This is a genomic window from Pseudomonas sp. AC255, assembly GCF_979258175.1.
Window position 1 is genome coordinate 3,419,265 of record NZ_OZ409841.1, and the last position, 461,373, is coordinate 3,880,637.

Sequence of the window (461,373 nt, forward strand, 5' to 3'; positions counted from 1 at the left end):
TCGCCCGCGTTTTATCTGTCACGCCGGACGAAACTGATAAAGCGGTAGGAGTTTTCGCTGATAACTTATGCTCAAACGTAAATCTGTCGGAGCGCATAGCGCTTTCCGGACCCGATCGCACTTGCGTGCAAAGCCTTTGTCACAGGCAAGGAAGCCAACAACAATAATCAAGGAGAAGCCCATGCAACTGACGCGTATTGCCCAGACCCTTTTGCTCACCCTGGTCGCCAGCCACGCCAGCGCCGCGACGATGGACAGCGCTCGCACGCGCATCGCCGAGCAGGCGCAGAAGCTCGAACCGGAGCTGCTGGAAACCCGCCGCGACCTTCACGCTCATCCGGAGCTCGGCAACACCGAAAAACGCACCGCTGAACTGGTCGCCAAACAGCTGCAAGCCATGGGCCTGGAAGTGAAAACCGGCGTGGTCGCCATTCTCAAAGGCGCCCTGCCCGGCCCGACCGTGGCCCTGCGCGCCGACATGGACGCGCTGCCGGTCAAGGAAGTCTCCGACTTGCCGTTCGCTTCGAAAGCCAAAGGCACGTATCTCGACAAGGAAGTCGACGTCATGCACGCCTGCGGCCACGACGCCCACACCGCAATCCTGCTCAGCGCAGCGAAAATTCTGACCGGCATGCGCGACACCCTGCCCGGCACCGTGGTGTTCTACTTCCAGCCCGCCGAAGAAGGCCCGAGCGACTTCATTCCCGACGGCAAAAACACCTGGGGCGCGAAGATGATGGTCGAGGAAGGCGTAATGAAATCGCCGAAACCAGACGCGGTGTTCGGGCTGCACGTCTGGGCCGGCGTCCCCGCCGGCCAGATCGCCTACCGCCCCGGCCCGACCCTGGCCAGCTCCGACGACCTGCGCATCAAGATCCACGGCAAACAAACCCACGCCGGCCGCCCCTGGGATGGCATCGACCCAATCACCGTCGGCGCGCAAACCATCGTCGGCCTGCAAACCGTGGTCAGCCGCCGCACCGACATTTCCTCTTACCCGTCGGTGGTCAGCATCGGCACCATCAACGGCGGCACCCGCTACAACATCATCCCCGAATCACTCGACATGACCGGCACCATCCGCTCCTACGACTACGGCATCCGCCAGAAACTGCACAGCGACGTACGCCAGACCATCGAGAAAATCGCCGAAAGCGGCGGCGCGAAAGCCGACGTCACCATCATCGAAAAATACGACCCGACGATTAACAACCCTGCACTGACCGAGAAAATGCTGCCGACATTGAAGTGGGCGGCCAAGGATGATGTGGTGCAGGGACCGCTGGTGGGTGGGGCGGAAGATTTCTCGTTCTTCGCCAAAGAGGCGCCGGGATTGTTTGTGTTTCTCGGGGTTACGCCGCGGGATCAGGACATGAGCAAGGCCGCGCCGAACCACAATCCGGGGTTCTTTGTGGATGAGTCGGCGCTGGTGGTTGGGGTGAGAACATTGGCGTCGTTGGCGACGGATTATCTGTATGGGAATGCGGCGGTGGGCAAGTAGGAAGGGGTGACTGTGGGGGCGCTTTCGCGAGCAGACTCGCTCCCACAGGGATTAAGTACATCCGACAGAGATTGGTCGGCTGACAGGCCGCCTTCGCGAGCAGGCTCGCTTCCCACAGAAAAGCGAAAGCAAAAACAAAAGATCGCAGCCTTCGGCAGCTCCTACACACGATGAGCGTTAGCTCGAGCACCGCTTTTGATCTTGATCTCGGAGCCCGTCGGCAGGCTGAGTGGAGGGATTGATCCGGGCGTGGGAGCGCAGCGACCGTACGACGCAGTCGTACACAGCGAGTGTAGGTGCAGCGAAGCAAACCGGAGCCGCTGCGCCAGGATCGATCCCGCAGCGAAGGAACCCCGAGCCCCAGCGAGCGGGCCGAACGTCAGGGCGCAGCCTTTTGGTTACTTTTTGGCGTTTGAAAAAGTGACCCGCCGTAAGGGCGGAACCATAAGAAGCCGTTACCGCAGCAACGGATATTCACCCAAACCCCCAAAACCTGGTCGGCCCAAAGGCCGCCAAGGTCAAAAAAGATCAAACCACATCAACCCCTACGTGAATCGCATCATGCCGCCAAAACTCCAGATCACAATCAATCAGCCGCCCATGCTGATCATAATTGACCCGAGCAATCCTCAATCCCGGACTCCCCACCGACACCCGCAAAGCCGCCGCCGCATCGACAGATAAAGACGTAGGCACAATCTCAAACCGCACCCGCCCATAGTGCAAATCGAAATGCCGCGCATACAACTCAGTGATCGACTGATTCAAATCAAACTCAAGAATCCCCGGAAAAAACTGCGGATTCAGGTAGTGCTCGACATACAACACCAGTCGGCCATCAATCCGCCGCGAGCGGCAAATCTGGATCACGCTCGACAACGCCGGCAGCTGCAACCACGCACACACCGCCGCCGACGCCGGCTGCAACCGCGCCGAAATCACCTCGGTCGACGGCTCACGCCCCTGCGCACTGACCATCGCGTGAAAATGACTGCGCTGCATCAGGTTGTACGCCAGACGCGGCGGCGACACGAACCAGCCGCGCCGCTCCTCACGATAAATCTGCCCTTGCGCCTCCAATTGCAACAGCGCTTCACGCACAGTGATCCGCGTCGTCCCGAACAACTCGCTGAGCTTGCGTTCAGCGGGCAACTTGCTCCCGGCCCCCAGCAAACCATGATCGATCTGCTCCTGCAGCACCTGGCCAATCGCTGTCACCGCTTTCGTTGCCTCATCGCGCATCAACGTTACCTATCTGGACTAGACCAGCACTGTTTCAGGGCAAATCCGGGCGCTGCTCAGAGCGCTTTCGTGTGTTGCAAGCCTAGGCAGTGCAGATGACCGACAGATGACAAAACTACCCAACGGTCGTTTTCACGGCTTGCAATACATCGGCCAAGTCCCTTGCTTATCGGGCCTGCGTCATGGTCTACGCTTGTTTGGCAACGGCCAATCCCGGGCGGAGAAAAGATCAGCCATAAGGCCATCGACATCAAAATGTCATCCAGCCCGCCTAAATTGGCTCAGGTATTGCTGACCTAGACCAACACAACCGCAATCGCAGCGTTGAACACGACCAAGGAGCTTCGGAATGAAACAGCTTTTCCTGGCAACACTGTTAGGCTCGACCATTGCAATGTGCAGCGCCGCCATGGCGGCCGACACCGATCTGAAAACCCTCGAAGCCGCTGCGAAAGCGGAAGGCGCCGTCAACAGCGTCGGCATGCCCGATGACTGGGCCAACTGGAAAGGCACCTGGGAAGACCTGGCCAAGAAATACGGCCTGAAACACATCGACACCGACATGAGCTCGGCCCAGGAAATCGCCAAATTCGCAGCTGAAAAAGACAACGCCACCGCCGACATCGGTGACGTCGGCGCCGCCTTCGGCCCGATCGCGGTCAAGCAAGGCGTGGTGCAACCGTACAAGCCAAGCACCTGGGATCAGATTCCGGACTGGGCCAAGGACAAGGACGGCAACTGGGCACTGGCCTACACCGGCACCATCGCCTTCATCGTCAACAAGAAGCTGCTGAACGGCTCCGACGTGCCGACCAAATGGGCTGACCTGAAAACCGGTAAATACAAAGTCTCCATCGGCGACGTGAGCACTGCTGCCCAGGCCGCCAACGGTGTCCTCGCTGCCGCACTGGCCAATGGCGGTGACGAGAAAAACATCAAGCCTGCCTTGCTGCTGTTCGCCGACCTCGCCAAACAGGGTCGTCTGTCGATGGCCAACCCGACCATCGCCACCATGGAAAAAGGCGAGATCGAAGTCGGCGTAGTCTGGGACTTCAATGGTCTGAGCTACAAAGCCAAGATGGCCAACCCCGATGATTACGTAGTGCTGATTCCATCCGACGGCTCGGTGATTTCCGGCTACACCACGATCATCAACAAGTACGCAAAAAACCCCAACGCCGCCAAGCTGACCCGCGAATACATCTTCAGCGACGCCGGCCAGACCAACCTCGCTCGCGGCAACGCCCGGCCGATCCGCGCCGAACACCTCCAACTGCCGGAAGACGTGAAAGCCAAACTGCTGCCGAACGAGCAATACAAAAACGTTACGCCAGTCAAGGACGCCGACGCGTGGGAAAAGACCTCCAAAGCCCTGCCGCAGCAGTGGAACGAAGAAGTCATCGTAGAGATGAAGTAATCCTTCATCTGTAGGAGCTGCCGAAGGCTGCGATCTTTTGATCTTGCCCTTTAAAAGCAACATCGAAAGATCGCAGCCTCCGGCAGCTCCTACACAGATTGGTTCCAGATTTGTTTTCGGAGTTCTTGCCCCTATGAAGCACAACGTCATCCTTGTCGTGCTCGACGGCCTCAACTACGAGGTTGCGTGTCACGCCATGGGGCATCTGCAGGCTTATGTTGGCGCAGGACGCGCGGCGCTCTATCAACTGGAGTGCGAATTGCCCGCCCTGTCCCGACCGCTTTACGAATGCATTCTCACCGGCGTGCCACCGATCGACAGCGGCATCGTTCACAACAATGTCTCGCGCTTGTCCAACCAGCGCAGCATCTATCACTACGCCCGCGATGCCGGGTTGAAAACAGCCGCTGCGGCGTATCACTGGGTCAGCGAGTTGTATAACCGCTCACCGTTCGTGGCCGCGCGCGACCGCCACACCGACGATCCGACATTGCCGATCCAGCACGGCCATTTCTACTGGAACGACCATTATCCGGATTCGCACCTGTTCGCCGACGCGGAGAACCTGCGCCTGCGTCATGCGCCGGATTTCCTCCTGATCCACCCGATGAATATCGACGACGCCGGGCACAAGCACGGCCTCGACAGCGCGCAATACCGCAACAGCGCGCGCTCGGCTGACGTCATCCTCGCCGACTATCTGCAGAGCTGGCTCGACGCTGGTTATCAGGTGCTGGTGACCGCCGACCACGGCATGAACAACGATCGCTCGCACAACGGCCTGCTGGCGGAAGAACGTCAGGTGCCGCTGTTCGTCCTCGGCGAGGCGTTCAGCCTCAACCCTGATGTCACACCGAAGCAGACCGAGCTCTGCGGCACGGTTTGCGAGCTGCTCGGCGTGCCCCACGACAAACCTGTGTGCCGGGAGCTGCTCAAGTGAATGCCATGACTCGCGGCAAATGGCTCGCGGCGCTGTGTCTGGTGCCTTTCGCGCTGTTCTTTATCGTCTTCGAAATCGCCCCGCTGGTCTGGGTGATGATCAACAGCCTGCAATCGGAAGAGTCCGGCTGGGGCCTGGCCAATTTCAGCAAAATCTTCGGTTCGAAGTTCTATCGGCAGGCAATCCAGTACAGCCTGGAGATCAGTTTCTGGTCGAGCGTATTCGGCATCATCATCGCCGTGCTGGGTGCGTATTCACTACGCCGCGTCGATTCGAAGCTGCGCAACTTCGTGAATGCCTTCGCCAACATGACCAGCAATTTTGCCGGCGTGCCGCTGGCGTTCGCCTTCATCATCCTGCTCGGTTTCAACGGCAGCATCACCATCATGCTCAAGCAGTCGGGGATCATTCAGGACTTCAACCTGTATTCGAAAACCGGCCTGATCATCCTCTACACCTACTTCCAGATTCCCCTCGGCGTGCTGCTCCTCTACCCGGCTTTCGACGCTCTGCGGGAGGACTGGCGCGAGTCCGCCGCACTGCTCGGCGCCAACGGCTGGCAGTTCTGGCGGCACATTGGCCTGCCGGTATTGACCCCGGCGTTGCTCGGCACGTTCGTGATCCTGCTGGCCAACGCCCTCGGCGCCTACGCCACGGTTTATGCGCTGACCACCGGCAACTTCAACGTTCTGCCGATCCGTATTGCGGCAATGGTCTCCGGCGACATTTCCCTTGACCCGAACCTGGCCAGCGCCCTGGCCGTGGTGCTCGTGGCGCTGATGACCATCGTCACCGTCGTGCATCAACTGCTGTTGAAGAGGAGCTACCATGTCTCGCGCTGAATCCGGCTCGGCCGGCCTCTACCACCGCGTCGTGGTCTATCTGCTGTTCGCCATTCTGCTGTTGCCGCTGCTGGGCACGCTGGTCTATTCGATCGCCAGCAGTTGGTCGGCAACGATTCTGCCCAGCGGTTTTACCTTCAAGTGGTACATCCAGCTGTGGAGCGATCCGCGCTTTCTGCATGCATTCGGTCAGTCGCTGATCGTCTGCGTCGGCGCGCTGGTGCTGTCGGTGCTGCTGATCCTGCCGTTGCTGTTCGTCGTGCATTACTACTTTCCGAAACTCGATGCGCTGATGAACATCCTCATCCTGCTGCCCTTCGCGGTACCGCCGGTGGTGTCCTCGGTGGGGCTGTTGCAGCTCTACGGTTCCGGGCCGATGGCGATGGTCGGCACACCGTGGATTCTGATCGGCTGCTACTTCACCGTGGCGCTGCCGTTCATGTACCGCGCGATCACCAACAACCTGCAAGCGATCAACCTGCGCGACCTGATGGACGCCGCGCAACTGCTTGGCGCCAGCACTTTTCAAGCGGCGTTTCTGGTGGTGCTGCCGAACTTGCGCAAAGGCCTGATGGTGGCGCTGCTACTGTCTTTCTCGTTCCTCTTCGGTGAGTTCGTGTTCGCCAACATTCTCGTCGGCACCCGCTACGAAACCCTGCAGGTGTACCTGAACAACATGCGCAACAGCAGCGGTCACTTCACCAGTGCGCTGGTCATTTCGTATTTCTTTTTCGTGCTGGTCCTGACCTGGATCGCCAACATCTTGAACAAGGACAAAAGCGAATGAGCTACGTCAGCGTCCAACACCTGCAGAAAAGTTATGCCGGCACCACGGTGTTCAGCGACATCGATTGCGAAATCAACAAAGGCGAGTTCGTCACCCTGCTCGGCCCGTCCGGGTGCGGCAAGTCGACTTTGCTGCGTTGCATCGCCGGCCTGACCCCGGTGGATGGCGGCAAGATCCTCCTCGACGGTGTCGACCTCGTGCCGTTGAGCCCACAGAAACGTGGCATCGGTATGGTCTTTCAAAGCTACGCGCTATTCCCCAACATGACCGTCGAACAGAACGTCGCCTTCGGCCTGCGCATGCAAAAGGTCAACGCCGATGACAGCCACAAGCGCGTCTCTGAAGTGTTGAAACTGGTTGAACTGCACGACTTCGCCAGCCGCTATCCGCATCAACTGTCAGGTGGGCAGTGCCAGCGTGTCGCCCTCGCCCGGTCGCTGGTGACCCGCCCGCGCTTGTTGCTGCTGGATGAGCCGCTGTCGGCGCTCGACGCACGGATTCGCAAACACCTGCGCGAACAGATTCGTCAGATCCAGCGCGAACTCGGCCTGACCACGATTTTCGTCACCCACGATCAGGAAGAAGCGCTGACCATGTCGGACCGGATTTTCCTGATGAACCAGGGAAAGATCGTCCAGAGCGGCGACGCCGAAACCCTCTACACCGCTCCGGTCGATGTATTCGCCGCCGGCTTCATCGGCAACTACAACCTGCTCGACGCAGATGCCGCCTCGAAGCTGTTGCAACGGCCGGTCAACCATCGCATCGCCATCCGCCCGGAAGCCATCGAACTGAGCCTTGACGGCGAACTCGACGCGCAGATCCGCAGCCACAGCCTGCTCGGCAACGTCATTCGCTATCGCGTCGAAGCGCGCGGGGTGGAACTGGTGGTCGACGTACTCAACCGCTCCGCCGCCGATCTGCATCCCGACGGACAACGCCTGGCACTTTCCATCGATCCGACGGCCCTGTGTGAGGTAGCCTGATGACTTTGCTGACGTTGAAGAGAGAACTGCACTGATGGCCCTGGCAATTTTTGATCTGGACGAAACGTTGATCCACGGCGACTGCGCCACCCTCTGGAGCGAGCAGATGGGGCGCCTGGGCTGGGTCGATCCCGAGTCGTTCATGCGCAAGAACAACGAACTGATGGACGCCTACAGCCATGGCAAATTACGCATGGAAGATTACATGGCGTTCAGCCTCGAACCGCTGATCGGCCGTACGCCAGAAGAAGTCGAGCACCTGGTCGGGCCGTGGGTTGAAGACTTTATCGAACCGATCATCTTCAGCGACGCGACCAAAACCATCGCCGCGCACCGCAAGGCCGGCGACCGGATTCTGGTGATCTCGGCGTCGGGCACGCACCTGGTCAGACCGATTGCCGATCGACTCGGCATCGACGAGATTCTAGGGATTGAACTGGAAGTCGCGCACGGCGTTTACAGCGGCCATACCGTGGGCACGTTGACCTACCGCGAAGGCAAGATCACCCGCTTGCTGGAATGGCTGGACGCCGAAGAAGAAAACCTCGAGGGCGCGAGTTTTTATTCCGATTCGCGCAATGACTTGCCGCTGCTGTTGAAAGTGGATTTTCCACACGTGGTCAATCCGGATCCGGTGCTGCTTGAGCACGCAGAAAAGGCCGGCTGGCCGATCCATCTCTGGAAATAAAAGCAAAAGATCGCAGCCTTCGGCAGCTCCTACTTTTGGAATACGTGCCTCTGTAGGAGCTGCCGAAGGCTGCGATCTTTTGACCTTGCTTTGCTGTCAGCTCAAACTCTCATTGATCACCAACACCAACTTGCCCGCCACCGTATTGCTCGCCAGTTCGGCAAACGCTGCTTCGGCATCCTTCACCGCAAACGCCTTGGCCAGTTGCGGGCGCAGTCGCCCTTCGGCAAACAGCGGCCACACATGCTGGCCCAGATCACTAAGCAGATCCGCCTTGAACTGATCGCCACGACTGCGCAACGTTGAACCGAGCAGCTGCACACGCTTGGCCAACACCTGCGCCAGATCCAGCTTCGCCTCGCGCCCGCCCATCAAACCGATCAGCACCCAACGTCCGTCCAGCGCCATCAGCTTGAGGTTCAGCGCCGCATAATTGCCGCCCACCGGGTCGAGAATCACATCGAACGGCCCGAAGTCGCGCAGGCTTTCAATTTCATCGGTGCGCACCACGCCGCCCTGCGCACCCAACGCTTCGCAGTAAGCCAGGCGTTCGGCGGAACCGACGCTGACCCAGCACGGGTTGCCGAAGGCTTTGCACAGCTGAATGGCGGCTGAACCGATTCCACTTGCGCCGGCGTGCAGGAGAATTTTCTCACCGGGTTTCAGCGCTGCAAGTTGAAACACATTCAGCCAGACGGTGGCGTACACCTCGGGCAATGCCGCCGCCTCGATCAGCGAAATACCTTCGGGCACCGGCAGCACATGCCGTCCGTCGACGACCACCTCTTCAGCCATGCCGCCCCCGGCCAGCAAGGCGCAGACCCGGTCACCGACTTGCCAGGACGAGCCCGCGCCGACCTCGCTGATCACCCCGGAGCACTCAAGACCAAGCACTTGGCTGGCCCCGGCTGGCGGCGGATAAAGCCCTGCTTTCTGTAATAAATCGGCGCGATTGAGGCCGGCTGCCGCCACCCGGATGCGGACTTGTCCTACATCGCACGTCGGACTCGGCTCTTCAACCCATGCCACTTGACCTTCAACGCCTTGCAATGCCTTCACACTGCCTCCATAGTGAGTCTGGACTGAGCCCGAAGCTGTAGCGCCGGGCTTTTTGCATTATGCGACCGGCTCTCAAAGAACCGGCGACTTCAAAGACGGCCTAATATGCGTTATCAATTGTCCCCGCGTCGAATCAGCATGAAGCATCTGCTCCCCAGCACCGCCCTCGCTCTTTTCATCGGTATCGGCCTGTTGCCGGTGTCGGGCACCACATTCGCAGCCAACAGCTGGGACAAGTTGCAGCCTGATCGCGATGAAGTCATCGCCAGCCTGAACGTCGTCGAGTTGCTCAAGCGTCACCACTACAGCAAGCCGCCGCTCGACGATGCGCGCTCGGTGATCATCTACGACAGCTACATCAAGCTGCTCGACCCGTCGCGCAGCTATTTCATGGCCAGCGACATCGCCGAATTCGACAAGTGGAAGACCCAGTTCGACGACTTCCTCAAAAGCGGCGACCTCAACGCCGGGTTCACCATCTACAAGCGCTACCTGGACCGCGTCAAATCGCGTCTGGACTTCGCACTTGCCGAGCTGAACAAAGGCGTCGACAAGATGGACTTCAACACCAAGGAGACCTTGCTGATCGATCGCAAGGACGCGCCTTGGCTCAAGTCCACCGCGGAACTCGACGACCTCTGGCGCAAACGCGTCAAGGACGAAGTGCTGCGCCAGAAGATCGCCGGCAAAGACCCGAAGCAGATCCAGGAAACCCTGACCAAGCGCTACAAGAATCAGCTGGCGCGCCTCGACCAGACCCGTGCCGAGGACATTTTCCAGGCGTACATCAACACCTTCGCCATGTCCTACGACCCGCACACCAACTATCTGTCGCCGGATAACGCGGAAAACTTCGACATCAACATGAGTCTGTCCCTTGAGGGCATCGGTGCCGTGTTGCAGAGCGACAATGATCAAGTGAAGGTCGTGCGTCTGGTGCCGGCTGGCCCGGCGGACAAGACCAAGCAAGTCGCTCCGGCCGACAAGATCATCGGCGTTGCCCAGGGCAACAAGGAAATGGTCGACGTGGTCGGCTGGCGTCTGGACGAAGTGGTCAAATTGATTCGCGGTCCTAAAGGCACCGTGGTGCGTCTGGAAGTCATTCCGGCGAGCAATGCGCCGAACGACCAGACCACCAAGATCGTGCCGATCACTCGTGAAGCGGTGAAGCTCGAAGATCAGGCCGTGAAGAAGTCGATCCTCAGCCTGAAACAGGACGGCAAGGACTACAAACTTGGCGTGATCGAGATCCCGGCCTTCTACCTCGACTTCAAGGCATTCCGTGCCGGCGATCCGGACTACAAGAGCACCACTCGCGACGTCAAGAAGCTGCTGACCGAGCTGCAGAAGGACAAAGTCGACGGCGTGGTGATCGACCTGCGCAACAACGGCGGCGGCTCCCTGCAGGAAGCCACCGAGCTGACCAGCCTGTTCATCGACAAAGGTCCGACCGTACTCGTGCGTAACGCCGACGGCCGTGTCGACGTGCTCGAAGATGAAAACCCGGGCGCGTTCTACAAAGGCCCGATGGCGCTGTTGGTCAACCGCCTGTCCGCCTCGGCCTCGGAGATCTTCGCCGGCGCCATGCAGGACTACCACCGCGCATTGATCATCGGCGGCCAGACTTTCGGTAAAGGCACTGTGCAAACCATTCAGCCGCTGAACCACGGCGAACTGAAACTGACCCTGGCCAAGTTCTACCGTGTCTCCGGGCAGAGCACCCAGCATCAGGGCGTACTGCCGGACATCGACTACCCGTCGCTGATCGACACCAAGGAAATCGGCGAAAGTGCCCTGCCGGAAGCCATGCCGTGGGACACCATTCGCGCGGCGATCAAACCGGCGGCCGATCCGTTCAAGCCGTTCCTCGCCCAGTTGAAGTCCGAACATGACTCGCGCACCAACAAGGATGCCGAGTTCGTGTTCATCCGCGACAAGCTGGCCCTGGCGCAGAAACTGATGGAAGAAAAAACCGTCAGCCTCAACGAAGCCGATCGTCGTGCCCAGCACGCCGACATCGACGCCAAGCAACTGGCGATGGAGAACATCCGTCGCAAGGCCAAAGGCGAAGAACCGCTCAAAGAGCTGAAGAAAGAAGACGAAGACGCACTGGCCGCTGCCGAGCCGGACAAGGTCAAACCAGAAGACGATGCCTACCTGAGCGAAACCGGGCGCGTGCTGCTGGATTACCTGAAACTGAGCAATCAGGTGGCCAAGAAGTAAGTGATGGCAATTTAGTGCTGACGATCCCGGGATCGTCATCAAACAGTCATCATTCTGTCGTGCAATAAAGGACCGGGAGCAAGCGCTCCCGGTCCTTTTTTTATCGCCAGAGACTGCCATGACCACGACCGAACAGCTGAGCGCCTTGAGCTCGATCCTGACTCAAAGCGGTTTACACAGTCTGTTCCAGCCGATCATCTGTCTTTCCGAACGCCGCATTCTCGGTTACGAAGCCCTGACCCGTGGCCCGTCCAACAGCCCTCTTCACTCGCCGATTGCCCTGTTCGCCGTAGCGCGACAGGCTGGTCGATTGAGTGAACTGGAAATCGCCTGCCGACAAAGCGCCTGCCGACGGTTCAATGAGCAGCAACTGCCGGGCAAGCTGTTCCTCAACGTGTCGCCAGAATCCTTGCTCGAAGCCGCGCACCAACCCGGACGAACGTTGCAACTGCTGCAGGACTTGGGCATTGCGCCGAGCCAAGTGGTCATCGAGCTCACCGAGCAGACGCCAATCGATGACTTCCAGTTGCTGCAAACCGCCCTGCATCACTACCGGGCGATGGGTTTTTCCATTGCGCTGGACGACTTGGGCGCAGGGTATTCGAGCCTGCGCCTGTGGTCGGAATTGCGTCCGGATTACGTGAAGATCGACCGGCACTTCATTGATGGCATTCATCAGGATGCGTTGAAAAGAGAGTTTGTCGGTTCGATTCTGCAAATTGCCAAAGCCTCGCGCGCGCAAGTCATCGCCGAGGGCATCGAGCTACCGGAAGAACTCGCGGTGCTGACTGAAATGGGCGTCGACCTGGTGCAGGGCTACCTGCTCGGCCGCCCTCAGGAACATCCGTCCCGCGACGCTCGCGCGATGATGCCCAAACACGACAGCAGCGCCGTCGCGCTGAATGACGAAGGCAGCGACCTCAGCGCCCTGCTCAACGACCAGCCCGCCGTGCAACGCGATACGCCCACCGCGACGGTACTGGAAGCCTTTCGCCGCCAGGCCAACCTCAATTCGCTCGCGGTGCTCGACGAACAAGGCCAGCCCTGCGGCATCGTCCATCGCCACTCGCTGTCGGACGCACTGCTCAAACCGTTTGCCACCGATCTGTTCGCGCGCAAACCGATCAGCCGCCTGATGAACGATGATTTCCTCGCCGTGGAAATCAGCCAGTCGCTGCAGCAAGTCAGCCGCCTGATCACCAGCCGCGCCCGCCAGCGCATCGAAGAAGACTTCATCATCACCCTCAACGGCGGTTATCTAGGCCTCGGCCGAGTGATCGACGTGCTGAAACTGATCACCGAACTGAAAATCCAGCAGGCACGCTACGCCAATCCCCTCACCCTGCTCCCGGGCAACGTACCGATCCAGCAGTGCCTCACCCGCCTGCTGCAACAGGCCCGCGAATCGATCATCTGCTACGTCGACATCGACAGCTTCAAACCCTTCAACGACATCTACGGCTATGGCCGTGGCGACGAAGTCCTGCTCTGCCTCGCCCAATGCCTCAACGAACGCATCGACCCCACCCGCGACTTTGTCGGTCACATAGGCGGCGACGACTTCCTCCTCGTCCTCGGCCCCGAAGACTGGCGCAAACGCCTCAACCAACTGCTCGACGATTTCCAAAGCCAATGCCGCCGGTTCTATCGGCCTGAACACCTTGAGGCGGGATGTTTTATTGCGCCGAATCGCCAGGGTGTGCGGCAGGAGTTTGCGTTGTTGTCGTTATCGATCGGGGTGGTGCATCTGCGGCCTGAGGCTTGTGCAGCGCTTGATGCCAGCCAGCTTGCGGAGATGGCTTCGCAGGCTAAGCATCATGCGAAGGGGGTTGTGGGGTTTAGTGTGTATTTGCTCGATCCTACTGCGTCTCCAAAGGCATCACAGTTAGTCGGTTAAACTCGACGTAGTAGAGTGCGTGCTTACTTGCCAGGCGCCACTCCAGAATGCAGATTTTTAGCCACAGCCCTTTTCATCCCGATACCTTGTTAAGCACTCCAATAGAAGTCTCATAAAACTAGACCTATCGGTAATTTCTTCGTCAAAATAAGTTGTCATTCGGTTAAATACACGGTCGAAATTGTCGTTTCTCTCCAAAAAATGTTCGACAGTATTTATTAGCGATTCTTGTTCTGCATCTGTGTATTCACAAAATTCAGGCCTTAACACAGTATCGAAAAGCTCTTTTAACTGACGCGAATCGTTTACATTTTTTTCAACTATTAATCGCTCCCTCTCGACATCAGTAGTATTTTCTATATCAAAAACAAACAATAAGTTTTTTATATCTACAATTTCATACGTTTTTTTCATCATTCAAAATCCGCATATGAAGTCACGGTATCGCCATTAGCTCTCAGAATAACCACGGCTTTCCTCTGCTGCCCATAAATGCCGTCTCTGGTATAACCTTCCCCAATTATCTTTCCCATGTCCATAGGCCTTCTAGATGTTTGAAGATTAGTCTGACGGAATATAAGTTTTGCTCTATAGATAGCGTTCAGCTGATCTCTATGGCTGAAAAAATGAGTAGCCGCGCTTGGAATTTTAGGTTCTCCATGGTGTGATCCACCGGTGTAGGTCTCTATAACGCCAGTCGTTGGATTTTTTCCTGTCATGATCCTTTCAAATTGCGACCGTAGTGTTGTTTGGGCGCCGTGCTTTTCCAGAAAATGCTCTCCATTTTGTGGATTCTCCATTTCATGCAAACGTCGGTATGCGTTTTCTTCAGCTAATTCATCAATCCTCGCCCGACGCTCCTGAGCCGTCATCTTCGGCAGCGCAGGTTCACCATCATCCACTTTAGCCCCACCAATCCCACCCGGAACCTCACACCCAGGCTTCTTCGGCGGTGGGCAATTGGACGTCAACCCCAACGGATCCACCCACCCCGTCGGATTCGGCACGTACTGGTACTGATTCAACCCACCCGCCAGCTTCACCGGGTCCGGCGTTAAATACCGCCCAAGCCTCGGGTCGTAATACCGATGTCGGTTGTAATGCAGGCCACTTTCAACATCGAAGTACTGCCCCTGAAAACGCAGCGGTTGGTCCAGATAGTCTTCGCCGGCGAGGGTGACGGCGGCGACTTTGCCGTAGGCGTCGTATTGCGCGGACCAGACGATTTCGCCGCTGTAGTCGGTGAGTTCCTGCGGGGTGCCGAGGTGGTCGAGTTGGTAGTAGAACGGGCAGGCTTTTTTCGGGCCTTTGCCATCGAGCATCGCCAGTGGGCGGAAGTTGCCGGGTTCGTAGAGGAAGCTGCGGTATTGCGTGGCGCTGCTTTCGGCGACGAGGTGTTCGCCTTGCCAGAAGAATTCGGTGACGGCGCCGTCGATTGTTTTGCGGATGCGCCGGCCGAAGGCGTCGTATTGATAAGTGGCGGTCTGGCCGTCGGGGCGGGTCAGGCCGATCAGGCGGTGCTGGCAGTCGTAGCGGTATTCGGTGACCAGGGTCTGGCCGTGGCCTCGGCGTTCGCGGATCAGGTTGCCGAAGGCGTCGTAGTCGTAATGGCGGTCGCCTTGCATCAGCAGGCGATTGCCCTTGATCTGCGCAGGACCGGGGCGGTCCTGCATCAGCAGGTTGCCCGCCGGGTCGTGGGCGAAGGATTCGGGCAGTTCGTCGCGTGAGTGACGTACGCGGATCAACCGGTCGAGGGCGTCGTAGCCATAAGTACGCTGGCCGTGGCGGCTGTCGGCAATGTGCTCGAGATTGCCGTTGGCGCTGTAGGCATAATCGCGGCGGTACAGCGAGGCGTGGCGATGGCCTACAGCATGGGCAAGCAAGCGGCCCTGATCGTCGTAGGAGTATTCGCTGAGCAGCAAACCTTGCTGGCGTTGCTGTTCGCGACCGGACTGATACACATGCCGGGTCAGCGGCGTGCCGTTGAGGTCGATGGCGCTCAGCGCACCGCCCTTGGCGTAGTGATAATCGAGCTTGCTGTTGTCCGGCAGACGCAGGCGTTTGAGCTGACCGCAGGCGTCATAGGCGTAGCGCAAGGTACCCCAGCCCTGATGCTCGGTGATCAGCCGGTCCTGACGGTCGTACTCGAAGGCCAGTGGATGGTTCTGCCCGTCATCAACGGCAACCAAGCGCCCGAAGCGGTCGTAGTCGTAGCGGATCTTGGCGCCATCGGGCAGGGTTTTGACCAGCAAACGCCCGGCCTTATCGCGCTGGTAGTGGGTGACCAGCGATAAACCCTGCTCGCCAAACTCGGTCTTCTCCAGCAGGTGCCCGTTGAGGTCGTAGACATACGCCGTGCGCCGCCCATCAAACCCGGTTTCCTGTCGGATCAATCCGGTCGGCGTGTAATCCAGTCGGTACTTTTCTCCGGACTCGTTTTCAATCTCGGTCAGCAACAGCCGCGCATGGTCATAGCGGTACTGCACGCGGGTGCCGTCGGGATTGATCCGTCGCGAGACCAGGTGCAAATCATCGTCATATTCGTAGCGGGTGATGCGCCCGAGCTCGTCGCGCTCAGCGGTGATCTGGCCGTAGGCGCCGTAGCTGTAGGCGCGCGTGCTTCCCGTAGGAGAAGTCGTCAGGATCAGTCGGCCGGCCGCGTCCCACTGCTGACGACTGACAACACCAAATTCGTCATGGGTGGTAATCCGCCGTCCCAGCGCATCGTAGGAAAAGCGCCGCACGCCGCCATCGGGCAGGGTTTCTTCGATGAGCTGGCCGAGCTCGTTCCACACCCAACGGTGGCGGCTGCTGTCCGGATAACGCAGCGACAGCAATTGCCCGCGCAGGTTGTAGTAGTAATGGGTGACCTGGCCGTGGGGATCGACCGCTTCGGTAACGGCGCCTTCAGCGTTGCGCCGGTAGATCCACACCGCATCACCACGGCAACGCTTGTAGAGAAAACCGTTGCGGTACTCGTAGGACGTTGGTGCATCGTCCGGCGGAATCAGCGCGATCAGCCGTCCGAGTTCGTCGTAGCGATATTCGGTGACCGCGCCCAACGCATCCTGCTCGGCGATCAATCGCCCCTGCTGGTCATAAGCCTTGAGCTGCTCGCCGCCATCGGCCGCAACCTGGCGCACCAGTCGCGCGCGCTCGTCGTGGACGTAGACTTCTTCGGTACCGTCGACGTAATGCACGGTCACGCTGGCGTCGTCATCGTTCCAGACGTAACGGGTGTTCATCTGCGAGAACGAAGCCCAGTGCCTCACGCAGCGCGCCGCTTTGCCCTCGCGCTGCCACTCCCAGAAGAAGCTCGCGCCGCCGGTCAGCTGGCGCTGGAGGATGACGTGATGGTCGTCGTAGTCGTAGCGTTCGCTGTCGCCGACCGCGTTGGTCGCGGTCAGCAGGCGTTGCCGGGCATCGAAGCTGTAGGTGGCGAGGGTTTGCTCGGTGGTCCACTCGCCTTGGACGAACACCTGATAATCGATCGCCACCAGTTGCGCGCGGTCATAACGCAACAGCAGGGCGCGGCCGGCGCCGTTGTCCAGACGCTGAATGCGGTCGGAGCGATCGCGTTGCAGGGTCAGACGATTGCCGTAGACGTCGCTGATCGCCGTCAGCCGGCCGGCGCGAAAGTGGTAGAACCGCGCGCTGTCGCCGGCCAGAGCCAGAATCAGTTCTTCCGGTTCCTCGCCGAGAAAGATCGCCGCCCGCGACAGGCTGTTGTGAATCGCTGGACGCGCGACGTTGGGCAGGGGAAACCGAGTGCGGCGGTTTTCGTGGTCGATCCAGATCACGCCGTCGCCGTCGAAGGACAGGCGATGGGCCAGCGTGTGGCTCCAGCCAAAACCCAGGCCGATGTCGATCTCGACCGCGCTGCTGCGGTACAAGCGGGTGAACTCGAAGGGCAGCACGCCATCAAGCACTGCGTCGGTCAGGGTCAGCAGTTCTTCGCCGGTGACCATCGACACCGGACAGCCGTTTTTGCAGGTGTTGGGCACGCAGTCGGCGGCGTCGCCGTTGGGGTTTTTCGCTTGATCGGGGACGTCGTCGTGCTGTTCGTCCTTCTTCAACATGGCGTTGCGCTTGGCATCCCAGCGCAATTGCATCCGGCCCTTTTTCACCCCGGCGGCGATGCCGCGCGCGGCAACGGCTTTGTAGCGGTCGACGTATTCAATGAAGGCGCTGACGATGCTGAACAGCGCCTTGACCAGACGCTTGGCGACGTTGAACAGCTGCGTTGCACGGTCAGCCAGACGCAGCGTCAGATAAGCGATCCCCGCCCCCGCTCCGACAAACGTCAGCACCACGCTGATCAACACATCGATGATCAGTTGCACGATCATCATCGACGCCACTTCAGCAGACTTGCCGGCAACCTCGCTGGGCGGCAGCATGTCCAGCCAAAGGCTTGCCGACCGCAGCAGCAAGCACATCGCCGCTTCGTCACTGACCAGCAACTGCAGCTTTTCCATGAGATCCGGAGCGGTCTGTGCCAGCTCGATCAGATCAGCCGCGCCGCTGCCTAGACGTTCGGCAAACTTGCCGGGGTCTTGGAGAATTTCCGAGAGCAGACCGAGGCTGTCCCATACCCCCTCGATGGCCGCCCAACTGCCGGCGAGCATGCCGTTGCTGGCTGCGGTCGCCACCGACTGTGACCACTGCGGCTTGAAACCCTGCCACTCGCTACGCAGCCAGCGCTCAAGTTCGCCGGTCAAACCGTCATAGGATTTGAACAGCTCGTCGACTTGACTAGAGGTGACAGCGCTGTGGACCAGAACGCGGTAGAACTTGCCCTCTTCGCCTCTGAATTCGCCCTTGCCCTGCTGATCAAGAGTGACCGGGCCGGTCTTGCCGCTATCCACGTCGACCACATCGACGGAAATGTTGCCCAGCGGGATGTCGTAGACCGATTCGAACTTGCTCTCGATCTGCATGAGCCCGCCCTGCGGGCACTGGACGACGCTGGAGGAAAATTCGTCGTCGCTGCTGCTGACCGCCGTACTGCTATCGCCGAAGCGGATGATCCGCTCCATACCCACCAGCGATGGCAAGTCTGCTGCCTCGCTGATCTGGTCCGCCCTGCGACTGAGCCAGTGATCAAGCTGTTTGCGGTAGAGGCTGAGCGTTTGCGGGAAGCTGTCGAGTTCCTGCTCGATGCGAGCGATGGCTTCCATCAACACACGCAGGCAGACAAGGTGGGCTGAAAAACGGGCTGAAGCATGAGCGGTCCCTCGCGCAAGAAATTAGTCGCGGGAACTGTGCGGGGGATCAGAAAGGAAAGAAGTCAGGCGAGTAGGCAAAGGATGTAGGACTAATCTGCAATCCAGCATCAAGCGAAAAACGTGCAGGCAGAAACGTAAACGCGGCGTGAGGAAAACCTCACGCCGCGTTTACTTAGAAGACATACATGGAATTACTGCATTGAATCATCAGCCATCAGCTGTTGCAGCTTAAGCTCGGCCAACGGGTGGCCGGCTTTGGCGGCCATGCTCCACCAACGAGCGGCCTCAGCGGGATCCGGCGCCTTGCTCGGGGTACCGGCGAGGCTGATCACGCCGACTTGATACGCCGCTTTACCATCACCAGCCAACGCCGCCAGACGCAGTAAGCGCACGCCTTCTTCACGCGCGCCTAACCCGACGCCGCGAAAAGTCAGAATGTGCCCATAAAAGCTTTGCGCACCGACATCGCCGAGGTTGGCCATGCGTGCAAACTGGCCTTCGAGCCAGCGCCAGCCACGCGGCTGGCGAACGAACCACGACCAATGAAACAGCCTGCGGGCCAGCCGGTAACCGGCCCGCGCCTTGAGCCGCAGAAACACTCAGGCCTCCGCCGATTCCGGGTATTCGTATTCGAAGACGCGCACCACTTCCGACGCATGCCAGGACGCCGCTGCAACGCCATCCGACGGCCCGGAAAAGCGCCCCAGACGCTCGACACATTCAAAAAAACCGGTACGCGGCAAACGACTGGCGCCCTGACTGATAACCAGCGAACTGCGCAACGGCTGCTCGGCTTTGGCGTCCAGTGCCGCCAGATGCTCCAGTGCAGCCGTCAACGTCTGCATCGCCGGAGTCGGTAGCTGCAAACGCTCAAGCAAGGCTCGATAAGTCAGAAGATGGCGCTGACGACGCGCCTGGTCCAGTTCCCCCAGCAATCCGTCCCAATGTTGACGACTGATGCGTACGCTCACGATTCATCCCTCCAACCTGGCACCGTCAGTTCCCAGGCCAGGCTGCGGCGAATCGCGGCGTCGGGCTGACGCTCACCACTTTCGATCATGGCCAGATATGACGGGCTGATGCCTACCGTGCGGGCCAGCGCCTCGATGGCGATGCCCTTCCCTTCGCGCAAACTGCGTAATTGATCCAGACCCGGAAGAATCGGCTCCGGCGAGGCGGCGAGCGGTGCTGCTGGCTGCGGCGCCGGTGTTGCGTTGATCCCTGCTGCTTTCAGTAAAGCCTGATATTGAGCCCACGGCAGAACCGCGTATTCGGGTTCGCCATCGCGTGCAATTATCTGAATATCCATGACTACCCCGTAGGACAACACCACTTAGCGAGTCGGCACTTTTCCCTAGAAGTGTAATCCTAACAGCGGCCAAGGTCGCGAGTGGTATCTATCTGTAGGCAGTCTTCGTCAGTCAGGGCTTTTTCGGGCCTTGCAGCTGCAATTGTTCAGGGGTATCAGGAAGGCGCTCAACCACCGCCAGCTTCTCGGGTTGCTGGCGCTTGCGCCACAGGCGGAAGGCGTTGAGCTCGTCATCGAGGGTTTTCATCAGCCACGCGAGGACAGCGATGTCATCGAGCATGCCGAACATGGGGATGAAATCCGGAATGGCATCCACCGGGCTGAGGAAATACATCAGGCCCGCCACCACCGAAATCAGCGACTTGGCACTGATCGCACGATACTCGCCACGCCAGTAGGCCAGGCACAGCGACTGCAGCAAGCGCAGATCATCCTTGAGTTTGCCCAGGCGATTGCCTTGCGCGGCGCCTTTGCTGGCCACGGCAAACAACAGGGTCGGCAAGCGTCCACGGGCCAGCAGGCGACCGGCCAACGGCAGGAATCGAGCGAAATTCCACGGAGCTTTCATCTATTCTTCCCGTTGAAATGTTATCCACACAAATTGTGGATAACCTTGTGAACAGAGCTGCATTTCAGCGCTGAGAGCCCCGTTTCATAAGGGCTGCGCTCAGATCGGGCGTTTTTTACTCACATAAAAAAGCCCAATATTTCATTGACTTGGCAGCTCAGGGCGTCTAGCGCGGGCAGCCTCAAAGCTATGACTGTGTTGAACGGCGTCAGTTCGCTCTGTTTACCTTTCCTGACCTGCAGATGCAACAACGCCCCGCATAAGCGAGGCGTTGTTGGCGATGCCGTTGCGTGTTACTTGGCAGCGGCGTCTTCTTTGGCTGGATCCTTGATGGCCAGCAGTTCCAGGTCGAAAACCAGAACCGAGTTGGCCGGGATTGCCGGGCTTGGCGACTGAGCGCCGTAAGCCAGATCGCTAGGGATGTACAGTTTGTACTTCTCGCCAACGTGCATCAGTTGCAGACCTTCAACCCAACCCGGGATCACGCCACTGACTGGCAGATCGATCGGGCTGCCGCGCTCTACGGAGCTGTCGAACACGGTGCCGTTGGTCAGCTTGCCGGTGTAGTGAACAGTTACGACGTCGGTCGGCTTAGGCTGTGGGCCATCGGCTTTCTTCACTACTTCGTACTGCAGGCCGGAGGCGGTGGTGGTCACACCGGCTTTCTTGCCGTTTTCTTCGAGGAATTTCTTGCCGGCGGCTGCCGACTCTTCGCTCATCTTGGCCATACGCTCTTCAGCACGCTTTTGCAGCGAGGCGAAGGCTTCGACCAGTTCTTCATCTTTCAGCTTCTGTTCTTTCTTGCCAACGGCATCTTCGATGCCCTGGGCTACCGCTTTGGAGTCCAGATCATCCATGCCTTCCTGGGCAAGGCTTTTGCCCATGTTCAGGCCGATGCCGTAGGAAGCTTTTTGCGCCGGGGTTTTCAGCTCTACGCTGGTCTGCGAGTCACAACCCGCGAGTACCAGGCTAACCAGGGCTACCGCCGCCGCCAACCGATGCTGTTTCATGCTATTTCCTTGTTCATGCGCCGAATGGGCAATCGAGTAAAGCCGCGAGCTTATCAGGCCGCCACGACCAATGGCTACCGGCATGAGAGCAGGAATCTTCCGATAAGTTCAGGGATTAAAACGCATTTGGGCAACGGCTGGATGAAGCTTCTGTCATCCACGGACGACAAGCGTCATCGGAGCTTGCCTCAGCGTCTGGCGTAATGGCCACTTGCCCAGCAGTCATGGCTCAGGCATAACAGCGCAACAATTCGACAAGGATGTTTAACTTGCGCCTTCTATTCCGCGTTCTCACTCTGGTGATCGTGCTGGCGATAATCGCCGTTGCGGTGATTGTCTATTACGTCGCCAACCCGAAGTTGCCCTTCTACACCCCGCCGCAACAGGTACGTTACCTGGATCAATGGAGCGAAGAGCAACGGCAGACCTACTACTTCACGCCGCAAGGAACGCAAGTCAAAGGCCTGCGTTACGAGTGGTTCCAGGCATTGGAATTGCCGTTCTCCGAGCAGCGCTTCGCCTCCCCTGAATATCTCGCCCGTTTCGGCTTCCTGGTCGACCCGCAGCAGAAAGCTAGCGCGAACAACCCCGGCAACCTTCCCGTCGGTTTTGCCCGGCACCAAAATCCCGGCAACGCCTCCGAGCACTATCTGGACATCACCTGCGCCGCTTGCCACACCGGCGAGTTGCGCTTCAAAGGTCAGGCCGTGCGCATCGATGGCGGCACCGCACAGCACGTGTTGCCTTCCAGCGTTCCTACGTTGCGCGGTGGCAGTTTCGGACAGGCCCTGGTAGCCAGTCTCGCCTCGACTTACTACAACCCGTGGAAGTTCGAGCGCTTCGCCCGCCAGGTGCTCGGAGATGATTACGAAGCGCGCCGTGAACAATTGCGCAGCGAGTTCAAGACCTCGCTGAACACCTTCGTCAAAGTGGCGTGGAACGACACCCATCGCGGCCTGTACCCGACCCAGGAAGGACCGGGGCGCACCGATGCGTTCGGCCGGATTGCCAACGCGACGTTTGGCGATGCGATTTCCCCTGCCAACTACCGCGTAGCCGATGCCCCGGTGGATTATCCGCAGCTGTGGGACATGTGGACGTTCGACTGGGTGCAGTGGAACGGCTCGGCCCAGCAGCCGATGGCGCGCAATATCGGCGAAGCGCTCGGCGTCGGTGCCACGCTGAATTTCTTCGACGCCAACGGTCAGCCGCTGCAAGGCGCTGAGCGCTATCCCTCCAGCGTGCGCGTGCGCGATCTGCACGCCATCGAAGAAACCTTGCAGCAGTTGAAGCCGCCGACCTGGCCGGAAGATCTGTTCGGTGCGATCGACAAGCCGCTGGCCGCCATAGGCCGCGCGCTGTTCGCGGAAAACTGCGTCGGCTGCCATGTCCCGCGCCAATCGCAGGAAGGCGAACGCTGGGTGCAGCACTTGCACATGCTGCCGGTAGACGTGATCGGTACCGATCCCAATGCGGCCAACAACGTTGCCAGCCATCGTTTCGACCTGAGCGCGCTGCAATGGGATGTCAAAGAGTTGGAAAAAATGGACGTCAGACTGCACCCCGAACCTAAAGCGCCGCTTGATCTGAGCCAATTGTCGGTGGCCAAGGGCCTGGCTTACGTCACCGCGTTCGTGGAAAACCGTGCCTATCGCGACGCGCAGATCACGCCGGAAGAAAAACCGCGCATGGACGGTTTCGGCCTGCCGATCGGCGTGCGCGAGAAGGTCGCTTACAAGGCTCGACCGCTGGCTGGCGTGTGGGCGACTGCACCGTTTCTGCACAACGGTTCGGTGCCAAGCATCTATGAGTTGCTGTCACCGCAGGATGAGCGCGCCACCACCTTCTATAAAGGCACGCTCGAATACGACCCGCGCCACCTCGGCTATCGCACCGAACCTTTCACCAACGGTTTTCTGTTCGACACGCGCATCAGCGGCAACCACAACAGCGGCCACGAATTCCGCGCTGGCGCTCGCGGCAACGGGGTGATCGGCCGCCTCCTGCAACCAGAGGAGCGCTGGGCGCTGCTCGAATACCTGAAAGTGCTGGGCGGACCACTGGAGGCGCAGTTGCCATGATCATGCCGACATTCAAAAAAGAACTGCCGCCACTGGCTCGCTTCTGGCTCTGGTTGGGGCGTTTGCTTGGCAAGACGCTGCTGATCCTGCTGATCATCGGCCTGCTCGGCTGGGCCATCGCCGCCGCGTGGTTCGCTTGGCAGCATCGTGGGCCGGTGTCGGCGCAGGAACAGATTCCACCAGGCGAAGCGGCGATGACCCAGGACATCATTCAAACCGCTGTGCGCATCGTCGACCAGCATCGCGAAAGCACGCGTTATCTGCGCGATGCCCACGCCAAAGCGCATGGCTGCGTGAAGGCGCAAGTGCAAGTGTTACCGGAACTGGAGCAATCGCTGCGGCAGGGGGTGTTCAGCGAGCCGGGCAAGACCTGGCAGGCGCTGATCCGGTTGTCCAACGGCAATGCCTATCCGCAATTCGACAGCATTCGCGACGCGCGCGGAATGGCGATCAAGTTGCTTGAGGTTCCTGGCACGCAACTGCTCGGCAATCGCCAGGACCAGCATGAACAGGATTTCGTGATGTTCAGCCATCCGAACTTCTTTGTCAGCAATGTCGCCGAGTACCGTCAGAATGTGGCGGCGCAGGCTGACGGCAAGAAGGTCATGGCGTTTTTTCCGACGTGGGATCCGCGCACCTGGCAGGTCCGCCATCTGTTTATTGCCTTGGCCACGCTGACGCCGCCGCCGGACAGTCCTACCGAGACCACATACTTCTCGGTATCGCCCTACAAGTTCGGTGAGGCCAATGCGAAATTCCGCGTCGTGCCGGATCCGGACAGTTGCCCGGCGTATACGCTGCCCAAACAGAATCACGACCAGCCGAATTTCCTGCGCAGTGCACTGAATCAGCAGTTGTCGACGGATCGGGTGCCGGCGTGTTTTGCCCTGCAGATCCAGCGCCAGGACGCGAACAAGTACATGCCGATCGAAGACACGAGCATTGAGTGGCGTGAGCAGGATGCGGCTTTTGCAACGGTGGCGCGGATCACCCTGCCCGCGCAGGACTTCGATACGCCGGCGCTGAATCTGCAATGCGACAACCTGTCGTTCAACCCGTGGTTCGGCATCGAGGCGCATCGGCCGATGGGCGGGATCAATCGCTTGCGCAAGGCAGTGTACGAGGCGGTGAGCGACTATCGGCATGCCCGCAATGCGGCGCAGTAGCGCGGCGATTTCATAAATCGCAGACAGCAAAAAGCCCGCACAAGGCGGGCTTTTTGTGGTGTCTGGCGTTCAGTTCCAGATACCGAATATGGCGCAGCGGACGGGACTCGAACCCGCGACCCCCGGCGTGACAGGCCGGTATTCTAACCGACTGAACTACCGCTGCGCGAAACGCTTGAAACGAATGGTGGGTGATGACGGGATCGAACCGCCGACATTCTGCTTGTAAGGCAGACGCTCTCCCAGCTGAGCTAATCACCCTTCGCTTCGTTACGGGGCGCATTATGCCACAAGTTTTCGTAAAGTGTTGATTTAATTGAATATTTTTCAAAAAAATCTGAAAACCGGTGAAACGATACATCCCGCGGGTACAACCTTGAGACAGAAAAAAACCCGCCTCAGCGGGTTTTTCCGTGGTGACCTGGCGTTCAGTGGTCCAGGTTACCGAATATGGCGCAGCGGACGGGACTCGAACCCGCGACCCCCGGCGTGACAGGCCGGTATTCTAACCGACTGAACTACCGCTGCGCTAAACACTTGAAACGAATGGTGGGTGATGACGGGATCGAACCGCCGACATTCTGCTTGTAAGGCAGACGCTCTCCCAGCTGAGCTAATCACCCTTCGCTTCGGTGTGGCGCGCATTCTACGGAGCACCCCAACCTCTGGCAAGCACTTTTTTAAATAATTTTCCGAGGCCTTCCAAAGGCTTAGAGAAGGGTTGGCCTACGCCCCGGCGAAGACAATAATGCCCCCTTTGTATAAAGGAGTGACTCGCCCCATGTGGTTCAAGAACCTGCTGATCTATCGCCTGACCCAAGACCTGCCTGTCGATGCCGAGGCGCTGGAAACTGCACTGGCGACCAAACTGGCGCGGCCGTGTGCAAGCCAGGAGCTGACCACTTACGGTTTCGTTGCACCATTCGGCAAGGGCGAAGATGCGCCGCTGGTGCATGTCAGCGGGGATTTCCTGCTGATCTCTGCGCGCAAGGAAGAACGTATTCTGCCGGGCAGCGTCGTGCGTGACGCGGTCAAGGAAAAGGTCGAAGAGATCGAAGCCGAGCAGATGCGCAAGGTCTATAAGAAGGAACGCGACCAGATCAAGGATGAAATTATCCAGGCGTTTCTGCCGCGCGCGTTCATTCGTCGCTCGTCGACCTTCGCCGCGATCGCGCCGAAACAGGGCCTGATCCTGGTCAACTCGGCCAGCCCGAAACGCGCCGAAGACCTGCTGTCGACGCTGCGCGAAGTGATCGGCACCCTGCCCGTGCGTCCGCTGACCGTGAAAATGGCACCGACTGCGGTGATGACCGAGTGGGTCACCACACAGAAAGCCGCCGACGATTTCTATGTACTGGACGAGTGCGAACTGCGCGACACCCACGAAGACGGCGGCATTGTCCGTTGCAAGCGTCAGGACCTGACCAGCGAAGAAATCCAGCTGCACCTGAGCACCGGCAAAGTCGTCACTCAGCTGTCGCTGGCCTGGCAGGACAAACTGTCGTTCATGCTCGACGACAAGATGACCGTCAAGCGCCTGAAATTCGAGGATCTGCTGCAGGATCAGGCGGAACAGGACGGTGGTGATGAAGCCCTGGGCCAACTGGATGCCAGCTTCACCCTGATGATGCTGACCTTCGGCGACTTCCTGCCGGCGCTGGTTGAAGCGTTGGGTGGGGAAGAGATGCCGCAGGGGATCTGACTCTGACGAGCATCTAACCTGTGGGAGCGAGCCTGCTCGCGAATGCGGTGCGCCAGCAACATTAATGTATCTGGCTCACCGCTTTCGCGAGCAGGCTCGCTCCCACAATGTTTTGTGGTGTAACCAATAATAAGGATCAAGCCATGCGCGCACTGGCTGCACTCAGCCGCTTTGTCGGCAATACCTTCGCTTACTGGGTTCTGATATTCGCCGTCGTGGCCTTCCTGCAACCGGCGTGGTTCATCGGCCTGAAAAGCGCGATCGTACCGCTGCTGGGTCTGGTGATGTTCGGCATGGGCCTGACCCTCAAGCTCGACGACTTCGCTGCCGTCGCTCGCCATCCGTGGCGGGTGGCGCTGGGCGTGGTTGCACATTTCGTGATCATGCCCGGTGTGGCGTGGTTGCTCTGCCAGGTGTTCCACCTGCCGCCGGAAATCGCCGTCGGGGTGATTCTGGTCGGTTGCTGCCCGAGCGGCACCTCTTCGAACGTGATGACCTGGCTGGCACGCGGTGATCTGGCGCTTTCAGTGGCGATTGCCGCGGTCACTACCCTCCTCGCCCCACTGTTGACCCCGGCGCTGATCTGGCTGCTGGCCTCGGCGTGGCTGCCGGTATCGTTCATGGAGCTGTTCTGGTCGATCCTGCAAGTGGTGCTGTTGCCGATCGTTCTCGGCGTGGTCGCGCAGCGTTTGCTCGGCGACAAGGTGCGGCATGCGGTGGATGTGTTGCCGCTGGTGTCGGTGGTCAGCATCGTGATTATCGTCACCGCCGTGGTCGCGGCGAGTCAGGCGAAAATCGCCGAGTCCGGCCTATTGATCATGGCCGTGGTCATGCTGCACAACAGCTTCGGTTATCTGCTCGGCTACTTCACCGGGCGCCTGTTCGGCCTGCCGCTGGCTCAGCGCAAGTCGCTAGCACTGGAAGTCGGCATGCAGAATTCTGGCTTGGGCGCAGCATTGGCCAGTGCGCATTTCTCGCCACTGGCGGCGGTGCCGAGCGCGCTGTTCAGCGTCTGGCACAATATCTCCGGGGCGCTGCTGTCGACGTACTTCCGGCGCATGAGCGAGAAGGAAGACCGCGACAACCTCGCGCAACGGGCTGTCGACTGAGGCTGAAAACTTGATCCCCGGGTTAATGCTCGTCAGTATATTGCGCAACGCGGGGACGACCCTGCGGCTCGATCGAGTCATTCATCTGGGGACGACCCCGTCAATCGATGGAGGTCCTGCATGTCCTGGATCATTCTGTTTTGCGCCGGCCTGTTCGAAGTCGGCTGGGCCGTCGGCCTGAAATACACTGACGGCTTCACCCGCCCGCTTCCCACCGCCCTGACCGTTGCCGCCATGGCCATCAGTCTGGGTCTATTGGGCTTGGCGATGAAGGAATTGCCATTGGGTACGGCTTATGCGATCTGGACCGGCGTAGGTGCGGTGGGCACGGTGATCGCCGGGATCATTTTGTTTGGCGAATCAATGGCGCTGATTCGACTGGTCAGTGTGGCGTTGATCGTTACCGGGTTGATCGGGCTCAAGGTCAGCGCTTAAGCCACCGGCCCCATCGCTGGCAAGCCAGCTCCCACAAGATTGGTGTACACCATCGAACCTGTGGGAGCTGGCTTGCCAGCGATGAGGGCCGTCCAGTCAACAACTATCTCACGGATCCGCGCAACTCCCCCACCAACACCTGCAACTTCGCCGGCTCGGTCCCTTCGGTAATAGCCGGCCCCGCCACCAGCGTCACCCGCGACCACAAGCGATGGAACAAGCCCTTGTTCGGATCGCGACTGAAGAAACTCCCCCACAATCCTTGCAGCGCCAGCGGAATCACCGGCACCGGGGTCTCTTCGAGAATCCGCGTCACGCCGCCGCGAAACTCGTTGATCTCGCCATCGGCGGTCAATTTGCCTTCCGGGAAAATACACACCAGCTCACCGTCCCTCAAATACTGAGCGATGCGGGTAAAGGCTTTTTCGTAGATCTGGATATCTTCCTGGCGTCCGGCAATCGGAATAGCGCCCGCCGTGCGAAAGATGAAGTTCAGCACCGGCAAGTTGTAGATCTTGTAGTACATGACAAAGCGAATCGGCCTACGCACCGCCCCGCCGATCAGCAAGGCGTCGACGAACGACACATGGTTGCACACCAGCAGCGCCGCGCCCTCGTCCGGGATCGCTTCAAGGTTGCGATGTTCGACGCGGTACATGGAATGGCTGAGCAGCCAGATCATGAAGCGCATGCTGAATTCCGGAACGATCTTGAAGATGTAGGCGTTGACGCCGATGTTCAGCAGCGACACCACCAGGAACAGTTGCGGGATCGACAGCTTGGCGACGCTCAGCAAAACGATCGAAACAATCGCCGACACCACCATGAACAACGCGTTGAGAATGTTGTTGGCGGCAATCACCCGCGCCCGTTCGTTTTCAGCCGTACGCGACTGGATCAGCGCGTACAGCGGGACAATATAGAAGCCACCGAAAATGCCGAGGCCAAGGATGTCGATCAACACCGCCCAGGTGTGCACGAAGCCCAGCACGGCAATCCAGCTATGGCCGCTGACGCTGTCCGGGATCCCACCGGAATGCCACCACAGCAACAGGCCGAACACGGTCAGGCCAAACGAGCCAAACGGCACCAGACCGATCTCGACTTTGCGCCCGGAGAGCTTTTCGCAGAGCATCGAACCCAGCGCGATGCCCACCGAGAACACGGTCAGGATCAGCGTGACCACGGTTTCGTCGCCGTGCATCCATTCCTTGGCGTAGGCCGGGATCTGCGTCAGGTAGATCGCCCCGACGAACCAGAACCACGAGTTGCCGACAATCGAGCGCGACACCGCAGGCGTCTGGCCCAGACCGAGTTTCAACGTCGCCCAAGACTGACTGAAGATGTTCCAGTTCAGGCGCATTTCCGGCGACGAGGCCGCCGCGCGCGGAATACTGCGGCTGGCCAGATAACCCAGCACGGCAATGCCGACGATTGCTGCGGAGACTACCGGCGCGTAGTGCTCGGACGACATCATGATCCCGGCGCCGATGGTGCCAGCGAGAATCGCCAGAAACGTGCCCATTTCCACCAGACCGTTGCCACCGACAAGTTCATCGTCGCGCAAGGCCTGCGGCAGGATCGAATACTTCACCGGGCCGAACAGCGCCGAGTGCGTGCCCATGGCGAACAGCGCCACCAGCATCAGCGACAGATGATCGAAGAGGAAGCCGATCGATCCTACGGCCATGATGGCGATTTCCGCGAGTTTGATCAGACGGATCAGCGCGTCCTTGGCGAATTTTTCCCCGAACTGCCCGGCCAGCGCCGAGAACAGGAAAAACGGCAGGATAAACAGCAGCGCGCAGAGGTTGACCCAGATCGAGCGATCGCCCTCGATGGTCAACCGATAGAGGATGGCGAGGATCAACGACTGCTTGAACACGTTGTCGTTGAACGCGCCGAGCGACTGGGTAATAAAGAAGGGCAAAAAGCGCCGGGTGCGCAACAGGTTGAACTGTGAGGGGTGACTCATCTTCCGTGTTTCCTGATGTTAGGTAGTGAGGCCTGGGTGCTTGTTATTGGAATCCCGCACCACGATCCAGGCCACACCTTACCTAAACTTTTCGGATTATTTCTTCAAACCTGCAATACACGGCGAGACAAACAGCTCGCCACGCCACGCGCCCTGCACGGTGCGCTTGCCGACGATCAGCCACATTGCCGCCAACAAAATCACCAGCGCCGTACCGAACACACTGAAAAATGTCAGGTTGAGGATACTTGCCAGTTTCAGCGTCGCCAGCGAATACACGCCCAATGGGAAGGTGAAGCCCCACCAGCCGAGGTTGAACGGAATGCCGTCACGCAGATAACGCACGGTGATCAGCAGCGCCATCAACATCCACCACAGACCGAAGCCCCACAGCGTGATCCCTGCCACCAGCCCTAATCCTGAGGCGATTTCACCGACGCCAGCCAGGCCATTGGCGGCAAAAATCGCTGGCGCCTCACCGCCCAACAGCAACATGCCCAGCGCACCGGTGCCGATCGGACCGAGGGCCAGCCAACTCGACGCGGCCATGTTTTCGTGAGGTAGCTTGTGCAGAGCCATACGCAACAACAGGATGGTCAGAATGCTGAACGCCACCGGCAGGGAGAAAGCCCAGAGCACATAGCTGGTGGTCAGTACGACGAGTTGCCCATGTGCGTCGGTCAGATGCGGGGCGAGCAAACCGCCGCTGGCCGCTGCTACTTCCGCCGCCACCACCGGCAGCAACCAGACCGCAGTCATCTGATCGATGCTGTGTTCCTGACGGGTAAACATCATGTACGGAATCAACACACCGCAGGCCAGCGACATCGCCACATCGACCCACCACAATACTTCAACGAGCTGGATGACACCGTCGCCCCAACGCGGCAGCCCGAACAACAGAAAGCCGTTGATGATCGTCGCCAGGCCCATGGGAATGGTGCCGAAGAACATCGATACAGTCGAATGGCCGAAAATCCGCCGCGCCTCGTCAAAGAACAAAATCCAGCGCGCGGCGTAGGCAGCGGTAAACAGGCTGAACAAGAGAATGTTGAACAGCCACAGCCCCTCGGCCACGGCGCGCAATCCGGGAATGGCCAGCGGCAACTGGGCAAGCGCCAATGCCAGCACACCGGTGCCCATGGTCGCGGCGAACCAGTTCGGCGTGAATTGGCGGATCACTTCGCGCGGATGCTGAAGCTGTCTGAAAGGTTTGTAGCCAGGGGTGACGCTGTTGGGGCAAATCATCATGAACTCCTGTCCTCTGGTGAGGTTGAGTGCATGGTAGATCCGAATCGAATATCGATATAACGGGTAATATCTCTAACTGTTATCTGTTTTGCAGATAAGCATCTACACGCGCTAAGGAGCGCTGCAAACTCTGCCGGTCTGCGGACGCAGACTGAGCAGCAGCGCAGCCACGGCCAGCACGATCAATACAACGCCGTAACCATCAGTGGTCGCCAGCAACCCGAAACTGCGAGCCAGTTGCCCGGCCAGCAGCGCCGGCAAACAGAACGCCAGATAACTGAGCACGTAATACGCCGACATCAATCCGGCTCGCTCGTGTGGCGAGGCCAGCGACACCAGACTGCGCACCGCACCGAGGAAACCCGAACCGAAGCCGCAACCGGCGACCAGGGTGCCAAAGAAAAACAGCGACAAACTGGCGCCATGCACACCGAGCAGAATCAGCACTAGCCCGATCGGCAGCAAGCTCGCGCCCAGCCGCAGCGCCTGAGCGGCCGGACGATTGCGCATCATGAAAATCATCAACGCACCGGTCACGGTGAGCGCCGCGACCGTAGCGCCACCGATCAGATTGGAGGTAGAGCCAGTGGCGGTGCGCACCAACGACGGCGCCAGCGAGGCATAAAAACCTCCGAGCGCCCAGGTTGCGGTGTTCAGCGGCAGCACTCGCCACAACGTTGAACGCGCTTGCACCGGCACGTGCAAAGTCGGTCGCAAAGACGCCAGCGCCCCACCTTGCCGCGAGACACTTTCCGGCAGGCGCCAGACATAAACGCCCTGCAACACGAACAACGCCAACAGCAACCAATAGGTCAGCTGCAACGGCGCCGGTGCGAATTCTGCCAGCAAGCCACAGCCCAAACCGCCCAAAGCCATCCCGAGTAACGGCGCGACACTGTTGATCAGCGGCCCCTGCTGGCGGTCGGTATCGAGCAATGTTGCGCTCAAAACGGCGGTGGCCATGCCGGTGGCGAAACCCTGCAGTACCCTCGCGCCGATCAACCAAGCGACACTGTCGGCATAAATGAACAGCAGCATCGCCAGCGCATTGAGCAGCACGGCACTGAAGATCACCGGTTTGCGTCCGAGATGGTCGGAAAGCGAACCAACCGTCAGCAACGCCGCCAACAGACTGAAAGCGTAAACGGCGAAGATCAGCGTCAACATCGCTGCCGAGAAATGCAGCTGATCCTGATACAAGTGATACAACGGCGTCGGCGCGGTGGAAGCGGCGAGAAAACTGAGTAAGGTGATCGCCAGAAACCACAAGCTCGACTGGTGGGAAGCGACACTATTCAAGGGGCTGGTCATGGGCATACTCCGCAAAAGCTAATTTTTTGCTTTTGTGCAGTGTGCTACCGCCCCGCGCTTAAAGCAAATTCTTTGTGTTAAGGTCTGCCGCATGGCTATTAAAGAAGGTTTACGCCCCGGTGGCCGCAGTGCCCGGGTGCAGGAGTCGATTCATTCGGCGGTCAATGCGCTGCTGCAAGAGCAGGAACGTTCCACCGTGACCGTCCCGCAGATTGCCGCCCGCGCAGGGGTTACGCCGTCGACGATTTATCGACGCTGGGGTGATCTGGCGGCGTTGCTGGCGGACGTCGCCCTCGCCCGCATGCGCCCGGACAGCGAGCCGGCGAACACTGGCAGCCTGCGCGGCGATATCCGCGCCTGGGCCGAGCAATATCTCGACGAGATGAGCTCGGAGGTCGGGCGCAACATGATGCGCGACGTGCAGGCCAGCGCTACGCCGGGCTATTGCATGGCGATCATTGGTGCGCAGTTGCAGACCATCGTCGATCGCTATCCGCATGAGAAGGCGCCGAGTGTCGATCGCTTGATCAATCTGGTGGTGGCGCCGGTGGTGTTCCGGATTCTGTTTTCGGCCACGGCGCTGGAGGTGGCTGAGTTGCATCGGTTGATCGATATTGCATTGCGGCAGGACTGACGCCTTCGCGAGCAGGCTCGCTCCCACAAGGGAATGCATTCCAGAACGTGGGAGCGAGCCTGCTCGCGAAGAGGCCCGCCCGGTCACCACAAAAACTACTCGGTACCCCGCCTGCGACACCCCGCCACGCCACGACCTTGGTCGACACTGACTAACCGTCGCGCGCGTGCGAGACTGTCCGCCCGGGCAGGAGTGCCGGGGAGTCTTTTGTCGGGAGTGCTGCATGTCGTTGTCCACCGGGCTGATCGCCGTCGTTGCCCTGGCCTACATGGCCATCATGTTCGCCATCGCCTTCTACGGCGACCGTCGCAGCACGCCGTTGCCGCCGCGGGTGCGTGCCTGGGTGTACAGCCTGTCGCTGGCGGTCTACTGCACCAGCTGGACGTTCTTCGGCGCGGTCGGTCAGGCGGCGGAGCAACTGTGGTCATTCCTGCCGATCTACCTCGGGCCGATCCTGCTGCTGGTCGGCGCGCCGTGGGTCCTGCAGAAAATGGTGATGATCAGCAAACAGGAGAACATCACCTCCATCGCCGACTTCATCGCCGCGCGCTACGGTAAGTCGCAATCGCTGGCGGTGGTGGTGGCGCTGATCTGTCTGGTCGGCGTGTTGCCCTATATTGCCCTGCAACTCAAAGGCATTGTCCTCGGCGTGAACCTGTTGATCGGCGCCGGCGCCGATGCCATGGGCACCCGCGCCCAGGACACGGCGCTGATCGTGTCGCTGGTGCTGGCGTTGTTCACCATCGTTTTCGGTACGCGCAACCTCGACGCCACCGAACACCACCGTGGCATGGTGCTGGCGATCGCGTTCGAATCGCTGGTCAAGCTGTTCGCCTTCCTCGCCGTCGGCGCCTTCGTCACGTACGGGCTGTATGACGGTTTCGACGACCTGTTCAATCAGGCGATGCTCGCCCCGCGCCTTGAGGCGTACTGGAAGGAAACGATTAATTGGCCGTCGATGGTGGTGCAGACCGGCGTGGCGATGATGGCGATCATCTGCCTGCCCCGGCAATTTCACGTGACCGTGGTGGAGAACATCGACCCGCAGGATCTGCGACTGGCGAAATGGGTGTTCCCCGCCTATCTGGCTTTGGCCGCATTGTTTGTAGTACCGATCGCCCTTGCCGGTCAGATGATGCTGCCCAGCCACGTGCTGCCCGACTCGTTTGTGATCAGCCTGCCGCTGGCCCAGGCCCATCCGGCGCTGGCGATGCTGGCGTTTATCGGTGGTGCATCGGCAGCGACCGGCATGGTGATTGTCGCCAGCGTCGCACTGTCGACCATGGTCTCCAACGACATGCTGCTGCCGTGGCTGTTGCGGCGCAACAACGCCGAGCGCCCGTTCGAAGTGTTCCGCCAGTGGATGCTCTCGGTGCGCCGCGTGAGCATCGTGGTGATTCTGCTGCTGGCCTACGTCAGTTATCGCTTGCTCGGCTCGACCGCGAGCCTGGCGACCATCGGCCAGATCGCTTTCGCGGCGGTAACGCAACTGGCGCCGGCGATGCTTGGCGCGCTGTACTGGAAACAGGCCAACCGCCGTGGCGTGTTCGCCGGGCTCGCTACCGGGACGTTTCTGTGGTTTTACACGCTGGTGCTGCCGATTGCCGCGCACAGTCTCGGCTGGTCACTGGCGAGCTTCCCCGGCTTGGCGTGGCTGCACAGCAATCCGCTGAACCTGCCGATCACCCCGTTGACCCAAGGCGTGGTGCTGTCGCTGGCGGGTAATTTCACCCTGTTCGCCTGGGTCTCGGTGCTGTCGCGCACGCGCGTTTCCGAGCACTGGCAAGCCGGGCGCTTCATCGGTCAGGAAATCAGCGCGCGGCCTAATGCCCGTTCGATGCTGGCGGTGCAGATCGACGATCTGCTGCAACTGGCGGCGCGTTTCGTCGGCGAAGAACGTGCGCGGCAGAGCTTCATTCGCTTCGCCTACCGTCAGGGCAAGGGTTTCAACCCCAACCAGAACGCCGACAGCGAATGGATTGCCCACACCGAACGCTTGCTCGCCGGTGTCCTTGGCGCTTCTTCGACGCGCGCCGTAGTAAAGGCCGCCATCGAAGGTCGGGAAATGCAGTTGGAGGACGTAGTCCGAATCGCTGACGAAGCCTCGGAAGTGCTGCAGTTCAACCGCGCCCTGCTGCAAGGCGCGATCGAGAACATCACCCAGGGCATCAGCGTGGTCGACCAGTCGCTGAAACTGGTGGCGTGGAACCGGCGTTATCTGGAGCTGTTCAACTACCCCGACGGCCTGATCAGCGTCGGCCGGCCGATTGCCGACATCATTCGCTACAACGCCGAACGCGGTTTGTGCGGCCCCGGCGAAGCGGAAGTGCACGTCGCGCGACGCTTGCACTGGATGCGTCAGGGCCGCGCGCACACTTCCGAACGGCTGTTTCCCAATGGCCGGGTGATCGAGCTGATCGGCAACCCGATGCCCGGCGGCGGATTTGTCATGAGCTTCACCGACATTACCGCGTTCCGCGAAGCCGAACAGGCGCTGACCGAGGCCAACGAAGGGCTGGAACAACGGGTCAGCGAGCGCACCCAGGAACTGTCGCAACTCAACGTCGCGCTCACCGAAGCCAAGGGCAATGCCGAGGCGGCCAACCAGTCGAAAACCCGTTTCCTCGCCGCTGTCAGCCATGACTTGATGCAACCGCTGAACGCCGCACGGCTGTTCTCCGCCGCCCTCTCTCACCAGAACGAAGGCTTGAGCGCAGAGGCGCAGCAGTTGGTGCAACACCTCGACAGCTCGCTGCGCTCGGCGGAAGACCTGATCAGCGATCTGCTGGACATCTCGCGCCTGGAAAACGGCAAGATCAACCCGGACCGCAAAGCGTTCGTCGTCAATGAACTGTTCGACACCCTCGGCGCGGAGTTCAAAGCGCTGGCCCAAGAGCAAAAGCTCACGTTCCGGGTGCGCGGCAGTCAATTGCGCATCGACAGCGACATCAAACTGCTGCGGCGAATCCTGCAAAACTTCCTCACCAACGCTTTCCGCTATGCCAAAGGCCCGGTGCTGCTGGGCGTGCGTCGGCGCGGTGGCGAGTTATGTCTGGAAGTCTGGGATCGCGGCCCGGGGATTCCGGAAGACAAACAACAAGTGATTTTCGAAGAATTCAAACGCCTCGACAGCCACCAGACCCGCGCCGAAAAAGGTCTGGGCCTGGGTCTGGCGATCGCCGACGGCTTGTGCCGCGTGCTGGGGCATACCTTGCGCGTTCGCTCCTGGCCGGGGCGCGGCAGTGTGTTCAGCGTCACGGTACCGCTGGCGCGCACGCAAACGCCTGCGGCGAGCGCCTCGATCGAACCGAACAGCAAAATGCTCAGCGGCGCGCAGGTGCTGTGCATCGATAACGAAGACAGCATCCTGATCGGCATGAACAGCCTGCTGAGCCGCTGGGGGTGCCAGGTATGGACGGCGCGCAATCGCGAAGAATGCGCAGCGATATTGAATGAAGGTGTGCGGCCGCAACTGGCGCTGGTCGACTATCACCTCGACCACGGCGATACCGGCACAGAGCTGATGGCCTGGTTGCGCACGCGCCTGGGCGAGCCGGTACCCGGCGTGGTAATCAGCGCGGATGGACGCCCGGAGACCGTAGCGCAAGTGCATGCTGCGGGCCTGGATTACCTGGCCAAACCGGTGAAGCCGGCAGCGTTGCGGGCACTGTTGAGTCGGTATTTGCCGTTGTAGAAGGTGACCTTGCAGACGCCTTCGCGAGCAGGCTCGCTCCCACAGAACAGCAAGAGCAAGAGCAAGAGCAAGAGCAAGAGCAAGAGCAAGAGCAAGAGCAAGAGCAAGAGCAAGAGCAAGAGCAAAAGATCGCAGCCTTCGGCAGCTCCTACAGTTGGACCGTCGATATCTGAGTGAAATGGTTGGTCGGCAGATTGCCTTCGCGAGCAGGCTCGCTCCCACAAAAGCAAAAGCAAAGCAGCGCAGCTGCCCGCGGCGAAGCCGCACCACTCAACAATGAGCGCAAGCTCGAGTGCTTTTGATCTTGATCCACCGGCGACGTCGGAAGGCTGAGCGGAGGGATTGATCCGGGCGTGGGAGCGCAGCGACCGTCTGGCGCAGCCAGACACAGCGGAAGGAGGTGCAGCGAAGCAAACCGTAGCCGCTGCGCCCGGATCAGTCCCGGAGCGAAGGAACCCGAGCCTGCGAGGGCCGAACGCAGGAGCTAGCGTTTTTTGCTTACTTTTTTAGGCGCTTGTAAAAAAGTAAGTCGCCGTCAGGCGAAACCGCCAGCCGCCACGACCGCAGCAACGGATATGCCCCCAAAATCAGCCCAAAAAACGACGCCTACTCAGGCAACTCAACCAACCCATCAACATCCGTCATCGCCCGCTCCAGCAAATCCGCCGGCAAGCTCTTGCTCGCCCGCGCACCGAGCAACTTCAACTGCTCACTGCGGCTGACCAGATTACCGCGCCCCTCTGTCAGCTTGTTACGCGCTGAGCTGTAAGCCTTGTCCAGTTGCTGCAGACGATTGCCCACTTCGTCCAGATCCTGAATAAACAACACGAACTTGTCATACAGCCAACCCGCCCGCTCGGCGATTTCCCGGGCGTTCTGGCTCTGCCGTTCCTGCTTCCACAAACTGTCGATCACCCGCAGCGTGGCCAGCAGCGTAGTCGGACTGACGATGACGATATTGCGGTCGAAAGCGTCCTGAAACAGCGAAGGCTCAGCCTGCAACGCAGCGGAAAATGCCGCTTCGATCGGTACGAACAACAAAACGAAATCGAGGCTGTGCAGGCCTTCCAGACGCTTGTAATCCTTGCCGGCCAGACCTTTGACATGATTGCGCAGCGACAATACATGCTGCTTGATCGCGATCTGCCCGAGGGTGTCGTCATCGGCCGCAACATATTGTTGATAGGCCGTGAGGCTGACTTTCGAATCGACCACCACCTGCTTGTCGCCGGGCAGGTAAATGATCACATCGGGCTGGAAGCGCTCGCCGTCCGGGCCTTTGAGATTGACCTGGGTCTGGTATTCGCGGCCCTTCTCCAGACCTGCATGCTCAAGAACGCGCTCGAGGATCAGTTCGCCCCAATTGCCTTGGGTTTTCTGGCCCTTGAGCGCGCGAGTCAGGTTGGTCGCTTCGTCGCTCAAGCGCAGGTTCAATGCCTGCAAACGCTCCAGCTCCTTGGCCAGCGAGAAGCGCTCGCGGGCTTCGGCCTGATAGCTTTCTTCCACGCGTTTTTCAAAGGACTGGATGCGTTCTTTCAACGGATCGAGTAACTGCCCGAGCCGCTGCTGGCTGGTTTCGGCAAAGCGCTGCTCACGCTCATCGAAGATCTTGCCGGCCAGCTCGGCGAATTGCGCACGCAACTCATCGCGCGAGCCTTGCAGGTCGTTGAGACGTTGTTGATGGCTTTCCTGTTGTTCGCGCAGTTCGGCACTCAGCGAGGCAGCGTGGGCGTCGAGGCGGCGCAACTCAGCGTCCTTGTTGGCGCGTTCGAGGTTCCAGGCGTGGGAGGCATCGCGGGCGTCATCGCGCTCGATCTGCAGCAATTCAACTTCGCGGCGCAGGGCGGCGAGGTCTGCCTGTTTGGCGGCATTGGCCTGGCCGAGATCGGCGATTTCATCGCGGCTCGCTTCAAGCTGCGCGGTGAGGCCGTCCTGGGCCAGTTGCGCCATGGCCAGGCGCTCTTCGAGCAAGGCCAGATCGGCCTGGGCATTGCCGGCCCGGCGTTGCAGTTGCCAGGCCAGCGCCAGCAGCGGCACCCCTGCTGCCGCAAGACCAAGCAATATGCTGGTCAAGTCCATAGCCATAGCGACTCCTGCCAATCGGATAAAGCCTGAAGGTTAACCAAGGTGTCTGGGCTTGGACAGCTCAGTCTTCGATCAGACCGAGTTCCTGCTGTGCGCGACGGTCACCGGCGCGGGCGGCCTGACGCAGCAGCTCCTGACCGATACGCCGGTCACGGGCATTGCCGCACTCACGGCAGATCAATTGGCCGAGACGGCTTTGCGCAGCGACTACACCTTCACGGGCCGGTTGCTTGAGCAGGCGGCCCGCGAGGTGTTTGGCGCTGGGACTGTCGCTCAGGCGCGGCGCATCGAGCAGCCACTCAGCCACACGTACGGAAAAACGCTTGGGAGCGGTAACAGAGGTCGGATTGGAGGTAACAGAGTCTGATACTGAGCGAAACTTCATAAAGCACTGCGGGACAGATCGGAAGGCGCGCCACTTTACTCTCTTTTTCTTACAGGTAAAGTCGAAAAAAACCCGGCACGCCCGTCCTAGAGCAAGCGCTAGGGACAATCCACAGAAGCTGTGGATAAGTCAGTGGACAACCGCTCTGTGATCCTCGCAAAGCCTTATGGAATGGGGCTCGCAGTCAAACTGACGATTTTTTCACCAACAAAAAAAGACGATATTTTTCATTGACTTAAACTTTTGATACAGGCAGCGACTGAAGTCAGGATCGATGTGACAGTTGCGTTACGCTCTGCGCAACTAATGTGCACAAGTACCTGTGCGCCGGTTATATGCGTGCGCTTTTTGGGGTCATTTTGCGCAGCTGCGAACGACCGAAAGGCTCTGCGAAAAGCGTGCACGCCGACGGACGGTGCGACACGACCATTCCGTGCGAAGCTTTTTTCGTCATGGGGTTTGCTTCGCCCGAACGGATCCGTTACTATCCGCGGCGTTAGTACCAAGCTGAAAGTCAATTCCGGTCGAACATCTCCCACGGTCAACTTCCAACAGGAAGACACTGCCGAAAAAAGCGGGAACGACCCCTCGATGGTTTCCAGGTAACTCTTGCGACGACGCTGCCTTTGAACGAAAGCAAAGGGCGTTGCGAAGAACACTTACTCTGACCGAACCAACCTGCAAATTGATCAGGATCTTCACCCCGGGCCCAGAACCTTTGCCCTCGCTGTGATGCCTGTCCTCCTAAGTACCTACCTGCCAGCCCAAGCGCGCTCACTTATCAGCGCTTCAAACTGGCTGCTTTGTTCCAGTCGGGTTCTTCGTTCGATCAATGGTGATCAACGTTACTGGAACGTTTTAACGTTGCACGGTTCTTATCCGTGTCATTTGTAGGAACACCTAATAACTATGTCTACTCAAATCCAGACTCAGGATGCCATTCGCACCCTAACCAACGCTTTTGCTCCAATGAACTGCCTGATCATGGCCGCTCGCAAAGGCTGCTTCAGCTTCACCGTGGTCAATGAACACGGCATCGCTCGTCACAGCGAGCGTCTGTACCCCGATCAATACTCCAGCGCCGAACCGCTGCAGGCCGTGATCGAGCGTACCCGTCAGGCACTGGTTGCCTGAAAGCCGGACAGGCTGCAAAAGCAAAGCCCTGCTGAAAAGCGGGGCTTTTTATTGCCTGATATTTCACTTTTAGCGCAACGCTTCTAAGCATGTTCCGATCTAACGCCCGGGATGCGATGGCGGAAATATTTTAAAAACAGTCCTTTACACGCTGAATATGACACTACACTTCAACTCAAGCGGCTTGACCCGCTTGCGGCGAGCCTGAGTCGATCCACTGCTGCCAAAGCCCCTTCAGGACTCGCCCTTAACAACAAGAACCGAGGGTGTTATGGGTATCGCTGCCAGCGAACTGTGCCGCTATGTGATCCGTCCCACATTGATCTATCTGGGACGCCACTGCGCAACTGCCGAATCCCTGCTGCTGGGTATCGCTGCCAGCCAATCCGCCCTCGGCTCTGCCCTGCATGACCGCCGTGGCCACGGCCTATACCGGATTGCCGAGCATCGCCATCAGGCGCTCTGGGATGATTATCTGGCGCTCGATCCGGAGCGCGCCAGCCTGGTGCGCGGCCTCGCCAGTCAGCATGCATTCCTCAGCGGTCCGCATCTGGAACTGACCGTGAACCTGCGTTACGCCACGGCCATCGCCTGGCTGCTGGTAGAAGAACAGAACCCCACCCTCCCCGCTCCGACCGATCTGCTCGGCATGGCGCGCATCTGGCGCCAGACCTTTCAACCGCAAGGCCGTTTGCGCGACTTCACCTATGCCTGGCAAACCTGTGTTTCACCGTTGAATCAGGTCGCTTGCTGACCGGGCGGTTTCACAAGTTCTCGCAACAAGTCGCCATTTTGGTCGGATTGTCCTACAAAACCGCTCTAACTCAAGGCTTACAGGCTATAGCGCTGGGACGAAAATGTTGGTAATTTTCGCCCCGGTGATCACCAGGAGTTCTAATAATGAAAAAAGTCATGCTCAAAACCACCCTTAGCCTCGCCGTTACCCTTGCCTCCACACAAATCTTCGCGGCAGGTTTTGCCCTCAACGAACAAAGCATCAGTGGGATGGGGACTGGTTTTGCCGGGCGATCTTCTTCTGCCGACGACGCAAGCACTGTTTATGGCAACCCGGCCGGCATGGCGCGCATCAAGCGCGAACAAGTCACCGGCGGCGTCGCCCTGGTCGACGCGCATACCGATATCAGCGATACCAGCTCCAGCCCTAATGGCGGCAGCAACAAGGGCGACATGGTGCCCCTCACTGCCGTACCGATGGGCTTCTATGTAAAACCGATCGATGATCACTGGGCATTCGGCCTCGGTGTCTACGTGCCGTTCGGCCTGATCACGGATTACGAAAACGGCTTCGCCGGTCGTTACTTCGGCAGCAAGTCCGAAGTGCAAGTCATCACTTTCCAGCCAACCGTCAGCTACGCCTTCAACGACAAGGTGTCGATCGGTTTCGGCCCGACCATCAACCGCATCGACGGCTCGCTGGAATCCAACCTGTCGATCACCCAGGCACTGCCGGACGGCAAGGTCAAGATCAAGGGTGACGACACCGCGCTGGGTTACAACGTCGGCTTGCTGGTCCAGGCCACCGACACCACCCGTGTCGGCCTGACCTATCACTCCAAGGTCGACTACAAGCTCGAAGGCGACACCAAGGTCAACTACAACGCTCTGGCGCTGGTGGGCGTTGGCGCCAACCAGAAGTACGACGCTTCGTTGAAGATCACCACGCCGGAATCCGTGGACCTGTCGGTCACCCAGGCGATCAACGATCGCTGGAACGTCTACGCCGGTACCACCTGGACCCGCTGGAGCCAACTGGACAAGATCACCGTGAAGAACTCCGGCGTGCAGCCTCTGCTGGCCGGTCAGTTCGGTTCGATCAACGAAGACCAGAACTGGCATGACTCCTGGGCCTATGCCGTGGGTACCTCGTACCAGTTGAACAAGGAATGGGTCCTGCGTACCGGTCTGACCTTCGACCAGTCGCCAACCAATAACGAAGACCGCTCGCCGCGTATCCCGACTGGCGACCGTACCATCTTCAGTATCGGTGCCGGCTGGAGCCCGACCGACGACCTGACCATCGACGTCGCGTACTCGTACCTCAAAGAAGAGTCGGTCAACATCCGCAACGAAAACGCGCGTGGCCAGACTTACGATGCCAAGTATGAAAACTCGGCAAACGGCTTCGGTGTCGGCGCGACTTACCGCTTCTGATGCACCGTGGCGAGGCTAACCCTCGCCCACGAAAAAGCCCCGCTCTCTTCGCAGAGGCGGGGCTTTTTCATGCCTGGGCATCGAACAAACCGGTAGGAGCTGACGAGTGCAACGAGGCTGCGATCTTTTGATCCTGGAATTTCAAGAACAAAAGATCGCAGCCTCGTTGCACTCGTCAGCTCCTACAGGACCATCAAGGCTTCAGCGGTTTGGAGGCAATGGCCTTTTCGATCGCGGCGATAAACTCGGGATCATCCGGCTTGGTCAAGCTGGAAAAACTCGCCACGACCTTGCCCTGCCGGTCGACCACGTACTTGTAGAAATTCCACTTCGGCGCATTGCTCTGCGCGGCCAGCACCTGAAACAGATGCGTGGCGTCATCGCCGCGGACCTTCTGCGGCTCGGTCATGTTGAAGGTCACGCCATAATTGGCGTAGCAGACCTTGGCGGTTTCCGCGCTGTCCTTGGACTCCTGCTTGAAGTCATTCGACGGCACGCCAAGCATTTCCAGCCCCTGATCCTTATAGCGCTTGTTCAGCGCCTCGAGGCCTTCGAACTGCGGGGCGAAACCGCAGAAGCTGGCGGTATTGACCACCACCAGCGGCTTGTCGGCGTACTGCTTGCACAGATCGATGGATTCCTTGGCGCGCAGCTTGGGCAGCGAGCCTTGCAACAGCTCAGGACAGTCGGCGGCCTGGGCCAGGCCAGTCAACGCCATCAGCAACGCGGGAACAGCACACCAGCGCATCAACATGTCGAATTTCCTTGGGCAGTCATCAGGCTTCGACGTTACTCGCCACGCTGCCATCTAGCAAATGCTCATGCCCAACTGCATCAGCGCCAGACCGCCGCGTTGCCAGCCCCACCACACCAGCGCCAACAGCGCTGCAGCCAGTGCGGTCAGCGCGAATCGCGCGCAGATCCGGCTCATGCTGCGCTCGCCGCAGCTTGCAGGCGCGCCACCGGACGCTCGCGCACCGGCCAGTTCAGCGCCGCCGCGAGCAGACTCAAGAGAACCGCCACTTGCCAGATCAAGTCATAACTCCCGGTTCGGTCATACACCACCCCGCCCAGCCAGCCGCCAAGGAACGAGCCGAGCTGATGGAACAGAAAGACGATGCCACCGAGCATGGACAAATTGCGCACGCCGAACAAGGTCGCCACCGTACCGTTGGTCAACGGCACCGTCGACAGCCACAGGAAGCCCATGGCCATGCCGAACAGATACGCTGTAGTGGTGGTCACCGGCAACCACAGGAACAGCACGATCACCACCGCGCGCAACAGATACAGCGCAGTCAACAGACGCGGTTTGGACATGCGTCCGCCAAGCCAACCAGCAGTGTAAGTGCCGAAGATATTGAACAGCCCGATCAATGCCAGCACCGTGGTGCCGACGCTCGCTGGCAGATGCTGATCGACCAGATACGCCGGCAAGTGCACGCCAATGAACACCACTTGAAACCCGCAGACAAAAAAGCCGAACGCCAGCAGCCAGAATCCCGAATGCGAGCAGGCCTCACGCAGCGCTTCGGAGAGGGTTTGTTCGTGGCCGAGAACCGGCAGTGGCTTGTCTTTTAACATGCTCACCAGCGGCACAATCATCGCCACCAGCAGGCCCAGCACCAACAGCGCGGCCGACCAGCCGAGCCAGCCGATCAGGCCCAGCGTGCCCGGCAACATCGCGAACTGGCCGAACGAACCGGCGGCGCTGGCGATACCCATGCCCATGCTGCGTTTCTCTGGCGGCACAGCGCGACCCACAACACCAAGAATGACTGAAAACGAAGTGCCCGAAAGACCGATACCGATCAGCAGACCGGCACTGAGTGACAGAGTCACCGCCGAATCAGACAGGCCCATGCACACCAGGCCCGCCGCGTAGAGGATCCCACCGACCAGCACCACTTTCGCCGCGCCGAAGCGGTCAGCCAGCGCGCCGGTGAACGGCTGCGCCAGGCCCCAGATCAGGTTTTGCAGGGCTATGGCGAAGGCAAACACTTCGCGACCCCAGCCGAACTGCGCGCTCATCGGCGACAGGAACAGACCGAACCCGTGGCGCACGCCCAATGACAACGCCAGGATCAGCGCACTCCCCAGCAACACCCAACCGCACGTACGCCACATCGATGTCATTGTTATTCTCCAGTCGCGGGTATATACCCGCTTGAGCGCGAAAAACCGCCGTCAGGCCAGTTCGTCGAGCAGTTTGAGCAAGGTTTCGCGCTTCTCGGCACCGAGACGGTCGATCAGCCGCTGTTGCGCCGCTTCCCACGCCGGCAATGCCGCTGCCAGGCGCTGCACGCCGGTTTCAGTGAGGCGCACGATGCGGTTGCGCATGTCCTCGCCTTCGGCCAGCGCCACCAGACCTTCGCCCTCCAGCACACGTAGATTGCGTCCGAGCGTGCTGCGATCCAGGCCCATGGCCTCAGCCAGTTCGGAAATGCTCGGTTGCTCCAGCCGCTGCAGATTGCACAGCAGAGAATACTGGGCAACGTTGATCCCGAAGCCATCGAGAGCGCCGTCGTAATGCCTGCTGACGCCACGCGCGGCGCGACGCAGGTTGGTGCACAAACACTGAGAAGGAAGCATGATGCGTGTATATACCCGCGAGTGTGTTAAATCAAGTTACAGATGAGTTTACTCTGAACATCATTGTTGCCGGTGAGGCCCCTTCGCGAGCAGGCTCGCTCCCACAGGGGATTGCATTTCGAAAGTGGGAGCGAGCCTGCTCGCGAAGGGGCCGGCATCATCTACGCAAATCCTTCAGACCAAAGCGAGCCCCACCAACACCCCCATCTCCAGCAATTCCAGCAACGCCCCTGCCGTATCCCCGGTAGTCCCACCCAACCGCCGCATCATCAATCGCCGCAGCCAGACAAACCCAACCAGCGAAATCAGCACCGCGCCGATACCCGCGATCAACACGCAGCCCAGCGCACTCAACCCCAGCACCCACCACCCCGCTTTGCGCGGCAGATGATCGGCCAGCGCCTGACCCAAGCCACCCGCACGCACATACGGCGTAGTCAGAAACAACCCCAACAGCGCCGCCCGCCCGAGCACCGGGACGATGATCAGCGCCAGGGTATGCGCTTGCTCGATCAGCGCCAGCAGCGCGGCGAATTTCAGCAACAACACCAGCACCAGCGTGACCACCGCGATCGGCCCGCTGCGCGGATCTTTCATGATCGTCAGCGTACGTTCACGATCACCAAAACCCCCGAGCCAGGCATCGGCGCTGTCCGCCAAGCCATCGAGATGCAGCGCGCCGCTGAGCAATACCCACACGGTCAGCAACAGCGCCGCATGGAGCAACATCGGCGCGCCGGCCAACAACAGATTCAACGCATAGAGGATCAACCCGAACAGCAATCCCACCAGCGGATAAAACAGCAGCGAACGGCCAAGCTGTTGCGGCTCGGGCATGCCCGGCAGGCGAATCGGCAGGCTGCTGAGAAACTGCAAGGCGATCCACAGCGGTAACATCTCAGTGACCTTCCTTGAGCGCGCCGTCAGCCTCGACCGTCAGCGCAAACAGCGCGCCGTGGCCGACTTCGACATTGAGCAGTTGCTCGCGCGGCAGACCACGTGCCTGCGCGAGCAACAAGCGCATCACGCCGCCGTGGCTGACCAGCAGAATCCGTTCGCCGGCGTAAGCCGCCTGCAACCGCGCGACCGCCGCCAACACCCGCGCGGAAAACGCGCTGACCGGCTCCCCCTGCGGTGGCGTGAAGCCATAGGGATCAGCCCAGAACAGCCCCAGCGCTTCGGCGTCCGTTTCCATCAACGCCGCCGCGCTCTGCCCTTCCCACGCGCCGAAATGCAGCTCTTGCAGATCCTTGTCCAGATGCACGGACAGGTTCAATTGCTCGCCGAGTTCAGCGGCGAAGCGCGCGCAGCGCTGCAATGGCGAACTGACAATTCGATCCCACGGCCCGCCGTCGACCACCGCTGCACGCATCTGCGTCCAGCCGTTTGCGGTCAGCGCATCGTCGAGGCTGCCGCGCAAGCCGCCGCCGAGTTCCGTTTCGCCGTGGCGCAGCAGATCCAGACGCAGACTCATGCCGGGCGATCCGCGACAGCCGCTTCGGCGAACGTCGCCATTTGTCCGTGCAGGTCACAGGCCAGGCGCAACAACGGCACCGCCAACGCCGCGCCACTGCCCTCGCCAAGGCGCAGGTCGAGTTCCAGCAACGGTTCGGCGCTCAAGGTTTCCAGCACATGACGATGGCCCGGCTCGGCACCGCGATGGCCGAACAACAGCCACTCGCGACAGGCCGGATTCAAGCGCACCGCGACCAGCGCCGCGACAGTGCAGATGAAGCCGTCGACCAGCACCGCAATGCCTTCCTGCGCGCAGGCCAGATAGGCGCCGACCAACGCGGCAATCTCGAAACCGCCAAGATTGAACAACGTCTGCAAGGCATCGCCACGCTGTGCGGCATGCAGCGCCAGCGCGCGTTCGATGACTTGCGCCTTGTGGCTGACGCCAGCGGCATTCAGCCCGGTACCGGGGCCGGTCAGGTGCGCCACCGGGCAATCGAGCAAGGCACAGGCCAGCGCACTGGCCGCCGTGGTATTGCCGATGCCCATCTCGCCGCCGATGAACAACTGGGTGCCGGCGGCTTTCGCGCGCAAGACGCTGTCGCGACCGGCCTGCAAGGCCGATTCGCCCTGTGCCTGAGTCATCGCTGCGCCCTGAGCGAAGTTCGCCGTTCCCGCGCCGATGTTCAGATGGCGCACGCCGGGCAAATTCAGCGTCGGATTCACCGTGCCCAGATCGACCACTTCCAGTTGCGCACCGAGCTGACGCGCCAGCACGCTGATCGCCGCGCCGCCGCTGACAAAGTTGAGCAGCATCTGCCCGGTGACTTCCTGCGGATAAGCCGATACGCCTTCGGCTACCACGCCATGGTCGCCAGCGAAAATCGCGATCCAGACTTGTTCCAGCGTTGGCTTGAGCTGACCTTGCAGACCGGCCAGTTGCACGGCCACCGATTCAAGGCGCCCCAGCGAACCGGCCGGTTTGGTCAGTTGCTGCTGGCGCTCGGTCGCTTGCGCGATGATGTCCGAGTTCACGGTTTTGCACGGGTTCAGCCACCAGGTCGGGCTCATAACGCAGATCCTTTCAAAGTCAGGGGCAGGCCGGCGACGGTCAGGACAACTCGCTGACAGCGCTCGGCCAGAGCTTGATGCAGCCAACCGGCTTCATCGACATAGCGGCGAGTCAATTCGCCCAGCGGCACGACACCCATTCCGGTCTCGTTGCTGACAAAAATGATTTCACCCGGCAACGACGCCAGGCAGTCGAGCAGCGCTTCACGCTCGGCGGCGAGACGTTCGGCGTCGTCGAGCATGAGCAGATTGGTCAGCCACAGGGTCAGGCAATCGACCAGCAGGCAGCGCTCGGCGCCAGCGGATTCGCGCAGCACGCGGGCCAGTTCCAGTGGCTCTTCGATCAACGCCCATTCGACCGGGCGGCGCGCGCGGTGATGGGCGACGCGCTGGTTCATTTCGCCGTCGAGCGGTTGGCTGGTGGCGATGTAGGTGACCGCCAGATGGCTGTCGCTGGCGAGTTTTTCCGCCAGACGACTCTTGCCGGAGCGGGCGCCGCCGAGGATCAGTTGGAGCATGGGTTCATCCAAAAATGTGTGGTGAGACAACCGGCCCCTTCGCGAGCAGGCTCGCTCCCACCGTTGATCGCGTCTCCCTGTGGGAGCGAGCCTGCTCGCGAAGAGGCCAGTCCAGACAACTCAAATCCCGCAGAGCTGCCGCAACAGCCCGGTATCCAGATGCTTCTCCACCAGATCCGCCAGCCGTTCGATATCGCGTTCGCGCAAGCCGTGGTAATCGACCTCTTGTACATCACTCAGCCCGGCCCAGCGCAGCAACGCCGCGCTCGCCTCGGGGGATTCGAACAAGCCATGCAGATAGGTGCCGAACACCTGACCATCGGCACTTTGCGCACCATCGCAACGACCGTCGTCCAAATGTACCGCCGGATTCTCCAGCGCCGGCCCGCTGGTTACGCCAGCATGTATTTCGTAACCGCTGACTGCGGCGCTTTCCAACGCCAGCCGCCCGCGCACGTTGCGCAATTGCTTCTCGGCTTCGAGTTGCGTTTCGAACGCCAGCAGCCCCAGACCGGCGCTGGAGCCGGCAGCGCCTTCCAGCCCAAGCGGATCGTGCACCTGCTCACCGAGCATCTGCAGACCGCCGCAAATCCCCAGCACCTTGCCGCCGTAGCGCAGATGCCGATTGATTGCCGCGTCCCAGCCGTTGGCGCGTAGATAAGCCAGATCACTGCGCACGCTTTTCGAGCCCGGCAGGATGATCAGATCGGCGGCGGGAATTGCCTGCCCCGGGCCGACAAATTGCAGATCCACCTGCGGATGCAGACGCAGCGGGTCGAAATCGGTGTGATTGCTGATGCGCGGCAGCACCGGCACCACCACTTTCAACACCTGCTCGGCCTTGTCGGTCTGGCGTTGGTCGATGCCGTCCTCGGCCTCAAGGTGCAGGTCCATCACGTAGGGCAACACGCCGACCACCGGTTTGCCGGTGCGCTGCTCCAGCCAGTCGAGGCCCGGTTGCAACAAGGCGATATCGCCGCGAAAGCGGTTGATGATGAAGCCTTTGACCCTCGCCTGTTCGCTCGGCGAGAGCAATTCCAGCGTGCCGACCAAATGCGCAAACACGCCGCCGCGATTGATGTCGGCGATCAGCAAAACCGGGCAATCCACCGCCTCGGCAAAGCCCATGTTGGCAATGTCGCCGGCGCGCAGATTGATCTCCGCCGGCGAACCGGCGCCTTCGACCATTACCAACGAGTACGCAGCGCTGAGTCGCTCGTGCGAGGCGAGCACCGCTTGCATCGCGATGGCCTTGTAATCGTGATAGGCAACGGCGTTCATCGTCGTCACCGCGCGGCCGTGAATGATCACTTGCGCGCCGGTGTCGCTGTTGGGCTTGAGCAATACCGGATTCATATCGGTATGCGGTTCAAGACCGGCCGCTTGCGCCTGCACTGCCTGCGCGCGGCCGATCTCGCCGCCGTCAGCGGTGACTGCGCTGTTGAGCGCCATGTTCTGCGGCTTGAACGGCACCACCGCCACGCCTTGGCGGGTGGCCCAGCGGCACAACGCCGTTACCAGAGTGCTTTTGCCAGCATCGGACGTGGTGCCTTGCACCATCAGAGTGGTCATGGGTGGTCCTTGGCGAATGCTTGCAAAGCCTGTTCGAGACGCAGCTCTTGCGCGGCATCGGCTGGCAGGCCGAAACGCACGCTGCTGTTGTGGCTGAACAGGCGCAGGAGGATGCCGCGCCGGGCGAGGAATTCGTGCAGCGCTTCGGCGTGCTCGGTGATCAGCCACTGAAACAGCGCGCAGCCACCCTGCGGTGCAAAACCGCAACGGGTCAGCAGCGCCACCAGCCGTTCGCTCGCTTCATCGCTGCGAATCCGCTGACGGGTGTGACCCTCGGTGTCTTGCAGGCACGCCGTACCGAGTACCCGGGTCGGCCCGCTCACCGCCCACGGCCCGACCTGTTCGGCGAGCAGTTTGAGCAACTTGCGCTCAGCCAGAACGAAACCGAGGCGCACCCCGGCCAGACCGAAAAACTTGCCGAACGAACGCAACACCACCAGCCCGACCTGATGCGCATAGGGCGCCAGGCTCAGTTGCGGCGTGTTGTCCATAAACGCTTCGTCGACCACCAGCCAGCCACCGCGTTGCGCCAGCCGCGCATGCCAGTCGAGCAGGCGTGCCGGGGTCAGGCTGAGGCCGGTCGGATTGTTCGGATTGACCACCACCAATACATCGAGGCTGTCGAGAAAGAACTCGACTTCCTGCTCGAGCACTTCACGGACGATGTAACCGCTGCGCCGCCAGGCTTCGGCATGCTCGGCATAGCACGGCGACAACACGCCGACCTTGCCGGCCCGGCGCAGACGCGGCAGCAACTGGATGGCCATTTGCGAGCCGGCCACCGGCAACACCTGCGCGGCGCCGTAGTAATCGCAGGCGGCCTGTTCCAGACCGTCGTCGGTTTCCGGCAAGCGCGCCCAGGCGCGCAGCGGGATTTCCGGGATCGGGAACGGCCATGGCGCGAGGCCGCTGGACAGGTCGAGCCAGTCGGCTTCGGCAATCCCGTAATCGAGTGCAGCCTTGCGCAACCGGCCACCGTGCTCAAGCATAAAATTCCGCCCCCAGGCAAAGCATCAGCAGCCATAACCATACGCCGCGCTGGACCAATTGCCAGCCACGGTCAATGGAATCGGCATCCGCCGGCGCACCTTCGCCCAGTTGTGGGCGCTCATGCAGTTCGCCGTGATAGATCGCCGGTCCACCTAACTGGACGCCCAGCGCACCGGCACCGGCCGCCATCACCGGGCCGGCGTTAGGGCTGTCCCACTGCGACGCTTGGGTGCGCCAACACTTCAGCGCGAGGCGGGTCTTGCCGAGCAGCGCGTAGGTCAATGCCACCAGACGCGCAGGAATGTAGTTCAACACGTCGTCGATTTTCGCCGCCGCCCAGCCGAAACGTTCGAAGCGTTCGTTGCGATAACCCCACATCGCATCGAGGGTATTGCTCAAGCGATACAGAACCACGCCCGGGGCGCCGGCGACGACAAACCAGAACAGCGCAGCGAACACCGCATCGCTGCCGTTCTCCAGCACCGATTCAGTGGCGGCACGGGCCACGGCAGTGCTATCGAGTTCATCGGTCTGGCGGCTGACCAGATAACCGACACGCTTGCGCGCCTCGTCCAGATCATCGGCGCGCAACGCAGCCGCGACCGGTGCGACATGTTCGCCGAGGCTGCGCATGCCGAGGGCGCAATACAGCGCGAGAATCTCGACAATCCAGCCCACATAGGGCGCCCAGGAAAATGCTGTGGCGAGCAAGGTCAGCGGCAGCACCGCGAGCACCCACGCGGTCACACCGTGGCTGCGCCAGCCCCGGCCGCCGGCGTTGAAGCGTTGCTCGATGCGCCCGGCAAAATTGCCGAACGCCACCAGCGGATGCCAGCGTTTCGGTTCACCGAGCAGCGCATCCAGCGCTACTGCGGCGACACTCAGCAACGCCACACTCATTGACTCACTCCCCAATAATTTTCGTACAGCAACTCGTTGAGCGGCCGCGCCTGCGCCCAGCCTTCAAGTACCAGCATCGGTGCTGGATAGAATTCCTTGACCGGGCCGAGACACAACACCGCCAGCGGCTTGGCACCGGCCGGCAACTTGAGCAAATCCGCCAAGGCTTGCGGTTCGAACAGCGAGACCCAGCCCATGCCCAGGCCTTCGGCACGGGAGGCCAGCCACAGATTCTGGATCGCGCAGGACAGCGAGGCCATGTCCATTTCCGGCAACGTGCGCCGACCGAAGATGTGTTTTTCGCGATCGTCCATCAGCGCTGCGACCAGCACTTCGGCGCAGTCGTTGATGCCTTCGACCTTGAGCTGCATGAACTCATCGCTGCGCTCGCCAAGGGCTTCGGCGGTGCGGATGCGTTCTTCTTCCACCAGATCGCGGATCTGCCCGCGCAGAGCACGATCGCTGATGCGGATGAAGCGCCAGGGCTGCATCAGACCGACGCTCGGCGCTTGATGAGCGGCTTCGAGCAGACGACGCAGCAGTTGCGGCTCGACGCTGCCGCCGGTGAAGTGGCGCATGTCGCGGCGCTCGGCGATGGCCTTGTAGACCGCTGCGCGCTCGGCTTCGGAGAAGGTGTTGTCGGTCATGGGCCTTTCGCGAGCGGGCTCGCTCCCACAGGGTTCAGGTCATCCAGTGTGGGAGCGAGCCTGCTCGCGAAGGCGGCCTCACGATCTGGCGCAAACAATGCGGCAATCGCAGTCGGATTCGACGGGAAATAAAAATGCACATAAGAAGCCGTCATCCGCCCCTCGCGATAAACCGCCTCGGCCCCACGCCCGCCATTGGGACTCAGCCCACGGGCAATCGGCGTCAGCTCTGTGGTGGTCAGGGAATGATGATAGGTATGCCCACGCAACTCCCCTTCCGGCAATTCAACCGCCTGCAACGCCAGCGCCGCCAGACGCTTCTGCATCACCGCCTCGCCCTTGAGCAAACCGACCAGCTCAGCACGGTTGCCTTCCACGTCGGTCAGCGAATCAAGCAGATAAAGCATGCCGCCACACTCGGCGAGCAACGGCTTGCCCGCCGTATGGTGGGCGCGGATCGCCGCCAGCATCGAGGCGTTTTGCGCCAGCGCGACGTGATGCAACTCTGGATAGCCGCCCGGCAGATACAGGCTGTCCGCCTCGGGCAATTGCGTGTCGCGGATCGGCGAGAAGAAGCGCAATTCGGCGCCCATCGCCCGCAGCAGATCGAGACTGGCGCCATAGGTGAAGGCAAAGGCTTCATCGCGGGCAACGGCGATGCGCACACCTTTTAATAGAGGCTCGGCGGCGATGACGTCAGGCGCGGCGAATTCAACGGCCGGTGGCAGCGCGACCTCGCAACTGCTGGCCAGCGCATCGGCGGCCGCGTCGAGGCGCAGATCCAGATCATTCAATTCGCTGGCCTGAACCAGGCCGAGGTGGCGGCTCGGCAATTCGATACCGGTTTCGCGGGACAGCGCACCGTACCAGCGCAGACCTTCGGTGAGGCTGCCTTCGAGCAATTGCGCATGGCGCAAGGTGCCGACGCGGTTGGCCAGCACGCCAGCGAACGGCAAGTCCGGCTGATACTTGGCCAGGCCCAGCGCCAAGGCGCCAAAGGTCTGCGCCATGGCGGTGCCGTCGATCACGCCGAGCACCGGCACACCGAAGTGGCGCGCCAGATCAGCGCTGGACGGCGTGCCGTCGAACAGGCCCATCACGCCCTCGATCAGAATCAGGTCGGCTTCGGCGGCGGCTTCCCACAACAGCCGGCGACTTTCCTGCTCGCCGACCATCCACATGTCCAGTTGATACACCGGCGCACCGCTGGCGCGCTCGAGGATCATCGGATCGAGAAAGTCCGGGCCGCATTTGAATACGCGCACCTTGCGCCCCTGATTGCGATGCAAACGGGCAAGTGCGGCGGTGACGGTGGTCTTGCCCTGACCGGAGGCCGGCGCGGCGATCAACACCGCCGGGCAGTGACGTGGTTGCTTCAAAGTTCGACGCCTTTCTGCGCTTTGATCCCGGCCTGAAAGGCGTGCTTGAGCATGCCCATCTCGGTAACCGTGTCGCCCATCTCGATCATTTCCGGCTTGGCGCCGCGACCGGTGACCACCACGTGCTGCATCGGCGGGCGCGCTTGCAAATCGCTGAGCACCTGATCGAGATCGAGGTAGCCGTGCTTGAGGGCGATGTTCAATTCATCGAGCACCACCAGACCGATCGAAGGGTCGCGCAACAATTCACGCGAGACTTCCCAAGCGGCGGTCGCAGCGGCGATGTCGCGCTGACGATCCTGAGTTTCCCAAGTGAAGCCTTCGCCCATGACGTGGAAACGTACCTGCTCGGGGAAGCGGCGGAAAAACAATTCCTCGCCAGTGCTGTTGCGGCCCTTGATGAACTGCACCACGCCGCACTGCATGCCGTGGCCCATCGCGCGGGCGAGCATGCCGAACGCCGAGCTGCTCTTGCCTTTGCCGTTGCCGGTCAGCACCAGCACCAAGCCACATTCGTCGGGCGAGCTGGCGATGCGTTCGTCGATCACGGCTTTCTTGCGCTGCATGCGCGCCAGATGGCGTTCGTCACGCTCGGGGGAATCAGTCATGGGGGAGCTCTCCGTTGAGGCTGGATAACGGCGGGCAGGCACAAGAATAGACGGCAAAAAGCCTGGCATCGCCCACCGTGATGCCGCTGAGATGGATCAGGCCGGTCTCCGGGCTCATGAGCGGCGTTTCGCCGGACTGCGCGCCTTCCCGCTTCTTTCGAGGCAGTGGCTCAAGGCGCAGTTTTCACTCATTTACCGTTGCGGGGGCAGCGCCGGGATCGTCGTGACTTCGCTCGAAGACCACCCTCACCGGCTTCCCTGTTTCACTCTGTCGACGCGGGGCCACAGAGCACCTGAAACAAGCGGCGAAGGTTAGAGGGTTGGGGGTGGAGCGTCAATTGAAGAGGCGCTTTGCGCGCGAATAACTGCCGCTGATCCATTGTGCAGCGGCAATCTTGTGCCAGACTGCGACAAGTGATATCAAAGAGCCATGCTTTTTTCGAAAGCCCACTACAACAATAAGGATGACGACGATGCAAGGCATGATCATCAGCAACCCGCGCCTGGAATTCCTGCGCCCGGTGCTGGAACGCTGGTTTGACTGTATCGATCGCTACAACACCGTACGCGGCGACAACGACACGCCATATTGGCACGACGAGAAAGCCAATCTCGGCCTGCTCGCGGCAGCGGCGTGGATGGCTGAAATGGTCACGCTGAACGACACGGCCACGCGCAAACAGAACGAAGAAGGCGAACGCAATGCTCGCGCCGACCTGCTGATTGCCGGCGCCGAAGACCGCGCGTTCATTCAGGCCACGCAACGCTGGCCACGGGTCAACAACCTCAACCTGACCCAGGCACTGCTCGACGTCACCGCTGATGCCAAGCGCATCAGCTACGCCAGCGATCTCAAGCTCGGCTGCCTCTTTGTTGCTCCGCAAAAAGCCCAGCACAGCGCCAGCCCTGAAGAACTGCAGGACATGGTCGACGACCTGCAAAAGGAACACACCTGCGCCGTGGCCTGGTATTTCCCCTACGCCTATCGCAAATTGCACAGCGACGCGGGCAACTATCATCCCGGCATCGCCGTGCTGTTCAAGGAAGCCCGCGGTTGAGCAGTTGAACCATCGGGCCTGCGCCCTCCTCTATGTTTAGGAATGCATTCATAGGGAAGATCAGCAATGCGCAAGGCCCAACTCGCTCTTATCATCGCCGTCGCTGGCGGGCTCGCCGCCTGCGGTGAAACCTCCAGCCTGCAAGTCTCCGACGGCACCGGCCCGTCACCGAAACTGCCCGAACCGAACAAGACGCTGATCCCGACAGTCAACATCGCCCCGGCGGTGGGCTGGCCGGACGGCGCGAAACCGACCGCAGCGGCCGGCACCCAGGTCGCCGCGTTTGCCGAAGGCCTTGATCACCCGCGCTGGCTCTACGTGCTGCCCAACGGCGATGTGCTGGTGGCGGAGACCAATGCGCCGCCCAAGCCCGATGACAGCAAAGGCATTCGTGGCTGGGTGATGAAGAAAGTCATGGGCAAGGCCGGCGCCGGCGTGCCCAGCCCGAACCGCATCACCCTGCTGCGTGATGCCGACCACGACGGCGTCGCAGAAACCCGCACGGTGTTCCTGCAGAACCTCAATTCGCCGTTTGGAATGACGCTGGTCGGCAACGATTTGTACGTTGCCGACACCGACCGCCTGCTGCGCTTCAACTACGAGCCGGGCGCCACCGAGATCAAGACCCAACCGATCAAAGTCGTCGACTTGCCCGGCGGCACGCTGAATCACCACTGGACCAAAAACGTCATCGCCAGCAAGGACGGCAACAAGCTCTACGTCACCGTCGGCTCGAATAGTAACGTCGGCGAAAACGGCCTGGATCAGGAAGAAGGCCGCGCGGCGATCTGGGAAGTGGATCGTGCGACCGGCAATCACCGGATCTTCGCCTCGGGTATCCGCAACCCCAACGGCCTGGCTTGGGAACCCACCAGCGGCGCCTTGTGGACAGCGGTCAACGAGCGTGACGAAATCGGCAGCGATCTGGTGCCGGACTACATCACCTCGGTCAAGGACGGCGGCTTCTATGGCTGGCCGTTCAGCTACTACGGGCAACACGTCGATGTGCGGGTCAAACCGCAGAATCCGGATCTGGTGGCCAAGGCCATCGCTCCGGATTACGCGGTCGGTCCGCACACCGCTTCGCTGGGCCTGACTTTCGCAGAGGGCAACCGCTTGCCGGCGCAATTCAAGGAAGGCGCATTCATTGGCCAGCACGGCTCGTGGAACCGCAAACCGCACAGTGGCTACAAGGTGATTTTCGTGCCGTTCAGTGGTGGCAAACCGACCGGGCAGCCGGTGGACGTGCTGACCGGCTTCCTCGACAAGGACGAGAACGCGCTGGGCCGCCCGGTAGGCGTGGTGATCGATCAGCAAGGTAGCTTGCTGGTGGCGGATGATGTCGGGAACAAAATTTGGCGCGTTTCGGCCAGCAATTAAGCTAAGCGCGAAGCAAAAAATGTGGGAGCGAGCCTGCTCACGAAAGCGGTTTATCAGTCAGATCATTGTCGACTGACACTCCGCCTTCGCGAGCAGGCTCGCTCCCACATTTAGTTATGCATACGCACTAGGGGTTATGCGCCAGCTGCCCCGGCTGCAACACCCGCTTGGCGCTCAGATACGCCTTCTGCCAATACGCTTTCGACAGACTGTCGAGCTTGACCGTGCCGCCAGTGGCCGGTGCATGCACGAAGCGACCCTCGCCGACGTAAATCCCCGCATGACTGACCTGCGAGCCGCCATTGGTGGCGAAGAAAATCAGGTCGCCGGTTTGCAAGCCTTCCTTGCCGACATTCGGCGCCTGCATGACGATCATTTCGCGGGTCGAGCGTGGCAGCGAAATGCCCGCCGCGTCGCGGTATACGAAACCGATCAGACCACTGCAATCGAAACCGGAATCCGGGGTGTTGCCGCCCCAGCGATACGGCGTACCGACCAGGCCGAGGGCACGGAACAACACGTCTTCAGCAACGGGGAAAAAGCCTGGGAGGGAGCGAACACGATCGGCGCGCGAACCACGGGGGCTGGCGGCGGTGTGCGGCTGGCGCAGGCGCTGAGCAGCGCGGCGCAAAGGATCAAGGTGAGGCGGGCCGACATCGTCATAAGCAGAACATCCTGATCTGGCTGCGGCTTTCTCTGCCGAATGGACAGAAACAAAACCGCCTACGTCATCACGCAGGCGGTTTGCCATCAATATAGATTCAGGATTCTAGCGGCTACGCGGCAAACTTCAAGTAAGACTTTAACTTCACCTTGTAAAGTTTAGGTCTACTCCGTTGCCGTGCCGTTTTGTCGCCGCGAACGCAGCGACATGCAGGTTACTTGCGAGCGGTGACCACGGTCGGCGCCATGGCGAGTGCACGCTTGGCTTCGATGAAGGTCTTGCTCCAGTAGCTGTCACCCAGGCTGTCGATGCGAACACCGCCGCTGCGACGACTGCTGGAGTGAATGAACTGGTTGTCACCCAGGTAGATGCCGGCGTGACTGACACGACCGCGACGACCATTGGTGGCGAAGAACAGCAGATCACCCGGCTCAAGGTTGCTGCGCGAAACCAGCGGCGCATCAACGTTGATCATTTCGCGAGTGGAGCGCGGCAGGTTCATGCCCGCCTCTTCACGGAACAGGTAACCGATGAAACCGCTGCAATCGAAACCGGCTTCAGAAGTTCCGCCGAAACGGTAACGAGTACCGATCAGGGACATACCGCGTTCGAGGATGCTGTCAGCCAGAACAGGAAGCTGATAAGGCTTGCTGCCGTTGAACTGGTTGAGTTCTTTTTCGGTGTCCAGCTCTTCCTGGTAAATAACGGAAGACTGGGCAGTAGCAGAATTCTTGACCTGTTGCGGCGGCTCTTGAACCGGAGAATGAGCAGCACAACCGAATAACAGGGTAACGAGTGCGAGAGGCACGAGGGGTGCGAAGCGCTTTAGCATGGGCACGACCGTGGCTGATAGTTGTAAAGAAGCCGAGACTATGCCCGCTATCGTCCTCATTTGCAAATTCAATCGAACTTTATGTGACTTCCCGGTTTCGCGTTTACATCTAAGCGCGTAACTCGTCTGGCCGGTGAATCGGCGTAGGGACGTGGGTTTTCTGGCGCCTGAAAGCTGGCAAAAGCCCACTACTACCAGCCAAGAGTTTCCTTAAGGAAGGGAATGGTCAGCTTGCGTTGCGCTTGCAGGGACGCCTGATCAAGCTGCTCGAGAAGATCGAACAGCGCGCTCATGCTGCGCGTGCCGCGAGTGAGAATGAAGTGCCCGACTTCATCGGTCAGGTGCAGACCGCGACGGGATGCGCGCAATTGCAGCGCACGCAATTTGTCTTCATCGGAGAGTGGGCGCATCTGGAAGATCAGCGCCAGGGTCAGGCGCGATTTCAGGTCGGCCAGCTTCACTGGCAATTCGCGCGGCGAAGTGGACGCGGCGATCAGCAGGCGCCGGCCGCTGTCACGCAGACGATTGAACAGATGAAACATCGCCTCTTCCCAGTCGGCCTTGCCGGCAATCACCTGCAAGTCATCCAGGCAGACCAGTTCGTACTGCTCAAGGTTGTCGAGGATTTCCACGCCGCGATCCATCAACTCGGCCAGCGGCAGATATACCGCCGGTTCGCCCATCTGCTCGAAGCGCAGGCACGCGGCCTGCAACAGATGCGTGCGCCCGACGCCGTGTTTGCCCCACAGGTAGATCAGGCTCTCCGTCCACCCGGCGTCGGCTTCGCAGAGACGCTCGACATAGCCGAGTGCAGCGGCATTGGCGCCTGGGTAGTAGTTGATGAAGGTGGCGTCGTCACGCAGACGCACACCTAGGGGCAGCTGAATCGGTTTCATGCTGACTGAACAGTTCTCAAAGGAACCGTTAGTGGCCTCTGTGTAAAGTTGGCGAAGTTTATACCCGTGAGGCTGAGCGCACAATGCGACAGACCCCAAGCAAAATCAAAGGTTTGCGTTGACGCAGCGGTTTGATGACAGATTCTCTGGCGCCCTCGCTCGAACGAAACGCGGCAGCCCGGCCAAGCGCCGGGCCGCCCGCGCCATCACAGCTCAGGTTCGTCAACGCCGCTGTAGATCCCGGAGTCCTTATACAAGTCGTGGACATGACGCACCAGCACCATGATCACCGCCGCCACTGGCAACGCCAGCAGCACGCCGGTAAAACCGAACAGCTCGCCACCCGCGAGGATCGCGAAGATCACCGCCACCGGGTGCAGGCCGATCCGATCCCCGACCAGCAGCGGCGTCAGCACCATGCCTTCCAGCGCCTGACCGACCATGAACACTGCGACGATCCCGACCATCGGGTACAGATCGCCACCGAACTGGAACAACCCGGCGATCAATGCCGCGCCGATGCCGATGACAAAACCCATGTACGGCACAATCGCCGCGAGCCCGGCAATCAAGCCGATCAACAGCCCCAGCTCCAGACCGACGATCATCAGGCCAGCCGCGTAAATCACCCCCAACGCAACCATCACCAGCAACTGCCCGCGCACAAACGCGCCGAGCACTTCGTGGCACTCACCCGCCAGCGAAACCACGCGCTCTTCGCGATCACGGGGCAACAGGCTGCGGATCTTGCCCATCATCACGTCCCAGTCGCGCAACAGATAGAAGCTCACCACCGGAATCAGCACCAGATTCGCCAACCAGCCGATCAGCGCCAGGCTCGACGCCGTCGCCTGACTCAGCACCACGCCGACGATGTCGGTGGTCTGGCCCATGTGCTCGCTGATCGCAGCTTTGACTTTATCGAACTTCCAGAAGCCGTCCGACAGCCCCAGTTTCGCTTGCGCCCACGGCACAGCGGTGTGCTGCAACCAGTCGAGCATCTGCGGCGCCAGCTCGTACAAACGCAGCAACTGCTTGGCGAGCATCGGTACCAGCACCAGCAGCAACGCCGTGACGATCAAGGTGAACAAGGCAAACACGGCAATCACGCCCCAAGTTCGCGACAGCCCGAGCCGTTCCAGACGATCCACCAGCGGATCGAACAGATAAGCCAGCAACAACGCGACCAGAAACGGCGTGAGGATCGGATGCAGCAACCATACAAACGCGCAAAGCAGGACTACCCCACCGAGCCAGAACCAACGCCGCGTATCGGCCATTTACCACTCCTGATGCTTCTATATAAGGAAAGACTTACCAGCGAAACCGCAACGACGGTGCCGCCGCTGCCGGGGCTGGCGCTGCAACCGCAGGCGTACCATCCGCCGCTGGCTGGGCAGACGCCACCGGGGCCGGCGCTTCGGCCGGCAGCTCCTGCAACTTCGCCAGCGACAATTGCGCGCGCAACTGATCGGCGCTGCCATTGACCCGATAGACGATCCGATCGCCCTGCACGCTTTGCAGACGCACGCCGAAGGGTTCGAGTAACCGCAGCAGCGCCGCATAATGCTCCAGATTCATGCCCTGCACTTCCAGGGTCTGCTGACCCGATGCGCCGGGTTTGGCGACAAATCGCGGCGCCAGACGCTCGGCCACCGCCAGCATCACCGCATCGGCGACAGCTGCCTGATCGGCGCCCTGCACGCTGCCGGCCTCTTTCTGATCACCGAGCCACAAGCGCCATTTTGCCTGCCACTGTCCGCCCTCTTCGCGGGCATGCACCGCCAGCAAGGCGTCGGCGTTGTAGCGCTCCGAAGCACTGCGCAAGGGCGCGGGGTCAGCGCTTTCCAGCGCGGGTGCGGTGGCAACCAATTGCTCGCTGAGATCAGCCAGCGGCAAGCGCAGTGGCAAACCGCGATGTTGTGCGGCCGTGCGCAATGCTGAGGCTGCGGTTTGACCGTCACCGACCAGGCTCGCACCTTCAGTTGAATCGTTCAGCCACCAGCCGAGGATCGACGGTCGACTGGCGCCCCACACCGGCAACCCGGCCCGGCGCAAGGCCTGCTCGGTGGTTGCCGGATCGAAATCGACTTTCAGCACTTCCGGTGGCCCGGCATCGAAACCGAACTGGCTGATGATCTGCTGCGGATCCTTGCGGATCGGCGCCAGCCCCGGGCTCTGCGCGGCTTTCGGGTCGCCGGTCAGGCGCAGCACCAAGGTATCGAGCGCCGCCTGCGTGGCGCGATCGCGCTCTTCCGGCGCCTGGCCGTTGACCGGCTGACGCACCTGATACAGACCTTTGAGGTTTTCGGCATGGCTCGCCAGGCTGACCAGCGTCAGGCAGCCTACAAATAACAATTTACAAAAACGCATGGAAAATTCCCGTCGACAGGAGCGGCTGGAACACGCCGCGTGAACCGTTTGAGCAAGGCTGTGACCCCCACCCCTGGCAAAACATTCACACGGTGGCGGTAAGTTTTTGCACAGTCCTAACGATAGACGGTTAATCGCCACACCTTATACAGGCAGTCATACCCTGCGATTGCAAAAAATTTCCGCCGATATGGCCCTGCCCGTCGGTGCGAGGATGGCCGCTGCCCCTCAAGCCTGATAAAATCGCGCGCCTTCGCAGACCGGCAACAGCCGGGCCCCTCGAAACTCGCGTGAGGCGATCGCCCATCGAGTTCGATGTTCCCGCTGAACTCGGTCGTTACCCCCTGAATCCCCTCCCTAAAGGCCTGGATCATGAGCAAGCAACCCTCCCTGAGCTACAAGGACGCCGGTGTAGACATCGACGCCGGTGAAGCATTGGTCGAACGCATCAAGAGCGTCGCCAAGCGCACTGCGCGCCCGGAAGTCATGGGCGGCCTGGGCGGTTTCGGCGCCCTCTGCGAAATCCCGGCCGGCTACAAGCAGCCAGTGCTGGTCTCCGGCACCGACGGCGTCGGCACCAAGCTGCGTCTGGCGCTGAACCTGAACAAGCACGACAGCATTGGCATCGACCTGGTCGCCATGTGCGTCAACGATCTGGTGGTGTGCGGCGCCGAGCCGCTGTTCTTCCTCGACTACTACGCCACCGGCAAACTGAACGTCGACACCGCTGCCCAGGTTGTCACCGGCATCGGCGCTGGCTGCGAACTGTCGGGTTGCTCGCTGGTCGGCGGCGAAACCGCTGAAATGCCAGGCATGTACGAAGGCGAAGACTACGACCTGGCCGGCTTCTGCGTCGGCGTCGTGGAAAAAGCGGAAATCATCGACGGCTCGAAAGTCGCCACCGGTGACGCCCTGATCGCCCTGCCATCGTCCGGCCCGCACTCCAACGGCTACTCGCTGATCCGCAAGATCATCGAAGTCTCCGGTGCCGACATCGAGAACACCCAGCTCGACGGCAAACCGCTGACCGACCTGCTGATGGCCCCGACCCGCATCTACGTCAAGCCACTGCTCAAGCTGATCAAGGACACTGGCGCTGTGAAGGCCATGGCCCACATCACTGGTGGCGGCCTGCTCGACAACATCCCGCGCGTACTGCCAAAAGGCGCGCAAGCAGTGGTTAACGTGGCCAGCTGGACTCGCCCGGCCGTATTCGACTGGCTGCAGGAGAAAGGCAACGTTGATGAAACCGAAATGCACCGCGTGCTCAACTGCGGCGTCGGCATGGTCATCTGCGTGGCTCAGGAGCACGTCGAAGTGGCTTTGAACACCCTGCGTGACGCCGGCGAGCAGCCTTGGGTCATCGGTCAGATCGCCGTGGCCGCCGAAGGCGCTGCGCAGGTCGAACTGAAGAACCTCAAGGCTCACTGATGCCAAAGCCCTGTGATGTCGTGGTGCTGTTGTCCGGCACCGGCAGTAACTTGCAGGCTCTGATCGACAGCACGCGGACCGGCGACAGCCCGGTCCGCATCGCTGCGGTGATTTCCAACCGCGCCGACGCCTACGGCCTGCAACGCGCCCGCGACGCGGGTATCGCCACCCGCTCGCTGGATCACAAGGCATTCGAGGGCCGCGAGGCCTTCGATGCCGCGCTGATCGAACTGATCGACCAATTCAACCCCGAACTCGTGGTGCTGGCCGGCTTCATGCGCATTCTCAGCGCTGATTTCGTGCGTCACTACCAGGGTCGCCTGCTCAACATCCATCCGTCGCTGCTGCCCAAATACAAAGGGTTACACACTCATCAGCGCGCGCTGGAGGCCGGCGATACGGAACATGGCTGCTCCGTGCACTTCGTCACCGAGGAACTCGATGGCGGACCACTGGTCGTACAAGCAGTATTACCGGTAGAGTTGCACGACACGCCGCAGAGTCTGGCGCAACGAGTCCACGCCCAGGAACACCTGATCTATCCGATGGCAGTACGCTGGTTTGCCGAAGGCAGGCTGACACTCGGTGACCAGGGTGCTTTACTCGACGGTCAGCCACTCGCCGCCAGCGGCCACTTGATTCGACACTAGGAGATATTATGCGTCGCGCCCTGCTCTTCGCTTGCGCTCTGCTCGCCCTGCCCTTCGCGCAGGCAGCGGACCTTCAACCGTTCTCCGCCAGCTACACCGCCGACTGGAAGCAGCTGCCCATGAGCGGCACCGCCGAACGCAGCCTGACCAAGGAAGCCGACGGCGTCTGGAAGCTCAGCTTCAAGGCCTCGATGATGATCGCCAGCCTGACTGAAGAAAGCACCCTGAAGCTGGACAAGGACACCCTGCTGCCACAGTCCTACCACTTTGAACGCGGTGGTCTGGGCAAAGCGAAGAAAGCTGATCTGGACTTCGACTGGGCCAATAAACTGGTGACCGGCACCGACCGTGGCGACGCGGTGAAGATCCCGCTGAACCGCGGCATGGTCGACAAGTCGACCTATCAACTGGCGCTGCAGCACGACGTTGCCGCCGGCAAGAAAAGCATGAGCTATCAGGTGGTCGATGATGGCGAAGTCGATACCTACGACTTCCGCGTGCTGGGTTCGGAAAAGGTCGACACCAAGGCCGGCCAGATCGATGCGATCAAGGTCGAGCGCGTGCGCGATCCGACACAAAGCAAACGCATCACCGTGCTGTGGTTCGCCAAGGATTGGGATTACCTGTTGGTGCGCCTGCAACAGGTCGAGACTGACGGCAAGGAGTACAACATCATGCTCCAGGACGGTACTGTCAACGGCAAGACTGTCAAAGGCAGCTGATCCGTCGCAAGAACAGAGAGCCCCGCGAATGCGGGGCTTTTGTTTATCTGTTCGATGATACTGCGCGGCGGCCCTACCCCTCACCCCAGCCCTCTCCCGAGGGAGAGGGAGCCGACCGAGGTGTCTGCCGCTAACCATCGACCTGAGAAACCGAGTCGAATATGGATTCCAAAGCATCGCACGATTAGTCCCCTCTCCCTCCGGGAGAGGGTTAGGGTGAGGGGCTTTTGAAGGTCAAACTCACACCGAAAACCGCGCCACCATCCCGTTCAGATCCACCGCCAACTTCGACAACTCCTGACTCGCCGCACTGGTCTGATTGGCCCCCGCCGATGTCTGCATCGCCAGATCACGAATATTCATCAGGTTGCGATCAACCTCCCGCGCCACCGCTGCCTGCTGTTCCGAGGCGCTGGCGATGACCAGATTGCGCTCGTTGATCAAGGTAAACGCCGAGGCGATTTCCTCCAGGGCCGAGCCTGCGCTCTTGGCCAATTCCAAAGTCGAGCGCGCCCGAGAATTGCTTTGCTGCATCGAACTGACCGCCGAGTCGGTGCCCTGCTGAATCCCGCCGATCATCTGCTCGATTTCCTGGGTCGACTGCTGGGTGCGATGCGCCAGCGCCCGCACTTCATCCGCCACCACGGCAAAGCCACGCCCGGCATCGCCGGCGCGCGCGGCTTCGATCGCGGCGTTGAGGGCGAGCAGATTGGTTTGTTCGGCAATCGAGCGAATCACGTCCAGCACTTTGCTGATGCCATGAACCTTTTGCGCCAGCGCCTCGACTTGCGCGGCATTGTTGGTGACATCGCCGGCGAGAAACTCGATCGACGTCACCGTCTGCTGCACTTGCTCGCGTCCTTGCCGGGCGATGCGGTCGGACTCGCGGGAGGCTTCGGACGTGGCCACGGCGTTGTTCGCCACCTCTTCCACCGCTGCTGTCATCTGGTTGACCGCAGTGGCGGCCTGTTCGATTTCCTGACTCTGCTGATGCAAGCCGCGAGTGGCATCTTCGGTGACGCTGCTGAGTTCTTCGGCGGCCGAGGCCAACTGCGTCGACGACTCGGAGATGCGCCGGATCGTGTCGCGCAGATTGTGCTGCATGCTTTTCAACGCTTGCAGCAGACGCGCCGGCTCGTCTTTGCCAGTGATGTGAATGTCGCCGGTCAAATCCCCACCGGCCACCACTTCGGCCACGCTGAGCGATTGCGACAATGGCACGACGATGCTGCGCGTCAGCAGCAACGCCAGGCCGACAGTAATCAGCGCAGCCATGGCGATCATTACTGCGACCCATAGCCGCGATTGCTTGAACACCAGCCGCGCGGCCTCAGTGGCCAGACCGGCATTCTGTTTATTCAACTCGACCAGCTCACGCAAAGTGGCGGCGATTTCATCGGCCAGCGGGCTCATCTGATCATTGAGAATCGTCGCAGCCTCAGCGACCCGATTCTGCGCCGACAGCTGTAGGACTTGTGCCTGAAGCTCAAGGTATTTGTGCTCGGTGCCCTTGAAGCGTTCGAACAATACGCGCTCTTCAGGCAGCACGATCAGACCGTCATAACGCTGCTGCGCTTCGCTCAAGCCACTGCGCAGCTCGTCGAGCTTGGCGACATTCTGCTCCAGTGCCTTGGGGTCACGGTTGAGCAACAGGCGCATGGTCAAGGCACGCAGGCGCAGCATGTCCTGACTCATTTCACCGACCGCCATCACGCTTGGCAGCCAGTTGTTGTCGACTTCATCGGACTGCGCACGCATGTTCGACATTTGCATCAAGGCGAACGCGCCGAGGGCAAACACCATCAGGGCCAGCAGGCCGAAACCGAGACCGGCGCGCGGGGCAATATTGAGACTACGGATATTCATCACTCTGGCTCCTTCCAAAAGCGCTGCATCAGCCTGCAGCGGGGTGCTTTAGAAGGTATCGGCATTGCCGTGAAATTGCGTAAGACGAAAAAGCGATAGGCAAACGAGCGGCTAGTCCGAACTCATGGCTTTGACGTTTCAGCGCGGAGCAGCGGGTTTTTCTGTGTTGCGCGGCAGTATTGCCAGGAAGTTATCGCGCGCGACTTTGCGCGCCACCCCTTCCGGCAGCGCATCGAGAAACGGCTTGTAGCTGTGCATTTCCTGACCAAGCTTGTTGAACCGTCCTACCACGTCAGAGCCGAGCATGAAGCGCTCGGGATACTTTTCCACCAGCGCCAGCCATTCGGCGCGCGGCTTGCCCTGCTCGTCCAGCAGATACGGCGTGAGCATGCTCCACGACAGGTCGATAAACAGATTCGGATAAGCCTCAAGCATGCGCGTCAGGGTTGGCAGGAGAAACGGCAACTGGGTCTGATGCCGATGGATCTCGGCGCTGGTGCCGGCATGCGCCCAGATGAATCGCGTGTGCGGATGGTTGCGCAGCGGCTCTTCGACTTCCTTCAGGTACAGCGGATTTTTCTCACGCTTGGAAGTGATGTTGGAATGCAGCATCACCGGCAGATCGTTTTCCGCAGCGAGGTGATAGATCTTGGTCATTGCCTCGTTGTTGGCTCGGGGCGTGTCGCCGGAGGTCAGCGCCGTCAGGTCATCGTGCCGGGTGAACACCTCGCCGATGCCCTGCCACAACCCCGGATACAGGTCGAGCATGCGCTGGATGTGCGCGGCGGAATTCTTGTCATTGGGATTGAAGCCGGACAGGAACGGATGAAAGTACTGGCGCTGCTCCGGCGCGAGCTTTTCCACCGCGTCGGCAACGATCACGTCAGTGGCGCTGTACCAATAGGCATCGGCGTCATCGCCGGCGTAGTAGCGCGGACGCTTGGGTTCGTCTTCGTGCCATTTCTTCGCCACGGGAATGCCGGAAATCATGACGTGCTCGATGGAATTGTCCTTCATGGCCGTGAGCAATTTCTGCATGCCGGCGCTTTCCTGGAAAAAATCCACGTAATGCAGGTGCGCATCGCTGTAGGTGTATTCGCGGGCACTGGCGCTGCCAGCGAACAGCAGCAGACAGGCAAGACTCAGACGAGACAAGGACACAAGTAATCTCCGGCAGATGGGCATAGCCTAGACCGCGCCCGAACGACAAGGGTTCATCCCTGCCGAAAAGCGGAACGCCCACTGCTGCGAATGCTCTATAACTGCAAGGTCTGTTTTGATCGAACGATTTTTCCTGCCGCCTGTGAGGTTTCCATGACTGTTACCGTCAATACCGTCTCTGCCGAAGGTTTTCGTCACACCGTCCAGATCGACGACCACGAATTGTTTGCCGATGTACCGAAAGCCGCCGGGGGTGAAGGCACCGCGCCAGAGCCACACGACTATTTCGACGCCGCCCTTGGCGCCTGTAAAGCGCTGACCCTGAAGATGTACGCGAAGAAAAAAGACATCCCGCTGACCGGCGTGGGAGTCGAAGTGAAGCGCGACAACAGCCAAGAGCAGAAAGGCAAATACGCCCTGCATGTCACCCTCACCCTCAAAGGTGTACTGACCGACGCTCAGCGCGAGGAACTGCTGCGTGTGGCCGATCGCTGCCCGATTCACAAATTGATGACCACCACTGAAGTCAGCATCGAAACCCACGCACCACAAGGCTTCGACAGCCAATAATCCTCCTGATGCCAGCGGCGGGTTATGCTTCTGGCATCACCCGCTCAGCCTGGAATGCACCATGGACACGCCACTCCTGATCATCCGCCCGCGCGCCGAAGACGTCGAAGGCCAGCCGATTCTGCGCCCGCTGCCGTCAGCCAAATGCCGCAACGTCGGGCCTTTCGTGTTTTTCGACCACATGCTCGAGACGATTTATCCGACGGGTAAAGGCATGGATATCCGACAGCATCCGCACATTGGCCTGTCGACACTTACCTATCTGTTCGAAGGGCAATTGCAGCACAAAGACAGTCTGGGCTCCGATCAGGTGGTCGGCGCCGGCGATGTCAGCTGGATGACCGCTGGCAGCGCCATCGCCCACGTCGAGCGCACGCCTGCGCCGCTGCTTGCCGAGACCTTCACTCTGCACGGCCTGCAAGTCTGGCTGGCCTCGCCCAAGGCACACGAAGAAGGCCCGGGGCATTACAGTCATCACCCGGCAGCGACGTTGCCGGCCAGCGATAACCTCGGCGTGCAGATTCGCATGATTGCCGGGTCAGGCTTTTGCCTGGAATCGCCGGTGCCGGTGCTTTCTCCTACGTTGTATGCGGAAGTGAAGATGCAGACCGCGACCACATTGCTGATTCCGGCCGAGCATGAAGAACGCGCGGTGTATGTGTTGAGCGGCGATGCGCAGTTGAATCGCGAGGCGATCGAGCCGCATGCGCTGGTGGTGTTGCCGGTTGGCGAAGAGATGAGCCTGTTTGCCGAAAGCGATGTGCACGCGGTGGTGTTCGGCGGCGCGGCGCTGGACGGGCCGAGACGGATCAACTGGAATTTTGTTTCAAGCGATCCGGCGGCCATCGATGAGGCGCGGCGCAAGTGGGCGGCCGGGGATTGGCCGACGGTGCCGGGGGAAGTCGAGCGGATCGAACTACCGCGCTAGGCCGCTTACCCTCACCCCAGCCCTCTCCCAGAGGGAGAGGGAGCCGACCGAGGCGTCTTGCGTTATACATCGACCTGAAAAGTCTCGGCGATTATGGATTCGCCTATTCACGTTCAGGTCGACGCCACTCCCGAGCAACCCCCAATCAGTCCCCTCTCCCAGAGGGATAGGGAGCCGACCGAGGCGCCTTGCGTTATACATCGACCTGAAAAATCCCGGCGATTATGGATTCGCCTATTCAAGTTCAGGTCGACGTCACTCCCGAGCAACCCTCAATCAGTCGCCTATCCCAGAGGGATAGGGAGCCGACCGAGGCGTCTTGCGTTATACATCGACCTGAAAAGTCTCGGCGATTATGGATTCGCCTGTTCACGTTCAGGTCGACGCCACTCCCGAGCAACCCCCAATCAGTCCCCTCTCCCTCCGGGAGAGGGCTAGGGTGAGGGGCTTTTCGCTTTTAACCGTTGAACACTTCATCCAGCAAATCATGCATCGACTTGAACGCGCGCTTGGCGGTCTTTTCGTCGTACATCATCTTGCCCGGCACATTGGCGTGCGGATCGGTAAAGGAGTGCACCGCGCCGCCGTAGCTGAGCAGTTGCCAGTCGACCTTCGCCGCGTTCATCTCATCTTCGAATGCCGGCAGTTGCTCTTTCGGCACCAATGGATCGGACGCGCCATGCAGCACCAGCACCGAGCCCTTGATGTTCTGCGCATCCGCCGGGTTCGGCGAATCCAGCGTGCCGTGGAACGACACCGCCGCTTTTACCGGCGCGCCGGTGCGAGCCAGGTCCAGCGCACAGCAACCACCGAAGCAGAAACCGAACACCGCCAGTTTCGAAGTATCCACCGTGGCTTCGCCCTGGCTCTGCAATTGCTCGAAAGCCACTTGCAGACGTTTGCGCAACAGCGCGCGGTCGTCCTTGAGCGGCATCATCGCTGCCAGCGCCTCATCAGCGTTCTGCGGACGTACGCTCTGGCCATAGACATCCGCGATCAGCACCACGTAACCCTTGGCCGCTACCGCTTTGGCGATGTCTTCGGCACCGGCGCTGACGCCCATCCAGTTCGGCGCCATCAGCAAACCCGGGCGCGCAGCCTTGTGCTCGGCGTCGAACGCCAGGCGACCTTCATAGGCCTGGCCGTCAATCTGATAGACCACGGAACGTACAGTGACTTGGCTCATTTCTGACTCCTGATTGAGTAAACACCAGAACGAAAAAACCCGCCGAAGCGGGTTTTTCCTACAACGTGATCAAACCGACAGTTCAACCAGCAGCTTGTTCAGACGGCGCACATAAGCGGCCGGATCCTTCAAGCTGTCACCCGCCGCCAGGGCGGCCTGATCGAAGAGGATGTGCGACAGATCGCCAAAACGCTCTTCGCTCTGCTCGCCATCGAGTTTCTCGATCAGCGGGTGGCTCGGGTTGAACTCGAAGATCGGCTTCGAATCCGGGACTTTCTGCCCGCTGGCTTCGAGAATCTGGCGCATTTGCAGACCCAGGTCCTGTTCGCCGATAGCCAGAATGGCCGGCGAGTCGGTCAGACGGTGGGAAACGCGGACTTCAGCCACGGAATCACCCAGCGCAGTTTTCAGGCGCTCGACCAGACCCTCTTTGGACTTGGCGACTTCTTCAGCGGCTTTCTTGTCCTCTTCCGAGTCCAGGTTGCCCAGATCGAGGTCACCGCGCGCCACGTCGACAAACGTCTTGCCGTCGAATTCGCTGAGGTAGCTCATCAGCCACTCGTCGATGCGATCGGTGAGCAGCAGCACTTCGATGCCTTTCTTGCGGAAGACTTCGAGGTGCGGGCTGTTCTTCACCTGCGCGTAGGTTTCGCCGGTGAGGTAGTAGATCTTGTCCTGACCTTCCTTGGCGCGGGCCAGGTAGTCAGCCAGACCGACAATCTGCTCGCCGTCGTCGCCCTGGGTCGATGCGAAACGCAGCAGACCGGCAATTTTCTCTTTGTTGGCGAAGTCTTCTGCCGGGCCTTCTTTCATGACCTGACCGAAGTTTTTCCAGAAGCCCTTGTATTGCTCAGGCTCGTTCTTCGCCAGTTTTTCCAGCATGTCGAGCACACGCTTGGTCAGCGCGGTTTTCATCGAATCGATGATCGGGTCTTTCTGCAGGATTTCCCGCGACACGTTCAGCGACAGGTCGTTGGAATCGACTACGCCTTTGATGAAGCGCAGGTACAGCGGCAGGAACGACTCGGCCTGATCCATTACAAACACACGCTGCACGTACAGCTTCAGGCCCTTCGGCGCCTCACGCTGGTACAGGTCGAACGGCGCGCGGGCCGGCACATACAGCAGCGAGCTGTACTCGAGCTTGCCTTCAACCTTGTTGTGGCTCCACGACAGCGGATTCTCGAAGTCGTGAGCGATGTGTTTGTAGAACTCCTGATATTCCTCGTCTTTGACTTCAGTGCGCGGACGGGTCCACAGGGCGCTGGCGCGGTTGACGGTTTCCCATTCAACGGCCGGAGCCTCTTCGCCTTCGGCCGGAGTGACTTCCTTCGGCAGTTCGATCGGCAAAGCGATGTGGTCGGAGTACTTCTTGATGATGTTGCGCAGACGCCAGCCATCAGCGAATTCGTCTTCACCGGATTTCAGGTGCAGGACGATGCGGGTACCGCGCTCTGGCTTGTCGATGGTGGCGACTTCGAACTCGCCCTCGCCTTTCGACGACCAGTGCACGCCTTCGCTGGCGGCAGTGCCGGCGCGACGGCTGTATACATCAACCTTGTCGGCGACGATGAAGGCCGAATAGAAGCCGACACCGAACTGGCCGATGAGGTGCGAATCTTTCTTCTGATCGCCGGACAGGTTTTTCATGAAATCGGCGGTGCCGGATTTGGCGATGGTCCCCAGGTGGGTGATCACATCGTCACGGTTCATGCCGATACCGTTGTCTTCGAGAGTGACGGTCTTGGCGTCCTTGTCGAAGCTCACACGGATTTTCAGGTCAGCACCACCTTCGAGCAACTCAGGCTTGGCCAGGGCTTCGAAGCGCAGCTTGTCGACAGCGTCAGAGGCGTTCGAGATCAATTCGCGAAGGAAAATTTCCTTATTCGAATACAGCGAATGGATCATGAGGTGCAGCAGCTGCTTTACCTCGGTCTGGAAGCCCAGGGTTTCCTTTTGAGTTTCCACACTCATGGTCATCAAACTCCAATCAGATGGCAGTGGCCGCGACCCGAAATGGTCTGCGGCGGGTTGTCATCTGAGTTGGGGGCGCTGTTCAGGATTTCAAGGGCTCATCAATCTTGAAGTGCGCGCGGGCGGTGGCGATCGGTTCGCCCTCGGTACTCTGCCACGCAGTGACCGCAACGTTGGCCACGCGACGCCCCTGACGGCAGACCTGACACCTGGCCCACGTGTCGCGAAACTGCCCGGCGCGCAGGTAATCGAGGGAAAAATCGATGATCTTCGGCACGCCCGGCGTGCCGGTAAAAATCAGCAGATGCAGGGCCGCGGCCAGCTCCATGAAGCCGGCAATCACCCCGCCATGGATCGCCGGCAATAAAGGGTTACCAATGTTGTCCTTGTTCGCCGGCAGCTTGAACAGCAACTCATCGCCGACTCGCGAGCACTCGATACCGATCAGCCCGGCATAAGGAATCAGTGCCAGCAGCGGCGTGTAATCGCCCTGCGCGTGGGCCTGTTGCAGCTGCTCCCTGAGATCGTCGCTCATTGGCTCGCCCCCTTGATCGCGCCCGCGAAACCCTTGCTGCCCTTCAGACCGATGCCCATGCGCATGAATGTGCCGACGACGTGGGCAATCGGTTGCTCGGGATCGTCCTGGTATGCAAAACCACGGGCAAAGATCACGTCGGTGGTGACGCGGTAGCACTGGGCAAATCCGTACACCGCTTTGTTCGGTTTGGCGGCGTGCATGTAGTCGATGCGCAGATCGAGGGTCGGACAGACTTCGAACTCCGGCAGCACGCACAGGGTCGACATGCCGCAGGCGGTGTCCATCAGCGAAGTGATGGCGCCGCCATGGATGACTCCGGTTTCGGGATTGCCGACGATTTTTTCGCTGTACGGCAGGATCACCGTCAGCCCTTCGCTGGAGGCACTGTGCACCTGCAGACCGAGGACCTGACAGTGCCGCAATGCCGATAAAAAGCGCGTCGCGCGCTCAAAAACGGGGTTTTCGGCCATGTGATAATTGCTCGCGTTTGGGCCTTGTGCCAGTATTGAGAAAAGCGGCAAAAGTTCCGTGATAAAACAAACTTATATATCTGAAACAATTGAGGAACTTAACCCGTAGCGCCGAGTTCTTAAGGCCAGTAGTTATTTTCCATAAGGAGATACACCCCATGCGTAAGACTTTAGCTATTGCCTTGATGTTGACCGCTTCCCTCGGTCTCGCTGCCTGCGATAAAAAATCCGAGGACAAAGCTCAAGATGCAAACCAACATGCTGAGCAAGCTCAGCAAGACATGAACAAAGCTCAGGATAAAGTGAACGACGCAGCAAAAGAAAACGCCGAAGCTGCCAAAGCTCAGGCTGAATCGAACGCCGCTGCTCAAGAAGAAGCCGCCAAAAAGCAATAAGCTTTGTGGTGTGAAAAGAAAACCCGCCAAGTGCGGGTTTTCTTTTGCCTGCGATTTACCGGTTAGAGCAACACGGTTCTAAAAGTCGGACTAATCATCAGCAACAACGAACAGATGAAGCCAACTAGCCACATCAGGCTGCGCAACTTCGCCAGGTCGGCCAGATAGAACCACAGATAGAAAATCCGCGAGATCACGAAGATGATCGCCAGCGCATCGATCAGCCAACCCGCGGTTTGCGTGGTATGCGCCATCAGCACGCCGACGGCGAAGAGGATGAAGGCTTCGATGCTGTTCTGATGGGCCGCCAGCGCCCTCGCACCGAAGCCAGTCAACTGCGCCTGCTGCTGCCGCGGCAAGTGATTGTCATACCCGCCCTGCTCTTTCATGGCCTTGGCCACCGGCATACGCGCCACATAGATCAATAAAGCACTGATAAACACACACCAGAACGGAATACTCATCAAACAGCCTCTTTGTTCGCCTCAGGGACGGGCGCCTCTGTAGGGGTATAGACCATGACATCGAGAACGTCGGAATGAAACTCGCGGCGATACAAAACCACCACGACTCCCGCGCTCATGATCATGAACAGCCACGGGCTGACGAACCACGCCAGCATGCTCATGCCGAAGTAATAAGAACGCAGGCCGAAGTTGAACTGGTTGGCCGCCATCGAAATCACCCGCGCCGCCCGCGAAGCGAAGGCCTTGCGTTCCTGCTCGGTCACTTGGCGCTCACCGATCATCGGCGCCGACCCGACCAGAATCGCCGCGAAGTTGTATTGGCGCATGCACCAACTGAAAGTAAAGAACGCATAGACGAACACCAGTGCCAGACACAGCAACTTGATCTCCGACATGCCCTGCGACGCCTGCTGCACCATCGGAATATCCGCCAACAACGACACGGCTCGGTCGGACGCACCGAGCACGGTGAGGATACCGGCGAGGATGATCAGCGTGCTGGAGGCGAAGAACGAGGCGTTGCGCTCCAGATTGCCGATCACGCTGGCATCGGCAATACGGTTGTCACGCAGCAACATGCGGCGCATCCAATCTTCGCGGTACAGGTGCAACACACTGGCTAGACACGCCGTATCACGGGCCTTCCAGGTGGCATAACGGGTGTAACCGCCCCAGCAGACGACAAACCAGACGGCGGCGAGCAAGTGGATCAGATTGGCTTGGATGAACGACATGCAATTCCTTGTGAAATGTGATCACGGTATGAATGACCTGTGGGAGCGAGCCTGCTCGCGAAAGCGGCTTACCACGCAACATTCATGGCGGCTGACACAACGCATTCGCGAGCAGGCTCGCTCCCACGTAACGATTTCGGCAACCCTTCGACGTTAGTTCAGCGAAAAAGACACTGCCTCACGCGCATAAAAAATGCCCCGTATCGATTGATACGGGGCATTTCTGTTTGACCGTGCCTGACCCGCTTGTGGCGGGTCACATCACGTCAGGCAGGGACTTCGCTGCGCTTGCCCAGCAGGCGATCACAGACCACGGCGACCACCAGGGTCATCACGCATGGCACCAGCCATGCCAGCCCTTGCTCGCTCAGCGGCAGATGGGTCAGCTGAGTTGGCATCCAGTCGGCCAGACCAGCGCCTTTCAGGGCGTCGATGGTGCCGAAAACGAAGGAAACCAGCATCACCGGGCCAAGAATGCGCCCGTGCTCATGCCAGAAATCCTTGCAGAAGCTCAGTGCGACCAGAACGATGCACGGCGGGTAGATCGCGGTGAGTACCGGAATCGAGAACGCAATGAGCTTGGTCAGACCGAGGTTGGAGACCAGCAGGGAAAACGCTGCGAGGATAATCACCAGAGTCTTGTAGGACAACGGCAGCACACGGCTGAAGTATTCAGCGCAGGCACAGGTCAGGCCGACCGCCGTGACCAGACACGCCAGCGAGATCAGCACCGCAAGGAAACCGCTACCCAGCGAACCGAAGGTGTGTTGCACGTAGGCATGCAACACCGCCGCGCCGTTGGTGGCGCCGACCGCGACTTCATGGCTGCCGGAACCGAGGCGGAACAGGCTGACGTAGACCAGTGCCAGCCCCACGCCGGCAATCAGCCCGGCGATGATCGCATAACGGGTGATCAGCGCCGGCGACTCGACGCCACGGGAGCGGATCGCGTTGACGATAACGATGCCGAACACCAGTGCCCCAAGGGTATCCATGGTCAGATAACCATTGATGAACCCTTGCGAAAATGGCGCGGCGACGTATTCCGGTGTGCCGTGACCGATGTCACCCGCCGGCAAGGCGAACGCGGCGATGCCCAGTACTGCCAGCGCAATGATTTTCAGCGGTGCGAGGAAGCGGCCAATGGTATCCAGCAACCGCCCAGGATAGAGCGAAATGAAGAACACCAGCAGGAAGTACACCGAGCTGTAGAGGAACAACGCCAGCGGGCTTTCGCCGGTCAACGGCGCCAGACCTACCTCGAAGGATACGGTCGCGGTACGCGGGGTGGCGAACAGCGGACCCACGGCCAGGTAGCATGCCGCCGCGAGGATACCGCCAGCGATCTTGCCGATAGGGCTGCTCAACGCATCCATCGCACCGCCGACCTTGGCCAGCGCCACTACGGTGACCACCGGTAAACCGACGGCGGTGATCAGAAAGCCCAGTGCGGCCATCCAGACGTGAGGCCCGGCCTGCAAGCCGACGATCGGCGGGAAAATGATGTTACCGGCCCCGACAAACAGGGCAAACGTCATAAAACCAAGTGCCAGGATGTCCTGACCTTTCAAAACTTTCATTAAGGTAATACCACACTACTGAAATCGGAATTTAGAGGGGGATTGCCCTGTTGGATTAGGGAAATGCTGTCGATCCGTATGGGACTGACCCTTAACGCGCGTAGCTGCCTTGTGGGCGGCGGACGCAAAAATGGCGGCCAGCCTAACGAATTTGGCTGACAAACGCACTGTTAGAGGGCGAACTATCCGATACGCGACGTTTCAGTGTCGCGTTTACATATCTATTTTTCATACAGAGAACCTGTATTCATCACAACGAACCTGTGGCGAGGGGATTTATCCCCGTTGGGCTGCGCAGCAGTCCCAAAGAATCCGAGCTGGAAATGACTGACTGATCATGGTCGCTAGCATGGGGGCCGCTTCGCAGCCCAGCGGGGATAAATCCCCTCGCCACAACAGCTCTCAAAATTCTCATACGCCAGAAACGACAAAGGCCACCCGAAGGTGGCCTTTGTTGCTGGAGCTAAAAAGTCAGCCGAAGCTTACTTCTTCACTTCCCAGCCAGTCAGCTCGGCCAGGGCCTTGCCGATGTCTGCCAGCGAACGCACGGTTTTAACGCCTGCGTCTTGCAGCGCAGCGAATTTCTCGTCTGCAGTGCCTTTGCCGCCAGAGATGATTGCGCCAGCATGGCCCATGCGCTTGCCCGGAGGAGCAGTCACACCAGCGATGTAGGAAACAACCGGCTTGGTCACGTTAGCCTTGATGTAGGCAGCCGCTTCTTCTTCAGCCGAACCGCCGATCTCGCCGATCATCACGATCGCCTCGGTCTTCGGGTCTTCCTGGAACAGCTTCAGGATGTCGATGAAGTTCGAACCCGGGATCGGGTCACCGCCGATGCCGACGCAAGTCGACTGACCGAAACCGGCGTCAGTGGTCTGCTTCACAGCTTCGTAGGTCAGGGTGCCGGAACGCGAAACGATACCGACCTTGCCTGGCAAGTGAATGTGACCTGGCATGATGCCGATCTTGCATTCGCCTGGGGTGATCACGCCTGGGCAGTTAGGGCCGATCAGGACTACGCCCAGCTCGTCGCACTTAACTTTGGCGTCCAGCATGTCCAGGGTAGGAATGCCTTCGGTGATGCAGACGATCAGCTTGATGCCGCCGAATGCCGCTTCCAGGATCGAGTCCTTGCAGAACGGAGCCGGAACGTAGATCACGCTGGCGGTAGCGCCAGTGGCAGCTACTGCGTCTTTTACGGTGTTGAACACTGGCAGACCCAGGTGCTCGGTGCCGCCCTTGCCCGGAGTTACGCCACCAACCATCTTGGTGCCGTATTCGATGGCTTGCTGGGTGTGGAAACTACCTTGCGAACCGGTAATACCCTGGCAGATAACTTTGGTGTCTTTATTGATCAGGACGCTCATTATTTGCCCTCCGCAGCTTTGACAACTTGTTGAGCAGCGTCGGTCAGGCTGGTAGCAGCGATGATGTTCAAACCGCTTTCTGCCAGTACTTTAGCGCCCAGCTCAGCGTTGTTGCCTTCAAGGCGAACAACAACCGGGATTTTCACGCCGACTTCTTTCACGGCGCCGATGATGCCTTCGGCAATCATGTCGCAGCGAACGATGCCGCCGAAGATGTTGACCAGTACTGCCGCGACGTTCTGGTCGGACAGGATGATCTTGAACGCTTCAGTAACGCGTTCCTTGGTAGCGCCACCACCTACGTCGAGGAAGTTGGCTGGCTTGCCGCCATGCAGGTTGACGATGTCCATGGTGCCCATGGCCAGACCGGCACCGTTGACCATGCAGCCGATGTTGCCTTCCAGCGCTACGTAGTTCAGTTCGAACTTGGCAGCGTGCGCTTCGCGCGGATCGTCCTGCGACGGATCGTGGAAAGCCTTCAGCTTAGGCTGACGGTACATGGCGTTGGCGTCGATGTTGATCTTCGCGTCGAGGCAGTGCAGATCGCCGTCAGCCTTGATCACCAGCGGGTTCACTTCCAGCAGAGCCAGGTCGTGGTCTTTGAACAGCTTGGCCAGACCTACGAAGATCTTGGCGAACTGAGTGACCTGCTTGCCTTCCAGACCCAGCTGGAATGCCAGCTCGCGACCCTGGGATGGCTGAGCGCCAACCAGTGGATCGATAGTGGCCTTGAGAATTTTTTCTGGAGTGTCGTGAGCGATTTTCTCGATGTCCACGCCACCTTCGGTGGAAGCCATGAACACGATGCGACGGCTCGAACGGTCAACGACAGCGCCCAGGTACAGCTCTTTAGCGATATCAGTGCACGATTCAACCAGGATCTTGGTGACTGGCTGGCCATTGGCGTCAGTCTGGTAAGTCACCAGACGCTTGCCCAGCCACTGCTGTGCGAAGGCTTTGGCGTCTTCTTTGCTGCGAACCAGCTTTACGCCGCCCGCTTTACCGCGACCACCGGCGTGAACCTGGGCTTTGACGACCCACTCGTTGCCGCCGATTTTGTCGCAAGCTTCTGCTGCTGCTTCCGGGGTGTCTACTGCGTAACCAGTGGAAACTGGCAGGCCGTATTCAGCGAACAGCTGCTTACCCTGATACTCGTGAAGATTCATGCTTTTTACCGTCTTCGTTAGGTACTGCGCATTCGGCGCTGCGCTCGTTTGAGTGCCGCGCCACCTGTGACTGCTGCTTGCGTAGCTGGGCTACGCAAGACTGCGTCCGGCGGACATTCCGCGGTGAGTCTTGCTCGCAAGGCTCACGACGGGCCGTTGCCGCCGTGGTTTCTTATTATGTCTTAACGCTTCTTGCGGTTGGCAATGTGAATGGCGCCGCCATTCACTGCCAGAGCAGCTTCGTGCAAGGCTTCGGACAGGGTCGGATGGGAGAAAACCATCATGCCCAGGTCTTCAGCGCTGGTGCCGAACTCCATACCGATCGCGCCCTGCTGAACCAGTTCTGCAGCGCTCGGGCCAATCACGTGCACGCCCAATACGCGGTCGGTCTTGGCATCGGCGATGACCTTGACGAAACCACCGGTATCGTTGGCAGCCATGGCACGGCCGGAAGCGGCGAACGGGAAGGTGCCGACGTTGACTTCAACGCCTTCGGCCTTCAGCGCCTGCTCGGTTTTGCCAACCCACGCGATTTCCGGGTGAGTATAAATAACCGAAGGGATCAAATCATAGTTCATCTGAGCCTTGTGGCCCTTGATGCGCTCGACAACCATGATGCCTTCTTCCGAAGCCTTGTGGGCCAGCATCATGCCGCGAACCACGTCACCGATGGCGAAGACGCCCGGTACAGCTGTGACGCAATGGTCATCGACCGCGATGAAACCGCGCTCGTCGATTTCCACGCCGCAGTCGGCAGACAGCAGATCAGTGGTCACCGGACGGCGACCAACGGCTACGATCAGCTTGTCGAAAGTGATGGTCTGTTCGCCGTTGGCATCGGTGTAGTTGACGACGACTTCTTCGCCGTTGACTTTCGAACCGGTAACGCGAGCGCCCAGCTTGATGTCCAGACCCTGTTTGGTCAGGGTTTTCAGCGCTTCCTTGGAAACAGCGGTGTCCGCTGCCATCAGGAAAGTGTCCAGTGCTTCGAGCACAGTCACTTCTGCACCCAGACGCGACCATACCGAACCCAGTTCCAGACCGATCACGCCAGCGCCGATCACGCCCAGACGTTTAGGTACGGACTGGAATTCCAGAGCGCCAGTCGAATCGACGATGACTTTCTGGTCAACCGGAGCCGGTGGAATGTCGATCGGACGCGAACCTGGCGCGAGAATGACGTTTTCCGCTTCGATGACTTCAACCGAACCGTCCGGCTTGGTGACTTCGACTTTCTTGCCGGCCAGCAGCTTGCCGTGGCCCTGGATCGAAGTAACGCCGTTGGCCTTGAACAGGGTGGCAACGCCGCCGGTCAGGTTCTTGACGATGCCAGCCTTGCGGCCAACCATCGCAGCGACGTCCATTTTGACTTCGCCGGTCGAGATACCGTGAACGTTGAAGCTCTCTTTGGCTTCCTTGTATTTCCACGAGCTGTCGAGCAGCGCCTTGGAAGGAATGCAACCTACGTTCAGGCAGGTACCGCCCAGGGCTTGCTTGCCCTCTGCGTCGGTGTACTTCTCGATGCAGGCAGTGGTCAGGCCCAACTGAGCAGCCTTGATGGCCGCTACATAGCCACCAGGGCCGGCACCGATCACTACTACGTCAAATTTCTGCGACATTCAAAAAATCCTCTTTAGCAATAAAGCTACAAGCCGCAAGCTTCAAGCTGCAAGCCCACCCGCTCGCCTTGAGCTTGAGGCTTGTAGCTGAAAGCTTGCAGCTGCTTTTTAGATATCCAGCAACAGACGAGCCGGATCTTCCAGCAGGTTCTTGATGGTCACCAGGAAGGTCACAGCTTCTTTGCCATCGATCAGACGGTGATCGTAGGACAGAGCCAGGTACATCATCGGACGGATCACGACCTGACCGTTGATGGCCATCGGACGCTGGATGATGTTGTGCATGCCCAGAATCGCTGCCTGCGGCGGGTTGACGATCGGCGTCGACATCATCGAACCGAAGGTACCACCGTTGGTGATGGTGAAGGTACCACCGGTCATCTCGTCCATCGACAGTTTGCCGTCACGGGCTTTCTTGCCAAATGTTGCGATGCCGCCTTCGATTTCAGCCAGGCTCATCATCTCGGCGTTACGCAGAACCGGTACCACCAGGCCACGGTCGCTGGAAACGGCAACGCCGATGTCCGCATAGCCGTGGTAAACGATGTCGCCGCCGTCGATCGACGCGTTGACAGCCGGGAAGCGTTTCAGCGCTTCGGTGGCCGCTTTCACGAAGAACGACATGAAGCCCAGGCGTACGCCGTTGTGGGACTTCTCGAACAGGTCCTTGTACTTCGAACGCAGCGCCATGACTTCGGTCATGTCGACTTCGTTGAACGTGGTCAGCATCGCCATGTTCGACTGGGCTTCAACCAGACGCTTGGCCACGGTGGCACGTACGCGAGTCATCGGTACGCGCTTCTCGATGCGGTCGCCGGCAGCGAACACAGGCGCAGCAGCCGAAGGAGCAGCAGCCTTGGCAGGTGCGGCAGCCGGAGCGGCTTTCTTGGCAGCAACCGCTGCTACCACGTCTTCCTTGGTCACACGACCGCCCTTGCCGGTGCCGGCAACGGAAGCGATGTTGATGCCGTTTTCTTCAGCCAGCTTGCGCGCGGCAGGAGCTGCGATCGGGTCATCTTCGCCATCGGCAGCAGCTGGTGCGGCAGCGGCAGTAGCGGCCGGAGCAGCAGCGGCGGCAGGAGCGGCAGCAGCAGCGCCGCCCTCTTCGATCGAGCCCAGGACCTGGTTCGACAGAACGGTAGCGCCCTCTTCGGCAACGATTGCGCCCAGCACGCCGTCTGCTTCAGCCAACACTTCGAGCACGACTTTGTCGGTTTCGATGTCGACGATCAGGTCGTCACGCTTGACGGCCTCACCTGGTTTCTTGTGCCAGGTGGCAACGGTGCCATCGGCAACCGATTCCGGGAATGACGGGGCTTTGATTTCGATAGCCATTATCTGTGGGTCCTTAAAATTCGGTTTCAGTCAGCGCGAAGGCGTTAAACAGTGAAAGCATCTTGCAGCAGTTTTTCCTGCTGCTCGGCGTGCATCGATGCGTAACCACAAGCTGGCGCAGCCGAAGCCTCACGGCCCGCGTACTCAAGTACGAGAGTCTTGTCGAGGTTGGCGATGCTGCGACGCAAGTGATGCTGGCTGCAGTACCAGGCACCCTGGTTCATCGGCTCTTCCTGACACCAAACGGCGTGTTTGACGTTGGTGTACGGAGCCAGGACTTCTTTCAAGTCGTCCTCAGGGAACGGATACAGCTGCTCGATACGCACGATGGCGATATCTTCGCGGCCTTCGGCACGGCGTTTTTCCAGCAGGTCGTAGTAGACCTTGCCGCTGCACAGAACCACGCGCTCGACCTTTTTCGGGTCCAGTGCGTCGATTTCCGGGATCACGGTCTGGAACGAACCTTCGGCCAGATCTTCCAGCGTCGAGATGGCCAGCTTGTGGCGCAGCAGCGACTTCGGCGTCAGCACGACCAGCGGCTTGCGCAGCGGACGAATCACCTGACGACGCAGCAAGTGGTAGATCTGCGCTGGCGTGGTCGGCATGCACACCTGAATGTTGTGCTCGGCGCACAGCTGCAGGTAACGCTCAAGACGTGCCGAGCTGTGCTCAGGGCCCTGGCCTTCGTAACCGTGTGGCAGCAGCATGGTCAGACCGCAGAGACGGCCCCATTTGTGCTCGCCGCTGGTGATGAACTGGTCGATCACGACCTGAGCACCGTTGGCGAAGTCGCCGAACTGGGCTTCCCAGATCACCAGCGCGTTTGGCGTGGTGGTCGAGTAACCGTATTCGAATGCCAGTACCGCTTCTTCCGAGAGGAACGAGTCGTACAGGTCGAAACGTGGCTGACCGTCGTACAGGTTCTGCAGCGGAATGTAGGTGCCCGCGTCTTTCTGGTTGTGCAACACAGCGTGACGGTGCGAGAACGTACCGCGGCCGATGTCCTGACCGGTCATGCGGATCGGGTGACCTTCGAACGCGAGGGTCGCGTACGCCATGGTTTCAGCGTAACCCCAGTTGATCGGCAGGCCGCCGGCTTGCATCTTCTGACGGTCTTCGTAGATCTTCGCGACCTGGCGCTGAACGACGAAGCCTTCCGGAATTTCCAGCAGCTTGGCGGACAGCTCTTGCAGGGTCTTGAGATCGAAACGCGTGTCGTGACGCGCAGTCCAGGCGTGGCCCAGGTACGGACGCCAGTCGACGAACAGCTCTTTGTTCGGCTCTTTGACCAGCGATTTCACTACGTGCAGACCGTTGTCCAGCGCGTTGCGGTATTCGTCGACCTTGGCCTGCACACGTTCAGCGTCGAGCACACCGGCCTGGGTCAGGCGATCAGCGTACAGCTCACGGGTGGTGCGCTGCTTGGTGATCTGCTGATACATCAGTGGCTGGGTGCCGCTTGGCTCGTCGGCCTCGTTGTGGCCGCGACGACGGTAGCAGACCAGATCGATCACCACGTCACGCTTGAACTGCATGCGGTAGTCGATGGCCAGTTGGGTCACGAACAGCACGGCTTCCGGATCATCACCATTCACATGGAGGATCGGCGCCTGGATCATCTTGGCAACGTCGGTGGCGTACTCGGTAGAACGCGAGTCCAGCGGGTTGCTGATGGTGAAACCAACCTGGTTGTTGATCACGATGTGCACGGTACCGCCGGTCTTGAAACCGCGGGTCTGCGACATCTGGAAGGTTTCCATGACCACGCCCTGACCGGCGAATGCCGCGTCACCGTGGATGGAGATCGGCAGAACTTTCTCACCGGTCAGGTCGTTGCGACGGTCCTGACGGGCGCGCACCGAACCTTCAACCACCGGGGAAACGATTTCCAGGTGGGACGGGTTGAACGCCATGGCCAGGTGAACTTCACCGCCGGTGGTCATCACGTTGGACGAGAAGCCCTGGTGGTATTTGACGTCACCGGAACCGAGCTCGACCTTCTTCTTGCCTTCGAACTCGTCGAACAGCTCGCGCGGGTTCTTGCCGAAGGTGTTGACCAGTACGTTCAGACGGCCACGGTGGGCCATGCCGATGACGACTTCCTTGGTGCCGTACGAGCCGGAACGCTGGATCAGTTCATCGAGCATCGGAATCAGGCTTTCGCCGCCTTCCAGACCGAAACGCTTGGTGCCCGGGTATTTGGTACCGAGGTATTTTTCCAGGCCTTCACCGGCAGTCACGCGCTCAAGCAGGTGGCTCTTGATGTCGGCGGAGTACGTCGGACGGCCACGCACGCTTTCCAGACGTTGCTGGAACCACTGGCGCTGCTCGGAATCGGTGATGTGCGTAAATTCAGCGCCGATGGTGCGGCAATATGTCTGCTGCAACGCTTCGTGAATTTCGCGTAGGCTCGCTTCCTCTTTGCCGATGAACAGGTCGCCGGCACGGAAGGTCGTATCAAGATCGGCATTGGTCAAGCCGTAATGATTGATCGACAGGTCTGCAGGTGCAGGACGCTGCCACAGCCCCAGCGGGTCAAGCTGGGCTGCCTGGTGGCCACGCATACGGTAGGCCTGGATCAATCGCAGCACTTCAACTTGCTTCTTCTCGTGCTCACTGCTCACGCTGCCGGCGGAAACCGGTTGGGCGCGGCGCTGGTTCTTTGCCAGCAGCACGAAATGATCGCGAATCGTCGAGTGCGAAACATCAGTGGCAGAGTTGCCGTCGGCTGGCAACTTCTGAAAGTAGGTGCGCCACTCTTCTGGCACAGCGTTAGGGTCGTGCAGGTAGAGCTCATAAAGCTCTTCCACATAGGCAGCGTTTCCACCTGAAAGGTAGGCGCTGTTCCACATGCGCTGCATCACGCTTTCTTGCATGCTTGGTCACCCTCGGTTAGGGGAACACCATCGGTGTCGACACCGAGCAAACTTGCAGAAGTCCGAATGCAGCGACTAAAACAAGCCACCTAGGATCACACTGATAGTCCGGGTACCAGCCCGGATGCCCCTGCTTGTCTCATTTCTTCAAAAGAAGAGCTGCAGCTTATGGCTACTGCTCTGGTTATAGCCATGACGCGGGTTGAAGCCCGCGCCACAGCCTCTACGGTGCAACGGTTACAGCAGCTGAATCACACGCCGCTCGAAAGCAGCATGTTACGGATGTGACCGATGGCCTTAGTCGGGTTCAGGCCTTTCGGACATACGTTGACGCAGTTCATGATGCCCCGGCAGCGGAAAACGCTGAACGGGTCGTCAAGTGAAGCCAGACGCTCGCTGGTCTTGGTGTCGCGACTGTCTGCCAGGAAGCGGTAGGCTTGCAGCAGCGCAGCAGGACCCAGGAACTTGTCCGGGTTCCACCAGAAGGACGGGCAAGAGGTCGAGCAGCAGGCGCACAGGATGCACTCGTACAGACCGTCGAGCTTTTCGCGCTCTTCTGGCGACTGCAGACGCTCGATGGCCGGAGCCGGCGTGTCGTTCTGCAGGTAAGGCTTCACCTTCTCGTATTGCTTGTAGAAGATGCTCATATCGACGACCAGGTCACGGATAACCGGCAAACCTGGCAGCGGACGAACGATCAGCTTGTTGCCTTTTACAACGGCAGACAGCGGCGTGATGCAGGCCAGACCGTTCTTGCCGTTGATGTTCATGCCGTCGGAGCCGCAGACGCCTTCACGGCAGGAGCGACGATAGGAGAAACCTTCGTCCTGCTCTTTGATCAGGGCCAGCACGTCCAGCACCATCAGGTCTTTACCACCGGTATCGACCTGGAAATCCTGCATGAACGGCGCAGCGTCCTGATCAGGGTTGTAACGATAAACACTGACTTGCAACATGGCGGTCACCCTTAATAAGTCCGGACTTTAGGTTCGAAAGTCGGAACAGTCTTCGGCGAGAAGTTCACGGCACGCTTGGTGACGCGCTTGTCACCCGGGAAGTACAGGGTGTGGCACAGCCAGTTTTCGTCATCACGGTCTTCGAAGTCTTCACGGGCGTGAGCGCCGCGGGACTCTTTACGTACTTCGGCCGCGATGGCGGTAGCTTCAGCCACTTCCAGCAGGTTCTGCAGTTCCAGCGCTTCGATACGTGCAGTGTTGAACGCTTGCGACTTGTCGTTGATCTTCACGTTGGCGATACGCTTGCGCAGATCGGCCAGCTGAGCGATGCCCTTCTGCATGTATTCGCCGGTACGGAATACACCGAAGTAGTTCTGCATGCAGCTTTGCAGCTCGCGACGCAGGGTGGCAACGTCTTCACCGTCGGTACGGTTGTTCAGCGCGTTCAGACGCGACAGTGCAGCTTCGATGTCGGACTCGGTAGCGTCGTCGTATTCGATGCCATCGGTCAACGCCTTTTCCAGGTGCAGGCCGGCAGCGCGACCGAAGACCACCAGGTCGAGCAGCGAGTTGCCGCCCAGACGGTTCGCACCGTGTACCGATACGCAAGCCACTTCGCCTACCGCGAACAGGCCAGGAATGATCTGGTCCTGACCTTCGGCGTTCTGGGTGATCGCCTGGCCATGAATGTTGGTGGCAACGCCGCCCATCATGTAGTGGCAGGTCGGCACAACCGGAACCGGAGCAACTACCGGGTCAACGTGGGCGAAAGTCTTCGACAGTTCGCAGATGCCTGGCAGACGGCTGTGCAGCACTTCCTCGCCCAGGTGGTCGAGTTTGAGCATTACGTGGTCGCCATTCGGACCGCAACCGTTGCCGGCGATGATTTCCTTAACCATCGAACGGGCAACCACGTCACGACCTGCAAGGTCCTTCGCGTTCGGAGCATAACGCTCCATGAAACGCTCGCCGTGCTTGTTGATCAGGTAACCACCTTCACCACGGCAACCTTCGGTAACCAGTACGCCGGCGCCGGCGATGCCGGTCGGGTGGAACTGCCACATTTCGATGTCTTGTACCGGCACGCCAGCACGCAGAGCCATGCCGACGCCGTCACCGGTGTTGATCAGGGCGTTGGTGGTGGACGCGTAGATACGGCCTGCACCGCCAGTGGCCAGAACGGTGGCCTTGGCACGGATGTAGGAGGTTTCGCCGGTTTCGATGCAGATCGCGATCACACCAACGAATTCGCCTTCCTGGTTTTTTACCAGATCAACAGCGTAGTACTCGTTGAGGAACGTGGTACCGGCTTTCAGGTTGCCCTGATAAAGGGTGTGCAGCAGCGCGTGACCGGTACGGTCGGACGCAGCGCAAGTACGTGCAGCCTGACCGCCCTTGCCGTAGTCCTTGGACTGGCCACCGAACGGACGCTGGTAGATGCGGCCTTGCTCGGTACGCGAGAACGGCAGACCCATGTGGTCCAGCTCGAACACGGCAGCCGGGCCTTCCTGACACATGTATTCGATAGCGTCCTGGTCACCGATGTAGTCGGAACCCTTGACGGTATCGTACATGTGCCAGCGCCAGTCATCGTTCGGGTCGGCGGAAGCGATGGCGCAAGTGATGCCGCCCTGTGCGGACACAGTGTGCGAACGGGTCGGGAAAACCTTGGTGATCACCGCAGTCTTGTGGCCGCCCTGTGCCAGCTGCAGCGCAGCGCGCATGCCGGCCCCGCCACCACCAATAATGATGGCGTCGAAAGAAATCGTTGGAATGTTAGCCATGAATCAGATACCCCAGAGAATCTGCACACCCCAGACGAAGTAAGCGAACATCGCAACGCCGCATACTGCCTGGAAAAGGAAACGTATCGCCGTTGCGGACTTGCCGAACGCCATTGGCGTCAGGTAGTCGGTCGCGATGGTCCACATGCCGACCCAGGCGTGAGCGCCCAGAGCAACAAGGGCCAGCAGGCTGAAAATACGCATTCCGTTGTGAGCGAACAGTTCATGCCACTGGGCATACTCGAGGCCAGGGTTGGCGACGATGTATCCGATCAGAAAGATGAAGTAAGCCGCGAGAACGACCGCAGACACACGCTGTGCCATCCAGTCATAGAGGCCCGAACGCGACAGGTTAGTGACGTTAGTTACCATATCCAGACTCCTGCCAGAACGATTACCACCACGGAAACGGCGATAACGATTTTCGAGCCCAGTTTGCCGCCTTCCAGCGTCTCACCGATGCCCATGTCCATGATCAAGTGGCGCACACCGGCTACCAGGTGATACAGCAGAGCGGACAGGATGCCCCAAATCACTAGCTTGGCTAGCGGACTGGTCAGACACGCTTTCACCTGACCGAAGCCTTCCTCGGAGCTCAGCGACTTGTCCAATGCGTAAAGCATGATGGCAAGGCACACGAAGAGGATGACACCGGAGATACGGTGAAGAATGGACGTGTAAGCAGTGACTGGGAGTTTGATGGTCCTTAGGTCTAGGTTTACAGGTCGTTGGCTTTTCACGGCTTTTTTTCACACTGAAGAGCCCCTAACAATCAGGGCAAAGTTGTTGGGGAGTGCACTGGTCAGGTAACCACCACCCAGGGATGCGACCCCCAATGAAAGCAAGCCCAAAAGCCCTTGGCGGTCGGTGGCCGAGTATAGACAGTTAGGCTACTAATGACAACGCGTTCACCTACCCCCAATAGCGGATTGCACAAGTTGCATAAAAGGCGTAAATGGCAGGCAATTTCGAGGAAAAAGTCGGCTTAAAGCCTTCTGGAGCAAGACTTTAGGCAAATTGACATTCGAATTTATCTCACTATAGTGGTGCGGGCCCTGCGTGGGGGGTCTGTCTGATGGTTCAAGCATAAATAGGAGGCCACATGGCTGACAAAAAAGCGCAGTTGATCATCGAGGGCGCAGCCCCCGTCGAGCTGCCCATTTTAACCGGCACCGTTGGTCCCGATGTAATCGATGTTCGGGGCCTGACGGCCACGGGCCGCTTCACTTTCGACCCGGGTTTCATGTCGACCGCTTCGTGCGAATCGAAAATTACCTATATCGACGGCGACAACGGCATTTTGTTGCACCGCGGCTACCCGATCGAACAGCTGGCTGAAAAGTCGGACTACCTGGAAACCTGCTACCTGCTGCTCAACGGCGAATTGCCGACCGCAGAACAGAAGGCCCAGTTCGTCAGCACCGTGAAGAACCACACCATGGTTCACGAGCAGCTGAAAACCTTCTTCAACGGTTTCCGTCGCGACGCCCACCCGATGGCCGTCATGTGCGGTGTAGTCGGCGCCCTCTCGGCCTTCTACCACGACTCCCTGGACATCAATAACCCGCAGCATCGCGAAATTTCCGCGATCCGTCTGGTTGCGAAGATGCCGACCCTGGCAGCGATGGTTTACAAGTACTCCATGGGCCAACCCATGATGTACCCGCGCAACGATCTGACTTACGCGGAAAACTTCCTGCACATGATGTTCAACACCCCGTGCGAGATCAAACCGATCAGCCCGGTACTCGCCAAGGCCATGGACCGGATCTTCATCCTCCACGCCGACCACGAGCAGAACGCTTCGACCTCCACCGTGCGTCTGGCCGGCTCTTCGGGTGCCAACCCGTTCGCCTGCATCGCTGCCGGTATCGCCGCACTGTGGGGTCCTGCCCACGGCGGTGCGAACGAAGCCGTGCTGACCATGCTCGACGAGATTGGCGATGTGTCGAACATCGACAAGTTCATCGCCAAAGCCAAGGACAAGAACGATCCGTTCAAGTTGATGGGCTTCGGTCACCGCGTCTACAAGAACCGCGACCCTCGCGCGACTGTCATGAAGCAGACCTGCGACGAAGTGCTGAAGGAACTGGGCATCAACAACGATCCGCAACTCGAACTGGCCATGCGCCTGGAAGAGATCGCGCTGACCGACCCGTACTTCATCGAGCGCTCGCTGTACCCGAACGTCGACTTCTACTCGGGAATCATCCTCAAGGCGATCGGCATTCCAACCAGCATGTTCACGGTGATTTTCGCCCTGGCGCGTACTGTGGGCTGGATTTCGCACTGGAAAGAAATGCTTTCGAGCCCGTACAAGATTGGCCGTCCGCGCCAGCTGTACACCGGTTACGAGTCGCGTGACATTACCAAGCTGGAAGATCGCAAATAAGGTTTTTTCTTTTTTGTGATGGTTTAGTGGTGTGTCAGGAACGGCCTCTTATATAGAGGCCGTTTTTGTTTGTGGTTTCAGCGGCCTTCGGGCCGACTGGTTCTTGGATTTTGGGGGCATATCCGTTGCTGCGGGTGCTGCCGCTGGCGGTTTCGCTCTTACAGCGAGTCACCTTTTGCAAACGCCAAAAAGGTAACCCAAAAGGCTTTGCCCCGGCGTACGGCCCGCTCGCTGGGGCTCGGGGTACCTTCGTTACGGGACCGATCCGGTAACGAAGCCTGCCGAAAGGGCAAAAGATCAAAAGCAAAGGCCAAAGCCAGATCAAGAGCCCCTCACCCTAGCCCTCTCCCAGTGTATGTACCGGGGACATGGTGGACACATGTTCGGAGACATGGTGGACGGTTTTAGATCTTCTTACCTGCCGTCACGATCTGCAAGTTCAAGTCGATTCGAGCGACACGATGTCTACTCCAGTAGACATCGTGGATGCCGTCCTCCGTCGTCTCCCTGATCGCTATGCACCTGCCATAAAAAGCCTTTCCGATCTTGTATTCCCGATTCCTCCAGAAGATTTCGCCTCCCACCTGTACCTTCCTGACCACATCTGCGTCGTTGTACTCCGGCTCCGCCGGTTGCTCCTGATATTCCCGTGGGCTGCCACTGTAACGAGTCGCCGGCACCGCCATGCCCAGCGCCTGATGAGGGCGTTTCTGGTTGTAGATGTCGCGCCAGGTATCAAACGCCCGTTGTGCGTCGTCGAGATCGGTGAAAAACCGGCCTTGCAGGACTTCATTTTTCAGGCTGCGGTGGAAGCGCTCCAGTTTTCCCTGAGTCTGCGGGTGATAAGGCCGGGAGTGGCCGACCTTGATGCCCTGGCTCATCAGCCAGACTTCCAGCGCGGTGTAAACGCCTGTCTGATCGCCCCATGGCGAGCCGTTGTCCATCGTCATGCGCAACGGCAGGCCGTAGCGTCGAAACGACCGGATTAGATGGTCCTGTACCGTTTGGCGCTGTTCATTGGCACATGCGGCAATGCACAGCGAAAAGCGTGAGTGATCATCCAGGGCTGTGAATGGATGACAACGTCCGTGGCTCAGACTGAAATGTCCCTTGAAGTCGATCTGCCATAGATCGTTAGGCGCTTCGTGCTCAAAGCGGATAAATGGTTTGATCTCGGCAGCCTTTGGATCAACACGCGAATGACGCTGCAAAACCGCATGCACCGTGCTGACGGAGGGCATCACAGCGCCTTCATCTTCCAGCACGCGCTTGAGCTTGCGGGCGCCCCAAGCCTCGTATTGCTGACTCATGGTCAAAATTTGCTGCTCAACCTCATCAGCACAACGTTTGGGTGATGTTTTTGGTCGCCGGGACTGATCGTGCAAACCCTCTGCACCCGAGGTTTCAAACCTGTTGAGCCATTTGTAGGCAGTACTTGGGCTGATATTGAATCGACGGCAAAGCTGCCGAATATTCACCCCTTCTTGCCGAGCCAAATGCACAAACTCTGTACGAAGTTGCATGGTGGATGCCTCTTGCCAGGACACAAGTCATTTCCTTGATGATGAGCAATGTGCCTATTAAAAAGTGTCCACCATGTCTCCGAACACCTGTTCACCATGTGTCCGGTACATACACCCAGAGGGAGAGGGGACTGACCGAGGTGTTCAGGCGAAACACGCCGACTTGCGATACCGAGTCGAATGCAGGTTTTGAACACCACACAAATCGGCTCCCTCTCCCTCGGGAGAGGGCTGGGGTGAGGGGCGAATCCACCGAAAATCTCAAGCCGTGCGACGCTTCTAACCACTCAACAATGAGCGTTAGCTCGAGTGCTTTTGATCTTGATCCACCGGCGACGTCGGAAGGCTGAGCGGAGGGATTGATCCGGGCGTGGGAGCGCAGCGACCGTCTGGCGCAGCCAGACACAGCGGAAGGAGGTGCAGCGAAGCAAACCGGAGCCGCTGCGCCAGGATCGATCCCGCAGCGAAGGAACCCGAGCCTGCGAGGGCCGAACGCAGGAGCTAGCGTTTTTTGCTTACTTTTTTAGGCGCTTGTAAAAAAGTAAGTCGCCGTAAGGGCGAAACCGCCAGCCGCAGCACTGCAAAAAACGGATATACACCCAAAACCAACCATAACCACCCACAAAAAAACGCCCCAATCTCTCAACCAGGGCGTTTTCTTGAAGCTTGAAGCTTGAAGCTTGAAGCTTGAAGCTTGAAGCTTACAGCTGATCTCTTAGTGCGAAACCGCCCCACTCGCCCCCAACCCGGTCTGCGAACGCACAAACTGCGGGAAGAACAGCGCCCGCTCGTTATCCGCAGCCGCCGACTTGTCAGTGATCGAGAAGAACCAGATCCCGATGAACGCAATCATCATCGAGAACAGCGCCGGATATTCGTAAGGGAAGATCGCCTTCTCGTGATGCAGAATCTGCACCCAGATGGTTGGGCCGAGGATCATCAGACCAACAGCACTCACCAGACCCAGCCAGCCACCAATCATCGCGCCGCGAGTGGTCAGCTTCTTCCAGTACATCGAAAGCAGCAGTACCGGGAAGTTGCAGCTCGCCGCGATGGAGAACGCCAGGCCGACCATGAACGCAATGTTCTGGCTTTCGAACAGAATGCCCAGACCAATCGCCAGCACCGCCAGGGCGATAGTGGTGATCTTCGACACGCGAATCTCATCCTTCTCGTTGGCTTTGCCCTTCTTGATCACACTGGCGTACAGGTCGTGAGAAACCGCCGAAGCACCCGCCAGCGTCAGACCGGCTACCACAGCCAGAATGGTTGCGAACGCCACTGCCGAGATGAAGCCAAGGAAGATGCTGCCGCCCACCGCGTTGGCCAGGTGCACCGCCGCCATGTTGTTGCCGCCGAGCAAGGCGCCCGCTGCATCTTTAAAGGCCGGGTTGGTGCTGACGAGCAGGATCGCGCCGAAGCCGATGATGAAAGTCAGGATGTAGAAGTAGCCAATGAAACCGGTAGCGTACAGCACGCTCTTGCGCGCTTCTTTTGCGTCACTCACGGTGAAGAAGCGCATCAGAATGTGCGGCAGGCCAGCGGTGCCGAACATCAGCGCCAGACCCAGCGAGAATGCCGAGATCGGATCCTTCACCAGACCGCCGGGGCTCATGATCGCTTCGCCCTTGGCGTGAACCTTGATCGCTTCGGAAAACAGCGTGTTGAAGTCGAAGCCCACGTGCTTCATCACCATCAGCGCCATGAACGAGGCACCGGACAGCAGCAGCACTGCCTTGATGATCTGCACCCAAGTGGTCGCGAGCATGCCGCCGAACAGCACGTACATGCACATCAGCACGCCGACCAGAATCACCGCAACGTGGTAATCGAGGCCGAACAGCAGCTGGATCAGCTTGCCGGCACCGACCATTTGCGCGATCAGGTAGAACGCCACCACCACCAGCGAACCGCAGGCGGACAGGGTGCGAATCTGGGTTTGCCCGAGGCGGTAGGACGCCACGTCGGCAAAGGTGTATTTACCCAAGTTGCGCAGGCGCTCGGCGATCAGGAACAGAATGATCGGCCAGCCCACGAGGAAGCCGATCGAGTAGATCAGGCCATCGTAGCCGGAGGTGAACACCAGTGCGGAAATCCCCAGGAAGGACGCCGCCGACATGTAGTCGCCAGCGATCGCCAGGCCGTTCTGGAAACCGGTGATCTTACCGCCCGCCGCATAATAATCGGCGGCCGAATTGTTTTTCTTCGAAGCCCAGTAGGTGATGTACAACGTCGCGCCGACGAAGGCCACGAACATCAGGATCGCCGGAATGTTCAGCGGCTGTTTGGCCACCTCCCCCGTCAACGCGTCAGCCGCCCAGACACTCGGCGCGAAAGCCGCAACACTCAATAGAGCCAGTAGACGCCGGATCATTGCTGAGCCTCCTTGAGAATCGCATTGTTCAGGTCGTCGAACTCGCCATTGGCGCGGCGCACGTAGATGCCAGTCAGGACAAAGGCTGAAATGATCAGACCGACACCGATCGGGATGCCCCAGGTGATCGAGGATTCAGGACTGAGTTTCGCCCCGAGCACGTGCGGCCCGTATGCGATCAGCAGGATGAATGCGGAGTAGAGCCCAAGCATGATTGCCGAGAGAATCCAGGCGAATCGTTCCCGTTTCTGAACCAGCTCCTTGAATCGGGGACTGTTCTGAATCGAGAGGTAAATGCTGTCGTTCATTGTTTTTATCCTCGCAGCACAAATTATTGTTGGAACGTAGCTAATGTATGCGGCTGCGAGAGAGGTTCCAGACGACCTTAGTAGTAGATGGCCATGATGTTTTTGCCATTTTCCGGTACACAGAAAAAACTGTGGGAGCGAGCCTGCTCGCGAAGGCGTCGTATCAGTCGATATTGCATCAACTGACAGATTGCATTCGCGAGCAGGCTCGCTCCCACAGGGGTGTGGCGGTGTTTAAATTATTTGGTCCAGTCAGCTACACGATCCGGGTGTTTGGCCACCCAGTCCTTGGCCGCTGCATCAGGCTTGGCGCCGTCCTGAATCGCCAGCATGACCTCGCCGATTTCGTCTTTCGAGGCCCACTGGAAGTTTTTCAGGAACTTGGCCACTTCCGGCGCCTTGGCGTCCAGGCCTTTGCTGCCGATGCTGTTCACTGTTTCAGCCTGGCCATACACGCCTTTCGGGTCGTCGAGGAAGCGCAGTTTCCACTTGGCGAACATCCAGTGCGGCACCCAACCGGTGACGGCGATGGATTCGTTTTTCTTCTCGGCGCGGGTCAGCTCGGCAATCATGCCGGCGCCGGAACTGGCCTTGAGGCTGTATTTGTCCAGGCCGTAATCCTTGATCGCCTGATCGGTCTTGAGCATTACGCCTGAACCGGCGTCGATGCCAACAATGCGGTTTTTGAAGGTGTCGTCGGTTTTCAGGTCTTCGATCGATTTGGCTTTGACGTACTCCGGCACAATCAGGCCGATCTTCGCGTCCTTGAAGTTCGGGCCGTAATCGACGACCTGATCCTTGTTTTTCGTCCAGTAGTCACCGTGGGTCACGGGCAGCCAGGCCGAGAGCATCGCATCGAGTTTGCCGGTGGCCACGCCCTGCCACATGATCCCGGTGGCGACAGCTTGCAGCTTCACGTCATAACCGAGCTTCTGTTTGATCACTTCGGCCGCCACGTGGGTGGTCGCGACGCTGTCGGACCAGCCGTCAACGTAGCCGATGTTCAGGGTCTGTTTTTCAGCGTTGGCGAAAGTGGAACTCATCGCAAGCGCCAGAGCGGCACCTGCGCCTAAAAGTCGTCGCATCTTCATCGTTTACTTCCCCGAAATGCTGCGCCCGACGGATGCCGGGCATCGTCAACGTATTGTTATGGTGCACAGCGCCCCCATCACGCCGGACCTCACACACCGAACATCAGCCGATTTTTCAAAAAGGGTACTGATGGTTTGATCATCAACCTCAAGCGGCCGGCGACCTGCTCTGTCAGCGACCTCAAGGCAGCGAGAAACGACATCAGAAAGCCATTAATCAAGCGAGATTAATTGACGCCAGACAATCCGCCCGAACTTTGCATGTACAACGCCTGCAAGCCACCAGCCCTTCTATAAATGCAGGTAACATGCGTCGCTTTGCAGCCACTCGGCCTGACCATGTCCGCAACGTACCGATTTCCTTTTCTGCCTTATCTGTTCGCCTGCCTGCTCGGGCTGTTGGCCCTTAGCGGTTTCTGGTATGGCCTCGGCCAACCGGTGATCCTGCCGGACGCCGCGACGCCGACGCACAAGTTGCAATGCGCCTCCTACACACCGTTCGACAAAGACCAATCGCCGTTCGACGTGCCGTTCAAATTGCGCCCCGAGCGCATGGATGCCGACCTCGCGCTGCTGGCGACGCGCTTTGAATGCATCCGCACCTACTCGATGACCGGCCTCGACGCCCTGCCCGATCTGGCGCGCAAGCACGGTCTGAAGTTGATGATCGGCGCCTGGGTCAACAGCAACCCGGTCGACACCGAGCAGGAAGTCGAGCTGCTGATCAAATCGGCCAATGCCAACCCCGACGTGGTCACAGCCGTAATCGTCGGCAACGAGGCACTGTTGCGCAAAGAAGTCACCGGCGCGCAACTGGCCCGGCTGATCAACAAGGTAAAAAGCCAGGTCAAGCAACCGGTGACTTACGCCGATGTTTGGGAATTCTGGCTCAAGCACCCGGAAGTCGCGCCGGCTGTGGATTTTCTGACCATCCACTTGCTGCCGTACTGGGAAGACGATCCGTCGAATATCGACGTGGCGCTGCGGCATGTGGCGGATGTGCGTCAGGTGTTCGGCAACAAGTTCGCGCCCAAGGACGTGATGATCGGCGAAACCGGCTGGCCCAGCGAAGGCCGCCAGCGCGAGACCGCCGTGCCGAGCCGGGTCAACGAGGCGAAATTCATTCGTGGATTCGTGGCGATGGCCGAGCAGGAAGGCTGGCGTTACAACCTGATCGAAGCCTTTGATCAACCGTGGAAGCGCGGCAGTGAAGGCGCGGTCGGCGGCTACTGGGGGCTGTTCGATGCGGATCGGCAGGACAAAGGCGTGCTCGCCGGACCGGTGAGCAATGTGCCGTACTGGAAAGAATGGCTGGCAGTCGGTGCTTTGATTTTCCTCGGCACGCTGATCCTTGGTGGACGCGTGCGCACCACTCGTTCGGCGTTGCTGCTACCGCTGCTGGGCGCTGTCGCTGCTTGCTCGATTGGCGCTTGGGGCGATCTGGCGCGGCTGACCACGCGGTTTGCCGGGGAATGGCTGTGGGTCGGCTTGCTGACCGGGTTGAATCTGTTGGTGCTCGCGCATGCCGCGCTGACGTTGAGCGCACGCAGCGGTTGGCGCGCGCGAGCCTTCGATTTGCTCGAGCGTCGCGCCGGCTGGCTGGTCGCGGTGGCCGGTTTTGCCGCGGCGGTGATGATGCTGGAAATGGTCTTCGACCCGCGCTATCGCAGTTTCGCCAGCATGGCGTTCGTGCTGCCGGCGCTGGTCTACCTGTGCCGCCCGGTGAGCGTGCCGCGTCGGGAGGTTGCTCTGCTGACCTTTATCGTTGGCGCGGGGATTGCACCGCAGTTGTATCAGGAAGGGATGCTGAATCAGCAGGCGTGGGGCTGGGCGCTGGTCAGTGGATTGATGGTGGTGGCGTTGTGGCGCTGTCTGCGGGTTCGCAAGGCCTGATTTCAGCGCTTTCGAAATCGCCATCGCTGGCAAGCCAGCTCCCACAGGATTTCTGCTGCACACAAATGTTGTGTTCACCTCAATCCCTGTGGGAGCGGGCTTGCCCGCGATGACTGACTGTCAGGCGCTGCGGGACTCGCGGACCAGGCGCAATCCGGCAATCACCACCGCAAATACCGCTAATGTGGTGTTGTACAACGCCAGCGCCGGCAGGCCGAACACCAGCGCCAGCACCGCCAGCCACCACCCTGCCCGTCCCGGCAATACAAACGCCAATACCGCCGCGCCCACCGCCGCCCAGCCCAGCACCTTGAAATGAATCATCAGCCCCAGGTTCGACCGCACCACGCATTCCCAACGGCCGGCGTCGTCGACACAGATGCCCACCCACTGCCCGTCTTCCATGAAGCCATAGCGCGCGGCATAACTGCCGGCCAGCCACAGCGGCAACAAAACGAGCAGCACAATAACGGGCAAGCGGCGGGACATGGAGCACTCCAATCTGCGGAAATCGGCGGCCAGCTTAATCTGCCGACCGGCATTCGCAAGCACTAACAACTGTTAACTGTTCAGCGAGCCCTTGCAACGTGTATCGTCCAGCTACTATTACCCCGAATTCCGCCTGTTTGGTGCCGCAGCATGGCACTTTGGCGCACGGCCGGTGGTCATAGCCTGCGAACTTCAATCGGCACCTTCCTCTAAGGGATCTAGTCATGCTCCGTTCCTTGCGCTTCGCCGCGCTGTTCAGCGGCCTTATCTTGAGTGCGTCCGCGCTGGCGGTGGATATCGACGCCGCCAGCTATGGCTACCCGCTGACCAACCCGTTCGAGGCGACGATCGCCACGACACCACCGGACCTGCGTCCGGAGCTGCCGCTGGACGACGACATCAATCAATCGGACCGCAGCCTCACCCTGCGCCCGGAGCGTGAATTCCAACTGCCGGACAATTTCTGGGCAGTGAAGAAACTCACTTACCGCATCGCCACGCAGGACAAACCGGCGCCGCTTATCTTCCTGATTGCCGGCACCGGCGCGCGCTTTGACAGCACGCTCAACGAATACCTGAAAAAGCTGTATTACAAGGCCGGCTACCACGTCGTGCAGTTGTCCTCGCCGACCAGCTTCGACTTCATCAGCGCCGCCTCGCGTTTCGCCACGCCGGGCGTGACCAAGGAAGATGCCGAAGACATGTACCGGGTGATGCAGGCCGTGCGGGCGCAGAACCCGAAGCTGCCGGTCACCGAGTATTACCTGACCGGCTACAGCCTCGGCGCCCTCGATGCCGCGTTCGTCGCGCATCTGGACGAAACGCGCCGCAGCTTCAACTTCAAGAAAGTCCTGCTGCTCAACCCGCCGGTCAACCTATACACCTCGGTGACCAACCTCGACAAGCTGGTACAGACCGAGGTCAAGGGCATCAACAACAGCACCACGTTCTACGAACTGGTATTGACCAAGCTGACCCGCTACTTCCAGCAGAAAGGCTACATCGATCTCAACGATGCGCTGCTGTATGACTTTCAACAATCCAAGCAACATTTGACCAACGAACAGATGGCCATGCTCATCGGCACGTCGTTCCGCTTTTCGGCAGCCGACATTGCCTACACCTCGGACCTGGTCAACCGTCGCGGCCTGATCACCCCGCCGAAATTCCCGATCACCGAAGGCACCAGCCTCACGCCGTTCCTCAAGCGTGCGCTGCAATGCGACTTCGACTGCTACATCACCGAACAGGTTATTCCGATGTGGCGCGCGCGCACCGACGGCGGCAGCCTGCTGCAACTGATCGACCAGGTCAGCCTGTATGCGCTCAAGGATTACCTGCACGACAGCCCGAAAATCGCCGTGATGCACAACGCCGACGACGTCATCCTCGGCCCTGGCGACCTGGGCTTCCTGCGTAAAACCTTCGGTGATCGCCTGACCGTTTATCCACTGGGCGGCCACTGCGGCAACCTTAACTACCGCGTCAACAGCGACGCCATGCTGGAGTTCTTCCGTGGCTAAATATCTCCTGCTGATTGCAGCGTTCCTCTGTGCAGGCGTGGCCCAGGCCGACAACAGTAAAGCCGATGCACCGGTGGTGGTCGACAGCGATGGCTTCAAGCAGCCGCTGACCAAACTCAAGTTCAACCCGGGCCTGGATCAGCGCGAATTCGAACGCTCCACGCTCAATGCGCTGAACGTCTATGACCCACTGGAATCGTGGAACCGCCGGGTCTATCACTTCAACTACCGCTTCGACCAGTGGGTGTTCCTGCCGGTAGTCGATGGCTATCGCTACATCACCCCAAGCTTCCTGCGTACCGGGGTGAGCAACTTCTTCAACAACATTGGTGACGTGCCGAACCTGGTCAACAGCCTGTTGCAGTTCAAGGGCCAGCGCTCGATGGAAACCACCGCGCGCCTGCTGCTCAACACCACGATCGGCATCGCCGGCCTGTGGGATCCGGCAACCGCCATGGGCCTGCCGCGCCAGAACGAGGACTTCGGGCAGACTCTGGGCTTCTATGGCGTACCGGGCGGCGCCTACTTCGTACTGCCGATCTTCGGCCCGTCGAACATCCGCGACACCGCAGGTCTGGCCGTGGATTACACCGCCGACACCGCGATCAACTTCCTCAACGTCGCGGAAGTCAGCTCGAATCATCCGGAAGTCTGGGCCTTGCGTGCGATCGACAAGCGCTACCAGACCAGCTTCCGCTATGGTCAGATGAACTCGCCGTTCGAGTACGAGAAAGTGCGGTACGTGTACACCGAAGCGCGCAAGTTGCAGATCGCCGAGTAAATCGGCTGGCGCAAAACACTGTGGGAGCGAGCCTGCTCGCGAACGCGGAGTTTCAGTCAACATCGATATTGACTGAACTACCGCATTCGCGAGCAGGCTCGCTCCCACATTTGTTATGTGTTGCTGATTAACCCTTCAGCGCTTTCCAGATCTTGCCTACGACCGAAACCACCGCCAACACCGCTGCGCCAGCAATAATCCCCGCAACACCATTGAGCAGCATCGGCACGGCGAACCCGGCGCTGCCCGCTGCCGCGCCGATGCCTTCAATCCAGTGATGCAGCACCGGCACGCCATGGGTCAGGATGCCGCCGCCGACCAGGAACATCGCTGCCGTGCCAACCACCGACAGGGTTTTCATCATGTACGGCGCGGCGCTGAGAATGCCGCCGCCGATCTTTTTCGCCATCTGCCCGGGCTTCTGCGTCAGCCACAGCCCCAGGTCGTCGAGCTTGACGATGCCCGCCACCAAACCGTAAACGCCCACGGTCATGACAATGGCTATGCCGGACATGACGACCACTTGCTGGGTCAGCGAGGCATCTGCCACGGTGCCGAGGGTGATCGCAATGATTTCTGCCGAGAGAATGAAGTCAGTGCGGATCGCGCCTTTGATCTTGTCCTTTTCGTACGCCACCAGATCGGTCGCCGGATCGGCCACTGCTTCGGTCAACTGTGCGTGTTCTGCCTCGTCTTCCTCTTTGCTGTGCAGAAACTTGTGCGCGAGCTTTTCAAAACCCTCGAAACACAGGTACGCGCCGCCGACCATCAACAGCGGCGTCACCAGCCAAGGCACAAAGGCGCTGATTGCCAGCGCCGACGGCACGAGGATCAGTTTGTTGACGAACGAGCCCTTGGCCACCGCCCACACCACGGGAATTTCCCGCTCGGCGCGCACGCCCGAAACCTGCTGGGCATTGAGCGCCAGATCATCACCGAGCACCCCGGCGGTCTTCTTCGCGGCCATCTTGGTCATCAACGCAACGTCATCCAGAACGGTGGCGATGTCATCGATCAGCACCAGCAAACTGCTTCCTGCCATGAATCCTGTTTCCTTCTGTGTATGAATGTTGCCAAGCATAACGCGACCGCCGGCCACAGGCTGCATTGTTGAGCGCCGCTCAAGGCCGGTGCTACCATGCGCCACCGCCAGAACAGGCAAGGAACCACCGGGTTTATGAGCACAATCCGCGAGCGTAACAAAGAACTGATCCTGCGCGCCGCCAGCGAAGAGTTTGCCGACAAGGGCTTCGCGGCGACCAAAACCAGCGACATCGCCGCCAAGGCGGGATTGCCCAAGCCCAACGTCTACTACTACTTCAAATCCAAGGAAAACCTCTATCGCGAGGTGCTGGAAAGCATCATCGAGCCGATTCTGCAGGCCTCGACCCCGTTCAACCCGGACGGTGTGCCGAGCGAGGTGCTGAGCGGCTACATCCGCTCGAAGATCCGCATCTCCCGCGACCTGCCCTACGCCTCCAAGGTGTTCGCCAGCGAAATCATGCACGGCGCCCCGCACCTGAGCGCTGACCTGGTAGAGCAGCTCAACGCCCAGGCTAAACACAACATCGCCTGCATCCAGAGCTGGATCGACCGCGGCCAGATCGCCCCGATCGACCCCAACCACCTGATGTTCAGCATCTGGGCCGCGACCCAGACCTATGCCGACTTCGACTGGCAGATTTCCGCAGTGACCGGGAAAGACAAGCTTGATGAAGCCGATTATGAAGCGGCGGCGCAGACGATTATCCGGTTGGTGTTGAAGGGGTGTGAGCCGGATCGGTGAGATCGGGGGAACCGCTTCGCGAGCAGGCTCGCTCCCACAGGGGTTGTGGTGTCCAGACATTTTGTGTCCAATCCAAATCCACTGTGGGAGCGAGCCTGCTCGCGAATGGCCGCACCGCAGATCTCAACTCATAACCAGATCGAATCCCACAACGGATAGTCGCCAAGGCTTTTGACCAGCCCTGCCCGCAATGGGTTGGCAATGACATACCTAGCCATCTTCACCAGATTCTCCTCTTTACGCAGTGCCCGGTCATGGAAGCCAGGTTGCCAAAGGCTGGACTTTCTACCGGTCGAAAGCTTTACCGCTTTGGTGCTGAGGGATTTAGTTCGCTGCATCAATTCGCCGAGCGAGCCACTCTTCAATTCAATCAGCCAGTGAAAATGATCTGGCATTACGACCCAAGCCAGAGAATTGGCCAATCCCGTTTCCTCAGCTGCCCGAAATTGGTTTACAAGCAATCTGCCGAGGAAGAAATCGCTGAATACAGGTTCTCTCCCGGCGGTATTGGCGGTCAGAAGGTAAATGCGGTTGTGTTCTGAATAGCGTCCGATGCGCAAGCGATGTGAAGCAGATAAACCCGGCATTCCGTTGCCTTCTCATATGTTGATCATGAGAAGGCTAGCCGTGGAGATGGCAAAGGGAGCGCCAGACTTTTAGCAAGATGTGTAGCGCAGATCGTATTCGCGAGCAGGCTCGCTCCCACAGTGGGCTTCAGGTGTTCAGACATTTTGTGTCCAACCCTGATCCAATGGGGGAGCGAGCCTGCTCGCGAAAGCGGTTATTCAGACACTGACATTCAGCCAACCACCCCGCCATCCGCCCTCAAATCCAGCGCTTCCACCGCTCTGATCGCCACCTGCTCATCCACATCCGACAAATCCCCACTGATCCCGATCGCGCCCAGCACTTCACCGGCCTGGTTGCGAATCAACACGCCACCCGGGGCCGGCACAACGCTGCCCTGCCCCATGCTGTTCAACGAAGAAAAAAACGCCGGGCGTTGTTGCGCGTCCTGGGCGAGCAGGCGGGAGCCTTTACCCAGGGCGATGGCGCCCCAGGCTTTGCCGATGGCGATGTCGGGGCGCAGCAGGCTGGCGCCGTCTTCGCGTTGCAGGGCGATCAGGTGGCCGCCGGTATCGAGTACCGCGATGGTCAGCGGTGCGGCGTTGATACCGCGTCCTGCGTTGATGGCTTCGCTGACCAGGTTGACTGCGACTTTCAAGGTTAAAGCGCTCATGGTGCCGTCCTCATTTTGTTATAGGGAAAGTCGTGGGACTGCGCGTTTGTGCCGCAGTCCGATGCCACAAATAGAACACAATTAGTAATTTTTTTGTATACAATAATTCTCGAAAAGCGCTACATGCGACGAAAAGCCACAGCACATCGGGCTTCCGACGAATGAAACAGGCGCTTGAGAAAATGGATTGACCTGCGCCGTCCGCCGTGAATACACTCTGCGCAAAGCCACTTGTATACAATTACAAAACGTAAAGAGGCACAAAACCATGAGCAAAATGAGAGCAATCGAAGCCGCCGTTCTGGTGATGCGCCGTGAAGGGGTTGATACCGCTTTTGGCATCCCGGGCGCTGCCATCAACCCGCTGTACTCCGCCTTGCAGAAAGTCGGTGGCATCGATCACGTCCTTGCTCGCCACGTTGAAGGCGCCTCGCACATGGCCGAGGGCTACACCCGCACCAAGGCCGGCAATATCGGCGTGTGCATCGGCACGTCCGGCCCGGCCGGCACCGACATGGTCACCGGGCTCTACAGCGCCTCGGCCGACTCGATTCCAATCCTCTGCATCACCGGGCAAGCACCCCGCGCCCGGATGCACAAGGAAGATTTCCAGGCTGTCGACATCACCAGCATCGTCAAGCCAGTGACCAAGTGGGCAACCACGGTTCTGGAGCCGGGCCAGGTGCCTTACGCGTTCCAGAAAGCCTTTTATGAAATGCGCTCCGGGCGTCCAGGCCCGGTGCTGATCGATCTGCCGTTCGACGTGCAGATGGCCGAGATCGAATTCGACATCGATGCTTACCAACCGCTGCCATTGGCCAAACCGACCGCAACCCGCGTACAGGTCGAGAAGGCTCTGGCGCTGCTGGATCAGGCCGAGCGTCCATTGCTGGTCGCCGGTGGTGGCATCATCAATGCCGACGCCAGCGACCTGCTGGTCGAGTTCGCTGAGCTGACCGGCATCCCGGTTATTCCAACCCTGATGGGCTGGGGCACCATCCCTGACGATCACCCGCTGATGGTCGGCATGGTTGGTCTGCAGACTTCGCACCGTTACGGCAACGCGACGATGCTCAAATCCGACGTGGTACTGGGCATCGGCAACCGCTGGGCCAACCGTCACACCGGTTCGGTTGACGTGTACACCGAAGGCCGCAAGTTCATTCACGTCGACATCGAGGGCACGCAGATCGGCCGCGTGTTCACCCCGGATCTGGGCATCGTTTCCGACGCCGCTGCCGCGCTGACCGTGTTCATCGAAGTGGCCCGTGAATGGCAAGCCGCCGGCAAGCTGAAAAACCGCAGTGCCTGGCTGCAGGATTGCCAGCAGCGCAAGGCCAGCCTGCATCGCAAGACCCACTTCGACAACGTGCCGGTCAAGCCGCAGCGCGTCTACGAAGAAATGAACCAGGTGTTCGGCAAGGACACCTGCTACGTCAGCACCATTGGTCTGTCGCAGATTGCCGGCGCGCAGTTCCTGCACGTCTACAAGCCGCGTCACTGGATCAACTGTGGCCAGGCCGGCCCGTTGGGCTGGACCATTCCGGCGGCGCTGGGCGTGGTCAAGGCCGATCCGAGCCGGAAAGTCGTGGCCCTGTCGGGGGACTATGATTTCCAGTTCATGATCGAAGAACTGGCGGTCGGCGCTCAGTTCAAACTGCCGTACATCCACGTCGTGGTGAACAACTCGTACCTGGGCCTGATCCGTCAGGCCCAGCGCGGGTTCGAAATGGACTACTGCGTGCAGCTGTCCTTCGATAACCTCAATGCGCCGGAACTCAACGGTTACGGGGTTGACCACATCGCAGTCGCCGAAGGCCTCGGCTGCAAGGCACTGCGTGTGTTCGAACCGTCGGAAATCGCCCCTGCCCTGCGCAAGGCCGAACAGATGATCGAAGAGTTCAAGGTGCCGGTGATCGTCGAGATCATTCTGGAGCGTGTGACCAACATCTCCATGGGTACCGAGATCAACGCGGTCAACGAGTTCGAGGACCTGGCACTGGTCGGCAACGATGCGCCGACGGCGATTTCGTTGCTCGATTGATTGCTTTTAGCCCCTCTCCCTCTGGGAGAGGGCTGGGGTGAGGGAAAGGTTTTGCGGTGTTCGCACAATCGGGATCTGACTCAGGATTCCCCCTCACCCTAACCCTCTCCCCAAGGAGAGGGGACTGATCGCGTTCAGTCTGACCTACCGTGCCTCATCAGTTTTTAGGAGACCACCATGCCGCGTTTCGCAGCCAACCTGTCCATGCTGTTCACCGAACAGGATTTCCTTGCCCGTTTCGACGCCGCCGCCAAGGCCGGTTTCAGTGGCGTGGAATACCTGTTCCCGTACGACTTCAGCTCGGCTGAAATCAAGGCAAAACTCGAGGCCAACGGGCTGACCCAAGTGCTGTTCAACCTGCCGGCCGGTGACTGGGCCAAGGGCGAGCGTGGCATCGCCTGCCTGCCGGATCGGGTCGAAGAGTTCCGCGCCGGGGTCGATCTGGCGATCGCCTACGCACAAGTGCTGGGCAACACCCAGGTCAACTGCCTGGCCGGTATCCGCCCGCAAGGCGTTGACGATGCCACTGTGGAAAAGACCTTTGTCGCCAACCTCAAATACGCCGCCGACAAGCTGCAAGCGGCGGGCATCAAACTGGTAATGGAAGCGATCAACACCCGCGACATTCCCGGTTTCTACCTGAACAACACGGCGCAAGCCCTGTCGATTCGCGAGCAGGTCGGCAGCGTCAATCTGTTCCTGCAATACGACATCTATCACATGCAAATCATGGAAGGCGATCTGGCCCGCACCCTGCAATCGCACCTGGGCGAGATCAACCACGTGCAACTCGCGGACAACCCGGGGCGCAACGAGCCGGGCACCGGTGAGATCAACTACCGCTTCCTGTTCGAACACCTTGATCGCATCGGTTATCAGGGTTGGGTGGGTTGCGAGTACAAACCGCTGACCACCACCGAAGCGGGCCTGGGTTGGTTGAAATCACACAACGCAATCTAAGAAACACAGCAAATCCCTGTGGGAGCGAGCCTGCTCGCGAATGCGGTGGTTCAGTCAACACGGATATTGAATGTTCCACCGCATTCGCGAGCAGGCTCGCTCCCACATGAAAAGCAGCTCCCCTATTTGCTTGAGCACGACAAAAACAAGAGGATTTTCTCATGGCTAAAATCGGATTCATCGGCACCGGCATCATGGGCCACCCAATGGCGGCGAACCTGCAGAAAGCCGGTCACAGCCTGTTCCTGTCGCAACACCACGACGCGGCCCCGGCCGACCTCGTCGCCGCTGGCGCCGTCGCCCTGGCCAACCCGCGCGAAGTGGCGCAGGAAGCCGAATTCATCATCGTCATGGTTCCGGACACCCCGCAGGTCGACGACGTGCTGTTCCGCGCCGACGGCGTCGCGGCCGGTATCGGCAAGGGCAAAGTCGTGATCGACATGAGCTCGATTTCGCCGACCGCCACCAAAGCCTTCGCGGCGAAGATCAACGAAAAAGGCGCGCAGTACCTCGACGCGCCAGTGTCCGGCGGTGAAGTCGGCGCCAAGGCCGCAACCCTGAGCATCATGGTCGGTGGCGACGCCGATGCCTTCGAACGCACCCTGCCGCTGTTCCAGGCCATGGGCAAGAACATCACCCTGGTTGGTGGCAATGGCGACGGCCAGACCGCCAAAGTGGCGAACCAGATCATCGTCGCGCTGAACATCCAGGCCGTAGCCGAAGCCCTGCTGTTCGCCTCGAAAAACGGTGCCGATCCGGCCAAGGTGCGTGAAGCGCTGATGGGCGGTTTCGCTTCTTCGAAGATCCTCGAAGTGCACGGCGAGCGCATGATCAAGGGAACCTTCGACCCGGGCTTCCGCATCAGCCTGCACCAGAAGGACCTGAACCTGGCCCTGCAAGGCGCCAAGGAGCTGAACATCAACCTGCCGAACACCGCCAATGCCCAGCAGGTATTCAGCACCTGCGCGGCCATCGGCGGCAGCAACTGGGACCACTCGGCGCTGATCAAGGGCCTGGAGCACATGGCCAATTTCTCGATTCGCGACAAAAAATAAAGTCTGCACAAAACCCTGTGGGAGCGAGCCTGCTCGCGAAAGCGGCTTCACATTCAACATCCATGTTGGCTGACATACCGCGTTCGCGAGCAGGCTCGCTCCCACAAGGGTTCCGAGTTGCCCTTTCGAATAACAAGAATTCCGGGAGCCCGCCATGTCGGTCGATCCGCAACAACTGCTGCGCGAGCTGTTTGCCACAGCCATCGACGCGGCCCATCCGAACCAAGTCCTCGAAGCCCATTTGCCTGCCGATCGCACGGGTCGGGTTATCGTCATCGGTGCCGGCAAAGCCGCTGCCGCCATGGCGCAAGTGGTCGAGCGCTGCTGGGAGGGTGAAGTCACCGGCCTGGTGGTGACCCGCTACGGCCACGGCGCTCCGTGCGAAAAAATCGAAGTGGTCGAAGCCGCGCACCCGGTGCCGGATGCGGCCGGGCTGGCCGTGGCCAAACGCGTGCTGGAGCTGGTCAGCAACCTGACTGAAGACGACCGCGTGATCTTTCTGCTTTCCGGCGGCGGCTCTGCCCTGCTCGCCCTGCCGGCCGAAGGCATCACCCTCGCTGACAAGCAGTCGATCAACAAAGCCCTGCTCAAATCCGGTGCGACCATCGGCGAGATGAACTGCGTGCGCAAGCACCTCTCGGCGATCAAGGGTGGCCGCCTCGGCAAGGCCTGCTGGCCGGCGACGGTTTACACCTACGCGATTTCCGATGTGCCCGGCGACCTCGCCACCGTCATCGCGTCCGGGCCGACCGTGGCCGATCCAAGCACCTCAGCCGAAGCACTGGCGATCATCAAGCGCTACGGCATCGACATTCCCGCCTCCGTGCGTACCTGGCTGCAAAGCCCGGAATCGGAAACCGTCAAACCCGGCGATCCGAGTCTGGCGCGCAGTCATTTCCAGTTGATCGCCCGCCCGCAGCAGTCGCTGGACGCGGCGGCGGTGAAGTGCCGTCAGGCCGGTTTCAGCACCTTGATTCTCGGCGACCTCGAAGGCGAATCCCGTGAAGTGGCGAAGGTCCACGCCGGCATCGCCCGACAGATCATCAATCACGGCCAGCCACTGGCGGCGCCGTGCGTGATTCTTTCTGGCGGTGAGACCACGGTAACCGTGCGCGGCAATGGCCGTGGCGGACGCAACGCCGAATTCCTCCTCAGCCTGACCGACAGCCTCAAGGGCCAGCCCGGCGTCTACGCACTGGCCGGCGACACCGATGGCATCGACGGCTCGGAAGACAACGCCGGCGCGATCATGACCCCGGACAGCTACGCCCGCGCAGCCGCCCTCGGTCTGAGCGCCAGCGACGAGCTGGATAACAACAACGGCTACGGCTACTTCCAGGCGCTCGATGCGCTGATCGTCACCGAGCCGACCCGCACCAATGTCAACGACTTCCGCGCCATTCTGATCCTTGAGAACTGCAAATCATGACGCCTGATAAAAAGGTCAAAATCCTCGCCACCCTCGGCCCTGCGGTCGATGGTATCGACGACATCCGCGAGCTGGTCGAGGCCGGGGTCAACATCTTCCGCCTGAATTTCAGCCATGGCGATCACGCCGACCACGCCAAGCGCTATCAATGGATCCGCGAAGTCGAGCGCCAGCTCAACTACCCGCTGGGCATTCTCATGGATCTGCAAGGACCGAAACTGCGTGTCGGCAAATTCGCTGATGGCAAGGTGCAGCTGCATCGCGGTCAGGCGTTCCGCTTGGATCTTGATACGACACCGGGCGATGAGCGCCGGGTCAACCTGCCGCATCCGGAAATCATTGCCGCGCTGGAAGCGGGCATGGATCTGCTGCTCGACGACGGCAAGCTGCGTCTGCGCGTGGTCACCAAGTACAACGATGCGATCGACACCAGCGTGCTCAACGGCGGTGAACTGTCTGATCGCAAAGGTGTGAACGTGCCGCAAGCGGTGTTGGACTTGAGCCCGCTGACCGCCAAGGATCGCCGCGATCTGAGCTTCGGCCTGGAATTGGGTGTGGACTGGGTCGCGCTGTCGTTCGTACAGCGCCCGCAGGACATTGTCGAAGCCCGCGCATTGATCGGCGACAAGGCGTTTCTGATGGCGAAAATCGAGAAGCCTTCGGCGGTCGAGCAATTGCGTGAGATTGCTGAGTTGAGCGACGCGATCATGGTCGCGCGCGGCGATCTTGGTGTGGAAGTGCCGGCGGAGAGCGTGCCGCAGATTCAGAAAAACATCATCACCACCTGCCGCGCGCTGGGCAAACCGGTGGTGGTGGCGACGCAGATGCTCGAGTCAATGCGCTTCTCCCCTGCCCCAACCCGTGCCGAGGTGACTGACGTCGCCAACGCCGTGGCCGAAGGCGCCGATGCGGTGATGCTCTCGGCGGAGACCGCGTCCGGCGAATACCCGCTGGAAGCCGTGCAGATGATGAGCAAGATCATCCGTCAAGTTGAGAACGGCCCGGATTATCAGACCCAGCTTGACGTCAGCCGACCGAAAGCCGAGGCGACGGTTTCCGATGCGATCAGCTGTGCGATCCGCCGGATCAGCAACGTGCTGCCGGTGGCGGTGCTGGTCAATTACAGCGAGTCCGGCGCCTCGACGCTGCGCGCATCCCGGGAACGGCCGAAAGCACCGATCCTCAATCTGACGCCGAACCTGCAAACGGCGCGGCGCTTGAGCGTGGCGTGGGGCATTCATTCGGTGGTCAACGATCGCCTGCGTCAGGTCGACGAAGTCTGCTCGACCGCACTGGAGATTGCTCAGGCGCAAGGCATGGCCGAGCGTGGCGACACGCTGCTGATCACCGCCGGCGTGCCGTTCGGGCAGCCGGGATCGACCAATTCGCTGCGCATTGAGACGTTGATCTGACCCACCATAGAAGTGGGTGCATAAGCTTGTGGCGAGGGGATTTATCCCCGTTGGGCTGCGAAGCGGCCCCCCATCGGAGAATGCGGTTTCTCTGTGGAAACCGTCACACCCTCAAAAGCGACGACTGCTGCGCAGCCGAACGGGGATAAATCCCCTCGCCACAGGGACTTGCAAGACCTTTTGATGTTCCAACTGCCCAGATTTTCTCAACATGCCTGCCAATCACTTCAACACCCACTGCCCCGACTGGGCCGAGGCTTTGCTCAACGGTTTCAGTCAGATTTTCTTCCAGCGCCATCCGCTGTGCGGCCTGCTGTGTCTGTTGGCGATTCTGCTGACGGCGCCGGTGCTGTTCGCCGGGGCGCTGCTCGGTGGCGTTGCCGGTCTGCTCACCGCGCAGCGGCGCAACTACGCCAAGGCCGATCGCCAGGCCGGACTGTTCAGCTACAACGGCGTGCTGCTGGGCCTGCTGCTGAGCCTGTATTTCCCTTGGTCGCCACTGCTGCCGCCGTTGATTCTTGCGGCGGGCGGCTTGAGCGCGATGCTCACTCAGCAATGGCTCAAACACGTGTACCGCAGTCGCTCCGTACCGGCCTACACCTCGCCGTTCGTGGCGATAAGTTGGGTGCTGCTGGTGTTCACCGAACCGGCCACGCCGATGGCATCGCCCGACCTGAACACGACAAATCTGCTGGCCGCTGAACTGCGCGGATTCGGCCAGGTGATGTTTCTCGACCATCCATTGGCCGGGGCGTTGATCGCCAGCGGTTTGCTGCTCGCCGATCGCCGCGCGTTCTGCTGGGCGCTGCTGGCGTCGGCGATCGGCCTCGGCTCGAGTCTGCTGCACCACGACACGTCCGCCGCACTGCTCGGGCTCGGTGGCTACAACGCTGTACTCGCCGCCCTCGCCTTCAGCGCTCAGCGACAAAATCCGTGGCTGCCGCTGCTCGCCATTGTCCTGGCCTTGCTGGTGACGCCGCTGTTTGCCGCCCTCGGGCTGGCCACGCTGACCGCGCCGTTCATCCTCGCCTGCTGGTTGATTCGTGCCAGCATTCAAATGCTTGGCAAAGCGTCGCTCGCGCATGAGTCTTGCGCTCATGAGGAGAATCACCCTAGGCTGCGCTGATCTTCGATTCAGGCGTTATCCATGGACAGCAGCAACAATTGGCGCGAACGGCTTTACGTCATGATTTTCCAGAGCGACACCCCGGCCGGGCGTCGCTTCGACGGCATTCTGCTGTTGATCATCCTCGCCAGTCTGGTGATCGTGATGCTCGACAGTATCGACAGCATCCACCGTAATTACGCCGACGTTCTGGCCTATATAGAGTGGGGCTTCACGGCGATCTTCCTCGGCGAATACATCCTGCGTCTGTACTGCTCGCCCAAGCCGCTGCGCTATGCCTTCAGCTTTTATGGCCTGGTGGATCTGCTGGCGATCGTGCCGGGCATCCTCGCCCTGTACTACAGCGATGCGCAGTATCTGCTGATCATCCGCATCATTCGGATGCTGCGGATTTTCCGCGTGCTCAAGCTCAGCCCGTATCTCAAGCAAGCCAACTATCTGATGTCGGCGCTGCGTGGCAGCAAGCAGAAAATCGTCGTGTTTCTGGTCAGCGTGTGCACGCTGGTGACGGTGTTCGGCACGCTGATGTACGTGATCGAAGGCCCGGAGCATGGCTTCACCAGCATTCCCAAGGGCATCTATTGGGCAATCGTGACGTTGACCACTGTGGGCTTCGGCGACATCGTGCCGAAGACGCCGCTGGGTCAGGTGATCTCCTCGCTGGTGATGATCACCGGTTACTCGATCATCGCCGTGCCCACGGGGATTTTTACCGCAGAACTGGCCAATGCCATGCGCGGCGAACAGCTGCAACATGACTGCCCGGGCTGTCAGAAAAAGAGCCATGAACAGAGCGCAGCGTTCTGTTCGCGCTGCGGCAGTCAGCTGTTCAAGAAAGTGGAATAAGCACAGAGCTTTTTAATCTTTAAGCGACTATGCGAGGCCCGCTATAGTCGCTGGCAAATCGCCTCATTTTTGACACGACACCCCACAGAACAAGGAATGCGCAGTGAAAAAACTCTTTGGCGCCTCACTTCTCGCCGCCGGCCTGGCCTTGGCCAACATCGCCCAGGCAGCACCGACGCTGCTCAACGTTTCCTACGACGTGATGCGCGATTTCTACAAGGACTACAACACTGCGTTCCAGAAGCACTGGCAAGCCGAGCACAACGAAAACATCACCGTGCAGATGTCCTTCGGCGGCTCGAGCAAGCAGGCGCGTTCGGTGATCGACGGCCTGCCGGCTGACGTCATCACCATGAACATGGCCACCGACATCAATGCCCTCGCCGACAACGGCAAACTGGTCCCGGACAATTGGGTCACGCGCCTGCCGAACAACAGCGCACCGTTTACCTCGGCCACGGTGTTCATCGTCCGCAAGGGCAATCCAAAAGCGCTGAAAGACTGGCCGGACCTGCTCAAGGACGGCGTACAGGTGATCGTGCCGAACCCGAAAACTTCCGGTAACGGCCGCTACACCTACCTGTCGGCCTGGGGCTATGTGCTGAAAAACGGTGGCGACGAGAACAAGGCCAAGGACTTCGTCGGCAAGCTGTTCAAGCAGGCGCCGGTGCTCGACACCGGTGGCCGCGCCGCCACCACCACGTTCATGACCAACCAGATCGGCGACGTGCTGGTGACCTTCGAAAACGAAGCGGAAATGATCGCCCGCGAGTTCGGTCGCGATCAGTTCGAAGTCATCTACCCGACCGTCTCAGCGGAAGCCGAGCCCCCGGTTTCGGTGGTCGATAAAGTCGTCGACAAGAAAGGCTCGCGCGCTGCGGCTGACGAGTATCTGAAATACCTGTGGTCGCCGGAAGGACAGGAAATTGCGGCGGCCAACTACCTGCGCCCGCGTGACCCGGCGGTGCTGGCGAAGTACACCGACCGTTTCCCGAAAGTCGACTTCCTTTCGGTGGAGAAGACCTTTGGTGACTGGCGCACGGTGCAGAAAACCCACTTCAATGATGGTGGCGTGTTTGATCAGATTTACAGCGGGCAGTAAGGCTTGATCTGAAAAAATCAAAAGGCGACCCACCGGGTCGCCTTTTTGTTGCGTGGGAATACCGGTCATTACACTGCGTAATAACAGTTATCATCCGAAAACGTCTTCTGCCAGTCCACGTTGTCCATTAGCCTCAGCGCTTTCCTGTGCCCGACCCGAGATCCCCTATGACCACCACTCCTCACGCAATGACCCGAGGCATGGTCCTGCTGTTCGCGTTCTGCTGCGGCGCCATTGTTGCCAACATCTACTACGCACAGCCGATCATCGGCCTGATCGCGCCGGACATCGGCCTCTCCGACACCATGGCCAGTTTCATCGTTTCGCTGACCCAGATCGGTTACGCGTTGGGCCTGTTTTTTCTGGTGCCGCTGGGGGATCTGCTGGAGAACCGTCGGCTGATGATCACCACCACGGTCGTGGCGATCGCCAGTCTGCTTGGCGCCGCGTTCACTGAACAGCCGAACGTATTTCTGCTGATCTCACTGCTGGTCGGGTTCAGCTCGGTGTCGGTGCAGATCCTGATTCCGCTGGCCGCGCATCTGGCGCCGGAAGAGTCCCGTGGTCGCGTGGTGGGCGGGATCATGGGCGGTTTGCTGCTGGGTATTCTGTTGGCGCGGCCGGTGTCGAGTGTGGTCGCCGATCACCTCGGCTGGCGCGCCATGTTCATGATCGCCGCGGCGTTGATGGCGGCAATCAGCGTGGTGCTGGCACTGACCGTGCCCAAGCGCCAGCCAGATCACAGCGCTACTTATGGCCAATTGATCGGCTCGCTGTGGACGCTGCTGCGCCAGCAACCGGTGCTGCGTCAGCGGGCGTTTTATCAGGGCTGCATGTTCGCCACGTTCAGCCTGTTCTGGACCGCCGTGCCGCTGGAGCTGGCACGCAACCATGGCCTGTCGCAAAGCGAAATTGCGATCTTCGCTCTGGTGGGCGCGATCGGTGCCATCGCCGCGCCAATCAGCGGCCGCCTCGCTGATGCCGGCCACACACGCATCGCCTCGCTGCTGGCCATGCTGTTCGCCAGCGTGAGCTTTCTCCCCGCCTTCATTCACCCGGCCTACAGCGTCATCGGCCTGGCCGTGACCGGCGTGGTGCTGGACTTCTGCGTGCAGATGAACATGGTCCTCGGCCAACGCGCGGTGTACTCGCTGGACGCGAAAAGTCGTGGCCGTTTGAACGCGCTGTACATGACCAGCATCTTCATCGGCGGCGCCTTCGGCTCGTCGGTGGCCAGCGCGGTGTACGAGCATGGCGGCTGGTTGTGGATCGTGATTGTCGGCAGCGTGTTTCCGTTGCTGGCGTTGTTGCGGTTTTTGAGTGCATCGCAAAACGCTGCGCTGGCGCAGCGAAAAGTCGCGTCCTGACGCGATGTCATAGTGGGAGCGAGCCTGCTCACGAAGGCGGTGTGTCAGCCATAGATCAGTGCCTGACCTGACGCCTTCGCGAGCAGGCTCGCTCCCACAATTGGACGTACCTTCAATACCGAACCAGTTTCTCCATCGCCGCATCCGCCAGAAACGAGGAGCGGCTTTTGACGTTATGCTCGCGTACATAGCGATCAATACGCTGAATCACATAGCCGGGCAGCGTAACGTTGACCTTTTCGGTCTTGCCCAGGTACGGCGAGATATCCAGCTCCAGCATGCCCCAGCCCATCTCGGCAAAATCCGGATGATTGCGATGCGCCGCTGCCGAGGTCGGCATCGGAATCGCCTGACCGGCCGCCGCGATCTCCTGCAGCATGAGGTGAGCCACTTCCACGGCCGCGTTGTAGGCCTCCTCAAAGCTGTCCCCGGCCGTGACTGCGCCGGGAATATCGGGGATCTGAATGCCGATGGCAGTGTTCTCGTCACCCCACTCGATGCAGATGGGATATTGCATTACGGATCTCCTTCATGACGGGTTGGCGGGCTGAATAACCCCGCGCGCCGCCGAATGCTTTTGACTGTCCCCAGCGGTAAATCCTTTTTCGGATGCGGGACGGCAATCGTGTTCGGGTTGTAACGATGAGTGAAGATGTAATGACTGCCCGCAACCCGATCCAGCGTCCAGCCCGCCTCCTCCAGCTCCTTCATCAATAGCCTGCTCTGCACCAACCGCCTCCTTGGCCTGGCCCATTAAAAGTAACTCTAGAGTTATCTTTACTCAAGCACAGAATAGGACGGGGTGGTTGGTAGTTTTACAAAGTATTCCTGCACCCGTTTCGTTTATTGCGAATTTCGTTTAATTCGAATAACGTCGACACATCCTTCCATAGAATGCTGGAACAGTCTTATGACCATCGCTACTCCATCTGCCATCAACCTGCCTGTCGAACGAGAGGTCAACGCCGCGATTGAAGGCCAGCGCGCCCTGAGCGCCTTCCTCACAACCGCTTTTGAAACTCAGCGAATCCAGATTTTTGATGAACAGAACGAAGCCCACAGCGTCGAGCTGCCAACATCGGCGTTGCGCTTGCTGAGCGATATCCTCGCGGCGCTGGCGCAGGGCAACGCGGTGAAGGTGGTACCGATCCACGCGGAGCTGACCACGCAGGAAGCTGCCGATCTGCTCAACGTCTCACGTCCGCACATGATCAAACTGCTGGAGAGCGGTGAGATTTCCTACCACAAAACAGGCAAGCACCGACGTGTGCGTTTTGCTGATCTGATGGAATATAAAACCCGGCGAGACACCGCCAGCGAGCAGGCAATGATGCTTCTCGCGGAGCAGGCACAGGCGCTAAGGACAGGATACGAGTGAGGCATTCCTCTTTCACTGCTGTATACGATGCATGCGTTTTATATCCGGCCCCTCTAAGAGATTTCCTGATGTGGCTCGCACTGTCAGGGTGTATCGGGCTCGCTGGACTCAGGAAATACACCACGAATGGAAGCGTAACTTATTGAAGAACAGGTCCGACCTGACCCTCGAACAACTCGATCGCACATCGCAATTGATGGACCTGGCCATTCCAGACGCGTGTATCGATGGCTATGAAGACTTGGTGTCAGGCCTGACACTGCCTGATGAGAACGATCGCCATGTTCTAGCGGCCGCAATCCGATGCGGTGCCGATGTAATAGTGACGTTCAACCTGAAAGATTTCCCCACCCGTCACCTCGCGCCATACGGCATTGAAGCTCAGCACCCGGATGAGTTTGTGGAAAACCTTTTCCATCTTGATTCGGCTGCCGTCGTCGCTGCGGCTCAAAGCCAGCGACGGCAATTGAAAACGCCCAGTGTGGAGGTGGACAAATATCTTGGCTTTCTCCAACGGCAAGGATTGGTCGAGTCGGTAAAGGCGTTAGGTAACTATCGTGCGATTCTCTGAAAATCAGACGCAAAAAAAACGGCGATCCCAAGATCGCCGTTTCTCTTACTGCCCGAACTTCTTGCCCAACCCCGGCGGGACGCCGTGGATGTTGGTGTCTTCCCACGGGCCGTTGGGGCTGACCGAGCGGCTCCAGCCGTTGTTCCAGCGGTAGTAGGTGCGCTGGCGGTAGAAGGTGTTGGTCTGGTCGTCGAGCACGTAGACGCCGAGCTTCTGGTCCCAGTGGCTGTTGCCGCCCGGTGGCGGGGCGAAGCTGGCCGAGGTGCGGGGCACGGGCTTGGCGGGTTTGGCCGGGATGCTCTTGCCGGGGCTCGGCGAGGTCGACGGGGTCGGGCTTGGCTGCGAGGGCGGGATTGGCGGCAGGCTGGTGGTCGGTTCCGGGCGTTGTACCGCACATGCACTCAAGCCCAGGGCCAGTGTGAGGACTGTGATGCGGGCGATGGTGTGCATGGCGGTGCTTTCCTGTTGGGTCCGGTTACTTGTCCGGGCTGTCGATAGTCAGTTTTTGTGGCGCGGTGGTGCTGCTGGCCACTGGGCCGCTGCGACCAATCCACTCACCGGCAGTCGGTTGACCGGCTCGTGAGATGCGCGCAACCAGTTGGACTTCAGGGAAGTTGGACAGTTTCAACTGCGGCATCATCGCGTCGGCATCGCCCAGTTCGACGGTCACCGGCAGGTCGGCGACGGTCAGGCGTTTGACCGCCAGCGGCGCCGGTGGGCCAGAAGTGGCGCGGGCGAAGATGAACACGCTGTCGCCCGGTTGCACCTTGCCTTTGAGTTCGCTGGCCAGATCAACGCTGACTGTCAGCAATGCCGCTTTCGGCGCCGGTGCCTGGGCAACTTTGCCGCCGCTGGCTTTCAGGCGTTCGGCGGCACGCTCGATGCCGCCTTGCAGCGCAGCGCGAGAGTTGTCATCCGGCGGCAGTTGCGCGAGCAGGCGATTCCAGTAGTCGATGGCCTCCTGATAACGCTCGCCTTCGAACGCGGCGATGCCGAGCAGGCCGAGGCTGGTGACTTCCTTCGGATCGGCCTTCAGCGCTTCGTCGGTCAGTTTCTGAATCTGCTCCGACCACTTTTTACCGTCAGCAAAATACTGCGCCTGCGCCCACTGGCCGAGCAGTTCCGGCTGGCGACCGGCGAGGTTGGCGGCGCGTTCGAACATCTTCGCCGCGTCTGCCGGACGGTCCTGAGCCATGTAGGTACGGCCGAGAAAATACAGACCTTCAGCGGAATCCGGTTGCGCGGCAACCGCACGCTCCAGACGCTGGGTCATCTCTTCCATCGACTGTGGTGCCTGAGCGAATTCGCGGGTCAGTTCGACCTTGTCGGCGGCGCCGAAATGCAGGTACAGACCGAGACCCAGCACCGGTACCAACACGGCGGCCAGCAGCGGCAACGGCTTGCCCAGGCGCGAGACACGCGGTGCGGTGACGCCTTCGGTGTCCGCGAGCAATTCACGCGCGGCTTCTGCGCGGCCGCTGTCCAGTTGCGCGGCGTCGAGCACGCCTTCGGCCTGCTGCGCTTGCAGCTCGGCAACCCGTTCCTGGTACAGCGCGACGTTCAACGCGGTGCGATCTTCTTCCCGCTGAGCGCGGCGTTCGCGCAGTACCGGGATCAGCAGAAAACTCAGGGCGACCAGAAGCAACAGCCCTGCGGCGAGCCAGAAATCAATCATTCTTGGTTTTTATCCAACAGTTGGTCGAGGCGCTGACGTTCTTCGGCAGACAGCGATGACGGCGTTTCGGCGCGTTGTCCGCGACGCCTGCGCACGATCAGCACGATCACCACAAAACCGCCGAGCAGCAGAGCGGCCGGGCCGAACCATAACAGCGCGGTCTTGGCATTGAGCGCCGGTTTATAGCGAACGAAATCACCGTAGCGATCGACCATGAAGTCGATGATCTGCTGATTGTCCTTGCCCTCGCCGAGCATGCGGAAAATCTCTTTGCGCAGGTCGGCGGCAATCGGTGCGTTGGAGTCGGCGATGTCCTGGTTCTGGCATTTGGGGCAGCGCAGTTCCTTGGTCAGCTCGCGGAAACGCTCGCGGTCGCTTTCTTTGGCAAATTCGTAGGTGTCGATGGCCGCGTGGGCGACACCGGCCAGGCTCAAACCCAACACGACCGCAGCGAGAAAACGCTTCATGGCTTGGCCTCATCGACCAGCGCCTGATACTTGGCCGCGAGTTTTTCGCGCCAGACCTGCTCGTCGATCACCCCGACGAACTTGTCGCGGATGATGCCTTTGGCGTCGATAAAGAAGGTTTCCGGCGCGCCGTAGACACCGAGGTTGAGGCCCAGCGAACCCTCGTCGTCACGAATATCCAGCGCATACGGATTGTGAAACTCGGCCAGCCATTTCAAGGCGTCGGCATTGGTGTCCTTGTAGTTGATGCCGTAGATCACCACGCCGCGCTCGGCAAGTTTGTTCAGCACCGGATGCTCGACCCGGCAGGAAATGCACCAGGTGCCCCAGACATTGACCAGCGCCGGTTTGCCGAGGATGTCGGCCTTGGTCAGCGTCTTGTCACCCTGCACACTCGGCAGGGAAAACTCCGGGAACGGCTTGTCGATCATCGCCGACGGCAGCTCCGCCGGATCCAGGTACAAGCCGCGATAGAGAAACACCGCCACCAGCAGAAAAATCGCCAACGGCAATAACATCAACCAACGCCTCATGCCGCCGCTCCCGTCATGCCCAGCGCTTCGCGCACTTTGCTTTTCACCTTGACCCGATAACGCCGATCCAGCGCCGCCAGCAAACCACCCAATCCGGTGAGCAAGCCGCCGAACCAGATCCAGCGCACGAACGGTTTGACGTGAACGCGCACGGCCCAGGCGCCGTTATCCAGCGGCTCGCCGAGGGCGACGTAGAGATCGCGAGTGAAACCGGCATCGATGCCGGCTTCGGTCATCACCGAGTTCTGCACGGTGTACAGACGTTTTTCCGGGTGCAGCACGCTGATTTCCTTGCCATCGCGAATGACGCGGATGGTGCCTTTGTCGGAGGTAAAATTCGGCCCCTCGAAATGCTTGGCGCCCTCGAAGACGAACTGATAGCCCGCCAGGTCCATCGACTCGCCCGGCGCCAGACGCAGGTCGCGCTCGGCACTGTTCTGGCTCGACAACACCACGCCCAGCGCGCACACCGCGATGCCGAGGTGAGCGATCTGCATGCCCCAATAGCTGCGGGTCAGCGTTGGCAAACCTTTGATCAGGCCTTTGTGGCGAGTCTTGTCGAACAGATCGCGCACACCGGCAAGCAACACCCACGCCGCCAACAGGAACGTCGCGATCACTGCCCAGTTAAAGTCGCCATAAGCCACGCCGGCCACCACGGCCAATGCGACGCTGCCGAGCAGCACCGGAGTGAGCATGCTCGCCAGCCATTTCACTGGTGTGTCCTTCCAGCGCACGATCACGCCGATCGCCATGAACAGCATCAGCAACGCCATCAACGGAATGAACAACGCATTGAAGTAAGGCGGGCCGACCGACAGCTTGGCGCCGCTGATGGCATCAAGAATCAGCGGATACAAAGTGCCAAGGAGGATCATCGATGCAGCGACAACCAACACCAGGTTGTTGCCCAGCAGCAAGGTTTCCCGTGACCACAGATTGAACCCGACCTGACTTTTCACCACCGGCGCACGCAGCGCAAACAGCGTCAACGAACCGCCCACCACGAACAGCAGGAAAATCAGGATGAACACACCGCGCTCGGGATCCGAAGCGAAGGCATGCACCGAAGTCAGCACGCCCGAGCGTACAAGGAAAGTGCCGAGCAGGCTCAACGAGAACGCGGCGATCGCCAGCAACACCGTCCAGCTCTTGAACACCCCACGTTTCTCGGTGACCGCCAGCGAGTGAATCAGTGCGGTGCCAACGAGCCAAGGCATGAACGAGGCGTTTTCCACCGGGTCCCAGAACCACCAGCCGCCCCAGCCGAGTTCGTAATACGCCCACCACGAACCGAGGGTGATGCCGATGCCGAGGAAGGCCCAGGCGACGATGGTCCATGGCCGCGACCAGCGCGCCCACGCCGCATCGAGACGCCCGCCGAGCAGCGCGGCGATGGCAAATGCGAAGGCCACCGAGAAACCGACGTAACCCATGTACAGCATCGGCGGATGCACGATCAGGCCAATGTCCTGCAGCAAAGGATTGAGGTCGCGACCGTCTGCGGGAATCTGTGGCAGGATCCGCGAAAACGGGTTCGAGGTAAGAATCAGGAACAGCAGGAAACCGGTGCTGATCATGCCCATCACCGCCAGGACGCGGGCGAGCATGACTTGCGGCAACTGCCGGGAGAACACCGACACGGCGAAGGTCCAGCCGCCGAGGATCAACGCCCACAGCAGCAGGGAACCTTCGTGGGCGCCCCACACCGCGCTGAATTTGTAGTACCAGGGCAGCGCGCTGTTGGAGTTCATCGCCACGTAGCCGACGGAGAAATCGTCGGTCATGAACGCATAGGTCAGGCAGCCAAAGGCAAACAGCAGAAAGGCAAACTGGCCCCACGCCGCCGGTTGCGCCAGGCTCATCCACAAGCGGTCGCCGCGCCACGCGCCGAGCATCGGCACCAGCGCTTGGACGAGTGCAAAACACAGCGCGAGGATCATCGCCAGATGGCCCAGTTCGGGAATAAACAGTGCGGCGGCCATTGATCAACCCTCCTTCACAGGCGTCGGCGCGGATTGACCGCTATCTTTCAGCGCTTTGGTCACTTCCGGCGGCATGTACTTCTCGTCGTGCTTGGCCAGCACTTCATCGGCGACCACCACGCCATCGGCGTTGAGCTTGCCGAGGGCGACGATGCCCTGCCCTTCGCGGAACAGATCCGGGAGGATGCCGCGATAGGCGATGGTCACGGATTTGTTGAAGTCGGTGACGACGAATTTGACGTCCAGCGAATCCTTGGAGCGTTGCAGCGAACCGGCCTCGACCATGCCGCCGGCGCGGATGCGCGTGTCCTGCGGCGCATCGCCGTTGGCGATCTGCGTCGGCGTGTAAAACAGATTGATGTTTTCCTGCAACGCGCTCAGGGCCAGGCCGACAGCAGCGCCCACTCCGACCAGAATCGCCAGAATGATGATCAGACGTTTTTTGCGCAGCGCATTCACTTGCCGTTCTCCCGGCGCAGACGACGCGCCTCTTGTTGCAGATAACGCTTGCGCGCCGCAATCGGCGCCACCACGTTGAGGGCCAGCACCGCCAGACAGATGCCGTAGGCCGACCAGACATACAGGCCGTGATGGCCCATGGCGAGAAAATCGCCGAATGAAGCAAAACTCATCGTGCTGCCTCCAGACTCTGCTGCACTTCGGCTTTCACCCAACTGGCGCGGGCCTCGCGTTTGAGCACTTCCAGACGCATGCGCAGCAACAGCACAGCACCGAAGAAGCAGTAGAAACCCAGCACCGTCAGCAGCAGCGGCAGCCACATTTCCGCGGGCATCGCCGGTTTTTCCGTGAGGGTGAACGTCGCGCCCTGGTGCAGGGTGTTCCACCACTCCACCGAATATTTGATGATCGGAATGTTGATCACGCCAACAATCGCCAGCACCGCGCAGGCCTTGGCGGCGCTGTCGCGGTTGCTGATGGCATTGCCCAGCGCGATCACGCCGAAATACAGAAACAGCAGAATCAGCATTGAGGTCAGGCGCGCATCCCACACCCACCACGAGCCCCAGGTCGGCTTGCCCCAGATGGCCCCGGTGACCAGCGCCACGGCGGTCATCCACGCACCGATCGGTGCGGCGCATTGCAGGGCGACGTCGGCCAGTTTCATCTTCCACACCAGCCCGACCACGCCGCAGACAGCGAGCATCACGTAGATCGACTGGGCGAGCATCGCCGCTGGCACGTGGATATAGATGATGCGAAAGCTGTTGCCTTGCTGGTAATCCGGCGGCGCGAACGCCAGGCCCCAGACCACGCCAACGCCGATCAGCAGCAACGCTGCAATGCTCAACCACGGCAGGAACTTGCCGCTGATGCCGTAGAACCACTTGGGCGAGCCGAGCTTGTGAAACCAGGTCCAGTTCATACTGTTTCCATCACGGTTGCCGCTCATCATCGCGAGCTGGCAGAGGGTCATGCCTTTCTTCTGGAAGAAGTGGTCAATTTTTGACCAGGCCTCATTATTATTCGCCGACGCTGATCTTCAGGCCAGCGGCTATTGCAAAGGGTGTCAGGGTGATCGCCAGCGCTGTAAGGCTGGCCATCCACAACAGGTATCCGGTCGCCGGCATGCCTTGCAGCGCCGCTTGCAACGCGCCGCTGCCAAGGATCAACACCGGGATGTACAACGGCAGAATCAGCAGCGCGAGCAACAGCCCGCCGCGCTTCAGGCCGACCGTCAGCGCCGCCCCGACTGCACCGAGCAGGCTCAACACCGGCGTGCCCAACAGCAACGACAGCAGCAGCACCGGCAGGCACGCGGCCGGCAAACCGAGCATCAGCGCCAGCAACGGCGACAGCAGCACCAGCGCCAGACCGGAGAACAGCCAGTGTGCCAGCACCTTGGCCAAGACCAGAAGCGGCAGCGGGTGCGACGAAAGGACCCACTGTTCCAGCGAGCCGTCTTCGAAGTCACTGCGAAACAATCCGTCCAGCGACAGCAGGACCGACAACAACGCCGCCACCCAGACTAACCCCGGGGACAGGTTTTGCAAGACTTGAGTTTCCGGGCCGACGGCCAGCGGGAAAAGGGCAATGACGATGGCAAAGAAAATCAGCGGATTGGCCAGCTCCGCCGGGCGGCGGAACAGCAGTCGCGATTCGCGGGCAAGCAGCAGGCCGAAGACACTCATACCGCCCATTTCCCCAGATCGATGTCGCGATAACCGGCCGGCATGCGGCTCAGGGTGTGGTGGGTGGTCAGCACCACCAGACCGCCGCGTTCGCAGTGGCCGGCCAGATGCTCTTCCAACTGAGCGACACCCTGCTTGTCCAGCGCGGTGAACGGTTCGTCGAGAATCCACAACGGCGGGCTGTCCAGATACAACCGCGCCAGCGCCACACGGCGCTGTTGGCCGGCGGAAAGACTGTGGCAGGGAACGTCTTCGAAACCGCGCAATCCTACTGCTGCCAGCGCCTGCCAGATCGCCTCGCGTTCGGCGGGATGATGCAGGGCGCAGAGCCACGACAGGTTTTCTTCGGGAGTGAGCAGATCCTTGATCCCGGCAGCGTGGCCGATCCACAACAGGTTTCGCGCCAGTTCGCTGCGTTGCTCGGCCAGCGGCTGACCGTTGAGCAGCACCTGGCCGTCGGTGGGTTGCATCAAACCGGCGAGCAGACGTAAAAGGCTGGTCTTGCCGCTGCCGTTGGGGCCGCTGATCTGCACCATGTCACCACTGGCCAGGCGCAATTCGAGCTTTTCGAAAAGCAGCCTGAGATCGCGTTCACACGCCAGGGCAACGGTTTGCAGGACAGGACTGGTCAAGGGATCACGGGCCTTATACGGTTCAAGTCGGCTCTGGAGCGGCCGTTAAAGAGATGCAGCATAGATGCTTTGATCGCTCGATCTGGCGAGCTGGATCAAACAATTGCCAGGTTTTTTGAACGAAGCGCACGACGCGCGGCATTATACATGCCGTGCCTTACTCTCAAGAGCGCAATTTCCTCAGGTTGTGTCCGCGTATGACAGGCGAAATGAACATCCTCCCGCTGCCGCCCACCGTGCCGGCGAGCGCTCGCCCGCAGACGGGTGAACTGCTCAAGCTGCTGACGCCGGTCGAGGGCTTGATCGGCGCGGGACAAAGCGCCAAGGCTGAGGTGTTGTCGCTCAAGCAGGCCGATCAGACCTTTGAATTGCTGTTGAAAGTGACCCTCGACAGCGGCCGTCAGACCACCGTGCAGGCCAGCAGCAACCTGCCGTTGCCACAGGGCACCAACCTGGCGATCACTCAGCCATCGGCCGGTAATCTGGCGATCACCGTACAGCAAGCGATCGCCAGCAGCGTCGCCACCCTCACCCGCATCGATACCGCGCAATTGCCCGCCGGCACCTTGCTGCAAGGCAAAGTCGTGACCTCGCAGGCCCTGCCGCAGACGCCGGGGCAAGCGGCGGTATTTCGCTCGATGGTCACCCTGCTCAACACCGCATTGAGCGGCAGCACTTTGACCGTCGACAGCCCGCAACCGCTGCGCATCGGCACCTTGTTGTCGGCGCAGGTGCAGGATGCGCAAACCCTCAAATTCGTGCCGCTGAGCAGCCGTCAGGAACAACTGGCGGTCAGTCAGCAATTGCTCGGTCAGCAAAGTCGTCAGGGCTCGCTCGATGGCTTGCTGAAGATGTTGCAGAACCTGCCGCCATCCAGCGATCAGACTTCGGCCGATCTGCGCGCGGTGGTCGACAAGCTGCTTGCCAGCCTGCCGGACCTGCCGCAAATGAGCACCGCCAAAGGCGTGGCGCTGGCCTTGGCCAACAGCGGCGCGTTCCTCGAAGCGAAATTGCTCGGCGGACAAAACCCGACTCTCGCCCCGGACATGAAAGCCGACCTGCTCAAACTGATCGCGCAACTGACCCCGGGCCTGCCAAGCAACACCAATTTCAATGCAATCATCGCCGCCAATACCCTTGCCCAGGCACTGCCGAGTTTCGTCCGGAACGCCCTCGGCACCCTAGGCCAGGTCAGCGCCAAACCGGTGACGAGCAGCTTCCCGTTGCCCGAACGACTGCTGGCGAAACTCGAAGGCGAAGGTGATCTCGAACAACTGCTGCGCCTCGCCGCCGCTGCGGTGTCGCGTCTCCAGAGCCACCAGCTGTCGAGCCTGGAACAGACCGGCGTCACCGACGATGGCCGCCTGCTCAGCACTTGGCAGCTGGAAATCCCCATGCGCAACCTGCAAGACATCGTGCCGTTGCAGGTCAAGTTTCAGCGTGAAGAAGCGCCGGAGCGCGAACCGCAGCCGCACGAACGCCGCGATGAGCGCGAAGCCAAACAGCAACTGTGGCGCGTCGATCTGGCCTTCGATCTGGAACCGCTCGGGCCAATGCAGATTCAGGCGCAATTGATCGCTGGCAGCCTGTCCAGTCAGCTGTGGGCCGAGCGGCCGTACACCGCGGACCTGATCGAGAACAACCTGTTCGCCCTGCGCCAGCGCTTGCTCGATTCCGGGCTCAACGTCGGCGACCTCGACTGCCACCACGGCACCCCGCCGCAAGGCAACCAAACCCGCCTCGAACACCGCTGGGTCGACGAAACCGCATGAACGATTCCACTGCCCCACGCCAGGCCATCGCCCTCAAATACGACGGCAACCACGCCCCGACGCTCACCGCCAAGGGCGACGAGGAACTGGCCGAAGAAATCCTGCGTATCGCTCGCGATTACGAAGTGCCGATCTACGAGAACGCCGAACTGGTGCGCCTGCTGGCGCGGATGGAACTGGGCGACAGCATTCCCGAAGAGCTCTATCGCACCATCGCCGAGATCATCGCGTTTGCCTGGAATCTGAAGGGCAAATTCCCCGAAGGACAAGACCCGAACGCGCCGATGGTCGAGAAGGACATCACCGCCCGTGGGGATGATTATTGAAGCCCAAAAGCAAAAGATCGCAGCCTTCGGCAGCTCCTACAGGGAAACGTGAATCCCGATGCAGGAGCTGCCGAAGGCTGCGATCTTTTGATCTTGCTTGAAGCTTGGAGCTTGAAACTCCTAGCTGCTCTTATGCAACTTGCGCATCAACTCCGCCTCAGCCTGGGTCAAGCCGCACGACTGAGTCAGTTCATCGACGCTGGCGCCCATGCCCACCAGTTTCGCCGCCTGGGCGAATGACAGGCTCGATGGGTCGCGTTGTTCCAGTGCAACGATCTTGTCCGGCAACGGACTCACCACCGCGCGCAACTCGTGCAGGGCCTCGCCCATGCGCACGTTGCCGTTCTGGTAATCGTCGACGCGTTTGGCCAGTTCCTTGATGCGCTGATCACGCAGCGCATCACCCTGGGCCTGCTGTGCAGCGATTACCCGCTGCGCCTTGATGTACGAGACGAACATCGCCAGCGTGCCGGCCCAGAACAGGAACAGAACAATTACCGCAACCTCGAGAATCAAATCAGATGCTCTCCAGTTCCGACCATTCTTCTTCGCTCATCATCTTGTCCAGCTCGACCAGAATCAGCAGTTCGTTGTTCTTGTTGCACACGCCCTGAATGAACTTGGCCGATTCTTCGTTACCGACGTTCGGCGCAGTTTCGATTTCCGACTGACGCAGGTAAACCACTTCGGCCACGCTGTCGACCATGATGCCAACGACTTGCTTGTCGGCTTCGATGATGACGATACGGGTGTTGTCGCTGATCTCGCCGCTGTGCAGGCCGAAGCGCTGACGGGTGTCGATCACGGTGACCACGTTACCGCGCAGGTTGATGATGCCCAGCACGTAGCTCGGTGCACCCGGCACCGGCGCGATCTCGGTGTAGCGCAGCACTTCCTGCACGCGCATCACGTTGATGCCGTAGGTTTCGTTATCCAGTTTGAAGGTCACCCATTGCAGGATCGGATCTTCAGAACCTTTTGCATTCGACGCCTGACTACTCATACCCTGACCCCTCGAAAAAACCGCCCCGGGCGGTGTGTGTTCTGTGTGGTGGCATTGGAAAATGCCATCGCCTGATTGTTATGTCGGCTGCTATGTCGGTTTATGTAGCGGCTTGTTGCCACTCAAGTGCTTTGCCCCGCCGCTGGCGATCAACTCGGCCAGTGCGGATACGTCAAGCAATGCACACATGTGCTCGATCACGGTGCCGGCGAGCCATGGCCGCTGACCCCGGTGACTTCTCCATTTGATTTCATTCGGGTCCAGGCGCAACGAGCGGCTGACCTGATGCACTGCCAGCCCCCACTCGTAACCTTGTACCGAAATCACGTATTGCAGGCCCTGCCGGAAGTCATCGCGGTAACGATCCGGCATGACCCAGCGCGCGGTGTCCAAAACTTTCAGGTTGCCAGCCTGGCTCGGCAGAATGCCGAGGAACCACTCCGGCTGACCAAACAGCGGCGTCAGCTCGTGGCCGGCCAGCGAATAGATCGAGCCGAGGCACACCAGCGGCACCGCCAGGGTCAGCCCGGCAACGTCGAACAGCAAGCATTCGAAAGCATCGGCAGCCCAGGCCGGACGGCCATCGGGCTCGACCGGTGGCGGCGGGTTGTTCGGTGGCAGATGCACTTCGACCAGCGGCGGGACCAGCACCTTCGGCTCCGCAATCTGCGGCGCGGGTTCTGGCTCCGGCTCGGGTTCCGGCACGGTCAATAATTGTGTTTGCAGCAGCGGCGCCAAGGTCGACAGCGGCGCGCGCGGTTCGTCGATCAGCGCCACCGGTGCTTTAGCCACGGGGGCAGCAGCGGGCGCGGCAATTGGAGCGACGGATTTCTGCGCGTCGCGGGCCTGCTCCTCCAGCACCGCTGCCTGGAACTCGTCCATGGCCTCGGTGCTTTCCACCACTTCAGGCTGCGCCTGTTCGACGACTGGCGGCGGCGCTTCGACCGGCGCAGGCAAGTCCTCGGGCAGGTCGAGCAACAGGTCTTCCAGATAGGACTGCAAGGCCTGTTGCGGACGAGAAGTCAGCTTCACCGGCCGGTTCATGCGCGACTCCCTGTAGGAGCTGCCGAAGGCTGCGATCTTTTGATCTTTTCAGGAGCACTGACAGGCCAGATCAAAGATCGCAGCCTTCGGCAGCTCCTACACGAATAAAGATCATGCTCAGGCCACCTGCGGAACAAGTTGCTGCGCGAGCAGGTGCTTGAGCAGTGCGCGGTAGGCCAGGACGCCACGGCTCTTGCCGTCGAATTGCGAAGGCGTGACGCCCGCCCGGCTGGCGTCGCGCAGACGGGTATCGACCGGGATGTAGCCGTGCCAGATGTCTTCGGGGAATTTGTCACGCAGCACGCGCAAGGTGCCCATCGACGCCTGCGTGCGGCGGTCGAACAAAGTCGGCACGATGCTGAACGGCAGCGGCTGTTTGCGCGAGCGGTTGATCATCGCCAACGTGTTGACCATGCGCTCCAGGCCTTTCACGGCCAAGTGCTCGGTCTGCACCGGGATCACCAGTTGCTGGCTCGCCGCGAGGGCGTTGACCATCAGCACACCGAGCAACGGCGGGCTGTCGATGATCGCGTAATCGAAGTCCTGCCACAATTGCGCCAGACTCTTGGCGATCACCAGGCCCAAGCCACTCTGCCCCGGCGACTGCCGCTCAAGGGTGGCCAGTGCGGTGCTCGATGGCAGCAGGGAAATGCGTTCGTCGCTGGTCGACAACAGCAACTGCCCCGGCAGGCCTTGCGGCACGCTGCCCTTGTGCAGAAACAGGTCGTAGTTGCTGTGTTCCAGGCTGTCGGGGTCATAGCCGAAATAGCTGGTCATCGAGCCGTGCGGGTCCAGATCGACCACAACCACGCGCTTGCCCGCCTCGGCCAGCAATCCGGCTAAAGCGATGGAGGATGTGGTTTTACCGACACCACCCTTTTGATTGGCGACTGCCCAGACTCTCATTCAGTTCGTTCCTCCCGGCCAGGTTGATTGGCCGAGACATGCTTCAGCGTGTTAATGCGGGCGACGGAGAATTGACGGCACTCTCGCGTCCCGGCGTCTTGACCGGGGTCGGTGCAGTTTGTGTGCCAGCGCGCTTCAACGCCGCGTCCGGTTGCGCATTGGCGGTTCCGGTGCCCGTCAGGCTGCGGCGCACATCAAGATTGCGCGACACCACCAGCACCACTCGACGGTTCTTCGCCCGGCCTTCGACCGTGGCGTTGTTCGCCACTGGCTGGAATTCGCCGTAGCCCACCGACGCCAGTCGCCCAGGGTTTACGCCCTGCATGGCGAGCATGCGCACGATGCTCGCCGAGCGCGCCGAGGACAGTTCCCAGTTGGTCGGGTACTGCGCGGTGCGGATCGGTTGATCGTCGGTGAAGCCTTCGACGTGGATCGGGTTATCGAACGGTTTGAGGATCGCCGCGACCTTGTCGATGATGTTGAACGCGATGTCGCTCGGCATGGCGTCGCCGCTGCCAAACAACAGGCTGGAATTGAGCTCGATCTCGACCCACAACTCGTTGCCGCGCACGGTCATCTGGTTGGAGCTGATCAAGTCACCGAAGGCGGCACTGATGTCATCGGCGATGCTTTTCAGCGGATCGCTGGCCCCGGAAATACCGGCGTCGACCTGTTCGGCATCCTTGACCAGCGGCTTGGCCGGGGTCACGGTTTTCGGTCGTTCGTCGCCGATCGGAATCGGCTTGAGCGAGCGATCGGAGTCGGTAAACACGCCGATCAGCGCTTCGGAAATGACTTTGTATTTGCCTTCGTTGATCGACGAGATCGAGTACATCACCACGAAAAACGCGAACAGCAAAGTGATGAAATCCGCGTAGGACACGAGCCAGCGCTCGTGATTGACGTGTTCTTCCTGGTGGCGACGACGAGCCATGAGGTTATTCCCTTAGTCCATGAAGCCTTGCAGCTTCAACTCAATGGAACGAGGGTTTTCACCTTCGGCGATCGACAGAATTCCTTCCAGCAACATTTCGCGATAACGCGACTGCCGCAACGCGATGGACTTGAGCTTGGCCGCGACCGGCAAGAGGATCAGGTTGGCACTGGCCACGCCGTAGATGGTCGCGACGAACGCCACGGCAATGCCGTTACCCAGTTGCGACGGATCGGCGAGGTTGCCCATCACGTGGATCAGGCCCATCACCGCACCGATGATGCCGATGGTCGGCGCGTAGCCGCCCATGCTTTCGAACACCTTGGCCGCTTCGATGTCGCGGGATTCCTGAGTGTAGAAATCCACTTCGAGAATGCTGCGAATGGCTTCCGGCTCGGCGCCGTCGACCAGCAGTTGCAGACCCTTGCGCGAATAGCTGTCAGGTTCGGCGTCGGCCACGCCTTCGAGGCCGAGCAAGCCCTCCTTGCGCGCCGTCAGGCTCCAATTGACCACGCGGTCGATGCCACCAGCCAGGTCGACACGCGGCGGAAAGAAGATCCAGCCGAGAATCTGCATGGCGCGCTTGAACGCACTCATCGGCGATTGCAGCAGCGCAGCACCGACCGTGCCGCCCAGTACAATCAGCGCCGCCGGGCCGTTGGCCAGCGCGCCCAGGTGACCGCCTTCAAGGTAGTTGCCGCCGATGATGGCGACGAACGCCATGATGAGGCCGATTAGGCTGAGAACATCCATCAGATACACGCCTCGACGATGTGCTTGCCGATGTCGTCCAGACCATACACCGCGTCAGCCAGATCGGCTTTGACGATGGCCATCGGCATGCCGTAGATCACGCAGCTAGCTTCGTCCTGCGCCCACACCGAACTGCCGCCCTGCTTGAGCAGACGCGCGCCTTCGCGGCCGTCGGCGCCCATGCCGGTCAGTACGACTGCCAGAACTTTGTCGCCGTAAGACTTGGCTGCAGAACCGAAGGTAATGTCCACGCACGGCTTGTAATTCAAACGTTCGTCACCCGGCAGAATCTTCACCGCGCCACGGCCGTCGATCATCATCTGCTTGCCACCCGGCGCCAGCAGCGCCAGGCCCGGACGCAGGATGTCGCCATCCTCGGCTTCCTTGACGCTGATGCGGCAGAGCTTGTCGAGACGCTCGGCAAACGCCTTGGTGAACGCCGCCGGCATGTGCTGGATCAGCACGATCGGCGCCGGGAAGTTCGCCGGCAATTGCGTCAGTACACGTTGCAGCGCGACCGGGCCGCCAGTCGAGGTGCCGATGGCAACCAGTTTGTAGGCTTTGCGTTTCGGTGCCGGCGACGAAGCGCTGGCAGCGGATGCGCGAGCAGGCGCTGGCGCAGGTGCCGGACGTGCCGGGACAGGGCTGCTGTGGCTCGTGTGGCTGCCGTAGCTCGACGCTGCCGGAGCAGGCGTCGGCGCTGGCGCAGCGGCGGGAGCCGGCGCGCTGTAGGCACTGAAACGACGGTTACTGCGCGAGATGCTGTGGACTTTCTCGCAAAGCAGTTGCTTGACCTTCTCGGGGTTGCGCGAGATGTCTTCGAAATTCTTCGGCAGGAAATCCACCGCGCCAGCGTCCAGCGCATCGAGGGTTACCCGCGCGCCTTCATGCGTCAGCGAGGAGAACATCAACACCGGGGTCGGGCAGCGCTGCATGATGTGCCGCACTGCCGTGATGCCGTCCATCATCGGCATCTCGTAGTCCATGGTGATCACGTCAGGCTTGAGGGCCATGGCCTGATCGATCGCCTCTTTACCGTTGGTGGCCGTACCGACCACCTGGATGCTCGGATCCGCCGAAAGAATTTCCGAGACGCGGCGGCGGAAAAAACCCGAATCGTCCACCACCAGGACTTTGACTGCCATAAACACTCCATTAGGTGCAGCGGCGCGTCATCGCGCCGCCGCCCCGGATTCAAATACGCTTTGTGGCGTAACGCTTGAGCATGCTTGGAACATCGAGAATCAGCGCAATGCGGCCGTCACCGGTGATGGTGGCGCCGGACATGCCCGGAGTTCCCTGGAGCATTTTGCCCAATGGCTTGATGACCACTTCTTCCTGGCCGACCAGTTGATCGACGACGAAGCCGATGCGCTGAGTGCCCACCGAAAGAATCACCACATGGCCTTCGCGCTGCTCTTCGTGAGCGGCGGAGCTCACCAGCCAGCGCTTGAGGTAGAACAATGGCAGCGCCTTGTCGCGCACGATCACCACTTCCTGACCGTCGACGACGTTGGTGGTCGACAGGTCGAGGTGGAAGATTTCGTTGACGTTGACCAGCGGGAACGCGAACGCCTGATTGCCGAGCATGACCATCAGCGTCGGCATGATCGCCAGGGTCAGCGGCACCTTGATGACGATCTTCGAACCCTGGCCCTTGGTCGAGTAGATGTTGATCGAACCGTTGAGCTGGGAAATCTTGGTCTTCACCACGTCCATGCCGACACCACGGCCGGACACGTCGGAGATCTCGGTCTTGGTCGAGAAACCCGGGGCGAAAATCAGGTTGTAGCACTCGGTATCGCTCAGGCGATCGGCGGCGTCCTTGTCCATCACACCGCGTTTTACCGCGATCGAACGCAGGACGTTCGGGTCCATGCCTTTGCCGTCGTCGGAGATCGACAGCAGGATATGGTCGCCTTCCTGCTCGGCCGCCAGCACCACGCGACCGCCACGGGCCTTGCCCGATGCTTCGCGTTCTTCCGGCGACTCGATGCCGTGGTCGACGGCGTTGCGCACCAAGTGGACCAGCGGGTCGGCGAGGGCCTCGACAAGGTTTTTGTCGAGGTCGGTTTCTTCGCCCACCAGTTCCAGGTTGATCTCTTTCTTGAGCTGACGCGCGAGGTCGCGAACCAGACGCGGGAAGCGCCCGAAGACCTTCTTGATCGGCTGCATCCGCGTCTTCATCACGGCGGTCTGCAGGTCAGCGGTGACCACGTCGAGGTTCGACACGGCCTTGGACATGGCTTCGTCGCCGCTGTTGAGGCCCAGACGCACCAGACGGTTACGCACCAGCACCAGCTCGCCGACCATGTTCATGATCTCGTCGAGCCGCGCGGTGTCGACGCGCACGGTGGTTTCCGCTTCGCTGGCCGGCTTTTCTGCCGGGGCAGCAGCTGGCGCACGGGCCGGAGCCGGTGCAGCAGCGGCGGCCGGTTTCGGCGCCTCGGCTTTCGGTTCAGGCTTGGCGGCAGGCTTCGGCGCAGCAGCGGCAGCCGGAGCTTTCGCCGCTGGCGTGGCGACGCTCGACACGGAGCCGGCAGTCGCAGCGCTGGCGTCAAACTTGCCTTTGCCGTGCAATTCGTCGAGCAGCGATTCGAATTCGTGATCGCTGATCAGATCACTGCCGGCCGCAGCGGCTGCCGGTGCAGCAGGTGCTGACGGGGCCGAAGCGATGGCCGATTCCAGCGCGTCAACGGCGAAGTTGCCCTTGCCGTGCAACTGATCGAGCAAGGCTTCGAATTCGTCGTCGGTGATGTCCGAGCTGTCGCCCGCGGCCGGAGCAGCCGGCGCTGCTGGTGCCGCCGGAGTGACCGCATCGACAGCAAACTGGCCCTTGCCGTGCAGCTGATCGAGCAGCGATTCAAATTCGGCGTCGGTGATTTCATCGCTCGCCGCCGTGTCGGCAACCGGCGCGGGCGCCACAGCAGCGGCCGGAGCCTCGGCCTGGGCCTTGACGGCGTTCAGCGAGTCCAGCAGTTGTTCGAATTCGTTATCGGTGATGTCGTCCGAGGAGTCGCTTTCAACGACCAGTTCTTCGATCATCTCGGCAACCGGCGAAGCCGGGGCTTCATCCGCCGATTGCGGTTCGGCCAGACGCGCCAGCGCGGCCAGCAGTTCCGGCGTGGCAGCGGTGATCGGTGCACGCTCACGGACTTCGCTGAACATGCTGTTCACCGCGTCCAGTGCTTCGAGCACCACGTCCATCAGTTCTGCATCAACGCGACGCTCACCCTTGCGCAGGATGTCGAACACGTTTTCGGCGATGTGACAGCACTCCACCAGCTCATTGAGCTGAAGGAAGCCGGCGCCCCCTTTTACAGTGTGGAAACCGCGAAAAATTGCATTGAGCAGATCTGCATCATCCGGACGGCTTTCCAGCTCGACCAGTTGTTCGGACAGTTGCTCAAGAATCTCGCCGGCCTCAACCAGGAAATCCTGAAGGATCTCTTCATCGGCGCCGAAGCTCATTAATGGGGTGCTCCTACAGGTCTAAAAACCCAAAAAACCCGAATTCCGAAACTCTAGAATCCAAGGCTGGATAACAAATCGTCCACATCGTCCTGACCGGACACAACGTCTTCTCGTTTATCGGCATGAATCTGCGGACCTTCACCCTGCGAGAGATGTTTTTGTGGATCTTTTTCAGCAAGCATTGCGGCGCGGTCATGTTCGATGCCCGCAAAGCGGTCGACCTGACTGGCCATGAGCACGAGTTTGAGCAGATTGCTTTCGACTTCGGTGACCAGTTGGGTCACACGCTTGATCACTTGACCTGTGAGGTCCTGGTAATCCTGAGCCAGCAGGATGTCGTTGAGGTTGCTCGACACCGCACGGTTGTCCGTGCTGCTGCGTGACAGAAAACCGTCGACCCGGCGCGCCAGTTCACGGAACTCTTCAGCCCCGACCTCGCGACGCATGAAGCGGCCCCAATCGGCGCTCAACGTCTGCGCTTCATCAGCGAGACTGTTGACCACCGGCGTGGCGCTTTCCACCAGATCCATGGTGCGGTTGGCCGCGGCTTCCGTCAGCTTGACCACATAGCCCAGGCGTTCGGTGGCGTCGGTGATTTGCGACACTTCCTCGGCCTGCGGCATGTGCGGATCGATCTGGAAATTGACGATCGCACTGTGCAGTTCACGTGTGAGCTTGCCCACTTCCTGATACAGGCCGCGGTCACGGGTCTGATTGAGCTCATGGATCAGTTGCACCGCGTCGCCGAACTTGCCTTTTTCAAGGCTTTCGACCAGTTCGACCGCGTGTTTTTTCAGGGTCGATTCGAAATCGCCCTGTGATGATTCGTTATGCTCCATAGCTCCCCCGCGCATTCATCAGCCGATGCGTTCGAAAATCTTCTCGATTTTGTCTTTCAACGCTTGAGCCGTGAAAGGTTTGACTACGTAACCGTTCACACCGGCCTGAGCGGCCTCGATGATCTGCTCGCGTTTGGCTTCAGCAGTCACCATCAACACCGGGAGGTGCTTGAGTTTTTCATCGGCGCGCACGTGACGCAGCAGGTCGATACCGGTCATGCCCGGCATGTTCCAGTCCGTTACCAGAAAGTCGATGCTGCCGCTGTTGAGCACCGGAATGGCAGTGGTGCCATCGTCGGCCTCGACGGTGTTGGTGAACCCAAGATCGCGCAGCAGGTTCTTGATGATCCGCCGCATCGTTGAGAAGTCATCAACGATGAGGATTTTCATGTCTTTGTTCAATTCGACCTCCAAGCAGTCTTAAACGCGCCCAGCACCTGGACGCGCCACTTCAATCAATCGGCGCAGCACTTAAAGTTTGTCTGGAGCACAACGGATCGAGACCGGCGCCGTTCATCACCGCACCAGCCTCGTTTCGCAGTGTCCCCACACTGCCTTCAGCGCGCTCGCCACTCCCCCAAACGCCCCCGCAGACGGGCCGCGCACTGGCTGTGTAACTGGCTGACCCGCGATTCACTGACGCCAAGGACTTCACCGATTTCCTTGAGGTTCAGCTCTTCGTCGTAGTACAGCGCCAACACCAGTCGCTCACGCTCCGGCAAATTGGCAATCGCGTCCGCCAGCGCCGCCTGGAAGCGTTCATCTTCCAGATCGCGTGACGGCTCCATATGAGCACTGGCGCCATCCTCGTGCAGCCCTTCGTGTTCGCCGTCCTGCAAGAGGTCGTCGAAACTGAACAGGCGACTGCCCAAGGTGTCATTCAGAATCCCGTAGTAATCGTCGAGACTCAATTGGAGTTCGGCCGCAACCTCGTGATCTTTAGCGTCACGGCCGGTTTTAGCTTCAATCGAGCGAATCGCGTCGCTGACCATCCTGGTATTACGGTGAACCGAGCGTGGTGCCCAATCCCCTTTGCGCACTTCATCGAGCATCGCGCCGCGGATTCGAATGCCCGCGTACGTTTCGAAACTGGCGCCTTTGCTGGCGTCGTATTTGGTCGAGACTTCCAGCAAACCGATCATCCCGGCCTGGATCAGGTCTTCGACCTGCACGCTGGCCGGCAGGCGCGCCAGCAAGTGATAGGCAATGCGCTTGACCAGCGGCGCGTAGCGCTCGATCAATTCGTATTGCGCGTCACGCGCCGACTTTTTGTAAAGATTCATGCCACTGGCGGTCATATCACAGGCCCTGCGGTTTGCTGCACGAGACGCTCGACGAAAAATTCCAGATGCCCGCGCGGGTTGGCGGGCAGCGGCCAGGTATCGACCTTCTGGGCGATGGCCTTGAAGGCCAGTGCGCACTTGGAACGGGGAAAGGCTTCGTAGACGGCGCGCTGCTTCTGCACTGCCTTGCGCACGCTTTCGTCGTATGGCACGGCGCCGACGTATTGTAGGGCGACGTCGAGGAAGCGATCCGTGACCTTGGTCAACTTGGCGAACAGGTTGCGCCCTTCCTGCGGGCTCTGCGCCATGTTGGCCAGCACGCGGAAGCGGTTCATGCCGTAGTCGCGGTTGAGCAACTTGATCAGCGCGTAAGCGTCGGTGATCGAAGTCGGCTCGTCGCAGACCACCAGCAACACTTCCTGGGCGGCGCGTACGAAACTGACTACCGAGTCACCAATACCCGCAGCGGTGTCGATCACCAGCACGTCGAGATTGTCGCCGATGTCGCTGAACGCCTGGATCAGGCCGGCGTGTTGCGCCGGGCTCAAGTGCACCATGCTCTGCGTGCCGGAGGCCGCCGGCACGATGCGAATCCCGCCCGGGCCTTGCAACAGCACGTCGCGCAATTCGCAACGGCCTTCGATGACGTCGGCCAGTGTGCGCTTGGGTGTCAGCCCCAGCAGAACGTCGACGTTCGCCAGGCCCAGGTCGGCGTCCAGCAGCATGACCCGACGGCCAAGCTCTGCCAGCGCCAGCGACAAGTTCACTGACACGTTAGTCTTGCCGACGCCACCTTTGCCGCCGGTCACCGCGATCACCTGTACGGGATGCATGCTGCCCATGTTATTTCTTTACCTTGTCTTGCATAGACGGAGGCCACATTACTGGCTGCGCGTTCCTGATCGGAACAATGCGTGGCAGACCATCGATGTAGGTACAAAAACTGTTCATGATTACCTCAGCCAACCTGCTTGGTCGGGCTGTGATAGATATCAGCGAACATGTCAGCCATGGCTTCTTCGCTGGGTTCTTCCTGCATTTGCACGCTGACGGCGCGGCTGACCAATTGATGACGACGCGGCAGATGCAGATCATCCGGAATCCGTGGGCCATCGGTCAGGTACGCGACCGGCAATTCATGACTGATCGCCAGGCTCAACACTTCGCCGAGACTGGCCGTTTCATCCAGTTTAGTCAGGATGCAGCCGGCCAGCCCGCAACGCTTGTAACTGTGATAAGCGGCGGTTAGAACCTGTTTCTGGCTGGTGGTTGCCAGGACCAGATAATTTTTTGAGCGAATGCCACGCCCGGCCAGGCTCTCAAGCTGCATGCGCAACGCCGGATCACTGGCTTGCAGGCCGGCAGTATCGATCAAAACCACGCGTTTGCGTAGCAGTGGATCCAATGCCTGCACCAGCGACTGACCCGGATCGACGTGCGTTACCGGCACGTTGAGGATGCGCCCGAGGGTTTTCAATTGTTCCTGCGCGCCGATGCGGAAGCTGTCCATGCTCACCAGTGCAACGTTCTGCGCGCCGTACTTGAGCACGTAACGCGCGGCGAGCTTGGCCAGCGTCGTGGTCTTGCCCATGCCGGCGGGGCCGACCATGGCAATCACACCGCCCTCTTCCAGCGGCTCGACTTCCGGTACGGCAATCATCCGCGCCAGGTGCGCCAGCAGCATGCGCCAGGCCTGACGGGGTTCTTCGATATCGGTGATCATCGCCAACAGATCGCGCGACAGCGGGCCGGACAGGCCGATGCGCTGCAGACGGCGATACAGATTGGCCTGGGCCGGACGGCTGCCTTGCAACTGATTCCAGGCCAGGGTGCCGAGCTGCACTTCCATCAGCTCTCGCAGGCTGTTCAATTCAAAACGCATCGAATCCAGTGCTCGCGGATCGACACCCGCCGAGGCCTGCGCAGGCGCTGCAGCCGGACGCGCCGGGGCAGCGTAGGTTGGCTCGCTCAGCGGCTCGGCAGCGGTCAGCGGCAGGCCTGCGGTCAACGGCAGCCCGGCGAACAACTGCTGATTGGTGTTGCCGTCGGCTTCGCCACGCAGGCTCAGCTCGGCCTGGGCGGTGACGATGCGCGACTGGGTCTTGCGCAGCTCGTCTTCGAGTTCCATGTTCGGAACCCGTGGCGCCAGCGCCGACAATTTGTAATCCAGAGCCGCCGTCAACTCGACGCCGCCGGCAATGCGGCGGTTGCCGATGATGGCGGCATCAGCGCCCAGCTCATCGCGAACCAGCTTCATGGCCTGACGCATATCGGCGGCGAAAAAACGCTTAACTTGCATAAACCACTACCTCAGCCGTTGGGCCCTACTGTCGCAACGATGGTCACTTGCTTGTTGTCCGGTACTTCCTGGTAGGCCAGTACATGCAGCCCTGGCACTGCGAGGCGGCCGAAACGCGAGAGCATCGCGCGAATCGGGCCTGCTACCAGCAGGATCACCGGTTGGCCTTGCATTTCCTGACGCTGGGCCGCTTCGATCAACGAACGTTGCAGCTTCTCGGCCATGCTCGGCTCCAGCAGAACGCCCTCTTCCGAGCCTTGTCCTGCCTTCTGCAGACTATTGAGCAATATCTGTTCCAACCTTGGTTCCAATGTGATTACAGGCAGCTCGGACTCAGTGCCTACAATGCTTTGGACGATTGCACGGGATACGCCGACCCGCACAGCGGCGACCAGCGCGGCGGTATCTTGACTCTTCGCGGCGTTGTTCGCGATCGCTTCGGCGATGCTGCGGATGTCGCGCACCGGCACGTGCTCGGCGAGCAGCGCTTGCAGGACCTTGAGCAACTGCGACAGCGAAACCACGCCCGGCACCAGCTCTTCCGCCAGTTTCGGCGAGCTCTTGGCCAGCAATTGCATGAGTTGCTGCACTTCCTCGTGGCCAATCAGCTCACTGGAGTGCTTGTACAGAATCTGGTTCAAGTGCGTGGCGACCACGGTGCTGGCGTCGACCACGGTGTAGCCGAGTGATTGCGCCTGGGCGCGCTGGCTGATTTCGATCCACACCGCCTCCAGGCCGAAAGCCGGATCTTTGGCGTTGATCCCGTTGAGCGAGCCATACACCTGGCCGGGGTTGATCGCCAGTTCGCGGTCCGGGTAGATCTCGGCCTCAGCGAGAATCACGCCCATCAGCGTCAAGCGATACGCGCTCGGCGCCAGATCAAGGTTGTCGCGGATGTGCACGGTCGGCATCAGGAAGCCCAGATCCTGCGAGAGCTTCTTGCGCACACCCTTGATCCGCGCGAGCAATTGCCCACCCTGATTGCGGTCTACCAGCGGAATCAGGCGATAGCCAACTTCCAGGCCGATCATGTCGATCGGCGTGACGTCGTCCCAGCCCAGCTCTTTGGTTTCCATGGCGCGGGCCGGCGACGGCAGCAGTTCCTGCTGACGCTTGACCTCTTCCAGCGCCACGACCTTGGCAACGTTCTGCTTTTTCCAGAACAGGTACGCGCCGCCCGCAGCCAGCGCGGCCATGCTCAGGAAGGAGAAGTGCGGCATGCCCGGCACCAGACCCATCACCGCCATCAAACCAGCGGCCACGGCCAGCGCTTTCGGCGAGGCGAACATCTGGCGGTTGATCTGCTTGCCCATGTCTTCCGAGCCGGAAGCACGGGTCACCATGATCGCCGCTGCTGTAGATAACAACAGTGATGGCAATTGCGCCACTAAACCGTCACCGATGGTCAGCAAGGCGTAAACCTTGCCCGCATCGCCGAAGCTCATGCCGTGCTGGAAGATACCCACGGCCATGCCGCCGATGAGGTTGATGAACAGAATCAGCAGGCCGGCGATGGCGTCACCACGGACGAACTTGCTGGCACCGTCCATCGAACCGTAGAACTCCGCCTCCTGGGCGACTTCCTGACGGCGCGACTTGGCCTGGTTCTGGTCGATCAGGCCGGCGTTGAGGTCGGCGTCGATCGCCATTTGTTTGCCGGGCATCGCATCGAGGGTGAAGCGCGCGCTCACCTCGGAAATCCGCCCGGCACCCTTGGTCACCACGACGAAGTTGATGATCATGAGGATCGCGAAGACCACGATACCGACCACGTAGTTACCGCCGATCACCACCTCACCGAACGCCTGAATCACCTTACCGGCAGCGGCGTGGCCGTCCTGACCGTGGAGCATGACCACTCGCGTCGAGGCCACGTTCAACGCCAGTCGCAGCAGCGTCGCCACCAGCAGAATCGTCGGGAACACGGCGAAATCCAGCGGCCGCAGCGCATACACGCAGACCAGCAGGACGACGATGGACAGGGCAATGTTGAAGGTAAAGAAGACGTCGAGCAGGAACGGCGGTACGGGCAACATCATCATCGCCAGCATGACCAGCAGCAACAACGGCACGCCCAGATTGCCTCGACTGAGGTCGGCAACGTTGGTGCGTGCTGTATTGAATAACTGAGTGCGATCCACCGGTTTTCCCCGTTCCTTTAAAGCAAACTTTTGACGCCCCGAACGGGCGCAGGGCGGCTATTGCAAGAAGCTTTCCAACTTTTGCCGGGGAATGAAATAGAGAGGGTTTACTTGGGATTTATCGGCTGATTGGGCTGGCCCCTTCGCGAGCAGGCTCGCTCCCACCGCTTGAAATGCATTCCCAATCGGACATTTGGAATACGGCCCCTGTGGGAGCGAGACTGCTCGCGAAGAGGCCATCATATCCGGCACAAGTTTTTGGGTTTAAACGAAGCTGTTTAAAAGACACCTGCAGACACGGTCTCAAGGCTACAAATCCTTGCGCCATTGCCTACAGGCAAGCCAGAATCCGCCGGCTTGTGCGCTTTGGGGTCGAGTTCTATCGTGGTCCGGTCGCTGACGAATCAGCGATCGGGTTTAGCGACTCGAACTCAAGTCAAAGGTGCATCAGCGTTCCAGGCTTCGTTGCGGATCTGTATGTTCGCGATTTCGTCATGGTGGCTGTATGCGGGAGACCTTCGGGTCTGCCGGGTGCCTTTGACCGGTTCGCTAACCCGCGTACAGCCGCCACCCTCCCTGTTTAGCGACAGGTTGTAGCGGCTCCACTTCAAAGGAGCTTCACCATGATCAAACCAACACCCAACCCGCCCGAATCCGACCCCACCTCCCCCTACGAATCCCTCGATTCAAAAAAACTCCACCAAGCCGCCGACCGCGCCCTCGACCACTACCTCTGCCCACCCGGCTCGACCCCACCGCCCTTCAGTCCCCGCGCCATGTACGCCGTCACCGCCGACACGAAAAACGAAGACCTGCTGGCCAACGCCTGCGAAACCCTCGCCTCGGCCAAAACCATCGCCCAGGAATTCGCCGGACTGGTGAAACCATCCCAGCGCCGAACGCTGATGGGGATTGCGCAGTTGATCATGCTCGGGGAATTGGCAGTGAATCGGGTGCTGGATAATCTGGAGTTGCCGCAGTAACACCCTCCCGATGATCCCTGTGGGAGCGAGCCTGCTCGCGAAGGCTGTCCCACAGGCGCTATCTCCCTCCAAAAAGCTGCCGCTCCGAATTAACCGAAACGGTGGCTTCTTCTTTCAAGCAATGACCACCTATCGAAAAACCGCCAATACCTGTCAGGTTTGACAGGTGCGTGACCTGCGATAAAGCGCTTTGATGACCCTGCCTTTTCCCACTGCGCAGGAGCGCTACTCATGCCCAACTCACCCCCTTCAGACTACTCCGTCCTCGCCCTGAGCCCACCAATCGTCAACGGTCGGTCCAACCCCGCGCTTTTCTGCACCATCAGGCGCGGCAACAATAATCCAGGCACTTGCACACCACTGCAAACGCTCTACAACTACAAGAGGGCATCAATATGAATATTATTGGATCACGCTCGCTCAACAACAATATGACTTTCGGAGACGGTCAGCCAATACTGACGGCCCTGGATGACACCTACGAACCTCTCTTGGTCGAGTGGAAATACCCAAGCAGTGAAATATGGGTAACAGCGAGTAGCTGGAGAGATTTCCGCCCTCGTGAGCCGTTGTATGTACGTCACGGCGAACAGCAACTCACACTCAACCCCATTAATATAACTGGCGGCACAGGAGCGTTCGTTGCCTTACGCAATGACGGAGAGCTGGTGGGCTGGGGCATCCCTGAGGTAGGCGGCAGTATTCCGCCAGAAATTATTGGTTTAAAAGATAATTATAAAGTTTACAGTTCGTCCCACGCCTTTGCCGCTCTTTCTCCAACTGGCAAGGTCGTTGCCTGGGGCAAGGAAGCCTTCGGTGGAAACATGGGCAATGTCGATCCATCGGGGTTTCGGCAACTCGTCGGCAATTGGCCAGGTTTCGCCGGCTTGAAATCTTCCGGCAGCGTTGTCGCGTGGGGCGATGAAGTGGGAGTGGTTCCCCCTGAAATTGCTGGGCTGACCGATATTGTGAGAATTTTCTCATCTGGATATGCATACGCCGCGCAACGGGCTGGCGGAAAAATCTTAACCTGGGGCGACTCCGCCCGAGGGGGAGATATCCCCCCTGAACTGGGCGAATTAACTGACATCCAGTCATTGACGGGCAACCTCGGAGCGTTCGCCGGCCTTCGCACTAATGGCCAAATCATTGCTTGGGGAGCGGCTCACTTCGGAGGAGCGTTGCCTGCCGATATTGCTGCGATGACCGACATTGTCGAGTTAACCACCTCAAATTATTATTCGTTCACCGCAAGACGCAAGACGGGTCAACTTGTAGCTTGGGGGAATAGTGGGTGGGGTGGAAAGCTGGGATTAGTTGGCAATCTAACTGATATTGAGGAAGTCACCCCATATCGGTATGGATATGTTGCGCGCCGCGCTGGCGGCAGCGTTGTAACTTGGGGGTCCGTCGAACTGCCCGCTGAAATCGGGAAACTGAACGATATCGTGCAGGTTTGCGCTAGTAGCCAAGCTTTTGCGGCGATACGTAAAGACGGCACAGTCGTAGCCTGGGGACGTCCAGAAGTGGGCGGTGACTTGACAGAAGTTGCTGATAAACTTAAACAGGTCATAGCAATTTATGGCAATGATGGTGCTTTTGCGGCACTTACAGCGGATGGTGGAGTAGTCACATGGGGACGGCCAAGGGATGGAGGTGACAGCAGTGCGGTGCAAGATCGTTTACATAAAGAGGTGACGTACCTGGCGGCATCAACATCAAGTGCGTCGACAATGGGCGCCGGCATGACCAAGACAAACAATAAGCCCTGACAAGTTCACGTTCTGAGTTGCGGCGCCTCGAAAGATGCGCCGCATTTTTTCGCCGATCGTGCCACTTATCATCTACTCAGTTGGAAATCCCTTCCGATGTACGCCGTCGCTGACGACACCAAACCAAGACCTGCTGGCCAACGCCTGTGAAACCCTCGCCTCGGGCAAAACCATCGCCCAGGAATTCGCCGGACTGGTCAAACCATCCCAGCGCCGGACGCTGCCGGGGATTGCGCACACTCGTTGATTGATCGGGTGTCCTTTCAGGCCCCTTCGCGAGCAGGCTCGCTGCCATAGTTTGACCGCATTCCAAGCGTGGCTGCGGGCCGGTTGGCGACGACAACCACTCGTCGGATACCACTGCGCACCTGTCAACTTTGACAGGTGCGCAACCCGGGCAACGGGCGTTAACTCACTCCGTCACTTTCCCGTCGGAGTCGATGCCATGTCCAGCCCCAACAACCCCCTGCTACTCGCAAAACTCGTCATTCCTGGCGGCAGCAAGGAGCCGGTGTCGACGGACCCCGACGTATGGGGCATTAACATCGCCGCCGCGCTGGGCAACTTTCCGCTCAATGGCCTGCGGTGCCACGCCGGCCCGTGGGGGAACATGGCGACTGGCGACGGGTTGACCATCTTTTGGGGCGCCGGGCAGAACGTCTGGGTTGAAACCGTCGACAAAAACGAGGTCGGCACGCAACTGAGCATGTTCGTGCCCACCCGACACATGGTCGATGGCCAGTTCGCGGTGTCCTATGTGGTCAAGCCCCTGGGCGGCACGGATCAACCGTCCGAGGTCATGCAGGTGTTGGTCAAGCTCACTCGTCCGGGCGGGCACGATGACAACGGCGACGACGGGCATTCCAAACTGATCATGATCATTCCTCAGGACATTCTTGACGGCATCCACGCAGGCAACGTCAAGGATGGCGTGAAGATCAGCATTGGCAAGGCTGAGGGCACGCCGCCCTATCCCTTCGCCGCGGCCGGCGATGTCTGTCGCGTCAGCTGGGGCGGGATTTTCGTCTACGGCGATCCGCTGACCGAGGAACAGGCCGAAGGCAAAGCGCCGATCATCGTGAAAATTGAAGAAGCCGTCATCCGCGAGGCCGGTGATGCGGAAGCGCCCGGCGTGGCCGTGGTGTTCGAAGTGTACGACTGCGTGTTCAACCGTTCCGAAGACTGGAGCCCGGAGCAGCGTGTACCGGTCGCGGTGGATACGACTCGGCCGGACGCGCCGTTGCTCAAGGAAACGTTGAACAACGTACTGGACGTCGACAAGCTGGGCGACGCCGATGGCACCGTGCAAATTGTTGCCAGGGATACGAACAAGTTCAAAGTCGGTGACATTGTATTCATCAGGATCAAGGGAACGCCCGTCGAAGGGCCGCTGATAGACGTGGAGTTAGAGGGCGTGGAGCTGGAAAATGTGCCGAGCATTTTTGAACACAAGGCTCCCAACTCTGTGCTGCGCCTGTTGGCCAAGTCGCAGATCACCTTGTCGTACCGCCTGAAAAAAGCCGACAATTCCGCTGATTTACACTCCAATAGCCAGTTCATCCGCGCCATCGGCGAAGTCAAGCGCCTGGCCGCGCCGATCTTGACGGATGAGGACTCCGGAGCACTGGACCCGGCGCTGGCCCGAGTAGAACTCGAGATTCCCTTCGACAAATCCTTTGTCGAAGGTCACGTCCTCACGATAGTCATGCTCGGCACCACGCCAGGCCTCAAGCCTTACCTGCCAGACCTGCCAACTCGGCCCATCACCCACAACGACGTCGTCGCAGCCAAATCGCTGTGGTACTACATCGATGGCGCGCACCTGAACCCGGTCAACGGCGGCACGGCGGAGTTCTACTACCAATTACAGATCCCGGATACAGTGCTCGACACGCTGAACCCGTTCGCGGCTACCCGCGCCATGCGCGAATCGATCCACAGCGATATCCTGCGAGTCGGCAAACCACGCCTGGAACTGCCTCAACCGGAGGTGGACGGCGTGGTGGATGGCGTCCTGCCAGCCGACACGGCCGGCACCACCCTGACCGTGAAGTACACGGAAACAGTAACCGGCGACGAAGTCTTCATGTTCTGGATCGGCTCGATCACCGGTGAGTATCCCGACTCGATCAAGCTGAACGGACTCACCGCCGGCAAGGAAGTGCCGTTCCCGATCCCGGCCGCGATGATCAAGGGTAATGAAGGCGGGACGGTGATCGCCAAATACCAAATCAAACGCGCGGCTGGCGGGATCAGTTACGCCGAGCCATTGGAGTTCAGTGTCGGGGTGGCGCAAGCGCCTACCATCGTCAGCATCACCGATTCCAACGGCATCGTTGCCCCTAATGGCACCACATTGGACACCAGTGTCACCGTCACCGGCGACGCCAGTTCTGACCAGACCGTACAGCTTTACGACGGCAACACGGCGCTGACCCCGGTCGTGACGGTCGATGCCAATGGCAACTGGAGCAGAGAGATAAGCGGGCTGAGCAAAGGCGCGCACCCAATCAAAGCCAAAGCGCTTTACAGTGCACAGCCGGAGTCGGCGGTGCGCAGCTTTACTGTCGCATCAGCCCTGAGAATTGACTTTACCGATTTTACTGACGAGAACTGGAACGGTTGGGTCAGCGGGCCGGGTGTACATCCAAACGACCTGAAATCAGTAAGACTGAGTGACGGCAACTGGGTACTGCGTAACCTCACCTACACAGATCAATCTGATGGGGTAGTCATCCATAAGACACTTTGGAATCTGCATCCGGGTTATCAATATCGTTTTTCAATCAAAGCTATCCGGTGGGACGGTAGATACACGACGCCATCGTTATCGATCCAAGCCGATGCCAAGATCATCGCTGGCCCTACCCAAATCAGCTCCACAACCGACTGGATAACGTTATCAGGCCATTTTATACCCACAACCGCCTCAATCGTTTTGACCGTTGACAGCCATGTCTCGGCGAGCAGAGGCAACGACTATCAGATTGACGATATTGAAATCGTGCTCATTGATAGATCAACCGAACCACTTTCACGCAGCTAACGGAGGTCGCTCATTAAATCTCCATCCCACGGACCGTTAAAACCTGTCGCCAACAGGGGCGCCGTGCATCCTGAGGAGCACGGCGCTTAAGGACGCTCCACGTTCGGCTTTGGAAGGGACACGAGGCGTGCCGCCTGCATTCATTTGCTGCGCGCAGGCGCGATCAGCTCAGAGCCCGGTCTACATCGCTGTCAGCATCTGCTTGGCCGTGATAGTGCCGAAACGCAATTGATTGCGATCGACATACTTCACGCCTCGAAGTACCCATTGGCCTTCAACCTGGACGAAGTCTTCATGCATGTACATGAGCACGACCTTGGTCACAGGTACAGTGATATCAGGAGCGGTGAGGTCACTTTGCAACAGGTTTAACGCCCAATGAAACTGCAAGAGAGGTAAATCTGCGATCTTGATCGTTCGACTTTCGTCCACCAGTCGGAAATCCCTGCTTGCAGTGATGCGCAACTTTTGCCCGACGACTTCAAACGCAGGCTTACCGTAACGCACCGCCAACTCAACGCCCGTGGCCCATTGATCCATGTAATAACCTGGCGATGTGAACAGCGTGAACAAGGCCATTTTGTCGCGGACGTTGCCCGCGCTATCGAACAGATAGTTGTAGGAGTAGTGGTAAGCCAATCCGTCCAGTTCAGGCCTGATGGCATTGACCGGGTTGTTCAGATAATCGGGAATATAAAGGTTTGCCATCTGCACGAAGTGAGTGAAGTCGAGATCGAGGTCAAAGCTCACCGTGTAACGTATGGATCGTTCCTTGGGGTTTTCCTCCAACTGCCCTGAAACATAGTCCAGCGTCATTCCTTGGAGTTTCTTATAGATTCGCTCTGCCATGATCTTCATCTCTGCGCTCGGGGATTATTCCCGGTTGCATAGCAACGCGGTCAGAGAGCGGCGTCTACTGTCAGACCTGACAGGTTCAGAGATTTTCCAGACGAGCGGTAACTCTCAAGAGTCCCGGCGCAAATCCGGCGGAATAGGCAGATCATCCTTGAGCGGGTCCGGCCGCTTGCCCTTGCCCGCCTGGTGTTGGCGAATCTGATAGACGTAGGCCAATACCTGCGCCACTGCCAGATACAGCCCGCCAGGAATTTCCTGCTCAAGCTCAGTTGAGTAATAGATCGAGCGCGCCAGCGCAGGCGACTCGAGCAGCATAACGTTGTTGGCCACTGCAATTTCGCGGATTTTCAGGGCGATGAAGTCGCTGCCCTTGGCCAGCAGCACCGGCGCGCCGCCCTTCTCCGAGTCGTACTTGAGCGCGACCGCGTAGTGGGTCGGGTTGGTGATGACCACGTCGGCTTCGGGAATCGCTGCCATCATCCGTCGCTGGGACATTTCGCGCTGGGTCTGGCGAATGCGTTGCTTGACCTCCGGGCGGCCTTCCTGATCCTTGTGCTCGTCGCGCACTTCCTGCTTGGTCATCTTGAGCTTCTTCATGCTCTCCCAGATCTGCACCGGCACGTCGACGGCGGCGATGATGATCAGACCGCAGGCCAGCCACAGCGTGCTCCAGCCCACCAGCAAGACGCTGTGAATGATCGCCATATCCAGTGGTTCGTGGGCGATGCGCAGCAAGTCGTCGACGTCGGCGGACAACACCAACAGCGCCACGCCCAAGGTGATCAGAAACTTCGCCAATGCCTTGAGCAGTTCAACCACAGCCTTGAACGAGAACATCCGTTTGAGGCCGGCGGCCGGGTTCATCCGGCTGAATTTGGGTGCCAGCGAACTTGCCGCGAACAGCCAGCCACCCAGGGAGATTGGCCCGATGATGGCGGCGAGCAACAGGGTTATCATCACCGGCTGAATCGCCAGCAAGGCGATCAGGCCCGACTCCAGCAAAAACCGGCCCATGGCGCCCTGATCCATGACCACTTCGCGGGACAGGGTGAAGTTCAGGCGCATCACGTCCATCATTTCTTGCGCGAGCATGCCGCCGAAAATCAGCAGCGCAGAGGCGCCGGCCATCATCACGGCCAGGGTGTTGAGCTCTTTGGAACGGGCGATTTCACCCTTCTCACGGGAGTCCTTTTTGCGTTTCTCCGTGGGGTCTTCCGTTTTGTCCTGACCGCTCTCGCTCTCTGCCATGACTCAGCGCGCCCGTGCCAGTTCGCGTAGCAACTGCAAGGCCTCGCTGGCCAGCGGTTGATACTGGTTGAGAATGTCCGCAAGCCCCACCCAGACGATGAACAGGCCGAGCACCAGGGTCAGCGGAAAACCGATCGAGAAGATGTTCAGTTGCGGCGCGGCGCGGGTCATCACGCCGAAGGCGATGTTGACCACCAACAGTGCGGTGACGGCCGGCAACACCAGCAGCAATGCGGCGCCGAGGACCCAGCCGAGTTTGCCGGCCAGTTCCCAGTAATGCGCAACCATCAAACCGCCGCCGACCGGCAGCGTGGTGAAACTTTCAGTGAGGACTTCGAATACCACCAGATGGCCGTTCATCGACAGGAACAGCAACGTCACCAGCATGGTGAAGAACTGCCCGATCACCGCCACCGAAACGCCGTTGGTAGGGTCGATCATCGAGGCGAAGCCCATGCCCATCTGGATCGCGACGATCTGCCCGGCGACGGCGAAAGCCTGGAAGAACAGTTGCAGGGAAAAGCCCAGTACGGCGCCCACCAGAATCTGCTCGCCGATCAGCAACAGGCCGCTGAGATCGAGTGGGCTGACGGCGGGCATCGGCGGCAGCGCCGGGGTGATCACCACGGTGATCGCCACGGCGAAATACAGGCGCACGCGGCGCGGAATCAGCGTGGTGCCGAACACCGGCATGACCATCAGCATCGACGCCACGCGAAACAGCGGCAACATGAATGACGCCACCCAGGTGCTGATCTGGGTGTCGGTCAGCTGAAGCAGCGATTGCATGGCTTAGCCGATGACCATCGGAATGTTTTTGTACAGCTGGATGATGTATTCCATGAACGTCTGCACGATCCACGGACCGCCGATGATCAGGGTGACCAGCATCACCAGCAGACGCGGCAGGAAGCTCAGGGTCTGTTCGTTGATCTGCGTGGCCGCCTGGAACATCGACACCAGCAGGCCGACCAGCAGGCTCGGCACCACCAGGATGGCGACCATCATGGTGGTCAGCCACAGGGCTTCACGAAAGATATCGACCGCGACTTCCGGCGTCATGGCGAAACACCTCCAAAACTGCTGGCCAGAGTACCGATGATCAGCGCCCAGCCATCGACCAGCACGAACAGCATGATCTTGAACGGCAGCGAAATGATCAGCGGCGAGAGCATCATCATACCCATGGCCATCAGCACGCTCGCGACAACGAGGTCGATGATCAGGAACGGAATGAAGATCATGAAGCCGATCTGGAAGGCGGTCTTAAGCTCGGAGGTCACGAACGCCGGCACCAGAATGGTCAACGGCGCCTGATCCGGGCTGGCAATGTCGGTGCGCTTGGACAGGCGCATGAACAGCTCCAGATCGCTGGTACGAGTCTGCGCGAGCATGAAGTCCTTGATCGGCACCTGAGCCTTTTCCACCGCTTGCTGGGCGGTGAGGGTTTCCGCCAGATACGGTTGCAGCGCGTCGTTGTTCACCCGGTCGAACACCGGCGCCATGATGAACAACGTCAGGAACAGCGCCATGCCGGTGAGGATCTGGTTCGACGGCGTCTGTTGCAGGCCGAGGGCCTGACGCAGGATCGAGAAGACGATGATGATCCGCGTGAAGCTGGTCATCAGGATGACCGCCGCTGGAATAAAGCTCAGCGCGGTCATGATCAGCAGGATCTGCAGACTGACCGAATATTCCTGCGCGCCGTCGGCATTAGTGCCCAGCGTGATCGCCGGGATAGACAACGGATCGGCGGCGAACGCCAGCGGCGCGGCCAGCAACAGGACCAGCGTCAAGACGATGCGGAGCGCACCCATTACTTCGTATCCTTTTGGTCCTTGCCAAGAATCTTCAGCAGATGCTGAGCAAATTCCGGCGTCGCTTTTTCACTGGCGGTGGGGACTTCGACCGGCTCTTTGAGCACGTGCAGCGCGGTGATGGTGCCGGGGCTGAGGCCGAGCAGAATCTGCTCGTTGCCGACCTGCACCAGCATCAAGCGGTCACGCGGACCGAGCGCGCGTGAGCCGATCAGCTCGATTACCTGGCCCTTGCCCGCTGGCCCCGCCTGCTGCACGCGGCGCAACAGCCAGGCGAGGAAAAAGATCAAACCCAGCACCAGCAGCAAACCGAACACCAGTTGCGTTAACTGACCGGCCACGCCGCTGTTGACCATTGGCGCGGTGGCGGCAGGCGCGGCAGTGGTTGCACCCGGCTCGGCAGCCAGCACGCTCAACGGCCATGCCAGCAGCACCCAGAGAAACCTTTTCACTCAGCGCAGCTTCTTGATGCGTTCGCTTGGGCTGATCACGTCGGTCAGGCGGATGCCGAACTTCTCGTTGACCACCACTACTTCGCCGTGGGCGATCAAGGTGCCGTTGACCAGCACGTCGAGCGGCTCACCGGCCAGACGATCAAGCTCGATCACCGAACCCTGGTTGAGTTGCAGCAGGTTGCGGATGTTGATGTCGGTACTGCCGACTTCCATCGAGATCGACACCGGAATGTCGAGGATCACGTCCAGGTTCGGACCGTCGAGGGTCACCGGATCATTGTTCTTCGGCACGCTGCCGAACTCTTCCATCGGCAGACGGTTGGAGCTGGAAGTGCCGGCGTCGGCGGCCAGCAGTGCATCGATGTCAGCCTGGCCGGCATCACCGGTTTCTTCCAGGGCCGCAGCCCATTCATCGGCCAGTGCCTGGTCGTCCTGCGCGTTCATATCGTCGTTCATCATGTGTCCTCGGCGGGCAACAATTCGGTTAAATACGGGGTGAAAAGCGCCGCCTCAGCGACGCTCGATCGGCTCGATCACCTGCAACGCGAGGTTGCCTTTGTGCGAGCCCATCTTGACCTTGAAGGCCGGCACGCCGTTGGCGCGCATGATCATGTCTTCCGGCATCTCGACCGGGATCACATCGCCCGGTTGCATGTGCAGGATGTCGCGCAGCTTCAACTGGCGGCGGGCCACGGTGGCGCCGATCGGCACGTCGACATCGAGCACGTCCTGGCGCAGGGCGTTGACCCAGCGCTCGTCCTGATCGTCGAGGTCGGACTGGAAACCGGCGTCGAGCATCTCGCGCACTGGCTCGATCATCGAGTACGGCATGGTCACGTGCAGATCGCCGCCACCGCCATCGAGTTCGATGTGGAAGGTGGAGACCACAATCGCTTCGCTCGGGCCGACGATGTTGGCCATGGCCGGGTTCACTTCCGAGTTGATGTACTCGAAATTGACTTCCATGATCGCCTGCCAGGCTTCTTTCAGATCGACGAACGCCTGCTCGAGCACCATGCGCACTACGCGCAACTCGGTCGGGGTGAACTCACGCCCTTCGATCTTGGCGTGACGGCCGTCACCACCGAAGAAGTTGTCCACCAGCTTGAACACCAGTTTGGCGTCGAGGATGAACAGCGCGGTGCCGCGCAGCGGTTTGATCTTGACCAGGTTGAGGCTGGTCGGCACGTACAGCGAGTGCACGTATTCGCCGAACTTCATCACCTGCACGCCACCGACAGCCACGTCCGCCGAGCGGCGCAGCATGTTGAACATGCTGATGCGGGTGTAGCGGGCAAAGCGCTCGTTGATCATTTCCAGCGTCGGCATGCGTCCACGGACGATGCGATCCTGGCTGGTCAGGTCGTAGCTTTTGACACTGCCGGGTTCGGCAGCATTATCGGTCTGTACCAGACCATCATCGACGCCATGCAGCAGCGCATCGATTTCATCCTGGGACAGCAGATCCTGCACGGCCATGTCGTGTTCCTACTGCAGTACGAAATTAGTGAAAAGCAACTGTTCGATGACCACTTTGCCCAGTTCTTTCTGCGCCACTTCCTGGACGCTGGCGGTGGCCTTCTGGCGCAACATCTCCTGGCCGACCGGGGTCGCCAGTGTGGCGAAATCCTGACCGGAGAAGAGCATTACCAGGTTGTTGCGGATAACCGGCATGTGCACTTTGAGCGCGTCCAGATCGGCCTGATTCCGCGCCAGCATGGTGATGCTCACCTGCATGTAGCGCTGACGGCCGTTCTGGTTGTAGTTGGCAACGAAGGCCGGCGCCATCGGCTCGAAAATCGCCGCCTGCTTGCCGACCGGCGCTGCTTCAGCGGCCTCGGCAGGCTTGCTCTGCGCGCCGTGCATGAAGAACCAGGTCGCCCCGACGGATGCACCAATGGCCACCAGCAACGCCAGCACGATCACGATGATCAGCTTGAGTTTGCCTTTGGTTGCGGGGTCTTTTACTGCTGCAGCTTCGCTCTTCGCCATGCCAATAATCCGTCACTAATCGGGGGTTTCACAGTCGCACGGCAAGGCAAGAGCAAGTGTTATGCCAGAAGTGTCGGAGGTCGAGAACGACGCTAAAGTCAAAAGCACCCTCACCCCAGCCCTCTCCCGGAGGGAGAGGGGGCCGACCGAGATGTAATGGGGCTGGACATCGACCTGCACAACCGAGGTGATTGCAAGTTCAGGGCGGGAATCAACAGGTCGCCGAATGTCGAACGGATTCAGCGATGCTCGTTCAGGTCGGCGTAGTTCTTCAAGATTCCCCAATCGGTCCCCTCTCCCTCTGGGAGAGGGCTAGGGTGAGGGGGCTCTTGATTTGCTCAGGCGTAATAGTCGACCGCGCTGCTGCCAATCACGCTGGTAGTCTGCGCCACCACTTCAGCGACAGTAGCTGGTGCCAATTCCTCATCCGCCGAATCCAGGCGGCCACCCGCAGCACTGGTCCGGCCACTCTGCCCATGCTGCGCCTGTTCCTGACCTTGCTGACCCTGCCAGCCACGGTTCTGGTCGGCGACGTTGACGTCGACCTGGCCCATGCCCTGCTGGTTGAACATGTCACGCAGGCGGTGCATCTGGCTGTCGAGCGCTTCACGCACGCTTGGGTGTGCGCTCATAAAGGTGACCTGGGTTTGCTGATCGGGAACCATGTTCACGCGGATATCCAGACGCCCAAGCTCCGCCGGCTGCAACTGAATGTCGGCGGCCTTCAGGTTGACGCTGGACAGGTACATGACGCGGTTGACCACTTCTTCGGTCCAGCCGCTCTGGTGCATGGCGATCGGCTGATTCACCGGCAGCGCATTGGCGGTTTTCGGCGTAGCGGCCTGGGTCAGTGCCGCCAGACGGTTGGCGAAGTCATCGACGCGAGTGTCGCTGGTAGCCGATTTCAGATCCTTCAGACCATCGTCGATCAGCCCGCTGAAAGCTTGTTCGCCGCCCTGACTGGTGCTGTCCTTGTCGGCCTGCACGTCGAGCATGCTGGCCATGCCGGCGGCAAAGTTCTGCGCGGCGGTCAATTCACCGTCAGCCTGAGCTTGAGCAGGCGTGGCTTTCGGTTGCGCCTGACTGGCGGCGGAAATATGCCCGCCCTGCTCCATCGCCATGCGCACGGCCGGCATCGAGTCGAGCGGGTCGGCCGATGGATCGAAATCGCTGTCGGTGGCCGCCGGATCTTTGACCATGCCCGACACGACCGCCAGTGCAGGCGTTTCGGTTTCCGGCTGGGCTGGCGTGGTGACTGTTGGTGCTTGCACCACAGGCGCTGCCACCAACGGCTGAACGACTTGCGCCAAGGCCGGATCAAGGGCCGGGTCTACAGGCGCGGCATCGGCCACAGGGGTTTGTACGGTTTCAGTGGTGTCATCGGCAGTCGCTGTCGCGTCGTCGCTCGACGCCTTGTCGGCAGGCAACGCTTTGCCGCTATCGGCAACTGCTGGCTCGGGCGCGGCAGACTGCTCTTTGCCGATATCCTTTTTGCCGCTGCTGTCCGCGACCTTATCGCGTGCCGGCTTGACTGAATTGTCAGCGCTCACGGCGGGCTTGGCCGGCGCCTGATCGGCGAACACTTTGGCGAAGCTGGAAGCCTTGTCCCCGGCGTCTGCGGCCATTGCCGACGATTTGGCAGCGGCGGCTTGCGCCTTGGCCTGAGCGGCGGTCTGAAGAAGGATATTTGGGGTCGCAGGCATGAAACGGTCTCCGCTGCACTGGGATCGTAGGTACAGTTGAGCAAGATGACTGCAAGTGCCGGGCCAGTTTGGCCAGACACTTGCGAAAAGCGCCGGACGGCAGCTTCAGTGAATGTGGGCGTGGTGCTTTTCGCTTTCGTACACCGGACGTACTTCGGCGAATTCAGAATGGATATCGGCGACTAGCTGAGCGAGTGCTTCCGGGCTTTTGTCCTTCGCGTTCGACTCCAGGTCCTGGCACAACTCGGCCAGTCGAACCGCGCCCATGTTGCTGGCGCTGCCCTTGAAGCTATGCGCTACATCGGAAAGCGCTTTGGCGCTGGTGCTGTCCTGCAACTCGTGCAGGCGGCTTTGCGAATCTGCCAGAAAAGTCTCCAGCAATTCCGTATAGCCGTCCTCCATCACCTCGCGCAAAGTATCGAGGACTTCGCGATTTACATGTGCGTCTGTCACTTGCTCACTCCTTGATCAAGAATGGGCGGATTATGCCTCAATCTCCCAGAAAAACTCCACGCTGGCACTACGACCTTGGTCCGACCAACTGGCGTTGCGCCCCAGTTGCCGGACCAGACCGATGCCGCGTCCCGACAAGCGGACGTTATCCACGGGCCTTTCCATGACCCGCGCCACATCAAACCCCTTGCCGCTGTCATCGACACGAATGACCAGCCGCCCACCCTCGCCTTGCGGCTGGACCTGCAAATGCACTCGCACGAAACCGTCTTGCAGCGCCTCCAACCGCGCCGCGCGCATTTCATAGTAGCGGGCGAAACCTGCCGCATCGCGTTTGAGGCTCGAGTCCAGCCCGAGCACGCCATGCTCCAGGCCATTGGAATACAACTCGGCGAGCACGCTGTACAGCGCCCCGCTTTGCGCGCGCAGGCCATGCACTTCAAGCAGCAACTGCAAGAGGAACGGCAATGGATTGAAGCGCCTGAGCGTGGCGCCGCGAAACTCGAAACTGGCCGACCAGTCCAGCGGGCACGACTGGCCGCTGTCTGAATACACCGGCGCGGCGCCGTGGGCCTGCGCCGACTCAAGCAGACTGACTTCGACCATGCTTACGTCATCACGGGCCTGTCCGCGAAAATCGCGCAACGCCTGTTCGATATCCTCGAATAACCGATCCGGCTCACGGTTCGCCGCAAACACCTGCTGCAAGCGTTCGACGCCGAACAACAGGTCATTGGCATCGCAGGTATCGATCACCCCGTCCGATAACAGAAACACTCGATCATCGACGGCCATCGGATACACATCCGTACGGTCATCGAAGGCTTGCGCGCTGAGAATCCCAAGGGGCAAATGCCGCGCCGGCAAGGGCACACGCTCGCCGCTGGCCATGCGGTGCAAGTAACCGTCGGGCATGCCACCGTTCCACACCTCCACCGAACGGCTCTGGAAACTCAGACTGAGCAAGGTGGCACAGCAGAACATGTCCACCGGCAGGATGCGCTTGAGCTTGGCGTTCATCTCGCGCAGGGTTTCGGCCAGGCCATAGCCCTTGGCGGTCATCCCATAAAACACTTCGGCCAGCGGCATCGCCCCCACCGCTGCCGGCAAGCCATGCCCGGTGAAATCGCCGAGCATGACGTGCATGTCACCGGCAGGCGTGTACGCCGCCAGCAACAAGTCACCGTTGAACAGCGCATACGGCGATTGCAGGTAACGGATGTTCGGCGCACTCAGGCAACCGGAATGTGCGACCTTGTCGAACACCGCTTTGGCCACGCGTTGTTCGTTCAGTAGATAGTCATGATGTTTTGCGATCAGATCACGCTGCTGCAGGACCGTTGCCTGAAGGCGCCGCAAGCGATCCATCGCCTTGATTTTGGCGGCAAGGATCACCTGGTTGTACGGCTTCGCCAGAAAATCGTCACCGCCAGCCTCTAGACAACGGGCCAGCGCTTCACTCTCGGTCAGCGAGGTGAGGAAGATGATCGGCACCAACGCTTCACCCGCCAGCGCCTTGATCTGCCGCGCCGCTTCGAAGCCGTCCATTACCGGCATCAGCGCGTCCATCAACACCAGATCGGGTTCTTGCTGCTGGAAGCATTCGACCGCCTCCGCACCATTGGCCGCCGTCAGCACTTGATGACCTTGACGGCGGACAATGGTGGACAGCAGCAGCCGGTCGGCGGCACTGTCTTCGGCGATAAGAATAGTCAGCGGCTCTTGCGCCTGCATGGGCGTCAACTGATGTCGAAGAGTTTGTCGAAGTTGGAAATCGCGAGGATTTTCTTCACATCGGAGCTGCTGTTGACGACGCGGATATCCGAATTGTCGCCACCGGCGTGATCACGCAGCAGAAGCAACATGCCCAGCGCGGAGCTGTCGAGGTAAGTGGCCTCTTTGAGATCGACCACGATGGATTCGGGTTTGTGTGGGAGCCGTTCATACGACTCGCGAAATTCCTGATGGCGACCGAAATCGAACCGGCCTTTGACGGCGATCGTGAGCTTTTTCTGGTCTGGAGAGACTTCTGTAACGACTGACATTGACTGGCTTCCTTGTCATTGACGAACCTGTACAAGGTTTAGCACCTGGATAGGGTTGGGGCAAGGCTGGAAAAGCAGATCAAAAGATCGCAGCCTTCGGCAGCGCCTACATTTGAAAATGCATTCCCCTGTAGGAGCTGCCGAAGGCTGCGATCTTTTGATCTTTAAAAGGCATCACGCCGTGGCAACCGCTGCGACAGTTCATCGAGCAGCTTCTGCTCGCGCTTGTCTTCCAGGCGTTGCGCTTCATCACGATAGCGCTGCACCAGTTTGCGCAAACCCTCGACGCGGGCAAACGCCTGCTGCCACTCTTCACGAGCCTTGTCGAGCTTGTTCTGGTGCCAGACCAGGCTCTGCCGTTGTTGGTCGACGGCGGTGTCGAGTTGCGCCAGAAAACCCTGGAAGCCCAGCAGCCATTGCCCGGTCACGCCGGTGCTGCCGCGCACGATCCACTGCTGCGAGTAATCCAGACGAAAGGCATTGAGGTCGGCCAGTTTGCTTTCGGCAACTTTGACCTGGCCCTGAAAGTAGGCGAGGCGCTGCACGGCGGCTTTCTCGGCCTTCTCGGCCATGTCCACCACCGGTGCCAGGCGCGCAGCGCGGCTAACGGCCATGGCCGGTTACCCGCCCGCCGCAGGGGCGAACAGGGTTTCCAGATAGGCCTGGCTTTCACCCAGATTGATTTTGTCGTTGAGGCCCTGGCGCTGATACCTGACCAACTGCGGTTGCAGGGAAATCGCCAGATCGGTCTCGCGATCGCCACCGGCCACATAGGCACCGACGCTGATCAGATCGCGGCTCTGCTGATAGCGTGACCAGAGCTGTTTGAAATACTGCGCGCGCTGCATGTGATCCGGCGAAACCACCGCCGGCATCACCCGGCTGATCGACGCTTCGATGTCGATCGCCGGATAGTGGCCTTCCTCGGCGAGGCGCCGCGACAGGACGATGTGGCCGTCGAGCACGCCCCGCGCCGAGTCGGCAATCGGGTCCTGCTGGTCATCGCCTTCGGACAGTACGGTGTAGAACGCCGTGATCGAGCCACCGCCCTTCTCCGCGTTACCGGCGCGCTCCACCAGTTTCGGCAGCTTGGCGAACACCGAAGGCGGATAGCCCTTGGTTGCTGGCGGTTCGCCGATGGCCAGAGCGATTTCGCGCTGGGCCTGGGCGAAACGGGTCAGCGAGTCCATCAGCAGCAGAACGTTCTTGCCCTTGTCGCGGAAATACTCGGCGATGCGCGTGCAATACATCGCCGCGCGCATACGCATCAGCGGTGCATCGTCTGCTGGCGAGGCAACCACTACCGAGCGTTTGAGGCCTTCTTCACCGAGGATGTGCTCGATGAATTCCTTAACTTCGCGACCACGCTCACCGATCAGGCCGACGACGATGATGTCGGCCTCGGTGAAGCGGGTCATCATGCCCAACAGCACCGATTTACCGACACCGGTACCGGCGAACAGACCCAGACGCTGGCCACGGCCGACCGTCAGCAAACCGTTGATGCAACGGATGCCGACATCCAGCGGTACGCTGATCGGATCACGGTTGAGCGGGTTGATGGTCGGGCCGTCCATCGGCACCCAGTCTTCGGCCTTCATGCCGCCCTTGCCGTCCAGCGCGCGGCCAGCACCGTCAAGAACACGGCCAAGCATGCTCATGCCCATCGGCAAACGACCGGTATCGGCCAGCGGCACCACGCGGGCGCCCGGGGCAATGCCGGCGACGCTGCCGACCGGCATCAGAAAGACTTTGCTGCCGGAAAAACCCATGACTTCCGCTTCCACCTGAGACGGATGGTAGCTGTCGTCATTGATGACCATGCAACGGGTGCCCATGGCGGCGCGCAAGCCTTCGGCTTCGAGGGTCAGGCCGACCATGCGCAGCAGCCGACCTTCAAGGATCGGCGCGCCGGCAATCTCGGTGGCCTCGGCGTAGGTGCTCAGGCGCTTGGCGAAACTGGTGCGTTCAAGGCGCATCGCTGGCGTCCGCGCGCGGCTCGTCAGAGTCGACAGCCGCTGGGGTGTCTTCAGGAATATCGAGCGTCAGGTCTGCCGCTGCCGGATGCAGAGCCTGCTCATGCAATTGGTCGAACAGCTTGGCCATAACCTGGGTCACCCGTGACTCGACGCTGGCGTCGATGCGGCTGTGCTCGGTTTCAACCCGGCAACCGCCCGGCAACAGCGACTCGTCCTCGACGATGCGCCAGGTTTCTTCGTGGCGTTCGCGCAGGGCTTTGACCTGGGCGAAATCCTGCGGATTAACGTACAGGCGCACGTTTTCCACGCCCAGCGGCAACAGCTTGAGGGCATCGCGCATGACGTGTTCGATCTGTGTCGAGTCGATGGCCAGTTCGCGCTTGATCACTTGTTTGGTGATGTGCTGCACGAGGTCGACCAGCGACTTTTCAATCTGGGTGTCTTGCTCGGCGATCGGTTCGAACAGGTTGGCCATCAGCAGCTCAAGGCTGGCGATTTTCGCCGCCAGCGCCGTTTCTGCTTCCTGACGCACCTTCAGCGTGGTGCTGTGAAAACCTTCCTTTTCACCAATGGCGAAGCCCTCGTTGTAAGCCTCCTGACGGATGCTTTCGAGTTCTTCCAGGGTCAGTGGCTGGACTTCTTCCAGCGGCACTTCTTCCATTTCCGGCGGTTCGGGTTCCGGCTCCGGCTCGGGTTCCGGTTTCGGCGGGTCGAAGCTGGGCAGCGCCCAGGATTCGAAGCCGCGAACATCACGGGCGCGGATCAGATCCGTCACAGACTCGTCAGGCTTATCCATGGGCTTAGATCATTTCCTCGCCGCCCTTGCCACCGAGCACGATCTCGCCGGCTTCGGCCATACGACGGGCAATAGTGAGGATCTCCTTCTGCGCGGTTTCGACGTCGCTGACGCGCACCGGGCCTTTCGCCTCGAGGTCGTCGCGCAACAGTTCGGCGGCACGCTTGGACATGTTCTTGAAGATCTTTTCCTTGACGCCCTCGTCCGAGCCTTTGAGGGCCAGCACCAGCACATCGGAAGAGACTTCGCGCAACAGCGCCTGAATGCCACGGTCGTCGACGTCGGCAAGGTTGTTGAACACGAACATGAGGTCTTCGATCTGACCGGACAGGTCTTCGTCGACTTCGCGGATCGAGTCCATGAGCTGGCCTTCGATCGAGCTGTCCAGGAAGTTCATGATGTCGGCCGCACGCTTGATGCCACCCAGGGTGGTGCGCGAGGCGTTCGAGTTGCCGGAGAACTGTTTCTCGAGAATCTGGTTGAGTTCTTTCAAGGCGGCCGGTTGCACGGTGTTCAACGACGAGACGCGCAGGATGATGTCCAGACGCACTTTATGGTCGAAGTTGCCGAGCACTTCACCGGCCTGATCCGGGTCGAGGTACGCGACCACGATTGCCTGGATCTGCGGGTGTTCGTAACGGATGACGTCAGCGACTGCGCGCGGCTCCATCCATTTCAGGCTGTCGAGGCCGCTGGTGTTGCCGCCGAGCAGGATGCGGTCGATCAGGCCGTTGGCCTTGTCTTCGCCCAGGGCCTGGGTGAGCATCTTGCGTACGTAGTCGTCGGATCCGACGCCGAGGCTGGTCTGATCGCCGACGATGTCGACGAACTCGCTCATCACCTGCTCGACCTGTTCGCGATGGACGTTGCCCATCTGCGCCATGGCCACGCCGACGCGCTGAACCTCCTTGGGCCCCATGTGGCGCAGCACTTGCGCAGCATCGGTCGAACCCAGGGACAGCAGCAGAATCGCGGCTTTGTCGACCTTGGTCAGTTTGACGGTGGCGGCTCGGTTATCACTCATCTGCGTTAATCCACTCTTTCACGACCTGAGCCACGCGACCCGGGTCTTCAGCTACCAGACTCTTGATTGCATTCAGTTGCGCGTCATAACCCTCGCTCGGGCTCGGCAACAGAATGCTCTGCGGACCACCGAGGCTCACGCGGTCGTTGGCCAGTTCGCCGTCCAGGCCGCCCATGCCACCAAGTTCCACGTCGCTGCCCAGACCGGCCAGCTCCTTGCCTTTGCCACCGCCGGTGATGTTGTTGAGCACCGGACGCAGCACACCAAACACCAGTACGAGGATGAACAGCACACCCAGCACTTGTTTGACGATGTCCCAGAACCATGGCTGGGAGTAGAACGGAATATTGGCAATCACTTCGCCGCGCTCGGCGGAGAACGGCATGTTGATCACGCTGACGCTGTCGCCACGGCTGGCGTCGAAACCGACCGCGTCCTGCACCAGACGGGTGAAGCGCGCCAATTCGTCGGCGCTCCACGGCGCACGGCTGGTTTCGCCGTTGGCCGGGTTGATCTTGACCTGATCGTCGACCACCACCGACACCGACAGGCGATTGAGACGGCCCTGCTGCTGCTTGGTGTGGCTGATCGAACGGTCGAGTTCGAAGTTCTTGGTCGATTGTTGACGCTTGTCGGCCGGGTACGGCGCGAGCATCGGCTGGCCGGTGGCCGGGTCCATGATCTGCTGGCCGTTGGCATCAACCAAAGGCTGACCTGGCTGAATCATTCCGGCCGGTGCGGCGGTGCCACCGGTGGTCTGCGGCGCCGAGGCAGGCGACGGCGGCTGGTTGCTCAGGGCACCCGGCACACCTTGCGGACCATTGCTGGCGGTGCGTTGTTCATTGACCGACTGCTCGCTGCGCAACGCCGGTTGGTCCGGGTTGAACTGCTCGGCGGTCGATTCGACGGCACTGAAATCGACGTCGGCGGAGACTTCAGCCTTGTAGCGATCGTTGCCCAGTACCGGTTGCAGAATGTTGTGCACGCGCTGGGTGAGCATGCTTTCCATGCGGCGGCTGTAATCGAACTGCTTGCCGGCCATGGTCATTTCCGAGTTCTCCGCCTGATCGGAGAGCAGGTTGCCCTTCTGATCGACGACGGTGATCTGCGATTTGCTCAACTCGGGCACGGAAGTCGCGACCAGGTTGATGATCGCCACCACCTGACCCGGCTCCAGCGAACGCCCGCTGTACAGCTCGACCAGTACCGAAGCGCTCGGCTTGCGCTCGTCACGGACGAACACCGAACTCTTCGGAATGGCCAGATGCACGCGGGCACCCTTGACGTTGTTCAAACTGGAAATGGTCCGCGCCAGTTCGCCTTCGAGGCCGCGACGATAACGGGTCGCTTCCATGAACTGGCTGGTGCCCAGACCCTGTTCCTTGTCGAGGATTTCGAAACCGATGTTGCCGTCGCTGGGAGTGACACCAGCGGCAGCGAGTTTCATCCGCGCACGGGACAGGTCGTCGGCCTTGACCAGCAAGGCGCCGGAATTGGGTTCTACGTTGTAGGGAATGTCAGCGGCGGCCAGGGTTTCCATGACCTGCTTGGCGTCCATGCCGGCAAGGCTGCCGTACAGTGGACGGTAATCCGGCTGCTGCGACCACAGCACCACGGCAAAGCCAATCGCCACGCTCGCCGCCAGACCGACCAACAGGCCGACCTGACGCAGCACGGTCATCTGGGAAAGGTTTTCCAGAAAGGACAGGCCGAACAGCGGCGGTTTGCCGTCGATCGGGGTGGCCTTGGCCGGAACGTTATCAGCGACTGCTTCTGCCATGACTTATTTCGCCCTTAAACCGGCATCTGCATGATGTCTTGGTAAGCCTGGACCAGCTTGTTGCGCACCTGGGTCAGAGCCTGGAACGACACGCTGGCTTTTTGCGACGCAATCATGACGTCAGTCAGGTCGACACCGCTCTTGCCGATCTCGAACGCGTTGGCCAGTTGAGTCGACGCCTGCTGGGTATCGCTGACTTTATTGATCGCCTGACCGAGCATGTCGGAAAAGCTGCTGCCCGCGATTTCAGGGACAGCGGCAGTCGATTTACGCGCAGACATGGCATCCACTTTCATGGCCTGCATGTCCATCATCAACCGATTAAATTCAATACCTTGGCTCATGGTCTACTCTCTTGGGCGGCCCGCAATTTTTTGACACTCACTCGGCGGGTACACAGGTATTAGCAACAAGGGTGCCAGCTAGTGGGCACCCTCCTGAGAAAAGCATCTGGAATGTTTTGCAGCATCGATCAGGTGGCGAACAGATAACCTTCGACATCCATCCCGGCATCGCGCATTTGCGCCAGTTTGTAGCGCAGGGTGCGCGGGCTGATGCCGAGCTTTTCGGCAGCTTCCTTACGGCGGCCACGCTCGGCGCGCAGGGTGTCGATGATCATCTGAAACTCCCGGCGGCGCAGGTCATCGCCCAGCGCGCCGGAAGAATCCGCCTCGATTTCCACCTCGCGGATCACCGGTGCCGTGATCGGCAACGGCGCAAATGTCACCGCACCGCTCAGGCAGAAATCCTGCGGCTGAATCAAACCGCCCTGCTGCAGAATCAACGCGCGCTGAATGGCGTTGTCCAGCTCCCGCACGTTGCCCGGCCACGGGTACGCGGTCAGGCAAGCTTGAGCTTCGGGGGACAGCTTCGCTGCTGCGTGCTTCATTTTATTGACGTGTTTGGCCAACAATTTTTCCGCCAGCGGCAGGATATCGGCAGTGCGCTCGCGAAGTGGACGCCAGGCCAAGGGGAAAACCGACAAGCGGTAAAACAGGTCTTCGCGAAAACGCCCCGCCGCCACTTCACCGGCCAGATCGCGGTTGGTCGTGGCGACCACGCGAATATCCAGAATGATCGGCTTGCGCGCGCCCACTCGCTCCACTTCCCGCTCTTGCAGGACGCGCAGCAACTTGGCTTGCAGGCCCAGGGGCATTTCGGAAATTTCATCGAGCAGAATGGTGCCGCCGTCCGCCTGCTCGAACTTGCCGGCCTGCGAGGCGATGGCGCCGGTGAACGAGCCCTTCTCATGGCCGAACAGTGTTGCTTCGAGCATGTTGTCGGGAATCGCCGCGCAGTTGATCGCAATAAACGGCTGGCTCGCCCGTCGCGATTGCTGGTGAATGTAGCGCGCCAGCACTTCTTTACCGGTGCCGGACTCGCCGGAGATGAGGACAGTCGAATCACTGCGCGCAACCCGCGCCGCCAACTCAAGCAACTGCGCACTGGCCGGTTCAACGGCGACGGGGCCTTCCGCTTCGCCAGCATCAATGCAGCCCAGCGCATGTCGCGCCACCAGATCGAGCAATGCCTTGGGCTCAAACGGCTTGACCAGATAATCCGCCGCGCCTTGGCGCATCGCATCGACCGCACGCTCGACCGCGCCGTGGGCGGTCATCAATAGCACCGGCAATTGCGGCTGGCGTGCGCGCAGCAACGCAAGCAATTGATGACCGTCCATGCCCGGCATGTTGACGTCGCTGACCACCAGGCTGAAAGCTTGCTGCGCGACGGCCGTCAGCGCTTCTTCGGCGCTGCCGACGGCGTGATAGTCGTGGCCGGCGAGCAGCAGCGTATCGGCCAGCGCCTCGCGCAACGAACGGTCATCCTCGACCAGCAACACCTTGATGCCCATGACGTTTATTCAACTCCTTGTGCAGCGGAAAACAGCGGCAGACTGACCTGCGCGCAAGTGCCGCGCCCGACTCGCGAACGCAGGGTCAATTCTCCCTGATGCGCACGGGCCACCGCTTTGACCACGGTCAGGCCGAGGCCGGTGCCGGTGACCTTGGTAGTAAAAAGGCTCGCCGAGGCGCGCCAAAACTGTCGGCTCAATGCCGCTGCCGCTGTCGCTGACACACAGACGCAGGGTGTTGCCTCTGGTGTAGCAATGCACTTTCAGGCGCGCTTCGCCAGCGCTGGCCTGAATGGCGTTTTCAATCAGATTCAGTAATGCGCCGACCAGTGTGTCGCGGTTGCACAGCAACTCACCGGCATGGCTGTCGCACTGCCAGCGGATCGGCAGGTCCTGCACATGGGTCAGCGCCGCAGCCTGCAGCGATTGCATCAAGGCATTGGGCGAAATGCGGTCGGTCAGCGGCAATTCACCGCGAGCGAACACCAGCATGTCGCGCACTTGATGTTCGAGTTCGTGCAGACGCTCTTTCAGGCGCCCGGCAAAGCGTTGCTGGGTTTCCACCGGCAATTGCTGTTCAGTCAAATGACTGGCGTAGAGCAAAGCGGCGGACAGCGGTGTTCGAATCTGGTGGGCCAGCGAGGCAACCATGCGCCCCAGCGATGACAAACGTTCGTGGCGCGCCAACTGGTCTTGCAGATGACGTGTTTCCGTCAAGTCGTTGAGCAGCACCAACTGCCCCGGCTCGGCATCCAGCGAGCGGGTGGAAATCGACAGGCGTCGACCGTTTTTCAAGGAGATTTCATGACCGTCGTCTTCACGGGGAGCGAAGCAGCGTGCAATCACATGGCGCCAGAGTTCGCCCTCGAGTGGCGAGCCGAGCAGATCGATGGCGGCAGGATTGGCTTCGCGCACCAGACCGTGGCCGTCGATGACGATGACGCCGCCGGGCAACAGGTCGAGGAGGTTTTGCAGGCGATTGGCCAGGCGTTCTTTTTCCGCCAGTTCCTGCATGCGCTGGGCGCTGACCACGGCCAGCTCACCCTTGAGTTCGGTGACCCGCGCTTCGAGCAGGCTGTAGGAGTCGGTCAGTTGGCTCGACATCTGGTTGAACAGCTGGAAGGCCTGCTCAAGTCCCTGACGACTTGCCTGCTCTACGGACGAGGGTTGCCCCACGATATTGGAGGCAGAAGAGATCTGGGCGGCTTGGGGCATTGGGCTCTCTCGCTTGGCTGACCGTCAGTGAAACGGAACGTTGCGAGGGCTGTAGCAATACCCGTGCCTAAAAAAAACCGCTTATAAATGAAGCGCTTGAAAAACAGGCGTCAATCATCCGCCTGTTCGTCTCCTCCGGCCCGGCTCATGCCGTACTTGCGCATCTTCTCGACCAAGGTTGTGCGACGGATGCGCAGACGCTCAGCGGCGCGGGCAACAATGCCATTGGCGTCGTCCAGCGCTTGCTGAATCAGGCCCTGCTCCAGGCCACCGAGGTAATCCTTGAGGTCGAGACCTTCAGGCGGCAGCAGTGCATTGGCGCTGAAGTCCGGCGTATGGCCGTTGATGGCCACGCGTTCTTCCAGATCGCTGCGCAGGCTGTCGACCATCTGCTCGTCTTCGTCGTCGACGTAGCGGAATTTCTTCGGCAACTCGACCACGCCGATCACCCCGTACGGATGCATGATCGCCATGCGCTCGACCAGGTTGGCCAGCTCGCGGACGTTGCCCGGCCAGCCGTGACGGCACAGCGACATGATCGCCGCCGAATTGAAACGGATCGAACCACGCTTCTCGTGCTCCATGCGCGAGATCAGTTCGTTCATCAGCAGCGGGATGTCTTCGACGCGCTCACGCAGCGGCGCCATCTCGATCGGGAACACGTTCAGGCGATAGTAGAGGTCTTCACGGAACGAGCCGATCTCGATCATGCTTTCGAGATTCTTGTGCGTTGCGGCAATGATGCGCACGTCGACGCTCTGGGTCTTGTTGCTGCCCACGCGTTCGAAGGTGCGCTCTTGCAATACGCGCAGCAGCTTGACCTGCATTGGCAGCGGCATGTCGCCGATTTCGTCGAGAAACAGCGTGCCGCCATTGGCCAGCTCAAAGCGCCCGGCACGGCTGGTGATCGCGCCAGTGAAGGCGCCCTTCTCGTGGCCGAACAGTTCGCTTTCCAGCAGTTCCGCCGGAATAGCGCCGCAGTTGACTGGTACGAATGGCGCGTCGCGGCGTTTGGAGTGATAGTGCAGGTTGCGCGCGACCACTTCCTTGCCGGTGCCGGACTCGCCGAGGATCAGCACGCTGGCGTCGGTGTCGGCCACTTGCTGCATCATCTGCCGGACGTGCTGAATCGCACGACTGGTGCCGACAAGACTGCGGAAAAGATTGGGTTCGCGATGACGGCCGCGTTCGCGGGCCTGGTCGTACATTTCGCGATAGACCTGGGCGCGATGCAGCGAATCGAGCAATTTGCTGTAGCTGGGCGGCATTTCCAGGGTCGACAGCACGCGGCGACGCTGGTCTTCAGGCAGGTCAACGGAAGAATTATCGCCCATTAACAAAACCGGAAGGAACTCATCCCAGGTTGCGAGTGTCTTTAGCAAGCCCAAAAGCGCGCCAGGAGCATTAACGGTCCCGATCAGTACGCAAATGACTTCACGACTAGACGACAAAGAGCCGACTGCCTGCTGCCAGTCATGGCTGCCGCAGGGTAAATTTTCTTCGCCAAGAAAATTTAGAATCACCGCCAGGTCGCGGCGGCGGACGCTATCGTCATCGATCAGCAGAATTTTGGTTTCACGCCACATGCAATAGCAACTTCCCTAGTCAACTCAATGCCCGAAAAATAAGGCAAGCGAGACGCTTGCAGGACACCTTGTGCCTGTAGACGCCCTAAACCTGATAATAGCCACTAGTTAAGTCAAAAAACCGTGCACAGTCAAATTTATGGCGCACATCTCTGGTTCAACTGACGGTTAATCAACCAAACAGATGGTAAACCTTTGCAGCCTTTTGCGCTTGGGTGATCTGCGACATCTCGTTGGCTATCGCCTGCCGCTCGCCCATTGCCACCTCGAGAAGCTCTTTGTAGACGAATAGCAGCTCTTCAAGGTTATCGCGTAACGCAACTTCGTCCAGCGAAGCTTCCGCCATGACGTCTTCCATGCAGGAACGGCAAGCCAGATCCAGCTCGCCGATGGCTTCCCAGTTTCGTTCGGCCAATGCTCCGACCAACGCTTCACGGGTATCGGCAATTCGCTGCAATACAAGACTCATGGTGATCTCCTTCAGAACTGCGGAGCCGGCACGGGCGCGATGGCGTCCCAACCTTCTTTGACCGTGGTCAGCAGGCCGGCGACTTCGTCGAGTACACGGGGATCGCTGCTGATGTTCGCCTCGGCGAGGCGCTTCATCATGTAGATGTACAGGCCATCCAGATCGGCCAGTGCCTCTGCATTGTTTTCAAGGTCGAGACCTTCACGCAGGCCACTGACAATGCCGATGGCCTTGCTGATCGCCGTGCACTTGCCGGGAATATCCTTGCGCTCAATGGCGCCCTTGGCCTGCGCAATCCGGGCCAGGCCACCTTCCATCAACATTTGCACCAGGCGGTGCGGGCTCGCTTCGGACGTCTGCGCATGGGCGCCGACTTTCTGGTACTGCCGAAGGGCTAACATCGGGTTCATGTTCTACCTCATTGCCACGTTGACTCGTATAACCAGTGTATCGCCAACCGGCCCGAAAACTTTAGATCAAAAGACAAAAACCCGGCGCACGCCGATAAAGCGTAGCCGGGTTTTTGTCGTTACTGACTGTTACTTCGCCGACTGCTGAGCGTTCAGCGAGCTGAAGAACGACGTGATGTTGCTCGCCGTTGCCTTCATCTGCCCTACCAGCAAGTCCATGGCGTTGTACTTGGCGGTCAACGTCTTGGTCAGGTTGGCGACCCTCAGGTCCAGCGCCAGTTGCTGGTTGGTGAGGTTGCGCGTGTTGTTGTTCAGAATGGTCAGACGCTGATCGAGCAAACCGCTGGTAACCTTGCTACCCGCTGGAGCTTTGAGGTACGGATCAACCGCCGCCTTCATGCGCGCCAACAGACCGTTGGTATCGTCGGTCCCGGTGAACAGCTGCTGAACCTGGCCAGTCATGCCCGGCTGATCCATGGTCTTGTTGAACGCAGCGGTATCAAACGTCAGGTTACCGGTGTTGCGGTCGGTCATCACACCCAACTGCGACAACACCGCCAGCGGTCCGCCAGCGCCGACTGCCGTCAACTGCTCACGGATATCGGCAATCAACGAACGTGGCAGCGAGTCGCCGGTGAAGGCTGCCTGCACAGTCAGTTTGCCGTCTGCGTCCGGCGTCGCCTTGGACAGCGTGTCAACGGTATTCTTCAGCGCATTGTAAGCGTCGACAAACGTCTGAATCGAAGTCTGCAGCCCCTTGGTATTGGCATCGACGCTGATGACGGTCGGCGTGCCATTGAGCGGCGTTGCCGTGGTCAGATTCAAGGTCAGGCCACTGATCGCGCCGCTTACCGTGTTGCTCTTGCTGGTTACCGTCAGACCGTCGATGGTCAGCTCGGCATTTTGCGCAACGCCGTTGACCGCGCCCGAAGCACCAGCGGCCGGGCTGGTACCCATCAGCTGGGTACCATCGATTTCCAGACCGGCAATACCGCTAACGGTCAGATCGGAACCTGCGCCGGTCTTGCTTGAGCTGATAACGAGGCGCGAGGAACCGGAGCTGTCGGTGACGATGTTGGCGGAAATGCCGTTGGCGCCCTGAGCCTTGTTGATGGCGTCACGGGTAGTTTGCAAGGTGGCATTGGCGGGGATGTCGACGTTGTAATCAGTGCCATTCTGACTGATTTTCAGGGTACCACTCGGAATGGCACTGGCGGCGCCGCCGGCAAAGGAAGCACTGGCGATTTTCGAGCCCGTGGCCAGCTTGTTCACCACCACATTGTATTTGCCCGCAACGGCGGTGCTATCGGAGGTGGCACTGAGAATATCGGTATTGCCCGACGTCGCCGCAAAGCCGGCAAACGCAGGGTTGGTCTTGCTGCTCAGGTTGGTCATCGCCGTCTGGAATGCGGTCAGCGCACTCTTCAACGAACCGACACCGGAAATCTTCAGACTGTTGGTCTTGGTAGCAGTATCGATCTGCGTCTGCTTGGCAGACTTGTCGGCGTTGACCAGCGCGGTCACGATCGCGCCGATGTCCAGGCCGGAACCCAGTCCGGAACCCGGTAGAATTGGACTTGCCATGTGCATCTCCCTTCAGATTGTTGCCATTCTTTTGACCGTTACACGCGTCCTGAGAATGGGCAAACACTATTCATGCCAGCTATCAGACTTTGGCGTCGAACAAAACGTGGCTTGCATTGGCCAGGCTGTCTGCGAGCTTAAGGGCTTCGGCGGAGGGAATCTGTCGAACGACCTCACCCGTCTCGCTTGCGATCACCTTGACGATGACCTTGCCGGAATGCTCGTCGATCGAGAACTCCAGATTCCGCTTGATCGACTGCACGAACTTTTCTATCTCTTGCACCGCCAGTTTCAACTTGGCGTCGTCCGTATCCTGTCTCTTGGCAGCGACCGGCGCTTCAGTCTTGGCAACTTCAGGCGTTGCTGACGGCTTGTCAGCGACCGGCGTTACTGGCTTGGGAGCCGGATAAGACACGTTAAGCTTTACGCTCATGTCCATGCCCATCACCTCTTAACGTAAAAAAGCGAGAGAGCACGACAAGCGCACTCCCCGCTTAAACTTGTTCCGGATTACTGAAGCAGCTTCAGTACAGCGGAAGGCAGTTGGTTGGCTTGAGCCAGTACGGAGGTCGAAGCTTGCTGCAGAGTCTGCTGCTTGGTCAGGTTAGCAGTTTCTGCGGCGAAGTCGGTGTCCTGTACACGACCCTGAGCAGCGGTGGTGTTTTCAGTGATGTTCTGCAGGTTGGAGATGGTGCTGGTCAGACGGTTTTGCGAAGCACCCAGGCTGGCACGGGTTGCACCGATTGCAGCGATAGCGGCGTCGATTGCAGTGATCGCGTTGTCGATGTTCTGCGAAGCAGAACCAGCACCAGTACCCGAAGTACCGGTCAGAACTACAGTACCGCTACCTACCGACAGGCTGACGGCGTCGAACTTGGAGCTCAGTACCAGGTCGATGTGGTTAGCCGAACCGGTGTTTGCGCCAACTTGCAGGGTCACAGTACCAGCCGAACCGTCCAGCAGGTTTTTGCCGTTCAGGTTGGTAGCAGCCGAGATACGGGTGATTTCGTCAGACATCTGAGCGAATTCAGCGTTGGTAGCGGTCTGGTCAGCGGTGCCGTTGGTACCGTTACGAGCTTTAACAGCCAGTTCACGCATACGCTGCAGGATGTCGGTCGAAGCTTGCAGAGCGCCTTCAGCGGTCTGGGCAACGGAGATACCGTCGTTGGCGTTCTGGATGGCCTGGGTGTTACCGCGGATCTGCGAGGACATACGGTTGGAGATCTGCAGGCCAGCGGCGTCGTCTTTGGCGCTGTTGATTTTCAGGCCGGAAGACAGGCGCTGCATCGAGGTGGACAGAGCGTCGGAAGCGCGGTTCAGGTTTTTCTGAACGTTCAACGATGTGGTGTTGGTGTTTACTGTTAAAGCCATGACGAATTCCTCGTTGGTTGGGTACTGCGGCTTCCGGCCCTGGCAACCGCCGGGTATGGCCTAGAGAACCTTCGTAATAGTTATCGTCGGGTTTGCAGGTTGCTTGAGGGCTTTTTGAAAAAATTTTGCCATCACCACGCCACCCCCGAGAAAACAAAGACTTAGCAGCACATCCAGCGCGAAAAAATGACGTCATAAAACCGCCTGTAACGCAAAGCCGCGGGCCAGCGCGGAGCAGCGGTTCAGCGCCTGGCACTTTCCAGCAATTCGACCAGTTCGTATTCCATATAGTCAGCCAGGCCCAACCAGTCCTGGCGCTCCTGACAGTCGAGCATTTGCGTGAGCACCTGTGCCCAGTCCTGCTGCACCTTCTCCGAGGCAGACGCCAGGCATAGTTGAGCCTGTTCGAATACATCGACCATCGTCAACGCCGCCTCAACGTCACGCCCCAGGCGAAACAACGCGGCACACTGGCGGCACTGATCCTGACACTGACTCAGCGCACTCATTGCACGAACTCCGGATTGAAAGCGGTCCCGGCAATCGATGCACCGGCGCGGCTGCTGTTGAGAAACTCGACCTGCGGATGCGCGGCGATATAACGCTCAAGCACACATAGATAGCCGCGAAAATTCAGCTGAGTGCTGACGCGCTGACCATGACCATCGCGCACCCAGTGCCGCGCCTGGGCCAGCGGCGGGCCTAAATCGCCGTCGTCCCAACCGGCGTGGGTCTTGTTCATCGGGAAAGCGAAGTCAGCGCCAAACAGAGTGATTCGGCTCGCGCCCATTTTTACCGCGAGATCCACCGCCGGATGAATCACGCTGCCGCCGACGTGCAGCTCACCGCGTGGATACTGTTCTCGCAGGTCGCTGTAGATCGGGCTGGCCGAATAGCCGCCATAGCGCTTGCCCTTCCATGCCTTCAATACCTGCGGGTCGCTCATCGGCAGGTACACCAGCGTAATGCCGTCAGACGTCTCGAAGGGCAGATGCCGAAAGCCGATGCGCTGATCGATGCTCACCACCAGATCAGGCTCGATGCCGTGCTCACGCAATGGCCGATAGGCCGTATCAACGCAGATGAACAACGGCCGCTCAGCAAGCTGACGGATCGCCGCCAGACGTTCGAAATGCTGCTCCAGTGTCGGCCCGGTGGCGATCACGTAGATTTCACGTCCAGCGCAACTGCCGAACAGCTGCGCGACATCGTTATCGCCAAGCAGCACCGGCAGACATTCCTGCAAGCGTTGCTGGATTTCTGGCGACTGCGGATCGAAATCGCGATTGTTGAATGTCAGGTGTACTTCATTGATCAGCCGGTCGCGGATCTTCGCGTTGAAGTCATCGGCCAATAACATCTCGGCCGGCAGGGCAAAGAACGGGGTGAAAAAGTCCGGGTGATCACCCGCGTAAAACAGTTCGACCCGGGGATCCTGCAGCCACTGGCGCTGATCGAGCAGTTGCAGTACCAGCGCGAACAGCGCGCCGTTGAGAATGTGCACGTACAGACGCTCCAGCCCTGCGCGCTCAAGCAGCACACCGGGCAAATCGCCGAGGCCAGTGCCATAGACGTGAACATGCGGTTTTTCCGGCAGGCTCGCCGCCTGGATTTGCGCCTCATGCAGACGATCATGGCGACTGGTGAGCTGAATGCCATCGACGCTCAGCGTCGAGCCCAGCCCTTGCACGAGTTCGGCCTGTACGGACGCGCTGTCTTCGGCCATCAATCGCTCGAACAGCGCCGGCCAGCGCCGTTGCAACACCTCGGCATTGGCTTGGAAAAACTCGCTCATGGCGCCTCGCGCTCCTTCTCGGGCAAAAAAATAGCGTTCAAGGTTAACCTTGAACGCTATTTTTGTATCAGAGGTTTTTGCTGCGGCTTACGGACGATAGATGATCGCCGAGCCCCACGACAGACCGACACCAAAACCGCTCAGCGCAACGCGCTGCCAGTCGGAATCGAGCACGTGTTTTTCCAGCAGTAGCGGAATGCTCGACGACACGGTGTTGCCGGTTTCGACCATGTCCTTGATGAACTTCTCCGGTTCGCCTTCAAAGCGTCGCGCCACGGCGTCGACAATCGCCGCGCTGCCCTGGTGAATGCAGAATGCGTCGATGTCATCGGCCTTGAGATTGGAATCGTCGAGCAACTCGTGCAAGTGCGCCGGCACTTTCAGCAGAGCGAAGTTGAACACCTGACGACCATTCATGAAGAACACGCCGTTGCTGACTTTCAAATGCGGTGCGCCGGAACCGTCGGTGCCGAACTTGGCCTTGCCCAGCGCCCAGGTCGGGTTTTCGCCCATCCAGGTGGCGGTGGCGGCATCGCCAAACAGCATGGTGGTGTTGCGGTCTTCCGGGTCAACGATTTTCGAATACGGGTCAGCGGTGATCAGCAGGCCGTTCTTCAGACCGGCGGCTTCCATGAAGCCCTTGATCGCGTAGATGCCGTATACATAACCGGAGCAGCCCAACGAGATATCGAACGCTGCGACATTGGTCGGCAGGCCGAGCTTGTCCTGGACGATTGCCGCTGTGTGCGGCAGGCCTTCTTCATCACCGTTCTGGGTGACGACAATCAACGCGTCGATCGATTCACGCTTCAGTTCAGGATTGCTGGCAAACAGCGCATTGGCCGCTTCCACGCACAGGTCAGAAGTTTCCTGCTCAGCGTCTTTGCGCGGCAGGAACGCCGAACCAATCTTGCCCAGGATGAACTCTTCATCCTTCTCGAATTTTGCACCTTGTGCGTAATTGTCCACGCCGGCTACAGGAACGTAGCTCGCAATGCTTTTTATGCCAATCATTACGGCTTCCCAATAAAAAACAGCCCAAAACCACCGCTCGCAAGGATTCGAGGGGCGCCGACAAACAGAAAACGGCCGCCACAACGGGCAGCCACGGGAAGCGCAAAGGGCTATCACTGGAACCGCAAAACGGGCCAGGCGCCATCTCCCCGGTCAATACAATACAGTGAAGATGCGCGTTATGACTCGCAGGTCACGCTATTTTGCCGAATCGATGGCAGATTGGCTTATTCGATCAGCGACCAATCCAACGGCGTGCCACGCTTGATTGCGGTGCGCGCGCGGCGTCCGAGGACGGCATCGGTGTGCTTGGGCGGCAGGCCGAGGCCGGGACGAATGGCGCGCAGATTGTCCCCGGTAAAGGCTTCACCGGCAGCCATGTCAGCGGTGACATACAGCGAACGGCGATAGACCAGCGACTTGCGCTCGGCCTCGGTGACGCCGTAATGCACCTGGCCCATGGCCTGCCAGGCACGCTCTGTTTCGACGACCAGACTGGCCAGCTCCGCAGGCTCAAGGGAAAAACTCGCGTCGACACCACCGGCCGAACGATCAAGGGTGAAGTGTTTCTCCACCACCGTCGCGCCCAGCGCCACCGCCGCCACCGACACGCCAACGCCCATCGAATGATCTGACAGCCCCACCTCGCAACCAAACAGCTCGCGCAGATGCGGGATCGTGCGCACATTGCTGTTGAGTGGCGTGGCCGGATAAGTGCTGGTGCACTTGAGCAACACCAGATCCTTGCAGCCGGCCTCGCGGGCGGCACGCACGGTTTCATCCAGTTCGGCGATGCTGGCCATGCCGGTGGAGATGATCAGTGGTTTGCCGGTCGCTGCCACTCGACGGATCAACGGCAGATCGGTGTTTTCAAAACTGGCAATCTTGTACGCCGGCACTTCAAGGCTTTCGAGAAAATCCACCGCGCTGTCATCGAACGGCGTCGAGAACGCGAGCATCCCAAACTCCTTGGCCCGAGCAAAAATCGGCGCGTGCCACTCCCACGGTGTGTGGGCTTTTTCGTAGAGATCGTAGAGCGACGTGCCGGCCCACAGACTGCCCGGATCCTTGATGAAGAATTCGCCTTCAGCCAAATCCAGGGTCATGGTTTCGGCGGTGTAGGTTTGCAGCTTCAAGGCATGCGCTCCCGCCTTGGCCGCCGCCTCGACGATTTGCAAAGCGACGTCGAGAGACTGGTTATGGTTGCCGCTCATTTCGGCAATGATGAACGGCGGCGCATCGGCACCGACGGTGTGGTGGCCAATCTTGAAACTAGACATGCGGGTGATCCTTCAAAACACGGCTGAACGCACAGGTTTCCTGGATGAACCCGGCGTCGCGGAAGACTTTCAATGAGGACTGATTGGCGGGCATGACTCGCGCAGTAATGCGCGTCAATTGCGGCCAGTGCGCAGCGACAAACGCTTCGCCACGGCTGAGCACTGCCCTGCCCCAACCGAGGCCGAAGCGCCCCTCCAGCAGATAAATCGAGACTTCGGCTTCAAACCCGCGCAAGTCGTAACGCAGCACCCCGACCGGGCCGTCGTCCGCCTCGGCAATCAGCAGCAGCCGCTGCGGATTGCGCAGACTCGCCGTCAGCCAGTGCAGATGCTGCACCCAATCGATAACGCCGGTTTCCAGCGACCAGCGCCGCACTGCTTCGGCATTGCGTCCATCGAACAGCAACTGCGCATCGTCCTGGGTTGCCGGGCGCAGTTTCAGCACCGCCCCGGCCAGCGCCGCCGCCACACGTTCGGCACCGCGCCCGTCGACCAGTTGCCGCGAGCGCTCGGCGAGGCTGCAGCGTAGAAAATGATTGTTCACGACGAAGCCGACCGCATCACGCAACTGCTCGACGCTGACCTGCTCGCGGGCGCCCATGAACACATGCGCACCGGCAGCGGCCATGACTTCGCCGTTGGCCTGCTGATTGTTCGCCACAGCGATGCAGATCGTCGGCAAACCCAACGCCGCACGCTCCCAACTGGTGCCACCGCCGGCGCCGATAAACAGATCGGCCTCAGTCATGCGCTGATGGAAATCGCTGACGAAACCGTGCAGGCGCCAGTTCGGTCGCGTCTCGGCCAACGCTTGCATCTGCGTCCACGCCGGGTTGTCGGCGCCAGCGACGAAGTCCACCTGCAACTCAGTGAAATCAGCCAGCGCCAGCATCGCATGATGAGTCTGCCTCGCCGCGTCGAAACCGCCGAAATTCACCAGCACGCGCCGGGCCTTCGGTTTGATCTCGATGGCATCGCAGTTGAATTCTTCGCGCAGCATGGCGTAGCGCGGGCCGAGCAAGGTGCGACAGCCTGGCGGCAGCAGCGCCGCGTAGTTTTCACTCAAGCCCGAGAGGTTCTGATTGAGCAGCAGATCGACGCTGTAACGCCGCGTGGCCAGATCATCCACGGCGGCGATTCGATGCGCCCAGCGCCGGGCAGCGGTTTGCCAGTGATGATCGAGGCCGTAATGGTCGACGATGATCCAGTCGAACGGTGCCTGCCCATCCAGCAGCAGGCCCAGTGCATCAATATCGAACTGCCACGGCAACATCGATTCGATGGCCTGCAGCGGGTCTTCGTCGCGATAGCGCTCGGGCAGTGCAAAGGTCTCGAAGCCTTCGGCATTCAAGGCTTCGAGTCGATGCCCCGGCAAACGCCGACAGGCAAACGCAACATGACTGCCCTGCCCGCGCAGCATCCGCGCCAGAGTCACGCACCGGGCAATGTGGCCGCTGCCGATGGTTGGCGAGGCGTCGGCGCGGATCAGCACTCTCATTGCAGTTCTCCGCCGGCTCTGAGTGCGGCGTACAGGTATTCGGCGCGTTGCCAGTCTTCGGGCGTGTCGATGTCCTGGACCAAATGACGCGGCAGGATCACCGGCAGGCTCGCTGGCGAGAACAGCGTCTCGCCACGCAGCCACGCTTCGCTGCGCCCCCAGTAAAATTGCCCGGCATCCTGAAACGCTTCGGGCAGATCCTGCGAACGGGTGGTACGAAATTCGGGGTACATGGACATCAAAGCGCCCTCCTCGTCGAGGGTCAGTGCGCGCTGCACCGGAAAACCGAAACCGCACACCGAAAAGGCAAACGACTTGTGCGGATGCTGCTTGAGCAAATCCAGACCCTGACGCAGATAACGCGCCTGCAACAACGGCGCGGTCGCGTACACGCAGCAGGCGTAATCGAACGTCGGCAATTGCTGCAAGGCATGCACGATCACCGCAGCGGTACCGGTGAAATCATCGGCCAGATCGGCCGGTCGCATGAACGGCACTTCAGCGCCATGTGCTCGTGCGACGTCGGCGATTTCGTCATCGTCGGTGCTGACCACAACGCTCTCGAACAGCCCTGACTCCAGCGCCGTGCGAATCGAGCGGACGATCATCGGTACGCCGTCGAACGGTTTGAGATTCTTGCGCGGAATGCGCTTGCTGCCACCACGGGCGGGGATGATCGCGACGCAGCTCACGGTGCCTTACTCCTCAAGCAGCAGCCGACGCAGTTGCTCGACCACCTGATCTTGTTGTGTCTCACTGAGCAAAGGGAACAGCGGCAAACTGATCGCTTCGGCGTAATAGCGCTCGGCCTCGGGGAAATCGCCCTCGGCAAAGCCCAGCTCGCGATAGTAAGGCTGCAAGTGCACGGGAATGTAGTGCAGATTGACGCCGATGCCAGCGCTGCGCAAACCTTCGAACACCTGACGATGACTGAGGTTGCAGCGCTCGGTCTGCAAGCGCACCACATACAGGTGCCACGCCGAATCGGCTTCCGGCTGCGCGCTCGGCAAGGTCAGCGGCAGGTAGGCGAGCAACTGATCGTAACGCGCGGCCAGTTCCCGGCGACGTGCGACAAACTCATCCAGTTTGCGCAGTTGCGACAGTCCCAGCGCCGCTTGCAGATCGGTGATCCGGTAATTGAAGCCCAGCTCGACTTGCTGGTAATACCACGCCCCGTGGCTCGGCTCGGTCATGTGCTCGGGATCGCGGGTCATGCCGTGGCTGCGCAGGCGTCGCAGACGTTCGGCCAGCACCGGGCGATTGGTCAGGACCATGCCGCCTTCGGCGCTGGTAATGATTTTCACCGGGTGAAAACTGAACACCGTCATTGCCGCAAACTCGCCACAACCGACCGGGCGGCCGGCGTAGCTCGCGCCCACTGCGTGGGAGGCGTCTTCGATCACGGTGAAGTTGTAGCGCACCGCCAGTTCGGCGATGCGCCGCATATCGCAGCTCTGCCCGGAGAACGCGACGGCGACGAGGACTTTCGGCAGCGTGCCGTCACGTTCGGCCTGTTCCAGCTTGGCTTCAAGGGCGAAGGCATCGAGGTTCCAGGTCAGCGGATCGATGTCGACGAAATCAATCTCGGCGCCGCAATAGCGCCCGCAATTGGCCGAAGCCAGAAACGTATTGGGCGAAGTCCACAAGCGATCGCCCGGCCCCAGGTCAGCGGCCAGACAAGCAATGTGCAGCGCCGCCGTGGCATTGCACACCGCCACGGCGAAATCCGCCTGACAGCGCGCGGCCATGGCCTGTTCGAAGCGTTCGATGGTCGGCCCCTGGGTTAGCCAGTCCGATTGCAGCACCTCGACCACCGCATCGATGTCCGCCTGATCAAGGCTCTGCCGACCGTAAGGAATCATACCGACAGCTTCGCGTGCAGATCGGCGATCTGCCCCACTGAAAGGAAATGCGGGTTGGTGTCCGAGCGATACTCGAAATCCTCGCCCACGGCACGGCCAAGTTCACCGAGTTTATCGACGGCAAAATCGACGTCGACGCTGGTAAAACGAATCGACGGCTGAATCGTGTAGTGATCCTCGAACTCCAGAGTCATGCGCGCATCGTCCAGCGGCACCATCAACTCATGCAGCTTCTCGCCGGGACGGATGCCGACGTTCTTGTGCGGCAGATGTTCAGCCATGCCGCGCGCCAGATCGACGATGCGGATCGACGGGATCTTCGGCACGAACACTTCGCCGCCGTGCATCCGCGCAAAGCTGTCGAGCACGAACTGCACGCCGTGGTCGAGGGTGATCCAGAACCGCGTCATGCGCTCGTCGGTGATCGGCAACTCCTGCGCGCCGTCAGCGATCAGCTTGCTGAAAAACGGCACTACCGAGCCGCGCGAACCGGCGACATTGCCGTAGCGCACTACGGCGAATCGGGTCTGCTGCTCGCCGGCAATGTTGTTGGCGGCGACGAACAATTTGTCCGAAAGCAACTTGGTCGCGCCGTACAGATTGATCGGGCTGGCCGCCTTGTCGGTGGACAGCGCGACGACTTTCTTTACGCCGTTATCGATCGCAGCGGCGATGATGTTTTCCGCGCCGTTGACGTTGGTGCGGATGCATTCGGTCGGGTTGTATTCCGCCGCCGGCACCTGCTTTAGCGCGGCGGCATGCACCACGTAATCGATGCCGCGCATGGCCTGACGCAAGCGGTCGGCGTCACGCACGTCACCGATGAAATAACGCATGCACGGCGCATTGAAGGTCTGCTGCATCTCGTACTGTTTCAGCTCGTCGCGGGAGAACACCACCACACGCTTGGGCTGGTATTGCTCCAGCAAGCGACGGATGAAGTTGCGCCCGAACGAGCCGGTGCCGCCGGAGATGAAGATCGATTTACCATTGAACATTTTTTCAATTCCGTCCCTGTCGCCAGGCTTAAGCGAGCAACTGTGCCCAGTCCAGTGAAGCATTGTCATCGAGCACGAAGCCTTTGCCCTTCAGGCTCAGGTTCGCGTTGTAGGCCTGATCCTGAACGAATGCCGCCGGCCATTTTTCGCGCAGGGCCAGCAGCGCTTGCGGGGCGTCAGGCATACCGCCCTGATGGATGACTTGCACCGCCGGAGTCCATACCGTCAGATAACCGGCCTGCCCGGCGCTCAGGCACAGATCGACATCGCTGAAGCCTTCGGCAAATGTGCTTTCGTCCAGACCGCCGAGCGCCTCGTACAACTCTTTGCGGACCATCAGGCACACGCTCGATACCGCCGAGTAGTTCTGTTCCACCGCCAAGCGGTGCAGGTAACCGTCGGCATCGTGATCTTCACCGACGAAGGGCGAATCGACCCCGCCATTCATGCCCAGGATCAATCCCGCCTGGCTGATCTTGCGATCACGGTCGATCAGTTTTGGCCCGACCACGCCGACCTCCGGACGCAGAGCATGGTTGAGCAAAGAGTCGAGCCAGTTCGGATTGACCACTTCCGCATCGGCGGCGAGCAGCACCAGGTACTCGCCACGCGCCTGACGACTGCCCGCGTTGAATAATCCTGCTGCGCTCAACGTCCGATCAGTACGCAGCACCTGCACTCTGGAGTGCTTGTAAGTGCCGAGCCAGTCATTGATCTCAGCCGTCTGATCCGCAGTCGCGGCGATCAGCACTTCATAGTGATGGTAACGGGTACGCAGCAACACACCTTCAAGGCAACGTTGCAGCACCGCCAGATCGCTGCCCGCCGGAATAATGATCGACACCAGCGGACGATCACTGTGGTGGTAGTCGATCTGGTAAACCCCCGGGACCGCTGACGTCACTTTGCCCTTGTAACCGCGATTGCCCAAATGGCGCAGCAGCGCCAGGCGCTCGTCAGCATTCTCGACCAGCTCTGGTGCCTGGCTGATCAATAGCGGCTCGTCGAGGTGAGCCAGGCTGTTGAGGCCGTGTTCTTCGATAAGACGCAGCAGCACATCGAGCTCCAGTGCCTGACTGAAATCAGCGCGATAGCCGCCGATTTCGACCAGCGCATCGCGCCGTACCAGCCAGTGCCGCGCCATCAGCGTTGGCAGGCTCAGCAGCAGATCAAGGTTGAAGCCCGGCCGGAATACGTCGGTCAGGGCACCGTTTTCCTGACGCTGGATTTCGTCGGTGGATACCGCGCGGCAATCGCCGGCGTTCATCAACTCCAGGCTGGCGCGCAACAATCCGCTGGCAGTGAACTCATCACCGGCTTCAGCCAACAGCAGCCAGTCACACGGCGATTGACGAGCGCTTTGATTGAGCTTGTCGATCAGATTGCCCGCGGTCACTCGGACAAAATGCAGGGTGTTCTGCGCCGTGGTCGCGGCGGGCGCTTCGCCGGTGGTGAACACGACAATGCGGAAGGCCTTGCACTGCCCTTCCAGCAAGCTGTCGAGAGACACCTGAAGCTTGTCGATGTCGTCGTCCAGATCCAGCAGAAAAATGCCGAACTGCGGCCCGCCGCCATTCACCGCCAGATGTTGGCCGATTGCCTCGAGGTGAGCGCCGGGCGCACGTGCGGCCAGCCAGTTGAGCAGGCGACCGGACTGCATCTTGTCCATGACCGCATGATGGTCATCGACGGTCAACGCTTCGAGACGCTCGATCCAGGCCTGCATCGCTTGCGCCTCTTCGGCTTGGCCCATCGAAGTCAGTTGAGCCGCCAGCCGCTTGACCACGGTGCGATTGAACGCATTGAGATCGTGAGCCTGCCACAAACGGTCGAGAACGCTTTCCGGCGTGTCGTTGTTGCGTGCTTGCAGCAAGTGCGCCTGACGGGTCCAGACGCCCTCCAGGCCTTCAAGTTGGATGCGCCCCGCCGGCATGGCGTGCAGCATGAATTCGAACTGCGCCAGGCGGTCGAAAAATGCCTCGTTGTAGAACGGCATTTCCACGTACTGCAAAGGCCCGAAACGACGATCCGGGTACTTGAGCTCCTGATTCCAGGTGGACTGGATGATCAGCTCCGCGGTCAGCGCTCGATTCGATTGCAGGCTGTCGACCATTGCCTCGAAGCTTTGCAGGGCAAGCGCTTTGCCCTGCTCGGCGTCCAGCCCTTTGATCTGGGTTGGCAGCGCGGCAAGGAACTCGGCAAAGGCTTCACGCTCGGCGACCGATTTGGCATCGACGTAGGTCAGCGAGTGATACACCTCGGTGCTGTGTTCGGAGGCACCGTAGTTGATCTCCCGAACCACATAAGGGATCGGCAGAATCCGTGCTTTGGCACTGGCCAGCAGGAAATAGACATGGCCGATTTCCTGCCACTGGAAGCTGGTGCCGGGTGGCAATGCCGAGTGCCAGGTCTTCATCAGATCAGTACGGGTCACCGCATAGAACGGCGGGATGTACTGGCTCATGTAATCGATGACCCGCTCCTGAGCCTGTTCGGAGCAGTAGTCTTCCTGGACCTTTTTGTCGCGGCGGTAGTAGCTCACGCCACCGGCCAGCGTCAGGTACATCAGGCAGTAGCCGTGGCACATGCCGTAATCCGGATTGGCCTGCAGGAAACCCACGGATTCGGCCAATGAATCATGCAGGATGAAGTCGTCATCGGCCGCCAGCACCATGTACGGCGTGGTCAGTTGCTCGACACCATAGGCCAGTTTGGCCTGCATCCCCCAGTACGCGAATTGCGGCACATGATGGTAATCGACGGCGGAAAAATCGCCTTCCGGACGCTCCGGCGAGGAGTCGAGCACCATGATCTTGCAGGGCAAGTCGCTGTAATACTTCACAGCCCGACGCAGGAACGCCGGTCGGTTGTGGGTAATCAGCACCACCGTCAACAGCTCATCAAGCGGTAGCGTCAGTTCAGAACTGTACTTGCCTTGCATAACTTCTCTCCACAACCGGCGACTCGCCGAAACAACTCTGGGTAAATGTTGCGAATTAACGAACGCGACGCAGGTAGCCGTCCGGCGCCACGGTGATCAGCAGTTTGTTCTGCAATTGCTGGTCGATTTCGAAGTCCTGGTTCTCTTCCAGGTACTTCCACACGGCGGTTTTCGGGTTGTCGCCCGGGCCCCATGGACGATCCGGGAAGAAATCGGCCGGCATGTCTTCAACCACGGTGTCCATGACCACGCAATAGCTGTCGACCGATACCAGCGGCGCGTAGAGGCGCAGCTCTTCGAGCACGTGATCGTGGGTGTGGTTGGAGTCGAGGACCAGAATGACTTTCTTGCCTTTGGCGGCGGCCTGCACCTGAGCGGCAATGGCCGTGTCGATGCTCGAACCTTCGATCATTTTGATGCGCTTGGCCATCGGGTGGCTTTCGATGGCTTCACGGTTGTGCGGACGAATGTCGAGGTCGATGCCGAGCACTTCGCCGTGGCCTTGCAGCTCGAGCAGCGAGGCGTAGTAGATGATCGAACCGCCGTGGGCAATGCCGCACTCGATAACCAGGTCCGGCTTTACCTGCCAGATGATCTCCTGCATGGCCATCATGTCTTGCGGCAGCTGGATGATCGGGCGGCCCATCCACGAGAAGTGGTAGCTGTATTTGTGCTTGGCCGATTCGTTGAAAAATTCCCGGGCCAGGCCGGTCAGTTTGGGGTCGTCACCTTGCTGGGCGATCTGCTCGCGGCACTCGGCTTCGAAGGCTTGGTTGATGCTGTTGTCGGTCATGTTGGTCATCTCAAGGGTCACTGAAACGAAGCGCTGTCGACGGCGTGATAGACGTAGCGTCCACCGGTCATCCGCTTGATCTCTTCGAGGTAATTGGAATTCATCACAAACAGGTGCGCGCCTTCCGGCAGCGCATCCATGGCCTCTTGCGGCGAGGACACGCGCGCGCCGCTCAGCGGCAGATAACGCCCCTGCTTGGCCGGGTTGATATCGACTACGCGATCGACCGCAACGCCGGCGCGTTGCAGGTACAGCGAATAGATCACGCCTTTGGACGAGGCACCCCAGATCGCCGAACCCTGCGCAGGCGCCGAGCGGATGATCTGCACAGCGCGGTCGAGACTGGCGCTGAAATCTTCAGGCAGAGTCAGGCGCGGCACCGGTTGTTCGGGTATCAGGCGCAACGTCGACAGATCAGCGACGATGTACAGATATTGGCCGCCGAACAGATGCCCGGCCTCGTGCACCGTGCCGAACATCCGGCGCAGGTCATCGAGGCGGAAATAATTGACGTGTTCGTAGAACAGGTCGAACCAGGCCTTGTGCTCGAGGATCCAGTCCAGGCACGGCACTTCGATATAGATCTGCCCGCCCTGATTGGCCTCGGCGATCACGGCCAGAAAGCTCACCGGGTCTTCGATGTGCTCCAGCACATGACGCAGCACAATGGCATCTGCCGCCAGGCCGAGGCCGCGCGTGAACGGCGCCTTGATCACCTCGGGGTTTTCGCCTTCATAAGCCGGGTCGATGCCGGTAATCGAATAGCCAAGGCTTTTGAGCAGCTCGAGAAAGTAGCCCTTGCCGCAGCCGACTTCGATCAGTTCCTGGCCCTTGAAGTGCTTGCCGATGATGCCTTCGACGTCACTTAAATGCTTCTGGAACTGACCGGAGTGCGCCTGCTCGTTCTGATAGTCGGCGTCATAACTGAGCTTGTCGGCATCGAACGCGGCGTTGAAGACCAGACCGCTGCGCTCGTCCTGAACCAGGACCATGTCGGCGCTGGCCGAGGCCCGCGCCGATTCGGCATCGGCGAAAGTGCGGTTCTGCAATACCGGCAGGCCGGTGGCCCGGTACAACTCGTGCCTCATGGCGACTCTCCCAATAACTGTTGCAAGCGCTCGGTAACGGCCCAGAACGCCAGCGGTTCGTGGGTCGGATACGGGTAATGGCCGAGGTTCAGAGCCAGGGTTGCGCCACGCTCACGCAAGCGCTGTTCGACCAGCGCACGCACCGACACCGGTTGACCGCTGGCGCAGTTGACCACGCCACCAAAGTCGCGCTGATGGAGGATCGCGGCGAGATGACTCGCGGCGGTTTCAATCGCGAGGAAATCGCGCAACTGCTCACCGGCCGACATGTTGAACGACGCCTCGCCGCTATCGATTGCCCGGTCCAGCGCGGCCAAAAGGCTGTTGGGGTTCTGCCCTTGACCATGCAGATAGAACAACCGCGCCCACTGCAAAGTGAACGGCCGCTCCTGCTGCAAATTCTGCAGAAACAGGTGCAGCGTATGTTTGGCCAGACCGTAGGGATTGCTCGGCCGTGGCTCGGTTGACTCGCTGAGCGGACCGCTCTGCATGCCGTATTCGAAGCAAGTGCCGGTCACCAGCACCTGCGACACGCCCGCCTCTATCGCGCTTTTGATAAAGCGGTAATCGGCCATCAGGTTGTGCTCGAAATGAAACAGCGCCCGATAGTTCGGCAACCCCGGCCAGGCCAGATGCGCGAGTGCGTCGATGTTTGCGGTCAGCGCGACAACATTCAGGTCGGCAGCGTGAATGTCTGCCGCGACGAATTCGACGTGGTTGATCCATGGCATGCCCTGCGCGGTTTCTGCGTTGCGCGCCACCGCGCGAACTTCGCAGCAGCGCGCAAGCAATGCAGCAACCAGATGCCGACCGACAAAGCCCGTGGCGCCAGTGACCAGAACTTTCACAGCACTTTCAACTCAGGCACGGCGATGACGAAGCGCCCGTCCCACTGACGCACCTGCGCCAGTTGCTGACTGACTTCGTGCAGCAGGTTCCAGGGCAGCACCAGCACGTAGTCCGGTTGCTCAATGTCGATCTGCGCTGGCGCAACAATCGGGATGCGACTGCCCGGCAAGAACTTGCCCTGTTTGTGCGGGTTGGCATCGGCCACCCAGGACAGCAGATCCGCTTTGACTCCGGCGTAGTTGAGCAAGGTATTGCCCTTGGCCGCCGCGCCGTAACCGACCACACGTTTGCCGTCGGCTTTGGCCTGCAACAGGAAGCGCAGCAGGTCATGTTTGATGCGTTCGGCAGCAGGCGCGAGGGTCGCGTAGAACTCGGCGGTTGTCACCCCGGCAGCGAGTTCGGCCTGCAGTTGTTGCTGAACTGCCGGGAGAACAGCGCGGCGCTGGCCGTCCTTGCGCTGCACGAATACGCGCAGCGAGCCGCCGTGAGTGCTCAACTGGCTGACGTCGAACACTTCCAGGCCATTGCGCTCGCACAGAGTCTGCACGGCGGTCAGCGACAGGTAGGAATAATGTTCGTGATACAGCGTGTCGAACTGCGCGCCAGCCATCAGCGTCAGCAGTTGCGGAAACTCGAAGGTGGCGACGCCGGTCGGCTTGAGCAACGTCGCGAAGCCGGCGAGGAAATCGTTGATGTCCGGCACATGGGCGAGCACGTTGTTGGCCGCCATCAGGTCGGCGCTCCAGCCTTCGTTGCGCAATTGCGTGGCGGTGTCGCAGCCGAAGAACAGCTCGCGAATTTCCAGGCCTTTCTCGCGTGCAGCCTGTGCGGTGCTGCGAGTCGGCTCGACGCCCAGGCATGGGATCCCGCGCGCGGCGACGTATTGCAGCAGGTAACCGTCATTGGCGGCGATCTCGACCACACGACTGTCGGCGTTAAGCCCGAAGCGCTCACTCATCTCGGCGACATAGCGCTCGGCGTGATTCAGCCAAGTGCTGGAGAACGAACTGAAGTAGGCGTACTCGGCATCGAACAGGCTGTCGGCACTGGTGTAGTCCTCGGTCTGCACCAGCCAGCATTGCTGGCACACCGCGACTTTGAGCGGGACCCATTGCTCGGCCTGTTCCAGACGATCGGCATGCACGTAGGCGTTGGACGGCGGCGAAGTACCGAGGTCGATCAGCGGCAGATTCAGCGGTGCGGCGCACCCACGGCAATTCATAGACGCACTCCAGCAAAGTGTTGATCGAGCGCAGGATGGCTGGAATCGCGCGCTGACAAATTATTGACAGGCAACGGCCAGGCAATCGCCAGCCGCGGATCGTTCACCGACAAGCCGCCCTCGTGCTCCGGCGCGTAATCGGCGCTGTGCAGATAGAGCAATTCGGCGTCGTCGGTGAGCGTCTGAAAGCCATGAGCGAAACCGGCCGGAATCAAAAGGCTGCGGCCATCGCCCGCCTTCAAGTGCTCGGCATGCCAGTGCAAAAAGGTTTCCGAGTCAGGACGCAGATCCACCGCGACATCCCAGACTTCACCGCGCAGGCACGTGATCAGTTTGGCTTCCGGGGCGTTGGCATTCTGATAATGCAGGCCACGCACACTGCCCTTCTCGCGGGTGCAGGAGTGGTTGATCTGGCGGATATGAAATTCATTGCCGAACGCAATCAGGCTGCCCTCGCAGAACAACCGGGCGAAGTGCCCGCGCTGATCTTCGAAACGTTTGTGCTGAACGCTGAACAGACCGGCCAATGGCAACGCTTTCAGGGAAAACTCGCTCACAGCGCGCCTCGGTACAGATTCAACTGGCCCAGAGTTACGGCGCGCATGTCATCGCCGTTCTGCCACGCCAAGTGCCAGTCGAGGGTCTGGGCCAGGCATTGCTGCAAGGTCCAGCGCGCTTGCCAACCCAGCAATTGCCGCGCACGGCTGCTGTCCAGGCGCAGCAGGCCGGCTTCATGCAGTTCGCTTTTTTCGATACGCAAACCAGGTGCCTGCGGCCAGCGGCTGGCGAGCAATTCGACGACTTCGCCGACGCTGCACATGTCCGCCTCACCGGGGCCGAAGTTCCACGCGCCGGCATACTCCGGACCTCGCGCATAAAGGCCTGCGGCCAATTGCAGGTAACCCGCCAGCGGTTCAAGGGCGTGCTGCCATGGGCGCACGGCTTGCGGGTAACGCAGGGTCACCGGCTCGTCGGCGGTCCATGCTTTCAATACGTCGGGAATCAGTCGCTCCGGGGCAAAGTCACCGCCGCCCAGCACATTGCCGGCGCGTGCGGTCGCCAGGGCCAAACCATGCTCGGCATGTTTGTCCGCCGGGAAGAACGACGCGGCATACGACTGCGCGAGCAACTCGCAGCAGGCCTTGCTGCTGCTGTAAGGATCGTGGCCACCGAGGGCTTCGTCTTCGCGGTACGGCCACAGCCATTCCTTGTTGGCGTAGACCTTGTCGGTAGTGACCAGCACGCAGGCGCGCACGCCGCCGACCTGACGAATCGCTTCGAGCAGGTTCAGCGTGCCCATGACATTGCTTGAATAGGTGCCGAGCGGATCGCGATAGCCCTCGCGCACCAAGGGCTGCGCCGCCAGATGCAGGACGATCTCCGGTTCGGTCTCGGCGATGATTTCCAGCAAGGCGCCGAGGTCACGCAAATCGCCGCGCTGGTCGTTGATGCCTTCGTGTACGCGCGCCAGTGCGAACAGGCTTGGCTCAGTCGACGGATCCAGCGAAAAACCGCTGACCTGCGCGCCGAGGCTTTGCAGCCAAAGGGTCAGCCAACTGCCTTTGAAACCAGTGTGTCCGGTGACGAGAACGCGCTTGCCACGCCAGAACTCCGCACTCAAGCCCATTGCTTCCATGGGGCCTCCCCGCTCTGCCACAGCGCTTCGAGATGGTTCTTGTCGCGCAGGGTGTCCATCGGATGCCAGAAACCTTCGTGCTCGAAGGCTTTCAGTTGTTCGTCCTGAGCCAGACGGGCCAACGGCTCGGCTTCCCAGGTGGTGCTGTCATCGCTGATGTAGGGCAGCACTTTTGGCGACAGCACGAAGAAACCGCCATTGATCCAGCCACCGTCACCACGGGGTTTTTCAGTGAAACCCAGCACCTGGTCACCTTGGCGTTCAAGCGCGCCGTAACGACCTGGCGGCTGCACCGCAGTGACGGTCGCCAAGCGACCGTGAGCCTTGTGATAGTCGACCAGCTCAGCAATATTGATGTCGGAAACGCCATCGCCATAGGTGAAGCAGAACGCCTCTTCATCCTTGAGATAACGCGCGGCACGCAACAGGCGGCCACCGGTCATGGTTTCCTCGCCGGTGTCGATGAGGGTCACACTCCACGGCTCGCTGTAGTTCTGATGGACGTCCATGCGGTTGTTGCGCATGTCGAAAGTGACGTCGGATGTATGCAGGAAGTAGTTGGCGAAGAAGTCCTTGATCGCGTAGCCCTTGTAACCCAGGCAGATGACGAAGTCGTGGATCCCGTGGGCGGAATACTGCTTCATGATGTGCCAGAGAATTGGCTTGCCGCCAATCTCGATCATCGGCTTGGGCTTGAGGTGCGACTCTTCACTGATGCGCGTGCCGAGGCCACCCGCCAAAATTACTGCCTTCATCGTCTCCCCTCTCGTACGTCACCGGGCTGCGCACTGCTTTTTGAGCGTCGCAGGCCTTCTGGCCAAACCTTCTGCCGCTACGGGCGCAGGAGGAAACACCGCGAGCGCTCGTTTTATGGCGATTTGCGGGGCACTTGCAGGAAACGCGCCAGCTCAGACTCGGGTTTTCGGAGATGGCTGATAGAGGCGTCGGTGGAAGTGGCAACAGAATGACGGACGGGCTGAGGGCGTGGAGGGGCAAGAGATCAAAAGCCAGAGCAAAGATCGTCCGATCGCGGCCCGAGCCTTCGGCAGCTCCAGTTGGATCGCGTGCATCCAGCAAGAAATGGGTCGGCTGTCAGGCCGCCTTCGCGAGCAGGCTCGCTCCCACAGAACAGCAAGAGCAAGAGCAAGAGCAAGAGCAAGAGCAAAAGATCGCAGCCTTCGGCAGCTCCTACAGTTGGATCGTGGGCATCCAGCAAGAAATGGGTCGGCGGTCAGGCCGCCTTCGCGAGCAGGCTCGCTCCCACAAAAGCAAAAGCAAAGCAAAGCAAAGCAAATCAAATCAAAGCAGCGCAGCTGCCCGCGGCAAAGCCGCCCCACTCAACAATGAGCGCAAGCTCGAGTGCTTTTGATCTTGATCCACCGGCGACGTCGGAAGGCTGAGTGGAGGGATTGATCCGGGCGTGGGAGCGCAGCGACCGTCTGGCGCAGCCAGACACAGCGGAAGGAGGTGCAGCGAAGCAAACCGGAGCCGCTGCGCCCGGATCAGTCCCGCAGCGAAGGAACCCGAGCCTGCGAGGGCCGAACGTAGGAGCAAGCCTTTTGGGTTACCTTTTTGGCGTTTGAAAAAGGTGACCCGCCGTAAGGGCGGAACCGTAATCAGCAACACCCGCAGAAACGGATCTACACCCAAAACCCCCAACAGCCTGGTCGGCCCAAAGGCCGCCAAGGCCGCCAAGGCCCCAAAAAAAGGCAACCCCAAAAAGCCGCCTATATAAACGATCAATCCGCCAGCCAGCCATTCTCCCAATACCGCAGATTGTCACCACGCAACACATAATCGCGCATGACCACCTCGTGCAGCTCGTCACCCATGCGATAACTGGCGTCAGGGTCGGCCAGATGCATGCGAATCGCCTGCAGCCATTCATCAGTGCTGTTGGTCTTCACCCGCGTGCACGGCAGATAGCCCTGATAGGCTTCGGTATCAGTGCAGATGACCGGGTAACCGCAGGCGCCGTATTCCAGCAAACGCAGATTGCTCTTGCAGTCATTGAAAATGTGAAACTCCAGCGGTGCCAGAGCCAGGTCGAGGTTCAGACTGGCCAGCTTGGCCGGATAGACGTCCAGAGGAATCACACCGTGGAACTCGTGCATGTACGGACGCAGGTCATCCGGGCACATGCCAAAGAATACCCAGTCGACTTCGTTGGCCAGCTCACGCACAACATCGGCAATCACCGCCAGATCGCCATGGTGGCTGGTGCCTCCGCCCCAACCCACGCGAGGTTTTTCGAGGTGCGGCGCTGACCCCGCAAACCGGTCCAGAGGTTTTGCGCGAGCATGTTGGGGACTACGCGAATGTCGTGGTGCATGTCCGACAGCGCATTGGCCAGTGGTTGAGTCGACACCACCACGCGGTCGCACAGGCTGATCGCCTGGCGCACCATCCGTTCCATTTCCTGCTTGCTGGGCATGTTGCGGATATGCGCATTGCGATGCGGAACATCAATCACATAGTCATCCAGCTCGAAGATGCGCCGGGCATGGCAGAATTTTTTCAGCGGCGGGATTTCATCGATCGCGCCCTGGGAATAGCGCCCTTGCAGGACGATGACATCCGGCGACTGACGCTCGATTTCAATGATCGACGGCAAGCCGTAACGAATACACCCTTCGGCCCGGTTCGCCGCTTCCAGCTCTATCAGCGGCTGACTCATGCGGTAATGGCCAATCGCTGAGGCATTGATCGGCACAGCGAGTACGTTGGGCAATTGCGGCCTGGAGAAAGCAGTCCACCCCGTACGCAGGCCCGGCTCAAGGCTGAAACTCGTCGCGCCGACGCCCTGCAAGGACAGGTTGACATTGAAGGCCGGATCGCGAGCAATGCGCGGCAGCCAGCGCTTGTAGAAGATCTCCTGCTCGTGCAAATGTTGCTGGCCTTGCTCAGCTGTCGACTCGACAGTCGGGCGCACGCCCTGAGCCAGCAAGGCATAAGGCGTCCACACTACCAGGTAGCCTTCCTGGCCGATGCGCAGGCACAGATCCACCACGTTCAGCGCCTGCTTCAAATCCTCTTCATCAAGCCCTGCCACCGCCTCGAAAACCGCCTTGCGCACCATCAGGCAATCACCGCCGACTGCACTCAGATCGTGGGCGGCCTGCAGCCGGAACATATAACCGTCCGACTGCAGCGACTGTCCATAAAATGGCAGCCCGACCGCGCCCTGCATCCCCAGAATCATGCCGGCATGCAGCACATAACCATCCGGGTTGAACAACTTGGCGCCGACCACGCCGACTTCCGGGCGCTGCGCATGATTGAGTAGCTCGTCCAGCCAGTCGGCGTGGGTAATCACCGCAAAGGTATTGAGCAGCAGCACATATTCGCCACGAGCCTTGGTCACGGCAAAATTGTGCAGGGCAGCCATGTTGTCCGGCTGCGGGTACGTCAGCACGCGGATCCGGTCACCACCCAATTGCGCGATGCCGTCCAGCCATGCTCTGGCCTCAGCGGTTTCGCTGCCGTTGTCGACCAGCAGCAGTTCGTATTCGGCGTAGGCGGTTTTTTCCAGCACGGTCTCGACACACCGCTGCAAGGCAGCGGTCTGATCCCGGGTGACGATGATGATCGACACAAGCGGACGGCGCGCGTGCCGATAGTCGACACGATTGAGCAATTGGCAACTGCCACGGCGGATTTCATGGGCGACGCCAATGCGTTGCAGATGCGCTTCGAGCACACGAGGATTCTGTTCGATGACGCCTGGCTCGGCCAACCACCGCGACAGATCGAATGGCGACTCCAGCAGAACTTCGGCGACATGCCCGATCACCTGGGTGCCGTCGCTTTCGACCATGCGCCACAGCATGTCGTGAGGAGCCAGTTCGGTGAACGTCGTGTCAAAACCACCCAGCGCCAGAAAGCGTTCGCGCTTGAACGCCAAGGCGCGCCCGACATACGGGTAGCTGCGCATCAGATCAAGGTTGAAATCGGGTTTGAAGGCGGGTTCCACGGACTCACCATCGCGCAGACCGCCTTCATCGCTGTACACGCAACCGAGCGACGGCGAGTGCGCGATCCGGTCAGCCATGACCAGCAAGGCCGGCGCCATCAGCCGGTCACCGGCCTGCAACAGGTAAAACCAGTCGGCGCCCTCCAGTTGGGGCAACAACGCGTTGATCTGACCCAGCCCGTCACCTTCCAGTGGCATGTGGAACACGCGGCCATCCAGCGTCGCCTCGTTACAGGAAGCGGACAGCACCAGAATCAGTTCAGGGGCATAGTCCTGCCGAGCAAGCGCCTCAAGCGTGCGCTCGACTCCATCGCGACTGCCCTGGGCATCAATGACGATCGGCACTATTCGCGGCTGTTGTGGCCAGGCGGCCAGAGTTTCCGGCAGTAACTTGCGCTGCCCTTCAGTGAGGCTGCGGCACTGCAGCCAGTGCGCGTAGAGTTCGGCGAAGCTCCAGCTATCGATGCCGACGCACCACTCCTGGCGACTCTGCTTGGTACCCAGCGTACGGCTCAGGGGCAGCTCTTCCCAGACGCGCGGCATTACGTCAGCCTTGGTCAGCGGGACATAGCGCACCCAACCCGGCGCTGGCGCCGACTCGCCGCTGCGCGCCTTGAGCATTTGCAGAATCCACTCGCGCTCGACCTCGACCGCGTCTTTCATCGGCTGCTGAGCACTCAAGCGCTCCGGATACAGCCGCTCGGCACTGAGCACGGTGTTCGACATCGCCAGATTGCCGCGCCGCAGCAGGCATACGTACAAGGCGAAATCCAGGGTGGCGACAAAGCAGTGGCCGTCCTGAGTCAGCGCCGGCAACAAGTCGACGAGGTCCGAACGACGGAACAAGGCGCTGGAGAAACCGCCCAGCACATTGACCGGAAATTTTTCAAAAATGCCCAGCAGGTCGTCACCCTTGAACAGACCGCTGGCCGGTGACAACGAAGTGTTTTCCAGGCGCGCCGGCAGAATGATGTCGTCGGCGTCCCAGAACAGCCGCTGAGCCAGCACCAGGCTGACTTCCTCACGCAACATCTCGTGAGCCTGCTGCTCGATGCAGGCGGCATAGAGATGATCGTCGTCACACATGAACTTGACGAATTCACCCTGCGCCTGATCAAGGCACGCCTTGAGATTGCCGACCATGCCCAATGTGCGCGGGTTGCGCACATAGCGCACGGCAACACCCGAGCGCTCGGCCACAGCGCTGACAATCCCTTCGATCTCATGACCACGACTGTCGTCGCAGACAATGATCTCAAGAGGCGCGTATGTCTGGCTGACGGCGCTGTTCAATGCCCGCTCGAAAAAGCGCGGATTGAACGCAGGGATGGCAATGCTGACGAGGGGAGTGAATTCACGGCGGGCTCACAGGCGGTACGAGCCCGCTCGCAAAAACGAGCCCTTGATACCGCAAAAAATCATTAACAGAGGGACAACGTCAGCGGGCGCGCACGCGCCCGCCAACCATCAGATCTTGTTGAACAGCCCCAACTGACTGATCTTGCTGAACGCCAGTTGCGCGGCTTGCAGCATGGTCTGTTGCAGGGTCAGACGGGTCATGACTTCAGCCGGATCGGAATCACGAATCGAACCCTGGGTCGTGCTGTTCGCCGTGGTCAGGCTGTCGTTGGTAATGGTCTGCATGTCCAGCGCCTGGCCGCGCGCACCAATGGTGGTGACTGCGGTGCCGATCTGGTTGGAAGCTGCATCGATGTTGCCGAGGCCTGCCTCCATCGCGCCCTGCAATTTCTGCTTGGCAACCGGGTCACCGTCGACTGGCGTATTCAGCGCGGTGATCATCTGGCCCAGAGTGTCGAGCACGTTCTGGGTCTGATGATTGTTCGGCTGGATCGAGAACTGATCACCAGCGGCCGGCGCGCTGCCCAGGGCGAAAGTCACACCGGCAGCGGTGGCGTTACCGCCGGCGACCGTGCCCGAGGAAACCGGCTTGCTGTCGGCGGTCACTGGCGCGGCATACAGATCGAAATCGGTGGCGCTGGTGAACTTGAGCACCGCGCCGCCCTGCGGGAACGCTGCGGTGTAGGCTGCCTGATCGGTGATGGTCGAACCGGTGATCACGCTGGTCGACGGGTTACCCGGATTACGCGTGGTGGTGAACGAGTCCGGCGAGGCCGACAGCTGAAAACTGTGCCCTGCGATAACGGCGTCCGGATTGGTATCGCCAGCCTTCAGGTTGACGTTCAGCTTGAGGTCGACACCACGGAAGCTGACAGTCTGGTTGGCGCCGGTGCTGTTGCTGATCAGGCCATTCTGGCTGGCCTCGGCAGTCACATCGTTACCCAAGGCATCGGTGATTTTCAGCTGGGTGCTGCTGACGAAATCGATGGTATACGGCTGCCCGGCGGTGAACTTGGCGTCGTAGGTGGCGGCAGTGCCGACGGTGCCGTTGGACAGCACGACACGGCCGTCATCCACAGCTGGCGCAGTCATTTTGGTGTTGGTGCGGCCGGTGTTGATGGTCTGCTGGAACGCGTCCCAACCGGTGGTGTTGGTACCCACGGTCATGCCGTCGCCGATGCCCAGATCGATGGTGGTCTGGTCGCCGTTGTAGCTGAACGTGCCGTCAGAATTCTTCGAATACGGCGCGGTATCGGTTTTCGAACCGGAGAACAGGTAGTTGCCGTTGGCATCCTTGGCGTTCATCAGGCCCAGCACTTGCTGTTGGATCTCACCCAGTTCCGAGGCATATGCCTGGCGGTCCTTGTCGGTGATGGTGCCGTTGTTCGCGGCCAGCGCCAGCTCTTTGGCTCGCGCAAGCGCCGTGGTAATCGAATCCAGAGTGGACTCCTGCACGGTCAAGGCGCTTTTGGTGGTGTTGACGTTGGTCTTGTACTGATCGAGCATCGCCGCCTGCTGGCCCAGCTGCAGCAAGCGCCCGGCACCGATCGGATCATCGGCGGCAGTGTTGATGCGTTGCAGGCTGCTCGCCTCGCTCGCGGTAGCGACAGCCTTGTTGAAGTTACGCTGATAATCCGAAGCTTGCGTTCCGTAATACTGGGCGGTGGAAATGCGCATGAATTACGACTCCTTAAAGGCTGTTGATCAGCGTGGCGAAAGTTTCCTGCGCAGCTTTGATGATCTGCGAAGACGCTGTGTAGTACTGCTGGTACTTGACCAGGTTGCCGGTTTCTTCGTCCAGGTTGACCCCGGACAACGAATCGCGGGCACCCTTGGCGTTCTCCAGAATCGCCGTGGTTGCGGCGCTGTCGGACTTGCCTTGGGCGGTCTTGGTACCGACGTTGGTCACCAGGGTGTTGTAGGCGTCGGTCAGGCTGATGCCCTTGCTCGCCGAACCGGTGTCCACGGTCTGTTTGGTTTGCAACGCGACCAGTGCCTGGGCGTTGCGGTTGTCCGAAGACGCCGCACCGGTCAGGTTCATGGTGAAGGTCTCGCCGGTTTTCGGCGTGCCGCCCACGGTGGTCTGCACGGTGAAGGTCTTCTGTACGTTCGGCGTGACGGTAGTGTCCATCACCGGGTTGCCGCTGGCATCGACGATGCCGACTTTCAGGTTCAGCGTGTTCGACTGGCCAGGCACGATGGTGCCGGTGCCGATGGTCGCGCCCTTGGCGTCGACCAGGTTGTACGACTGGCTGCCACCGCTGGCTGCACCGAATACCAGTTTGACCGGCGTTGAATTCTTCAGCGCCGCCTGCATGTCAGCCTGGGCGGTCGGGTTGTAGATATCGATCTTGTCGCTGAGCGTCGGCTGGGTGTAAGTGCCCAGACCGTTGGCGCTGGCGACGCCGGTCAGCGGACCTGCCGCAGCGATTTTCTTCGGATCGGTCAGGACCGTCTGAATGCTCGCCGCCGCGTTGCGGGTCGGCGTGATTTTGAACGAGTCACCCGCGCTCAGCGCGCCGCCGTTCAAGGCCAGGGTGAAGCCGTCGATCACTGGCGGCGGATTGGTCGTGGTGCTGAATGCACCCAGATCGGTGCCGTCGGAACGTTTGACGGTGTAATCGGTAGCGCTGGTGAAGGTCACCTGATAATCGCTGGTGGTCAGCTTGCCGGTGTCCTTGATGGTCACATCGAGGTTGCCCGAACCGGCGCTGTTGCCATCCTTCGCAATGCTGCGCTGACTGATCAGGGCGGCACTGTTGATGTTGTTGAAAATCGCCGCGCCGAAGTCACCGTTCTTGTCGATGCCCTGGGCTTGCTGGCTGTTGATCTGATCGGCAATCACCAGGGCCACGCGACCGAGCTCGTTGAGCGATGGGTCGAGGACTTCCTTGCGATAGGTCAGCAGACCGCCGATTTCGCCGCCGCTGATCACCGAAGTGATGTCGATGGTGCTCGAACCGCGATCCATCTGGATCGACATGCGCGACGGGTCGGTCTTGCTCGCGACCATGCTCAGGCTGTTGGTGGTGTTGCCGATGACCAGCGGCTGGCCGCTGCCGACATAAATGTCGAAGCTGGTGCCGCGCTCGACGACTTGCGCACCGGTAAGCTCGGAGAGTTGACGCACGGCTTCGTTACGGCTGTCGAGCAGGTCGTTCGGCGCCCCGCCGCTGGTGGAGATTTCGCCGATCTTCTGATTGAGATTGGCAATCGCCGTGGCGAGTTTGTTCACCTGGGCGGTCATGTCACCGAGGCTGCCGTTGATCGTGGTGTTCTGATCGTTGAGCTGCTTGGCCAGGGTATTGAAGCGGCTGGTCAGCGCCTGCGCGCCGGTCAGCACCGACTGACGCGAAGTGTCATCGGTGGCCGACGTCGATACGCCCTGCATCGAGGTGAAGAATTTCTGCAGCACACCGGTCAGGCCGGTGTTGGTGTCCGACAGCATGGCGTCCAGCGGCGTCGCCTGCTTGAGGAAAGCTGCCGATTCGCTGTCCAGCGACGTCGCGGTGTGCAGCTGCGATTCCAGGTACGAGTTGTACACCCGGCGCACGTCGGCCAGGGTCGTGCCCGTACCGATGAAAACGCTGCCGTACTGCTGCGAGGACTTGGTGCCCTGCACGGTTTGCTGACGTGAATAACCGGCGGTGTCGACGTTGGCAATGTTGTTGCCTGTCGTAGCCAGAGAGGACTGGCTGGCCGACAGTCCCGACATCCCGATATTGAGCAAACTCATGGTTCAGACCTTATTACCTGGTGCCTTATAAAGGCGTGGTGGAGACACCCGCCGCAGCGTAGTTTTCAAAACTGTTCATCTGCTTGGCAATTTGCGAAATCTTCGTCGCGTAGTTCGGGTCGGTGGCGTAACCGGCCTTCTGCAACTCGCGTACAAACTGTTCTGGGTTATCGGCCGACTTCAGCACTTCTTGATAGCGATTGTTGCTCTGCAGCAACGTCACCAGATCGTGGAAGCTGTCCTTGTACGAGGCATAGGAACGGAACTCGGCCGTCTCCTTGACCATCGCGCCATTGCGGAACTCGCTGGTGATCGCGCGGGCCGAATCGCCCTTCCAGTTGCTGCTCGCCTTGATGCCGAACAGGTTGTGGCTGCTGCTGCCATCCTGGGCGCGCATGACCGATTTGCCCCAGCCGGTTTCCAGTGCCGCTTGCGCCACCAGATAACGCGGATCGACGCCGATGCGGTCAGCGGCTTCCTTGGCCATCGGCAACATGGTGTTGACGAATTCGTCGGCGGAACTGAAGGCCTTCTTCGCCGGTGCCAGCGGAATCTGCGCCATGGCGCGGCCGTAGACCTGCATCTGCCCGCCAGCGGCTTTCTGCTCTTCAGCACGGGCCAGCCAGTCACCGTTGTACAACGCGCCGGAGCCTGTGACGGCGGTAGTCGTGGCCCGTTGCGGCAAGGCGTTGGTCGCTGCCGCCGCAGTGCTGGCAGTGGCCGCGCTCGGTGCCGACGGCACCAGACCGGCGAGCAAGCGATCGGCCAGTTTCGGCGGCAGCGCCAGACGCCGCTGGTTGATCAGCGCCATGTCGTTGCGATGGGAAATATCGGTGTTGTTCGGCGCATGCACCGAGCGCGATGCCCACAACGGACGCTCGCCGTTGACGCGGGACAGCGGACCGGTGGCGACGGTGCCGGCGGCAATCGGCGTCGGTACGGCGGCGGCCTTGGCCAGCGCTTCCTGCTGCTTGGCGGCGGACGCGGCTGCAGCCTCGCCCGGCGCCATCGGTTTGTTCTTCGACATCTGCCGGATCAGCACATCGGCCAGACCGATACCACCGCCCTCGCGGGACATGGAAACCGCCAGTTGCTGGTCGTACATTTCCTGATACTGCTTGGCCGCCGGCGTGTTCAGCGGGTTGTCCTGACCAAGCGCTTCGGTGGCCGAGCGCATCGACTTGAGCATTTCGCCGAGGAACAGCGACTCGAATTCCTGCGCCACCTTGCGCATGTTTTCGTCGCTGTTCTTGTCGCCGACCTTGAGCTGGTTCAGACGATTGAGGTCGGAGTAGGAACCCGAATCGCTGCTGCTGACCAGACCGCTTTTGCGCATATCCATGGTGGCCGGCCTCAGATCACGATCAGGTCGGCTTGCAATGCGCCGGCCTGCTTCAGAGCTTCGAGAATCGCCATCAGGTCACCCGGTGCTGCGCCGACCTGGTTCACCGCACGGACGATCTCGTCGAGGGTGGTGCCCGGGCCGAACTTGAACATCGGTTTGGCTTCCTGTTCGGCATTCACTCGCGAGCGCGGTACGACGGCGGTCTGGCCGTTGGACAGCGGGCCAGGCTGGCTGACGATCGGGTCTTCGGTGATGGTCACGGTCAGGCTGCCGTGGGTCACGGCGGCTGGCGACACTTTCACGTTCTGGCCGATGACGATGGTGCCGGTACGCGAGTTGATTATGACTTTCGCCACCGCCTGACCCGGATCGATTTCGAGGTTCTCCAGGATCGACAGGTAGTCGACGCGCTGGCTCGGATCCAGTGGCGCAGTGACCCGCACCGATCCGCCGTCGATGGCTTGTGCGACGCCAGGGCCGAGCATGTCGTTGACCTTGTCGACGATGCGCTTGGCGGTGGTGAAGTCGGAGCGGTTGAGGTTCAGCGTCAGGCTGTTGCCCTGGTTGAAACCGCTCGGCACCGCACGCTCCACCGAGGCACCGCCAGGGATGCGACCGGCCGACGGAACGTTGACGGTAATCTTCGAACCATCGCGGCCTTCAGCGTCGAAACCGCCAACCACGAGATTGCCCTGAGCGATCGCATAGACGTTGCCGTCGATACCCTTGAGCGGCGTCAACAGCAAGGTGCCGCCACGCAGGCTCTTGGAGTTACCGATCGAGGACACGGTGATGTCGACCTGCTGACCCGGTTTGGCAAACGCTGGCAGATCGGCGCTAACCGACACCGCCGCGACGTTCTTCAACTGCACGTTGCCCGATCCCGGCGGCACCTTGATGCCGAACTGCGAGAGCATGTTGTTGAAGGTCTGCAGGGTGAACGGAGTCTGCGTCGTCTGGTCACCGGTGCCGTTAAGCCCGACCACCAGGCCATAACCGATCAACTGGTTGGAGCGCACGCCGGAAATGCTGGCGATGTCTTTCAGCCGCTCGGCGTGTGCGGTGAACGCCGCAGACATCAACAACGCGGCCACCATAAGGCTCTTGAAATTCAAAGTCGCCACCTAGAAAGGGAACAGCGGGCTGAGGAAGAAACGGTCGAACCAGCCTGGCTGACTCGTATCGGCAAACGCGCCGGTACCCGAGTAGGTGATGCGCGCATCGGCGACACGGGTCGACGACACGGTGTTGTCGGTCGCGATGTCATCGGCGCGGACCATACCGGCGATGCGCACCAGTTCGTCACCGGTGTTGAGCGTCAGCCACTTCTCGCCACGCACGGCGATGATGCCGTTGGGCAGCACGTCGGCCACGGTCACGGTGATCGAACCGGTCAGGCTGTTGCTCTGCCCGGACTTGGCGTCGCCCTTGGTCGAACGGTCGGCGCTGTAGCCGGCGTTGAGGCTCAGGTCACCGCCACCAATCGGGTTGTTGGTGGTCAGGCTGGAGCCGAACAACGAGGTCAGACCAATCGAGTTATCGCTGTTCTTGTCCATCTGCGAGTTGGCGTTCTTGCTCGCCTGGGTGCGCTCGTTCAGGGTGATGGTGATGATGTCACCGACCCGGAACGCCTTGCGGTCGCTGTACAGGTTCTGCTCGAAGCCGGCCTGATAGATCGAGCCGTTATTGGCAGCCGCCGGCAACGGTGTGCGCGGCAACACCGGGGCGTAGTAAGGGTCATTGGGCTTGGGCGTCGGGGCGACGCAGCCCGCGAGCGAGACGACCCCACTCAATGCCAGAACAGATACAAAGCGCTTCATGACCCTACCTCACGGTGTTGCTGGCGACCTCAGGCCGCCCCAAAGACTGGATTACAGATTCTGCGTTACGAACGAGAGCATCTGGTCGGCGGTGGAGATCACCTTGGAGTTCATCTCGTAGGCGCGTTGAGTGGTGATCATGTTGACCATCTCTTCAACGGTGCTGACGTTCGAGGTTTCCAGGGTGTTCTGCAGCGTGGTACCGAAACCGTTCAGGCCCGGGGTGCCGATCTGTGGCGCGCCGGAAGCAGCGGTTTCCAGGAACAGGTTGTTGCCCACTGCTTGCAGACCGGCCGGGTTGATGAAGTCGGCGGTCTGCAGGTTGCCGATCACTTGCGAGGCCGGGTTGCCGGCGATGGTGATCGACACGGTGCCGTCACGGCCGACAGTGAAGGTCTGCGCATCGTTCGGGATGATGATCGCCGGTTCCAGCGCGAAACCGCTGGCGTTGACGATCTGGCCATTGGAGTCGAGGTGGAAAGTACCGTCACGGGTGTAGGACGTGGTGCCGTCCGGCTGCAGGATCTGGAAGAAACCGCGACCGTCGATGGCCATGTCCAGCGGCTGCTCGGTGGTTTGCAGGCTGCCGGCGGTGAAGTTTTTCTGGGTGCCCACAATGCGCACACCGGTACCCACTTGCAGACCCGACGGCAGTTCGCTGTCCTGGGTCGACTGAGCGCCTGGCTGACGCTTGATCTGATAGAGCAAGTCCTGGAACTCGGCACGGTCACGTTTGAAACCCGTGGTCGAAACGTTCGCCAGGTTGTTGGAAATGGTGGTCAGGTTGGTGTCCTGGGCGGACAGACCGGTTTTGGCAACCCATAGAGCCGGAAGCATTCGATTCTCCTCGTGCGCCTGTTTTACGGCGCGACGTTCTGATAATTAGCTGATCTGCAAGACCCGAGCCATGGCCTGGTCGTCGTCTTTGGCGGTGTTCATCATCTTGACGTGCAACTCGAATTGCTTGGCCAGGGCCAGCACCGAAGTCATTTCTTCCACGGCATTGACGTTGCTCGACTCAAGGAAACCCGAGACCAGTTTGACGTTGGCGTCGGCTTGCGCCGGCTGGCCGTCCTTGGTGTAAATCGAACCGTCGAGGCCTTTGTTCATGTTCTTGATGTCCGGGTTGACCAGCTTGATCCGGTCGACTTCGGCCATGACGCGCGGACCTTCGCCCATTGCGCGAATGCTGATGGTGCCGTCTTCACCGACTTCGACCTGCTGCTCGGGCGGCACAGCGATCGGGCCGCCATTACCGATCACCGGCATGCCGTTGCCGGCGCGCAGTACTCCGAGGGCATCGATGTTGAGGCTGCCGGTACGCACGTAGCTTTCACCACCGCTGGGGTTTTGCACGGCGATGAAACCGTTGCCGGATACCGCGACGTCGAGTTCACGACCGGTCTGCACCAGCGAGCCCGGCGTGAAGTCGGTGGCAGGACGTTCGCTCATGGCAAACGCGCGCGCCGGAAAGCTGTCACCGAATACCGGCATCGAACGCGCCTGCTCGAGGTCGCGCTGAAAGCCGTTGGTGGAAATGTTCGCCAGGTTGTTGGCATGCGCCCGCTGGGCCAGTGCGTTCTGGCTGGCGCCGGTCATTGCCACATAAAGGTACTTGTCCACAGTGTTTCCTCTGCATGCCGGACGTTTGCCGCCCACCGCTGTACTGCTCAGCCATAAGCAATTTGCAGACCAACTTTTTATTGGCGGGGGAAGGCCCGGTAAACATGGGACTTGAGGGGATCGGAGGGGGAATCTGAAATGGGTCGAAGACGAAAAACCGGCGGTGTCATGCCGGTTAGTGGCAATCCTGAGTTCGGCGGGGGATGGAGATCCTGTGGCGAGGGGATTTATCCCCGTTCGGCTGCGCAGCAGTCGCCAAGCCTGCAAATGAGGTCGCTGGGAAGAAAAAGCGGGGCGGCTTCGCCGCCCATCGGGGATAAATCCCCTCGCCACAAAGGCTCTATTTAGCTTTCGGAGGTTTTGCCAACCTCATACTCACGCAGCTTGTTGGCAATGGTGGTGTGCGAAACACCGAGTCGCTTGCCCAACTGCCGACTGCTTGGATGCTCGGAATACAGCCGTTCCAGCACCGCTTTCTCGAAGCGCCCGACGATCTCGTCCAGACTGCCGTCGAGGGAAAAATCGCCAAGCGGCTGACGCACGCCGTAATCCGGCAGGCGAATATGTTCGGCCTTGACCGTGCCGCCGTCGCACAGGGAAACCGCCTGGAACAGCACGTTCTCCAGTTGCCGCACATTGCCCGGCCAGTGGTAATGGCTGAGGCGATCCATCGCCGCCGGGGCCAGTTTCGGCAGCGGACAGCCGATCTGCCGACTGGCCTGGTCGAGAAAGTGTTCAACCAGCGGCGTCAGACCGTCGAGGCACTCGCGCAGCGGCGGGATGTGCAGCGACAGCACGTTCAAGCGGTGATAGAGATCCTGACGAAACTCACCGCGCGCGCACAATTCGGACAAGTCCACCTGCGTCGCGCAGATCACCCGCACGTCCAGATACACCTCTTCATCACTGCCGACGCGACGGAAGCAACCGTCCTGAAGAAAGCGCAGCAATTTGACCTGCAAACGCGGGCTCATCTCGCCGACGCCATCGAGAAACAGCGTGCCGCCAGCGGTCAATTCGAGCAGGCCAAGCTTGCCCTCAGCGCGAGCGCCTTCGAAGGCGCCGGGGCCGTAGCCGAACAACTCGGTCTCGGCCATCGACTCCGGCAGTCCGGCGCAGTTGAGCGCCATCAACGGTGACTGTCCGCGCGGGCTGGCGAGGTGGCAGGCGCGCGCCAGCAATTCCTTGCCAGTGCCGGTTTCGCCTTCTATTAATAGCGGCGCATCCAGCGGCGCCATGCGCCGCGCTTCGCGGACCACAGCGGCCATGACTTTCGAGCTTTGAAAGATGCTGTCGAACCCGCGCAGTTCCTGCTTGCGCACATTGTAGATTCGCTCGCCGACACGGTCGGCGCGATGCAGAGTCAATACGGCGCCGGCCATGGCCTCGCTGTCGTCGTGTTCCGATTGCAGCGGCGCGATGTCAGCGAGAAAGATGTCGCCCTTGACCTTGACCCGCATGCCGTTGATTCGCGATTTGTTGGCGCGCACCAATTCCGGCAAATCGAAATCCTCGGCGTAGCGCGACAGCGGAATCCCCGGCACTTCATCGACACGCACCCCGAGCAACTGCGCCGCCGCGCGATTGGCCGCAACGATCGAACCGCCCATGTCGATCGACAGCACCGGAAATTCCAGCGCGCCGAGCAACGCATTCAGTTCCATGTGCCGGCGCTCGCTGGGCATCAGCCCGACGCGCTTGACCCCGAACACCCCGCCGATTGCCTCGAACTTCGGCCGCAACGCCTGGAACTGGATGTTGATCAGATTCGGGCAGTGCAGGTAGATCGCATTGCCATGCTCACCACCCACCTCGCCGCGTGCGACGTTGATCCCGTACGCTACCAGCAGATTGAGGATGTCACGCAGGATGCCGATGCGATTCTGGCAGTGGACTTTGATGCGCATAGAAAAAGGCCCGACAGGTTTGAGAGGTAAACACATTTCTCTGTGGCAGCGAGCCTGCTCGCGAAGGCGCCAGCACATCCAGTATCGATGTGTCAGACAGACCGCTTTCGCGAGCAGGCTCGCTCCCACAGGGTTCTGTGGCGCGCCCGGGGCAGATGTTTCTGTCGAGGCATGCAGATAGTTGTCAAGATTATGTGACAGCCCCGACCCTTTTCAAACCCGCCAATCACCGTAATTGCGCATTACCCGACAAAGCGTAACGATAACTTTACGAAATACGCAGAATTTTCCTACGCACACACCGGTCAACATGCTGCACGCCCTGTCACTCTCGGGTATTCCTTTAGCCATCGCTGGACATAACAAAAACGAATTTCCTAGCAGGAGAGCAGCATGAAGCAGACGCAATACGTGGCTCGCGAGCCCGATGCGCAAGGTTTTATCGACTACCCCGCCGAAGAACATGCGGTGTGGAACACGCTGATCACTCGCCAGTTGAAGGTGATTGAAGGTCGTGCGTGCCAGGAATATCTGGACGGTATCGAAAAACTCGGTCTGCCCCACGACCGCATTCCGCAACTGGCCGAGATCAACAAAGTCCTCGGCGAGACCACCGGCTGGCAGGTTGCCCGGGTGCCGGCGCTGATTCCCTTTCAGACGTTTTTCGAGTTGCTTGCCAGCAAGCAATTCCCCGTCGCCACCTTCATACGTACCCGCGAAGAACTCGACTATCTGCAAGAGCCCGACATCTTTCACGAGATCTTCGGCCACTGCCCGCTACTGACCAACCCCTACTTCGCTGAATTCACCCACACCTACGGCAAGCTCGGCCTGCAGGCGACCAAGGAAGAGCGCGTGTATCTGGCCCGGTTGTACTGGATGACCATCGAATTCGGTCTGGTCGACACCCCGCACGGCAAGCGCATCTACGGCGGCGGGATTCTGTCTTCGCCGAAAGAAACCGTTTACTGCCTGTCGGACGAGCCCGAGCATCAGCTCTTCGATCCGCTGGAAGCCATGCGCACGCCGTATCGCATCGACATCCTGCAACCGCTGTACTTCGTCCTGCCCAATCTCAAGCGCCTGTTCGATGTGGCCCATGAAGACATCATGGCCATGGTTCGCCAGGGCATGCAGCTGGGCTTGCACGCGCCGAAATTTCCGCCGAAACCCAAAGCCGCCTGAACCGCGACTTTTGCTGACAATTGCGTCTGTCCGTCGCCGCCACTTTGCTTTAGCGTGACGGCATTGACGGCACACGCGCTTTAATAAAAACACACTCGTTTTCAGGAATACACCATGTCGACTTTGAACCAAGCCCACTGCGAAGCCTGCCGCGCCGATGCGCCACAAGTCAGCGACGAAGAACTGCCGATCCTGATCAAGCAGATCCCTGACTGGAACATCGAAGTACGCGACGGCATCATGCAGCTGGAAAAAGTTTTCCTGTTCAAGAACTTCAAACACGCGCTGGCGTTCACCAACGCCGTGGGCGAGATCTCCGAGGCCGAAGGTCACCACCCGGGCCTGCTGACCGAGTGGGGCAAAGTCACCGTGACCTGGTGGAGCCATTCGATCAAAGGCCTGCACCGCAACGACTTCATCATGGCTGCGCGCACTGACGAAGTAGCGAAGACCGCAGAAGGACGCAAGTGATGCACTTCGACGCCATCGGCCGGGTCCCCGGCGACCCGATTCTCGGTTTGATGGAGGCCTATGCGCAGGATGCCAATCCGCGCAAGTTCGACCTTGGCGTTGGCGTCTACAAGGATGCCCAGGGCCTGACGCCGATTCCCGAAGCGGTGAAAATCGCCGAAGCGCGACTGGTCGAAAGTCAGGACACCAAGACTTACATCGGTGGTCACGGCAACCCGTTGTTCGGCAAGGTCATCAATGAACTGGTGCTCGGCGCCGACTCACAACTGATCACCGAACAACGCGCCGGCGCCACCCAGACCCCGGGCGGCACCGGCGCCCTGCGTCTGGCTGCCGACTTCATCGCCCAATGCCTGCCGGGCAAAGGCGTGTGGTTGAGCAACCCGACCTGGCCGATCCACGAAACCATTTTCGCCGCCGCCAAGGTCAAGGTCAGCCACTACCCTTATGTGGGCAGTGACAATCGCCTCGACGTCGAAGCGATGCTCGCCGTGCTCAGGGAAGTGCCGAAGGGCGACGTGGTGCTGCTGCATGCGTGCTGCCACAACCCGACCGGTTTCGATCTGAGCCATGACGACTGGAAGCGCGTGCTTGAAGTGGTGCGCAGCCGCGATCTGCTGCCGCTGATCGACTTTGCTTATCAGGGTTTTGGCGATGGCCTGGAGCAGGACGCCTGGTCGACCCGATTGTTCGCGGCACAGCTGCCGGAGCTGTTGATCACCAGTTCCTGCTCGAAGAACTTCGGCCTGTATCGCGACCGTACCGGGGCACTGATCGTCTGCGCGACCAGCGCCGACAAGCTCATCGACATCCGCAGCCAACTGGCCAACATCGCCCGCAATCTGTGGTCGACGCCGCCGGATCACGGCGCGGCGGTGGTCGCGACCATCCTCGCCGATCCAGAGCTGAAAGCGCGCTGGGCCGATGAAGTGGAAGCGATGCGTCTGCGGATCGCCCAGCTGCGCAGCGGTCTGGTCGAAGCGCTGGAACCCCACGGTTTGCGCGAGCGCTTCGCGCACATCGGTGTGCAACGCGGGATGTTCTCCTACACCGGCCTGTCGCCGGAACAGGTGAAAACCCTGCGCGAGCGGCACAGCGTGTACATGGTCAGCTCCGGCCGCGCGAACGTCGCCGGCATCGACGCCACCCGCCTCGCATCGCTCGCCGACGCCATCGCCGACGCCTGTAAATAGCCCACTATGCTCGTTCCCACGCTCCGCGTGGGAATGCAGCCCGGGACGCTCCGCGTCCCAACAGCGGACGCAGAGCGTCCATTGAGGCATTCCCACGCAGAGCGTGGGAACGATCAGCAGACCCAGCGCTTGCCTCCCCTGCGGCCATCTGTCGCATTAATTTGAATTAAAAGTCTGATTGTCATTTTTCCTGCTGTATCCTGCGCAGGCTTTGTAAAGCGCGGAGCACCTGATCTATCAACAGACTTAGCGAGGAGCGCACCCATGCACGAGATTCCCAATCTCCCCTTCCCAAGCCTGCACGTACCTGAGCAGACGACCCCGCAACACGCCGGCGCTGAAAAGCCCGAGCCGCAAGAAGCCGCTGACAGCCGCAAAGCCGACAGCGAAGAGTAAGACCCGCCGTACAGACCGTGTGGAAAGCGCTAACATGCGCTTTCCACACTGCCTGAAACCCGAGCCCGCCATGACCGACGAATTCTCCGAAAGCCAAGCTGCCGTGCTGATCGGCGCCACCGAGAAGATGATCGAGATCTGGAATCGCCTCTCACCCGAGAAACAGGCCGCCCTGCTCGAGCGTTTCGGCAGCGAAGAAAACGCCCTCGCCGCCCTCGTCACCACGCAACTGGTCGCCCCGGCGAAATCCTGAAAGCGCCGCCCGGCAAATAGTTTTACTTTTCCCCGCCCCTGAACGGTTCACGCCGGTATCATGAGCAGCCTATCTAATCTGCTGCTCCCGTGGATCGTTACCCATGTCGTCTATATCCGAGCCCCAGCGTCCGCTGGCGGTTACGCTGCAAGTAGTCTCCATCGTCCTCTTCACCTTTATCGGTTACCTGAACATCGGCATCCCGCTCGCCGTGTTGCCGGGCTATGTCCACAGTGACCTTGGTTTCGGCGCCGTGATCGCCGGGCTGGTGATCAGCGTGCAATACCTCGCCACCCTGCTCAGCCGCCCGTATGCCGGCAAGATCATCGACAACCAGGGCAGTAAACGCGCAGTGATGATTGGCCTCGCTGGTTGCGGCTTGAGCGGTGTGTTCATGCTGATTTCCGCGTGGACGCCGAACCTGCCGCTGCTCAGTCTGATCAGCCTCTTAATTGGCCGTCTGGTGCTGGGCAGCGCGGAAAGCCTGGTCGGTTCCGGTTCGATTGGCTGGGGCATCGGCCGGGTCGGCGCGGCGAATACGGCGAAAGTGATTTCCTGGAACGGCATCGCCAGTTACGGCGCCCTGGCGATCGGCGCGCCGTTCGGTGTGTGGCTGGTAAGCAGGTTGGGGCTGTGGAGCATGGGCGTGAGCATCATCCTCCTCGCCCTGCTCGGTCTGGCGCTGGCATGGCCGAAGACCGCCGCGCCGATCGTCGCCGGTGAACGCCTGCCGTTCATGCATGTGCTGGGCAAAGTCTTCCCCCACGGCTGCGGGCTCGCGCTGGGCTCGATCGGCTTCGGCACAATCGCCACTTTCATCACCCTGTACTACGCGACCCAGCACTGGGACAACGCCGTGCTGTGCCTGAGCCTGTTCGGCGCCAGCTTCATCGGCGCGCGGCTGCTGTTCGGCAACCTGATCAACCGCCTCGGCGGCTTCCGCGTGGCGATTGCCTGCCTGTCGGTGGAAACGTTGGGTTTGTTGTTGCTGTGGATCGCGACGGATGCGCATTGGGCACTGGCGGGCGCGGCGCTGAGCGGTTTCGGCTTCTCGCTGGTGTTCCCGGCGCTGGGCGTGGAGGCGGTGAATCTGGTGCCGGCCTCGAGCCGTGGCGCGGCGGTCGGTGCCTATTCACTGTTCATTGATTTGTCGCTGGGGATCACCGGGCCGCTGGCCGGGGCGATCGCAGCAGGATTCGGTTTTGCTTCGATCTTCCTGTTCGCCGCATTTGCAGCGTTGAGCGGTTTGATTCTGAGTGCGTATTTGTTCCGAGTTGCGCCAAAGCACCACTTTTAGGCATCGCGCATGGTTGGCCATTCAGACGGCGCTGAACGGCCAACACAATTTTCGCTGGCGGGCCTTAACCATTTAAACGGACGATGGCAAAACTATCGGGCGCTCCTTGCACGCTCGAAATGAATACAATTTTGCGATCCTGCTGAAGCACAAGATCATGAATCACTTCTCCTTTGGGCAACAGCACCTTCCCTTCATCACCAAACGCCTCATCCCAGCCCATATCCTGCTCAATACTGGCAATGAATGCCTGGCTGCCTTCTTCCCGACGCAAGTCAGCCAGCCCGGCCAAGACGATAGTTGATGCCGAATTATAAAGAGCTGCTTTCAATACATGAATATCATTAAAGTCTGCACTTATAGCAGCCGTCCATCCTTGCGATCCAAAATGGGGATCCTCTTCACCATTAATCCCGCGACGTTGAAGCTGGAGAAACAGATACTGCGGAACGCCATTGTCGGACGTACCTGCCAGGTAAAACTGAGATCTATCGTCACGCTTCAAAATCAAATTCTTTACTGAGGGCAGCCCCTCGTAATAACCGTTGATGCCAAAGCTATAGTCAACATCACCCTGAGCATCATATCTGCCGACAAACCAACTTTTATCATGAATACCCGCTGAAGCCGCGACGAGATAATTATCTCCCTGTCGAACAAGATCCTCCCCAGTGACCGCAAGATTTGCACCTTCTTTGACAATTCTCAGCCACCCGTCATTTCCGAACTCTTGATTAAGAGCACCGTCATTTTTCACTTTTACTACATAGGCGAGATCAAACAACCCATTATTATCAAGTGAGGTCAGAAGCAAAACTCCTCCGTCGCCCATCAACTCCATGGCGCCATGGTAGTCGCGACCTCTGGCAGTCAATGTGCTCTTCGCTTCTTGCAGAGCAGAACTTTCTGGCGCCACATCCTGCATGTCCGGACTCCAGATCATGACGCCTTTGTTGCCAAATGACACATCAAGCTGCCCATTCAACTCAAATCGGGCCAACCCGCTAGCGCGGTTAACGCCTTCTTTCTGGACGAAGAATCCCATTACATATTTGCGGAGACTGATATCAAATTTTACGCTGTAAGGCAGCGCCAAGCCCCATTCATAAAAAAGCTCCGAAAGTTTAAAGATAGCGACACCTGCCTCGCCAAAACTCTCGTCGATAACGCCTCGTCCATCCAGCATAAACAAGTAAGTCACCCCCAACTCTTCAGAGCTTGCGCCACAGAGAATCCTGCCTGGCTCAGTAAGAGCGGTGACGGTCCGCACCTGAAGACGCCGCTGACCTGTTCCATATAGATAAACTTTACTACCAACCCCAAAAGAATAATCGGGAGTGCCACGTCCGGCTTGTTGAATACTGAAATCAAATGAGCGCTTCATATACTTTCCTTAAGCGAAGGAAAAACAGAACTCATTAAATCTATTTCAACAACAAATGGCACCTGTCAGATATGACAGTTGGCTAGATTAAAACACTATAAAAAGGCAATAAAACTACCAAATGCTCGCCCAGATTGACGTTTTAAAAATCCACTTTGCCGCGCCCGGCCTTGATACTGCCGCGCTTGGTTTTCGACTCCAGCCGACGCTTCTTCGAGCCGAGGGTCGGCTTGGTCGGGCGGCGTTTCTTTTCCACTTTGGTGGCGCTGAGAATCAGCTCGACCAGCCGCTCCAGCGCATCGGCGCGGTTGGCTTCCTGGGTTCGGTATTGCTGCGCCTTGATGATCAGCACGCCGTCGCTGGTGATACGACTGTCACGCAGGGCCAGCAGGCGTTCCTTGTAGAACTCCGGCAAAGACGAGTTGGGAATGTCGAAGCGCAAGTGCATGGCGCTGGAGACCTTGTTGACATTCTGCCCACCGGCGCCTTGCGCGCGGATGGCGGTCAATTCGATCTCGGCATCCGGCAGATGCACGTTGTTGGAAATCACCAGCATGGAAAAGCGTCCGTAATCAGAGCGTGCAGGATAACCCGATTCACTCAACCTCTGTGGGAGCGAGCCTGCTCGCGAAGGCGGTGTGTCAGTCGATGCAGATGTTTCTGATGGACCGCTTTCGCGAGCAGGCTCGCTCCCACAGGGTTCGGTGTGATGCCAGATTTTTCCATTTCAAAACAACAAACCCGGCACTTGGCCGGGTTTGCTGTTTCTGCTTGAGCGGTTACTTGGCGATCACTGGCAGCGCCTGCTGGGCACTGCGCTTGTTCTTGATCAGGTAGCAGACCCACATGAACACCACCCACACCGGAATCGCGTACACCGAGATCTGAATTCCCGGGATCAGCAGCATAACGCCGAGGATGAACACCACGAACGCCAGGCAGACGAAGTTGCCGTACGGGTACCACAGCGCCTTGAACAGCGGCGTCTGTCTGGTCTGGTTCATGTGCTGGCGGAATTTGAAGTGCGAGTAGCTGATCATCGCCCAGTTGATCACCAGCGTCGCAACCACCAGCGACATCAGCAGTTCCAGCGCGTGCTGCGGGATCAGGTAGTTGAGCAACACGGCAACCAGCGTTACTGCCGCCGAAGCCAGAATCGAACGCACCGGCACGCCGCGCTTGTCGATCTTCGCCAGAGCTTTTGGCGCATCGCCCTGCTCGGCCATCCCCAGCAGCATACGGCTGTTGCAGTAGGTGCCGCTGTTGTATACCGACAGCGCGGCGGTCAGCACGACGAAGTTGAGGATGTGCGCGGCGGTGTTGCTGCCGAGCATCGAGAACACTTGTACGAACGGGCTGCCGCTGTAGGAATCACCCGAGGCGTTGAGCGTTTCCAGCAGGCTGTCCCAAGGAGTCAGCGACAGCAGGATCACCAGCGCGCCGATGTAGAAAATCAGGATGCGGTAGATCACCTGGTTGATCGCTTTCGGAATCACGGTTTTCGGCTTGTCGGCTTCAGCGGCGGTGAAACCGAGCATTTCCAGACCGCCGAAAGAGAACATGATGATCGCCATGGCCATCACCAGACCGCTCACCCCGTTGGGAAAGAAACCGCCGTGGGACCACAGGTTGCTCACCGAGGCTTGCGGGCCGCCATGGCCGCTGACCAGCAGGTAGCTGCCCAGCGCGATCATGCCGACGATGGCCACAACCTTGATGATCGCAAACCAGAATTCGGCTTCACCGAAGACTTTGACGTTGGCCAGGTTGATCGCGTTGATCAGCACGAAGAATGCAGCAGCGGAGACCCAGGTCGGGATGTCCGGCGCCCAGTAATGGATGTACTTGCCGACCGCTGTCAGCTCGGACATGCCCACCAGAATGTACAGAATCCAGCAGTTCCAGCCCGAGAGGAAACCGGCGAAACCGCCCCAGTATTTGTGGGCGAAGTGGCTGAAGGAACCGGCCACCGGCTCTTCGACGATCATTTCGCCGAGCTGGCGCATGATCATGAAGGCGATGAAGCCGCAAATGGCGTAGCCGAGGATCATCGACGGGCCGGCGGATTTCAGTACCCCGGCAGAACCGAGGAACAATCCGGTACCGATCGCGCCACCGAGGGCGATCAGTTGAATATGGCGATTTTTCAGGCCGCGTTTAAGCTCGCCTGATTGCGAGGGTTGTCCACTCATGAAAAAGGTCTCACGCAAGGTTTGATGATGTTCAGTAGACGTTGCTGCAAGGTTGCGATTTCAGGCAGCCCCGATCAAACCCCAGCGCAGGCACCAGGAGTTCAGCTCATTTACAACGGTCATGCGTCACCTGTTTGTTTTTATCTGTGACGAAATCGAACCCGGCACGCTTGTGGCGCGGCGGAGTGAACAAGGCGGATAGCCTCGAGATTTTTGCGATTACGCAGAGGGTCACAGTTAAAACGCGGCGCATTGTACACCGCTAACCCCCTGCTGCCAGACCCGCCTGATCAGCGTGTCGGTTGCCGGGATTGCGCGTGTCCGCCTCGACAGTGCCGAGCGGCTGCAAAATATGAGTCAGGCCTTTGCAGGCCATCGACTGGGACGAGGAAAAAACCGTCCCACGGGGAGAAGTGGAAATCAGTCGCGGCGTACATTGCGCCTCCTTCTTGTTATTCGCCTGCACGACAGGCATGGGGCGCATAACACCCTGCCTGAAAGCTGGAAACAAGCGCGCCAGAGCCTTGCGCGGCAGCTGTTCTCCCGGCTTACGGAAGCTTTTCCTTACAACCGATGCGGAGGCGGGAAATCACCGCTCCGGCGGGGCCTATTCGTCACGTTTTGTTTACAACGCGTAACGAATATCTTCCGAATCAGAAATTTCCGAAGGATGTCTGCATATTGACGGTAGCTAGCTTGCTATCAATTTCGCCTGCCTAGTTTTTTGTTTTCAAAAAAGAAAATCGATCCTGAAAAACAGAACAAAAAGTCTATTTAAAAATTAAATGGATAAAATTTTGCATTCGCAAAAAGCCTCAACTAGGTTTCTCACGTCTCACCGGCCACCTCGACCGGTCAGTCATAAACCGTGAAATTCTCTAGGAGATCGACCATGCAAGCACTGGAAAAAGACTTGGATACCGAACTGCAACTGGACGAATGGTTTGAAGCGCCAACCCATGAGGCCGCTGTGGAAATGATGCAAGCCGACGCGGTGGTTCCGTTCGGCACGGCGATGTGGCCTCTGTAAGACATCCCGGGCAGGCACGGTCCGGCCGGTCGTGCCTGCCGCTTCATTCCCCGGTCAGTCAGGGAGGATTCATGGACAAGCCCCGCGCCATCTCGCATTTCCTTTACTACCTCGAACATCACCCTGCCCTCGCCGGCCTCGACTCGGCGAAGGTCATGCTTGGCCACACCGCCGATTACGAAGCCCTGACCGGCGCCATTGCCGAACAGGCCGGCGAGCATCCGCGCTTTCAGTTCAGTGCCCGGCGTCTGGACCTGGAAAGCACCGCAGCGCTGTCCGAGGCAATTGCCGACAGCGATCTGTACATTTTCTTCTACGACTCTTCCACCCTGCCCAACCCACGCCCCGACGGCCCGGAATTCGTCCGCGCACTGCAAGCGGTGATGGCGGAAAACTGGAAGAAGTCGCTGCTGTTCAAGGATTACGGCGACTATTTCTACGACACCTTCAGCATCACCCCGCAACGCATCGCCGGACTCAACAGTCACTTGATCCAGCGCATGTCCCAGGCGACCACGCTGAGTTTCAAGGATGACCACGGCTCATGGTTCGAAACGCCGATGAGCAGCATCAAGAAGTGGACCGACATCAACGGCGTCGGCAACTTCGACCTCGCCCCCGGCGAAATCGCCACCCATAGCGAAGCCATCAATGGCCACGTGAAGTTCAAGGGCACCTTCCTCAGCACCATCCCGTTCGCGCGCAAGTACGGCGTGCTGGAATCACCGCTGGAGCTGTGGATCGAGAACTCGACCATCAGCCGCATCGCCACCGACGTGCCGGGGCTGGAACATGATTTCAACAAGTACCTGGATGCCAACCCGTCGAACCGGCGGATTGAGGAGTTGGGGATTGGCACAAACGAAGGCGTGAAGGATCTGTATGCGCGCAATGCCGGGTTTGAGGAGCGGCATTGTGGGTTGCATCTTGGATTAGGCGGTGGCGCCAAGGGCAGTCATCACCTGGACCTGATCTTTTCTGGCGGGGTGTTGGCGCTGGATGACAAGCCGGTGTTTGACGGGCGGTTTGTGTTTTAGGTGACTGACGCCTTCGCGAGCAGGCTCGCTCCCACAGGGGATTATGTAAGCCGCAGATGATCGTTCCCACGCTCCGCGTGGGAATGCAGCCCGGGACGCTCCGCGTCCCTTCCAAAGCCGAACGCGGAGCGTCCGTTGAGGCATCCCCACGCAGAGCGTGGGAACGATCGGTGTCAGCACAGACTTTCGTCCAGACAAAAAAAACGCCAACCCTGAGGTTGGCGTTTTTGCTTCAGCTTGTAGCTTGTAGCTTGTAGCTTGTAGCTTGCAGCTAGTAACTCACAGCTGCCTCACTCAGGCTTCTTGCGTCCAAAACCCGGGCGCTGACCGGAACCAGCCGGTGCGCCGCGACGCTTGCCCGAGGGCTTGTCGCCGTCGACCAGTTTGATTCCCGGACGCTTTGGCGCCGGTTTGGCCGGGCGCTTGTTGGTGGTGTCGGCTGGACGATCCGCCACTGGCGTACCGCGACCGGCAGGAGCGCCGCGTTCGCCACGCTCAGTACGGCCATTGGCCGGACGCGGTGCGCGCTCGCCGTCACGGGCAACTGGCTTGCGACCTGGACGCTCGCCTTCGATTTGCGGCTCGCGGCCCGGGCGTGGACCGGTCGGTGCGCCGGCGGCTGGACGCAGGGTGCGTACGCGCTCGGTCTTGGCCATCGGCCGCGACGATTTGCGCTGCATGCGTTCGAGCTTGTCCTTGCTCTTGGCGTTCAGCTGCGGCATTGCCACCGGCGTCAGGCCGACTTCGGCGCTGAGGACGTCGACTTCGTACTGGCTCATTTCGCGCCAGCGACCCATCGGCAGGTCGGAGTTGAGGAACACCGGACCGAAACGCACGCGCTTCAGACGGCTGACCACCAGACCTTGGGATTCCCACAGACGACGCACTTCACGGTTGCGCCCTTCCATGACCACGCAGTGGTACCAGTGGTTGAAACCTTCACCGCCCGGCGCCTGTTGAATGTCGGTGAAACGCGCCGGACCGTCTTCCAGCACCACGCCGGCCTTCAGGCGTTCGATCATCTCGTCGTCGACTTCACCGCGTACACGCACGGCGTACTCGCGGTCCATCTCGTAGGACGGGTGCATCAGACGGTTGGCCAGCTCACCGTCAGTGGTGAACATCAGCAGACCGGTGGTGTTGATGTCGAGACGGCCGATGTTGATCCAGCGGCCTTCTTTCGGACGCGGCAGCTTGTCGAACACGGTCGGACGGCCTTCCGGGTCGTCACGGGTGCAGATTTCGCCGTCGGGCTTGTTGTACATGATCACGCGGCGCACCGATTCGGCGGCCTCTTCGCGTTTGATCACTTTGCCATCGATGGTGATGGCGTCGTGCATGTCGACGCGCAGGCCGAGGGTGGCGTCTTTGCCATTGACCTTGATCCGGCCCTGGCTGATCCAGGATTCCACGTCACGGCGCGAGCCGACGCCGATACGGGCGAGGACCTTCTGCAGCTTTTCGCCTGCTGGGCCGATTTCCTGGTCGTCTTTCTGATTGATGTCACTCATCTGGGCACCTCCCGGTGTGGTCTTTTCAGGCGGCGCCTGAAGTATTGAAAACTGGGTCCAGGCCGAAGGGATCGGCGAAGGGTCGCGAATCATACGCGGATGTGCGCCGTCGCGCATCAGAGACTAGCTGATCGATTGCCGGTTATTTCTTTTTCCGCCGACCGGCACCACCCAGTTTGATCAGGCGCAGCGCGGCTTCGGCCAGCACGGTGCGCTTGTCGTCCTTGTCGAGTTTCTTCCAGGCCTTGATCTCGCGCTTGCTGCGACCGCAACCCAGGCAGATGTCGTCGGAGAATTTGCAGAGGCTGATACAGGGGTCTTTGGTTGAGCTCATCATCCTCTCCAGAAACACATCAAACCCTGTGGGAGCGGGCTTGCCCGCGATAGCGGAGTGTCAGTCAACATCATTGGATCTGACCCACGGCAATCGCGGGCAAGCCCGCTCCCACAAGGGTCTTCACTGGTTTCTCAATAGGCGTCAGTCTTCGAACTCGCGCCGTTCGGCTTCGATCGCCTCGGCCAGTGCGCGGGCTTCGGCTTCTTCTTCGCTGAGTTCCGGTTCAGGCTGTTCGAGGGCGGCAACGGCGGCCAGGAGTTTCTCGCGGGCCTCGGCGACGCCCAGGACGTCCTCTTCCGGTTCGGCGTCAGGCGCCGCTTCAAGTTCAACTTCAGCTTCAACAACCGGCGCGATGATCTCAGGCTCAGACACCGGCGCTTCGCCATCCACCGCATCACGCAGCAAGTCGTCAAAGTCGGTTTTGATGCCTTCTTCCATGCTGTCCAGCTCCAGCAGCAGGGAATGGAAACTGGTTTCTTCCTTCTCCTCCTCCGGCTCGGCGCTGGCGTCGGCCAGTTCCTGCAGACTCTGCGGCACCGGCGCGTCGTCGAAGTCGAGCACCGGTTCGGCTTCCATCTCGCGCAGTTCGGCCAGCGGCGGCAGGTCTTCGAGGTTTTTCAGGTTGAAGTGGTCGAGAAACGCCTTGGTCGTGGCGAACATAGCCGGTTTGCCCGGCACGTCCCGATAGCCGACGACGCGGATCCACTCACGCTCGAGCAAGGTCTTGACGATGTTGCTGTTGACCGCCACGCCACGCACGTCTTCGATCTCGCCACGGGTGATCGGCTGGCGATAGGCGATCAGCGCGATGGTCTCCAGCAACGCACGGGAATAGCGCTGCGGGCGTTCTTCCCAGAGACGGCCGACCCACGGTGAAAACTTCTCGCGGATCTGCAAGCGATAGCCCGACGAGACTTCCTTGAGTTCAAAGGCGCGGCCCTCGCAGGACTTGCCGAGCAGGGTCAGGGCTTTCTTGAAGACCGCCGGCTCCGGCCGCTCGCCTTCTTCAAACAGTTCATACAGGCGCTCAAGGGATTGCGGCTTTCCCGAGGCCAACAGAAAGGCTTCAAGCAGGGACGCCAGCTCGCGGGGTTCAGTCAGGTTCATACAGGGACTCGTTATTCGGCTCGGGCTCGCACGTGGATCGCAGCGAACGGCTCATTCTGCACCAGCTCGACCAAGGATTCCTTGACCAGTTCAAGGATCGCCATGAAGGTCACCACCACACCCAGGCGGCCTTCTTCGGCGGTGAACAGCTCGACAAACGGCACGAAGCCGCCGCCCTTGAGCCGTTCCAGCACATCGCTCATGCGCTCGCGGGTGGACAGCGCTTCACGGCTGACCTGGTGGCTTTCAAACATATCGCCACGGCGCAGCACTTCGGCCATGCACATCAAAATCTCTTCCAGCGCGACGTCGGGCAACAGCTTGCGCGCCCGCGCTTCCGGGGCGTCGAGCTTGGGCACGATCACATCGCGACCCACCCGGCTCAACCCATCGATACCTTCGGCAGCAGCCTTGAAACGCTCGTATTCCTGCAAGCGGCGGATCAGTTCGGCGCGTGGATCGTCTTCTTCATCTTCGACGGTTTCAGCGCGCGGCAGAAGCATGCGCGACTTGATCTCGGCGAGCATCGCCGCCATCACCAGGTATTCGGCGGCCAGCTCCAGACGCACCGATTGCATCAACTCGACGTAGCCCATGTACTGGCGGGTGATTTCCGCCACCGGAATGTCGAGGATATTGATATTCTGTTTGCGGATCAGGTACAGCAGCAGGTCGAGCGGACCTTCAAAGGCTTCAAGGAAGACTTCCAGCGCATCCGGCGGGATGTACAGGTCCAGCGGCATTTCCATGACCGCCTGGCCATAGACCATCGCGAACGGCAGTTCCTGCTGGGCGCCGGCCTGGGGATCGACCACGGTTTCCACTGCGGACATTCAGGCCTCGACCATGAACGGCGTCGGATCGCCGCAACCGACGCGGACCACTTCCGGGTCGTCGCCAGTCAGGTCAATCACCGTCGAGGCCTTGATGCCGCCAAAGCCGCCGTCGATGATCAGATCGACCTGGTGCTCGAGCAACTGGCGCATTTCGTAGGGATCGGTAAGTGGGTCTTCATCGCCGGGCATGATCAGCGTCACGCTCATCAGCGGCTCGCCGAGTTCGGCCAGCAGCGCCAGCGCGATCGGATGGCTTGGCACGCGCAGGCCGATGGTGCGTTTTTTCGGATGCAGCAACAGGCGCGGCACTTCGCGGGTGGCGTTGAGAATAAAGGTGTAAGGCCCCGGCAGGTGCGCCTTGAGAATGCGGAAGGTGCCGGTGTCGATCTTGGCGTAATTGCCCAGTTGCGACAGGTCGCTGCAGATCAGCGCGAAGTTGTGCTTTTCATCGAGCTGACGCAGACGTCGCACACGCTCGATGGCGGTCTTGTCGCCGATCTGGCAACCAATGGCGTAGGACGAGTCCGTGGGATAAATCACCACCCCGCCTTTGCGGATGATCTCGACCGCCTGTTTGATCAGGCGCGCTTGCGGGTTTTCCGGATGTATCTGGAAAAATTGACTCACATTCTCTACCTGTTCAGACGGCGGCAATATCTGTGTCATGTTTGAACCGACACCACAGGGGTGGAAGGTCCTCGGGAACCGGCCGGTACTGGCCGATCTCGGACCAGCCGCCAGGGCCATGGAAGTCACTGCCGGCGCTGACCAGCAGACCGAACTCACGGGCAAGGATCGCCAGGCTGCCCACCTGTTCTGCGGGCTGATGGCCATTGACCACCTCGATAGCATGCCCGCCTGCTTGAATATAGTCGGCAATCAGCTTTCGGCGCTTGCTACGGGTGAAATCGTAGTGCCATGGATGCGCCAGGCTGACCCAGGCACCGGCGGCGCGCAGGGTGCCGACAGTGTCTTCCAGCGTCGGCCAGTGCAGTTTGACGTCGCCGAGTTTGCCGGCGCCGAGCCATTTGCGGAACGCCTCGGCGCGATCCTTTACATAACCTTCACGCACCATCCAGTCGGCGAAATGCGGCCGGGCCGGCGCGTTGCCGCTGTCGCCCAGTTCCTGCTGGATCTGCCGGGCGCCGTCGAGGGCACCGGGCATGCCCTTGAGGGCGAGCTTGCGGCTTATTTCTTCCGACCGCAGCCAGCGGCCATCGTGCAATTTGGCGATCGCTTCGACCAACGGCGCAGCGTTGACGTCGAAACCGTATCCCAATACGTGAATGGTCGCCCCGCCCCAGGTGCAGGACAATTCGACGCCATTGACCAGTTGCATGCCCAACTCGGTGGCGGCAGTACGCGCCTCGGCGAGCCCCTCAAGAGTGTCGTGGTCGGTCAACGCCAGGACTCGCACGCCGTTTTCGAACGCTCGCGCAACCAGAACCGCAGGCGCCAGGGCGCCGTCGGAGGCCGTGCTGTGGCAGTGCAAATCAACATTCACGGGGAGTTGTAACCTCAAATCAGCTGGCGCTATCGCGCGCCCATATGTTTGTTATTATGCCGCCACATCCAGCTTCTGGCTCTCACTGTGAAACAATTCATCGATTTCATCCCGCTTCTGCTGTTCTTCATCGTCTACAAACTTGATCCACGGGTCGTCGACATTGCCGGCCAGCAAGTGACCGTAGGCGGTATCTACAGCGCCACGGCGATGCTGATCATCAGTTCCCTGGTGGTGTACGGCGCGCTGTTCATCAAGCAGCGCAAGCTGGAAAAGAGCCAGTGGCTGACGCTGATCGCCTGTCTGGTATTCGGCAGCCTGACGCTGGCCTTCCACAGCGAAACCTTCCTGAAATGGAAAGCGCCGGTGGTCAACTGGTTGTTTGCAGCAGCGTTCATCGGCAGCCACTTCATCGGCGATCGCTTGCTGATCAAACGCATCATGGGCCACGCACTGACCTTGCCGGACCCGGTCTGGACCCGCCTGAACATCGCCTGGATCGCGTTCTTCCTGTTCTGCGGCGCCGCCAACCTGTTCGTCGCTTTCACCTTTCAGAGCATCTGGGTTGATTTCAAGGTGTTCGGCAGCCTGGGCATGACCGTGCTGTTCCTGGTCGCACAGGGCGTTTACCTGTCGCGCCATCTGCATGACACCGATACCACAACGCCAAAAACCGAGGACTGACATGCTCTACGCCATCATTGCCACCGACGTTGCCAACTCGCTCGAAGCTCGCCTGTCCGCGCGCCCGGCGCATCTGGAACGCCTGCAAGCGCTCAAGGGCGAAGGCCGCATCGTGCTGGCCGGCCCGCACCCGGCAGTCGACAGCAATGATCCGGGCGCAGCGGGTTTCACCGGCAGCCTGATCGTCGCCGAGTTCGACTCCCTCAGCGCCGCACAGGCCTGGGCCGATGCCGATCCGTACATCGCCGCTGGCGTTTACGCCAATGTGATCGTCAAGCCGTTCAAGCAAGTCCTGCCTTAAGTCCTTCCACGCGATGAACCTTCTCGGTTCATCGCGCTCTCAATCGCTCATTATTCTCGTTTGCCTGCCGACAACCTGCCCAATATCCATTTGGAAACAGGTGTCGCGATGCGCAAGGGTCCGTTGTGTCTGATGTTGCTCACGTTGTCGATCATGGCCCCCGCCCATGGTGAGGAAACCACCGAAAGCGGCAGCTCAACGCCATTGTCATTGAGCGCCGGCAGCCAGATCACCGAGCTGCAACAGCGGCTCAAGGCCAGTGAGCAGCAGCGCGAAGAACTGAACAAACAACTGCAAAATGCCGACAACACTCGCGAAAGCGCCCAGCTCGCCCGGCTGCGCCAGGAGAACCAGCGTCTGAAGCTGCAACTCAAGGAAGCCCAGGCCAGCCCGCTGCCGCGTTTGCTGACCGATCAACAGCAGTGGTTCGTCACTGGCGCTGGAGTAGCGCTATTGGCGCTGCTCTGCGGTATCTTTGCCAGCGGTGCAAGCCGAAAACGTCGGCAATGGCTAAATTGAGTGAGTCATGAGCGAGCTGTTATTGATTGATGATGACCAGGAGTTGTGCGAACTCCTGAGTAGCTGGTTGAGCCAGGAAGGCTTCCAGGTGCGCGCCTGCCACGACGGCCAGAGCGCCCGCAAGGCGTTGGCCGAAACCGCCCCGGCGGCGGTGGTGCTGGACGTGATGCTGCCCGACGGCAGCGGTCTGGAACTGCTCAAGCAATTGCGCAACGACCACGCCGACCTGCCGGTGCTGATGCTGTCAGCGCGTGGCGAACCGCTGGACCGCATCCTCGGCCTCGAACTGGGCGCCGACGATTATCTGGCCAAACCCTGCGACCCCCGCGAACTGACCGCGCGCCTGCGTGCCGTGTTGCGCCGCAGCCACCCGGCAGCCGTTTCGACGCAACTTGAGCTGGGTGATCTGAGTTTCAGCCCGGTGCGCGGCGTGGTCAGCATCGACGAAAAAGAACTGACCCTGACCGTCTCCGAAAGCCGCCTGCTCGAAGCCCTGCTCAAACAGCCGGGCGAGCCGCTGGACAAACAGGAACTGGCGCAACTGGCCCTCGGCCGCAAGCTGACCCTGTACGACCGCAGCCTCGACATGCACGTCAGCAACCTGCGCAAAAAAATTGGCCCCCACCCCGACGGCCGCCCGCGCATCGTTGCGCTGCGTAGCCGTGGTTACTACTACAGCCTCTGAACCAGCGCACTTATCCTGTGCGGGCCGGCTGGCGATGGTGTTTGTTTGGTCGGGTTTTTTGCGTGTATATCCGTTGCTGCGGTAACGGCTACTTAAGGTTCCGCTCTTACAGCGGGTCACCTTTTTCAAACGCCAAAAAGGTAACCCAAAAGGCTTGCTCCTACGTTCGGCCCTCGCAGGCTCGGGTTCCTTCGCTGCGGGATCGATCCGGGCGCAGCGGCTCCGGTTTGCTTCGCTGCACCTACTTCCGCTGTGTCTGGCTGCGCCAGACGGTCGCTACGCTCCCACGCCCGGATCAATCCCTCCACTCAGCCTTCCGATGTCGCCGGTTAGGCAAGATCAAGGGCACTCGAGCTAACGCTCTTTGTTGAGTGGTTAGGAGCGGGTGGTTGGCTTTGGATTTGTGGTGTTTGATCGTTCCCACGCGCAGCAAAGGAATGCGGCCTGGGAAGTTTCGCGTACCACAGCCTGAAGATCGCTGCCTTCGGTGCCTCTTAACCGGTCAATCGGGCACCGAACGAATAATGTCGGCCAAATCGTCCTTGGTTATCTCGTTGGCCTTAATGGCAGCGGCAATGTCTTTTTTGGAAAGTGGAAAACGCTTGAAAATTTCTTGCAAAGTATTCGCATCAACATTAGCCAGCCAGAGCGGATCAATGAAAGAACCGCCATACTCAGGCTTCATCGGTACTTCTTCGTGGGCAATCGTACCCTTATGGTTGAGATACACCACATAACGATCATGCCCTTCAGGAAAGCTTTTATCGTGATATAGCGTAGTACCCTGCGGCAGCACATAGTAATTCTCGTCGCCGTTTGGACCCTCGATCAGCAACGGTTCTTTAGTTTTGATCATCTTCTTATCGTGCCCCTGCGAACCATGATCAAAAATCAGGAATGCCAAAAAAATCGCATTGACCGATAAAGCTGCCATCAGCCATGGGCCGAGTTGCCTGGTAAACGTTTTATTAGTCATAGGGAAGCTCGGTATTCGCTTTGTTAAGGCACGCAGCCGTTGTTCTTTCGCTGAGCGACAATGTCGTCTAAATGAGGATCACAGCCTGGGCCCGTGCATTATCCAAAAGATCGCAGCCTTCAGCACCTCCTGCACTGGATATGTGTAAGGCCGGGCACGAAACGTCTTTACCGAAGCTTTACGCTGCGCTGACCGCCGCTGACCTTGATCTGCGTAATCTGCACTCATCCGGAACGTACCGGGAACGAGACAAGGAGATACACCATGCGCAAGACTCTTATCGCTCTGATGTTCGCTGCCGCTCTGCCAACCGTGGCCATGGCCATGCCGCAGGATGGCGGTCCGCTGGGTGGTCCGCTGGATGGCCCGCGCCACGGCGGTCAGATGCACGGTGGCATGCACGACAAAGGCCCGTACAGCCAGCTCGACCTGACCCGCGAACAGCGCGAGCAGATTCGCAAGATCATGGGCGAGCAGATGCATGAGCGTAAGCAGGTGGTCGACAAGTACCTGGAAAAACTCTCGCCGGCCGACCAGAAAGCCATGAAGGACGAGATCGCGGCCAACCACAAGAAAGCCGAGTCCGATGTCCGCGCACTGCTCAAACCCGAGCAACAGAAGCAGTTCGACGAGATCCAGAAGAAACGCGCCGAACGCCGCGCCGAATGGGCCGAGTTCAAGGCCTGGAAAGCGCAGCAGGCACAAAAGGCGCAATAATGGCTTGACCCTGGGCCCGACGACTCACATCGTCGGGCCTGTTCCATTCAAATCAAATGTGGGAGCGAGCCTGCTCGCGAAGGCGGTGTATCAGCCAGCGATGGATTGACTGACACTACGCCTTCGCGAGCAGGCTCGCTCCCACATTTGAACGGTGTAATTTTCGAGGAGTTTCTGTGCGTTCACTGTTCTGGCGGATTCTTGCGAGCTTCTGGCTGGCCATCGCTCTGGTAGCCGGGCTGTCGATTCTGCTCGGGCACATGCTCAATCAGGACGCATGGATTCTCAGCCGCCATCCCGGCCTCAACACGCTGGCGGCGGAATGGACGCAGACTTACGAAACCCTAGGCGAAGAAGCCGCCCAGGACATCCTCGAACAACGTAAACGCCAGTATCACATCGACGTTCAGGTGCTCAATGAAACCGGCGATCCGGTGGTGCGTGGCACCTTCCCGCGCCGGGCCGCAGCATTCGAAGCGCGGCAGAACAACGACGATCGCCGCCTGCCGTGGCGGCGCCTGACCGACGAAATCACCAGCGAAAAAACCGGTGACACCTACCTGTTCATCTACCGCATCCCGCACCCGGAACTCGACTCCTGGCACCGCGAAAGTCTGCTCTGGCCACTGAGTGCGCTGGGTATTGCGCTGGTGGTGCTGACCCTGTTCAGTTTGCTCGTGACTTTCTCCATCACCCGCCCGCTCAGTCGCTTGCGCGGCGCGGTACATGATCTGGGGCAGACGACTTATCAGCAGAACAGTCTGGCGAAACTGGCCAACCGCCGTGACGAATTCGGCGTGCTGGCCACCGATTTCAACCGCATGGGCGCGCGCCTGCAAAGCCTGATCGGCAGTCAGCGCCAGTTGCTGCGCGATGTCTCCCACGAACTGCGCTCACCACTGGCGCGCCTGCGCATCGCGTTGGCTTTGGCCGAGCGCGCCAACCCGCAAGAGCGCGAGAAATTGTGGCCACGCCTGACCCGTGAATGCGACCGGCTGGAGGCGTTGATCAGTGAAATTCTGGTGCTGGCGCGAGTCGATGCCGACAATGCCAGCGCTGAAGAAGTGGACCTGAATGCGTTGCTCGCCACACTGCAAAAGGATGCGCAGCTCAGCTCCCCCGAGCAGACCGTGCGCCTGCAAGCTGAGTCACAACTGAATCTCAAAGGCTGGCCGACGATGATTGAGCGCGCCGTGGATAATCTGCTGCGCAACGCCCAGCGCTTCAACCCGAGCGATCAGCCGATCGACTTGCAGGCAGCGCGGCAGGGTGAGCGGATTGTCATCAGCGTGCGCGACCATGGGCCGGGGGTACAGGCGGAACATCTGAGCCAGTTGGGCGAGCCGTTCTACCGGGCACCGGGGCAGACCGCTGCCGGGCATGGCCTGGGGCTGGCGATTGCCAAACGCGCGGCGGAACGGCATGGCGGCACGCTGACGCTGGCCAATCATCCGCAGGGCGGCTTTGTGGCGAGTCTGGAATTGCCGCTGATACCGGGAGTCGTGGTCCAGCCCTGAAAAAGCCCCTCACCCCAACCCTCTCCCGGAGGGAGAGGGGCCGACCGAGTTGTCTGCCGTTGTGCATCGACCTTATGGATCCGCAGAAACCAGACGTCCGGTATCCCGACGCTGGATTCAGCGAAGGACGCTCAGGTCGGTGTAATTCCAAAGCATCCCCCAATCAGTCCCCTCTCCCTCTGGGAGAGGGTTAGGGTGAGGGGCTTGTGATCTTCAGACCTTACCTGGCCAGGCGCTGACGAACTCAGCCAGATCAACCTTCTCCGCCACGCGCGGCTCTTTCTGCGGCGTGCCGAGATAGAGGAACGCGATCACCTCCTCGCCTTCCACCAGCCCCAGGCCTTCGGCAACATGCTTGGAGTACGCCAGATCCCCGGTGCGCCACACCGCGCCAATCCCCTGCGCATACGCCGCGAGCAAAATCCCGTGGGCCGCACAGCCGGCCGTGAGCAGTTGCTCGGCCTTCGGGTATTTCACGTGTTCCTGCAATTTCGCGATGACCACAACCACCAGCGGCGCGCGCAGTGGGCCGTTGCGCGCCTTGTCGATCATCGCGTCGGTGACTTCACCGCCCTGCTGGCGGGCCGCCTCGGCCAGCAACTCGCCCATTTGCTCACGCGCTGCGCCTTCGACTGTCAAAAAGCGGTACGGCTGCAAGTGCCCGTGATCCGGGGCACGCAAGGCCGCGCCGAACAGGGCTTCGCGCTGCTCGGCAGTAGGGGCCGGTTCGACCAGGCGGGGAACGGAAACACGGTTGAGCAACGCGTCGAGAGCCTGCATCGGCCACCTCCTTTGAAAAATGTGCAGCTATTCTAGCTGCAACTGCGCAGCGCCTGCCGGTTTACATGCCTTGCCCCGCAGGTAGAATGGCGCCCTTGTTCAATCAGCCCGAGCGGATTTCATGGCGTTGCCGACCTTACGGATCATTGGTTTTATCATCGGCATCTTCCTGATAACCCTGGCTGTGGCCATGGTCGTGCCGATGGCCACGCTGGTGATTTTCGAGCGCACCAGCGATCTGCCGTCGTTCCTCTGGGCGAGCATGATCACCTTTGTCGCCGGCCTCGCTCTGGTGATACCCGGCAGACCGGAACACATTCACCTGCGCCCGCGCGACATGTACCTGCTGACGGTCAGCAGCTGGCTGGTAGTGTGCATTTTCGCCGCGCTGCCGTTTCTGCTGACCCAGCACATCAGCTACACCGACTCGTTCTTCGAAAGCATGTCCGGCATCACCGCCACCGGTTCCACGGTGCTCAACGGCCTGGACAACATGTCGCCGGGGATTCTGATGTGGCGTTCGCTGCTGCACTGGATCGGCGGCATCGGCTTTATCGGCATGGCGGTGGCAATTCTGCCGCTGCTGCGCATCGGTGGCATGCGCCTGTTCCAGACCGAATCCTCCGACCGTTCGGAGAAGGTCATGCCGCGTTCGCACATGGTGGCGCGGTTGATTGTGGCGGCCTACGTCGGTATCACCATTCTCGGCAGCCTGGCGTTCTGGTGGGCGGGGATGAGCCCGTTCGATGCGATCAATCATGCGATGTCGGCGATTTCCACCGGCGGCTTTTCGACCTCCGACCAGTCGCTGGCCAAGTGGACGCAACCGGCAGTTCATTGGGTGGCGATTGTCATCATGATCCTCGGCAGCCTGCCGTTCACCCTCTACGTGGCGACGCTGCGCGGCAACCGCCGTGCGTTGATCAGGGATCAACAGGTGCAGGGTTTGCTGGCGATGTTGCTGGTGACCTGGCTGGTGCTCGGCACCTGGTATTGGTGGACCACCAAGCTGCATTGGCTGGAAGCGCTGCGGCATGTGGCGCTGAACGTGACCTCGGTAGTCACCACCACCGGTTTTGCCCTCGGTGACTACAGCCTGTGGGGCAACTTCTCGCTGATGCTGTTTTTCTATCTGGGCTTTGTCGGCGGCTGCTCAGGTTCGACGGCGGGCGGGATCAAGATTTTCCGTTTTCAGGTCGCCTACATCCTGCTCAAGGCCAACCTTAATCAGCTGATCCACCCGCGCGCGGTGATCAAGCAGAAGTACAACGGTCACCGTCTCGACGAAGAGATCGTCCGTTCGATCCTGACTTTCTCGTTCTTCTTCGCCATCACCATCTGCGTGATCGCGCTGCTGCTGTCGCTGCTCGGGGTCGACTGGATGACCGCGCTGACCGGCGCCGCCAGCACCGTGTCCGGCGTCGGCCCGGGCTTGGGCGAAACCATCGGCCCGGCCGGCAACTTCGCGACGCTGCCGGATGCGGCGAAGTGGATTCTGTCGTTCGGCATGCTGCTCGGCCGACTGGAGATCATTACGGTGTTTGTGCTGTGTATTCCGGCGTTCTGGCGTCATTGACTGCGTCCGGCACCTGCGTCAGGCGCAAGCGGTATTCGCCGGGTGTGGTGTCGAACCAGCGGCGAAACGCGCGGAAGAAGTTGCTCGGGTCGGCAAAACCCAACAGGTAGGCGATTTCCAGCAAGGTCATGCTCGGTTGCGCCAGATATTGCTCGGCCAGCTCGCGCCGGGTGTCGTCGAGCAACTGCTGAAAACTGGTGCCCTCCTCCTGCAAGCGCCGCTGCAAGGTGCGTTGCGACAGGTGCAGCGTCTGCGCCACGGTGTCGCGCTTGGGTTCGCCCTGGGGCAACAAACGGCACAGCACCTGGCGTGCCCGGTGCGTCACGCGGCTCTCGGAGAACCGCGCCAGATATTCCCCGGCAAAACGGTCATGCAACAGCGCCATGGCTTCGTTGGCTGTCGGCAGCGGCGCCTCCATATCGGCCCGTTCGAAGATCAACGCGTCGTATGGCGCGTTGAACACCAGCGGTGCGTGAAAGGCTTCTTTATAAGGTTGCAGATTTGTCGGCTGATCGCCCTGAACCAACACTTTGACCGGGTGCAGCGGACGCCCCGTCAGCCAGCCGCACAGCGCCAACGCGCAGGCCAGTGACGCTTCGGCGCTCTGCCGGGTCGGCGGTAGATGATCGCCGTGCACGGTGAGAATCAGCGCATAACCTTCCTCGAGCAGGCGAAAGCTCAGGTCAGCGCTTTCGGCAATGATGCGTTGATAGCGCACCAGACGCTGGAAGCCTTCAGCCAGGGTATTGCTCGACATCAGCGCATAGCCGGCGACATGAAACGAGGCCGGGCGCACCACTTTGCCCATGTTCAGGCCGATCGCCGGGTTGCCGGAAACCTCGACCGCGCGCTGCCAGAGCCGGGTCATGGAGTCTTGCGGGAAGCGTGCATCCGGATCTTCAAGGGCGCTGAAATCCAGCCCCAGTTGCCTGAACAGAACCCGGCAATCCAGGCCGTCCATCTCCAGTGCTTTGACAATCCCCATCGCCCAGCTTGCAGAAGTCGTTCGTTCGCTCATGGTTGTTATTCTTTTACATGACGGGCTGCAGATAACCGCCCTATTTGCGAAGGATACTAAAGTGGCGCCGATTGTCACTGGCCCACGCCAATGATCACTCTAGACTCAAATAAGCTCCCCGCCGAACAACTTGTCGCCAGAACAATCACCACAGAGAGCGCGGTCGTGGAAAACATCAAGCAGTTCAACAGCTTCGCCGAGTTCTACCCCTTTTACCTCGCCGAGCACAGCAACAGCACCTGCCGTCGTCTGCATTTCATCGGCACGTCTCTGGTCATCTTCATTCTCGCGCTCAGCATCGCCAAAGGCGCCTGGCTGCTGTTGCTCGCGCTTCCTCTGGCCGGTTACAGCTTTGCCTGGATCGGCCATTTCTTTTCGAGAAAAACCGCCCGGCGACGTTTCAGCATCCGCTGTACAGCCTGCTCGGCGATTTCGTCATGTACCGCGACATGATTCTCGGTCGCGTGGCGTTCTGAATGAGGGTCTGCCCATGAATGCCCATGCTCGCTTCACCCATATGAAGGATGGCACCGAGGAAGACTGGGCGATCATCGCCGCCGACTTCAGTGCCTATGCCAGACAACTGCCGTCGCGGATCCTCGCGCATCTGAAGCTGCTTGAGGGCGACTTCGGCGGTTTCCCGGTGGATCGCCTGACCCACTCGTTGCAAACTGCGACCCGCGCCTTTCGCGACGGGCGTGACGAGGAATACGTGGTCTGCGCGCTGTTGCACGACATCGGCGACACCCTCGGTTCCTACAACCATCCGGACATCGCCGCAGCGATTCTCAAGCCGTTCGTGGGTGCGGAGAACCTGTGGATGGTGGAGAAGCATGGCATTTTTCAGGGCTATTACTTCTTTCATCACCTGGGCATGGATCGGCACTTGCGCGAGCAATTCAAGGATCATCCGCAGTTCCACGCCACTGCCGAGTTCTGCGCCAAATACGACGCGGCGGCGTTTGATCCGGCATACGACACGTTGCCGCTGAGTTTCTTCGAGCCGATGATGGAAAGGCTGTTTGCGCAGCCGAAGAACTCGATTTACAAGGCTGCGATGCAAGAACACAGCCCCGCTTGATGTTGTTTGTTCTGCCCTCATCGCTGGCAAGCCAGCTCCCACAGGGTTGTGTGCCGTTTACAAAACCTGTGGGAGCTGGCTTGCCAGCGATGAGGACCTTTCAAACACCCGAGAACTAAGCGAGCTCGGCAACTTTGGCAGCCTTAAGCTCCGCCTCCCGCGCCTGGGCATCCGCCAATCGATACAGCTCGATCGTGCCGTCCCAATGCTCGATCAGCGCCGTGCACGACTCGACCCAATCGCCGCAGTTGAGATAGTCCACCTCCCCCACCTTGCGAATCTCGGCATGGTGGATATGCCCGCAAACCACGCCATGCAGTTCGCGCTTCACACACTCGTGGGCGATGGCTTCTTCAAAGTCGCTGATGAAACTCACCGCTGTCTTGACCTTGTGTTTCAGGTACGCCGACAGCGACCAGTAACCGTAGCCATAGCGGGCACGCCAGTGATTGAGCCAGCGGTTGAGGGTCAGGGTGAATTCGTAGGCCGAGTCGCCGAGAAACGCCAGCCAGCGGTGATAGCGGGTGATCACATCGAACTGATCGCCGTGGATTACCAGCAAATGCCGACCGTCCGCCGTAACGTGCACCGCCTCGTCGACCAACTGGATATTGCCCAGAATCAGTTTCGAATAGCGCCGCAGGAATTCGTCATGGTTGCCGGTGACGTAGATCACCTCAGTGCCGCGCTTGCTCATGGTCAGCAATCGGCGGATGACGTTGGTGTGGGCTTGCGGCCAGTACATGCCGCTGCGCAGTTTCCAGCCGTCGATGATGTCACCGACCAGATAGACCTTGTCGGCGTGGTAGCCCTTGAGAAATTGCGACAAGTGCTCGGCCTGGCAATCCCGGGTGCCCAGGTGCACATCGGAGATCCACAGGGTTCGCACCCGTTGTTTGCGACTGGGTCGGGCGAGCTCGGCGCTGGTCATGGGCAACCCTCTGCGATGTTTTCGCCAGCTTGCGCGCGCCCGGTTAATCGACCGTGACAAGCGTGAGTCAGTCGTGTGACAACGCATCCGGCGTACGGCGGTGTAGACTGACGGCCACTTCGGAGACAACCTGCCATGCGACCGATCCTCACCCTGCGCCAGTACACCCATGACCTGATTGTGCACAGCCACGAGCACGCGCAGTTGGTGTTCGGGCTGTCCGGTGCGCTGGATTTCGAGGTCGAGGGCTGTGGCAGCCAAGTGCGTCAGCAGAGTGTTGTGGTGGTTCCGTCCGGCGCTCATCATGCCTGCGACAGTCCCCAAGGCAGCAGCTGCCTGGTGCTCGACATCCCTGAAGGGCAATGGGTGCAGGAGTCGCTGGGCGCGCATGCCGAGGCCAGTCGGCGCTTGCTCGATCATCCGGGGCGGCTGTCGCTGGACTCGGGGCAGAGCCAATTGGTCAACTGGCTGGCGAACAGTCCGGTCAGCGATCCGTTGATCGCGCAGCAAGGCGCTGTGTTGCTGCTGGCCAGTCTCAATCACGCGCAACCTGCCGAACTCGGCGCGCGTCGCCTGCCCTACGCCGCGCTGGATGCGCACATCGAGCAATACGCCGGCTATCCGCTGCAAGTGGCCGACCTGGCGCGCGTGGCCGGGTTGTCCAGCGCGCGCCTGCACGCTCGGTTCATGGCCGAATGCGGACAGACGCCGATGGATTACATCCGCAGTCGACGCCTGCATCTCGCGGTGCAACTGCTGCGCGACACTGCATTACCGATTGGTGAAGTAGCCAGTCGCGTCGGTTACAGCTCGCAAAGTGCGTTCTCGGCCGCAGTCCTACGTGAGTTCGGCTCGTCGCCCGGACATCTCCGGCGCGATTCCTGCGACAAAAGACGATAGCCTGCCGACAGACTTGCAGGCCGAGACGCGGTTCAATGGCCCCATGAAGTTGAACCTGAAAAAAGGAATGCAATGACTCCGCGTACCGCCCTCGGCGCTCTGCATATCGGCGCTTTGATGTTTGGCCTGACCGGTGTGTTCGGCAAACTCGCTGCCGCATCCCCCGCTGTGATCGTATTTGGACGTGCAGCTTTCGCCGTGCTCGCCCTGGCATTTTTCGCCCGTTTCGCCAGCCAGCATGGTTGGCAGAAACTTCAGGCCGTGGACTGGCGGCGCCTCGCCCTCAGCGGCGTGTTGCTGGCCGGGCACTGGGTGAGTTTTTCGTATCGGTGAAGATCGCCGGGGTGGCCATCGCCACGTTGGGCTTTGCCAGTTTCCCGGCGTTCACGGTGATTCTCGAAGGACTGATCTTCCGCGAACGCATCCGTGCCAATGAAATCGTCCTGGTGGTATTGGTCAGCATCGGTCTGGTGCTGGTGACGCCCGCATTCGATCTGGGCAGTGGCGCGACCGTCGGCTTGCTATGGGCAGTGTTGTCCGGCCTGCTGTTTTCCCTGCTGTCGCTGACCAACCGCGCCAGCTCCGGGCGCATTCCGGCGGTGCAGGCGGCGTTGTGCCAGAACGTCGTCGTGGCTTTGTGTCTGTTGCCGGTCGCGGCGCCGCAGTTGAGTCAGGTTCAAGCGCTGGACTGGTTGTGGATCGCCCTGCTCGGGGTGTTCTGTACCGGCGTCGCCCACAGCCTGTTCGTCGCCAGTCTGGCGGTGATCAAGGCGCGCACGGCGGCGGTGGTGTTTGCGATGGAGCCGGTCTACGGCATCACCATCGCCTGGCTGCTGTTCAATGAAAACCCGACGCCGAAGATGTTGATTGGCGGCGCGCTGATCATTGTTGCCATCGTTGTATCGGCGCGGATGTCAGGCCATGCCGACAAGAAAACCGTCGCCGCCGAGGCTGCCTCTCACTGAGTGCGGTCGTTGTGGCCGAGGTCGCGGTCAGGATCGATCTGATCGCGCACTCGCTGCTTCAATACCTTGGCCTCGGGAAAACCACCGTCGGCCTTGCGCTCCCAGATCTGCACACCCGCACAGGTGATGTGAAACACCCCACCGGTGCCCGGCACCAACGACACTTTGCCCAGGTCATCAGCGAAGGTGCTGAGCAGTTCCTGGGCCAGCCACGCGGCGCGCAGCAGCCACTGGCATTGAGTGCAATAAGTGATGACAACTTCGGCTTTGGCGACGGTCATGATCGCTGAAACTCCTGAGACAGAGGGCGCCGCTATAATAGCCGGCTTTACCGCTTGCCCCGAGACTCACAATGCGCCGTTTGCTGTTTTGCCTGCTGCTTGGTTTCCTTCCCCTGCTGGTTCACGCCAGTGAAGCGCCACGACCGAAAGTCGGCCTGGTGCTGTCCGGCGGTGCTGCGCGCGGGCTGGCGCACATCGGCGTGCTCAAGGCGCTGGAAGAACAAGGCATCAGGATCGACGCGATTGCTGGCACCAGCATGGGCGCGGTAGTCGGCGGCCTGTACGCCTCGGGCTACAAGGTCGACGAACTGGAAAAACTCGCCCTGAGCATCGACTGGCAAGCGGCGCTGTCCGACGCGCCGCCGCGTGAGGACGTGCCATTTCGACGCAAGCAGGACGACCGCGATTTTCTGGTGAAGCAGAAACTCAGCTTCCGCGACGACGGCAGTCTCGGCCTGCCATTGGGGGTAATTCAGGGCCAGAACCTCGCACTGTTGCTGGAAAGCCTGTTGGCGCACACCAGCGACACCCGCGACTTCGACAAACTGCCGATCCCGTTTCGGGCCGTGACCACCGACATCGCCAATGGTGAAAAAGTGGTGTTTCGCAAAGGCCACCTGCCGCAAGTGATCCGCGCGAGCATGTCGATCCCGGCGGTGTTCGCCCCGGTCGAGCTCGATGGGCGCCTGCTGGTGGACGGTGGCATGACCGACAACATCCCGCTGGATGTCGCGCGGGAAATGGGCGTCGACATCGCCATCGTCGTCGACATCGGCACGCCGCTGCGCAATCGCAAGCAACTGACCACGGTGGTCGATGTGCTCAATCAGTCGATCACCCTGATGACCCGGCGCAACTCCGAAGAACAACTGGCGACTCTGCATGCCAATGACGTGTTGATCCAGCCTGCGCTGGCCGCGTTCGGCGTGACCGATTTCGGCAAGGCTCAGGAGATGATCGACGCCGGTTACCGCGCCACGCGGATCCTCGATGCGCGGCTGGCGCAACTCAAGCCGACTCAAACCCAGGACGCGGAACTGAACGCCGCCCGTCAGCCGGGCCAGCGCACGCCGATCATCACCGCGATCCGCGTCGAAAATGACTCGAAAGTCGACGATGACGTAATTCGCTATTACATCCGCCAACCGATCGGCGCGCCGCTGGACCTGGGCCGCCTGCATTCGGACATGGGCACGCTGTACGGCCTGGATTACTTCGATCAAGTGCGTTACCGCGTGGTGCACAAAGGCCAGGATCACACCTTGGTCATCAGTGCCAGCGGCAAGCGCAGCGGCACCGATTACTTGCGGGTCGGCCTGAATCTGTCGGACGACATGCGCGGCGACAGTGCTTTCAACCTTGGTGCCAGTTATCGCGTCAACGGCATCAACCGCCTCGGTGCGGAATGGCTGACCCGCGCGCAGATCGGCGACAAGCAGGAGCTGTACAGCGAGTTCTATCAGCCGCTGGACGTCGGCTCGCGTTACTTCGTCGCGCCCTACGGGTCGTTCGAGGCGCAGAACGTTGACTCGGTGCTGGATAACGATCCGATCGCCCAGTATCGGGTCGAGCGTTACGGCTTCGGCCTCAACCTCGGCCGGCAGATCGGCAACAACGGTGAAGTGCGACTCGGCGTCGGGCAGGCCTGGGGCAAGGCTGACGTACGCATCGGCGATCAGGATCTGCCGAGCGAGAGTTTCAACGAAGGCTTCTATACCGTGAAGTATTCCTACGACTCGCTGGACAACGTCTACTTTCCGCACGAGGGCAAGGACGTCAGCCTGACGTTTGCCCAGTTCGAACCGGGCCTGGGTTCAGACAATCGCTATCGCCAGTGGGAATTGAATTTCGACAAGGCCATGAGCCACGGGCCGGATACGCTGATACTCGGCGGGCGCTACGGCCGGACGCTGGACGATGCCAATGTGGTGACCTCAAGCTTCCTGCTCGGCGGCGCGCGGCAGTTGTCGGGGTTCCGTGAGGACGCGCTGTCCGGGCAGAACGTCAGCCTGATGCGCGCCGTGTACTACCGCCGCCTGACGCCGCGCTCGTACCTGCCGCTGGACTTCCCGCTGTACGCCGGCGCCTCGCTGGAGCGCGGTCGGGCGTGGAACAATGACAATGAGTTCGACAGCGGCTACATCAACGCCGCGAGTGTGTTTATCGGCTTCGACACGCCGCTGGGGCCGTTGAACTTCACTTATGGGTTGAATGATGCGGACGAGCAGGCGGTTTACCTGAATCTGGGGCAGACGTTCTGACGCCTTCGCGAGCAGGCTCGCTCCCACAATGGAATGCGCTCTATCCTGTGGGAGCGAGCCTGCTCGCGAAGGCGGTCTCGGGTGAACCCAAAAATCCGTTGGCGCTCAGCGAATCCCCGCCAACAACGTCCTTGCCGTCTGCTTCAACGGCTCATCCCCTTCCCTGAGCAATTCATTGAGCAGCGCGATCGCACTGTCGATGTCGCCATCGTCGATGCAGGTTTGTGCCTGTTCGAGCTTGCCGGCGGACTCGATGTCGGTGGACTCGGGTGGTTGCAGATCCAAAGGTTCCAGCACCAGCGACGGCTCGGGATCGCCGAACTCATTGAGAAAGTCATCGTCGAGGGGTTGGGCGTCGGGTTCGGGGATCCATTCGAGTTCGGCTTCTTCGGCAGATGCAGCCTGTGGCAGTTCGAAATCGACAGGCAGCACCGACAGGCTGGTGCCCAGCTCCGGATCATCGATCGGCGGTGCGGCGGCATCGGCGCGGCTGTCGTTCAAATCCCAATTTGAATCCATCGACAGTTCGCCCAGATTCAATTCGAAATCATCCTCCGCAGGGCTGAGCGTCGATGCGAGCGGCGCAGCTGCGGTCGCTGCCGTGGCCACGGGCAGCTCAGGCGCGATTGGCGTTGCTGCAAATACCGCCGGTGCGGCGCCTGCCAGTTTGGGATGGCGAGCGCGGGTTTCAATCAGTTCGCGCTCATCGACGCCAAGCGCACGCAGGCGGTTTTCCTGCTGTTCGTAAGCGGCGCTGTCACCCTGGCGCCCAAGAACCTCCAGCAACTGCAAACCGAGATCGGTGCGTTCAGGTTCCTTGTGCAAGGCATCGCGCAGCAGCCCGGCCGCTTCGCTGAGGCGGCCGTAGGCCAGATAGATGCCCACAGCCTCCAGCACGTCGCCGGCACCGGGTTCGTCGCGATGATCGGTGGCCGCGTGCGCACCGACAGATTGTTGAAGTTCAGACTCATCAACGTTGTCTTCGGCGCTCACAGGCAATAGCGGCATCGGCGTGCCATCTGCGGTCGAACCTTGCTGACGACGGCGTATGAGCAACGCCGCTAGCACGCCGAGCAGCAATATCAGTCCGCCAAGCAGCGGCCAGTTCACGCCATCGTCTGCCGCCTCGACCGGAGCTGAAACAGCGGCCGGAACCGGAGCGACTACGGGCGGTGGTGGCGCTTTCTGCACTTCGGCCAGACGGGTTTGCAACTCTTCGATCTGCTTCCTGCCGTCGGCTATTTGCACTTGCTGCTCTTGCAGCCTCAGGTTCTGTTCGTCGAGGGTCTTTTGCAACTGCTGGGTCAGCAGCACGCTGGCGGCCAGTTGCTCGGCCTGCGCATCGTTGGCAGGTGCCGCTGGCGTTGGCGGCACAGGCGTCGCCGTGCGGTTGCCCTGGGCAGCCTGGGGCGGTGCGGTAACCGGTTCGACGGTTGGAAACTCAGAAGATTGCGGGCGCGGATCCGGCTCGTCGGTGGCGGGCACAATGCCCGGCGAACCCGGTGGATCGATCAACACCGTGTACTCGCGCAGCAGACGTCCGTTGGGTTGATCCAGCTGCACGAGAAAATTCAGGAGAGGTTCGTTGACCGGTTTGCCGGACGTCACCCGGATCATCTGGCGGCTGCCGCGCAGGATCGGAGTGAACTTGAGGTCATTGAGAAAGAACACCCGCTCGACGCCCGCCCGGCCGAACTCATCCGCCGAAGCCAGGCTGGCCGAGAGATCGTTTTGCGTCAACGTACCGACATCAACCAGCGCGATGTCGGCCTTGAACGGCTGATTGAGGGCTGAGTGAACAGTGATTTCGCCCAACCCCAACGCCATCGACCAGGTCGAATAGCTGAAAACGCCAGCGAGCAGCAGCCATTTGGCGCCCCCGCGCAGCACGTGCCGACTTGCGAGCATGAGCATCCCTTAAATAAGCAAAACCGGTTTCTATGCGTTCGCACATCCGGTACGAACACGATATTGCCCAGTAGTTCTTATAGTCCGCTCAGCGCGATCTCTCAAAAAATCGCTGCCGGGATGTGCCTCAAGATTTTTCCAGGTTGGCCAGGATGTGACCGTGTACGCGCATGCACACCTTCAAATCCGCCTCATCGACGCCCTCGAACAATTCGTGGCGCAGTTGCGTGGCAATGGTTTCGATTTGTTCGATCAAGGGCAAGGCAGGTGCGCAGAGCACGATTTTTTCGCCCGGCGGTCTTCCATCACGGACTGGCGTTGCACCAGTCCCTGGTTCTCCAGACTATCGAGCAAGCGCGCCAGGGTCGGGCCTTCGACGCCGACACTCTGCGCCAGTTCGCGTTGGGTCGGCGCCTCTTCAAAACGCGCCAGATGCAGCAGCACCAGCCAGCGCGCCTGCGACAGGCCCAGCCCGGCGAGGCGACGATCCAGTTCGGCACGCCAGCCACGGGACATCTGGGCCAGTTGCATACCAAAGCGATGTTGATCGGTTAACGGCATAAAACACTCACGGTTAGACTGAAAATACGGAAAATCTAATTATTAGTCAGCTAAGCATGGGCGGCAGTTATAGGCAAGAGTGGCTCTGTACTGAATCGTTACAACTGCGCGAAGATCAAAAGCCCCTCACCCTAGCCCTCTCCCAGTGGGAGAGGGAACTGAGCGGGGGATGCTTTGAAAATTCGCCGACCCGACAGCGCTCGCTGAATCCATAATCGACTCGGTTTTGCAGGTCGAGTCTGCCGCCAGACACCGCGGTCGGCTCCCTCTCCCTGTGGGAGAGGGCTGGGGTTAGGGAACGGCCAGATTACATCTCGAATTCAGACTGCAACGCCGCCCGCACACAATAAAGCACGCCTTCAGGAACACGTCCGGCGAACAACTCGGCGACTTCGGCGACGGACGGCAACTCGCCCTCGCCATCGAGAAACGCGTCCTGCACTTCGCCCATCAATTCCTCAGGCAAATCCAGCGCCTGCTCCAGCGACAACTGCTGCTTGCCGATGGCTTCGGCGAGCATGGCGTAGACGTTCTTCTCCGAGCACTGCAACTGCCCGGCGATCTGCAGCGGGGTCATGCCGGCGCGGGCCAGGGTGATCAGCTCGTGACGGACATCGGCGACCACCTTCGGCGTCTCCGCCTCGCCGCCGAGCACTTCGAGGAAGGCTTCGCCATAGCGCTCCAGCTTGCGTGCGCCGACGCCGCTGACCCGGGCCATTTCCGCCAGAGACGTCGGCTGGCTGCGGAGCATTTCCAACAACGTCGAGTCGGGGAAGATGACGTACGGCGGCACGCCGTGTTCTTCGGCCAATTTGCGCCGCAGTGCGCGCAAGGCTTCCCACTGTTCGCGTTCCTCGCCGCGCACCAGTTGGCTGGCCTGGCTCTTGCTGCCCGTTTTGGCAGTGACTTGCGGTTTCAGGTCGCGGCGCAGTTCCAGCTTCACTTCGCCTTTGAGCAGCGGCCGGCAACTGTCATTAAGACGCAGACCGCCATAACCCTCGTGATCGACATCGGCCAACCCACGCGCCACCAGCTGGCGGAACAGCGAGCGCCACTCGCTCTCGCTCAACGCTTTGCCAACGCCAAACACCGACAAATGCTGATGGCCGAAGCTGCGCACCTTTTCGTTGTCCTTGCCCAGCAACACGTCGACCAGATGACCGACGCCATAGCGCTGGCCGGTGCGGAAAATCGCCGACAAGGCCTGACGAGCAGGTTCGGTGGCGTCCCAGGTCTGCACGCCGTCGACACAGTTGTCGCAGTGCCCGCACGGTTCTGGCATGTCTTCATCGAAATAGGCCAGCAACGCCTGCCGGCGGCAGCGGGTTTCTTCGCACAGCGAGAGCATGGCGTCGAGCTTGTGCTGCTCCAGACGCTTGTGCCGCTCGTCGCCTTCGGAGTTCTGCAGCATCTGCTTGAGCATCACCACGTCTTGCAGACCGTAGGCCATCCACGCATCCGCCGGCAGCCCGTCACGGCCGCCGCGTCCGGTTTCCTGGTAATACGCCTCAAGGGATTTCGGCAGATCGAGGTGCGCGACAAAGCGTACGTTGGGCTTGTCGATGCCCATGCCGAACGCCACGGTGGCGACCATGATCAGGCCTTCCTCGTTGAGGAAGCGCTTCTGGTGATAAGCGCGCAGATCGTTGGGCAGACCGGCGTGATACGGGAGCGCCGGGAAGCCCTGCTCGCTGAGGAACGCCGCAACTTCTTCGACCTTCTTGCGCGACAGGCAGTAAACGATGCCGGCGTCGCTGCGCCGTTCGGCGAGGAACGCCAGCAACTGTTTGCGCGGCTGCTCCTTGGGCACGATGCGATAGAAGATGTTCGGGCGGTCGAAACTCGACAGAAAGCGCTCGGCGTTCTGCAGGTGCAGGCGATCGACAATTTCTTCGCGGGTGCGCTTGTCGGCGGTCGCGGTGAGGGCAATGCGCGGAACGTTGGGGAACAGCTCGGCCAATTGACCCAGTTGCAGGTATTCGCGGCGGAAATCGTGACCCCATTGCGACACGCAATGCGCTTCGTCGATGGCGAACAGGGCGATTTCCAGGCTTTGCAGGAACGCCAGCATGCGTGGCTGCACCAGACGCTCGGGCGCGAGATAGAGCATTTTCACTTCGCCGCGCTTGATCCGCAGGGCGAGATCACGCTGCTGCTCGCCACTAAGCGTGGAGTTCAGCGCAGCGGCGGCGACGCCCAGTTCTTCAAGGGTGGCGACCTGATCGTCCATCAGCGCGATCAACGGCGAAACGACCACCGCCAGGCCCTCGCGCAACAGTGCCGGCACCTGGAAGCACAACGACTTGCCGCCACCGGTAGGCATCAGCACCAGCGCATCACCGCCGCTGGCCACGCGCTCAATGATCGCACCCTGACGGCCACGGAAACTGTCGTAGCCGAAGATGTCCTTGAGGACGCGTTGAGCCTGTTCGAGCATAAAAACTCCAAAAATCTACCGATACATCCCTGCTCAGGCTGGTTCAGAGCAGCTTCGGCTGCTTAAACAAAACGTAAGAACACATTGCATGACCAGCGCAGCGCCAGCAGGGATCGCAAAACGCGGCAGTATACCCGAGGCCTTCGCCGCACAGGGTGCCGCTGAGAAGACACCGCCCGACCGACACACAAAAAGCCCTTGTGGGAGCGAGCCTGTTCGCGAAAGCAATCGGTCAGTCAATGCAACAGTGCCTGACATGCCGCCTTCGCGAGCAGGCTCGCTCCCACATGGCTTTGTATACCGTCCGGCATTTACGGCAAATCTGCCAAGCGGCTGGCTAGAGCGCGCAAGAAAGCCTAGAATTCCCGCATTGTTTATTCCCCAAGGTAGCCCCGTAATGTCCTTCGCTGAGCAACTGACCCGCCTGCAAGTCTTCCTCGATGCCGACGAGCTGCACGACGAGGCGCTGGATTACGTCGCCGCCCACGGTTACCTGACCGCGCTGTCTATCTGCTGCGAAGACGTTCCGGAGCGCGAGTGGATCGACGCGCTGTTCGCCGAAGAGCCGCATTACGCCGACGAAGCCCAGCGTGCCGAAATCGAAGCCACACTGATCGGCCTCAAAGCACACATCGCTCGCCAACTGGCCTCGGATGAAGAATTCGAATTGCCGTGCGAACTGGATCTGGGCGAAGAGCCGGACGATTCCGAACTGCGCGGCTGGTGCATCGGTTTCATGGAAGGCGTGTTCCTGCGTGAAGCGGCCTGGTTCGAAACCGCCGAAGAAGAAGTCAGCGAAATGCTCCTGCCGATCATGGTCGGTTCCGGCCTGTTCGACGAGCAGCCTGAGTTCGAAGACATCGCCAAGGACGCCAACCTGATGGACGACATGATCGTTCAGATCCCGGAAGCCCTGACCGCGCTGTATCTGCTGTGCCAGGCCCCCGACGAAAAACCGGCGATCCTCAAGCCTCGTCATCACTAAGAACCGGCCTATGGACAACCCCATAGGCAACCGCCCCCTGATGTTGCGCTACGTCCTGCTGGCCATCGGCTGGCTCAGCGTCGCATTGGGGGTGATCGGCATCTTCCTGCCGGTCCTGCCCACCACCCCCTTCCTCCTGCTCGCCGCGGCCTGCTTCGCGCGCAGCTCTCCGCGGTTCTATCGCTGGCTGGTCGAACACCCACGCCTGGGGCCATGGATTCGCGACTACCTCGAAGGCAACGGCATCCCGCTCAAAGGCAAGGTCTACGCGATAGGCCTGATGTGGGTGAGCATTCTGTTCTCGTGTTATCTGGTGCCGCTGATATGGGCGCGGGGGTTCATGCTGACGAGTGCGGTGCTGGTGACGGTTTACATATTGCGGCAGAAGACACTTCGCAAGCCCTGAGCTGTCCTTGGATTGCGCTTGAAAAACAGCCTCCCGCCGGCCTGTTCATCAGGGAACACCTCCGTTCCAGGTAGCGCCTGAGTGATTTAATCCGGCTTGCCAATCAAACACATTCAGCCCCGATTCCTGAAGCCTACCGTTCATCTGGAAACCGTCGGCACCTGTCAGGTTTGACAGGTGTGCAAATCCATCAACACAGGTTCAATCACTCCATCACCCGACCGGAGTGCACGCCCATGCTTGCCAAATATCCCGCGCCTGCAAGCCCATTGGGGCTTCGCATCTCCGTGCGCCTTGAACGTCGCAACACAACGCCAAAACGCTCTTGCAGAGGACTCGCCTGATGCCAGCTCACAAGAACTTCCGCTTCCCTCCCATCAAGCGCGGCAACGGCACACTGGCCCTGCGCCCGCTACTGATCCCGGAGATGCATGAACCTGTACAAGACGGCGATAACGGCATCAACATCAAGGTGGCGACTGGCGATCCCAAAGGTTTGTGGTGCGCGATCAATCCTTATCTGCCGCAGATGAGCGAAGGTGACAGACTGGATATCTGGTGGAACAACAAGCATGTACTCACACGATTTGTGACGGCCGATGAAGTCGATCAGCGAGTGTTCTTCTACTTGCCGACGCCAACAGAGTCTGGGTGGGCCGAGAATTGCCATTACGTGCTGACCCGAGTGGGTGAAACCGAACCCGACCCGCCGTCGGCGTCCCTGCGCATACTGATCAAGCTTTTCAAGCCTGGAAACCGTGATAAGGAACCGCATTTGCCCGACGGCCATTCAGAATTGAATATCGTGCAATTGCCGCCCGAGGTGGTTGAACAGGGCGTGATTGATGCCGGCTGGGCAGAAAAAGGCGTCAAGGCCACCATTCCCCACTACGTGTACTGCACCCGCAACGATAAGGTCCGCCTGCATGTTGGCGATCATTTGCTCGCTGCTCACCTCATCACGCAAGAGCAAGCCGAAAACAGACAGCCGATCGAAATCCTGATTAAACGGGCAGACATTCTCCGCGCCGGGGACGGTGTCCGTCGGGAAATCAGATACGACATCAATGACGAAGTGTGGAACTGGGCCGATCGGCACTCCAAACGCACTTACGTCGATATCGAAGCCGGCGGCTGGTACCTGGAATATCCGGTCATCAGAGAATCCATCAATGGCGTCATCACTATCAGGGATTTGAACAAGCAGCCAGTCACCGTGCAGATCCATGTCAGCAGCCCGGACTTCAGTCTCGGCGACAAAGTGGAAATGACCTTCATTGGCAGGCCGCCGGGTAACGCTGAACCCATCTTCTGGTGCGAATCCCGCGAGATAAACAACGTTCCCTCAGTGCTGGAAATCAAGGTGCCCTATGACTTGATCAGGTCTATCGTTCTTGGCCGGGCCGATGCCTCCTATATTCTCTACAAAAAGGACGGTGGTGACCCGCTGTCCTCCAAGCGCACCATTGCCACGGTAGTGGGCGACGTCAACATGCTGCCCGAGCCGAACATTCTTGAGCTGATAGGCGATACCCTCAAACCGGATCTGCTCTTCGCCACGGTTGAAGTCCGCTATGCCATGAAGAACGGTGACCTGATCTGCCTCATATGGCTGGGTACCCGGTTCAATGGCGATGAGTATCTGCACGAGGCTACGCATATCGTCACCGACAACGAGGCCAGGGAAGGTCTGGTCACGTTCCACATCGAAGCAGAGCACATCACGGTGCTCGACAACGGCACGCTGGATCTTTCCTATGTAGTGGCGAACGATGCACCGGGTCTCGACGTGAGAGAATCCGAGCACTTGCTGGCCAAAGTCGAGAAGGTCCGGGCGACGTTGCCCAGACCCAAGGTCGAGGAGGCCGACCCGCCGGGGGATGTGCTTGATCCGTCGAAAGTATTCGACAGCGTGCATGTGCTGATCGCCGAGGCGGAGACGCTGGACAAGGACGTGCTGACTTATTACTGGCGCAGCCCCAATCCATTCTCCAGTACCAGCGACTGGCTGCCGATAACCACCGTCAGCGCAGGCAAACCTGTGCGGTTCAGGGTCGACGAGGAATATGTCACGGCGAACATCGGGCAATATGTGGATGTTCGCTACGCGCTATGGCGTGCGGCTTCGCAGCGCTATGAATACTCGGCCACGCTGGTGTTGTTGATTGGTGAGATAGTGGCGCCTGTGATCAATTCAGTTGTCGATACCCGCGGTGATTCAATTCCCGATGAGGGCTTTACCTTCGACACCAGCGTAACAGTCAAGGGCACGGCCAGCTCCAATCTAACGCTGCAGTTGTATGACGGCATTACGCCTATCACACCGATTGTGACAGTCGATGCCAGCGGCGAATGGACACTGCCGCTCACGGCACTGAGCGTCAGCGCTCACAGCATCACGGCCAAGGCGTTGTACGGAAATAATCCGGTGTCAGCGGCACGGACCTTTACTGTGGCGGTGGCCACGGCGCCGACCATCACCTCGGTCAGGGACTCCAAAGGCGAGGTCGCGGCGGGTGGCACCACGTTCGATACTTCGGTCACGTTGAGCGGCAAGGCGTTCGCCAATCAGAAGGTCGAAATCTTTGACGGGATCACCTCAAAAGGCCAGGTCACGGTCGATGCCAGCGGCAACTGGACACTGCCGCTCACGGCGCTGAGCGCCAGCGCTCACAGCATCACGGCCAAGGCGTTGTACGGAAATAATCCGGTGTCAGCGGCGCGGACCTTTACCGTGGCGGTGGCCACGGCGCCGACCATCACCTCGGTCAGGGACTCCAAAGGCGAGGTCGCGGCGGGTGGCACCACGTTCGATACTTCGGTCACGTTGAGCGGCAAGGCGTTCGCCAATCAGAAGGTCGAAATCTTCGACGGGATCACCTCAAAGGCCAGGTCACGGTCGATGCCAGCGGCAACTGGACACTGCCGCTCACGGCGCTGAGCGCCAGCGCTCACAGCATCACGGCCAAGGCGTTGTACGGAAATAATCCGGTGTCAGCGGCGCGGACCTTTACCGTGGCGGTGGCCACGACGCCGACTATCACCTCGGTCAGGGACTCCAAAGGCGAGGTCGCGGCGGGTGGCACCACGTTCGATACTTCGGTCACGTTGAGCGGCAAGGCATTCGCCAATCAGAAGGTCGAAATCTTCGACGGGATCACCTCAAAAGGCCAGGTCACGGTCGATGCCAGCGGCAACTGGACACTGCCGCTCACGGCGCTGAGCGCCAGCGCTCACAGCATCACGGCCAAGGCGTTGTACGGAAATAATCCGGTGTCAGCGGCGCGGACCTTTACCGTGGCGGTGGCCACGGCGCCGACTATCACCTCGGTCAGGGACTCCAAAGGCGAGGTCGCGGCGGGTGGCACCACGTTCGATACTTCGGTCACGTTGAGCGGCAAGGCGTTAGCCAATCAGAAGATCGAGATTTTCGACGGCCAAACTTCCAAGGGGCAGGCCAACGTCAATGCCAGCGGCGACTGGACACTGCCGTTGACGGCACTGAGCGTTAGCGCTCACAGCATCACGGCCAAGGCGTTGTACGGAAATAATCCGGTGTCAGCGGCGCGGACCTTTACCGTGGCGGTGGCCACGGCGCCGACTATCACCTCGGTCAGGGACTCCAAAGGCGAGGTCGCGGCGGGTGGCACAACGTTCGATACTTCGGTCACGTTGAGCGGCAAGGCATTCGCCAATCAGAAGGTCGAAATCTTCGACGGGATCACCTCAAAAGGCCAGGTCACGGTCGATGCCAGCGGCAACTGGACACTGCCGCTCACGGCGCTGAGCGCCAGCGCTCACAGCATCACGGCCAAGGCGTTGTACGGAAATAATCCGGTGTCAGCGGCGCGGACCTTTACCGTGGCGGTGGCCACGGCGCCGACCATCACCTCGGTCAGGGACTCCAAAGGCGAGGTCGCGGCGGGTGGCACCACGTTCGATACTTCGGTCACGTTGAGCGGCAAGGCGTTCGCCAATCAGAAGATCGAGATTTTCGACGGCCAAACTTCCAAGGGGCAGGCCAACGTCAATGCCAGCGGCGACTGGACACTGCCGTTGACGGCACTGAGCGTTAGCGCTCACAGCATCACGGCCAAGGCGTTGTACGGAAATAATCCGGTGTCAGCGGCGCGGACCTTTACCGTGGCGGTGGCCACGGCGCCGACCATCACCTCGGTCAGGGACTCCAAAGGCGAGGTCGCGGCGGGTGGCACCACGTTCGATACTTCGGTCACGTTGAGCGGCAAGGCGTTCGCCAATCAGAAGATCGAGATTTTCGACGGCCAAACTTCCAAGGGGCAGGCCAACGTCAATGCCAGCGGCGACTGGACACTGCCGCTCACGGCGCTGAGCGCCAGCGCTCACAGCATCACGGCCAAGGCGTTGTACGGAAATAATCCGGTGTCAGCGGCGCGGACCTTTACCGTGGCGGTGGCCACGGCGCCGACCATCACCTCGGTCAGGGACTCCAAAGGCGAGGTCGCGGCGGGTGGCACCACGTTCGATACTTCGGTCACGTTGAGCGGCAAGGCGTTCGCCAATCAGAAGATCGAGATTTTCGACGGCCAAACTTCCAAGGGGCAGGCCAACGTCAATGCCAGCGGCGACTGGACACTGCCGTTGACGGCACTGAGCGTTAGCGCTCACAGCATCACGGCCAAGGCGTTGTACGGAAATAATCCGGTGTCAGCGGCGCGGACCTTTACCGTGGCGGTGGCCACGGCGCCGACTATCACCTCGGTCAGGGACTCCAAAGGCGAGGTCGCGGCGGGTGGCACAACGTTCGATACTTCGGTCACGTTGAGCGGCAAGGCGTTCGCCAATCAGAAGGTCGAAATCTTCGACGGGATCACCTCAAAAGGCCAGGTCACGGTCGATGCCAGCGGTAACTGGAGTAAGGTGATCAGCGGGTTGAGTTTCACCGCTCACCCCATCAAGGCTAGGGCGCTTTACGGTACGCAACCGGAATCGGCGGTGCGCAGCTTTAGTGTCGAGCAATGGACGGATTCTGTCACAAACTTCACCGATGGCACCTCAGGCAACTGGAGTAAAGGATCTGCTGGTTATCAAGGCGGAGTAGCAAGTGGTGTGTTCCAGAACTTTACTACGGGTGCCTCAGGCCATTCGGGGGTGCTATTCAGCCAATCATTTCGATTCGTGGCAGGGCATACGTACTCATTCAGTTATCGAGTTCGGAACATCAGCCCCCAGAGCAATAACATGCCACCTATCTTTTCCGTCAGATTCTCGTCCGGACAACAGATCTTGCCTGTTTACAGCGTTCCCCGAACCGCACAATGGTATACACAAGCTGGAAATTTTTCCGTCAGTCAGAACGCGAACTATACGATTCAAATCATAAGTCATCAGGATCGCGGAGGAGGTAGCGGCTCTGATGGGGGTAATGATTACCAAATTGATGACATCATCATCAGGTTGGTTCGCTGACTCCTGAAATTCGCAAAGCAAAGGATACAGCTGAGAGGAAACTTCAGATGATCTGGTGAAAACGATGCTGGACACGGTTATAGGTTTTAGGTCATTTCTCATGCTGCCAAGGCTTCTACTGCTACCGGAGTCCAATATCCGTTGTGGCTGTGCAGCCTGATCCGATTGTAATAATGGGTCAGGTAGCGCAACACATCGGTACTGGCCTCGTCTTCGTTTCGGTAGCCAGCCTTGGGTATCCATTCAGATTTCAAACTGCCAGAGAAACGCTCCATCGAGGCGTTATCCCCGCAGTTTCCTCGTCGACTCATGCTTTGTTTTATGCGCATCTGCGATAGCGTTTCACGGAACATTTTGCTGCTGTAATGACAACCCTGATCCGAATGGAGCATCAAGTTTTCAGGGCGTCCTCGCGACTCGAAAGCCATCCTTGAGATCCGCCACCACTTCGCGACGGGATTTCCACGATACAGACTTCAGACTGTTGCGCACCTTATGCACAATACACAGCTGAACCGACGCCTCCCATGTTCATGCTAATGACGAGATAGATGACTTTTGTTCGCCTGGCCCAGGAGTCGGGACTTTGACGTGAATGCAGTCCGAATAAAAGATCGGGTTAAGCTCCTCCAACGGCCTTGACTGCCAGGCCTTGACCTCTTGACTCACCGCTTCGGTAGTAACCGAAATGAGGATGGGAGAGACCTCGGTGCCATACACCTCCTCCAGATGCCTTGGGATTTAGGCGCAAGTCATGCCGCGCCTGCAGAGCGAGATGACTCTGTCGTAGAAAACTGTCCAGCGAGTTTGGTATTTAGCGACCAGTTGAGGTTCAAACAGGCTCGGTCGATTACGCGGAATATCCAACGGATGCCTGCCCGATTGGTCACCGCTGCACTTTTGTCGTGCCCCGGCTGCCAGCCAATTTCATCTGCTCAGGATCAGGTTGGCTCGCTTGGTGCGTTTAGTGGGCCCGGTCATTGGATTCCCTTGGCGTAGCAAGTGGGCTGCCAAATGACTGTTTACACACGATTAAAACATTCTCTTACCAGCGAACCGTCACCCCTACATTCACCCCATACGGCTGTTCAATATGCTCCCCCTTCGAGTAAGCCACTCCCGCATGCACCTGCCATTTCTCCGACATCGCCACCGCCACCCCAGCGCCGAATTCCGCCCGGGAGCCTGACAAGTCGTTGTTGAAAACGTTGTCGTTCACCTTCACCTCGTTGTTCGATGCGAATTCGTGGACGATTGCTGCGCGCAGATAAGGTTGGGCGATTGCGCCGTGGCCGAAGCCGATGTTGCGACCGACCGTTGCGCCGGCCTTGCCGAGCAGCGAGCGCATGCGATCACCGTCAGCTTGCATGTCGTTGTCCAATGTGTAGCGCTTGCCCTGGATCTGCACCGCCGACCATTGCGTAAACGGCTCGATGAAATAGCCATCCGCCAGTTTGATTTGCCGGCCGAACTCGGCGGACCCACCCAGTCCCCAGTTGTCGTAATCGCCTTTGGCGCGAGTACCGTCGCTCAAGTTGACTTTGGACTCGTTGCGAAAGCGGTTCCATTTGAAGGTGCCGTGGGCATAGTAACCGTCGTCACCGAGCCAGGTTACATAGGGCGCCACGTAGTAGCTTTTCACCGTGCCGGAGGTGCCGCGATCGAGATTCAGGTCGGACTCGCTCGTGCCGGCGAGAATCCCGATGAGCACGTCGCTTTCAGCCACCCGCGCATCGGCGCCGAGGGAAAACCCCTGTTGCGTCTGCTGATAACCGACACCCGACCCATCGGCGACGTTGTATTTGCTGCCGTAAGCACGACTCCACGCCCCGCCCTTGCCGCCGTTCAAACGCAGATCCCCCATGCGATCGCGCAGGGACGCCAATTCGCCATACCAGACAGTCGGTGCGGTATTGAACAAGGCCAGAACCGAGCGCGCGCCGGGGCTGATGACCTCGGTGGTCGGATCGAGAAACCACTCCTTCGCGCCGCCCTCGACTTCCCGACTGGCCAGACCGTAAGACCAGGTACCGACGTCAACCCTCTGCTCGCCGGCCAAGGCAAAATTCGCAGCGTCGGTGGTGCCGGTACGTACCAGCGTCAACTGCTGTGGCGAGGCCGCATCCAGACCAGAGGCCGCGACAGCCAGGGCGAAGTCGCCCGAGGACGCGCCGGCGACATTGAGAAAATCATGCTCGCCGCTGGCGAAATCGCCCTTCATCGCAAATGTCCCGTTGCCGGAGAGCGTGCCGACATTCAACTGGTAATACGTAGCGGAGGCGTCAGGAGCGCCAAAGCTGACGGTGCCACCGTTCATACTCAGTGCACCGATCGAATCGTTGCCGGTCAGTGTCCAGTTCGAATCAGTGCTGACGTTCACGCTGTCGACCTGATCAAGACGGCCGGTGAACTGCGAATGATTTTCCAAGGTGACATCCGCCGTTGAGGTGCCATCGACGATGACATCACCCACCATGTGGCCGTGATTGAAAGTCAGATTGGCGAGGCTGTTACCGGTGACATTGATGTTGCCTTCCAATGTGCTGTCAGCCACCGTCATCGTTGCGGTGGAAGCGGCTTGCACATCGAGCAGTACGCCGTTGCCGGCAAGCAGGCGGGTGAAATTCAGCACATTGATCTGTGCGGTCCCCCCACCATTGGCGAGAATGGCTGCACCCGCTACCCCTCGCACCTCTACATTGTCCAGCGTCACATTGGCGCCGCTGCCGACGCCCTCGCCGTCGGGACGCAAGCGAATACCGTTCATGCCGCCGGTGATGCTACCGCCCTTGGCCCTGACTTCGGCACCGAACGAATTCAAGCCAAAGCTGTTCGCGCCGGTACCGGTCAGATGCGTATCAGTCAATTGGATGTCAGCGCCGCCACCGGTTTCGATTCCGGAGGTCTGCCCGGTGATCCGGCTGCCACTGATCACGGCAGTTGAACCTGTAGTCGTACCCGTCGCCCGGGCGATCGACATCCCCATTCGGGTACCGGTAACAATGGCGTCGCTCACATCGGCACTGGCATTGACGAGGGTAATCCCCGCGTTGCCCGAACGCCCGGCATAAGTCCCCCCCACCACATTCAATTGCGAACCGGTGGTGATCAAGACTTCATAAGTATTCGCATCATTGGCGTTCAATACACCACCATTGCGGGCGCGATAGTTGTCTTGTGCGGTTGTGTTATCAATGGTCAGTGTTTGACCCGCTTCGATGGATGTGAGGGCAAAGGCCAGCGGGCTTGAGGAGAGGACTGGCGCGAGGGCGAACCAAGCCAGTTTTGTTTTTGATGCCTTCAATGGATAAAGAACCGTACAGATGCCCATATAAACTCCTACGACATTCAGCGGATGTATTTCAACAAAAGAAGTTTCGTCCGCACGCACGGTACAGACATTAGTTACTTCGCTCTGTAGGAAAATTCCCTTTCTTCGACGGATATTTTTACCGTATATGTCAAATAAAAGAAGGCGGGGATATGTCCCCGCCTGCATTGACCATTAATTAGGCATCCTGAGTGCCTGGACAGAATGCCCCTGCATTATCAACCACAACCACCCTGACATCGTGAGCTTCGGAGGTATGAGTACGGCCATCAATCACCGTTGTATATGAAATTTCTCCGCGCCCATCCCTGATAGGTCTGAGGGCGGCATTGAAGGGCAGGTAAACTTCGAATCCCGCCGTATGTTCATTGCCCTGCAACGTTTTGCTGAACGGATAATCGGGAATATCGTCCCCTCCTGAAAGTGGTGTTCCTTTCCAGACGAAGTCCAGTTTCAAGTCAGCGACGAGTGAATCGCCTCCGGCAACACGGACAACTGCGGCCTTACCTGTCACAGGAATATCGCGAAGAGAAGAACAATTCAGATACACAATATTACCCGGATTTGTATAAAGATTCTGAATAACGGGGCGTGGCAATGTCACTCGAATAACATAAGCATCTACCGTAGTGGGCAATGATGGATTAGCGTTGCTGCCATTAGCCGGATTGGTGATGATGTAGCGGGCTATCTTTTTCCCGTTTTTTGCAGCCAAAAAAACATCAGGCGGTAACTTGAATGGAATCTTGAAATCTTCGGCCTCACTGCCGTCGACCGTATAACGACCTTCTGGAGGCGGAACTATTGTACCGTCGTATATCAAATCGAAAATATCACCGACATCCAATTCCGTGGGATCAGGAATAGTCAACTCAATGTCGATCAAGCCGGCAGCATCGTCCTCCACCAAAATGTTATCGCCTGTGGAACCTTTGACTACCAAAGCAACCAGGTTCGGATTACCTTTGTCCGGATCAGGCTCAGGATTGGCTGGACCAGGGATCGACAGATCGACGTTGATGGTCGCCCCTGTCGCTTCCGGAAACGAGTTGCCATTTCGAACAATCGCGTACGTCACCGTTACATCCTTCGGACCATCACCGCCGTCTGCGGCGTCCCTGAACGGTACGTCGACAATGACCGGAGTGGTGCCATCAGTCGGCTTGTCGGGTTGCAACTTTCCGTTGAAGGTGACTCGGGCCACATCGTTCGGCTGACCATTGGCGAATTCAGGAATGACCACAGCGACATCAGGGTAGGCATCTTTCAAGTCGACAACACCGTCCTCGTTTTCCGGCACCTCAGGTGGTTTCAACCCACTGGGTGCCGGTGTCAGCCGAACATCAAACTGAAACGGTTCGGAAGAAGGCCCGACATTTCCGACACGATCTGCAAATTTGCAGTAAAAGATAAATGCTCCTTCTCCCCACGTTTCGATATCGATTTTCGGGATAGCCAGTTCAATTGGCGCAGTCGAATCTTCACCGACAATAAATGTGTCCACGAATGTCGCTGGATCACTTTTCCCATAGTATGCAGTATAGATATCCCCCTGCTTGACATCGTCAGGCATCGGAATGGTCATCGTTATATTATCCAGCGCATCAAGAACTTCTCGGGTCAATACACCATCAATGATTTCTGCGGGCGGTTCCGCTTTACCTCCAGGTGCACCATGATTAGGCGCGACAGTGTCGATGAAAAACTCAAAGGTATCAGAAACATTTTGGTTGCCGCCATAATCAACTATATAAGTCAAGCGAAAGGGACCAGGCGTTGAGGTTTCCTTCGCAGGCAAAGTCATTTCGAAACTTGCAGGTGGGGGGATGGGAACCTCTATCCATTCCGAAACAATTACTGAATCTTTCTGCAATGCGACAAATGTTTCACCTTGGGCTGAGCCTGGCGGCACTACCATGGAGGTAATTATCACCTTGCAGTCTGTGCCCTGACGCGCCGCCTGAAGTTTCTTGACATTGTCGCCCGGCAGGGCCGGGAGCAAGTCTTCAACCTCAGGAGGAGTACCCGAACGGGTACTCAGGGCTTGACGCAAATCAAAAACTTTTTACGGGCAGCCGCTGCCTTGGACAGTACTTTCAAGTTACTCATTGTAAGCTCTCCTGTTTTATGAACGCACCGACCCTCCAACCCCAATACAAACTTCCAGAGAAATGCCGGCAATTAACCACACTGCATAATTTGCTAATACTTCAGTTCTCTTCGCACAAATCATTGGTAGGTGAACATACTGCGCCACTGGGCATGGTGCGATTGATGATCACAAACTCCTTTTTGGATATCCCCCGACCGCCCATGCTTTTTTCAACCGGTAATAAACCAGCGCAGAACCGTTGTTGACCATGGGCGCAACCAACCGGTCGTAATCCTCGACGACAATATCGATGTCCTCACCCGGCGGCAGTGTTGTGAGCTCTTTTTCAATTTCCCCGTAAGTACCTTTGATGGGCTCGCTGCCATTGAGTCCGGTGCTGCCCTGCCAGCACACAGTCAGCGTGTCGCCCTGCTCGATAAGCGGGTCAGCTTTGACTCTTACCGTGACGCCCTCCCAGAGCCTGGGCTGACTGCAACAGTGCAATACGCCATCCCTGTTCGCATGCGGAAACACAACCTCCTTCAACCCCTCGATCACTACTATCGATACCGCCACCCGGGTCGGTAACGACTGTTGCTGGTTCACACCGTTGCTGGTGGTGTACCAAACCGGCAATGCCGGATTCTCCTTGTCGGTATCGATAACATTCCAGGGCACGGAAAACCTGACGGGTTTGCCGGCAACATCGCCTGGTTTCACTTCATAAAACGCGACGACGCCGGGGTAGCTTCCCCAGTGCAGTTCCAGTAACTGTCCCTGTTCGGGTGCATCGTACAGAGGCAGCAACACGCTGGCCGGCAAACCAAAATCGTCCGTCAGCAAAGTATTGAGGGTTTGACTCTCTTCGCCGTACACCTCAACCAGTGCAAGATCTTCGTTGATCAATGCCGGCGCCTTGGCATGATCCTGACCTGCCAGCGTCAGGTTCACTGCCACCGAAATGGTCGGCGAGGGTGGCCCATAGGGTGTTCCCTGGCGAATCCTGTAATAGACCCTGGCCCGCAAAGGTCCATCGCCCTTGGCCTGCAGGATCGGCCATGGCACGGGAACCGACAACGGAAAGGCAGAGGGGTCGACAGGAACTTCAGTGAGCGGGGTGTCGTCCCAGAAAACGGCCAGCCAGTGGCCGGGATCGGCAAAGTCGTATTCGTCGACTTCCACTACGACACCGTCGCGGGCTTGCTGACGATCGACCAGCTCTCTGGGTGACAGCGGCACTCGGGGGGCAGCAGTGCCCCCGGCGCAGGCGACAGATCAACCTCGATAGCTGAAAGAAAGGAATTCGGACCTTCGTTTCCGGCCCTGTCCCTCAGGTGGTAATAAAAATATCGTGTGCCAGAGCCCCACGATCGAATTTCATCCGCGTACACGGTGACGCGTAGACGTTTGGCGGCGATATCTTCAGCGCTGAATTCCTGCTCGCGGATGGGTTGTTCAGAATCGGGCGGGATGGCTTCGCTGGTCCAGTAATACGGCGCGCGATCCAGCGCCTCTACATCGGCGTACCAAGGCACCAGCACACTGACCTCCCCCTCCTGAGTCAGGAAGGTTTCGGTGATTGTGCCATTCAACTCGGGGGGAACTCGGCCGCGCCCGGCTTGTTCCCGAAGTTGGGTTTCGTGGTGTCGATGGTCAGGGTTTTGCGAGGACCTTCATTTGGGTTGCTTCCGTAGATCGAGATCCGGGTTGCGACTTCGTAGACACCTTCTGACAGTAAATCGCGAGGCACCTGCAGGGTTTGCGGGAACGCAATGGGATCATTGGTCGGATACCAGCGTTCATCGACCTTCCTGAATGCTCCGTTTTTGGACATGAAACCCAATTCGACCAGATCCGACTCGTCCGGCGCAGCTCCTTGTTCAAAATCCATGAATGTGACGATCAGGTCATCACCCAGCGCTTTTAGCGGCAAAAGACCTTTGGGGTCGGCAGGATCAAGGACGGCCGGTACCGTCACTTCGACCGACCTGCCCCAGGAAACCGGGGTGTTCTGATCAGGCTGACCGATTGGGTTCTTTCGCTTGGCCATTCCAGCCTTCCTCGATAAGCGCTGTCGGGATGGCTTCATTAGATGCGGGTGGGATGAACCTGCCTACTGTCAGAAATTACAGGTATTACTACCGTTTGTCGGAAGGTGATTTGCATGGGAAGGGTATCGGGCGGTGGATCCGGTGTTAGATAATCTGGAGTTGGTGCAGGTCGGCTGAATTGTGCGCTGTGCAAGCCGGCCTCTTCGCGAGCAGGCTCGCTCCCAAAGTTTCACCGCACTCCCCTGTGGGAGCGAGCCTGCTCGCGAAGGCTGACTTGAAGACAACACGTCTCTACAGACAGACAAAACCCACCGTCCCGAATCAACCGGGGCGGCGGGTTTTGTTGTTTCAGACCTCAGCTCAAACCGTATCCACCTTCAACGAATGATCATTGAGCATGCCGCTGATGATCGTCGCTGTGTCGTGACCGCTGGCAATCATGCCGCCTGCGCCCGGGGTCACGCCGTAGTGGCTGGCGAGGTTGACGCCGGCCAGGTCGATGGTCTGGTTCGGCGTGCCGCCGGCCATGGCGCTGACGTCGATGCTGGTCATCACCGAGGCGCCGCTGCCGCTGACGGTGAAGTGCAGATAGTCGTCCAGCGACGCGGTGCTGGCGTTTTCGCCTTGCAGCAGTTGCGACAGATCGAGCCTGTCGGTGCCGGGGGTGAAGTCGGTGATCAGGTCGTGGCCGCTGTTGCCCTTGAGCCACTGGAAGGTGTCCGCCCCTGCCCCGCCTGTCAGCGTATTGTTGCCCATGCCACTGATCAGCAAGTCATCGCCAGCGCCGCCATTGAGGAAGTCGTTGCCGAGGCCACCGTTGATCACGTTGTTGTTGCCGTCGCCGGTGAGGCTGTCGTTGAAGTTCGAGCCGAGCAGGTTTTCGATGCCGGTCAACGTGTCAGTACCGGCGCCGAGGGTGTTCTGCGCACCCAGCAGGCCGAGGTCGACGGTGACGGCGGCTGTGGCGTGGGCGTAGCTGGCGGTGTCGCTGCCAGTGCCGCCGTCGAGCAGATCGTTGCCCGCGCCGCTATAGAGCAAGTCGTTGCCAGCGTCGCCGTGCATTTCGTTATTGCCGGAGCCTGCCGTGAGTACGTCGTTACCGTCGCCGGCATTGATCACGTTGTTGCCGCTGCCCGCCACCAAAACATCGTCGCCAGCAGTGCCGGTCAGGGTGTGGCCGTCCTGATAGCTGATGCTGACGTTGGCCGTGTCGCTGCCGCCGTGGTTGTCGTTGGCGGCGTAAGTGCCGTGGTAGTCCGGCGTGATGTCGTGGGCCGCGGCGTAGTTGAGGGTCATGGTCAGTTGGTAGTTTTCCGCCGCGTTCGGGTTGCCGCCACCATTACCAATGTTGGTGATGTGGATCTGGTAGACGCCGTCCGCCGAGGCGCTGAGGGTCTGGCCGTCCGCCAGCGCCATCCAGGCACCGCCATTGAGCGAATACTCCATGCTGATCTTACCGGCCCCCAGATTGTGATCGAGGTTGAGGGTTTCGCCCTGACGTAGATTGACGGTGATGCGATCTTCGTCATTGGCATTGCTGTTGCTCACCATGCCCAGATAACCGCTGACTACCAGCACGGCGGTCATGGTCGCGGCATTGGCGCTGAAGGCGCTGCGCACATTGGCCAGGTTCTGGTTGGCTGCGTTATTGGTCTGCCCAGTGAAACCGATCAGGCCGGTACCGGTGAAGTCCGCCGCTTTCGACACCCAACCGGTATTGAAACTGGTGGGTGTGGCGTTGAGGGTGTCGCCGTTCGGATCGGTGTCATTGGCCAGCAACAGCTCGCCCGGCACCACGATGTTGCCTGACAGCACGTTGGTGATGACGTGGTCGTCCATCGCCACCGGTGGCGCGTTCGGTATCACTTTCACCGTCAGGGTGGAGCTGGCCAGATCGCCGTCGTTGTCGCTGACGGTGAAGCCGATGTTTTCGGTGATCACCACTGCGGTGGTTTTCTGCGAGGTGTAGCTGTATTCGCCGGTATCAAGATTGACCACCAGCGTGCCGCTGTTGTTGGTGGCAATGCTGACGCTGTTGTTGGCGGTATTGAAGGTGCCGTGATTGGCGCCGCCGCTCGCGGTCAACGAACCCTGGCCACTGAGGGCTTTCGGATCGTAGGTGTAGGTGGTGCCGTCGACCACGATCGACTTGATGAAACCGCCATCGGCGCCGAACGAACCGCCCTCGCCCAGCAGCGAACCGGTGACCGGCGCGCCCTGCACGGTGCCGGACAATACCGAGTTGAGCTGATTGAGATCGGTGACCACCACCGCATTGGTATTGGTGTGGTTGATGCCGTCGTAGGCCAGCGGATCGAGGTTGGCGTTGCTCACGCCACTGCCCAGACCAATGGCGTAGTTCTTGATGTTGTTGGCGTCGAGGAAGTTTTTCAGCGCGGCTTCGTCAGCCGTGCCGATGTCGCCCTCGTTGGGCTTGCCGTCGGAGAAGAAGTAGCCGACGTTCTGCGCCCCGGTGAGTTTGCCCGAGGTGTTGAACGCGGTCTGCATCACTGCTACGGCAGCATCGTAGTTGGTGCCGCCGCCAGCGTTGAGACCGGCGAGGAGTGTCTTGGCGGTGGCGACATCCACCCACACGGTGGTGCGGTCGGCGGCATTGCTGCTGAACGTCACCAGCTGCACTTTCACATCGCCCAGATCATCGTACTTGTCGAGCAAGGCACCAATGGCCTGCTTGGCCAGTGCCAGCCGCGACAGGCCCGGCACGCCAGAGGCATCAGCCATACTGCCGGAGATGTCGAGGACGATGAGAATGTTCGAATCGATCTCCACTGCGGTTACCGAGCGATCCGAGGCAACGGCTTTCGGTATGTCGTCGACGATGTTGACCACGAGGGTGCTGGTGGTGCTGTTGCCCAGTGCATCGGTGGCTTTGTAGGTGAACGTTTCGCTGAGGGTGTTCGGCCCGTCGTTGGCGTTCGGCGCGGTTTTCGGCGCCGAGGTCAGCGTGTAGGTGTAGGTGCCGTCAGCGTTGAGCAGCAGTTGCCCGTAGCTACCGGTGGCGTTGCCGACCAGGGTGTAAGTGATCGCGCCGCTGCCGCCACTGACCGAACCGACCAGCGTGCCGCTGGCGGTTTCACCGGTATTGCCCGGTTCGCTGCCGGTGACTGTGCCGGGGGCGAGATCCTGGCCATCCTTGTTCAGGTCGAGGGCTTTTTCATAGACCGTCACATCCTGATCGACCGAGGCGACCAGTTTGCTGTCGGCGACGTTGATGGTCAGCGTCGTGGTGCTTTCATCGCCATCGCTGTCACGGATGGTGTAGGTGAACGTGTCGGTCGCGCCCGGCGGGCTCACCGAGTTCGGGTTGCTGTGGTAAACCGCATTGCCCGCCGCGTCGAGGGTCAGGTAGCCGTAGTTGCCGTTGATGTTGCTGTTGAGCCCGCCGCTGGCTGATGTCGCGGTGTTGCTGCCGGCGCGCACGCCGACCACCGTTGCGGCACCATCGGCGCCGCTGCTGTCATTGCCGAGCACACTGACATTGACCGTGCCGCCCTCCGCCACCGAGCCGGTATCGGCGTTGGCAGTCGGCAAGTCATCGACGATATTGACGTTGATCTGACCGCTAGCCGAACTGCCATCGGTATCAGTGGCGACCACATCGAAGCTCTCGCTGAAGCTGTTGGCGCCGTTCGCGTTCGGATGGGCTTCGTTGTCGACCAGGGTGTAGCTGTAGCTGACCACTCCGGTGGCCGGGTCGTAACCGGTGATGGTGAACGTACTGCCCAATGGCGAGACCACCGATTGCGGCAAACCGGCGGCGACGCCATTGCTGATCACCGCAATGCCGCCGACCGTGAGGGTTCGCAGGCCATCAAGCGCAGTGACGGTGAAGCTGCCGCTTTGGGTCAGCGCCGAGGTGTCGGGGCTGCTGCCGTCGCTGAGGTTTTTCTCGTAGACGGTGATTTCGCCGCCCTTCACATCGAGGCCGTCGAGGCACACCGGATCGTCGTTGTTATGGATGTTCAGCACCAGATTGGCGGTGCTGGTGTCGCCGTCGGCATCGGTGATGGTGTAGGCGAAGGTTTCCGTGCCGTTGCCGCCGCCCTGGAGGTTTTTGAAATCGGCGTCGTTGGCGTCCAGCGTGTAGGTGTAAGTGCCGTTGGCGTTGAGCACCAGCGTGCCGTAAGTGCCGGTGAAAGTACCGGCGGTTACCGGGCCGCTGGCGACGCGGTCGGCGCCCTGCACGTCGTTGTCGAGGACGTTGCCGGTCAGGGTCACCTGGGCTTCTGTTGCGCTGTCGGCATTGCTGTCATTCAGCGCCTTCGGCACGTCATCGACGATGCTCACAACGATCGTGCTGGTGACGACATTGCCCAGCGAATCGGTGGCCTGATAGGTGAATGTTTCGCTCAGGCTGTTGGCGCCATCGTCGGCGTGCGGCGTGGTGGTCGCAGGCGAAGTCAGGGTGTAGGTGTAAGTGCCATTGGCATTGAGGACGATCTGCCCGTAATTACCGGTGGCGCTGCCGACCAGTGCATAGCTGATCGCTCCGACCGCACCAGTGACCGAGCCGACCAGGGTGCCGGAAGCGGTTTCGCCAGTGCTGTTCGGATCGCTGCCGACCACACTGCCCGCCGCCAGATCCTGGCCATCCTTGTTCAGGTCGAGGGCTTTTTCGTAGACGGTGACATCGGTGTCGCTGACCGCTTTCAGGCAGCTGTTGTAGACATCGATGGTGATGGTCGTGGTGCTTTCGTCACCGTCGGCATCGCGCACGGTGTAGGTGAACACATCCACGGCACCCGGACCGTTCACCGCGTTGGGATTGCTGTGATAAACGGCGTTACCGTTGGCATCAAGCGTGAGGTAGCCGTAGGTGCCGTTGATCTGCGAATTGAGCCCGCCGATGGCCGAAGTCGAGGTATCAGCACCGGCACGCACGCCGACCACTGCGCCGGTAACCGCCGGGCCATCCGCGCCGCCGACATCGTTGTTGAGTACGTTACCGCTGACGGTACCGCCCTCCGCCACCGAAGCCGCATCCGCATGCGCGGTCGGCAAATCATCGACGATATTGACGTTGATCTGGCCGCTGGCGGTACTGCCATCGGTGTCCGTCGCGACGACGTCGAAGTTCTCGGTGAGGCTGTTGGCGCCGTTGGCGGTTGGATGGGCTTCGTTGTCGGCCAGGGTGTAGCTGTAGCTGACCACGCCGGTCGCCGGATCATAACCGCTGATGGTCAAGGTGCTGCCCAGCGGTGTGATCACCGATTGCGGGAAACCTGCGGCCACGCCATTGGTGATCACGGCGATGCCGCCGACTGTGAGGGTCTGCAGACCATCGAGAGCGCTGACGGTGAAAGTGCCGTTCTGGGTCAGCGCCGGGGTGTTGGGGCTGGTGCCGTCGCTGAGGTTTTTTTCGTAGACGGTGAGTTCGCCACCGTTGACGTCGAGGCCGTTGAGCAGCACCGGGTCGTCGTTGTTGTGGATGTCCAATACGAGATTGGCAGTGCTGGTGTCGCCATCGGCATCAGTGATGGTGTAGGCGAAGGTCTCCGTGCCGTTGCCGCCGCCGGTCAAGGCTTTGAAATCAGCATCGCTGGTATTCAGGGTGTAGGTGTAAGTGCCGTTGGCGTTCAGAACCAAGGTGCCGTAAGTACCAGTGAATGTACCGGCCGTGACTGGACCAGTGGGCACGCGGTCGGCGCCTTGTATGTCATTGGTGAGGACATTGCCGGTCAGGGTCAGTTGGCTTTCTGAGGCAGTGCCGTTGCTGTCATCGTTGGCTTTCGGCAGGTCGTCGATGATGTTTACGTCCAGCGTGCCGGTGGCGGTGGTGCCGTTGTCATCGACTACCGTGACTGCGAACTGCTCAGGCAGATTATTCGCGCCGTTGGCGTTCGGATGCGCTTCGTTATCAGCCAAGGTGTAGCTGTAACTGACCACACCGGTTGCAGCGTTGAAACCAGTAATCGTCAGCGTGCTGCCCAGTGGCGTGGTGATCGATTGCGGGAAGCCTGCGGCGACGCCGCTGGTCACAACGGCGATGCCGCCGACTGTCAGCGTGGTCACGCCGTCCAGCGCGGTGATGGTGAACGTGCCGTTTTGTGTCAGTGCGGTGGCGTCCGGTGCGCTGCCGTCGCTGAGATTTTTCTCGTAGATCGTCAGCTCGCCACCGGCGACGTTCAGGCCATCGATGATTACTGGATCGTCGTTGTTGTGGATCTGCAGAACCAGATTGGCGCTGCTGCTATCGCCGTCGGCATCGGTGATCGTGTAGGCGAAGGTTTCGGTTCCGTTGCCACCGCCGGTCAAGGCTTTGAAATCAGCATCGCTGGTATTCAGGGTGTAGGTGTAAGTGCCGTTGGCGTTCAGAACCAAAGTTCCGAACGTGCCAGTGAAAGTGCCGGGCGTAACAGGGCCGCTGGGTAAACGGTCGGCGCCTTGTATGTCGTTGGTGAGGACGTTGCCAGTCAGGGTCAGTTGGCTTTCCGAGGCAGTGCCGTTGCTGTCATCGTTGGCCTTTGGCACATCGTCGACGATGTTGACGTCGAGGGTCCCGGTGGCGGTAGTGCCGTTGTCATCAACGACCGTGACCGCGAACTGCTCAGGCAGATTATTCGCGCCGTTGGCGTTCGGATGCGCTTCGTTGTCGGCCAGGGTGTAGCTGTAACTGACCACGCCGGTTGCAGCGTTGAAACCAGTAATCGTCAGCGTGCTGCCCAATGGCGTGGTGATTGACTGCGGGAAGCCTGCGGCGACGCCGTTGGTCACCACGGCGATGCCGCCGACGGTCAGCGTGGTGACGCCGTCCAGTGCAGTGATGGTGAACGTGCCGTTTTGCGTCAGCGCACCAGCATCCGGGGCGCTGCCGTCGCCAAGGTTCTTCTCGTAAACCGTCAGCTCGCCGCCGGCGACGTTCAGGCCATCGATGGTGACTGGGTCGTCGTTGTTGTGAATCTGCAGAACGAGGTTGGCAGTGCTGTTATCGCCGTCGGCGTCAGTGATGGTGTATGCGAAGGTCTCTGTGCCGTTACCGCCGCCGGTCAAGGCTTTGAAATCGGCATCGCTGGTGTTCAGGGTGTAGGTGTAAGTGCCGTCGGCGTTCAGAACCAAGGTGCCGTAGGTACCGGTGAATATACCGGGCGTGACTGGACCGGTGGGTACGCGGTCGGCGCCTTGCACGTCGTTGGTCAGGACGTTGCCGGTCAGGGTCAGTTGGCTTTCCGAGGCGGTACCGTTGCTGTCGTCGTTGGCTTTCGGCAGGTCGTCGACGATGTTCACGTCCAGCGTGCCGGTGGCGGTGGTGCCGTTGTCATCGACTACCGTGACTGCGAACTGCTCGGGCAGATTATTGGCGCCGTTGGCGTTCGGATGCGCTTCATTGTCGGCCAGGGAATAGCTGTAACTGACCACGCCGGTTGCAGCGTTGAAACCAGTGATGGTCAGCGTGCTGCCCAGTGGTGTGGTGATCGATTGCGGGAAGCCTGCGGCGACGCCGTTGGTCACCACGGCGATGCCGCCGACGGTCAGCGTGGTGACGCCGTCCAGTGCAGTGATGGTGAACGTGCCGTTCTGCGTCAGCGCACCAGCATCCGGGGCGCTGCCGTCGCCAAGGTTCTTCTCGTAAACCGTCAGCTCGCCGCCGGCGACGTTCAGGCCATCGATGGTGACTGGGTCGTCGTTGTTGTGAATCTGAAGAACCAGATTGGCGCTGCTGCTATCGCCGTCGGCATCAGTGATGGTGTAGGCGAAGGTCTCTGTGCCGTTACCGCCGCCGGTCAAGGCTTTGAAATCGGCATCGCTGGTATTGAGCGTGTAGGTGTAAGTGCCGTCGGCGTTCAGAACCAAGGTGCCGTAAGTACCGGTGAATGTGCCGGGCGTAACCGGGCCTGTCGGTACGCGGTCGGCACCTTGCACGTCGTTGGTAAGCACGTTGCCGGTAAGGGTCAGCAAGGTTTCCGAGGCAATGCCGTTGGCGTCGTCAAACGCTTTGGGTACGTCGTCGGTGATATTCACGTCCAGCGTGCCGGTGGCGCTGTCGCCATTGCTGTCGGTGGCGATCACGGTGAACTGTTCGCTGAGGTTGTTCACGCCGTCGCCGGCCGCGTGGGTCTCGTTGCCGTTGAGGGTGTAGCTGTAGCTGACTGTGCCAGTGGCCGCATTGTAACCGGTAATGGTCAGGGTGTTGCCCAGTTGCGTGGTGATCGACTGGGGAAAGCCAATCGGCACGCCGCCAACAATCACGTTGATGCCGCCGATGCTCAGGCTGTTCAAACCATCCGCTGCCGAGACCGTGAAGTTGCCACTTTGCGTCAGCGCGCCTGGATTGGCCGCTGTACCGTCAGGCAGATTGGCTTCATTGAGGTTGAGTTCACCATCCGCCCCATTGAGGCCGTTGAGGATGACCGGGTTGTTCACTGGTGGCGGTGGCACCACGACCGGCGCCGGCGTGTCGTCACCATTGTCGATGTCCGCGTCGCGACGATACTCGGGAAATTCGGGAATCCCATTGAAACCGGCAGTGGGGAAACCGATGATCGGATCGACCCGGCCGCCGACTTCGGTCAGCAGAACGAAACTGTGCCCGCCGCCCAGTTCACCGGTGTTGCCGGTGGGCGCGTTGGGGCCGGCCGCAGTGGCTTCGGCAGTTTTGCTTGGGTCTTCACCGGCGGCGATGGCTTGCTGGATTTGCTCGACATCGGTCAGTTGCGCCTGGCTCGGGGTCTGGGCTTCGTCGACGTTCACCGGCACAGCCTGGTCGGCCAGTAGTTGCCCGGTCATGGTGATGCTGCTGCCGCGGCCGAGGGTCAATTCCTCGCCGTTTTGCAGTTTCACTGCCACCGCGCCTTCCGCGCCGGTGATCAGTTGATCGCCAGCGTACAAACGATCGCCTTCGAACAACGGACGCTTGATGCCGTCGCTCGCCTGAGCGAACACCTGACCAATGACTTTTGTGACCGTACCGATGAGCGCTGCCATGTGAAATCCTCCGCTGCCGACCACCGTCGGCACTGGTTCGCGAAGCAGCCCATGGCTCAATCGGGTTGCCGGGGGCGACGCTCGCACCCTCGACAGTTCGTTTCGCAGGCCCGGTTTGAGGTGAATTGTCAGCGCTATCAAGCACTTGCCAACCCTGTTCAATCCGCCGACCCACTAGCGCTACGTAACGGTGGTGAATCACCCGAGTGACAAAAATCTGTCGCTCATTCGCCGTTACGCGTCCCTCCCCTTCAGCAGTACTTCGCAGTGTCTCGCAAAGTGAATGGAACTTTCCTCAAGCCTTTTCGAGCTCCCTAAAGCGCATAAAACAAAGGCTTTCGAGCTGAACAATGTGCTGCTTTTGAAAAACCGCATAAGTTTTTTTGGAATAAACCTTATGAAAATTTTTTCTTAGCTACGCTCTAGGATGTTCTTAGCTCTGTTGTTACAAGAGTGAAACGCTTATACCCAAAATTTACGTCAAATATTTGGCGACGGTAACACAACATTGAGATCCAGGGAGATGCACCCATGCGCGTTTTAACCCCCTCTGCAGCGCGGTTTTGCTGGCCATGGCTTGCACTTCCCAAGCCCAGGCGATGAACCTCACCGAGGCGATTCAAAGCACCATCGCCACTCACCCGGAACTGGCTTCGCGCGTGGACGCCCGCCTGTCAGCGGATGAACAGGTGAAAGTGGCCAAGGGCGGGTTTTATCCGTCGGTCGATCTGAACGCCGCCTACGGGCGCGGCTACAGCGACAACACCAACACCCGCGCTTTCGGTAACCACAACACCGAAATCCTCAATTACACCCAGTCGGAGCTGCGCTTGCGGCAGATGATCTTTGACGGTTTCAACACCGCCAACGAGGTCGAGCGCACCAAGGGCGTGTCCAACTCGCGCGCCTACTACGCGCAAGGCACCGCGCAGGATCTGGCCCTGCGCACCATCGAGGTCTACCTCGAAGTGCTCAAGCGTCGGGAACTGGTGACGCTGGCCAAGAACAATTTGCAGGCGCACTTGCGCGTCAACGATCAGATCGGCCTGCGCACCGAGCGCGGCATCGGCAGCACTGCAGACTCGGATCAATCGGTTGCCCGTCGTGCACTGGCGCAGAACAACCTCGACACCGCCGAAGTCGATCTGGCCGACGCCGAATCGAATTTCTACAGCGTGGTCGGACGCATGCCCGATGAACTGGAAACCCCGGCCTCGACTCGCGGTGAGCTGCCGCCGGACCTGCGTGAAGCGCAGCAGAGCATGGTCGATAACAACCCGTACTTGAAATCCGCCCAGGCTGACGTGCAGTCCGCCGAGAGCCAGTACGAAGTTGCCAAGTCGCCGTTCTACCCGCGCTTCGACGCGGAAGCGGCAGTGGGCGCGAACAACAACGTGCAGGGCGACGAAGGCCACGACAACGAATGGCGTGTCGGTGTGGTGATGAACTACAACCTGTTCCGTGGCGGCAGCGACAAGGCACGTCTGGCGGCCAATGCGCACGACATCAACCAGGCGATGGACATCCGCAACAACGCTCTGCGTCAGCTCAACGAGAACATTCGCCTGGCCTGGAACGCCATGGAGAACGCCAAGAAGCAGACGCCGACGGCCCGCGAATACGCCGAAACCACCAAACGCGTGCGCGCCGCTTATCAGGACCAGTTCGGCCTCGGCCAACGCACCCTGCTCGACCTGCTCGACAGCGAAAACGAGCTGTACAACGCCAACCGTCGCTACACCGAAATCCGCTACACCGAGGAATACTCGATGTATCGCGTGCTGGCGAACATGGGCCAGTTGCTGAGCAAGCAACGCGTGGTGCTGCCGGCTGATGCGATTGCCACGACCGAAGTGAAAAACCAGGCGCGCCTGCCGGAACTGAAATAAACGGTGCAGGAACTGACTTTGCCCTGATCGTTCCCACGCTCTGCGTGGGAATGCCTCAAGGGACGCTCCGCGTCCAGTGACGCGGAGCGTCACGGGCTGCATTCCCACGCAGAGCGTGGGAACGATCCGATAACCGAGCCCGTTCAACAGAGGCAATCACTATGACCAGCATGGAACCCGGCGCCACCGGGGTCGATCCGCGCCTGAGCTTCGACGACCCGTTACTCGACGGCCTGCTGATCCTCTGCAAACTGCATGGCGCCACGGTCAGTCGTGCCAGCCTGAGCGCCGGGCTGCCCCTGAACAAACAACGCCTGAGCCTCGATCTGCTGCCCCGTGCAGCAGCGCGGGCCGGATTACAGGCGCGCTTGTTGCGCCGTGAATTGAAAGACATTTCACCGCTGAACCTGCCGATCCTGCTGCTGCTCAACGACGGCCGCACCGCTGTGCTGCGGCGGTTTGGCGAGGATGGCAAAGCCCTGCTGCTGCCCAGCGAAGCCGACGGCGGCGAGCAATGGGTGAGCCGCGAAGAGCTTGGCGAACACTACAGCGGCCAGGCCTTGTTCGCCCGTCCGCGTCACGAACTCGAAGACCTGCGCGCGCCGCTGGTGCCACGGGTAAATGCGTGGTTTCGCGACACTCTCAAACTGTCGAAATGGCTGTACAGCGATGCGATCCTCGCCAGTTTCCTGATCAATTTGCTCGGCCTGATGGTGCCGCTGTTCGTCATGCAGACCTATGATCGCGTCGTGCCGAATCAGGCGACCTCGACGCTGTGGGTGCTGTCGATCGGCCTGTTGATCGGCACCGGTTTTGAACTGGTGCTGCGCGTGGTCCGTGCGCACCTGCTCGACACCGCCGGCAAGAAAACCGACGTGATCCTCTCGGCGACGTTGTTCGAGCGCATCACCGGGATGTCGATGAAAGCGCGGCCGGCGACCATTGGCGGCTTTGCCCAGAGCATTCACGACTTCCAGGGCCTGCGTGAATTTCTCACCGCCGTGACCCTGACCAGCCTGATCGACTTGCCCTTTGTGGTGTTGATGCTGGTGGTGATCGGCCTGCTCGGCGGCTGGCTGGTGGTGATTCCACTGTTGGCGTTTCCGATCACGATCATTTTCGCCATGGTGATTCAGGTGCGCCTGCGTGACACCGTGCAAAAAAGCCTGAGCCTCGGCGCGGAGCGTCAGGCGGTGCTGATCGAAACCCTCGGAGGCCTGGAAACCCTCAAGGCCTGCGGCGCCGAAAGCGAGCGTCAGCACAAATGGGAAAGCACCCACGGCGCCCTCACCCGCCTCGACAGTCATGCGCGCAACCTGTCGGCGCTGGCCACCAACGGCACGCTGTTCATCCAGCAGTTTTCCGGGATGGCGACGATTGTTGCCGGGGTCTACAGCATCATTGCCGGCAACCTCAGCGTCGGCGCGCTGGTTGCCACTTACATGCTCGGCAGCCGCGTGCTCGCCCCGCTCGGCCAGATCGCCGGGCTGATCACCCGCTACCAGCAAGCGCAACTGACGATGAAAAGCACCGACGCGCTGATGGCCCTGCCGCAGGAGCGCGACGGCAAACAACGACCACTGGAACGTACGCAGCTGCAAGGCGCACTGGACGTCAGCGGCGTGACGTTTCACTACAACGGCCAGAATGCGCCGGCGCTGAGCGAAGTCAGCTTCAGCCTGAAAGCCGGCGAGCGGGTCGGCATCATCGGCCGCAGCGGTTCGGGCAAAAGCACGTTGGCGCGGCTGGTCATGGGCTTTTATGAAGCGGAGGAAGGCCAACTGCTGCTCGACGGCCTCGACCTGCGCCAACTGGACGTGGCTGACCTGCGCCAGCAGATCGGTTATGTCGCCCACGACCTGCCGCTGCTGGCTGGCAGCCTGCGCGACAACCTGACCCTGGGCGCGCGTTACATCAGCGACTCACGCATGCTCGAAGTCGCCGAACTCACCGGCGTCACTGAACTGGCCCGGCAACACCCGCAAGGTTTCGACCGACCGGTGGGCGAACGCGGGCAATTGCTTTCCGGCGGCCAGCGCCAGGCGGTGTTGCTGGCGCGCGCGTTACTGCTCGATCCACCGATCATGCTGCTCGACGAACCCACCAGCGCCATGGACAACAGCAGCGAAGATGCGCTGCGGCAGAAACTGCATGGCTGGGTGCAAGGCAAAACCCTGCTGCTGGTCACCCACCGCACCTCAATGCTGAGCCTGGTGGACCGGTTGCTGGTGCTGGACAACGGCCGGGTCGTCGCTGACGGCCCGAAAGAAGCAGTCATCGAAGCGCTGCGCAAGGGCCGTGTCGGCTCGGCGGCGGTCTAGGAGTTACGCCATGCCTGCTTCTTCCGATAGCAACAAGCGCGGCTACTTCGACAGCTTCGGCAAAAGCGCCGAAGCCGAGTTCATGCCGGAAACCGCCGGCGCAGCATTGCAGGATTCGCCGCGCAAATCGCGGATCACCGTGTGGCTGGCGGCAGCGCTGCTGATCGCCGCCCTGGTCTGGGCCAAATTTGCCGTGCTCGAAGAAGTGACCATGGGCGAAGGCAAGGCGATTCCGTCGAGCAAGGTCCAGGTGATCCAGAACCTTGAGGGCGGTATCGTCACCGAGATTTTCGTTCGCGAAGGCCAGATGGTCGGCAAGGGCGACACCCTGCTGCGCCTGGATGACACGCGCTTTCGCTCGAACAAGGGCGAAAGCGAGGCCGACCGTTACGCGCTGACCGCACAGGTTGAACGGCTGTCAGCCGAGGCCGAGGGACGCCCCTTCAAACTCTCCGCTGAAGTCATCGCCAAGGCGCCGCAAGTCGCCGAGGACGAGCGCTCGCTGTATGAGCAACGCCAACGGCGCCTGGCGAGCGAACAGCGCACCCTCAGCGAACAGCTGCGGCAGAAAACCCAGGAACTGGCCGAGTTTCGTTCCAAGCAAGGCCAGTTCAGCTCCAGCCTGGCGCTGCTGCAACAAGAGATGAACATGTCCGAACCGCTGGTGAAAACCGGCGCCGTCTCACCAGTGGAAATCCTCCGGCTCAGGCGCAGCGCCGTGGAGATCCGTGGTTCGCTGAACGCCACCACGCTGGCGATTCCCCGCGCCGAATCGGCCATCGCCGAGATCCGCAGCAAGATCGACGAATCCGAGCAAACCTTCCGTTCCGAGGCTGCCAAAGAGCTGAATGAGAAACGCACCGACCTGTCGAAAATCACCGCCTCGAGCATCGCCATCGACGATCGCGTCAGCCGTACCACGGTGACATCACCGGTACGCGGGGTGATCAAGCAGATGAAGGTCAACACCATCGGCGGCGTGGTCCAGCCGGGCAGCGACATGGTCGAAATCGTGCCGCTGGAAGACAACCTGCTGATCGAAGCCAAGGTCCGCCCGCAGGACGTCGCGTTCCTGCATCCGGGCCAGAAAGCCATGGTCAAGTTCAGTGCCTACGACTACACGATTTACGGCGGGCTGAGCGCCAAACTCGAGCTGATCGGCGCCGATACGATTACCGACGACAAGGGCAACAGCTTCTATCTGATTCAGGTGCGCACCGACAAGAATCACCTGGGCGGCGACGTGAAACCGCTGCTGATCATCCCGGGGATGGTGGCAACGGTGGACATCATTACCGGCGAGAAAAGCGTCTTGGATTACTTGCTCAAACCGGTGCTGAAAGCGCGGACCGAGGCGATGCGCGAGCGCTAGTGATCTTTGAATTGCGGTGATTGATCTGGCGCTTTCGCGAGCAGGCTCGCTCCCACAATTGGAATGCGTTCCCTGTGGGAGCGAGCCTGCTCGCGAAGAGGCCCGCACAGACAATGATCATCTGTCGCCATGGTTACGCTGAAAGGTCTCCTCCCCCATCGCCGCAATCTGCCCTTCGATCAGCGCTTCAAACGGTTTCAGTAACGGCGCAAACGTCGTCGGTGCTTCGAGGGTTTCGAGCGCCTGGACGATCGCCTCGATCGTCGATAGCGCTCCCGGCCCCGGCGCCTTGCGCAGGCGATAGCGCGACACGCCGCCCTCGGCCAGGGTCACCCGTGGCAGTGCTGCCAGCAGCGGGTTGAGGTGCAGCATCTTGCGCGCTTTGCGCCAGGTGCCGTCCGGGACGACCAGCAACATTGGCTGATCATTTGGCGCGTAAACCTGCAACGACTGCGCATCGTCAGCCGGGAACAGCAAGCGCGCCTGATAACCCGGCTGGTTCAACAGTTTCGGCAAATCTTCGAATACCTCGCCGACAATCAGCTCGGCATTGCTCAGTCCCAGCGCCGCCAGCCGCGCGGTATTGAGCGCGTGACTGACCTCGCTCGGATGCTGCAGCAGCAACACCCGGGTGCGGCTATCGAGGTGCGGAATCAATGGGCACAGGCAATGGGTCTGGGGCGCAGGCAGCGCGGGCATTGGGGTCGGGACATTTTTTTCTCAAGCCTGATTGAGCTGCGCTTTGAGCAAATCGCGGAAGGTCTGGATCAGCGGCTCGCGGCTGCGGCCCCTGCGCATGATCATCGAAAACGGCGCCTGATAACCGAAGGTCGCTGGCAGCAGAACGCGCAGATCGCCCTTGTCGGCCCAGGCCTGCGCGTAGTGCTCCGGCAGATAACCGATGTAGGCGCCGGAGAGCACCAGAATCAGCTGCGCTTCCATACTTTCCACGGTCGCGGCACTGTGTTTGAAACCGTGCCGGGCCAGTTCCGCCTGACTCCAGTAACCGCGCCCGACCATTCGTTGCTGAGTGATGACCTGCTCGGGGATGCGCCGCTCGTTGAACAACGGGTGACGACTGCTGCAATACAGCCAGTGCTGCTCGCGGTACAGCGGCATGTAGACCAGACCGCTCATGCGCGTGGAAAACGCACCGATGGCCAGATCGAGGCGATTGTCCTGCACGCCGAGTTGCAATTCATAAGGGCTCATCACCGACAGGTGCAGATGCACCGCCGGGTGTTCCTGGCTGTAGGCGCCGATGGCTTCGGCAAACGGCAGGGCCTTGTCGCTGACCGTGGAATCGATCACGCCAAGGTTGAGCGTGCCGCGCAGTTCGCCCTTCAGCGCGGCGGCGTATTGCTCGAAGCCTTCAAGCTCGGCGAGCAGGCGCAGGGTTTCCTGATGGAACAGCTCGCCCTTGCTGGTCAGGCTGAAGCCACCGCGCCCGCGATGGCACAGCACCAGACCGAGCGCGGTTTCGAGCTGGCTCATGTAGGTGCTGATCGCCGAGGTCGACAGGTTGAGTTCCTGCTGCGCGTTGGCAAAACCCTGATGGCGCACGACGCTGACGAAGATGCGCAGGAGTTTCAGGTCGGGTAAAGCGTTGGCCATTTCGGCTCCCAAGGATCGTTCCCACGCTCTGCGTGGGAATGCAGCCCGTGACGCTCTGCGTCACTTGTGAGTACGGCTGGACGCGGAGCGTCCGTGGATGCATTCCCACGCAGAGCATGGGAACGATCAGGTGTGGAAGTCTGGCATTAGTTTAGAAAAATCTGAACTAAGTTTTTGCCCGTAGCGATTCTTCCCCGTCACTACATTTCGCATGATCGGCCCCACAGCGGCGTCCGAACCTGTGCTCAACGGCGCGCCGGCATAAATAAAACAAAGACGATGAGGCCCTACCCGTGGACAAGATTCTTCACCAACCACTGGGCGGCAATGAAATGCCGCGCTTCGGCGGCATCGCCACCATGCTCCGACTTCCCCATTTAACGACCGCTGCCGGCCTTGACGCTGCCTTCGTTGGCGTGCCGCTGGACATCGGCACTTCGCTGCGCCCCGGCACCCGCTTCGGGCCACGCGACATCCGCACCGAATCGGTGATGATCCGACCGTACAACATGGCCACCGGCGCCGCGCCGTTCGACTCGCTGTCGGTTGCCGACATCGGTGACGTGGCGATCAACACCTTCAACCTGCTCGACGCCGTGCGCATCATCGAAGAAGCCTACGACAACATCCTCGAGCACAACGTCATCCCGATGACCCTGGGTGGCGACCACACCATCACCCTGCCGATCCTGCGTGCGATTCATAAAAAGCACGGCAAGGTTGGCCTGGTACACATCGATGCCCACGCTGACGTCAACGATCACATGTTCGGCGAGAAGATCGCCCACGGCACCACGTTCCGTCGTGCCGTCGAAGAAGGTCTGCTCGATTGCGATCGCGTGGTGCAGATCGGTTTGCGTGCGCAGGGCTACACCGCTGACGACTTCAACTGGAGCCGCGACCAGGGCTTCCGCGTCGTTCAAGCCGAAGAGTGCTGGCACAAGTCGCTGGCGCCGTTGATGGCGGAAGTGCGCGAGAAGGTCGGTGGCGGTCCGGTGTATCTGAGTTTCGACATCGACGGCATCGACCCGGCCTGGGCGCCCGGCACCGGCACCCCGGAAATCGGCGGCCTGACCACCATTCAGGCGATTGAAATCGTCCGTGGCTGTCAGGGCCTCGACCTGATCGGCTGCGATCTGGTAGAAGTCTCGCCCGCTTACGACACCACCGGCAACACCTCGCTGCTGGCCGCCAACCTGCTGTACGAAATGCTCTGCGTACTGCCTGGCGTGGTTCATCGCTGAGGGTCGGTCATGCACGCACGTGATCAGGTTTTGCACGCGGCCGCCGAGTTGGTCGCCGCGTTTGCGCGTAACGATCGCGAAGCTTACTTCGGGGCGTTCAGCGCCGATGCCAGCTTCGTCTTCTACACCCTCGACCAGCCATTGCTGTCGCGGGATGCCTATCAGGCGTTGTGGGACCGCTGGCGTGCCGAGGATGGTTTCGAGGTGCTGTCGTGCACCTCGAGCAACGCCTTTGTCAGCCTGCAGGGTGACGTGGCGGTTTTCATCCATGACGTGGCCACCGAGCTGCGCATGCAAGGGGAGCAACATTTCAGCCAGGAGCGCGAGACGATTGTTTTCAGAAGACAAGCGTCGAGCCTAGAACAACAAGGCCTATGGCTGGCCTGTCACGAACATTTGTCCGCAATGCCGGAAGGGCTGCCACCCCCTTAGCCAATGGTGACGCTCACGCACGATGAGCGCGCCTGATGATCGGAGCAGATCATGAATAACAACAACAACGAAAAAAGCCTTAGCAGCATCGAAACAAACGGGGTCGAGCAGATCCCGGATCATGAGCGCGACGCCCGACCCAGCGACCTGTTTCGCTTGATCTTCGGCGGCGCCAATACGTTTGCCACCGCTGTGCTCGGCAGTTTCCCGGTGCTGTTCGGCCTGTCGTTTCAGGCCGGTGTCTGGGCGATTGTCCTGGGTGTGGTGGTCGGTGCGCTGATCCTCGCGCCGATGGGCCTGTTCGGCCCGCTCAACGGTACCAACAACGCCGTGTCTTCCGGTGCGCACTTCGGCGTGCACGGGCGGATTGTCGGTTCGTTCCTGTCGTTGCTGACGGCGATCGCGTTCTTCTCGCTGTCAGTGTGGAGCTCGGGTGATGCGCTGGTCGGCGGCGCCAAACGCCTCGTCGATTTGCCGGAAACCGACCTGACCCTGGGCCTGGCCTACGGTCTGTTCGCGCTGCTGGTGCTGACCGTGTGCATCTACGGTTTCCGCATCATGCTGTGGGTCAACCGCATCGCCGTGTGGGCCGCGAGCCTGTTGTTCCTGCTCGGCATTTTCGCCTTCGCCCCTGCTTTCGACAGCCAGTACGCCGGCAGCGTGGCACTGGGTCAGGCCGGGTTCTGGGCGGCATTCATCGGAGCGGCGCTGGTGGCGATGAGCAACCCGATTTCCTTCGGTGCGTTCCTCGGCGACTGGTCGCGCTACATCCCGCGTGAGACGCCGAAGGGCCGGATCATGCTGGCGGTGATCGCCGCACAACTGGCGACGTTGATCCCATTCCTGTTCGGCCTCGCCACCGCCACCATCGTCGCGATCAAAGCGCCGGACTACATCGCCGCGAACAACTATGTCGGCGGCTTGCTGGCCGTGTCGCCGAGCTGGTTCTTCCTGCCGGTGTGCCTGATTGCGGTGATTGGCGGCATGTCCACCGGCACCACGTCGCTGTATGGCACCGGGCTGGACATGTCCAGCGTATTCCCGCGCGTGCTCTCCCGGGTCAAGGCGACCTTGCTGATCGGCGTGCTGTCGATCGCCTTCATCTTCATCGGCCGTTTTGCGGCGAACCTGGTGCAAAGCGTGTCGACCTTCGCCGTGCTGATCATCACCTGCACCACCCCGTGGATGGTGATCATGATCATCGGCCTGCTGGTGCGGCGCGGCTTCTACTGCCCGGATGATCTGCAAGTGTTCACCCGCGGTGAACAGGGCGGACGCTACTGGTTCAATCACGGCTGGAACTGGCGCGGCCTAGGCGCGTGGATCCCCAGCGCACTGGTCGGCCTGTGCTTCGTCAACCTGCCGGGGCAGTTCGTCGGCCCGCTGGGCGAACTGGCCGGTGGCATCGACATCAGTTTGCCGGTGACATTGGGCCTGGCGTCGGTGGTGTATCTGACGCTGCTGCGCCTGTTCCCCGAACCTAGGGAAGTGTTTGGGCCAAAGGATGTGCGCAGCGAAGCCGCCATAAAACCCGAACTACGTCAGGCCGCCTGAATAAACGCAAAACCCTGTGGGAGCGAGCCTGCTCGCGAAGACTTCAGCACATCCAACAATGGTGTGACTGACAGACCGCCTTCGCGAGCAGGCTCGCTCCCACAGGAAGCATTGCAGACCCCATTTGCTTGACCATAAAAAAGACAATCGGAGACACGCCATCATGGCTTTGGATTTATTCGTCGTACTCATTTATGCCGCTGCGATGCTGATTCTCGGCTACTACGGCATGCGCAAGGCCAAGACCCACGAAGACTATCTGGTTGCCGGGCGTAATCTGGGGCCGTCGCTGTACATGGGCACCATGGCAGCAACCGTACTCGGCGGCGCGTCCACCGTCGGCACCGTGCGTCTGGGTTACGTGCATGGCATTTCCGGTTTCTGGCTGTGCGCGGCACTGGGCTGCGGCATCGTCGCGCTGAACCTGTTCCTCGCCAAACCCTTGCTGAAACTCAAGGTATTCACCGTCACCCAGGTCCTGGAGAAGCGCTACAACCCGATGGCGCGCACCGCCAGTGCGACAATCATGCTCGCTTACGCGCTGATGATCGGCGTGACCTCGATTCTGGCGATCGGCACCGTGCTGCAAGTGTTGTTCGGTCTGCCCTTCTGGATTTCCGTAATGCTGGGCGGCGGTATCGTGGTGATTTATTCAACGATCGGCGGCATGTGGTCGCTGACCCTGACGGACATCGTCCAGTTCGGCATCCAGACGGTGGGCCTGATGTTCCTGCTGCTGCCGATCTGCCTGTACCGCGTAGGCGGCTGGGATCAACTGGTCGCGCAACTGCCGGCGGCCAGCTTCAACTTCACCAGCATCGGCTGGGACACGATCATTACCTACTTCATGATCTACTTCTTCGGCATCCTGATCGGCCAGGACATCTGGCAGCGGGTGTTCACCGCCAAAAGCGAAAAGGTCGCCAAGTACGCCGGCACCTCGGCCGGGATCTACTGCATCATTTACGGCCTGGTCTGCGCCTTGATCGGCATGGCTGCGCATGTGCTGATTCCGGATCTGGACAACGTCAACAACGCGTTCGCCGCCATCGTCAAAGTCTCGCTGCCCGACGGCATCCGTGGCCTGGTGATCGCTGCCGCACTGGCGGCGATGATGTCCACCGCCAGCGCCGGCCTGCTCGCCGCGTCCACCACCCTGACCGAAGACCTGCTGCCGAAACTGCGCGGTGGCAAACAGTCCAATGTCGCGGTCAGCCGTCTGTTTACTCTGCTGACCGGGATCGCGGTGTTGGGCATTGCTCTGGTCGTCAATGACGTGATCAGCGCGTTGACCTTGGCTTACAACCTCTTGGTCGGTGGCATGCTGATTCCGCTGATGGGCGCGATTTTCTGGAAGCGTGCGACTACTGCCGGGGCGATCAGCGCCATGACGCTGGGCTTTGTCACTGCGCTGGTGTTCATGGTCAAGGACGGCATGGACGCGAACACGCCGATCTATTACAGCCTGGGTGTCAGCCTGGTGAGCTTCGTACTGGTGAGCCTGTTCTCGCCGCGCCCGGCGACCGTGGCCACTGCGGTGTGAATCGACTGTAACGAGGTGATGTTTTCTTCAGCGGGTGTGGCGTCGGTAGCCACACCCGTTTTTTTCGCTTGGCGAAAAGCAAAGATCGCAGCCTTCGGCAGCTCCTACCATTTGTAGAAACTGCCGACGGCTGCGATCCTGAAATCTCTGATCGGAGGTATTAACGGCGACGTGGCTGGCGCCGACGCTGTTCGTCGTCCGTGCGAATCGGTACCGGTTGCAGAGGCGGTTCGATCAAACCGAGGGCAACTCCCAAATCGTGCAGCCAGTTCTGGATTTTCTCTTTCATCGTCATGCCCCCTTCAGGGTGGTGCTGAGCGGCCGGAATTCTGAGGCCGCTTCGCACTGATAATAGTCCGAAGTCCTACGCAATGCTCGGCCAAATCCGCAATGATCTGTTACTGAATTGAACAGAATCTGTTGCGATTGGTTCACGCGGTTTCCCGCACTTCATGCAAAGCCACGGGATAGACCGCTTGCTGCACGTCGATCCAGGCATTCAGGTTGGCCCCGGCCATACCCTTGCGCCACATGAGCCACGTTGTCGCACCCGCGAACGGCTCGGCCAACGGATGCACCGCGACGCTTTCGCGACCCGGCAGGCTGGCCAACATCGACTCGGCCATCAACGCCACACCACTGCCGGCAATCACACAGGCGAGCATGCCCTGATACGACTCGATCTCCATCGCCCGGCCCATCGCCGCATGGTAGTGAGAGAACCATGCCTCCAGGCGCATGCGATAGGAACAGCCCTGACGGAAGGTGAATACCGAACGCCCTTCCACGTCCCGCGCGGTGCGTACCGGTGGATGGTCGATTTCGGTGATCAGCACCAGCCGTTCCTCGCACAACGGCACGCCATCAAGCCCGGCCAGTTGCAGCGGTCCGTCGACCAATGCCGCGTCGAGGCGGCCGGTGAGCAAACCTTCGAGCAATTCGCCGGTCGGTGCCGATTGCACCTGCAAATTCACTGTCGGGTATTGCTTGTGATAACGCGCCAGCAGCGCCGGCAGATGGATCGCCGCCGTGCTGTACATGGTGCCCAGCACGAAATCCCCGGCCGGTTGCCCGCCCATCACCGCCGCACTGGCCTGATCGCGCAGGGCAAACAGTTTGCCGGTGTAGTCGAGCAGCACCTTGCCCGCCGGCGACAACTGCAAACGCTGCCGTTCGCGGACGAACAGCTCAACGCCCAGTTGCTCCTCAAGCTGTTTCAGCCGCGTTGACAGATTTGATGGCACCCGATGCAGGCGCTCGGCGGCGCGGGTGATCGAGCCTTCCTCGGCGACCGCCTGAAATATCCGCAGCTGGCTGAATTCCACAATCTTCTCCTGAACAGAACAAGTTACTCACTATTATTCAATTTTAAAGAAAGTCAATCGATCCTAGCCTGACGGTCATTGCTGCTTTGAAGGAAGCCCGACCATGTCGCCGCTGATACGTTTATCCGCCTGTTTCGTTGCCCTGATGATGGCCATGGGCATCGGCCGTTTCGCCCTGACGCCACAGATGCCGCACCTGCTCAGCGAAGGGCAGATCGACCTCACCGCCGCCGGGCTGATCGCGGCGGCCAACTACCTCGGCTATCTGCTTGGTGCTGTGGATGCGATGTTCGCGCAGCGGCCGCAGCAGGTGCAGCGACGGCTGCATGGCGGGCTGTGGCTGTGCGTGCTGCTGACACTGGCGTCGTTCTGGGCCAACGGTTTCTGGTCGCACCTGCTGTTGCGTTTTGGTACCGGCGTGGCGAGTGCCTGGGTGCTGGTGATGATTACTTCGCTCAGTCAGCCGCTGGCGGCGGCAGCGGGTCGCCCGCGCTGGGGCGCTCTGGTTTTTGCCGGACCGGGTCTGGGGATTTTTCTCACAGGCTTGCTGGCGCTGGTCTCACATCGATTGCAGCAGACATCGGCAACCCTGTGGCTGATTTACGCGGCGGCTGCGCTGCTGATGATGCTCGGCGTCTGGCGGTTGTTACCGCAGCCCACGGCGGCAGCGAGGCCAGCGACAATGCATGTGAAAACAGCGAATCGAGGCATTGTCCGGCTGGCGCTGGTGTATGCGCTGTACGGCATCGGCTACATCATTCCGGCGACGTTTCTGGCGCAAATGGCCAACGCGCAGTTTCATGGCCAGTGGCAGGCAGATCTGTTCTGGCCGTGCTTTGGCCTCGGCGCGGCGATCGGTGTGTGGTTGGTGAGTCTGCGCCGACATGATCCCGAGACCACGCGGCACTGGCTGATGGCGACGTTGTGGCTGCAAGCGGCCGGTGTGTTTGCGTGCCTGCTGGGCAGCGGCGTCGGCCTGGCGTTGGGAGTGATCCTCTGCGGCACACCGTTTCTGGCCTGCATGCAACTGGTCATGCAGCGTTCGCGAGAGCTGGCGCCCCACGCCACTCAGCGCAACGCCGGGATGCTCACGGCGTGCTTCGCTGTCGGCCAGCTGAGCGGCCCGCTGCTGGCGGCGCTGAGCAGCCATTTCAGCGGCGGCTTGCAGCCGGCGCTGCTGATCGCCGGTGCCGGCCTGTTGCTGGCCGGCGCGCTGGCGATGCAGGGCAGGGCTACTGGCCCAGCGCCTTGCGCAAACGCCGACGCAGCCACTGCTCGGCGCTGACGAAAGTGATGCCGAGCAGCACCAGCACGGCGCCGATGACGAAGTTCAGGCTCAACTGTTCGCCGAGCAGCAGCACGCCGAAGGTCACGCCGAACAACGGCGTCATGAACGAAAACACCGCAAGGTTGGCCGCCAGATAACGGCGCAGCAGCCAGAACCACACCAGGTAACTGAAGAACGACACCACCAGGCCCTGGAACAGCACACTGGCCACCGCCACGGTGGTCAGGCTGACATGAGTGATCTGGCCGCTGAACAGCGCGATCAACAGCAGGCCGATGAAACCGACCAGCAACTGATAGAACAGGGTCAATGTCACCGGAGCTTCCGACAGTCGCGAGGCCCGCACCACCACGGTGGTCGCGCCCCAACAAGCGCCGGCCAATACGCCGAAGGCATCGCCCAGCAGCATGCGCCGATCAAGGTTGTCCCACGACACACCGCCAGCGAAGGCAATCGCAATGCCGATGAACGCCAGCAGAATCCCCAGCCATTGCAACGGGCGCAAACGCTCGCTGGCCAGCAGGAAATGCACGCCGAGTGCGGTGAAGATCGGCGCGGTATAGAGGAACACCGACATGTGCGCGGCGGTGGTCAGTTGCAGGCCTTCGGCGATGAACAGGAATTCCAGACCAAACAGCGCACCGGCCAGCAAACCGCCGCGCCAGGTGCTGCCGACCTGATCCCAGCCGCCCTTCCAGCAGATCAGCAAACCGACCAACAAAGCCGAGATTCCCGAGCGCCCCGCCGCTTGCATCACCGGCGCGATGTCAGTCGCCGCCCATTTGATCAGGACTTGCTGCACACCCCAGATCAGGCACAGGCCGATCATCACTTGCAGGGCAAAACCGTCGGCATTGCGCCGCTCGGCACTCACCGCAACACCTCGAACACACACAACATGGCAGGCCATCCATTGGTCAGGAAACAGTGTCGGGGATTATCAATCAGATGCGCGGAAAAAGCCGTCTGGAAAAGACCTTTATTTGGTCAGTGGCGTCAGCGCTGAATGGTTGACGGCTGCGCCGTCATTCGCGGGCAAGCCCGCTCCCACAGAGGGTTCGGTGAACATGTGGGAGCGAGCCTGCTCGCGAAGAGGCAGCATTGCCAACACAACTGCCGGAGCAGCTCAGGCAAACCGCTTCGCCACCAAATAACCCACCGTGCAAGCAACGGCCGTCGCCACTGTCCCCCACGCCCAATCCATCAAACTCACCTGCACCGACCAGTCGCGCAATGTCGCCCAATTGGTCAGGTCATAAGTGCCGTACGCCACCAGCCCCAACAGCGCACCAAGCTTCGCCGCTCGCTGCCAGCTCAGCGCCGGCAAGACCACGAATACCACGCAGCCAATAACGTACAGGCAATAAAAAACCGCTGCGGGCAACAGCAGCGGTTTATCCAGCATCAGCGAACCGAGCAGTTCGCGATAGGTCGGCGCCATCAGCAGCCCGAGCCAGATCCCATCGAGCAGCAGAAACGTCAGTAGCGTCGAGACGTATGCGATCAGCGCCTTTTTCATTGGCTCACCCCTTTAGATGTGGGAGCCGCCGACTTTCAAGATCAAGATCAAAAGATCGCAGCCTTCGGCAGCTTCTACATGGGCCTGCGGTGAGTCAGGTTAGTTCAATGCGATCGGCGTGAATGACGATCTTGCCTTCCTTGTACAGCGAGCCGATGGCTTTCTTGAAGTTGCCCTTGCTGACGCCGAACAGGCTGCTGATCAACGCCGGATCACTCTTGTCGCTGACCGCCAGGGTGCCGTCGTTTTCGCGCAACTTGCCGAGGATCTTCGAACTCAGGCTGCTCGCCGCTTCCTGGCCAACCGGTTGCAGGCTCAGGCTGATCTTGCCGTCGGCGCGCACTTCCTTGATGAAGCCTTTCTCGCGCATGCCCGAACGCATGAACTTGAAGATTTCGTTCTTGTGGATCAAGCCCCAATGCTTGTTATTGATGATCGCCTTGAAGCCCATGTCAGTGGCTTCGGCCACCAGCAGATCAACTTCCTGGCCCGGGCTGTAGGTGGCCGGGGTTTTGTCGAGGTAACGATCAAGACGCGCGGTGGCGGTGATGCGGCGCGTGTGTTTGTCGAGGTAAACGTGCACCACGCAGTATTCGCCAGCGGTCATCTGGCGCTTTTCTTCCGAGTACGGCAGCAACAGATCCTTCGGCAAGCCCCAGTCGAGGAACACGCCGATGCTGTTGACTTCAACCACTTTCAGGCTGGCAAACTCGCCGACCTGAACTTTGGGTTTTTCCGTGGTGGCGAGAAGTTTGTCTTCGCTGTCCAGATAAATGAATACGTTGAGCCAGTCTTCATCTTCGCTGGGAATATCTTTGGGGATATAACGGTTGGGCAAAAGAATTTCGCCATCGGCACCGCCGTCCAGATATAAACCGAAGTTAGTGTGTTTAACCACTTGCAAACTGTTGTAACGCCCGACTAAAGCCATTTCCGAAACCCTCAATACGTGGGCGGCATTCTACCCGTTTTTGCCGCAGACGTCGGGCGACAGATCCTCGCAGCGGAAAATCTGCGTCAACCTGTTGATTTTGCTTGATCACTGCCCGGTGAGGTGCCGCTCGTCAGTCCGGTCGGGCGGCTTGCGGCTGTGCGCAATCGCCTCACACTCGCGCGATGTTCTTATTTAAAACAGGGAGTTAGCGAAACATTAATAGTGTCGAACCGGCAATAATGCAGCGCTGCGGTTGGTTATTCCGGGGGATATTTACCAAGCTATTGTCAAGTTATTCCTGTACGATGCCTGGCCGAGTTACTTTTCTAAAGGTTAATGGCCGCCATGCGTGTAAAAGCATCCACCAGCAAAGCAAAGCCAGCTCCAGCCGTTGAAACCAGCGAATCGATCAACGATCAGATCGCAGCATTCCTCAAGTCCGGCGGCGAGATCCAGCAAATTGCCAAAGGCGTCAGTGGCCAGACATTCGGCCCGTCCAAGCAGATCAGCCTGGGCAAGAAGTAACACCGGTTTTACCCCGTCCAGAGGCGCTTTGAGCTTCGAAGCGCCTGGACTGGCACCGCGCAACACCCCTTCGCTTTAAACAAAAATTCCCGAAAATCGACGAACGGCCATCAATGCCGGGCATTCGCCGGTATCCTTGCACGCGTCTAGATCAAGCGTTTCAGCAGGCCTTCGCCCTGCGCTCGCGGTTCATGGAGTGACGCATGCGCCCATTTCCCTGTTTATTGTTCGTCAGCCTGCTGTTAGGCGCGACCGCGCACGCGCAGGTTTTTCAGGGCGAACTGGGCGACTTCGATCTCAAGCTCGGCACCACGCCCAGCCGCAGCATGGCCCAGGGACTGGTCAAGCCGGCGGCGGTCGGCTCGTTTCACGGTGGCCTTGATCTGAGCCACGACAGCGGCGTGTATTTCGGCCAGTACGCGCCGAGCATGGGCATCAGCCCGGGCAAGAACCTCGAGATCGATTCCTACGTCGGCTTCAAGCAACCTTTCGATCAGGTGCTCGGCTATGAAGTCGGGATGATCCATTACAGCTATCCCCGCGTGGACACTCTCGACAGCCAGGAGCTGTTCGGCGGTCTGACTCTGCTCGGCAGTCGCTTCGGCATCGCATTGAGCAACGACCCGGATAAACAGAACAACACCTTGTTTGCCGACCTCACTGGCAATCAGCCGTTCGGCATCGGCGTGAGCATGAAATATACCACCCACCAACTGAACACACCGGTGGCGGTGGACGGTGGTTATGTCAGCAATTTCACCGATTGGTCGGTGAAGCTGTCGCGACCATTCATGGGCGTCGATCTCGATCTGATCTACAGCAATTCCAGCCTTAGTGGCAGCGATTGCTCGGCCTATTCCGGGCACAACAGCGAGTGCGACGGCCTCGTCACCCTCAAGGCTGTACGCACGTTCTATTGATCGGCTGAACTGCCGCGCGCATCCTGCATCACATAAGAATCAGATTTCCGACGCCAGGCTCTCGCAAGGATTTGCCCATGTCTCGCTGGTTCAAACAGATTGCCGCCCTGCTCATCTTCACCCTCGCCCTCGGCGCTTGCAGCCGCGTGGGCCTTGCCTACCGCAACCTCGACGTGATTATTCCATGGTCGCTAAGTGACTACGTGGACATGAACGGCGAGCAGAAAGACTGGTTCAACGACCGGCTCAAAGAACACCTGAGCTGGCATTGCACCACGCAGTTACCCGATTACCTCGACTGGCTGGACCGTTTGCAGGCCATGGTCGAGAGCAATCAGGTCAGCGACGCCGCGCTACAGGAGCGCACCGCCGAAGCCAAGCAGGCCATTGCCGAAACCGCCCGGGAAATCACCCCTTCGGCCATTGAGTTGCTGCAGGGCCTGGACGATAAACAGGTCGCAGAAATGAACGACGCGTTTGCCAAGGATTTGCGCAAACGTCAGCAGGAATACGTGAAACCGCCGTTGGCCCAACAGATCAAGGAACGCGGCGAGCGCATGGAAAAACGCCTGAACGACTGGCTGGGTCCGCTCAGCGACACACAGAAACAACGCGTCGCGGCCTGGACCAACGCCTTGGGCGACCAGAACACTCAATGGATCGCCAACCGCGCGCACTGGCAGCAACAGTTCAGTGCCGCCGTTGCGCAACGCCAAAGCCCGGAATTCCCACAACGCATCGAGACACTTCTAGTCAACCGCGAGCGGTTGTGGACAGCGGACTACCGCGAGGCCTACGCCAACACTGAAGCCCAGGCACGCTCGCTGTTTGTCGATCTGATGGCGCAGAGCACGCCGCAACAGCGTGAGCGGTTGTTGAAGAAAATCGAGGGAGTGCGTAAGGACTTCAATGACCTGAAATGCCTGAAGGCCGCGCAGAAACCTTGAGATTACTGGAATCCAATGTGGGAGCGAGCCTGCTCGCGAAAGCGGTGTATCAGACAGTTCAATGTCACTGACAAACCGTATTCGCGAGCAGGCTCGCTCCCACAGGGGATTTCGCTGGCTCAGGCGATTTGAGCCTTTGAAGCGACTTCATCAAATGTCACCTCATCCAGCGCATCCTCCTGCTCATCCAGCACCTGACGCGGATGATCGTTGCCGGGGATGCTGCTGTCGATCAGGCTCAACAGGCTGGAACCGCGCTGCGTCAGAATGAAATTGTTGCCGGTACTGCCTTCATGATCCGGACGCGGCTCGATATAACCACGGTCAAGCAGCAGACTTTCATACTCACAGGCCAACGTTTTCAAATGGTCGAGATTCTCGATCGGCTCGCCAGCGCTGGCTTTCTCGGCCGCGTAGGCTTCGGCATAAGCGCGGGGAGCGAAGCTCTGTCCAGCGCTGTTCTGCACTTCATGCAGCAAACGTTCAATCAAATCCCAGTTATAAGTTGTCATCCTGGTTCAACCTCCGGTGCGGGTGATTTGTGCCGCTTTCAAAGGTTGTGACCCAAGCGCTGCGCAGCCGTTCAGCCGCATATCTTCGCGGCGACCGACCGGCGGTCTGTCGATTCTCTCCCTGGTTAAACGACTAGTCTGAAACAGCCGGTTCAACCCGCAGGAGACATGGTCATGAGCGTTACAAACCATCCGGTGGTATCACGCGAAGAATGGCTCGCCGCCCGCCAGCAGCATCTGGCCCACGAAAAAGCCTTCACCCGGGAACGCGATCGCCTCAGCGCCGAGCGCCGCGCCCTGCCGTGGGTGAAAGTCGACAAGGACTATCACTTCCAAGGTCCGAACGGCGAACTGAAGCTCAACGATTTGTTTGGCAACAACAGCCAGTTGATCATCTACCACTTCATGTTTGCTGAAGGCTGGGAAGAAGGCTGCCAGGGCTGCTCGTTCCTCAGTGACCACATTGACGGCGCCAACCAGCACCTGGCCCACCACGACGTCGCAGTTGTCGCCGTTTCCCACGCGCCGTTGCGCGAGTTTCAGGCGTTCAAACAACGCATGGGCTGGAAATTCGACTGGGTTTCGTCAGAAGGTTGCGATTTCAATTACGACTTCGGCGTCTGCGCCCGGGCTGAAGACGTCGCCGAGGGCAAGGCTACCTACAATTACGAAAAAACCGACAGCGCCGAGGAAGAAATGCCGGGGCTGAGCGTGTTTTATCGCAATGACGAAGGCGAGATTTTTCACACCTATTCAACGTACGCACGCGGTCTGGACATGCTGGTCGGCGCTTACCACTACCTTGATCTGACGCCCAAGGGCAGGAATGAAGACGAGATCATGGAATGGGTGCGACATCATGATCGGTATGCAGTTGACAAGGCTTCGAGCTGCCGCCACGAAAAATAACGGCGCGTCAGGTGGAAACGGACGGCAACGGCCGTCCTTTGTTGCGTGCATCAGGTGTTACAGCGAGATCACTTCTTGCCATTGCCTCAGGACAGGACAAAAAATCTCCAGGGTCCGCCACACTGAACGACATTAGCCTTTGATTCGCCAGAAAATGCACATCATAGATTGCAACTACTCACACTTGATCAGACGGTCGCGAACAGATTGCTGGGTGGGAAAGGAGGCATCACTCAACTCTTCGATGCTGTCTGAGCAGCTATAAACCTTGAATCGAGCATGGAAAACTGACAGTAACCGCATTAACAACATATCGTCCACCGCCCCCCTCCCTCATCCATCTCAATAATGATGAGTTTTTTTCCTGCCATATCCAAAGACCAGCGACAGCCCTCCTGTTGAAGGAACTCCTCGAGCCCTTCATCTGTAAGCTTTTCGATTCTTATCAAGGGTTCGAGGTCCTGCTTACTGCTCCACTGACTGTTGACTTCCCACTTGTTGACTTTTAAATCCAAAAAGCTGCATTCGTTAAAAATCTCTTGATCCTGAACGTAAGAAACAGGAACGCTGCCCCATGCCTCACTGACCAACAACTCTCTTTCCGGTAAAACAGATTCCGACTCCAAAATAACAGCGTATCTATTGCTCATTACATGTTCCCTGTTTCTTGCAAGCGCTTCAGGCCTTTCTCAGCGTTTCTGATCAATTGGTCTCTCGCTGACTTGGGTAGTCGTTTGAAGAACGCATTGATCTGTGGTGCCAGGGGTTTAGACAGGTCCGGGCGGAAATCCACGATCGAATCCTTGCCGCCTCCCGACTGTATCTGAAGCTTACCATTAGGCTCGATATCGACCCGCAACAGGCGCTTGCGCCCACCGATCACGGCCTCCACCGGTTGACCAATGGTTTCACTCGCCTTGATGACTCCTTTCGTACCCGCGACATTGAAGACTTTCCCCGCAGCGGCACCGGCCATGTTGGCTGCTGTGCCCAACGCAATGTTCAGTAGGGTCGTGGCGCCGCGAACATAGATGTCGCCCTGTTGTTGTGTCTCACCCGCCTCAAACATGTATTTGAAGAGGTAATCGCTGGACTCTAGGTCATCCTGATCTTCTCCGCTGAGCTTGCTCGCGATGGCTTTGGCAACTGAATCTTTGGCGGCGTCTATTTTATCGCCAAACAACTTCGCGATCAGAACATTCCCTGCAAGACCCACGGCCATCTTTGCCGGTCCCATCGCAGCCTGAATACCCAATGCCACCAACTGGGCTTGTTCCTTCGGCAGCTTGTCCAGCATTACCTGTAACCGCTCGGTCTCAGCCAATAACTTGCCACCAGGAGTAGTCGGAATCAGTTCCTTGGCCCAGTCCGGCAGACCATTTCCATGGTTTTCGCTGGGCTTATCAGACTCCGATTGTTTTGGACCATCGCTATTCGCATCACAAGCCCCCGGACCAGGGCAGGTCTGCTGTCGGGTGAATTCGTCAAGTACCCCTACATACGTTTGAATAACCGCAATGTTTTTCTCTTGGAGATCATTGATAGCTCCCGGATCGATTCCATTTCGCACAAAGTTTTTGGCAATGTTCAGGGCAAGATCATCACCAAACGTCGCGCGCGCTTGCGCAGGTACGTCGTCCAGCGATACTCGCTGTGCCTGAAGATTCTTCCAGGCCTGACCAACCAGGTTGACAGGCCCTGTGACGAGGGACAGCGCAGCTTCGATAGAGCCCTGAGTGGCGTCACCGTAGTTCTCTATTTTTTCCGCCCAGTCCTTCAATGTGCCCGAAGGATCGGCAACGGCCTCAAGTGACGATTTGCTCACGTACAGATCGGTGCGAGACTCCTTGTCCTTGGTGATTTCGTAACCTTTGTCTACGTCGCGATTCAAACCGACAGTCGAATCCTTGCCCGTTTCGGCGTCCTGGCGTACCACGATCTCGCCGGCGCCGACGGTGCCGCGCACGATCTGTTCACGGTCTTTGTCATACTTCCAGCCGTTGACGCTCCAGCCAGTTTCGCCTTCCTTGCCTTTACCAACCTGACTGCCGTCCTGAGCACCGCTGCCTTTGCCAGCGGTGTAACTGCCACCGACGTTCAGGTAATAACCGTGCTCTTTGTCTGTACCGGCGATGTCACTGAAGCCCAACGTGCCGGTATCCAGTTTCAAATTACCGTTGTCGGCAGCGATCAGTGCACCGTCCAGTTGAGTGTGATTTTCGGTACGGATATCGACTTTGCTTTTACCGGTGATGCTGGTTTGCTGTTCGATCCAGTTCGTCTTGCCGGTGGTCTGGCCGTAACCGACCGAACCACTGACACCAGCACCCGGACCAAACGTGGCGGTAACGCTGATATCAAACTCTTTGCCCTTCACCTTTCCCGTGTCGGCCACAGAAGAGACATTGAGATCCCCGCCCACGCGCCCATTCACCTCATCGCCGCGTAACGTGGCGCCGTCGATGTTGGTGTCCTTGCCACTGGTAAAGCCCAACTTGTCGCCGGCGTAGAGATAAGCCTCTTGCTGGCGATTACCCTCGCGCTCCAGATCGCCCTTGCCCATGCTGACACTGGCATAAACGCCGACACCCTCGGAACCAAAGACCAGACCCACTTCACCGCCACCGTTGTGGCGGTTGCTATCGTTACTGCTGTCGTTCTGTGCCGAGCGGATATTGAGATCATTGACAGCGTTGAGCTCAATATCCCGTTTAGCGCTGACCTGCGTGCCGATCAGATTCAGATCGTGGTCAGCTTGCAGATTGACGTCCCGGCCAGCGCCCAGTTGCGTCGGCGTAGACGTGCCATGCGAGCCGTCTTCAGTGGCGATTCCGTAGCTGCCACCGATGCCGATCTTGAAGCCGCCGCTGGTGCCGCCGTGAATGCCGCCCCAACTTTCGCGTTGCGTGCTGTCCTGGCTGACACCGCCTTTGGCGACATCAAAGGTAACGTCACGACCCGCGACGTTGATGTCGCGCCCGGCGAGGAATTTTGCCCCTTTTACCGTTACATCATTCTTGGCGTTGAGGTTCAGATCCTGGCCGGCATTGAGCGTCGACGATCGACTGCTCTGCTCGAAGGTTTGCTGGCTGCTGCTTTGCTTGCTGTTGCCGAACTTGACGTCTGCTGTCGGTCCGTTGAGGAACTGACTGATACCGTCCACCGCTTTGAGGGTACTTGAGCCTTTGCTGACATTGTCTTCGCCTTTCCCCGCGCCATTGACCGCGTCTTTCGTCTGGCCATAGTTGTGGTCGATCCGAACGCCCAGGCCGTTGCTCTCGTTCTCGCGCTGTTGTTCTACCAACAGGGTTTCGCGCCCGGCATCGATGTTGATGTTGCGCCCGGCATTCAAGTCGATATCGTTATTGGCCTGCAGATCTGAACCGATCTGATTGATATCACGCTTGGCGTTGATGGCCAGATCCTGTCCCGCACTGATCTGGCTGGCAGCACCGGTCTTCTGTTCCAGGCGATTCTTTTCCTTGAGACCCTCCGCGCCGGCAAAGAAGCCCACGCCGTTGTCATCGCTGGAAATGCCGATACCCGCACGCTTGGACTTCGACCATGCTTGCTCGGCACGCTCATCGGAAGCAGCCATCACGTTGACGTCACGACCAGCGTCCATGTTGACATGACGTCCTGCATCGATACCGCTGCCCAGTACATTGATATCGCGCTCGGCACTCAGAATCGTGTCTCGCCCCGCCACCACCATGCTGCCCACACTGGTGCTGCCCTGCCCCTGCCGGCCCGCTTCTTTGGCGGAGGAAAGGGACAGGAAGCCACCCGAAACCGAAAGACCGGTTTTCTTTTTGTAGGCTTCACTGCGGCTGTAGTCAGTGTCATTGGCCGAAATCAGATTGATGTCACCCGTGTCGTCCACCAGACCAGAGCGGAACTCAACGTCGTTGCCCGCCGCTGCAGTGCTGGCCTGCAAGAGAAAGTCTTTACCCGAAGCGACAACGATGTCATTGCCCGCTTCCAACTCGCTGGCGATCTGGATGGTGCTGCTGTTGACCGTAGTTTTGCCACTTTTGGAAAGACCGAAAGATCCCTTCTTGGTGGTCTTGCTGAAATCACTGTGTTCGTCAGTCGCCGAGAGCACCGAGACATTATTCAACGCGCCCAGAACCAGATTGTTTCCGGCTTTCAGTTGACTGCCGATCACGGTGACATCGTGCCCTCCCTCCAGAGAAACACCGCCCTTGTCCGACAGGCTGGCGTTGACGGTCAGGTTGCGTCCGGCCTCGATCACCGAGGCGACATTGGTGCTGTCGTAGCTTTCCTTCTGGGTCGTCTTGCGGCGACCGGATGAGCCTTTGCTTTTCTTGAGGTAGGACGAAGCATCTTCGTCCTTGGCCGAGGTCACGAGCAGATCCCGCCCGGCATCGATATCGACATCACCAGCACCTTCAATCCGGCTGGCGACAATTTCCATGTCATTACCGGCGCTCAAGGAAACATTGCCGCCACTGTGCACCGTCGTGGAAACCTGGGTGATTTTGTCCGTTGAAGTGGTGACCTTTTTGCTCTTGTTGTAGGTGTGCTGCTCGTTCGCTGCCGAGGAAAGGGTCAAGTCACCGGTGGCCGCCATCGTAATGTCGCGTTGGGCAGCTATCTGGCTTGCAATGGCGGTGATGTCACGACCGGCATTGACTTTCAGATTACCTCCCACGTCCACGACTGCACCGTTCTGCACCACCGTGCTGGTGCGCGAATGCGATCCGATACTCAGACCGTCATGCTGCTCAAGGGCCGTGATATTGACGTCACGCCCAGCCTTGATCGTCGTATCGCCAATGCTCTTGAACTCGCTACCGAGGTTGCTGACATCTCTCCCGGCGGTGAGGCTCAGATTGTTTGCCGCTTCTATTCTGGCGGCGGTATCGAGATAGCTGCGTTGCAGCGTCGTGCCGCCGAAGGTGGTCTGGCTCTGGATGACGTTGCGTTCGTTGATCAGATCACCCTCGGTGGCTGTGATGCTGACATCGCGACCGGAAATGATCCCGCCTGCAGCATTGATCAGATTATTTGTCGCCAGCAGATCCAGACGATTGCCCGCCTCGATCAGTCCACTGTTGACCAGGTTGTTCCCCGCAGTGGCGGACAGGTTGTTGGTTGCCCGCAACGTACCTACGTTGTTCAGATCCTGCCCGGCAATCAAGTTGATGTCGTTACCGGCAATCAATGCACCATTGGGCGCCAGGCGATTGTTGGCCTGTGCCAGATAAAGCACAGGGACAAGCACGGACTCTCCGTTCACCTCATGTTTTTCGAGCCACACGATGTCATGGGTCAGCGCTGTCACCTGTTCGGCCGACAAGCTGACGCCCAGTGCCAGATTGAGTTGATCCTTGCTCTTGATGGCGTTGTCCATCAAGTATTTGAACAGTTTCTCGTCCGACGTCTGGCCATCGATAAAGCGTTGTCCGGTGCGCGCGACAACGGCTTGCTGAATCAATCGCTGTTCGTATAGACCATCACCCAGACGCTTGGCGCTGATATCAGGGTCGTAACCGAGATTGGCCAGCAAGTAATCCGAGCTCATGAACTGCTTGAGGTCTGTCAGTACCGGATTGGTTTCAATCAGGTATTTGTGTGGATTGCTGCGCACACTGGTATCTGGCAGACCTTGCACCCGGGTCAGGTTCTGCGCACTGAAAGGCGAATCGGCGGCCGTCAGTGAACGTTTGGGAATGGCTGTCTGAGTCGCGCTGTTGCCGGCCATTGCCGTGCTGAGTTTTGAGGCTGCGTCGTCGACATTGAGGTCTTGGCTGACCCGATCAATCGTCAGGCTGCTTGCGGCAGTTGAAGCGGCATCCACGGCCTTGATCGCCGTCGTCGGTCTGGCGGGAAATCCTGGTTCGTGTTTACCGACGCTGATCGTCGCGCTGCCCATGCGCATATCCGGTCCGGCGTTAACCGCCACCGTCGACGTCTGGCCGCTCAAGCGAAACAGACCGTTCTGGCCTTGCGGCAAGGTGAATCCCGAAAGGGCGAGCGGGTTGACTTGTTGCTGCGCCAGATCCGGTGGCAAATGGGACTGTACGTTAATGACCGTTACCGACGGAGCGCCTGGCAGGGTGGATTCATACGTACGGCCGTTCTTCAGAGAAACAGGCTGGCCTGCTCGCTCGACGCTGTTGGTCAGACTTTTCGTGGCATTGATCGTCAGACTGCCGCCGGCCTGAACGACGGCGGTAGCATCACCTGCCACGCCAGGGCTGGTGATGGTCTTGGTGTCGAAGAACGTGACGTTCTGCACCGCCGCCGGGAGCGGCGCCGGATTGGCCTGGTTATAGGCCGGCGCTGGCGAATAACTGCGGAATTGTTCCGGGCTACCCGTGCTTGTGTAATGTTTCCAGCCGAAATAGATATTTGTATGACCGCTCCCCCAGTAGCGACAGACACTCTCGGTGTCACCACCGACTCGTTCCAGTTCACATCCCAAGAGCGAAACGCTGCCATCTGCTTGCCAACCGGTCCTTTGTAGGAAGGATCATTGACCGCGTTGTATTCCATGAACGAGCGCCACAGCTGGATGATCGCCTTGTCTTTGCGGACCTCCGGCAGCGCAAAGGACTTGAGTGTGGAGTAAGTGCCCAGCGTCGCGCCGGTGTTGGTGAAATTGGAAAGGTTGGCGTTCAGGTTCGCAGCGGCGGTGATTACCGAGGCAGAGTTGGTCAGGTTCCCACCCGCGATGTCCAGATTACGCCCCGCCGAGATGTTGGCCGCGGCCGAGTCGGCTTCGACTTTGGTTTCGTAGTTCTCCATCAGCACCATGTGGCCCGACTGATTGCCCGTCTGGCGCAGGCCGATCGCCCCTGAAGTCAGCTGGGAAGTCACCTTGAAGAAATCCTTGCGGTTCTCCAGGGTAGAGGCCCTTAGCAACATGTCGCCCGAACTCTGGATATTTCCAGAAATGTTTTCCAGGCGATCGGCCCAGTTACCGGCGTCGTCCCTGGCGACAGTCAGGTTATCCATGCTGTAGACGTCGCCATATTTATTGATCAGATCATGCGTCAGCAGGGACATGGCTGCGCCACTGAACAGCAACCCGTGATCGTTTAATACGTTGCCAGCATTGAGCCGCAAGTGCTGATTGCTGGCCACGGTGCCGTAGTTGTTCACCCCGCCTGCATTGATGGTCAGCCCACCGACTGAACTGATTCGACCCTGATTGCCGAGCACTCCACCGACGTTGATTGTGGTGGCGTCCCCGCCGGCAAGACTGGCAGCTGCTGTCAGATTCACTTGCCCGGCACCGAGGGCAAAAGTGCCCTTGCTACTGGCTCGGCCGTTGCCGCTGTACGTGCCGCCAAGGGTCAAACCAAGGCTGCCATCACTGGCAATGAGCCCTTCGTTGTTCCAGTTTCGACCACTGCCCATAAAGGTGTCGGAGGCCAGCAGTTGACCACCCGCTGTCTGATTGAGCGTGTTGACGTTGACCGTCAGACGCCCGGCCTGGATTACGCCATTGTTGGTCCAGCTATCGGCAGCCAGTGTCAGGCCACCCCGGGTGAGCAGATCACCGCCCGCCTGCGTGAGGTTGGCCATGCTGATATCGAATGTACCGGTGCCCGAGTGCAATACATGGCCGCCCGCATTCTGGAAGTTGCCGGCATTGAGTGTCAGGTCATAGTTCGCAGTTTCGAGACGACCATTGCGGTTATCGAAAAGCCCACCGATCTGAAACTCGGTTTTGCCTGCTTTACCCAACGCGCGCAATTGTCCGCCCTGGTTGTTCAGGCTCGCGGCACTGACCTTCAACTGGCCATCGCTTTCGATAACACCAAGACGATTATCCAGCGCGCCGGTCAGGCTGAAATCGACTTGCCGGCCTGCCACCTGGCCCGGGATGTCTCCGGTATTGAGGAAATCGTTGGCCGAAATGCGAATAGCGCCCTGACCATAAAGCCCACCGTTACGGTTGTCGAAATTGCCAGTGGTGATGGAGATGTCATTATTCTGCGCGGAAACGCGGCCACCGTTGTTATCCAGACTAGCGCTGGTGAAACTCAGGCGCTGCGCCTGAATGATGCCGCCCTGGCGGATCTGGCTCAGGTCGTAACCATTGCGCAGGGCGCCCGTGGTCTTTACGTCAAGAGTGCCAGCAAGACTGGCGAGCGTCCCGCCACGGTTATCCACGGAGCTGGCGCCCAGCGTGACATCGCCTGACTGGGCGATGATCTTGCCTCGCTGGTTGTCGAGGTTCCCGCTCACATCGAGCACAAGACCCTCTTCGCTTTGCACCGCGCCGTCGGCGTTCTCAAGACTGGCCGCCTTGAGTTGCAAGCCGGCCTTCTGGCTGTAAATCAGCCCCCCATCACCGTTCTGCACAGCACCGTCGCCGCGGATATCCAGCGCCTGTGCGGCGGCAACAGTGCCTCGATTACGGTTGTCCAGGCCGCCGGTCAACAGGGTCAACAAGTTCTGGCTTGCCAGTTGCCCTCCCTGATTGTCGACTTGACTGGCCCCACGGATCAGCAAGTCGCCTGCGCTGGCCAATTTGCCTTGGGTATTGGTCAACACCCCAAGCAGACTCAGGGTCAGCGCATCCTTGCCGATCAAGGTTCCGGAGGTGTTATCCAGCGTTGCAGTGGTGATATCAATCGCCCCACCGGCGCCGATCGTCCCGCCGACGTTATCCACGGACTGGGACTGCAGGTTCAGTGTTGTTGCACTGTTGATCAGGCCGCCTTGGCCGTTGCGCAGCGCTGCGTTGACCGTCAGGACTTGCTCTGCTCCACTGGACACAATGCCATTGTCCCGATTGTCGAGACTGTTGGCTGCAACCGTCAGCGCCTGGTGGCTGACCAACGCTCCCCCGGCACTGTTGAGCAGATTGTTGGCGACCTGTACATCAACGTTTCCATCACGACTGGAAAGCGTGCCGTTGTTACGGTTGTCCAGGTCATCCGCCGCAACTTCGAGACCTTGCCATCCCGATAACAGGCCTCCCTGGTTGATCACACTGCCAGCCTGCAGTTGCAGGGTGCCGTTGCTGAGCAGCTTGCCGCTGCCGTTATCGAGGACTCGTGCACCCAGCTGCAGGTTTTGACTGCTGGAGATTTCTCCACCCTGATTATTGAGGTCGCGCAGGTGCTTGATGCTCAGCTTGCCCGTCGTCGTGATCAAACCTGCCGCGTTGTTCAGATCGGCACCAGAACTGCCCAGATCGATGCCGACGGCAGTGCCCAGCAACGTACCTTGCTGGTTGTCCAGACCCTTGCTCGCAAGGGTGAGGTTGCCGCCAGCAGTGATCAGCCCCTTGCTGCGATTGATGAGTAATCCATCAACACCCAGCGTCAAGTCGCTGCGACTGGAAAGCGTGCCACCCTCGTTGTCCAGTCTGGCCGCATACCCGTCCAGCGACTGAGCTACGATCAGCCCTTTGGCGTTGTTCAACGCCTGCTCAATGCGCAAGATCAGACCTTGCTGGCTGAGGATCTTGCCATCGTCGTTGGCCAGGTTTTCAGTATTCAGGGAAAAACCCTGCATGCTGGAAATCTCACCGTCGCGGTTATCGACAGCTTTCAGATTTTTCAACATGAGCAATGGGCCGTTGATCAGCCCGCTGCGGTTATCCAGTTGACCACCGTTCAGATCCAGAGTGACCGATGCTTCACTGAACAGCTTGCCCCCTTGCTGATCGAGGCCGCTGGAAATGACACTCAAGTCACCGCTGCTGGTGATGCGTCCACCAGCGTTATTGCTCAGTTGCTGTGCGCGAATATCGAGCGTCGAGGTGCTACTGACGTTACCTGCATTGCTGTTGTTGAAATCGCCAGTGCCAATCACCATCGCAGCCTTGCTGCTGAGCGTGCCGTCATGACTGTTATCGACGCGACCCGCCTGCAACTTCAAGGCGCCGTCGGTCACAATCTCGCCGGCCTGATTGTCCAACCCCTGCATTGTGCTGACTGCCAGGTTGCGAGCGCTGGTCAGAATGCCAAGCCGGTTGCTCAGGCTGGCCGCGCTTACCGTCAACAGCCCTTCGCTGCTCAGTTCTCCCTGCCCGTTATCTAGATTGCCGAGAAGTTGCACATCGAGATTCTGCTGGCTGCTCAAGCTGCCACCGGTATTGGTCAACGTAGTACCCAGCAGGCTCAGCCCTGTCTGTGCTGACATGTGACCTTTGTCGCGGTTGAGCACCTCATCTACCGTCAGGTGCAGCCAGCCCGAGGCGGATATCTGGCCTGAGTCACTGTTGTCCAGCTTCTGTCCCGTCAGTTGGAGGGAGCCGTTGCTGATAATTTCCCCGCCGCGGTTGTCCAGCGCACCAATGTTCAGGATGCCACCGGCACCCCCACCTAACAGGCCTGCCTTCTGGTTGTGCAAAGTGCCCGCGTCCAGCTTGAGCATGCCCAAGGTAGTCAGCGAACCACTCTGATTACTGACATCAGTGAAACGGCCAGTGAGGTCGCCCTTGCTGGATACTTTGCCGTTGTCGTTATTGAGCTGCTGCGCTGTCAGTCGTGTGTGACCATCGCCAACGACCGAACCGTTGCGGTTAACCAACTCATCATCAACGTCAACATTCAGCTCACGCCGGCTGCTCAACAAGCCCTCGCTGTTGTCCAGGCTCGCGCTGTGCTGGTTCAAGGCAGAGGCGGAAATCAGACCTTTGGCATTCACCAGTGCCTGCTCGATCCGTAACGTCAGAGCCTGATTGCTGATGAGTTTGCCGTTGCTGTTATCCAGGCTCGCGGCGTTGAGGGTGAACCCTTGGGCACTGGAGATTTCACCGGCGTGGTTATCCACCATCGCAAGGTTTTTCAGCACAAGCAAAGGGGCAGTGATCAGCCCCTGATTGTTCAACCGGCCCTGATTGAGGTTCAGACTCAACGAATGCTTGCTGAACATCTGCCCGCCTTGCTGATCCAGCCCGGTCACACTGGCGATCAAGGCGTTATCGCTGGCGATGCGGCTGTCCAGCCCATTGCTGACCTGTCCGGCCACCAGGTCCAGTCGGTCGTTGCTGATCAAGCGACCACCCAGCGTGTTATCGAGATCGCCGGTGACCAGCTTCACATTCGCCCGGGAACTGATTTCACCCGCACGGTTGTCGAGACTCGCACTGTTGATCGACACGCCAGAATCGGAGGTCAGCACACCCTCCTGATTAATCAGTGCTGCGCCAGAATTGAGTAACAGCGACCCGGTACTGGCCAACTTGCCTCGGGTGTTGTCGAGTTCAGCGCTCAGGTCGATGTTTACACTTTGCTGTCCCAGCAGCTGACCTTGGGTGTTATCCAGATGCTGCCCCTTGAGGAGCACCGCGCCTTTACCACGCAGTAACCCTTGAGCCTGGTTGATGACGCGCGTGACCTGAAGCCCGAGATCCGAACCCGCGAGGACTTTGCCTTGGTTACTGTTATCCAGTTGGGTACCGGACACATCAATATTGGCACCGGCAGAAATTTCGCCGCCCCGGTTGTCGAGTACATCGACATTGAGCTTCAGCGCTTTTGTCGCCCCGATCAGACCACCTGACTGATTATCCAGATGAGTCCCGAAAAGGCTCAGATTACCCAGCGCCATCAACTTGCCGTATTGCTGACTCAAACGGTCTGCGTACGCCGTCAGATCGGCGCTGCTGGAAATCCGTCCGCCAGTGTTATCCAGTGTTTTCACTTGCAGGTACAAGGGGCCTACAGCTCCCAGTACACCTTGCTGATTGTTGAGCAGTGTTCCCTGAAAATCGAGTGCCCCCTGAGCATTGACAAGGCCTTGCTGGCGGTTGTCCAACTGATCGACTCGCAACTGCAGATCACCGCCAGCCGTGAGCCTGGCGCCACGGTTGTCCAGCGTGGTGCTGGTCAAGGCCACCCGTTGTTTACCGGTCAGACTGCCACCGCGGTTGTCAACGTCGACGGCCTGCAGTTGCAGCGTATTGCCGGCGCTGATCAGCCCGTTGTTACGGTTATCCAACACTCTGTTAACCCGTAGATTCAGGGCGGACTCACTGAGGATCTTGCCGGCGTTGCTGTTGTCCAGGCTGTCGGCATTGATCTGCAACCCCTCCTGCGCCCAGTACGCCCAGATGGTTGGTCAGGTCGTTCTTCACCGCCAGGGTCAACTTATCGGTACCTGTCATCAGGCCGGATGTGTTGTCCACGCGGTTTGCGTCCACTCGGGAAACACCGGCGCTGGATACTTCACCGGAATGATTGTTCAGCGACTGCTCCAGGGTCAGGCGAAGATCGCTGTCACTGGTGACGACACCATCGCGGTTGTTGAGGCTCAGGGCGTTGATGTCGAGCGTGTCGGCGAGAATCACCCCATGCGCATTGTTCACCTGGCCGGCATTGAGTTTCAGGTGGGCGCTACTCTGCGCCTTGCCACCGTCGCTGTTGTCCAGGGTACCGGCGCTGATGACGGCGGTTTGCCCACTGAGCGTGCCGCCCTGGTTGCTCACGGTTTGCGCGGCGTTGATCGTCAGATTGCGGCTGGCGGTGAGGCTTTTGCCGGTGTTGTCGAGATTTTGCGTGGTGAGGCTCAGGTCGCCGCTGGCATTGCGGCGGCCGTCGGCGTTGACGCCGGCATCGATGGCGCCGGCGTTGGTCAGTTGGCCACCCGCGCTGAGGCTGATGCTGTCGCGAGCCGCAAGGGTCTGGCGGTTGGTCAGGTTGCCCTGGGTTTGTACGGTGAGCGCGGTGCCGGCGTAAACCGGCCCGCGTGCATCAAGGCTCGCGGCCTTGACGTTGACCGCGCCGGTGGCCGAGGTGTCGACCAGACTCAGTTGTCCGTTGGCGTCGAGCTGAATGTCACCGCCGCTGGCAATCAGCTTGCCGTCAAGCTTCACCCCGACCCCGGCCTCGGTGCCGACCAGTTTGATCGCGCCGGCGTACATGCCGCCGAGTGCCGAGGAGTCGATGGCCAGTTGCGGTTTGGCGCTGCCGTCATCGGCGCGCGCTGTGGCATTCAGCGTTTGTGCATTGACGTCGTTGCGACCGGCTACAATCGTCAGGTTCTGCGCCTGAAGTTGCGCGTTGATCTTTGCGCTGCGGGTGATGATTTCGAAACGGTCGACGTTGGTGGCGTTGAGGCCTGCACCTTCGATGGCCACCGAACCCTGATCCACCTGAAAGCGATCCAGCCGGCCGTTATCGAATACTGGTTTGCCGGTAGTCAGCGTGACGCGCGGCGAGTTGATGAAACCGCAACCGTTGCAAGTAATGCCGTAAGGGTTGGCAACGATTACCCGCGCCGACTGCCCCGCCACTTCGGTGTAGCCGCGCAACTGGCTCGGGTTGCCGCTGATGACTTCGTTGAGAATCGCTTGCGCCGAACCGCTGTTTTTCAGATTCGGGTTGCCGATGATATGGCCACCCAATTGCGTGGCGGTGGTCTGAGTCGATCCGTTATTGAGGATGACACCCTGCGCACCGACGTTGTAATCATGGAACTGGTTGTGCGACAGCCCGCTGCCATTGGGCGTGGCGATATTGATGATCGGCACGCCATTGCCGGCGCGATCCAGCGAGGTATTAGGGTTGGCCACCACAATGCCGTCGGCCTGCGCCCACATCGGTTGCCAGAACATGACGTTCGCCAAGAGAAACGCCAGGCCGCGCTTGGGCATGCCCAGGAAGGACTCGCGGGTTTTCACGGCAGCAAAAGGCTGGGGAGCAAGAAAGTCGAACTGACGAACATCCATGTTGAAGATCTCTTTACAACGGGCAAGGTGAGGCGGGGTAATAGACAGGCAATGCAATTCCCACCGGTTAGAAAACGCCGGGAGAGTGCAAGAGCATCGAAAGGAGACAAATCTGCGCTGCATTCAGAACACTGAGAGCGTTGCGAAAATATTTACAGGGCAGCCGCAATAAGCTTGTCCGATCTCTCGAAATCACACACTGATGTCAATGTGATGGCGCAATGGTGGATTGCCATCATTCTGACGTCAATAAGTTGATTATTTGCCTGTTTGCCAAATAGCTCTGATACGACGCAGCGACATGTCTCTGATTTTCTTGAGCAAAATCGACGTTGATCTTTCGCTCGTGTGTCGTCAGCCACGTGGCACTGAACTTTTCCTGACCGTGGCCTCTCAACCGATTACCCCGCCTTAACCGGAACTGAGGCCTGCCCATGAAAACCCTGATCAAGCTGTCCCTCGCCGCCACCCTTGCCTGCGCCCTGCCCGTCTGGGCCTGCACGCCGGAAGAGGCGACGATCAAACGCGAACAACTGGCCAAGGAAGTCTCCAGGCTCACCGAGCAGAATCCGGAAAAGGCCAAGGAGATCAACGCCGAGTTGCAGAAAATGGATCTGGACACGGCCAGCGCGGATCTGCCGGACAAGTGCCAGCTGATCGATCAGCGTTTGAAGGAACTGGGGTCGGCGGAGAAGAAAGCCGACAATTGAGACGAAAAAAACCGGACAATGTCCGGTTTTTTTATGCGCGGTCTAAAGCTTACTCAGCCGCAGGTTCAGCTGGCTTGCGACGCTTGAGCGGGGCCATGCCGTCGCTGCTCACCAGAGAATCCGGCTTCGGACGGTTGACGCTCTTGCGCTTGGTCGGCGTCTTGGCGGCGGTTTTCTTTTTGTCGCCCTTGGCGTCAGTCTTTTTCTTCTTCACGCCGACGGCTTTACCCGAAGCCTTGACCTTTTTCGGCCCGCCGTAGGTGCCTTTGACTTCCTTGATCGTGCGGCGCTCGAAGCTCTGCTTCAGGTAGCGCTCGATGCTCGACATCAGGTTCCAGTCGCCGTGGCAGATCAGCGAGATCGCCAGGCCATCGTTGCCGGCGCGGCCGGTACGACCGATGCGGTGCACGTATTCGTCGCCGCTGCGTGGCATGTCGAAGTTGATCACCAGATCCAGACCGTCGACGTCCAGACCACGGGCCGCAACGTCGGTAGCGACGAGGATCTTCACACCGCCCTGCTTCAGACGATCGATCGCCAGTTTGCGATCCTTCTGGTCTTTCTCGCCGTGCAGCACGAACGCCTTGTATTCCTGGGCCACGAGACGGCCGTAAATGCGGTCGGCCATGGCGCGGGTATTGGTGAAGACGATGGCCTTCTGGTAGGTCTCGTTGGCCAACAGCCAGTTCACAATCTGCTCTTTGTGCTGATTGTGGTCGGCGGTGATGATTTGCTGACGAGTCGTCGAGTTGAGCTGGCTGACCGCGTTGAGCTGCAAGTGCTCAGGGTTGTTCAGGACCTTGGCGATCATTTCGCGCAGGCCGGAACCGCCGGTGGTGGCGGAGAACAGCATGGTCTGCTGACGGTTCGGGCACTCATCGACCAGACGCTGCACGTCTTCGGCGAAACCCATGTCGAGCATGCGGTCGGCTTCGTCGAGCACCAGCACTTCGACTTCTTTCAGGTCGAGGTTGCCGGCATTGAGTTGCTCGATCATCCGCCCCGGGGTGCCGATGAGGATGTCCGGCACTTTGCGCAGCATGGCCGCCTGCACCTTGAAGTCTTCGCCGCCAGTGATCAGGCCGGACTTGATGAAGGTGAACTGCGAGAAGCGTTCGACTTCCTTCAAAGTCTGCTGGGCCAGTTCACGGGTCGGCAGCAGGATCAGCGTCTTGATGCTGACGCGGATCTTCGCCGGGCCGATCAGGCGATTGAGGATCGGCAAGACGAAAGCGGCGGTTTTGCCGCTACCGGTTTGCGCCGTCACCCGCAGATCACGCCCCTGGAGCGCCAGCGGGATGGCCGCCGCTTGCACTGGCGTTGGCTCGACAAATTTCAGCTCGGCCACGGCTTTGAGCAGGCGTTCGTGCAGGGCGAATTGGGAAAACACGGGTGCTACCTCGAAGATATGCAAAAAAACAGCTGCATAGGTTACCGGTTTCGAGCGCTCAGGCCGAGTTTCTTTGTGCAAACGCCGACAATCAGTGGTTTTTTTGTTGCCCGATTTGTCACTCGCTGCAATACACAGCGTCTTAAATGCTCTAATCGGCCCTCGCGTCTTACAGAAGAAACGTTTCGCTTATGGATATCAAACAGCTCTGGCTCAAAGCCCAAGGCCTCTGGGGCACGCTCGAAGAGCACCCACTTCTGCAATCGGGACTGGCGCTGCTGGTGCTGCTGGTCATCGCGCTGGTGCTCGGACGAGTGGCGCGTTACCTGATCCTGCACGCCAGCCGCATGCTCGGCCGCCAACCGGCGCTGCACTGGATCAACGACTTTCGCCACAACAAGGTGTTTCAACGACTGGCGCAGATGACGCCGTCGCTGGTGATCCAGTTCGGCCTGCACCTGGTGCCGGAGCTGAGCAAAACCGCGATGAATTTCCTCGGCAACGTCGCGCTGGCCTTCACCATTCTGTTCCTGCTGCTGGCGGTCAGCGCCCTGCTTAACGCCTTGCTCGACATCTACGCCCGCACCGAGCACGCCCGCACGCGCTCGATCAAAGGCTACGTGCAGCTGGCGAAAATGGTTTTGTACGTGTTCGGCGCGATCATCATCGTCGCCACCCTGATCGACCGCTCGCCGCTGTTGCTGCTGTCGGGTCTGGGTGCGATGTCGGCGGTGATTCTGTTGGTCTACAAGGACACGCTGCTGTCGTTCGTCGCCAGCGTGCAGCTGACCAGCAACGACATGTTGCGCGTCGGCGACTGGATCGAAATGCCACAAGTCGGCGCCGATGGCGACGTGGTCGACATCACGCTGCACACGGTCAAGGTGCAGAACTTCGACAAGACGATCGTCTCGATCCCGACCTGGCGGCTGATGTCCGAGTCGTTCAAGAACTGGCGCGGCATGCAGCAGTCCGGCGGTCGGCGGATCAAACGCAGCCTGTTCATCGATGCCAGCGGCGTGCGCTTCATCCGCGACGACGAGGAAGAAAAGCTCTCGCAGGTGCACCTGCTGACCGACTACATGGGCCGCAAGAAAGCCGAGCTCAAGGCTTGGAACGAAGCGCAGGGCAATGTCGCAGCCATGTCAGCCAACCGCCGCCGCATGACCAATATCGGCACCTTCCGCGCGTATGCGCTGGCGTATCTGAAGAGTCATCCGGAGATTCAGCCGAACATGACCTGCATGGTCCGGCAGATGCAGACCACCGCGCAGGGCATTCCGCTGGAAATCTACTGCTTCACCCGCACCACGGTGTGGGCCGATTACGAGCGGATTCAGGGGGATATTTTCGATTACCTGCTGGCGGTGTTGCCGGAGTTCGGGCTGAGTTTGTATCAGCAGCCGAGTGGTGGGGATTTGCGCGCAGGGTTGCTGCCGGCGGTGTTGGGCTCGGCGAGTATTCCGGAGCCGGAAAAACACCTGATGTAACCCAAAGATCAAATGTAGGAGCGAGCCTGCTCGCGAATGCAATGTGTCAGTCGCCCCATACTTATCTGACCCAACGCCTTCGCGAGCAGGCTCGCTCCCACAGGGGTTATGCGGCGGCCGGGGATTTGCGGATGCCCAACCGACTGATCCACACCGCTGCCAGAATCACACCCCCGCCAAGGAACAACCGCCCCAGTTCCTCATGCTGATTCCAGATCAGCAGATTCAACAGCAACCCCACCGGCACGTGCAGGTTGTTCATCACCGCCAGTGTTCCGCCGTTGACCATGCACGCGCCCTTGTTCCACCAGTACAGACCCAAAGCAGTCGAGACCAGACCGAGAAACAGCAACACGCCCCATTGCAACGGCGCTTCCGGTAGAAAGTTCGACTTGCCGAACAACAGGAACGCTGGCAGCACAACCGCCAATGCACCGAGGTAGAAATAACCGAAACGGCGGTAATGCGGCAGGTCACTCGGATGCTTCGCCACCAGATGCTTGTAGAGGACCTGCCCGGCGGCATAAGTGAAGTTGGCCAGTTGCAGCAGCAGAAAGCCCATGAAGAAGTCGGGACTGATGCTGTCGAAGCGAATCACTGCCGCACCCCCGACTGCTACCAGCGCAGCAATCAATGCCCACGGGTTGAAGCGGCGGTTCAGCGCGTCTTCGATCAACGTCACGTGCAGCGGCGTGAGAATGGTGAACAGCAACACCTCCGGCACCGTCAGCACGCGGAAGCTCAGGTACAGGCAGACGTAAGTCACCCCGAACTGCAACGCGCCGATCAGCAACATGCCACGCATGAACGCCGGCTCCACCGAACGCCAGCGCGTCAACGGAATAAACACCAGCCCCGCCAGCAACACACGCACCAGCACCGCAAAGTAACTGTCGACATGCCCAGCCAGGTATTCGCCGATCAGACTGAAGGAAAACGCCTGGATCAGCGTGACAAAAAGTAGATAGCCCATGCTCGCCTCGAAAATCGAATGGCGGCGACGATAGCGGTTTTTCGGATGGGCTCCAACAGCAAACGGCGCCGGAATCAAAAGCCCCTCACCCTAGCCCTCTCCCGGAGGGAGAGGGACTGACCGAGGTGGTTGGACAAGCTACGCCGACATGAAATACCGCATCGAATCCAAAGAAGCCAAAAACCGGCCCTCCACCACTCAACACAATGAGCGCAAGCTCGAGTACTGCTCTTGATCTTGATCCACCCGCCCCGTCGGCAGGCTGAGCAGGGATTGATCCGGGCGTGGGAGCGCAGCGACCGTCTGGCGCAGCCAGACACAGCGGAAGGAGGTGCAGCGAAGCAAACCGGAGCCGCTGCGCCCGGATCGATCCCGCAGCGAAGGAACCCCGAGCCCCAGCGAGCGGGCCGAACGTTGGGGCACAGACCTTTGGTTACTTTGGGGCGTTTGCCAAAGTAACCCGCTGTAAGAGCGGAACCGCCAGCCGCAACACCGCAGTAACGGATATTCACCCAAAACCCCAAGAGCCTGGTCGGCCCAAAGGCCGCCAAGAAAACCCAGACAAAAAAAGCCCGATCTCGCTAAAGCGTTCAATCGGGCTACAGCACTCAGGAGCAAAAGTGCAAAGGGAGGTTCGATGCGCGTGGAACCTTGAAGGGGTTGCGCCAGGTCACTTAAACAATCGGCGATTATCTGGCGATTAACCGATCAAGCGACCTGAGACAGTTTGGCGTTGGCCTGATTCAGGCCCTTCTCCTGGAAGTCACCGCCCAGGTTCATGCCCTCGGCATGGATAAAAGTCACGTCGTTGATCCCGATGAAACCCATCACCTGCCGCAAGTACGGTTCCTGATGATCCGCCGGGCCACCGGCATACACGCCACCGCGAGCGGTCAGGACAAAGGCGCGCTTGCCGCTGAGCAGACCTTGCGGGCCGGTTTCGGTGTACTTGAAGGTCACCCCCGCACGCAGCACATGGTCAAGCCAGGCCTTGAGCGTGCTCGGGATCGCAAAGTTGTACATCGGTGCAGCCATCACCAGCACGTCGGCGGCGAGCAGCTCATCAGTCAATTGGTTGGAACGGTCCAGCGACGCCTGTTCGCTGTCGTTGCGCTGTTCGGCGGGCTTCATCCAGCCGCCCAGCAAGTTGGCGTCCAGGTGCGGCACCGGGTTCGCGGCGAGGTCACGCACGGTGATCTGATCGGCAGGGTGCGCGGCTTTCCACTGAGCGATGAAGGTCTGGGTCAGTTGACGGGAAACCGAGTCTTGCTGGCGGGCACTGCTTTCGATGATCAGAACGCGGGACATGGTGTGTAGCCTCCATCCGAGAATGTTGTAAGTCGATGGAGTGAAGGTTAAACAGAGTCGAATCGATGAAAAAGCGCAAATATCCGCTGTAATCCATCGATAAATTCGTTTATAAGCTAAACCCATATCCCCGTGGGAGCGAGCCTGCTCGCGAAAGCGGAATGTCAGTCACATCATCTCTGGATGACACTCCGTCTTCGCCAGCAGGCTCGCTCCCACAGGGTAATAGCGTTATTTCGGGGTGCAGGTCAGTTTGATGCGCAGCTTGATGATCTCGCGGGTGAACTTGGCCGTGGCGTTTTTATGCTTGCCCGCCGGCACGTCGATGCTGCGCGTGCGCGGTGCTTCCGGGCCGTTGCTGAACACCGCACGGCAGGTCGCGTCGACATCACCGTAGTTGGCCACGCGGATCGAGCCGATGTCGTTGTCCGTGTCGTAAGTCTCGTAGTCGATCTTCATGCCGTTGAGATCCTTTTGCACATCGATCGGATAGGCAAACGCGGTCAACGGCAGCAGCGCCAGCACCACACAACAGAATTTTTTCATTCGGCAGTCTCCATGAGGGACGGCCAGCTTAGGACAAGAGGAGCTATTGATGAAAGCGCCCCGCGTGACCCTTGATCAATGGCGAACGTTGCAGGCCGTGGTCGACCACGGCGGATTCGCCCAGGCCGCCGAGGCCCTGCACCGTTCGCAATCGTCGGTCAGCTACACCGTCGCCCGCATGCAGGATCAGCTCGGCGTGCCGTTGCTGCGCATCGACGGGCGCAAAGCTGTGCTCACCGAGGCCGGCGGCGTGTTGTTGCGCCGTTCGCGGCAATTGGTCAAACAGGCCAGCCAACTCGAAGACCTCGCCCATCACATGGAGCAAGGCTGGGAAGCGGAAGTGCGGCTGGTGGTGGATGCGGCCTACCCGAGCGCGCGGATCGTCCGCGCGCTGACCGCGTTCATGCCGCAGAGTCGCGGCTGCCGCGTGCGTTTGCGCGAGGAAGTGTTGTCGGGGGTCGAGGAAGTGCTGCTCGAAGGCGTGGCGGACCTGGCGATCACCGGCCTGAGCATTCCGGGCTACCTGGGTGCGGAGTTGAGCGATGTCGAGTTCGTCGCCGTTGCCCACCCTGATCACCCGCTGCATCGGCTCAACCGCGAGCTGAGCTTTCAGGATCTGGAAACCCAGATGCAAGTGGTGATCCGCGACTCCGGCCGCCAGCAGCCGCGCGATGTCGGCTGGCTCGGCGCCGAGCAGCGCTGGACCGTCGGCAGCCTTGCCACCGCCGCGACCTTTGTCAGCAGCGGCCTGGGTTTTGCCTGGCTACCGCGACACATGATCGACCGCGAATTGAAGGATGGTTCGCTCAAGCTGCTACCGTTGGATCGAGGCGGCAGCCGCAATTCGAGCTTTTATCTGTATTCGAACAAGGACAAACCCCTGGGCCCGGCCACGCAGATCCTCATCGAACTGCTGCGCACCTTCGACACCTTGCCGCTGGACGCACCGTTTGCCGCACCTGAACAAGCCTGACACGGAGTTCACCGATGGCGTATTTCGAGCACGAAGGTTGCAACCTGCACTACGAGGAATATGGCCACGGTGCGCCGTTGCTGCTGGTTCACGGGCTCGGCTCGAGCACCCTGGACTGGGAAATGCAGATCCCCGCGCTGGCCGCGCACTACCGGGTAATCGTCCCGGACATTCGCGGCCACGGGCGCTCGGACAAACCCCGCGAGCGCTACAGCATTGCCGGGTTCAGCGCCGACCTGCTGGCCTTGATCGAGCACCTGCGCCTCGGCCCGGTGCACTACGTCGGGCTGTCGATGGGCGGGATGATCGGTTTTCAGCTGGCCGTCGATCAGCCGCAGGTGCTCAAGAGCCTGACCATCGTCAACAGCGCGCCACAAGTCAAATTGCGCACCCGCGACGACTACTGGCAGTGGTTCAAACGCTGGAGCCTGATGCGCCTGCTCAGCCTGGAAACCATCGGCAAAGCCCTCGGCAGCAAACTTTTCCCCAAGCCGGAACAGGCCGATCTGCGACGGAAAATGGCCGAACGCTGGGCAAAAAACGACAAACGTGCTTATCTCGCCAGCTTCGATGCGATCGTGGGCTGGGGCGTTCAGGAACGACTTTCCCGGGTGTCCTGTCCAACGCTCGTCATCAGCGCCGACCGTGATTACACACCGGTGGCGTTAAAGGAAACCTATGTAAAACTGCTGCCGGATGCGCGGCTGGTGGTCATTGACGACTCGCGCCATGCCACCCCGCTCGATCAACCCGAACGCTTCAATCAAACGCTGCTGGATTTTCTCGCCACAGCCGACCTTCACTCTCAGGATCACTGACCCATGCTGAAAAAACTCGCCCTCGCCGCCGGCTCCGTACTGTTTGCCGCCAACCTGATGGCTGCTACCCCGGCCAAGGCGCCCCACGTGCTGCTGGACACCACCAACGGCCAGATCGAAATCGAACTGGACCCGGTCAAGGCACCGATCAGCACGAAGAACTTCCTTGAATACGTCGACAGCGGTTTCTACAACAACACCATTTTCCACCGCGTGATCCCGGGCTTCATGGCTCAGGGCGGCGGCTTCACCCAGCAGATGCAACAGAAGGACACCAAGGCGCCGATCAAGAACGAAGCCAGCAATGGCCTGCACAACGTTCGCGGCACCCTGTCGATGGCGCGTACTTCCAACCCTGATTCGGCGACCAGCCAGTTCTTCATCAACGTTGCCGACAACGCATTCCTCGATCCGGGCCGTGACGCCGGTTACGCGGTGTTCGCCAAAGTGGTCAAGGGCATGGACGTCGTAGACGTCATCGTCAACTCGCAGACCACCACCAAACAAGGCATGCAAAACGTGCCTGTCGACCCTGTGATCATCAAGTCGGCCAAGCGCATCGACTGAGTTTCGCCGGGCATATCGAGCGGCGCCGGGCTGAGCCTGCGCCGCTCGCACTGATAAAAGGAGAGCCCGGATTCCGGGCGGTTATCTGATGCTCTATCGCCGTTTCGAACAACTTATCGATATCTTCCGCGACGCCCCGACGGCGTCCCCGCCGGACCGCGTCTGGCCCTTCTACGTCTATTACCTGAAGCAGGTCTGGCCGAGTTTCGCTGCCCTGCTTGTTATCGGCCTGTTTGCCTCATTGATTGAGGTTGCGCTGTTCAGTTACCTGAGCCGCATCATCGATCTGGCGCAAGGCACGCCCAACCCGAATTTCTTCAGCGACCACGCCCTCGAATTGACCTGGATGCTGGTGGTCGCTCTGGTGCTGCGACCGATCTTCTTTGCTCTGCACGACCTGCTGGTGCATCAGACCCTTAGCCCCGGCATGACCAGCATGATCCGCTGGCAGAACCACAGTTACGTGCTCAAGCAGAGCCTGAATTTCTTCCAGAACGACTTCGCCGGGCGCATCGCCCAGCGCATCATGCAGACCGGCAACTCGCTGCGCGATTCCGCCGTGCAAGCGGTGGACGCGCTGTGGCACGTGGTGATCTATGCGATCAGCTCGCTGGTGCTGTTCGCCGAGGCCGACTGGCGCCTGATGATCCCTTTGCTGACCTGGATCGTCGCCTACATCGGCGCGCTGTATTACTTCGTGCCGCGCGTGAAAGAGCGTTCGGTGGAAGCCTCTGACGCGCGCTCGAAATTGATGGGCCGTATCGTCGACGGCTACACCAACATCGCCACGCTGAAACTGTTCGCTCACACCAACTTCGAACAGCACTACGCCAAGGAAGCGATCGAGGAACAGACCGTCAAAGCGCAGATGGCCGGTCGCGTGGTGACCAGCATGGACGTGGCGATTACCACCATGAACGGCCTGCTGATCGTCGGCACCACGGCGCTGGCATTGTGGCTGTGGACGCAGTCGCTGATCACCGTCGGCGCGATTGCCCTGGCCACCGGCCTGGTGATTCGCATCGTCAACATGTCCGGCTGGATCATGTGGGTGGTCACCGGCATTTTCGAAAACATCGGCATGGTCCAGGACGGTCTGCGCACCATTTCGCAACCGGTCAGCGTCACCGACCGCGAGCAGGCCAAACCGCTGGCCGTGGCCTCGGGCGAAGTGCGTTTCGAGCACGTGGATTTTCACTACGGCAAGAAGAAAGGCATCATCGGCGACCTCAATCTGACGATAAAACCGGGGGAGAAAATCGGCTTGATCGGCCCGTCCGGCGCCGGCAAATCAACCTTGGTCAACCTGTTGCTGCGCCTGTACGACGTCGAGGGCGGGCGCATCCTGATCGATGGGCAGAACATTGCCGAAGTCGGCCAGGAAAGCCTGCGTGCGCGGATCGGCATGATCACTCAGGACACCTCGCTGTTGCACCGCTCGATCCGCGACAACTTGCTTTACGGCAAACCCGACGCCACCGACGCCGAACTGTGGGAGGCGGTGCACAAGGCTCGCGCCGATGAGTTCATTCCACTGCTGTCCGACGCTGAAGGCCGCACCGGTTTCGACGCGCATGTCGGCGAGCGCGGGGTGAAGCTCTCGGGCGGTCAGCGCCAGCGCATCGCGATTGCGCGGGTACTGCTCAAGGACGCGCCGATCCTGATCATGGACGAAGCCACCTCAGCACTGGATTCGGAAGTCGAAGCGGCGATTCAGGAAAGCCTCGAGACCTTGATGCAGGGCAAAACCGTGATCGCCATCGCCCACCGTCTCTCGACCATCGCGCGCATGGATCGCCTCGTGGTGCTGGAAAACGGCAAGATCGCCGAGAGCGGCACCCACGCCGAACTGCTCGCCCATCGCGGCTTGTATGCGCGCTTGTGGGCACACCAGACCGGAGGCTTTGTCGGCATCGATTGATCGCGCGATATGATCGTTCCCACGCTCCGCGTGGGAACGCCTCAAGGGACGCTCCGCGTCCAGTGACGCGGAGCGTCACGGCCTGCATTCCCACGCAGAGCGTGGGAACGATCATGGTCAGGTTTGGCGATAGGGCAACGCCGTTCTCGCCTCTTCGGCATACGCCAGAACCCCGGCGCGCTCTTGCTGGAGGAAATCCTTCACCGCCGCTTTCAGCCCCGGATGGCGCAGGTAATGCCAGGAATGGGTGATCACCGGTTCGAAGCCGCGAATCAACTTGTGCTCGCCCTGCGCCCCGGCATCGAAACGCTGGATGCCATGGGCAATCGCGTAATCCATGCCCTGATAAAAACACGTCTCGAAATGCAGCCGATCAAACTCGGCCAGGCAGCCCCAATAACGCCCGTAGAAACTGTCGCCACCGACCAGGCTGAACGCCATCGCCACCGGCCGTGAGCCCTGTTTGGCCAAGACCACGCGAATCGCTTCGGGCATACGTTCGGCCAGCAGGCTGAAGAACTCCCGCGTCAGATACGGCGCCTGACGCCGCACCGCATAAGTGTTGGCATAGCAGGCGTACACGAAATCCCACTGCGCCTCGCCCAGCTCTCGCCCCTCCAGCCACTCGAACTCGAAGCCCTGCGCCGCCACCTGCTCGCGTTCCTTGCGCATCTGCTTGCGCTTGCGCGAACTGAGGGCGTCGAGAAAATCCTGAAAGTCGCGGTAACCACGGTTCTGCCAGTGATATTGACAGCCGATGCGCTGCAGCCAGCCCGGTTGCTCGGCCATCGCCGCATCGGTAAACGGATCAGTGAAATTGATGTGCGCGCTGGACAGTTCTTCGATCTGCAGATAGCCCGGCAGGCTTTTCAGCAGTTCGAAACCGTCCTCGACCTTCGCCGCCAGCAAGCGCGGACCGCTGACCGGGCTGAAGGGCACAGCAGTCAGGAGTTTGGGGTAGTAATCGATGCCGGCACGCGCGCAGGCATCGGCCCAGCCGTGATCGAAGACGTACTCGCCGTAGGAATGCCACTTGCGATAACTGGGCAGTGCGGCGATCAGTCGATCATCTTCGATGTGCAGTAAATGTTCGGGCTGCCAGCCCGAATGCGGGCCGACACTGCCGCTGTCTTCCAGCGCACTGAGAAAGGCGTGGCGCAGGAACGGCTGGTTGTCCGGCACCAGCGCATCCCAGCTTGCCGGGGCGATTTCTGACAGGTCTTGCAGGCGTTGCAACGGCATTCACTGGCACTCCACAGCTTGGCGACAAAGCCCGGCGAGTATCGCTGATCGCGACCCCGTTGCACACGCTCAATCGGCCGACAGCGCTCTAACTCGATAGTTCACGCCTGATACGCATCGTCATCAACCTGCCATCACTGTGCCACCGCTCTGTCATAAACCATCGCGATACTGGCGCCTGTTTTTAGAGCGCCGGGTTCTAACCCGGACACAGTTTTCCGGCCTTCAGCCGGTTGTGCCCAGGATGGTTCAGCCATCCCCTTCATCTTCGGAGATTGCTATGCGTCTTGCTTCCACGAAAACTGCAGCGGCCCTGTGCGGCGGCTTGTTGCTGGCCATGAGCGTTCCGGCCAGTGCTGCAGTCGACGCCAAACTGCTCGACATGCTCAAGGCCAACGGGTCGATTTCCCAAGCGCAGTACATCGAGCTGCAAACAGAACTAGCCAAGGACCAGAAGGCTCAGCAAATCGCCCAACAGGCGCAGCAGGAAACCAACGAACAAGTGGCGGCGGTCGCGAAGAAGACCAACGAACAGAGCCTGTTCGACCAGAAACTGGCCTGGGCGGCCAAGACCCAGTTCAAGGGCGACGTACGTATCCGCCAGGAAACCATCAAGATCGACGGCGAGCCGAACAACGGCGGCCGCGACAAGGATCGCCAGCGCATCCGTGCGCGTCTGGGCGCCTACACCGAGATCAACCCGCAAGTCGACACCGGCATCCGCATCGCCACCGGCGGCGGTGACGATGCTCGTTCGACCAACCAGGATCAGGACAACTACTTCGACAAGAAGCAGATCTGGCTCGACCTCGGCTACATCGACTATCACCCTGATCAGATCAAGAACCTGCACGTGATCGGCGGCAAGATGCTGCAACCGTGGGTGAGCATGGGCGACGTGATCTGGGACAGCGACATCAACCCGGAAGGTCTGGCTGTGACTTACAAATACCCACTGGGCGGCAGCGCCGAACTGTTCGGCAGCCTGGGTAACTACAACCTCAAGGACAACGTTGACGGCGACGGCGTGCAATTCCGCCACGACCTGCGCCTGACCGCTGGCCAGTTGGGCAGCCGCTTCAACATCACCGACAACCTGAAAATGACCGTCGGCGGCAGCGTCTACGCCTACCAGAACGACGAAGATAGCCGCTGCACCGGCACCTCGACGCCGTGCGCCCTGGCGGTCAACGGCAACTCGGCGAACAACGAATTCCGTCTGTATGAAGGGTTCAGCCAGATCGACATCGGCGGCCTGCCAATGCCGCTGTCGTTCTACGGCCAATACGTGAAGAATAACGATGCCGTGACCGATCAGGACACCGCATGGTTGCTCGGTGCCAAGTCGAAAGTCTTCGGCTTCAACCTCGACTACAACTATCGCGACGTGCAGCGCAATGCCGTGGTCGGCGCCTTCACCGACTCCGACTTCGCCAACGGCACCACCGGTTCGCGCGGGCACAAGTTCAAGGTCGGTTACGACATTGACAAAAACTTCGCCGTCGGCGCCACGTACTTCCTGACCAAGGCCGACTTCGCCAGCCGCAGCCAGCGCGATGCAGACGCCAACACCCTGCAACTGGATGCTGAAGCGAAGTTCTAAAACGGCAGCTGCAAGCTACAAGCTACAAGCTACAAGCCAAGAGCTGCGAGTGAATGCCTTTACTTGCAGCTTGAGGCTTGAAGCTTGAAGCTGCCTCACTCCGGAGCGGGCGGGACGATCCCCATCATCCGTTCGTTTCACCCGCACCGGGTTATTTCTGCAGGATGCAAAAACCCCTGTAGGAGCTGCCGAAGGCTGCGATCTTTTGATCTTGATACTGAAAACAAGATCAAAAGATCGCAGCCTCGTTTCACTCGACAGCTCCTACAGGGGGTTGTCTTTTCGTCGTTGCTCGGCCAGGCGTTCGGCCAAGGCATCGACGTTCTCGTCCGGTTTGTCCGGCATCGCCTTCAGGGTTGCCTGCATCACGCGCATCTGCCGCATGAAGCGCCGGCAGTTGGGGCAGAACAACAGGTGATGACGCACCATCAGCGTCTCGCGAAAGCTCAGTTGGCCGTCGAGATAATCGCTGGATCGTGCCACTTGCTCCTTGCAGGTCAACATTCTCCTGTCTCCTCAAAATGTTCCACGGTCGCAAAGACCTTCAAGCGTGCCCGGTGCAGCAGCACGCGGACATTGGAGAGCGAGATCTCCAGAAGATTACAGATATCTTCCAGCTCCAGGCCCTGGCGTTCGCGCAACAGCAGGACACTGCTCTGCAACTCGGACAGACTCAGCAAGGTGTGCTCGAGGCATTCGCGCAGTTCGTTTTCGGTGAGTAGCGCTTCGGGGGTGTCCTGGTGCCAGGCGAACGGCGCGACCAGCCAGTGGCCATCGCTGGAAGAGAAGCGATCGTCACCGATGGTGCCGTGGGGCGATGGCAGGTCGTCGAGCAGGACTTCCCGGCGATTGAGCTTGTAGCGATTCTTCGCCGAATTGGCGGTGATGGTCAGCAACCAGGTCTTGAGGCTGGAACGGCCTTCGAAGCTGGCCAGATGACGCACCACCGACAGCCAGGCATCCTGCACCACTTCCTCGACATGACGCTGGCCGACAATCGCGTAAGCCACAGCGCGCATGGCGCTCTGATACGTGGTGACCAGTTCCTTGAAAGCCTTTTGCTCCCCGCCAGCAGGCGCGTGAGCAGTTGGGTGTCGTCAGCCGCCATCCATCAATCCCCTTGTCCGGACTTCGAAAATGAACGCGGCAGGTGTGCACCTGCCGCGACGTCCGAAAAATTACAGCGTTTCAATCGCTTCGGATGTAGGAAAGATCGACGCGATTAAGGGGAAATTAACCTGTTTCAGCGCTTGCGCAGCAACACGCTACCGATCGAGTAACCGGCACCGAACGAACTGAGCACTGCCAGCGAACCCGAGGCCAGATCATCCTGATATTTGTGGAAAGCGATGACAGAACCAGCCGAGCTGGTGTTGGCGTAGCTGTCGAGAATCACCGGAGCTTCTTCTTCGGTAGCTTCGCGGCCGAGCAGCTTGCGCACGATCAAGTGGTTCATACTCAGGTTGGCCTGGTGCAGCCAGAAACGCTTCACGTCGCCAACGTTGAGCTGGTTCTCTTCCAGGTGCTCGCCAATCAGCTCGGCGACCATCGGGCAGACATCCTTGAACACCTTGCGGCCTTCCTGCACGAACAGCTTGTCGCGGGAACCGATGCCCTCTTCTGCCGCGCGGTTGAGGAAGCCGAAGTTGTTGCGGATGTTGTTGGAGAACTTGGTCAGCAATTTGGTGCTGACCACGTCGAACTGGTACGGGGAGGTCGCCAGATCCGCGCGCTCGATGATCACCGCAGTCGCGGCATCGCCGAAGATGAAATGGCTGTCGCGATCACGGAAGTTCAGGTGCCCGGTGCAGACCTCCGGGTTGACCATCAGGATCGCCCGCGCCTGGCCCAGTTGCACGCTGTTGGCGGCGGCCTGGATGCCGAAGGTGGCGGAAGAACACGCCACGTTCATGTCGAAACCAAAACCTTCGATGCCCAACGCTTCCTGGACTTCGATGGCGATGGCCGGGTAAGCGCGTTGCAGGTTGGAGCAGGCGACGATCACGCCGTCGATGTCGGCTGCGGTTTTGCCGGCTCGCTGCAAGGCTTGCTCGGCTGCGCCAACGGCCATCTGGCAGAGCACCGACCATTCGTCGTTGGAGCGCTCGGGCAGACGCGGGGCCATGCGTTGCGGATCGAGGATGCCGTCCTTGTCCATGACAAAGCGGCTCTTGATGCCCGAGGCTTTTTCGATGAACGCAGCGCTGGATTCGGTCAGGGCCTGGACTTCACCGCTGGCAATGGCCTCGGCGTTATCGGCGTTGAACTGGGCGACATAGGTATTGAAAGACTGCACCAGCTCTTCGTTGGAGATGCTGTTGGCCGGTGTGTACAGGCCGGTGCCGCTGATGACGACATTATGCATGGTCGTTTCTCTAATCTGTTCAGGCAGAAAGTGCTGGAACCGTCGTACCAACACGCAAAGGGTCTATTCCCATCCGGGGGACGCAAACCTGGCATCGTTTTATTCCGCAGCGCGACACCGCCGAAGGCTCTGGGTCGCGAAACGGCGGGTTATGGTGGCGAAGTTTGCCATAAACCCGAGGTTTTGGCGCCTTTCTCCTGCTCAACTCGATCCCTGCAGGAGCTGCCGAAGGCTGCGATCTTTTGATGATCGTTCCCGCGCTCCGCGTGGGAATGCAGCCCGTGACGCTCCGCGTCACTGGACGCGTAGCGTCCCCAGAGGCATTCCCACGCAGAGCATGGGAACGATCGATGAACCGAGGTTGCAGGTTTTGGGGCGGCTTCGCCACCCAACGGGGATAAATCCCCTCGCCACAAAGACCGCTTCCACAGGGGGATTGTGTATGGCTGCAGGTCAGGGCTCGACTTGGCTCCACTGTTTGCTCAGGCGCTTGTCGGAGATCGGCACTTTCGTCCCCAACTGTTGCGCGAACAACGACACGCGGTATTCCTCCAGCCACCAGCGGTACAACTCCAGCTGCGGATCACGCTTGCCTTCCTGCGCATGCTTGGCCGCGCGGGTCTGGTATTGCGCCCACAGGCCAGCGAGTTCGCCACTCCAGACGCGATCCTTCTGCACCTGCGCACCGAGCTTCTCGAAACGCTGCTCGACCGCTTTCAGGTAACGCGGTAACTCTTTGAGCCACTGCATCGGCGTCTCGCGGACGAAACACGGATAGACCAGATTGCCGATCTGCTGCTTGATGTCGTTCAATGCCACCGCTTGCGCCAGATCGATCTTGCCCTTGAAGCGTTTTTGCAGACCGTGCCAGATCTTGAGGATTTCCAGCGTCAGCCGCGCGACACGCTCGGCGTGCTCGGTCCAGTTGCCGCGTTTGCGTTCGGCCAATGCCGCCAATCCGGCGCCATCGCGGGGCAACGGGTCTTCACCTTCGAGAATGCAGCTGTCGAGGCTGGCCAGCAGAATGTCTTCGACCAGCGCATCGACGCGGCCCAGTTCGCGATACAGCAAGCCCAGTTCAGTCTGCCCCGGCAACTTGCCCCGGAGGAATTTCGCCGGCTCGGCCAGTTGCTGCATCAACAAACGCTGCAAGGCCCGACGATGCTGGAACTCGGCTTCGGCCGGGGTCGAGAAGCGCCCTTCCTTGACCGCGCCGCCCTCTTCCACCAGCGCCGGGTACACCGTCATCGACAGCCCGGCGATCTTCTGCTGGGTCTTTTCCGCCACCGGGGCAAAGACTTTTGCCTCGACCGGTTGCTGACTTTTCGCACTCTGCGGCACCGCCAGCGCGGCCTGGCTGGCTTCGGCGAAGCGTGCGGTCAGCTCAGCCAGATCGCGGCCTTCGCCAAGGAACTTGCCCTCGCCATCGACAATTTCCAGGTTCATGCGCAGATGGCTTTCAACCTGCTGCGCCGCTTCCGCCCACGCCTCATCACTGACCCGCACGCCGGTCATGCGCAGCAGCTCGCGACCGAGCGCTTGCGGCAGCGAACCTCCGGCGAAAGTCATGCGCTGCAACGCGGCCTTGATGAAGTCCGGCACTGGCACGAAGTTCTTGCGCAGGGCTTTCGGCAGGTTGCGCACCAGAGCAATGCACTTGGCCTCAATCAGCCCCGGCACCAGCCATTCCAGACGCTCCGGCGGCAACATCGGCAGCAACGGCGCCGGCACGCGCAAGGTCACGCCGTCGCGCGGGTGATTGGGTTCGAAATGGTAGGTCAGCGCCAGTTCCAGATCGCCGATGTGCAGGGTGTCCGGGTAATCACGGGCGGTGACTTCACTGGCCTCGCGGGCCAGCACGTCTTCTTCGCGCATGATCAGCAGCTGCGGGTCTTTCTGGCTGTTGACCTTGTACCAACTGTCGAAGGTCGCGGTCTGGTGGATCTCCGCCGGCAGACGTGCATCGTAGAAGGCGTACAAGGTTTCTTCGTCGGCGAGAATGTCGCGACGGCGAGCCTTGGCTTCCAGTTCGTCGAGCTGTTCGAGCAGTTTCTGATTGGCGCTCAGGCACTTGGCCCGCGACTGAATCTCGCCGCGCACCAGGCCTTCGCGGATAAACAGCTCACGCGACACCACCGGATCGACCGGGCCGTAATGCACCGGGCGGCGACCGACCACGATCAGGCCGAACAGGGTGATCTGCTCATAGGCTACGACCTGCCCGCGCTTCTTCTCCCAATGCGGCTCGAAATGGTTTTTCTTGATCAGGTGCCCGGCCAGCGGTTCGATCCAGTCGGCATCGATCTTGGCGACCATGCGCGCGTAGAGTTTGGTGGTTTCGACCAGCTCAGCAGTCATCAGCCACTGCGGACGCTTCTTGCCGATGCCCGACGACGGATGAATCCAGAAGCGCCGTTGCCGCGCGCCGAGGTAATCGCCGTCTTCGGTTTTCTGGCCGATCTGGCTGAGCAAGCCGACCAGCACCGCTTTGTGCAGCTTCGGATAATCCGCCGGCTCTTTGTTCAGGCTCAGCTGCATGTCGCGGCAGATCAGGCTCAACTGACGGTGAGAATCACGCCACTCGCGCAAGCGCAGGTAATTGAGGAAATTCTTCCGGCACCAGTTGCGCAGCGGATTGGCGGTCAGCGCCTGACGTTGCTCTTCGAAACCACGCCACAGATTGACCAGCCCGGCGAAGTCCGAATCCGGGTCCTTCCATTGTGCATGGGCCTGATCCGCCGCTTGCTGACGCTCCGGTGGACGTTCGCGCGGGTCCTGAATCGACATGGCGCTGGCGACGATCAGCACTTCCTGCAAGCTGCCGAGCCTGGCCGCTTCCAGGAGCATGCGGCCCATGCGCGGGTCGACCGGCAAGCGCGCCAACTGGCGACCGAGCGGGGTCAGCTGGCTGTTGCGATCTACTGCCGAAAGCTCTTGCAGCAGGTTGAAACCGTCGCTGATCGCCTTGCCGTCCGGCGGTTCGATAAACGGGAACGCGGTGATTTCGCCGAGGCGCAGATGGAGCATCTGCAAAATTACGGCGGCGAGGTTGGTGCGCAGAATTTCCGGATCGGTAAATTCCGGGCGGCCGAGGAAATCCTCTTCGCTGTACAAACGCACGCAGATACCCGGCTCAACCCGCCCGCAACGACCTTTACGCTGATTGGCGCTGGCCTGGGAAATCGCTTCGATCGGCAAGCGCTGCACCTTGGCCCGATAGCTGTAGCGACTGATGCGCGCGGTGCCGCTGTCGATCACATAGCGAATGCCCGGTACGGTCAACGAGGTTTCGGCGACGTTGGTCGCCAGCACTACACGACGGCCCGGGTGCGACTGGAAGATGCGCTGCTGTTCAGCCGGCGACAGGCGCGCGTACAGCGGCAGGATTTCAGTGTGCTTGAGCTGGGCCTTGCGCAACATGTCGGCGGCGTCGCGAATCTCGCGCTCGCCGGGCAGGAACACCAGCACATCCCCCGGACTGCGCCGTTCGCTGCGCTCATACGCGGCGATTTCGTCGAGGGTGGCGAGAATCGCCTGATCGACGGTCAGGTCATCCTCGACCCGGTTGCCCTCTTCGTCCTGCTCCAGGGTCAGCGGCCGATACCAGGTTTCCACCGGGAAAGTACGACCCGACACTTCGACGATCGGCGCGTCATCGAAGTGCTTGGAGAAGCGCTCCAGATCGATGGTCGCCGACGTGATGATGACCTTCAGGTCGGGACGGCGTGGCAGCAGGGTTTTCAGGTAACCGAGGAGGAAATCGATGTTGAGGCTGCGTTCGTGGGCTTCGTCGACGATGATCGTGTCGTAGCGTTCGAGGTAGCGGTCGTTCTGGGTTTCCGCCAGCAGAATGCCGTCGGTCATCAGCTTGATCAGGGTGTTGGCATCGCTCTGATCCTCGAAGCGCACCTGATAGCCGACCAGCGCTCCAAGCGGCGTGCCGAGTTCTTCGGCGACGCGACTGGCGACACTGCGCGCGGCGATCCGACGCGGCTGGGTATGGCCGATCAGACCGTGCTGGCCGCGACCGATTTCCAGGCAGATTTTCGGCAACTGGGTGGTTTTGCCCGAACCGGTTTCGCCAGCGATGATCAGCACCTGGTGTTGCTCCAGGGCCTTTTTGATTTCGTCGCGCTTGGCCGCGATCGGCAAACTGTCGTCGTAACGAATCACCGGCAGGCTCGCGCGACGCGCCAGTACCTGATCACAGGACGCCTGCATGCGCGTCACCCACTGGGCCAGTTTGGCCTCGTCGGGTTTCTTGCGCAGCTCAAGCAACTGCCGCCGCAGCCGGTGACGGTCGGCGAGCATAGCGTGATCGAGGTTTTTCAGCAGTTTGTCGATGGAGGGCGATTCGTCGGTCATCGGGTAGGCAATTCGGTCGTCTATTTATGCAGGGGCGGATTGTCGCAGATTTGGGGGGTTGTGGCGTGTCAGGGGAATTGCGACCCTCACCCTAGCCCTCTCCCAAAGGGAGAGGGGACCGATTGGGGGATGCTTCAAAGGTACATCGACCTGAAAGAGCTTTGCCGAATCCATAATCGCCGAGCTCTTTCAGGTCGGCGTTTGACCCAAGACACCTCGGTCAGCTCCCTCTCCCTCTGGGAGAGGGCTGGGGTGAGGGGCTTTTAAAAGAGCTACTCGTTGTCGAGGCCCTTGCGCCGGTATGGGAAGACGTCGATGACCTTCCCCGCCCGAATCGCCTCCTGCAAGCCCTTCCAGTAATCGGCGTTGTACAACTCGCCATGCAACTGATCGAACAGCTTGCGCTGTCCGGCATCGGCAAACAGGAACGGCGGAAACTCTTCGGGAAAAACGTCCAGCGGGCCGATGGAGTACCACGGCTCAGAGGCCATTTCATCCTCCGGCGTGCGCGGTGCCGGGATGTGGCGGAAGTTGGCTTCGGTCAGGAAGCAGATTTCGTCGTAGTCGTAGAACACCACCCGGCCGTGTCGAGTGACGCCGAAGTTCTTCAGCAGCATATCCCCGGGAAAAATATTCGCCGCCGCCAGCTGCTTGATCGCCAGGCCGTAATCCTCAAGCGCTTCACGTACCTGGGCGTCGTTGGCATTTTCCAGATACAGGTTGAGCGGCGTCATCCGGCGTTCGGTCCAGCAGTGGCGGATCAGCACGGTTTCGCCTTCGACCGAAACCGTCGACGGCGCCACCTCTAGCAATTCCTCCAGACACGCCGGATCGAACTTGCTCAGCGGAAAGCGAAAATCGGCAAACTCCTGGGTATCGGCCATACGCCCGACCCGATCGACGCTTTTCACCAGCCGATACTTTTCGATCACCGTGGCGCGATCGACGTTCTTCGACGGTGAGAAACGGTCCTTGATGATTTTGAACACGGTGTTGAAACCCGGCAAAGTGAACACGCTCATGACCATGCCGCGCACGCCAGGGGCCATGATGAACTGATCGTCAGTGTTGGCCAGATGATTGATCAGCGCGCGGTAAAACTCCGATTTGCCGTGCTTGTAGAAGCCGATCGAGGTGTACAGCTCGGCGATGTGCTTGCCCGGCAGGATGCGCCGCAGAAATCCGATGAACTCCGCCGGCACCGGGACATCGACCATGAAATACGAACGGGTGAAAGAGAAGATGATCGACACATCGGCTTCGTCGGTGATCAACGCATCGATCTGAATGCCCCGACCTTCGCGGTGCAACAACGGAATCACCAGCGGCCATTGCTCGTCGCGGGTGTAGATGCGCCCGACCAGATACGCGCCCTTGTTGCGGTAAAGCACCGAGGAAAACAGCTCGACGCTTAGCTCCGGGTCCTTGCACACCCAGTCCGGCAGGTTCTCGCGCAATTGCGCTTCGAGCCGCAGCAAGTCGCCGGGCAAATCAGCGTAATCCTCGCTGAAGCGGTAATCGGCGAAGATGCTGGCGAGCATCCCGGACAACTGGCCCTGCGGCTTGTACGTACGGGTTTGCGCGGCGCGGGCACGGCGCAGGCTTGGGCGCGTGGTGTGGATGAACATGCAGCCGTCGCTGATCAGGTCGTGGCTGAACAGCCCGCAGAAAATCGAGTTGTACCAGGTTTCGGACAGCTCATCGTCGAAGCGCAGGTCGATGACACTGATATAGGCGCTTTTCACCAGCGGCCAGCAGCTGACGTTCATCAGGGTCTCTTCGTCGAAATACTCGCGCAGGCGAGCGACGGTTTCGCCAACCTTTTCCTCATACAGACTGATCCGCGCCGCCGACGCGGCCTGCGCCTCCTGCCAGCGCGCCTGTTCGAAGCGCTCCCGCGCGCCATCGGTGATGCGGCGGAAATGCTCGCGGTAATCGTCGAAGCCGGCGAGGATCATCCGGGCGATCTCGGTGGCTGGCCATTGCTGCGACATAAATGAAACCTCGGCGGGAATTCGGTTGGTCTGAGCTTAGTCACGGAAACGCCCGCAGGAAAAGCGCAATTTCTGCCAAAACCGATACGGGGCTGACCGTTGACGGGGTTTCTCGCGCAGGTAAATCCCGGGGCAGAATTAAAAGCCCGAATAGCGGTTGCCATGATCCGGACGCTCGGCAACACTCTCGTCCCGATCAAGCAAGGAGCCCGCCGTGAGCCCTGTCGATATTTTCCGCATGTTGTCGCTGGCCGCTATCTGGGGCGCGAGTTTTCTGTTCATGCGCATTATTGCCCCGGTGATCGGCACGATCCCGACCGGGTTCTTTCGCGTGTCGATCGCGGCTGCCGGGCTGCTGGTGATCCTTGGGCTGATGCGCATCAGTTGGGACTTCAAGGGCAAGCTGAAAACCGTGATGCTGCTTGGCGTGATCAACTCGGGGATTCCGGCGACGCTGTATTCGGTTGCCGCCCAGGTATTGCCGGCCGGCTATTCGGCGATCTTCAATGCAACCACGCCGCTGATGGGCGTGTTGATTGGCGGTTTGTTCTTCAGCGAGAAACTGACGATCGCCAAGCTGGGCGGTGTGTTCCTCGGCCTGTTCGGCGTCGGCGTGCTGACACGCGCCGGTCCCGTGGCCTTCGACCTGCAACTGCTGATGGGCGCGGTCGCGTGCCTGCTGGCGACCACTTGTTATGGCTTTGCCGGTTTCCTCGCGCGGCGCTGGCTGGATCAGGCCGGTGGGCTGGACAGCCGTTTGTCGGCATTGGGCAGCATGCTCGGGGCGACGTTGTTTTTGCTGCCGCTGTTCGCCTACAGCGTGATCACTGCGCCGCCGGTCAGTTGGGGTGGCTGGCATGTCTGGCTGTCGCTGCTCGGCCTGGGCCTGGGTTGCACGGCGTTTGCCTACATCATCTATTTCCGCCTGCTCAGCTCGATCGGCCCGGTAAAATCGATGACCGTGACCTTCATGATCCCGCCGTTCGGCGTGTTGTGGGGGGCGTTGTTGCTGGATGAGCCGTTGTCGATGGCGCACATTTATGGCGGGGTGCTGATTGCGGCGGCGTTGTGGCTGGTGTTGAAGCCGGCGGTGGTGAGGCCTGCAAAGGTGTCAGTCCGTTAGATTTTCTGCCGCAGATATTCGCGAGCAGGCTCGCTCCCACAAGAGAACACAGTCTAATGTGGGAGCGAGCCTGCTCGCGAAGGCGATGGATCAACCACCGCATGTTTTCTGCTAACTGCTTTTTCGGAACACAAACACCAACCCGACAATAATCAGCAGCATCCCCAGCACACTCAACGCCGCCAGCCGATTACCGAAAATCAGGTAATCCATCACTGCCGTCACCGCCGGCACCAGATAGAACAGGCTGGTGACATTCACCAGATTGCCCCGCGCGATCAGTCGATACAGCAACAGCGTCGCCAGCACCGACACCACCAGGCCCATCCATAACACCGGGACAATAAAGCCTGCGCTGTGCTCGAAGTGAAACGGCTGGAACGGTACGAACACCGCGCACAGCAACAGGCCGGCCAGGTACTGCACTGGCAGCGTACCGAGCGGATTGTCGGTGATGCGTTTTTGCATGATCGAGCCGAGCGTCATGCTCGCCAGCGCCAGCAAACCGAACAACATGCCTGCCCAGGACATTCCGGCCAGACCGATCCCTTGATAAACCACCATGATCAGCCCGGCCAGGCCCAGCGCCAGGCCGAACAGGCGGCTCGCCGAACGCTGGCGCTCCATCAGCACCACGGTGAGAATCGGCTGAACGCCCATCAGAGTGGCCATCACCCCCGGCGTGACTTTGCAGTCCAGCGCCAGCAGATAAAAGATCTGATAGGCGCCCAACAGCACCACGCCGGTGGCGATCGCGAACAGCATCGGTTTGCCACCCTTGGGCAGCTTCAATTTCAGCAGCGGCGCCAGCAAGACCAGCCCGCACAGGGCGATGGCAAAGCGAATCAGCAGAAAGGCAAAGGGCGAAGCATGGGCCAGGCCCCATTTGGAGAAAATCGCCCCGCTGCTCCACAGCAGAACGAACAGGCTCGTGGACGTCGCCGCGAGCGCGGATTGTTTCGAAAGGACAAACATGAATACCACCTGTAGTCAGGCAAGAAGCCAACTCAGCCGAAGCTGAAATTCAGTAGGTTTTTCTGGCGGGCGCGGGGTTCAGCAGAAACTGCCGATCAGCCCCGAACACCAACGCCCGGCGGCGAAACGACTGCGCACACCGGCGTGCTACTGACAGGTGGAGGGTAATGACTGATCTGCACAGACTGCCGATTCCCGCACGGCACGACGCCAGCGTTGACCGCTGAATCGACTACCGCGTTGATGAGGGAGGCAGGCATGGATGCTGATCTTTATTGGAGAAATGAAAGCGCGAGCACAGCGGCTCGGGCGGGCTGACTATAACCAGCCCGGGACACAGATTGCAATGACTTGGGCGAAGGGCCGGTAGCGACAGTCTGGCGCCGGGTGGTTAGGGTTATTGGCGTGGCAACGGATTGTCAGGAGACATGGAATGCAAGAGATCATATGCCAAGGAAACGGACGTATTTGCGGTATCAGGTTTATCGGTCGGAGGCGAGGAAGCGGGCGGCAGTTACATTTGCGAAGCTACACAGCGAACTCGAGGCGCGCGCAATTGTTGACGTTGATTATTCCAAGGTTCGCTTCGAGGCTATTGATGCGTCCGCCATGAAAGCTTATGAGCAATGGCTCGATCCGCATTTCTGCTGGGAGGAAATTGTCCGATGGAAAGCCAAAGAACCAATGAGCTTCGATCTGGCAATCTGGTTTGATCGTGAACTGTGCGGACTTTGTTTCGCCAATCCGAACCAAAGCCGACTGAGAGTCAAGATTGTGCGTCTTGAGGGGCACCCAAACGAACACCCGCTCAAGGGCCGCATAGCGACCTTCGCCCTGACTGCCGTCACTCATTTCGCACGTATCATCGGCAGCCAGCAAATCGAAATTCAGGAGCCTCTTTCGGGAGCTATACCTCTATACCGTCAACTGGGTTTCGAATTCGACTCTGAGGGCCGTCTTGTGAAGCGTATTGACCAAGTCTAGTATCTGAGCACCTGCTCATTTAGTGATCAACGTGGGAGATCCCATGAAAGCTGTCGTTGAAAAGAAAGCATCAAACTTCAAATCCAGAAAGATGGAGAAAAAGCAGCCATCTGTTGAATTATCTGAAACCGAGATGCATCGCATCAGGAATGCACTGGTCAATCCAGCCGTTGAAGAGCCAAGCGGCGCATTAGCCGGGTCGTCCTTTTCCTTCCGCTAATGAAAAACCGCTCCCAAAGAGCGGTTTTCTATTGTCTGATCCAGCCTCAACCAAACAACCAGTACCCCAGCAACGTCAGCACCAGCACCGCCAGCACCGGGCGCATTACCCTGTAGGCCTTGGGATGGCGGCGCTTCCACTGCTTGACCACGCCGCTGAAACGGTCGCTGAAGTTCTTGCTCCAGGCATAAGCCTGGTTGATGCCGCCAACGCGCTCGTCATCGAGATTCTGCGGCGCGGTGGCGCGGCCGAGCCAGCCGCTGATGAAGCGGTTGATCCGGGTCATCAGGCGGTTGCTCAGCGGACGTTCGATGTCACAGAACAGAATCACTCGAGTCTGAGCGGTTTCATTCTTGACCCAGTGCACGTAGGTCTCGTCGAACATCACGTCATCGCCGTCGCGCCAGGCATAGACCTGACCGTCGACGAAGATCCGGCAATCATCGGAGTTGGGCGTCGACAAACCGAGGTGATAGCGCAGCGAGCCGGCGAACGGATCGCGGTGCGGGTTGAGGTGACTGCCGCCCGGCAGCAGCGCAAACATCGCGCCCTTGACGTTGGGAATGGCGCTGACCAGCGCCACGGTTTTCGGGCACAGGGCTTCGGCCGATGGCAACGGTTTGTCGTACCACTTCAGATAGAAACGCTTCCAGCCTTTCTTGAAAAACGAACCGAAACCGGCATCGTTATTCTTTTCGGCAGCGCGAATGTAGCCTTCGTCGAACAGGTGCATGGCTTCGTCGCGGATGGTTTCCCAGTTGTCGCGCAGAACATCCAGTTCCGGAAACTTGCTGCGATCCAGATACGGTCTGGATGGCACTGCGGAGAACAGGTACATCAAAGCGTTGTAGGGCGCGAACAGCGCGGAGTGGTTGACGAACTGGCGCAATACCGGCAAACGCGCCTTGCCGCGCAAATGCACATAGAGCGTGCTGCCCAGAAACAGCAACAGCACAAACGCCTTGGCGGCAAACGAAACGGTCATCAACAACTCCTTGAATAAAGACAACGCTGCGCAATGCCCTTTACCCGGCATGGCAGCCGGCCATGATAAACACTACCGGCTCCGGGAAAAACCCGCCTGACACAAGATTCAGTGTTAAGCATTACGCAACAAAGCCTTTATTAACATGCAGCACCTGAACCTCGGCTGACCTGAATCAACCGGATTACTGCTGGTTCTCCTGCTCGGTAAACAGGTCACTGAACAGCATGCTCGACAGGTAACGCTCACCCGAATCCGGCAGCACCACGACGATGGTTTTACCCTGCATCTCTGGTTTCTCCGCCAGACGCACCGCCACCGCCATGGCAGCACCGCAGGAGATGCCGCACAAAATCCCCTCTTCCTGCATCAGGCGCAGAGCCATGGCCTTGGATTCTTCATCGGTCACCTGTTCGACACGATCGACCATCGACAGATCAAGGTTCTTCGGCACAAAACCGGCGCCAATGCCCTGAATCTTGTGCGGGCTCGGCTTGATCTCGGCGCCGGCCAACGCCTGCGTAATCACCGGCGAAGAAGCGGGCTCGACAGCCACGGACAGAATCGGTTTACCGGCGGTGTTCTTGATATACCGCGAGACACCAGTAATGGTTCCGCCGGTACCTACGCCAGCCACCAGCACATCCACGGCGCCGTCGGTGTCGTTCCAGATTTCCGGGCCGGTGGTCTTTTCGTGAATCGCCGGGTTGGCCGGATTATCGAATTGCGCCGGCATGAAATATTTATCGGTATCGCTGGCGACGATTTCCGCAGCTTTCTCGATGGCGCCTTTCATGCCCTTGGCCGGCTCGGTCAACACCAGTTCCGCGCCCAAGGCTTTAAGAACCTTGCGGCGCTCGATGCTCATCGATGCCGGCATGGTCAGCATCAACTTGTAGCCCCGCGCAGCGGCGACAAAGGCCAGACCGATACCGGTGTTACCGGAAGTCGGCTCGACAATGGTCATGCCCGGCTTGAGTTTGCCGTTGCCTTCGGCGTCCCAGATCATGTTGGCGCCGATTCGGCATTTGACCGAGTAACCGGGATTGCGCCCCTCGATCTTGGCCAGAATCGTAACCCCGCGCGGCGCGATGCGGTTGATCTGGACCAGCGGCGTATTACCGATGGAGTGGGCGTTGTCAGCGTAAATACGGCTCATGGCTGGGTCCTTATGCAGCGTTGAATTCAGCCTTCCAAGGTAAGCCCGTTGCCGATCACAGTCCAGTCGGGTCGAACGTCTGCAAACGCGCGGAGTCAATCGCATTGAATCGTCAAGCCACACTCTTGAAGGAACAATGGCATGAAACGTCGTTACAGCTGGCCGCTCTGGACCCTGGCGGGTGTCGTGGTGCTGCTGGTCGCCCTGCATTTCGCCCTGCCCTATCTGGTACGCGACTACCTCAATGACAAGCTCGCGGACATGGGCGATTACCGTGGCCAGATCACCGACGTCGACCTCGCGCTGTGGCGTGGTGCGTACAAAATCAACGGCCTGAAAATCGTCAAGGTCGACGGCAAGGTCCCGGTGCCGTTCGTCGATGCGCCGTTGATCGACCTGTCGGTGAGCTGGCATTCGCTGTGGTACGACCATGCCGTGGTCGCGCAGGTGCAATTCCTCAATCCCGAAATCAACTTCGTCGACGGTGGCCCCAACAAGCAGAACTCGCAAACCGGTCAGGGCACCGACTGGCGTGAACAATTGGGCAAGCTGCTGCCGATCACCCTCGATGAAGTGCAGATCAACGACGGCCGTATCACCTTCCGCAACTTCAATTCCAAGCCGCCGGTGAACATGAATGCCAGCAACGTCAACGCCAGCATCTACAACCTGACCAATGTGGTCGACAAGGAAGGCAAACGCGACGCCCGCTTTGAAGGCAAGGCCTTGCTGCTGGGCCACGCGCCATTGGAAACCACCGCCACCTTCGATCCGCTGAGCAACTTCGAAGACTTTGAATTCCGTCTGCGCGCTCGCGACATCGAGCTCAAACGCATGAACGACTTCGCCGCCGCCTACGGCAAGTTCGACTTCAACGCCGGCCACGGCGACGTGGTTATCGAAGCGAAAGCGGAGAAAGCCCGACTCACCGGCTACATCAAACCCCTGCTGCGCGACGTCGACGTTTTCAACTGGCAGCAGGACGTCGAGAACAAGAACAAAGGCCTGTTCCGCTCAATCTGGGAAGCGCTGGTCGGCGGCACCGAGACCGTGCTGAAAAACCAGAACAAAAACCAGTTCGCCACTCGCGTCGAACTCAGCGGCAATGTTCACCAGCAGAACGTCAACGCCTTCGAAGCGTTTTTGCAGATTTTGCGCAATGGCTTCATCCAGGCATTCAATGCGCGATATGAGCGGCCGAAGCCGGATGAGGGTTAATTTTTGCGGTTGACGACATATCGACCTGTGTCTTCGGCCGCTATCGATGAACGCTGTTGCAGCGAATCCCAGCCCAGACAGGCCAACGCCAAAGAACGTGGCACTGCTTCACGCCCATTGCTGTAACGGCTGATGCTGCGAGCGCTCACACCGAGCGCTTCGGCCGCATCATTGAGAGAAAGTCCGGTACGGGCGCGCCAATCGATAAAAATGCGCGTGTTCTCATCCTGGGCATTTTGCGCTAGCGCATCCATATACAAGGTGTCTGCACCGATCTGTACGTCGGGATCAACCCATTCAACGATCCACCCCTCGTCCCCGACTACGGCAGTCGCAAAGACTTCGCGATCAAGCAGTGGCCGCAGACCTGGATAAGTATGAATATCCATCCCCAAATCAACTGTCAGTTCCTGACCATTGATAAATGTCAGCGCCAACCTGAAATCCGACAGGACGTGCGCAGATCGCAGACGCGGCCGTTTCATGGGTAACATCGATTTTCTGCCCTTTTTACTAACCGAGTAAGAAAGGCTATCGCCAAATCGGCGATACCGGAATACTGGCCATCCGCCGAGACTGAGTCAACATGTGACGCTCCATTCAGAGACTGAATAAGCCGTCTGCGTTCACAGTCGACCGGCGTGCGCGTTATAGTCGGGCATCCGATTATTCGCCCCGCCCTGCCCGCAAGGTCAGCGTTACCGTTCGAGGATTTGCAGATGAAGTTCGAAGGCACCCAGGCCTACGTCGCCACCGATGACCTGAAGCTGGCGGTCAACGCCGCCATCACCCTGGAACGGCCGCTGCTGGTCAAGGGTGAGCCGGGCACCGGCAAGACCATGCTCGCCGAGCAACTGGCCGAGTCGTTCGGGGCCAAGCTGATCACCTGGCACATCAAGTCCACCACCAAGGCCCATCAGGGTCTGTACGAGTACGACGCGGTCAGCCGTTTGCGCGACTCGCAGCTGGGCAATGAAAAAGTCCATGACGTGCGCAATTACCTGAAGAAGGGCAAGCTCTGGGAAGCCTTTGAGTCCGAGGAGCGGGTGATTCTGCTGATCGACGAAATCGACAAGGCCGACATCGAGTTCCCCAACGACCTGCTGCAAGAACTCGACAAGATGGAGTTCTACGTTTACGAGATCGACGAAACCATCAAGGCGAAGAAGCGCCCGATCATCATCATTACCTCCAACAACGAGAAAGAGCTGCCGGACGCCTTCCTGCGCCGCTGCTTCTTCCACTACATCGCCTTCCCCGACCGCACCACCCTGCAAAAAATCGTCGACGTGCACTATCCCGACATCAAGAAGGATCTGGTCAGCGAAGCGCTGGACGTGTTCTTCGATGTGCGCAAGGTGCCGGGCCTGAAGAAGAAGCCGTCGACCTCCGAACTGGTCGACTGGCTGAAGCTGCTGATGGCCGACAACATCGGCGAAGCGGTATTGCGCGAACGCGATCCGACCAAAGCGATCCCGCCACTGGCCGGTGCCTTGGTGAAGAACGAACAGGACGTGCAACTGCTTGAGCGCCTGGCGTTCATGAGCCGGCGCGGCACCCGCTAAGAGGCTGCTGCCATGTTGCTCAACCTGTTCAACGAAATGCGTGCAGCCAAGGTACCGGTGTCGGTACGCGAGCTGCTCGACCTGATCAACGCGCTGAAACAGCGCGTGACCTTCGCCGACATGGACGAGTTCTATTATTTGTCGCGGGCGATTCTGGTGAAGGACGAGCGCCATTTCGACAAGTTCGACCGCGCGTTCGGTGCCTACTTCAATGGCCTGGAGAAACTCGACGATCACTTGCAGGCGCTGATTCCCGAAGACTGGCTGCGCAAGGAATTCGAGCGTTCGCTGAGCGACGAAGAACGCGCGCAGATCCAGTCCCTTGGCGGGCTGGACAAGCTCATCGAGGAATTCAAGAGGCGTCTGGAAGAACAGAAGGAACGTCACGCCGGCGGCAACAAATGGATCGGCACCGGCGGCACCAGCCCGTTCGGTTCCGGCGGTTTCAACCCGGAAGGCATCCGCGTTGGCGATGCCGGCAAGCGTCAGGGCAAAGCGGTCAAGGTCTGGGATCAGCGCGAGTACAAGAACCTCGACGATTCGGTGGAACTGGGCACGCGCAACATCAAGGTCGCCCTGCGTCGTCTGCGCAAGTTCGCCCGTCAGGGTGCGGCGGAAGAGCTCGACATCGACGGCACCATCGACCACACCGCCAAGGATGCCGGCCTGCTGAACATCCAGATGCGCCCCGAACGGCGCAACACGGTGAAGCTGCTGCTGTTGTTCGACATCGGCGGTTCGATGGATGCGCACGTGAAGATCTGCGAGGAATTGTTCTCGGCCTGCAAGACCGAGTTCAAGCATCTTGAGTATTTCTACTTCCACAACTTCATTTATGAATCAGTGTGGAAGAACAACATGCGCCGCACTTCCGAACGCACCTCGACCCAGGATCTGCTGCATAAATACGGCGCCGACTACAAAGTGATCTTTATCGGTGACGCCGCCATGGCGCCTTATGAAATCACCCAGGCCGGTGGCAGCGTCGAGCACTGGAACGAAGAGCCGGGTTACGTGTGGATGCAGCGCTTCATGGAAAAATACAAGAAGCTCATCTGGATCAACCCGTATCCGAAGGACACCTGGGGCTATACCTCGTCGACCAACATCGTCCGCGATCTGATCGAGGATCAGATGTATCCGCTGACGCTGCGCGGGCTTGAAGAAGGGATGCGGTTTCTTTCCAAATAATCGTTAACTCGACGAACGCCTTCGCGAGCAGGCTCGCTCCCACATTGGAATGCTTTTACCTGTGGGAGCGAGCCTGCTCGCGAAGCTTTTAGCGATCTTTAAAGCGCTGCAAATACTCGACATGCTCGCGGTGCGCGACGTCCTGCACTACCGGCCTCAATCTCACCTTCGCTCCCGGCAGACATTGCGCCAGCCTGGCCAGCGCCAGCGGCGTCAACGCGCCCAGGCGCGGGTATCCGCCAATGGTCTGGCGATCATTGAGCAACACGATCGGTTGGCCATCGGGCGGTACCTGCACAGCGCCCAAGGGAATGCCCTCTGAAATCATCGGCGCGCCCTGATATTGCAGCGGCGCGCCGAGCAGGCGGATGCCCATGCGGTCGGCGCGACTGTCGATGGTCCAGGCGCTGTTGAAGACATCGAACAGGCTCTGCCCGCTGAACTGGCCGATCTGTGCGCCGAGCACCAAGTCCAAAGGCGCGTGCGTTTTGAAATCCGGCCGCAGCGCCGAAGGCATTTCCCGTACTGCCAACGCTTCGCCGCTGTAACCGAGCACCGCCCCTTTGGCGAGCGGAAGGCCCATGCCATCAAGCCCGCCCAATTCTTCGCGCACCACCGTGGCACTGCTGCCCAGCACCTTAGGCGCAGTAAACCCACCGGGGGCCGCCAGATAAGCTCTAGCGCCAAGCAACGGCTGGGTAAATCGCAATGTCTGGCCTTTCGCCAATTTGAAACTGCGCCACGGCGCCAGCGGCTGGCCGTCGATCTGCGCGCCGAGATCCGCTCCCGCCAGCGCCAGCAGGCAATCCTCTTCAGCCACAACAGCAAACCCGCCGAGAGAGATTTCAACCACTGCTGCATCCAGCTCATTGCCGAGCAGCCAATTGGCCCAGCTCATCGAACACCAATCCGCCGCGCCGCCCTGGGTCACGCCCAGATGCCGCACGCCAAACCGCCCGGCATCCTGCAACAGGCACAGCGGTGTGCTGGCTTCGATCGTCAATCGACTCATGCCAACGCCTCCAGTGGTGTGTCATCGCCGCCCAAGCGTATGAATTCGGCGTGGTCGACCGCTTCGAAGCGCACCGTGTCGCCGGGCTGCATCAGGCTGTAGCCGTCGCGATGGCGATCAAACAGTTGCGCCGGGGTGCGCCCGATCAGGTTCCAGCCACCGGGCGAGACCACCGGATAGGCAGCGGTCTGCCGCTCGGCGATACCGACGCTGCCAGCGGCGACTTTCTTGCGCGGTGTGTTCAAGCGCGGCGCGGCGAGCATTTCTTCGACCAGGCCCATGAAGGCAAAACCCGGCGAAAAGCCCAACGCGAACACCTGATATTCCCGTGCGCTGTGGCGACGAATCACCTCCTCCACCGCGAGACCGCTGCGTTCAGCCAGCAGGCTCAGTTCCGGGCCGACACTCAAGTCGTACCAGACCGGCAAGACGTGACACTGCCCGGCACGGCGCGCATTCGGCGCCAAGTCGACCAGCGCTTCGGCGATCAAGTCACGCGCCTGAGCAGGACTCAACAGCGTCAGGTCGTAATGCACCATCAACGTCGTATAGGACGGCACCAGATCGATCAACTGTGCACCAAACGCCGTGCGCAAACGCTCGCTCGCGGCGAGCATCCACGGCATGTTGGCTTCGGCGATTTCATCGAACAGACGCAACATCAGGCAGTCGAGCGCCACCACTTCAATCCGTGGGTTCATGACGCACTCGACTGCTGCAAGGCTTGGCGAATGCGCTGCACCGCGGCCACGGAACTGGCGTTGTCGCCGTGGACGCACAAGGTATTGGCGCGCAGGTTCAAAGCGCTGCCATCGCTGGCGGTGAGCGCGCCGCCATCGGCAATGGTCAGCGCTTGCTCGATGATTTTTTCGGCATCGTGATGCACGGCGCCCGGCAGTTGCCGGGAGACCAGCCGGCCGGCGCTGTCGTAGGCACGGTCGGCGAATGCTTCAAACCACAGCGTTACGCCGTATTCATCGCCAATTTGCTGCGCCGCAGCGTTGTCTCGGGTCGCCATCAACATCAGCGGCAGATTGCGATCATAAGCGGCCACGGCCTGCACCACCGCACGCAATTGCGCAGGGTTGGCCATCATGTCGTTGTACATCGCGCCGTGGGGTTTGACGTAGCTCACGCGCCCGCCCTGCGCCTTGCAGATGCCGTCGAGGGCACCGATCTGGTAATGCAGGATGTCTTGCAGCTCTTGCGCGGAATACGCCATGGAGCGCCGGCCGAATCCGACCAGATCCTGATAGGCCGGGTGCGCGCCAATCTGCACGCCGTGCTCGAGCGCCAGCGCCACGGTTTTGCGCATGATGCTCGGGTCGCCGGCATGGAAACCACAGGCAACGTTGGCGCAATCGATGAAGGGCATGACTTCGGCGTCCAGACCCATGGTCCAGCTGCCGAAGCTCTCGCCAATGTCGCAATTCAATAGCAGGCGGCTCACGGTGAACACTCCTGTAGCTGCTGGTCTTTTTATCTGTAGGAGACTTCTGCGCAGGGTATCAGTTACTGCGCGTCGAGTTGCTTGCCACGGGTTTCCGGCAGGCTCAGCGCCGCCAGAATCACCACGCCATAGGAGACCGCCGCGAAGGCGCCGATGCCCATGCTCAATGGCACTTTCTGGCTGAGCAGGCCGATCAACAGCGGGAACAACGCCGCCAGTGCGCGGCCGATGTTGTAGCAGAAACCCTGGCCCGAGCCGCGAATCCGCGTAGGGAACAATTCGGTGAGAAACGCGCCCATGCCGCTGAAAATCCCCGAGGCGAAGAAGCCCAGCGGAAAGCCCAGCCACAGCATCACGCCATTGCTGACCGGCATCTGCGTGTAGAGCAGAACGATGGTGAACGAGCCGACGGCAAACAAAATGAAGTTCTTTTTCCGCCCCAGCAGGTCGGTCAGATAAGCGCTGATCACATAGCCGACGTAAGAACCGACGATCACCATCGCCAGATAACCACCGGTGCCGAGCACGCTCAAACCGCGCTCGTTTTTGAGGAAGGTCGGCAGCCAGGAGGTGATCGCGTAGTAGCCGCCCAGCGCACCGGTGGTCAGCAAAGAAGCGCGAAACGTGGTGAAGAGCATTCCCGGTGCGAAGATCTCGTAGAACTTCGCCGGGTTTTCCGGAGTTTGCGCGGCTTTGGCTTCGCGATATATCTCCGGATCTTTCACCAGGCGACGGACAAAAATCACGAATATCGCCGGCACGATGCCAAGGATGAACAGCGCGCGCCAGGCATCTTCCGCTGGCAACACCGAAAACAGCAGCGCGTACAGAATCGCCGTCAGGCCCCAACCCAGCGCCCAGCCGGATTGCACCATGCCCACCGCTTTGCCGCGATCCTTGGCGCGGATCACTTCACCGATCAACACTGCGCCAGCGGTCCATTCACCGCCGAAACCGAAGCCCATCAGGGTGCGGGCGATCAACAATTGTTCGTAGTTTTGCGCGAAGCCGCAGAGGAAGGTGAAGAAGGCGAACCACAGCACCGTCAGTTGCAGGGTGCGCACGCGGCCGATGCGGTCGGAGAGGATCCCGGCGACCCAACCGCCGATCGCCGAAGCGATCAAGGTGCTGGTGTGAATCAGCCCCGCTTCGCCCGTAGTGATGCCCCACATCGCGATCAGCGTCGGCACAACGAAGCTGAGCATCTGCGTGTCCATGCCATCCAGGCCGTAACCGATCTTGCAGCTCCAGAACGTGCGGCGCTCCTGCTGGTTGATGTTGCGATACCAGTCGAAAGGCCCGGGGCGCGCCGCAGGCTTGGATAAAGGGAGGGTATCGGGAGCACTCATGGCAAATCTCCGCAGGGCTTTTATTGGTCTTGTTCGAAGCTCCGACGACGCCTATCGTGGGAACCGGATGCGCCGATTTTTCGTCGCCCTGCCCTGCGCCGTCCAACGAATAAAAACCCGCCTTAGGCATAAGAAAAATTTGTCACTCGAGCCTTGTCCATGAATCTGAAGTTTCTCGAGACCTTTGTCTGGGTCGCGCGCCTGAAGAGTTTTCGCCTGACCGCTGACAAGCTGTTCACCACCCAGGCATCGATTTCCAGCCGCATCGCAGTGCTCGAAGGCGAGCTGGGCGTAAAGCTGTTTTTGCGCGACTCACGCGGCGTCAGCCTGACCCCGGAAGGCCTGAAAGTGCTCGACTATGCCGAGCAGATGCTCGACACCATGGCGGCGCTGAAGCAGTCGATCGAGACCCGTTCGAGCAAGGTCGGCCGGGTGCGTATCGGCGTGATGGACACAGTGATCCATACCTGGCTGAGCCCGCTGGTGGCGCAGATGACCGATCTGTACCCACGGGTGGAAATCGAATTGGTCGCGGATACCGCGCTGAACCTCTGCGATCAACTGCAAAAAGGCTTCCTTGATCTGGTGTTGCAAACCGATCTGATCCGCCACGAAAGCGTGCGCAGCCTGGAGCTGGCCAGCCATCCGCTGGGCTGGATTGTCGCGAGCAATTCGATCTACAACCGCGACTACGCCGACCTCGCCGAACTGGCGCAGGAGCGGATCATCACCTACTCGAAAAACTCACGGCCGCATCAGGATATCGTCGCCCTGATGCACGCCAACGGCGTGCTGGCGCCACGTTTGAATTGCGTAAATTCGGTGTCGGCGATCACCCGGTTATTGCGTGACGGCTTTGGTATCGGCGCGCTGCCGCCGGTGCTGGTGGCCGAAGAGCTGGCGCGCGGCGAATTGATCTTGCTCGACATCGAGCAGCGACCAGCGAATCTGCCGGTGGTGGTGTCGTGGCGGGTCGGGGTTGAGTGGGTCGAGGAGATCGTGACGTTGTGTCAGCAGGTCCTGGCGGGGTATGCGCACAAGGTCGGCAAGGACTACATCACCCTTACTGAATGATTACGTGGCGAGGGGATTTATCCCCGCTCGGCTGCGCAGCAGTCGTGATTGCGGCCAACGCGGTCTTTCAGTGCAGGTTTTGGGGCTGCTGCGCAGCCCAACGGGGATAAATCCCCTCGCCACAGAACTCATTCACCACAGAACCCACTCGCCACAGAACTCATTCACCACAGAACCCACTCACCCCAGAGCCCACTCACCACAGAATCCCCCATGCCATAAGGCCTCTCTTGCCAGAGGGGATTGTGCAAGTCTTACAAACCGCGCACATCGCGATCTTCGATCGGTCGGCTCTGGCGCAGGCGGCGGCCGCCGAGGACGACCCAGTCGATCAGGCGGAACAGGCATTCGATGCCGAACGACAGCAGCAATGCGCCGCTCATGCCCCAGATCATTGCCTCTGGCGTCAGCAAAATCTGGTAGCTGTAGCCGTTCCAGGTTTCCTTGCGAATATCCGGATCGGCGGCCAGGACCACTTGCAGGAAGCGCACATACCACGGCCCTTGCATCGCCTGGAATTGCTTGTCCAGCGCGACCTGGCGAGTGAGCAAAGTGTTCAGGCTGTCGGCATCGCTGCGGAAAATCGGGTCTTCGCTGGCCCGGTAATGCGCGACCAGCGCCTGCATATCGCCTTTGAAAAACTGATCCGCCGTGCCCTGGAAACCACGCAGACCGGTCTGCGCTTCGATCAGGTGCGCTTCGACACGCTGGGCGTAATCGTTGATGAACCCCGGCACCTGGACACCGATCAACAGGCCCGCCGCAAACAACACCAGCCGTAGATAACTGAGCAACATGGATGCAAATCCTTATTCGGTCTTGCCCTGGCTGACGCATTCGCCGCGTCGCCACAGGCTCCATTGGCCCGGTTCGTAACGGGTCCAGGTTTCGTTTTCGGTCAAAGGCTCGGTGGCAATCACCGTGACCACGTCGTTGGGCGTGGTTTCGGCCTGGAAGTCGACGATCACATCGACATCCTTGAGCCGCGCCGGGCCGAACGGGGCGCGGCGGGTGATCTGGGCGAGTTTGGTCGAGCAGTAACAGAACAGCCAGTCACCGTCGCTGAGCAGGCAATTGAACACGCCTTTGCTGCGATATTCGGCGCACGCTGCGACCAGATCCGGCAGCAGCACTTCGATATCGACCGGCTCGGGGAAGGCTGCGCGTACCCGGTTGAGCAAATCGCAGAACGCCGCTTCGCTGTCGGTATCGCCGACCGGTCGGTAGAAACTCTTGATCGCAGTGAAGTCGGCGAGCTGGCCGTTGTGCGCGAAACACCAGTTGCGCCCCCACAGTTCGCGGACGAACGGGTGGGTGTTGGACAGGCAGACCTTGCCGACGTTGGCCTGGCGAATATGGCCGATGACCACTTCGCTCTTGATCGGATAACGCTGCACCAGGTTGGCAACTTCCGACTCGCTGCTCGCTGCCGGGTCCTGAAACAGCCGCAGGCCCCGCCCTTCGTAGAAGGCAATGCCCCAGCCGTCGCGGTGCGGGCCGGTACGGCCGCCGCGTTGCATCAGGCCGGTGAAGCTGAACACGATGTCGGTCGGCACGTTGGCACTCATGCCCAGTAATTCACACATGTGCGGACTCTCGGGTTACAGACGCGGCTCGACCCGCATGCGCTGCGGATTGTTCGGTACTGGCGGGCGACCGTAGCGGTCGTCACCGGCGCCGCCGAACGGTTGATCATCGTCGCGCTCTTCGGCACGGGCCGCAGCCTTGGCGGCCTCGGCGCGTTCACGCCGTGCTGCCGAGGCACGCTCGATCGGCAGGCGGATCAAAACGAAAACCAGATACACCCCGAAGGCGATCATGCCGTACATGAACAGATCGGAAACCGCGCGCCAGGCGTTGTTGCCGACCTTGAACAGCATGTCCAGGGCGGTGATGGCGATGGCCGGTGCAACTTTGGCTTTCACCGGATCGACGATGGTCGGGCTGAACAGCAACACCGCCATCAGCACACGCAGCGGCTCGCGCAGCCAGCGCCACATCCAGGTGGTCAGGCGCATCCATACCAGCAGGCAGCCCACGGCGGCAAAGGCGTAAAGGCCCCAGGCGATCAGATAGTCGTTCTCGGTCATGGTGTCCATGGCAAGGCAGGCAAATAGGCGCTTATAGTAACGACTTTTCGCCCATGCGGCTTGTCCCAATACCAGACGGCCAGCAGCCGCCCCTGTGGGAGCGAGCCTGCTCGCGAATACGGACTGTCAGTTGCAACAGCGTTGCCTGACACACCGCTTTCGCGAGCAGGCTCGCTCCCACACGGGCTGCGGCGCTTTCAAGACCTGCGAACAACCCAATTCCGAATATTGTCCGAGAGCCTTCCATGCCCCAATCCGCCAATGTCATGACTGCCCCGATTGCCCACCGGGCGCCCGGCGCCGACCCGTATGCCTGGCTGCAGGAACGCGATACCGACGCGGTGCTCGACTACCTCAAGGCTGAAAACGCTTATCAGGAAGCGCAAACCGCCGATCAGGCCGAGCTGCGTGAAAGCCTGTTCAACGAGATCAAGGGGCGGATTCTCGAGACTGATCTGTCCCTGCCCTCGCCCTGGGGCCCCTACCTTTATTACACGCGCACCACCGCCGGTGACGAATATGCCCGGCACTACCGCTGCCCGCGCCCGGCGGACGACAGCCTGACCCTCGATGAAAGCCGCGAGCAACTGTTGCTCGACCCGAATGCGCTGGCCAACGGCGGTTTCTTCTCGCTCGGTGCTTTCAGCATCAGCCCCGATCACCAGCGCCTGGCCTACAGCGTCGATACCTCGGGCGACGAGATCTACACGCTGTTCGTCAAGGAGCTGTCCAACGACAAGGTCAGCGAACTGGAATTCGAGGACTGCGACGGCAGCATGACCTGGGCCAACGACAGCCTGACCCTGTTTTTCGGTGTGCTCGACGACACCCATCGCCCGCATAAACTGTTTCGCTATCGTCTCGATGGCACTGCCGCCGAAGAGGTTTTTCACGAGCCGGACGGGCGTTTCTTCCTGCATTGCTACCGCGCCAGCTCCGAACAGCAATTGCTGCTGTCGCTGGGCAGCAAGACCACCAGTGAAGTCTGGGCGCTGGACGCCAATCAGCCGCATCTGCCATTCAGCTGCCTGGCGCCAAGGGTCGAAGATCACGAATACGACGTCGACCACGGCCTGCTCGATGGCGTCTGGACATGGTTTATCCGTACCAACCGCGACGGCATCAACTTTGCCCTGTATCAGGCTCCGGACACCGGCGTACCGCCGAGCGAGGCCGACTGGCAGAACCTGATCCCGCACAACGAAGAAGTGATGCTCGACGGTGTCAGCCTCAACACCGAGGCGATGACTTTGAGTCTGCGCGAAGGTGGCCTGCCGATCATCGAGGTTCACCCGCAGGGCTCGGCGCCGTATCGCGTGCAATTGCCCGATGCGGCCTACAGCCTCCACGTGCAAAACAGCCTGGAATTCGAGAGCGACCGCATTCGCCTGCGCTACGAAGCGTTGAATCGCCCGGCCCAGGTGCGCCAGTTGATTCTTGCCAGCGGCGAACAAACGGTGCTCAAGGAAACCCCGGTACTCGGCCGATTTGATGCCGACGCCTATGTCAGCCAACGCCTGTGGGCGACCGCCCCGGACGGCACGCAGGTACCGATCAGTCTGGTGATGAAGCGCGAGATGGTCGGTAAACCGGTGCCGCTGTATCTGTATGGTTATGGCGCTTACGGCTCCAGCCTCGATCCGTGGTTTTCCCACGCCCGCCTGAGTCTGCTCGATCGCGGCATGGCCTTCGCCATTGCCCACGTACGCGGCGGCGGCGAGCTGGGCGAAGCCTGGTATCGCGCCGGCAAGCAGGAACACAAACACAACACCTTCAGCGACTTCATCGCTTGCGCTGAGTTTCTGATCCTCAACGGCATCACCACGGCGGAAAAACTGGCGATCAGCGGCGGCAGCGCCGGTGGCCTGCTGATCGGCGCGGTGCTCAACCAGCGCCCGGACCTGTTCGGCGTGGCGATTGCCGAAGTGCCGTTCGTCGACGTGCTCAACACCATGCTCGACCCCGATCTGCCGCTGACCGTCACCGAATACGACGAGTGGGGCAACCCGGAAGAACCGGACGTCTATGATCGGATCAAGGCTTACGCACCGTACGAAAACGTCACCGCGCAAGCTTATCCGCCACTGCTGGTGATCGCCGGCTACAACGACAGCCGCGTGCAGTACTGGGAAGCGGCCAAGTGGGTAGCAAAATTGCGCGCTACCAAGACCGACGACAATGTGCTGCTGCTCAAGACCGAACTGGGTGCCGGGCATGGCGGCATGAGCGGGCGCTATCAGGGATTACGTGACGTAGCGCTCGAATATGCATTTGTGTTCAAGGTTTTGCAGATTGCCTGAGGAACTCTGTGGGTGGCTTGGGTCTTAACAGCAGACCCTTGTGGCGAGGGGATTTATCCCCGTTGGGCTGCGAAGCGGCCCCAAACCCTGCAAACTCAGTATTCCTGAAGCACCGAGTTGGCAGGATTTGCGACTGCTGCGCAGCCGAGCGGGGATAAATCCCCTCGCCACAAAAGCCCATTCCTACGGGATCCGTGTATAGCCTTGAAATGTGATAACAAAAAGACCGCATCGACATGTCTGAACCGACCTTTCTGAACAACGAGATCCGCGACTGGCTGATGGACTGTGGCCTGTTCGATCAATTGCAGCTGGCCGACTTCGCGGCCGCTTCCGGCTATTTCAGCATCAGCACCGTGGCTGAAGGCGAGGCGATTTTTCGCGAGGGCGATGCCGGCAGTTTCATGTGCATCATTCACACCGGCCAGGTCGCCGTGCAGAAAACCGGCGCTGACGGCCAGGTCATCACCATGGCCACCCTGCGCAGCGGCCGGGCCTTCGGTGAAATGGCCGTGCTCGATGGCGAGCGCCGCTCGGCTACCTGCATCGCGGCGAGCAATTGTCAGTTGCTCAATCTGGGCAAGGACTCGCTGGAGAAAATGCTCAACGACGCACCGAAAATCGCCGCGAAGATCATCCGCGCCCTCGCCGTCTCGCTGTCCAAACGCCTGCGCATGGCCGACGGCCAACTCGCCGCGCAACAGGTTTAACCGCCGGGGGATTTGACCTTGTTGCCGTTCGGCTCGATGCCCGGCACCGGTTGATCCTTGCTCGGCGGGCTGGGCATTTCGATCGGCACCAGTGGCGGGCTGCCGCTACCGGCGCCCGACTTGGGCAGGGTGATCGGGGTGATCTGCGGATACGGTGTCGGCGTCGCGGTGCCGGGCGAGCCGGGCTGCGGCGTCGGGCTGACCGGAACGCTCTGCTGGGCCTGCACTGCAGTAATCGCGAGCGCGGCCAGGGTAATGACCGTTAGAATGGTGCGCTTCATCAAGGGCTCCGTTTGGCCTTTAGTCTGTGCTCAGGCTACTCCCAACGCGCCTGCTTGCCTTCCCCCTTTAGAGATTCCCATGAAACGTTTCGTTCTGCTCGACACCACCCCGATCCCTGAAAACGGCGGTGCCCTGTGCCTGTTCGAGTATGGCGAGGATTTCGTCATCAAGATCCAGGGCGGCGACGGCGGACAGTTGATGAACACGCGCATGCACGGTTCCGAGGACGCACTGGCAGAAATTCCCTGCCGCAAGGTCGCCGGCCGGTCGAATTCGCGGGTGTTGATCGGTGGCCTGGGTATGGGTTTCACCCTCGCCTCGGCACTCAAGCATCTGGGCAAGTCCGCCGAAGTGGTGGTCGCTGAGCTGGTGCCCGGCGTGGTCGAGTGGAATCACGGTCCGCTCGGGGAGAAATCCGGTAGGCCATTGCTCGACCCGCGCACGGTGATCCGTCAGGAAGATGTGGCCAACGTGCTGCAAAGCGAGCCGAACGGTTTCGATGCGATCATGCTTGACGTCGACAACGGCCCCGAAGGCCTGACTCAAAAGGCCAACAGCTGGCTGTATTCCGCCGCAGGTCTGAATGCCTGCGCCAAGGCGCTGCGCCCCAAAGGTGTGCTCGCGGTATGGTCGGCCAGCGCCGACCGACAGTTTTCCGACAAATTGAAGAAGGCCGGTTTCAAGGCCGAAGAAGTCCAGGTCTTCGCCCACGGCAACAAGGGCACCCGTCACACGATCTGGATTGCCGAGAAGCTCAAGGGCTGAGCTAAACTCTGCACATAACCGTCATCAGTCTTTCTGCAAAGGTGAACCCATGAGTTCGTCCACCCCCACCAACACGTCGAAGCTGGACCGCATCCTCGCCGACAACCAGCGCGACAAGGAAATGGGCTACCGCGACAAGGCCCTGAAAATGTACCCGCACGTCTGCGGCCGCTGCGCCCGTGAGTTTTCCGGCAAGCGCCTGAGCGAACTGACCGTGCATCACCGCGACCACAACCACGACAACAACCCGCAGGACGGCTCGAACTGGGAGCTGTTGTGCCTGTATTGCCACGACAACGAGCACTCGCGTTACACCGATCAGCAGTATTTCGGCGAGGGCTCGCTGAGCACACCGAAGATCGCCAAGGCCACGCATAACCCGTTTGCGGCCCTGGCTGGCCTGATGAAAAAGAAGATTGAAGATCTTCATCGCCTGAGCTGGCCCTTTCGCGAGCAGGCTCGCTCCCACAGTTGAAATGCGTTCCCCTGTGGGAGCGAGCCTGCTCGCGAAGGCGGCCGGCCAGGCACCACAAATCTCGAATCTGCCCGCCCTCCCCCAATCCCCGTATAATCGCCCTCTTTTTCCCGAAGGCACCCCGCTCGTGGCAGACAAACGGTACAGCTGCATTGGTTTGTATAACCCCAAATCACCGGAGAACGTCGGCTCGGTGATGCGCGCCGCAGGCTGTTACGGCGTGGCGTCGGTGTTCTACACCGGCAAGCGTTATGAACGCGCGGCCGATTTCGTCACCGACACCAAGCGCGTGCACTACGACATCCCGTTGATCGGCATCGACGACCTGAAAAAATCCTTCCGCTCAACTGCGTGCCCGTCGCGGTAGAGCTGGTCGAAGGCGCACGGCCGCTGCCGGAATACACCCACCCCGACCGCGCCCTGTACATCTTCGGCCCGGAAGACGGCTCGCTGGATAAAGAGATTCGCGACTGGTGCGAAGACGTCGTGTACATCCCGACCACCGGCTGCATGAATCTCGCCGCCACGGTCAACGTCGTGCTCTACGACCGCATGGCCAAGGGCCTGAACACGCGCTCCGGGCCGAAATTCCGCTGAAGCGTCGCACATTCGATGGAACAAGCTGACCGCCATGGCAGTCAGCTTATCTATCAATCGCACCCTGCCTGGAGATAGATCATGAGCGAGCTCAAACGCGTAGAACGCATCGAATCCACCCCGTTCCAGTCGCCTTCGCACAAGAATGTGCATGGCTGGGAGCGCGTCGGCTCGTTGACCGGCGGCGTGCTGATGGTCGGCAAGGGCCTGCGCCGTGGCGGCGTATTCGGCCTGCTGCAAGTGGCAATCGGCGGCATGGCCGTGGCCCGTGGCATTACCGGGCACTGCTCGGCGAAAAGTCTGCTGGAAAAAGGCCGTCAGGACATGAGCAATGTGCGGGCGAAGATCGAACGCGCCGGGGAAGAGCTGAGCAAGCTGAAGACCAATGCCGAAGTGGCTACTGAAACAGCCACTGTGACCGGCAATGATTCGCTGACCTCGCCGAAGGCCGGCGTCTGAGGCTTTAAAGCAAAAGATCGCAGCCTGCGGCAGCTCCTACACGGAATCACGTTTTCCATTGTAGGAGCTGCCGAAGGCTGCGATCTTTTGATCTTTACGGGTTCAACAACTCACCACCTCATCAACCCGCGCGAAAAATCAGATGATCTTCCCAGTCATCCTCCGGCACGCTGCCTTCGGCGAGCATGCGCCCGGACTGGGATATCCGCTCATGATGCACCGCGTCGCGGTCGCCACACACCAGGTGATGCCACAACGGCAGATCCTTGCCCTCGCTGACCAGACGATAACCACAGGTCGGCGGCAGCCACTTGAATTCTTCCGCCTGACCCGGCGTGAGTTGAATGCAGTCAGGGACAAACTTGATCCGGTTCGGATAATCGCTGCACTGGCAGGTTTTCAGATCCAGCAGTTTGCAGGCGATGCGCGTGTAATAGACGCTGTTGTCTTCTTCGTCCTCGAGCTTTTGCAGGCAGCACAGACCGCAGCCGTCGCACAGCGATTCCCATTCCTCGTGATCGAGTTGATCGAGGGTTTTGCGTTTCCAGAACGGTTCGACTATGGCGGCCATGGCTCAAGCATCAACATCAAGGTGGTGAAAAGGCCGCCAGTCTAGTGCCAGCGGGCGTGGGGGCCAAGCGCTGGCGACTGCCGGTAAATCCGCTTGTCCGCACCAGCGCCGCCCAATGGTTCTATTGCCTCGCGCCGCCCTTGAGCGATCTGGTGGCTGAAGGCGATTTCACCCTCTCTCTGAAAAGCGAAAGATCGCAGCCTTCGGCAGCTTCTACATCTGGAATGCATTCCCCTGTAGATACCGTCTTGAGCCTCACCGGGCAAGCGCAAGTTTCGGGTCATATGGCAGTCCTGACTTGAGCACTCCGTAAATGAAGTGCAGCAGCTTGCGCATTGCTGCGCAGATGATCTGCTTGGGGGCCTTGCCATTGGCTTCCAGGCGTTCTTTCATCGCCTTGATCGCCTTATTGTGTTTCAGCGCCACCATGCCAGGCATGTAAAGGCCTGCACGCAGCCGTGCTGACCCTACTCTTGAGATCAGGGTGTGACCTTTGAGCTTTCCTGATTCCTGCAGCTTTGGATTGAGCCCTGCGGCAGCGACCAGTTGGCGAGGATCACTGTATTTGCGCAGGTCACCCAGTTCGGCGAGCAATCGTTCAAGCGTTTTTTGTCCGATGCCGTCGATGGTTACGATGAGATCCCGCATCTGACGCATATCCGGGTCGTCATCGATGTGTTTTTTGATCGCCTTATGCGTTTCTACGATCTCTTTTTCGATATGGCGCAGAACGGAGTTGATCGAGTCTTTGACCTTTTCGTCGGAAACGTCCAGACGATTAAGCTCCATTTGTTCCATTTCCTGAAGGTCATCCAGGCGGCGCACCATTGCTTTTAACTGGCGGTATTTCAGCGGCTCAGGCGCCCATGGGTGAAGTTTTTGATCCTTTTCCCGGGCAAAGTCGGCGATCAGTTTGGCATCGCTTTTATCGGTCTTGATGCGGCGCAGTTCGCTGTCAGCGTACGCTTTGGTCGTAGCCGGGTTCACGACGCAGACCCGGAAGCCTTTGTTGTAAACGAATTCCGCGAGCTCCAAGTGGTAGACGCTGGTGGCTTCCATCACGATCAGGGCCGAACGCTCGGCGTTTTTTTCTAGCCACGCCTCAAACTCTTTAAAGCCCTTTGGATCGTTGGCCAGCTTGGCCTTGGTTTTGTGCTTGCCGTTGGGCTGGTGTGTAGCGATATCAAAGGTGTTCTTTGCGATGTCGACGCCAACGAAACCGGACATGATCGTTTCTCCACTTGTTCCCTGTTGCGATCATCACGTCACTCTGTCCAACCTTGCGAATGCGGGCTCTCGCCGCAGGCGGGCCCAAGATACCGTGCGAACTGTACGAGTGAGTGTGGAGGGCTGGAGCACGATCTACGTCACAGGCAAAAAGCCTAAGGAGCTGCGCGGCTTCCAAGTCCCTCCCTCGATGATCAGTCGAGAACTATCGCTCCTGACGGAGCGTTAGTCGAGATACAAGGAGCTGCCGAAGGCTGCGATCTTTTGATGACACCTCAATATCCGCGGGTGAAATCCACTTCCCCACGCAACATCTCACCTGCCTCATACGCTTTCAGGTTCTGCACAAACAAATCCACCATCAGCGCCGGCGAGGTCGGTGCCGAGCTGTGCCCGGTCAGCAGCAAGCCCCATGCGGTCCAGAACGGGTGACGTTGCGGCAATGGCTCCTGACGGCAAACGTCGATCACCGCGCCGGCCAGATGCCCTTCCTTCAAGGCTTCTACCAGATCGGCATCGACCACTGCGACACCACGCCCGGCGTTGATGAACAATCCGGTCGGCTTGAATTGCTTGAACAGCGCCGCGTCGTAGATATCGTGGGTGTGTTCGGTGTTCGGCAGCAGATTGACCACGTAGTCCACCTCGCCCACCAGTCGCGGCAGATCCGCCAGCGCGCCGACTTCGACAAACGGCGCCTGTTCGCGGGCGCTGCTGGCGATGCCGTATAGCTCGACGCCGAACGGCCGCAGAAACTGCGCAACGCTCTGGCCGATGTCTCCGGTGCCGACGATCAGCACCTTGCGCCCGACCAGACTCTGGCCGCTGCGGTTGTCCCACTTGCGCTCGACCTGGCTGACCAGCCGCGCCAGCACTTCGCGTTCGTGGCCGAGGATGTAGGTCAGGACGTATTCGGCCATGACCTGACCGAAAATCCCCACGGCGCGAGTCAGGCGATAATCGCGGCGCAAGCCGTCGGCCAGCAGCGGCGTAATGCCGGCCCAGGTCGATTGCAGCCATTGCGGTTGATGGCCCTGGCGCAGCAGGGTCGCGAGCAGATCCGGCTGGCCCAGCCACACCGGGCAATCGGCGGCCTGACGCGCCAGTTCGGCGGAGTCGCCGCTGGTCAGGATTTCAAGCTCGGGCAGCGCCTGACGCAGCAGGCGGGCGTATATCGCGTAGTCGTGTTCGGCAATCAGAACGCGCATCTTCAAACCTTTAGCAAACCGTGCAGACAGCCGCCGGGGTCGGGCCGGCCATCGCGGTAAAAACAGTTCCAGGGTTAACCGAGGCCCAGAACAGGGCCTCGCGGGTCAGACCGGGTCGTTGCGTCGCAGCAACTCTTCGGGCAAGTGCTCGATGTACTCGTCCTCGGCCGGTGGCATTTGCAGGTGATAGCCCTGCTTGTCGAGGTTTTCCAGAACCACGGTGATGTCTTCGCTGGCCAGCTTGCGCTCGGGCGACAGCACCAGATCGAAGGAGTGCTTCGCTTTGCCAAAAGCCGTCATCAGCGCTTCCGGCACGCGCTCGAGAGCATCGCTCTTGAGCACGTAGAGATACATGCCGCTGCGCTTGGAGCTTTGGTAGATGGAGCAAATACGTTTCAAGGCTGTTCTCCGGCGGTGGCCAGGCTGTCGAGCAGCTTCTGGCCGAGCAATTCGCGGCGCCAGCCACGCAGCGAATCGGGCAATTGGTAAGGCCCCTCGGGGAAGCCGCTTTTGACCAGGGCTTCGAGGGTTTTCTTGCGCAGCATCAGTTCCGGGGCAATACCCAGGCGTTCGGCCTCGGCCTGACCCAGCGCGCGCAGTTGTTTGATCAGCGCAGCGGCTTCGATCGGCAACGGCTCCGGCACTGCCGGCGGCCATTGATCTGGCCCCACACTGCCAGAGCGCTTGATCAGATCAAGCAGAAACTGACCGTCCTGACGTACGGTACGCGGGTGCATGTCTTCGATCTTGCCCAGCGCCGCGAGGTTATCCGGCTGCGTGCGGGCCAGGGGCCACAGCGAGTGTTCACGGACGATGCGGTTGCGCGGCAGGTCGCGGGCGCGGGCTTCTTTTTCGCGCCAGGCGCACAGCTCACGCAGCACGGCGAGTTGTGCACGGGACAACTTCCACGCCAGTTTCGCCTCGCGATACACCTCGTAAGGATCAGTTTCGCGGCGCAGGTTGGCGACCAGTTCGGCGCCATCCTCCAGCACCCAGGCGAACTTGTCGTCGGACAGCTTGGGCCGCAACTCGACGAACACCTCGGCCAGATGCACGGCATCTTCGGCGGCATAGCTGATCTGGGTTTCGGACAGCGGACGCTGCAACCAGTCGGAACGGGTCTCGCCCTTGGGCAGGTCGATGCCGAGCACTTCCTGCACCAGTCGCGAATAGCCCATCGAAAAACCGAGGTTCAGGTAAGCGGCGGCCAGTTGCGTGTCGAACAACGGCGACGGCAGGCTGCCGGTCAGGCGCAACAGCACTTCGAGGTCTTCGCTGCAGGCGTGCAGGACTTTGAGCACCGCCGGGTTTTCCAGCAACGCTGCCAGAGGTTGCCAGGCGTTGATGGTCAGCGGATCGATCAGGTAGGCGCGTTTGCCGTCGCCGATCTGCAACAGGCCGGCAATCGGATAGAAGGTGTCGACCCGCATGAATTCGGTGTCGAGGGCAACGAACGGCAGCTGCTGCCACTCGGCGCAAAACTGCGCGAGGCTTTCGTTGTCGCGAATCCAGTGAATATCGATAGCCACACGGCTCTCCCTTGAAGAATGGCGCGCAGTATATATCGCCACCGACGATTTACGCGCCTTTGAAGGGCAAGAGCTGTAAGGAAATGTCTTGCCTGTCAGCAAGAATAGTCTGACAGCAGAAACAGAAAGGCCCGTCGCATTGGCGCGACGGGCAGGAAACGCTTCACTGCTTGGCCAACACGCCGTCGATCACCGCGCCACGACAGCCGGCAAACATGTCCAAGGCAGGTTGATAGACGCTGCTGCGCACTTCCAGCAGGCCGAGCATCGAGTGGAACAGATTGTCCTGGCTCAGCGGCTTGTCCCGGCTCAGTTGCAGGCAATGGGTGTCGACCGAATAGGCCTTCTGATAGCTGTCAGAGAACCACGCCAGCATCGCTACATGCTTCTGTTGCTCGGGCGCCAGCATATAAGGCGTGCCGTGCAGAAACAGGTTGTACTCGCCCAGCGATTCGCCGTGGTCCGACAGATAGAGCATGGCGGTGTCGACTTTGTCCTGATTGCTGCGCAGCACATCGATCAGGCTTGCCAGCACATGGTCGGTGTAGACCAAGGTGTTGTCGTAACCGTTTACGATACTTTCGCGGCTGCAATTGTTCAGCGCGTTACTTTCACAGACCGGAGTGAAGTGTTCGTACTCCTTGGGATACCGCTTGAAGTAGTCCGGGCCGTGACTGCCCATCTGGTGCAGAACCAGCACGGTGTCCTTGTCCAAGTGATCGATAAAACTTTGCAGCCCTTGCAGGAGGATTTCATCGCGACATTCGCTGTTGGCGCACAACGCCGGGTCTTGCAACTTGCTGACATCCTGCACCGTGATGCGGTCGCAAGTGCCTTTGCAGCCGGACTGGTTATCGCGCCAGATCACATCAATGCCGGCGCGCTTGAGCACATCGAGCAAGCCCTCTTCATTCCTGGCCTTGCTGGCGTTGTAATCCTTGCGGCCCATGTTGGAGAACATGCACGGTACCGAGACAGCCGTTTCCGTGCCGCAGGAATGCACATCAGTGAAAGCGATCAGCCCGGCCTCTTTGTCCAGTTGCGGGGTGGTGTCTCGGTCGTAACCGAGAATGCCGAAGTTCTGCGCCCGCGCACTTTCCCCCACCACCAGCACGGTGAGGGATTTACGTGGCTGTAGCCGCAAGTCGGGATTGCGCTGGGCATCTTCGCCGATCTTGATGAACGGCTGCTGCGCCGAGACAACTTGCTCTTGCAGATAACCAATGGATGCGCCGATGTAATTGCTCGGCACCAGCATCAGGCGAATTTCGTGGTGATTGCGAAACAGCGACGACAAACCTTGATAGTTGGCCAATGCCACAACACCGATTACCGCCGCCGAGGCAACACTGACAATAACCTTGCTGAACAACTCGCGATGCCAGCGCCGATAATTGACCGGTACTTTCCACAACAACAAACACGGCAAAACACCCAGCAAGAGAATATAAGCGAACAGCTTCAACGAGAGCAGATCACGCACTTCCGTCGCGTTGGTCTCGGCAAAGTTGCGCAACATGCCCGCATCAATCATGACGCCATATTGGCTCATGAAATAAACCACGCCGGCGCTGACTAAAAACAAAAGAGTCAAAAGTGGTTTAAGCAGTGGCCGGAACGCGAATATCGTCAGCACGATATTGAACGCGGCAAGGATCATCACGCCGAACGCCACGCGCATGGCGATGCCCTTGCCATCGGCGGCGGTGATGTCGAACAGGTGTTGCCAAAGCACCAGATTGAAACCGAGCAACAAAAAGGCGCTGGCAAACAACGTCACCCATTCCGGGCGCACGGCTTTTAACTTCAGCATGATGAGTGACTGTTCCTGAAAGAAGAGCCTCGTCAAGTGTGAAAACTTCATTCACCGAGGCATGCCAAACTTTAGGCAGGCATGGATCAATTTTTCGTGAAAAAGATGCTAATGATTAGTTGCCTCGGAGCACGAACGTGAAAGTTTGCGAGTATTTGAGAATGGTTCAGGGTTTATTCAGTTTCAGGCACTTCGCAATGTCCTCTGTGGGAGCGAGCCTGCTCGCGAAAGCGCAGTGTCAGCAAATAATTGTTTGTCTGGAGGAACGCATTCGCGAGCAGGCTCGCTCCCACATCGGGACAGGGGTGTTATCGAGTTTTTAAGTCTGGCCCGGCATTTTCTGATTTGCCGATGCGCGCGTCGCGACGCCTAATCATCAGCCTCTGCACTCAAAGGCCCGCTCATGAATCACTCCCGCCCCGCCGCTTGGCTGATACTCGCGATCATTCTTGTCGCACTTAATCTGCGCCCCTCAATGGCAGCCATCGGGCCGCTGCTGTCGGCGATCCGTAGCGATATCCCATTGAGCTTCACGCTTGCCTCTTTGCTGACGATGCTGCCGGTCATGGCCATGGGGCTGGCGATGTTCTTCGGCCTGGGCATCAGCCAGCGTCTGGGCGAACAACGCACGGTGCTGCTGTCGCTGTTGGTCATCGGGCTGGCGAGCGTGTCACGGCTGTTTATCGATTCTGCGGTCGAGCTGATCGTCAGCGCGATACTGGCCGGTATTGGCATAGCCCTGATTCAGGCATTGATGCCGGCGCTGATCAAGACGCGCTTTGCTGACAACGTGGCGTTGTGCATGGGCATCTACGTGACTTCGATCATGGGCGGCGCCGCGATTGCCGCATCGTTCGCGCCGCTGGTGATGGTGCAGACCGGCAGTTGGCGCGTCGGGCTGGCCATCTGGGCGGCGTTGGCATTGGTCGCGTTGCTGGTCTGGTGCTTGCAGCCAGCGCAAGCCCTATCAAGGGTGACCCAGCGGGAGTCTTTCATCACGCGCCGTCGCGCCTGGTTGCTGGCGATTTTCTTTGGCCTCGGTACGGCGTCCTACACCTGCGTCCTCGCCTGGCTGGCCCCGTACTACGTGGAAAAAGGCTGGAGTGAACAAAACGCCGGGTTGATGTTGGGTTTTCTTACAGCGATGGAGGTCATTTCCGGGCTGGTAGTGCCGGCGATCGCCAATCGCAGTCGTGATAGGCGTGGGATATTGGCGGTTCTGCTGTTGCTGATCATCGGCGGTTTCTGCGGGCTGATTCTCGCCCCGCTAACTCTGGCCCTGTTATGGCCTTGTCTGTTGGGGTTGGGGATTGGCGGTCTGTTTCCGATGAGCCTGATCGTCGCGCTGGATCACTGCGACGAGCCGCAGCGCGCCGGTGGCCTGACCGCGTTTGTACAGGGGATCGGTTATCTGATCGCAGGACTGTCGCCGCTGTTGGCAGGGATCATTCGTGATCGGCTGGGCAGTTTCGAAGGCGCGTGGTGGGCGCTGACTGCAGTAGTGGTGCTCATGCTGCTGATGGTTGTGCGCTTCAACCCTCGCGACTACACACGTCACTTGCCCTGCCCGGGCTAGAGGCCTCTGGCCATCTTTTGCGCACGAGATTGGCAACGTCGTGTTGCTAAAAGTTTCTGTCCCACATGTGTCCGTGAAATGTCCTACGAGGGTTTCTCCTGGCACCATCGTTCCGTTAGGATCGTACGCACACGTTTGCGCGAATTCTGCGCAAGGGGCACAGCGAGACGGAACTCATGCTGAACAGTAATTTGCTTCGCAAGCTCGATATGCAGGACTTGATGGTATTCGTCGCCGTGTACGAGCAGAGCAGTGTCACCGATGTCTCGGAAACCCTGTTCGTCAGCCAGTCCACCGTCAGTTATTGCCTGAAGAAACTGCGCACCAGTTTCGAAGACGAGTTATTCGTTAACACCCGCACTGGCATGCGTCCGACCTATAAGGCCTGCAGCATGTACGGCCATGTGCAGAAGATTCTCGAAAGCATCAACCTCTGTCATGCCGGCGCCCCGGCCTTCGACCCGAGCCGGCAGGCGGTGACTTTCAACATCTGCGCCCCGGAATACTTCGAGCAATTGATTCTGCCGCGTCTGTTGAAGCGCTTCGACTTCGATGACTTACCGGTGATGGTCAACATGCACAAATTCGAAACCGACGTTCCGGCCGAAGAGTTGCGCGACGGCAGCCTCGATCTGGTGATCAGTTTCGGCCCGCACTTTCACCGCCAGCATGCGGATCTGAAATCACGGATGTTGCTGGAAGATGACCTGGTCTGCGTCTTCGACAAACGCGCCACCCCACTCGAACCGCGCCTGAGCCTGCAAGCATTCACCGAACGTCGGCATGTGTTTCCAACGCCGTGGACTTCAAGCACCAACATGGTCGACGGCTGGCTGGCGCGGCAAGCGCAAAAGCGCCAGATAGTGGCCCGATCGAACAGCTACAGCGCCGCGTTGAAGATGATCACCGGCACCGATTTCATCCTCACCCTGCCTCGGCGTATCCAGCGTCTGCTGACCAACGACGCAGTGTTCAACCACTGCGAAGCGCCCAACGGCCTGCCGGGTTTCACCCTCGACATGCAGTGGAGCCAGAACGCCGATCAGGACAGCGCCAACGTCTGGCTGCGCGAGCAGGTGATTCAAGTGTGCAGCGAGCTGGAAAACGCCTGAACATCAGATGCCGATGGCGGCTTTGCTGTAGGACTCGCGATCGATGTCGAGCAGTTCCACGCACAGTTGCACTTCGAGCCCGGCCGGCCATTCGCAGAGTTCCTGCAACACTGCCAGCAGACTTTGCGAGAGCTGCTTCTTGATCTCCGCCGAGCGCCCGCTGAGCAAGGCCAGTTTCACATGGACGAAGGCGCGCTCGCCCTGCGCCGTGCCGACCTTGAAGTTGTCGATCTTGATCGCGCGGCTCTTGATATCGAACTCCGCGCCGAACTGACCGGAACCGACCAGCGTGTTGTTGAGCCGGATCAGGGCGATGTCAGCGTTCAACTGCGTCAGGTTGGCGGTGTATTCCATGTGCAGGTGTGGCATTGCGGATCTCCAGTCGGCGGATGCGGGGGCGTACATATACCACAATCACACAGCGTCATTTGTGGGAGCGAGCCTGCTCGCGAAAGCGTCCTTTCAGTTTGCACACCCGCGCCTGCCGAACCGCTTCGCGAGCAGGCTCGCTCCCACAGGGATACGTGGCATCTGTTAGATCTGAATACCCGGCCGTTCACTCATGAATGCTTCCAGCCGCGAGCGCAGCCAGCGTTCGGCAGGGTCGCTGTCGACGTGGCTGAGCCAGACCATCGACAGGTCCAGTGTTGGCGTCTTGAACGGGAACGGTTCCTGGAACAGCGCCCCGGACGCCGCCATCGCCGCTGCGGTGTAATCCGGCAGGCTGGCGATCAGGTCGGTGCCGGCCAGCAAAGCCGGCAGTGCGCTGTATTGCGGCACCGACAACACCACCTGCCGCGTGCGCCCCAGTTCCGCCAGCCACTCATCGGCGTAGCCACTGACATTGGCCGTGTGCGACACCAGCACATGCGGGCGAGCGCAATATTCGTCGAGGGTCAGCGGCGTATCAGAGGCATCGGCGCGCAGGATGCTTGGCTGGATATGCCGCAGCAGTTTGCGTTTGGCGTTGGCCGGCAGGCCACGGGTCTGGCTGATGCCGACGGTGATATCGCCGGCAGCGAGCAGGTCGGGAATGCGCCAGTAATCGACATGTTGCACCACGAACACCACGCTCGGCGCCTCTTGGCGCAACGCGCGCAACAGCGGCGGCAGCAGGCCGAATTCGACGTCGTCGGACAGGCCGATGCGAAAGGTCATGGTGCTGGTGGCGGGATCGAAATCGCGGGTCAGGCTCAGCGCCGCCGAGAGTGAATCCAGTGCCGGTTTGAGATGGCGGTAAATGTCTTCGGCACGAGCCGTCGGTTCCATGCGATGGCCGACGCGGATGAACAGCGGATCGTTGAGCATCGTGCGCAAACGGTTGAGCGCCGAGCTGATGGTCGGCTGGCCAAGAAACAGCTTCTCCGCCGCGCGGGTCACGTTGCGTTCGAGCATCAGGGTCTCGAACACCACCATCAGGTTGATGTCGGCCTTGCGTAGTTCATTGCGGTTCATCCTTTGCCCCTGCTCCCCGGAATAGCGGCAGTGTAGAAAGGCCCAAGAACCGCGTCTATGGGCCGCTGCGCCGAACAGTCACTGAAGGGTCAATGAAGCGTCAACGCCAGAATGCCAATGGCCAGTTTGCGCGGATCGAGTCCCATGCCCAGCGCTCTCGGGCTGACGGCATCGGCGTGCTGGAAACGAATCACCAGCACGCCTTCACGCTCAATGCGCTGCTGGACTTCCGCTGGCAGATCAACGCTGACAACGTTCGCTTCGGCCTTGAGCAAACGGGTGGAGAGCACCGGCACATCGTTGACGCTAATCTCCAGCCCCTGTTCGGTATGCGACGGCGCAATCAAAGCATTGGCTTCCAGCACAAATGATCTCACCGGAGCCTCGGGCCGCAGAATGATTTGCGACTCACTGCCCTCGGACCACGTGCCCCACGGTTCGCCTTTCGACCATCCGCTGCCGAGGAAAAACGTCGCCAGGCTGGTAACGTTGAAGGTCACGCGCTCGTTCGACTTCATTGGCGAAATCAGCGTAAGGGGATCAGAGGCCACGATAGGCGGGCAATCGGCGCAACGCTTCCAGCCGGGCGCCAGCACGTTCAAACCATCGATTCTGGCGAGTACGTCAGTCTCGCGATTGAGAGTCAGCGCGGCCGGCAGCACAGTGCGGCTATCGAGTACATACAGCGTATCGGTGGCGTATTGACCAGAGCTGACCATCTGGTCGGCCACAGCCTGGGCCGCCTCGGTGGCCTTGGTACTCATGCGGCCGAGGTAGACCGCATTGGTCGGCAGATGATGGCGTCCCGCATACTCGGCCAGCGTTCGCCACTGCTCCGGATAATTCTCCGGGCGCAGCCAGCGCACCGCCTGATAATGGCGGGCTGCCTGATCCCAGAACGGATCAACCAGTGGCGTCGGCCATTGTGGCGCCGGCGTGGCCATGAACAGGTTGCGCGACTCTCCCCAACCGGAACGCGTATCCGCCACTTGCAGCAACAGGGCAATGCTCAGCAGAATCCGTGCCGTGCGCGAAGTATGGCCGCGAATCACCACGTACAGAATGGCGAAAATCGCCATGTACATGACAGGCCAGATCATCCGCCCCGAACCGCGAAAAATCGTCGCCACCGCCACCACCGCATCCGGCAGCGGGATGTGCAACTCGAATGGGCCGACCCCGATGTTGTTGGAAAACGCAAACAGCGCCAGGCCGGCGAGCGCGAGCAACAGCAACGGGTAGCGACGTGGCTTGAGGTGAACATCCGTGCCGCGTTGCAGCCATGCCGCGAAGGCGCAGATGAACAGGAACACCACACCCAAACCAAGGAAAGCAAAACCGTCACCATCGCCCAACACACCGGGCATGTCGCGCAGGGCAAACGACCAGGTTCCCGGGTCGAAAAAGCTCAGCACATTGGCGCGGAACAGACCGTAGCCCATCAGTGCCAGGCCGTCATCGCCGACGCTGAAGTAGCCCGCCTGCCAGCAACACAGACTCACCAGCAAAAACAGACCGATCAGTTCGGCCACAGCTTTGCGCGGCGCCAGATGTCGCCGCAGGGTGTGTGCTGCGAGATCGGCGAGCCAGATCAGCGCAATCATCGCCAGCAAATAGGCGTGAATCAGCGCGGCCGCCGCCAGCAACGTTCCCCAGGCCAGAGAGCGTTTTGGCGTGAATGGCCGCAGCGCCAGGTACAGCGCGGCCAGCAACATGAAATGCCCGCCCAGGGACAGGTGCACGCTCATGCGGATCAGCATGGCCGGAACGAATAAAAACAGCCCGGTGCCGAGCAATCGCAGAACCGCGTCGCGGCTCACCAGGCCGAGCAGTTTCCAGGCAAACCAGCTCTGCAGAATGAAGCAGGTCAGCAACCACAGTCCGAAATACTGAAACGGCTCCGGCAACAGCGCCGAAAACGGCTTGAACAGAAAGGCAAACAGCGGATTGGAATCGGAAAAGATCAAGCCATTGCTCAATTCAAGTCCATAAGACGGATTGAGCCCCAGCGGAAAGCTCCATGGCGAGTGCCGGAAAAACACCCAACCCTGGTAATGGGTGGCCGGGTCGCCGTCGCCCAGCCAGACAATGTTCATCGGATTCAACGCCCGTGGGCCGACCACGATAAAAAAGGCCAGAATGCCTAGCAGCACAGGCAACAGCGCAGCCGCCCGAGAGGTTGAGCAAAGCTTCATCGATACGTCCAGAAATTATGCAAAACGAATGTGAACGCCGGCACCGTCATGGCCACGGCACCGATCCCGAGCAGATAATGCAACCCCGCCACTTGCGCCGCCCAGGCAACCAGCATCGCCAATAGAAAACCGCCCGCCGAGACCGACACAAAGCGCAGTAACGTGCGCCCGTGCAGGCGAGCTGAAAAGCTCCAGGTGGTATTGATCACATAAGACACAACGGTCGCCACGGCAAAGGCGAAACCATTGGCCAGCGGCGGTTCGGGCGCGATGAAGCGGATGAACATCACGGCCACCAGCGCATGCAGCGCAGTGACGAACAGCCCGGTCAGGGCAAAGCGCAGACCACGGCGAACCAACGCTGAACGATCACTGTCGATCACGGTTTCTGCGCCAGCACGAAGACGCTCAAACCGGCCAGCCGGTTGCTGCCCATCAACGGCAACTCCAGTCGGCAAAGAGTCTTGAGCACGCTGTTGACCCACGGGTGATGACGCTTGAGTTGCGACTGCGGCCGTGCGGTTTGCGAACCTTGAGGTATCAGGCGCAACGCTGCGGCGATAGGAAACACCGCACCGAAATAGTAGGCGCCGCGCTGCACGGTCAAACCGGCATCGCCCGCCAGGGTTTCGAATTGCGCGAGGGTGTAGCGGCGCTTGTGCTCAAGAAAATCATCATGACCGCTCCAGAGAAACTGAAACGCCGGCACCGTCATCAGAAAACGACTGCCCGAAGGCACTTTATCGACATAGTTTTTGAGCAGGCCGAGGTCGTCGTCGACATGCTCGAGCACGTCCATCAGTAACACCAGATCGGCATCGATGCTGTCGATGCCGCGGCGGTAATGCACCGGTTTGCCCGCGGTGGTGGCGCTTGAATCGGCGGGGTAACTGATGTCGACGCACCACGCCTCATGCGCGTCGGTGTGGGTCAGCAGATGATGCGAGAAAAACCCCGAGCCGGCACCGACATCGAGTATTCGTCGGATCGGCATGTTACCCAGCAATCGCCGGGTCGCCGCCGCTTTGCAGCAGTAATACCAATGCTCATCGATGCTGTCGCCGAGGATGTCGGTTTCCTTGAGATCCATCTGTCAGTCCTTGGGGTCGTAAACGCGACGCACCAGAAAAACCGGCCGGCGTTTGGATTCGATATAGGTGCGGCCAAGGTATTCGCCGAGTACGCCAATGCCGATCAATTGCAGACCGCCAAGGAACGTGACTGCGACCATCAGCGAGGCATAACCAGGCAAGTCGACACCGTGGATCAGTGTGCGCAGGACAATGAACATGGCGAACGCAAACGACACCAGCGAAACCGTTGCCCCCAGGTAAGTCCAGACCCGCAGCGGCTCGGTGCTGAAACTGGTGATGCCTTCGAGGGCGAAGTTCCACAGCCGCCAGCCATTGAATTTGCTTTGCCCGGCCACGCGCTCGGGGCGCTCGTAGTCGACATGAGTGGTGCGGAAACCGACCCAGGCGAACAGACCTTTCATGAAGCGTCGCGACTCAGGCAGGGTCAGCAAGGCATCGACCACGCAGCGGTCCATCAAGCGGAAGTCGCCAACGTTCTCCGGCAACGGCTGTTCGGCGATGCGGTTGTGCAGGCGATAGAACCAGTGGGCCGAGGTCGATTTGGCCCACGTGTCGCTGCGGCGGCTGACACGATGCCCCAGCACCACTTCGTAACCTTCGCGCCAGCGCTCGATCATCTGCAAAATGACTTCCGGCGGGTCCTGCAGATCGGCGTCGATCGGTACCACGATCTTCCCGGTGGCCATTTGCAGACCGGCCGACAACGCCGCTTCCTTGCCGAAGTTGCGGCTTAGATCGACGATGCGCAGACGCGAGTCTTGCCGCTGCCGTTCAAGCAAGCGCTCAAGGGTGGTGTCGGTGCTGCCATCGTTGATGAAGACCAGTTCAAGATCGATCAGTGCCTGCGTCTGAAAGACGTCGTCGATGCGCGAAAGAAAGCTGTCGAGGCTGTCGGCCTCGTTGAAAACGGGGATCACCAGCGACAACGTCACCTGCCCGGCCTGTTGCGTTCCGTGCTCAGTCAAAGGAGTGCTCTTTTTATAGTTTGTCGGTCATCGAAAGTCTTTCGAGGCCATGAGCCGTGCCGTATTAAGCAGCAGCCGGCACGCACGTGCAAGCAGGACACGGCGTCATATCGGCCAATTCGCCGGGCAGTCGCCGCGCTCTGGCCAGAGTCTTTCAGAAACATCCGCGAACGATTGGAAACAAATCCGCGATAGCCAAAAAACCCGCTGCGCTAGGCTTGCGTCGATGCGCCACACAGGTTGGCGCGCCTTTCTATCGCAGGGAGCGAACCCCATGTATTTCGAAATCTACCGACAAACCCGAGGCACCCCCAGCACTGGCAAAGGCCAGTGGCGCTGGCGTCTGCGTGCGCGCAACCACGAGACGGTGGCCAGTGGCGAATCGTATGTGAACAAGGCTGATTGCCTGCACGTGATCAATCTGATCAAAGCCGTTCAAGGCGAGACGCCGATCAAGGAGATTTGAGCGAAACCACATTCATCAAAGGTGCATGTGCTGCATTTGTTGCTTCCATGCACCCCAGCGCCTCTAGCAGCGGGCGCAGAGATGCGTCGACAGTGGAGCGAACCAGGAAAGCATCAGAGCTGTAACAGAACCACGCCGACCAATATGGCAATCACTGCCGATATCGCCAGCACTTGTGTCGAGGTCAAGGCCAGCGCTGCATCCCTGGAACGGCCGACGAAGCGGCCGCGAATCTGATGCCGATCCGGCTGCGCTTCGAACAGGTTGTCCGGGTGCTCGTTGTCTTCAGGCTCATTGGTCTGCTGACCGGACCATGCACTTCGCGCCATCAAACGGTCGAGCAGACCGGGCATGACCGACTGCCCAATAATAGCTTTGATCGTCGACCACCCCAGCCACAACTCTCGCGGAGGATGCTTTACCACACTGAAAATCGCCCGTGCCGCTACGTCGGGGTCGTGAATCGGTGGCACCGGTTGGGGACGCTTGGGCAATTTGTTGCGCGCCCAGTCAAACTGCGGGGTATTGATCGCGGGCAATTGCACCATGCACACGCGAATATGGCTGCGCTCATGCAGCAACTCACAGCGCAACGAGTCGGTAAAACCGCGCACGGCAAATTTCGCCCCGCAGTAAGCGGCCTGCAACGGAATGGCGCGATAGGCCAGCGCCGAGCCGACCTGAATGATCAGTCCCTTGTTGCGTGGGCGCATCAACGACAGCGCTGCCAACGTGCCATGAACCGTGCCGAGATAGGTTACCTGGGTGACGCGCTCAATCTCTGCGGCGGACAATTGCTCTATCGGCGAGAGCACTGTGACCATTGCCGCGTTGACCCAGACCGCCAGCGGCCCGAGCGCGGTTTCCAGTTGCTGGGCGGCCTGCTGCACGGCGAGCGCATCGGCGACGTCGACGCTGACTGTTTCAACCTGAACGCCATACGCTTGCAGCTCCTCTTGCGTGGCGGCCAGGCCCGCCGGATCACGCGCCAACAGTCCGATGCGGTAGCCCCCAGCGGCAAACCGATGAGCCACCGCGCGCCCGACGCCTGCACTGGCGCCGCTAATCACCACCAAAGATTGCTCCTGCATGAACCGTCCTCGTTGACGCTCAGTCGATCGGCCCGTTATTGATCATCAAGTCATCGCTCACTGCCAACATCTCCTCAGGGATCGGGTCCCTCACTGGTTGTTCAATGCAGTCTTTAAGATGGACGCCGAACGTGCGCCTTCAGTTCGTTTTTTCAGCCGAGCATCGAGCGCAGCTTGCGCAAAAGGTCCACCGGCGCGTAGGGCTTGGCGATCAATTCGAACTCATTGTCAGCCAGCTCATTGGGCGTCGACTCGTCCGCGCAGTACCCGGTCGTCAGCAGGATCTTCATGGCCGGATAGCGTTGGCTGATTTCCCGCGCCAGTGCCAGCCCGTTCATGTCGCCCGGCATGACCAAATCGGTGAATACCAGGTCGTATTCGCTACTCTGCAGCACGGCCAGTGCCTCGCTCGCATCTGCAGCGAGGTCGGTGTGGTAACCCTGTTCGGACAATACAAAGCGCGCCAGTTCAGCGACTTCGGCGCGATCCTCGACGATCAGGATGCGCTCCGTGCCCTTGAGATTTTCTGCGGCTTCAGCGGAGCCAGATGCCGATAGCTGACTGTCATCCGCCGGGAAGAACAGGCGCACCGTGGTGCCGAGTCCCGGCGTCGATTCGATTTTGACCACACCGCCGGATTGCTTGACGAAGCCGTAAACCATCGACAAACCGAGGCCGGCACCATTGCCTTCCTCTTTGGTGGTGAAAAACGGCTCCATCACTTTGTCGAGATCGTCAGAGGCAATGCCCACGCCGTTATCGGCAACCGCGATGCAGACGTAACGCCCCGCCGCCAGTCCGCCCTGGTGAGGATCCGTCGAGTCCGGTACATCGACGTTGCGGGTCTGCACGGTGATCGCAGGTTGCTGCTGGTCAACCAGCGCATCGCAGGCGTTGGAGAGCAAATGGTTCAGCGCCATCTCGGCCTGCGCCGGGTCGAGCCGGCAGTTCCACAAGTCCTCGGCCAGTTCGAATCGCGGTTCCAGATCGGCGGATTCATGCGTCGGCAGCGCTGAGCGCTCAAGCAAGGCATTGAGATTGATCACCCGGCCTTCGAGCCGTTGTCGGCGGGAGAATGCCAGCAGATGCTGGGTCAGCAAACGTGCTTTTTCGGCCGCCGCGCGAGCGTGGCCGGCGCCGACCACGATGCGTTGCGGATCGATGCTCGGCCGCTTGGCGGTGTGCTGGATCAGCTCGATGTAGCCGATCATCACTTGCAACAGATTGTTGAAATCGTGGGCAATGCCACCGGTCAACTGCCCGAGTGCTTCCATGTTTTCGCTGTAACGCAAACCGTCCTCGGCGTCACGGCGGCGGCTGACGTCCATTTGCGAAGCGAAGAAATACACCAGTTGTCCGCGCTCGTTGAATAGCGGCGCGATGAACAGCTCGTTCCAGAACGACGAGCCGTCCTTGCGATAGTTGAGCACCTCCACGCAGGTTTCGTGTTGATGTTTCAGCGCTTGCTTGACCCGTTGCAACACCGCACGATCAGTCTGCTCGCCTTGCAGAAACCTGCAGTTGCGCCCGAGCACTTCTTCCAGCTCGTAGCCGCTGAGTTCAAGAAACGCATTGTTGGCAAAAATGATGGGATCGTCGGGCTGCGCTGGATCGGTGACAATCATGGCCATGCGGCTGACCTGCACCGCCGCGAAAAACACATCTTTGCGTTCTTGCGAAAGGGTCGCCGCATCGGCGCGGTCGACGATCGGCCTGGATTTTCTGGGCAAGTTGACCTCCGCTAAGTGACTCCGTTTCGCTGTGACCATCATCAGCGAGCGAAGTGCCGAGGCCAGCCGCCGACAGCGCGGGTGTCCGATGAATTGTCGCAGTCCATCGATGGATCCGAATCGCCTCGCTGATTGTCGAAAGCTCACCGAGAACTGCACGCAATATCTGAAATCCGATCCGCCAGGGAGAACCACCGTGGATTTGTTGTTTCTGGGCACGTCTGCCGGCGTGCCGACCCGCCAGCGCAACGTCAGCGCGACGGCACTGATCGCGTCTGCCGGCAAGGGCTGGTACCTGATCGATTGTGGTGAAGGCACCCAGCATCAGGTGCTGCGCACGCCGCTGTCGCTGAGCGAGTTGCGGGCGATTTTCATCACTCATGTGCATGCCGATCACTGCCTGGGCTTGCCGGGCCTGCTGGCTAGCACCGGCATGTCCGGACGCACGCGACCACTGGACATTATCCTGCCGACAGCGCTGCATCCCTGGCTGAAAATGAGTCTGGAGGTGACGCAATCGTATCTGCCGTTCGAGATCAACCTGCATGCTGTGGAAACGCTTACAGAGTGGCGCAGCGTCAACGTTCAGGTGCAGACCGTCGAGTTGTCGCACCGTGTGCCGTGTCATGGTTATGTGTTCACCGAGTCCGACCCGGAACCGCGTCTGGACGTGCAGCGCCTGGATGCCGAGGGTATCGAACGCGGCCCGCTCTGGGGTCAGTTGGCCCATGGTCAGGACGTGGAGGTTGACGGGCGGATGCTGCACGCTCGCGACTATCTGCTGAGTTCACGACCTGATCGACGCATCATTGTCTGCGGCGATAACGATCGGCCGGCACTGCTGGCCGAAGTGGCGCAATCGGCGGATGTGCTCGTGCATGAAGCGACATTCGTGCAGGCAGCAATCGACCGCGCTCGTGCCAGTTACGGCCACAGCAGCGCCGCCGCTGTCGCTGGATTTGCCGAATCAGCCGGGGTGCGCAATCTGGTGTTGACGCATTTCAGCGCGCGCTATCAGGCCAATCCGGCGGTGAGCCCGTCGATCGAGGATGTGCGCAACGAAGCGGCAGCGCTGTATCACGGCCAACTGATTCTGGCGCGGGATCTGCAGCGCTATCACCTCGACCGTTTGGGGCATTTGCAGCCCGTAGCGATCGAGCGCAAATCTTTGCAAGTCACCAAGATTTCACAGTGATTAACCGGGGCGCGCCGCCTGATGTCAGGCGCGCGCCCCATCAAGCGCTCATAGACGATCTTCGCCCGTGCTTCAGCTGCGATGTTGGAGCGCATGTCGGCGGTAGGCTCACCGACGGTGTCGATATACGCCGCCGTCCATGGCACGCCGGCCGAGACTAACGCAGCAAATGCACCACCAACCCAACCAACGCACAGCCCAGCAACACCTGAATCACTCCGAGCTTGAAGCGAAACAGCGCAATGGCCGCCGCAAGCGCAATCAACGCCGACGGCCAATCCAGGCTGCCGCTGAAACCCTGCGGCCAGAGCACGTGATAGCCGAAGAAACACGCCAGATTGAGAATCACGCCGACCACCGCAGCGGTGATCGCGGTAAGCGGGGCGGTGAATTTGAGTTCGTCGTGCGTCGACTCCACCAGCGGGCCGCCGGCGAGGATGAACAGGAATGAGGGTAGAAAGGTAAACCACGTCACCAGCGCGGCGGCGACCGCTCCGGCGAGGAACACCTGATCGGCGCCGAACACCTGCGTCACATAAGCGCCGACAAAACCGACGAACGCCACCACCATGATCAGCGGCCCCGGCGTGGTTTCGCCCAGCGCCAAGCCGTCGATCATCTGCGTCGGGGTCAGCCAGCCGTAGTGACCGACCGCACCTTGATAGACGTAGGGCAACACTGCGTAAGCTCCACCGAAGGTGAGCAGCGCTGCCTTGGTGAAGAACCAGCTCATCTGCGTCAACGTGCCCTGCCAGCCGAATAGCGCGGTCAATACACCCATCGGCAATGCCCACAGCGCGGCGCCAATCACGGCGAGCATGGCCAGTCTCGTCCAGCTGAAACGGGCATGGGCCGGTGTTGGCGTGTCGTCGTCGATCAACGCCGGACCGAAAGACTTCTTTGCCGCACTATGCCCGCCGGCCCTGAATTTCTCCGGCGCCATTCGACCGCCGAAATAGCCAATCACCGCCGCGCCCAGCACGATCAGCGGAAACGGCACATTGAACGCAAAAATCGCCGTAAACGATCCCGCCGCAATTGCCCACAGCCAATTGTTCTTCAGCGCCCGCGAACCGATCCGATGGGCCGCCTGCACGACGATGGCCGTCACCGCAGGCTTGATCCCGTAAAACAGCCCGGCCACTACCGGCACCTCACCGAAGGCGATATAGAGCCACGACAGGAAAATCAGGATGAACAGCGAAGGCAACACGAACAACGCCCCGGCCACAATCCCGCCCCAGCTTCGATGCATCAGCCAGCCAATGTAGGTCGCCAGCTGCTGCGCCTCCGGCCCGGGCAGCAACATGCAATAGTTCAAGGCATGCAGAAAACGCCGCTCGGAAATCCAGCGTCGGCGCTCGACCAGTTCCTGGTGCATGATCGAAATCTGCCCGGCCGGCCCGCCGAAACTGATAAAGCCCAGCTTCAACCAGAACCAGAACGCCTCGCGCAGACTCACGCTCTGCGGCTTCACCTCGTCATCACCCGCCAACGGCTGAACTTCACTCATCGAGCTGTTCCTTTTATGCAGTCGGCAGGTTGTACCCGAAAAGCATTGCGAACAAAACGCCAGAAACGAAAAAGCCCCCGTAATCAGCAATGATTACGGGGGCTTCGTCTTGTTCAATAATGGCGGAGAGATAGGGATTCGAACCCTAGGTACCGGTGAAGGTACAACGGATTTCGAATCCGTCCCATTCGGCCACTCTGGCATCTCTCCAACGGCGCGCATCATAACAACACTTTCGTCGGTTGCGAACCCCCCAAACGAAATTTTTTCCGTGCTATCAGATGCTTGCGTCGATTAAAGCGGTACGCCCAGACGAGCGGCGACTTCTTCGTAGGCTTCGATGACGTCACCGAGGCCTTGGCGGAAGCGGTCCTTGTCCATCTTCTTCTTGGTGTCCTTGTCCCACAGACGGCAGCCGTCCGGGCTGAACTCGTCGCCGAGGACGATGGAGCCGTCGCTGAACACGCCGAATTCAAGCTTGAAGTCGACCAGCAGCAGGCCGGCGTCGTCGAACAGTTTGCTCAGGACTTCGTTGACCTTGAGCGACAGTTCCTTCATGCGCACCAGTTGCTCGGCGGTGCCCCAGCCGAATGCAACAACGTGGGATTCGTTGATGAACGGGTCGCCCTTGGCGTCGTCCTTCAAGAACAGTTCGAAGGTGTACGGGTTGAGCTTCATGCCCTCTTCGACGCCCAGACGCTTGACCAGGCTGCCGGCGGCGTAGTTACGCACGACGCATTCCACCGGGATCATGTCGAGCTTCTTCACCAGGCACTCGTTGTCGCCCAGCAGTTTGTCGAATTGGGTCGGCACGCCGGCCGCTTCGAGTTTCTGCATGATGAAGGCGTTGAACTTGTTGTTCACCATACCTTTGCGATCGAGCTGTTCGATGCGCTTGCCGTCGAACGCCGAAGTGTCGTTGCGAAACAGCAGGATCAAGCGGTCAGCGTCGTCGGTCTTGTAAACCGATTTGGCTTTGCCGCGGTAGAGTTCTTCACGTTTTTCCATGATGGGCTCCGCTTGCTAAGTAGGTGGGCTAGGCGATGTGGCGCCAGTCGAGCCCTGAATCTTGATCGGCCAGTTGCAGCCAGTCCGGGTCGCACCCGAGGGTGTCGACAAAACATTGCCGGGCCAGCTGCGGCAGGTTGTTCTTGCTGCTCAGATGGGCCAGCACCAGGTGTTGCAAACCCTGCCAGCCCAACTCGGCCACCAGGAATGCCGCCTGATGGTTGTTCAGATGTCCGCGTTCGCCGCCCACCCGCTGCTTGAGAAAGTACGGGTAGTGACCACGAGCCAGCATGTCGCGGCAATGGTTGGACTCGATCATCAATGCGTCGAGGTCCCGATAGCCATCCAGCACCCGCTCGCAGAACGACCCCAGATCGGTCAGCAGGCCGAAGCGCCGCTGTTCCTGATCGCTGAAGACGTACTGGGTCGGCTCCTGCGCGTCATGGGCCACGGCAATGACCCCGACGTTCAGTGCGCCGATCTGCAGTTGCTCGCCGCCGGCGAGAAAGCCTGCCGGTTCCAGCGGTTTGCGCATCCCGCGCAGTGTGCCGCGACTGAGGTAGACCGGCAGATTGTAGCGCCGAGACAGCAAACCCACGCCATGCACGTGGTCGGCATGTTCGTGGGTCACGAGTATCGCGCTCAGTTGCGCCGGGTGCACACCCAGGCGCAACAGACGTCTTTCGGTTTCCCGCAGGGAAAAACCACAATCTACCAGCACGTACGTATCAGCACTGGCGATCAGCGTGCCGTTCCCTTGGCTACCGCTGCCGAGAACGGCAAAACGCATATCGGATCAGCCCAGGTTGTCCTGAATCACGCTCAACACTTTACGCGCGACATCGGCCGGCGCGACGGTGTTGATGTTCTTTTCGACGGTGACCTGGATGTTCTCGCCCACCTTGCTCAGGCGAACCTGATAACGCTCGGCGCGGGCTTCGACTTCTTCCTTGCTCGGCGCACTGCCGAACAGGCTGCTGAAGAAGCCAGGCTTGTCGTCTTTCTTCTCGGCTTTTTCGGCCAGGTTGATGTAGTACAAGCCCAGGCTGCGGTTGATGTCTTCAACGCGCCATTCGCCCTGTTCCAGCGCACGGCCGACGCTCGACCAGGCGCGGTCCAGATCGGTACCGACGTTCAACACCGGGTTGCCGCTGCCGTCTTCGTTCAGGCTGACACGGCTCGGGGCGTCGAAATCACGCGAGGCCAGCATCGACACCGAGCCGCCCTTCTCGGAGGTGCGACTCATGCTCGCGAGCATGTCGTCGACCAGCGCAGCGTCCAGGCCAGTGTTGACCGAACGGTTGGTGAAGGCCACGTCGGCCGTGCTGCCGGCAGGACGCTCGGCGCTGACTACGTAGATTTCACTGGTGTTGCGCTGCACGCCCGGCTCGATACGTACGCGCACACGGGTTTCGCTGTCGCTGGCGATACCGGCCGCACTCAGGCGCTTGGCCATCGAAGCGGACAGCTCGTCGGAGTGCTGCCAGGTAGTGGTGAACTCGCCGGTCTGCGGACGCTGTTCATCCAGACGGAAACCGTTGTCCTGGAAGAACTGCAGCGCCACTGGCCAGACTTCGGCCGGTGGGTGCTGGGCCACGACCCAACGCGTATCACCGCTCTTCTGCAGCGAGTAATCCGTGGCATCGGCAACCGCCGACAGCGGCTGAGGACGCGGCACGACGTATTCGCCCGTCGCGGTGTCATCGGCCACGTTGCGCGGGATCGGCAACAGCGGATCGAGGCGCTTGGCAGTGCTCACATCCGGTGGCAATTGCATCGGTGCAGTCTGTTGCGCTTGCAGGTAATCGCTTCCACGGTCGCGGAAATAACCTTCCGGCCCCCAGACCCATCCGCAGCCACTGGTGCTGGAGATAATCAAGGCAAGTGCGGAAAGTCCGGCCATTCGCTTCATGCGTTGTACTTCCTCAATTAAACCAGGACGTTGCACTGGCGCAGGGCCGAGCGCAGCGTTTCATGACAAGGGGTGCTCAGCCAGGTCAGTGGCAGGCGGATGCCTTCGTGCATCAGGCCCATTTCGACCAAAGCCCACTTCACCGGAATCGGGTTGGCTTCGATGAACAGATCCTTGTGCAGCGGCATCAGTTTTTCGTTGATTGCGCGTGCGGTATCGGCGTCGCCCTTCAGCGCGGCCTCGCACAGGTCAGCCATTTCGCGCGGGGCGACGTTGGCGGTGACCGAGATGTTGCCTTTGCCGCCCAGCAGGATCAGCTCGACAGCGGTCGGATCATCGCCGGACAGCACGATGAAATCCTTGCTCACGCCATCGATGATCGCTTTGGCGCGTTTGAGGTCGCCGGTGGCTTCCTTGATGCCGATGATGTTCGGCACGGTGGACAGGCGAATCACCGTCTCGGCCTGCATGTCGCAGGAGGTGCGGCCGGGAACGTTGTAGAGAATCTGCGGAATGTCGACCGCTTCAGCGATGTGCTTGAAGTGCTGGTACAGACCTTCCTGGGTCGGCTTGTTGTAATAAGGAACCACCAGCAGGCAGGCATCGGCGCCGGCGGCCTTGGCGTTGCGGGTCAGCTCGACGGCTTCGCGGGTCGAATTTGCGCCGGTGCCGGCGATGACCGGAATGCGCCCGGCAACCTGTTTGACCACGGCTTTGATGACGGCGATGTGCTCTTCTACATCAAGGGTGGCCGACTCGCCGGTAGTACCGACGGCGACGATGGCATGGGTGCCGTTCTTGAGGTGGAAGTCCACGAGTTTGCTGAGGCTGTCCCAGTCAAGACGCCCTTGTGCATCCATGGGAGTGACCAGTGCCACCATACTGCCCGCAATCATGAAACCGCTCCTGCCGGAAAAAGAGAGCGGTAATGGTACTGGCGCCAAGATGCTTGCACAAGCGAAGTACTGCGCCGCTGCCATTCCCCTTGGCGCCGCTTTTCGCTACCCTTCAGACTTTGATCGGTACAGATCAGCTTGTACGCCGGGTTTCAGCCTCCCCTTTCGGCCTCCCAGGCCCCGTTCCTGCGTCGCATCGACGCGCTCCCGCACAGTGGAGCGAGCCGCGAACGCTGGCCGGGGCTCTTTATACGGACCGCCAGAACAGGCACGCCCGGCCACCAATGCCCGTCAACCTACCGACCGCTCATCGCTTTAGGAATGCTGCATGTCCACCCCCACAGTTCGCGAACAATTCCTTGTCATCAGTGCCCTCGGCGCCAACCCCATGGAGCTGACCAACGTCCTGTGCCGCGCCAGCCATGAAAACCGCTGCGCTGTCGTCACCTCTCGCCTGACCCGCCACGGCGAGTGCAGCGCTCTGGTGCTGGAAGTTTCCGGTAGCTGGGACGCCCTCGCGCGCCTCGAAGGCAGCCTGCCATTGCTGGCCAAGCGTCACGCTTTCACCGTCAACGTGGTGCGCAGCGCCGCTCTGGAAAATCGTCCGCAAGCGCTGCCTTACGTGGCTTACGTCAGCTCGGCGTATCGCCCGGACATCATCAATGAGCTGTGCCAGTTCTTCATGGACCATAACGTCGAACTGGAAAACCTCACCTGCGACACTTACCAGGCTCCGCAGACCGGCGGCACCATGCTCAACGCCACGTTCACCGTGACCCTGCCGGCCAACACGCAGATCAGCTGGCTGCGCGATCAGTTCCTCGATTTCGCCGACGCGATGAACCTGGATGCCCTGATCGAGCCTTGGCGCCCACAAAACCCAATGTAAGGAAGCTTTCATGGCCGTTGTCATCGACCAACCGGTTGCGGATTTCACCGCGCCTGCGACCAGCGGGCAGACCGTCAGCCTGTCCGAACTCAAGGGCAAGCAAGTGGTGATCTACTTCTACCCAAAGGACAGCACCCCGGGCTGCACCACTCAAGGCCAGGGCTTTCGCGATCAATATGCGGCGTTCAAGGCTGCCAACACCGAAGTCTTCGGCATTTCCCGCGACAGCTTGAAGTCGCACGAAAACTTCAAAGGCAAACAGGAATTTCCATTCGAGCTGATCAGCGATAAGGACGAGGCGGTTTGCCAGCTGTTCGACGTGATCAAGCTGAAAAAGCTGTATGGCAAGGAATACCTGGGCGTTGATCGCAGCACTTTCCTGATTGATAAGGACGGTGTGCTGCGTCAGGAATGGCGTGGTGTGAAGGTGCCGGGGCATGTTGATGCCGTGCTGGCGGCGGCTGAGGCTCTGAATAAAGCCTGATGTTTTTGCTGCGTCGTCACCGACGCCATCGCTGGCAAGCCAGCTCCCACAGGGTTCAGCACATACAAAACCTGTGGGAGCTGGCTTGCCAGCGATGAGGCCAAAAGCCTCACCCCGATTTAAAGCAACGGCGCCACCACCGGCTCCTTGCGCGGCCACGCATCGAGCACAGCCTTGAACAGCGTCGCCAGCGGGATCGCAAAGAACACACCCCAGAATCCCCACAGCCCGCCAAACAGCAGCACCGCGCAGATGATTGCGACCGGATGCAGATTCACTGCTTCCGAAAACAGCAATGGCACCAGCACGTTGCCGTCCAGCGTCTGAATGATTCCGTAGACCGCCATCAGGTAGATGAACTGATCGCTCCAGCCCCACTGGAACAGCGCAATCAGCAGCACCGGCACCGTCACCACTACTGCACCGACATACGGCACCACCACCGACAACCCCACCAGCAACGCCAGCAGCGCCGCGTAATTCAGGCCCAGCGCGATGAAGGCGATGTAGGTCACGCCGCCGCAAATCACGATCTCGATACCTTTGCCGCGGATGTAGTTGGCAATCTGCCGGTTCATTTCCTGCGCGACGCGGGTGATCAGCGCGCGCTCGCGAGGCAGATAGCCACGCACCCACTCGCCGATCATGGCCCGATCCTTGAGGAAGAAAAACACCAGAATCGGCACCAGCACAAGGTAGATCATGATGTTCACCAGCAGCGGCAAACTCGACAACGAGAAAGTCAGTGCCCACTGGCCAAACTTGCCAATCTCGCCCCGCGCCGCTTCGATCGCTTGCAAGACTTGCTCGTCAGACACCAGATGCGGATAGCGCTCTGGCAATAGAAGCAGCAGCGACTGCCACTTGGCGAGCATGCCCGGCAACTCGTTGAACAGCGTGATCAACTGATGCCACAGCAGCGGCAGCACCACAACAATAAACAGCATCAGCGCGCCCATGAACAGCGCAAACACCAGCCCCACCGCCACCCCGCCGGGCACACGCAGCCGCTCAAGCGTCACCACCAGGCCTTGCATCAGATACGCCAGCACCATGCCCGCCAATACGGGCGCGAGCATGCCGCCGAGGGTAAGCACGGCGGTGAAGGCGAGAACCAGCAGCACCGCCAGCACCACGGCTTCTTCATCGGAGAAGTAGCGCTGAATCCAGTCGCGTAACACTTTGAACATCAATAATCCCTTCGATCGTTAACGCGCTCGCGTCAGGCTTTTTTCAACCAGTAACGGTAGACGCCAGCCTCGTCTTCTTCGCGCAACAGCGCATGACCGGCCAGTTTGGCAAAGGTACGGAAGTCGCGTTGCGAGCCGGCATCGGTAGCGATCACCTTGAGCACAGCGCCGCTGTGCAGTTTGTTGAGTTCCATTTTTGCCTTGAGCAACGGCAACGGACAGTTCAGGCCACTGGCGTCCAGTTCCACGTCATGGGCTACAGCGTCAGTCATTGCGTCACTCCGGTTCGTTGTCGAGCTGCCTAGAATATCTGGTCGCGGCTTCGGTGTCCGGCTACAGTAAGGTCTTTGTCCTCCAAGGCTTTGTGCATGACTTTTCTGCGCCCTACCCTGCTGACGCTCGCTTGCCTGCTCGCCTCACCAGGCTTTGCCGACGATCTGCCGTCACTCGGCGACGCCAGCTCTGCCATTGTCTCGCCGCAACAGGAATACCAGCTCGGCCGCGCCTGGCTGGCCATGCTGCGCAGTCAGGTTTCCCAGCTCAACGATCCGCAGCTCAAGGACTACGTCGAATCCAGCGTGTACAAGCTGGTCGAGACCAGTCAGGTTTCCGACCGACGTCTGGAATTCATCCTGATCAACAGCCCGCAACTCAACGCCTTTGCAGCGCCGGGCGGAGTGGTCGGGGTCAACGGCGGTCTTTTCCTCAACGCCCAGACCGAGGGTGAGTACGCCTCGGTGCTCGCTCACGAATTGGCGCACTTGTCGCAACGCCACTTTGCTCGCGGGGTGGAAGCTTCACAAAGAATGCAGGTGCCGATGATGGCCGCGTTGCTGGCCGGCATTGTCATTGCGGCGGCCGGCGGCGGTGATGCCGGCATCGCCACGATCGCTGGCACCCAGGCTGCGGCGTTGCAGGAACAGCGGCGCTTCTCGCGACAAAACGAACAGGAAGCGGATCGCATCGGCATCCTCAATCTGGAAAAGGCCGGTTACGATCCGCGCTCAATGCCGACCATGTTCGAACGCCTGATGCGCCAGTACCGCTTCGACGCCAAGCCGCCGGAATTCCTCCTGACTCACCCGGTTACCGAATCGCGTATCGCCGACACCCGCAACCGCGCCGAGCAGGCGAAACCGGGCGGCATCGAAGACAGCATGCGCTACCAGTTGATCCGCGCGCGGGTGCAGTTGATCTACGAAGAAACCCCGGGGCTGGGCGCCAAGCGTTTCCGCGCCCTGCTCGATGAAAACCCGAAAAACGATGTCGCGCGATACGGCCTCGCCATCGCGCAAATCAAGGGTGGCCAGCTGAACGAAGCCCGCGAAAATCTCAAGCAATTGTTGGCCAAGGCGCCGAACGAGATCATCTACAACCTCGCTCAGGTCGATCTGGACATCACCAACAATCGCCTGCCCGATGCGCAGTCACGGGTCGACCGCATGCTCACGCAGTTCCCGGGCAACTATCCGCTGAATCAGGTGCGTGTCGATCTGCTGTTGAAACAGAATCGCGCCGCCGATGCCGAGAAGGCGCTGGACAGCCTGCTCAAGTCCCGCCCGGATGATCCGGACGTCTGGTATCAGGTTGCTGAAACCCGTGGCTTGTCGGGCAACATCATCGGCCTGCATCAGGCGCGAGCCGAGTATTTTGCGCTGGTCGGCGATTACCGCCAGGCCATTCAGCAGTTGGACTTCGCCAAGCGCAAGGCTGGCAACAACTTCCCGCTGTCCTCGCGCATCGATGCCCGCCAGCGTGAGCTGATGGAGCAGGAACGCATGGTCAAGGACATGATGGGCTGAGTCTTTCCAGGCAAGACAAAAGCTGCAGACACAAAAAAACCGCCTCTTTCGAGGCGGTTTCCTTTTACCTTGTTGCTGGCTTATTCAGCCAGTTTGAAGGTGATGAAGCTGGCACGGCCCTGACGCAGCACGCGCATCGACACCGAACGGTTCTTCGGCAACGCCTTGGCGATGTCGGTGAACTCCTTGGCCGAGCCGATGGCCTGGTTGTTCAGGTGAGTAATCACATCACCCGGCTGCAGACCGATCAGGGCCGCAGGACCGTCCTGCACTTCCTTGATCACCACACCACCTTTGAGGTCGTAGGCTTTCTTCTGCTCGGAGGTCAATTCGCCGACCGCAACACCCAAGCGGTTGCTGCTGCTTTCCGCGCCGGATTTCGGCAGTGCGTCTAGCTCTTTATCCTCGTCCGGGATTGCGCCGACAGTCAGCTCGACGTTCTTGCGCTTGCCTTCTCGAATCACTTCCAGATTAGCTTTGGCGCCAGCCTTCAGCGCGCCGACCAGATGCGGCAGATCGGCAGACATGACGATCGGCTGACCGTTCATGCTCAGGATCACGTCGCCAACCTGCAGGCCGCCCTTGGCCGCAGGGCCGTCATCCTGGATCTGCGCTACCAGCGCGCCAGCTGGCTTGTCCAGACCAAATGACTCGGCGAGGTCCTTGTTCACTTCCTGAATGACCACGCCCAGCCAGCCGCGGCTGACTTTGCCACCGCTTTTGAGCTGATTGGAAACGTCCATAGCCACGTCGATCGGGATGGCAAACGAAACGCCCATGAAGCCACCGGAGCGGGTGTAGATCTGCGAGTTGATGCCGACCACTTCACCGTTCAGGTTGAACAGCGGGCCACCGGAGTTGCCCGGGTTGATCGGCACGTCGGTTTGAATGAACGGCACATAGTTTTCGTTTGGCAGGCTACGACCGACGGCGCTGACGATGCCTTGGGTCACGGTGTGGTCAAAGCCGAATGGCGAACCGATCGCGACGACCCACTGGCCAGCCTTCAGATCCTGGGATTTGCCGAGCTTGAGCACCGGCAGATCCTTGCCTTCGATTTTCAGCAACGCCACGTCGGAACGTGGATCGGTGCCGACCAGCTTGGCTTTCATCTCACTGCGGTCAGCCAGACGGACGAGGATTTCGTCAGCATCGGCGATCACGTGGTTGTTGGTGAGGATGTAGCCGTCCGGCGAAATGATGAACCCCGAACCCAGCGATTGCGCTTCACGCTGACGCCCGTCGCCACGCGGTGAGCGCTGCTGAGGCGGCATGCCGCGCTCGAAGAATTCGCGCAGCATCGGTGGCAGGCCTTCCAGATCCGGCATCTGCTGATTCACGCGACGGTCCGGCAGTTTCTGCGTGGTACTGATATTCACTACCGCTGGCGACGCTTGTTCGACCAACTGGGTGAAATCAGGCAGATCGGCCGCTTGCGCAGCAGGGACCGCCTGACCGAGCAACAGCACGGTGGCGAAGATGGAAAGATAAGATTTCAAACTAGGTATCGACATACAGCTCCCGTTACGACGAGCAGGGTTAAGCGATATGGAGCAAAGGAACACCGGAAACCACAGACCGGTATTTTTGTTCCGGGAACAACAAACAAGGCCAGAGCCGTGAGGCTCTGACCTATAAAAAATTTTCAGTGGTTTTGCAAATGAAAATGCTCAGCAAACATTTCGACGTCTCGACGACGAGGTGGAAATGACTGAAATCAGCTCACTGCTTGCTGGTCGCAGCGCCATCGTTGTTACGCATCGATAGAGCAATTCGTTCGGCGGTGCCAATCGGGATTTCGCCAACCACCGTGACCATCATTTCACCTTGCGGTGTAGTCAAACGACGGGATACCGCGACGGTCGGACCCAACTGAGTGCGGGTGTCGGTGACGGTGGCACCGTTCAATGGCTCAAGGAACACCGAGAAACGCGCCAGGCCATCGTCATACATCAAGCTGCTGACCTGGGTATTGGTCTGCGCATCCTTGTGCGAACTGCTGCTGGTCAGCTCGAAGCCGGGCGGCAGCCAGTCCGAACGCCAGTTTTGCACGGTCTTCGCCGCAGAAGCCTTGTCGCTTGCGATGTTGATCGGCTTGCAATCGGCGTCAGCCAGCAAATCCTTGTCCGACGGGACTTCATCGGTGTCGAGGCTGGTGAACTGAAAGCGCTCGAGCAATTGCCCTTTATCGTTCAACAGCAACGACTTGAGCGGCAGGCCGGTTTTCTTGTCCAGATGCAGCTCGAAACCGTATCGGTGCTGATCACGAGGGGTCAGCGACACGATCACTGCATCACGACCGGCCACGCGCGACTTGCCAATGACAGCAAGGTCATACCAATTCTTCAGCTTTTTGGGGTCCAGCGCACGGGCGGCAGCGTTGGGCGAGTCACCCAATCCCGCAATCAGTGTGCCGCTGACGCATTGAGTTCGTCCATCAATGCGCACGACTTCCTGAGCCGAACCGTCGAGCTGCAATAACCGCTCGCGGACCTGGCCATTCTGGACACGATGCCAGATGTTGTGCGTGGAAAAACTGCCGTTGCGCTCGTAAACGAAAGTACCGTGAAAGCTTTGCTGCTGCTCGGCCTGGCCCAGACGGGTCAACCAGTCCTGGGCCTCGTCAGCGTGGGCTGGAACGATGAACCAGCCACTGAGCAGAAGCGAAAGTAGAGGGATGGCGCGCATGATCCTCCTTAACGGTTTTCCAGGCTTGCGGCACGTGCGTATGGCAGCGCGCTTTCAGTTCCTTTGAGTGCAGCCTGCTGAGCGTGCTGACGCAGATAGCCTGGCAGACGCTGATCATGCCAGCCTGGCTGTCCTTGCAGAACGCCGTTAGCCATAGGACCAGTTGCTTCCGAGCTTTCGCTGTAACCAGCCAGAACTGCCGGACCTTTGACCTGTGGAGTGGCCAGAGTAGGCTGATTCGACTGCTGGGCCAGTTCAACACCAGCGATTTCGTCCTGGTTGTACAGGCGAACACCGGCCAGAACGGCCACGGTTACCGAAGCGGCAACAGCGAGGCGACCCAGGTTGCGCCATGGGCTGCGGGATACTTTGGCCGGAGCCGTTTCGTCTTCCAGCGCAGCGGACACTGCCGCAGCGATATCCAGACGCGGAAGCAGCAGATCCTTGTGCATGGCTGCCCGAGCGATCTGGTAACGAGCCCAGGTCTCACGGGTATCAACATCATCCAGTGCGCTAAGCACTCGACGCAATTCCAGTTCGTCCGCTTCGTTATCCATCACTGCGGACAGCGATTCCTGCAGGGCTTCACGACTCATGGCGTTCCTCTCTTGGCTGTCGCCGCTGTCTCAGTTTTCCTGCAACAACGGTTGCAGGGCTTTGTCGATGGCCTCCCGAGCGCGGAAAATCCGGGAGCGCACGGTACCCACCGGACACTGCATGACGCTCGCAATGTCCTCGTAACTCAGACCATCGAATTCACGTAAAGTTAAAGCCGTACGCAAATCCTCTGGCAGTTGCTGGATGGTCCGATGGACGGTGCCTTCGATCTCATCCCGCAGCAATGCACGTTCTGGTGATTCGAGATCCTTGAGGCCGTGATCGCCATCGTAGAACTCCGCATCCTCCGAACTTACATCGCTATCCGGCGGCCGACGGCCGCGGGAAACCAGGTAGTTCTTTGCCGTGTTAATGGCAATACGGTACAGCCACGTATAAAACGCACTGTCACCGCGGAAATTTCCAAGTGCCCGATACGCCTTGATAAAGGCTTCCTGAGCAACGTCCTGGGCTTCATGGGTGTCGTGCACAAAACGCACGATCAACCCGAGAATTTTGTGCTGATATTTCAGCACCAGCAGATCGAAAGCTCGCTTGTCGCCACGCTGTACGCGTTCGACCAGCTGCTGATCCTCTTCCTGGGTTAGCATGAACACTCCTCGATAAGCCCGAAGGAGACTTGCATTACTAAACGACCAGACTTGCAAACATAGACTCGGGCTTTTCGCAAAAGTTCTCCCCCTCCAAGCAAGTTTCCTGCGGGCTCTGATTTGGCACGCACGAAAAACGCAGCGCGGGATAAACCGGCTGCGCGAATAATCTTGTTATCGGTTTCGCCGGCAGGAATCCAAACGCAGATTCCGCACTGAAGCCGACACTGTCCCTGGTTTCTGGCACCGTCTATTGATCTTGGGCCTTTGGCAAAAGTTCCAATTATTTATAGCCGTACCCACCTGACATTGCGCAACCCTGCTCGGAAAAGTCTGTTTCAGCGCCGATACAGGTGTCTTTTTTCCAAACCGGCAAAAAAACTTCCGACGAAGAACAGCGCTTTTTACCGCGCAGTAGTCTCACAATGCCATCTGGGCCTGGCTATTGTGCCGCCCAACCCCTCTATATACTAGTGGGCTGTGTGGCTGTCTTGACTCGCCGATCCAGCTGTCTTGCGCCAACCCCGACCCGGGTCGCTTTGAGCGGAATCCTGAAATGAGCCAACAGTTCCAACACGATGTTCTGGTGATTGGCAGCGGTGCTGCCGGTTTGACTCTCGCTTTGACCTTGCCCGGTCATCTGCGCATTGCCGTATTGAGCAAAGGCGATCTCGCCAACGGTTCGACCTTCTGGGCCCAGGGCGGCGTCGCCGCGGTGCTCGACGATACCGATACTGTCGAATCCCACGTCGACGACACCCTCAACGCTGGCGGCGGCTTGTGTCACGAAGACGCGGTGCGTTTCACCGTCGAGCACAGCCGCGAAGCCATCCAATGGCTGATTGACCAGGGTGTGCCGTTCACCCGCGACGAACAGTCCGGCACTGAAGATGGTGGTTTCGAATTTCACCTGACACGCGAAGGCGGCCACAGTCATCGGCGCATCATCCATGCTGCAGACGCCACCGGTGCCGCGATCTTCAAAACCTTGCTGGCCCAGGCCAAAGAGCGCGAGAACATCGAACTGCTGGAACAGCGGGTGGCCGTTGATCTGATCACCGAGCGCCGCTTGGGCATGGAAGGCGATCGCTGCCTCGGCGCCTACGTGCTGAACCGCGCCACGGGCGAAGTCGACACCTACGGCGCACGTTTCGTGATTCTGGCTTCGGGCGGCGCGGCCAAGGTCTACCTTTATACCAGCAACCCCGACGGCGCCTGCGGTGACGGCATCGCCATGGCCTGGCGCTCCGGTTGCCGGGTGGCGAACCTGGAATTCAACCAGTTCCACCCGACCTGCCTGTATCACCCGCAAGCCAAGAGTTTCCTGATTACTGAAGCGCTGCGCGGCGAAGGCGCGCATTTGAAGCTGCCCAATGGCGAGCGCTTCATGTACCGCTTCGACAAACGCGCCGAGCTGGCGCCTCGTGACATCGTCGCGCGGGCCATCGACCATGAGATGAAGCGCCTGGGTGTCGACTGCGTATATCTCGACATCAGCCACAAGCCTGAATCGTTCGTAAAAACTCACTTCCCGACTGTTTATGAACGCTGCCTGGGCTTCGGCATCGACATCACCAAACAACCGATCCCGGTGGTTCCCGCCGCGCACTACACCTGTGGCGGAGTGATGGTCGATCAGCACGGTCGCACCGACGTGCCCGGCCTCTACGCCATCGGCGAAACCAGCTTCACCGGCCTGCACGGCGCCAACCGCATGGCCAGCAATTCGCTTCTGGAATGCTTCGTTTATGCCCGTTCGGCAGCAGCGGACATTCTCGCGCAACTTGATGAGGTCGCGGCGCCAAACGCCCTGCCCGCTTGGGACGCCAGCCAGGTCACCGACTCGGATGAAGACGTGATCATTGCGCACAACTGGGACGAGTTGCGCCGATTCATGTGGGACTACGTCGGCATCGTGCGCACCAACAAGCGCCTGCAACGGGCGCAGCACCGGGTGCGTCTGCTGCTGGATGAGATCGATGAGTTTTACAGCAACTATAAAGTCAGCCGCGACCTGATCGAGTTGCGCAACCTGGCACAGGTTGCCGAATTGATGATCAGCTCAGCCATGGAACGCAAGGAAAGTCGCGGGCTGCACTACACCCTCGACTATCCGGATATGCTGCCCGAAGCGCTCGACACTATTCTGGTGCCGCCCACCTACGCCGGCTGAACTTGAGCCGCACTCGCAGGCGTCGGTGCAGATCCGCCGCCTGCGAGTCACGTGGCACGCAGATCGACCTGACCCGCCACTCTCCGCGCAAACGAAAGCGCAACACCACAATCAATGGCAGCGCCAGACTGTCCGGGCGCAGTTGCACCGCTTGCCAGCCATCAGCCTGATTCCAGACCTGCCAGCCATCGCCATCGCGGCGCAAGCCGCAGAATGCTTTCGGGTGGTTCAGCAGAATCTGCCGTGGCAGCACCCAAAAACCATGCAGCGCACAGACGCAAGTGCCGAGCAGACTGGCCCAGAGCGGAATCGACAGCAGACACAGCGAACCCACGGCGAACGCCTGGGCCAACAGATACGCCGCCAGCAACTGCCGTGAGGCATGCCAGCGGCATTCGAACGTATTACTTGGGCTGGACACGATCCAGAATCATCCGGACCATGCGTTGCAGCTCGGGATCTTCCGACTCGCTGCGCTCCATGAACCAGCCGAACATGTCCTGATCCTCACAGGTCAGCAAACGCACGTACAGATCGCGATCCACTTGATTCAACGTCGCGTAAACCTCCTGCACGAACGGCACCAGCAGCACGTCAAGCTCAAGCATGCCGCGACGGCTGTGCCAAAAGAGGCGATTCAGTTCAACTTGTTCGACCATGGAGCCCTCCTCGAATTTGCCGGGCAGTATACAGCCCCGGCGCGGGCCGCACAGTCGGCTTTGGTCGGGCACCCGTGATCCTTTATCAACTACCCATTTCAACCCTGCCCCCTTATGATGTGCCCCAGTCTATTTACCCTGCGATGACCCATGGCCGATTCTGCTTTTTTCTGCACCCTGTCTCATGAAGGCGTACTCGCGGTTCGCGGTGCGGACGCCGGAAAATTCCTGCAAGGCCAGTTGACCTGCAATATCAATTACCTGAGCGACACCCGCGCCAGCCTCGGCGCCCGCTGCACACAGAAAGGCCGGATGCAGTCGAGCTTCCGCATCCTGCTTGAAGGTGACGGCGTGGTGATGGCGATGGCCAGCGAGCTGCTCGAACCGCAACTGGCCGACCTGAAAAAGTACGCGGTGTTCTCCAAATCGAAGCTGACCGATGAAAGCGCCGCCTGGGTGCGCTTCGGTCTGGCACATGGCGATGCAGCCCTGACCAGCCTCGGTCTGGCACTGCCCGCCGAAACCGACAGCGTTGTACGCAACGAAGGCCTGATCGCAATTCGCGTTTCGCCCGAGCGCGCCGAACTCTGGGTGCCTGCCGCTCAGGCGCAAAGCGTGCAAAGCCAACTGTCGACCGCGCTGCCTGAGGCCGAACTGAATCAATGGCTGCTGGGCCAGATCCGCGCCGGCATCGGCCAGGTCATGCCTTCCACTCGCGAACTGTTCATCCCGCAGATGCTCAATCTGCAGGCGGTCGGCGGCGTGAGCTTCAAGAAAGGTTGCTACACCGGCCAGGAAATCGTCGCGCGCATGCAGTACCTGGGCAAGCTCAAGCGGCGCCTGTACCGCCTGCGCCTCGACGCGGCCGAGTTGCCGGAGCCCGGCACTCAGTTGTTCGCGCCCAGCCACAACAGCTCGATCGGCGAAGTGGTGCTGGCGGCCAATGCCGAGGGAAACATTGAACTCCTGGCCGTGTTGCAGGCCGAAGCTGCCGAAGCCGGTGATTTGCGTCTGGGCGCCCTCGAAGGCCCCGCGTTGCACGTGCTCGACCTGCCTTACGAACTGGATCGCGACCGCGAAATCCAGCGTTGATCGCAGCATTGTTGCAACACCCTAGAGAGTCCAAATGAGCGAACTGGCGGAAAAGGTCCAACAGGATTTGGTTGCGGCCATCGATAACGATGACCTGGTTCTGCCAACGTTGCCGGAAGTGGCCCTGCAGATTCGCAAGGCCGCCGAGGATCCGGAAATCAGCGTCAGCGATCTGAGCAAAGTCATCGGCCGCGACACCGCGCTGTCGGCGCGCCTGATCAAAGTGGTCAACAGTCCGCTGCTGCGCGCTGCCCAGGAAGTCACCGACCTGCACACCGCCATCACCCGTTTGGGCATCAACTACAGCAGCAACCTGGCGATCGGTCTGGTGATGGAGCAGATCTTCAATGCCCGCTCCGAGGTGGTCGAACAGAAGATGCGCGAAGTCTGGCGCAGCAGTCTGGAAATCGCTGGCGTCAGCTATGCCCTGTGTCGTCGTCACACTCAGCTCAAACCCGATCAGGCGGCACTCGGCGGGCTGGTGCATCAGATTGGCGTGCTGCCGATTCTGACTTACGCCGAAGACCACAATGAACTGCTCTCCGATGCGGTCAGCCTGACCCATGTGATCGAGCAGATTCACCCATTGCTCGGCGAGAAATTGCTGCGGGTCTGGGAGTTTCCCGAGCGCCTGGTGCATTTGCCATTGCTGTATCAAGACTTCAGCCGCGACTCGACGCGCATCGATTACGTCGATGTCGTGCAAGTGGCCAATTTGTATTGCCGCAAGGACACCGATCATCCGTTTGCGCGGATTGACCCGTTTAGCGTGCCGGCGTTCAGGAAGCTGGGGATTGATCCGGAGAACAAGCAGTTCTGCGCGGATCTGGAAGAATCGCGGTCGATGTTCTACTGACCTGCGGTGAGGGGATTTATCCCCGTTGGGTTGCGAAGCGACCCTGAACTCTGCGACCCGGTTTTTTCCAGATAGATTGTGATCGCTGAACTGCGACTGCTGCGCAGCCGAGCGGGGATAAATCCCCTCACCACAAAAACTCCTCGCCACAAAAGTATCACCCGGCAATAAAGCTGACCCGCACCTTCAACCCTGCCTGCTCGCCATCATGCAGGGTGATCTGCGCCAGATGCGCACGACAAATCTCGCCGACAATCGCCAAGCCCAGACCTGAACCGGCGACCTGCTGATTACGCCGGTAAAACCGCTCGAACACCCGATCGCGCTCATGCAGCGGGATCCCGGGCCCGTCGTCCTCAACCTCAAGCACCGCCGGCGCCGTCACCCGCAAAATCACATTGCCGCCTGGTGGCGTATGCGCCAGCGCGTTGTCGACCAGATTGCTCAACAGCTCATTGAGCAGCGTCGGCTCACCGCGCAGCCACACCGGTTCATCCGCCTCCAGCGCCAACGCCACACCCCGTTTGTGCGCCAAAGGCGCCATGGCCATGCCCAGCTCTCGGGCCAATTGACTCAGATCGAGCAACTGCGCGCCGCCCTCGGCAATCGCCCGCGCACCGTTTTCGACCCGGGCCAGCGACAGCAACTGATTGGCCAGATGGGTCAGGCGATCGGTGCTTTGTGCGGATGACTCAAGGGTGGTGCGCCAGGTTTCCGGTTCGTTTGAACGCAGGCCCAATTCCAGCCGAGCTTTCAGTGCCGCCAACGGCGTGCGCAACTCGTGAGCGGCATCGGCGATGAACTGCGCCTGCCGCTCGAACTGGCCGCGTAGCCTTTCGGTGAAATGATTGAGCGCGCGTACCAGGGGTCCCAGTTCATGCTGCACTTCCACCAACGGCAGTGGCCGCAAGTCGTCGGGCTGGCGTTCCTCAACGGCGGTTCTTAACCGCTCCAGCGGGCGCAACGCCGCACTCACCGCGAACCACACCAGCAACAATGCGCCCACGGCCAGCATGCCCAGGCGCAGCAACGTATCGGCCGCCAGACTGCGCGCCATGCTGACCCGCGCTTCGTCGGTTTCAGCCACGCGGATCTCCGCCATGCCGTTCATGTTCGGCTCGCTTACGGCCTTGAGCAGGCTGACCACGCGCACGTTCTGGCCGTTGTACTTCGCGTTGTAAAAGCGCGCCAGCGCCGGATAGCTGTCGGTGCGCGGCGTGCCGGGCGGTGGCCCGGGAAGATTTTCGTAGCCGGAAATCAGCTTCTGGTGAATGTCGTTGACCTGGTAATAGATGCGCCCGGCGCTGTCGTAGGCGAAGGTGTCCAGCGCCACGTAAGGCACATCGGCGCTGAGGCTGCCATCGCGCTGCGACAACCCGGCAGCGATGGTGCGTGCCGAGGCCAGCAGCGTGCGGTCATACGCGGTGTCGGCGGCTTCGCGACCGTTCCAGTAAGCGCTCAAGCCGCTGGCGAGCATCAGCACCACCAGCAACCATCCAAGGTTCCACAGCAACCGCCAGCGCAGGCTGCTGGGCTTATGCATCGCGGCTTTCCAGCAGATAGCCGAGGCCACGGAAGGTGACGATGGCCACGGGCTGGCCATCGAGTTTCTTGCGCAAGCGGTGCACGTAGATTTCGATGGCGTCGGGGCTGGCTTCTTCATCGAGGCCGAACACCTGCGCGGCCAGTTGTTCCTTGCTCATCACTCGCCCCGGCCGCGCGATCAACGCTTCGAGGACGGCTTGCTCGCGTGAGGTGAGGGTCAGCAGTTCGTCGCCGAGGGTGAAGCGCCGCGTATCGAGGTCGTAAGCCAGCACGCCACAGCGCTGCTGACGCTCGCCGCCCAGGACACTACGGCGCAGCAAGGCTTTGACCCGCGCTTCCAGTTCCGTCAGTTCGAACGGCTTGGCCAGGTAGTCGTCAGCACCGAGATTGAGGCCATGCACGCGATCCTTGACGTCACTGCGCGCGGTCAGCATCAACACCGGCAGGTTTTTGCCGCGTGCACGCAGCCGCGCCAGCACCTCGAAACCGTCCATGCGCGGCAGGCCGACGTCGAGGATCGCTACGGCGTATTCCTCGCTGCCCAACGCCAGGTCGGCAGCTACGCCATCGTGCAACACATCCACCGTCAGACCGGTGCTCTTGAGCGCCTGAGCCACGCTTTCGGCCAGTTGCAAATGGTCTTCGACGAGCAGGACACGCATGGATTTTTACCTCGTTCAGGGTTGGCCGACGCCACGCTTTGTCGCGGAGTTTACAGCCGCAACCGCCGCTGTGAAGCCCGAAAAACCGCGAAAGACAATTGAAAGGTTGTTGAAAGGTTAGCCGGTTAGAGTCGGCCCACGGACAGTTTCGACTGTCGCCGCTGCCGCCACACAGCGCAACGAAAAACGCCATGAAGCGTTTTCGACTCATAAGAACAATAACGGAGTACCCCAGCATGCCCTCCATGCGCACCAAGGCTGTAATGCCTGCTCGCCTTGCTCGATTCCACCGTTGCACCGTCGGCTTCTCGCCGCAGTCCTGTTTCCCCTCCGTTGTTTCAGTCGTTGCGCTCGCGCCGCGAGAAAACTGCGCCTGCCGCTAGGTTTTCGCGTTGCCCTTTGGTCATTCGGTCCATCCATAACAACAACTCCTCTGGAGACTCAAATGAACGTATCACTGCGTAAAGTTGCTCTCGCCGCTGGCGCGATGCTGTTTGCCGGCCAACTCATGGCCGAGCCGAAACGTCCGGAATGCATCGCCCCCGCCTCCCCCGGCGGTGGTTTCGACCTGACCTGCAAACTGGTGCAGAGCGCACTGGTCAACCAGAAGTTGCTGAGCAAGCCGATGCGCGTCACCTACATGCCCGGCGGTGTCGGCGCGGTGGCGTACAACGCGGTGGTCGCGCAACGTCCGGCGGATGCCGGCACGCTGGTCGCGTGGTCGAGCGGTTCGCTGTTGAACCTGGCCCAGGGCAAGTTCGGCCGCTTCGATGAAACCAACGTGCGCTGGCTCGCGGCCGTCGGCACCAGCTACGGCGCCATCGCAGTGAAAAGCGATTCGCCCTACAAGACCCTCGACGATCTCGTTCAGGCGTTGAAGAAAGATCCAGGCTCGGTGGTTATCGGCTCCGGCGGCACCGTCGGCAGCCAGGACTGGATGCAGACCGCACTGATCGCCAAGGCCGCCGGCATCAACCCGCGCGAGCTGCGTTATGTGGCACTCGAAGGCGGCGGTGAGATCGCCACGGCCCTGCTCGGCGGCCACATCCAGGTCGGCAGTACCGACATCTCCGACTCCATGCCGCACATCCAGAGCGGTGACATGCGCCTGCTCGCGGTGTTCTCGGACAAGCGTCTCGACGAACCGGAAATGAAGGACATCCCGACCGCTCGCGAGCAAGGCTACGACATCGTCTGGCCGGTGGTGCGCGGCTTCTACCTCGGGCCAAAAGTCAGCGACGAAGACTACGCCTGGTGGAAAGACTCGTTCGACAAACTGCTGGCTTCCGACGAGTTCGCCAAGCTGCGCGATCAGCGTGAGCTGTTCCCGTTCGCCATGACCGGCCCGGAACTGGACACCTACGTGAAGAAGCAGGTCGCCGACTACAAAGTGCTGGCCAAAGAGTTCGGCCTGATCCAGTGATCGTCTCTGTCTAGTGGCTGCGTCTCCTACGCGGGGACGCAGCACAGGAGCTCCCATGCTTATTCAACGCATTTTCGCCTCGGTGTTGCTGCTGGTGTGTGCCGGCCTGGCACTGATGGCGTGGCCGTACCAAGCGGCTTTTTCCTATGAACCCGTCGGCCCACGCGCCTTTCCGCTGCTGATGCTCGGCCTGATGGGGCTGGCGCTGCTGTACATGGTGGTTCGCCCGGCACCCATCAAACACAACCCGGATGAGCCGCCGCTGGATCGCGAAACCCTGACCAAGATCGGTCTCTGCGTGGTGTTGCTGCTGGTGTTTGCCGGCACCTTCGAACCCCTTGGCTTCATCGTGGCCAGCATCATTACCGGCGTACCGATGGCCCGTCTCTATGGCGGCCGCTGGCTGCCGAGCGTGGTCATCATCAGCCTGATGGCGGTTGGTCTCTATCTGCTGTTCGATCGCTTGATGGATGTTCCGCTGCCACTCGGCCTGCTCAGCGTCCTGGAGAACTGATATGGATACCCTTGGCTATTTGGGTCAGGGCTTCGGCGTCGCGCTGAGCCCGTACAACCTGGTGACCGCCCTGTGCGGCACCCTGATCGGCACCGTCGTCGGCCTGTTGCCGGGCCTTGGTCCGATCAATGGCGTGGCGTTGCTGATTCCGATCGCGTTCGCACTCGGCCTGCCGCCGGAGTCGGCGCTGATCCTGCTCGCGGCGGTGTATCTGGGCTGCGAATACGGCGGCCGGATCAGCTCGATCCTGCTGAACATTCCGGGTGAAGCCTCGACTGTGATGACCACCCTCGACGGCTACCCGATGGCCCGCAAAGGCATGGCCGGTGTGGCACTGTCGCTGTCGGCGTGGAGTTCGTTCATCGGCGCGTTCATCGCCACGTGTGGCATGGTGCTGTTTGCGCCGCTGCTGGCGAAATGGGCGATTGCCTTCGGACCGGCGGAATACTTCGTGTTGATGGTGTTCGCGATTGTCTGTCTCGGCGGCATGGCTGGTGATCGACCGTTGAAGACCTTTATTGCGGCGCTGATCGGTCTGTTCCTTTCCACCGTCGGCATCGACGCCAACAGTGGCGTGTACCGTTTCACCGGCGACAACATTCACCTGACCGACGGCATTCAGTTCGTCGTGCTGGTGCTGGGTCTGTTCTCGATCAGCGAAATCCTTCTGCTGCTGGAAAAGACCCACCACGGCCAGGAAGCGGTGAAAGCCACCGGCCGGATGATGTTCAACTTCAAGGAAGCGGCGTCGGTTTTCGTCGTCAACGTGCGCTGCGGCGTGCTCGGTTTCATCATGGGCGTGCTGCCCGGTGCCGGCGCGACGCTCGCCAGTGCCGTGGCCTACATGACCGAGAAGCGCATCGCTGGCACCAGCGGCAAATTCGGTGAAGGTGATCCCCGTGGTCTGGCCGCGCCAGAGACCGCAATCGGCGGCGCGGCGTGCGGCGCTCTCGTTCCGATGCTGACCCTCGGCGTTCCGGGTTCGGGCACAACTGCGGTGATGATCGGCGCGCTGTCGCTGTACAACATCACCCCGGGTCCACTGCTGTTCCAACAGCAACCGGACATCGTCTGGGGTCTGATCGCGTCGTTGTTCATCGCCAACGTGATGCTGGTGATCCTCAACATCCCGATGATCCGCGTATTCACCCGCATCCTCGCCGTGCCGAACTGGGCGCTGGTGCCGATCATCGCGATCATCACCGGGATCGGCGTTTACGCGGTGCACGCGACCACCTTCGATCTGTTCCTGATGATCGGTATCGGCATCTTCGGTTACATCCTGCGCAAGCTGGATTTCCCGCTGTCGCCACTGCTGCTGGGCTTCATCCTCGGTGGCCTGATGGAGCAGAACCTGCGTCGCGCCCTGTCGATCTCCAATGGCGCGCTGGAGATTCTCTGGTCGAGTCCGATCACCTTCGGTTGCTGGATCCTCACCGCGATCATGCTGCTGATGCCGCTGATCCGCATCTGGCGTAAACGTTCGGCGGCACGGCGCGTCATTGCCGATGTTTGATCGCTTGTCCCTGAAAGCCTGGTGGGGCACCCCGCTGGTCGGTCTGCTTGGCGGTTTCATCGCCAGTCAGATCGGCTGGCCGCTACCGTGGATGGTCGGCTCGTTGCTGGCGATCATCCTGGTGCGCTGCCTGACGCCGTGGCAACTGGCGGAAATCCCTGGCGGGCGCAAGTGCGGCCAGTGGATCGTCGGCATCGGTATCGGCCTGCACTTCACCCCGCTGGTGATGGAACAGGTGCTCAGCCATTTCGGTTTGATTTTCTTCGGTGCATTGGTCACCAGCCTGTCGGCAGTGGTCGGCGTGTGGCTGATGCGCCGCACCGGCGAGGACCGCGCCACGGCGTTTTTCTCAAGTATGCCCGGTGGTTCCGGGGAGATGGTCAACCTCGGCGCGCGCAACGGTGCACTGCTCAGCCATGTCGCGGCCGGGCAGAGTCTGCGGGTGTTGGTGGTGGTGTTGTGCGTGCCGGCGGCGTTCAAGTATCTGCTCGGCGACGGCACGCCGATTTCTCACGCCGGCAGTGTCGATTGGCGCTGGCTGGCGATTCTGTTCCCGGCGGGCGCCCTGCTCGCCTGGCTCTGGCAGCGTCTGCGCCAACCCAATCCATGGCTGTTCGGGCCGTTACTGGTCAGTGCGGCGGTCAGCATCACCTGGGATCTGCACATCGGTTTGCCCAATGGCGGCAGTCAGATCGGTCAATGGCTGATTGGCAGCGGCCTGGGCTGTCACTTCAATCGGCAGTTCTTCCGCCGCGCGCCGTCGTTCATGGGCCGGACGTTGATCGGCACGGCGCTGACCATGTTGATCGCGTCGCTGGCGGCGCTGGGCTTGAGTGCATTGACCCATCTGGATCTGCGTTCGCTGACCCTGGGCATGATGCCCGGCGGGATCGCCGAGATGAGCCTGACGGCGGAGACCCTGCAACTGTCGGTGCCGCTGGTGACGGCGATGCAGGTGATGCGGCTGTTGTTTGTGCTGTTTCTGGCGGAGCCGTTGTTCAAATACTGGAATCGTCATCCCGCCTAAGTCTGCGAGATCGGGTCGCTCTTTTCGCGAGCAGGCTCGCTCCCACAGGGGTTTGTGGCTTGCACACAATTCCTGTGGGAGCGAGCCTGCTCGCGAAGGGGCCAACCCGGTCGACACATCAAATCGGTGGCAAGCGCCAGTCGATCGGCGTTTCGCCATTCTGTTCGAGAAACTTGTTGGTCCGGCTGAAATGCCCACAGCCCAAAAACCCGCGATAGGCCGACAACGGCGACGGATGCACCGAGGTCAGCACCAGGTGCTTGGTCGCGTCGATCAGCTTCTGCTTGCTCTGCGCATGGGCGCCCCAGAGCATGAACACCAGATGCGGCTGCCGCTCGCTGACCACCTCAATGATGCGGTCGGTGAAGTGTTGCCAGCCCTTGTCCTTGTGCGCGTTGGCGTTGGCGCGCTCAACCGTCATGGTGGTGTTGAGCAGCAGCACGCCCTGTTCGGCCCAGCTCTGCAGATAGCCGTGGTTGGGAATGTCGATATTGAGGTCGCGCTTCAGCTCTTTATAGATGTTGACCAGCGACGGCGGCGCCGGCACGCCCGGTTGCACGGAAAAGCACAGACCGTGGGCCTGGCCCGGGCCGTGATACGGATCCTGGCCAAGGATCACCACTTTGACTTTATCCAGCGGCGTCGAATTCAGCGCATTGAAAATCAGCGGCCCCGGCGGATAGATCTCCTTGCCGGCTGCCCGCTCCTGCTGCAGAAAGTTGCGCAACTCTGCCATGTAAGGCTGGTCGAACTCAGCACGCAGTGCCTCCTTCCAGCTCGGTTCGAGTTTGATACGGTCGTCAGCAGTCATGGTCATTTCCGGCAAAAACAATGGGGCGAACCCTAGGAAAGCCGACCACGCTTGTCAATTGATCTGACGCAGATCCGGCACTTTCCCCCATAGCGATCATACTGATCGCTCAAATTCCCGATCGAGGTCACGATGAATCTGCACTTCGAAGAACTTACCGGCACCGACGGCGCCCGCATCGGCATCGCCAGCCTGGATGCCGAAAAATCGTTGAACGCGCTGTCACTGTCGATGATCAACGCGCTCAGCGACAAATTGAACGCCTGGGCCAATGACCCGCAAATCGTCTGCGTGCTGCTGCGCGGTAACGGCAGCAAAGCCTTCTGTGCCGGCGGCGAGGTGCGCAGCCTGGTCGAAGCCTGCCGCGCTCACCCCGGGGAAGTACCGCCGCTGGCCGCGCAGTTTTTCAGCGCGGAATATCGCCTCGATTACAGCCTGCATACCTATCCCAAGCCGCTGATCTGCTGGGGTCACGGTTATGTGCTCGGTGGCGGCATGGGTCTGCTGCAGGGCGCCAGCACGCGGATCGTCACGCCGAGCAGCCGTCTGGCGATGCCGGAAATCACTATTGGACTGTATCCGGACGTCGGCGCCAGTTGGTTTCTCGCCCGATTGCCGGGCAAGCTCGGCTTGTTTCTCGGCCTGACCGGCGCGCACATCAACGGCCGTGATGCGCTGGATCTGGACCTGGCCGATCGCTTCCTGCTCGACGAACAGCAACCGCAATTGATCGAAGGCCTGCTGCAATTGAACTGGCAGGAACAGACCGCCATGCAGCTCAACAGCCTGCTCAAGGCTCTGCAGCAGGAGGCACTTGAGCAAATGCCCGAAGCGCAGTGGCTGCCGCGTCGCCAGCTGATCGACGAACTGCTCGACGTCAGCGACGTTGCCTGTGCGTGGAAAGCCATCAGTCTGCACCGCGACAGCAGCGATCCATTGATCGCCCGAGCGGCGAAAACCATGACCGAGGGCTCGCCGCTGACCGCGCATCTGGTCTGGGAACAGATCAGCCGCGCGCGGCACATGTCGCTGGCCGAAGTATTCCAGATGGAATACACCCTGAGCCTCAATTGCTGCCGCCATCCGGAATTCAGCGAAGGCGTGCGTGCGCGGTTGATCGACAAGGATCAGAAGCCGCACTGGCACTGGCCGGACATCAATAACGTGCCGGATGCGGTGGTCGAGGCGCACTTTCATAAGGTCTGGGAGGGACGGCATCCGTTGGCGGATCTGACCCAGTATTGAAGTGGCGCGAGGCCCGCGATGGCGACTGGATTGCCTTCGCGGGCCGGCTCAATCGGTCGTCTTGTCAGACATTCAGTCCGTAGAACTCAATGAATTCCTTCATGGCCCGCTGCGCTTCATCGTCGCCCTTTATCAAAATATCCTCGACATCCCTTAATGGCGGAAGCGGGTGCAGGCGCTCGGCAATCTGCGTCGCGCTGTAGTCTTGAGTCGCTGTTCCTTCGCTGACTCTTATGAAGCCAATAGCGTTTTCACCTTCGGCAAAATGACTGGAAACCCGGATTTTCGGTGCCATGCCGTAGTCGACCACGATCACCAGATCATCACGCTCACGGTGAAACTTCAGGTTGTCGATCGTCAGCATGCGCTCGGAAAAATCGATCCCGTCCAGGCCGCCTCCGTTGTTGATGATCACGTCTCTGCCGAGGCCATCGTATCGGTAGATATCATTTCCCGCGCCGCCGGTTAGCGTGTCATTGCCCGGCCCACCCAGCAGCAGATCATCACCGGGGCTGCCCGTGAGCACGTCATCCCCGTGCATGCCTCGGATCTCTCCCGCGCCGCTTATCGTGTCATTGCCGCGACCGCCCACGAGTGGCAGCGCTCGTCCGTCTCGCAAGGAAGTTGAACGGGTGGGATGGTTGACGATGACACCCGTATGAAAAGTCTCGGGCGCAGGTCCCAGCTGACTTGATTCCAGGAGCTGCTTCAAACTTGCGACCGACCCATCGGCGAACTTGACGAGTTCAATACCGGCGCCCTCAAGTTCACCGTTGTGGGGCCAGACGATGCGGACTTTCTGTGTCCCGCCCCATTGGATATCGAGTGTCGGATGAAGCATTTTCGCTCTCGGCGGGTTGCGGTAAGCCCCGCGACCCGGGTTGGGTTCCAGCTCGACATGAGTGGTCTCTATCAGCGCAGCACCCCAGCTCAATTGCAGTGCATCGCGCTGCGCATCTGCTGGAAGAACGACCGTGTCCTCATCGATCAATCCGTACTCGTCTTTCCACTCCGCTGCGCCAACTTCTGCGCGGTGGAAAACAGGGTTCGGCACATCCGCAATCGTGGTGGTCGCTGCGGCGTGCGCTTGCACGATGTAGGTGTCGGCACCGCCTTCGCCGTAAAGCCAGTCATCCCCTGCCCCGCTGACCAGATAGTCGGCGCCCACGGAGCCCAGCAAGGTATCGTCACCTGCACCTGCGGATAAAAACGCGCCCGGTGTTCTGTCGCCGACAGTGCCGTAGTCAAGTGGGGAGCCTGCATAAGCGACGATCAGATCGTCTCCCGCGCCGCCGTGGAAAACATTTTCCACTTCGACGTTGACTCGCCCGCCGGCATCGTTGCCATGGACGATTTTGCGTTTGATCGTCGTGCTTTCGACCTCCCAGCGGAATTCCTTGCGCACCGTTCCGGCCGAACCGAAGCTTGCCGCCGGATAGACGTACCAGCCTTCAAGCGCGCCGGATTCCTTTCGGTCCTCAACCAATACGTCGCCCGTATTGAATGAAAACCCGTTGGCCGAACCGGATCGATAATAGCGAGGCGCCTGAGCTGAGGAAGGCATTGCTCCCTCGGCTTTCACCTGCTTATTTTCGACACGGGTTGTGGTTGTCGACTGCCTTTCACTGACCACGGCGTGCGCTGAATCAACCTTCATCCATGGCGGCGTTTCAGACAGTGTCCCCGCTTCGACGCTGTCCTCGATCAGCTCGGTGTGAGTGGTGTAACCGGTGTCGCTGGTAGTGATATGGCTGCGAACCCAGACGCCTTCCTCATTCAAGGTAAAACCTGTGGCGTGTCTGCGGGCGGAGCGTTTTGACTTGATTTGCGCGAGGAACTCATCGGTCCAGTTGACCGCTTGAACAGATGCCACCAGGCCTTGCGCCGCAGCGGTGACATCGTCTGGCTTAACCGGATCCGCAACTTTGCTTTCAGGGGTTGCCGGGGCGGTGACAGGTTCTGGTACGGGTGATTCGGCCGTCTCTATCGGTGGCAATGTTTTGCGCAGGACATCCTCATAACCCAGTACAACACCATCGCTGAAACTGAATGTGGAATCCTTCCACCGCTCGTGATTCTTGATGAGTATCGCGTCGCCCGTGCCATTGGCCAGTCGCAACACCGTGCCGACGGTAACTTCGATAACGTCGGCCTTCAGGCTTTGCGCGGAAAACCCTGCACCGAACCTGATGATGTTGCGGCCGCCGGCATCGGTGAAGATATCCAGACCGTCGCCAGCGCCGAAATAGTAGATGTCAGCGCCATCCATGCCATCCAGCACGTCAGCACCGGGACCGCCATCAAACACGTTGTCGCCAGAATCGCCGCGAAGGTAGTCCGTCCCTTCCCCGCCCAGCAAGGTGTCGTTGCCAGCGCCTCCGAGCAGCGTGTCGTTGCCTGAGCCACCGTGCAGATAATCGGCATTCTGCTCGGCCTCAGCGCTGTTTTCGTAATCGCCGGCCAACATGTCGTCACCCGCGCCGCCGTACAGCGTGTCGGCACCGAAACCACCCTGTAACGTATCGTTTCCTTCACCGCCCTGAAGCACGTCATTGTTGCTTCCGCCCGGTTGCAGGTCAGACACATCGCCATCGAGGAAATCAGCCCCTGCGCCACCCACCAGCGTATCCGCGCCACCCATGCCGCGCAGGGTGTCATCCCCCGCGCCGCCATCGAGAAAGTCGTTGCCGTGATAACGAACCGGATGGTCAGGGCTGTCGCCGATCAGATCGTCATGGCCTTCGCCGCCGAAGAGCAGATCATCGCCACCGCCGCCCCAGAGCGTGTCATCGCCGAGGCCACCGTCCAGCAGATCATCGCCAAAAAAATGCGCGGCATCGCCTTCGACGCCGTCCAGTACGCCGTCATCACCCTGCAAAATGTCGTTGCCAGGGCCGCCATACAAAGCGTCGCTGCCACCGTTACCGCCGAGTGAATCATCACCACTGCCGCCGTCCAGCACATCGTTGCCATGGTGTCTGCTGGGCAGGCCACCGCCCCAATCAAGGTTGTCACCAAGCATCACGTCGTTGCCGCTGCCACCGGTCAGGGTGTCGTTACCTTGATCGCCTTTGAGAAAATCGTCGTCAGCTCCGCCGTCAAGCAGGTCCTCCCCCCAGCCGCCATCGATAAAGTCCTTGCCACCCTGACCGTACAGCACGTCGTCACCGCCCTCGGACGCACTGTTTATCGAGGCCTTTGAAAAGACCGTTCGGTGACTGGTCACACCGCGAGCAATCGTGACGGCAGCGCGCTTAACCGACCAACCTTGTTCCAGCGCACCGGTGGTTTCGTCTCCGGATAACACATCGTCGCCAGCACCGCCGATCAAGGTATCCCGGTCATTGCCACCGAGCAGAACATCTCGGGATGCCGTACCGATAAGCAAATCGTCACCTTGCCCGCCGTCGAGCCAGTCTCCGCGATTCGCCTTGCCCTTGGCGTCACCGTCGGCCATGGCCTTTTCGATTGTCGTCTGCTTGTCGCCGAATAACCGATCGTCTCCAGCCTTGCCGAACAATCGATCAGAACCCCCAGGCCGAGAATGACGTCGTCTGCGGCGGAACCGTAAAGTACGTCGGCCTTGTTGCGCTGTTTGACCTTGGGCAGCAGCACCACGTTGCCCAGCTCATCAAAGGAGGGCTGATCGCCGGGGACAGTGGGATCGGCGTCTTTGGCTTTCCAGTCGCCCTGGAGGGTCAGATCAGCAACGGGGACCGGCTGCTCCTCGTATTCAGGGAGGCGGATACCAAGCATCCCGGGCTGGAAGTTTTTGATGACCACCAGATCGCCCTGGCCGTATTTGATGTTGAGGGTGTTTTCAACAAGCGCCAGGGTGATGGACCGATCCTCGGTAGACCAGATATTGCTCAGAGGCGCGCGGCGTTTGAGTGCGGGAATCGGTGCGCCGTTGATCCACAGTTGCCCATCGGCGTTGGCATCAAGAATCTCGTCGAGGCCATCGCCGCTGGCGAATTCATAACGGTCGTTGCCTTCGCCACCGATCAAGGAGTCGTTACCCTTTCCTCCGATCAGAACATCGTCACCGGCCATCCCGTACAACACATCATTGCCGTCACCTCCGGTTAGCGAGTCATTGCCGCGACCACCTTCAATGACATCGTGACCGGCCATCCCATCGATGGAGTCATTGCCCACGCCGCCATACAGATGATCGGCATTGGCGCCACCAGCGAAAGACCGCCCGCCGTCATCACCGAACATGGCCAACGAGTTCAGCACTCCGGTGGTCATCGGCGCCTGTTTGCCGGAGGCGAGATCGGAGTAGGAAAACTGCTGCAGCGAGTGTTCTCCAAACGAGCCTTGGGTTCGGGCAATCAAACGGGCGAGCATCTGCGCACGATCCGCCAGCCACTGCGCGGTGATAAAGCCTTCGCCAGTGTGCGGATCGTAAAGCTCGAGGTTGCGGTCGGGATAACCGTCGGCTCGCTCTATGACGACTTCACTCAGTTGCTGCAAAGAGTTGCGCAACGCCAGACCGAGCGGCGTCGCCTCGGCTGCCAGTTTCGCCCATGCATTGGCATTGCCGAACTCGCTTATTGTCCGGGTGACGATGCTTTGCGACTGCTCTGGGGAGAATGCCGAGAAGAAGGCGTAAGCGTTGCTGGCGAAAGTGTCGTTGGTAGTGGGTATGGCAGCAGAATCGCCGTCGTAAGTGCGCTTGAACATGTCGAGAAATTCGTTCTGGCCGTAGCGCAAGATCAGCTCGACCACGGCGGCAACGGGCGTGCCTTTGACTACATGCTGAATCAGCGGATTCACACTGCCACTGGCCAGCGCGATATTGATTTGCTCCGGAACCACTGAAAGCAGACTTTGCAGTGGATTGATGCCGAAATTACTGATCGCCGCTCGCAGGCCGACGCTGTAGGCGTCGATGGCGAAGAGAATGTTTTTATAGTCGTCGAGCCGGTTGGGTTTTGCCTGGATGGGTGGGCCGTCATCTTCCCCGTTCGAATCACCGGCGCAGATCAACCGCCAGGTTTCATAGGGAGGCTTTCCACCTAACAAGCTGAAACCGACCGTTCCAGACCAACCGGCATTACGCTTAACGGCGGTGTCGTCCTCTCCGCAAACCTCCTTGAACAGGGCCTCGCCAATCGCGCTGGCGTCGATTTCTGCGATCTGGCTGATTGACGGAACGGTCCAGGGTGCCAGTTGACCGGCAAGGGATCCGTTGATCAGGGTATTGATGAAGTTGACGGCAACCTGGTTGGATGAAAGCTGCATCAGGTCTTCACTGAAAATTGTATTCAGTCTGAGTTCACCCTGGCGGGAGGTGTAACCACGAATCAGGGCAGAGTAGGCACCGTTTCCACCGTTGGCATCAATGGCCACGGCAAGCCAGAGTCTGGCGCTTTTCAGCACTTCTCCGGCCTCTTTATCGGCAGTTACAACGTCAGAAACTTTTTCACCAATAATATCGAACAGTTTTTGGTACAGGGGGCGCAGCTTGCCCCTGCTATTTTCAGCGCATCGTACTGAATTTGTTTTGAGCTCAGCCTCATTCCTTTGCAAATATTAGCCGCGTTGAAAATCTCTGATTTTTCCATGTCGCTAAAAACATAACTCATTGTTACTTCCTTGTAATAACAGCCCGTGAAAGATAACCACTGAGATACTTGAGCATCTCAGGTGCTTCGCGTAATGACGCTAATCCGAGTTTTACGCCACCGTGCCCACCAGCGAAGTCGAAGTTATCCAGATTGATAGCGCAGAAGAAATTCAGTTTGCCGAAATCAAGATTTTCCAATTCAGTTCTGCTGAACCTTGCCAGTTTCTCGTCAGTCAGCTTTTCCTCCGAAGCCGGGCGAATCAAGCCGTCACAGTTGATCAACCGAGGGGTTCCATCTCGCCGCGGCCAGCCAGTAATGACAAACGTTCGAACCGAATCTTCATTCTTGAAATGCGGTGGAGGTGCATCGAGCCAAATCTCCAGCCCCGGATAATTCTTTAGTTTCACAATCAACTCATCCGGCCAGTTGACGTGCCGATAACCCCGCTCATGGGGTTCGGTGGTTTCTTTCCTGGTAAAAAGTCCGGCGTTCAATTTATAGAGCCGCCAACTTTTGGGGATCGACTCTGCGCGCTGATCCTGGTACCGGTGCAGCCCCGTCCCGGTCCACCAGAAAAGCCCCTTCATAGCAATCGCCAGACACGCTTTCTTGTTCACCATTTCAGGCATGCCTACATAAAACTCAGGGACTAGCGTCTTATCTATATAGGCGCCGCCTAATATCGGCACTTGCTGCATGCTCGCCAGCTTGTTCTGGCAAGCTTTCTCGTTTGCCTGGTGAATAGCCGCCGACTCGGCAGATTGTTCTTTGCGAATATAAAATTCCGCTACGCAATAACAGACATAAAAGAACAATCCATACTTCAATAACCTTTTAAAACACTTGATCGCCTGCTTACGCGACCTCCTGGACATTTCAAACCTCCCGCTCAAACTGCGGAACGGTTGGTATGTCGCTATGCCCGGATATCGCGCTTGCAAAAATCTCAAAATATTGGCTCACGCCCGATTCCACACTGAACCGACCTGCCGTCAACTTCGCGGCGCTGGCAAGACCATCGTACTCACCTGCCGACTTCAAAACCTTGCCTACACTTCTGGCAATTTCTTGATGGTCGAAGAAATCCACCAATATTCCATTAACCCCCTCGACAATGACTTCCCTTACCGGAGCCGTATCCGACGCAACAACCACACAACCGGACGCCATCGCCTCCAGTAACGACCAGGACAAGACAAACGGATACGTCAAATAGACATGAACTTTCGAACACTGCAGAACCGCTCGATAAGTCTGGTAGGGAAGTTTCCCTGTGAAATGCACTCTGGAGTGATCGAAACTGACCTTCGCCTCCATCCTGCTGCGCCAATCCGGGTACCCGACCGGCTTACTCCCATAACTGACACCGTCACCGCCAACCACGATGATCTGCGCATCTGGACACTCGGCCTGAATAAGCGGGATCGCTCGCATGAAACTGTGAAAGCCGCGATAAGGCTCAAGGTTTCTGGCGACATAGGTAACGATCGGCTGTCCGGCTTTGAGCTCGATTCCATTGGGCAATCTGACTTCCCCGACTTTCGCCAGGTCAGAATTTTGAATCACACCTTCGTGAATGACCCGAATCGCCGACCGGTAAGCGGCCGGAAACAGGCTGCGCTGCCACTGGGTAGGCGCGATTGCGATATCGCATTGTTGAAGATTCAACAGATGCAGCGAGTTGAGCACTCGCAGCCGTGACGACTCCCTTGCGGCTCGGCGGAATTCAGGGTCGAACCCGCAATCGGCGCCCTGCGCTCGATAGTAATACTCGCAATAGTGAATCAGCGGCGTATCGGCATAGACGTCCTTGGCAAACAGCGTCTCTCCCCATCCGGGATGACCAAGAATCACGTCTGGCTGATAGCCCGAACGTTTCAGCCTGCCCAGGATTTCAAAAACTTTCTGCCCGTCGATCACCGCTTGTTCGTAGCGGATCAGATACGGGTGAATATTGCCGGGCGCTCGGCTGGTCGCTCGATATCGATGGATTTCCACACCGGCGACGCCCGGTGCAGTGTCCCGACCTACCGCCACAACCTCATCACCGCGCTCCAGCGCCGCCAGCACCACATGACGGAACTGACCCGGAAAATTTTGGTGAATAACCAGAAGCTTCATAGCGCTAAACGTCCATTTTTCGCCGCTATCGAGCTGAGGATTGCTCGCCTCGTTCGGCATCCACGAACGCTAACAAACGCCACGAAATGAAACTGTAGGACGCTTCCGGGAATCTCCTAGGAGATGGCCAACGGAACAACTTTTCGCCGGGCAAAAAAAGCGGCGCTTGATGCGCCGCTTGTTCATTGCAGAGATTTACCAGCGGTTGCCACGGCCGTTGTAGTCACGCCGACCGCTGTGGCGATCATAGTTGCCGCGACCGCGGTGGTCATTGTCCCAACCGCCGCGACGGTGGCCGTCCCAGCGTCCGCGATCATTGCCGTGCCAGCGACGGCTTTCGTAGTAACGCGGGGCCAGTTGGTAGTGCCGCGGCGCCTGGTAATAACGTGGTTGCTGGTAGTAACGCGGCGCTGGCTGGTAGTAGCGCGGCTGAGTGTAATAAGTGCCGCCGCTGCGGTAATAGGAGCCGCCACCGCTGTAATAGGCCGGTGCGGGTGATGTGTAGACCTCTGACCTGTAGTAGCTGTCTCCATAGGAATAAGGAACGCATCCGCCAAGGGAAAAAAGCATCACGGCAAGCAGTACGATTCGGCGATACATAGCGGCCTCCTGGACCGCGGGTTGGCCACACCAGCGACGCTGGCAGGCGACCGTCAGCAATTGCGTGACTGTCGAAGAATCAGACAGCGGTTTCAGAATCTGGTGCGTTCCTGCAACAAGTTGAAACAAGTGATTATGAAATCTTGTTTATCCGCAAATCAACGCCCCGTGAACCCTGAACACGCTGCATGACGGTGCAACCACGCACCACCACGATGCGCTGTCGCTCGCCCCGCTCACCTCGGCAATCCAGCAGATCCCCGCCGCAGAGGCCTCGGCCGGACTTGGCACGCCTCTCGCTTTAGCAAACCCGTGCAGGAGTCATCACAGGTTCGCGGCACCACAATTTGCAATGGCTGACTAGGGTTCCGGCTCGCAATCGCGAGTGGCTGGTCCGAGAGTTGGCGACCTCCAGTTGAGGTTACACGGCGGGACAAAAGCCCGGGAGACAAGCCACCGTTCGCGGTGCCGCGTTGCCTTCCTGTCCGCCCTCGATCAACTGGAGAATCCGCAATGATCCGACTACGTTTCCCCGCCCTGCTCGCCGCCGCCTTCGCCGCGCTCATCAGCACGCAATCTTCCGCCGCCCAGAAAGACCACTTCAGCGTGTGCTGGACGATCTACGCCGGCTGGATGCCATGGGAATACGCCGGCAGCCAGGGCATCGTCGACAAATGGGCGAAGAAATACGGGATCAAGATCGACGTCGTGCAGCTCAACGACTACGTCGAATCGATCAACCAGTACACCGCCGGCCAGTTCGACGGCTGCACCATGACCAACATGGATGCGCTGACCATTCCGGCTGCCGGTGGTGTCGACAGCACCGCGCTGATCGTCAGCGATTTCTCCAACGGCAACGACGGCATCGTGCTCAAGGGTGAAGGTAAAAAAGTCACCGATCTGAAAGGCATGGACGTCAATCTGGTCGAGCTGTCGGTCTCGCATTACCTGCTGGCCCGGGCACTGGACTCGGTGGACCTGACCGAGAAAGACCTGAAGGTCGTCAACACCTCCGACGCCGACATTGCCGCCGCGTTCAACACCGACGACGTCAACGCCGTGACCACCTGGAACCCGATGCTCTCGGATATCAAAGCCAAACCCGGCGTCACCGAAGTGTTCAATTCCAGCCAGATCCCCGGCGAGATCATGGACATGATGGTGGTCAACAGCGCCACCCTCAAAGACAACCCGGCGCTGGGCAAAGCGCTGACCGGGGCGTGGTTCGAAGTGGTCGCTTTGATGAACGCGAAAAGTGCCGCGAGCAAAGCTGCGCTGGAGCACATGGCCAAGGCCTCTGGCACCGATCTCGCCGGATTCCAGGCGCAACTGGACACCACAAAACTGTTCGCCACGCCGAGCGAAGCGCTGAATTTCGCCACCAGCAAACAACTGCCGGACACCATGCGCAAGGTCGCCGAATTCTCCTTCGAGCACGGCCTGCTCGGCGAAGGCGCGAAAGACCCGAGTGCGGTGGGCATGTCCTTCGCCAACGGCGTGACCAGCGGCGACACCGCCAATCTCAAGCTGCGTTTCGATCCGACCTACGTGCAGATGGCCGCCGACGCCAAGCTGTAAGCCACGGAGGATTTGGCCATGCGCCTGATCAATCGCCACCCCGATCGCCCGAGTCGCCTGTTGCTGGTGATCCTGCCGTTCGCGCTGGTGCTGTTCGCCTACTTCACAGGCTCGGCCGAGCGCCTGGCGGACAACCCCAACGACAAACTGCTGCCCAGCGCCGTGCAGATGAGCGACGCGGTAAAACGCCTGGCCTTCAACGCCGACAGCCGCACCGGCGAATACCTGTTGTGGCAAGACACCGCGTCGAGTCTGCGGCGCTTGGCCATCGGCCTCGGCATCGCGGCGCTGGCGGGTCTTTGCCTCGGTATTGCGGCGGGCACCCTGCCGCTGTTCGGCGCGCCGTTGTCGCCGTTGCTGACGGTGCTGTCGATGGTGCCGCCGCTGGCGATCCTGCCGATTCTGTTCATCGTCTTCGGGCTGGGCGAGTTGTCGAAAGTCATGCTGATCGTCATCGGCATCACCCCGGCGCTGGCCCGGGATCTGGAACAGCGTGCCCGCGACATTCCGGTCGAACTGCTGATCAAGGCGCAGACCCTCGGCGCCTCGACCTGGACGCTGATGCTGCGCGTGGTCTTGCCGCAGCTGTTGCCGCGCTTGCTGATCTCGCTGCGCTTGATGCTCGGTTCGGCGTGGCTGTTCCTGATTGCCGCCGAAGCGATCGCCTCCACCGACGGCCTCGGCTACCGGATCTTTCTGGTGCGGCGCTACCTCGCCATGGATGTGATCCTGCCCTATGTGGTGTGGATCACCCTGCTCGCCTGGCTGATGGACTGGGGCCTGAAACAGCTGACCCAGCGCGCTTTCCCTTGGTATGAGGGAGCGGCGAAATGAGCTTCATCACAGTAAAAAACGTCTGGCAGCAGTACGCCGATCAAGTGGTGCTGGAAGGCTTGAACCTGAGCGTCAACGAGGGCGAGTTCTGCACCTTGGTCGGCGCCTCCGGTTGCGGCAAATCGACCTTCCTGCGCCTGCTGCTCGGCCAGGAAAGCGCCAGTCGCGGGGAGATTCTGCTCGACGGCCAGCCCTTGGCCAGCGAGCCGGATGCCAGCCGTGGCGTGGTCTTTCAGCGCTACTCGGTGTTCCCGCACCTGAGCGTGCTCGACAACGTCGCCCTCGGTCTCGAATTGCCGCGCGCGCCCTTGCTTGGCCGGCTGTTCGGCAGCGCCAAACGCGAGGCCCGCGAACAGGCGGCAGCACTGCTGAGCAAAGTCGGCCTCGGCCATGCGCTGGACAAGTACCCGGCACAGCTGTCCGGCGGCATGCAGCAACGCTTGGCCATCGCCCAGGCGCTGATCATGAAGCCGCGCGTGTTGCTGCTCGACGAGCCCTTCGGCGCACTCGACCCGGGCATTCGCAAGGACATGCACGCGCTGCTGCTGGAGCTGTGGCGCGAGACGCAACTGACGGTGTTCATGGTCACCCACGACCTGTCCGAAGGCTTCAGCCTCGGCACGCGCCTGCTGGTGTTCGACAAGGTGCGCCTCGACCCGCACGCCCCCGGCGCCTATGGCGCCCGCATCACCTACGACATCCCGTTGAACAGCGACCGCCGCGCCCAGCGCGCCGCCGTCGAGGCCCTGCCGCTGCCGCTGGCGGGCACCCTTCGCACTGCTTGAGAGGACTGCTGCAATGACTGATTCAATCCAACTCTTCCCCCCTTCGCTGAAGAACTGCTGCCGGGCGGCGGCCACCGTTCGTTCGTGCTCAAGCGCGGCCAGTTACTGCGCCTGACCGACCTGCGCGGCGGCGCCAATGTCAGCCTGACCTTGCTCAATGCCCATGAAAAAACCGAGCGACTGAACCTGCCCGACAGCCTCAAATGCCAACACACCGCCAAGCTCACTGCCGGCCACTGCCTGTACTCGGACATGGGCCGCGTACTCGCCGCGATCACCGCCGACACCTGCGGCTGGAGCGACAGCCTCGGCGGCGTGCTGTGCGCGCAAGAGGTCGCAGAAAAATACGGCCAGGGCCGCTACCAGGAACTGCGCAACGGCTTCTTTCGTAACGGCACCGACAACCTGCTGGTGGAACTCGGCAAGTGGGGCCTGGGCCTGTCCGACCTGCTGATGACCCTCAACCTGTTCAGCCGTGTGAACGTCGATGAGGCCGGGCGTTTCCACTTCGTCGAGGGCAATTCGAAGGCCGGTGACTACATCGAGTTGTACGCGCCGATGGACACCCTGGTGGTGCTCACCGCCCTGCAACATCCGATGGACCCGTCACCCGAATACGCCCCGAAACCTCTGAAGCTGAGCTGGATGAACGCCGACGCCAGCGTCGCCGAACACTGCCGCACTTCGCGCCCGGAAAACGAGCGCGGCTTTATCAACACCGACCGTTTGTTCGCCTGAGGATCGCTGCCATGTCACTCGCAATCGCCACTTCGCACAAGCAAGCCGACAGCGCGATCTACCGCGCCACCATTCCCGCCGGCGAGCCCTGGCTGATGGAGGTCAAGGCCGGGCAGACCCTGCGCATCCTCGATCTGGAAGGCAATCAGGCAGTCGACACTTTGTTCTACAGCCTCGCCAACCCCAAGGAACGCTACGACGTGCAACGCACCTTGCGCCGGCAGAACAGCGTCTACCTGAGCACCGGCAGCGTGCTGTATTCCAACCTCGGCCAGCCGATGCTGACCATCGTTGCCGACACCTGCGGGCGCCACGACACCCTCGGCGGCGCCTGTGCGCAGGAGAGCAACACCGTGCGCTACGCCCTGGAAAAACGCTACATGCACAGCTGCCGCGACAACTACCTGCGCGCCTGCGCCCACGACGGCCGATTGAGCAAAGGTGACATCGGGCCGAACATCAATTTCTTCATGAACGTGCCAGTGACGGCGGATGGCGGGCTGACCTTCGAGGACGGGATTTCTGCGCCGGGCAAGTACGTCGACTTGCGCGCGGAGATGGACGTGATCGTGCTGATTTCCAACTGCCCGCAGTTGAACAACCCGTGCAATGCCTACAACCCGACCCCGGCGGAGTTGCTGGTATGGAACTGACCCTGAGCCGTTTACGCCGTTGGCTTTTTGCCCTGTGCCAGGCGCGTTCCGGGCAGTGCCTGAAACCTTCAAGGCACTGATAGTCCTGTGGGAGCTGGCTTGCCAGCGATTGCGGTGTTTCAGTCACCAACAATGTTGGATGTGCCGACCTCATCGCTGGCAAGCCAGCTCCCACAGGAGTTTGCGGTGAGTTTGAGTGATGTTTTTTCCATCCGGGACGGCCCGGATGTCTGTCGAAAAACAGCGGGACGGCCCGCTCCCCCTTCAGGGGTTATGCCATGTTCGAAAAAATCCTCATCGCCAACCGTGGCGCGATTGCCTGTCGCATCCTGCGCACGATCAACGTGCTGAAGGCCCAAGGCGTCGCCGTGTATTCAGAAGCCGATGCTGCCAGCCTGCACATCTCCCAGGCCGCTGAAGCGCACAGCCTCGGCGAAGGCGCGGCGTCCGCGACGTATCTGGCCGTCGATAAAATCCTCGCTATCGCCAAACAAAGCGGCGCCACGGCGATTCATCCCGGCTACGGATTTCTCTCCGAGAATGCAGCGTTCGCCGAAGCCTGCGAAGCGCAGGGCATCGCCTTCATCGGGCCGACGCCGGAGCAATTGCGGGTGTTCGGCCTCAAGCACACTGCTCGCGCGTTGGCCAGACAGCATGGCGTACCGATGCTCGAAGGCACCGACCTGCTCGACAGCCTCGATTGCGCGCTGAGTGCCGCCGAACAGGTCGGCTACCCGGTGATGCTGAAAAGCACCGCTGGCGGCGGTGGCATCGGCATGCGCGTGTGCCGCAGCGCCAGTGAATTGAGCGAATCATTCGAAGCGGTGAAACGCCTCGGTCAGAACAACTTCAGCGACGCCGGGGTGTTCATCGAGAAGTACATCGAACGCGCGCGGCATCTGGAAGTGCAAGTGTTCGGCGACGGCTGCGGTGAAGTCATCGCTCTCGGTGTGCGCGACTGTTCGGTGCAGCGGCGCAACCAGAAAGTCCTCGAAGAAACCCCGGCGCCAAACCTGCCAGAAGGCATGGCCGATGAGCTGTGCGCAGCGGCGATCAAACTGGCGCAAGCGGTGAATTACCGCAGCGCCGGCACCGTCGAATTCGTCTTCGACAGCGAGGCCCAGCGTTTCTATTTTCTCGAAGTGAACACGCGCTTGCAGGTCGAGCACGGCGTCACCGAGCAGGTGTGGGACGTAGATCTGGTGCGCTGGATGATCGAGTTGGCCGCCGGTGATCTGCCGCCGCTGAACGAGTTGTATCAAGGCCTGGAACCGCAGGGCCATGCGATTCAGGCACGTCTGTACGCGGAAGATCCGGGGCGTGATTTCCAGCCGAGCCCGGGCCTGCTGACCGCTGTGCAATTTCCGCCAGCCAACGGCGTTGAGTTGCGCATCGACACCTGGGTCGAAGCCGGTGTGGAAATCCCGCCGTATTTCGACCCGATGATTGCCAAGCTCATCGCTTGGGCGCCGAGCCGCGAACAGGCTCGCGCCGAACTCCATCAGGCACTGGGCGATAGCCTGCTGTATGGCGTGGAAACCAACCGCGACTATCTGCGCCAGATTCTGCTCGATGCTCCATTCGCCAGCGGTCAGCCGTGGACCCGTTGTCTGGAAAATCTGCTCTATCACGCCAACACCTTCGAAGTGCTCAGCGCCGGCACGCAAACCAGCGTGCAGGACTATCCCGGCCGCCTCGGCTATTGGGCCGTCGGCGTGCCTCCGTCGGGGCCGATGGACAGCCGAGCACTGCGTCTGGGTAATCGCCTGCTCGGCAATGAACAAGGCGCAGCCGCGCTGGAAATCACCATGAGCGGGCCGATCCTGCGCTTCAATTGTGACGCGGTGGTCGCGGTGACCGGCGCGCGGATTGCCTTGACCCTTGACGCTGAACCGGTGCCGATGAACACCGCGCTGCTGATCCCGGCCGGAGCGACATTGCAACTGGGCAGCATCAGCGGCGCCGGCGCGCGCAGTTATCTGTGCCTGCGCGGCGGCGTGCAGGTGCCGGATTATCTGGGCAGTAAAAGCACCTTCACCCTTGGCCAGTTTGGTGGGCACGGTGGTCGTGCGTTGCGCGCCGGGGATGTGTTGCATATCCCTGCGCTGACGGACCGCAGTGCTGGTCAGCAGCTGACCGAACAGCACATCACCGTGTTGCCGGCGGTGCGGCAGATTCGGGTGATCTACGGCCCGCACGCTGCACCGGAATACTTCACCGAAAACTACATCGGCACTTTTTTTGAAACCCAGTGGGAAGTGCATTTCAACTCCAGCCGCACCGGTGTCCGCCTGATCGGGCCGAAGCCGGAATGGGTGCGAGCCGACGGTGGCGAGGCCGGGTTGCATCCGTCGAATATTCACGACAATCCGTATGCCATCGGCGCGGTGGATTTCACCGGGGACATGCCGGTGATCCTCGGCCCGGATGGCCCGAGCCTTGGCGGGTTCGTGTGCCCGGTGACGGTGATCGAGGCGGACCTGTGGCAACTGGGGCAGCTCAAGTCTGGCGATAGAATCCAGTTCATCCCCGTCAATCTAAAAACCGCTCGCGATCTCGCCTGTCAATGGGATAACTGTGGGAGCTGGCTTGCCAGCGATGGGGCCCGGCCAGACACCGCATTAACTTCATCGCTGGCAAGCCAGCTCCCACAGGATCTTGTGTCGCCTGTGGTGTTGGAGTTGGGTCAGGGGGATGTGCGGCTTGTTGCGCGGGTCTCCGGGGATACGCATTTGTTGTTGGAAATCGGCGAGCCTGAACTCAATCTCGTCCTGCGCTTCCGTGCCCACGCCCTCATGCAAGCGCTGGAACACAAATCCTTGTACGGCGTGATCGACCTCACCCCGGGCATTCGCTCGCTGCAAGTGCACTACCAGCCCGAGCAACTGCCGCTGGCCGATCTGCTCGGCATCGTCGCTGGCGAATGGGACGCGGTGTGCGCCGCCAAGGACTTGCAGGTGCCTTCGCGCATCGTGCACTTGCCGCTGTCGTGGGACGACCCGGCCTGTCAGTTGGCGATCGAGAAATACATGACCACCGTGCGCAAGGACGCGCCGTGGTGCCCGAGCAATCTGGAGTTCATCCGGCGCATCAACGACCTGCCGAATCTCGACGAAGTGCAGCGCACGGTGTTCGATGCGAGCTATCTGGTGATGGGCCTTGGCGACGTCTATCTCGGCGCGCCGGTGGCCACGCCGCTCGACCCGCGTCATCGTCTGGTGACCACCAAGTACAACCCGGCACGTACCTGGACCGCCGAGAATTCGGTCGGCATCGGCGGCGCCTACATGTGCGTGTACGGCATGGAAGGCCCGGGCGGTTATCAGTTTGTCGGGCGCACTCTGCAGATGTGGAATCGCTATCGCGAAGTCGCCGCGTTCGACGGCAAACCGTGGCTGCTGCGCTTCTTCGATCAGATCCGTTTCTACCCGGTCAGCGCCGAAGAACTGCTGCGCATTCGCCGCGATTTCCCCCTTGGGCGCTTTGATCTGAACATCGAACACAGCCAGCTCAACCTCGCCGACTATCAGGCATTTCTCAGTCAGGAAGCCGCGGGCATCAGCGCTTTCCGTGCGCAGCAACAGGGCGCGTTCAAGGCTGAACGCGAACGCTGGATCGCCAGCGGCCAAGCGCATTTCGACAGTGAAGAAGCCGTGCCTGACGCCAGCGAAGAAGCACCGCTGGAAAGCGGTGAACACAGCGTCGACAGCCACATCGCCGGCAATCTCTGGCAGGTGCAGGTCGAGGCCGGCCAGCGTGTCGCGGCGGGCGATGTGCTGGTGATTCTCGAGTCGATGAAGATGGAAATCCCTGTGCTCGCGCCGCTGGCCGGTGTGGTGCGAGAGATCCGCGTGCAACCCGGTTCGGCGGTGCGCGCCGGACAACGGGTGGTGGTGCTGGAACTCGACTGAAGCCATTTTTTATAAGGATCAACCGATGAATCTGCAACTCGATGCACTGCGCCAGGCCTATCGCAATGGCGACACCACACCGCGCCAACTGCTGCTGCAACTGCGCGAAAAAGCCGCTGCGCTGAATCCCGACTATCACCTGTTCATCCACCTGCTGAGCGTCGATGAACTGGAGCCGTATCTGGCCGCCCTCGACGGTCGTGACCTCGACAGTCTGCCGCTGTATGGCGTGCCATTCGCGATCAAGGACAACATCGATCTGGCCGGCATTTCCACCACAGCCGCGTGCCCGGCGTTCGCCTATGTGCCGCAGCAGTCGGCGACCATCGTCGAGCAACTGTTGGCGATGGGGGCGATTCCGCTGGGCAAGACCAATCTCGATCAGTTTGCCACCGGACTCAATGGCAGCCGCTCGCCCTACGGCGCGTGCCCGAACAGTGTGCTGGCGGAGTATCCGTCCGGCGGTTCCAGTGCGGGTTCATCGCTGGCGGTAGCGCTGGGTGTGGCGAGTTTTGCCTTGGGCACTGACACCGCCGGTTCCGGGCGGGTGCCGGCGGCGCTGAATAATCTGGTGGGATTGAAGGCGAGCAAAGGCCTGATTTCCACCGCTGGCGTGCTGCCGGCGTGCCGCACGCTGGACTGCGTAACCACCTTCACCGCCACTGCTCGCGAGGCCAGTCAGTTGCTGGCGTTGACGGCCAGACACGATCCTCGCGATGAGTACAGCCGACGCAATCCGGCCTGGAATGACGGCTCGGCATTTGGCGCGCCACGGCCGTTTCGCTTCGGCGTGCCACGGGCGCAGGACCTTGAGTTTTTCGGCTGCAACGAGGGGCCACAGTTGTTCACAGCGGCCATCGAACGGCTCAAGGCTTTGGGGGGCGAGGCAGTCGAATTCGATCTGTCGCCGTTTCTCGAAGCGGCGCGTCTGCTCTACGACGGGCCGTGGGTCGCCGAGCGTTACAGCGTCGCCGGTGAGCTGATGGAGCAGAACCCAGAAGCGGTGCTGCCGGTGATCCGTGCGGTGCTGGCCAAGGCTCCGGCAGTGACTGGCGTGCAGACCTTCCGCGCGCAATATCGATTGCAGGCGCTGAAGGCCCTCTGCGACGAGGCCCTGGAAAATCTCGACTGCGTGCTGACGCCGACCATCGGCCGTCCAGTGACCCTGGCCGAGCTTGAGGCGGAACCGGTGCTGCGCAACTCCGAACTCGGTTATTACACCAACTTCATGAACCTGCTCGACTACGCCGCCGTCGCCGTGCCGACCGCGTTCATGGGCAATGGTTTGCCGTGGGGCGTGACGTTGTTTGGGCGGGTGTTTACCGATCAATACCTGTTGGGCGTGGCGGATGCGTTGCAGCGCCAGCAGGACAGCGCCCTGCCAGCTCCGGCGAACGCTGCGCGCAACGACCGCGCTCGAATGGTGGTGTGTGGCGCGCATCTGCAAGGGCTGGCGCTGAACTGGCAACTGACCCAGCGTGGCGGGCGTTTGCTGGAAACCACGTTGAGTTCGCCGGACTATCGACTGCACGCCCTCGCCGGCGGCCCGCCATTGCGGCCGGGCATGGTGCGGGTCAAGGACGGCGGCGTGGCGATTGCCGTGGAGGTCTGGGAATTGCCGAGCAGCGAGCTGGGCTCGTTTCTCACCGGGATTCCGGCGCCGCTCGGGTTGGGCAAGGTGCAACTGGCGGATGGGCGCTGGGAGAGCGGGTTTATCTGCGAGCCGTATGGCCTGGAGGGTGCGGTGGATATCAGTCATTTGGGGGGATGGCGGGCGTATCTGGCATCCCGGGGCTGATCCGAAAGCTCGCCCTCACCCTAGCCCTCTCCCCCAGGAGAGGGAACTGACCGAGGTGACTGTCCATCGGTTGCCATTGGCTGATACCGAGTCGATCACAGATTTTCCATCACCCTCAATCCAGCTCCCTCTCCCCCGGGAGAGGGCTGGGGTGAGGGGCTGCGATTTCCCTGACACACCGCTACGTCATATCCCCCGCCATTTCAGGCACAAATCCCGCAGTGTTTTCCCGACCATCCCACTAGAATGCATCCCATCGGGCCACTGCCAACGGATCTGCCATGCCGCTTCGTTCTCCCTTGTACTCGCAACGTTCACTGGTGCTCACGTTGGTCGCCCTGCTCGGCGCCGGGTTTCTCGCCACCTCGCTGTTGAGCTATTTCGCTTCCCGCGAGTCGATCCGCGACAACATCGTCAACACTGAACTGCCACTGACCTCCGACACGGTCTATTCGGAAATCCAGAAAGATCTGGTCCGGCCGATCCTGATTTCCTCGATGATGTCCCGTGACACGTTCATGCGCGACTGGGTGGTCAACGGCGAGCAGAATCCCGAGCAGATGACCCGCTATCTCGACGAGGTCATGACCCATTACGGCGCCTACACGGCGTTCTTCGTTTCCAATGCCACGCTCACCTACTACCACGCCAAAGGCGTGCTCAAACAGGTCAAAGTCGATGAGCCGCGCGACACCTGGTACTTCCGCGTGCGCGACATGCAGGACCCGTACGAGATCAACGTCGACCCGGATCTGGCCAACAAGGACAACCTGACGTTCTTCATCAACTACAAGGTCTACGACTACCACAACCGCTTCATCGGCGCGGCGGGCGTGGGCCTGACCGTGGACGCGGTGATCAAGCTGATCGACAAGTATCAACAGCGCTATCAACGCAGCGTGTACTTCGTCGACACCTTCGGTCGTCTTGTCCTGACCGGTGCCGAGGGTGGTCCGGAAGGCGCGCACATCGGCCAGAGTCTTGGCGAACTGGAGAGCATGAAAAGTCTGGTCAGCCAGTTGCCCAAGCCGCACAGCGGCAGCTACGAATACTCCACCCACGGCCAGGGACATTTTCTCAACGTGCGGTTTATCCCCGAGTTGAACTGGTACCTGTTCGTCGATAAACGCGAAGACGGCGCGCTGAGCGAGATCCGCCAGTCGCTGTATCTCAACCTGCTGATCTGCCTGTTGGTGACGTTGATCGTACTGGCGCTGCTCAATCGGGTGATCAAACGCTTCCAGGCGAAGATCCAGGCGCACGCCACCCTCGACAGTCTCACCGAACTGCCGAACCGACGCGGCTTCGACATCCTCGCCGCGCAAGCGCTGCACGAGGCCCAACGGGAAACCAAGCCGCTGACCGCTCTGTTGCTCGACCTCGACCACTTCAAAGCCTTGAACGACACCTACGGGCACATGGCTGGCGATCAGGTGTTGATCGGTTTCGCCCGCGACCTGCAAAGTTGCCTGCGTCACGCCGATATCGTCTGCCGCTGGGGCGGTGAAGAGTTCATCGTTCTATTGAAAGACACCGACGGCGAGACCGGGCAGAAAATTGCCGAGAAGATCCGCCAACACGTCGAACAACACGAATATGCCTACGATGGCCACAGCCTGCATCTGACCGTGAGCATCGGCGCCACCACCGTGCAACGCGATGACACCTTGCACACCCTGCTGTCGCGGGCCGATCATGCGATGTACCGCGCCAAGCAAACCGGGCGCAACCGCACCTGCATGGAAATGCCGCACTCGACCTATGCCTGATAACGACGTCAAACCCGACCACTGCCCGGCCTGCGGTGCGCGCAACGATTGCAGCCTCGCCGACCCGCGCACCGCCGACCGCGAATGCTGGTGCTACGGCGTGACCATCGACCCGGCGGTGCTCGAAGCATTGCCGGCCGAGCTGCGCAATCAAGCCTGCCTGTGCCCGCGCTGCGCACAGGTTGAAGCGCAACTGCAAGCAGGCCGGCGGCCGATCCCGTAAGATGCGCGGCCCTTTGTCCGTTGAATCCTGACCATGCGTGTCGATCGTTTCCTTAGCAATCTGCCCCGCTACAACCGTCAGCAGGTGCGCCTGTTGCTGGTGGAAAAGCGCGTGCGGATTGACGGAAAAGTCGTCAGCGACCCGCACAGTGACGTACTGGAATTCAGCCGGGTCGAAGTTGACGATGAGGTGCTGCAAAGCGGTAAGCCGGCTCGCTATTTCATGCTGCACAAACCGCCGGGCTGCGTCAGCGCCACCCGCGATCCGCAGCATGCGACCGTGCTCGACCTGCTCGATGAACCGCGCAAGGACGATCTGCACATCGCCGGGCGTCTGGATTTCAACACCACCGGGCTGATGCTGATCACCAATGACGGCACCTGGTCGCGGCGCCTGACGCAGCCGCAAACCAAACTGGCGAAGGTCTATTACATCGAAACCGAACAGGACATCGACCCGAGCTACGCGCTGAAATTTGCCGAGGGCATCTACTTCGCTTTCGAAGATCTGACCACGCAACCGGCACAGCTTGAGCTGCTCGGCCCACGCTCGGCACGGCTGAGCATCGTTGAAGGCCGCTACCATCAGGTCAAGCGCATGTTTGGGTTCTTCAACAACAAAGTCCTGCGCCTGCACCGCGAATCCATCGGCGAACTGACCCTCGATCACGCGCTAAAACCGGGCGAGTACCGCGCTTTGCGCACCGAAGAGATTCATTTGTTCTAAGCCGGCGACCGCTCAGCCGAAGTTGTCGAACAATTCGCCGACGGCACTTGCGTGATCCTGAGTCCCCTGCTTGAATCAGGACGTCGGCCGAAATGTGACCGATGAGTCACCACATACTTCCAAGAAACTTTTTGTCGGTCGTCTGCCCTCAAGGGCTGCGCCTCAGCCGGCAATCTGCCCGCCAATAACAACACCCGTCGACCTGCCGTACCGGATCGACATGGGCCAGCAAATTTCAGGCGTATGCCTACCTGTCACAAAGCTCGTGCAATCTCGATTGCGCGCATACCCGCTTGCTTGCCAGGAGTCTTATGACATGAGGCCAGAAATCGCTGTGCTGGATATACAGGGTCAGTATCGGGTTTACACGGAGTTCTATCGCGCAGACGCCGCAGAAAAGACCATCATTCTGGTCAACGGCTCGATGGCCACGACTGCGTCGTTTGCACAGACCGTGAAAAACCTGCACCCGCAATTCAACGTGGTCTGCTACGACCAGCCCTACGCGGGTCGGTCAAAAGCCCACAACCGGCATGAGAAACATCTGACGAAGGAAGTCGAAGGGCAGATTCTGCTGGAGCTGATCGACCACTTCGCCGCCGAACATGTGCTGTCGTTTTCCTGGGGCGGCGCCGCCACTCTGGTCGCCCTCGCCCAGCAGCCCCGGCGCATCGAAAAAGCCGTGATCAGCTCGTTCTCCCCGGTGATCAATGCGCACATGCTCGATTACCTCGAGCGCGGCGTCGACTACCTCGGCAGCCGCGACGGCGACCGGGTCGGCCATCTGGTCAACAACACCATCGGCAAACACCTGCCGTCGCTGTTCAAGCGTTTCAACTACCGCCACGTCAGCAGTCTCGCCGAGCATGAATACGGACAGATGCATTTTCATATCAACGACGTGCTGCACAGCGATCGCCAGTGCTATCTGAATGCGGCGAAAAAGATCAACGTGCCGGTGCTGTTTCTCAACGGCGAATGGGACGAATACACCGCCGCCGAGGATGCGCGACTGTTCGGCAACCACGTTGCCCACAGCAGCTTCACCACCCTGCAAGCCACCGGACACTTTCTCGACATGGAGCACAAGGCCGCCTGCCGCGACAGCCAGAACGCCCTGCTCGGCTTTCTGAAACCTGCGCCGCAAGCCAGCCGAACGCGCTACTCGTTTGTGCAGGATCAACATGCCCTGGCCATTTGAAACAGCGTCATCGCGGGCAAGGCTGCAAGCTTGAAGTGCCTGTTGCACCGGCGCAGCCCTTGCTCGCGATCGACCGTTTTCTGCGTGGCAAAGCCCTCGCAGAGAAAAGAAAACTTCAAATCCGTGGCCGAGTCTGGTACAAAGTCAGCCGCTCTGAGCGGGTATAGTTTAGTGGTAGAACGAAAGCTTCCCAAGCTTTAGATGAGGGTTCGATTCCCTCTACCCGCTCCACCGAATATTGATCTCGCGTTGTGTTGTCCGACGGGGATGCAGAAATGAAAAACCGGCCTTGATGGCCGGTTTTTTTGTGTCTGGAAGTTGAAGCGTGTTGGCGGTGAAGACTTCCAGAAGATCGCTGAGCCCCTCCTCCCCGGATTACTTCTCGAAATCCTGATGCAGCCTCGCCAGTACATTGAAGATCGGTTCCCCGGCTTTGTGCGGGACATTCAATCGAGTGAATACCTTGTGCCAGTCGGCGAGCGCAGCGAAAGTCTGCTCGATGTATTCCTCGGCCTTGAGGCATTTGTAATCCTTGCAGATCTCCATGATTCGCTTGCGTGTAGGCGTGCCGGGAGTGCGGCCACCGAAGTCAGCGGCCCGCGACTCTGACCAGCTCACCAACCTTGGCGCCCTCTTTCAAAACATCCAGCGCTTCTGTGTGTTTGAAAGGCTTGATCATCAGCGCATCCCTCTCTTGCGCCTGGCATTCTTCAGCTCATCCAGCGAGCTCGGTTGCTCTGGTTTGAACAGCCTGGTCACAGCGTTGAGTTCATCAAGCGCAGTGGCTATCAGGATCAAAGCCTCCAACGTCACGAGGCCGGTCGCTTCGAATCGCTTGATGGTGGATTCGGAAACCCCCGCCTTTTCTGCGAGCGTCTTGCGGGAAAGGTTTTTGGAGAGCCGCAGGATTTTGGCGTTTTCTCCGACATTTCTAGCGATCTCAGCCGGCGAGTGAAGCAAATGCATGAATGACATGGCAAACCCTTCCAATTCTTAAGGATCTTAATAGAGCCATTGTAGCCATCTAACCTCCCTTAAGGATCAGATATGACCATTTTTGAAAAATTTCACTAATTTCGTGGAGCAATAGAGATCTTCTGATTGCTACACAGCTGACATTGAGGATTACGCGGTTGGGTCACGCGTGGCCGCTTTTGTCACCGCGAATCTGACTCTCCGCAATGCAGTCATATTTGGCAACGTAATGATGAACACAGCGTTTGTTGTGCCGTTCAAGATCGCCGCTCATGTGGTTACCAAAGCGGACATCATTTATGGACATCAAACCCATTCGGAGCACTGAAGACTTGTCCGCAGCATTGCTGCGTATCGAGCAGATTTGGGGCGCTGAGATGAACTCGCCGGAAGGCGATGAATTGGAAATTCTCGCTCGGCGGGTGGGCGAGTATGAGGAGCAGCAATTCCCGATTCCCCCTTCCGAGCCCTTTCAAGAGGACAAACCTGGTATTGGTCAGCGGTTTTGACGCTGCACTAGCCGAAAAACCGGTCGCAACGACCGGTTACTTTTACTCGGAAATCAACGCCGGCTAACCCACCGGCACCACATTATCCAGCACCTGATTCACCGCCAGCTCGCCCAGCATGACGACCTGGGCGATGCCGAGCAGGGTTTTGCGCTGGCTGCCGTCGAGCAAGGCGGCAAAGTCGCCAAGCATGACGCTGGCCGAGCCGAGGGACTCGCTGGCGTTGACCAATAGCGACTCGGTATCGGTGCCCGGATTAACCATGAACATGCTGCTGGCCTGGTACGGCGGTGAGCTTGTTTTTGGTGGGATGAGATAGTGGTCGAGGGCGCGTTCGGCGGCTTCGTGGAGTTTTTCGAATCGAGGGACTCGTAAGGAGAGGCCGGATCGGTTTCCGGCGGATTTGGCGTTACTTTGAACACGGGGCGGTACCTTTCATTTGAGCCGCATCCACCACGCTACTAAACGGGAGGGTGGCGGCTGTACGCAAGTTAGTAGACCGGACCCATCCCCCATCCGGCGCACCCGAAGGCGCCATGCGCACAGCCACCATAAAATACAGGCACGCGCCTGATTCAACGGAACTCGTGCAACCGTTACGAGGAGGACATTACCGGGCTACTAAACCCGATCACTGGAAATCAGTGACGCGAACCAAGTTACCGACCGCCCTCCAGGCGCACAAGCCGGCGGATTCTGGCGTACCGGTAGGCAGCGGCGCAAGGATTTGTAGGCATCGGGACGCAACGTGATTCAACTTTAAACAGCCATAGCGCACCACGTGTAAAAGCCTGGAAAACAGAAGGAAATTTCCGACGAGCTCAGCGTGAACGAGTTGAAAGGATGCCAGAGGACGATGATGTTGGCGGTGCAGCGGTGATCGGGTTTCTGCGCCAATAAGCCCCTCACCCTAACCCTCTCCCGAGGGAGAGGGGACCGACCGTGTTGCGTTCAAGAGATGCGCCGACCAGAGATAACGTGGCGAACTCAAGACACTTGGTGGCGTAACTCAACGGGTCGCAATAATGAACAATCGTGGAAACGGCAACAGCACCGAGCCGTCAGCCAAGGCCGGATAAGCCTTGGTAACCTCCGGCAGATACCGCTGCAGATACTGCGCCCGCTCCTCCTCGGTCAATGGGCTCAGGAATGGAATCAACCCGCTACCCTTGAACCACTCCACCACTCCCGCCGCCCCGTCCCGAAGCTGATGGTGATAGGTGGTGCGCCACACATCGACCCGCGCGCAGTGCGGCCGCAGCATTGAAAAATACTCACTGGCACTGGCCATGTCGGTACGCTGCCCGGCAGCGTCTGCGAGCTTGCTCGCCCACGGCCCATTGGCGGCGACTTCACGCATCAAGCGGTGGGACGGTTCGTTGAGGTTGTCCGGCATCTGGATCGCCAGGCTGCCACCATCTGAAAGCTTGCTCGCCAGGGCTGGCAGCAACGAAGCGTGATCAGGCACCCATTGCAGCACCGCATTGGCGAAGATCACATCGAACGGACCCTCGTCAGCCCATTTGTCGACCTCGGCCACCTGAAACTGCACGTCAGGCAAGCGCTTGCGCGCGGCGGCAATCATGTCCGCCGAACTGTCGAGGCCACTGACGCTCGCCTCGGGAAAACGCTGCACCAGCAATTCGGTGGAATTGCCCGGTCCGCAACCAATGTCCACCACCGCCCGGGCCCGCGCCGTGGGTATCGCCGCCAACAGATCACGGGCCGGGCGGGTGCGTTCATCTTCGAAAGCGACGTATTGCTTGGCAGACCAACTCATTGCGTTCTCCTGTCGGGGCATGGCTTGAAACCGGGAAGTGCAGCTGCGCATACCATACAGCGATAAGGCCGATGAGCTCGCCTCGCCTCCGGCGTCCCGCCCGGTTATTTGTAATTAGAATTTTCAGCACAACGCCGATGTCTGAATTTCAAGCTCCCAAAACAAGGACTTCCATCATGAAATTCGCAAAGATTGCCCAGAAACTTGCCCTGTGGGCCGGTAGCCCGAAAACGTTCATGGGGGCGTTGATTCTGATCGGGTTGTGGGGGTTGAGCGGGCCGATTTTTGGTTACAACGACACTTGGCAGCTGATCATCAATACCTCGACGACGATCATCACGTTCCTGATGGTATTCCTGATTCAGAACACGCAGAACCGCGATACCGACATTCTGCATTTGAAACTCGATGAGCTGTTGCGGGTGAACAAGGAAGCGCAGAACGCGATGCTCGGGCTGGAAGCGCTGGACTTGAAGCAACTTGAAGCGCTGCGCCGGCATTACCGCGCGTTGGGTGAAAATCAGGTGTTTGATCTTGAGGGGCTGGGCGACAAGAGCAAGCCAAAGCAGGATTTGAATGAGTGCTGAGCAAGTAAACACACCCTGTGGGAGCGAGCCTGCTCGCGAAGATGGCGGGTCAGTCAAAACATCATTGACTGACACACCGCTTTCGCGAGCAGGCTCGCTCCCACAGGGAGGCATCGCATTTCAACTGAAGGTTTCGCTCGCGCTGCACCAACAAGGCGAAGTTAGCGACTGGCCTGCAACGCTCGAGCTTTCTCCAGATGGCTTTGCAGTTTCGGCAAAGTCTCATCGGCAAACGCTTTGATTTCCGGCACGTCGGTGGTCTGTGCCTGTTGCTCGATCTGAGTGATGGCCTCTTCGGTCGCCTTGACCTGACTGGCAGCGTAGGCCTGATCGAATGTGGTGCCGTCCTTCACTTCCGGCATCAGCTCTTTGGCCTTGTCGGCGAGTTCTTCGCGGGGGGCAACCGGCAGGTCGAGTTTCTTGGCGATTTTCGCCAAATGCTGGTTGGCCGTGGTGCGGTCGTTGATCACAACGATGGTGTAATCCTTGACCTCTTTCGATTCGGTCTTGCCGTGGGCCTGACGGCTGGCTTCGATGTCGGCCATGCCTTTGGCGGAGGCATCGTTGATGAATTCGGCAGGCGACTGGGCGAACGCACTGCTGGCGCACAGGCCCAGCAGGGTTGCAAAACTGACGTTACGTAAACGGGTGGCCATCCGGCTCATGGTCGCGCCCTCCTTTGTTGAAAATTCAAGCGGGCCGTGATTCGCCCGCAGCTCAAATGTCACGGCGGACAATTGTCCGCCTCAATTAGGAATGCTTTAGCGGTCAAAGGTTTAGAAAATCTGCCTGAACCGCGACGAACGGCGCGCTCGCTTCAGCTGCCCAAGGCCCGATGATTCAGGCGTTTGGCCGCATACATGGCTTGATCGGCATGCCGGAACAGTTGCTGTTCTTCTTCGCCGTGTTCAGGAAAGCGCGCCACGCCGATGCTCGATTCGATCCGCAGGTCATGGCCGTCGAGGCGCATGGGCTGCGCCAGCACCTGTCGGATTTTTCCGGCGACGCTGTCGGGATCGCCGGCGGCATGCACGCTGTGCAGCAGCACGACGAATTCATCGCCACCGATACGCGCCACCGTGTCGGTTTCACGCACGCAGCCTTTCAGCCGGTTGGCCACGGTTTGCAGGAGCATGTCACCGACGGCATGGCCATGGGTGTCGTTGACCTGTTTGAAGCGATCCAGATCGACATACAGCAGCGCCATGTGTCCGTGCAGGGTTCGCGCATCGGCCAGCGCAGCCCTGAGCCGATCACGCAGCAGTTCGCGATTGGGCAGTTGCGTCAGTTGATCGTATTGCGCCATGCGCTTGAGCCGCGCGTGCAGTTGCTGGCGCTCGATGGCCGTGGCGACTTGTGCACAGACATATTGCAGCAGTTCCTTGTCCTGCTCGGTGTAGCGTTCGCCGCCAGCGAGGCTTTTGACGATCAAGGCGCCGATGGTGCCGTTTTTGAATTCAGTGGTACGCCGAGCCAGCAAGGCGCGTTTTGTTCCGCCACCAGCTCAGCAAAATCGGGCGTGGCATCGGCGCTGTCCGGCGTCAGCAACATCGGCTGGCCGCTGCGGATCACTTGCGCGCAGAGCCGTCCGATGACGGTGCCGGGCTGCTCGGGCTGCAATTCGTGATCGTCGACGTGATAGGGAAAATTCAGCTGCGCGCAGTGTTCGTCGTACAGCGCCACGGAAAAATTCAGCGCCGGCAGCCACTCGCCAATCAGCAGATGGATGCGTTTGAACAGCGCCAGCAAATCTTCCGCCGCGTGCGCCGCTTCGGAAATCGCGTACAACGCCGCTTGCCGCGACTCGGCCTGCTTGCGCTCGGTGATATCGCGGGCGACGGCGATGCGCAGTTGATCGACTTCCGACCAGCGCGCCGACCAGGAAATGTGCGCGACGCTGCCGTCCTTGCGCAGATAGCGGTTCTCGAAATTGTGCTTCGGGTCGCCGCCCATGATTTCGCCCGCGGCCGCGAGGGTGCGCTGGCGATCGGCCGGGTGCACCAGCTCGATCATCGAGCGGCCGATCAGTTCGTCAGGCGTGTAGCCGAAAATCCGCTCGCAGGCAGCGCTGACAAAAACGAAACGGCCCTGTTTGTCGACCGCGCAAACGGCGTCCAGCAACAGGTCAATGTAGCTCGCCAGCGGCGCAGGGTTTGGGCTTGCCATGGTTCTAACGATTGTCCGCACAGTGCAGCGATTTCAATCATCCATGATCGTGATTGCGCGTCCCTGCCCATTCCATCAAGTCTTGTTCGGCAGCAGCCCCGGCAGCGCGTGCATCAACGCGTTGATGGCGAAGCCGATAAACATCACGCCGCATAAACGCGTGATGAGCAGCTCATGCCGCTGATACACCATGCGCACTCGCTGTGCGCCGACCACGCCGATGAGGATAGCGTAGGCCAGTGCGCCGCCGATGAAACTCAGGGCGATCAGTGCAGGTAGCATCGACCAGTTGAGCAGTTCGGCGCGGCTCGACAACAGCGCCGTAAAGGTCGCCACCGCCACCGGATAGGCCTTGGGATTGGTCAGGCCGAAGACGATGCCGTGCCAGAACGGCTGCCGCGCCGCCCCTTGCGCCTCGTCGCCATTGCGGCGTTGGGCACGCACCGCACGCCAGCCGAGCCAGAACAGGTACAACGCGCTGAGCACGCCGAGCACATCGAACGCGGTGCTGCCGATTTCCCGCGCACCGACAATCGCCACCAGCGCGGTGCTGCACCAGATCACATCGCCGAGCAGATGCCCGCACAGAAACCCCGCCCCGGCGCGCCGGCCATGGGCCGCGCCAATCCCGAACACCGCCAGCACGCCCGGCCCGGGCGTGATCCCGTAGATGAAACCCGAAGCCAGAACGGCCAACAGCAATGATGGAGTCATGAGAAACCTGCAAGCGCCAGAACACGTGGCGGCCAGTCTATATCAGAGGATCACGGCGGATCACTGCGCGTCGTGAAAACGCATGCCGGGGTACGGTTTCTGCCGACACGCAGCCAGCCGCGACTGCAAATCGCCGACATGGGCTTCCAGCTTGTGGCCGTCGGGATCGAGGAAGTAGAACGACGCGCCTTCAATAGCCTCTCAGATTTTCGGGAACGAAATATTGCTGTCCGTCATAGCGCAACGTGGTCAGCACCGGCTTTTCGTGAGTGGTCTTCGACTCGCAGGTGTCGGGTGAACCCTCGCCGACCAGACCCGTGGTGACTGAGCGGACAATGATATCGGCGTAACCACGGGAACTGGTTTTGCCCATCTCAAGCGTACGCACCGTCTCCGAGCGCTCTCCGGCGCAATTGCCATCCCACTCGCCACTGAAGCTGTAGACGACCAAGCGATCCAGCACCGGGTGCAGTTTGTCGCCCTCTTTCACGTAGAGCGACAGCAGGGTTTCATCCAGCGGATTGACGCGCGACGAGCCTTTGAAATGGGCGCGAACGCCGAAGGCACGAAGGTCGGGCGTGAGTTTATAGCGCGCCGTGTCGAGTTCCAGACTCTCCAGCGCGATGGCATCGGAGAGAAACGCCGACGGCTGATGATAGGTTGCCAGCGGTTTGGGGCTGCCGGCCGTGATGATAGCCAGATCAAGCTCGTACGAGCCCACGCTGCCGTCATGGCCATAGACCGGATCGGGCACGAACGTCGATAGCGCGGTAATCGTCAGCGACGGATAAGCCGGCCATTCTTTGCACAGCGAGAAATCCGCTTCCGCGCTGACCGCCGGCGGTGTGCAATCGGCCCAGGCCTGCCCAGCCATGAACCACCCGCAGAGCGCTGCGCTGATCCATACTGACTTCACTGTCATTTCCTGCTCCTTGAAGATATTTCCAGGCGCGCACTATCCCTTTCTGCATCGGAGGATTCAACAGATCTGGCCTGCGAATCTTCTCATGTGTCTGAAGTCGGAATTCGCGAGCAGGCTCGCTCGCACAGGAAAGCGCATTCCAAAGTGGGAGCGAGCCTGCTCGCGAAGGCGTCATCACAGACGCCGCGAGTCTCAGAACTTATCCAGCGTGCGCAACTTCTGCGGCAAGCCGGGGTGCTGCTGCCGGTGAGGTCCTTGATGCGCGCCGACCAAAACCTGGCTGACGATCCCGCCGAACTGGACAGGGTTCATCCGAGCCGGCAGGCCAGCCCGGTTTCACCTCTGGCTGCTCAATGGCCGATGCGGTCTCGCCGTGTTGTGACAGGCGCAGTCAGCAAGCGAACCAGCTGCGCGCTGTCGTCCTTGCGACCCAACACCAGGATTGAAGAGCCTTGCAGGCAGGCATCGATGGCTGACCATGAAATGTCTCTCGCGCCCTCGACATCAAACGAATCATCCACTGCGCCATCGACCAGAAAGCCTGCCGTCAACAAGCCTCGTGCGCTGCCCGAGGTCTGTCCGACCGCAACGATCCGTTTACCGGCGATGTCATCCAGCGCAAACCCTGCTTGCCAACCTCTCAGATCCCGTTCCTGCGCCGTCGGGGTGAGGACAGGATTGTTGAACGCGTCATCCATTTGGCCGGAGTAGGTAATACCACTGATGAACCCGTGTTGCAGTTTCCTGCCTTGCGTGGACTCGACCGCCGAACCGAGCAGAAGCAGGCGCTGCGCCGTTTGCACAGCAATGTCCATCACGCTGCTTTCGAGCGGCTGGCCATCACGCTGAATGTTCAACAGCAGTACACCCTTGTCGCCGAACGCTTGTGCAACTTTCCCGTTGTGGTCGAACGCCATGAGCAATCCCTGATTGGTGATCTCGGTTTTGCCATGCAGCAGAATCAGCCCATCGTCGAGCTGGATGATCCCGGACAGCGAAATGGCCACCCCTGGCAGTGACAGGGGCAGCCAACCGTTGCTGGCGAACGATAAATCGTCCGAGCCATCGAGATGGAATCGCGTCAACAGGCCACTGCCCTTTTGCGCGGTCACGAACAGCAGCCGGTCCGGCTGCGCAAGCTGCGGATCGGATTTGGCCAGCAGCAGTTGCCCATGCGTGGCCCCAAAAAGTGCCGGAATCCGCATGGGCACAATCCGGTAGCCATTCCTGTCGCCGCCGAACTCGATGTCCGGCGAGCCGTCGGGCAGAAACCGGGCGATGACTTGCTGGTATTCAAGAGTCTGGTCTTTGACGACGCCAATCACACCGCACATCCAGATCCGTCCCAGCGCATCAACGATCAATGGCCCGCCTTGCGTGAGCGAGCCTGTGCCGAACTGGCCGCTGAGATATCCGCCGGTGCCGAAAGCCGGATCCGGATTGCCATCGGCATCCAGGCGCGCAAGGCCGTAGTACGAATGGCCCGATTGCTCGACGGTAGCGCTGACCATGATCTGCTCCGAAGGCGTGATCGCCACGCCTTTGGCAATGGTCTTGCCCGCTCCGGGGAATTTCAGCGTTCGCAGACCAAAGAGCGCATCCAGCTCCCCGGCTGACTGCGCGTTTGGGGACAATGGCGCGATAGATTCCGACATGTTCGTATGCTCCTCAAGAGATCGACGTCGATCCCCTCGTAGCGAGCATTCGACCCCAGGCCACCACGCTGGACAACTGACAGAAATGACAGTTTTTTAGAAGAAAAAGAAATTACCTACTGTGTAAAAAAGACTGAATGACTGGTAGTTCTTACAGGTTCGAATTCAGGCACGTCATGCCAACCTCAGCGTTCAAATCAGCCATGGACGAGAAGCATGATGAGCACTCGCGACGAGCAAACTTCACAACCGGCCCCGACCATCACCTATCCCGAAGAGGCCAGCACGACGGGACCTGCGACATTGTTGCTCGGCAGCGGCATACCCAATGCTCTTGTGCAGGTCTGGAACATTGAAAACACCCATTCGCTTGGCGAAGGGCTGGTCAGCGCAAATGGACGATGGGCGTTCAGCATCACCGGCGTTCAGGCCCAGGGTCAGCAGAGGATTCACGCCCACCAGACCTATGCAGGCATCACGTCCGAATGGAGCGAAGAGCGCGGATATGAGGTGCGACTGCGGCCCGAGATCGACGTCCCGGTCGTTGTCGAACCGATTGAGGGCGCGCCGGTCGATACGCCTCTGATCTTTTCGGGAGATGTCACGCGAGCCGAGGGTTTCGTCAGTATTTTCGATCTGGACACTGGCCTGGAGATTGCCAGAGCAGCGGTCGAAAGCGACCGGAAATGGCAAACCCCGGCAGCACCCTCCCTGGCGGTCGGGCAGTACCGTATCTCCGCCGTACACAACATCGCCGGCAAGGTTTCAGATTGGGGCCGTGTGCGGACATTTGCCGTGGTCGCAGAAGCAAGCGAAGGCTTGTCCGACTTCGCTCGCCTGCGCGCCTTCATTCAAAACGCATTGCGGAAAATTTCCTCGATCTGGCGCTGATCCGCCGCCCGTGGATTGGTCAGTCCACAGGCGTCCTTCAAGGCGTTGGTGGCGAGCACCGGGATATCGCTGAGTTTCGCGCCCAGCTCACGCAGTCCGCCGGGAATCTCGACGTCCTTGGCAAGGTTGCGAATGGCATTGATCGCCGCCTGTGCGCCCTCCTCCGCGCTGAAACCACGAATATCCGCGCCCATGGCGTGGGCGACATCCCTGAGTCGATCAGCACAGACCAGCGCATTGAAACTCTGCACATGCGGTAACAGCACGGCGTTACAGACGCCGTGGGGCAAGTCGTAGTAGCCGCCGAGTTGATGCGCCATGGCGTGGACAAATCCGAGCGAGGCGTTATTGAACGCCATGCCTGCGAGGAACTGCGCGTAAGCCATGTTCTCCCGCGCCGCCAGGTCGCTGCCGTCGCGCACGGCCAGACGCAGGTTGCTGCTGATCAGGCTCATGGCCTTCAAAGCGCAGGCGTCGGTGATCGGGTTGGCGGCGGTCGAGACGTAGGCTTCGATCGCGTGGGTCAGCGCATCCATGCCGGTGGCAGCGGTCAGCCCTTTGGGCATCGCGACCATCAACTCCGGGTCGTTGACCGACAGCAGTGGCGTGACGTTGCGGTCGACGATGGCCATTTTCACGTGGCGCGATTCGTCGGTGATGATGCAGAAGCGGGTCATTTCGCTGGCAGTGCCGGCGGTGGTGTTGATGGCGATCAGCGGCAATTGCGGCTTGCTGGAGCGGTCGACGCCTTCGTAATCGCCAATCTGCCCGCCATTGGTTGCGCACAGGGCGATGCCCTTGGCGCAATCGTGCGGCGAGCCGCCACCCAGCGACACGACGAAATCGCAACGGCTTTCCTTCAGCAGCCCCAGACCGGATTCGACATTGGCCGTGGTCGGGTTCGGTCTGGCGCCATCGAAGATCACCGAATCGATGTCCTGCATCGCCAGTTTCTCGGCGATCATTGCGGCCACGCCCGCCTTGGCCAGCCCGGTATCGGTGACAATCAGCGCCTTGCGAAAGCCATAATTGCGAATCGCGACCATGGCTTCGTCGAGGCAGCCGCTGCCCATGATGTTGACCGCCGGAATGAAGAAGGTGCTGCTCATCGTGTGTCTCCTGACTGGAGCCGGATCGACTGCCTCGATTCGGCGGGTGCACACAGAATCGACCGATCGGTCACGAGCGATGTTGATCTGGCTCAATGTCCGCTCGTGATAAAGTCGCCGTCCATCTGCCCTTTGTTTTGAGACCGCCCACGCAATGACCGATTTTCTCGATGTCGACGCCACCCTCGAAGACTGGAATGCCTTGCGCGCCGCGAACGATTTCCAGGGTTTGCTGGTGGGCAATGGCGCCAGCCGTGCGGTTTGGGATGACTTCGGCTACGACTCGCTGTTCGAAAACGCCCGTACGGTCGAAGAGAAACCGCTGAGCCCATCGGAACTGGCGGTGTTCGACGCGCTGCAAACCCGCAGCTTCGAGCAAGTGCTGGGCGCCCTGAAAACCACCAGCCGGGTCAACAAGGCCTTGGCGGTCAGCTCGGCGGCGCCGCGCAATCGCTATTACGCGATCAAGGAAGCGCTGATCAACACCGTGCATGCGGTGCACATCCCGTGGCGGCTGGTGCAGCCTTCGACACTGACGGTGCTCAATGCAGAACTGGCGCGCTATCGCACGGTGTTCACCACCAATTACGACCTGCTCAATTACTGGGCACTGCAACACCCGGGCAAGGCCATTGACGACCTGTTCAACGGCGCGGACGCAAGTTTCGATCTGAGCCAGAGCGCCACCGACAAACCGCGCCTGCTGTATCTGCACGGCGGTCTGCATCTGGTGCGCAATCAGGACGGCACCGCGCGCAAACTGACCTCGACCGAGGGCACCCTGCTCGGCAGCTTCGCCATCAACAATACGATCAAGACGCTGGACGACGTGCCGCTGTTCGTCACCGAAGGGCCGAGCGCGGACAAGCTCAAGACCATCCGCAGCTCGGATTATCTGTCGTTCTGCTACGAGCAGTTACTGGCTCATGGCGACAGCCTGTGCATCTTCGGCCACGCGCTGGGCGAGCAGGATGCGCATCTGGTGCGGGCGTTGCGCCTGGCCCGACCGAAGTGCGTGGCGGTCTCGATTTACCCGCGCAGTGCCGCGTTCATCCAGCATCAGAAGCGTCACTACGCCAAGGTGTTTGAAGGTACCGGGGTTGAGTTGCGGTTCTTTGATGCCAAGAGCCATGCGTTGGGCGATCCGAAATTGTCGGTACCGGTTGAGGTTTGATATTGGCCGGGCTGACGCCTTCGCGAGCAGGCTCGCTCCCACAATGGAATGCGGTCACCTGTGGGAGCGAGCCCGCTCGCGAAGACGGCATATCAGCCAACCCAAAAGGTGACTGGAACACCGCTTTCGCGAGCAGGCTCACTCCCACAGGTTGATGTCGGATTTCAGAGCACCGGCTGGGTCTTGTCCTTGATGACTTTGGTCGGGCCGTTGGCCTTCACGCTGGCAATGCCCTTGTCACACGCGCCGTCCGATGAATACGACTCGCTGCTGCCGATGACCTGGTGATTGGCCGCCTTCAGGTTGAAGTACGGGTGGCCATCCCTGGTCGACTTTTTCTCGTAGCGCTCATCCAGCGGGCTGTTGGCCTGCACCGAGGCGATGCCGCCGTCGGCACCGGCGCGGGTGCTGTAGAGCTCGCTGGTCAGGATCGTTTCGGCGTTCGCCGCTTTCAACACGAACCTGAATTGGCCGTTGCTGCTTTTGCTCACTTCGTACCATCCGGACATGTCTGTTTCTCCTGGGGGCGATTGAGAGATTTCGCGCTTCAGAGTAAAGACCAGCGCCTGCGATCTGTCGCCTGCATCGACTACAAGGTGATTTTCGTACCGAGCAGACCGAGGAAACCGGCCAGCCATTTAGGATGCGCCGGCCAGGCCGGAGCGGTGGCAAGATTTCCCTGAACATGGCCGTCGGTCACCGGAATGTCGATATAGGTGCCACCGGCCAGACGCACTTCCGGGGCGCAGGCCGGATACGCGCTGCACTCACGCCCCTCGAGCACACCCGCCGCCGCGAGCAGTTGCGCGCCATGGCAGACCGCGGCAATGGGCTTGCCGGCGGTATCGAAGGCGCGCACCAGTTCGAGGACTTTGTCGTTCAGCCGCAGGTACTCCGGAGCGCGACCGCCGGGAATCAGCAGCGCGTCGTAATCAGTTTCGCGGGCCTTGGCGAAGTCGAAATTGAGCGCGAACAGGTGACCGGGTTTTTCGCTGTAGGTCTGATCACCTTCAAAATCATGAATCGCCGTGCGCACGGTGCTGCCGGCGGACTTGTCCGGGCACACGGCGTGGACCGTGTGGCCGACCATCTGCAGGGCCTGGAACGGCACCATCACTTCGTAGTCTTCGACGTAATCGCCGACCAGCATCAGGATCTTTTTCGCGGCCATGGGAAAACTCCTCGGGGAAAGGTCTGGGGAGTATTCAAGGTAGACCGTATCCAAGGGTTGCGGTAATTCCAGGCTTACTACGCTCGATCGCGATAAATGTGGAGCTGCCGAAAGCTGCGATCTTTTGATCTTGCATTTAAATAACCAGGATCAAAAGATCGCAGCCTTCGGCGGCTCCTACAGGGGTGTATTTCAGGCTATCAGGCGAGAAAACCGTCAGCGCGCAGCAGGGTTTCCAGGCAGTGTTCGCTGATGTGATAGAACGCTTTCAGCTCTGCGATCTTCGCCAACAGTTGCGTCGAATCGACCGGCTCGGCGCGTTTCACCGCGAGAATCATCTTGTTCTTGTTGGTATGTTCCAGCGAAATAAATTCGAAGACTTTGGTCTCGTAACCGCAGGCTTCGAGGAATAACGCGCGCAAGCTGTCGGTGACCATTTCCGCCTGCTGGCCGAGGTGCAAGCCGTATTGCAGCATCGGTTTGAGCAGCGCCGGGCTCTGGATCTGCAGGCGGATCTGTTTGTGGCAGCACGGCGAGCACATGATGATCGACGCGCCCGAGCGGATGCCGGTGTGGATCGCGTAATCGGTGGCGATGTCGCAGGCATGCAGGGCGATCATCACGTCCAGTTCGCTCGGCGCCACCGTACGCACGTCACCGCACTTGAACACCAGCCCCGGATGCTCGAGCTTGCTCGCTGCGGCGTTGCACAGGTTGACCATTTCTTCGCGCAGCTCGACGCCGGTGACTTCGCCCTCAGCCTTCAGCGTGTTGCGCAGGTAGTCGTGAATGGCGAACGTCAGGTAGCCCTTGCCTGAACCGAAATCGGCGACCCGCACCGGTTTGTCCAGCGCCAGCGGCGACGAGGTCAGGGCATGGCTGAACACTTCGATGAACTTGTTGATCTGCTTCCACTTGCGCGACATCGCCGGGATCAGCTCGTGTTGCGCATTGGTCACGCCCAGGTCCTTGAGGAACGGACGGCTCAATTCGAGGAAGCGGTTTTTCTCGCGGTTGTGCTCGGCGGACGGCGCTTCACGCAATTGCTGAGGTTTGCTCTTGAACAGCGAACTCTTGCCCTTTTTGCTGTATTCCAGCTGCGCTTCGTCGGTCAGCGCCAGTAAATGAGCATTTTTGAACGAGGCCGGCAGCAGCCCGGCAATCAGCGCCACGCCTTCGCTCAGCGGCAGATTTTTGGTGATGTCGCGGGTCTTGTAGCGATAAACGAATGACAGGCACGGCTGCGCCTTGACCGTCACCGGTTTGATGATGACCCGTTGCAGATCCGCCTCTTCACCGACGTACTTGGCCAGCACCAGCTTGATGAAACCGCTGTCGTCGAGGCTGGCTTGCAGCAGCTCGATGAACTGGGCGTGGTGATCGGCGGCCGGTTTGGCGGACGGCGCGGAAGCAGCGGAAACGGACATGGACAAGCGGCCTCGGACGGGCGGAATCGGGAATGGCGGGTATTTTAGGGGGGATGGGGGTTGGGGACACCCTCTTATTTACCCAACGGCGAAAATCAAAAGATCGCAGCCTTCGGCAGCTCCTACAATTGGAATGCATTCTCCTGTAGGAGCTGCCGAAGGCTGCGAGCTTTTGATCTACCCCAACACCACCAACCGATTCGGCAACTCGTTCCGCACCTGCGTCACCGGCACGTGCACCTTCAACAACTCACCACACGCCTCCACGCACGTGACAAACCCTTCCAGCGTGCGGCCTTCGCGGACCTGTTCGGTGAACGCTGTGACAATCGCGTCCCAGTTGCTGTTATCCAGCCGTCTGGAAATCCCCTCGTCCACCAGAATCTCCACATAGCGCTCAGCCTCGCAGACAAAAATCAGCATGCCGGTGCTGCCCAAGGTGTGGTGCAGGTTCTGTTCGAGAAACTGCCGCCGCGCCAGGTTGGAGGCGCGCCAGTGGCGCACGCGACGCGGCACCAGATGCGTGGTGATTTTCGGCAGGCGGAACAACAGGCACAGGACGATGAACATGCCCCATTGCACCAGCAGCAGACTGTGCAGGGTCAGCCAGCCGGTGAAGTAGTGGACGATACCCGGCAACACCAGGGCGAGCAGACTGGCCCAGAGCAGCGGGATGTACGCGTAATCGTCGGCACGGGCAGCGAGCACCGTGACCAGCTCGGCATCGGTGTCGCGTTCGACCCGGGCAATGGCCTCGGCGACTTTGCGTTGTTCGTGTTCAGTCAGTAATGCCATGTCGAAAAGTGCCTGCTCATTATTCTTTTGATCTCACCAGCCGCCGGACGAACCGCCGCCGCCGAAACTGCCCCCGCCACCGCTGAAGCCGCCACCGCCACCGCCGCCGAATCCGCCGCCACCGCCAAAGCCGCCCCCTCCTCCGGAGCCGCCCCGGCCGGCAGGCAGGATACCGAGCATCTGGCAGACAAACACCGTCAGGATGAACAACATCACCAGGAACATGAACAGCGCAGGGTGCCGCGAGATGAAATCATCCGCCGGGTCGCCGCTGGATTCGTACACGGTCGACGGTTCGTCCAGCGGATTGCCACCGAGCACCACCAGCATCGCCGCAACGCCATCGCTGATGCCTTTGCTGAAATTGCCGGCCTTGAACGCCGGCGTGATGACCTGATGAATGATCACCGACGACTGCGCATCGGTCAGGCGATCCTCCAGGCCATAGCCGACTTCGATGCGCAGTTTGCGCTCGTCACGGGCGACGATCAGCAAGGCGCCGTTGTTTTTGTCTTTCTGACCGATGCCCCAGTGCCGACCGAGCTGAACGCCGAAATCCTCGATGGTGGTGCCCTGCAGATCGGGCAACGTGACCACCACCAATTGCTCGCCGGTGGCCTGTTCGTGCGCCTGCAATTGCTGGCTCAGTTGCGCGCGAATCGATGGCTCGAGCATCTGCGCCTGATCGACCACGCGCCCGCTCAGCGGCGGAAACGTCAGTTCGGCCCGGGCGCTGACGGCGAACAGCCAGAGCATCAGCACCAGGCCCAGTTTCAACACACGCATGGGCAACCTCGAATCAGAATTTCACTTCCGGAGCCTTCTCCGCGCCGGGCGTGGTGGCTTCGAAGGTTTCGCGCATCGGCAGATCGCTGTACATCACGCTGTGCCACAGGCGACCGGGGAAAGTGCGGATCTCGGTGTTGTACTTCTGCACCGCCAGAATGAAATCGCGACGCGCCACGGCTATGCGGTTTTCCGTGCCTTCAAGTTGCGACTGCAAGGCGAGGAAGTTCTGGTTGGCCTTCAGATCCGGGTAGCGCTCGGAGACCACCATCAAACGGCTCAATGCGCCGGTCAGTTGATCCTGTGCCTGCTGGAACTGCTTGAGCTTCTCGGGATTGTCGAGGGTGCTGGCATCGACCTGAATCGAGGTGGCCTTGGCTCGCGCTTCAATCACTGCGGTCAGGGTTTCCTGTTCGTGGGCCGCGTAGCCCTTCACGGTTTCCACCAGATTGGGGATCAGGTCGGCGCGGCGCTGATACTGGTTCTGCACCTGGCCCCAGGCGGCTTTGACCTGTTCGTCGAGGGTCGGGATATTGTTGATGCCGCACGCGGTCAACAGCGTGGCGAACACCAGCAACGTGGCGATCTGTAGCCGTGAACGGGAGGTTGAGCTGATATTCATTGCAGTGATGCTCCATGACACATTTGATTTAAAAACCGAGCGCTGGGCATTCCCGGCCAGCGGTTGGGGCATAATCGGCGCCGCCACTGGCATGCGACGGGTTAATCGGCTAAAAAGTGCCCTTCACGTTCACGTTGCCGCTGTCGGCTGCGGTTTTCCGGCTCAGGATTTTGCGCCGGCACCCGAACAACAATAGTCGCTCCCTACATTTTGGCTGGCCGGTGTTACATCACCGTTTGGGCTCTAGAGAAAAAATTCATGAAGAAGCTGTGTTTGCTGGGTCTGTTCGTCAGCCTGGCCAGTCATCAGGTACTGGCCGCCACGACCCCGGTACCTTTGGAAAACAAGGACGCTTTCATCAGCAACCTGATGAAACAAATGACCCTCGACGAGAAGATCGGCCAGTTGCGCCTGATCAGCATCGGCCCGGAAATGCCCCGCGAACTGATCCGCAAGGAAATTGCCGGCGGCAACATCGGTGGCACGTTCAACTCGATCACCCGCGCGGAAAACCGTCCGATGCAGGACGCGGCCATGCGCAGTCGCCTGAAGATTCCGATGTTTTTCGCGTACGACGTGATCCACGGTCACCGTACGATTTTCCCGATTCCGCTGGCCCTTGCGTCGAGTTGGGACATGGACGCCATCGGCCAGTCCGGTCGCGTTGCGGCTAAAGAGGCCGCCGCTGACAGCCTCGACATCACCTTCGCGCCGATGGTGGATATCTCCCGCGATCCACGCTGGGGCCGCAGTTCCGAAGGTTTCGGCGAAGACACCTACCTGACCTCGCGCATCGCCAAAGTCATGGTCAAGGCCTATCAGGGCGAGACCCCGAGTGCCGCCGACAGCATCATGGCCAGCGTCAAGCACTTCGCCCTGTACGGCGCGGTCGAGGGCGGTCGCGACTACAACACCGTCGACATGAGCCCGGTGAAGATGTACCAGGATTATCTGCCGCCCTACCGCGCCGCGATCGATGCCGGTGCTGGCGGTGTGATGGTGGCGTTGAACTCGATCAACGGCATTCCGGCCACGGCCAACACCTGGCTGATGAACGACCTGCTGCGCAAGGACTGGGGCTTCAAAGGTCTGGCGGTCAGCGATCACGGCGCGATCTTCGAACTGATCAAGCACGGCGTCGCTCGCGACGGTCGCGAAGCGGCAAAGCTGGCGATCAAGGCCGGCATCGACATGAGCATGAACGACACCCTCTACGGCAAAGAGCTGCCGGGGCTGCTCAAGTCCGGCGAGATCGAACAGAAAGACATCGACAACGCTGTGCGCGAAGTGCTCGCGGCCAAGTACGACATGGGCCTGTTCAAGGACCCGTACCTGCGCATCGGCAAGGCCGAGGATGACCCGGCCGATACCTACGCCGAGAGTCGCCTGCACCGCGCCGAGGCCCGCGAAGTCGCGCGGCGCAGTCTGGTGCTGCTGAAGAACCACAACGAAACCCTGCCGCTGAAGAAAGACGCGAAAATCGCGCTGGTCGGTCCATTGGCGAAAGCGCCGATCGACATGATGGGCAGCTGGGCCGCCGCCGGACGTCCGGCGCAATCGGTCACTTTGTTCGATGGCATGAGTTCGGTGATCGGCGACAAGGCCAACCTGATCTACGCCCGTGGCGCCAACATCACGGGCGACAAGAAGGTCCTCGACTACCTGAACTTCCTCAACTTCGATGCTCCGGAAGTGGTCGATGACCCGCGCCCGGCCAACGTGCTGATCGACGAGGCAGTGAAAGCGGCGAAAGCGGCTGACGTGATCGTTGCAGCGGTGGGCGAGTCCCGTGGCATGTCTCACGAATCCTCGAGTCGCACTGACCTGAACATCCCGGAAACCCAGCGCGAATTGATCCGCGCGCTGAAAGCCACCGGCAAGCCGTTGGTGCTGGTGTTGATGAACGGCCGCCCACTGACGATTCTCGAAGAGAACCAGTCGGCCGATGCGATTCTGGAAACCTGGTTCAGCGGCACCGAGGGCGGCAACGCCATCGCCGACGTGCTGTTCGGCGACTACAACCCGTCGGGCAAACTGCCGGTGACCTTCCCGCGTTCCGTGGGCCAGATCCCGACCTACTACAACCACCTGAGCATCGGCCGGCCATTCACTCCGGGCAAACCGGGCAACTACACCTCGCAGTATTTCGATGACACCACCGGCCCGCTGTTTCCGTTCGGTTATGGCTTGAGCTACACCACCTTCGCCCTGAGCGATATGGCGCTGTCATCGACCACCCTGAACGCCAGCGGCAAGCTCGACGCCAGCGTCATGGTCAAGAACACCGGCAAACGTGACGGCGAAACCGTGGTGCAGCTGTACATCCAGGACGTCACCGGTTCGATGATCCGCCCGGTGAAAGAACTGAAGAACTTCCAGAAGATCATGCTCAAGGCCGGCGAACAGAAAGTCGTGCACTTCACCATTACCGAGGAAGACCTGAAGTTCTACAACGCCCAGCTCAAATACGCGGCCGAGCCTGGCAAGTTCAACGTGCAGATCGGCCTGGATTCGCAGGCGGTGACGCAGCAGAGCTTTGAATTGCTGTAATTTTTTCAGGTAACACATAAACCTGTGGGAGCTGGCTTGCCAGCGATGGCGGCCTGACAGTCAACTGATATGTTGAATGTGATGGCCTCATCGCTGGCAAGCCAGCTCCCACAGTGGTTTTGGGTGTCCCCGCTATCCGCGTCGATCGAGAATATTCACCACCAACCGATCCACCCAGCCCCACACCCGCTGCTTGACCCGCCGCCACAACGGTCGGCGCTGCCATTCCTCCAGACTCACCAGCTGACTCAAGCCGAAGTCCTTCACAAAGCTCGCCTCCACCGCTGCCGTCAACGCCGGGTCCAGCGCTTCCAGATTCGCCTCCAGATTAAAACGCAGATTCCAGTGATCGAAATTGCACGAACCGATGCTTACCCATTCGTCGACCAGAACCATTTTCAGGTGCAGGAAACACGGCTGGTATTCGAAGATCTGCACCCCGGCCTTGAGCAGGCGCGGGTAGTAGCGATGGCCGGCGTAGCGCACTGACGGGTGATCGGTGCGCGGGCCGGTCAGCAGCAACCGCACATCGACACCGCGTGCGGCGGCTTTGCGCAGCGAGCGGCGGATTTTCCAGGTCGGCAGAAAGTACGGCGTGGCCATCCAGATGCGTTTTTGCCCGCTGTTCAACGCACGGAACAACGACTGCAAAATGTCGCGATGTTGACGGGCATCGGCATACGCCACGCGGCCCATGCCTTCGCCCTTGTCCGGTACGCGGGGCAGGCGCGGCAAGCCGAAATGCGCGGCCGGGCGCCAGGCGCGGCGGTAACGGTTGGCGATCCACTGGCGATCAAACAGCAATTGCCAGTCGATCACCAATGGGCCGCTGATCTCGACCATCACTTCGTGCCACTCACTGACATCATGGCCCGGCGTCCAGAATTCATCGGTCACGCCGGTGCCGCCGACCACTGCGAGGCATTGGTCGACCAGCAGCAATTTACGGTGGTCGCGATAGAAATTGCCGACCCAGCGCCGCCAGCTCAGGCGATTGTAGAAACGCAGCTCGACCCCGGCCTGGGTCAGGCGCTGGCGCAGATGCAGCGTGAACGCGAGGCTGCCGTAATCATCGAACAGGCAACGCACGCGCACGCCGCGCTCGGCCGCCGCGACCAGTGCCTGGACGATGGCTTCGGCGCAGGCGCCGGCCTCGACCAGGTACAGCTCCAGTTCGATCTGCTCTGTAGCTCCAGCGATGTGCTCGAGCATGCGCGGAAAGAACTGCGGGCCGTCGATCAACAGTTCGAAACGGTTGCCGTCACGCCAGGGGAACACCGCACCGCGCATGTCAGCGCGCCGTGAAAATCAGCACCGCACCCACCGGCACCGACAGACTGATCGCCGACAGATCGGCGAGTTTGCGCAGGTTTTCCAGGCCAGGCGCCAGATCGAAATCCTCGGCGTTGATCACCAGCGGCTCCAGCGTGACCACCTGAAAACGCCGGTCATCGAGACGAGTGGCGAGCAACTCGGCCGGGTATTCGTGCTGCTTGCCGTGCAGGCTGACGGTCAGCGGCAGGCGCAACTCCAGCTGCGCGCCGGGGGCCAGATCGTTGATCGGACGCAGGTCGATCTGGGTAGTGATGGTGGCTGCGGGAAACTGCTCGATCTGGAACAGCTCCTTGCGCATGCGCTCATCACGCAGCGGAATGCCGCTGTTGATCGATTCGAGCTCGACTTCAACTTCGGCGCGACCGTTGGGATCGACTTTGCCGTGCAGTACCAGAAAGCGCTGCACTTCCGAAACGCTGGCATTTTTGGTGCTGACAAACGATAGCCGCGACGACTCGCCGTCCAGATACCAATTGGCCTGGGCCGGCAGCGCAACGGCGGTCAACAGCAGACTGGCGAAGGTTGTATAGAGGGAGCGGTTGAACATTGAACACTCGTGGGGGCGATAAACCTGCACGAACCTTAACCGCCCGCCAAGTTATTGCAAGCCCTGTGGGAGCGAGCCTGCTCGCGAATGCAATGCTCCCCGCACAGCATGTATTGCGGCTTGCGACGATTTCGCGAGCAGGCTCGCTCCCACAGGGGAGACCAGATAATTCAAGGATTCAGGCGACAGCCCTGGCGTTCGCTCAGCCACTGCGCGCTGCTGCTGCGGCCCATGCCGCTGACGGTGATGGTTTTGCTCGAAGCGTCATCGGTAAAACCGCTGGTTGGCAGCCATTGCTTCACATAGCCACGGCAATACCCAGCATCGTTGTTCATCACATAACGACACGAGCAATATTCCTTGGCGGTGTAGGCGCTGATGATGTCCGGGAAAGCCCAGAGGTTTTCCCGTTCATACCAACCCCAACCGAGCAGCACGACCAACAGCAACAATAGAAAGCGCTTCATGGCCGCACCGCCTGCAACACGCGTTTGAGCAATTCGTTGTGCTGGTAGCTGCCATCACGATCATCGCCGTAACGCACGATCACCAGTTTCTCGCTGGGCATCACGTACAGCGCCTGGCCCCAGTGGCCGAGGGCGGCGAAGGTGTCGGGTGGCGCGTCGGGCCATGGTGATGGTGCGCCATCGACAGGGCAATTCAGCCACCAATGTCCGCCGGGCACGGCTTCGTCCTGCTGCGCCCTGTAGCCGGCAAAGGGCTTGAGATTGAATGCCAGCCAATCCTCGGGCAGCAACTGCCGATCGTTCCAGCGCCCGCCCCGCGCCATCAACAGACCGACCCGCGCCAGATCCCGCGCGGTGAGATAGGCATAGGACGAGGCGACAAAGGTACCGCTGGCATCGCTTTCCCACACGGCGTGGCGAATGCCCAACGGCTCGAACAATGCTGTCCACGGATAATCGGCATAACGCTCTGCGCCGACCATGGTTTTCAGGGCAGCGGCGAGCAGATTGCTGTCTCCGCTGGAATAACGGAAAGCCTGACCCGCTGGGGCGTAACTGTCGTGTGCGGCGGCGAACGCGGCCATGTCGCGATGGCCGCGGGTGTAGAGCATTGCCACCACCGAGGATTTCAGCGGCGCGTATTCGTAGTCCTCCTGCCAATCCAGACCGGAAGCCCAGTTCAGCAGATGGCCGAGGGTGATCGCCGGGTGTTTGTCCAGCGTCGGGTAGAACTTCAGCGCCGGATCGTCGAGTTTGAACCGGCCTTCGCCGTAGGCCACACCGAGGACCGTTGCCAGCAGGCTTTTGCTGATCGACCAGGTCAGATGCGGTGTCTGAGCAGTGGTCGGAGCGGCGTAGCGTTCGTAGATGATCTGGCCGTCGTGGATGATCAGCAAGGCGTCGGTGCGAATGCCGTCGCGGGTGGCGTCGTTACGGGGCGCGAAGGCGTAGTTTTCCAGCGCCTCGACGGCCGGGCCGGTGATCTGCGGGGCGATTGGCCATTGCTCATTCGGCCATTGTTCGGCGCGGACGGTGAGGCTGATCAGCAGCAGGAACAGGGACAGGCCTTTGAACATGGTGGGCGCTCTGGGAATGAACCTGTCGAGACTAGTCGGGGTTTATGACAGATGTATGGTGATTTTGAGGCCGCCTTCGCGAGCAGGCTCGCTCCCACAGTTGATCGCATTTCAATTGAAGAATACCGTCCCTGTGGGAGCGAGCCTGCTCGCGAAGGGGCCGCTCAGGTCACCGCCAAAGCCTTGGCCAACCGCTTCGCCCTCGCCCCTGCCGCCAACTGCATCACGCCCTTGTCCCGCTGCCACATCTGCGCCCACTCCACCGGGCCATTGCCCAATGCCTGGTCCACCTCCCCCGCCAGCGCTTCAAACTGCGCAAACAACCCGCCCAACAGCACATGCCCGGGCGGATTGTTCGGCGCTTGCCGGCTGGCCTCGGCGCACCCGGCCAGCAGCGCCAGCAAACGCAATTGCAGGGCCTGCGGCCAGTCGCTGTCCTGGCCGACGCCGTACAACCACGCGGTCATGGCGCTGAGCACGTAGACATCTTCAAGGGTGCGAAACGGTTTGACGTAGGCGTCCCAGCCATCGCCAGCGAGCAATTCGCACAGGGCGCCGTCGAGGTACAGGCGACCGTGGCTGATGTCCGGCATCAACGGCAACGCCGGAAGTTTTTCCACCTTCACGCCGGGCTCGCCGGGATACACCACCGCCAGACTCAGGCGCGGTGTTTCGCCAGGCTCCTCACTGCGCGCAGCCACCAGTAACCAATCGGCGGCGTCGCCTGCGGTGACGAAATCCTTGCGCCCACTCAAGCGCAAATCGCGCAGCCGCGTTTGCATATCGGCCGGACGCAGGCTGCGTTGCTCGGTCGCGCACAAGGCGCCGAGGCTCAGCGGCGCGCTCGGCCACAACATGCGCAGCGCCGCCTGATAACCCACCAGAAACGCCAGCCCCGGCGTCGCCATCCGCCGCCCGCCGGCCACCGCCAATTCGAACGGCGTGACGTTGCCCAGCGCCTGCAACAACGTTGCAAAGCCCTCGGCCAGATCAGCAGCGGCGGGCAAGCGTTCACGGCGGTGCAGCAGATCTGGCCAGGGCATGGGCGCCTCCTTGTGGGCTGTCATATAAGCATCACCGAACGTTCATGGCGATGACACCGGGGCTACATAGCCTGACTTTGCACAACACGGCTGCATAAAGAAAGTCGATCGGCTGCAACCCACGACGGGTTAAAGGCCCGTACGGAGATTCACATGACGCAAATCGCCCGCATCAGCGACACCGGCAATGAACGCCGCCTGCAAGCCGAACGCCTGATCGGCGCCGAAGCCTTGCAGCAAGCCCAGGCCCTGCGCTTCGCCGTCTTCAGCGGCGAGTTCAACGCCAAACTCAAAGGCGCCGAACTGGGTCTGGACATGGATGATTATGATGTTCACTGCAGCCACATCGGCGTGCGTGATCTGAACACCGGGCGCCTGGTCGCCACCACGCGTCTGCTCGATCACACCGCCGCCAGCAGCCTCGGCAAGTTCTACAGCGAAGAAGAATTCAGCCTGCACGGCCTCGCCCATCTGCAAGGCCCGATCCTGGAAATCGGCCGCACCTGCGTCGATCCGGCGTACCGCAACGGCGGCACCATCGCCGTGCTCTGGGGCGAATTGGCCGAAGTGCTCAATCAGGGCGGCTACAGCTATCTGATGGGTTGCGCGAGCATCCCGATGCAGGACGGCGGCATTCAGGCCCACGCGATCATGCAGCGTCTGCGCGAACGTTATCTGTGCACCGAACACCTGCGCGCCGAGCCGAAAAATCCGCTGCCGACGCTGGATATTCCATCCAACGTCATCGCCGAAATGCCGCCGCTGCTCAAGGCCTACATGCGCCTCGGTGCGAAGATCTGCGGCGAGCCGTGCTGGGACGAAGACTTCCAGGTAGCCGACGTGTTCATCCTGCTCAAGCGCGACGAACTCTGCCCGCGCTACGCCAAACACTTCAAGGCGGCGGTGTGATGAGCCGGTTGCGGGTGTACGCGCGAATCGCGCGAGTGCTGCTGGTGGTGACGCTGGGGCTGACCATGGCCAGCGTCTTCGGCGTGTTCGAACGCATCGGTCTGGCCCACTCGATGGAGCGGCGCCAGCGCTGGTCGCGCTTCTTCATGGCGCGGCTGAGCAACGCCCTGCCGTTTCGCGTGAGCGTGCATGGCGAGCTGCCGAAACAGCCGATGCTGTGGGTCAGCAATCACGTGTCGTGGACCGACATTCCGCTGCTGGGCATGCTCACACCGCTGTCGTTTCTGTCCAAGGCCGAAGTGCGCACCTGGCCGGTGGCCGGCTGGCTCGCAGCCAAGGCCGGCAGCCTGTTCATCCGCCGTGGGTCGGGCGACAGTCAGTTGATCCGCAAGCAGATGACCCGCCATCTGCAAACCGAACACGCGCTGCTGATGTTCCCCGAAGGCACCACCACCGATGGCCGTTCGCTGCGCACCTTTCATGGTCGCCTGCTGTCGGCGGCGATCGATTCCGAGGTGATGCTGCAACCGGTGGCGATTCGTTATCTGCGTGACGGCGAAATCGATACGCTCGCACCGTTCATTGGTGACGATGATTTGCTCTCGCATCTGATGCGCCTGTTCAGCCATGACTGCGGCGATGTCGAGGTGCATCTGCTCAAGCCGATTGCCTGTCAGGGCCGCGAGCGCGCGGCGCTGGCGTTCGAAGCGCAGCAGGCGGTGCAGAAGGTGTTGTTTGGATCGATTCCGGAAAGCCGACAATCGCCAATGCGCCCGGCAATCGCTGCCTGAAACACAAATCCCAAAATCACCTTGGCCCCTGTGGGAGCGGGCTTGCCCGCGAAAGCGGTTGATCAATCAACATCAAAGTTGAATGTGCCGACGCTATCGCTGGCAAGCCAGCTCCCACAGGAATTCAGGTTGTATGTGATTGCACTGCGAAATCCTGCAATTGCGGGTAGAACAAGCTGAAGTCTTCACTCAACGGCTCATACAACCGCCGCAACTCCGCCATTGCCCCCGCCAATTCCTCCGGCCTGGTCAGCCGTCGCGAGATCCCGCGCAGCACCTGCTCCAGCACCTCAAACTCGCGATACGAGCCCAGCCAGTCGTTGGCGACCATGTGCGGGGCGATCTTTGCCAGCCGCTCCGGCAATTGCCGTTCGCGGGACAGCACCTGATAGACGTCTGCGGTGAACTGCTCCAGCGGTCGGTCGGCGTACAGCGTCCAGTCCCGCGCAAGACAATGATCGAAAAACACATCGAGGACGATTCCGGCATAACGCCGCCGCGTCTCGGTAAAGCGCCCCAAAGCAATGTCGACCAGTGGATGGCGATCGGTGAACACGTCGATCCGCCGATGCAGTGCAATCGCCGCCTCTACCTCGGGGTCGAACTGGCCTTGCAGCCGACCTTTGACGAAGTCGCCATAGAGACTGCCGAGTAACTGACCGGGGCGCTGGCCGCCGAGATGCAAATGCGCGAGATAATTCATGAGCGCAGCTTAGCACTGCGGTCGCTCCTCCAGCATCCTCGTATCGTTATAACCCGATATAGCGATTTATGCGTTCGTCAGACCGAATTCATATTGGTATATCGCGATCCAACGATTTAAAGTTCGCTCCATCGCGATATATCGCTACTGCCACCACGAGCCCAAGCCATGAACCTCGACCTCGACGAAATAATAAAAGCCCTGGCGCACCCAGTACGGCGAGACATCCTCAACTGGCTGAAAGACCCGAAAGGCGAATTCCCCGAGCAGTTGCACAACCACGAATACGGTATTTGCGCCGGGCAGATAGATCAGCGTTGCGGCCTGTCGCAATCGACCGTGTCGGCCCACCTGGCGACGTTGCAACGGGCCGGGCTGATCAGCAGCCAGAAGGCCGGGCAGTGGCATTTCTTCAAACGTAACGAGGACGTCATCCAGGCGTTTCTCAGCACCCTCAGTAAAGAGCTCTGACCCTTAACGTCAGCCAGCCGACAAGGAAACCTGCATGCCCCTTTCGCTTCTCATCCTCGCCCTGAGCGCCTTCGCCATCGGCACCACCGAGTTCGTCATCATGGGCCTGCTGCCCGACGTGGCGGCGGATCTCGGTGTGTCGATTCCCGGCGCCGGCTGGCTGGTCACCGGTTACGCCCTGGGCGTGGCCATCGGTGCACCGTTCATGGCGCTGGCCACCGCGAAGCTGCCGCGCAAGGCCGCGCTGGTGGCGTTGATGGGCATCTTCATTGTCGGCAACCTGCTCTGCGCCATCGCCAGTGACTACAATGTGCTGATGTTTGCCCGGGTCGTCACCGCTTTGTGCCACGGTGCGTTCTTCGGCATCGGCTCGGTGGTGGCGGCCAATCTGGTCGCGCCCAACAAACGTGCCTCGGCAGTAGCCTTGATGTTCACCGGTCTGACCCTGGCCAACGTGCTCGGCGTACCGCTGGGCACCGCATTGGGTCAGGAAGCCGGCTGGCGTTCGACCTTCTGGGCGGTGACCGTCATCGGTGTGATCGCGCTGATCGGCCTGATCCGCTTTCTGCCGGCCAAGCGTGACGAAGAGAAACTCGACATGCGCGCCGAACTCGCCGCCCTCAAGGGCGCCGGCATCTGGCTGTCGCTGAGCATGACCGCGCTGTTCGCCGCCTCGGTCTTCACCCTGTTCACCTACGTTGCGCCGCTGCTCGGCGAAGTCACTGGCGTGTCGCCGCGTGGCGTGACCTGGACACTGATGCTCATCGGTCTGGGCCTGACGGTCGGCAACATCATCGGCGGCAAACTCGCCGACAAAGGCATGGCCGCCACGCTGATCGGCGTGTTCATCGCCATGGCCGTGGTGTCCACGGTGTTGAGCTGGACCAGCGTTGCGCTGATCCCGACCGAGATCACCCTGTTCCTCTGGGCCACCGCGTGTTTCGCCGCTGTGCCGGCGCTGCAAGTCAACGTGGTGACCTTCGGCAAGGCTGCGCCGAACCTGGTTTCGACCCTGAACATCGGCGCTTTCAACGTCGGCAACGCCCTTGGCGCCTGGGTCGGCGGCAGCGTCATCGCCCACGGCTACGGCCTGACCAGCGTGCCACTGGCTGCCGCCGCGCTGGCTGTACTGGCCCTGCTGGTAACCCTGATTACCTTCCGCCAGAACGGCAATGCCGAGCTGGCCCCTGCTTCCAACTGATCAACTTCCTTTATTAAAGAGAGGCTTTTAGACATGGCGACTATTTTCGACCCGATCAAACTCGGCGACATCGAGCTGAACAACCGCATCATCATGGCCCCGCTGACCCGCTGCCGCGCCGACGAAGGCCGTGTGCCGAACGCGCTGATGGCCGAATACTACGTACAACGCGCCTCGGCTGGCCTGATCCTCAGCGAAGCCACTTCGGTAACGCCGATGGGCGTCGGCTACCCGGACACCCCGGGCATCTGGTCCAACGATCAAGTGCGTGGCTGGGCCAACGTGACCAAGGCGATTCACGGCGCCGGCGGCAAGATCTTCCTGCAACTGTGGCACGTTGGCCGCATTTCTCACCCTTCGTACCTGAATGGTGAAGCACCGGTTGCGCCAAGCGCCATCCAGCCAAAGGGCCACGTCAGCCTGGTGCGTCCGCTGGCCGACTACCCAACGCCGCGCGCGCTGGAAACCGCTGAAATCGCCGACATCGTCGACGCCTACCGCACCGGTGCCGAGAACGCCAAGGCCGCCGGTTTCGACGGCGTGGAAATCCACGGTGCCAACGGCTACCTGCTCGACCAGTTCCTGCAAAGCAGCACCAACCAGCGCACCGACCAGTACGGCGGCTCGCTGGAAAACCGTGCGCGCCTGCTGCTGGAAGTGACCGACGCCGCGATCGAAGTCTGGGGCGCTGGCCGCGTTGGTGTGCACCTGGCACCGCGTGCCGACTCCCATGACATGGGCGATGACAACCTTGCCGAGACCTTCACCTACGTCGCCCGTGAACTGGGCAAGCGTGGCATCGCGTTCATCTGCTCGCGCGAAAAAGAAGGCGCCGACAGCCTCGGCCCGCAACTGAAAGAAGCCTTCGGTGGCCCGTACATCGCCAACGAGAAGTTCACCAAGGAAAGCGCCAACGAGTGGCTGGCCAGCGGTAAGGCAGACGCCGTAGCGTTCGGCGTGCCGTTCATTGCCAACCCGGACCTGCCGGCACGTTTGCAGGCTGATGCGCCGCTGAACGAGCCGCATCCGGAGACTTTCTACGGCAAGGGTCCGGTCGGCTACATCGACTATCCGACCTTGTAATCAGGCTGTAGCGCAGAAATGAAAAAGCCCCTGACTTTTGAGAGTCAGGGGCTTTTTGCTATTGGCGCAGGACAAGCGCAAGCAAACACCGTTTAACAACAGCGACACAATTTCCCTACAAAATCTGCGACTCGCTACGTTTAAACTCCCCGCCGCGATGATCAGCCATGGCGGCTGATTGACATCCTGCCGGGCAATTGCGCATTTTGTTTCATTTGCGCAGGCTTGGGCTCAGGCGCAGCATGTCCAGCCCGGTGTCGACCCAGCGTTCAGCCTCGGCGTGCAGCTCGAAGCTGTCCGGGGCCAGCAGCCAGCCGTACAGCAGGCCGTCGATGTAGGCATGAATGCTGATGGCCGCGCGGGCAGTGTCGAGGTCTTCCGGCAACTGGCCGCGATTCACCGCATTACGCAGGGTCAGGCCGATGCGCAGGTTGCAATCGAGACTGGCCGTCCGGCGCTGCTGGCGCAGATCGCACATTTCATCGGTGAATTCGCACTTATGAAACAGAATTTCGTTGATGCGCCGGGTTTTCGGGTCCAGTGCAACTTGATGAAACAAATGAATCAGCAACTGCCGCATGCAGCCCAGCGGGTCCGGTTCGTCCTCGCTTTCGCTGGCCTTGGCCAGTTCATCCAGCGGTTCGTGCAGGCTGTCGAGCATGGCCTGGACCAGATCGGCCTTGTTGCTGAAATGCCAGTAGATGGCGCCACGCGTCACGCCGGCGAGGGTCGCGATGTCCGCCAGGGTGGTGCGGGCAACCCCCTTTCATAGAAGGCTTTCTCGGCCGCTTCCAGAATCTGGCTGCGGGTTTCCTGAGCTTCCTCTTTGGTACGACGGACCATGGCAGTAAAACCTCAAACAGGATGTTTCAGGGATGGCTGAATATCCGCTGAATAAAGAGGGGGCGATCTCTCGTGAATCGACTCCCCGGCCTACAATTTCAAACCTTGCGACGACTTTTGTATCAGGGTGGGTACGCGGCGCAGGTGTTTACAAACAACCATGAACGTAAGTATATTACTTAGCAAGCTACTTATCCACCCGGTGCCCGACTTTTACTCTTTCACACTTCTTGTGCGCTTCTTGCGCGCCTGACCCGAGGATCTTCATGCAATTCAAGCCAGCTGTTACCGCTCTGGTCACTGCCGTCGCCCTGGCATCGCTGCTCAGCGGATGTAAAAAGGAAGAAGCGGCCCCTGCCGCTCCGCCCCCTCAGGTCGGCGTCGTCACCCTGCAACCACAAGCCTTTACCCTGACCTCGGAACTTCCGGGCCGCACCAGTGCGTTCCGCATCGCTGAAGTTCGCCCGCAGGTCAACGGCATCATTCTCAAGCGTCTGTTCAAGGAAGGCGCCGACGTCAAAGCCGGTCAGCAGCTTTATCAGATCGATCCGTCGGTCTATGAAGCGACGCTGAAAAGTGCCGAAGCCAACCTGCGTTCGACCAAGTCGATTTCCGACCGCTACAAGCAACTGGTCGACGAACAAGCCGTGAGCCGTCAGGAATACGACACCGCACTGGCCAACCGCCTGCAATCGGAAGCATCGTTGCAGAGCGCGCAGATCAACGTGCGTTACACCAAGGTCTATGCGCCGATCTCCGGCCGTATCGGCCGCTCTTCGGTGACCGAAGGCGCACTGGTCAGCAATGGCCAGGCCGATGCAATGGCAGTGATTCAGCAGCTCGATCCGATCTACGTCGACGTCACCCAGTCGTCGGTGGAACTGCTGGAACTGCGCCGCGAACTGGAAAGTGGCCGTCTGCAGAAGGCTGGCGACAACGCCGCTGCGGTCAAGCTGACCCTGGAAGACGGCAGCCAGTACAAGCTCGACGGCAAGCTGGAATTCTCCGAAGTCTCGGTTGACCAGACCACCGGCTCGGTGACCCTGCGCGCCGTGTTCCCCAACCCCGATCACACCCTGCTGCCAGGCATGTTCGTCCACGCCCAGTTGCAGGCCGGCGTCAACAGCGCAGCGATCCTCGCGCCACAGCAAGGCGTGACCCGCGACCTCAAAGGCACCCCGACCGCACTGGTCGTCGGCGCCGACAACAAGGTCGAACTGCGTCAGCTCAAGGCCAGCCGCACCGTCGGCAGCCAGTGGCTGATCGAAGACGGCCTGAAAGCCGGCGATCGTCTGATCACCGAAGGGCTGCAGTACGTCAAACCGGGCGTCGAGGTCAAAGCGACCGAAGCGACTAACGTCGGCACCAAGAACCCGGCCCCCGCACAGGCAGCTGACAAAGCCGCCGGCGGCAAAGGGGAGTAACCCATGTCAAAATTCTTCATCGACCGTCCGATTTTCGCCTGGGTAATCGCCCTGGTGATCATGCTGGTCGGGGCACTTTCGATCCTGAAATTGCCAATCAACCAATACCCGAGCATCGCGCCGCCGGCCATTGCGATCCAGGTGACCTACCCGGGCGCGTCCGCACAAACCGTGCAGGACACCGTGGTACAGGTCATCGAGCAACAGCTCAACGGTATCGACAACCTGCGTTATGTATCGTCGGAAAGTAACTCCGACGGCAGCATGACCATCACCGCGACCTTCGAGCAAGGCACCAACTCCGACACCGCGCAGGTCCAGGTCCAGAACAAGCTGAACCTGGCCACCCCGCTGCTGCCGCAGGAAGTGCAGCAACAGGGTATCCGCGTGACCAAGGCAGTGAAGAACTTCCTGCTGGTGATCGGCGTGGTGTCGCGTGACGGCAGCATGAGCAAGGACGACCTGTCCAACTACATCGTGTCGAACATGCAGGACCCGATCTCGCGCACCGCCGGTGTCGGTGACTTCCAGGTCTTCGGTGCGCAGTATGCGATGCGTATCTGGCTCGACCCGGCCAAGTTGAACAACTTCAACCTGACCCCGGTCGACGTGAAGAACGCCATTGCTGCGCAGAACGTCCAGGTGTCGTCCGGTCAGCTCGGTGGCTTGCCTGCCGTGCAGGGCCAGCAACTGAACGCGACGATCATCGGCAAGACCCGTCTGCAGACCGCTGAGCAGTTCAAGGAAATCCTGCTCAAGGTCAACAAGGACGGCTCGCAAGTTCGCCTCAAAGACGTGGCTGAAGTCGGCCTCGGCGGCGAGAACTACGCGATCAGCGCCCAGTTCAACGGCAGCCCGGCTTCCGGTCTGGCGGTGAAACTGGCCAACGGCGCCAACGCCCTCGATACCGCCAAAGCGCTGCGCAACACCATCGACAGCCTCAAGCCGTTCTTCCCGCAAGGCATGGAAGTGGTGTTCCCGTACGACACCACTCCGGTGGTGACCGAGTCGATCAAAGGCGTGGTGCACACTCTGGTCGAAGCGATCGCGCTGGTGTTCCTGGTGATGTTCCTGTTCCTGCAGAACTTCCGCGCCACCGTCATCACCACGATGACCGTGCCGGTGGTACTGCTCGGTACGTTCGGCATCCTCGCCGCCGCCGGTTTCAGCATCAACACCCTGACCATGTTCGGCATGGTGCTGGCCATCGGTCTGCTGGTGGACGATGCCATCGTCGTGGTGGAAAACGTCGAGCGGGTGATGAGCGAAGAAGGCTTGTCACCGAAGGAAGCGACGAAGAAATCCATGGGCCAGATCCAGGGCGCACTGGTCGGTATCGCCCTCGTACTCTCGGCGGTACTGCTGCCGATGGCATTCTTCAGCGGCTCGACTGGTGTGATCTACAAGCAGTTCTCGATCACCATCGTGTCGGCCATGGCCCTGTCGGTACTGGTTGCCCTGATCTTCACCCCGGCGCTGTGCGCGACCATGCTCAAGCCGATTCCGAAAGGCGAGCACGGTACTCCGAAGAAAGGTTTCTTCGGCTGGTTCAACCGCAACTTCGACCGTGGCGTGCGCAGCTACGAGCGCGGCGTCGGCAACATGCTGACCCGCAAGGCGCCGTACCTGCTGGCGTATCTGCTGATCGTCGTGGGCATGATCTGGCTGTTCACCCGCATCCCGACCGCGTTCCTGCCGGAAGAAGACCAGGGCGTACTGTTCGCACAGGTGCAGACCCCGGCCGGTTCCAGTGCCCAGCGCACGCAGGTGGTCGTGGATGAAATGCGTGAGTACCTGCTGCGTCCGAACAAGGACGGCGGTGAAGCGGACGCGGTGGCTTCGGTGTTCACCGTGACCGGCTTCAACTTCGCCGGCCGTGGGCAGAGCTCGGGTATGGCGTTCATCATGCTCAAGCCGTGGGGCGAGCGTAACGCCGACAACAGCGTGTTCAAGCTCGCCGCGCGTGCCCAGCAACACTTCTTCAGCTTCCGCGACGCGATGGTGTTTGCCTTCGCCCCGCCAGCGGTTCTGGAATTGGGTAACGCCACCGGTTTCGACGTGTTCCTGCAAGACCGTGCCGGTATCGGTCACGAAAAGCTGATGGAAGCGCGCAACCAATTCCTCGGCATGGCGGCGCAAAGCAAGGTGCTGACCCAGGTGCGTCCGAACGGCCTGAACGATGAGCCGCAGTTCGAGCTGGAAATCGACGACGAGAAGGCCAGTGCCCTCGGCATCACCATCAGCGATATCAACAACACCCTGTCGATCGCGCTGGGCAGTAGCTACGTCAACGACTTCATCGACCGTGGTCGGGTGAAGAAAGTCTACGTGCAGGGCCAGCCGGATTCGCGCATGAGCCCCGAAGACCTGAAGAAGTGGTACGTGCGCAACGCCGAAGGCACCATGGTTCCGTTCTCGGCGTTCGCCAAGGGTGAGTGGGTCTACGGTTCGCCGAAACTGGCGCGTTACAACGGTGTGGAAGCGGTCGAAGTCCTCGGGGCTCCGGCGCCGGGCTACTCCACCGGTGAAGCGATGGCTGAAGTCGAAGCGATTGCCAAGAAGCTGCCGTCCGGTGTCGGTATCTCCTGGACCGGTCTGTCCTACGAGGAACGTCTGTCCGGCTCGCAAGCGCCAGCGCTGTACGCCCTGTCGCTGCTGATGGTGTTCCTGTGTCTGGCGGCGCTGTATGAGAGCTGGTCGATTCCGATCGCGGTCATGCTCGTGGTACCGCTGGGGGTCATCGGTGCACTGATGGCTACCAGCCTGCGCGGTCTGTCCAACGACGTGTACTTCCAGGTGGGCTTGTTGACGACCATCGGTCTGGCGGCTAAAAACGCCATTCTGATCGTCGAATTCGCCAAGGAACTGCATGAACAGGGACGCAGCCTGCGTGAAGCGGCAATCGAAGCCTGCCGCATGCGTCTGCGCCCGATCATCATGACCTCGCTGGCCTTCGTTCTCGGTGTGGTGCCGCTGGCGATTTCCACCGGCGCCGGTTCAGGCAGTCAGCACGCGATCGGTACCGGCGTGATTGGCGGTATGCTCACGGCCACGATCCTGGCGATCTTCTGGGTCCCACTGTTCTTCGTTACTGTGTCGTCCATCGGTCAGCGTAAAAAGACCGACGCGGATGAGACTACTGAAACTCCTAAAGAGGCTGGCCAATGAGCAAGTCGCTACTCTCCATCGCAGTCGCCGCCTTCGTGCTGAGCGGTTGCTCGCTGATACCTGACTATCAGCAGCCTGAGGCTCCGGTCGCAGGCCAGTACCCGCAGGGGCCGGCATATTCGCCGGCCCAGGCTCCGGCGCAAGCCGCTGCCGAACAGGGCTGGAAGCAGTTTTTCCATGACCCGGCACTGCAACAGCTGATCCAGGTCGCCCTGGAAAACAACCGCGACCTGCGTGTCGCGGCGCTGAACATCGACGCTTACGCGGCGCAGTACCGCATCCAGCGCGCCGACCTGTTCCCGGCAGTGTCGGCCAATGCCGCCGGCAGCCGCCAGCGTCTGCCGGCCCGTGCCTCGCAGACCGGCGAGTCGATGATCAGCAGCTCCTACTCGGCTACCGTCGGCGTCAGCGCCTACGAACTCGACCTGTTCGGTCGGGTGCGCAGCCTGAGCGAGCAAGCGTTGCAACAGTACTTCGCTACTGAAGAAGCACGCCGCAGTACGCAGATCAGTCTGGTTGCCAGCGTCGCCAATGCTTACCTGACCTGGCAAGCGGACAAGGAACTGCTCAAGCTGACGCAGGACACCCTCGGTGCCTTCGAAGAAAGCTACAAGCTGACCAGCCGCAGCAACGAAGTCGGTGTGGCTTCGGCGCTGGACCTGGCGCAATCGCGCACTTCCGTGGAAAACGCCCGGGCACAATTGGCGCGTTATACCCGCCAGGTCGCGCAGGACGAAAACAGCCTGACCCTGCTGCTCGGCACCGGTATCCCGGCCAATCTGCAAGCTGCCAAACCGCTGTCTGATGATCTGCTCAGCGACGTACCGGCCGGTCTGCCTTCGGACCTGCTGCAACGTCGTCCGGACATCCTCCAGGCCGAGTACAACCTGAAGGCGGCCAACGCCAATATCGGCGCGGCCCGTGCAGCGTTCTTCCCGAGCATCAGCCTGACCGCCAACGCGGGCAGCCTGAGCCCGGATCTGTCCGGCCTGTTCAAGGGCGGTTCGGGGACGTGGCTGTTCCAGCCGCAGATCAACCTGCCGATCTTCAACGCCGGCAGCCTGCGCGCCAGCCTCGACTACGCCAAGATCCAGAAGGACATTGGCGTGGCGAACTACGAGAAGTCCATCCAGACCGCCTTCCAGGAAGTCGCCGACGGCCTCGCCGCCCGCCAGACCTACACCGAGCAGTTGCAAGCGCAGCGTGACTTCGTGCAGGCCAACCAGGATTACTACCGCTTGGCCGAACGTCGCTATCGCATCGGCGTCGACAGCAACCTGACCTTCCTCGATGCCCAGCGTCAGTTGTTCAGCGCACAACAAGCGCTGATCACCGACCGCCTCGCGCAGTTGACCAGTGCGGTCAACCTGTACAAGGCCCTGGGCGGTGGCTGGAATGCGCAGACCGCGCAGAACGATGCGCTGAAAGAAGAAGCGCCGAAGATGAAGCTGTTCTGATCATCATCGGCTGAATACAAGGAGCCCACCGATTGGTGGGCTTTTTGTTGCCTGAGAATCAAAAGATCGCAGCCTTCGGCAGCTCCTACATTTGAAATGCGTTGCCCTGTAGGAGCTGCCGAAGGCTGCGATCTTTTGATCTTCAATGCTGTTCGATAATCGCCCAAAACCCGCTTTTCCCAATTGAATCCAAACATCCGCCCCCCGCACCATTCGCTCCACAAAACCAATAACAACAGGTTCGACACCATGCTCCCGCGCCCTGCCCCGTCCGGCTGATTGCCATCGTTTCACCCCTGAATACTTTCCAGGTCTGCACCCCGAAAACCGGCCGCAGCGCAGCCGTTCGCCCTAAAAAACAAGAGAGACCCAAGTCCATGACAGTTTTCCCTGTGCCCTACGCATTGCCCGCTGTGATCGCCCTGGCCATCGCCGGTCTGGCCCTGCCGGCAAGCGCCGAAGAAGCCGGCTTCATCGAAGGCGCCAAGGTCAACCTCAACCTGCGCAACTTCTATATCAACCGCAATTTCACCAACCCGACCAAAACCCAGGGCAAGGCTGAAGAATGGACGCAGAGTTTCATCCTCGACGCCAAATCCGGCTTTACCCAAGGCACCGTCGGTTTCGGCATGGACGTACTCGGGCTGTATTCGATCAAGCTCGATGGCGGTAAAGGCACGGGCGGCACGCAGTTGTTGCCGCTGGACCATGACGGCCGCCCGGCGGACAACTTCGGTCGCACCAACGTCGCCTTCAAGGCAAGACTTTCGCAGACCGAGGTGAAGGTCGGCGAGTGGATGCCGGTATTGCCGATTCTGCGTTCGGACGACGGTCGCTCGCTGCCGCAAACCTTCCGTGGCGGCCAGATCACCTCCAAGGAAATCGCCGGCCTGACCCTCTATGGCGGCCAGTTCCGCGCCAACAGCCCGCGCGACGACAGCAGCATGAGCGACATGTCGATGACCGGCAAAGCCGCGTTCACCTCTGACCGTTTCAACTTCCAGGGCGGCGAATACCTGTTCAACGACAAGCGCACACAGATCGGCTTATGGAATGCGCAACTCAAGGACATCTACAGCCAGCAGTACCTCAACGTACTGCACAGTCAGCCGCTCGGCGACTGGACGCTGGGCGCCAACCTCGGCTTTTTCTACGGCAAGGAAGATGGCAGCGCGCGTGCCGGCGATCTGGACAACAAGACCTGGTACGGGATGTTTTCGGCCAAGTACGGCGGCAACACGTTCTACCTCGGCCTGCAAAAACTCACCGGCGACAGCGCCTGGATGCGCGTCAACGGCACCAGTGGCGGCACCCTGGCCAACGACAGCTACAACGCCAGTTATGACAACGCTCAGGAACGCTCCTGGCAGTTGCGTCACGACTACAACTTCGCCGCCATGGGCATCCCCGGCCTGACCCTGATGAACCGCTACATCAGCGGCGACAACGTGCACACCGGGACGATCACCGACGGCAAGGAATGGGGTCGCGAATCGGAACTCGGTTACACGTTGCAGAGCGGGACTTTGAAGGATTTGAACGTCAGATGGCGCAACTCGACCATGCGCCGCGACTTCAGCAACAACGAGTTCGACGAGAACCGATTGATCGTCAGCTACCCGATCAGCCTGCTTTAACCAAACATGCTCCACTGTGGGAGCGAGCCTGCTCGCGAAAGCGCTGCTTCAGTCGACATCTGTGTCGAATATGAAATGGCCTTCGCGAGCAGGCTCGCTCCCACATTTGATTCCCATCACAGATGCATGCCATTGGTCAGGCCATGTAGCGCTTTTGCGGGCGGCGGTTACAGTGAGCAAACCTGAAGGACTCAGGTGCTCCAACCCTTCACGCTTCCGTTTCGTAGTCGGTCTCCAGCTGTGCACCAGGTTGTCATCGGAAGACACCATTTGATCACCGGAGGATCACCTCATGATCACACGCCGCACCACTGCGCCCGATTGGGACGCCAAGGCGTACCAGCAGTTTTCCCGTCTCAGACAACGTCCGGTCAACGAATTGCTCGACCGCGTCGACCTGCACAACCCGCAACGCATTTACGACCTCGGCTGCGGCACCGGCATTGCCACGCAGTTGTTGGCCAAACGCTGGCCGCGCGCGCAGTTGCAGGGCGTCGACAGCTCCGCGCAGATGCTCGATGAGGCACGCTGCCTGCCGATCCGGGCGTTGTGGAAACATTGCGACCTGCTTGATTGGCAACCTGAGCAACCGGCGGATCTGCTGTTCGCAGCCGCCGTGCTGCACTTTATCGAAGGCCATGAAAAACTGCTGCCGCGCCTGCTCGGTTATCTGAATCCCGGCGGCTGTCTGGCGGCGCACATGCCGGACTGGCGCGATGCGCTGTGGTATCGGCTGATGCTCGATACCCTCGAAAACGGCGGCCCCGGTGGCACACCACTGGGCACGCCTGAACTGCGCCAGCGCATGGCGGCGCGGCCGTTATTGGCACTGGAGGATTACTATCGGTTGCTCGCGCCCATGACTACGTCGCTGGATATCTGGGAGACCGAGCAGTTGCAGGTGGTTGACGGCAAGTCGCCGGTGTATGACTGGGTGAAGGTCTCGGCGCTGCGGCCGGTGATGCAGGCGTTGAGTTCAGCGGAACAGGCGCGGTTTATCTATCACTACCTGATGCGGGTGCATGAGCATTATCCGCAGGAGGGGGATGGGCATACGTTGTTTGCATTCAAGCGAATATTTATTGTCGCCAGGGTGTGATTCGTTACGGCCGCTACCGCTTTCGCGAGCAGGCTCGCTCCCACAGGGAAATGCATTCCAATGTGGGAGCGAGCCTGCTCGCGAAGGCGATGGCTCAGGCAACATCAATCCCGGGATTCGACTCCCAACTCATCCCACACCGATTCCGCCAAATGAAACGTCGCGTTCGCCGCCGGTATGCCGCAGTAGATCGCGCTCTGCATGATCACTTCCTTGATCTCGCCCCGGCTCACACCATTATTGGCCGCCGCGCGCAGGTGCAGTTTCAGTTCGCCCTCGCGGTTCATGCCGATCAGCATGGCGATGGTGATCAGGCTGCGGGTATGGCGGGGCAGGCCCGGACGCGTCCAGATGTCGCCCCAGGCATGGCGGGTGATCATCTCCTGGAATTCCGAGTTGAACTCGGTCAGGGTGGTCAGGCTGCGATCGACGTGGGCATCGCCCAGCACCGCGCGGCGGACTTGCATGCCTTCGTCGTAACGTTGTTTCTCGTCCACAAAATCTTCCTCACTGAGCCTGCAAAAACGCCAGCACACGGTCGCTGAAATCGGCGCCGGCCTGCACGTTGGACAAATGCGCCGCATGGAACTCGGCGTACTCGGCGTCGCGCACATGGTCGCGAATGAAGTGCCCGCCGGACGGCGGCGTCACCGCATCTTCGCTGCCGGCAATCACCAGCAACGGCACGTTGATCGAAGCCAGTTGTTCACGAAAATCGGCATCTCGCACGGCCGCGCAGTTGGCCGCATAACCTTGTGGATTGGTCGCGGCGAGCATGTCGGTAATCTTCTTCGCCGCCTCGGGATGCGCTGCGGAAAAGTCTGGGGTGAACCAGCGCGCAATCGAGGCATCCCGCAATGCGACCATCGCCGCCGGGCCGTCACGCAACACGGTTTCGATGCGTGGATTCCATACCGAGGGGTCGCCGATTTTTGCTGCGGTGTTGCACACGATCAGTCTGTGCAGACGATGCCCGGCATTGATCCCCAGCCACTGTCCGATCAGCCCGCCCATCGACAGCCCGCAGAAATGCGCGCGCTCGATGTGCAGCGCATCGAGCAGACCGAGTACGTCATGGCCCAATTGCTCGATGCTGTACGGCCCTTCGGTGACCAGCGATTGCCCATGGCCGCGCGTGTCGAAACGCAGCACGCGGTAATGCTCGGCGAACGCCGGCATTTGCGCGTCCCACATGTGCAGGTCGGTGCCCAGCGAGTTGGACAGCACCAGCACCGGCGCAGCGGCCGGGCCTTCTATTTGATAGTGCAGTTCGCCATCGGCGAGTTGAACGAAAGCCACAGCCCTCTCCTTCAGACAGTCAAAGCGTTGTGTTCGGCCACCGCGCGCTCGACCCAGACTTGCGCCTGGCCAAGGTAATGCGCGGGGTTGAGAAGATCATCGAGTTCAGCGCCACTGAGTTCGGCGGTGACTTGCGGCTCGTCAGCGAGCACCGCACGCAGATGGCGCTGCTCGGCCACTGCGCGTTTGCAGCATTGTTCGAGCAGATGATGCGCGGTGTCGCGGCCGACGCGTTGGGCGAGGACGATGCTCACCGCTTCGGCCAGCACCAGGCCTTGAGTCAGTTCGAGGTTGCGGGCCATGCGCGCCGCGTCGACTTCCAGACCGTCGGCCAGCAAACGCGCCTGTTGCAGCGAACCGGACACCAGGCAGCAGATCTCCGGCAAGGTTTCCCATTCGGCGTGCCACAAACCGAGGCTGCGTTCGTGCTCCTGCTGCATCGCGCTGAACAGCGTCGACACCAGCCCCGGCACCCGCGTTGCCGCGCCGATCAGCACCGCCGCGCCGACCGGGTTGCGTTTGTGCGGCATGGTCGACGAGCCGCCCTTGCCCGGTGCCGCTGGCTCAAAAACTTCCGCTGCTTCGGTCTGCATCAACAGGCTGATGTCGCGGCCGAATTTGCCGAGGCTGCCGGCGATCAGGCCAAGCACAGCGCCGAATTCGACGATGCGATCACGCTGGGTGTGCCACGGTTGCTCGGGCAGGGTCAGTTGCAGTTCCTCGGCCAAGGCTTCGGCAATCGGCAACGCCTGTGCCCCCAGCGCCGCGAGCGTGCCGGAGGCGCCACCGAATTGCAGCACCAGCAGCCGTGGCTTCAGTTGTTGCAGACGCTGACGGCTGCGCGTGACGGCACCCAGCCATCCGGCGATTTTCATCCCGAGGGTCACTGGCGTCGCGTGTTGCAGCCAGGTGCGACCGGCCAGTGGCGTGGTGGCGAAACGTTGTGCCTGAGTGGCGAGCGAGTCGGCCAGTTGTGCCAGTTGGTTTTCGATCAGCGCCAGCGCCTGGCGTAATTGCAGGACCAGCCCGGAATCCATCACGTCCTGACTGGTCGCGCCCAGATGCACATAGCGCTCGGCTTCGGCATCGCTCGAGGCGATCTGCTTGCCCAAGGCCTTGACCAGCGGAATCGCTGAATTGCCGGCCGTGGCAATCGCCTCGCCCAGCGCTGCGAAGTCATACAGACCGGCGTCGCACGCTGCGGCAATCGGCGCCACAGCGGATAAAGGAATCAGCCCGACCCGCGCCTCGGCCCGGGCCAGCGCCGCTTCGAAATCGAGCATCGCCTGCACCCGGCCCTGATCGCAGAACACTTCGCGCATATCGCGGGCGGTGAAGTAGGCATCGAACAATTGATTGCCCGGTCGCTGAGTCATAAACAGTCCTTGCCGGCGCGGGCCTCGCAGCCCGCGCACATGGGTTTACAGATCGTGGTGCAGATACTTCGCCTGCTTGGGCAAACGCAGGCTGAACAGGAAAGCCACCGCCATCATCGCCGTGACGTACCAGTAGAAGGCGTTTTCCATGCCGCCAGCCTTGAGGCTCAAGGCAACGAATTCCGCCGAACCGCCGAAGATTGCATTCGCCACCGCGTAAGCCAGGCCGACACCAAGCGCGCGGACTTCCGGCGGGAACATCTCGGCTTTTACCAGACCGCTGATCGAGGTGTAGAAGCTCACAATCGCCAACGCCAGGGTGATCAGCACGAAGGCGAGGAACGGGCTGCTGATACTTTTCAGGCTGAGCAGAATCGGCACGGTGAACAGCGTGCCGAGGGCGCCGAACCAGAGCATCGAGTTCCGTCGGCCGATCTTGTCGGCAAGCATGCCGAACAACGGCTGCATGCACATATACAGGAACAGCGCGCCGGTCATGATGTAGCTGGCGGTCTTGGCATGCATCCCGGCGGTGTTCACCAGGTATTTCTGCATGTAGGTGGTGAAGGTGTAGAAAATCAGCGAGCCGCCAGCGGTGTAGCCGAGCACGGTGATGAACGCCGCTTTGTGATCGCGGAACAGTGCAGTGATGCTGCCGGCGTCTTTATGCGCACGGGTTTCCTTATTGGTGGTTTCCTTCAGCGAACGACGCAGGAACAGCGAAATCAGCGCCGCCACCGCACCGACCACGAACGGAATCCGCCAACCGTAGGCACGCAGGTCTTCTTCAGTGAGGAACTGTTGCAGCACCACCACCAGCGACACCGCCAGCAGTTGTCCGCCAATCAGCGTCACGTACTGGAACGAAGCGAAGAATCCGCGCTGGCCCTTGAGCGCGACTTCGCTCATGTAAGTCGCGGTGGTGCCGTACTCGCCGCCCACCGACAGACCTTGCAGCAAACGCGCGAACAGCAACAGCACCGGCGCCCAGACGCCGATGTCCTTGTAGGTCGGCAGACAGGCGATCAGCAACGAGCCGAAGCACATCATCAGAATCGAGATGAGCATCGAGTTCTTGCGCCCGTGCTTGTCAGCGACCCGGCCGAAAATCCAGCCACCAATCGGCCGCATCAGGAACCCGGCGGCGAACACGCCAGCAGTGTTGACCAGTTGCACGGTGGGGTTATCGGAAGGGAAGAACGCCGGGGCAAAATAGATCGCGCAGAAGGCGTAGACGTAGAAGTCGAACCACTCGACTAGATTGCCGGAGGAAGCGCCGACGATGGCGAAGATGCGCTTGCTGCGCTCTTCGCCGGTGTAGTGAGAGGTGGTGGTTGTCATTGTTTTTTCACTCGATAGGGACAGTCACAGTCTAGACATACTTTGCAACAGTCCCGTTCCACATCGGATCATCACTCAAGTCTGGATCAGCCTTTGTGGCGAGGGGATTTATCCCCGCTCGAGTGCGAAGCACTCGCAAATCAGATACACGCGGTTCATCTGAATACCGCGCCGACTGGTTTTGGGGCTGCTTCGCAGCCCAGCGGGGATAAATCCCCTCACCACAGGGACTCTGTCCTGCAGGGGATTTGGGGTGTTCTCTCAATAATCGAAGAACACCGTCTCGGCATCGGTGCCCTGCAGGACCACATTCCACTGGTACACACCCGACGCATCCGCCTTGGCCAGCAACGTCTGGCGACGCTCCGCCGGCACGCACTCGAGCAACGGGTCAGCAACGTTTGCCGGTTCGCCCTCGAAATAAATCCGCGTCAGCAAATGCTTGACCAGACCACGGGCAAACACCAGCACCACCAGATGCGGCGCCTGGGTCGAGCCTTTCAACCCCGGCACGGTGCCCGGTTTGATCGTGGTGAAACGGAAGCGCCCTTCGGCGTCCACCGGTACCCGGCCGAAGCCTTCGAAATTCGGGTCGAGCGGTTTGTCCTGCTGATCTTCCGGGTGGTCGTACTTGCCGGCGGCGTTGGCCTGCCAGACTTCGAGCATGGCGTCGTTGACGACATCGCCATTGCCATCCACCACTTGGCCGGTGATTGCCACGCGCTCGCCGAGGGTCAGCTCGTTGGCCAGGTTTTCGCGGTTCAGCCAGGTCAGGCCGATGTGGTAATACGGCCCGACGGTGTGGGACGTGGTCGCATAGAGCGTCATCTTATTTCTCCATCGGCGTGGCTTCACGGCCGCGCAGCACGATGTCCCAGCGGTAACCGAGGGCGTAGGACGGAATGGTTTTTTCCAGATCGAAACTGGCGATCAGGCGTTCCTTGGCCGAAGTGTCCGGCACGCAGTTGTAGATCGGGTCATACGCCAGCAGCGGGTCGCCGGGGAAGTACATCTGCGTGACCAGACGCGTAAGAATGCTCGGCCCAAACAGGGAAAAATGGATGTGCGCCGGGCGCCAGGCGTTGTGGTGGTTGCCCCACGGATAGGCGCCGGGCTTGATGGTCTGGAACTGGTACCAGCCATCGGCATCGGTGACGGTGCGGCCGGTGCCGGTGAAGTTCGGGTCCAGCGGCGCGTCGTGCAGGTCGCGGGCATGGTTGTAACGACCGGCGGCATTGGCCTGCCAGATCTCCACCAGAATTCCCGGCACCGGCAGGCCGTCTTCGTCGAGCACGCGGCCGTGAATGATGATGCGCTCGCCCAACGGCTCGCCGTCGTGCTGCGCGGTCAGGTCATTGTCCTTCTCGGCAACGTGTTCGGCACCGATGGTCGGCCCGGTGATTTCCGACAACGAGTGCGGCAGGTGCACCAACGGCTTGGACGGCGAGCGCAGGTTGGTGGATTGATACGTCGGGTGCAGGTAGTCAGGCTGAGTGCCTGCCTGTGGGCGACGGTAACCAGGCTTGTCAGTCATTTCGCTTTCCTCAGTTCTTGTAAGTGCCGCAGCGCGTCAGACACGTTCGATGGCCAGGGCCAGACCCTGGCCAACACCGACGCACATGGTCGCCAGACCTTTCTTGCCGCCAGTCTTTTCCAGATGATGCAGGGCCGTCAGCACCAGCCGCGCACCGCTCATACCCAACGGATGACCGAGGGCAATCGCGCCGCCATTCGGGTTGACCTGCGGCGCGTCATCCGCCAGCCCCAGTTCACGCAGTACCGCCAGAGCTTGGCTGGCAAACGCTTCGTTGAGTTCGATCACGTCGAAATCGCTGACCACCACGCCGAGGCGCTCGGTCAGTTTGCGCACCGCCGGCACCGGGCCGATGCCCATCACCCGTGGTGCGACGCCGGCGCTGGCCATGCCGAGCACTTTTGCGCGAGCAGTCAGGCCGTGTTTTTTCACCGCTTCGGCTGACGCCAGAATCAGCGCAGCAGCACCATCGTTGACCCCGGAGGCATTGCCGGCGGTGACGGTTTTGTCCGCGCCGTTGACCGGTTTCAACTTGGTCAACGCTTCAATCGTGGTATCGGCGCGCGGATGTTCGTCCTGGCTGACCACGGTTTCGCCCTTCTTGTGGGCAATCCGTACTTCAACAATTTCTTCGGCGAAGTAACCGGCGGCCTGCGCGGCGGCGGTACGTTGCTGACTGCGCAGGGCAAAGGCGTCCTGATCTGCGCGCGAGACCTTATAGTCGTCGGCGACGTTGTCAGCAGTTTGTGGCATGGCATCGACGCCGTACTGCGCCTTCATCAGCGGGTTGATGAAACGCCAGCCGATGGTGGTGTCTTCCAGTTTCATGTTGCGCGAAAACGCCGCGTCGGCCTTGCCCATCACGAACGGCGCGCGGGACATCGATTCGACGCCACCGGCAATCGCCAGCTCCATTTCGCCGCTGGCGATCGCACGGAATGCAGTACCGATCGCGTCCATGCCCGAAGCGCAGAGGCGATTGAGCGTAACGCCGGGCACGCTGTCCGGCAGGCCGGCGAGCAGCAATGCCATGCGTGCGACGTTGCGGTTGTCTTCGCCGGCCTGATTGGCGCAGCCGAGGAACACCTCATCGACGGCATTCCAGTCCACCGATGGATTGCGCTCCATCAGGGCCTTGATCGGCACGGCGGCCAGGTCGTCGGCGCGCACGGCGGACAATGCGCCACCGAAGCGGCCAATGGGGGTGCGAATCGCGTCGCAGATATACACGTCACGCATCATGCTTCTCCCGGTGCCTGACCGTGGGCGGCAGCGGTGCGCGCTTCAAGATCACGCAGCGCCGTCAGCTCGACTTCGGTCGGCTCAGCGGTGGTTTCAACGGAGTCGGCAAAACGAATCGCCCAACCGGTGGCGCCGACCACTTGCTCGCGGCTCACGCCCGGATGCAACGCGGTGACCACGAACTCGTGGGTGCCCTCCTCCGGTTCCATGATGCACAGGTCGGTGATGATGCCCACCGGCCCGGCGCCCGGCAGGCCGAGACGTTTACGCGAATCGCCACCTTCGCCGTGACCGACCGAGGTGATGAAGTCGAGTTTGTCGACAAACGAACGCGCCGACTGTTTAAGGATGATCAGCACGCTTTTCGCCGAACCGGCAATCTCCGGCGCGCCACCGGCACCCGGCAGGCGCACTTTCGGCGCGTGGTAGTCGCCGACTACGGTGGTGTTGATGTTGCCGAAACGGTCGACCTGCGCGGCGCCGAGGAAGCCAACGTCGATGCGCCCGCCCTGCAACCAATAGCGAAAAATCTCACCGGTCGGCACCACGGTGTCGGCGGTCTCGGCCAGCTCACCGTCACCGATGGACAGCGGCAGTACGCTCGGCTTAGCGCCAATCGGGCCGGATTCGTAAATCAGCACCACGTCCGGCGATGAAGTCAGGCGCGCGAGGTTGGCGGCTTTCGATGGCAGGCCGATGCCGACGAAGCATACCGAGCCGTTCTTCAGGCGCCGGGCCGCCGCGACGGTCATCATTTCATTGGTGGTGTAAGTCATTACTTGGCCTCCGAAGCAGCGGCCAATTTGGCCTGGAATTCGCTGAAGTCAGCGCAGCCATGGATGTATTCGTTGATCCACGCGGTAAACGTCTCACGGTCGCGAGCGATCGGGTCCCACGCCTGATAGAAACGATTGTCACGCTCGGTGTAACCGTGGGCGTAGGACGGATGCGCGCCGCCCGGCACGTGACAGACCGCACTCAAGGCCCAGGTCGGCAGTACGCAAGCGTTCATCGGTGCGTTGAGGTCGTCGACGATTTCTTCCACGGTGACGATGCAGCGTTTGGCGGCCAGCGCGGCTTCTTTCTGCACACCGAGAATGCCCCAGAGCAACACGTTGCCCTTGCGGTCGGCTTTCTGCGCGTGAATCACGGTGACGTCCGGGCGCACCGATGGCACTGCCGCCAGCACTTCGCCGGTGAACGGGCAGGTCACGGTTTTGATCAGCGGATTGACCTTCGGCAGGTCGGAGCCGGCGTAGGCACGCAGCACCGCGAACGGCAGGCCGGACGCGCCGGCGACGTAAGCGTTGGCAAGGTCGGCGTGGCTGTGTTCTTCAATTTCCAGCGCGTGCGGCCACTGCTTTTCGACCGCGTCACGCAAACGGTGCAGCGAACCAACACCCGGGTTGCCGCCCCAGGAGAAAATCAGTTTGCGCGCGCAACCGGCGCCGATCAGTTGGTCGTAGATCAGGTCAGGCGTCATCCGCACCAGCGTCAGATCTTTCTTGCCTTGACGAATGATTTCATGACCCGCTGCCGTAGGGATCAGGTGAGTGAAGCCTTCGAGGGCGACGGTATCGCCGTCGTTGACGAATTGCTTCACCGCGTCGTGCAGCGAAAGGATCTCAGCCATGGAGCGGGCTCCTGTTCTTGTAAGGAATCGCCAGTGATAAAAAGGCGCGAGGTTCAGCGCCGGAGTCACTGAAGATTAAGCTCGGGAAAATCGCCAAACAATCCGATAATCGACTGAGTGTTCGTTTATCGAACGGATTGTTGTTCAGCTAACAATCAGATCAAAGCTTCGCGAGCAGGCTCGCTCCCATCTTGGAATGCATTCCAGAATGTGGGAGCGAGCCTGCTCGCGAAGGGGCCAGCCTGTTCAATAACGATCTGCGCCCGACTCAGGTCGCATCCGCATGACTGACCATGCCCTTGATCAACACCGCCGCCGTCGCCAACCCCGCCGGGATCACCAACGCGGTCAGCACCTGCTCGAAATTCCAGCCCAGGCCGAGCAAGGTTGCGCCCATCCACGCGCCAAGAATCGCGCCAAAGCGGCCGATGCCGAGCATCCACGACACCCCGGTCGCGCGGCCTTGCGTCGGGTAGAAGCGTGCTGCCAATGACGGCATCGCCGATTGCGCGCCGTTGACGCACATGCCCGCCACCAGCACCAGCGTCGCCAGCAAGGTGATGTTGCCCAAGCTCTGCCCCACGGCGTAGGCAAACACCCCGGCCAGCAGGTAGAAAATGCCGATGACCTTGTGCGGATTGAAGCGGTCCATCGCCCAGCCCACCCCGACCGCGCTCAACACGCCGCCAAACTGGAACAACGCACCGATGAACGCGGCCTGTTCCATGCTCGCGCCGCTGTCGCGCATCAGCGTCGGCAGCCAACTGGTCAGCAGGTAGACGATCACCAGGCCCATGAAATAGGTCAGCCACAACAGCAGGGTGCCGGTGCTGTAAGTGCCGGAGAAAATCACTGCGAAAACGTTACGCGCCTTGACGGTTTTCTGTTCCGGCACGCTGAAGCTCGCAGCCTGGGCGACGGTAACCGGGTCGATCGGCGCGAGGGTCTTGCGTACTTTGTCGGTGCCACGGTTGCGCACCACCAGGTAGCGCGCCGATTCCGGCAGCCAGAACACCAATACCACGGCGAGGATCAACGGCAGGATCCCGCCGATCATCAACAGCGCGTGCCAGCCGAACGCCGGGATCAGTTTTGCCGAGATGAAACCGCCGCCGGCCATGCCGAGGTTGAAGCCGCAGAACATGCTGGTCACCAGCAGCGACTTCTTGCGCTCCGGGGTGTATTCCGAGAGCAGCGTCGTGGCGTTGGGCATGCCCGCGCCGAGACCGAGGCCGGTCAAAAAGCGCAACACCAGCAGTTGTTCGACGTTGGTGCTGTACGCCGAAGCCAGGCTGAAGCCGCCGAACAGAATCACCGCACCGACGAGTACGACTTTTCGCCCGAAGCGGTCAGCCAACGGGCCGGAGCCGAGCGCGCCGAAGACCATGCCGATCAGCGCGGCACTCATCACCGGGCCGAGGCTGGCGCGATCAATGCCCCAGTCTTGCGACAGCGCCGGGGCGATGAAACCCATGGCGGCGGTGTCGAGGCCGTCGAGAAATACGATCAGGAAACACAGGATCACCACCCGCCACTGATAGCGCGAGATCGGTTGGGCGTTGATGAAGGTCTGCACATCGAGGCAGTTACCCACAGCGGACTGAGGCTGGTTCATTATTTTTATTCCACGCAAAAAACGCAGTCGAACGGCGGCCGGCCAAAGGAAGGCACGGTCACAAGAATAGAAGGTTGTTATCAGGCGTTGCGGTGAACCCGGCAACAACGGGTGGGATACGGACAGTCGGGGAGCGAGCGCATGGTGAGTTGCCTCTTGTCATTATTATGGGGTCGACAGTCCGGCGAGCTCATTCACTTCAGCGCCGGATGACGCTGCCGCGACATTAATGATCCGAGGGTTTTAGCGTCAATTCGATAAACGCAACACTGTGCGTTTATCGAACAGCTTCCTCAGGCGAACAACTGCGCACTGAGGTCGCGACTGGCGCTGAGCAGGCCGGGCAAGAAGCGCTGCTCCAGTTCCGCGCGGCTGACTCGCCCGGCGTGGGTGCTGACATTCAGCGCGGCGACCACTTGCCCCGAGGCGTCGTACACCGGCACGGCGATCGAGCGCAGGCCCTGTTCCAGTTCCTGATCGACAATGCACCAGCCCTGTTGACGCACCTGCTGCAAACATTCGAGCAAAGCGTCGGGGGTATGAATGGTGCGGCTGGTCTTGGCCACGAGTTCAGCGTGGTCGAGGTATTCGCCCAGGGAGGTGTCATCCAGTGCCGCTAGCAGAATCCGCCCCATCGACGTGCAATACGCCGGCAACCGCCCACCGACGGAAAGGTCGACCGAGATCAATCGCTGAGTGGTCGCCGAACGCGCGATATAGAGAATGTCATCGCCCTCCAGCGTCGCCATGTTGCAGGCTTCGTGCAATTGCTCGCTCATACGGTCCAGATACGGCTGGGCCGAGACCGCCAGCGGCGTCGAGGACAGATAGGCGTGGCCGAGGGTCAGCACTTTCGGCAGCAGCGAATAGGTGCGCCCGTCGGTGGTGGCGTAGCCGAGCTTGATCAGCGTGTGCAGGCAACGGCGCACGGCGGCGCGGGGAATTTCCGTGCGATGACTGATCTGCGCGATGGTCAGGTGGCGTTTACGCTCCTGAAACGCCTGCACCACCGCCAGACCACGGGCCAGCGAGGTCATGAAATCCGGATCACCGGTCAGCGCCTGAATGCGCTTGGCCGGCGAGGCGACGATGGGCGGCGCCACCGACGTGAAGGAGTTGCGCATTTGATCGTTCATTTCTTGTCCTTGTCCGGCACACATCGATGCCTAGTCAAACGGCTCGCCGCGCGATGCACAAGCATCGCGGCGCCAACATTGGGCGATTATCGAACCGCCGACCGATAATCGCAATCCAGTGCCCCGCCCTCCTCTTCATCCTCGAGGCAGCTTTAGCGATTCTGCTCGCAACTTAGTTGTTCCAGTTAATGGCGCCAAAAACAGAACGCCTGTTCTATAACGCGGTCTTTACACTTAACTAGCGGTAAAAGTTGCCGGTAACAAAACCCTCACACATTCAGAACCGTTTTTAACTTGGCAAAGATAGTCATTCCCGAATCGGCCGCTATAATGCACCCTAGTCGCGGCGCTTTAATCAAAAGCCCGCGACTTGCTGAAACGAGGTCCTTCGTCTCAGCTCCGGCCAGCGCCCGGCGCCCATCACACATGCAACGCCAGCGCTCGCTGAAACAGGAAACTGATGCTGCGTCAGTTTTTATCTGGTGCCGTAGCCGCCTGTAACACGGAAGTCTTGATCGCCTCTGCAATGTCTCCGCGCCTGATCGGGCTGTGGATGACTGGCGGGTTCGCTCAATTGACTCGTTGCAGTGTGTTTCACCGGATATTCAATTCAACTCATACAGGTAGCACCGTGACGAAAGACGAACTGCGCGCGGAACTAGAGCGCCAGGAACAACGTTACAAGGAAGTTTACGGCGGGGAAGTCACCACCTACGCCGCTCAGCCGGAACCGGAACGCAAGGCATGGCGCAAGCGCCCTACTGTTCAGGATCAGGTGTTCAAG

The 461,373-nt window shown here is 60.1% G+C and carries 396 protein-coding genes, 6 tRNA genes, 19 pseudogenes and 2 riboswitches (1 of these 423 cut by a window edge); of the genes and pseudogenes, 148 read left to right on the forward strand and 273 right to left on the reverse strand.

All coding sequences use genetic code 11. The features are described 5' to 3' along the window. Window positions 1–181: 181 nt before the first annotated feature. A complete protein-coding gene (locus tag ACZZ0K_RS15545; protein ID WP_258707815.1) occupies window positions 182–1,501 on the forward strand; it encodes an amidohydrolase in 1,320 nt (439 codons plus the stop codon). Between the two features lie 528 nt (window positions 1,502–2,029). On the opposite strand, the gene phnR is transcribed toward ACZZ0K_RS15545, so the two are convergent. Continuing rightward, window positions 2,030–2,743 (reverse strand): phosphonate utilization transcriptional regulator PhnR, encoded by a 714-nt coding sequence (gene phnR / locus ACZZ0K_RS15550; protein ID WP_236169468.1) that lies wholly within the window; start codon window positions 2,741–2,743, stop codon window positions 2,030–2,032. A gap of 349 nt (window positions 2,744–3,092) precedes the next feature. Here phnR and ACZZ0K_RS15555 point away from each other — a divergent pair, with 349 nt between their 5' ends. The 6 genes from ACZZ0K_RS15555 to ACZZ0K_RS15580 all read left to right on the forward strand — a co-directional run bounded on the left by ACZZ0K_RS15555 (window position 3,093) and on the right by ACZZ0K_RS15580 (window position 8,403). Then, window positions 3,093–4,160 (forward strand): ABC transporter substrate-binding protein, encoded by a 1,068-nt coding sequence (locus ACZZ0K_RS15555; RefSeq protein ID WP_150638735.1) that lies wholly within the window; start codon window positions 3,093–3,095, stop codon window positions 4,158–4,160. Between the two features lie 133 nt (window positions 4,161–4,293). Then, window positions 4,294–5,100, forward strand: a complete 807-nt coding sequence (locus ACZZ0K_RS15560; protein WP_252879693.1) for an alkaline phosphatase family protein — start codon at window positions 4,294–4,296, stop codon at window positions 5,098–5,100. Window positions 5,101–5,105: 5 nt separating this feature from the next. Next, window positions 5,106–5,942: an ABC transporter permease gene (locus ACZZ0K_RS15565; protein ID WP_162245414.1), complete on the forward strand. Its 837-nt coding sequence runs from the start codon at window positions 5,106–5,108 to the stop codon at window positions 5,940–5,942. Continuing rightward, the gene (locus ACZZ0K_RS15570; protein ID WP_258707814.1) at window positions 5,929–6,729 is read left to right on the forward strand and encodes an ABC transporter permease; all 801 of its coding nucleotides are present in this window, start codon (window positions 5,929–5,931) and stop codon (window positions 6,727–6,729) included. Before ACZZ0K_RS15565 ends, ACZZ0K_RS15570 begins: the two co-directional genes overlap by 14 nt. Next, a complete protein-coding gene (locus ACZZ0K_RS15575; RefSeq protein ID WP_073472631.1) occupies window positions 6,726–7,715 on the forward strand; it encodes an ABC transporter ATP-binding protein in 990 nt (329 codons plus the stop codon). Before ACZZ0K_RS15570 ends, ACZZ0K_RS15575 begins: the two co-directional genes overlap by 4 nt. A 34-nt stretch (window positions 7,716–7,749) precedes the next feature. Beyond that, the gene (locus ACZZ0K_RS15580) at window positions 7,750–8,403 is read left to right on the forward strand and encodes an HAD family hydrolase (protein ID WP_073472633.1); all 654 of its coding nucleotides are present in this window, start codon (window positions 7,750–7,752) and stop codon (window positions 8,401–8,403) included. A 96-nt stretch (window positions 8,404–8,499) separates the two neighbouring features. On the opposite strand, the gene ACZZ0K_RS15585 is transcribed toward ACZZ0K_RS15580, so the two are convergent. Then, window positions 8,500–9,462: a zinc-binding dehydrogenase gene (locus ACZZ0K_RS15585; RefSeq protein ID WP_258707813.1), complete on the reverse strand. Its 963-nt coding sequence runs from the start codon at window positions 9,460–9,462 to the stop codon at window positions 8,500–8,502. A 138-nt stretch (window positions 9,463–9,600) separates the two neighbouring features. Between ACZZ0K_RS15585 and ACZZ0K_RS15590 the strand changes: the two genes are divergently transcribed. After that, complete coding sequence (locus tag ACZZ0K_RS15590) at window positions 9,601–11,685, forward strand: carboxy terminal-processing peptidase (protein ID WP_258707812.1); 2,085 nt, start codon at window positions 9,601–9,603, stop codon at window positions 11,683–11,685. Window positions 11,686–11,803: 118 nt separating this feature from the next. After that, on the forward strand, window positions 11,804–13,582 hold the full coding sequence (locus ACZZ0K_RS15595) for a bifunctional diguanylate cyclase/phosphodiesterase (RefSeq protein ID WP_252885599.1): 1,779 nt from the start codon (window positions 11,804–11,806) through the stop codon (window positions 13,580–13,582). A gap of 57 nt (window positions 13,583–13,639) precedes the next feature. On the opposite strand, the gene ACZZ0K_RS15600 is transcribed toward ACZZ0K_RS15595, so the two are convergent. The 7 genes from ACZZ0K_RS15600 to ACZZ0K_RS15630 all read right to left on the reverse strand — a co-directional run bounded on the left by ACZZ0K_RS15600 (window position 13,640) and on the right by ACZZ0K_RS15630 (window position 21,697). Beyond that, window positions 13,640–13,996 carry a hypothetical protein gene (locus tag ACZZ0K_RS15600; protein ID WP_252885598.1) on the reverse strand — a complete coding sequence of 119 codons (357 nt, stop codon included), beginning with the start codon at window positions 13,994–13,996 and terminating at the stop codon, window positions 13,640–13,642. Then, window positions 13,996–18,762 (reverse strand): RHS repeat-associated core domain-containing protein, encoded by a 4,767-nt coding sequence (locus ACZZ0K_RS15605; protein WP_258707811.1) that lies wholly within the window; start codon window positions 18,760–18,762, stop codon window positions 13,996–13,998. The genes ACZZ0K_RS15600 and ACZZ0K_RS15605 overlap by 1 nt, the downstream gene beginning before the upstream one ends. Before the next feature lie 239 nt (window positions 18,763–19,001). Beyond that, on the reverse strand, window positions 19,002–19,409 hold the full coding sequence (locus ACZZ0K_RS15610; protein WP_258707810.1) for an SEL1-like repeat protein: 408 nt from the start codon (window positions 19,407–19,409) through the stop codon (window positions 19,002–19,004). Next, a complete protein-coding gene (locus ACZZ0K_RS15615) occupies window positions 19,410–19,781 on the reverse strand; it encodes a hypothetical protein (RefSeq protein ID WP_003223109.1) in 372 nt (123 codons plus the stop codon). It lies immediately after the preceding gene. Continuing rightward, entirely contained in the window at window positions 19,778–20,119 is a 342-nt protein-coding gene (locus tag ACZZ0K_RS15620; RefSeq protein ID WP_150741332.1) for a helix-turn-helix domain-containing protein, read from the reverse strand. The genes ACZZ0K_RS15615 and ACZZ0K_RS15620 overlap by 4 nt, the downstream gene beginning before the upstream one ends. A gap of 112 nt (window positions 20,120–20,231) precedes the next feature. Beyond that, window positions 20,232–20,687, reverse strand: coding sequence for a YkvA family protein (locus ACZZ0K_RS15625; RefSeq protein ID WP_016773733.1), 456 nt, complete (start codon window positions 20,685–20,687; stop codon window positions 20,232–20,234). Window positions 20,688–20,980: 293 nt separating this feature from the next. After that, complete coding sequence (locus ACZZ0K_RS15630; protein ID WP_016773732.1) at window positions 20,981–21,697, reverse strand: FKBP-type peptidyl-prolyl cis-trans isomerase; 717 nt, start codon at window positions 21,695–21,697, stop codon at window positions 20,981–20,983. Between the two features lie 269 nt (window positions 21,698–21,966). Between ACZZ0K_RS15630 and ACZZ0K_RS15635 the strand changes: the two genes are divergently transcribed. Beyond that, window positions 21,967–23,778 (forward strand): di-heme-cytochrome C peroxidase, encoded by a 1,812-nt coding sequence (locus ACZZ0K_RS15635; RefSeq protein ID WP_252879687.1) that lies wholly within the window; start codon window positions 21,967–21,969, stop codon window positions 23,776–23,778. After that, the gene (locus ACZZ0K_RS15640; RefSeq protein ID WP_252879686.1) at window positions 23,775–24,944 is read left to right on the forward strand and encodes a catalase family protein; all 1,170 of its coding nucleotides are present in this window, start codon (window positions 23,775–23,777) and stop codon (window positions 24,942–24,944) included. Before ACZZ0K_RS15635 ends, ACZZ0K_RS15640 begins: the two co-directional genes overlap by 4 nt. An 89-nt stretch (window positions 24,945–25,033) precedes the next feature. On the opposite strand, the gene ACZZ0K_RS15645 is transcribed toward ACZZ0K_RS15640, so the two are convergent. From ACZZ0K_RS15645 to ACZZ0K_RS15660, 4 genes are all read right to left on the reverse strand, one after another. Next, window positions 25,034–25,110: transfer RNA gene (locus ACZZ0K_RS15645), tRNA-Asp, on the reverse strand. A gap of 19 nt (window positions 25,111–25,129) precedes the next feature. Next, window positions 25,130–25,205, reverse strand: a tRNA-Val gene (locus ACZZ0K_RS15650). A 190-nt stretch (window positions 25,206–25,395) separates the two neighbouring features. Further along, window positions 25,396–25,472 (reverse strand) — tRNA-Asp (locus tag ACZZ0K_RS15655). Window positions 25,473–25,491: 19 nt separating this feature from the next. Then, window positions 25,492–25,567, reverse strand: a tRNA-Val gene (locus tag ACZZ0K_RS15660). 158 nt (window positions 25,568–25,725) lie between these two features. Between ACZZ0K_RS15660 and rdgC the strand changes: the two genes are divergently transcribed. From rdgC to sugE, 3 genes are all read left to right on the forward strand, one after another. Then, window positions 25,726–26,646 (forward strand): recombination-associated protein RdgC, encoded by a 921-nt coding sequence (gene rdgC / locus ACZZ0K_RS15665; protein WP_024012190.1) that lies wholly within the window; start codon window positions 25,726–25,728, stop codon window positions 26,644–26,646. 143 nt (window positions 26,647–26,789) lie between these two features. Next, the gene (locus ACZZ0K_RS15670) at window positions 26,790–27,755 is read left to right on the forward strand and encodes a bile acid:sodium symporter family protein (RefSeq protein WP_130900882.1); all 966 of its coding nucleotides are present in this window, start codon (window positions 26,790–26,792) and stop codon (window positions 27,753–27,755) included. Between the two features lie 120 nt (window positions 27,756–27,875). Further along, a complete protein-coding gene (gene sugE, locus ACZZ0K_RS15675; RefSeq protein ID WP_024012188.1) occupies window positions 27,876–28,190 on the forward strand; it encodes a quaternary ammonium compound efflux SMR transporter SugE in 315 nt (104 codons plus the stop codon). Window positions 28,191–28,293: 103 nt separating this feature from the next. Here the strand turns inward: sugE and ACZZ0K_RS15680 are convergent, their stop codons facing one another. The 3 genes from ACZZ0K_RS15680 to ACZZ0K_RS15690 form a co-directional block, all read right to left on the reverse strand. Beyond that, on the reverse strand, window positions 28,294–30,165 hold the full coding sequence (locus tag ACZZ0K_RS15680) for an MFS transporter (RefSeq protein ID WP_463559197.1): 1,872 nt from the start codon (window positions 30,163–30,165) through the stop codon (window positions 28,294–28,296). A 96-nt stretch (window positions 30,166–30,261) separates the two neighbouring features. Then, window positions 30,262–31,413 (reverse strand): TDT family transporter, encoded by a 1,152-nt coding sequence (locus ACZZ0K_RS15685; protein ID WP_258707806.1) that lies wholly within the window; start codon window positions 31,411–31,413, stop codon window positions 30,262–30,264. Window positions 31,414–31,527: 114 nt separating this feature from the next. After that, window positions 31,528–32,715, reverse strand: coding sequence for an MFS transporter (locus ACZZ0K_RS15690; RefSeq protein ID WP_252883874.1), 1,188 nt, complete (start codon window positions 32,713–32,715; stop codon window positions 31,528–31,530). 103 nt (window positions 32,716–32,818) lie between these two features. On the opposite strand from ACZZ0K_RS15690, the gene ACZZ0K_RS15695 reads away from it, so the two are divergent. Both ACZZ0K_RS15695 and ACZZ0K_RS15700 read left to right on the forward strand, forming a co-directional pair. Continuing rightward, a complete protein-coding gene (locus ACZZ0K_RS15695) occupies window positions 32,819–33,361 on the forward strand; it encodes a TetR/AcrR family transcriptional regulator (protein WP_252879683.1) in 543 nt (180 codons plus the stop codon). A gap of 223 nt (window positions 33,362–33,584) precedes the next feature. Beyond that, window positions 33,585–37,055, forward strand: coding sequence for a hybrid sensor histidine kinase/response regulator (locus ACZZ0K_RS15700; protein ID WP_056783958.1), 3,471 nt, complete (start codon window positions 33,585–33,587; stop codon window positions 37,053–37,055). Window positions 37,056–37,661: 606 nt separating this feature from the next. Here the strand turns inward: ACZZ0K_RS15700 and ACZZ0K_RS15705 are convergent. Continuing rightward, entirely contained in the window at window positions 37,662–39,026 is a 1,365-nt protein-coding gene (locus tag ACZZ0K_RS15705) for a DNA recombination protein RmuC (protein ID WP_163012219.1), read from the reverse strand. Window positions 39,027–39,201: 175 nt separating this feature from the next. Further along, window positions 39,202–39,525, reverse strand: a complete 324-nt coding sequence (locus ACZZ0K_RS15710; RefSeq protein ID WP_024012181.1) for an SEL1-like repeat protein — start codon at window positions 39,523–39,525, stop codon at window positions 39,202–39,204. Between the two features lie 909 nt (window positions 39,526–40,434). On the opposite strand from ACZZ0K_RS15710, the gene ACZZ0K_RS15715 reads away from it, so the two are divergent. The 3 genes from ACZZ0K_RS15715 to ACZZ0K_RS15725 all read left to right on the forward strand — a co-directional run bounded on the left by ACZZ0K_RS15715 (window position 40,435) and on the right by ACZZ0K_RS15725 (window position 42,831). Beyond that, window positions 40,435–40,659 (forward strand): hypothetical protein, encoded by a 225-nt coding sequence (locus tag ACZZ0K_RS15715; protein ID WP_016773719.1) that lies wholly within the window; start codon window positions 40,435–40,437, stop codon window positions 40,657–40,659. A 271-nt stretch (window positions 40,660–40,930) separates the two neighbouring features. Further along, a complete protein-coding gene (locus tag ACZZ0K_RS15720; protein WP_024012180.1) occupies window positions 40,931–41,413 on the forward strand; it encodes a hypothetical protein in 483 nt (160 codons plus the stop codon). Window positions 41,414–41,559: 146 nt separating this feature from the next. Next, complete coding sequence (locus ACZZ0K_RS15725; protein WP_056783953.1) at window positions 41,560–42,831, forward strand: OmpP1/FadL family transporter; 1,272 nt, start codon at window positions 41,560–41,562, stop codon at window positions 42,829–42,831. 193 nt (window positions 42,832–43,024) lie between these two features. Here ACZZ0K_RS15725 and ACZZ0K_RS15730 read toward each other — a convergent pair whose 3' ends face one another. From ACZZ0K_RS15730 to cobO, 14 genes are all read right to left on the reverse strand, one after another. Continuing rightward, window positions 43,025–43,585 (reverse strand): glutathione peroxidase, encoded by a 561-nt coding sequence (locus ACZZ0K_RS15730; protein ID WP_041479535.1) that lies wholly within the window; start codon window positions 43,583–43,585, stop codon window positions 43,025–43,027. Between the two features lie 54 nt (window positions 43,586–43,639). Then, on the reverse strand, window positions 43,640–43,762 hold the full coding sequence (locus ACZZ0K_RS15735; RefSeq protein ID WP_256584315.1) for a hypothetical protein: 123 nt from the start codon (window positions 43,760–43,762) through the stop codon (window positions 43,640–43,642). Continuing rightward, window positions 43,759–44,967: an MFS transporter gene (locus tag ACZZ0K_RS15740; protein WP_056783951.1), complete on the reverse strand. Its 1,209-nt coding sequence runs from the start codon at window positions 44,965–44,967 to the stop codon at window positions 43,759–43,761. The genes ACZZ0K_RS15735 and ACZZ0K_RS15740 overlap by 4 nt, the downstream gene beginning before the upstream one ends. A gap of 51 nt (window positions 44,968–45,018) precedes the next feature. After that, on the reverse strand, window positions 45,019–45,423 hold the full coding sequence (locus tag ACZZ0K_RS15745; protein WP_016773714.1) for a MarR family winged helix-turn-helix transcriptional regulator: 405 nt from the start codon (window positions 45,421–45,423) through the stop codon (window positions 45,019–45,021). Window positions 45,424–45,597: 174 nt separating this feature from the next. Then, window positions 45,598–46,320, reverse strand: coding sequence for an adenosylcobinamide-GDP ribazoletransferase (locus tag ACZZ0K_RS15750; RefSeq protein ID WP_258707804.1), 723 nt, complete (start codon window positions 46,318–46,320; stop codon window positions 45,598–45,600). Between the two features lies 1 nt (window position 46,321). After that, a complete protein-coding gene (gene cobC, locus ACZZ0K_RS15755; RefSeq protein ID WP_150741323.1) occupies window positions 46,322–46,897 on the reverse strand; it encodes an alpha-ribazole phosphatase family protein in 576 nt (191 codons plus the stop codon). Next, window positions 46,894–47,949, reverse strand: a complete 1,056-nt coding sequence (cobT, locus tag ACZZ0K_RS15760; RefSeq protein WP_258707803.1) for a nicotinate-nucleotide--dimethylbenzimidazole phosphoribosyltransferase — start codon at window positions 47,947–47,949, stop codon at window positions 46,894–46,896. The genes cobC and cobT overlap by 4 nt, the downstream gene beginning before the upstream one ends. After that, window positions 47,946–48,467 (reverse strand): bifunctional adenosylcobinamide kinase/adenosylcobinamide-phosphate guanylyltransferase, encoded by a 522-nt coding sequence (gene cobU / locus ACZZ0K_RS15765; RefSeq protein WP_150741322.1) that lies wholly within the window; start codon window positions 48,465–48,467, stop codon window positions 47,946–47,948. Before cobU ends, cobT begins: the two co-directional genes overlap by 4 nt. Window positions 48,468–48,587: 120 nt before the next feature. After that, window positions 48,588–50,039 carry a cobyric acid synthase gene (locus ACZZ0K_RS15770; RefSeq protein ID WP_252879678.1) on the reverse strand — a complete coding sequence of 484 codons (1,452 nt, stop codon included), beginning with the start codon at window positions 50,037–50,039 and terminating at the stop codon, window positions 48,588–48,590. After that, complete coding sequence (gene cobD / locus ACZZ0K_RS15775; protein WP_056783936.1) at window positions 50,036–51,028, reverse strand: threonine-phosphate decarboxylase CobD; 993 nt, start codon at window positions 51,026–51,028, stop codon at window positions 50,036–50,038. The genes ACZZ0K_RS15770 and cobD overlap by 4 nt, the downstream gene beginning before the upstream one ends. After that, window positions 51,021–51,929 (reverse strand): adenosylcobinamide-phosphate synthase CbiB, encoded by a 909-nt coding sequence (gene cbiB / locus ACZZ0K_RS15780; protein WP_258707802.1) that lies wholly within the window; start codon window positions 51,927–51,929, stop codon window positions 51,021–51,023. Before cbiB ends, cobD begins: the two co-directional genes overlap by 8 nt. Then, entirely contained in the window at window positions 51,926–52,576 is a 651-nt protein-coding gene (gene bluB / locus ACZZ0K_RS15785; protein ID WP_024012169.1) for a 5,6-dimethylbenzimidazole synthase, read from the reverse strand. Before bluB ends, cbiB begins: the two co-directional genes overlap by 4 nt. Then, window positions 52,573–53,955 (reverse strand): cobyrinate a,c-diamide synthase, encoded by a 1,383-nt coding sequence (locus tag ACZZ0K_RS15790; RefSeq protein WP_463559198.1) that lies wholly within the window; start codon window positions 53,953–53,955, stop codon window positions 52,573–52,575. Before ACZZ0K_RS15790 ends, bluB begins: the two co-directional genes overlap by 4 nt. After that, window positions 53,952–54,563 (reverse strand): cob(I)yrinic acid a,c-diamide adenosyltransferase, encoded by a 612-nt coding sequence (gene cobO / locus ACZZ0K_RS15795; RefSeq protein WP_150636720.1) that lies wholly within the window; start codon window positions 54,561–54,563, stop codon window positions 53,952–53,954. The genes ACZZ0K_RS15790 and cobO overlap by 4 nt, the downstream gene beginning before the upstream one ends. Window positions 54,564–54,645: 82 nt before the next feature. Beyond that, a riboswitch (cobalamin riboswitch) is annotated at window positions 54,646–54,875 on the reverse strand. Window positions 54,876–55,036: 161 nt separating this feature from the next. Here cobO and ACZZ0K_RS15800 point away from each other — a divergent pair. After that, window positions 55,037–55,621: a hypothetical protein gene (locus ACZZ0K_RS15800; RefSeq protein WP_041479545.1), complete on the forward strand. Its 585-nt coding sequence runs from the start codon at window positions 55,037–55,039 to the stop codon at window positions 55,619–55,621. A gap of 66 nt (window positions 55,622–55,687) precedes the next feature. Continuing rightward, a complete protein-coding gene (locus tag ACZZ0K_RS15805; protein ID WP_252879674.1) occupies window positions 55,688–57,001 on the forward strand; it encodes a PQQ-dependent sugar dehydrogenase in 1,314 nt (437 codons plus the stop codon). A 127-nt stretch (window positions 57,002–57,128) separates the two neighbouring features. On the opposite strand, the pseudogene ACZZ0K_RS15810 reads toward ACZZ0K_RS15805, so the two are convergent. The 5 genes and pseudogenes from ACZZ0K_RS15810 to ACZZ0K_RS15830 form a co-directional block, all read right to left on the reverse strand. Continuing rightward, window positions 57,129–57,664: pseudogene (locus ACZZ0K_RS15810) on the reverse strand (C40 family peptidase). A 215-nt stretch (window positions 57,665–57,879) separates the two neighbouring features. Beyond that, window positions 57,880–58,497, reverse strand: coding sequence for a C40 family peptidase (locus tag ACZZ0K_RS15815; protein WP_016773699.1), 618 nt, complete (start codon window positions 58,495–58,497; stop codon window positions 57,880–57,882). A 191-nt stretch (window positions 58,498–58,688) separates the two neighbouring features. Beyond that, window positions 58,689–59,393: a DnaA regulatory inactivator Hda gene (gene hda / locus ACZZ0K_RS15820; protein ID WP_007919828.1), complete on the reverse strand. Its 705-nt coding sequence runs from the start codon at window positions 59,391–59,393 to the stop codon at window positions 58,689–58,691. 206 nt (window positions 59,394–59,599) lie between these two features. Next, window positions 59,600–60,673, reverse strand: a complete 1,074-nt coding sequence (locus ACZZ0K_RS15825) for an AI-2E family transporter (protein ID WP_130887144.1) — start codon at window positions 60,671–60,673, stop codon at window positions 59,600–59,602. Between the two features lie 34 nt (window positions 60,674–60,707). Further along, on the reverse strand, window positions 60,708–61,766 hold the full coding sequence (locus tag ACZZ0K_RS15830) for a DUF2066 domain-containing protein (protein WP_258707800.1): 1,059 nt from the start codon (window positions 61,764–61,766) through the stop codon (window positions 60,708–60,710). Window positions 61,767–62,138: 372 nt separating this feature from the next. Between ACZZ0K_RS15830 and purM the strand changes: the two genes are divergently transcribed. Genes purM through ACZZ0K_RS15845 form a run of 3 tightly spaced genes read left to right on the forward strand, consistent with a single transcriptional unit; the run spans window position 62,139 to window position 64,569 of the window. Beyond that, the gene (gene purM / locus ACZZ0K_RS15835) at window positions 62,139–63,197 is read left to right on the forward strand and encodes a phosphoribosylformylglycinamidine cyclo-ligase (RefSeq protein WP_258707799.1); all 1,059 of its coding nucleotides are present in this window, start codon (window positions 62,139–62,141) and stop codon (window positions 63,195–63,197) included. After that, window positions 63,197–63,847 carry a phosphoribosylglycinamide formyltransferase gene (gene purN, locus ACZZ0K_RS15840; protein WP_150741314.1) on the forward strand — a complete coding sequence of 217 codons (651 nt, stop codon included), beginning with the start codon at window positions 63,197–63,199 and terminating at the stop codon, window positions 63,845–63,847. Before purM ends, purN begins: the two co-directional genes overlap by 1 nt. A gap of 8 nt (window positions 63,848–63,855) precedes the next feature. Then, the gene (locus tag ACZZ0K_RS15845) at window positions 63,856–64,569 is read left to right on the forward strand and encodes a DUF3108 domain-containing protein (RefSeq protein ID WP_056783915.1); all 714 of its coding nucleotides are present in this window, start codon (window positions 63,856–63,858) and stop codon (window positions 64,567–64,569) included. 240 nt (window positions 64,570–64,809) lie between these two features. Here the strand turns inward: ACZZ0K_RS15845 and ACZZ0K_RS15850 are convergent, their stop codons facing one another. Together ACZZ0K_RS15850 and ACZZ0K_RS15855 are read right to left on the reverse strand one after the other, a co-directional pair. Then, window positions 64,810–66,435: a methyl-accepting chemotaxis protein gene (locus ACZZ0K_RS15850; protein ID WP_258707798.1), complete on the reverse strand. Its 1,626-nt coding sequence runs from the start codon at window positions 66,433–66,435 to the stop codon at window positions 64,810–64,812. Between the two features lie 138 nt (window positions 66,436–66,573). Continuing rightward, the gene (locus ACZZ0K_RS15855; RefSeq protein ID WP_217850685.1) at window positions 66,574–67,620 is read right to left on the reverse strand and encodes an amidohydrolase family protein; all 1,047 of its coding nucleotides are present in this window, start codon (window positions 67,618–67,620) and stop codon (window positions 66,574–66,576) included. Between the two features lie 129 nt (window positions 67,621–67,749). Here ACZZ0K_RS15855 and ACZZ0K_RS15860 point away from each other — a divergent pair, with 129 nt between their 5' ends. Both ACZZ0K_RS15860 and ACZZ0K_RS15865 read left to right on the forward strand, forming a co-directional pair. Next, window positions 67,750–68,166, forward strand: coding sequence for an OsmC family protein (locus ACZZ0K_RS15860; protein ID WP_256811534.1), 417 nt, complete (start codon window positions 67,750–67,752; stop codon window positions 68,164–68,166). A 61-nt stretch (window positions 68,167–68,227) separates the two neighbouring features. Then, on the forward strand, window positions 68,228–69,094 hold the full coding sequence (locus ACZZ0K_RS15865; protein WP_258707795.1) for a pirin family protein: 867 nt from the start codon (window positions 68,228–68,230) through the stop codon (window positions 69,092–69,094). Window positions 69,095–69,551: 457 nt separating this feature from the next. Here the strand turns inward: ACZZ0K_RS15865 and ACZZ0K_RS15870 are convergent, their stop codons facing one another. The 4 genes from ACZZ0K_RS15870 to ACZZ0K_RS15885 form a co-directional block, all read right to left on the reverse strand. After that, window positions 69,552–70,280: a dienelactone hydrolase family protein gene (locus ACZZ0K_RS15870; RefSeq protein ID WP_122704671.1), complete on the reverse strand. Its 729-nt coding sequence runs from the start codon at window positions 70,278–70,280 to the stop codon at window positions 69,552–69,554. 69 nt (window positions 70,281–70,349) lie between these two features. Next, window positions 70,350–72,254, reverse strand: a complete 1,905-nt coding sequence (gene htpG / locus ACZZ0K_RS15875) for a molecular chaperone HtpG (RefSeq protein ID WP_150741309.1) — start codon at window positions 72,252–72,254, stop codon at window positions 70,350–70,352. Window positions 72,255–72,336: 82 nt separating this feature from the next. Beyond that, window positions 72,337–72,789, reverse strand: a complete 453-nt coding sequence (locus tag ACZZ0K_RS15880) for a PaaI family thioesterase (protein WP_150741308.1) — start codon at window positions 72,787–72,789, stop codon at window positions 72,337–72,339. Then, window positions 72,786–73,262, reverse strand: a complete 477-nt coding sequence (locus ACZZ0K_RS15885; protein ID WP_122505956.1) for a PaaI family thioesterase — start codon at window positions 73,260–73,262, stop codon at window positions 72,786–72,788. The genes ACZZ0K_RS15880 and ACZZ0K_RS15885 overlap by 4 nt, the downstream gene beginning before the upstream one ends. A 158-nt stretch (window positions 73,263–73,420) precedes the next feature. On the opposite strand from ACZZ0K_RS15885, the gene ACZZ0K_RS15890 reads away from it, so the two are divergent. Beyond that, window positions 73,421–73,657 (forward strand): hypothetical protein, encoded by a 237-nt coding sequence (locus ACZZ0K_RS15890; RefSeq protein WP_007959016.1) that lies wholly within the window; start codon window positions 73,421–73,423, stop codon window positions 73,655–73,657. Between the two features lie 62 nt (window positions 73,658–73,719). On the opposite strand, the gene ACZZ0K_RS15895 is transcribed toward ACZZ0K_RS15890, so the two are convergent. The 12 genes from ACZZ0K_RS15895 to sdhC form a co-directional block, all read right to left on the reverse strand. After that, the gene (locus ACZZ0K_RS15895) at window positions 73,720–74,121 is read right to left on the reverse strand and encodes an MAPEG family protein (RefSeq protein ID WP_056783897.1); all 402 of its coding nucleotides are present in this window, start codon (window positions 74,119–74,121) and stop codon (window positions 73,720–73,722) included. Further along, a complete protein-coding gene (locus ACZZ0K_RS15900; protein ID WP_016773682.1) occupies window positions 74,121–74,858 on the reverse strand; it encodes a DUF599 domain-containing protein in 738 nt (245 codons plus the stop codon). The genes ACZZ0K_RS15895 and ACZZ0K_RS15900 overlap by 1 nt, the downstream gene beginning before the upstream one ends. Before the next feature lie 266 nt (window positions 74,859–75,124). Next, window positions 75,125–76,438 carry a branched-chain amino acid transport system II carrier protein gene (gene brnQ, locus ACZZ0K_RS15905; RefSeq protein WP_463559199.1) on the reverse strand — a complete coding sequence of 438 codons (1,314 nt, stop codon included), beginning with the start codon at window positions 76,436–76,438 and terminating at the stop codon, window positions 75,125–75,127. Window positions 76,439–76,920: 482 nt separating this feature from the next. Further along, the gene (sucD, locus tag ACZZ0K_RS15910; RefSeq protein ID WP_016773680.1) at window positions 76,921–77,805 is read right to left on the reverse strand and encodes a succinate--CoA ligase subunit alpha; all 885 of its coding nucleotides are present in this window, start codon (window positions 77,803–77,805) and stop codon (window positions 76,921–76,923) included. After that, window positions 77,805–78,971 carry an ADP-forming succinate--CoA ligase subunit beta gene (sucC, locus tag ACZZ0K_RS15915; protein WP_016773679.1) on the reverse strand — a complete coding sequence of 389 codons (1,167 nt, stop codon included), beginning with the start codon at window positions 78,969–78,971 and terminating at the stop codon, window positions 77,805–77,807. Before sucC ends, sucD begins: the two co-directional genes overlap by 1 nt. Before the next feature lie 182 nt (window positions 78,972–79,153). Then, window positions 79,154–80,590: a dihydrolipoyl dehydrogenase gene (gene lpdA / locus ACZZ0K_RS15920; RefSeq protein ID WP_016773678.1), complete on the reverse strand. Its 1,437-nt coding sequence runs from the start codon at window positions 80,588–80,590 to the stop codon at window positions 79,154–79,156. Between the two features lie 108 nt (window positions 80,591–80,698). Continuing rightward, window positions 80,699–81,925: a 2-oxoglutarate dehydrogenase complex dihydrolipoyllysine-residue succinyltransferase gene (odhB, locus tag ACZZ0K_RS15925; RefSeq protein ID WP_258707794.1), complete on the reverse strand. Its 1,227-nt coding sequence runs from the start codon at window positions 81,923–81,925 to the stop codon at window positions 80,699–80,701. Between the two features lie 44 nt (window positions 81,926–81,969). Then, window positions 81,970–84,801 carry a 2-oxoglutarate dehydrogenase E1 component gene (locus tag ACZZ0K_RS15930; RefSeq protein ID WP_041479560.1) on the reverse strand — a complete coding sequence of 944 codons (2,832 nt, stop codon included), beginning with the start codon at window positions 84,799–84,801 and terminating at the stop codon, window positions 81,970–81,972. A 251-nt stretch (window positions 84,802–85,052) separates the two neighbouring features. Further along, window positions 85,053–85,757 (reverse strand): succinate dehydrogenase iron-sulfur subunit, encoded by a 705-nt coding sequence (locus ACZZ0K_RS15935; protein WP_016773675.1) that lies wholly within the window; start codon window positions 85,755–85,757, stop codon window positions 85,053–85,055. 11 nt (window positions 85,758–85,768) lie between these two features. After that, on the reverse strand, window positions 85,769–87,541 hold the full coding sequence (sdhA, locus tag ACZZ0K_RS15940; protein WP_024012149.1) for a succinate dehydrogenase flavoprotein subunit: 1,773 nt from the start codon (window positions 87,539–87,541) through the stop codon (window positions 85,769–85,771). A gap of 3 nt (window positions 87,542–87,544) precedes the next feature. Further along, window positions 87,545–87,913 carry a succinate dehydrogenase, hydrophobic membrane anchor protein gene (gene sdhD / locus ACZZ0K_RS15945; protein ID WP_008049683.1) on the reverse strand — a complete coding sequence of 123 codons (369 nt, stop codon included), beginning with the start codon at window positions 87,911–87,913 and terminating at the stop codon, window positions 87,545–87,547. Beyond that, entirely contained in the window at window positions 87,907–88,281 is a 375-nt protein-coding gene (sdhC, locus tag ACZZ0K_RS15950; protein ID WP_016773673.1) for a succinate dehydrogenase, cytochrome b556 subunit, read from the reverse strand. The genes sdhD and sdhC overlap by 7 nt, the downstream gene beginning before the upstream one ends. 362 nt (window positions 88,282–88,643) lie before the next feature. Between sdhC and gltA the strand changes: the two genes are divergently transcribed. Then, complete coding sequence (gltA, locus tag ACZZ0K_RS15955; protein WP_003222994.1) at window positions 88,644–89,933, forward strand: citrate synthase; 1,290 nt, start codon at window positions 88,644–88,646, stop codon at window positions 89,931–89,933. A 404-nt stretch (window positions 89,934–90,337) separates the two neighbouring features. Here the strand turns inward: gltA and ACZZ0K_RS15960 are convergent, their stop codons facing one another. The 4 genes from ACZZ0K_RS15960 to ACZZ0K_RS15975 form a co-directional block, all read right to left on the reverse strand. Continuing rightward, window positions 90,338–91,480 (reverse strand): IS481 family transposase, encoded by a 1,143-nt coding sequence (locus ACZZ0K_RS15960; protein WP_122740574.1) that lies wholly within the window; start codon window positions 91,478–91,480, stop codon window positions 90,338–90,340. Window positions 91,481–92,171: 691 nt separating this feature from the next. Next, window positions 92,172–93,830 (reverse strand): cation acetate symporter, encoded by a 1,659-nt coding sequence (locus ACZZ0K_RS15965; RefSeq protein ID WP_016771015.1) that lies wholly within the window; start codon window positions 93,828–93,830, stop codon window positions 92,172–92,174. Then, window positions 93,827–94,138, reverse strand: a complete 312-nt coding sequence (locus ACZZ0K_RS15970) for a DUF485 domain-containing protein (protein WP_016771016.1) — start codon at window positions 94,136–94,138, stop codon at window positions 93,827–93,829. The genes ACZZ0K_RS15965 and ACZZ0K_RS15970 overlap by 4 nt, the downstream gene beginning before the upstream one ends. A 239-nt stretch (window positions 94,139–94,377) precedes the next feature. Further along, the gene (locus ACZZ0K_RS15975; protein WP_041479599.1) at window positions 94,378–95,229 is read right to left on the reverse strand and encodes a glycine betaine ABC transporter substrate-binding protein; all 852 of its coding nucleotides are present in this window, start codon (window positions 95,227–95,229) and stop codon (window positions 94,378–94,380) included. Between the two features lie 297 nt (window positions 95,230–95,526). On the opposite strand from ACZZ0K_RS15975, the gene ACZZ0K_RS15980 reads away from it, so the two are divergent. After that, entirely contained in the window at window positions 95,527–97,122 is a 1,596-nt protein-coding gene (locus ACZZ0K_RS15980; protein ID WP_252885580.1) for a glycoside hydrolase family 17 protein, read from the forward strand. A gap of 120 nt (window positions 97,123–97,242) precedes the next feature. Here the strand turns inward: ACZZ0K_RS15980 and ACZZ0K_RS15985 are convergent, their stop codons facing one another. Then, window positions 97,243–97,611 carry a hypothetical protein gene (locus ACZZ0K_RS15985; RefSeq protein WP_150741304.1) on the reverse strand — a complete coding sequence of 123 codons (369 nt, stop codon included), beginning with the start codon at window positions 97,609–97,611 and terminating at the stop codon, window positions 97,243–97,245. Window positions 97,612–97,835: 224 nt separating this feature from the next. Between ACZZ0K_RS15985 and ACZZ0K_RS15990 the strand changes: the two genes are divergently transcribed. Together ACZZ0K_RS15990 and ACZZ0K_RS15995 are read left to right on the forward strand one after the other, a co-directional pair. Continuing rightward, window positions 97,836–99,134 (forward strand): serine/threonine protein kinase, encoded by a 1,299-nt coding sequence (locus tag ACZZ0K_RS15990; protein WP_258707793.1) that lies wholly within the window; start codon window positions 97,836–97,838, stop codon window positions 99,132–99,134. Continuing rightward, window positions 99,127–99,915 carry an MlaA family lipoprotein gene (locus tag ACZZ0K_RS15995; RefSeq protein WP_056783881.1) on the forward strand — a complete coding sequence of 263 codons (789 nt, stop codon included), beginning with the start codon at window positions 99,127–99,129 and terminating at the stop codon, window positions 99,913–99,915. Before ACZZ0K_RS15990 ends, ACZZ0K_RS15995 begins: the two co-directional genes overlap by 8 nt. Window positions 99,916–100,042: 127 nt before the next feature. Here ACZZ0K_RS15995 and ACZZ0K_RS16000 read toward each other — a convergent pair whose 3' ends face one another. Then, window positions 100,043–100,957: a DUF808 domain-containing protein gene (locus tag ACZZ0K_RS16000; protein ID WP_056783879.1), complete on the reverse strand. Its 915-nt coding sequence runs from the start codon at window positions 100,955–100,957 to the stop codon at window positions 100,043–100,045. Window positions 100,958–101,092: 135 nt separating this feature from the next. Between ACZZ0K_RS16000 and ACZZ0K_RS16005 the strand changes: the two genes are divergently transcribed. Further along, window positions 101,093–101,701: a TetR/AcrR family transcriptional regulator gene (locus tag ACZZ0K_RS16005; RefSeq protein ID WP_041479604.1), complete on the forward strand. Its 609-nt coding sequence runs from the start codon at window positions 101,093–101,095 to the stop codon at window positions 101,699–101,701. A 128-nt stretch (window positions 101,702–101,829) separates the two neighbouring features. On the opposite strand, the gene ACZZ0K_RS16010 is transcribed toward ACZZ0K_RS16005, so the two are convergent. Together ACZZ0K_RS16010 and ACZZ0K_RS16015 are read right to left on the reverse strand one after the other, a co-directional pair. Next, the gene (locus tag ACZZ0K_RS16010; RefSeq protein ID WP_041479605.1) at window positions 101,830–102,288 is read right to left on the reverse strand and encodes an REP-associated tyrosine transposase; all 459 of its coding nucleotides are present in this window, start codon (window positions 102,286–102,288) and stop codon (window positions 101,830–101,832) included. A 212-nt stretch (window positions 102,289–102,500) separates the two neighbouring features. After that, on the reverse strand, window positions 102,501–102,941 hold the full coding sequence (locus ACZZ0K_RS16015; RefSeq protein WP_207807447.1) for a GlcG/HbpS family heme-binding protein: 441 nt from the start codon (window positions 102,939–102,941) through the stop codon (window positions 102,501–102,503). 268 nt (window positions 102,942–103,209) lie between these two features. Between ACZZ0K_RS16015 and gcl the strand changes: the two genes are divergently transcribed. The 9 genes from gcl (at window position 103,210) to ACZZ0K_RS16060 (ending at window position 114,282) form a co-directional block, all read left to right on the forward strand. Then, on the forward strand, window positions 103,210–104,985 hold the full coding sequence (gcl, locus tag ACZZ0K_RS16020; protein ID WP_041479607.1) for a glyoxylate carboligase: 1,776 nt from the start codon (window positions 103,210–103,212) through the stop codon (window positions 104,983–104,985). Between the two features lie 177 nt (window positions 104,986–105,162). Next, a complete protein-coding gene (gene hyi, locus ACZZ0K_RS16025; RefSeq protein ID WP_258707792.1) occupies window positions 105,163–105,945 on the forward strand; it encodes a hydroxypyruvate isomerase in 783 nt (260 codons plus the stop codon). A gap of 161 nt (window positions 105,946–106,106) precedes the next feature. Beyond that, window positions 106,107–107,000 (forward strand): 2-hydroxy-3-oxopropionate reductase, encoded by an 894-nt coding sequence (locus ACZZ0K_RS16030; RefSeq protein WP_258707791.1) that lies wholly within the window; start codon window positions 106,107–106,109, stop codon window positions 106,998–107,000. Between the two features lie 154 nt (window positions 107,001–107,154). Further along, window positions 107,155–108,429 (forward strand): glycerate kinase type-2 family protein, encoded by a 1,275-nt coding sequence (locus ACZZ0K_RS16035; protein WP_071171467.1) that lies wholly within the window; start codon window positions 107,155–107,157, stop codon window positions 108,427–108,429. Continuing rightward, entirely contained in the window at window positions 108,426–109,841 is a 1,416-nt protein-coding gene (gene pyk, locus ACZZ0K_RS16040; protein ID WP_252885578.1) for a pyruvate kinase, read from the forward strand. Before ACZZ0K_RS16035 ends, pyk begins: the two co-directional genes overlap by 4 nt. Before the next feature lie 211 nt (window positions 109,842–110,052). After that, window positions 110,053–110,967: an urea transporter gene (locus ACZZ0K_RS16045; protein WP_252885577.1), complete on the forward strand. Its 915-nt coding sequence runs from the start codon at window positions 110,053–110,055 to the stop codon at window positions 110,965–110,967. A gap of 21 nt (window positions 110,968–110,988) precedes the next feature. Next, complete coding sequence (locus tag ACZZ0K_RS16050; protein ID WP_041479613.1) at window positions 110,989–111,813, forward strand: ion transporter; 825 nt, start codon at window positions 110,989–110,991, stop codon at window positions 111,811–111,813. A gap of 103 nt (window positions 111,814–111,916) precedes the next feature. After that, on the forward strand, window positions 111,917–112,915 hold the full coding sequence (locus tag ACZZ0K_RS16055) for a sulfate ABC transporter substrate-binding protein (protein ID WP_056783861.1): 999 nt from the start codon (window positions 111,917–111,919) through the stop codon (window positions 112,913–112,915). Window positions 112,916–113,082: 167 nt separating this feature from the next. After that, window positions 113,083–114,282, forward strand: a complete 1,200-nt coding sequence (locus ACZZ0K_RS16060; RefSeq protein ID WP_252885576.1) for an MFS transporter — start codon at window positions 113,083–113,085, stop codon at window positions 114,280–114,282. A 112-nt stretch (window positions 114,283–114,394) separates the two neighbouring features. On the opposite strand, the gene ACZZ0K_RS16065 is transcribed toward ACZZ0K_RS16060, so the two are convergent. Then, window positions 114,395–114,799: a type II toxin-antitoxin system HicB family antitoxin gene (locus tag ACZZ0K_RS16065; protein ID WP_016771035.1), complete on the reverse strand. Its 405-nt coding sequence runs from the start codon at window positions 114,797–114,799 to the stop codon at window positions 114,395–114,397. Then, window positions 114,799–115,011, reverse strand: coding sequence for a type II toxin-antitoxin system HicA family toxin (locus ACZZ0K_RS16070; protein WP_041479616.1), 213 nt, complete (start codon window positions 115,009–115,011; stop codon window positions 114,799–114,801). Before ACZZ0K_RS16070 ends, ACZZ0K_RS16065 begins: the two co-directional genes overlap by 1 nt. A gap of 181 nt (window positions 115,012–115,192) precedes the next feature. Here ACZZ0K_RS16070 and ACZZ0K_RS16075 point away from each other — a divergent pair, with 181 nt between their 5' ends. Both ACZZ0K_RS16075 and ACZZ0K_RS16080 read left to right on the forward strand, forming a co-directional pair. Then, complete coding sequence (locus tag ACZZ0K_RS16075) at window positions 115,193–115,660, forward strand: helix-turn-helix domain-containing protein (protein WP_252885575.1); 468 nt, start codon at window positions 115,193–115,195, stop codon at window positions 115,658–115,660. Then, window positions 115,657–116,231, forward strand: a pseudogene (locus ACZZ0K_RS16080) (PIN domain-containing protein). The gene ACZZ0K_RS16075 and the pseudogene ACZZ0K_RS16080 overlap by 4 nt, the downstream one beginning before the upstream one ends. A 45-nt stretch (window positions 116,232–116,276) precedes the next feature. Here ACZZ0K_RS16080 and ACZZ0K_RS16085 read toward each other — a convergent pair. The 10 genes from ACZZ0K_RS16085 to ccmA form a co-directional block, all read right to left on the reverse strand. Beyond that, window positions 116,277–116,681: a hypothetical protein gene (locus tag ACZZ0K_RS16085; protein ID WP_016771039.1), complete on the reverse strand. Its 405-nt coding sequence runs from the start codon at window positions 116,679–116,681 to the stop codon at window positions 116,277–116,279. A 25-nt stretch (window positions 116,682–116,706) separates the two neighbouring features. Further along, window positions 116,707–117,906, reverse strand: a complete 1,200-nt coding sequence (gene ccmI / locus ACZZ0K_RS16090) for a c-type cytochrome biogenesis protein CcmI (RefSeq protein ID WP_252885574.1) — start codon at window positions 117,904–117,906, stop codon at window positions 116,707–116,709. Beyond that, window positions 117,903–118,373, reverse strand: a complete 471-nt coding sequence (locus tag ACZZ0K_RS16095; RefSeq protein ID WP_252883387.1) for a cytochrome c-type biogenesis protein — start codon at window positions 118,371–118,373, stop codon at window positions 117,903–117,905. The genes ccmI and ACZZ0K_RS16095 overlap by 4 nt, the downstream gene beginning before the upstream one ends. Next, entirely contained in the window at window positions 118,370–118,906 is a 537-nt protein-coding gene (locus ACZZ0K_RS16100; RefSeq protein WP_024012128.1) for a DsbE family thiol:disulfide interchange protein, read from the reverse strand. Before ACZZ0K_RS16100 ends, ACZZ0K_RS16095 begins: the two co-directional genes overlap by 4 nt. Further along, window positions 118,903–120,891 (reverse strand): heme lyase CcmF/NrfE family subunit, encoded by a 1,989-nt coding sequence (locus tag ACZZ0K_RS16105; RefSeq protein WP_258707789.1) that lies wholly within the window; start codon window positions 120,889–120,891, stop codon window positions 118,903–118,905. The genes ACZZ0K_RS16100 and ACZZ0K_RS16105 overlap by 4 nt, the downstream gene beginning before the upstream one ends. Before the next feature lie 3 nt (window positions 120,892–120,894). Further along, complete coding sequence (ccmE, locus tag ACZZ0K_RS16110; RefSeq protein ID WP_056783845.1) at window positions 120,895–121,350, reverse strand: cytochrome c maturation protein CcmE; 456 nt, start codon at window positions 121,348–121,350, stop codon at window positions 120,895–120,897. After that, window positions 121,347–121,523 (reverse strand): heme exporter protein CcmD, encoded by a 177-nt coding sequence (ccmD, locus tag ACZZ0K_RS16115; protein WP_016771045.1) that lies wholly within the window; start codon window positions 121,521–121,523, stop codon window positions 121,347–121,349. Before ccmD ends, ccmE begins: the two co-directional genes overlap by 4 nt. Then, window positions 121,520–122,275, reverse strand: coding sequence for a heme ABC transporter permease (locus ACZZ0K_RS16120; protein ID WP_122506031.1), 756 nt, complete (start codon window positions 122,273–122,275; stop codon window positions 121,520–121,522). The genes ccmD and ACZZ0K_RS16120 overlap by 4 nt, the downstream gene beginning before the upstream one ends. A gap of 97 nt (window positions 122,276–122,372) precedes the next feature. Further along, complete coding sequence (gene ccmB, locus ACZZ0K_RS16125; protein WP_039763615.1) at window positions 122,373–123,041, reverse strand: heme exporter protein CcmB; 669 nt, start codon at window positions 123,039–123,041, stop codon at window positions 122,373–122,375. Beyond that, on the reverse strand, window positions 123,038–123,673 hold the full coding sequence (gene ccmA / locus ACZZ0K_RS16130; protein WP_252885573.1) for a cytochrome c biogenesis heme-transporting ATPase CcmA: 636 nt from the start codon (window positions 123,671–123,673) through the stop codon (window positions 123,038–123,040). Before ccmA ends, ccmB begins: the two co-directional genes overlap by 4 nt. 197 nt (window positions 123,674–123,870) lie before the next feature. On the opposite strand from ccmA, the gene fliK reads away from it, so the two are divergent. Further along, window positions 123,871–125,445, forward strand: coding sequence for a flagellar hook-length control protein FliK (fliK, locus tag ACZZ0K_RS16135; protein WP_252885572.1), 1,575 nt, complete (start codon window positions 123,871–123,873; stop codon window positions 125,443–125,445). Continuing rightward, window positions 125,442–125,771 (forward strand): EscU/YscU/HrcU family type III secretion system export apparatus switch protein, encoded by a 330-nt coding sequence (locus ACZZ0K_RS16140; protein ID WP_041479625.1) that lies wholly within the window; start codon window positions 125,442–125,444, stop codon window positions 125,769–125,771. The genes fliK and ACZZ0K_RS16140 overlap by 4 nt, the downstream gene beginning before the upstream one ends. A gap of 120 nt (window positions 125,772–125,891) precedes the next feature. On the opposite strand, the gene ACZZ0K_RS16145 is transcribed toward ACZZ0K_RS16140, so the two are convergent. The 14 genes from ACZZ0K_RS16145 to flhA form a co-directional block, all read right to left on the reverse strand. After that, the gene (locus tag ACZZ0K_RS16145) at window positions 125,892–126,287 is read right to left on the reverse strand and encodes a DUF2802 domain-containing protein (protein WP_042607551.1); all 396 of its coding nucleotides are present in this window, start codon (window positions 126,285–126,287) and stop codon (window positions 125,892–125,894) included. A 1-nt stretch (window position 126,288) separates the two neighbouring features. Further along, window positions 126,289–126,774 (reverse strand): chemotaxis protein CheW, encoded by a 486-nt coding sequence (locus ACZZ0K_RS16150; protein WP_016771050.1) that lies wholly within the window; start codon window positions 126,772–126,774, stop codon window positions 126,289–126,291. A 90-nt stretch (window positions 126,775–126,864) separates the two neighbouring features. Continuing rightward, complete coding sequence (locus ACZZ0K_RS16155; RefSeq protein ID WP_252877693.1) at window positions 126,865–127,818, reverse strand: CheW domain-containing protein; 954 nt, start codon at window positions 127,816–127,818, stop codon at window positions 126,865–126,867. A gap of 117 nt (window positions 127,819–127,935) precedes the next feature. After that, complete coding sequence (locus ACZZ0K_RS16160) at window positions 127,936–128,724, reverse strand: ParA family protein (protein WP_039763606.1); 789 nt, start codon at window positions 128,722–128,724, stop codon at window positions 127,936–127,938. Between the two features lie 43 nt (window positions 128,725–128,767). Further along, entirely contained in the window at window positions 128,768–129,658 is an 891-nt protein-coding gene (gene motD / locus ACZZ0K_RS16165; protein ID WP_016771054.1) for a flagellar motor protein MotD, read from the reverse strand. A 12-nt stretch (window positions 129,659–129,670) separates the two neighbouring features. Further along, window positions 129,671–130,411 carry a flagellar motor protein gene (locus ACZZ0K_RS16170; protein WP_016771055.1) on the reverse strand — a complete coding sequence of 247 codons (741 nt, stop codon included), beginning with the start codon at window positions 130,409–130,411 and terminating at the stop codon, window positions 129,671–129,673. Then, window positions 130,411–131,556, reverse strand: a complete 1,146-nt coding sequence (locus tag ACZZ0K_RS16175; RefSeq protein ID WP_056783833.1) for a protein-glutamate methylesterase/protein-glutamine glutaminase — start codon at window positions 131,554–131,556, stop codon at window positions 130,411–130,413. The genes ACZZ0K_RS16170 and ACZZ0K_RS16175 overlap by 1 nt, the downstream gene beginning before the upstream one ends. Window positions 131,557–131,605: 49 nt before the next feature. Further along, window positions 131,606–133,882 carry a chemotaxis protein CheA gene (locus ACZZ0K_RS16180; protein WP_463559200.1) on the reverse strand — a complete coding sequence of 759 codons (2,277 nt, stop codon included), beginning with the start codon at window positions 133,880–133,882 and terminating at the stop codon, window positions 131,606–131,608. Window positions 133,883–133,935: 53 nt separating this feature from the next. Then, window positions 133,936–134,724 (reverse strand): protein phosphatase CheZ, encoded by a 789-nt coding sequence (locus ACZZ0K_RS16185; protein ID WP_016771058.1) that lies wholly within the window; start codon window positions 134,722–134,724, stop codon window positions 133,936–133,938. An 18-nt stretch (window positions 134,725–134,742) separates the two neighbouring features. Further along, entirely contained in the window at window positions 134,743–135,114 is a 372-nt protein-coding gene (locus ACZZ0K_RS16190) for a chemotaxis response regulator CheY (protein WP_024012118.1), read from the reverse strand. A 167-nt stretch (window positions 135,115–135,281) separates the two neighbouring features. Then, entirely contained in the window at window positions 135,282–136,022 is a 741-nt protein-coding gene (gene fliA, locus ACZZ0K_RS16195) for an RNA polymerase sigma factor FliA (RefSeq protein ID WP_016771059.1), read from the reverse strand. Beyond that, window positions 136,019–136,849, reverse strand: a complete 831-nt coding sequence (fleN, locus tag ACZZ0K_RS16200; RefSeq protein ID WP_016771060.1) for a flagellar synthesis regulator FleN — start codon at window positions 136,847–136,849, stop codon at window positions 136,019–136,021. Before fleN ends, fliA begins: the two co-directional genes overlap by 4 nt. A 116-nt stretch (window positions 136,850–136,965) precedes the next feature. Then, on the reverse strand, window positions 136,966–138,306 hold the full coding sequence (gene flhF / locus ACZZ0K_RS16205; RefSeq protein WP_041479630.1) for a flagellar biosynthesis protein FlhF: 1,341 nt from the start codon (window positions 138,304–138,306) through the stop codon (window positions 136,966–136,968). An 11-nt stretch (window positions 138,307–138,317) separates the two neighbouring features. After that, complete coding sequence (gene flhA, locus ACZZ0K_RS16210) at window positions 138,318–140,447, reverse strand: flagellar biosynthesis protein FlhA (RefSeq protein ID WP_016771062.1); 2,130 nt, start codon at window positions 140,445–140,447, stop codon at window positions 138,318–138,320. 623 nt (window positions 140,448–141,070) lie between these two features. Between flhA and ACZZ0K_RS16215 the strand changes: the two genes are divergently transcribed. The 4 genes from ACZZ0K_RS16215 (at window position 141,071) to ACZZ0K_RS16230 (ending at window position 146,248) form a co-directional block, all read left to right on the forward strand. Continuing rightward, window positions 141,071–141,430 (forward strand): DUF6124 family protein, encoded by a 360-nt coding sequence (locus ACZZ0K_RS16215; RefSeq protein WP_024012116.1) that lies wholly within the window; start codon window positions 141,071–141,073, stop codon window positions 141,428–141,430. 395 nt (window positions 141,431–141,825) lie between these two features. Further along, on the forward strand, window positions 141,826–143,202 hold the full coding sequence (locus ACZZ0K_RS16220) for a hypothetical protein (protein ID WP_463559201.1): 1,377 nt from the start codon (window positions 141,826–141,828) through the stop codon (window positions 143,200–143,202). A gap of 34 nt (window positions 143,203–143,236) precedes the next feature. After that, entirely contained in the window at window positions 143,237–143,449 is a 213-nt protein-coding gene (locus ACZZ0K_RS16225) for a hypothetical protein (protein ID WP_463559202.1), read from the forward strand. A 198-nt stretch (window positions 143,450–143,647) separates the two neighbouring features. Then, complete coding sequence (locus ACZZ0K_RS16230) at window positions 143,648–146,248, forward strand: Ig-like domain-containing protein (protein WP_463559203.1); 2,601 nt, start codon at window positions 143,648–143,650, stop codon at window positions 146,246–146,248. Between the two features lie 180 nt (window positions 146,249–146,428). On the opposite strand, the gene ACZZ0K_RS16235 is transcribed toward ACZZ0K_RS16230, so the two are convergent. From ACZZ0K_RS16235 to ACZZ0K_RS16490, 52 genes and pseudogenes are all read right to left on the reverse strand, one after another. Next, window positions 146,429–147,106 carry a hypothetical protein gene (locus ACZZ0K_RS16235; RefSeq protein ID WP_252879654.1) on the reverse strand — a complete coding sequence of 226 codons (678 nt, stop codon included), beginning with the start codon at window positions 147,104–147,106 and terminating at the stop codon, window positions 146,429–146,431. Between the two features lie 105 nt (window positions 147,107–147,211). Beyond that, window positions 147,212–148,351 (reverse strand): flagellar biosynthesis protein FlhB, encoded by a 1,140-nt coding sequence (gene flhB / locus ACZZ0K_RS16240; protein WP_016771065.1) that lies wholly within the window; start codon window positions 148,349–148,351, stop codon window positions 147,212–147,214. Window positions 148,352–148,354: 3 nt separating this feature from the next. Beyond that, on the reverse strand, window positions 148,355–149,140 hold the full coding sequence (gene fliR, locus ACZZ0K_RS16245) for a flagellar biosynthetic protein FliR (protein ID WP_016771066.1): 786 nt from the start codon (window positions 149,138–149,140) through the stop codon (window positions 148,355–148,357). 3 nt (window positions 149,141–149,143) lie between these two features. After that, a complete protein-coding gene (gene fliQ / locus ACZZ0K_RS16250; protein ID WP_016771067.1) occupies window positions 149,144–149,413 on the reverse strand; it encodes a flagellar biosynthesis protein FliQ in 270 nt (89 codons plus the stop codon). Continuing rightward, entirely contained in the window at window positions 149,410–150,168 is a 759-nt protein-coding gene (gene fliP, locus ACZZ0K_RS16255; protein ID WP_016771068.1) for a flagellar type III secretion system pore protein FliP, read from the reverse strand. Before fliP ends, fliQ begins: the two co-directional genes overlap by 4 nt. Further along, a complete protein-coding gene (gene fliO / locus ACZZ0K_RS16260) occupies window positions 150,168–150,620 on the reverse strand; it encodes a flagellar biosynthetic protein FliO (RefSeq protein ID WP_016771069.1) in 453 nt (150 codons plus the stop codon). Before fliO ends, fliP begins: the two co-directional genes overlap by 1 nt. After that, window positions 150,621–151,079 carry a flagellar motor switch protein FliN gene (gene fliN, locus ACZZ0K_RS16265; protein WP_016771070.1) on the reverse strand — a complete coding sequence of 153 codons (459 nt, stop codon included), beginning with the start codon at window positions 151,077–151,079 and terminating at the stop codon, window positions 150,621–150,623. Window positions 151,080–151,133: 54 nt separating this feature from the next. Then, on the reverse strand, window positions 151,134–152,102 hold the full coding sequence (gene fliM / locus ACZZ0K_RS16270; protein ID WP_003222890.1) for a flagellar motor switch protein FliM: 969 nt from the start codon (window positions 152,100–152,102) through the stop codon (window positions 151,134–151,136). A 9-nt stretch (window positions 152,103–152,111) separates the two neighbouring features. Further along, window positions 152,112–152,615 carry a flagellar basal body-associated protein FliL gene (fliL, locus tag ACZZ0K_RS16275; protein ID WP_016771071.1) on the reverse strand — a complete coding sequence of 168 codons (504 nt, stop codon included), beginning with the start codon at window positions 152,613–152,615 and terminating at the stop codon, window positions 152,112–152,114. A gap of 338 nt (window positions 152,616–152,953) precedes the next feature. Further along, window positions 152,954–154,318 (reverse strand): flagellar hook-length control protein FliK, encoded by a 1,365-nt coding sequence (locus ACZZ0K_RS16280; RefSeq protein ID WP_258707785.1) that lies wholly within the window; start codon window positions 154,316–154,318, stop codon window positions 152,954–152,956. Window positions 154,319–154,423: 105 nt separating this feature from the next. Beyond that, window positions 154,424–154,771 carry an Hpt domain-containing protein gene (locus tag ACZZ0K_RS16285; RefSeq protein ID WP_056783810.1) on the reverse strand — a complete coding sequence of 116 codons (348 nt, stop codon included), beginning with the start codon at window positions 154,769–154,771 and terminating at the stop codon, window positions 154,424–154,426. Window positions 154,772–154,801: 30 nt separating this feature from the next. Continuing rightward, window positions 154,802–156,505: an ATP-binding SpoIIE family protein phosphatase gene (locus ACZZ0K_RS16290; RefSeq protein WP_463559204.1), complete on the reverse strand. Its 1,704-nt coding sequence runs from the start codon at window positions 156,503–156,505 to the stop codon at window positions 154,802–154,804. Window positions 156,506–156,510: 5 nt separating this feature from the next. Beyond that, window positions 156,511–156,816 (reverse strand): STAS domain-containing protein, encoded by a 306-nt coding sequence (locus ACZZ0K_RS16295; RefSeq protein ID WP_056783805.1) that lies wholly within the window; start codon window positions 156,814–156,816, stop codon window positions 156,511–156,513. A gap of 164 nt (window positions 156,817–156,980) precedes the next feature. Then, entirely contained in the window at window positions 156,981–157,430 is a 450-nt protein-coding gene (gene fliJ / locus ACZZ0K_RS16300; RefSeq protein ID WP_016771076.1) for a flagellar export protein FliJ, read from the reverse strand. A gap of 6 nt (window positions 157,431–157,436) precedes the next feature. Further along, window positions 157,437–158,795, reverse strand: a complete 1,359-nt coding sequence (gene fliI, locus ACZZ0K_RS16305) for a flagellar protein export ATPase FliI (protein WP_016771077.1) — start codon at window positions 158,793–158,795, stop codon at window positions 157,437–157,439. Further along, the gene (gene fliH, locus ACZZ0K_RS16310) at window positions 158,785–159,591 is read right to left on the reverse strand and encodes a flagellar assembly protein FliH (protein ID WP_258707783.1); all 807 of its coding nucleotides are present in this window, start codon (window positions 159,589–159,591) and stop codon (window positions 158,785–158,787) included. The genes fliI and fliH overlap by 11 nt, the downstream gene beginning before the upstream one ends. Before the next feature lie 4 nt (window positions 159,592–159,595). Further along, window positions 159,596–160,615: a flagellar motor switch protein FliG gene (gene fliG, locus ACZZ0K_RS16315; RefSeq protein ID WP_016771079.1), complete on the reverse strand. Its 1,020-nt coding sequence runs from the start codon at window positions 160,613–160,615 to the stop codon at window positions 159,596–159,598. Next, window positions 160,608–162,395 (reverse strand): flagellar basal-body MS-ring/collar protein FliF, encoded by a 1,788-nt coding sequence (fliF, locus tag ACZZ0K_RS16320; RefSeq protein WP_463559205.1) that lies wholly within the window; start codon window positions 162,393–162,395, stop codon window positions 160,608–160,610. Before fliF ends, fliG begins: the two co-directional genes overlap by 8 nt. Window positions 162,396–162,409: 14 nt before the next feature. Next, window positions 162,410–162,739: a flagellar hook-basal body complex protein FliE gene (gene fliE, locus ACZZ0K_RS16325; RefSeq protein ID WP_016771081.1), complete on the reverse strand. Its 330-nt coding sequence runs from the start codon at window positions 162,737–162,739 to the stop codon at window positions 162,410–162,412. 128 nt (window positions 162,740–162,867) lie between these two features. Then, window positions 162,868–164,250 (reverse strand): sigma-54-dependent transcriptional regulator, encoded by a 1,383-nt coding sequence (locus tag ACZZ0K_RS16330; RefSeq protein ID WP_150636657.1) that lies wholly within the window; start codon window positions 164,248–164,250, stop codon window positions 162,868–162,870. A gap of 5 nt (window positions 164,251–164,255) precedes the next feature. After that, window positions 164,256–165,354: pseudogene (locus ACZZ0K_RS16335) on the reverse strand (sensor histidine kinase). Between the two features lie 221 nt (window positions 165,355–165,575). Continuing rightward, entirely contained in the window at window positions 165,576–167,051 is a 1,476-nt protein-coding gene (locus ACZZ0K_RS16340; protein WP_041479014.1) for a sigma-54 dependent transcriptional regulator, read from the reverse strand. A gap of 172 nt (window positions 167,052–167,223) precedes the next feature. Beyond that, window positions 167,224–167,520 carry a hypothetical protein gene (locus tag ACZZ0K_RS16345; protein ID WP_016771085.1) on the reverse strand — a complete coding sequence of 99 codons (297 nt, stop codon included), beginning with the start codon at window positions 167,518–167,520 and terminating at the stop codon, window positions 167,224–167,226. An 11-nt stretch (window positions 167,521–167,531) separates the two neighbouring features. After that, complete coding sequence (gene fliS, locus ACZZ0K_RS16350) at window positions 167,532–167,930, reverse strand: flagellar export chaperone FliS (RefSeq protein ID WP_041479013.1); 399 nt, start codon at window positions 167,928–167,930, stop codon at window positions 167,532–167,534. 129 nt (window positions 167,931–168,059) lie between these two features. Beyond that, the gene (gene fliD / locus ACZZ0K_RS16355; protein ID WP_024012100.1) at window positions 168,060–169,514 is read right to left on the reverse strand and encodes a flagellar filament capping protein FliD; all 1,455 of its coding nucleotides are present in this window, start codon (window positions 169,512–169,514) and stop codon (window positions 168,060–168,062) included. Between the two features lie 82 nt (window positions 169,515–169,596). Further along, complete coding sequence (locus ACZZ0K_RS16360; protein ID WP_150742462.1) at window positions 169,597–169,953, reverse strand: flagellar protein FlaG; 357 nt, start codon at window positions 169,951–169,953, stop codon at window positions 169,597–169,599. Window positions 169,954–170,024: 71 nt separating this feature from the next. Then, entirely contained in the window at window positions 170,025–170,885 is an 861-nt protein-coding gene (locus tag ACZZ0K_RS16365) for a flagellin domain-containing protein (RefSeq protein ID WP_016771090.1), read from the reverse strand. 242 nt (window positions 170,886–171,127) lie between these two features. Next, a complete protein-coding gene (locus ACZZ0K_RS16370; protein ID WP_258707782.1) occupies window positions 171,128–171,394 on the reverse strand; it encodes a hypothetical protein in 267 nt (88 codons plus the stop codon). Continuing rightward, window positions 171,391–172,680, reverse strand: coding sequence for a motility associated factor glycosyltransferase family protein (locus ACZZ0K_RS16375; RefSeq protein WP_463559206.1), 1,290 nt, complete (start codon window positions 172,678–172,680; stop codon window positions 171,391–171,393). Before ACZZ0K_RS16375 ends, ACZZ0K_RS16370 begins: the two co-directional genes overlap by 4 nt. An 87-nt stretch (window positions 172,681–172,767) precedes the next feature. Further along, window positions 172,768–173,694 carry a ketoacyl-ACP synthase III gene (locus ACZZ0K_RS16380; protein WP_016771093.1) on the reverse strand — a complete coding sequence of 309 codons (927 nt, stop codon included), beginning with the start codon at window positions 173,692–173,694 and terminating at the stop codon, window positions 172,768–172,770. Window positions 173,695–173,921: 227 nt separating this feature from the next. Next, window positions 173,922–174,974, reverse strand: coding sequence for a pseudaminic acid synthase (gene pseI / locus ACZZ0K_RS16385; RefSeq protein WP_258707780.1), 1,053 nt, complete (start codon window positions 174,972–174,974; stop codon window positions 173,922–173,924). Beyond that, a complete protein-coding gene (gene pseG / locus ACZZ0K_RS16390) occupies window positions 174,967–176,472 on the reverse strand; it encodes a UDP-2,4-diacetamido-2,4,6-trideoxy-beta-L-altropyranose hydrolase (RefSeq protein WP_256809347.1) in 1,506 nt (501 codons plus the stop codon). Before pseG ends, pseI begins: the two co-directional genes overlap by 8 nt. Then, entirely contained in the window at window positions 176,469–177,164 is a 696-nt protein-coding gene (gene pseF, locus ACZZ0K_RS16395) for a pseudaminic acid cytidylyltransferase (protein ID WP_252879645.1), read from the reverse strand. The genes pseG and pseF overlap by 4 nt, the downstream gene beginning before the upstream one ends. Window positions 177,165–177,170: 6 nt before the next feature. Next, window positions 177,171–178,334 carry a UDP-4-amino-4,6-dideoxy-N-acetyl-beta-L-altrosamine transaminase gene (pseC, locus tag ACZZ0K_RS16400; protein ID WP_258707779.1) on the reverse strand — a complete coding sequence of 388 codons (1,164 nt, stop codon included), beginning with the start codon at window positions 178,332–178,334 and terminating at the stop codon, window positions 177,171–177,173. Continuing rightward, window positions 178,331–179,332, reverse strand: coding sequence for a UDP-N-acetylglucosamine 4,6-dehydratase (inverting) (pseB, locus tag ACZZ0K_RS16405; protein ID WP_252885557.1), 1,002 nt, complete (start codon window positions 179,330–179,332; stop codon window positions 178,331–178,333). The genes pseC and pseB overlap by 4 nt, the downstream gene beginning before the upstream one ends. A 28-nt stretch (window positions 179,333–179,360) precedes the next feature. Continuing rightward, window positions 179,361–182,273 carry a glycosyltransferase family 2 protein gene (locus ACZZ0K_RS16410; RefSeq protein ID WP_258707778.1) on the reverse strand — a complete coding sequence of 971 codons (2,913 nt, stop codon included), beginning with the start codon at window positions 182,271–182,273 and terminating at the stop codon, window positions 179,361–179,363. Window positions 182,274–182,328: 55 nt separating this feature from the next. Continuing rightward, window positions 182,329–183,066: a cephalosporin hydroxylase family protein gene (locus tag ACZZ0K_RS16415; RefSeq protein ID WP_258708195.1), complete on the reverse strand. Its 738-nt coding sequence runs from the start codon at window positions 183,064–183,066 to the stop codon at window positions 182,329–182,331. Window positions 183,067–183,083: 17 nt separating this feature from the next. After that, window positions 183,084–184,154, reverse strand: coding sequence for a class I SAM-dependent methyltransferase (locus ACZZ0K_RS16420; protein ID WP_150636640.1), 1,071 nt, complete (start codon window positions 184,152–184,154; stop codon window positions 183,084–183,086). Continuing rightward, window positions 184,151–185,002 carry an NAD-dependent epimerase/dehydratase family protein gene (locus ACZZ0K_RS16425; protein WP_258707776.1) on the reverse strand — a complete coding sequence of 284 codons (852 nt, stop codon included), beginning with the start codon at window positions 185,000–185,002 and terminating at the stop codon, window positions 184,151–184,153. Before ACZZ0K_RS16425 ends, ACZZ0K_RS16420 begins: the two co-directional genes overlap by 4 nt. Continuing rightward, a complete protein-coding gene (locus tag ACZZ0K_RS16430; protein WP_258707775.1) occupies window positions 184,999–186,225 on the reverse strand; it encodes a class I SAM-dependent methyltransferase in 1,227 nt (408 codons plus the stop codon). Before ACZZ0K_RS16430 ends, ACZZ0K_RS16425 begins: the two co-directional genes overlap by 4 nt. Then, window positions 186,222–186,782, reverse strand: coding sequence for a dTDP-4-dehydrorhamnose 3,5-epimerase family protein (locus ACZZ0K_RS16435; protein ID WP_258707774.1), 561 nt, complete (start codon window positions 186,780–186,782; stop codon window positions 186,222–186,224). Before ACZZ0K_RS16435 ends, ACZZ0K_RS16430 begins: the two co-directional genes overlap by 4 nt. After that, window positions 186,779–187,861 carry a CDP-glucose 4,6-dehydratase gene (rfbG, locus tag ACZZ0K_RS16440; RefSeq protein WP_252868996.1) on the reverse strand — a complete coding sequence of 361 codons (1,083 nt, stop codon included), beginning with the start codon at window positions 187,859–187,861 and terminating at the stop codon, window positions 186,779–186,781. The genes ACZZ0K_RS16435 and rfbG overlap by 4 nt, the downstream gene beginning before the upstream one ends. Further along, on the reverse strand, window positions 187,843–188,616 hold the full coding sequence (gene rfbF, locus ACZZ0K_RS16445) for a glucose-1-phosphate cytidylyltransferase (protein WP_041478997.1): 774 nt from the start codon (window positions 188,614–188,616) through the stop codon (window positions 187,843–187,845). Before rfbF ends, rfbG begins: the two co-directional genes overlap by 19 nt. Before the next feature lie 984 nt (window positions 188,617–189,600). Continuing rightward, window positions 189,601–193,169 (reverse strand): annotated as a pseudogene (locus ACZZ0K_RS16450) (glycosyltransferase). Between the two features lie 132 nt (window positions 193,170–193,301). Next, window positions 193,302–194,870 (reverse strand): flagellar hook-associated protein 3, encoded by a 1,569-nt coding sequence (locus ACZZ0K_RS16455; protein WP_150636629.1) that lies wholly within the window; start codon window positions 194,868–194,870, stop codon window positions 193,302–193,304. Window positions 194,871–194,883: 13 nt separating this feature from the next. Continuing rightward, complete coding sequence (gene flgK / locus ACZZ0K_RS16460) at window positions 194,884–196,929, reverse strand: flagellar hook-associated protein FlgK (protein ID WP_071171415.1); 2,046 nt, start codon at window positions 196,927–196,929, stop codon at window positions 194,884–194,886. Window positions 196,930–196,954: 25 nt separating this feature from the next. Continuing rightward, window positions 196,955–198,271 carry a flagellar assembly peptidoglycan hydrolase FlgJ gene (flgJ, locus tag ACZZ0K_RS16465; protein WP_024012084.1) on the reverse strand — a complete coding sequence of 439 codons (1,317 nt, stop codon included), beginning with the start codon at window positions 198,269–198,271 and terminating at the stop codon, window positions 196,955–196,957. Window positions 198,272–198,282: 11 nt separating this feature from the next. Continuing rightward, window positions 198,283–199,371, reverse strand: coding sequence for a flagellar basal body P-ring protein FlgI (locus ACZZ0K_RS16470; protein ID WP_024012083.1), 1,089 nt, complete (start codon window positions 199,369–199,371; stop codon window positions 198,283–198,285). A 27-nt stretch (window positions 199,372–199,398) separates the two neighbouring features. Continuing rightward, window positions 199,399–200,094: a flagellar basal body L-ring protein FlgH gene (gene flgH / locus ACZZ0K_RS16475; RefSeq protein WP_016771110.1), complete on the reverse strand. Its 696-nt coding sequence runs from the start codon at window positions 200,092–200,094 to the stop codon at window positions 199,399–199,401. A 51-nt stretch (window positions 200,095–200,145) separates the two neighbouring features. Further along, window positions 200,146–200,931, reverse strand: coding sequence for a flagellar basal-body rod protein FlgG (gene flgG / locus ACZZ0K_RS16480; protein WP_016771111.1), 786 nt, complete (start codon window positions 200,929–200,931; stop codon window positions 200,146–200,148). 45 nt (window positions 200,932–200,976) lie between these two features. Further along, a complete protein-coding gene (locus tag ACZZ0K_RS16485) occupies window positions 200,977–201,717 on the reverse strand; it encodes a flagellar basal body rod protein FlgF (RefSeq protein ID WP_016771112.1) in 741 nt (246 codons plus the stop codon). A gap of 344 nt (window positions 201,718–202,061) precedes the next feature. Beyond that, complete coding sequence (locus ACZZ0K_RS16490; RefSeq protein ID WP_016771113.1) at window positions 202,062–203,624, reverse strand: sigma-54-dependent phenylalanine hydroxylase transcriptional regulator PhhR; 1,563 nt, start codon at window positions 203,622–203,624, stop codon at window positions 202,062–202,064. 393 nt (window positions 203,625–204,017) lie between these two features. On the opposite strand from ACZZ0K_RS16490, the gene phhA reads away from it, so the two are divergent. From phhA to ACZZ0K_RS16520, 6 genes are all read left to right on the forward strand, one after another. Continuing rightward, window positions 204,018–204,809, forward strand: coding sequence for a phenylalanine 4-monooxygenase (phhA, locus tag ACZZ0K_RS16495; RefSeq protein ID WP_041478990.1), 792 nt, complete (start codon window positions 204,018–204,020; stop codon window positions 204,807–204,809). A 114-nt stretch (window positions 204,810–204,923) separates the two neighbouring features. Then, window positions 204,924–205,280, forward strand: coding sequence for a 4a-hydroxytetrahydrobiopterin dehydratase (locus ACZZ0K_RS16500; RefSeq protein WP_016771115.1), 357 nt, complete (start codon window positions 204,924–204,926; stop codon window positions 205,278–205,280). Further along, window positions 205,280–206,473, forward strand: a complete 1,194-nt coding sequence (locus tag ACZZ0K_RS16505; protein WP_258707771.1) for an amino acid aminotransferase — start codon at window positions 205,280–205,282, stop codon at window positions 206,471–206,473. The genes ACZZ0K_RS16500 and ACZZ0K_RS16505 overlap by 1 nt, the downstream gene beginning before the upstream one ends. Before the next feature lie 264 nt (window positions 206,474–206,737). Then, window positions 206,738–206,869, forward strand: coding sequence for a hypothetical protein (locus ACZZ0K_RS16510; RefSeq protein WP_016771117.1), 132 nt, complete (start codon window positions 206,738–206,740; stop codon window positions 206,867–206,869). A 70-nt stretch (window positions 206,870–206,939) separates the two neighbouring features. Continuing rightward, window positions 206,940–207,122 carry a hypothetical protein gene (locus ACZZ0K_RS16515; RefSeq protein WP_039761215.1) on the forward strand — a complete coding sequence of 61 codons (183 nt, stop codon included), beginning with the start codon at window positions 206,940–206,942 and terminating at the stop codon, window positions 207,120–207,122. A 112-nt stretch (window positions 207,123–207,234) separates the two neighbouring features. Beyond that, window positions 207,235–208,419, forward strand: a complete 1,185-nt coding sequence (locus tag ACZZ0K_RS16520; RefSeq protein ID WP_258708194.1) for an MFS transporter — start codon at window positions 207,235–207,237, stop codon at window positions 208,417–208,419. Between the two features lie 64 nt (window positions 208,420–208,483). On the opposite strand, the gene ACZZ0K_RS16525 is transcribed toward ACZZ0K_RS16520, so the two are convergent. From ACZZ0K_RS16525 to ACZZ0K_RS16535, 3 genes are all read right to left on the reverse strand, one after another. Further along, window positions 208,484–209,803, reverse strand: coding sequence for a hypothetical protein (locus tag ACZZ0K_RS16525; protein ID WP_463559207.1), 1,320 nt, complete (start codon window positions 209,801–209,803; stop codon window positions 208,484–208,486). A 142-nt stretch (window positions 209,804–209,945) separates the two neighbouring features. Beyond that, the gene (gene arfB / locus ACZZ0K_RS16530; protein ID WP_016771119.1) at window positions 209,946–210,359 is read right to left on the reverse strand and encodes an alternative ribosome rescue aminoacyl-tRNA hydrolase ArfB; all 414 of its coding nucleotides are present in this window, start codon (window positions 210,357–210,359) and stop codon (window positions 209,946–209,948) included. Window positions 210,360–210,582: 223 nt separating this feature from the next. Beyond that, the gene (locus ACZZ0K_RS16535) at window positions 210,583–211,995 is read right to left on the reverse strand and encodes an amino acid permease (RefSeq protein ID WP_252868992.1); all 1,413 of its coding nucleotides are present in this window, start codon (window positions 211,993–211,995) and stop codon (window positions 210,583–210,585) included. 892 nt (window positions 211,996–212,887) lie between these two features. On the opposite strand from ACZZ0K_RS16535, the gene ACZZ0K_RS16540 reads away from it, so the two are divergent. Both ACZZ0K_RS16540 and ACZZ0K_RS16545 read left to right on the forward strand, forming a co-directional pair. Beyond that, a complete protein-coding gene (locus ACZZ0K_RS16540; protein ID WP_003222780.1) occupies window positions 212,888–213,025 on the forward strand; it encodes a hypothetical protein in 138 nt (45 codons plus the stop codon). A 71-nt stretch (window positions 213,026–213,096) separates the two neighbouring features. Next, window positions 213,097–214,062, forward strand: a complete 966-nt coding sequence (locus ACZZ0K_RS16545) for a M29 family metallopeptidase (RefSeq protein ID WP_024012077.1) — start codon at window positions 213,097–213,099, stop codon at window positions 214,060–214,062. A 290-nt stretch (window positions 214,063–214,352) separates the two neighbouring features. Here the strand turns inward: ACZZ0K_RS16545 and rluB are convergent, their stop codons facing one another. The 6 genes from rluB to ACZZ0K_RS16575 all read right to left on the reverse strand — a co-directional run bounded on the left by rluB (window position 214,353) and on the right by ACZZ0K_RS16575 (window position 219,357). Continuing rightward, complete coding sequence (rluB, locus tag ACZZ0K_RS16550; protein WP_463559208.1) at window positions 214,353–215,573, reverse strand: 23S rRNA pseudouridine(2605) synthase RluB; 1,221 nt, start codon at window positions 215,571–215,573, stop codon at window positions 214,353–214,355. A gap of 142 nt (window positions 215,574–215,715) precedes the next feature. Continuing rightward, complete coding sequence (locus tag ACZZ0K_RS16555; protein WP_016771121.1) at window positions 215,716–215,907, reverse strand: DUF1289 domain-containing protein; 192 nt, start codon at window positions 215,905–215,907, stop codon at window positions 215,716–215,718. Window positions 215,908–216,051: 144 nt separating this feature from the next. Then, entirely contained in the window at window positions 216,052–217,017 is a 966-nt protein-coding gene (scpB, locus tag ACZZ0K_RS16560) for an SMC-Scp complex subunit ScpB (protein ID WP_258707769.1), read from the reverse strand. 11 nt (window positions 217,018–217,028) lie between these two features. Then, the gene (locus tag ACZZ0K_RS16565) at window positions 217,029–217,727 is read right to left on the reverse strand and encodes a segregation and condensation protein A (RefSeq protein WP_172828192.1); all 699 of its coding nucleotides are present in this window, start codon (window positions 217,725–217,727) and stop codon (window positions 217,029–217,031) included. Window positions 217,728–217,850: 123 nt separating this feature from the next. Beyond that, the gene (locus ACZZ0K_RS16570) at window positions 217,851–218,480 is read right to left on the reverse strand and encodes an L-threonylcarbamoyladenylate synthase (RefSeq protein WP_041478985.1); all 630 of its coding nucleotides are present in this window, start codon (window positions 218,478–218,480) and stop codon (window positions 217,851–217,853) included. 13 nt (window positions 218,481–218,493) lie between these two features. Continuing rightward, a complete protein-coding gene (locus ACZZ0K_RS16575; RefSeq protein ID WP_039761090.1) occupies window positions 218,494–219,357 on the reverse strand; it encodes a PHP domain-containing protein in 864 nt (287 codons plus the stop codon). Window positions 219,358–219,444: 87 nt separating this feature from the next. Between ACZZ0K_RS16575 and ACZZ0K_RS16580 the strand changes: the two genes are divergently transcribed. From ACZZ0K_RS16580 to ACZZ0K_RS16595, 4 genes are all read left to right on the forward strand, one after another. After that, on the forward strand, window positions 219,445–220,041 hold the full coding sequence (locus tag ACZZ0K_RS16580) for a septation protein A (RefSeq protein WP_024012071.1): 597 nt from the start codon (window positions 219,445–219,447) through the stop codon (window positions 220,039–220,041). Window position 220,042: 1 nt separating this feature from the next. Beyond that, a complete protein-coding gene (locus ACZZ0K_RS16585) occupies window positions 220,043–220,342 on the forward strand; it encodes a YciI family protein (RefSeq protein ID WP_016771127.1) in 300 nt (99 codons plus the stop codon). 108 nt (window positions 220,343–220,450) lie between these two features. Further along, the gene (locus ACZZ0K_RS16590) at window positions 220,451–220,861 is read left to right on the forward strand and encodes an SH3 domain-containing protein (RefSeq protein ID WP_016771128.1); all 411 of its coding nucleotides are present in this window, start codon (window positions 220,451–220,453) and stop codon (window positions 220,859–220,861) included. A gap of 7 nt (window positions 220,862–220,868) precedes the next feature. Beyond that, window positions 220,869–221,546 (forward strand): response regulator transcription factor, encoded by a 678-nt coding sequence (locus ACZZ0K_RS16595; protein ID WP_016771129.1) that lies wholly within the window; start codon window positions 220,869–220,871, stop codon window positions 221,544–221,546. Between the two features lie 502 nt (window positions 221,547–222,048). On the opposite strand, the gene ACZZ0K_RS16600 is transcribed toward ACZZ0K_RS16595, so the two are convergent. Next, on the reverse strand, window positions 222,049–222,522 hold the full coding sequence (locus ACZZ0K_RS16600) for a hypothetical protein (RefSeq protein ID WP_252879629.1): 474 nt from the start codon (window positions 222,520–222,522) through the stop codon (window positions 222,049–222,051). A 264-nt stretch (window positions 222,523–222,786) separates the two neighbouring features. Between ACZZ0K_RS16600 and ACZZ0K_RS16605 the strand changes: the two genes are divergently transcribed. Further along, on the forward strand, window positions 222,787–223,239 hold the full coding sequence (locus ACZZ0K_RS16605) for a Spy/CpxP family protein refolding chaperone (RefSeq protein WP_095180696.1): 453 nt from the start codon (window positions 222,787–222,789) through the stop codon (window positions 223,237–223,239). Window positions 223,240–223,415: 176 nt separating this feature from the next. Beyond that, window positions 223,416–224,756 carry a sensor histidine kinase gene (locus ACZZ0K_RS16610; RefSeq protein WP_258707768.1) on the forward strand — a complete coding sequence of 447 codons (1,341 nt, stop codon included), beginning with the start codon at window positions 223,416–223,418 and terminating at the stop codon, window positions 224,754–224,756. A 213-nt stretch (window positions 224,757–224,969) separates the two neighbouring features. Here ACZZ0K_RS16610 and ACZZ0K_RS16615 read toward each other — a convergent pair whose 3' ends face one another. Continuing rightward, complete coding sequence (locus ACZZ0K_RS16615; RefSeq protein ID WP_056783730.1) at window positions 224,970–225,536, reverse strand: nitroreductase family protein; 567 nt, start codon at window positions 225,534–225,536, stop codon at window positions 224,970–224,972. 121 nt (window positions 225,537–225,657) lie between these two features. Between ACZZ0K_RS16615 and ACZZ0K_RS16620 the strand changes: the two genes are divergently transcribed. Continuing rightward, a complete protein-coding gene (locus ACZZ0K_RS16620; RefSeq protein WP_024012066.1) occupies window positions 225,658–227,112 on the forward strand; it encodes a TrkH family potassium uptake protein in 1,455 nt (484 codons plus the stop codon). Here the strand turns inward: ACZZ0K_RS16620 and ACZZ0K_RS16625 are convergent. Continuing rightward, on the reverse strand, window positions 227,069–228,130 hold the full coding sequence (locus ACZZ0K_RS16625; RefSeq protein WP_205869270.1) for an AraC family transcriptional regulator: 1,062 nt from the start codon (window positions 228,128–228,130) through the stop codon (window positions 227,069–227,071). The genes ACZZ0K_RS16620 and ACZZ0K_RS16625 overlap by 44 nt on opposite strands. Before the next feature lie 165 nt (window positions 228,131–228,295). Between ACZZ0K_RS16625 and ACZZ0K_RS16630 the strand changes: the two are divergent. Further along, window positions 228,296–228,606, forward strand: a pseudogene (locus ACZZ0K_RS16630) (Mpo1-like protein). A gap of 14 nt (window positions 228,607–228,620) precedes the next feature. Beyond that, window positions 228,621–229,211, forward strand: a complete 591-nt coding sequence (locus tag ACZZ0K_RS16635) for an HD domain-containing protein (RefSeq protein ID WP_258707767.1) — start codon at window positions 228,621–228,623, stop codon at window positions 229,209–229,211. Between the two features lie 115 nt (window positions 229,212–229,326). On the opposite strand, the gene ACZZ0K_RS16640 is transcribed toward ACZZ0K_RS16635, so the two are convergent. Next, window positions 229,327–230,142: a UDP-2,3-diacylglucosamine diphosphatase gene (locus tag ACZZ0K_RS16640; RefSeq protein WP_258707766.1), complete on the reverse strand. Its 816-nt coding sequence runs from the start codon at window positions 230,140–230,142 to the stop codon at window positions 229,327–229,329. 135 nt (window positions 230,143–230,277) lie between these two features. Here ACZZ0K_RS16640 and ACZZ0K_RS16645 point away from each other — a divergent pair, with 135 nt between their 5' ends. Further along, window positions 230,278–231,042 (forward strand): AraC family transcriptional regulator, encoded by a 765-nt coding sequence (locus ACZZ0K_RS16645; protein WP_258707765.1) that lies wholly within the window; start codon window positions 230,278–230,280, stop codon window positions 231,040–231,042. Between the two features lie 72 nt (window positions 231,043–231,114). Next, window positions 231,115–232,007 (forward strand): annotated as a pseudogene (locus tag ACZZ0K_RS16650) (DMT family transporter). Here ACZZ0K_RS16650 and ACZZ0K_RS16655 read toward each other — a convergent pair. Continuing rightward, the gene (locus ACZZ0K_RS16655; RefSeq protein WP_016771139.1) at window positions 232,001–232,288 is read right to left on the reverse strand and encodes an Rdx family protein; all 288 of its coding nucleotides are present in this window, start codon (window positions 232,286–232,288) and stop codon (window positions 232,001–232,003) included. The pseudogene ACZZ0K_RS16650 and the gene ACZZ0K_RS16655 overlap by 7 nt on opposite strands. A 71-nt stretch (window positions 232,289–232,359) precedes the next feature. Here ACZZ0K_RS16655 and ACZZ0K_RS16660 point away from each other — a divergent pair, with 71 nt between their 5' ends. After that, on the forward strand, window positions 232,360–234,549 hold the full coding sequence (locus ACZZ0K_RS16660) for a patatin-like phospholipase family protein (RefSeq protein WP_150636611.1): 2,190 nt from the start codon (window positions 232,360–232,362) through the stop codon (window positions 234,547–234,549). Window positions 234,550–234,654: 105 nt separating this feature from the next. Here the strand turns inward: ACZZ0K_RS16660 and ACZZ0K_RS16665 are convergent, their stop codons facing one another. From ACZZ0K_RS16665 to recQ, 3 genes and pseudogenes are all read right to left on the reverse strand, one after another. After that, window positions 234,655–236,457: a motility hub landmark protein FimV gene (locus tag ACZZ0K_RS16665; RefSeq protein WP_258707764.1), complete on the reverse strand. Its 1,803-nt coding sequence runs from the start codon at window positions 236,455–236,457 to the stop codon at window positions 234,655–234,657. Window positions 236,458–236,584: 127 nt separating this feature from the next. Then, window positions 236,585–237,018, reverse strand: a pseudogene (locus ACZZ0K_RS16670) (MarR family transcriptional regulator). 307 nt (window positions 237,019–237,325) lie between these two features. Continuing rightward, a complete protein-coding gene (gene recQ, locus ACZZ0K_RS16675) occupies window positions 237,326–239,455 on the reverse strand; it encodes a DNA helicase RecQ (protein ID WP_258707763.1) in 2,130 nt (709 codons plus the stop codon). A 397-nt stretch (window positions 239,456–239,852) separates the two neighbouring features. Here recQ and ACZZ0K_RS16680 point away from each other — a divergent pair, with 397 nt between their 5' ends. From ACZZ0K_RS16680 to ACZZ0K_RS16695, 4 genes are all read left to right on the forward strand, one after another. Then, window positions 239,853–240,440, forward strand: coding sequence for a UPF0149 family protein (locus ACZZ0K_RS16680; RefSeq protein WP_150636607.1), 588 nt, complete (start codon window positions 239,853–239,855; stop codon window positions 240,438–240,440). A 10-nt stretch (window positions 240,441–240,450) separates the two neighbouring features. Continuing rightward, window positions 240,451–240,846, forward strand: a complete 396-nt coding sequence (locus ACZZ0K_RS16685; protein ID WP_150742433.1) for a YbaN family protein — start codon at window positions 240,451–240,453, stop codon at window positions 240,844–240,846. Window positions 240,847–241,189: 343 nt separating this feature from the next. Further along, complete coding sequence (locus ACZZ0K_RS16690) at window positions 241,190–243,787, forward strand: hypothetical protein (RefSeq protein WP_463559209.1); 2,598 nt, start codon at window positions 241,190–241,192, stop codon at window positions 243,785–243,787. 50 nt (window positions 243,788–243,837) lie between these two features. After that, the gene (locus ACZZ0K_RS16695) at window positions 243,838–246,294 is read left to right on the forward strand and encodes a hypothetical protein (protein WP_463559210.1); all 2,457 of its coding nucleotides are present in this window, start codon (window positions 243,838–243,840) and stop codon (window positions 246,292–246,294) included. A 98-nt stretch (window positions 246,295–246,392) separates the two neighbouring features. Here ACZZ0K_RS16695 and ACZZ0K_RS16700 read toward each other — a convergent pair. The 9 genes and pseudogenes from ACZZ0K_RS16700 to ACZZ0K_RS16740 all read right to left on the reverse strand — a co-directional run. After that, window positions 246,393–246,722: pseudogene (locus ACZZ0K_RS16700) on the reverse strand (integrase core domain-containing protein); the annotation flags it as partial. A gap of 1 nt (window position 246,723) precedes the next feature. After that, a pseudogene (locus ACZZ0K_RS16705) lies at window positions 246,724–246,819 on the reverse strand (transposase); the annotation flags it as partial. Window positions 246,820–246,825: 6 nt separating this feature from the next. Further along, window positions 246,826–247,161 (reverse strand): annotated as a pseudogene (locus tag ACZZ0K_RS16710) (transposase). Between the two features lie 178 nt (window positions 247,162–247,339). Further along, on the reverse strand, window positions 247,340–249,685 hold the full coding sequence (locus tag ACZZ0K_RS16715; RefSeq protein ID WP_463559211.1) for an autotransporter outer membrane beta-barrel domain-containing protein: 2,346 nt from the start codon (window positions 249,683–249,685) through the stop codon (window positions 247,340–247,342). A gap of 118 nt (window positions 249,686–249,803) precedes the next feature. Continuing rightward, entirely contained in the window at window positions 249,804–251,678 is a 1,875-nt protein-coding gene (locus ACZZ0K_RS16720; RefSeq protein WP_463559212.1) for a hypothetical protein, read from the reverse strand. 225 nt (window positions 251,679–251,903) lie between these two features. Then, window positions 251,904–252,899 (reverse strand): hypothetical protein, encoded by a 996-nt coding sequence (locus ACZZ0K_RS16725; RefSeq protein ID WP_463559213.1) that lies wholly within the window; start codon window positions 252,897–252,899, stop codon window positions 251,904–251,906. Next, window positions 252,899–253,309, reverse strand: a complete 411-nt coding sequence (locus tag ACZZ0K_RS16730; protein WP_463559214.1) for a hypothetical protein — start codon at window positions 253,307–253,309, stop codon at window positions 252,899–252,901. Before ACZZ0K_RS16730 ends, ACZZ0K_RS16725 begins: the two co-directional genes overlap by 1 nt. Beyond that, complete coding sequence (locus tag ACZZ0K_RS16735; protein WP_463559215.1) at window positions 253,306–253,767, reverse strand: hypothetical protein; 462 nt, start codon at window positions 253,765–253,767, stop codon at window positions 253,306–253,308. The genes ACZZ0K_RS16730 and ACZZ0K_RS16735 overlap by 4 nt, the downstream gene beginning before the upstream one ends. A gap of 361 nt (window positions 253,768–254,128) precedes the next feature. Further along, window positions 254,129–262,711, reverse strand: coding sequence for a retention module-containing protein (locus ACZZ0K_RS16740; protein ID WP_463559216.1), 8,583 nt, complete (start codon window positions 262,709–262,711; stop codon window positions 254,129–254,131). Window positions 262,712–263,283: 572 nt separating this feature from the next. On the opposite strand from ACZZ0K_RS16740, the gene ACZZ0K_RS16745 reads away from it, so the two are divergent. The 3 genes from ACZZ0K_RS16745 (at window position 263,284) to ACZZ0K_RS16755 (ending at window position 268,293) form a co-directional block, all read left to right on the forward strand. Then, window positions 263,284–264,600, forward strand: a complete 1,317-nt coding sequence (locus tag ACZZ0K_RS16745; RefSeq protein WP_463537745.1) for a TolC family outer membrane protein — start codon at window positions 263,284–263,286, stop codon at window positions 264,598–264,600. Between the two features lie 161 nt (window positions 264,601–264,761). Then, window positions 264,762–266,921 carry a type I secretion system permease/ATPase gene (locus tag ACZZ0K_RS16750; protein WP_252868979.1) on the forward strand — a complete coding sequence of 720 codons (2,160 nt, stop codon included), beginning with the start codon at window positions 264,762–264,764 and terminating at the stop codon, window positions 266,919–266,921. 10 nt (window positions 266,922–266,931) lie between these two features. Continuing rightward, complete coding sequence (locus ACZZ0K_RS16755; RefSeq protein WP_039761043.1) at window positions 266,932–268,293, forward strand: HlyD family type I secretion periplasmic adaptor subunit; 1,362 nt, start codon at window positions 266,932–266,934, stop codon at window positions 268,291–268,293. Window positions 268,294–268,410: 117 nt separating this feature from the next. Here ACZZ0K_RS16755 and ACZZ0K_RS16760 read toward each other — a convergent pair. Next, window positions 268,411–269,006: pseudogene (locus tag ACZZ0K_RS16760) on the reverse strand (tRNA-uridine aminocarboxypropyltransferase). A 7-nt stretch (window positions 269,007–269,013) separates the two neighbouring features. After that, entirely contained in the window at window positions 269,014–269,907 is an 894-nt protein-coding gene (locus ACZZ0K_RS16765; protein WP_095180681.1) for a LysR family transcriptional regulator, read from the reverse strand. A 293-nt stretch (window positions 269,908–270,200) separates the two neighbouring features. On the opposite strand from ACZZ0K_RS16765, the gene speB reads away from it, so the two are divergent. The 4 genes from speB to ACZZ0K_RS16785 all read left to right on the forward strand — a co-directional run bounded on the left by speB (window position 270,201) and on the right by ACZZ0K_RS16785 (window position 274,680). After that, window positions 270,201–271,151: an agmatinase gene (gene speB / locus ACZZ0K_RS16770; RefSeq protein WP_041478968.1), complete on the forward strand. Its 951-nt coding sequence runs from the start codon at window positions 270,201–270,203 to the stop codon at window positions 271,149–271,151. Window positions 271,152–271,160: 9 nt separating this feature from the next. After that, the gene (locus ACZZ0K_RS16775) at window positions 271,161–271,583 is read left to right on the forward strand and encodes a YybH family protein (RefSeq protein WP_150636595.1); all 423 of its coding nucleotides are present in this window, start codon (window positions 271,161–271,163) and stop codon (window positions 271,581–271,583) included. A 51-nt stretch (window positions 271,584–271,634) separates the two neighbouring features. After that, window positions 271,635–273,137: a purine-cytosine permease family protein gene (locus ACZZ0K_RS16780; protein WP_150742424.1), complete on the forward strand. Its 1,503-nt coding sequence runs from the start codon at window positions 271,635–271,637 to the stop codon at window positions 273,135–273,137. Between the two features lie 163 nt (window positions 273,138–273,300). Further along, window positions 273,301–274,680 carry a sodium:solute symporter family protein gene (locus ACZZ0K_RS16785; protein ID WP_258707756.1) on the forward strand — a complete coding sequence of 460 codons (1,380 nt, stop codon included), beginning with the start codon at window positions 273,301–273,303 and terminating at the stop codon, window positions 274,678–274,680. Between the two features lie 160 nt (window positions 274,681–274,840). Here the strand turns inward: ACZZ0K_RS16785 and ACZZ0K_RS16790 are convergent, their stop codons facing one another. After that, window positions 274,841–274,969, reverse strand: a complete 129-nt coding sequence (locus ACZZ0K_RS16790; RefSeq protein ID WP_003184145.1) for a PA1414 family protein — start codon at window positions 274,967–274,969, stop codon at window positions 274,841–274,843. A gap of 142 nt (window positions 274,970–275,111) precedes the next feature. Beyond that, window positions 275,112–276,005 carry a putrescine utilization regulator PtrR gene (gene ptrR / locus ACZZ0K_RS16795; RefSeq protein ID WP_252887478.1) on the reverse strand — a complete coding sequence of 298 codons (894 nt, stop codon included), beginning with the start codon at window positions 276,003–276,005 and terminating at the stop codon, window positions 275,112–275,114. Window positions 276,006–276,108: 103 nt separating this feature from the next. Here ptrR and ACZZ0K_RS16800 point away from each other — a divergent pair, with 103 nt between their 5' ends. After that, window positions 276,109–277,290 carry an MFS transporter gene (locus tag ACZZ0K_RS16800; RefSeq protein WP_258707754.1) on the forward strand — a complete coding sequence of 394 codons (1,182 nt, stop codon included), beginning with the start codon at window positions 276,109–276,111 and terminating at the stop codon, window positions 277,288–277,290. On the opposite strand, the gene ACZZ0K_RS16805 is transcribed toward ACZZ0K_RS16800, so the two are convergent. The 3 genes from ACZZ0K_RS16805 to ACZZ0K_RS16815 all read right to left on the reverse strand — a co-directional run bounded on the left by ACZZ0K_RS16805 (window position 277,238) and on the right by ACZZ0K_RS16815 (window position 279,743). Then, window positions 277,238–278,167 carry a DMT family transporter gene (locus ACZZ0K_RS16805; protein ID WP_041478962.1) on the reverse strand — a complete coding sequence of 310 codons (930 nt, stop codon included), beginning with the start codon at window positions 278,165–278,167 and terminating at the stop codon, window positions 277,238–277,240. The genes ACZZ0K_RS16800 and ACZZ0K_RS16805 overlap by 53 nt on opposite strands. 252 nt (window positions 278,168–278,419) lie before the next feature. Beyond that, window positions 278,420–278,812, reverse strand: a complete 393-nt coding sequence (locus ACZZ0K_RS16810) for a DUF2177 family protein (RefSeq protein ID WP_150636587.1) — start codon at window positions 278,810–278,812, stop codon at window positions 278,420–278,422. 94 nt (window positions 278,813–278,906) lie between these two features. Continuing rightward, window positions 278,907–279,743 carry a CvfB family protein gene (locus ACZZ0K_RS16815; RefSeq protein WP_016771157.1) on the reverse strand — a complete coding sequence of 279 codons (837 nt, stop codon included), beginning with the start codon at window positions 279,741–279,743 and terminating at the stop codon, window positions 278,907–278,909. A 339-nt stretch (window positions 279,744–280,082) separates the two neighbouring features. On the opposite strand from ACZZ0K_RS16815, the gene ACZZ0K_RS16820 reads away from it, so the two are divergent. The 3 genes from ACZZ0K_RS16820 (at window position 280,083) to ACZZ0K_RS16830 (ending at window position 282,138) form a co-directional block, all read left to right on the forward strand. Continuing rightward, the gene (locus ACZZ0K_RS16820; protein ID WP_016985943.1) at window positions 280,083–280,271 is read left to right on the forward strand and encodes a hypothetical protein; all 189 of its coding nucleotides are present in this window, start codon (window positions 280,083–280,085) and stop codon (window positions 280,269–280,271) included. A gap of 203 nt (window positions 280,272–280,474) precedes the next feature. After that, window positions 280,475–281,191 carry a TorF family putative porin gene (locus ACZZ0K_RS16825; protein WP_258707753.1) on the forward strand — a complete coding sequence of 239 codons (717 nt, stop codon included), beginning with the start codon at window positions 280,475–280,477 and terminating at the stop codon, window positions 281,189–281,191. Between the two features lie 77 nt (window positions 281,192–281,268). After that, window positions 281,269–282,138 (forward strand): DUF6279 family lipoprotein, encoded by an 870-nt coding sequence (locus tag ACZZ0K_RS16830; RefSeq protein WP_258707752.1) that lies wholly within the window; start codon window positions 281,269–281,271, stop codon window positions 282,136–282,138. A gap of 119 nt (window positions 282,139–282,257) precedes the next feature. On the opposite strand, the gene ACZZ0K_RS16835 is transcribed toward ACZZ0K_RS16830, so the two are convergent. After that, a complete protein-coding gene (locus ACZZ0K_RS16835; RefSeq protein ID WP_095180673.1) occupies window positions 282,258–282,650 on the reverse strand; it encodes a transcriptional regulator in 393 nt (130 codons plus the stop codon). A gap of 174 nt (window positions 282,651–282,824) precedes the next feature. On the opposite strand from ACZZ0K_RS16835, the gene ACZZ0K_RS16840 reads away from it, so the two are divergent. Further along, entirely contained in the window at window positions 282,825–283,559 is a 735-nt protein-coding gene (locus tag ACZZ0K_RS16840) for a DUF899 domain-containing protein (RefSeq protein WP_463559217.1), read from the forward strand. A 302-nt stretch (window positions 283,560–283,861) separates the two neighbouring features. Here ACZZ0K_RS16840 and ACZZ0K_RS16845 read toward each other — a convergent pair whose 3' ends face one another. From ACZZ0K_RS16845 to ACZZ0K_RS16860, 4 genes and pseudogenes are all read right to left on the reverse strand, one after another. Further along, window positions 283,862–284,209 (reverse strand): hypothetical protein, encoded by a 348-nt coding sequence (locus tag ACZZ0K_RS16845; RefSeq protein WP_463559218.1) that lies wholly within the window; start codon window positions 284,207–284,209, stop codon window positions 283,862–283,864. After that, a pseudogene (locus tag ACZZ0K_RS16850) lies at window positions 284,209–289,596 on the reverse strand (hemagglutinin repeat-containing protein); the annotation flags it as partial. The pseudogene ACZZ0K_RS16850 and the gene ACZZ0K_RS16845, both read right to left, overlap by 1 nt. 134 nt (window positions 289,597–289,730) lie before the next feature. Then, entirely contained in the window at window positions 289,731–295,580 is a 5,850-nt protein-coding gene (locus tag ACZZ0K_RS16855) for a beta strand repeat-containing protein (protein ID WP_463559219.1), read from the reverse strand. Further along, window positions 295,525–297,222, reverse strand: a complete 1,698-nt coding sequence (locus ACZZ0K_RS16860) for a two-partner secretion domain-containing protein (protein WP_463559220.1) — start codon at window positions 297,220–297,222, stop codon at window positions 295,525–295,527. The genes ACZZ0K_RS16855 and ACZZ0K_RS16860 overlap by 56 nt, the downstream gene beginning before the upstream one ends. A 434-nt stretch (window positions 297,223–297,656) precedes the next feature. Here ACZZ0K_RS16860 and ACZZ0K_RS16865 point away from each other — a divergent pair, with 434 nt between their 5' ends. After that, window positions 297,657–297,932, forward strand: coding sequence for a hypothetical protein (locus tag ACZZ0K_RS16865; protein WP_056783644.1), 276 nt, complete (start codon window positions 297,657–297,659; stop codon window positions 297,930–297,932). Between the two features lie 49 nt (window positions 297,933–297,981). Here the strand turns inward: ACZZ0K_RS16865 and ACZZ0K_RS16870 are convergent, their stop codons facing one another. Further along, window positions 297,982–299,322, reverse strand: a complete 1,341-nt coding sequence (locus tag ACZZ0K_RS16870; protein ID WP_024012040.1) for a DEAD/DEAH box helicase — start codon at window positions 299,320–299,322, stop codon at window positions 297,982–297,984. Between the two features lie 191 nt (window positions 299,323–299,513). Here ACZZ0K_RS16870 and ACZZ0K_RS16875 point away from each other — a divergent pair, with 191 nt between their 5' ends. Next, window positions 299,514–300,812: a mechanosensitive ion channel family protein gene (locus tag ACZZ0K_RS16875; protein ID WP_056783642.1), complete on the forward strand. Its 1,299-nt coding sequence runs from the start codon at window positions 299,514–299,516 to the stop codon at window positions 300,810–300,812. A 106-nt stretch (window positions 300,813–300,918) separates the two neighbouring features. On the opposite strand, the gene ACZZ0K_RS16880 is transcribed toward ACZZ0K_RS16875, so the two are convergent. The 3 genes from ACZZ0K_RS16880 to ACZZ0K_RS16890 all read right to left on the reverse strand — a co-directional run bounded on the left by ACZZ0K_RS16880 (window position 300,919) and on the right by ACZZ0K_RS16890 (window position 303,639). Further along, complete coding sequence (locus ACZZ0K_RS16880) at window positions 300,919–301,785, reverse strand: carboxylate/amino acid/amine transporter (protein WP_252883348.1); 867 nt, start codon at window positions 301,783–301,785, stop codon at window positions 300,919–300,921. A gap of 708 nt (window positions 301,786–302,493) precedes the next feature. Next, on the reverse strand, window positions 302,494–303,093 hold the full coding sequence (locus ACZZ0K_RS16885) for an FMN-dependent NADH-azoreductase (protein ID WP_041478822.1): 600 nt from the start codon (window positions 303,091–303,093) through the stop codon (window positions 302,494–302,496). A gap of 231 nt (window positions 303,094–303,324) precedes the next feature. Further along, on the reverse strand, window positions 303,325–303,639 hold the full coding sequence (locus tag ACZZ0K_RS16890) for a hypothetical protein (RefSeq protein ID WP_016771198.1): 315 nt from the start codon (window positions 303,637–303,639) through the stop codon (window positions 303,325–303,327). 49 nt (window positions 303,640–303,688) lie between these two features. On the opposite strand from ACZZ0K_RS16890, the gene ACZZ0K_RS16895 reads away from it, so the two are divergent. The 4 genes from ACZZ0K_RS16895 to ACZZ0K_RS16910 all read left to right on the forward strand — a co-directional run bounded on the left by ACZZ0K_RS16895 (window position 303,689) and on the right by ACZZ0K_RS16910 (window position 307,918). Continuing rightward, window positions 303,689–304,612 (forward strand): LysR family transcriptional regulator, encoded by a 924-nt coding sequence (locus ACZZ0K_RS16895; protein ID WP_016771199.1) that lies wholly within the window; start codon window positions 303,689–303,691, stop codon window positions 304,610–304,612. Between the two features lie 14 nt (window positions 304,613–304,626). Continuing rightward, window positions 304,627–305,430, forward strand: coding sequence for an alpha/beta fold hydrolase (locus ACZZ0K_RS16900; protein WP_353187811.1), 804 nt, complete (start codon window positions 304,627–304,629; stop codon window positions 305,428–305,430). Window positions 305,431–305,433: 3 nt separating this feature from the next. Further along, window positions 305,434–305,997, forward strand: a complete 564-nt coding sequence (locus tag ACZZ0K_RS16905) for a peptidylprolyl isomerase (RefSeq protein ID WP_150742416.1) — start codon at window positions 305,434–305,436, stop codon at window positions 305,995–305,997. Between the two features lie 88 nt (window positions 305,998–306,085). Next, window positions 306,086–307,918, forward strand: coding sequence for an ABC transporter ATP-binding protein (locus tag ACZZ0K_RS16910; RefSeq protein WP_056783633.1), 1,833 nt, complete (start codon window positions 306,086–306,088; stop codon window positions 307,916–307,918). Between the two features lie 117 nt (window positions 307,919–308,035). Here ACZZ0K_RS16910 and ACZZ0K_RS16915 read toward each other — a convergent pair whose 3' ends face one another. Then, window positions 308,036–309,160, reverse strand: a complete 1,125-nt coding sequence (locus ACZZ0K_RS16915) for a GNAT family N-acetyltransferase (RefSeq protein WP_463559221.1) — start codon at window positions 309,158–309,160, stop codon at window positions 308,036–308,038. Window positions 309,161–309,440: 280 nt separating this feature from the next. On the opposite strand from ACZZ0K_RS16915, the gene ACZZ0K_RS16920 reads away from it, so the two are divergent. Then, entirely contained in the window at window positions 309,441–310,763 is a 1,323-nt protein-coding gene (locus ACZZ0K_RS16920) for a putative porin (RefSeq protein ID WP_041478827.1), read from the forward strand. Window positions 310,764–311,027: 264 nt separating this feature from the next. Here ACZZ0K_RS16920 and ACZZ0K_RS16925 read toward each other — a convergent pair whose 3' ends face one another. The 5 genes and pseudogenes from ACZZ0K_RS16925 to aceK all read right to left on the reverse strand — a co-directional run bounded on the left by ACZZ0K_RS16925 (window position 311,028) and on the right by aceK (window position 319,487). Further along, window positions 311,028–311,267 carry an anti-sigma factor family protein gene (locus ACZZ0K_RS16925; RefSeq protein WP_236167956.1) on the reverse strand — a complete coding sequence of 80 codons (240 nt, stop codon included), beginning with the start codon at window positions 311,265–311,267 and terminating at the stop codon, window positions 311,028–311,030. Continuing rightward, window positions 311,261–311,871 (reverse strand): annotated as a pseudogene (locus ACZZ0K_RS16930) (RNA polymerase sigma factor). Before ACZZ0K_RS16930 ends, ACZZ0K_RS16925 begins: the two are co-directional and overlap by 7 nt. Before the next feature lie 135 nt (window positions 311,872–312,006). Next, window positions 312,007–313,128, reverse strand: a complete 1,122-nt coding sequence (locus tag ACZZ0K_RS16935) for a beta-ketoacyl-ACP synthase III (protein WP_150636564.1) — start codon at window positions 313,126–313,128, stop codon at window positions 312,007–312,009. A gap of 453 nt (window positions 313,129–313,581) precedes the next feature. Further along, window positions 313,582–317,493 carry an ATP-dependent RNA helicase HrpA gene (gene hrpA / locus ACZZ0K_RS16940; RefSeq protein WP_463559222.1) on the reverse strand — a complete coding sequence of 1,304 codons (3,912 nt, stop codon included), beginning with the start codon at window positions 317,491–317,493 and terminating at the stop codon, window positions 313,582–313,584. A gap of 272 nt (window positions 317,494–317,765) precedes the next feature. Continuing rightward, entirely contained in the window at window positions 317,766–319,487 is a 1,722-nt protein-coding gene (aceK, locus tag ACZZ0K_RS16945; RefSeq protein WP_056783617.1) for a bifunctional isocitrate dehydrogenase kinase/phosphatase, read from the reverse strand. Between the two features lie 214 nt (window positions 319,488–319,701). Between aceK and ACZZ0K_RS16950 the strand changes: the two genes are divergently transcribed. After that, window positions 319,702–320,610, forward strand: coding sequence for a DMT family transporter (locus ACZZ0K_RS16950; RefSeq protein WP_056783615.1), 909 nt, complete (start codon window positions 319,702–319,704; stop codon window positions 320,608–320,610). 111 nt (window positions 320,611–320,721) lie between these two features. On the opposite strand, the gene ACZZ0K_RS16955 is transcribed toward ACZZ0K_RS16950, so the two are convergent. Further along, entirely contained in the window at window positions 320,722–321,585 is an 864-nt protein-coding gene (locus ACZZ0K_RS16955) for a DMT family transporter (protein WP_258707746.1), read from the reverse strand. Window positions 321,586–322,032: 447 nt separating this feature from the next. On the opposite strand from ACZZ0K_RS16955, the gene ACZZ0K_RS16960 reads away from it, so the two are divergent. Then, the gene (locus tag ACZZ0K_RS16960; protein ID WP_056783608.1) at window positions 322,033–322,569 is read left to right on the forward strand and encodes a hypothetical protein; all 537 of its coding nucleotides are present in this window, start codon (window positions 322,033–322,035) and stop codon (window positions 322,567–322,569) included. Window positions 322,570–322,612: 43 nt separating this feature from the next. After that, window positions 322,613–322,789: a hypothetical protein gene (locus tag ACZZ0K_RS16965; protein ID WP_191622380.1), complete on the forward strand. Its 177-nt coding sequence runs from the start codon at window positions 322,613–322,615 to the stop codon at window positions 322,787–322,789. A gap of 46 nt (window positions 322,790–322,835) precedes the next feature. On the opposite strand, the gene ACZZ0K_RS16970 is transcribed toward ACZZ0K_RS16965, so the two are convergent. Next, entirely contained in the window at window positions 322,836–323,774 is a 939-nt protein-coding gene (locus tag ACZZ0K_RS16970; RefSeq protein WP_041478836.1) for an aspartyl/asparaginyl beta-hydroxylase domain-containing protein, read from the reverse strand. 184 nt (window positions 323,775–323,958) lie between these two features. After that, a complete protein-coding gene (gene cysK, locus ACZZ0K_RS16975; RefSeq protein WP_252885527.1) occupies window positions 323,959–324,933 on the reverse strand; it encodes a cysteine synthase A in 975 nt (324 codons plus the stop codon). Window positions 324,934–325,074: 141 nt separating this feature from the next. Between cysK and ACZZ0K_RS16980 the strand changes: the two genes are divergently transcribed. Next, complete coding sequence (locus tag ACZZ0K_RS16980; RefSeq protein WP_056783605.1) at window positions 325,075–326,151, forward strand: DUF748 domain-containing protein; 1,077 nt, start codon at window positions 325,075–325,077, stop codon at window positions 326,149–326,151. On the opposite strand, the gene ACZZ0K_RS16985 is transcribed toward ACZZ0K_RS16980, so the two are convergent. Then, window positions 326,148–326,645 carry a helix-turn-helix domain-containing protein gene (locus tag ACZZ0K_RS16985; protein ID WP_095180658.1) on the reverse strand — a complete coding sequence of 166 codons (498 nt, stop codon included), beginning with the start codon at window positions 326,643–326,645 and terminating at the stop codon, window positions 326,148–326,150. The two genes, ACZZ0K_RS16980 and ACZZ0K_RS16985, sit on opposite strands and share 4 nt — an antisense overlap. Before the next feature lie 225 nt (window positions 326,646–326,870). Between ACZZ0K_RS16985 and ACZZ0K_RS16990 the strand changes: the two genes are divergently transcribed. Further along, window positions 326,871–327,716 carry an AAA family ATPase gene (locus ACZZ0K_RS16990; RefSeq protein ID WP_007911294.1) on the forward strand — a complete coding sequence of 282 codons (846 nt, stop codon included), beginning with the start codon at window positions 326,871–326,873 and terminating at the stop codon, window positions 327,714–327,716. Window positions 327,717–327,728: 12 nt separating this feature from the next. Continuing rightward, window positions 327,729–328,907: a vWA domain-containing protein gene (locus tag ACZZ0K_RS16995; RefSeq protein ID WP_258707745.1), complete on the forward strand. Its 1,179-nt coding sequence runs from the start codon at window positions 327,729–327,731 to the stop codon at window positions 328,905–328,907. 88 nt (window positions 328,908–328,995) lie between these two features. Here the strand turns inward: ACZZ0K_RS16995 and ACZZ0K_RS17000 are convergent, their stop codons facing one another. The 4 genes from ACZZ0K_RS17000 to ACZZ0K_RS17015 form a co-directional block, all read right to left on the reverse strand. Next, window positions 328,996–329,919: a 5-oxoprolinase subunit C family protein gene (locus ACZZ0K_RS17000; protein WP_463559223.1), complete on the reverse strand. Its 924-nt coding sequence runs from the start codon at window positions 329,917–329,919 to the stop codon at window positions 328,996–328,998. Further along, window positions 329,916–330,620 (reverse strand): 5-oxoprolinase subunit B family protein, encoded by a 705-nt coding sequence (locus ACZZ0K_RS17005; RefSeq protein ID WP_463559224.1) that lies wholly within the window; start codon window positions 330,618–330,620, stop codon window positions 329,916–329,918. The genes ACZZ0K_RS17000 and ACZZ0K_RS17005 overlap by 4 nt, the downstream gene beginning before the upstream one ends. After that, window positions 330,617–331,369 carry a 5-oxoprolinase subunit PxpA gene (locus tag ACZZ0K_RS17010; RefSeq protein WP_463559225.1) on the reverse strand — a complete coding sequence of 251 codons (753 nt, stop codon included), beginning with the start codon at window positions 331,367–331,369 and terminating at the stop codon, window positions 330,617–330,619. The genes ACZZ0K_RS17005 and ACZZ0K_RS17010 overlap by 4 nt, the downstream gene beginning before the upstream one ends. A gap of 62 nt (window positions 331,370–331,431) precedes the next feature. Further along, window positions 331,432–332,718: an MFS transporter gene (locus tag ACZZ0K_RS17015; RefSeq protein ID WP_016771221.1), complete on the reverse strand. Its 1,287-nt coding sequence runs from the start codon at window positions 332,716–332,718 to the stop codon at window positions 331,432–331,434. Window positions 332,719–332,877: 159 nt separating this feature from the next. On the opposite strand from ACZZ0K_RS17015, the gene ACZZ0K_RS17020 reads away from it, so the two are divergent. Next, window positions 332,878–333,792: a LysR family transcriptional regulator gene (locus ACZZ0K_RS17020; protein ID WP_258707742.1), complete on the forward strand. Its 915-nt coding sequence runs from the start codon at window positions 332,878–332,880 to the stop codon at window positions 333,790–333,792. A 254-nt stretch (window positions 333,793–334,046) separates the two neighbouring features. Here ACZZ0K_RS17020 and ACZZ0K_RS17025 read toward each other — a convergent pair whose 3' ends face one another. The 3 genes from ACZZ0K_RS17025 to ACZZ0K_RS17035 are packed head-to-tail and all read right to left on the reverse strand — an operon-like array spanning window position 334,047 to window position 335,891. Next, window positions 334,047–334,589: a DUF2937 family protein gene (locus ACZZ0K_RS17025; RefSeq protein ID WP_016771223.1), complete on the reverse strand. Its 543-nt coding sequence runs from the start codon at window positions 334,587–334,589 to the stop codon at window positions 334,047–334,049. Window positions 334,590–334,601: 12 nt separating this feature from the next. Next, window positions 334,602–335,378, reverse strand: a complete 777-nt coding sequence (locus ACZZ0K_RS17030; protein ID WP_041478844.1) for a class II glutamine amidotransferase — start codon at window positions 335,376–335,378, stop codon at window positions 334,602–334,604. A 15-nt stretch (window positions 335,379–335,393) separates the two neighbouring features. Beyond that, window positions 335,394–335,891, reverse strand: coding sequence for a hypothetical protein (locus tag ACZZ0K_RS17035; RefSeq protein WP_041478845.1), 498 nt, complete (start codon window positions 335,889–335,891; stop codon window positions 335,394–335,396). Between the two features lie 236 nt (window positions 335,892–336,127). Between ACZZ0K_RS17035 and ACZZ0K_RS17040 the strand changes: the two genes are divergently transcribed. Beyond that, a complete protein-coding gene (locus tag ACZZ0K_RS17040; protein WP_258707741.1) occupies window positions 336,128–338,182 on the forward strand; it encodes a S9 family peptidase in 2,055 nt (684 codons plus the stop codon). Between the two features lie 236 nt (window positions 338,183–338,418). Then, complete coding sequence (locus tag ACZZ0K_RS17045; protein WP_016771227.1) at window positions 338,419–338,892, forward strand: cyclic nucleotide-binding domain-containing protein; 474 nt, start codon at window positions 338,419–338,421, stop codon at window positions 338,890–338,892. On the opposite strand, the gene ACZZ0K_RS17050 is transcribed toward ACZZ0K_RS17045, so the two are convergent. Then, the gene (locus tag ACZZ0K_RS17050; protein ID WP_016771228.1) at window positions 338,889–339,173 is read right to left on the reverse strand and encodes a hypothetical protein; all 285 of its coding nucleotides are present in this window, start codon (window positions 339,171–339,173) and stop codon (window positions 338,889–338,891) included. The two genes, ACZZ0K_RS17045 and ACZZ0K_RS17050, sit on opposite strands and share 4 nt — an antisense overlap. 79 nt (window positions 339,174–339,252) lie before the next feature. Between ACZZ0K_RS17050 and ACZZ0K_RS17055 the strand changes: the two genes are divergently transcribed. The 4 genes and pseudogenes from ACZZ0K_RS17055 (at window position 339,253) to ACZZ0K_RS17070 (ending at window position 341,470) form a co-directional block, all read left to right on the forward strand. After that, complete coding sequence (locus ACZZ0K_RS17055) at window positions 339,253–339,939, forward strand: spermidine synthase (RefSeq protein ID WP_252877655.1); 687 nt, start codon at window positions 339,253–339,255, stop codon at window positions 339,937–339,939. Between the two features lie 49 nt (window positions 339,940–339,988). Continuing rightward, on the forward strand, window positions 339,989–340,414 hold the full coding sequence (locus ACZZ0K_RS17060; RefSeq protein WP_447121763.1) for a YajD family HNH nuclease: 426 nt from the start codon (window positions 339,989–339,991) through the stop codon (window positions 340,412–340,414). 127 nt (window positions 340,415–340,541) lie between these two features. Beyond that, window positions 340,542–341,011, forward strand: a pseudogene (locus ACZZ0K_RS17065) (RNA methyltransferase). 81 nt (window positions 341,012–341,092) lie between these two features. Further along, window positions 341,093–341,470 carry a YgaP family membrane protein gene (locus tag ACZZ0K_RS17070; protein WP_252883338.1) on the forward strand — a complete coding sequence of 126 codons (378 nt, stop codon included), beginning with the start codon at window positions 341,093–341,095 and terminating at the stop codon, window positions 341,468–341,470. Window positions 341,471–341,591: 121 nt separating this feature from the next. On the opposite strand, the gene ACZZ0K_RS17075 is transcribed toward ACZZ0K_RS17070, so the two are convergent. The 6 genes from ACZZ0K_RS17075 to ACZZ0K_RS17100 all read right to left on the reverse strand — a co-directional run bounded on the left by ACZZ0K_RS17075 (window position 341,592) and on the right by ACZZ0K_RS17100 (window position 347,818). Then, complete coding sequence (locus ACZZ0K_RS17075) at window positions 341,592–342,041, reverse strand: YcgN family cysteine cluster protein (RefSeq protein WP_016771232.1); 450 nt, start codon at window positions 342,039–342,041, stop codon at window positions 341,592–341,594. 255 nt (window positions 342,042–342,296) lie between these two features. Beyond that, window positions 342,297–343,268 (reverse strand): IS110 family RNA-guided transposase, encoded by a 972-nt coding sequence (locus ACZZ0K_RS17080; protein WP_252867835.1) that lies wholly within the window; start codon window positions 343,266–343,268, stop codon window positions 342,297–342,299. A gap of 275 nt (window positions 343,269–343,543) precedes the next feature. Continuing rightward, on the reverse strand, window positions 343,544–344,476 hold the full coding sequence (locus ACZZ0K_RS17085) for a D-2-hydroxyacid dehydrogenase (RefSeq protein WP_463559226.1): 933 nt from the start codon (window positions 344,474–344,476) through the stop codon (window positions 343,544–343,546). A gap of 105 nt (window positions 344,477–344,581) precedes the next feature. Beyond that, a complete protein-coding gene (locus ACZZ0K_RS17090) occupies window positions 344,582–344,875 on the reverse strand; it encodes a YcgL domain-containing protein (RefSeq protein ID WP_041478850.1) in 294 nt (97 codons plus the stop codon). Further along, window positions 344,872–346,005, reverse strand: coding sequence for a ribonuclease D (gene rnd / locus ACZZ0K_RS17095; RefSeq protein WP_041478851.1), 1,134 nt, complete (start codon window positions 346,003–346,005; stop codon window positions 344,872–344,874). Before rnd ends, ACZZ0K_RS17090 begins: the two co-directional genes overlap by 4 nt. Window positions 346,006–346,168: 163 nt before the next feature. Continuing rightward, a complete protein-coding gene (locus ACZZ0K_RS17100) occupies window positions 346,169–347,818 on the reverse strand; it encodes a phosphoethanolamine transferase (RefSeq protein ID WP_463559227.1) in 1,650 nt (549 codons plus the stop codon). 403 nt (window positions 347,819–348,221) lie between these two features. Between ACZZ0K_RS17100 and ACZZ0K_RS17105 the strand changes: the two genes are divergently transcribed. Both ACZZ0K_RS17105 and ACZZ0K_RS17110 read left to right on the forward strand, forming a co-directional pair. Beyond that, on the forward strand, window positions 348,222–349,394 hold the full coding sequence (locus ACZZ0K_RS17105; protein WP_463559228.1) for a cyanate transporter: 1,173 nt from the start codon (window positions 348,222–348,224) through the stop codon (window positions 349,392–349,394). Window positions 349,395–349,570: 176 nt separating this feature from the next. Beyond that, a complete protein-coding gene (locus tag ACZZ0K_RS17110) occupies window positions 349,571–350,506 on the forward strand; it encodes a LysR family transcriptional regulator (protein ID WP_150742405.1) in 936 nt (311 codons plus the stop codon). 3 nt (window positions 350,507–350,509) lie between these two features. Here the strand turns inward: ACZZ0K_RS17110 and ACZZ0K_RS17115 are convergent, their stop codons facing one another. From ACZZ0K_RS17115 to ACZZ0K_RS17140, 6 genes are all read right to left on the reverse strand, one after another. After that, window positions 350,510–350,875, reverse strand: a complete 366-nt coding sequence (locus ACZZ0K_RS17115; RefSeq protein ID WP_041478855.1) for a 5-carboxymethyl-2-hydroxymuconate Delta-isomerase — start codon at window positions 350,873–350,875, stop codon at window positions 350,510–350,512. Window positions 350,876–351,040: 165 nt separating this feature from the next. Beyond that, window positions 351,041–351,961 carry a LysR substrate-binding domain-containing protein gene (locus ACZZ0K_RS17120; protein WP_095180648.1) on the reverse strand — a complete coding sequence of 307 codons (921 nt, stop codon included), beginning with the start codon at window positions 351,959–351,961 and terminating at the stop codon, window positions 351,041–351,043. A gap of 89 nt (window positions 351,962–352,050) precedes the next feature. Next, the gene (locus ACZZ0K_RS17125) at window positions 352,051–354,156 is read right to left on the reverse strand and encodes a DUF6311 domain-containing protein (protein WP_258707737.1); all 2,106 of its coding nucleotides are present in this window, start codon (window positions 354,154–354,156) and stop codon (window positions 352,051–352,053) included. Further along, a complete protein-coding gene (locus ACZZ0K_RS17130; RefSeq protein ID WP_252877648.1) occupies window positions 354,153–354,539 on the reverse strand; it encodes a GtrA family protein in 387 nt (128 codons plus the stop codon). Before ACZZ0K_RS17130 ends, ACZZ0K_RS17125 begins: the two co-directional genes overlap by 4 nt. After that, window positions 354,536–355,246, reverse strand: coding sequence for a class I SAM-dependent methyltransferase (locus ACZZ0K_RS17135; RefSeq protein ID WP_150742402.1), 711 nt, complete (start codon window positions 355,244–355,246; stop codon window positions 354,536–354,538). The genes ACZZ0K_RS17130 and ACZZ0K_RS17135 overlap by 4 nt, the downstream gene beginning before the upstream one ends. 3 nt (window positions 355,247–355,249) lie before the next feature. Next, a complete protein-coding gene (locus ACZZ0K_RS17140) occupies window positions 355,250–356,215 on the reverse strand; it encodes a glycosyltransferase family 2 protein (protein ID WP_056783552.1) in 966 nt (321 codons plus the stop codon). A 274-nt stretch (window positions 356,216–356,489) separates the two neighbouring features. On the opposite strand from ACZZ0K_RS17140, the gene ACZZ0K_RS17145 reads away from it, so the two are divergent. After that, complete coding sequence (locus ACZZ0K_RS17145) at window positions 356,490–356,681, forward strand: YegP family protein (RefSeq protein ID WP_016771242.1); 192 nt, start codon at window positions 356,490–356,492, stop codon at window positions 356,679–356,681. A gap of 113 nt (window positions 356,682–356,794) precedes the next feature. Here ACZZ0K_RS17145 and ACZZ0K_RS17150 read toward each other — a convergent pair whose 3' ends face one another. Then, entirely contained in the window at window positions 356,795–357,772 is a 978-nt protein-coding gene (locus ACZZ0K_RS17150; protein ID WP_041478857.1) for an SDR family oxidoreductase, read from the reverse strand. Window positions 357,773–357,924: 152 nt separating this feature from the next. Beyond that, the gene (locus tag ACZZ0K_RS17155) at window positions 357,925–359,502 is read right to left on the reverse strand and encodes a histidine kinase famiy protein (RefSeq protein WP_252879595.1); all 1,578 of its coding nucleotides are present in this window, start codon (window positions 359,500–359,502) and stop codon (window positions 357,925–357,927) included. A gap of 196 nt (window positions 359,503–359,698) precedes the next feature. On the opposite strand from ACZZ0K_RS17155, the gene ACZZ0K_RS17160 reads away from it, so the two are divergent. Then, window positions 359,699–360,697 (forward strand): ribonuclease Z, encoded by a 999-nt coding sequence (locus ACZZ0K_RS17160; protein WP_056783549.1) that lies wholly within the window; start codon window positions 359,699–359,701, stop codon window positions 360,695–360,697. 23 nt (window positions 360,698–360,720) lie between these two features. Here the strand turns inward: ACZZ0K_RS17160 and ACZZ0K_RS17165 are convergent. The 7 genes and pseudogenes from ACZZ0K_RS17165 to dapA form a co-directional block, all read right to left on the reverse strand. Next, window positions 360,721–360,852 (reverse strand): annotated as a pseudogene (locus ACZZ0K_RS17165) (manganese catalase family protein); the annotation flags it as partial. A 2-nt stretch (window positions 360,853–360,854) separates the two neighbouring features. Beyond that, entirely contained in the window at window positions 360,855–362,210 is a 1,356-nt protein-coding gene (gene chrA, locus ACZZ0K_RS17170) for a chromate efflux transporter (RefSeq protein ID WP_258707736.1), read from the reverse strand. A gap of 120 nt (window positions 362,211–362,330) precedes the next feature. Then, window positions 362,331–362,420: transfer RNA gene (locus ACZZ0K_RS17175), tRNA-Ser, on the reverse strand. 84 nt (window positions 362,421–362,504) lie between these two features. Continuing rightward, window positions 362,505–363,218 (reverse strand): phosphoribosylaminoimidazolesuccinocarboxamide synthase, encoded by a 714-nt coding sequence (purC, locus tag ACZZ0K_RS17180; RefSeq protein ID WP_150636519.1) that lies wholly within the window; start codon window positions 363,216–363,218, stop codon window positions 362,505–362,507. Window positions 363,219–363,246: 28 nt separating this feature from the next. Continuing rightward, on the reverse strand, window positions 363,247–364,008 hold the full coding sequence (locus ACZZ0K_RS17185) for an MBL fold metallo-hydrolase (RefSeq protein WP_024012002.1): 762 nt from the start codon (window positions 364,006–364,008) through the stop codon (window positions 363,247–363,249). 6 nt (window positions 364,009–364,014) lie between these two features. Continuing rightward, entirely contained in the window at window positions 364,015–365,130 is a 1,116-nt protein-coding gene (gene bamC / locus ACZZ0K_RS17190) for an outer membrane protein assembly factor BamC (RefSeq protein WP_076566403.1), read from the reverse strand. 17 nt (window positions 365,131–365,147) lie between these two features. Then, window positions 365,148–366,026: a 4-hydroxy-tetrahydrodipicolinate synthase gene (gene dapA, locus ACZZ0K_RS17195; protein ID WP_016771265.1), complete on the reverse strand. Its 879-nt coding sequence runs from the start codon at window positions 366,024–366,026 to the stop codon at window positions 365,148–365,150. A gap of 328 nt (window positions 366,027–366,354) precedes the next feature. Here dapA and ACZZ0K_RS17200 point away from each other — a divergent pair, with 328 nt between their 5' ends. Together ACZZ0K_RS17200 and ACZZ0K_RS17205 are read left to right on the forward strand one after the other, a co-directional pair. After that, window positions 366,355–366,915: a glycine cleavage system transcriptional repressor gene (locus tag ACZZ0K_RS17200; RefSeq protein ID WP_024012001.1), complete on the forward strand. Its 561-nt coding sequence runs from the start codon at window positions 366,355–366,357 to the stop codon at window positions 366,913–366,915. Window positions 366,916–366,925: 10 nt separating this feature from the next. Beyond that, a complete protein-coding gene (locus tag ACZZ0K_RS17205; RefSeq protein ID WP_041478861.1) occupies window positions 366,926–367,399 on the forward strand; it encodes a peroxiredoxin in 474 nt (157 codons plus the stop codon). Between the two features lie 119 nt (window positions 367,400–367,518). Here ACZZ0K_RS17205 and ACZZ0K_RS17210 read toward each other — a convergent pair whose 3' ends face one another. Further along, window positions 367,519–368,589: an AI-2E family transporter gene (locus ACZZ0K_RS17210; RefSeq protein WP_041478862.1), complete on the reverse strand. Its 1,071-nt coding sequence runs from the start codon at window positions 368,587–368,589 to the stop codon at window positions 367,519–367,521. A gap of 32 nt (window positions 368,590–368,621) precedes the next feature. Continuing rightward, window positions 368,622–368,861 carry a sulfurtransferase TusA family protein gene (locus ACZZ0K_RS17215; RefSeq protein WP_041478863.1) on the reverse strand — a complete coding sequence of 80 codons (240 nt, stop codon included), beginning with the start codon at window positions 368,859–368,861 and terminating at the stop codon, window positions 368,622–368,624. Between the two features lie 96 nt (window positions 368,862–368,957). On the opposite strand from ACZZ0K_RS17215, the gene ACZZ0K_RS17220 reads away from it, so the two are divergent. Continuing rightward, the gene (locus ACZZ0K_RS17220; protein ID WP_463559229.1) at window positions 368,958–370,391 is read left to right on the forward strand and encodes a M48 family metalloprotease; all 1,434 of its coding nucleotides are present in this window, start codon (window positions 368,958–368,960) and stop codon (window positions 370,389–370,391) included. An 80-nt stretch (window positions 370,392–370,471) separates the two neighbouring features. Here the strand turns inward: ACZZ0K_RS17220 and ACZZ0K_RS17225 are convergent, their stop codons facing one another. The 4 genes from ACZZ0K_RS17225 to rpoE form a co-directional block, all read right to left on the reverse strand. Continuing rightward, window positions 370,472–371,905 (reverse strand): DegQ family serine endoprotease, encoded by a 1,434-nt coding sequence (locus ACZZ0K_RS17225; protein WP_095180603.1) that lies wholly within the window; start codon window positions 371,903–371,905, stop codon window positions 370,472–370,474. Window positions 371,906–372,113: 208 nt separating this feature from the next. Further along, window positions 372,114–373,079: a MucB/RseB C-terminal domain-containing protein gene (locus ACZZ0K_RS17230; RefSeq protein WP_095180602.1), complete on the reverse strand. Its 966-nt coding sequence runs from the start codon at window positions 373,077–373,079 to the stop codon at window positions 372,114–372,116. A gap of 8 nt (window positions 373,080–373,087) precedes the next feature. Further along, on the reverse strand, window positions 373,088–373,675 hold the full coding sequence (locus ACZZ0K_RS17235) for a sigma-E factor negative regulatory protein (RefSeq protein WP_008077804.1): 588 nt from the start codon (window positions 373,673–373,675) through the stop codon (window positions 373,088–373,090). 30 nt (window positions 373,676–373,705) lie between these two features. Then, the gene (rpoE, locus tag ACZZ0K_RS17240) at window positions 373,706–374,287 is read right to left on the reverse strand and encodes an RNA polymerase sigma factor RpoE (RefSeq protein ID WP_003172477.1); all 582 of its coding nucleotides are present in this window, start codon (window positions 374,285–374,287) and stop codon (window positions 373,706–373,708) included. Between the two features lie 556 nt (window positions 374,288–374,843). On the opposite strand from rpoE, the gene nadB reads away from it, so the two are divergent. After that, window positions 374,844–376,460 (forward strand): L-aspartate oxidase, encoded by a 1,617-nt coding sequence (gene nadB / locus ACZZ0K_RS17245; RefSeq protein ID WP_150742396.1) that lies wholly within the window; start codon window positions 374,844–374,846, stop codon window positions 376,458–376,460. Here the strand turns inward: nadB and ACZZ0K_RS17250 are convergent. Further along, window positions 376,429–376,881 (reverse strand): protein YgfX, encoded by a 453-nt coding sequence (locus ACZZ0K_RS17250; protein ID WP_150742395.1) that lies wholly within the window; start codon window positions 376,879–376,881, stop codon window positions 376,429–376,431. The genes nadB and ACZZ0K_RS17250 overlap by 32 nt on opposite strands. Further along, window positions 376,865–377,119 carry an FAD assembly factor SdhE gene (locus ACZZ0K_RS17255; protein ID WP_007911418.1) on the reverse strand — a complete coding sequence of 85 codons (255 nt, stop codon included), beginning with the start codon at window positions 377,117–377,119 and terminating at the stop codon, window positions 376,865–376,867. The genes ACZZ0K_RS17250 and ACZZ0K_RS17255 overlap by 17 nt, the downstream gene beginning before the upstream one ends. Window positions 377,120–377,269: 150 nt before the next feature. On the opposite strand from ACZZ0K_RS17255, the gene ygfZ reads away from it, so the two are divergent. Both ygfZ and ACZZ0K_RS17265 read left to right on the forward strand, forming a co-directional pair. After that, window positions 377,270–378,211 carry a CAF17-like 4Fe-4S cluster assembly/insertion protein YgfZ gene (gene ygfZ, locus ACZZ0K_RS17260; RefSeq protein WP_150742394.1) on the forward strand — a complete coding sequence of 314 codons (942 nt, stop codon included), beginning with the start codon at window positions 377,270–377,272 and terminating at the stop codon, window positions 378,209–378,211. A gap of 34 nt (window positions 378,212–378,245) precedes the next feature. Continuing rightward, window positions 378,246–379,067 (forward strand): HDOD domain-containing protein, encoded by an 822-nt coding sequence (locus ACZZ0K_RS17265; protein ID WP_016770675.1) that lies wholly within the window; start codon window positions 378,246–378,248, stop codon window positions 379,065–379,067. A 157-nt stretch (window positions 379,068–379,224) separates the two neighbouring features. On the opposite strand, the gene ACZZ0K_RS17270 is transcribed toward ACZZ0K_RS17265, so the two are convergent. Further along, window positions 379,225–380,610 (reverse strand): sensor histidine kinase, encoded by a 1,386-nt coding sequence (locus ACZZ0K_RS17270; protein WP_039760888.1) that lies wholly within the window; start codon window positions 380,608–380,610, stop codon window positions 379,225–379,227. Continuing rightward, window positions 380,603–381,274, reverse strand: a complete 672-nt coding sequence (locus ACZZ0K_RS17275) for a response regulator (protein WP_024011992.1) — start codon at window positions 381,272–381,274, stop codon at window positions 380,603–380,605. The genes ACZZ0K_RS17270 and ACZZ0K_RS17275 overlap by 8 nt, the downstream gene beginning before the upstream one ends. Window positions 381,275–381,719: 445 nt before the next feature. On the opposite strand from ACZZ0K_RS17275, the gene ACZZ0K_RS17280 reads away from it, so the two are divergent. The 4 genes from ACZZ0K_RS17280 to ACZZ0K_RS17295 are packed head-to-tail and all read left to right on the forward strand — an operon-like array spanning window position 381,720 to window position 385,754. Further along, a complete protein-coding gene (locus ACZZ0K_RS17280; protein ID WP_024011991.1) occupies window positions 381,720–382,697 on the forward strand; it encodes a Bug family tripartite tricarboxylate transporter substrate binding protein in 978 nt (325 codons plus the stop codon). 55 nt (window positions 382,698–382,752) lie between these two features. Continuing rightward, window positions 382,753–383,211: a tripartite tricarboxylate transporter TctB family protein gene (locus ACZZ0K_RS17285; RefSeq protein WP_095180598.1), complete on the forward strand. Its 459-nt coding sequence runs from the start codon at window positions 382,753–382,755 to the stop codon at window positions 383,209–383,211. Between the two features lies 1 nt (window position 383,212). Further along, window positions 383,213–384,727: a tripartite tricarboxylate transporter permease gene (locus ACZZ0K_RS17290; protein WP_016771277.1), complete on the forward strand. Its 1,515-nt coding sequence runs from the start codon at window positions 383,213–383,215 to the stop codon at window positions 384,725–384,727. Continuing rightward, window positions 384,720–385,754: an AbrB family transcriptional regulator gene (locus ACZZ0K_RS17295; protein WP_056783516.1), complete on the forward strand. Its 1,035-nt coding sequence runs from the start codon at window positions 384,720–384,722 to the stop codon at window positions 385,752–385,754. The genes ACZZ0K_RS17290 and ACZZ0K_RS17295 overlap by 8 nt, the downstream gene beginning before the upstream one ends. A gap of 118 nt (window positions 385,755–385,872) precedes the next feature. On the opposite strand, the gene ung is transcribed toward ACZZ0K_RS17295, so the two are convergent. Beyond that, window positions 385,873–386,565 carry a uracil-DNA glycosylase gene (ung, locus tag ACZZ0K_RS17300; RefSeq protein WP_150636503.1) on the reverse strand — a complete coding sequence of 231 codons (693 nt, stop codon included), beginning with the start codon at window positions 386,563–386,565 and terminating at the stop codon, window positions 385,873–385,875. A gap of 132 nt (window positions 386,566–386,697) precedes the next feature. On the opposite strand from ung, the gene ACZZ0K_RS17305 reads away from it, so the two are divergent. Further along, a complete protein-coding gene (locus tag ACZZ0K_RS17305) occupies window positions 386,698–387,810 on the forward strand; it encodes an enoyl-CoA hydratase/isomerase family protein (RefSeq protein ID WP_150742392.1) in 1,113 nt (370 codons plus the stop codon). A 64-nt stretch (window positions 387,811–387,874) separates the two neighbouring features. Here ACZZ0K_RS17305 and ACZZ0K_RS17310 read toward each other — a convergent pair whose 3' ends face one another. The 5 genes from ACZZ0K_RS17310 to ACZZ0K_RS17330 form a co-directional block, all read right to left on the reverse strand. Continuing rightward, window positions 387,875–391,198, reverse strand: a complete 3,324-nt coding sequence (locus ACZZ0K_RS17310; protein ID WP_463559780.1) for a calcium-binding protein — start codon at window positions 391,196–391,198, stop codon at window positions 387,875–387,877. Beyond that, window positions 391,138–393,348 carry a calcium-binding protein gene (locus ACZZ0K_RS17315; RefSeq protein WP_463559230.1) on the reverse strand — a complete coding sequence of 737 codons (2,211 nt, stop codon included), beginning with the start codon at window positions 393,346–393,348 and terminating at the stop codon, window positions 391,138–391,140. The genes ACZZ0K_RS17310 and ACZZ0K_RS17315 overlap by 61 nt, the downstream gene beginning before the upstream one ends. A gap of 58 nt (window positions 393,349–393,406) precedes the next feature. Further along, a complete protein-coding gene (locus ACZZ0K_RS17320) occupies window positions 393,407–394,261 on the reverse strand; it encodes a hypothetical protein (protein WP_463559231.1) in 855 nt (284 codons plus the stop codon). Between the two features lies 1 nt (window position 394,262). Further along, entirely contained in the window at window positions 394,263–395,507 is a 1,245-nt protein-coding gene (locus ACZZ0K_RS17325; RefSeq protein WP_463559232.1) for a glycosyltransferase family 4 protein, read from the reverse strand. A gap of 195 nt (window positions 395,508–395,702) precedes the next feature. Continuing rightward, entirely contained in the window at window positions 395,703–396,107 is a 405-nt protein-coding gene (locus ACZZ0K_RS17330) for a hypothetical protein (protein WP_463559233.1), read from the reverse strand. 349 nt (window positions 396,108–396,456) lie between these two features. After that, window positions 396,457–396,557: riboswitch (guanidine-I (ykkC/yxkD leader) on the forward strand. Between the two features lie 63 nt (window positions 396,558–396,620). Between ACZZ0K_RS17330 and ACZZ0K_RS17335 the strand changes: the two genes are divergently transcribed. From ACZZ0K_RS17335 to ACZZ0K_RS17390, 12 genes are all read left to right on the forward strand, one after another. After that, window positions 396,621–397,688, forward strand: a complete 1,068-nt coding sequence (locus ACZZ0K_RS17335) for a putative urea ABC transporter substrate-binding protein (protein ID WP_463559234.1) — start codon at window positions 396,621–396,623, stop codon at window positions 397,686–397,688. A gap of 18 nt (window positions 397,689–397,706) precedes the next feature. Further along, a complete protein-coding gene (locus tag ACZZ0K_RS17340; protein WP_024011982.1) occupies window positions 397,707–398,522 on the forward strand; it encodes an ABC transporter permease in 816 nt (271 codons plus the stop codon). Further along, entirely contained in the window at window positions 398,519–399,307 is a 789-nt protein-coding gene (locus tag ACZZ0K_RS17345; RefSeq protein ID WP_217852421.1) for an ABC transporter ATP-binding protein, read from the forward strand. Before ACZZ0K_RS17340 ends, ACZZ0K_RS17345 begins: the two co-directional genes overlap by 4 nt. Window positions 399,308–399,391: 84 nt before the next feature. After that, complete coding sequence (locus ACZZ0K_RS17350) at window positions 399,392–400,045, forward strand: urea amidolyase associated protein UAAP1 (protein ID WP_463559235.1); 654 nt, start codon at window positions 399,392–399,394, stop codon at window positions 400,043–400,045. Between the two features lie 11 nt (window positions 400,046–400,056). Beyond that, window positions 400,057–400,698, forward strand: coding sequence for an urea amidolyase associated protein UAAP2 (locus ACZZ0K_RS17355; RefSeq protein ID WP_125917748.1), 642 nt, complete (start codon window positions 400,057–400,059; stop codon window positions 400,696–400,698). Between the two features lie 278 nt (window positions 400,699–400,976). After that, a complete protein-coding gene (gene uca, locus ACZZ0K_RS17360; protein ID WP_463559236.1) occupies window positions 400,977–404,609 on the forward strand; it encodes an urea carboxylase in 3,633 nt (1,210 codons plus the stop codon). Between the two features lie 25 nt (window positions 404,610–404,634). After that, complete coding sequence (gene atzF, locus ACZZ0K_RS17365) at window positions 404,635–406,407, forward strand: allophanate hydrolase (protein ID WP_463559237.1); 1,773 nt, start codon at window positions 404,635–404,637, stop codon at window positions 406,405–406,407. A gap of 281 nt (window positions 406,408–406,688) precedes the next feature. Then, on the forward strand, window positions 406,689–408,176 hold the full coding sequence (locus ACZZ0K_RS17370; protein ID WP_041478881.1) for a sensor domain-containing diguanylate cyclase: 1,488 nt from the start codon (window positions 406,689–406,691) through the stop codon (window positions 408,174–408,176). Beyond that, window positions 408,169–408,399: a cysteine-rich CWC family protein gene (locus tag ACZZ0K_RS17375; protein ID WP_016771293.1), complete on the forward strand. Its 231-nt coding sequence runs from the start codon at window positions 408,169–408,171 to the stop codon at window positions 408,397–408,399. Before ACZZ0K_RS17370 ends, ACZZ0K_RS17375 begins: the two co-directional genes overlap by 8 nt. Window positions 408,400–408,432: 33 nt before the next feature. Then, complete coding sequence (locus tag ACZZ0K_RS17380) at window positions 408,433–409,125, forward strand: pseudouridine synthase (protein ID WP_463559238.1); 693 nt, start codon at window positions 408,433–408,435, stop codon at window positions 409,123–409,125. A 316-nt stretch (window positions 409,126–409,441) separates the two neighbouring features. Next, window positions 409,442–410,326, forward strand: coding sequence for an alpha/beta fold hydrolase (locus tag ACZZ0K_RS17385; protein ID WP_041478884.1), 885 nt, complete (start codon window positions 409,442–409,444; stop codon window positions 410,324–410,326). Window positions 410,327–410,483: 157 nt separating this feature from the next. Continuing rightward, window positions 410,484–410,557 (forward strand) — tRNA-Gly (locus ACZZ0K_RS17390). Between the two features lie 144 nt (window positions 410,558–410,701). On the opposite strand, the gene ACZZ0K_RS17395 is transcribed toward ACZZ0K_RS17390, so the two are convergent. Both ACZZ0K_RS17395 and ACZZ0K_RS17400 read right to left on the reverse strand, forming a co-directional pair. Next, window positions 410,702–410,944, reverse strand: a complete 243-nt coding sequence (locus ACZZ0K_RS17395; protein ID WP_463559239.1) for a hypothetical protein — start codon at window positions 410,942–410,944, stop codon at window positions 410,702–410,704. A 60-nt stretch (window positions 410,945–411,004) separates the two neighbouring features. Beyond that, a complete protein-coding gene (locus tag ACZZ0K_RS17400; RefSeq protein WP_095180586.1) occupies window positions 411,005–411,301 on the reverse strand; it encodes a helix-turn-helix domain-containing protein in 297 nt (98 codons plus the stop codon). 299 nt (window positions 411,302–411,600) lie between these two features. Between ACZZ0K_RS17400 and ACZZ0K_RS17405 the strand changes: the two genes are divergently transcribed. Further along, window positions 411,601–411,810 (forward strand): hypothetical protein, encoded by a 210-nt coding sequence (locus tag ACZZ0K_RS17405; RefSeq protein WP_374046327.1) that lies wholly within the window; start codon window positions 411,601–411,603, stop codon window positions 411,808–411,810. Between the two features lie 63 nt (window positions 411,811–411,873). On the opposite strand, the pseudogene ACZZ0K_RS17410 reads toward ACZZ0K_RS17405, so the two are convergent. Together ACZZ0K_RS17410 and tam are read right to left on the reverse strand one after the other, a co-directional pair. Then, a pseudogene (locus tag ACZZ0K_RS17410) lies at window positions 411,874–412,232 on the reverse strand (DUF6124 family protein). A gap of 587 nt (window positions 412,233–412,819) precedes the next feature. Continuing rightward, window positions 412,820–413,590: a trans-aconitate 2-methyltransferase gene (gene tam, locus ACZZ0K_RS17415; RefSeq protein ID WP_258707726.1), complete on the reverse strand. Its 771-nt coding sequence runs from the start codon at window positions 413,588–413,590 to the stop codon at window positions 412,820–412,822. A gap of 176 nt (window positions 413,591–413,766) precedes the next feature. Between tam and ACZZ0K_RS17420 the strand changes: the two genes are divergently transcribed. Next, window positions 413,767–414,177: a low affinity iron permease family protein gene (locus tag ACZZ0K_RS17420; RefSeq protein WP_016771301.1), complete on the forward strand. Its 411-nt coding sequence runs from the start codon at window positions 413,767–413,769 to the stop codon at window positions 414,175–414,177. 161 nt (window positions 414,178–414,338) lie between these two features. On the opposite strand, the gene ACZZ0K_RS17425 is transcribed toward ACZZ0K_RS17420, so the two are convergent. The 6 genes and pseudogenes from ACZZ0K_RS17425 to ACZZ0K_RS17450 form a co-directional block, all read right to left on the reverse strand. Beyond that, entirely contained in the window at window positions 414,339–414,842 is a 504-nt protein-coding gene (locus ACZZ0K_RS17425) for a DUF4142 domain-containing protein (RefSeq protein ID WP_041478889.1), read from the reverse strand. 152 nt (window positions 414,843–414,994) lie between these two features. After that, window positions 414,995–416,343 (reverse strand): annotated as a pseudogene (locus ACZZ0K_RS17430) (sensor domain-containing protein). Window positions 416,344–416,418: 75 nt separating this feature from the next. Beyond that, entirely contained in the window at window positions 416,419–417,057 is a 639-nt protein-coding gene (locus tag ACZZ0K_RS17435; RefSeq protein ID WP_041478891.1) for a LysE family translocator, read from the reverse strand. Between the two features lie 60 nt (window positions 417,058–417,117). Beyond that, a pseudogene (locus tag ACZZ0K_RS17440) lies at window positions 417,118–417,249 on the reverse strand (glutathione transferase); the annotation flags it as partial. Next, on the reverse strand, window positions 417,248–417,979 hold the full coding sequence (locus tag ACZZ0K_RS17445) for a PA3715 family protein (protein ID WP_258707725.1): 732 nt from the start codon (window positions 417,977–417,979) through the stop codon (window positions 417,248–417,250). The gene ACZZ0K_RS17445 and the pseudogene ACZZ0K_RS17440, both read right to left, overlap by 2 nt. Before the next feature lie 350 nt (window positions 417,980–418,329). Further along, window positions 418,330–419,490 (reverse strand): NHL repeat-containing protein, encoded by a 1,161-nt coding sequence (locus ACZZ0K_RS17450; protein ID WP_258707724.1) that lies wholly within the window; start codon window positions 419,488–419,490, stop codon window positions 418,330–418,332. A 363-nt stretch (window positions 419,491–419,853) separates the two neighbouring features. On the opposite strand from ACZZ0K_RS17450, the gene ACZZ0K_RS17455 reads away from it, so the two are divergent. After that, the gene (locus ACZZ0K_RS17455; RefSeq protein WP_258707723.1) at window positions 419,854–420,525 is read left to right on the forward strand and encodes a hypothetical protein; all 672 of its coding nucleotides are present in this window, start codon (window positions 419,854–419,856) and stop codon (window positions 420,523–420,525) included. Here ACZZ0K_RS17455 and yiaY read toward each other — a convergent pair. Further along, window positions 420,486–421,634 carry an L-threonine dehydrogenase gene (gene yiaY / locus ACZZ0K_RS17460; protein WP_041478894.1) on the reverse strand — a complete coding sequence of 383 codons (1,149 nt, stop codon included), beginning with the start codon at window positions 421,632–421,634 and terminating at the stop codon, window positions 420,486–420,488. The genes ACZZ0K_RS17455 and yiaY overlap by 40 nt on opposite strands. 154 nt (window positions 421,635–421,788) lie before the next feature. Here yiaY and ACZZ0K_RS17465 point away from each other — a divergent pair, with 154 nt between their 5' ends. Continuing rightward, window positions 421,789–422,808: a DUF4917 family protein gene (locus tag ACZZ0K_RS17465; RefSeq protein ID WP_258707722.1), complete on the forward strand. Its 1,020-nt coding sequence runs from the start codon at window positions 421,789–421,791 to the stop codon at window positions 422,806–422,808. Window positions 422,809–422,972: 164 nt separating this feature from the next. Here the strand turns inward: ACZZ0K_RS17465 and ACZZ0K_RS17470 are convergent, their stop codons facing one another. The 6 genes from ACZZ0K_RS17470 to ACZZ0K_RS17495 all read right to left on the reverse strand — a co-directional run bounded on the left by ACZZ0K_RS17470 (window position 422,973) and on the right by ACZZ0K_RS17495 (window position 427,609). Further along, window positions 422,973–423,317 (reverse strand): YegP family protein, encoded by a 345-nt coding sequence (locus ACZZ0K_RS17470; RefSeq protein ID WP_150742377.1) that lies wholly within the window; start codon window positions 423,315–423,317, stop codon window positions 422,973–422,975. A gap of 80 nt (window positions 423,318–423,397) precedes the next feature. Then, window positions 423,398–423,979 (reverse strand): DJ-1/PfpI family protein, encoded by a 582-nt coding sequence (locus ACZZ0K_RS17475; protein WP_258707721.1) that lies wholly within the window; start codon window positions 423,977–423,979, stop codon window positions 423,398–423,400. A 200-nt stretch (window positions 423,980–424,179) separates the two neighbouring features. After that, a complete protein-coding gene (locus ACZZ0K_RS17480; RefSeq protein WP_258707720.1) occupies window positions 424,180–425,406 on the reverse strand; it encodes a class I SAM-dependent methyltransferase in 1,227 nt (408 codons plus the stop codon). A gap of 177 nt (window positions 425,407–425,583) precedes the next feature. Further along, window positions 425,584–426,201 carry a TPM domain-containing protein gene (locus tag ACZZ0K_RS17485; protein WP_463559240.1) on the reverse strand — a complete coding sequence of 206 codons (618 nt, stop codon included), beginning with the start codon at window positions 426,199–426,201 and terminating at the stop codon, window positions 425,584–425,586. A gap of 33 nt (window positions 426,202–426,234) precedes the next feature. After that, window positions 426,235–426,987 carry a TPM domain-containing protein gene (locus ACZZ0K_RS17490; RefSeq protein ID WP_016771316.1) on the reverse strand — a complete coding sequence of 251 codons (753 nt, stop codon included), beginning with the start codon at window positions 426,985–426,987 and terminating at the stop codon, window positions 426,235–426,237. Window positions 426,988–427,000: 13 nt separating this feature from the next. Next, window positions 427,001–427,609 carry a LemA family protein gene (locus ACZZ0K_RS17495; RefSeq protein ID WP_095180575.1) on the reverse strand — a complete coding sequence of 203 codons (609 nt, stop codon included), beginning with the start codon at window positions 427,607–427,609 and terminating at the stop codon, window positions 427,001–427,003. Between the two features lie 258 nt (window positions 427,610–427,867). Here ACZZ0K_RS17495 and bglX point away from each other — a divergent pair, with 258 nt between their 5' ends. Continuing rightward, the gene (gene bglX, locus ACZZ0K_RS17500) at window positions 427,868–430,159 is read left to right on the forward strand and encodes a beta-glucosidase BglX (protein WP_252868927.1); all 2,292 of its coding nucleotides are present in this window, start codon (window positions 427,868–427,870) and stop codon (window positions 430,157–430,159) included. 132 nt (window positions 430,160–430,291) lie between these two features. On the opposite strand, the gene ACZZ0K_RS17505 is transcribed toward bglX, so the two are convergent. From ACZZ0K_RS17505 to ACZZ0K_RS17525, 5 genes are all read right to left on the reverse strand, one after another. Beyond that, window positions 430,292–431,449: a phospholipase D-like domain-containing protein gene (locus ACZZ0K_RS17505; RefSeq protein WP_056783426.1), complete on the reverse strand. Its 1,158-nt coding sequence runs from the start codon at window positions 431,447–431,449 to the stop codon at window positions 430,292–430,294. 1 nt (window position 431,450) lies between these two features. Further along, on the reverse strand, window positions 431,451–432,041 hold the full coding sequence (locus ACZZ0K_RS17510) for a YceI family protein (protein WP_016771320.1): 591 nt from the start codon (window positions 432,039–432,041) through the stop codon (window positions 431,451–431,453). 170 nt (window positions 432,042–432,211) lie between these two features. Next, complete coding sequence (locus ACZZ0K_RS17515; RefSeq protein WP_258707718.1) at window positions 432,212–432,508, reverse strand: amidase; 297 nt, start codon at window positions 432,506–432,508, stop codon at window positions 432,212–432,214. Continuing rightward, the gene (locus ACZZ0K_RS17520) at window positions 432,505–433,584 is read right to left on the reverse strand and encodes a serine hydrolase domain-containing protein (protein WP_463559241.1); all 1,080 of its coding nucleotides are present in this window, start codon (window positions 433,582–433,584) and stop codon (window positions 432,505–432,507) included. Before ACZZ0K_RS17520 ends, ACZZ0K_RS17515 begins: the two co-directional genes overlap by 4 nt. A 164-nt stretch (window positions 433,585–433,748) precedes the next feature. Next, entirely contained in the window at window positions 433,749–434,627 is an 879-nt protein-coding gene (locus ACZZ0K_RS17525; RefSeq protein ID WP_095180571.1) for an acyl-CoA dehydrogenase middle domain-containing protein, read from the reverse strand. 153 nt (window positions 434,628–434,780) lie between these two features. Between ACZZ0K_RS17525 and olsB the strand changes: the two genes are divergently transcribed. Continuing rightward, window positions 434,781–435,536, forward strand: a complete 756-nt coding sequence (gene olsB, locus ACZZ0K_RS17530) for an L-ornithine N(alpha)-acyltransferase (protein WP_016771324.1) — start codon at window positions 434,781–434,783, stop codon at window positions 435,534–435,536. Continuing rightward, window positions 435,536–436,327, forward strand: a complete 792-nt coding sequence (locus tag ACZZ0K_RS17535; protein WP_258707716.1) for a lysophospholipid acyltransferase family protein — start codon at window positions 435,536–435,538, stop codon at window positions 436,325–436,327. Before olsB ends, ACZZ0K_RS17535 begins: the two co-directional genes overlap by 1 nt. A 124-nt stretch (window positions 436,328–436,451) precedes the next feature. Here ACZZ0K_RS17535 and ACZZ0K_RS17540 read toward each other — a convergent pair whose 3' ends face one another. Continuing rightward, the gene (locus ACZZ0K_RS17540; protein WP_258707715.1) at window positions 436,452–437,030 is read right to left on the reverse strand and encodes an acyl carrier protein phosphodiesterase; all 579 of its coding nucleotides are present in this window, start codon (window positions 437,028–437,030) and stop codon (window positions 436,452–436,454) included. A 168-nt stretch (window positions 437,031–437,198) separates the two neighbouring features. Here ACZZ0K_RS17540 and ACZZ0K_RS17545 point away from each other — a divergent pair, with 168 nt between their 5' ends. Genes ACZZ0K_RS17545 through ACZZ0K_RS17555 form a run of 3 tightly spaced genes read left to right on the forward strand, consistent with a single transcriptional unit; the run spans window position 437,199 to window position 439,785 of the window. Continuing rightward, window positions 437,199–437,501, forward strand: a complete 303-nt coding sequence (locus ACZZ0K_RS17545) for an ArsR/SmtB family transcription factor (protein ID WP_016771327.1) — start codon at window positions 437,199–437,201, stop codon at window positions 437,499–437,501. Window positions 437,502–437,535: 34 nt separating this feature from the next. Then, window positions 437,536–438,702 (forward strand): MFS transporter, encoded by a 1,167-nt coding sequence (locus ACZZ0K_RS17550; RefSeq protein ID WP_016771328.1) that lies wholly within the window; start codon window positions 437,536–437,538, stop codon window positions 438,700–438,702. A 33-nt stretch (window positions 438,703–438,735) separates the two neighbouring features. Beyond that, window positions 438,736–439,785 (forward strand): alkene reductase, encoded by a 1,050-nt coding sequence (locus ACZZ0K_RS17555; protein ID WP_016771329.1) that lies wholly within the window; start codon window positions 438,736–438,738, stop codon window positions 439,783–439,785. Window positions 439,786–439,996: 211 nt separating this feature from the next. Here the strand turns inward: ACZZ0K_RS17555 and emhR are convergent. Then, window positions 439,997–440,628, reverse strand: a pseudogene (gene emhR, locus ACZZ0K_RS17560) (efflux system transcriptional repressor EmhR). Window positions 440,629–440,894: 266 nt separating this feature from the next. Here emhR and emhA point away from each other — a divergent pair. The 5 genes from emhA to ACZZ0K_RS17585 all read left to right on the forward strand — a co-directional run bounded on the left by emhA (window position 440,895) and on the right by ACZZ0K_RS17585 (window position 449,413). Further along, window positions 440,895–442,052, forward strand: a complete 1,158-nt coding sequence (gene emhA / locus ACZZ0K_RS17565) for an efflux RND transporter periplasmic adaptor subunit EmhA (RefSeq protein ID WP_258707714.1) — start codon at window positions 440,895–440,897, stop codon at window positions 442,050–442,052. 3 nt (window positions 442,053–442,055) lie between these two features. Continuing rightward, window positions 442,056–445,220 carry an efflux RND transporter permease subunit EmhB gene (gene emhB, locus ACZZ0K_RS17570; RefSeq protein ID WP_463559242.1) on the forward strand — a complete coding sequence of 1,055 codons (3,165 nt, stop codon included), beginning with the start codon at window positions 442,056–442,058 and terminating at the stop codon, window positions 445,218–445,220. Beyond that, window positions 445,217–446,677 carry an efflux RND transporter outer membrane subunit EmhC gene (gene emhC, locus ACZZ0K_RS17575; RefSeq protein WP_258707712.1) on the forward strand — a complete coding sequence of 487 codons (1,461 nt, stop codon included), beginning with the start codon at window positions 445,217–445,219 and terminating at the stop codon, window positions 446,675–446,677. Before emhB ends, emhC begins: the two co-directional genes overlap by 4 nt. Before the next feature lie 377 nt (window positions 446,678–447,054). After that, window positions 447,055–448,314, forward strand: coding sequence for an OprD family porin (locus ACZZ0K_RS17580; protein WP_258707711.1), 1,260 nt, complete (start codon window positions 447,055–447,057; stop codon window positions 448,312–448,314). Between the two features lie 292 nt (window positions 448,315–448,606). Next, window positions 448,607–449,413 (forward strand): methyltransferase domain-containing protein, encoded by an 807-nt coding sequence (locus tag ACZZ0K_RS17585; RefSeq protein WP_252879564.1) that lies wholly within the window; start codon window positions 448,607–448,609, stop codon window positions 449,411–449,413. Window positions 449,414–449,517: 104 nt separating this feature from the next. Here ACZZ0K_RS17585 and pcaC read toward each other — a convergent pair whose 3' ends face one another. The 11 genes from pcaC to pcaR form a co-directional block, all read right to left on the reverse strand. Beyond that, a complete protein-coding gene (gene pcaC, locus ACZZ0K_RS17590; protein ID WP_024011942.1) occupies window positions 449,518–449,910 on the reverse strand; it encodes a 4-carboxymuconolactone decarboxylase in 393 nt (130 codons plus the stop codon). A 10-nt stretch (window positions 449,911–449,920) separates the two neighbouring features. Next, on the reverse strand, window positions 449,921–450,712 hold the full coding sequence (gene pcaD, locus ACZZ0K_RS17595) for a 3-oxoadipate enol-lactonase (protein ID WP_252879563.1): 792 nt from the start codon (window positions 450,710–450,712) through the stop codon (window positions 449,921–449,923). Window positions 450,713–450,723: 11 nt separating this feature from the next. After that, on the reverse strand, window positions 450,724–452,088 hold the full coding sequence (locus tag ACZZ0K_RS17600; RefSeq protein ID WP_258707710.1) for a 3-carboxy-cis,cis-muconate cycloisomerase: 1,365 nt from the start codon (window positions 452,086–452,088) through the stop codon (window positions 450,724–450,726). A 45-nt stretch (window positions 452,089–452,133) separates the two neighbouring features. Further along, complete coding sequence (locus ACZZ0K_RS17605; RefSeq protein ID WP_041478914.1) at window positions 452,134–453,429, reverse strand: MFS family transporter; 1,296 nt, start codon at window positions 453,427–453,429, stop codon at window positions 452,134–452,136. Window positions 453,430–453,690: 261 nt separating this feature from the next. Next, the gene (gene pcaG, locus ACZZ0K_RS17610) at window positions 453,691–454,257 is read right to left on the reverse strand and encodes a protocatechuate 3,4-dioxygenase subunit alpha (RefSeq protein WP_258707709.1); all 567 of its coding nucleotides are present in this window, start codon (window positions 454,255–454,257) and stop codon (window positions 453,691–453,693) included. 1 nt (window position 454,258) lies between these two features. Then, window positions 454,259–454,963, reverse strand: a complete 705-nt coding sequence (pcaH, locus tag ACZZ0K_RS17615) for a protocatechuate 3,4-dioxygenase subunit beta (RefSeq protein ID WP_041478916.1) — start codon at window positions 454,961–454,963, stop codon at window positions 454,259–454,261. Between the two features lie 36 nt (window positions 454,964–454,999). Next, window positions 455,000–456,205 (reverse strand): 3-oxoadipyl-CoA thiolase, encoded by a 1,206-nt coding sequence (gene pcaF / locus ACZZ0K_RS17620; protein ID WP_258707708.1) that lies wholly within the window; start codon window positions 456,203–456,205, stop codon window positions 455,000–455,002. Further along, complete coding sequence (locus tag ACZZ0K_RS17625) at window positions 456,202–456,981, reverse strand: CoA-transferase subunit beta (protein WP_258707707.1); 780 nt, start codon at window positions 456,979–456,981, stop codon at window positions 456,202–456,204. The genes pcaF and ACZZ0K_RS17625 overlap by 4 nt, the downstream gene beginning before the upstream one ends. Beyond that, window positions 456,981–457,838: a CoA transferase subunit A gene (locus ACZZ0K_RS17630; RefSeq protein WP_024011937.1), complete on the reverse strand. Its 858-nt coding sequence runs from the start codon at window positions 457,836–457,838 to the stop codon at window positions 456,981–456,983. The genes ACZZ0K_RS17625 and ACZZ0K_RS17630 overlap by 1 nt, the downstream gene beginning before the upstream one ends. Window positions 457,839–458,106: 268 nt before the next feature. Then, complete coding sequence (gene pcaK, locus ACZZ0K_RS17635; RefSeq protein ID WP_073475852.1) at window positions 458,107–459,453, reverse strand: 4-hydroxybenzoate transporter PcaK; 1,347 nt, start codon at window positions 459,451–459,453, stop codon at window positions 458,107–458,109. 293 nt (window positions 459,454–459,746) lie between these two features. Next, entirely contained in the window at window positions 459,747–460,589 is an 843-nt protein-coding gene (gene pcaR, locus ACZZ0K_RS17640) for a pca regulon transcriptional regulator PcaR (RefSeq protein WP_016771343.1), read from the reverse strand. A 631-nt stretch (window positions 460,590–461,220) separates the two neighbouring features. Here pcaR and ACZZ0K_RS17645 point away from each other — a divergent pair. Next, a protein-coding gene (locus ACZZ0K_RS17645; protein WP_008080067.1) for a hypothetical protein crosses the window boundary here: on the forward strand, window positions 461,221–461,373 show its 5' portion. It continues 48 nt past the right edge of the window; 153 of the gene's 201 nt are visible here — the first part of the coding sequence; its start codon is at window positions 461,221–461,223; the stop codon falls past the right edge of the window.

Coding starts and splice junctions, on each gene's coding strand:
- ACZZ0K_RS15855 (WP_217850685.1), bottom strand. CDS start 67,620: ATGCCCATCTGCCGGAGATTACTTGTGTCCTTGTCTCGTCTGAGTCTT.
- ACZZ0K_RS16005 (WP_041479604.1), top strand. CDS start 101,093: ATGAGCACAATCCGCGAGCGTAACAAAGAACTGATCCTGCGCGCCGCC.
- ACZZ0K_RS17110 (WP_150742405.1), top strand. CDS start 349,571: ATGCTGAACAGTAATTTGCTTCGCAAGCTCGATATGCAGGACTTGATG.
- ACZZ0K_RS15975 (WP_041479599.1), bottom strand. CDS start 95,229: ATGAAGATGCGACGACTTTTAGGCGCAGGTGCCGCTCTGGCGCTTGCG.
- ACZZ0K_RS17030 (WP_041478844.1), bottom strand. CDS start 335,378: ATGTGTGAATTACTGGGCATGAGTGCCAACGTGCCGACCGACATCGTG.
- ACZZ0K_RS15770 (WP_252879678.1), bottom strand. CDS start 50,039: ATGACCACTCTGATGGTGCAAGGCACCACGTCCGATGCTGGCAAAAGC.
- ACZZ0K_RS17515 (WP_258707718.1), bottom strand. CDS start 432,508: ATGAAGCGCTTTCTATTGTTGCTGTTGGTCGTGCTGCTCGGTTGGGGT.
- ACZZ0K_RS15700 (WP_056783958.1), top strand. CDS start 33,585: ATGTCGTTGTCCACCGGGCTGATCGCCGTCGTTGCCCTGGCCTACATG.
- ACZZ0K_RS16980 (WP_056783605.1), top strand. CDS start 325,075: ATGAAACGTCGTTACAGCTGGCCGCTCTGGACCCTGGCGGGTGTCGTG.
- recQ (WP_258707763.1), bottom strand. CDS start 239,455: ATGCTCGAACAGGCTCAACGCGTCCTCAAGGACATCTTCGGCTACGAC.
- fliE (WP_016771081.1), bottom strand. CDS start 162,739: ATGAGCCAAGGTATTGAATTTAATCGGTTGATGATGGACATGCAGGCC.
- ACZZ0K_RS16030 (WP_258707791.1), top strand. CDS start 106,107: ATGGCTAAAATCGGATTCATCGGCACCGGCATCATGGGCCACCCAATG.
- ACZZ0K_RS16370 (WP_258707782.1), bottom strand. CDS start 171,394: ATGAGTGCGCTGAGTCAGTGTCAGGATCAGTGCCGCCAGTGTGCCGCG.
- ACZZ0K_RS17505 (WP_056783426.1), bottom strand. CDS start 431,449: ATGCGCGGTGCGGTGTTCCCCTGGCGTGACGGCAACCGTTTCGAACTG.
- ACZZ0K_RS17050 (WP_016771228.1), bottom strand. CDS start 339,173: ATGAAGCGCACCATTCTAACGGTCATTACCCTGGCCGCGCTCGCGATT.
- ACZZ0K_RS15630 (WP_016773732.1), bottom strand. CDS start 21,697: ATGAAACAGCATCGGTTGGCGGCGGCGGTAGCCCTGGTTAGCCTGGTA.
- cobU (WP_150741322.1), bottom strand. CDS start 48,467: ATGCTCCAACTGATCCTCGGCGGCGCCCGCTCCGGCAAGAGTCGTCTG.
- sugE (WP_024012188.1), top strand. CDS start 27,876: ATGTCCTGGATCATTCTGTTTTGCGCCGGCCTGTTCGAAGTCGGCTGG.
- ACZZ0K_RS16655 (WP_016771139.1), bottom strand. CDS start 232,288: ATGACCGTCGCCAAAGCCGAAGTTGTCATCACTTATTGCACTCAATGC.
- ACZZ0K_RS17510 (WP_016771320.1), bottom strand. CDS start 432,041: ATGTTCAACCGCTCCCTCTATACAACCTTCGCCAGTCTGCTGTTGACC.
- purM (WP_258707799.1), top strand. CDS start 62,139: ATGAGCAAGCAACCCTCCCTGAGCTACAAGGACGCCGGTGTAGACATC.
- ACZZ0K_RS16150 (WP_016771050.1), bottom strand. CDS start 126,774: ATGAGTAGTCAGGCGTCGAATGCAAAAGGTTCTGAAGATCCGATCCTG.
- chrA (WP_258707736.1), bottom strand. CDS start 362,210: ATGAGTGAAGTTCAGCCGTTGGCGGGTGATGACGAGGTGAAGCCGCAG.
- ACZZ0K_RS17215 (WP_041478863.1), bottom strand. CDS start 368,861: ATGACTGACGCTGTAGCCCATGACGTGGAACTGGACGCCAGTGGCCTG.
- ACZZ0K_RS17490 (WP_016771316.1), bottom strand. CDS start 426,987: ATGCGTGTGTTGAAACTGGGCCTGGTGCTGATGCTCTGGCTGTTCGCC.
- ACZZ0K_RS17055 (WP_252877655.1), top strand. CDS start 339,253: ATGAAACGTTTCGTTCTGCTCGACACCACCCCGATCCCTGAAAACGGC.
- ACZZ0K_RS15560 (WP_252879693.1), top strand. CDS start 4,294: ATGAAGCACAACGTCATCCTTGTCGTGCTCGACGGCCTCAACTACGAG.
- ACZZ0K_RS15670 (WP_130900882.1), top strand. CDS start 26,790: ATGCGCGCACTGGCTGCACTCAGCCGCTTTGTCGGCAATACCTTCGCT.
- ACZZ0K_RS16075 (WP_252885575.1), top strand. CDS start 115,193: ATGACCATCGCTACTCCATCTGCCATCAACCTGCCTGTCGAACGAGAG.
- pcaR (WP_016771343.1), bottom strand. CDS start 460,589: ATGAACGATCAAATGCGCAACTCCTTCACGTCGGTGGCGCCGCCCATC.
- ACZZ0K_RS17545 (WP_016771327.1), top strand. CDS start 437,199: ATGAACCTCGACCTCGACGAAATAATAAAAGCCCTGGCGCACCCAGTA.
- ACZZ0K_RS16095 (WP_252883387.1), bottom strand. CDS start 118,373: ATGAAGCGTTTTCTCGCTGCGGTCGTGTTGGGTTTGAGCCTGGCCGGT.
- ACZZ0K_RS15555 (WP_150638735.1), top strand. CDS start 3,093: ATGAAACAGCTTTTCCTGGCAACACTGTTAGGCTCGACCATTGCAATG.
- ACZZ0K_RS17305 (WP_150742392.1), top strand. CDS start 386,698: ATGAATCTGCACTTCGAAGAACTTACCGGCACCGACGGCGCCCGCATC.
- ACZZ0K_RS17210 (WP_041478862.1), bottom strand. CDS start 368,589: ATGTTCAAAGTGTTACGCGACTGGATTCAGCGCTACTTCTCCGATGAA.
- ACZZ0K_RS15980 (WP_252885580.1), top strand. CDS start 95,527: ATGCAGGTAACATGCGTCGCTTTGCAGCCACTCGGCCTGACCATGTCC.
- ACZZ0K_RS16170 (WP_016771055.1), bottom strand. CDS start 130,411: ATGGATGTTCTCAGCCTAATCGGCCTCATCATGGCGTTCGTCGCCATC.
- ACZZ0K_RS15735 (WP_256584315.1), bottom strand. CDS start 43,762: ATGAGCCGGATCTGCGCGCGATTCGCGCTGACCGCACTGGCTGCAGCG.
- ACZZ0K_RS17230 (WP_095180602.1), bottom strand. CDS start 373,079: ATGCGCGCCATCCCTCTACTTTCGCTTCTGCTCAGTGGCTGGTTCATC.
- cbiB (WP_258707802.1), bottom strand. CDS start 51,929: ATGAGTGTGGCGTTGCTGAGTGTCGCCGCAGTAGCGCTGGATGCGCTG.
- ACZZ0K_RS15605 (WP_258707811.1), bottom strand. CDS start 18,762: ATGGAAGCCATCGCTCGCATCGAGCAGGAACTCGACAGCTTCCCGCAA.
- ACZZ0K_RS16860 (WP_463559220.1), bottom strand. CDS start 297,222: ATGGATGTTCGTCAGTTCGACTTTCTTGCTCCCCAGCCTTTTGCTGCC.
- cobT (WP_258707803.1), bottom strand. CDS start 47,949: ATGAGCCCGACCTGGTGGCTGAACCCGTGCAAAACCGTGAACTCGGAC.
- ACZZ0K_RS16800 (WP_258707754.1), top strand. CDS start 276,109: ATGTCGCCGCTGATACGTTTATCCGCCTGTTTCGTTGCCCTGATGATG.
- ACZZ0K_RS16645 (WP_258707765.1), top strand. CDS start 230,278: ATGCGACCGATCCTCACCCTGCGCCAGTACACCCATGACCTGATTGTG.
- ACZZ0K_RS15625 (WP_016773733.1), bottom strand. CDS start 20,687: ATGAAAGCTCCGTGGAATTTCGCTCGATTCCTGCCGTTGGCCGGTCGC.
- ACZZ0K_RS15580 (WP_073472633.1), top strand. CDS start 7,750: ATGGCCCTGGCAATTTTTGATCTGGACGAAACGTTGATCCACGGCGAC.
- ACZZ0K_RS16820 (WP_016985943.1), top strand. CDS start 280,083: ATGGCCGCCATGCGTGTAAAAGCATCCACCAGCAAAGCAAAGCCAGCT.
- ACZZ0K_RS17125 (WP_258707737.1), bottom strand. CDS start 354,156: ATGAAGCTTTGCTCAACCTCTCGGGCGGCTGCGCTGTTGCCTGTGCTG.
- ccmD (WP_016771045.1), bottom strand. CDS start 121,523: ATGAGTTTTGCTTCATTCGGCGATTTTCTCGCCATGGGCCATCACGGC.
- ACZZ0K_RS17585 (WP_252879564.1), top strand. CDS start 448,607: ATGATCACACGCCGCACCACTGCGCCCGATTGGGACGCCAAGGCGTAC.
- fliR (WP_016771066.1), bottom strand. CDS start 149,140: ATGCAATCGCTGCTTCAGCTGACCGACACCCAGATCAGCACCTGGGTG.
- hrpA (WP_463559222.1), bottom strand. CDS start 317,493: ATGACCGACGAATCGCCCTCCATCGACAAACTGCTGAAAAACCTCGAT.
- ACZZ0K_RS17605 (WP_041478914.1), bottom strand. CDS start 453,429: ATGACAACCACCACCTCTCACTACACCGGCGAAGAGCGCAGCAAGCGC.
- emhC (WP_258707712.1), top strand. CDS start 445,217: ATGAGCAAGTCGCTACTCTCCATCGCAGTCGCCGCCTTCGTGCTGAGC.
- bluB (WP_024012169.1), bottom strand. CDS start 52,576: ATGACCGACAACACCTTCTCCGAAGCCGAGCGCGCAGCGGTCTACAAG.
- ACZZ0K_RS17470 (WP_150742377.1), bottom strand. CDS start 423,317: ATGTCCGGATGGTACGAAGTGAGCAAAAGCAGCAACGGCCAATTCAGG.
- ACZZ0K_RS15695 (WP_252879683.1), top strand. CDS start 32,819: ATGGCTATTAAAGAAGGTTTACGCCCCGGTGGCCGCAGTGCCCGGGTG.
- ACZZ0K_RS17485 (WP_463559240.1), bottom strand. CDS start 426,201: ATGGCATTACTGACTGAACACGAACAACGCAAAGTCGCCGAGGCCATT.
- ACZZ0K_RS15725 (WP_056783953.1), top strand. CDS start 41,560: ATGAAAAAAGTCATGCTCAAAACCACCCTTAGCCTCGCCGTTACCCTT.
- ACZZ0K_RS16865 (WP_056783644.1), top strand. CDS start 297,657: ATGAAAACCCTGATCAAGCTGTCCCTCGCCGCCACCCTTGCCTGCGCC.
- ACZZ0K_RS15620 (WP_150741332.1), bottom strand. CDS start 20,119: ATGGATATTCAGATAATTGCACGCGATGGCGAACCCGAATACGCGGTT.
- ACZZ0K_RS17330 (WP_463559233.1), bottom strand. CDS start 396,107: ATGTATCGCCGAATCGTACTGCTTGCCGTGATGCTTTTTTCCCTTGGC.
- ACZZ0K_RS16330 (WP_150636657.1), bottom strand. CDS start 164,250: ATGGGCATCAAGGTGTTGCTGGTCGAGGATGACCGTTCGTTGCGCGAG.
- ACZZ0K_RS16825 (WP_258707753.1), top strand. CDS start 280,475: ATGCGCCCATTTCCCTGTTTATTGTTCGTCAGCCTGCTGTTAGGCGCG.
- ACZZ0K_RS16790 (WP_003184145.1), bottom strand. CDS start 274,969: ATGAAAGAGAAAATCCAGAACTGGCTGCACGATTTGGGAGTTGCCCTC.
- htpG (WP_150741309.1), bottom strand. CDS start 72,254: ATGAGTGTGGAAACTCAAAAGGAAACCCTGGGCTTCCAGACCGAGGTA.
- ACZZ0K_RS16500 (WP_016771115.1), top strand. CDS start 204,924: ATGTCGACTTTGAACCAAGCCCACTGCGAAGCCTGCCGCGCCGATGCG.
- ACZZ0K_RS16915 (WP_463559221.1), bottom strand. CDS start 309,160: ATGCCGTTGCAACGCCTGCAAGACCTGTCAGAAATCGCCCCGGCAAGC.
- fliH (WP_258707783.1), bottom strand. CDS start 159,591: ATGGATAAGCCTGACGAGTCTGTGACGGATCTGATCCGCGCCCGTGAT.
- ACZZ0K_RS16780 (WP_150742424.1), top strand. CDS start 271,635: ATGAATAACAACAACAACGAAAAAAGCCTTAGCAGCATCGAAACAAAC.
- ACZZ0K_RS16035 (WP_071171467.1), top strand. CDS start 107,155: ATGTCGGTCGATCCGCAACAACTGCTGCGCGAGCTGTTTGCCACAGCC.
- ACZZ0K_RS16470 (WP_024012083.1), bottom strand. CDS start 199,371: ATGGTGGCCGCGTTGTTGATGTCTGCGGCGTTCACCGCACACGCCGAG.
- pcaK (WP_073475852.1), bottom strand. CDS start 459,453: ATGAACCAGCCTCAGTCCGCTGTGGGTAACTGCCTCGATGTGCAGACC.
- ACZZ0K_RS15880 (WP_150741308.1), bottom strand. CDS start 72,789: ATGAGCGACGATCTCAGGGAGCAGCTGCAACAGGCCCACGCGCAGGGC.
- ACZZ0K_RS17290 (WP_016771277.1), top strand. CDS start 383,213: ATGGATACCCTTGGCTATTTGGGTCAGGGCTTCGGCGTCGCGCTGAGC.
- ACZZ0K_RS17540 (WP_258707715.1), bottom strand. CDS start 437,030: ATGAATTATCTCGCGCATTTGCATCTCGGCGGCCAGCGCCCCGGTCAG.
- ACZZ0K_RS16960 (WP_056783608.1), top strand. CDS start 322,033: ATGCCAAGGAAACGGACGTATTTGCGGTATCAGGTTTATCGGTCGGAG.
- ACZZ0K_RS17550 (WP_016771328.1), top strand. CDS start 437,536: ATGCCCCTTTCGCTTCTCATCCTCGCCCTGAGCGCCTTCGCCATCGGC.
- arfB (WP_016771119.1), bottom strand. CDS start 210,359: ATGCTGGTGATTTCCAACAACGTGCATCTGCCGGATGCCGAGATCGAA.
- ACZZ0K_RS17085 (WP_463559226.1), bottom strand. CDS start 344,476: ATGCGCGTTCTGATTGCCGAACACGACTACGCGATATACGCCCGCCTG.
- fliF (WP_463559205.1), bottom strand. CDS start 162,395: ATGGCAGAAGCAGTCGCTGATAACGTTCCGGCCAAGGCCACCCCGATC.
- ACZZ0K_RS17480 (WP_258707720.1), bottom strand. CDS start 425,406: ATGTCCGTTTCCGCTGCTTCCGCGCCGTCCGCCAAACCGGCCGCCGAT.
- ACZZ0K_RS17035 (WP_041478845.1), bottom strand. CDS start 335,891: ATGGACACCATGACCGAGAACGACTATCTGATCGCCTGGGGCCTTTAC.
- ACZZ0K_RS17445 (WP_258707725.1), bottom strand. CDS start 417,979: ATGACAGTGAAGTCAGTATGGATCAGCGCAGCGCTCTGCGGGTGGTTC.
- ACZZ0K_RS17275 (WP_024011992.1), bottom strand. CDS start 381,274: ATGCGTGTCCTGCTCGTCGAAGACCATTTGCAACTGGCCGAAAGCGTG.
- fliN (WP_016771070.1), bottom strand. CDS start 151,079: ATGAACGACGATATGAACGCGCAGGACGACCAGGCACTGGCCGATGAA.
- ACZZ0K_RS17005 (WP_463559224.1), bottom strand. CDS start 330,620: ATGAACCCACGGATTGAAGTGGTGGCGCTCGACTGCCTGATGTTGCGT.
- flgK (WP_071171415.1), bottom strand. CDS start 196,929: ATGAGTTTGCTCAATATCGGGATGTCGGGACTGTCGGCCAGCCAGTCC.
- ACZZ0K_RS15970 (WP_016771016.1), bottom strand. CDS start 94,138: ATGAACGACAGCATTTACCTCTCGATTCAGAACAGTCCCCGATTCAAG.
- hda (WP_007919828.1), bottom strand. CDS start 59,393: ATGAAACCGATTCAGCTGCCCCTAGGTGTGCGTCTGCGTGACGACGCC.
- ACZZ0K_RS16985 (WP_095180658.1), bottom strand. CDS start 326,645: ATGTTACCCATGAAACGGCCGCGTCTGCGATCTGCGCACGTCCTGTCG.
- flhF (WP_041479630.1), bottom strand. CDS start 138,306: ATGCAAGTTAAGCGTTTTTTCGCCGCCGATATGCGTCAGGCCATGAAG.
- ACZZ0K_RS16910 (WP_056783633.1), top strand. CDS start 306,086: ATGCTCTATCGCCGTTTCGAACAACTTATCGATATCTTCCGCGACGCC.
- ACZZ0K_RS17340 (WP_024011982.1), top strand. CDS start 397,707: ATGCGCCTGATCAATCGCCACCCCGATCGCCCGAGTCGCCTGTTGCTG.
- ACZZ0K_RS16175 (WP_056783833.1), bottom strand. CDS start 131,556: ATGGCAGTCAAAGTCCTGGTGGTGGACGATTCGGGTTTTTTCCGCCGC.
- ACZZ0K_RS15590 (WP_258707812.1), top strand. CDS start 9,601: ATGAAGCATCTGCTCCCCAGCACCGCCCTCGCTCTTTTCATCGGTATC.
- ACZZ0K_RS16160 (WP_039763606.1), bottom strand. CDS start 128,724: ATGAGAGTCTGGGCAGTCGCCAATCAAAAGGGTGGTGTCGGTAAAACC.
- ACZZ0K_RS16755 (WP_039761043.1), top strand. CDS start 266,932: ATGCCTGCTTCTTCCGATAGCAACAAGCGCGGCTACTTCGACAGCTTC.
- ACZZ0K_RS16515 (WP_039761215.1), top strand. CDS start 206,940: ATGACCGACGAATTCTCCGAAAGCCAAGCTGCCGTGCTGATCGGCGCC.
- ACZZ0K_RS17075 (WP_016771232.1), bottom strand. CDS start 342,041: ATGGCCGCCATAGTCGAACCGTTCTGGAAACGCAAAACCCTCGATCAA.
- ccmB (WP_039763615.1), bottom strand. CDS start 123,041: ATGAGTGTCTTCGGCCTGCTGCTTGCCCGCGAATCGCGACTGCTGTTC.
- ACZZ0K_RS16750 (WP_252868979.1), top strand. CDS start 264,762: ATGACCAGCATGGAACCCGGCGCCACCGGGGTCGATCCGCGCCTGAGC.
- emhA (WP_258707714.1), top strand. CDS start 440,895: ATGCAATTCAAGCCAGCTGTTACCGCTCTGGTCACTGCCGTCGCCCTG.
- ACZZ0K_RS17040 (WP_258707741.1), top strand. CDS start 336,128: ATGCCCCAATCCGCCAATGTCATGACTGCCCCGATTGCCCACCGGGCG.
- ACZZ0K_RS17265 (WP_016770675.1), top strand. CDS start 378,246: ATGAGCGAACTGGCGGAAAAGGTCCAACAGGATTTGGTTGCGGCCATC.
- ACZZ0K_RS17495 (WP_095180575.1), bottom strand. CDS start 427,609: ATGAATATCAGCTCAACCTCCCGTTCACGGCTACAGATCGCCACGTTG.
- ACZZ0K_RS16905 (WP_150742416.1), top strand. CDS start 305,434: ATGCTGAAAAAACTCGCCCTCGCCGCCGGCTCCGTACTGTTTGCCGCC.
- ACZZ0K_RS16410 (WP_258707778.1), bottom strand. CDS start 182,273: ATGCAAGGCAAGTACAGTTCTGAACTGACGCTACCGCTTGATGAGCTG.
- ACZZ0K_RS16665 (WP_258707764.1), bottom strand. CDS start 236,457: ATGCTCGCAAGTCGGCACGTGCTGCGCGGGGGCGCCAAATGGCTGCTG.
- pyk (WP_252885578.1), top strand. CDS start 108,426: ATGACGCCTGATAAAAAGGTCAAAATCCTCGCCACCCTCGGCCCTGCG.
- ACZZ0K_RS15805 (WP_252879674.1), top strand. CDS start 55,688: ATGCGCAAGGCCCAACTCGCTCTTATCATCGCCGTCGCTGGCGGGCTC.
- ACZZ0K_RS16740 (WP_463559216.1), bottom strand. CDS start 262,711: ATGGCAGCGCTCATCGGTACGGTCACAAAAGTCATTGGTCAGGTGTTC.
- ACZZ0K_RS15565 (WP_162245414.1), top strand. CDS start 5,106: ATGACTCGCGGCAAATGGCTCGCGGCGCTGTGTCTGGTGCCTTTCGCG.
- ACZZ0K_RS16890 (WP_016771198.1), bottom strand. CDS start 303,639: ATGAAAAAATTCTGTTGTGTGGTGCTGGCGCTGCTGCCGTTGACCGCG.
- ACZZ0K_RS16510 (WP_016771117.1), top strand. CDS start 206,738: ATGCACGAGATTCCCAATCTCCCCTTCCCAAGCCTGCACGTACCTGAG.
- cysK (WP_252885527.1), bottom strand. CDS start 324,933: ATGAGCCGTATTTACGCTGACAACGCCCACTCCATCGGTAATACGCCG.
- ACZZ0K_RS15935 (WP_016773675.1), bottom strand. CDS start 85,757: ATGTTGCAAGTCAGTGTTTATCGTTACAACCCTGATCAGGACGCTGCG.
- ACZZ0K_RS15985 (WP_150741304.1), bottom strand. CDS start 97,611: ATGTCCCGCCGCTTGCCCGTTATTGTGCTGCTCGTTTTGTTGCCGCTG.
- ACZZ0K_RS17520 (WP_463559241.1), bottom strand. CDS start 433,584: ATGTTCAAAGGCCTGTCCCTGTTCCTGCTGCTGATCAGCCTCACCGTC.
- ACZZ0K_RS16900 (WP_353187811.1), top strand. CDS start 304,627: ATGGCGTATTTCGAGCACGAAGGTTGCAACCTGCACTACGAGGAATAT.
- ACZZ0K_RS16215 (WP_024012116.1), top strand. CDS start 141,071: ATGATCAAACCAACACCCAACCCGCCCGAATCCGACCCCACCTCCCCC.
- ACZZ0K_RS16935 (WP_150636564.1), bottom strand. CDS start 313,128: ATGCATAATGTCGTCATCAGCGGCACCGGCCTGTACACACCGGCCAAC.
- ACZZ0K_RS16505 (WP_258707771.1), top strand. CDS start 205,280: ATGCACTTCGACGCCATCGGCCGGGTCCCCGGCGACCCGATTCTCGGT.
- pseC (WP_258707779.1), bottom strand. CDS start 178,334: ATGATTCCTTACGGTCGGCAGAGCCTTGATCAGGCGGACATCGATGCG.
- ACZZ0K_RS17135 (WP_150742402.1), bottom strand. CDS start 355,246: ATGGATCTCAAGGAAACCGACATCCTCGGCGACAGCATCGATGAGCAT.
- ACZZ0K_RS15850 (WP_258707798.1), bottom strand. CDS start 66,435: ATGAATATCCGTAGTCTCAATATTGCCCCGCGCGCCGGTCTCGGTTTC.
- ACZZ0K_RS16925 (WP_236167956.1), bottom strand. CDS start 311,267: ATGTTGACCTGCAAGGAGCAAGTGGCACGATCCAGCGATTATCTCGAC.
- gcl (WP_041479607.1), top strand. CDS start 103,210: ATGAGCAAAATGAGAGCAATCGAAGCCGCCGTTCTGGTGATGCGCCGT.
- ACZZ0K_RS15895 (WP_056783897.1), bottom strand. CDS start 74,121: ATGAGTATTCCGTTCTGGTGTGTGTTTATCAGTGCTTTATTGATCTAT.
- purN (WP_150741314.1), top strand. CDS start 63,197: ATGCCAAAGCCCTGTGATGTCGTGGTGCTGTTGTCCGGCACCGGCAGT.
- ACZZ0K_RS16830 (WP_258707752.1), top strand. CDS start 281,269: ATGTCTCGCTGGTTCAAACAGATTGCCGCCCTGCTCATCTTCACCCTC.
- sdhD (WP_008049683.1), bottom strand. CDS start 87,913: ATGGTAACTAACGTCACTAACCTGTCGCGTTCGGGCCTCTATGACTGG.
- ACZZ0K_RS16455 (WP_150636629.1), bottom strand. CDS start 194,870: ATGCGCATTTCCACCGCCCAGTATTACGGAACGCAAGCTTCGGATTAT.
- ACZZ0K_RS15885 (WP_122505956.1), bottom strand. CDS start 73,262: ATGGCCGAAAACCCCGTTTTTGAGCGCGCGACGCGCTTTTTATCGGCA.
- ACZZ0K_RS16965 (WP_191622380.1), top strand. CDS start 322,613: ATGAAAGCTGTCGTTGAAAAGAAAGCATCAAACTTCAAATCCAGAAAG.
- ACZZ0K_RS16140 (WP_041479625.1), top strand. CDS start 125,442: ATGAACGATTCCACTGCCCCACGCCAGGCCATCGCCCTCAAATACGAC.
- scpB (WP_258707769.1), bottom strand. CDS start 217,017: ATGAACCTGACTGAACCCCGCGAGCTGGCGTCCCTGCTTGAAGCCTTT.
- ACZZ0K_RS15900 (WP_016773682.1), bottom strand. CDS start 74,858: ATGTCGTTCATCCAAGCCAATCTGATCCACTTGCTCGCCGCCGTCTGG.
- ACZZ0K_RS16690 (WP_463559209.1), top strand. CDS start 241,190: ATGCCAGCTCACAAGAACTTCCGCTTCCCTCCCATCAAGCGCGGCAAC.
- fliS (WP_041479013.1), bottom strand. CDS start 167,930: ATGAACCCGATGTTAGCCCTTCGGCAGTACCAGAAAGTCGGCGCCCAT.
- ACZZ0K_RS15845 (WP_056783915.1), top strand. CDS start 63,856: ATGCGTCGCGCCCTGCTCTTCGCTTGCGCTCTGCTCGCCCTGCCCTTC.
- fleN (WP_016771060.1), bottom strand. CDS start 136,849: ATGGGCAGCATGCATCCCGTACAGGTGATCGCGGTGACCGGCGGCAAA.
- ACZZ0K_RS15890 (WP_007959016.1), top strand. CDS start 73,421: ATGCGTAAGACTTTAGCTATTGCCTTGATGTTGACCGCTTCCCTCGGT.
- rfbG (WP_252868996.1), bottom strand. CDS start 187,861: ATGGAAGCAATGGGCTTGAGTGCGGAGTTCTGGCGTGGCAAGCGCGTT.
- ACZZ0K_RS16685 (WP_150742433.1), top strand. CDS start 240,451: ATGGACAACCCCATAGGCAACCGCCCCCTGATGTTGCGCTACGTCCTG.
- ACZZ0K_RS16045 (WP_252885577.1), top strand. CDS start 110,053: ATGCCTGCCAATCACTTCAACACCCACTGCCCCGACTGGGCCGAGGCT.
- ACZZ0K_RS17450 (WP_258707724.1), bottom strand. CDS start 419,490: ATGGTCAGCGCTACCGTCGAGCAATCGGGCCATTCGTACTACGGCCTT.
- ACZZ0K_RS16745 (WP_463537745.1), top strand. CDS start 263,284: ATGGCTTGCACTTCCCAAGCCCAGGCGATGAACCTCACCGAGGCGATT.
- motD (WP_016771054.1), bottom strand. CDS start 129,658: ATGGCTCGTCGTCGCCACCAGGAAGAACACGTCAATCACGAGCGCTGG.
- ACZZ0K_RS16375 (WP_463559206.1), bottom strand. CDS start 172,680: ATGAGCGAGTTTTTCCAAGCCAATGCCGAGGTGTTGCAACGGCGCTGG.
- emhB (WP_463559242.1), top strand. CDS start 442,056: ATGTCAAAATTCTTCATCGACCGTCCGATTTTCGCCTGGGTAATCGCC.
- ACZZ0K_RS16765 (WP_095180681.1), bottom strand. CDS start 269,907: ATGGCCAACGCTTTACCCGACCTGAAACTCCTGCGCATCTTCGTCAGC.
- pcaF (WP_258707708.1), bottom strand. CDS start 456,205: ATGATGCGTGACGTGTATATCTGCGACGCGATTCGCACCCCCATTGGC.
- ACZZ0K_RS16185 (WP_016771058.1), bottom strand. CDS start 134,724: ATGGAGCATAACGAATCATCACAGGGCGATTTCGAATCGACCCTGAAA.
- flgJ (WP_024012084.1), bottom strand. CDS start 198,271: ATGGATATGCGCAAAAGCGGTCTGGTCAGCAGCAGCGATTCGGGTTCC.
- ACZZ0K_RS17025 (WP_016771223.1), bottom strand. CDS start 334,589: ATGTTGCTCAGTTATCTACGGCTGGTGTTGTTTGCGGCGGGCCTGTTG.
- ACZZ0K_RS17370 (WP_041478881.1), top strand. CDS start 406,689: ATGCCGCTTCGTTCTCCCTTGTACTCGCAACGTTCACTGGTGCTCACG.
- ACZZ0K_RS15720 (WP_024012180.1), top strand. CDS start 40,931: ATGGGTATCGCTGCCAGCGAACTGTGCCGCTATGTGATCCGTCCCACA.
- ACZZ0K_RS17320 (WP_463559231.1), bottom strand. CDS start 394,261: ATGTCCAGGAGGTCGCGTAAGCAGGCGATCAAGTGTTTTAAAAGGTTA.
- ACZZ0K_RS17435 (WP_041478891.1), bottom strand. CDS start 417,057: ATGACTCCATCATTGCTGTTGGCCGTTCTGGCTTCGGGTTTCATCTAC.
- ACZZ0K_RS15740 (WP_056783951.1), bottom strand. CDS start 44,967: ATGACATCGATGTGGCGTACGTGCGGTTGGGTGTTGCTGGGGAGTGCG.
- ACZZ0K_RS17000 (WP_463559223.1), bottom strand. CDS start 329,919: ATGAGTCGATTGACGATCGAAGCCAGCACACCGCTGTGCCTGTTGCAG.
- phhA (WP_041478990.1), top strand. CDS start 204,018: ATGAAGCAGACGCAATACGTGGCTCGCGAGCCCGATGCGCAAGGTTTT.
- ACZZ0K_RS17285 (WP_095180598.1), top strand. CDS start 382,753: ATGCTTATTCAACGCATTTTCGCCTCGGTGTTGCTGCTGGTGTGTGCC.
- ACZZ0K_RS16490 (WP_016771113.1), bottom strand. CDS start 203,624: ATGCGCATCAAAGTCCACTGCCAGAATCGCATCGGCATCCTGCGTGAC.
- ACZZ0K_RS16785 (WP_258707756.1), top strand. CDS start 273,301: ATGGCTTTGGATTTATTCGTCGTACTCATTTATGCCGCTGCGATGCTG.
- ACZZ0K_RS16735 (WP_463559215.1), bottom strand. CDS start 253,767: ATGGCCAAGCGAAAGAACCCAATCGGTCAGCCTGATCAGAACACCCCG.
- ACZZ0K_RS17385 (WP_041478884.1), top strand. CDS start 409,442: ATGAGGCCAGAAATCGCTGTGCTGGATATACAGGGTCAGTATCGGGTT.
- ACZZ0K_RS15965 (WP_016771015.1), bottom strand. CDS start 93,830: ATGATCCGGCGTCTACTGGCTCTATTGAGTGTTGCGGCTTTCGCGCCG.
- ACZZ0K_RS17045 (WP_016771227.1), top strand. CDS start 338,419: ATGTCTGAACCGACCTTTCTGAACAACGAGATCCGCGACTGGCTGATG.
- ACZZ0K_RS17465 (WP_258707722.1), top strand. CDS start 421,789: ATGACCGATTTTCTCGATGTCGACGCCACCCTCGAAGACTGGAATGCC.
- pseG (WP_256809347.1), bottom strand. CDS start 176,472: ATGAGAGTGCTGATCCGCGCCGACGCCTCGCCAACCATCGGCAGCGGC.
- tam (WP_258707726.1), bottom strand. CDS start 413,590: ATGAGTTGGTCTGCCAAGCAATACGTCGCTTTCGAAGATGAACGCACC.
- ACZZ0K_RS16280 (WP_258707785.1), bottom strand. CDS start 154,318: ATGCCTGCGACCCCAAATATCCTTCTTCAGACCGCCGCTCAGGCCAAG.
- ACZZ0K_RS16875 (WP_056783642.1), top strand. CDS start 299,514: ATGGATATCAAACAGCTCTGGCTCAAAGCCCAAGGCCTCTGGGGCACG.
- ACZZ0K_RS16880 (WP_252883348.1), bottom strand. CDS start 301,785: ATGGGCTATCTACTTTTTGTCACGCTGATCCAGGCGTTTTCCTTCAGT.
- ACZZ0K_RS15860 (WP_256811534.1), top strand. CDS start 67,750: ATGACTGTTACCGTCAATACCGTCTCTGCCGAAGGTTTTCGTCACACC.
- ACZZ0K_RS16015 (WP_207807447.1), bottom strand. CDS start 102,941: ATGAGCGCTTTAACCTTGAAAGTCGCAGTCAACCTGGTCAGCGAAGCC.
- ACZZ0K_RS16775 (WP_150636595.1), top strand. CDS start 271,161: ATGCACGCACGTGATCAGGTTTTGCACGCGGCCGCCGAGTTGGTCGCC.
- ACZZ0K_RS16660 (WP_150636611.1), top strand. CDS start 232,360: ATGCGCCGTTTGCTGTTTTGCCTGCTGCTTGGTTTCCTTCCCCTGCTG.
- ACZZ0K_RS17270 (WP_039760888.1), bottom strand. CDS start 380,610: ATGCATAAGCCCAGCAGCCTGCGCTGGCGGTTGCTGTGGAACCTTGGA.
- ACZZ0K_RS17280 (WP_024011991.1), top strand. CDS start 381,720: ATGAACGTATCACTGCGTAAAGTTGCTCTCGCCGCTGGCGCGATGCTG.
- flgG (WP_016771111.1), bottom strand. CDS start 200,931: ATGCTTCCGGCTCTATGGGTTGCCAAAACCGGTCTGTCCGCCCAGGAC.
- ACZZ0K_RS16605 (WP_095180696.1), top strand. CDS start 222,787: ATGCGCAAGACTCTTATCGCTCTGATGTTCGCTGCCGCTCTGCCAACC.
- gltA (WP_003222994.1), top strand. CDS start 88,644: ATGGCTGACAAAAAAGCGCAGTTGATCATCGAGGGCGCAGCCCCCGTC.
- ACZZ0K_RS16920 (WP_041478827.1), top strand. CDS start 309,441: ATGCGTCTTGCTTCCACGAAAACTGCAGCGGCCCTGTGCGGCGGCTTG.
- hyi (WP_258707792.1), top strand. CDS start 105,163: ATGCCGCGTTTCGCAGCCAACCTGTCCATGCTGTTCACCGAACAGGAT.
- ACZZ0K_RS17335 (WP_463559234.1), top strand. CDS start 396,621: ATGATCCGACTACGTTTCCCCGCCCTGCTCGCCGCCGCCTTCGCCGCG.
- lpdA (WP_016773678.1), bottom strand. CDS start 80,590: ATGTCGCAGAAATTTGACGTAGTAGTGATCGGTGCCGGCCCTGGTGGC.
- ACZZ0K_RS17080 (WP_252867835.1), bottom strand. CDS start 343,268: ATGTCCGGTTTCGTTGGCGTCGACATCGCAAAGAACACCTTTGATATC.
- ACZZ0K_RS16345 (WP_016771085.1), bottom strand. CDS start 167,520: ATGAGTCTTGTATTGCAGCGAATTGCCGATACCCGTGAAGCGTTGGTC.
- ACZZ0K_RS17220 (WP_463559229.1), top strand. CDS start 368,958: ATGACTTTTCTGCGCCCTACCCTGCTGACGCTCGCTTGCCTGCTCGCC.
- ACZZ0K_RS16365 (WP_016771090.1), bottom strand. CDS start 170,885: ATGGCTTTAACAGTAAACACCAACACCACATCGTTGAACGTTCAGAAA.
- pseI (WP_258707780.1), bottom strand. CDS start 174,974: ATGTCTAGTTTCAAGATTGGCCACCACACCGTCGGTGCCGATGCGCCG.
- ACZZ0K_RS16180 (WP_463559200.1), bottom strand. CDS start 133,882: ATGAGCTTCGGCGCCGATGAAGAGATCCTTCAGGATTTCCTGGTTGAG.
- ACZZ0K_RS17200 (WP_024012001.1), top strand. CDS start 366,355: ATGTCCACCCCCACAGTTCGCGAACAATTCCTTGTCATCAGTGCCCTC.
- ygfZ (WP_150742394.1), top strand. CDS start 377,270: ATGGCCGATTCTGCTTTTTTCTGCACCCTGTCTCATGAAGGCGTACTC.
- ACZZ0K_RS17580 (WP_258707711.1), top strand. CDS start 447,055: ATGACAGTTTTCCCTGTGCCCTACGCATTGCCCGCTGTGATCGCCCTG.
- ACZZ0K_RS17325 (WP_463559232.1), bottom strand. CDS start 395,507: ATGAAGCTTCTGGTTATTCACCAAAATTTTCCGGGTCAGTTCCGTCAT.
- ACZZ0K_RS17400 (WP_095180586.1), bottom strand. CDS start 411,301: ATGTCATTCATGCATTTGCTTCACTCGCCGGCTGAGATCGCTAGAAAT.
- ACZZ0K_RS16225 (WP_463559202.1), top strand. CDS start 143,237: ATGCGCCGCATTTTTTCGCCGATCGTGCCACTTATCATCTACTCAGTT.
- ACZZ0K_RS16340 (WP_041479014.1), bottom strand. CDS start 167,051: ATGTGGCGTGAAACCAAAATTCTGCTGATCGATGACGATAGCGTCCGC.
- fliP (WP_016771068.1), bottom strand. CDS start 150,168: ATGGGTGCGCTCCGCATCGTCTTGACGCTGGTCCTGTTGCTGGCCGCG.
- ACZZ0K_RS16995 (WP_258707745.1), top strand. CDS start 327,729: ATGTTGCTCAACCTGTTCAACGAAATGCGTGCAGCCAAGGTACCGGTG.
- ACZZ0K_RS17150 (WP_041478857.1), bottom strand. CDS start 357,772: ATGCAGGAGCAATCTTTGGTGGTGATTAGCGGCGCCAGTGCAGGCGTC.
- uca (WP_463559236.1), top strand. CDS start 400,977: ATGTTCGAAAAAATCCTCATCGCCAACCGTGGCGCGATTGCCTGTCGC.
- ACZZ0K_RS17205 (WP_041478861.1), top strand. CDS start 366,926: ATGGCCGTTGTCATCGACCAACCGGTTGCGGATTTCACCGCGCCTGCG.
- ACZZ0K_RS15595 (WP_252885599.1), top strand. CDS start 11,804: ATGACCACGACCGAACAGCTGAGCGCCTTGAGCTCGATCCTGACTCAA.
- ACZZ0K_RS15575 (WP_073472631.1), top strand. CDS start 6,726: ATGAGCTACGTCAGCGTCCAACACCTGCAGAAAAGTTATGCCGGCACC.
- ACZZ0K_RS16295 (WP_056783805.1), bottom strand. CDS start 156,816: ATGTCAGTCGTTACAGAAGTCTCTCCAGACCAGAAAAAGCTCACGATC.
- ACZZ0K_RS16895 (WP_016771199.1), top strand. CDS start 303,689: ATGAAAGCGCCCCGCGTGACCCTTGATCAATGGCGAACGTTGCAGGCC.
- ACZZ0K_RS16535 (WP_252868992.1), bottom strand. CDS start 211,995: ATGAGTGGACAACCCTCGCAATCAGGCGAGCTTAAACGCGGCCTGAAA.
- ACZZ0K_RS16680 (WP_150636607.1), top strand. CDS start 239,853: ATGTCCTTCGCTGAGCAACTGACCCGCCTGCAAGTCTTCCTCGATGCC.
- phnR (WP_236169468.1), bottom strand. CDS start 2,743: ATGCGCGATGAGGCAACGAAAGCGGTGACAGCGATTGGCCAGGTGCTG.
- ACZZ0K_RS17625 (WP_258707707.1), bottom strand. CDS start 456,981: ATGACTTACACCACCAATGAAATGATGACCGTCGCGGCGGCCCGGCGC.
- ACZZ0K_RS16840 (WP_463559217.1), top strand. CDS start 282,825: ATGAGCGTTACAAACCATCCGGTGGTATCACGCGAAGAATGGCTCGCC.
- ACZZ0K_RS15730 (WP_041479535.1), bottom strand. CDS start 43,585: ATGTTGATGCGCTGGTGTGCTGTTCCCGCGTTGCTGATGGCGTTGACT.
- pseB (WP_252885557.1), bottom strand. CDS start 179,332: ATGTTCAATGGTAAATCGATCTTCATCTCCGGCGGCACCGGCTCGTTC.
- fliD (WP_024012100.1), bottom strand. CDS start 169,514: ATGGCAAGTCCAATTCTACCGGGTTCCGGACTGGGTTCCGGCCTGGAC.
- ACZZ0K_RS15825 (WP_130887144.1), bottom strand. CDS start 60,673: ATGGCCGATACGCGGCGTTGGTTCTGGCTCGGTGGGGTAGTCCTGCTT.
- ACZZ0K_RS17100 (WP_463559227.1), bottom strand. CDS start 347,818: ATGCTGAAGTTAAAAGCCGTGCGCCCGGAATGGGTGACGTTGTTTGCC.
- cobO (WP_150636720.1), bottom strand. CDS start 54,563: ATGACTGATTCCCCCGAGCGTGACGAACGCCATCTGGCGCGCATGCAG.
- ACZZ0K_RS15685 (WP_258707806.1), bottom strand. CDS start 31,413: ATGATTTGCCCCAACAGCGTCACCCCTGGCTACAAACCTTTCAGACAG.
- odhB (WP_258707794.1), bottom strand. CDS start 81,925: ATGGCTATCGAAATCAAAGCCCCGTCATTCCCGGAATCGGTTGCCGAT.
- ACZZ0K_RS17555 (WP_016771329.1), top strand. CDS start 438,736: ATGGCGACTATTTTCGACCCGATCAAACTCGGCGACATCGAGCTGAAC.
- ACZZ0K_RS16545 (WP_024012077.1), top strand. CDS start 213,097: ATGGACAAGCCCCGCGCCATCTCGCATTTCCTTTACTACCTCGAACAT.
- ACZZ0K_RS16585 (WP_016771127.1), top strand. CDS start 220,043: ATGCTCTACGCCATCATTGCCACCGACGTTGCCAACTCGCTCGAAGCT.
- ACZZ0K_RS16230 (WP_463559203.1), top strand. CDS start 143,648: ATGTCCAGCCCCAACAACCCCCTGCTACTCGCAAAACTCGTCATTCCT.
- fliQ (WP_016771067.1), bottom strand. CDS start 149,413: ATGACGCCGGAAGTCGCGGTCGATATCTTTCGTGAAGCCCTGTGGCTG.
- aceK (WP_056783617.1), bottom strand. CDS start 319,487: ATGTCGCAGCAATGGCCAGCCACCGAGATCGCCCGGATGATCCTCGCC.
- ACZZ0K_RS16420 (WP_150636640.1), bottom strand. CDS start 184,154: ATGAGGCACGAGTTGTACCGGGCCACCGGCCTGCCGGTATTGCAGAAC.
- ACZZ0K_RS17425 (WP_041478889.1), bottom strand. CDS start 414,842: ATGAGCCGGATGGCCACCCGTTTACGTAACGTCAGTTTTGCAACCCTG.
- rdgC (WP_024012190.1), top strand. CDS start 25,726: ATGTGGTTCAAGAACCTGCTGATCTATCGCCTGACCCAAGACCTGCCT.
- ACZZ0K_RS16540 (WP_003222780.1), top strand. CDS start 212,888: ATGCAAGCACTGGAAAAAGACTTGGATACCGAACTGCAACTGGACGAA.
- ACZZ0K_RS17115 (WP_041478855.1), bottom strand. CDS start 350,875: ATGCCACACCTGCACATGGAATACACCGCCAACCTGACGCAGTTGAAC.
- ACZZ0K_RS15545 (WP_258707815.1), top strand. CDS start 182: ATGCAACTGACGCGTATTGCCCAGACCCTTTTGCTCACCCTGGTCGCC.
- ACZZ0K_RS16970 (WP_041478836.1), bottom strand. CDS start 323,774: ATGACCGTTTCGTTTGCCGCCAAGGCGTTTGTGCTGTTGCTGTTTCTG.
- ACZZ0K_RS16615 (WP_056783730.1), bottom strand. CDS start 225,536: ATGCAGGCTCTCGACGCGTTGCTCAACCGTGTTTCCGTTCCCCGCCTG.
- ACZZ0K_RS17475 (WP_258707721.1), bottom strand. CDS start 423,979: ATGGCCGCGAAAAAGATCCTGATGCTGGTCGGCGATTACGTCGAAGAC.
- bglX (WP_252868927.1), top strand. CDS start 427,868: ATGAAGAAGCTGTGTTTGCTGGGTCTGTTCGTCAGCCTGGCCAGTCAT.
- ACZZ0K_RS15865 (WP_258707795.1), top strand. CDS start 68,228: ATGGACACGCCACTCCTGATCATCCGCCCGCGCGCCGAAGACGTCGAA.
- ACZZ0K_RS16640 (WP_258707766.1), bottom strand. CDS start 230,142: ATGACCAGCGCCGAGCTCGCCCGACCCAGTCGCAAACAACGGGTGCGA.
- ACZZ0K_RS16100 (WP_024012128.1), bottom strand. CDS start 118,906: ATGAGGCGTTGGTTGATGTTATTGCCGTTGGCGATTTTTCTGCTGGTG.
- ACZZ0K_RS17105 (WP_463559228.1), top strand. CDS start 348,222: ATGAATCACTCCCGCCCCGCCGCTTGGCTGATACTCGCGATCATTCTT.
- flgH (WP_016771110.1), bottom strand. CDS start 200,094: ATGAAGCGCTTTGTATCTGTTCTGGCATTGAGTGGGGTCGTCTCGCTC.
- ACZZ0K_RS15600 (WP_252885598.1), bottom strand. CDS start 13,996: ATGAAAAAAACGTATGAAATTGTAGATATAAAAAACTTATTGTTTGTT.
- ACZZ0K_RS17145 (WP_016771242.1), top strand. CDS start 356,490: ATGTATTTCGAAATCTACCGACAAACCCGAGGCACCCCCAGCACTGGC.
- pcaG (WP_258707709.1), bottom strand. CDS start 454,257: ATGACGCTCTATGCGACCACGTCCCACACCGTCGGGCCGTATTACCAC.
- ACZZ0K_RS17630 (WP_024011937.1), bottom strand. CDS start 457,838: ATGGCTGAGATCCTTTCGCTGCACGACGCGGTGAAGCAATTCGTCAAC.
- ACZZ0K_RS16620 (WP_024012066.1), top strand. CDS start 225,658: ATGGCGTTGCCGACCTTACGGATCATTGGTTTTATCATCGGCATCTTC.
- ACZZ0K_RS17120 (WP_095180648.1), bottom strand. CDS start 351,961: ATGAACCGCAATGAACTACGCAAGGCCGACATCAACCTGATGGTGGTG.
- olsB (WP_016771324.1), top strand. CDS start 434,781: ATGACGCAAATCGCCCGCATCAGCGACACCGGCAATGAACGCCGCCTG.
- ACZZ0K_RS15870 (WP_122704671.1), bottom strand. CDS start 70,280: ATGAGCCAAGTCACTGTACGTTCCGTGGTCTATCAGATTGACGGCCAG.
- ACZZ0K_RS17255 (WP_007911418.1), bottom strand. CDS start 377,119: ATGGTCGAACAAGTTGAACTGAATCGCCTCTTTTGGCACAGCCGTCGC.
- ACZZ0K_RS15570 (WP_258707814.1), top strand. CDS start 5,929: ATGTCTCGCGCTGAATCCGGCTCGGCCGGCCTCTACCACCGCGTCGTG.
- ACZZ0K_RS16190 (WP_024012118.1), bottom strand. CDS start 135,114: ATGAAAATCCTCATCGTTGATGACTTCTCAACGATGCGGCGGATCATC.
- ACZZ0K_RS17225 (WP_095180603.1), bottom strand. CDS start 371,905: ATGTCGATACCTAGTTTGAAATCTTATCTTTCCATCTTCGCCACCGTG.
- ACZZ0K_RS17600 (WP_258707710.1), bottom strand. CDS start 452,088: ATGACTCAGCGACCGGGCAATCAATTGTTCGATGCCTACTTCACCGCC.
- ACZZ0K_RS16835 (WP_095180673.1), bottom strand. CDS start 282,650: ATGACAACTTATAACTGGGATTTGATTGAACGTTTGCTGCATGAAGTG.
- ACZZ0K_RS15680 (WP_463559197.1), bottom strand. CDS start 30,165: ATGAGTCACCCCTCACAGTTCAACCTGTTGCGCACCCGGCGCTTTTTG.
- pcaH (WP_041478916.1), bottom strand. CDS start 454,963: ATGACTGACAAGCCTGGTTACCGTCGCCCACAGGCAGGCACTCAGCCT.
- ACZZ0K_RS16360 (WP_150742462.1), bottom strand. CDS start 169,953: ATGGACATGAGCGTAAAGCTTAACGTGTCTTATCCGGCTCCCAAGCCA.
- ACZZ0K_RS16885 (WP_041478822.1), bottom strand. CDS start 303,093: ATGTCCCGCGTTCTGATCATCGAAAGCAGTGCCCGCCAGCAAGACTCG.
- ACZZ0K_RS16525 (WP_463559207.1), bottom strand. CDS start 209,803: ATGAAGCGCTCATTTGATTTCAGTATTCAACAAGCCGGACGTGGCACT.
- ACZZ0K_RS17070 (WP_252883338.1), top strand. CDS start 341,093: ATGAGCGAGCTCAAACGCGTAGAACGCATCGAATCCACCCCGTTCCAG.
- ACZZ0K_RS16060 (WP_252885576.1), top strand. CDS start 113,083: ATGACCACCACTCCTCACGCAATGACCCGAGGCATGGTCCTGCTGTTC.
- yiaY (WP_041478894.1), bottom strand. CDS start 421,634: ATGAGCAGCACCTTCTTCATTCCGGCGGTCAACATCATGGGCAGCGGC.
- fliJ (WP_016771076.1), bottom strand. CDS start 157,430: ATGGCCGTTAGCCGCGCTGCGCGCCTGGCACCGGTGGTGGACATGGCC.
- ACZZ0K_RS15990 (WP_258707793.1), top strand. CDS start 97,836: ATGCTCCGTTCCTTGCGCTTCGCCGCGCTGTTCAGCGGCCTTATCTTG.
- ACZZ0K_RS16290 (WP_463559204.1), bottom strand. CDS start 156,505: ATGCAGGCGCAAGAGCCGCTGACTATTCTTATCGCCGAAGACAGTGCC.
- sucC (WP_016773679.1), bottom strand. CDS start 78,971: ATGAATCTTCACGAGTATCAGGGTAAGCAGCTGTTCGCTGAATACGGC.
- ACZZ0K_RS17295 (WP_056783516.1), top strand. CDS start 384,720: ATGTTTGATCGCTTGTCCCTGAAAGCCTGGTGGGGCACCCCGCTGGTC.
- fliI (WP_016771077.1), bottom strand. CDS start 158,795: ATGCGCCTTGAACGCACCAGTTTCGCCAAGCGCCTGAGCACCTACGCC.
- ACZZ0K_RS15930 (WP_041479560.1), bottom strand. CDS start 84,801: ATGCAAGAAAGCGTGATGCAGCGCATGTGGAACAGCGCCTACCTTTCA.
- fliA (WP_016771059.1), bottom strand. CDS start 136,022: ATGACCGCCAGTGGCATGAATCTTTACAAAAAGTCGGCGCGTGACGCG.
- ACZZ0K_RS16380 (WP_016771093.1), bottom strand. CDS start 173,694: ATGATTGGCATAAAAAGCATTGCGAGCTACGTTCCTGTAGCCGGCGTG.
- ACZZ0K_RS17015 (WP_016771221.1), bottom strand. CDS start 332,718: ATGAGTGCTCCCGATACCCTCCCTTTATCCAAGCCTGCGGCGCGCCCC.
- ACZZ0K_RS16590 (WP_016771128.1), top strand. CDS start 220,451: ATGCGCAAGGGTCCGTTGTGTCTGATGTTGCTCACGTTGTCGATCATG.
- ACZZ0K_RS15800 (WP_041479545.1), top strand. CDS start 55,037: ATGCAAGGCATGATCATCAGCAACCCGCGCCTGGAATTCCTGCGCCCG.
- ACZZ0K_RS16815 (WP_016771157.1), bottom strand. CDS start 279,743: ATGGCTTTAGTCGGGCGTTACAACAGTTTGCAAGTGGTTAAACACACT.
- ACZZ0K_RS16120 (WP_122506031.1), bottom strand. CDS start 122,275: ATGAACTGGACCTGGTTTCACAAGCTCGGCTCGCCCAAGTGGTTCTAC.
- ACZZ0K_RS16555 (WP_016771121.1), bottom strand. CDS start 215,907: ATGAGCTCAACCAAAGACCCCTGTATCAGCCTCTGCAAATTCTCCGAC.
- ACZZ0K_RS16845 (WP_463559218.1), bottom strand. CDS start 284,209: ATGAGCAATAGATACGCTGTTATTTTGGAGTCGGAATCTGTTTTACCG.
- ACZZ0K_RS17235 (WP_008077804.1), bottom strand. CDS start 373,675: ATGAGTCGTGAAGCCCTGCAGGAATCGCTGTCCGCAGTGATGGATAAC.
- rpoE (WP_003172477.1), bottom strand. CDS start 374,287: ATGCTAACCCAGGAAGAGGATCAGCAGCTGGTCGAACGCGTACAGCGT.
- ACZZ0K_RS17060 (WP_447121763.1), top strand. CDS start 339,989: ATGAGTTCGTCCACCCCCACCAACACGTCGAAGCTGGACCGCATCCTC.
- ACZZ0K_RS17455 (WP_258707723.1), top strand. CDS start 419,854: ATGAGCACTCGCGACGAGCAAACTTCACAACCGGCCCCGACCATCACC.
- ACZZ0K_RS15830 (WP_258707800.1), bottom strand. CDS start 61,766: ATGCGTTTTTGTAAATTGTTATTTGTAGGCTGCCTGACGCTGGTCAGC.
- ACZZ0K_RS17525 (WP_095180571.1), bottom strand. CDS start 434,627: ATGCCCTGGCCAGATCTGCTGCACCGCCGTGAACGCTTGCCCGCCGCT.
- ACZZ0K_RS17355 (WP_125917748.1), top strand. CDS start 400,057: ATGTCACTCGCAATCGCCACTTCGCACAAGCAAGCCGACAGCGCGATC.
- brnQ (WP_463559199.1), bottom strand. CDS start 76,438: ATGAAAGTTTTGAAAGGTCAGGACATCCTGGCACTTGGTTTTATGACG.
- ACZZ0K_RS15715 (WP_016773719.1), top strand. CDS start 40,435: ATGTCTACTCAAATCCAGACTCAGGATGCCATTCGCACCCTAACCAAC.
- bamC (WP_076566403.1), bottom strand. CDS start 365,130: ATGAAGCGAATGGCCGGACTTTCCGCACTTGCCTTGATTATCTCCAGC.
- cobC (WP_150741323.1), bottom strand. CDS start 46,897: ATGAGTCTGCGTCTGGATCTGCTGCGCCACGGCGAAACGGAACTCGGC.
- ACZZ0K_RS16810 (WP_150636587.1), bottom strand. CDS start 278,812: ATGAAAAAGGCGCTGATCGCATACGTCTCGACGCTACTGACGTTTCTG.
- dapA (WP_016771265.1), bottom strand. CDS start 366,026: ATGATTGCGGGCAGTATGGTGGCACTGGTCACTCCCATGGATGCACAA.
- sdhA (WP_024012149.1), bottom strand. CDS start 87,541: ATGGCTAACATTCCAACGATTTCTTTCGACGCCATCATTATTGGTGGT.
- flhB (WP_016771065.1), bottom strand. CDS start 148,351: ATGGCAGAGAGCGAGAGCGGTCAGGACAAAACGGAAGACCCCACGGAG.
- ACZZ0K_RS16050 (WP_041479613.1), top strand. CDS start 110,989: ATGGACAGCAGCAACAATTGGCGCGAACGGCTTTACGTCATGATTTTC.
- ACZZ0K_RS15815 (WP_016773699.1), bottom strand. CDS start 58,497: ATGCTAAAGCGCTTCGCACCCCTCGTGCCTCTCGCACTCGTTACCCTG.
- ACZZ0K_RS16625 (WP_205869270.1), bottom strand. CDS start 228,130: ATGAGCGAACGAACGACTTCTGCAAGCTGGGCGATGGGGATTGTCAAA.
- fliK (WP_252885572.1), top strand. CDS start 123,871: ATGACAGGCGAAATGAACATCCTCCCGCTGCCGCCCACCGTGCCGGCG.
- ACZZ0K_RS16220 (WP_463559201.1), top strand. CDS start 141,826: ATGAATATTATTGGATCACGCTCGCTCAACAACAATATGACTTTCGGA.
- ACZZ0K_RS16600 (WP_252879629.1), bottom strand. CDS start 222,522: ATGACTAATAAAACGTTTACCAGGCAACTCGGCCCATGGCTGATGGCA.
- ACZZ0K_RS16955 (WP_258707746.1), bottom strand. CDS start 321,585: ATGTTTGTCCTTTCGAAACAATCCGCGCTCGCGGCGACGTCCACGAGC.
- ACZZ0K_RS16085 (WP_016771039.1), bottom strand. CDS start 116,681: ATGCACACCATCGCCCGCATCACAGTCCTCACACTGGCCCTGGGCTTG.
- ACZZ0K_RS16010 (WP_041479605.1), bottom strand. CDS start 102,288: ATGCCGGGTTTATCTGCTTCACATCGCTTGCGCATCGGACGCTATTCA.
- atzF (WP_463559237.1), top strand. CDS start 404,635: ATGAATCTGCAACTCGATGCACTGCGCCAGGCCTATCGCAATGGCGAC.
- ung (WP_150636503.1), bottom strand. CDS start 386,565: ATGACTGCTGACGACCGTATCAAACTCGAACCGAGCTGGAAGGAGGCA.
- fliG (WP_016771079.1), bottom strand. CDS start 160,615: ATGAGTGATAACCGAGCCGCCACCGTCAAACTGACCAAGGTCGACAAA.
- rluB (WP_463559208.1), bottom strand. CDS start 215,573: ATGAGTGACATCAATCAGAAAGACGACCAGGAAATCGGCCCAGCAGGC.
- ccmI (WP_252885574.1), bottom strand. CDS start 117,906: ATGATTGATTTCTGGCTCGCCGCAGGGCTGTTGCTTCTGGTCGCCCTG.
- ACZZ0K_RS17420 (WP_016771301.1), top strand. CDS start 413,767: ATGAAATTCGCAAAGATTGCCCAGAAACTTGCCCTGTGGGCCGGTAGC.
- ACZZ0K_RS16635 (WP_258707767.1), top strand. CDS start 228,621: ATGAATGCCCATGCTCGCTTCACCCATATGAAGGATGGCACCGAGGAA.
- ACZZ0K_RS17375 (WP_016771293.1), top strand. CDS start 408,169: ATGCCTGATAACGACGTCAAACCCGACCACTGCCCGGCCTGCGGTGCG.
- ACZZ0K_RS16235 (WP_252879654.1), bottom strand. CDS start 147,106: ATGAAGATCATGGCAGAGCGAATCTATAAGAAACTCCAAGGAATGACG.
- ACZZ0K_RS16415 (WP_258708195.1), bottom strand. CDS start 183,066: ATGACCGACAACAGCATCAACCAAGCCTTCGAAGCCGAGTGCCGCGAG.
- ACZZ0K_RS17185 (WP_024012002.1), bottom strand. CDS start 364,008: ATGCGTTTTGCCGTTCTCGGCAGCGGTAGCCAAGGGAACGGCACGCTG.
- ACZZ0K_RS15750 (WP_258707804.1), bottom strand. CDS start 46,320: ATGTTACCGCTGTGGATCGCCTTGCAGTTTCTCAGCAGCCTGCCGATT.
- nadB (WP_150742396.1), top strand. CDS start 374,844: ATGAGCCAACAGTTCCAACACGATGTTCTGGTGATTGGCAGCGGTGCT.
- ACZZ0K_RS17380 (WP_463559238.1), top strand. CDS start 408,433: ATGCGTGTCGATCGTTTCCTTAGCAATCTGCCCCGCTACAACCGTCAG.
- ACZZ0K_RS15640 (WP_252879686.1), top strand. CDS start 23,775: ATGATCATGCCGACATTCAAAAAAGAACTGCCGCCACTGGCTCGCTTC.
- ACZZ0K_RS17405 (WP_374046327.1), top strand. CDS start 411,601: ATGGACATCAAACCCATTCGGAGCACTGAAGACTTGTCCGCAGCATTG.
- ACZZ0K_RS17020 (WP_258707742.1), top strand. CDS start 332,878: ATGAATCTGAAGTTTCTCGAGACCTTTGTCTGGGTCGCGCGCCTGAAG.
- ACZZ0K_RS16105 (WP_258707789.1), bottom strand. CDS start 120,891: ATGGCCGCCGCACTGTTTATTCCCGAACTGGGCCATCTGGCGATGATC.
- fliM (WP_003222890.1), bottom strand. CDS start 152,102: ATGGCCGTGCAGGATCTGCTGTCCCAGGATGAAATCGATGCGCTGCTG.
- ACZZ0K_RS17535 (WP_258707716.1), top strand. CDS start 435,536: ATGAGCCGGTTGCGGGTGTACGCGCGAATCGCGCGAGTGCTGCTGGTG.
- ACZZ0K_RS15710 (WP_024012181.1), bottom strand. CDS start 39,525: ATGAAGTTTCGCTCAGTATCAGACTCTGTTACCTCCAATCCGACCTCT.
- ACZZ0K_RS16065 (WP_016771035.1), bottom strand. CDS start 114,799: ATGCAATATCCCATCTGCATCGAGTGGGGTGACGAGAACACTGCCATC.
- cobD (WP_056783936.1), bottom strand. CDS start 51,028: ATGCTTGAGCACGGTGGCCGGTTGCGCAAGGCTGCACTCGATTACGGG.
- ACZZ0K_RS16430 (WP_258707775.1), bottom strand. CDS start 186,225: ATGAATTGCCGTGGGTGCGCCGCACCGCTGAATCTGCCGCTGATCGAC.
- ACZZ0K_RS16155 (WP_252877693.1), bottom strand. CDS start 127,818: ATGAACCGGCCGGTGAAGCTGACTTCTCGTCCGCAACAGGCCTTGCAG.
- purC (WP_150636519.1), bottom strand. CDS start 363,218: ATGGAAAAACGTGAAGAACTCTACCGCGGCAAAGCCAAATCGGTTTAC.
- ACZZ0K_RS15745 (WP_016773714.1), bottom strand. CDS start 45,423: ATGCTTCCTTCTCAGTGTTTGTGCACCAACCTGCGTCGCGCCGCGCGT.
- ACZZ0K_RS16000 (WP_056783879.1), bottom strand. CDS start 100,957: ATGGCAGGAAGCAGTTTGCTGGTGCTGATCGATGACATCGCCACCGTT.
- ACZZ0K_RS16595 (WP_016771129.1), top strand. CDS start 220,869: ATGAGCGAGCTGTTATTGATTGATGATGACCAGGAGTTGTGCGAACTC.
- sucD (WP_016773680.1), bottom strand. CDS start 77,805: ATGAGCGTCCTGATCAATAAAGACACCAAAGTTATCTGCCAGGGTATT.
- fliL (WP_016771071.1), bottom strand. CDS start 152,615: ATGGCGAAGAGCGAAGCTGCAGCAGTAAAAGACCCCGCAACCAAAGGC.
- ACZZ0K_RS17345 (WP_217852421.1), top strand. CDS start 398,519: ATGAGCTTCATCACAGTAAAAAACGTCTGGCAGCAGTACGCCGATCAA.
- rfbF (WP_041478997.1), bottom strand. CDS start 188,616: ATGAAGGCAGTAATTTTGGCGGGTGGCCTCGGCACGCGCATCAGTGAA.
- ACZZ0K_RS16990 (WP_007911294.1), top strand. CDS start 326,871: ATGAAGTTCGAAGGCACCCAGGCCTACGTCGCCACCGATGACCTGAAG.